Origin of the sequence: Shewanella subflava (assembly GCF_025971955.1) — a bacterium.
Lineage (GTDB): Bacteria > Pseudomonadota > Gammaproteobacteria > Enterobacterales > Shewanellaceae > Shewanella > Shewanella subflava.
Map to the genome: position 1 here is coordinate 1 of NZ_JAPDMX010000002.1, position 329,870 is coordinate 329,870.

General features: G+C 41.5%; 282 protein-coding genes, 11 tRNA genes, 1 rRNA gene and 2 other RNA genes. 113 read left to right on the plus strand and 183 right to left on the minus strand.

Features of this window, described 5'->3' with window-relative positions:
* From OHT75_RS00605 to OHT75_RS00615, 3 genes are all read right to left on the minus strand, one after another.
* Positions 1 to 70: ribosomal RNA gene (locus OHT75_RS00605) — 16S ribosomal RNA — on the minus strand; the annotation flags it as partial.
* 560 nt (positions 71 to 630) lie between these two features.
* Entirely contained in the window at positions 631 to 1,185 is a 555-nt protein-coding gene (gene gmhB, locus OHT75_RS00610; protein ID WP_264724426.1) for a D-glycero-beta-D-manno-heptose 1,7-bisphosphate 7-phosphatase, read from the minus strand.
* A gap of 138 nt (positions 1,186 to 1,323) precedes the next feature.
* Entirely contained in the window at positions 1,324 to 2,595 is a 1,272-nt protein-coding gene (locus OHT75_RS00615; RefSeq protein WP_264724427.1) for an NAD(P)/FAD-dependent oxidoreductase, read from the minus strand.
* A gap of 456 nt (positions 2,596 to 3,051) precedes the next feature.
* On the opposite strand from OHT75_RS00615, the gene OHT75_RS00620 reads away from it, so the two are divergent.
* From OHT75_RS00620 to OHT75_RS00635, 4 genes are all read left to right on the plus strand, one after another.
* Complete coding sequence (locus tag OHT75_RS00620) at positions 3,052 to 4,053, plus strand: 4-hydroxyproline epimerase (RefSeq protein WP_264724428.1); 1,002 nt, start codon at positions 3,052 to 3,054, stop codon at positions 4,051 to 4,053.
* 10 nt (positions 4,054 to 4,063) lie between these two features.
* A complete protein-coding gene (locus OHT75_RS00625) occupies positions 4,064 to 5,635 on the plus strand; it encodes an aldehyde dehydrogenase (NADP(+)) (RefSeq protein ID WP_264724430.1) in 1,572 nt (523 codons plus the stop codon).
* Positions 5,636 to 5,741: 106 nt separating this feature from the next.
* On the plus strand, positions 5,742 to 6,434 hold the full coding sequence (locus tag OHT75_RS00630; protein ID WP_264724431.1) for a GntR family transcriptional regulator: 693 nt from the start codon (positions 5,742 to 5,744) through the stop codon (positions 6,432 to 6,434).
* A gap of 139 nt (positions 6,435 to 6,573) precedes the next feature.
* Positions 6,574 to 7,659, plus strand: a complete 1,086-nt coding sequence (locus tag OHT75_RS00635) for a ketoacyl-ACP synthase III (RefSeq protein ID WP_264724432.1) — start codon at positions 6,574 to 6,576, stop codon at positions 7,657 to 7,659.
* A gap of 263 nt (positions 7,660 to 7,922) precedes the next feature.
* Here the strand turns inward: OHT75_RS00635 and OHT75_RS00640 are convergent, their stop codons facing one another.
* The 4 genes from OHT75_RS00640 to OHT75_RS00655 all read right to left on the minus strand — a co-directional run bounded on the left by OHT75_RS00640 (position 7,923) and on the right by OHT75_RS00655 (position 12,602).
* Positions 7,923 to 8,624: an exonuclease domain-containing protein gene (locus tag OHT75_RS00640; RefSeq protein WP_264724433.1), complete on the minus strand. Its 702-nt coding sequence runs from the start codon at positions 8,622 to 8,624 to the stop codon at positions 7,923 to 7,925.
* A complete protein-coding gene (locus tag OHT75_RS00645; RefSeq protein WP_264724435.1) occupies positions 8,624 to 10,471 on the minus strand; it encodes a DUF294 nucleotidyltransferase-like domain-containing protein in 1,848 nt (615 codons plus the stop codon). Before OHT75_RS00645 ends, OHT75_RS00640 begins: the two co-directional genes overlap by 1 nt.
* A 134-nt stretch (positions 10,472 to 10,605) precedes the next feature.
* Positions 10,606 to 12,324 carry a sodium:solute symporter family protein gene (locus tag OHT75_RS00650; RefSeq protein ID WP_264724436.1) on the minus strand — a complete coding sequence of 573 codons (1,719 nt, stop codon included), beginning with the start codon at positions 12,322 to 12,324 and terminating at the stop codon, positions 10,606 to 10,608.
* Between the two features lie 11 nt (positions 12,325 to 12,335).
* On the minus strand, positions 12,336 to 12,602 hold the full coding sequence (locus OHT75_RS00655; RefSeq protein WP_264724437.1) for a DUF4212 domain-containing protein: 267 nt from the start codon (positions 12,600 to 12,602) through the stop codon (positions 12,336 to 12,338).
* A gap of 355 nt (positions 12,603 to 12,957) precedes the next feature.
* Here OHT75_RS00655 and OHT75_RS00660 point away from each other — a divergent pair, with 355 nt between their 5' ends.
* On the plus strand, positions 12,958 to 15,135 hold the full coding sequence (locus OHT75_RS00660) for a sensor domain-containing diguanylate cyclase (RefSeq protein WP_319803620.1): 2,178 nt from the start codon (positions 12,958 to 12,960) through the stop codon (positions 15,133 to 15,135).
* Here the strand turns inward: OHT75_RS00660 and OHT75_RS00665 are convergent.
* The gene (locus OHT75_RS00665) at positions 15,113 to 16,567 is read right to left on the minus strand and encodes an alpha/beta hydrolase (protein WP_264724438.1); all 1,455 of its coding nucleotides are present in this window, start codon (positions 16,565 to 16,567) and stop codon (positions 15,113 to 15,115) included. The genes OHT75_RS00660 and OHT75_RS00665 overlap by 23 nt on opposite strands.
* 108 nt (positions 16,568 to 16,675) lie before the next feature.
* Between OHT75_RS00665 and OHT75_RS00670 the strand changes: the two genes are divergently transcribed.
* Positions 16,676 to 17,218, plus strand: a complete 543-nt coding sequence (locus OHT75_RS00670; protein ID WP_264724439.1) for a DUF6942 family protein — start codon at positions 16,676 to 16,678, stop codon at positions 17,216 to 17,218.
* A 363-nt stretch (positions 17,219 to 17,581) separates the two neighbouring features.
* Here OHT75_RS00670 and nadE read toward each other — a convergent pair whose 3' ends face one another.
* From nadE to OHT75_RS00710, 8 genes are all read right to left on the minus strand, one after another.
* Positions 17,582 to 18,412 (minus strand): ammonia-dependent NAD(+) synthetase, encoded by an 831-nt coding sequence (gene nadE / locus OHT75_RS00675; RefSeq protein ID WP_264724440.1) that lies wholly within the window; start codon positions 18,410 to 18,412, stop codon positions 17,582 to 17,584.
* Positions 18,413 to 18,732: 320 nt separating this feature from the next.
* Positions 18,733 to 20,037, minus strand: a complete 1,305-nt coding sequence (locus OHT75_RS00680) for an inosine/guanosine kinase (RefSeq protein WP_264724441.1) — start codon at positions 20,035 to 20,037, stop codon at positions 18,733 to 18,735.
* Positions 20,038 to 20,578: 541 nt separating this feature from the next.
* Positions 20,579 to 21,223: an adenylate kinase gene (gene adk, locus OHT75_RS00685; protein ID WP_264724443.1), complete on the minus strand. Its 645-nt coding sequence runs from the start codon at positions 21,221 to 21,223 to the stop codon at positions 20,579 to 20,581.
* Positions 21,224 to 21,358: 135 nt separating this feature from the next.
* Positions 21,359 to 22,225 (minus strand): co-chaperone YbbN, encoded by an 867-nt coding sequence (locus OHT75_RS00690; RefSeq protein WP_264724445.1) that lies wholly within the window; start codon positions 22,223 to 22,225, stop codon positions 21,359 to 21,361.
* A gap of 58 nt (positions 22,226 to 22,283) precedes the next feature.
* The gene (gene htpG, locus OHT75_RS00695; protein ID WP_264724446.1) at positions 22,284 to 24,197 is read right to left on the minus strand and encodes a molecular chaperone HtpG; all 1,914 of its coding nucleotides are present in this window, start codon (positions 24,195 to 24,197) and stop codon (positions 22,284 to 22,286) included.
* Positions 24,198 to 24,395: 198 nt separating this feature from the next.
* Positions 24,396 to 24,995 carry a recombination mediator RecR gene (recR, locus tag OHT75_RS00700; protein ID WP_264724448.1) on the minus strand — a complete coding sequence of 200 codons (600 nt, stop codon included), beginning with the start codon at positions 24,993 to 24,995 and terminating at the stop codon, positions 24,396 to 24,398.
* A 331-nt stretch (positions 24,996 to 25,326) separates the two neighbouring features.
* The gene (locus tag OHT75_RS00705; RefSeq protein WP_264724450.1) at positions 25,327 to 27,810 is read right to left on the minus strand and encodes an ABC transporter permease; all 2,484 of its coding nucleotides are present in this window, start codon (positions 27,808 to 27,810) and stop codon (positions 25,327 to 25,329) included.
* On the minus strand, positions 27,810 to 28,553 hold the full coding sequence (locus OHT75_RS00710; protein ID WP_264724451.1) for an ABC transporter ATP-binding protein: 744 nt from the start codon (positions 28,551 to 28,553) through the stop codon (positions 27,810 to 27,812). Before OHT75_RS00710 ends, OHT75_RS00705 begins: the two co-directional genes overlap by 1 nt.
* Here OHT75_RS00710 and OHT75_RS00715 point away from each other — a divergent pair.
* The 4 genes from OHT75_RS00715 (at position 28,522) to OHT75_RS00730 (ending at position 34,565) form a co-directional block, all read left to right on the plus strand.
* On the plus strand, positions 28,522 to 29,172 hold the full coding sequence (locus OHT75_RS00715; protein WP_264724452.1) for an arylesterase: 651 nt from the start codon (positions 28,522 to 28,524) through the stop codon (positions 29,170 to 29,172). The genes OHT75_RS00710 and OHT75_RS00715 overlap by 32 nt on opposite strands.
* Before the next feature lie 164 nt (positions 29,173 to 29,336).
* The gene (locus OHT75_RS00720) at positions 29,337 to 30,404 is read left to right on the plus strand and encodes a DUF3083 family protein (RefSeq protein ID WP_264724453.1); all 1,068 of its coding nucleotides are present in this window, start codon (positions 29,337 to 29,339) and stop codon (positions 30,402 to 30,404) included.
* Between the two features lie 217 nt (positions 30,405 to 30,621).
* Positions 30,622 to 33,267 carry a parallel beta-helix domain-containing protein gene (locus tag OHT75_RS00725; protein WP_264724454.1) on the plus strand — a complete coding sequence of 882 codons (2,646 nt, stop codon included), beginning with the start codon at positions 30,622 to 30,624 and terminating at the stop codon, positions 33,265 to 33,267.
* Positions 33,268 to 33,329: 62 nt separating this feature from the next.
* On the plus strand, positions 33,330 to 34,565 hold the full coding sequence (locus OHT75_RS00730) for an SO2930 family diheme c-type cytochrome (protein ID WP_264724455.1): 1,236 nt from the start codon (positions 33,330 to 33,332) through the stop codon (positions 34,563 to 34,565).
* A gap of 373 nt (positions 34,566 to 34,938) precedes the next feature.
* On the opposite strand, the gene OHT75_RS00735 is transcribed toward OHT75_RS00730, so the two are convergent.
* The 3 genes from OHT75_RS00735 to OHT75_RS00745 all read right to left on the minus strand — a co-directional run bounded on the left by OHT75_RS00735 (position 34,939) and on the right by OHT75_RS00745 (position 39,609).
* Positions 34,939 to 35,979 (minus strand): helix-turn-helix domain-containing protein, encoded by a 1,041-nt coding sequence (locus OHT75_RS00735; protein ID WP_264724456.1) that lies wholly within the window; start codon positions 35,977 to 35,979, stop codon positions 34,939 to 34,941.
* A gap of 8 nt (positions 35,980 to 35,987) precedes the next feature.
* A complete protein-coding gene (sohB, locus tag OHT75_RS00740; RefSeq protein ID WP_264724457.1) occupies positions 35,988 to 36,998 on the minus strand; it encodes a protease SohB in 1,011 nt (336 codons plus the stop codon).
* A gap of 115 nt (positions 36,999 to 37,113) precedes the next feature.
* Positions 37,114 to 39,609: a VolA/Pla-1 family phospholipase gene (locus OHT75_RS00745; RefSeq protein WP_264724458.1), complete on the minus strand. Its 2,496-nt coding sequence runs from the start codon at positions 39,607 to 39,609 to the stop codon at positions 37,114 to 37,116.
* A 257-nt stretch (positions 39,610 to 39,866) separates the two neighbouring features.
* On the opposite strand from OHT75_RS00745, the gene OHT75_RS00750 reads away from it, so the two are divergent.
* Positions 39,867 to 40,604 carry a YciK family oxidoreductase gene (locus OHT75_RS00750; RefSeq protein ID WP_264724459.1) on the plus strand — a complete coding sequence of 246 codons (738 nt, stop codon included), beginning with the start codon at positions 39,867 to 39,869 and terminating at the stop codon, positions 40,602 to 40,604.
* Positions 40,605 to 40,664: 60 nt separating this feature from the next.
* Here the strand turns inward: OHT75_RS00750 and OHT75_RS00755 are convergent, their stop codons facing one another.
* From OHT75_RS00755 to pspA, 6 genes are all read right to left on the minus strand, one after another.
* Positions 40,665 to 41,000 (minus strand): ComEA family DNA-binding protein, encoded by a 336-nt coding sequence (locus tag OHT75_RS00755; protein ID WP_264724460.1) that lies wholly within the window; start codon positions 40,998 to 41,000, stop codon positions 40,665 to 40,667.
* Positions 41,001 to 41,138: 138 nt separating this feature from the next.
* Positions 41,139 to 42,263, minus strand: a complete 1,125-nt coding sequence (locus OHT75_RS00760) for a YcjF family protein (protein ID WP_264724461.1) — start codon at positions 42,261 to 42,263, stop codon at positions 41,139 to 41,141.
* Positions 42,264 to 42,278: 15 nt separating this feature from the next.
* Positions 42,279 to 43,736, minus strand: a complete 1,458-nt coding sequence (locus OHT75_RS00765) for a YcjX family GTP-binding protein (protein WP_264724462.1) — start codon at positions 43,734 to 43,736, stop codon at positions 42,279 to 42,281.
* Positions 43,737 to 43,782: 46 nt separating this feature from the next.
* Complete coding sequence (gene pspC, locus OHT75_RS00770) at positions 43,783 to 44,178, minus strand: envelope stress response membrane protein PspC (RefSeq protein ID WP_264724463.1); 396 nt, start codon at positions 44,176 to 44,178, stop codon at positions 43,783 to 43,785.
* Complete coding sequence (gene pspB, locus OHT75_RS00775) at positions 44,165 to 44,404, minus strand: envelope stress response membrane protein PspB (protein WP_188842879.1); 240 nt, start codon at positions 44,402 to 44,404, stop codon at positions 44,165 to 44,167. Before pspB ends, pspC begins: the two co-directional genes overlap by 14 nt.
* 20 nt (positions 44,405 to 44,424) lie before the next feature.
* A complete protein-coding gene (gene pspA, locus OHT75_RS00780) occupies positions 44,425 to 45,108 on the minus strand; it encodes a phage shock protein PspA (protein ID WP_264724464.1) in 684 nt (227 codons plus the stop codon).
* Between the two features lie 179 nt (positions 45,109 to 45,287).
* Between pspA and pspF the strand changes: the two genes are divergently transcribed.
* The 7 genes from pspF (at position 45,288) to fabV (ending at position 53,164) form a co-directional block, all read left to right on the plus strand.
* On the plus strand, positions 45,288 to 46,388 hold the full coding sequence (gene pspF, locus OHT75_RS00785; RefSeq protein ID WP_264724465.1) for a phage shock protein operon transcriptional activator: 1,101 nt from the start codon (positions 45,288 to 45,290) through the stop codon (positions 46,386 to 46,388).
* A gap of 151 nt (positions 46,389 to 46,539) precedes the next feature.
* The gene (locus tag OHT75_RS00790) at positions 46,540 to 48,165 is read left to right on the plus strand and encodes an ABC transporter substrate-binding protein (RefSeq protein WP_264724466.1); all 1,626 of its coding nucleotides are present in this window, start codon (positions 46,540 to 46,542) and stop codon (positions 48,163 to 48,165) included.
* Positions 48,166 to 48,167: 2 nt separating this feature from the next.
* Positions 48,168 to 49,199: an ABC transporter permease gene (locus OHT75_RS00795; RefSeq protein ID WP_264724467.1), complete on the plus strand. Its 1,032-nt coding sequence runs from the start codon at positions 48,168 to 48,170 to the stop codon at positions 49,197 to 49,199.
* Positions 49,186 to 50,076, plus strand: a complete 891-nt coding sequence (locus OHT75_RS00800; protein WP_264724468.1) for an ABC transporter permease subunit — start codon at positions 49,186 to 49,188, stop codon at positions 50,074 to 50,076. The genes OHT75_RS00795 and OHT75_RS00800 overlap by 14 nt, the downstream gene beginning before the upstream one ends.
* 3 nt (positions 50,077 to 50,079) lie before the next feature.
* Positions 50,080 to 51,090, plus strand: a complete 1,011-nt coding sequence (locus OHT75_RS00805; protein WP_264724469.1) for an oligopeptide/dipeptide ABC transporter ATP-binding protein — start codon at positions 50,080 to 50,082, stop codon at positions 51,088 to 51,090.
* A complete protein-coding gene (locus tag OHT75_RS00810) occupies positions 51,071 to 51,856 on the plus strand; it encodes a peptide ABC transporter ATP-binding protein (protein ID WP_264724470.1) in 786 nt (261 codons plus the stop codon). The genes OHT75_RS00805 and OHT75_RS00810 overlap by 20 nt, the downstream gene beginning before the upstream one ends.
* A gap of 105 nt (positions 51,857 to 51,961) precedes the next feature.
* The gene (gene fabV / locus OHT75_RS00815; RefSeq protein WP_264724471.1) at positions 51,962 to 53,164 is read left to right on the plus strand and encodes an enoyl-ACP reductase FabV; all 1,203 of its coding nucleotides are present in this window, start codon (positions 51,962 to 51,964) and stop codon (positions 53,162 to 53,164) included.
* 96 nt (positions 53,165 to 53,260) lie between these two features.
* Here the strand turns inward: fabV and OHT75_RS00820 are convergent, their stop codons facing one another.
* From OHT75_RS00820 to OHT75_RS00865, 10 genes are all read right to left on the minus strand, one after another.
* Positions 53,261 to 54,139: an AraC family transcriptional regulator gene (locus tag OHT75_RS00820; protein ID WP_264724472.1), complete on the minus strand. Its 879-nt coding sequence runs from the start codon at positions 54,137 to 54,139 to the stop codon at positions 53,261 to 53,263.
* 170 nt (positions 54,140 to 54,309) lie between these two features.
* Positions 54,310 to 56,184, minus strand: coding sequence for a SurA N-terminal domain-containing protein (locus OHT75_RS00825; RefSeq protein ID WP_264724473.1), 1,875 nt, complete (start codon positions 56,182 to 56,184; stop codon positions 54,310 to 54,312).
* A gap of 211 nt (positions 56,185 to 56,395) precedes the next feature.
* A complete protein-coding gene (hupB, locus tag OHT75_RS00830; protein WP_261298926.1) occupies positions 56,396 to 56,668 on the minus strand; it encodes a nucleoid-associated protein HU-beta in 273 nt (90 codons plus the stop codon).
* Between the two features lie 262 nt (positions 56,669 to 56,930).
* On the minus strand, positions 56,931 to 59,282 hold the full coding sequence (lon, locus tag OHT75_RS00835) for an endopeptidase La (RefSeq protein WP_264724733.1): 2,352 nt from the start codon (positions 59,280 to 59,282) through the stop codon (positions 56,931 to 56,933).
* Between the two features lie 130 nt (positions 59,283 to 59,412).
* The gene (clpX, locus tag OHT75_RS00840) at positions 59,413 to 60,693 is read right to left on the minus strand and encodes an ATP-dependent protease ATP-binding subunit ClpX (protein ID WP_264724474.1); all 1,281 of its coding nucleotides are present in this window, start codon (positions 60,691 to 60,693) and stop codon (positions 59,413 to 59,415) included.
* Between the two features lie 133 nt (positions 60,694 to 60,826).
* Positions 60,827 to 61,438 carry an ATP-dependent Clp endopeptidase proteolytic subunit ClpP gene (gene clpP, locus OHT75_RS00845; protein WP_264724475.1) on the minus strand — a complete coding sequence of 204 codons (612 nt, stop codon included), beginning with the start codon at positions 61,436 to 61,438 and terminating at the stop codon, positions 60,827 to 60,829.
* A gap of 90 nt (positions 61,439 to 61,528) precedes the next feature.
* A complete protein-coding gene (tig, locus tag OHT75_RS00850; RefSeq protein WP_264724476.1) occupies positions 61,529 to 62,833 on the minus strand; it encodes a trigger factor in 1,305 nt (434 codons plus the stop codon).
* A gap of 344 nt (positions 62,834 to 63,177) precedes the next feature.
* A tRNA-His gene (locus OHT75_RS00855) sits at positions 63,178 to 63,253 on the minus strand.
* A gap of 8 nt (positions 63,254 to 63,261) precedes the next feature.
* A tRNA-Arg gene (locus OHT75_RS00860) sits at positions 63,262 to 63,338 on the minus strand.
* A gap of 284 nt (positions 63,339 to 63,622) precedes the next feature.
* Positions 63,623 to 63,699 (minus strand) — tRNA-Pro (locus tag OHT75_RS00865).
* A 254-nt stretch (positions 63,700 to 63,953) separates the two neighbouring features.
* On the opposite strand from OHT75_RS00865, the gene folD reads away from it, so the two are divergent.
* Positions 63,954 to 64,808, plus strand: coding sequence for a bifunctional methylenetetrahydrofolate dehydrogenase/methenyltetrahydrofolate cyclohydrolase FolD (gene folD / locus OHT75_RS00870; protein WP_264724477.1), 855 nt, complete (start codon positions 63,954 to 63,956; stop codon positions 64,806 to 64,808).
* Between the two features lie 85 nt (positions 64,809 to 64,893).
* On the opposite strand, the gene OHT75_RS00875 is transcribed toward folD, so the two are convergent.
* Positions 64,894 to 66,357 (minus strand): sigma-54-dependent transcriptional regulator, encoded by a 1,464-nt coding sequence (locus OHT75_RS00875; protein ID WP_264724478.1) that lies wholly within the window; start codon positions 66,355 to 66,357, stop codon positions 64,894 to 64,896.
* A 30-nt stretch (positions 66,358 to 66,387) separates the two neighbouring features.
* The gene (locus OHT75_RS00880) at positions 66,388 to 69,879 is read right to left on the minus strand and encodes a PAS domain S-box protein (protein WP_264724479.1); all 3,492 of its coding nucleotides are present in this window, start codon (positions 69,877 to 69,879) and stop codon (positions 66,388 to 66,390) included.
* Positions 69,880 to 70,150: 271 nt separating this feature from the next.
* Here OHT75_RS00880 and OHT75_RS00885 point away from each other — a divergent pair, with 271 nt between their 5' ends.
* Both OHT75_RS00885 and OHT75_RS00890 read left to right on the plus strand, forming a co-directional pair.
* Positions 70,151 to 71,464 (plus strand): SpoIIE family protein phosphatase, encoded by a 1,314-nt coding sequence (locus OHT75_RS00885; RefSeq protein ID WP_264724480.1) that lies wholly within the window; start codon positions 70,151 to 70,153, stop codon positions 71,462 to 71,464.
* 10 nt (positions 71,465 to 71,474) lie between these two features.
* A complete protein-coding gene (locus OHT75_RS00890; protein WP_264724481.1) occupies positions 71,475 to 71,867 on the plus strand; it encodes an ATP-binding protein in 393 nt (130 codons plus the stop codon).
* Between the two features lie 183 nt (positions 71,868 to 72,050).
* Here the strand turns inward: OHT75_RS00890 and OHT75_RS00895 are convergent, their stop codons facing one another.
* Complete coding sequence (locus OHT75_RS00895; protein WP_264724482.1) at positions 72,051 to 72,251, minus strand: hypothetical protein; 201 nt, start codon at positions 72,249 to 72,251, stop codon at positions 72,051 to 72,053.
* Positions 72,252 to 72,915: 664 nt separating this feature from the next.
* Here OHT75_RS00895 and OHT75_RS00900 point away from each other — a divergent pair.
* The 10 genes from OHT75_RS00900 (at position 72,916) to OHT75_RS00945 (ending at position 85,424) form a co-directional block, all read left to right on the plus strand.
* Positions 72,916 to 73,272, plus strand: a complete 357-nt coding sequence (locus OHT75_RS00900) for an STAS domain-containing protein (protein ID WP_264724483.1) — start codon at positions 72,916 to 72,918, stop codon at positions 73,270 to 73,272.
* A 38-nt stretch (positions 73,273 to 73,310) separates the two neighbouring features.
* Positions 73,311 to 74,585: a polysaccharide biosynthesis/export family protein gene (locus tag OHT75_RS00905; RefSeq protein ID WP_264724484.1), complete on the plus strand. Its 1,275-nt coding sequence runs from the start codon at positions 73,311 to 73,313 to the stop codon at positions 74,583 to 74,585.
* Positions 74,586 to 74,596: 11 nt separating this feature from the next.
* Positions 74,597 to 76,162 (plus strand): GumC domain-containing protein, encoded by a 1,566-nt coding sequence (locus OHT75_RS00910; RefSeq protein WP_264724485.1) that lies wholly within the window; start codon positions 74,597 to 74,599, stop codon positions 76,160 to 76,162.
* Positions 76,102 to 77,379, plus strand: coding sequence for an O-antigen ligase domain-containing protein (locus tag OHT75_RS00915; RefSeq protein WP_264724486.1), 1,278 nt, complete (start codon positions 76,102 to 76,104; stop codon positions 77,377 to 77,379). Before OHT75_RS00910 ends, OHT75_RS00915 begins: the two co-directional genes overlap by 61 nt.
* 401 nt (positions 77,380 to 77,780) lie before the next feature.
* Positions 77,781 to 79,100 (plus strand): oligosaccharide flippase family protein, encoded by a 1,320-nt coding sequence (locus OHT75_RS00920; RefSeq protein ID WP_264724487.1) that lies wholly within the window; start codon positions 77,781 to 77,783, stop codon positions 79,098 to 79,100.
* Positions 79,097 to 80,137 (plus strand): glycosyltransferase family 2 protein, encoded by a 1,041-nt coding sequence (locus OHT75_RS00925; RefSeq protein WP_264724488.1) that lies wholly within the window; start codon positions 79,097 to 79,099, stop codon positions 80,135 to 80,137. The genes OHT75_RS00920 and OHT75_RS00925 overlap by 4 nt, the downstream gene beginning before the upstream one ends.
* A gap of 201 nt (positions 80,138 to 80,338) precedes the next feature.
* Entirely contained in the window at positions 80,339 to 82,321 is a 1,983-nt protein-coding gene (locus OHT75_RS00930; RefSeq protein WP_264724489.1) for a WecB/TagA/CpsF family glycosyltransferase, read from the plus strand.
* A 9-nt stretch (positions 82,322 to 82,330) separates the two neighbouring features.
* Complete coding sequence (locus OHT75_RS00935; protein ID WP_264724490.1) at positions 82,331 to 83,683, plus strand: NDP-sugar synthase; 1,353 nt, start codon at positions 82,331 to 82,333, stop codon at positions 83,681 to 83,683.
* Between the two features lie 43 nt (positions 83,684 to 83,726).
* Positions 83,727 to 84,146 (plus strand): adenylyltransferase/cytidyltransferase family protein, encoded by a 420-nt coding sequence (locus OHT75_RS00940; RefSeq protein ID WP_264724492.1) that lies wholly within the window; start codon positions 83,727 to 83,729, stop codon positions 84,144 to 84,146.
* A gap of 33 nt (positions 84,147 to 84,179) precedes the next feature.
* The gene (locus OHT75_RS00945; RefSeq protein WP_264724493.1) at positions 84,180 to 85,424 is read left to right on the plus strand and encodes a CDP-glycerol glycerophosphotransferase family protein; all 1,245 of its coding nucleotides are present in this window, start codon (positions 84,180 to 84,182) and stop codon (positions 85,422 to 85,424) included.
* A gap of 29 nt (positions 85,425 to 85,453) precedes the next feature.
* Here OHT75_RS00945 and cysS read toward each other — a convergent pair whose 3' ends face one another.
* Positions 85,454 to 86,833 carry a cysteine--tRNA ligase gene (cysS, locus tag OHT75_RS00950; protein ID WP_264724494.1) on the minus strand — a complete coding sequence of 460 codons (1,380 nt, stop codon included), beginning with the start codon at positions 86,831 to 86,833 and terminating at the stop codon, positions 85,454 to 85,456.
* A gap of 143 nt (positions 86,834 to 86,976) precedes the next feature.
* On the opposite strand from cysS, the gene OHT75_RS00955 reads away from it, so the two are divergent.
* Entirely contained in the window at positions 86,977 to 87,468 is a 492-nt protein-coding gene (locus OHT75_RS00955) for a peptidylprolyl isomerase (protein WP_264724495.1), read from the plus strand.
* Complete coding sequence (locus tag OHT75_RS00960; protein ID WP_264724496.1) at positions 87,468 to 88,202, plus strand: UDP-2,3-diacylglucosamine diphosphatase; 735 nt, start codon at positions 87,468 to 87,470, stop codon at positions 88,200 to 88,202. The genes OHT75_RS00955 and OHT75_RS00960 overlap by 1 nt, the downstream gene beginning before the upstream one ends.
* Positions 88,203 to 88,294: 92 nt before the next feature.
* Here the strand turns inward: OHT75_RS00960 and miaE are convergent, their stop codons facing one another.
* Positions 88,295 to 89,089 (minus strand): tRNA isopentenyl-2-thiomethyl-A-37 hydroxylase MiaE, encoded by a 795-nt coding sequence (miaE, locus tag OHT75_RS00965; RefSeq protein WP_264724497.1) that lies wholly within the window; start codon positions 89,087 to 89,089, stop codon positions 88,295 to 88,297.
* A 332-nt stretch (positions 89,090 to 89,421) separates the two neighbouring features.
* Here miaE and OHT75_RS00970 point away from each other — a divergent pair, with 332 nt between their 5' ends.
* Positions 89,422 to 90,018 (plus strand): Yip1 family protein, encoded by a 597-nt coding sequence (locus OHT75_RS00970; RefSeq protein ID WP_261298950.1) that lies wholly within the window; start codon positions 89,422 to 89,424, stop codon positions 90,016 to 90,018.
* Between the two features lie 113 nt (positions 90,019 to 90,131).
* Here the strand turns inward: OHT75_RS00970 and fabB are convergent, their stop codons facing one another.
* Positions 90,132 to 91,343: a beta-ketoacyl-ACP synthase I gene (gene fabB, locus OHT75_RS00975; protein ID WP_264724499.1), complete on the minus strand. Its 1,212-nt coding sequence runs from the start codon at positions 91,341 to 91,343 to the stop codon at positions 90,132 to 90,134.
* Positions 91,344 to 91,594: 251 nt separating this feature from the next.
* On the opposite strand from fabB, the gene mnmC reads away from it, so the two are divergent.
* Positions 91,595 to 93,469, plus strand: a complete 1,875-nt coding sequence (mnmC, locus tag OHT75_RS00980) for an FAD-dependent 5-carboxymethylaminomethyl-2-thiouridine(34) oxidoreductase MnmC (RefSeq protein ID WP_264724500.1) — start codon at positions 91,595 to 91,597, stop codon at positions 93,467 to 93,469.
* An 88-nt stretch (positions 93,470 to 93,557) separates the two neighbouring features.
* On the opposite strand, the gene OHT75_RS00985 is transcribed toward mnmC, so the two are convergent.
* The 15 genes from OHT75_RS00985 to OHT75_RS01055 form a co-directional block, all read right to left on the minus strand.
* The gene (locus tag OHT75_RS00985; protein ID WP_264724501.1) at positions 93,558 to 93,740 is read right to left on the minus strand and encodes a hypothetical protein; all 183 of its coding nucleotides are present in this window, start codon (positions 93,738 to 93,740) and stop codon (positions 93,558 to 93,560) included.
* Between the two features lie 962 nt (positions 93,741 to 94,702).
* Complete coding sequence (purF, locus tag OHT75_RS00990) at positions 94,703 to 96,217, minus strand: amidophosphoribosyltransferase (protein WP_264724502.1); 1,515 nt, start codon at positions 96,215 to 96,217, stop codon at positions 94,703 to 94,705.
* Positions 96,218 to 96,252: 35 nt separating this feature from the next.
* On the minus strand, positions 96,253 to 96,741 hold the full coding sequence (locus OHT75_RS00995; RefSeq protein WP_188842803.1) for a CvpA family protein: 489 nt from the start codon (positions 96,739 to 96,741) through the stop codon (positions 96,253 to 96,255).
* Positions 96,742 to 96,932: 191 nt separating this feature from the next.
* On the minus strand, positions 96,933 to 97,619 hold the full coding sequence (gene dedD, locus OHT75_RS01000; protein WP_264724504.1) for a cell division protein DedD: 687 nt from the start codon (positions 97,617 to 97,619) through the stop codon (positions 96,933 to 96,935).
* Positions 97,620 to 97,634: 15 nt separating this feature from the next.
* The gene (folC, locus tag OHT75_RS01005) at positions 97,635 to 98,942 is read right to left on the minus strand and encodes a bifunctional tetrahydrofolate synthase/dihydrofolate synthase (protein WP_264724505.1); all 1,308 of its coding nucleotides are present in this window, start codon (positions 98,940 to 98,942) and stop codon (positions 97,635 to 97,637) included.
* Positions 98,943 to 98,965: 23 nt separating this feature from the next.
* Positions 98,966 to 99,751 (minus strand): tRNA pseudouridine(38-40) synthase TruA, encoded by a 786-nt coding sequence (gene truA, locus OHT75_RS01010; RefSeq protein WP_264724506.1) that lies wholly within the window; start codon positions 99,749 to 99,751, stop codon positions 98,966 to 98,968.
* Positions 99,752 to 99,841: 90 nt separating this feature from the next.
* Complete coding sequence (locus OHT75_RS01015) at positions 99,842 to 103,834, minus strand: FimV/HubP family polar landmark protein (protein WP_264724507.1); 3,993 nt, start codon at positions 103,832 to 103,834, stop codon at positions 99,842 to 99,844.
* Between the two features lie 255 nt (positions 103,835 to 104,089).
* The gene (locus OHT75_RS01020) at positions 104,090 to 105,106 is read right to left on the minus strand and encodes an aspartate-semialdehyde dehydrogenase (protein ID WP_264724508.1); all 1,017 of its coding nucleotides are present in this window, start codon (positions 105,104 to 105,106) and stop codon (positions 104,090 to 104,092) included.
* A gap of 164 nt (positions 105,107 to 105,270) precedes the next feature.
* Positions 105,271 to 106,413 (minus strand): 4-phosphoerythronate dehydrogenase, encoded by a 1,143-nt coding sequence (locus OHT75_RS01025; protein ID WP_264724510.1) that lies wholly within the window; start codon positions 106,411 to 106,413, stop codon positions 105,271 to 105,273.
* A gap of 62 nt (positions 106,414 to 106,475) precedes the next feature.
* A complete protein-coding gene (gene glnS, locus OHT75_RS01030; RefSeq protein ID WP_264724511.1) occupies positions 106,476 to 108,146 on the minus strand; it encodes a glutamine--tRNA ligase in 1,671 nt (556 codons plus the stop codon).
* Between the two features lie 155 nt (positions 108,147 to 108,301).
* A complete protein-coding gene (gene feoB, locus OHT75_RS01035; protein WP_264724512.1) occupies positions 108,302 to 110,611 on the minus strand; it encodes a Fe(2+) transporter permease subunit FeoB in 2,310 nt (769 codons plus the stop codon).
* The gene (locus OHT75_RS01040) at positions 110,604 to 110,840 is read right to left on the minus strand and encodes a FeoA family protein (RefSeq protein ID WP_264724513.1); all 237 of its coding nucleotides are present in this window, start codon (positions 110,838 to 110,840) and stop codon (positions 110,604 to 110,606) included. The genes feoB and OHT75_RS01040 overlap by 8 nt, the downstream gene beginning before the upstream one ends.
* Positions 110,841 to 111,197: 357 nt before the next feature.
* Positions 111,198 to 111,722: a GNAT family N-acetyltransferase gene (locus OHT75_RS01045; protein WP_264724514.1), complete on the minus strand. Its 525-nt coding sequence runs from the start codon at positions 111,720 to 111,722 to the stop codon at positions 111,198 to 111,200.
* A gap of 74 nt (positions 111,723 to 111,796) precedes the next feature.
* The gene (locus OHT75_RS01050) at positions 111,797 to 112,075 is read right to left on the minus strand and encodes a peptidylprolyl isomerase (protein ID WP_264724515.1); all 279 of its coding nucleotides are present in this window, start codon (positions 112,073 to 112,075) and stop codon (positions 111,797 to 111,799) included.
* Between the two features lie 83 nt (positions 112,076 to 112,158).
* Entirely contained in the window at positions 112,159 to 113,997 is a 1,839-nt protein-coding gene (locus tag OHT75_RS01055; RefSeq protein ID WP_264724516.1) for a DUF885 domain-containing protein, read from the minus strand.
* Positions 113,998 to 114,070: 73 nt separating this feature from the next.
* Here OHT75_RS01055 and OHT75_RS01060 point away from each other — a divergent pair, with 73 nt between their 5' ends.
* Entirely contained in the window at positions 114,071 to 114,580 is a 510-nt protein-coding gene (locus tag OHT75_RS01060) for a diguanylate cyclase domain-containing protein (RefSeq protein WP_264724517.1), read from the plus strand.
* Positions 114,581 to 114,826: 246 nt separating this feature from the next.
* On the opposite strand, the gene OHT75_RS01065 is transcribed toward OHT75_RS01060, so the two are convergent.
* The 9 genes from OHT75_RS01065 to OHT75_RS01105 all read right to left on the minus strand — a co-directional run bounded on the left by OHT75_RS01065 (position 114,827) and on the right by OHT75_RS01105 (position 126,877).
* Positions 114,827 to 116,074: a tetratricopeptide repeat protein gene (locus OHT75_RS01065; RefSeq protein WP_264724518.1), complete on the minus strand. Its 1,248-nt coding sequence runs from the start codon at positions 116,072 to 116,074 to the stop codon at positions 114,827 to 114,829.
* Positions 116,074 to 116,694 (minus strand): energy transducer TonB, encoded by a 621-nt coding sequence (locus tag OHT75_RS01070; RefSeq protein WP_264724519.1) that lies wholly within the window; start codon positions 116,692 to 116,694, stop codon positions 116,074 to 116,076. The genes OHT75_RS01065 and OHT75_RS01070 overlap by 1 nt, the downstream gene beginning before the upstream one ends.
* A gap of 1 nt (position 116,695) precedes the next feature.
* Complete coding sequence (locus tag OHT75_RS01075) at positions 116,696 to 117,100, minus strand: ExbD/TolR family protein (RefSeq protein WP_160053370.1); 405 nt, start codon at positions 117,098 to 117,100, stop codon at positions 116,696 to 116,698.
* A gap of 13 nt (positions 117,101 to 117,113) precedes the next feature.
* Positions 117,114 to 117,641 (minus strand): MotA/TolQ/ExbB proton channel family protein, encoded by a 528-nt coding sequence (locus tag OHT75_RS01080; RefSeq protein ID WP_264724522.1) that lies wholly within the window; start codon positions 117,639 to 117,641, stop codon positions 117,114 to 117,116.
* Positions 117,641 to 118,996, minus strand: a complete 1,356-nt coding sequence (locus tag OHT75_RS01085; RefSeq protein ID WP_264724523.1) for a MotA/TolQ/ExbB proton channel family protein — start codon at positions 118,994 to 118,996, stop codon at positions 117,641 to 117,643. Before OHT75_RS01085 ends, OHT75_RS01080 begins: the two co-directional genes overlap by 1 nt.
* Entirely contained in the window at positions 118,996 to 119,778 is a 783-nt protein-coding gene (locus tag OHT75_RS01090) for a DUF3450 domain-containing protein (protein ID WP_264724525.1), read from the minus strand. The genes OHT75_RS01085 and OHT75_RS01090 overlap by 1 nt, the downstream gene beginning before the upstream one ends.
* A 304-nt stretch (positions 119,779 to 120,082) precedes the next feature.
* On the minus strand, positions 120,083 to 121,051 hold the full coding sequence (locus tag OHT75_RS01095; protein WP_264724526.1) for a class I SAM-dependent methyltransferase: 969 nt from the start codon (positions 121,049 to 121,051) through the stop codon (positions 120,083 to 120,085).
* 87 nt (positions 121,052 to 121,138) lie between these two features.
* Positions 121,139 to 123,736, minus strand: coding sequence for a TonB-dependent receptor (locus OHT75_RS01100; RefSeq protein ID WP_264724528.1), 2,598 nt, complete (start codon positions 123,734 to 123,736; stop codon positions 121,139 to 121,141).
* Between the two features lie 696 nt (positions 123,737 to 124,432).
* A complete protein-coding gene (locus OHT75_RS01105; RefSeq protein ID WP_264724529.1) occupies positions 124,433 to 126,877 on the minus strand; it encodes a DNA polymerase II in 2,445 nt (814 codons plus the stop codon).
* An 80-nt stretch (positions 126,878 to 126,957) separates the two neighbouring features.
* Between OHT75_RS01105 and dinG the strand changes: the two genes are divergently transcribed.
* The 6 genes from dinG (at position 126,958) to OHT75_RS01135 (ending at position 132,510) form a co-directional block, all read left to right on the plus strand.
* Complete coding sequence (dinG, locus tag OHT75_RS01110; protein WP_264724530.1) at positions 126,958 to 129,033, plus strand: ATP-dependent DNA helicase DinG; 2,076 nt, start codon at positions 126,958 to 126,960, stop codon at positions 129,031 to 129,033.
* An 8-nt stretch (positions 129,034 to 129,041) separates the two neighbouring features.
* The gene (locus OHT75_RS01115; RefSeq protein ID WP_264724531.1) at positions 129,042 to 129,815 is read left to right on the plus strand and encodes a TSUP family transporter; all 774 of its coding nucleotides are present in this window, start codon (positions 129,042 to 129,044) and stop codon (positions 129,813 to 129,815) included.
* On the plus strand, positions 129,812 to 130,471 hold the full coding sequence (locus tag OHT75_RS01120) for a primosomal replication protein (protein WP_264724532.1): 660 nt from the start codon (positions 129,812 to 129,814) through the stop codon (positions 130,469 to 130,471). Before OHT75_RS01115 ends, OHT75_RS01120 begins: the two co-directional genes overlap by 4 nt.
* A 9-nt stretch (positions 130,472 to 130,480) precedes the next feature.
* Positions 130,481 to 131,188, plus strand: a complete 708-nt coding sequence (locus OHT75_RS01125; protein ID WP_264724533.1) for a DUF2057 domain-containing protein — start codon at positions 130,481 to 130,483, stop codon at positions 131,186 to 131,188.
* Between the two features lie 4 nt (positions 131,189 to 131,192).
* Positions 131,193 to 132,104 (plus strand): histone deacetylase family protein, encoded by a 912-nt coding sequence (locus tag OHT75_RS01130; RefSeq protein ID WP_264724734.1) that lies wholly within the window; start codon positions 131,193 to 131,195, stop codon positions 132,102 to 132,104.
* A gap of 79 nt (positions 132,105 to 132,183) precedes the next feature.
* The gene (locus OHT75_RS01135) at positions 132,184 to 132,510 is read left to right on the plus strand and encodes a late competence development ComFB family protein (RefSeq protein ID WP_264724534.1); all 327 of its coding nucleotides are present in this window, start codon (positions 132,184 to 132,186) and stop codon (positions 132,508 to 132,510) included.
* A gap of 39 nt (positions 132,511 to 132,549) precedes the next feature.
* Here OHT75_RS01135 and ffs read toward each other — a convergent pair.
* Positions 132,550 to 132,647: signal recognition particle sRNA small type (ffs, locus tag OHT75_RS01140), an RNA gene on the minus strand.
* A gap of 436 nt (positions 132,648 to 133,083) precedes the next feature.
* Here ffs and OHT75_RS01145 point away from each other — a divergent pair.
* The 5 genes from OHT75_RS01145 (at position 133,084) to OHT75_RS01165 (ending at position 141,700) form a co-directional block, all read left to right on the plus strand.
* Positions 133,084 to 133,785 carry an MtrB/PioB family outer membrane beta-barrel protein gene (locus OHT75_RS01145; RefSeq protein WP_264724535.1) on the plus strand — a complete coding sequence of 234 codons (702 nt, stop codon included), beginning with the start codon at positions 133,084 to 133,086 and terminating at the stop codon, positions 133,783 to 133,785.
* 322 nt (positions 133,786 to 134,107) lie between these two features.
* Positions 134,108 to 136,303: an OmcA/MtrC family decaheme c-type cytochrome gene (locus OHT75_RS01150; protein WP_264724537.1), complete on the plus strand. Its 2,196-nt coding sequence runs from the start codon at positions 134,108 to 134,110 to the stop codon at positions 136,301 to 136,303.
* A 240-nt stretch (positions 136,304 to 136,543) separates the two neighbouring features.
* Positions 136,544 to 138,514, plus strand: coding sequence for an OmcA/MtrC family decaheme c-type cytochrome (locus tag OHT75_RS01155; protein WP_264724539.1), 1,971 nt, complete (start codon positions 136,544 to 136,546; stop codon positions 138,512 to 138,514).
* A 156-nt stretch (positions 138,515 to 138,670) separates the two neighbouring features.
* Positions 138,671 to 139,600, plus strand: coding sequence for a DmsE family decaheme c-type cytochrome (locus tag OHT75_RS01160; RefSeq protein ID WP_406681940.1), 930 nt, complete (start codon positions 138,671 to 138,673; stop codon positions 139,598 to 139,600).
* Positions 139,601 to 139,612: 12 nt separating this feature from the next.
* On the plus strand, positions 139,613 to 141,700 hold the full coding sequence (locus OHT75_RS01165) for an MtrB/PioB family decaheme-associated outer membrane protein (RefSeq protein ID WP_264724542.1): 2,088 nt from the start codon (positions 139,613 to 139,615) through the stop codon (positions 141,698 to 141,700).
* Between the two features lie 324 nt (positions 141,701 to 142,024).
* On the opposite strand, the gene OHT75_RS01170 is transcribed toward OHT75_RS01165, so the two are convergent.
* Positions 142,025 to 142,543: a tRNA-uridine aminocarboxypropyltransferase gene (locus OHT75_RS01170; RefSeq protein WP_264724543.1), complete on the minus strand. Its 519-nt coding sequence runs from the start codon at positions 142,541 to 142,543 to the stop codon at positions 142,025 to 142,027.
* A 332-nt stretch (positions 142,544 to 142,875) separates the two neighbouring features.
* On the opposite strand from OHT75_RS01170, the gene OHT75_RS01175 reads away from it, so the two are divergent.
* Positions 142,876 to 143,436: a hypothetical protein gene (locus OHT75_RS01175; protein ID WP_264724544.1), complete on the plus strand. Its 561-nt coding sequence runs from the start codon at positions 142,876 to 142,878 to the stop codon at positions 143,434 to 143,436.
* 91 nt (positions 143,437 to 143,527) lie between these two features.
* The gene (locus OHT75_RS01180; protein WP_264724545.1) at positions 143,528 to 144,997 is read left to right on the plus strand and encodes a capsule assembly Wzi family protein; all 1,470 of its coding nucleotides are present in this window, start codon (positions 143,528 to 143,530) and stop codon (positions 144,995 to 144,997) included.
* Between the two features lie 48 nt (positions 144,998 to 145,045).
* Here the strand turns inward: OHT75_RS01180 and OHT75_RS01185 are convergent, their stop codons facing one another.
* Positions 145,046 to 145,387 (minus strand): hypothetical protein, encoded by a 342-nt coding sequence (locus OHT75_RS01185; RefSeq protein WP_264724546.1) that lies wholly within the window; start codon positions 145,385 to 145,387, stop codon positions 145,046 to 145,048.
* A 445-nt stretch (positions 145,388 to 145,832) separates the two neighbouring features.
* Positions 145,833 to 149,051 (minus strand): DEAD/DEAH box helicase, encoded by a 3,219-nt coding sequence (locus OHT75_RS01190; RefSeq protein WP_264724547.1) that lies wholly within the window; start codon positions 149,049 to 149,051, stop codon positions 145,833 to 145,835.
* Between the two features lie 361 nt (positions 149,052 to 149,412).
* Here OHT75_RS01190 and OHT75_RS01195 point away from each other — a divergent pair, with 361 nt between their 5' ends.
* The gene (locus OHT75_RS01195; RefSeq protein WP_264724548.1) at positions 149,413 to 150,123 is read left to right on the plus strand and encodes a tRNA (adenine(22)-N(1))-methyltransferase; all 711 of its coding nucleotides are present in this window, start codon (positions 149,413 to 149,415) and stop codon (positions 150,121 to 150,123) included.
* 52 nt (positions 150,124 to 150,175) lie between these two features.
* On the opposite strand, the gene OHT75_RS01200 is transcribed toward OHT75_RS01195, so the two are convergent.
* The 8 genes from OHT75_RS01200 to OHT75_RS01235 form a co-directional block, all read right to left on the minus strand.
* Entirely contained in the window at positions 150,176 to 151,360 is a 1,185-nt protein-coding gene (locus OHT75_RS01200; RefSeq protein WP_264724550.1) for a trans-sulfuration enzyme family protein, read from the minus strand.
* Between the two features lie 234 nt (positions 151,361 to 151,594).
* Complete coding sequence (locus tag OHT75_RS01205) at positions 151,595 to 152,488, minus strand: LysR family transcriptional regulator (RefSeq protein WP_264724551.1); 894 nt, start codon at positions 152,486 to 152,488, stop codon at positions 151,595 to 151,597.
* 470 nt (positions 152,489 to 152,958) lie between these two features.
* The gene (locus OHT75_RS01210; RefSeq protein ID WP_264724552.1) at positions 152,959 to 153,465 is read right to left on the minus strand and encodes a hypothetical protein; all 507 of its coding nucleotides are present in this window, start codon (positions 153,463 to 153,465) and stop codon (positions 152,959 to 152,961) included.
* A gap of 392 nt (positions 153,466 to 153,857) precedes the next feature.
* Entirely contained in the window at positions 153,858 to 154,916 is a 1,059-nt protein-coding gene (gene oleD / locus OHT75_RS01215; RefSeq protein WP_264724554.1) for a 2-alkyl-3-oxoalkanoate reductase, read from the minus strand.
* The gene (oleC, locus tag OHT75_RS01220; RefSeq protein WP_264724556.1) at positions 154,916 to 156,658 is read right to left on the minus strand and encodes an olefin beta-lactone synthetase; all 1,743 of its coding nucleotides are present in this window, start codon (positions 156,656 to 156,658) and stop codon (positions 154,916 to 154,918) included. Before oleC ends, oleD begins: the two co-directional genes overlap by 1 nt.
* 112 nt (positions 156,659 to 156,770) lie before the next feature.
* Entirely contained in the window at positions 156,771 to 157,664 is an 894-nt protein-coding gene (locus tag OHT75_RS01225) for an alpha/beta fold hydrolase (RefSeq protein ID WP_264724558.1), read from the minus strand.
* A 51-nt stretch (positions 157,665 to 157,715) separates the two neighbouring features.
* Positions 157,716 to 158,765 (minus strand): 3-oxoacyl-ACP synthase III, encoded by a 1,050-nt coding sequence (locus tag OHT75_RS01230; protein WP_188843549.1) that lies wholly within the window; start codon positions 158,763 to 158,765, stop codon positions 157,716 to 157,718.
* A 303-nt stretch (positions 158,766 to 159,068) separates the two neighbouring features.
* Positions 159,069 to 160,364: a methyltransferase gene (locus OHT75_RS01235; RefSeq protein ID WP_406681941.1), complete on the minus strand. Its 1,296-nt coding sequence runs from the start codon at positions 160,362 to 160,364 to the stop codon at positions 159,069 to 159,071.
* A gap of 179 nt (positions 160,365 to 160,543) precedes the next feature.
* On the opposite strand from OHT75_RS01235, the gene OHT75_RS01240 reads away from it, so the two are divergent.
* Positions 160,544 to 160,768: a DUF1289 domain-containing protein gene (locus OHT75_RS01240; protein WP_264724562.1), complete on the plus strand. Its 225-nt coding sequence runs from the start codon at positions 160,544 to 160,546 to the stop codon at positions 160,766 to 160,768.
* A gap of 34 nt (positions 160,769 to 160,802) precedes the next feature.
* Positions 160,803 to 161,018, plus strand: a complete 216-nt coding sequence (locus tag OHT75_RS01245; protein ID WP_264724564.1) for a TIGR02450 family Trp-rich protein — start codon at positions 160,803 to 160,805, stop codon at positions 161,016 to 161,018.
* Positions 161,019 to 161,140: 122 nt separating this feature from the next.
* Here the strand turns inward: OHT75_RS01245 and OHT75_RS01250 are convergent, their stop codons facing one another.
* Both OHT75_RS01250 and OHT75_RS01255 read right to left on the minus strand, forming a co-directional pair.
* Positions 161,141 to 161,494: a YajD family HNH nuclease gene (locus OHT75_RS01250; protein WP_264724565.1), complete on the minus strand. Its 354-nt coding sequence runs from the start codon at positions 161,492 to 161,494 to the stop codon at positions 161,141 to 161,143.
* Between the two features lie 109 nt (positions 161,495 to 161,603).
* Positions 161,604 to 163,571 carry a BCCT family transporter gene (locus OHT75_RS01255; protein ID WP_264724566.1) on the minus strand — a complete coding sequence of 656 codons (1,968 nt, stop codon included), beginning with the start codon at positions 163,569 to 163,571 and terminating at the stop codon, positions 161,604 to 161,606.
* A gap of 298 nt (positions 163,572 to 163,869) precedes the next feature.
* Here OHT75_RS01255 and OHT75_RS01260 point away from each other — a divergent pair, with 298 nt between their 5' ends.
* The 4 genes from OHT75_RS01260 (at position 163,870) to panP (ending at position 169,495) form a co-directional block, all read left to right on the plus strand.
* Entirely contained in the window at positions 163,870 to 165,021 is a 1,152-nt protein-coding gene (locus OHT75_RS01260) for a sugar diacid recognition domain-containing protein (protein WP_264724567.1), read from the plus strand.
* 153 nt (positions 165,022 to 165,174) lie between these two features.
* Positions 165,175 to 166,536 (plus strand): GntP family permease, encoded by a 1,362-nt coding sequence (locus OHT75_RS01265; protein ID WP_264724568.1) that lies wholly within the window; start codon positions 165,175 to 165,177, stop codon positions 166,534 to 166,536.
* 19 nt (positions 166,537 to 166,555) lie between these two features.
* Positions 166,556 to 167,755, plus strand: a complete 1,200-nt coding sequence (locus OHT75_RS01270) for a glycerate kinase (RefSeq protein WP_264724569.1) — start codon at positions 166,556 to 166,558, stop codon at positions 167,753 to 167,755.
* A 99-nt stretch (positions 167,756 to 167,854) separates the two neighbouring features.
* Positions 167,855 to 169,495, plus strand: a complete 1,641-nt coding sequence (gene panP, locus OHT75_RS01275; protein ID WP_264724570.1) for a pyridoxal-dependent aspartate 1-decarboxylase PanP — start codon at positions 167,855 to 167,857, stop codon at positions 169,493 to 169,495.
* Between the two features lie 685 nt (positions 169,496 to 170,180).
* Here panP and OHT75_RS01280 read toward each other — a convergent pair.
* The 7 genes from OHT75_RS01280 to OHT75_RS01310 form a co-directional block, all read right to left on the minus strand.
* Positions 170,181 to 170,266: transfer RNA gene (locus OHT75_RS01280), tRNA-Leu, on the minus strand.
* 50 nt (positions 170,267 to 170,316) lie between these two features.
* Positions 170,317 to 170,390 (minus strand) — tRNA-Cys (locus OHT75_RS01285).
* An 18-nt stretch (positions 170,391 to 170,408) separates the two neighbouring features.
* Positions 170,409 to 170,484: transfer RNA gene (locus OHT75_RS01290), tRNA-Gly, on the minus strand.
* 158 nt (positions 170,485 to 170,642) lie between these two features.
* Positions 170,643 to 171,191 carry a CDP-diacylglycerol--glycerol-3-phosphate 3-phosphatidyltransferase gene (gene pgsA / locus OHT75_RS01295; RefSeq protein ID WP_261299452.1) on the minus strand — a complete coding sequence of 183 codons (549 nt, stop codon included), beginning with the start codon at positions 171,189 to 171,191 and terminating at the stop codon, positions 170,643 to 170,645.
* Positions 171,192 to 171,235: 44 nt separating this feature from the next.
* Complete coding sequence (gene uvrC / locus OHT75_RS01300; protein ID WP_264724572.1) at positions 171,236 to 173,068, minus strand: excinuclease ABC subunit UvrC; 1,833 nt, start codon at positions 173,066 to 173,068, stop codon at positions 171,236 to 171,238.
* A gap of 72 nt (positions 173,069 to 173,140) precedes the next feature.
* Positions 173,141 to 173,785, minus strand: coding sequence for a UvrY/SirA/GacA family response regulator transcription factor (uvrY, locus tag OHT75_RS01305; protein ID WP_264724574.1), 645 nt, complete (start codon positions 173,783 to 173,785; stop codon positions 173,141 to 173,143).
* Positions 173,786 to 174,128: 343 nt separating this feature from the next.
* Positions 174,129 to 174,548, minus strand: a complete 420-nt coding sequence (locus OHT75_RS01310) for a secondary thiamine-phosphate synthase enzyme YjbQ (protein ID WP_264724735.1) — start codon at positions 174,546 to 174,548, stop codon at positions 174,129 to 174,131.
* Between the two features lie 174 nt (positions 174,549 to 174,722).
* Here OHT75_RS01310 and OHT75_RS01315 point away from each other — a divergent pair, with 174 nt between their 5' ends.
* A complete protein-coding gene (locus OHT75_RS01315) occupies positions 174,723 to 175,490 on the plus strand; it encodes a substrate-binding periplasmic protein (protein WP_264724576.1) in 768 nt (255 codons plus the stop codon).
* A gap of 222 nt (positions 175,491 to 175,712) precedes the next feature.
* On the opposite strand, the gene OHT75_RS01320 is transcribed toward OHT75_RS01315, so the two are convergent.
* The 3 genes from OHT75_RS01320 to OHT75_RS01330 form a co-directional block, all read right to left on the minus strand.
* Positions 175,713 to 176,117, minus strand: a complete 405-nt coding sequence (locus OHT75_RS01320; protein WP_406681936.1) for a hypothetical protein — start codon at positions 176,115 to 176,117, stop codon at positions 175,713 to 175,715.
* Positions 176,118 to 176,347: 230 nt separating this feature from the next.
* A complete protein-coding gene (locus OHT75_RS01325) occupies positions 176,348 to 176,971 on the minus strand; it encodes a 2OG-Fe(II) oxygenase (protein ID WP_264724577.1) in 624 nt (207 codons plus the stop codon).
* 630 nt (positions 176,972 to 177,601) lie between these two features.
* Entirely contained in the window at positions 177,602 to 179,347 is a 1,746-nt protein-coding gene (locus OHT75_RS01330; protein WP_264724737.1) for a SulP family inorganic anion transporter, read from the minus strand.
* A gap of 469 nt (positions 179,348 to 179,816) precedes the next feature.
* On the opposite strand from OHT75_RS01330, the gene OHT75_RS01335 reads away from it, so the two are divergent.
* The 3 genes from OHT75_RS01335 to ilvN all read left to right on the plus strand — a co-directional run bounded on the left by OHT75_RS01335 (position 179,817) and on the right by ilvN (position 183,561).
* Complete coding sequence (locus OHT75_RS01335) at positions 179,817 to 180,989, plus strand: multidrug effflux MFS transporter (protein ID WP_264724738.1); 1,173 nt, start codon at positions 179,817 to 179,819, stop codon at positions 180,987 to 180,989.
* A 359-nt stretch (positions 180,990 to 181,348) separates the two neighbouring features.
* Entirely contained in the window at positions 181,349 to 183,067 is a 1,719-nt protein-coding gene (locus OHT75_RS01340; RefSeq protein ID WP_264724578.1) for an acetolactate synthase 3 large subunit, read from the plus strand.
* The gene (ilvN, locus tag OHT75_RS01345; protein WP_264724579.1) at positions 183,067 to 183,561 is read left to right on the plus strand and encodes an acetolactate synthase small subunit; all 495 of its coding nucleotides are present in this window, start codon (positions 183,067 to 183,069) and stop codon (positions 183,559 to 183,561) included. Before OHT75_RS01340 ends, ilvN begins: the two co-directional genes overlap by 1 nt.
* 172 nt (positions 183,562 to 183,733) lie before the next feature.
* Here the strand turns inward: ilvN and OHT75_RS01350 are convergent, their stop codons facing one another.
* A complete protein-coding gene (locus tag OHT75_RS01350; protein WP_264724580.1) occupies positions 183,734 to 184,567 on the minus strand; it encodes a sulfotransferase domain-containing protein in 834 nt (277 codons plus the stop codon).
* Between the two features lie 185 nt (positions 184,568 to 184,752).
* Positions 184,753 to 185,961 (minus strand): class I SAM-dependent methyltransferase, encoded by a 1,209-nt coding sequence (locus OHT75_RS01355; protein WP_264724581.1) that lies wholly within the window; start codon positions 185,959 to 185,961, stop codon positions 184,753 to 184,755.
* Between the two features lie 417 nt (positions 185,962 to 186,378).
* Between OHT75_RS01355 and OHT75_RS01360 the strand changes: the two genes are divergently transcribed.
* The 3 genes from OHT75_RS01360 (at position 186,379) to OHT75_RS01370 (ending at position 193,550) form a co-directional block, all read left to right on the plus strand.
* On the plus strand, positions 186,379 to 188,250 hold the full coding sequence (locus OHT75_RS01360) for a methyl-accepting chemotaxis protein (RefSeq protein ID WP_264724582.1): 1,872 nt from the start codon (positions 186,379 to 186,381) through the stop codon (positions 188,248 to 188,250).
* A gap of 1,156 nt (positions 188,251 to 189,406) precedes the next feature.
* Positions 189,407 to 190,960 (plus strand): methyl-accepting chemotaxis protein, encoded by a 1,554-nt coding sequence (locus tag OHT75_RS01365; RefSeq protein ID WP_264724583.1) that lies wholly within the window; start codon positions 189,407 to 189,409, stop codon positions 190,958 to 190,960.
* Between the two features lie 34 nt (positions 190,961 to 190,994).
* Positions 190,995 to 193,550 carry a sensor domain-containing protein gene (locus OHT75_RS01370; protein WP_264724584.1) on the plus strand — a complete coding sequence of 852 codons (2,556 nt, stop codon included), beginning with the start codon at positions 190,995 to 190,997 and terminating at the stop codon, positions 193,548 to 193,550.
* A 74-nt stretch (positions 193,551 to 193,624) separates the two neighbouring features.
* On the opposite strand, the gene OHT75_RS01375 is transcribed toward OHT75_RS01370, so the two are convergent.
* The 11 genes from OHT75_RS01375 to OHT75_RS01425 form a co-directional block, all read right to left on the minus strand.
* Positions 193,625 to 193,762, minus strand: a complete 138-nt coding sequence (locus tag OHT75_RS01375) for a hypothetical protein (RefSeq protein WP_264724585.1) — start codon at positions 193,760 to 193,762, stop codon at positions 193,625 to 193,627.
* Between the two features lie 9 nt (positions 193,763 to 193,771).
* Positions 193,772 to 195,121, minus strand: coding sequence for a sensor histidine kinase (locus OHT75_RS01380; protein WP_264724740.1), 1,350 nt, complete (start codon positions 195,119 to 195,121; stop codon positions 193,772 to 193,774).
* On the minus strand, positions 195,121 to 196,530 hold the full coding sequence (locus tag OHT75_RS01385) for a sigma-54-dependent transcriptional regulator (RefSeq protein WP_264724586.1): 1,410 nt from the start codon (positions 196,528 to 196,530) through the stop codon (positions 195,121 to 195,123). Before OHT75_RS01385 ends, OHT75_RS01380 begins: the two co-directional genes overlap by 1 nt.
* Before the next feature lie 151 nt (positions 196,531 to 196,681).
* Complete coding sequence (locus OHT75_RS01390) at positions 196,682 to 197,890, minus strand: FtsX-like permease family protein (protein WP_264724587.1); 1,209 nt, start codon at positions 197,888 to 197,890, stop codon at positions 196,682 to 196,684.
* A gap of 29 nt (positions 197,891 to 197,919) precedes the next feature.
* A complete protein-coding gene (locus tag OHT75_RS01395) occupies positions 197,920 to 199,233 on the minus strand; it encodes an ABC transporter permease (RefSeq protein ID WP_264724588.1) in 1,314 nt (437 codons plus the stop codon).
* A gap of 10 nt (positions 199,234 to 199,243) precedes the next feature.
* On the minus strand, positions 199,244 to 199,942 hold the full coding sequence (locus OHT75_RS01400) for an ABC transporter ATP-binding protein (RefSeq protein ID WP_264724590.1): 699 nt from the start codon (positions 199,940 to 199,942) through the stop codon (positions 199,244 to 199,246).
* Between the two features lie 140 nt (positions 199,943 to 200,082).
* Entirely contained in the window at positions 200,083 to 200,304 is a 222-nt protein-coding gene (locus OHT75_RS01405; RefSeq protein WP_264724591.1) for a hypothetical protein, read from the minus strand.
* 41 nt (positions 200,305 to 200,345) lie between these two features.
* Positions 200,346 to 201,605: an efflux RND transporter periplasmic adaptor subunit gene (locus OHT75_RS01410; protein ID WP_264724593.1), complete on the minus strand. Its 1,260-nt coding sequence runs from the start codon at positions 201,603 to 201,605 to the stop codon at positions 200,346 to 200,348.
* A 1,068-nt stretch (positions 201,606 to 202,673) separates the two neighbouring features.
* Positions 202,674 to 203,288: an FMN-binding negative transcriptional regulator gene (locus tag OHT75_RS01415; protein WP_248972265.1), complete on the minus strand. Its 615-nt coding sequence runs from the start codon at positions 203,286 to 203,288 to the stop codon at positions 202,674 to 202,676.
* 957 nt (positions 203,289 to 204,245) lie between these two features.
* A complete protein-coding gene (locus OHT75_RS01420; protein ID WP_264724594.1) occupies positions 204,246 to 205,646 on the minus strand; it encodes a tyrosine-type recombinase/integrase in 1,401 nt (466 codons plus the stop codon).
* 98 nt (positions 205,647 to 205,744) lie between these two features.
* A tRNA-Ser gene (locus tag OHT75_RS01425) sits at positions 205,745 to 205,834 on the minus strand.
* A 242-nt stretch (positions 205,835 to 206,076) separates the two neighbouring features.
* Between OHT75_RS01425 and OHT75_RS01430 the strand changes: the two genes are divergently transcribed.
* Both OHT75_RS01430 and fabA read left to right on the plus strand, forming a co-directional pair.
* Positions 206,077 to 207,831, plus strand: coding sequence for a S16 family serine protease (locus tag OHT75_RS01430; protein WP_264724596.1), 1,755 nt, complete (start codon positions 206,077 to 206,079; stop codon positions 207,829 to 207,831).
* 75 nt (positions 207,832 to 207,906) lie between these two features.
* Positions 207,907 to 208,422, plus strand: a complete 516-nt coding sequence (fabA, locus tag OHT75_RS01435) for a bifunctional 3-hydroxydecanoyl-ACP dehydratase/trans-2-decenoyl-ACP isomerase (protein WP_264724597.1) — start codon at positions 207,907 to 207,909, stop codon at positions 208,420 to 208,422.
* Positions 208,423 to 208,496: 74 nt separating this feature from the next.
* On the opposite strand, the gene rmf is transcribed toward fabA, so the two are convergent.
* The 5 genes from rmf to rlmKL all read right to left on the minus strand — a co-directional run bounded on the left by rmf (position 208,497) and on the right by rlmKL (position 215,100).
* Positions 208,497 to 208,673, minus strand: a complete 177-nt coding sequence (gene rmf, locus OHT75_RS01440) for a ribosome modulation factor (RefSeq protein WP_188843511.1) — start codon at positions 208,671 to 208,673, stop codon at positions 208,497 to 208,499.
* A 219-nt stretch (positions 208,674 to 208,892) separates the two neighbouring features.
* Positions 208,893 to 210,800 (minus strand): DUF3466 family protein, encoded by a 1,908-nt coding sequence (locus tag OHT75_RS01445; RefSeq protein WP_264724599.1) that lies wholly within the window; start codon positions 210,798 to 210,800, stop codon positions 208,893 to 208,895.
* 26 nt (positions 210,801 to 210,826) lie between these two features.
* Positions 210,827 to 212,743 (minus strand): ABC transporter ATP-binding protein, encoded by a 1,917-nt coding sequence (locus OHT75_RS01450; protein ID WP_264724600.1) that lies wholly within the window; start codon positions 212,741 to 212,743, stop codon positions 210,827 to 210,829.
* Position 212,744: 1 nt separating this feature from the next.
* The gene (locus OHT75_RS01455) at positions 212,745 to 212,975 is read right to left on the minus strand and encodes a glutaredoxin family protein (protein WP_264724601.1); all 231 of its coding nucleotides are present in this window, start codon (positions 212,973 to 212,975) and stop codon (positions 212,745 to 212,747) included.
* Complete coding sequence (rlmKL, locus tag OHT75_RS01460; protein ID WP_264724602.1) at positions 212,965 to 215,100, minus strand: bifunctional 23S rRNA (guanine(2069)-N(7))-methyltransferase RlmK/23S rRNA (guanine(2445)-N(2))-methyltransferase RlmL; 2,136 nt, start codon at positions 215,098 to 215,100, stop codon at positions 212,965 to 212,967. Before rlmKL ends, OHT75_RS01455 begins: the two co-directional genes overlap by 11 nt.
* A 310-nt stretch (positions 215,101 to 215,410) precedes the next feature.
* On the opposite strand from rlmKL, the gene OHT75_RS01465 reads away from it, so the two are divergent.
* The 4 genes from OHT75_RS01465 to OHT75_RS01480 all read left to right on the plus strand — a co-directional run bounded on the left by OHT75_RS01465 (position 215,411) and on the right by OHT75_RS01480 (position 216,108).
* Positions 215,411 to 215,487, plus strand: a tRNA-Met gene (locus OHT75_RS01465).
* A 145-nt stretch (positions 215,488 to 215,632) separates the two neighbouring features.
* Positions 215,633 to 215,709, plus strand: a tRNA-Met gene (locus OHT75_RS01470).
* A gap of 123 nt (positions 215,710 to 215,832) precedes the next feature.
* Positions 215,833 to 215,909: transfer RNA gene (locus OHT75_RS01475), tRNA-Met, on the plus strand.
* 122 nt (positions 215,910 to 216,031) lie between these two features.
* Positions 216,032 to 216,108, plus strand: a tRNA-Met gene (locus OHT75_RS01480).
* A gap of 550 nt (positions 216,109 to 216,658) precedes the next feature.
* Here the strand turns inward: OHT75_RS01480 and OHT75_RS01485 are convergent.
* From OHT75_RS01485 to prmB, 6 genes are all read right to left on the minus strand, one after another.
* The gene (locus tag OHT75_RS01485) at positions 216,659 to 217,270 is read right to left on the minus strand and encodes an RNA methyltransferase (protein WP_264724603.1); all 612 of its coding nucleotides are present in this window, start codon (positions 217,268 to 217,270) and stop codon (positions 216,659 to 216,661) included.
* Complete coding sequence (locus OHT75_RS01490) at positions 217,270 to 217,548, minus strand: YfcL family protein (RefSeq protein ID WP_264724604.1); 279 nt, start codon at positions 217,546 to 217,548, stop codon at positions 217,270 to 217,272. The genes OHT75_RS01485 and OHT75_RS01490 overlap by 1 nt, the downstream gene beginning before the upstream one ends.
* A 4-nt stretch (positions 217,549 to 217,552) precedes the next feature.
* Positions 217,553 to 218,734 carry an ATP-NAD kinase family protein gene (locus tag OHT75_RS01495; protein ID WP_264724605.1) on the minus strand — a complete coding sequence of 394 codons (1,182 nt, stop codon included), beginning with the start codon at positions 218,732 to 218,734 and terminating at the stop codon, positions 217,553 to 217,555.
* 49 nt (positions 218,735 to 218,783) lie between these two features.
* Positions 218,784 to 219,968: an MFS transporter gene (locus OHT75_RS01500; RefSeq protein ID WP_264724606.1), complete on the minus strand. Its 1,185-nt coding sequence runs from the start codon at positions 219,966 to 219,968 to the stop codon at positions 218,784 to 218,786.
* The gene (gene aroC, locus OHT75_RS01505) at positions 219,969 to 221,063 is read right to left on the minus strand and encodes a chorismate synthase (RefSeq protein ID WP_264724608.1); all 1,095 of its coding nucleotides are present in this window, start codon (positions 221,061 to 221,063) and stop codon (positions 219,969 to 219,971) included. It abuts the gene before it with no gap.
* Between the two features lie 62 nt (positions 221,064 to 221,125).
* A complete protein-coding gene (gene prmB / locus OHT75_RS01510; RefSeq protein ID WP_264724609.1) occupies positions 221,126 to 222,070 on the minus strand; it encodes a 50S ribosomal protein L3 N(5)-glutamine methyltransferase in 945 nt (314 codons plus the stop codon).
* Between the two features lie 79 nt (positions 222,071 to 222,149).
* Between prmB and smrB the strand changes: the two genes are divergently transcribed.
* Positions 222,150 to 222,677, plus strand: coding sequence for an endonuclease SmrB (gene smrB, locus OHT75_RS01515; RefSeq protein WP_264724610.1), 528 nt, complete (start codon positions 222,150 to 222,152; stop codon positions 222,675 to 222,677).
* Between the two features lie 31 nt (positions 222,678 to 222,708).
* On the opposite strand, the gene sixA is transcribed toward smrB, so the two are convergent.
* Entirely contained in the window at positions 222,709 to 223,176 is a 468-nt protein-coding gene (gene sixA, locus OHT75_RS01520) for a phosphohistidine phosphatase SixA (RefSeq protein ID WP_264724611.1), read from the minus strand.
* Between the two features lie 189 nt (positions 223,177 to 223,365).
* Here sixA and OHT75_RS01525 point away from each other — a divergent pair, with 189 nt between their 5' ends.
* The 3 genes from OHT75_RS01525 to OHT75_RS01535 all read left to right on the plus strand — a co-directional run bounded on the left by OHT75_RS01525 (position 223,366) and on the right by OHT75_RS01535 (position 231,341).
* Positions 223,366 to 226,152, plus strand: coding sequence for an insulinase family protein (locus OHT75_RS01525; RefSeq protein WP_264724612.1), 2,787 nt, complete (start codon positions 223,366 to 223,368; stop codon positions 226,150 to 226,152).
* Positions 226,153 to 226,435: 283 nt separating this feature from the next.
* On the plus strand, positions 226,436 to 230,758 hold the full coding sequence (locus OHT75_RS01530; RefSeq protein WP_264724613.1) for an EAL domain-containing protein: 4,323 nt from the start codon (positions 226,436 to 226,438) through the stop codon (positions 230,756 to 230,758).
* Positions 230,759 to 230,852: 94 nt separating this feature from the next.
* Positions 230,853 to 231,341 (plus strand): hypothetical protein, encoded by a 489-nt coding sequence (locus OHT75_RS01535; protein ID WP_264724614.1) that lies wholly within the window; start codon positions 230,853 to 230,855, stop codon positions 231,339 to 231,341.
* A gap of 299 nt (positions 231,342 to 231,640) precedes the next feature.
* Here OHT75_RS01535 and OHT75_RS01540 read toward each other — a convergent pair whose 3' ends face one another.
* The 3 genes from OHT75_RS01540 to fadI all read right to left on the minus strand — a co-directional run bounded on the left by OHT75_RS01540 (position 231,641) and on the right by fadI (position 235,610).
* Positions 231,641 to 231,820 carry a hypothetical protein gene (locus OHT75_RS01540; protein ID WP_406681942.1) on the minus strand — a complete coding sequence of 60 codons (180 nt, stop codon included), beginning with the start codon at positions 231,818 to 231,820 and terminating at the stop codon, positions 231,641 to 231,643.
* A 347-nt stretch (positions 231,821 to 232,167) separates the two neighbouring features.
* Positions 232,168 to 234,294, minus strand: a complete 2,127-nt coding sequence (gene fadJ, locus OHT75_RS01545) for a fatty acid oxidation complex subunit alpha FadJ (protein ID WP_264724617.1) — start codon at positions 234,292 to 234,294, stop codon at positions 232,168 to 232,170.
* 5 nt (positions 234,295 to 234,299) lie between these two features.
* Positions 234,300 to 235,610, minus strand: coding sequence for an acetyl-CoA C-acyltransferase FadI (fadI, locus tag OHT75_RS01550; RefSeq protein WP_264724618.1), 1,311 nt, complete (start codon positions 235,608 to 235,610; stop codon positions 234,300 to 234,302).
* A 543-nt stretch (positions 235,611 to 236,153) separates the two neighbouring features.
* On the opposite strand from fadI, the gene OHT75_RS01555 reads away from it, so the two are divergent.
* From OHT75_RS01555 to OHT75_RS01620, 14 genes are all read left to right on the plus strand, one after another.
* On the plus strand, positions 236,154 to 237,110 hold the full coding sequence (locus tag OHT75_RS01555) for an AAA family ATPase (RefSeq protein ID WP_264724619.1): 957 nt from the start codon (positions 236,154 to 236,156) through the stop codon (positions 237,108 to 237,110).
* A 3-nt stretch (positions 237,111 to 237,113) separates the two neighbouring features.
* A complete protein-coding gene (locus tag OHT75_RS01560) occupies positions 237,114 to 238,049 on the plus strand; it encodes a DUF58 domain-containing protein (RefSeq protein WP_264724620.1) in 936 nt (311 codons plus the stop codon).
* Complete coding sequence (locus tag OHT75_RS01565) at positions 238,050 to 238,631, plus strand: DUF4381 domain-containing protein (RefSeq protein WP_264724621.1); 582 nt, start codon at positions 238,050 to 238,052, stop codon at positions 238,629 to 238,631.
* Positions 238,625 to 239,629, plus strand: coding sequence for a vWA domain-containing protein (locus tag OHT75_RS01570; RefSeq protein WP_264724623.1), 1,005 nt, complete (start codon positions 238,625 to 238,627; stop codon positions 239,627 to 239,629). Before OHT75_RS01565 ends, OHT75_RS01570 begins: the two co-directional genes overlap by 7 nt.
* Positions 239,626 to 241,692 carry a VWA domain-containing protein gene (locus OHT75_RS01575; protein ID WP_264724624.1) on the plus strand — a complete coding sequence of 689 codons (2,067 nt, stop codon included), beginning with the start codon at positions 239,626 to 239,628 and terminating at the stop codon, positions 241,690 to 241,692. Before OHT75_RS01570 ends, OHT75_RS01575 begins: the two co-directional genes overlap by 4 nt.
* Positions 241,686 to 243,302, plus strand: a complete 1,617-nt coding sequence (locus OHT75_RS01580; protein ID WP_264724625.1) for a BatD family protein — start codon at positions 241,686 to 241,688, stop codon at positions 243,300 to 243,302. Before OHT75_RS01575 ends, OHT75_RS01580 begins: the two co-directional genes overlap by 7 nt.
* A gap of 120 nt (positions 243,303 to 243,422) precedes the next feature.
* Positions 243,423 to 243,986, plus strand: coding sequence for a sigma-70 family RNA polymerase sigma factor (locus OHT75_RS01585; RefSeq protein ID WP_264724627.1), 564 nt, complete (start codon positions 243,423 to 243,425; stop codon positions 243,984 to 243,986).
* Positions 243,979 to 244,686, plus strand: a complete 708-nt coding sequence (locus OHT75_RS01590) for a DUF3379 domain-containing protein (protein ID WP_264724628.1) — start codon at positions 243,979 to 243,981, stop codon at positions 244,684 to 244,686. The genes OHT75_RS01585 and OHT75_RS01590 overlap by 8 nt, the downstream gene beginning before the upstream one ends.
* A 148-nt stretch (positions 244,687 to 244,834) precedes the next feature.
* Complete coding sequence (gene putP, locus OHT75_RS01595) at positions 244,835 to 246,298, plus strand: sodium/proline symporter PutP (RefSeq protein WP_264724629.1); 1,464 nt, start codon at positions 244,835 to 244,837, stop codon at positions 246,296 to 246,298.
* Between the two features lie 380 nt (positions 246,299 to 246,678).
* A complete protein-coding gene (locus OHT75_RS01600) occupies positions 246,679 to 247,935 on the plus strand; it encodes an OmpP1/FadL family transporter (protein WP_264724631.1) in 1,257 nt (418 codons plus the stop codon).
* Between the two features lie 207 nt (positions 247,936 to 248,142).
* Positions 248,143 to 249,225: an efflux RND transporter periplasmic adaptor subunit gene (locus OHT75_RS01605; RefSeq protein ID WP_264724632.1), complete on the plus strand. Its 1,083-nt coding sequence runs from the start codon at positions 248,143 to 248,145 to the stop codon at positions 249,223 to 249,225.
* A gap of 15 nt (positions 249,226 to 249,240) precedes the next feature.
* Complete coding sequence (locus tag OHT75_RS01610) at positions 249,241 to 252,507, plus strand: efflux RND transporter permease subunit (RefSeq protein WP_264724633.1); 3,267 nt, start codon at positions 249,241 to 249,243, stop codon at positions 252,505 to 252,507.
* An 11-nt stretch (positions 252,508 to 252,518) separates the two neighbouring features.
* Positions 252,519 to 252,731: a YgaP family membrane protein gene (locus OHT75_RS01615; protein ID WP_264724634.1), complete on the plus strand. Its 213-nt coding sequence runs from the start codon at positions 252,519 to 252,521 to the stop codon at positions 252,729 to 252,731.
* A gap of 48 nt (positions 252,732 to 252,779) precedes the next feature.
* Positions 252,780 to 253,163 (plus strand): rhodanese-like domain-containing protein, encoded by a 384-nt coding sequence (locus OHT75_RS01620; RefSeq protein WP_264724635.1) that lies wholly within the window; start codon positions 252,780 to 252,782, stop codon positions 253,161 to 253,163.
* A gap of 51 nt (positions 253,164 to 253,214) precedes the next feature.
* Here the strand turns inward: OHT75_RS01620 and OHT75_RS01625 are convergent, their stop codons facing one another.
* Complete coding sequence (locus OHT75_RS01625) at positions 253,215 to 253,601, minus strand: GNAT family N-acetyltransferase (RefSeq protein ID WP_264724637.1); 387 nt, start codon at positions 253,599 to 253,601, stop codon at positions 253,215 to 253,217.
* Positions 253,602 to 254,069: 468 nt separating this feature from the next.
* Between OHT75_RS01625 and OHT75_RS01630 the strand changes: the two genes are divergently transcribed.
* Entirely contained in the window at positions 254,070 to 256,514 is a 2,445-nt protein-coding gene (locus OHT75_RS01630; protein ID WP_264724638.1) for a S8 family serine peptidase, read from the plus strand.
* Positions 256,515 to 256,598: 84 nt separating this feature from the next.
* On the opposite strand, the gene OHT75_RS01635 is transcribed toward OHT75_RS01630, so the two are convergent.
* From OHT75_RS01635 to OHT75_RS01675, 9 genes are all read right to left on the minus strand, one after another.
* Positions 256,599 to 257,180 (minus strand): CBS domain-containing protein, encoded by a 582-nt coding sequence (locus OHT75_RS01635; RefSeq protein ID WP_264724639.1) that lies wholly within the window; start codon positions 257,178 to 257,180, stop codon positions 256,599 to 256,601.
* A gap of 551 nt (positions 257,181 to 257,731) precedes the next feature.
* A complete protein-coding gene (der, locus tag OHT75_RS01640; protein ID WP_264724640.1) occupies positions 257,732 to 259,198 on the minus strand; it encodes a ribosome biogenesis GTPase Der in 1,467 nt (488 codons plus the stop codon).
* Positions 259,199 to 259,299: 101 nt separating this feature from the next.
* Entirely contained in the window at positions 259,300 to 260,532 is a 1,233-nt protein-coding gene (bamB, locus tag OHT75_RS01645) for an outer membrane protein assembly factor BamB (RefSeq protein ID WP_264724641.1), read from the minus strand.
* 11 nt (positions 260,533 to 260,543) lie between these two features.
* On the minus strand, positions 260,544 to 261,164 hold the full coding sequence (locus OHT75_RS01650; protein WP_264724642.1) for a tetratricopeptide repeat protein: 621 nt from the start codon (positions 261,162 to 261,164) through the stop codon (positions 260,544 to 260,546).
* Between the two features lie 15 nt (positions 261,165 to 261,179).
* Complete coding sequence (gene hisS, locus OHT75_RS01655; protein ID WP_264724644.1) at positions 261,180 to 262,454, minus strand: histidine--tRNA ligase; 1,275 nt, start codon at positions 262,452 to 262,454, stop codon at positions 261,180 to 261,182.
* 113 nt (positions 262,455 to 262,567) lie between these two features.
* The gene (ispG, locus tag OHT75_RS01660; protein ID WP_264724645.1) at positions 262,568 to 263,683 is read right to left on the minus strand and encodes a flavodoxin-dependent (E)-4-hydroxy-3-methylbut-2-enyl-diphosphate synthase; all 1,116 of its coding nucleotides are present in this window, start codon (positions 263,681 to 263,683) and stop codon (positions 262,568 to 262,570) included.
* An 88-nt stretch (positions 263,684 to 263,771) separates the two neighbouring features.
* Positions 263,772 to 264,827: a RodZ domain-containing protein gene (locus OHT75_RS01665; RefSeq protein WP_264724646.1), complete on the minus strand. Its 1,056-nt coding sequence runs from the start codon at positions 264,825 to 264,827 to the stop codon at positions 263,772 to 263,774.
* Positions 264,828 to 265,613 (minus strand): type IV pilus biogenesis/stability protein PilW, encoded by a 786-nt coding sequence (gene pilW, locus OHT75_RS01670; RefSeq protein WP_264724648.1) that lies wholly within the window; start codon positions 265,611 to 265,613, stop codon positions 264,828 to 264,830.
* A gap of 31 nt (positions 265,614 to 265,644) precedes the next feature.
* On the minus strand, positions 265,645 to 266,766 hold the full coding sequence (locus tag OHT75_RS01675; RefSeq protein ID WP_264724649.1) for a bifunctional tRNA (adenosine(37)-C2)-methyltransferase TrmG/ribosomal RNA large subunit methyltransferase RlmN: 1,122 nt from the start codon (positions 266,764 to 266,766) through the stop codon (positions 265,645 to 265,647).
* 147 nt (positions 266,767 to 266,913) lie between these two features.
* On the opposite strand from OHT75_RS01675, the gene OHT75_RS01680 reads away from it, so the two are divergent.
* The 4 genes from OHT75_RS01680 to OHT75_RS01695 all read left to right on the plus strand — a co-directional run bounded on the left by OHT75_RS01680 (position 266,914) and on the right by OHT75_RS01695 (position 270,984).
* A complete protein-coding gene (locus tag OHT75_RS01680; RefSeq protein WP_264724650.1) occupies positions 266,914 to 267,972 on the plus strand; it encodes a CNNM domain-containing protein in 1,059 nt (352 codons plus the stop codon).
* Positions 267,973 to 268,114: 142 nt separating this feature from the next.
* A complete protein-coding gene (locus OHT75_RS01685) occupies positions 268,115 to 269,848 on the plus strand; it encodes a bifunctional metallophosphatase/5'-nucleotidase (RefSeq protein WP_264724651.1) in 1,734 nt (577 codons plus the stop codon).
* Positions 269,849 to 269,929: 81 nt separating this feature from the next.
* Positions 269,930 to 270,232, plus strand: coding sequence for an NrfJ (locus OHT75_RS01690; protein WP_264724652.1), 303 nt, complete (start codon positions 269,930 to 269,932; stop codon positions 270,230 to 270,232).
* Between the two features lie 266 nt (positions 270,233 to 270,498).
* Positions 270,499 to 270,984 (plus strand): GNAT family N-acetyltransferase, encoded by a 486-nt coding sequence (locus OHT75_RS01695; RefSeq protein ID WP_264724653.1) that lies wholly within the window; start codon positions 270,499 to 270,501, stop codon positions 270,982 to 270,984.
* On the opposite strand, the gene OHT75_RS01700 is transcribed toward OHT75_RS01695, so the two are convergent.
* Entirely contained in the window at positions 270,963 to 271,196 is a 234-nt protein-coding gene (locus OHT75_RS01700; RefSeq protein WP_264724654.1) for a DUF3820 family protein, read from the minus strand. The genes OHT75_RS01695 and OHT75_RS01700 overlap by 22 nt on opposite strands.
* Positions 271,197 to 271,940: 744 nt before the next feature.
* On the opposite strand from OHT75_RS01700, the gene OHT75_RS01705 reads away from it, so the two are divergent.
* The 4 genes from OHT75_RS01705 (at position 271,941) to OHT75_RS01720 (ending at position 274,798) form a co-directional block, all read left to right on the plus strand.
* Positions 271,941 to 272,687 (plus strand): AAA family ATPase, encoded by a 747-nt coding sequence (locus OHT75_RS01705; protein ID WP_264724655.1) that lies wholly within the window; start codon positions 271,941 to 271,943, stop codon positions 272,685 to 272,687.
* Positions 272,647 to 273,045, plus strand: a complete 399-nt coding sequence (locus OHT75_RS01710; RefSeq protein ID WP_264724656.1) for a CopG family transcriptional regulator — start codon at positions 272,647 to 272,649, stop codon at positions 273,043 to 273,045. The genes OHT75_RS01705 and OHT75_RS01710 overlap by 41 nt, the downstream gene beginning before the upstream one ends.
* 199 nt (positions 273,046 to 273,244) lie before the next feature.
* Positions 273,245 to 274,069: a M90 family metallopeptidase gene (locus OHT75_RS01715; RefSeq protein ID WP_264724657.1), complete on the plus strand. Its 825-nt coding sequence runs from the start codon at positions 273,245 to 273,247 to the stop codon at positions 274,067 to 274,069.
* A 93-nt stretch (positions 274,070 to 274,162) separates the two neighbouring features.
* Positions 274,163 to 274,798, plus strand: coding sequence for a nuclear transport factor 2 family protein (locus tag OHT75_RS01720; RefSeq protein WP_264724659.1), 636 nt, complete (start codon positions 274,163 to 274,165; stop codon positions 274,796 to 274,798).
* 76 nt (positions 274,799 to 274,874) lie between these two features.
* Here the strand turns inward: OHT75_RS01720 and OHT75_RS01725 are convergent, their stop codons facing one another.
* From OHT75_RS01725 to OHT75_RS01750, 6 genes are all read right to left on the minus strand, one after another.
* Entirely contained in the window at positions 274,875 to 276,338 is a 1,464-nt protein-coding gene (locus OHT75_RS01725; RefSeq protein WP_264724660.1) for an HDOD domain-containing protein, read from the minus strand.
* 310 nt (positions 276,339 to 276,648) lie between these two features.
* Positions 276,649 to 277,971, minus strand: a complete 1,323-nt coding sequence (gene aceA, locus OHT75_RS01730; RefSeq protein ID WP_264724661.1) for an isocitrate lyase — start codon at positions 277,969 to 277,971, stop codon at positions 276,649 to 276,651.
* A gap of 94 nt (positions 277,972 to 278,065) precedes the next feature.
* Entirely contained in the window at positions 278,066 to 279,721 is a 1,656-nt protein-coding gene (gene aceB, locus OHT75_RS01735; protein ID WP_264724662.1) for a malate synthase A, read from the minus strand.
* A gap of 1,542 nt (positions 279,722 to 281,263) precedes the next feature.
* Positions 281,264 to 283,006, minus strand: coding sequence for a GGDEF domain-containing protein (locus tag OHT75_RS01740; RefSeq protein WP_264724663.1), 1,743 nt, complete (start codon positions 283,004 to 283,006; stop codon positions 281,264 to 281,266).
* 4 nt (positions 283,007 to 283,010) lie between these two features.
* Entirely contained in the window at positions 283,011 to 283,223 is a 213-nt protein-coding gene (locus tag OHT75_RS01745; RefSeq protein ID WP_264724664.1) for a hypothetical protein, read from the minus strand.
* Between the two features lie 30 nt (positions 283,224 to 283,253).
* Complete coding sequence (locus OHT75_RS01750) at positions 283,254 to 284,111, minus strand: SAM-dependent methyltransferase (RefSeq protein WP_264724665.1); 858 nt, start codon at positions 284,109 to 284,111, stop codon at positions 283,254 to 283,256.
* 510 nt (positions 284,112 to 284,621) lie between these two features.
* On the opposite strand from OHT75_RS01750, the gene OHT75_RS01755 reads away from it, so the two are divergent.
* On the plus strand, positions 284,622 to 285,113 hold the full coding sequence (locus OHT75_RS01755) for an outer membrane protein assembly factor BamE (RefSeq protein WP_264724666.1): 492 nt from the start codon (positions 284,622 to 284,624) through the stop codon (positions 285,111 to 285,113).
* Positions 285,114 to 285,400: 287 nt separating this feature from the next.
* On the opposite strand, the gene OHT75_RS01760 is transcribed toward OHT75_RS01755, so the two are convergent.
* Both OHT75_RS01760 and OHT75_RS01765 read right to left on the minus strand, forming a co-directional pair.
* A complete protein-coding gene (locus OHT75_RS01760) occupies positions 285,401 to 285,736 on the minus strand; it encodes an RnfH family protein (protein WP_264724667.1) in 336 nt (111 codons plus the stop codon).
* Complete coding sequence (locus tag OHT75_RS01765) at positions 285,726 to 286,163, minus strand: SRPBCC family protein (RefSeq protein ID WP_264724668.1); 438 nt, start codon at positions 286,161 to 286,163, stop codon at positions 285,726 to 285,728. The genes OHT75_RS01760 and OHT75_RS01765 overlap by 11 nt, the downstream gene beginning before the upstream one ends.
* Before the next feature lie 217 nt (positions 286,164 to 286,380).
* Here OHT75_RS01765 and smpB point away from each other — a divergent pair, with 217 nt between their 5' ends.
* On the plus strand, positions 286,381 to 286,878 hold the full coding sequence (smpB, locus tag OHT75_RS01770) for an SsrA-binding protein SmpB (RefSeq protein WP_264724669.1): 498 nt from the start codon (positions 286,381 to 286,383) through the stop codon (positions 286,876 to 286,878).
* A 71-nt stretch (positions 286,879 to 286,949) separates the two neighbouring features.
* Positions 286,950 to 287,305, plus strand: a transfer-messenger RNA (tmRNA) gene (ssrA, locus tag OHT75_RS01775).
* Positions 287,306 to 287,950: 645 nt separating this feature from the next.
* Here ssrA and OHT75_RS01780 read toward each other — a convergent pair.
* The 23 genes from OHT75_RS01780 to OHT75_RS01890 all read right to left on the minus strand — a co-directional run bounded on the left by OHT75_RS01780 (position 287,951) and on the right by OHT75_RS01890 (position 305,080).
* Positions 287,951 to 288,691 carry a hypothetical protein gene (locus OHT75_RS01780; protein ID WP_264724670.1) on the minus strand — a complete coding sequence of 247 codons (741 nt, stop codon included), beginning with the start codon at positions 288,689 to 288,691 and terminating at the stop codon, positions 287,951 to 287,953.
* A 3-nt stretch (positions 288,692 to 288,694) separates the two neighbouring features.
* Positions 288,695 to 289,384: a hypothetical protein gene (locus OHT75_RS01785; protein WP_264724671.1), complete on the minus strand. Its 690-nt coding sequence runs from the start codon at positions 289,382 to 289,384 to the stop codon at positions 288,695 to 288,697.
* A complete protein-coding gene (locus OHT75_RS01790) occupies positions 289,384 to 289,887 on the minus strand; it encodes a baseplate complex protein (RefSeq protein WP_264724672.1) in 504 nt (167 codons plus the stop codon). The genes OHT75_RS01785 and OHT75_RS01790 overlap by 1 nt, the downstream gene beginning before the upstream one ends.
* 1 nt (position 289,888) lies before the next feature.
* On the minus strand, positions 289,889 to 292,408 hold the full coding sequence (locus OHT75_RS01795) for a phage tail protein (RefSeq protein WP_264724673.1): 2,520 nt from the start codon (positions 292,406 to 292,408) through the stop codon (positions 289,889 to 289,891).
* A 17-nt stretch (positions 292,409 to 292,425) separates the two neighbouring features.
* A complete protein-coding gene (locus tag OHT75_RS01800; protein WP_264724674.1) occupies positions 292,426 to 293,058 on the minus strand; it encodes a phage tail protein in 633 nt (210 codons plus the stop codon).
* Positions 293,058 to 294,239, minus strand: coding sequence for a baseplate J/gp47 family protein (locus OHT75_RS01805; RefSeq protein ID WP_264724675.1), 1,182 nt, complete (start codon positions 294,237 to 294,239; stop codon positions 293,058 to 293,060). The genes OHT75_RS01800 and OHT75_RS01805 overlap by 1 nt, the downstream gene beginning before the upstream one ends.
* Positions 294,232 to 294,576 carry a DUF2590 family protein gene (locus OHT75_RS01810; RefSeq protein WP_264724676.1) on the minus strand — a complete coding sequence of 115 codons (345 nt, stop codon included), beginning with the start codon at positions 294,574 to 294,576 and terminating at the stop codon, positions 294,232 to 294,234. Before OHT75_RS01810 ends, OHT75_RS01805 begins: the two co-directional genes overlap by 8 nt.
* Entirely contained in the window at positions 294,573 to 296,345 is a 1,773-nt protein-coding gene (locus OHT75_RS01815) for a phage tail tape measure protein (protein ID WP_264724677.1), read from the minus strand. The genes OHT75_RS01810 and OHT75_RS01815 overlap by 4 nt, the downstream gene beginning before the upstream one ends.
* 33 nt (positions 296,346 to 296,378) lie before the next feature.
* Positions 296,379 to 296,516 carry a DUF6890 family protein gene (locus OHT75_RS01820; protein WP_264724678.1) on the minus strand — a complete coding sequence of 46 codons (138 nt, stop codon included), beginning with the start codon at positions 296,514 to 296,516 and terminating at the stop codon, positions 296,379 to 296,381.
* Between the two features lie 50 nt (positions 296,517 to 296,566).
* Positions 296,567 to 296,830 (minus strand): putative phage tail assembly chaperone, encoded by a 264-nt coding sequence (locus OHT75_RS01825; RefSeq protein WP_264724679.1) that lies wholly within the window; start codon positions 296,828 to 296,830, stop codon positions 296,567 to 296,569.
* Positions 296,827 to 297,093, minus strand: a complete 267-nt coding sequence (locus tag OHT75_RS01830; RefSeq protein ID WP_264724680.1) for a hypothetical protein — start codon at positions 297,091 to 297,093, stop codon at positions 296,827 to 296,829. Before OHT75_RS01830 ends, OHT75_RS01825 begins: the two co-directional genes overlap by 4 nt.
* 3 nt (positions 297,094 to 297,096) lie before the next feature.
* Positions 297,097 to 297,660, minus strand: a complete 564-nt coding sequence (locus OHT75_RS01835; RefSeq protein ID WP_264724681.1) for a hypothetical protein — start codon at positions 297,658 to 297,660, stop codon at positions 297,097 to 297,099.
* Positions 297,661 to 297,668: 8 nt separating this feature from the next.
* Positions 297,669 to 298,217, minus strand: a complete 549-nt coding sequence (locus tag OHT75_RS01840) for a glycoside hydrolase family 108 protein (RefSeq protein ID WP_264724682.1) — start codon at positions 298,215 to 298,217, stop codon at positions 297,669 to 297,671.
* The gene (locus OHT75_RS01845) at positions 298,214 to 298,414 is read right to left on the minus strand and encodes a TraR/DksA C4-type zinc finger protein (protein ID WP_264724683.1); all 201 of its coding nucleotides are present in this window, start codon (positions 298,412 to 298,414) and stop codon (positions 298,214 to 298,216) included. Before OHT75_RS01845 ends, OHT75_RS01840 begins: the two co-directional genes overlap by 4 nt.
* 19 nt (positions 298,415 to 298,433) lie before the next feature.
* On the minus strand, positions 298,434 to 298,883 hold the full coding sequence (locus tag OHT75_RS01850) for a DUF2597 family protein (protein WP_264724684.1): 450 nt from the start codon (positions 298,881 to 298,883) through the stop codon (positions 298,434 to 298,436).
* Positions 298,884 to 298,903: 20 nt separating this feature from the next.
* Entirely contained in the window at positions 298,904 to 300,010 is a 1,107-nt protein-coding gene (locus tag OHT75_RS01855; protein WP_264724685.1) for a DUF2586 domain-containing protein, read from the minus strand.
* Between the two features lie 4 nt (positions 300,011 to 300,014).
* A complete protein-coding gene (locus OHT75_RS01860; protein ID WP_264724686.1) occupies positions 300,015 to 300,782 on the minus strand; it encodes a phage virion morphogenesis protein in 768 nt (255 codons plus the stop codon).
* Positions 300,779 to 301,243: a phage tail protein gene (locus OHT75_RS01865; RefSeq protein ID WP_264724687.1), complete on the minus strand. Its 465-nt coding sequence runs from the start codon at positions 301,241 to 301,243 to the stop codon at positions 300,779 to 300,781. The genes OHT75_RS01860 and OHT75_RS01865 overlap by 4 nt, the downstream gene beginning before the upstream one ends.
* Positions 301,240 to 301,701: a head completion/stabilization protein gene (locus tag OHT75_RS01870; RefSeq protein WP_264724688.1), complete on the minus strand. Its 462-nt coding sequence runs from the start codon at positions 301,699 to 301,701 to the stop codon at positions 301,240 to 301,242. Before OHT75_RS01870 ends, OHT75_RS01865 begins: the two co-directional genes overlap by 4 nt.
* A 114-nt stretch (positions 301,702 to 301,815) precedes the next feature.
* Positions 301,816 to 302,568, minus strand: a complete 753-nt coding sequence (gpM, locus tag OHT75_RS01875) for a phage terminase small subunit (RefSeq protein WP_319803621.1) — start codon at positions 302,566 to 302,568, stop codon at positions 301,816 to 301,818.
* Positions 302,502 to 303,047, minus strand: coding sequence for a hypothetical protein (locus OHT75_RS01880; RefSeq protein ID WP_264724689.1), 546 nt, complete (start codon positions 303,045 to 303,047; stop codon positions 302,502 to 302,504). The genes gpM and OHT75_RS01880 overlap by 67 nt, the downstream gene beginning before the upstream one ends.
* 67 nt (positions 303,048 to 303,114) lie before the next feature.
* The gene (locus OHT75_RS01885; protein WP_264724690.1) at positions 303,115 to 304,143 is read right to left on the minus strand and encodes a phage major capsid protein, P2 family; all 1,029 of its coding nucleotides are present in this window, start codon (positions 304,141 to 304,143) and stop codon (positions 303,115 to 303,117) included.
* A gap of 46 nt (positions 304,144 to 304,189) precedes the next feature.
* Complete coding sequence (locus OHT75_RS01890) at positions 304,190 to 305,080, minus strand: GPO family capsid scaffolding protein (protein ID WP_264724691.1); 891 nt, start codon at positions 305,078 to 305,080, stop codon at positions 304,190 to 304,192.
* A gap of 191 nt (positions 305,081 to 305,271) precedes the next feature.
* Between OHT75_RS01890 and OHT75_RS01895 the strand changes: the two genes are divergently transcribed.
* Positions 305,272 to 307,059 carry a terminase large subunit domain-containing protein gene (locus OHT75_RS01895; RefSeq protein WP_264724692.1) on the plus strand — a complete coding sequence of 596 codons (1,788 nt, stop codon included), beginning with the start codon at positions 305,272 to 305,274 and terminating at the stop codon, positions 307,057 to 307,059.
* Positions 307,041 to 308,066: a phage portal protein gene (locus OHT75_RS01900; RefSeq protein ID WP_264724694.1), complete on the plus strand. Its 1,026-nt coding sequence runs from the start codon at positions 307,041 to 307,043 to the stop codon at positions 308,064 to 308,066. Before OHT75_RS01895 ends, OHT75_RS01900 begins: the two co-directional genes overlap by 19 nt.
* A gap of 40 nt (positions 308,067 to 308,106) precedes the next feature.
* Here the strand turns inward: OHT75_RS01900 and OHT75_RS01905 are convergent, their stop codons facing one another.
* Positions 308,107 to 308,517, minus strand: a complete 411-nt coding sequence (locus OHT75_RS01905) for a type II toxin-antitoxin system HicB family antitoxin (RefSeq protein WP_264724695.1) — start codon at positions 308,515 to 308,517, stop codon at positions 308,107 to 308,109.
* Between the two features lie 45 nt (positions 308,518 to 308,562).
* A complete protein-coding gene (locus OHT75_RS01910) occupies positions 308,563 to 308,742 on the minus strand; it encodes a type II toxin-antitoxin system HicA family toxin (protein WP_264724696.1) in 180 nt (59 codons plus the stop codon).
* Positions 308,743 to 308,892: 150 nt separating this feature from the next.
* On the opposite strand from OHT75_RS01910, the gene OHT75_RS01915 reads away from it, so the two are divergent.
* On the plus strand, positions 308,893 to 309,144 hold the full coding sequence (locus OHT75_RS01915) for an ogr/Delta-like zinc finger family protein (RefSeq protein ID WP_264724697.1): 252 nt from the start codon (positions 308,893 to 308,895) through the stop codon (positions 309,142 to 309,144).
* Here OHT75_RS01915 and OHT75_RS01920 read toward each other — a convergent pair.
* The 7 genes from OHT75_RS01920 to OHT75_RS01950 all read right to left on the minus strand — a co-directional run bounded on the left by OHT75_RS01920 (position 309,086) and on the right by OHT75_RS01950 (position 313,397).
* Complete coding sequence (locus tag OHT75_RS01920; RefSeq protein ID WP_264724743.1) at positions 309,086 to 309,271, minus strand: hypothetical protein; 186 nt, start codon at positions 309,269 to 309,271, stop codon at positions 309,086 to 309,088. The genes OHT75_RS01915 and OHT75_RS01920 overlap by 59 nt on opposite strands.
* Positions 309,272 to 309,460: 189 nt before the next feature.
* Positions 309,461 to 309,706, minus strand: a complete 246-nt coding sequence (locus tag OHT75_RS01925) for an adhesin biosynthesis transcription regulatory family protein (RefSeq protein ID WP_264724698.1) — start codon at positions 309,704 to 309,706, stop codon at positions 309,461 to 309,463.
* Positions 309,707 to 309,708: 2 nt separating this feature from the next.
* Positions 309,709 to 309,876: a hypothetical protein gene (locus tag OHT75_RS01930; RefSeq protein WP_264724699.1), complete on the minus strand. Its 168-nt coding sequence runs from the start codon at positions 309,874 to 309,876 to the stop codon at positions 309,709 to 309,711.
* Positions 309,877 to 309,879: 3 nt separating this feature from the next.
* Positions 309,880 to 310,137, minus strand: a complete 258-nt coding sequence (locus tag OHT75_RS01935; RefSeq protein WP_264724700.1) for a hypothetical protein — start codon at positions 310,135 to 310,137, stop codon at positions 309,880 to 309,882.
* Positions 310,106 to 312,397 carry a replication endonuclease gene (locus OHT75_RS01940; protein WP_264724701.1) on the minus strand — a complete coding sequence of 764 codons (2,292 nt, stop codon included), beginning with the start codon at positions 312,395 to 312,397 and terminating at the stop codon, positions 310,106 to 310,108. The genes OHT75_RS01935 and OHT75_RS01940 overlap by 32 nt, the downstream gene beginning before the upstream one ends.
* Positions 312,397 to 312,642, minus strand: coding sequence for a hypothetical protein (locus tag OHT75_RS01945; RefSeq protein ID WP_264724702.1), 246 nt, complete (start codon positions 312,640 to 312,642; stop codon positions 312,397 to 312,399). The genes OHT75_RS01940 and OHT75_RS01945 overlap by 1 nt, the downstream gene beginning before the upstream one ends.
* 2 nt (positions 312,643 to 312,644) lie before the next feature.
* Positions 312,645 to 313,397, minus strand: a complete 753-nt coding sequence (locus OHT75_RS01950) for a 3'-5' exonuclease (protein WP_264724703.1) — start codon at positions 313,395 to 313,397, stop codon at positions 312,645 to 312,647.
* Positions 313,398 to 313,431: 34 nt separating this feature from the next.
* Between OHT75_RS01950 and OHT75_RS01955 the strand changes: the two genes are divergently transcribed.
* The gene (locus tag OHT75_RS01955; RefSeq protein ID WP_264724704.1) at positions 313,432 to 313,713 is read left to right on the plus strand and encodes a hypothetical protein; all 282 of its coding nucleotides are present in this window, start codon (positions 313,432 to 313,434) and stop codon (positions 313,711 to 313,713) included.
* 1 nt (position 313,714) lies between these two features.
* Here OHT75_RS01955 and OHT75_RS01960 read toward each other — a convergent pair whose 3' ends face one another.
* The 9 genes from OHT75_RS01960 to OHT75_RS02000 form a co-directional block, all read right to left on the minus strand.
* Positions 313,715 to 313,897 (minus strand): hypothetical protein, encoded by a 183-nt coding sequence (locus OHT75_RS01960; RefSeq protein ID WP_264724705.1) that lies wholly within the window; start codon positions 313,895 to 313,897, stop codon positions 313,715 to 313,717.
* Positions 313,894 to 314,139 carry a hypothetical protein gene (locus OHT75_RS01965; RefSeq protein ID WP_264724706.1) on the minus strand — a complete coding sequence of 82 codons (246 nt, stop codon included), beginning with the start codon at positions 314,137 to 314,139 and terminating at the stop codon, positions 313,894 to 313,896. The genes OHT75_RS01960 and OHT75_RS01965 overlap by 4 nt, the downstream gene beginning before the upstream one ends.
* Positions 314,136 to 314,435, minus strand: coding sequence for a hypothetical protein (locus OHT75_RS01970; RefSeq protein WP_264724707.1), 300 nt, complete (start codon positions 314,433 to 314,435; stop codon positions 314,136 to 314,138). Before OHT75_RS01970 ends, OHT75_RS01965 begins: the two co-directional genes overlap by 4 nt.
* Positions 314,432 to 314,695 (minus strand): hypothetical protein, encoded by a 264-nt coding sequence (locus tag OHT75_RS01975; RefSeq protein WP_264724708.1) that lies wholly within the window; start codon positions 314,693 to 314,695, stop codon positions 314,432 to 314,434. The genes OHT75_RS01970 and OHT75_RS01975 overlap by 4 nt, the downstream gene beginning before the upstream one ends.
* A 2-nt stretch (positions 314,696 to 314,697) precedes the next feature.
* Entirely contained in the window at positions 314,698 to 315,018 is a 321-nt protein-coding gene (locus tag OHT75_RS01980; protein WP_264724709.1) for a hypothetical protein, read from the minus strand.
* Positions 315,002 to 315,490, minus strand: a complete 489-nt coding sequence (locus OHT75_RS01985) for a hypothetical protein (RefSeq protein WP_264724710.1) — start codon at positions 315,488 to 315,490, stop codon at positions 315,002 to 315,004. Before OHT75_RS01985 ends, OHT75_RS01980 begins: the two co-directional genes overlap by 17 nt.
* Positions 315,491 to 315,883 carry a hypothetical protein gene (locus OHT75_RS01990; protein ID WP_264724711.1) on the minus strand — a complete coding sequence of 131 codons (393 nt, stop codon included), beginning with the start codon at positions 315,881 to 315,883 and terminating at the stop codon, positions 315,491 to 315,493.
* A gap of 8 nt (positions 315,884 to 315,891) precedes the next feature.
* Positions 315,892 to 316,434, minus strand: a complete 543-nt coding sequence (locus OHT75_RS01995; protein ID WP_264724712.1) for a phage regulatory CII family protein — start codon at positions 316,432 to 316,434, stop codon at positions 315,892 to 315,894.
* Between the two features lie 76 nt (positions 316,435 to 316,510).
* Positions 316,511 to 316,714: a DNA-binding protein gene (locus OHT75_RS02000; RefSeq protein ID WP_264724714.1), complete on the minus strand. Its 204-nt coding sequence runs from the start codon at positions 316,712 to 316,714 to the stop codon at positions 316,511 to 316,513.
* A 96-nt stretch (positions 316,715 to 316,810) separates the two neighbouring features.
* Here OHT75_RS02000 and OHT75_RS02005 point away from each other — a divergent pair, with 96 nt between their 5' ends.
* The 5 genes from OHT75_RS02005 to yidD are packed head-to-tail and all read left to right on the plus strand — an operon-like array spanning position 316,811 to position 318,631.
* The gene (locus OHT75_RS02005; protein ID WP_264724742.1) at positions 316,811 to 317,497 is read left to right on the plus strand and encodes a helix-turn-helix domain containing protein; all 687 of its coding nucleotides are present in this window, start codon (positions 316,811 to 316,813) and stop codon (positions 317,495 to 317,497) included.
* Between the two features lie 47 nt (positions 317,498 to 317,544).
* Complete coding sequence (locus OHT75_RS02010) at positions 317,545 to 317,859, plus strand: hypothetical protein (protein ID WP_264724716.1); 315 nt, start codon at positions 317,545 to 317,547, stop codon at positions 317,857 to 317,859.
* Position 317,860: 1 nt separating this feature from the next.
* Positions 317,861 to 318,148: a hypothetical protein gene (locus OHT75_RS02015; RefSeq protein ID WP_264724717.1), complete on the plus strand. Its 288-nt coding sequence runs from the start codon at positions 317,861 to 317,863 to the stop codon at positions 318,146 to 318,148.
* Between the two features lie 37 nt (positions 318,149 to 318,185).
* Entirely contained in the window at positions 318,186 to 318,428 is a 243-nt protein-coding gene (locus OHT75_RS02020) for a hypothetical protein (protein ID WP_264724718.1), read from the plus strand.
* Positions 318,428 to 318,631, plus strand: a complete 204-nt coding sequence (gene yidD / locus OHT75_RS17990) for a membrane protein insertion efficiency factor YidD (protein ID WP_406681938.1) — start codon at positions 318,428 to 318,430, stop codon at positions 318,629 to 318,631. The genes OHT75_RS02020 and yidD overlap by 1 nt, the downstream gene beginning before the upstream one ends.
* 6 nt (positions 318,632 to 318,637) lie before the next feature.
* Here yidD and OHT75_RS02025 read toward each other — a convergent pair whose 3' ends face one another.
* On the minus strand, positions 318,638 to 318,895 hold the full coding sequence (locus OHT75_RS02025; protein WP_264724719.1) for a hypothetical protein: 258 nt from the start codon (positions 318,893 to 318,895) through the stop codon (positions 318,638 to 318,640).
* Here OHT75_RS02025 and OHT75_RS02030 point away from each other — a divergent pair.
* Together OHT75_RS02030 and OHT75_RS02035 are read left to right on the plus strand one after the other, a co-directional pair.
* On the plus strand, positions 318,894 to 319,253 hold the full coding sequence (locus tag OHT75_RS02030; RefSeq protein ID WP_264724721.1) for an effector-associated constant component EACC1: 360 nt from the start codon (positions 318,894 to 318,896) through the stop codon (positions 319,251 to 319,253). The genes OHT75_RS02025 and OHT75_RS02030 overlap by 2 nt on opposite strands.
* Positions 319,253 to 320,275 (plus strand): site-specific integrase, encoded by a 1,023-nt coding sequence (locus OHT75_RS02035; RefSeq protein WP_264724722.1) that lies wholly within the window; start codon positions 319,253 to 319,255, stop codon positions 320,273 to 320,275. The genes OHT75_RS02030 and OHT75_RS02035 overlap by 1 nt, the downstream gene beginning before the upstream one ends.
* Positions 320,276 to 320,765: 490 nt before the next feature.
* Here the strand turns inward: OHT75_RS02035 and OHT75_RS02040 are convergent, their stop codons facing one another.
* Both OHT75_RS02040 and OHT75_RS02045 read right to left on the minus strand, forming a co-directional pair.
* A complete protein-coding gene (locus OHT75_RS02040; protein ID WP_264724723.1) occupies positions 320,766 to 321,110 on the minus strand; it encodes a zinc ribbon domain-containing protein YjdM in 345 nt (114 codons plus the stop codon).
* Between the two features lie 173 nt (positions 321,111 to 321,283).
* Positions 321,284 to 321,475, minus strand: coding sequence for a ribbon-helix-helix domain-containing protein (locus tag OHT75_RS02045; protein ID WP_264724724.1), 192 nt, complete (start codon positions 321,473 to 321,475; stop codon positions 321,284 to 321,286).
* Positions 321,476 to 322,186: 711 nt separating this feature from the next.
* Between OHT75_RS02045 and OHT75_RS02050 the strand changes: the two genes are divergently transcribed.
* Positions 322,187 to 324,952 carry an EAL domain-containing protein gene (locus tag OHT75_RS02050; protein WP_264724725.1) on the plus strand — a complete coding sequence of 922 codons (2,766 nt, stop codon included), beginning with the start codon at positions 322,187 to 322,189 and terminating at the stop codon, positions 324,950 to 324,952.
* Here the strand turns inward: OHT75_RS02050 and OHT75_RS02055 are convergent.
* Together OHT75_RS02055 and OHT75_RS02060 are read right to left on the minus strand one after the other, a co-directional pair.
* Entirely contained in the window at positions 324,938 to 326,263 is a 1,326-nt protein-coding gene (locus OHT75_RS02055) for a leucine-rich repeat-containing protein kinase family protein (RefSeq protein WP_264724726.1), read from the minus strand. The genes OHT75_RS02050 and OHT75_RS02055 overlap by 15 nt on opposite strands.
* Before the next feature lie 242 nt (positions 326,264 to 326,505).
* Positions 326,506 to 327,549 carry an alkene reductase gene (locus OHT75_RS02060; protein ID WP_264724727.1) on the minus strand — a complete coding sequence of 348 codons (1,044 nt, stop codon included), beginning with the start codon at positions 327,547 to 327,549 and terminating at the stop codon, positions 326,506 to 326,508.
* Between the two features lie 148 nt (positions 327,550 to 327,697).
* Between OHT75_RS02060 and OHT75_RS02065 the strand changes: the two genes are divergently transcribed.
* The gene (locus OHT75_RS02065; RefSeq protein ID WP_264724728.1) at positions 327,698 to 328,279 is read left to right on the plus strand and encodes a TetR/AcrR family transcriptional regulator; all 582 of its coding nucleotides are present in this window, start codon (positions 327,698 to 327,700) and stop codon (positions 328,277 to 328,279) included.
* A gap of 133 nt (positions 328,280 to 328,412) precedes the next feature.
* Here OHT75_RS02065 and OHT75_RS02070 read toward each other — a convergent pair whose 3' ends face one another.
* Complete coding sequence (locus tag OHT75_RS02070; RefSeq protein ID WP_264724729.1) at positions 328,413 to 328,667, minus strand: TIGR02922 family protein; 255 nt, start codon at positions 328,665 to 328,667, stop codon at positions 328,413 to 328,415.
* A gap of 347 nt (positions 328,668 to 329,014) precedes the next feature.
* Between OHT75_RS02070 and OHT75_RS02075 the strand changes: the two genes are divergently transcribed.
* Positions 329,015 to 329,734, plus strand: a complete 720-nt coding sequence (locus OHT75_RS02075) for a YebC/PmpR family DNA-binding transcriptional regulator (RefSeq protein ID WP_264724730.1) — start codon at positions 329,015 to 329,017, stop codon at positions 329,732 to 329,734.
* Positions 329,735 to 329,870 lie beyond the last annotated feature (136 nt).

Consider the following 329,870-nt stretch of genomic DNA (forward strand, 5'->3'; position numbering starts at 1 on the left):
GCCGCTCGACTTGCATGTGTTAGGCCTGCCGCCAGCGTTCAATCTGAGCCATGATCAAACTCTTCAATTAAAGTTTTTTTCTGTTCGACTACGTCGAACGACTCAATGAATTCTACTGTTATAATTCGCTTCGCTCACAAGAGCTAACGAGTTATCAACTACATTACTGTAGCTTCATATTTCTATGAACATTCATCGTTGCATTGAGTTTAAATTTTTTGATTGCTCTTCCTAAGAAGAAGCAATTTCGAATAACTCAATACCTGTGAATGTCCACACAGATTACTTGATAAGTTGTTAAAGAGCGTTGATGTTAATTTTTCAAACATCGCCGTGAGACGCTAGGTCGTTGGCTTGGGCTGCGTATTTTACAGACCCTGTTGTTTGCGTCAAGCGTTTTTTCAAACTTTCTTTTCGCCTTTGGTTTGTTGCGTTTTACCGCTGTAAACCAAGCTGACTGTGGATTTTGCTTTCGCGCTGTGCCGTGTCAGTGGATGCGCATTATAGGCAGCTTAAGATTTTGTGCAACCCCTGTTTGGTCTTTTTTAACAAACCACTGTTCAAGTGAATACTTTTTAAACCAAATGATGTTTTTGCCATCAAAAAAGCTGTTTAAAGCTATTTAGGACTCTAAAGGCTGTGTTTTATTGCATCAGGTACATCTGCAATGCTATTAACGACCATGGTTGCTTCTTTAATGCCGGCTTCGTCAACAACTTTGCCACTACGTACCAAAATTGACATACCGATACCTGCTGCTTTAGCTGCCCGCATATCGTCAGCTTTGTCACCGACCATCACTGAGTTGGCCATATCGATTTTCAAAAATTTAGCAGCATCAAGCATCATCCCTGGCTTAGGTTTACGGCAATCACAATCTTGCTTGTATTCACCAATGCCTTTTTCAGGATGATGTGGACAGTAATAGATGCCATCTAAATCCACACCCTTATCAGCAAAGTTCCAATCCATCCATTCAGTTAATGTATGAAAATCGTCTTCACTGTATAAGCCTCGAGCAATTCCTGATTGATTGGTGACAACGACTAATAGGTACCCCATTTTCTTCAAGGTAAGGCAAGCATCGAATACACCGTCGATATATTCAAAGTCATCAACAAGGTGAACATAACCTGTGTCTTTATTAATGACACCATCTCTATCTAAAAATACCGCTCGGTTCAAAGGTGCAACTCCATAAGACAATATAAAATTTATATCTACTATTATTTCACTCATCGTTATAAATTGCACCGCGTAAATGATAACAATCATTTAAATTCGACCAGGCCCAGTCTTCTTTAGCGGATTTAGCTTCAGGAGTTATCTAAATCTGTCGATACTATAGGGTTGCATGTCTAAAGTTGTTTTTTTATCTAAAATCGTTTCAGTGATCAATTTGGCACTGATTGCAGACCAAGTTAAGCCTAAGTGTTGGTGACCGAAAGACACATAAATATTATTTACCTTTGTTTTGCCGATAACAGGCAAACTATCAGGAAATGAAGGTCTACATCCCATCCATCTTGCTCCATCTTGTACATTTGCATGTTCAAATATATTCGGGAGTAATGCTTTTGCATGGGGCAATAAGCAGTCGGCTCTGGCTGGAGACATAGGTGCATCTACTCCGCCAAATTCAACGGTTCCTGCTAAACGGGTTCCTTTGGCCATAGGTGTAATAATTAATTTTCGATTATAAGATGCCACAGGACGGGACAATTTCGCATCTTGAGGCATCATAAGATGATAGCCCCGCTCTGCTTCGAGCGGAACATTATGACCAAGTTGTTTAGCTAAAGGTTTAGACCAAGCACCTGCAGTTAATAAAAGCTTATTACTTGAGATTTTCACTTTACCGTCAAGCAAAACAGAAACCCCCTCATCACCGCCGTTGATTGTGTCAACTTGTGCCACTTTAATGACGCCCCCCAAAGCCTTAAATTTATCCGCTATTGCGAGACAGATCTGATAAGGGTCTGGTGTGTGACCGACTTGAGTAAAAAACAGTGCATGGGTGATATTATCAGTTAGACTTGGCTCCAACTCGCGAACCTGCTGACCTGTTAATAACTCAACATCAACGCCCTCATTGGAGTACATTTGCCACTCTCGCTTTACCTCTTCAAGCGAGTTCCCCTCAAAAACCAATAAGCTACCATTCAAACGTAATAATTCTTCGCAATCACAAAATGTCAGGATATCTTGCATTTCTTTAATAGACTGCTCATTAAGTGCTTTAATGGCTCGACTATTATGGGCTCGACGTTCAGGTAACATGTTGAACAAAAATTTCATAAACCAAGGAACCGCGCGATAAAAATATGTAGGACGGATCCTAAATGGCCCTAAAGGATCAAGCAGCATCGAAGGCAATTGGTACAGCAAGCTCGGATTAGCTAAAGGAAATACTTGTTCAGTAGCAAAGTGCCCAGCATTACCCTGTGATGCACCTGCAGCGATGGCCTCTTTATCAAATAAGCTGACCTTAAAGCCAGCTCTTTGTAAGTAAAGCGCTGATGCTAAACCTACAATACCTGCACCGATGACAGTCATATCACCAAGGTCGTCAACACTGTTTTTACCTGCATCCATCTTTAATCTCTTATTTTAACCAATTATACATACACCTATTAAACTAAGCCTCAGTGAATCTTTCAGCAACAAGCAACGAATGCTTAATCACATTGCAATAAATTCAACATTAATAGTTCAACAACTAACAGCTATTTTTAAAACGTTTTCTTGTGCCTAAATCATAATTATGGATAGTGACCACAAACCACTATTGAATATTGTATACAGTATTCAATTATAGTAAAGTAGCTAACATCATTTTGATGCTAGGCGGTCTGACAAGGTGCATTCGCCGCTATATAGAGACATTTAAACAATGATGGGGTTGTTAATTATGACCCGAAGCAAGAATGCTGGAGATGTCATTAGTAAGCGCGGTTTTCCCACACGCTTAGATTTGAATAAGTGCATATAATTCTTATTCCCTAAAAGACTTGTCCCCTAAATAACAATATAAAAATGGAGTAGGCAACGATGATGAAAGGAACCTTCTTTTGTGTAGATGCTCATACTTGCGGTAATCCGGTTCGATTGGTCACCAGTGGCCATCCGAACCTTATTGGCCGTACGATGAGTGAAAAGCGTCAGGATTTCTTGGCCAATTATGATTGGATCCGTAAAGCACTGATGTTTGAGCCACGAGGTCACGATATGATGTCAGGCTCTTTTCTCTACCCTCCTTGTTCAGATAACAGCGACGCTTCGATTTTGTTCATCGAAACGAGCGGTTGTTTACCTATGTGTGGCCACGGCACGATAGGCACAGTGACGGCAGCTATTGAAACGGGTTTATTGACACCCAAGGTTCCAGGTAAGCTCACGCTAGATGTACCAGCAGGTCAAATCAGTATCGACTATAAACAAACTGAGAACAAAGTTGATTGGGTAAAAATTTATAATGTGCCTGCATACTTAGCTCATAAGGATGCCATTTTGGACGTACCCGGTCTTGGCACCTTAAAAGTCGATGTCTCCTATGGCGGCAATTATTATGTCATCGTTGAACCACAAGAAAACTTTCCAGGGTTACGAAATTGGTCAGCTGGGGATATTTTACATTGGAGTCCAATCGTACGTGAGGCTGCACGCCAACAACTGGTTTGCGTACATCCTGACGATCCAACAGTTCAAGGTGTTTCGCACGTTCTTTGGACTGGTGAGACTATTTCAGAAGGCTCAGATGGAGCCAACGCGGTTTTTTATGGCGATAAAGCAATTGACCGTTCACCTTGCGGAACAGGTACTAGCGCGAGACTCGCTCAACTTTTTGCTCGTGGTGTCCTCAAAGTCGGCGACACTTATACTCACGAAAGTATTATCGGTAGTCAATTTATCGGTAAAGTAGAATCATCGACAAAAGTGGGTAACTACGACGCCATTATGCCAAGTATCCAAGGTTGGGCGCGAGTTTTCGGTCAAAATGCCATCACTATCGACGATAGCGACCCATATGCATTTGGCTTCCAAGTGGTTTAAAGGAATACCAATGAATAAACAAGACAATACAACTACAAATATTTCCGGCCAGCACTTTATTGGCGGTAATTGGACAGGTAAGGCTGATAGCTTTACGAGTTTTAATCCTGTAGAAAACAAACCAATTTCTTGGATGTTTTCCGAAGCCACGCAGCAAGAAGTGAATGAAGCTGCCATTGCAGCTGATAATGCTTTTGCTGCATATCGTCAAACCTCTTCTATTCAAAAGGCTGATTTTCTCGATGAAATTGCCAAACAAATTATGACGGATATTGATGATATCATCGCAATTGCGCATCAAGAAACGGGCCTTCCTTTGGCGCGTTTGCAAGGTGAAACGGGTCGAACTTGCAATCAACTCAAGATGTTTGCAACTTACTTACGTTCACCTTCAGATGTTCGTTACGCCGATGCAGCTAACCCAGAAAGATTACCATTACCTAAAGCTGATACGCGGCTAGGATACTTACCCATAGGACCTGTAGCCGTATTTGGTGCCTCTAACTTTCCGCTCGCATTTTCAACGGCAGGCGGCGATACAGCATCGGCTCTGGCTGCTGGCTGTCCGGTTGTCGTAAAAGGGCACCCTGCTCATGCTGCTACATCCGAGTTAGTCACTAAGGCGATAGCTCGAGCCATCGAGACATGTCGCATGCCAGCTGGTGTGTTTAATCTTATTCAGTCAAGTGAACCTGCTGGCGCAAGGACACTGGTTCAACATCCTAAGATAAAAGCTGTTGGATTTACGGGTTCGTTAAAAGTAGGACGAATATTAGCGGATATGTGCTCTGCTCGCCCACAACCTATACCATTTTATGGGGAATTAGGCTCAATTAACCCACAATTTATTTTACCCGCGTTAATGGCTGAAAATGCAGAATCACTTGCCCGCACTCAGGTGCAGTCAATGATGATGGGGCATGGTCAATTTTGTACAAGCCCGGGGCTAATTGTTGCACTCAAAGACCCAGCGTTGAAGAGATATCTAGCCAGCTTTACTGACGAAATGGCAATGCAAGAAGCTGCCCCGATGCTAACACCTGGAATTGCAGCGACTTATCAGAAAATGACCCAAGCACTTATGAGCATTAAAGGTGTGAATGTCCTTTCTCAAGGTAAAGCTGCAACGGCAAGCCATCATACGCGTCCGCTTGCATTAACAGTCTCAGTTAGTGACTATTTAGCCAATGAAAGCCTACAAGATGAAGTATTTGGCCCTTTTGCTGTTTTAGTACAATGCGACACCATGGAAGAAATGGATCAACTTATCGCTGCATTAGAAGGTCAATTAACCGCCAGTATCCACGGTCTTGAAAGGGAGCTAAAAGACTGCGGTCAACTTATAGAAAATTTGAGCTACAAAGTTGGTAGGTTAATATTTAATCAGATGCCGACGGGTGTGGAAGTCTGTTACTCCATGAACCATGGTGGTCCATACCCAGCCAGCACAGATTCACGTTCAACATCTGTTGGAATAGAGTCGTTGAAACGCTTTGTGCGACCGATTTGCTATCAGAACATGCCTTCGGGGCAGCTTCCTGCGGATTTGCGCCCTGAAAACCCACAATTAATTACTTTTTAATAGTGAAAATTAATAAAGGGAAACGAGTTTTTTCCCTTTATTAATAGTTTTTTTAGCGGTAACCTTGGGAGGATAAAATGTAATAATGATTAAATAGACGGAAACTATGAGTCTAACAGCACCGATTATCCATAAAACTCGTACTCAAATTGTTGTCGAAGTGCTCAGAGAAAAAATTCTCTCTGGTGCTATCGTTGCAGGAGAAGCACTACGTCAAAGTGCCCTTGCAGAAGAACTTAATGTCAGCCGAATTCCAGTTCGCGAAGCTTTATTACAGCTAGAAGCTGAAGGTCTAGTTAAATTTGAGGCACACAAAGGTGCAACGGCTACACTGTTATCTGCTGAGCAAGCCAGTGAGTTATTTGAATTACGGGCGATGATCGAGACCGATTTGCTTGCTAAAGCGATACCTAACTTACGAGAACAAGATTTTGTTCAAGCTGAAAATATCCTCGTTCAATTAGAATCCGCCTTCAAGCATGAAGATACTGTGGCAAGCTGGAATGAGCTTAATACCCAATTTCACACGATTCTATACAAACCTGCAAATCGTCCACACACCCTTGATGTTGTGCAGGGTATTAACACCAATTGTGACCGTTATATTCGATTACAATTGCTTAGAACAGCAGGGATCCCAAAAGCGGAGCAGGAGCATAGGGATTTATTAGAACTATGTAAAAGTAAAAATATTGAGGCGGCAACTGCACTGTTACATCGACATATTATGGATGCTTTAGTCGCAATAAGAGCGTTAGTCCCAAGCTCGACAAGTAGCACCCCCCTTAAAAAAGCCTAAATCAGGACTGTGTAGCCTATCCTACACAGCCCAACCCGATAGCATTTGACATGACATTTTATTACACCGCTATTTTCTTATCGATTGTCACGTTCAATAGCCACTTACGTCTAATTTAATTTTTTTGAGAGAACAAACGATGCAGTACGCGCACATTACGGGATGGGGTAAAGCAGTCCCACCATCATCATTAACTAATGATGATCTAGCTACCTTTATGGAAACCTCTGATGAGTGGATTAAATCTCGTACTGGGATCAGTAAGCGTCATATCAGCCATGTAAACACTTCGGTGCTTGCAAGTGTTGCAGCCAAGCACGCTTTAGCCGCCGCTGGTATTGAAGGAAGTGAATTAGATTTAATTATTTTAGCTTCAGCAAGCCCAGATACATTGATCCCCAACATTGCTTCAACCGTGCAGGCTAATGTCGGCGCAACTTGTGGCGCTTTCGATATCAATGCTGCTTGTAGTGGCTTTTTATACGGTATCGGTTTAGCGAGCTCATTGATTAAAAGTGGTCAGAATAAGAAGGTGTTAGTCATCGGTGCTGAACGCTTATCTTTTTATTTAGATTGGTCGCGAAGAGAAACTGCTGTGCTATTTGGCGATGGCGCTGGCGCTGTCGTTTTAGAAGCTAGTGAAGAAGAAGGTGGTGTATTAGGCTATGAACTTAATAACGACCCCGATGGGCGTGAAATATTAAAATCTAGCTTTGGTAGCCAAATGGAAAGATTAGACGCCAGCTCATTAGATTTTTACATTCAATTCAATGGTCAAGAAATCTTCAAGCGTGCTATTCAAGGGATGGGCTCATTGAGTACTCAGGTACTTGAGAAGTGTAATGTAGATAAAGATGATGTGGATTGGGTCATTCCACATCAAGCTAACGAACGCATCATTGATACTTTGGTCAGTCGGATGAAAATCCCTAAAGAACGCGCAATTGTCAATATTGCTAACTACGGCAATACTTCTGCGGCCACCATTCCCATTGCAATATGTGATGCATTAGACAAAGGGTTGATCAAACCAGGTCAAACCATTTTATCTTGTGCATTTGGTGCGGGCTTAACATCGGCAGCATTACTGTTTAAATGGACTGACCGCGTAACCCCTATCAGTACTAGTGATGCCAAAGTCCCAGATTGTGAGCAAACTGCACTTGAGTTGATCAAGCCAGCGGTAGATTATTTCTTCAAAAAAGCGGCTGAAGAAGGTAGATAGGCAGACTAAATTATAGACTTAGTCATCTATTTCAGTAGGTGGTTATCAATAATTAGGCTCTGCCTTAAGTAAGTTCATTTGAACATAGCTTATTAACTCAAGTTAAAGATGAGCTTTGCTAATGGTGCGGTACAAGCTTCTAAATCAAGGATGATTTAGTAGAGCCTATAGGGATATATTTACGGCGTCTTGTTAACGCACGGTAGGAAAGCTCCCTTTTAGGGAGTGATATCAAAGCCACCTTCTTCAGAAGGTGGATTTTTTTACTTTGATAATCCTACAAGCTCATGACACTTTATTTGTGTTGATCCACCTAATGCTGACACTTGCGCTAAAAATAACTCCGCACAAGCAATCGCATCAATCAATGCATTGTGGCCAGCGTAAACCGGAAGATGATACCTTTCTCGACTTTGCCCTAAGCGTACACACCCTTCCACTAGTTGACCGTGCTGGCGAAGATAGCGGCTTTTCTCAATCATTAAGGTGTCGATGAAAGGCAATAATAACCGCTGACCAAATACGTTTTGCAAACTTTGTTGGATAAACGCCATATCCATAGGCGCATGATGCGCCACTAAAATATGACCCTGAGTTGCTTTTAATAACCACTCCATGGCAGCATCAACAGGTAAAGCATCCTGTAATTGGTGATCAACAATGCCATGCACAGTGGCACTTTGGCCGACACTACCGTCAATTGAAATCATCAAATGCTGTGCTTTTACTAAAGGAATCGTCCCCTTACTAATAGGCACCAAACCAATACTGATTATCTGATCCTTCATCGGATCAAGCCCTGTCATCTCAAGATCAATCGCCATTAAGTCAGCATCATAAATAGTGCGAGTAAATTGTTGAGTTAATGATTGTTGATATTCAATTAAATGGCGTTCATGTGAGCCTTGTTGCTTAGATAAGGAATCCAACCAAAATCGACTTTTAAGCCATAAATGATTGACCACTAGAAACTCCGAGTAAATTTAAGCTTTAACCCAGATTGAGCATCGTGCACCACTTTGAAAGCATCGCGTAATTGATGGCGTAGCAACGATGAAAGATCCTGCGGTTTTAAATAGTTGCTTACAACCAAATTGTGATTGGCTTGGTAACCTTGATTAGCTAAGCGCATATGAGCAATAAATTCATGGGCATCAGCCAGATTTAGTGCATCTTTACGATTAATAATATTGGCATCCATTAGCGCGCGGATACGTTTAGCAGTATTCACCTCTTTTATTCCCGCACTTAAAGCATACACCCGCGCAATATCATTTATCAGGGCACTGCCTTTATGTTTTAAATCCATGCCCTTCACTTCACTTCCGTCACGCTCAAGCACAAATTTTCTAAAAAATCCTAAAGGCGGCGTTTGTTGTAAGGAGTTACCCGCCATGCCCGCTAAAAAAATATCATTATCTTTAGTATGCGACATGACCGAATCTTGCAGCTCATCAAACAAGGTTTGCGGCCCGAAAACAGCACGCATATCGAAGAAAATACTGGCATGCATCAGCGCCTTAGGTTCAGGAGACATCACCCATTTTTTAAACTTCTGTTGCCATTGCTGTAATGATAAACGCCATTGTGGGTTTTGAGCCATAATATCGCCAGGACAATAAATGTAACCACATTGGTCTAGCCCTTTACAAACGGCATGGGTCAATTTATCAAAGTATGCAGCGGCGAATTCATCTGGTTCATGGGCTAATAGCAAACCATTATCTTGATCCGAACACGCCACTTGATCCTGACGTCCTTGAGATCCAAATGCTAACCAACAAAACGCCATTGGCGCTTTACCTAATAATTGTTGGTTAAGCACGATTAATCGACGCGTTAATGCATCGGTAACCGAGGTTAATACCCGGCCGATTTCTTCTGCTCTTGCATCTGCGCTGATTAAATTTTGTAATAACACCGGAATTTGCTTGCTGACATGGATTAACCTTTCAATTGAAGCTTGGCGATCGATTTCACCGATAAGTAATAAGGGTTGCGAGCTTTGCGACCGAAGAATATCGGTACTGGTTATCATCCCTTTGGCTTGCTGATTATCCACCACTGGCAAATGATGAATATTATGTTCGCTCATCAATAACATGGCTTCAAAAACTAATGCATTTGAGGCGACCGTTTGCGGTTGTTTGGTCATGACTTTGTCGACACTCGCTTGACCATCTAAGCCTTCAGCCAAAACGCGATTACGTAAATCTCGGTCAGTTAAAATGCCAACCAATTGTTGGTCATGCAACACCAGCACTGAAGAGACTCGGTGATCACGCATTAACTTTGCCGCTTGCTGAACGCTGGCGTTTGCTTCAATGCTGATAGGTGTTTGCGACATCAGATTGGTTATACGACTCGTCGTGGTCAGATCTTTAGCCTTAAACTTATGCTCATTGCGCAAACGTTGTGCAAAAGCTCGAGTGAAAAAGGTATCAAATTGACGATTTTGACTACGCAAGTCGGTAAATAAAGCCTGGGGAATGTGGTACACCAATCCATCTTCTAAAATGGCCACTTTATTCACCACCTTTTCGCCCGACAGTAAGGTTGAGAAACCAAAACATTCGCCTTCGGCAACCCTATCAACGAGCACACCTTGTGGATCTCTAACCTCAAACGCGCCACTTCGGACTAAATACAGTTTTGGATTGACAGGATCAAACTCAACAAAGGCTGATGCTTTAGCATAATAACCAATAGTCATTTCACGGGCGCAGCGTGCAATCAGTGCTGTAGACAACACATCAAAAGGTGCATGGGTTTGTAAAAACTGCTCAATGGGCTGTAACTCGCTGGCATTCATAATTTTTTCTCAAAGACCCTTTGAGTTAATATACCGCCACAAGCTAAATATTGGCTATAAGACTTAAGCCCAACAATTATTTTCCCCATAAAAAAAGAGCGCCGAAGCGCTCTTAAAAGGGCCGATAATATTGCTTAGTGATCTTGAGCTTCACCCGCACCTTGAGGGAAGCGAATAGACTCAACCATATCAACCACATCCTGCGGTACTGCGCCTGTGACTTTACTGACAGCGAATGCCACAATAAAGTTAACAAACATACCCATCATACCGATACCTTCTGGCGAAATTCCGAATAACCAGTTATCAGGCGTGTTAGCACCCACGTTGACAAACTTGAAGTAAACAATATAGCCAGCAGTAAACAATAAGCCCACTAACATGCCTGATATTGCGCCTTCTTTATTAATCGTTTTCGAGAAAATACCCATAATAATGGCTGGGAATAACGATGCTGCCGCTAAACCGAAGGCGATTGCCACCACCGCGGCCACAAAGCCTGGCGGATTAATACCGAAGTATCCGGCCATGACAATACCCAATGCGGCTGCAATACGGGCATACATCAATTCTTTCTTGTCTGAAATATCTGGCATGAAATTCTTTTTAAGCAAGTCATGCGATACTGACGTCGAAATAACAAGTAGTAAACCAGCTGAAGTTGATAACGCCGCCGCTAAACCACCAGCTGCAACCAAGGCGATAACCCATGCAGGTAGGCTAGCAATTTCAGGTGTAGCAAGTACCATAATGTCGCGGTCAATGGTCATTTCATTGCTATCACCATTAGCGTAAGAAATTTTACCATCGTTGTTTTTATCATCCCATGCAATTAAGCCGGTTTTTTCCCAGTTCTTAATCCACTCTGGAGCAGTCTCATACGCCACACCCGTTGAATCTGGGCCATTAATGGTTTCAATCATGTTAACACGAGAGAAAGCCGCTAATGCAGGAATAGTGGTATACATAATTGCGATGAAGACTAACGCCCAACCTGCTGATAAACGGGCATCTTTCACTCTCGGTACAGTGAAGAAACGAACAATTACGTGTGGTAAACCAGCTGTACCGAACATCAATGCGCCAGTGATGAAGAACACATCGACCATGGCTTTTGAGCCTTCGGTATATTGCGAGAATCCAAGTTCGGCAGACAAACCGTCGAGTTTATCTAGCAAGTAAACCCCAGTACCATTACCTGCGGCATCGACTAACTCAGCACCAAAACCCACTTGTGGTAAAATGTGTCCCGTCATCATGACAGAGATAAAAATAGCAGGAACCATAAAGGCAAAAATTAATACACAGTATTGAGCAACCTGAGTATAAGTAATACCTTTCATGCCGCCTAAAACCGCATAGAAGAACACAACGGCCATACCAATGTAGACACCCGTGTCGACTTCAACTTCTAAGAAGCGAGAGAACACCACACCCACACCACGCATTTGGCCAGCAATATAAGTAAAACAAATAAAGATGGCACAAATAACCGCTACTGTCCGTGCGGTTTGTGAGTAATAACGGTCACCGATAAAGTCGGGCACGGTAAACTTACCAAACTTACGTAAATACGGTGCCATACATAAGGCTAATAATACATAGCCCCCGGTCCAACCCATTAAGTAAACCGATCCATCATAACCCACAAACGAGACGATACCCGCAAGTGAAATAAATGATGCGGCTGACATCCAATCTGCTGCCGTCGCCATACCATTAACCACAGGGTGAACACCACCACCTGCAACATAAAACTCTTTAGTTGACCCAGCACGCGACCAAATTGCAATGCCGATATACAGCGCAAATGTCGCGCCAACAATCAAATATGTTAGTGTTTGAACATCCATTTCAGTGCCCCTTAGTCTTCATGAACATTGTATTTTTTGTCTAGGGCATTTGCTTTTGCCACATAAACAAAAATCAGCGCCACGAATACATACATTGCACCCTGTTGCGCAAACCAAAAGCCTAATTTAAATCCCATAAAGGTGATTTCATTAAGCACGTCTACAAATAAAATACCGCAGCCAAATGACACTGCAGCCCAAATTGCTAGCAGTCCAAGTACTAAACGTAAATTTTCACGCCAATACCCTGCTGCTTTATCGTTATTTTCAAAAGCCATTGCGACTCCCCTGTGCTAGTTTTTATAAAGTCGAGTTGTAAAGTCATTGTTAATCTAGCAACTCTAGGGGGTTCGACAATCAAGACCTTAGTCTAATCAATTCATAACGCAAATCTGAAAACATGAACTAAAATACTATATAACAACAACTTAAATAGATTGTTGTCAAAGTAAATATGGTGTCATTGCCCTATCAACCTAGACCAAGGTCGAACAATGATGTTGTTGCAAAGACCATTAAATTAAGTCAGACCTAAAATAGCCGAGATTTGAAAGCGCATGCTGATGTGAATAACTTGTGATAATGCAGTTTGGCAGGTAAAATTTTTACATAATAATGAGAAAGGATATTTCATTGAAAAAACAGTTTGCAAACCCACAAAACCTACTATTTTCCATTGCTATGGGCGTTATTGCGCTTGTTATCAATCTTTACCCCATTCCTTTTTTTGCCAACGTACAATTTATTGTAGGTAATACCCTTACGGTAATCGTAGCGATATTATGTGGTCCATGGTATGCGTTAATTACGTCTTTATTTGCATCGACAGGCTTACTGATCATTTGGGACAGCTATCACGTGTTCGTCATTTTTTCATTAGAGGCATTATTTTTAGGCTTTTGCCGGCGACGTGATATTTACGCTCTCTATGGGAGTATCATTTATTGGCTATTAATTGGTATGCCCTTATTTTACATAATGGCCAATATATTCTTTGAATTACCCGCTGATCATTTGCCCTTTGTTACTCTCAAACAAGCCATTAACAGCTTAATTTACACCAGTATTGCTTCTTTACTTGTATTAATGCTGCCCAAATTATGGTTTTTTGAAACTAAGATTAAAGATAAACAACGCCGAACACTCAGTAAGCAGATGGTCTATTTCATCACCTTAATGATTACTTTATCGCTTTTGTTTTCTGCTTTATATTTCAACTTTGTTTCATTAAATAAACAGCAAACATTAATTAAAAAAAATCAACAAGAAACCGTATTTCATCTAAGTTATGCAGGCGAACAATATATCAACATGCATACTAACGTGATTAAAAATGCAGCGCATTTTTTTACCCTAGTCAACAATACCCCTGCCGAACAACAGCCTTTGCTGAGCAATTTACATAATAATTACCCCGGTTTTATCAGCATGCTGATCACTGATGATAAAGCAAACATTATTGCTGCATCACCAATTACACGATTTAATGACACGAACTCAAGTAAACATTTAAGTGTTAAAGATCGAGATTATTTTATCGAAGCTTTTTATAACCAGAAAACATTTATCTCTTCTGTCTTTGTTGGCAGAGGTTTCGGCAATGATGCAATCGTAGCGATTAGCGCACCCTATTTTCAAAAAGATGCCCCATTACAACCCGCAGGAATTATTGAAGGTTCTTTGGATTTAAAATACTTCTCTGCAATTGATTACGATTTCAACCAACACGGTAGCCAATCATTGATTTTAACCGATGAAGCAAACAACATCATTTATGCCTCAAATAAACTTAATTTAAAAGTGATGTCACCATTTAAATACAGCATCCACAATGGCTCTTATCTCACAGATTTACAGCTGCTGAATTTAAAAAATACGACTTCCAATATTCCTGAATACATTTATGCCGCCAAAGAGTTGAACAACGGCTGGAAAATATATGTCATCGAGCCTTTTTCACCACTGTTAAAACTGGCTGAAAAACAAATGCTCACTAGCTTCATTATATTATTGACTGCTTTATTGATCAGTTTCTTTATTTCTAATCGAATTAGTCAGTTACTAACAGTACCATTGGAATTAGTGGCCAATCATTTTGGCAAATTAAACCAAAATGATTTGAATACACAAGTATTAGATGAAAGCTCACCCAGAGAGGTTTATAGCCTTTACCAAAGATTATTAACTAGTAAACAAGAGCTTATCTCGCACCAACTGGCACTAGAAGAAACCGTCGCCTTGCGGACATTAGAACTGGAAAATGCCAACCAAAAACTGCAGGAACTGGTTGATAAAGATCCTTTAACGGATTTATTTAATAGACGTTATGCCGAGCAGAAATTTCAAGAGATAAGAGATTTTTGTTTACGCAGTGAGCAAGCCATTACTATCGCAATTCTGGATTTAGACTTTTTTAAATCCATTAATGACAGCTATGGTCACTTAGCAGGCGACGAATGTCTTCGCCAAGTATCAGCGCTACTATTACAGCACTTTAAGCGCGATACTGATATTTTAGCCCGTTACGGCGGTGAAGAATTTATTCTCATTTTGCCAATGACAAATGCACTTAACATTGAACACCATTTAAACGAATTTAGGACAATATTAGCGTCAACTAAAATCGACTCGCCAGATTCAAAACAGCAATTTAACCTAACGGCCAGCATAGGTGCGATAACGGCCAATGCCAATTATCATGCCCAATTGGATAAATGGATTAAAATTGCTGATGACAATTTATATCAAGCCAAAGCCCAGGGACGCAATAGAGTCATCGTCAGTATCATTAACCCTGACTCGGAGTCATAAAGGCATCCATGCGACCTAACATGTACGGATAGAATGGATTCCATTTTTGGCGCAGCATGTTAGCTGCAGACATAGAAAATAAGCCTCTTTCAGCCTGAAATATTGCCAGGCCTATTTGAACCGTCTCACTGTTTTCAACAGCAATCGGTCCATAAAGTGAATCTTCTATTGGAAAAGGTAATGCGACATGCGAAAGAGAAAAGACCCCTTTAGGCCAGCTTAATAATAGCGGCTGTGGTGCTTGATCAGCTAACAAGCCCACTTCTCTGGCTTGGACAGCAAAGCCATCTGGTTGATAACTTTCAATAAAGGTTAAACGGTAATTCACCGGACTATTGGTCCAGTATGGTTCAAACGGTAACATTGGATCTTGATTCATTAACGAATGAAAATTTGAACTGCGATTATAGTCAAAGATAACCAATTCATGCTTATTACCCGATAAGTATTGATATAGCTTATCAACAACATTTAGCGAAGAAACCGTGTCATCAATAACTGACTGAAATGTTTGGATAGGCGCAATAGCTTGCAGTTGTTCAGGATTTAATTGTGCTAACAATTGTTGGTTACGCAATGTTAACTGATAAACAACATCACCTGCATTGACGGCAAAAGACATATATTTAAAGGGATCGTATTCGGTTTCGACACTATTCCAATACAATTTTTCTTGTCCGAGTAACTCACCTAACATGGCTTGCCAGTATGCACCCTGAGCGATTGGCGTAAGCCCAATCGCTGGTGACATAAATATCATTTTGTTATAACTTGTTGGTTTGTTGAGTGTTATGGCTTCAAGCTCATGATTTAACGCTAGAGCTGCCCCCGTTGAAAACCCCACCACATAGAGCGGTTTACCATTTAGTTTTGCTGACAAATGTGTTGTCGCCAATGACACTGCACCGGCAAGATCAGACCAAGTAATATCAGTCAACCCAGATGGGATTGTACCGTGACCTGGCAATCTTAACCCAACAATATGAGCCTGATGGCGATAATGTTCTGCGATATGTGACATTGAATAAGGGGAATCGGACATACCATGTATCAGTAATAAACCAAATTCAGCATCGTCATTTTCCCATTCAAAAGAGCGATTCCAATCTGAGTGCCATTGAGCAGGATCAGACAAACTGCCTTTCTCGTATCGATTCACTGGGGAGGCTATTTCTGGCTGATATTGCTGATAAATCTTTTTATCCACTTCCTTAAACAGTTTTTCTTCCAAGGAAAGATACTCAGCAAAGTGATTTAAACCAGATTGTTGATGATATTCATTTTTTAGGTGAGTGGTATGCCATATTGAAAGATCGGGCTTTTCATTTAATAACCAAACTGCCAACATAATCAACGCGATAGATGTACCGATGGTGCTATAAAATAATGCAAACAAAAGGTGCTTAGTAGAGCCGATAACAATAGCGCGCATGGGGATCCTTTTAATTTAAACCAACACGGAATACATCTAAAACTAAACGCTTAAAAACGTTTAGGCTGATAAGATATTATACTAACCTTAAGGTGATACGATAATAAAATGAAAATGCTTGATGATAATCCGTCCAATCCCGCGTTAATCAGCCACTACTTTGGGGCATTGAAACCCAAAATCATCTTTTATTTGCCTTCAGCACCAATCATTCCCAAAAATTGGCTGCCCACAAGTGAACAAGCAATAGCACAATTAATCCATGCTAACGGTAATCATTGGCGTAAAATAATGGTGATTATAAGCAAACTAGTCTGCAAAGAATTTTCTGATTGGCGAAAAGTACAGCCGAACTTGTTTCAACAAAGCTGTACGGAGCATATTCCCCTTGCGATTGTCATTGTGAATGACTCATATGAAAATGCTGATAATTTAGCGCGAGATCCTGATATTGCGCACATCATTTGCGGCAAAAATACCAGTTCACGCTTCATGTTTAACAAAATCGTACTAGCACAACACCTTTCATTGAATGAAAAGCAGGCGATTCAATATCATTCCTCGGTATTTTTAACCCCATATTTAGACTATCGTCAATTTCCCAATAAATTAATTGAATTATTAAGGCCAATGTTGCATCAAACTGATTGAGGGTTAACATGTAATTTTCCAGATATCGCAGCCTAGTAAATAATCATTTGTTTTGAATTTGCCATGATTAAATGACAAGCATTGTTGATAAGTAGCGCAACACCAAAGCAACGATAACATTCAAGCTAATCGACCTTGGCAATAGACAATGTGGATTAAGAATCAACAATATTCTTGAAAGTTCAACAGGCCATTGATTTAACAATAATTCAATATCTTAAAGATAAAAATAGTTATCCCGCTAGCTTAAGCATCAATCACAAAGATCACTTATTTGCACCATAAAAGTAATGACACACAGAAAACTCAGCCAAGTTAATGCGTGTCATATATCTAAGGCTTACTGACGCCCCTCAAGGAAGGTTAATCGTAAATGGTTGGGATCGGTTTACGTTTATGCTGAGTACGTTGATAAATCGCGATTAATTTAGATTCAACATGTTCTTCTACCGGTTTAGCTTCTAGAAAATCATCAATTTGGTCATAGGTTAGTCCTAAAGCCACCTCATCCTCTAATTGTGGATTTTCATCTTCTAGATCTGCCGTGGGAGCTTTATTAACTAAAATCTCAGGAGCGCCTAAATAAGCGGCCAGTTGCCGAACTTGGCGTTTATTTAAACCAAACAAAGGCGCTAAATCACAGGCACCATCACCAAATTTTGTATAAAAACCGGTAATATTTTCTGCGCTATGATCAGTACCTACAACTAAGCCGCCCACCATCCCCGCAATTTCATATTGCGCTATCATGCGCATTCTGGCTTTGACATTACCTTTAACAAAATCAACTTTATCTGCTGCAGGTAAATTTATTCCAGCATCAGCAAGTCCAGCTAATGTCGCCTCATGCGCGCCAATCACCCCCCCTGCAATATTGACTGTTACTTGCTTACTGGGTTGAATAAATTGACAAGCCAACTGGGCTTCATCTTCATCCTTTTGAACTTGGTAAGGTAATCTGACGGCAATAAACTTGTATGGCTTATCATTTTTACCTTCGTTGAGGCTATCAACAGCAAGTTGACATAAACGACCGGTTAATGATGAGTCAACGCCACCGCTGATCCCTAATACCAGCGAAAAACAGTGGGCGTCTTTGAGCTTAGATTTGATAAATGCAACGCGTCTTTGAACTTCAAATTCAGGTTCAATTGCTTTGAGCACATGCATTTCTCGTAAAATTTGTCCCTTCACCTTAAGCTCCTTCAAGTAGTTATCTGGGTCTATTCTATTAAAATTTCATCAAAAAAAAACGATAATGACAAAACATTATCGTTTTTTTTAACTTTGTTTTTATTTAACCTCAACTTGGGTTAAGAGATGGGCCCAATAAGCACAATTCAACAGATTAAGCTTATTTTTAGTAAACTTGTCATTTGTTTTGAAATTAAGGCACATTAACCCGTCAATAGCGGGTCTATTGCACGTTAATGAAACGCAGTGAACAAGACAAAGGGCTTTTTGCTAAGCGTTTATATCCCAAGCTAAGGCTATTTAACTAGCCAAACCATGGGTTAACGTTCCCAATATGATTCTTCTAGGCTATCTTCGCGCTCTGGTAAACCTCTAGACAACCTTGGGCTGTGTTGGGCTAACACTTCATAGGCGACACGGTTAGCATACTTACACACCTGAGAGAATGACGAGTAGCATAATCCATCACGTTTATGTTTACTTGAACCAGGTACATTAGTTTTATGGTAGTTGTTCGCAGACAAATCATGCAATAAGGCTGATAACGCGCCATCACCGGCTCCGTTGGTGTTACGAATATAATCTGGCCCCCCCATATAAGGTGCAATATGGGCGTACACTTTAATCGGTTGTTCACAATCAGCCTTTAGCATAGGACGAGAGAACTCATAACGATTGAACTCAGGGATCGCACCGGGTAACAAAATGTGGCTGGTTTCTCGTTTTGCACTATCTTCAGCATAACCAGCAGTGTATAACCCAATTGGCCCCGCTGTGGTTAACACCATATCGCACCACTCCAGTGCCGCTTCACTCGCCAGTAATGGATCTTTAAAGCCAGTTAATGCTTCACCTTCATCTTCATTCATTGCCAATATAGTGACATGCTCTTTAATAAAGTTTTGCCACCAAACAGGATCTTCTTGAATTAAAAAGCGCGTACCAAGAGTTAACACCACTGGAACTTCAGCCGCTTTAGCATATTCAATCGCTTTCATGGCTGCCGATGTCATGCCATCGCCATCACTGGCTCGCATTAAGTAAGCGGTGATCACCAATGCTGCACTTTCTTGAACCACTTGCTGATTAATATAATGAGGCGTCAGCTTATCCATTGAGCCTTTACTGATCGCAAAAGTACGCTCTCCATCCGCCGAAATCAACGTAAAGCAGCGTCCAATAGGACCGTCTACGGGTTGTAAATAGTTTAAATCGACTTTTGAAGAGGTATTGCACAGGTATCGGTATGCATAGCTGCCCACCATAATATTCTGACTCATGACACCAAATAATACTGAACGATCATCGGCAAGAATAGAGTAGTTATGCACGGTATTCCCTATGGTGCCGCCCGCAAACTCATCACTGATCATGTTATTTGATTTTAATTCGTTATAAAGAATGTGCGCCCTTTCATCATCGATCAAGGTAGAGTTACCTTTAGGTAAACCGTAGCGTTCAAGTAACTCTTCAGCCACTTTAGCTTCAATGTCGACTAAGGTTTGGTCGATCCCACAAATGTAAGTAGGAAAGGTTTGCGGCTGTTGGGTAAATTGCGCCAACAGCGGATCACGGTTACTTACAGGAAAATAATGCTTCGACTTACGTTGACCAGGAAACTTCATAATCGATTCTCATGAGTTTGCATCCGTGCAGCGAAATAAAAATATCAGTTTAGTTTATATTTAACACAATCTTGCTTAAATATGCAGCGACCATAGATAAACGGCGGCGAATAATAACATATTAACCTTATGAGATTAAATGACTTTTACCACAATTAGCCGACAAAGACTGCCTGTTCTGTCTGGTGTTCAATCAGCATAACGTTGACCGTTTGCCATCAATCAAACAGTCAGTCAGCCACTTATCGTTATGAGTCACATTTTTAAAGCATTATTGGCCATTTTGAAAACGTATTTGGCCATGATAACAAGATACTTAACCGTTAAACCTTATTATTAACAAAACCAATACAGACGATTGTTCACTATTTAGTGTCAATAGCCTACTGATAGCAATTAGGCTAATAGGCAAATACAAAATTTATACATAAATCATTGTTCTAGAACAAGTGAATCAACAAACAAAAAGGGATCTGTATTAACAGATCCCTTTTTATTATTGCCCCAGACTAAGCAGGCTTTTTCTTTATAGATAAAGTCGTTACTTAAGTACCGCAGCTAATTGCTGGCTGACTGCAGCAACACTTTGAGTACCATCAAACTTGTTGTACTCGGTACGACCTTCAGCTGCAACTTTGCCATAGTAATCAACTAATGGCTTAGTTTGCTCATGATAGATACCTAAACGCTTACGAACTGTCGATTCTTCATCATCTGGACGTATTGCTAATTCTTCACCGGTAATGTCGTCTTTACCTTCCACTTTGGGTGGATTAAATACAACATGGTAAACACGACCTGAACCAGAATGCACACGACGACCGCTCATGCGCTTAACAATCTCTTCGTCTGGTACGTCAATTTCAATCACGTGATCAATCGCAATACCATTGGCAGCCATTGCATCAGCTTGTGGAATTGTGCGAGGAAAACCATCAAGTAAGAAGCCTTTAGCACAGTCATCTTGTGCGATGCGTTCTTTTACTAAACCAATGATTAAGTCATCTGAAACTAATTGGCCAGCATCCATAACCTTCTTGGCTTCTAAACCAAGTGGTGTTCCCGCTTTAACCGCAGCACGTAACATATCACCAGTAGAGATCTGTGGGATACCATATTGCTCCATAATAAATTGAGCTTGGGTACCTTTACCGGCACCTGGGGCACCTAATAAAATAATGCGCATCTCTAAAGTCCTCTTTTAAGATTATATTCTTTTTAGGGCGGCGATTTTCGCATATTTGCCACACTATTCATAGTGGCAAACACACTCCATTAGACCTATATCTAATAACCACAACCCATTTGCAGGCAAGCCCGTTTAATACAGTAAGGTATATAATTTACGACGATATTGATTGGCCAAGGCATTGCCCTGCCCCATTGCGGTTAATATTTCCAAGAACACTTGTTTAACTTTGCCATCACCAGCATTCAAATCTTTTTGTAAAAAACCAAAAAGCGTTTCTAATGCTTCGTCGTTACGCTGGGCTTTATTAAGCGCTTTAGCTAAATCAATTGATAATGAAATATCCGTAGGATTACTTTCAAGTTGTTGTTGAAGCTCACGAATTTCAGGAGTATCAGCAGCATCTTCTGCTAATGCGAGTTTAGCTTTTAAATTTTGATAATAGCTATCTTGATCTGCCAGTCCAATGCCGGACAAAATCGTTTTTGCATCACCCAGTAGATTTAGTTGTAAATAAACATCTGCTAGGACTAATTGCACCTGGGCAAGATTATCTGCTTGAAGGAGAATATCTTTGAGTTCGACGCTTAAGCGAGTCAGGGTTTCGGTGGTTAACAATTCATTTTGTGACAAAAGTGCTTTAACGTCTTCAAATGCTTGTGACCACATAGGTGGCAAATGCTTATCAAGCAAGGCGGTGACACTTGGACTATCTTGTACGCCGGCAAAGCCATCTATTGGACGACCTTTATCTAATACCAGCGTGGTGGGTAAACTTTGAATTTGAAAATATTGCGCAATTTCCATTTCCACTTCACAGTCTACCGATGCCAATATAAACCGCCCTTTATGGGCGCTGGCTAACTGCGTCAGAGTTTGCAGCATCTGCATGCTTTCTGGCTTTTGCTGGGCAAAAAAGGTTAATACCACCATTTTTTCCATCGAGGTATCAACAACTTGCTGGATGTTTTCTTTAGTTAACGAAATGATATGTTCCATAGGTCCCCTTAAAGTGCAAAAAGCGGACATCTAGTCCGCTTTCATATCCGCTCCAGTGTTACTTAAAGCTCGACATCAACATTTGATTCATTAACTTAATGAATGCCGATGGATCAGCTAAACTGCCTTTCTCTGAAAGTTGCGCTTGTTGTAGCAACAAGTTAGACCAATCAGCAAACAGTTGCTCATCTTGTTCACTGTTTAAACGCTCGACCAAAGGATGCGTTGGGTTGATCTCAAATGTTGGCTTAGAGTCAGGAACAGGTTGACCCGCTGCTTGCATTAATTTAATCATTTGGGTCGACATTTCGCCCTCACCAGTTACCACACAGGCTGGGGTATCTGTTAAGCGCGAAGTCACTTTCACATCAGAGACTTTGCCATCAAGTGCTGCTTTGATACGTTCAACCAAGCCTTTAGACTCTTCAGCAACTTTCTCTTGCGCTTCTTTGTCTGCTTCATCTTCTAATGAACCTAACTCTAAATCGCCTTTTGTCACCGAATGCAGCTTTTTGCCTTTGTATTCAGTTAAGTGGTTAATTAACCATTCATCGATACGTTCTGACATTAACAACACTTCAATGCCTTTTTTACGCAATAATTCAAGATGAGGACTATTTACCGCAGCGTCATGGCTATCTGCCACTATGTAATAAATCTTTTCCTGACCCTCTTTCATGCGTTCAATGTAGGCATCTAACGACACGGTTGTTGCCGCAGAATTGTCTTGCGTCGACGCAAAGCGTAAAAGACTGGCAATGCGCTCACGATTAGCAAAGTCTTCAGCTGGGCCTTCTTTAAGCACCTGTCCAAATTCAGCCCAAAATGCCTGATATTTTTCAGCGTCATCTTTAGCTAACTTTTCTAGCATCCCCAATACACGCTTAGTTAAAGCTGTGCGTAATGACTTGGTGATTTGATTATCTTGTAAAATTTCACGCGATACGTTTAATGGCAGATCTTTTGAGTCAATTAAGCCTTTTACAAAGCGTAAGTAAGTTGGCATAAACTGTTCAGCATCATCCATAACAAACACACGCTGAATAAACAATTTTAATCCATGTTTATGATCACGATTAAACAGGTCAAACGGTGCTTTGGAGGGAATATACAATAAGCTAGTGTATTCCTGCTTACCTTCAACACGGTTATGTGACCACTTTAATGCGTCACTGTAATCATGGGAGATATGCTTATAAAACTCTTGATATTCTTCATCTGTAATATCTGATTTACTTCTTGTCCAAAGCGCAGTGGCTTTGTTCATTGGTTTCCAGAAACCTTCAGTTGCTGGAATTTTTTCACCGTCGGGGCCGTCTGATTCAGGCGTACCCTCTTCAAACATTTGCACTGGTACAGAGATGTGATCTGAATACTTAGTAATGATTGAACGTAAGCGATATTCATCAGCAAATTCTTTTTCTTCATCACGTAAGTGCAAGGTGATTTCGGTTCCACGGGTATTTTTAGTGATGTTATCTACACTGAAAGAACCTTCGCCTTCAGACTCCCATAACACACCTTCATTTGCAGGTTTACCTGCAGCTCGTGTACGTACTGTCACTTTTTTGGCCACAATAAATGCCGAGTAAAAACCAACACCAAATTGACCAATTAATTGTGAATCTTTAGAGGCTTCACCTGAAAGGTTGCTAAAAAACTCCTTGGTACCTGATTTAGCGATAGTACCTAAATGCTCAATCACGCCGTCGCGAGTCATACCGATACCATTATCAGAAATGGTCACAGTGCCTTTTTCTTTGTCGGTGCTGATACGCACACGTAAATCACCATCACCTTCATATAAAGCATCATCGGTTAACGCTAAATAGCGAAGTTTGTCTGCCGCATCGGCCGCATTTGAAACTAATTCACGTAAGAAAATCTCTTTGTTTGAATACAAAGAGTGGATCATCAAATGCAGTAATTGTTTAACTTCGGTTTGAAAACCATGTGTTTCTTGTTGTGACATGAATAATTCCCTTGATAGTACTTTGAGGTATTACATAACGGTTACTTTAAGCGGGTAACTTGCTAACACCGCTAAAGCGACCACTCTAAAATGCTTTGATATACAAGAGATGGGGCTTAGGGAATACAATTCAAGGGGGGGATGTTTTTTTGGTGATTTTTTAAGCCACCATCTAAGGTTTGATGGTGACTTAACAGGTTATAGCGTTATCCGGCCATTAAACGATAATGCCAAAGTTGTACTATCAACATATTCCAATTCGCCCCCAACAGGAACGCCATGGGCAATACGGCTAATCACTACATTATGACGGCGAGCCATATCAGCAATAAAATGTGCGGTCGCATCGCCTTCAACCGTTGGGTTGGTGGCGAGGATAAGCTCTTGTACATCATCGGATGATAATTGTTGCTCTAGCAAGGCCAGCCCTAACTCTTCTGGCCCAATGCCATCAAGTGGCGATAAATGCCCTAGCAATACGAAGTAACGCCCATTAAAGTGGCCACCAGCCTCAATAGCTAACACATCAGCGGGAGTTTCAACCACACAAATCACGTCGGCATTACCGCGTTTATGGCTAGCACAAATTGGGCACAAATCCTGTTCGGTAAAGGTGCGACATCCTTGGCAATGTCCAACCTCAGACATGGCTTTTTGTAATGATTCTGCAAGTTTGAGACCGGCTTTTCGTTCGCGCTCTAATAATTGAAAAGCCATGCGTTGTGCTGATTTTGGCCCAACGCCGGGTAATATTCGCAACGATTGAATAAGCTCATCGACCAACGGGCTGAATTTCATATGTATAACAAACCTTCAAATCTAAATAGCATGAACATTAAAGGGTGATGATTATTCACTTTGTCATCTCAGATTGCAAAACAGATTGCAAAAACACATCAATTAACATCGAAAATAGAGCGGGTGATACTGTTTTAATCAGTATTTCATCACCGTCTGGGCAAACGAAAATGAAACAAGGCAAAGGTATTTACCAGTTTAGTTCAACAATTAACTAAACCGCTTAATGGCTTGTCACCAACAGACAAGCGACAAATGCTCAATAGCCTTAAGTTAGCCAAGCTGCTTGATGAAAAATCAGGGAGAGACTAAGCCTCTCCCTGATATTGCTTTATCCCGCTTTTAACAAATCACTGCAAGATTGGTTTAATAATTGTCGGCAACGCCACATGCCTAATATCGACACCACTGCGGCGCCTGATAATGGTGCGATTACCCACCACGGCCAATGCATATAGACAACCAATTCAAACACTTGAGTTTTAAGCATGTAAAGCGCAAACTCCGCAACAATAACAGCTAGCAAGCCCGCTATTGCCCCGAGTAAGGCAAACTCTAATCCAGTGGCAGAACGCAGAAGCCAACCGGATGCACCAAAGGTTCGTAGCACTGCCAGCTCGCGCTGCCGTGTTGCCATCCCCGCTTCAGTTTGGGCAATCAACACCAACGCACTGGCCAGAAGCACAAGCGCCAAAACTAAGCTTAGCGATAAAGACACTTGATCGATAATTTGTCTTAATTGCTCGACCATCGCACCCACATCAATCACTGAAATAGTCGGGAATTGTTTAATCAACTGCAACACGACAGCATTAGCACTCAATGCGCTACCCGCGGTTTTTAGCTTGTCATCATCTAAATGAAAACTTGCCATCGAGGTATAATTAAACTTCTCAAGCGCTTTAGGCCTAAAAATCATAAAAAAGTTAGGCTGTAATGTTTCCCATTGTACATTTCTAATGCTGGTTGCTTTAACCGTAAATGACTGATTATCAATATTGAATGTCATGGTGTCATTTAACGCTAATCCCAGCCGCTCAGCCACACCGGACTCAACTGACACTTCATCATCTGCCTGATTAAATGTCCCCTCTACAATGGGATTGTTAGGCGGCAAAGTATCGCGATACGTCAGGTTTAACTCACGAGAAATACCTACTCGGCCAGGCATACCAGCATCTTGCTGCTCACCAGAAATTAACTCTTCGCCATTGATATGGGTTAAACGTCCCCGGATAACCGGGTAAATGTCGGTAGCTTCAATTTGGTGTAGATCCAAAAATTGTTGCAAAGGCTGGGTATCTTCAGGGGCAATATTAACTAGAAAGTAATTAGGTGCATCTTCAGGTAACTGTTTTTGCCACTCATTAAGTAAGTCCTGTCGCAAAGCCAAAATCGTTAACAGTAGTACCAGTGCGCTACTAAAGCCGACTAACTGAACCGCATTTTGTCTTGCTCTGCGACGAAGGCCTGCTAATGCTAACTGCAATGGATTAGTGGTTTTCATGCCCACGCTGTGACCCATTCGGATCATCAAAAAACCAAGTATACTCAGCAGTAATCCTAGTAGTAATACAGTAAGCACCACTGTCATGGTTAACGCGATACTTCTGGAGTACAAATAGCCCAATAATGCCATTGCACCTAGACTGAGCAACAAATGCAGCCACATACCCAGTTGTAAGCCTTCTAGTTGCCGCTGCAATACCCTTAAAGGTGGAATGGCTAGCAGGCGCATCAGTGGGTAAGCCGAAAACATAAAGGCACTGATTAACCCAGTCGACATCCCCAGTAAAAATGGCCGCATATAAGGTGGTGAATAGGCGGCTATTTCGGGAGGTAAGAATTGAGTTATCGCTAAATCAAGCAACAAACCGCCAAATAACCCCAGCACTATGCCAAGTAACGTTACCAACATTAAATGTAAACCAAACAATAAACGAATTTGCTTAGCTGAAGCACCAAAGGTTTTTAGCATGGCTACAACATCATAATGACGCTGGCAATAACGCTGGGCAGCAATACCAATAGCGGCGCAGGCTAACGCAATACCCAGTAAACTGGCTAACAATAAAAATCGCTCTGCGCGTTTTACCGCCGAAGCAATAGGCGAATCTCCTGACTGTACATCTACCCATCGCTGGCTATTATTGAGAAGCGGCTTGGCTTGTTGCTCAAACTCGGCTAACGCGTCTACATCACCGGTGAATTGATAAATATAACTGACTCGACTTCCCGGTTGGATAATGCCGGTTGCGTCAACATCATCAAGGCGCATCAGTAATACAGGCGCCGATGCAAAGGGATTAAATCCGCCGTCCGGTAATCGGCTAATTTCAGCCGAGAGGGTTAAAATACTATTACCTAATTCTAAAGACTCTGGATAACCCAGTAGCCCACCTAAACGATTTTCATACCAGGCTTCCCCCTTCTGGGGTAGTGAGGATGTTTCACCGTTTGATAATTCAATTTTACCTTTTAACGGGTAAGCCTCACCGACGGCTTTAATGGTCACTAATTGAAATTTATCACCGGCATAAACCATGGAGTTAAATTGCATATTAGTCACGTGTTTAAGATTTAACTCATTGGCAATGGCCAATACTTTAGGCTCAACCACTGCAGGGGAGTTAATGATGCGATCGGCAGCAATAAAGGTTGCAGCTTCACCATTAATCGCTACCTGTAAGCGCTCACTGACTCGCGCTAAACCGCTAACCGATAAGACGGCAAGGGTAATCGCTAATACAATAAGCAGTAACTGTCCCTGGGCTAATTCTCGTTTAAAAAGGCGCCATGCTAATTGCCACTCCATTAACTCACCTCCTCTGCCAATAAGGGAGAGTTAGCGCTATGCGCTTGGCTATTTGGGGCTTCGGTAAGTTGGCCGCTGTCCATCACAAACTGACGTTTGCAACGTTTTGCCAACTGTAAATCATGGGTAACCAAGACTAATGTGGTGTCGCTTTCTTGGTTTAGTGCAAACAGCATATCAGCAATTTTATCGCCATTAACACTGTCTAAATTGCCCGTTGGCTCATCGGCAAAAAGCACCTTAGGCTCACAAATAAAAGCTCGCGCAATGGCAACCCTTTGTTGTTCACCGCCTGATAATTGTTTAGGTAAATGGGTTAATCTATGGCTTAATCCGACTCGTTCAAGCATATTCTGTGCTTTGTGCTTAGCATCTTTTACACCCGCTAATTCAGCAGGCAACATCACATTTTCAAGGGCGGTTAAGGTATCTACTAACATAAATGATTGAAAAATAAAGCTGACTTTCTTTTTTCGCAGTGCGGCTTTTTGCTCTTCATTAAGACCTGATAATGCCGAGCCTGCTAATAAAATTTCACCCGATGTAGGCGTATCAAGTGCGGCAAGCAGCCCGAGTAACGTTGACTTGCCAGATCCTGACGGTCCTAAAATGGCGACACTGTCTCCTTGCTTGACATCCATGTTGATGCCCTTGAGGATAGTAAGCTCACCTTCTTGAGTTACCACTGTTTTTATGAGGTTAGTTACTGTAATGGCACTAGAGTCTTTCGCAAAATTCGACATAGGATCCTTCTTAACATTAGCGATTAAGCGCAGTCTTGCTACGTTAATTATTGTTTTATCAGTTTCTTCTTCCAGCTATGCTGCCACGATTTTGATACTAGGTGATAGTTTAAGTGCTGGATATGGTATGGAGGAAGAACAAGGCTGGGTACAATTGTTACGCAACGAGCTTCCTGAGCACACCATTATTAATGGCTCGGTGAGTGGCGAAACATCGGCTGGCGGTGCTAGGCGTATCGCGGATTTACTCGCTTCAAGCCAATTTGACTTAGTGGTCATTGAGCTCGGTGGAAATGATGGATTACGAGGTTTTCCACCCGCTAAATTGAAATCAAATCTTACAAAAATCATTCAAGACTCACAGCAAGCCGATGCAAAAGTGTTACTTACAGAAGTGATGGTGCCGCCAAATTACGGACCTCGATACAGTAAAATGTTTAATGACGTCTTTTATGAACTGGCCGACACTTATCAAATTCCACTGATCCCCTTTTTCATGCAGGAGATAGCACCACAAGCATCACTAATGCAACGAGATGGCATTCACCCCAATGTAGAAGCACAACCAATCATTACGCAATGGATGAAACCCTGGATCATTGATGTGTTAAAAAAGTGACCTAGGTAAAATTAATTCAGCATAAAATCTTAAAATAGTCATTTTATTTTAAGCTTTAAGCTTTAGAATATGCTGACAAGGATGAGTAGACACGTTTGACTACACACTAAAGATTAAAAACAGAACTCAAAACAAGACTTAATGTAAGACTAAAAGGAAAAATTATGTCCGTCAGTCGTCAAAAAAAAGTATACCTGCCTACAGCAACACGTAAAAACCAATATATCTCGGTAGGATTCCCATTAACCGATGCTTTTTTAGCTAGCTATACAGACCTCGAAAATTGCTATTATGAATTTAGCAAACTTGTCTATCAAATAGCTGAAAAACATGACTTATTCAATGTACACGTTATCGCAACAGATAAACTTCCTATGGTACGTTTCCACAGTGAAGCCTATTGTTTATCAACCGAAGAGCAACTGCGTTTTTTCTATAATCCTGCGCACCACGAAGCAAACCGCTTACACAGCATAAGTGGTTATAGAGCGAAAAAACTGAAGATTGTATTCCTAGCAACCGGTACTGAACTACGCAGTAACTCAGCGACTTTCCACGCAAATGTACAAAAGTTTATGGCTGAAATTAAGCCATTGCTGCCGATTGCTGATATCAAAATGAAGGTGCGTGATCATCAACACATTTCATATGATTTCTTCGCCAAAAATAAAGGCATTAAAGAAACCTATGGCTATAAGTTACGGGCTGTTGATAACCGCTACAAACGTCGTGAATGTAACCTACCTGAAGATGTCAGCACGCTTAATTATGTGACGGTCAGTATTCCTGTGGGTCGTCGTATCAAAAAGCAATTACTGTCTGAAAACACCACTAACTTTGGTCCTAGCTATCAAATTGTGGCCGACAAATTTATTGCCGCAACCAAAGAACGCCAACTTTTACGTATTGCCATGGTGGCGAACGGTAAAGTGCCTTTAGTACGTAACAGTAAATTTGAACGTTTAAACAGCACAGCTGAATTCCAGATGGTTGGTTTCGATCCAAATGTGGAGGCGCCCGTGCCTATTTTACATTGGGAAGATGATAAGTTAGTTGAAGCTTTACGCTTTGTTATCGTTGCTGGTAAAAATGACTCGAATGATGAAGGCTTTGGTCGGTTCATGAACCAAGTTGAAGATGCGGTTCGCAGCTTCACCAATGAATTTGATATCGACAAAGAACACATTGATGTGATTTTACGTTTTCACCAGCATTTAAGTTACAAGGCTTAAATAACAACATTTTAATCATATGGTTATATATGCGTTTCAAACGGTAGCTTAGGCTACCGTTTTTGTTTTTAAGGCTAAAAATGAATATGTTATGCAATTGTGGCCAGATTTCACATTGATTAACAATCCATAAACAAGGAATGTTGAACAGCATACGGAAAAACCGTAGTGGTTTGCTCAATCAAACCAATATAAATAATAAAAAGCAGGAGATGCTATGTTCAACAAGAAATTACCTTGGCTTATGCCTACATTAGTCGCTACAGCAGTGAGCATCGGGCTTACCGGTTGTGGTTCTGATGACGATTCAACAGTCAATATCACACCGCCAGTCGTTCAACCCCCAACTGAAACCGGCCCAACCTTCCCTGAAGGCGCAATTATGGTAGAAGCCGGTGACAACCTGAGTATCAGTATTCAAGAAGCGTTAATTAATGCCCAGTCTGGCGACGTTATCGTACTGCCTAAAGGTAACTTTAAAATTCAATCGACATTGCTATTTGATGGCGATGTCGACGGTGATGGCACTTTCGCTAAAAATGTTACCATCATGGGTTATGGTATGAACGAAACCATTTTAGACTTCTCAGAAGCTAACTCAGGCGACGGCATATTCGTTCAAAATGCGGTTAACATTATCATCCAAGATTTATCGGTCAACGAAGCTAAAAATAACGGCATCAAACTTAAAAACACCAACGGCATCATTTTGCGCCGCTTAGCCACTATTTGGGAAGGCGAGCTAGACCAAGATAATGGCGCCTATGGTTTATATCCAGTTGAATGTGAAAATATCCTCATTGAAGACACTTATGTACGCGGAAGTGCTGATGCGGGGATTTATGTCGGTCAGTCTGAATACATAGTGGTGCGTCGAAACATTGCCAAAGAAAACGTGGCAGGTATTGAAATTGAAAACTCTAAATACGCCGATGTCTATGATAACGAAGCAGTAGGTAATACTGGTGGTATTTTAGTATTTGACTTACCTATTAACAATCACAGATACGGTTCTAGCGTGCGCGTATTTAATAACAAAGTACATAGTAACAATACCCCAAACTTTGCTAATGCGTCATCTAACCCTGCTGGGGTGCATATTGTTCCGCCCGGTACTGGGGTCATTATTTTATCCACTGACAATGTTGAGGTATTCAATAATGAAATCACTAACCACGATACCCTAGGCTTAACTGTCACCAGTTTTTTCATTGCTGAACCTGATATTAGTAGCTTTGTCGGCAACTACGGGCAACCTGGACAAGCCATTAGTGATGGTTGGCGTCCAACCCCGCGTAATATTCACATCCATGATAACGTCATTAGTGACTACGGCACAAAACCAAAGGGTTATCTGATTGATGATATTATCAAAGCCTATGTCCTCACCCATGGTAAATTACCTGGCATTTTGTATGATGGATTAGGGGAAGCGCTATCAAACAATGGCACCGCCGCTTACCTTGGCTTACAAGAACTACCCTTTGCAACAGATGGCAGTGATAATGTCTGCGTGAATAACAATGGCGATGTCAGTGTCGGCAGATTATTTGCAAACTCCAACAGTGACATGAATATTCCCGATACACTGTACCAAGCACCGCAAACAGATTTATTAGCCTGTTCGCAGGTAAGTTTACCGGTGCATACTGTTACCTTTGGTGATGAGATCTTTGGTTGTGGTGTAGATGATGATACTGCAGGTTGTGATGGCGGCACCTTAGTTGGTGGTGGCGGTACAATTGGCGAAGGTGAAGGTGGTTTAGTCGGCGATGGCGATTTAAGCCTTTGTGAAGCTCAGGGAAGTAACGTTAATTGGGATGCACTACTCAAAGCCAACTGCCCTAACTTATCAGACTACAACTTGTTTGCTGATATGAAAAACCCCACAACGGCACCAAACTCTGGTGGCTTGCCTTATGACTTAAATACCCCGTTATTTACTGATCATGCCACTAAATACCGCTTTGTGTATGTGCCAGAAGGAACCAAAGCAGATTATAGCGAAAATGAGTCATTCAACTTCCCTGTAGGGACAGTGATCAGCAAAACCTTCGCATTGCCTCAAAACACCAATAATCGAGGTTTTGAAAATGAAGATTTAGTCGAAACGCGATTATTAATTCATCGTGCTACGGGCTGGAGCGCACTACCTTATGTTTGGAAAGCTGATAAGTCTGATGCTGTGATAGCTAAAGCAGGGGCTATTCAAGGTAAGAAGATCACCCACAAAGGAGAAGATTTAAACTTTGATTATGTTGTGCCGAGTATGAACCAGTGTAAACAATGTCATCAGTTTAAAGCTGATGCTGACAGCAACGCGGTGTTTGTACCTATCGGCCCTAAAGCACGCCATTTAAATCGTGATTATGCCTACGCTGATAGCACAATGAATCAGTTATCAAAATGGCAAGCTGCTGGTATTTTACAAGGTGTGCCTGACTTAGCTCAGGTTGATAGTGTGCCTGAATACCAAGACGGTGATGAAACCAGTATTACCAGCATGACAGATACACAATTAATGCAAACAGCTAAAGGCTATTTGGATATTAACTGTGCCCACTGTCATCGCCCTGAAGGTAATGCGTCAAACACAGGCTTAAAGCTTGAATACTGGCGTGCCTATGCTGAAGATGCAGGATTCTCGCACGGTACTTGTAAATCACCTGTTGCATATGGTGGTGGTAACTTAGGCTTTGATGTGGTGCCTGGTAAGCCAGCGGAATCGATCCTTCACTTCCGTATGGAAAGTAACAATCCCGGTGATCGTATGCCAGAGATTGGTCGAAGCTTATCCCATGAAGAAGGTGTTGCGTTGATCAGCGAGTGGATTAAACGCTTACCTGCAGCGAGTTGTTCTTAAACGAGACATAATGTGACTGACACAAAGCCGGGGAAACCCGGCTTTGTTATGTGGAGGATCATATGATGAACCCAAAATACCATACCAACCTACCCAATACCTTTTTACAAACCACTCGTTCGCTTTCGATGGTTGCGCTACTTTCTTTAACTTGTTTTAGTGGTTGTGGTGGAAGCAGTGATACCACTGCGCCTCCTGTTTCGGTCACACCACCTGTAGTTTCACCTCCTACGATAACGCCCCCGAGTGAAGAAGATGTCTGTAAAAACCAAACTTCTGAGGTAAACTGGCAAGCATTAATGAATAAGGATTGTGTTGACTTAGCTGATTACAGTCTGTTTATTGATCCTAGCGTGCCCACAGACTCACCGAGAACACCGGGGCATTTATATCAGTTATCTACTGAGCTTTTTTCTAACTATGCCAGTAAATACCGCTTTTTGTTTATTCCACCTGGACTTTCATTTAATTACCAAGCCAATGAGCGAATGACACCGCCAGTCGGTTCGGTATTAGTGAAAACCTTTGCCCTCCCCTATGACACAAGTTTAAGTGGCAGCGAGAATGAAATATTGATAGAAACTCGATTGCTGATCCACAGAGAAACGGGCTGGACAGCACTGACATATCAGTGGAATAACCAACAAGCCACCTTATTAGTTGCGGGTGCAAATATTAAACACCAAATGAATAACCAAGGTGAAGTGATTCAATTTGACTACCACATACCCAGCAAAGCTGAATGCAAAATATGCCATCAAGTGGTATCAGGCCAAACCAGTCAAATTATGCCTATTGGCTTAAAAGCACATACCTTGAATAGAAATATTACGCTAGCTAACGGCCAAGAGGTTAATCAACTGCAACTATTTGAAGATAAAGGATGGCTGCAACAGTTAAGCTTATCTAACGCACCACAATCGTTTGCCATAAATGATAATACAAAAAGTTTAACTGCACGGGCAAAAGGCTATTTAGACATTAACTGCGCCCATTGTCACAACCCACAAGGGTTTGCCAGTATTTCAGGGCTAAGATTAAGCTTTGATATCGACCACACCACATTTGAATATGGCATTTGCAAGCAACCTCCAGGTTGGGATGGTGGGCCTAATGGCCTAGCTTACGACATAGTGCCTGGCAATGCTGAACGTTCGATAATCCATGAAAGGCAGGTATTATCTTCGCCAAAAGACAGAATGCCACCTATTGGCCGCGAGGTTATTCATGAGGAAGGCGTTGCCTTGATAAAACGATGGATTGACTCATTACCTCCAAGCTTAGGAAACTGCCAATAATCATTCACCATGAAAGCAAATCTTAATCAACCTGACTGTAATGTTCAACAATGGGTCGACAGCCGCTAATGCAGTTTGAATGCACGATGGCGACAGTTAAGTTTGCTTTCATTTACACTTAATTAAATAACCTCAGCTCGGGATAATAAATGCTTATCAAACAGACCTTTGTATTGCTAACGGCGTTCCATTAACGTGCAATAGACCCGCTATTGACGTGTTAATGCGCCTTGTTTTCAAAAAAAAGAACAAGTTTGCTACAAAATAAGCTAAATCTGTTGAATTGTGCTTATTGAGCCCATCACTTAACCCGAGTTGAGGTTAAAGAGATAAATTTGACGTTAAGTCACTTTGGTTCAAAGGTAAACACGCCCTAAGCCTTTTGGGGTGAGTTTTGCCGCAAAAAATACCCAGGGGGATAACCTAACCAATGTTTAAAGCTTTGCCTGAAGTGGCTAACATCGCTGTAGCCCATAACGTCAGCAATATCCTCAACATGCATGTTATCTGACAAAATCATTTTTATGGCTAACTGGCATCGCACTTGATCAATTAACTTCTGATAACTACTGCCTGCTGAAGCAAGCTTGCGACGAAGACTTCGATCACTCATGTGCATCATTTCGGCCATTTCTAATAAAGTAGGCACTTCAGGCATGGCATGACGTAATTGTTGTAAAACGGCTTCAATCAAAGAGGGAGTATGCGTGCGCTGATTGGCGGTATTTTGCAGTGGAAATTCATAGGTTATGGGCAAGGCTAACCAGTCTATTTCAATACTCCATTCAAAATAGGCTTGTTGGTAAGACACTTTCGCACCTGTAAATTCAGCTAAAAATGAAGGTTCGACATTATCGTTTTTTTGCTGAGATTCACCTAAATGTATATCACTTACCACAATGTGCTTGCCCGCTAATTGCCTTGCTAAACCAATTAATGAACAAATGCTATGCTGAAACTGAAACGAATACTTTTCAAGGTTTGACTTGCCCGTATTTAACCAACGAACCCATAATTTATTGCCATCAACACGCACAAGACTGTCAGTAAAGCTACCAACTAATTCTGGATTTTTTACAACAAACTGGAGACATTCTCCCAATGAATTAAATTGTGCTAAATAAGGTATTAATACATCTAGGCTTTCAACTTGATAACTGGCGCCTAACTTAGCTCCCATATCATGAGCGCTATGAATCCGCAGTGACTCTAAGGCAAAGTCGACCTGCCATACGTAAACAAACTGACTGGCGGCTAACTCAACCATACCGACACCAATCTGTTGGCAAATTGTTTGTACCAATTGCTCACCCAGCTCTTGCTGAATGAACACTAACAAATTACGTAATTCAAAGGCCGGATAACATTGATCACCGACCATGAGATTTGGATTATAACCACCTTGCTTAAGCATAATGAACCTTAAAGCACCCGATTAAACTCTGCCAATTTATTCACCACACTAGACACTGACAGTGATGCACCGTGAGCGATTTTATCTGCCAGTTTTTTCTTCATTTGATATTTTAGTTTAAACACTTGATGTTCTTTAGCTAATGAAAGTACCACATCGTCACTGGTGGCAATTTCATCAACTAAACCTAAACCTAACGCTTGCTTACCATACCAATGCTCACCAGTTGCCACTTTTTCCAAATCAAGCTCAGGACGATAATGACTCACAAACTGTTTAAAAAGCACATGGGTTTCTTCTAGCTCTTGTTGAAACTTTTCACGTCCCTCATCGGTATTTTCACCAAACACAGTTAAGGTGCGCTTGAAATTACCTGCGGTGTGCTGCTCATAATCAATTTCATGCTTTTTCAGTAATCGGCTAAAGTTAGGCAGTTGTGCAACAACACCAATTGATCCAACAATGGCAAAGGGCGCTGCAACTATTTTATTCGCCACACAAGCCATCATATATCCACCACTGGCAGCCACTTTGTCAATACATACGGTAAAAGGAATTTCAGCTTGGCGTAAGCGATCTAATTGACTTGCAGCAAGACCATAGCCGTGTACCATACCGCCGCCACTTTCTACATTGACCAACACTTGATCGCCTTTTTCAGCAATCGTTAAAATAGCGGTAATTTCTTCACGTAAAGAGGACACCTCACCTGCATCAATACTGCCTTTAAAATCGATGACATAAACTTTACTGGGTGATTTGTCTTCTTTCTCTGCGATTTTTTCTGCAGCTTTCAGTTCTTTTTCATAAGCTTTTAGCTGTTTTTTAGACAATACTTCATGCTTTAAATCATGCTTTAATTGCTTTAATTCATCACTTAAATCAGTAAGCTTAAGCTCGCCTTTATCTGCTTTATTTTTCATACCACTGGCAACAACGACAATCACCACCGCCACAATCGCAATAACAATAGTGACCGCTTTAGCGAGAAACATGCCGTATTCAATTAAAAAGTCCAAAATTCACTCCACGAAAAAATAATAACCTAGTTTACCAATATCCATTGATAAACAAACAATAAAAAACCCAGCTTATGCTGGGTTTTTAAACAATCAAAACATAAAATTGTTATGATTAATTACAAGTTTGGATCACTTCACTATCGGATACAACAACTGTCGCACTACCTAATGCCGCAGTACGCGCAAACATGGCCACTTGAGATTGCATTTCTGCAGTCGCTTGTGCAGCCATACCATCGGTTGCAGGTGTTTCACTCGGACTAACAATCGAACTGTGATGTCCTTTAGAGAATCTTACTGCACCAGAGCCTGCTGCAGTTGAATCAACACATCCCAGTTTGAGAGAGGCAATTAACGGTTCAGTACCTGATAATGGGAAACCTTCCACCGAATTAGGTAAAGTTTGGTCTGGTAGGTTACCCGCACCATCTCCAACCACTTCAATTAAATGAACCGGTAACCCCGTTGCAGCTAATTTTGCACCATGGTTCACAGGATCTGCACTATCAACCGCAGTTTGCACTGCAAAGGCAAAGGTAGGTAAAAACTCAGCATAAACCGCTTGTACCAAGGCGTCGTATTCAGGAGTTTCAGGCTCATACCCTGGAGTATTTGCTTTATCTACCAAGGCCAAGAAAGTATCTGATTTCGTTATGTTATCAAACAATACTGGACCAAAAGCCGCAGAGCCAGCAAAGGCACCCGCTAAACCACCCGCTGGAGCCACTAACGATGAAGCTGTTAAGCCATAAGCATTAGGTAATTGTGTTCCAGAAGCTGGGTCAACTAAACCTGAACTGGCATAGGTAGAGAACGTTGTGCCAACAATACCGCCTAAGCTTAACCCCTGAGCACTGATTTTACTGATATCAAATACTTGCTGACCGCCCGCTTGAGCGATTTGGGTGTACATCCCCGTTAATAACAAACGCAGTGCTAAATGGTCCATTGTTGCCTGGCGGAAGTTATCACGCACCGACAATGTGCTAGCAATATTGACAAATGCGAGTGGATTACCATTTTTAAACTTATTGGTATCACCGATGACCGCACCATAGGCAGGATCGGTCGCGGAAACAAGATATGCTCCTGTACCATCGTTGCCAAATGAACGTGCGCCGTGCAATGGCATATCAATCGCAATTGTTGCAATCCCCATTGCCGCATACGAGCCTGCATAGGCTAATGCCATTTCTTTACCGCCACCTAGACCATGCAAAGCAATGTTGGTTGGCCAACCGTTTGTTGGTGGAATAAATGTCAGCCCTTGAGACGCTTGAAATGCTGCCACTTTTTGTGCATTAGGCATGGCAATCAATACAGGTACTGTCTCATAACTCATGATTTTGGGGATTGGATTAAACTTAGTCAAATGCTTAGTTGGATCAGCACTTGTGCCATCATCTAACATCCAAGGATAACCAGCGAGTAATGCTGGATTAGCCAGCGCAGCATTGGGGTCTATTCCAAAGCCAATCGCTTGTTGCGCAAAATTTGCCTGACTTAGCTTGCCCGATTGAACAGCTAATAAAACCGATACAGGGCTATCACCTTGTGCAAACCAACGACCATTGATTAAAGGTTTTAACTCTGGGCTTAAACATCCATTAGATGAGCAGCTACCGTACATTGGGACTTTAATGGCTGCGGTATAGACATCTGCTAAACTCGATACCACGTATGCTGCGCCATCATCTTCAGTTAAACCTGCTGCTTGGGCGACTGTAAGAATGCCACCGGCTCCATTGGGTACTGGCGTTGGCGTTTGTACAAATGAAGGTTTATAGTCTTTATGACCAGCCATCAGCAGCTTGGTTGTTTCGTACACATCTTTCACAGACTGAGTCGTAAACAAGCCTGAGAAGCTCACTGATGCAGGGTCAACACCGTGTTCTGCCGCCATGCCTTTTTCATAGCTATTGACTAATCCTTGTAGCTGTAACTGCGAAGGTGTTTCTAAAGGATTAACATCAATGTCTAATTTTAACAAACCATAAGTGGTTGATGGTGCAATACCGCGACCCAATGAGTCCTGAATAAGATCCGTTGTTGCATAAAGATAGGATTGACCAGCTTTGAGAGGTTTAAGTGGTACAATAGCCACTTTGTTTCCAGAGGCTTTAGAGACAAAGTCAACACCGAAGGTTAACTCATCACCCACTTTACAGGCGGATACAGAAGCAGCGGCTTTACACTCTGGATCACTTGATAACGCACCACCAACAGTGGCCTCAAATACTCTTACTGCGCCAGGCTGAAACACGGATGCAGCATCAAGTGTTAGCATAGTACCGTCGGTATCCTTGGCTAACTCTACTGTAATAGTGATAGGCGAAGTGGTTGACCAACCATCCAGTGCCCCCAAGGCTAATTGAGGGTTAACGTAGTCAATACCATCCTCACCTGGAATATTTAACGTGCCATCGGTGGTACCACTGAATAGTAAATCGTTTGGTAATGGAAGTTTGCCATTGGCAGGATCAAACTGCATATGAGACACAGGCACTAAAGGCGTGGCACTTTCTTTAGCTTCATTAAAGCTTTCTTCCGAACAACCTGTTAGCCCTAGAGCAGATGCAATAGCAACACCCAAAATGAGTCTTTTCATCTTTTTTCCCCAAATCTTGTTGTAATAATTTTGTTTTCCCCAAAAATTGGTCACAATAGTCCAATCATGACCATAAGGACTTATTTTAGCCCTTAGCTAGTTTCAAGTTAACGTAAAATTATAGAGTTAGCTACAAGTTTATTACACCCTGTTGACTGTTTAGCATACAAATATCAGTCATTTGTTTAAAACAGTTGTTTACCTTTTGTTCGATTGTAGATTTGACGGGCAGTTGTGTCCCAAGGAATTATTGAATCATGTTGGAATATCAAGCTAGAAAAGATTTGCTTAATAATAAAACAATATTAGTCACTGGCGCAGGTGATGGCATTGGTCGCGCTGCGGCGTTAGCCTACGCGCAGCATGGTGCAACGGTTATTTTGTTGGGAAAAACCGTCAAAAAACTTGAAAAAGTCTATGACGAAATCGTGGCTTTAGGTGCACCCAAGCCTGCTATTGTGCCATTAGATTTAAAGGGGGCGACAGAACAAAACTATGTCGATATGGCTGAAACCATTGCTGAACAATTTGGGCAACTGGATGGTTTATTACATAATGCGTCTCAATTAGGAGCCCTTGGCCCTTTTGAGCACATTGATTTAGCTTCTCTTGAAGAAATCATGAAAGTGAATGTCACAGCCCAAGCCATTTTAACAAAAGCCTTGTTACCAGTGATGCGCAAGGCAGCTAATGCTTCTATCATCTTCACCTCTAGCGGTGTGGGCAGAAAAGGTCGTGCTTATTGGGGACCTTATGCATTTTCTAAATTTGCCACAGAGGGCATGATGCAAGTGCTTGCGGATGAATGTGATAACACCCATGTTCGTGTAAACAGCATCAACCCAGGTGCAACACAAACCGAAATGCGAGCTAAAGCATATCCAGCTGAAGATCCTACGTCATTAAAATCACCCACAGACATTATGCCAACCTATTTATTTTTAATGGGTGATGATTCTATCAATACCAATGGACAAGCCTTAAACGCGCAGTAACTAAAAGCAATTTAACCAAAAAAGGAAGCTCAGGCTTCCTTTTTTTAGAAATATTCGAGGTTAAATGACCAATCTACCTGCATTTTGCGCTAATAACTTTTCACCAATACCACTGACTTCCATCAGCTGTTTTACATCTTTAAATTTACCATTTTTATTACGGTATTCGATGATAGACTTCGCTTTTGCTTCACCTATGCCATTTAATGACTGTAGTTCTGCTAAATCGGCTTTATTAATGTTCACTTTTGATGTGACACTAGATTTAGCTTCAACTACTTTTTCATTCACTTGTTTTTTTGCAGGCGTTTCTTGAGCGGCATATAAGTTGATATGCGCAAATGATAATAACCCTATCGCCATCACAGCCAACATACTTAAAGGTGATAATTTCATCTTAATTCTCCTATGTCCTAAATCAGAGCCAATTGCCGACTTCCCTATTCCGTAGCGAGGCTCAATAATCTATCTCATCATTGAGATAGGTATTAAGATTAGACTTTGATTAAAAAAACCACAAAAAAATCACCTAATTTACCGTACTTTTTGCTGCTCCTCTGTCGATTTTAACACTTTAGACTTATTCATAGCTTCTGCGGTTAATCCTTTTATCTCAGATAATAAGTGTTGATGGATCTTACTCAACTTAGGTTTATTCTTTTGATTAAACTTGATTGGCCGACATAACGCCATGGCTTGGTAACCTAATCTAGCAGTCAGTAATCCTCCACCCAAACCTTGTGCGACTCTGGCAGATAACTTGCCTGTCATTTCAACTGATAGTAATTGAGTGCCTAAATCAGTGGCTACCTCGGCAGTACCAGCATAAATAATATTAACAATAATAGAACGAATGAGTTTTATGCGACTCCAGTAGCCAAGTTCAATACCGTAAACATTGGCAATTTTTGAAATCATGGCTTGATTTCGCCATAAAATAAGGGCCATATCTAAAGCGGCTAATGGACTAGCGGCTAGCAGCAAAGCGGATTCAGCGGCAAATCGACTAACATATTTTTTTGCGATTTCATCTCGTTCAGATAATACAATGTCATCAAATAACATGACTTTTTCAGCATCGTTATGCTCTGCACTGACTTGCGACAAATAGGCTCGCTTAGCCTGATTATCCGGATAATTGACAAGCAATGCTCGAATGTAGGGATCTGCTTCACCTATCTGCATACTGTCAGCTAATCGGCTGGCAGTATCTTGGTCGACATTGACCTGTTTGAGAACCGCAAGTTTTCGCCACTCTTTAATCACAATAACACTCAACCAAGTGGTTAATACTCCCAGTACAAGCGCATAAAAACTAAATAAGTATGGGCTTTGTTCAAAGGCACTCAATAACCCCGTTATCGTCTGAACGATAATCAATAGCCCAACAGACATAAAAGATAACTTTGCCAACAAAGACCATCTTTTGGGGCGCTTTGATTCCTTCAACACCTCGTCCAGAACACTTTCTGGCATCAATGATTCAAAATCATCAGCGGATTTGGCTGTAGCTGATGCAAACTCCTCAATAAAGTCAGCCTCATTGAAGGATTGCATGGGTTTTAAAGGCTGTTGCATTCTGGATACGTCATCAACCGTTTTATCATTAGCGCATTGTTCCGAAAACACTTTAGCCGGCTTTATATGATTATTCTGCATAATATGACTCAATGATTAAGCGAGCTTATCGCCCAACAAAAACTCTAGTAAATGATCTAAACGAATATGTGGATAAAGACGCTGTTGGGGATCGACATTGGCATCGGGCAGCAAGGCTAAAGACGGCGGCGAAAATGCACAAAAACCAAAGCCTTGTTGCTGCCAAAAATCTGCCTGTGGTAAATGACTTGGCACATCGCCAGGATAAATTGTGACTAGCTTGCCGGTTTTATCGCATCCTTTGATGACTTCTTGCTGACCGTTTGGCGAATGAATCATACCGTGTTGGGTCGCTTTAATTGCACTTATCGCCATCGTTTCCACTTCACAACCTTCAAAGCGAGCAAAGTGCTGGCTCTGCTGTAACATTTCAGTTAATAAACTTAATATGTGGCTCTGCTGACTTCGAGTGACTCGGTCTACCTGACTTGCTGCAAATAGCACCTTATCAATTTTCGGTGAAAAAAGGCGGTTAAGCAGACTGGATTGACCAAATTGAAAGCTTTCCATTATGCTGTTTAGCGCTTGCCCCATGTCATTAAACTGTGCTTGCCCGTGATTAAGTCCATTTAAGCAATCCACTAACACGACTTGACGATCGAACTTTGCAAAGTGCTCTTTATAAAAAGGTTTTACCACTTTAGCGACATATTCTTGATAACGCGACTTTAGCACCTGGTAATAGCTGCTTGCTTCACTATTATTGAATTGCGCATGTTGTAGCGGTGATAAGCTCAATAACGGGAAAAAAGTCAATAATGGCGTATGCTCAAACTCACCAGGCAATAACATTCTTCCTGGCTGTGCAAAATAGAACCCATGCTTATGTACCATTTCATGAAGTAAATTTTGATAAGTATCGGCAATCTTTTTAAGTACTTGTTCATCGGCCGCTGCAGATAAATCAATCCCCGTAATAAGATCGCTAAAAACACCATACAATGTACTACTTTGTAGGCGTGTCACGGCATCTTGTTGACTCAAACACCACGCGGCAAAATCCTGCTTAAGCATAGGAAGATCTAATAACCACTCGCCAGGATAATCTACAATATCAACGTATAGAGTGGCTGAATCGGTTAACTTAGCTAATACACCTTGCTCTGGACGATACTTAATAGCCAGTCTAAGTTCAGTGATGTTTCGTGTCGAAGGCGGCCAAACTGAAGGTTGCCCACCCAAAGCTTGCATGGCACTTTGATAATCAAAACGGGCGATATTTAGATCAGGTTGTAAAGTACGTTTCACCCCCAATAAACGACCTTCTCTGGCCACTTGCCACAAAGGCAGGGGATTCTTATCGAAGTTGAGTCCTGCGTGTAGTAACTGATTCACCAGTCCAGTGATAAAAGCGGTTTTACCTGCGCCAGACAAACCTGTTACCGCCAAACGCACATGTCTATCAGTACTGCGATGAACCAGTGATTGAGCAGATTGAGCGATTTTATTGAACGATCGTTCCAGTAGACTCATGGTAAGTTCCAAATAAAACAAGGGCGGATAACCGCCCTAGATTTGATTACAGATTATTGATTTGGCGTTTCAAATCAAATGTATCTGAAGTGACATGTTTTTCCAATTTTTGTAATCTCGACTCTAACGATGCAAACTGACGGTTTACATCAAATAGGGCCTGTTTTGCGGGCTCGCCAGCCTGCCAAACTTTCTTTTTAACTTCAATATCTTTGTGCGCATCTAAATGTGACTGGCTCCGTGGTTTAACATCTAAAATCATCCACATCGCAATGTAAATAACCACAATAAAACCGCTGCCACCAAGTAATAAAATTGATGCGGCAACCACTCTAACTAACCAAACTTCAAAATTAAAATACTCTGCGATACCCGCACACACACCAGCGATTTTTCCTGCTTGCGGATTTCGATATAAGGTACGTCCGTTAGACTCGCTCATGTTTCGTCCTCCACTCTGGAGATTCTGCATCAAGGATAGCTTCTAAAGTATGAATACGACCATTCATTTTATCCGCCTTCGCAATTAAATCATTTAGCTGATTAAATTCTTCATCAGTGAGCCCCTGGCTCACTTGTCGCTTACTGCGATAATGAAGCACCAACCAGATAGGAGCCACAACAATCATAAAAATGATAATTGGTGCAATAAGAAGATCCATATCCATAACTCACCTCTGAAAAATTATTACGCTTTTGATTTAGGTTGATTTTTTGCTTTTACTTTTGCCTTTAATGCTGCCAGCTCATCATTAACAGAATCTTCAGCTGCAAGCGCCGCAAACTCATCGTCTAACGTTGACTTTTTACCTAAATCATAAGCATCAACCTGTGCTTCAAGTCCTTCTACACGACGCTCGTATTGCTCGAACTTCATCATAGCATCATCAATTTTACTTGAATCAAGCTGCTTTTTTACTTCTAAACGCGAAGTGGCAGTTTGCTTACGCATGATGATCGTCTTTTGACGAGCTCGAGCATCAGTTAGCTTTTCTTGTAGTTGGCTAACTTCATCTTTTAAACGAGCAATATGCTCTTCGACAACTTTCAATTCAGCTTCAAGTGTAGCCAACAAAGTCGCTGTTTTTTGCTTTTCAACTAAAGCCGCTTTAGCTAAATCTTCACGGTCTTTTGAAATAGCTAATTCTGCTTTTTGTTCCCAATCTTGAACCTGCTCTTGCACTCGGCCAATACGGCGTAGCAGTTCTTTTTTCTCTGCGAGTACTTTAGCTGAAGTAGAACGAACCTCAACCACTGTATCTTCCATTTCTTGTATAATCAGACGAACCATTTTTTCTGGATCTTCTGCTTTATCAAGGATTGCGCTGATGTTTGAATTAACGATATCAGCAAAACGAGAGAAAATTCCCATAATATGTACCTCAGTTTTCTGTGTGGATGACACAACCATTAATACACTATACGTGCCAACATTTACAATCCGATATTTATCAATACCTTATATAAAAAATCATGTTTTTCTTTCTTTTATCTACTGAGCCACTTATTATTATTTTCACCAATAATTAGCGTAAAAGACTAACAAATACTGTGAATAAGCAATTTCAACAAGATAACCTGATCGGGCAATCCAATGCACTGCTTGAAGTATTAGAGCATGTCTCGAAAATAGCGACTTTGTCAAAGCCTGTGCTCATTATTGGTGAACGTGGTACAGGTAAAGAACTCATAGCAGAACGTTTACATTACCTATCAGGTAGATGGGATCAGAATTTTATTAAACTAAATTGCTCATCATTAAGTGAGAACCTACTTGAATCAGAACTGTTTGGTCATGAATCTGGCGCATTTACAGGTGCAAAAGGCAAACATGAAGGCCGTTTTGAGCGGGCGAATGGCGGTACATTATTTTTAGATGAATTAGCAAACACCTCTGGCCTTATCCAAGAAAAACTTTTACGCGTTATCGAATATGGCGAATTTGAACGCGTAGGTGGCAGTAAAACAGTACAGACTGACGTGCGTTTGATTTGTGCAGCCAATGAAGACTTGCCATCACTGGCAGATTTAGGCGAGTTTCGAGCAGATTTACTCGACAGACTTGCATTTGATGTGATCACTTTACCACCGCTTCGCTGCCGCACAGAAGATATTATGGATTTAGCCGAATACTTCGCTATCAGTATGGCAAGGCAACTTAAATTGGAATATTTCGGTGGATTTAGTCCATTAGCCGAAGAGCAGCTTATGAGTCATACATGGCCTGGCAATATTCGTGAGCTGAAAAACGTGGTTGAACGCAGTGTTTATCGAGAAGGAAGTGAAGGACAGCAAATTGACCACATTATATTAGACCCATTTGCTTCCCCTTATCGCCCCCAAACGCGAGTAAAAACCAAAGAGCGCCAACATATTGCTGTTACATCAGCACCGCTGATGGATGCAGCAAAAGAGCATAATTCTGACGCTACCCCCACTAATGTAGCAGATTTGCCTAACACAACAATTTCTGAGACGACAAACAAAATCATTTTCCCTTTGGATTTTAAAGAGCATACCGAAAAGCATGAAATTGAATTGCTGCAATTAGCCTTGGCTGAAAGTCAGTTTAATCAAAAGAAAACCGCAGAAATACTCGGCTTAAGTTATCACCAATTACGTGGCATCTTAAAAAAATACAATTTACTTTAATAGTAAATCTCCGCATCGTCCTTTAATCATTCCTCCCCCCTTTAAAGGACGATGATAAAAAGTCACAAAAAACAATTTAATAACTTGTTTGCTACCAAGATATTTACACTGCTAAAATGACCATTCAGATCAGCAAAAATACGATTTCGCTATGACTGTGTTCTTGAAACAACGGTTTTTATTACTCTTTGTATGTCTTTGTGGGCAATTCCTCAGTGCGTGTGGCCAAGCAACTCTTCCACCTGGATTGGTATATTGCAGTGAAGGCAACCCTGAAAGCTTTAATCCTCAGCTTGTCACTTCAGGCACGACCATTGATGCCACATCACATCAAATATACAGCCGATTGGTTAATTACAACCCAGATTTGGGCGATATTGTGCCGGGACTGGCTACCGACTGGCAAATCAGCGAAGATGGTTTAAGCTACACTTTTAATCTGCGCCACAACGTCATGTTTCATCAAACCCAGCGTTTTAAGCCGCAACGAGTGTTTAATGCTGACGATGTATTATTTTCTTTTAACCGTATTATCGACACCCAACATCCCTACCATTGGGTTAGTCGTACAGGTTACCCTTTCTTTCAAAGTATTAGTTTTGAACAACTTATTTCGTCAATTGAGAAAGTTAATGACTACCAAGTTATTTTTCATCTAAACCGCGAAGACGCTTCATTTTTATCTAACCTTGCCACTGATTTTGCCGTTATTCTGTCGGCAGAATATGCTGATAAATTACTCAAAGATGGCGCACCTGAACAAATAGATTTGCAGCCCATTGGCACAGGACCTTTTCAGTTAACTCAATATATTAAAAATGAATATATTCGTTATATCCGACACCCCAATTACTGGGGAACAACGCCCGAGATTGAGCATCTGGTTTTTGATATCACGCCTAAAAGCACGGCTCGAATTGCAAAGCTCATTACAGGAGATTGTAGCGTATCTGCATTACCTAAAGCCGGCGAATTAGCGGTAATTAATCAGCATAAGCACATCAAAGTTGATGCAAAACCTGGGCTTAATGTTGCTTTTTGGGCGCTGAATACTCAAAAGCCGCCATTAAATGATATTCGAGTCAGAAGAGCCCTTGCTCACGCCATTGATAAACAGAATATTTTAGATGTGGTCTACAATGATATTGCTGTTGAGGCGAATGGTATTTTGCCCCCAGCATCTTGGGCATATTCAGCTAATTTAGCCAGTAATGAATATGATCCTGCTAAAGCCAAATTACTTTTAGAGCAAGCTGGGGTTAACAACTTAGATATTGATGTTTGGGCAATGCCTGTGGCTCGAATTTATAATCCGAATGCCCTTAAAACGGCAGAACTTATTCAGGGCGACTTGGCTAAAATAGGCGTTAAAATCAATATTATTTCATACGACTGGAGTGTATTTACACAAAAACTGGCCAGTGATGATTATGATTCCGTATTGATTGGTTGGAATGCAGATAACAGTGATCCGGATAACTTTTTTACTCCTCTTTTGAGTTGCGCGGCCTTATCATCGAATAATAATCGCTCTAAATGGTGTCAGGCTGATTTTGACCATCTTTTGACCCAAGCACAAAACACTACGGTAAGAGAAGATCGCAAAGCATTTTATCAAGCTGCTGAAGCCATTTTGAATGATCAAGTACCGTTGATCCCTATCGCACATGCTCAAAAAGTTATCTTGAAAAAAGATACTATTACGTCAATGCAAGTGAGGCCTTATGGTGGCATTGCGTTTGCCAAAATTGTACAAAATCATCAAGAGAGTAAATAACCATGTGGCGATACTTTTTTAGACGAGTAAGCTTATTTTTAGCCACTACCCTCATTATGATGGCGGTATTGTTTTATGCCACTCATCTTTTCCCTGTTGATGAACACTATGCACTGACGGGGATCCAACAACCCACCGCAGACCAAATTGCTCAAGCTAACGATGAGTTTCATTTACAAAGCAATCGTTTTAGCCAATTTATTGCCTACGTTGAGCAACGTTTAAGTGGCAACATGGGGATTTCGAATAACTCACAACAACCGGTATTTGATGAATTAAAAGCGGTGTTACCAGCATCGTTCGAATTGTCATTATTTTCTGGTTTTATTGCATTAATTTTTGGCGTCCCTATTGGGGTTATTGCTGCTCTGAGTAAAAACAAACTGATACAACGCAGTATTTTAGGACTGACATTAACGGGTTACTCTATTCCAGTATTTTGGTTAGGGTTAACCTTATCACTGTGGTTTGGGGTTAATTTAGGTTGGCTACCGATATCAGGACAAATAAATCTTTTATACCAAATTGAACCCGTTAGCGGTTTTATGTTAATTGATACCTTACTTTCAGATTCAATATACAGCCAGCAAGCTTTTGTGGATGCCTTAATGCATCTCATTTTGCCGGCAATAACCTTAGCTGTTTTGCCTTTTACTTTAATTGTACGTATTACCCGCCAGGCAATGTTGCAGGTGATGAACCAAACCTATATCCGTGCAGCAGAAGCGCGTGGATTACATACCTTTAAAATTATCATTCGCCATGCCTTACCAAACGCAATGATACCTGTGCTTAAAAGCATCGGGATTATGCTAGGTTCATTTGCAAGCTATGGCATTGTTGTTGAAGTAATTTTCTCCTGGCCGGGTGTGGGGAGTTGGCTAGTTTCAGGTATTTATCAGCGTGACTATACCGTGATCCAAGCGGGTATTTTATCTGTTTCATTGTTGATTATTTTCCTGAGCATATTGATTGAATTTATTCATACTGCCATCAATCCAATGAGTAAAAAGGAACTGTATGCCACCTATTAAGATTTATAAGCAGGATTATATTGCCACTCCTGCGGGGCGTGTATGGAAATCATTTTCCCATAACCCATTTGCCTTAATCGGCCTTTGGGGTGTTGGATTTTTACTGGTGTTAACCCTTCTTGCGCCATTTATTGCACCTTATTCAGTGAATGAGCAAAATCAGCAGATACTGCTTTTACCGCCATCGTGGGATCCATCAGGCCATGTTGAGTATTTTCTTGGAACCGATGATCTTGGGCGAGATATATTTAGCCGCATATTACATGGCGTGCAATTAACCTTCGGTATGTCATTGATTATCGTAACTTGCGCATTATTTTTCGGCTTCATCATTGGTGCAATTTCCGGCATGATGCGCGGTTTAAAATCGAGTGTTTTAGGCCATTTACTCGATGGATTGTTATCAATACCTTCATTATTAATGGCAATATTGGTGGTCGCCGTTATCGGGCCTGGGCTGAGTAATGTCTTTTGGGCGGTAGGCATTGCAATGGTCCCGCAATTTATTCGCACCATACACCAAGCTGTGCATGAAGAGCTGCAAAAAGAATATGTCACCGCCGCAAAACTTGATGGTGCAAACGATTTACAGATATTTTGGTATGTCATTATGCCAAATGTTTGGGAAGTGCTCATTATTCAAGTCACTATGGCTATTTCTGCAGCCATATTAGATATCGCCGCTCTTGGGTTTCTTAACTTAGGAGCCCAAGCTCCCAGCCCTGAATGGGGAGCGATGATTGCTCAAGGGCTTGATAACCTCCTACTGGCACCTTGGACGGTGACGATTCCTGGGGTCGCAATTTTATTTAGCGTACTTGCTGTTAACCTTGTGGGTGATGGATTACGTTCCGCAATAGCCCCAATAAGAAACTAACTTATGCCATTACTCGATATTAGAAACCTCACCATAGAACTGGATACCGATACAGGTCGGGTCGCAGTGCTCGAAAAAGTGAGTTTGACCATGAATCCGGGTGAAATCCACGGACTTGTTGGAGAGTCAGGGTCTGGCCGCAGTCTTTTGGCCAAGGCCATACTCGGTATTCTGGGGCCAAACTGGCATATTTTTGCTGACAGAATGATGTTTGATGGACAAAACTTATTAGAATTAACGGCAAAAGAGCGTCGCTATATTATGGGTAGTGATATCTCGATGGTTTTTCAAGATCCGTCAGGCAGTCTAGATCCGGTAAAAACAGTTGGCAGTCAGTTAATCGAAGCCATCATACCCAATAAAAGTGTGCCTTTTTGGCGCAGATCAAAAGATACCTATTTAAACGCCCAAAAATGGCTCCATAAAGTCGGCATTAAAAGCCCTAAAACCTTGATGAAATGTTTTCCTTGGGAATTATCTGAAGGTGAATGTCAAAAAGTGATGATTGCGATGGCCGTGGCGAACCATCCCAAATTGTTGATCGCTGATGAGCCAACCAATTCGATGGAATTAAACACCCAAGCACAAATATTCAGGCTATTATCGCAGTTAAATCAGCTGCAAAATGTGTCAATTTTATTAGTCAGCCATGAACTTGAAACCTTAGTTCAATATTGTGACCATCTCACTGTGCTTTATGGCGGTCAAATGATGGAATCTGGTCTGACATCTGAATTAGTCGCAACCCCTTTTCATCCTTATACGCGTGCGTTATTAAAGAATTTGCCTGATTACACCGGCAAAATGCGCCACAAGTCTAATTTACCAACATTACAGGGTTCTTCACCATCGGTGCAAAGTCTACCAGCGGGTTGTCGCCTTGGCCCAAGATGTCCAGAAGCCAAACGTCAATGCGTTAAGCAACCCCATTTAGAACAGTTAAAAGATCGTGCATTTGCATGCCACTTCCCATACAAAAATGAGCAAGAAGCCGATGACAACACCTTTGCTTAAAGTCACCAACCTAAGTAAACAGTACTTAACAGGTTATAAGGGATTTACACCACAATATTATGATGCCTTAATGCCGGTGTCATTTGAGCTCGAACGAGGTGAAACCCTAGCGATTGTCGGTGAAGTAGGCTCTGGAAAATCGACCTTGGCTCGTATTCTTGTCGGCGCTGAGCAACGCAGCAAAGGCGATATTTTCTTTGAGGGTGAGGCATTAGAATCACGTAATTTAAAACAACGTTGTCGTTTAATCAGAATGATATTTCAGGATCCAAACACCTCGTTAAATCCGAGGTTAACAATTGGCGATTTATTGAATGAGCCATTGCGTTTTAGTACCGATTTATCCCCTGAAGAGCGCAAAATTCAGGTTGTTGAGACCCTCAGAAAAGTCGGTTTATTGCCCGAGCACGTTAATTTTTATCCGCACATGGTTTCTGAAGGTCAAAAACAACGTGTGGCAGTGGCAAGGGCATTGATGCTAAACCCGAAGATTATTATCGCCGATGAAGCGTTAACAGCCCTTGATTTATCAGTGCGTTCGCAGATCATCAATTTACTTTTGAAGCTGCAAAGAGAGCTCGGCTTATCCTATATTTTTGTGTCGCATAACTTAAATATCATTCGACATATCAGTGATAAAGTCATGGTACTTCAAAATGGCTGCTTAGTTGAAAAAGCCAAAACAGAAGATTTATTTACCTCACCGCAGCATGAATACACCCAAAGGCTTATTCAAGAACAAAGCCAGTTTATGCAAAAGCGTTAAACTGCTCCAACCACTGGCCAAATTAGGCACTTTAAACAAAAATCAGTGCCATTTCACCGATGAACTTATTATCCTAGTGCCAACTAAAAAGGAAGAAACTGACTTATGATTATTAAACCTAAAATTCGTGGTTTTATTTGTACCACGACTCACCCTGTTGGTTGTGAGGCTAATGTCAAAGAACAAATCGAACTCACTAAAGCCAAAGGCAAGATTGCAAACGGGCCAAAGAAAGTATTAGTCGTGGGTTCATCAAGTGGTTATGGTTTATCCTCACGTATCGCTTCAGCATTTGGCAGCGACGCAGCCACAATCGGTGTGTTTTTCGAAAAGCCTAGTTCAGAAACCAAACCAGGTACTGCAGGTTGGTATAACTCTGCCGCATTTGACAAATTTGCTAAAGCAGAAGGTTTATATTCAAAAAGCATTAACTGTGATGCTTTCAGCCATGAAGCTAAACAAAAAGTCATTGAGTTGATCAAAGCGGATTTAGGTCAAATAGATATGGTGGTTTATTCACTGGCCTCGCCTGTTCGTAAAATGCCCGATACCGGTGAAGTGATCCGTTCAAGTCTTAAGCCTATCGGTGAAACCTATAGCGCGACAGCTGTGGATACCAACAAAGACACTATTATTGAAACCTCAGTTGAACCTGCAACTGAACAAGAAATTGCCGATACCGTAACGGTAATGGGCGGTCAAGATTGGGAATTGTGGATAGATGCTCTTTCACAGGCTGGTGTATTAGCTGATGGATGTAAAACCGTTGCATATAGCTACATTGGTACCGAGATCACCTGGCCAATCTATTGGCATGGTGCGCTAGGTAAAGCCAAAATGGATTTAGACCGCGCCGCGCATGTATTAAATACTAAGTTAGCGACTACAGGTGGCAGTGCCAATGTGGCGGTACTAAAAAGTGTGGTGACTCAAGCCAGTTCAGCTATTCCGGTCATGCCGCTTTATATCGCGATGGTATTTAAGAAAATGCGTGAGGAAGGTCTTCATGAAGGCTGTATGGACCAAATTTATCGTATGTTCAGCGAGCGTTTATATCGCGCAGATGGCCAATCACCCGCGGTAGATGAATCCAATCGTTTACGCCTAGATGACTGGGAGTTACGTGAAGAAATTCAAAAACATTGCCGTGATTTGTGGCCTCAAGTGACGACTGAAAACTTATCAGATCTAACCGACTACCGCGAATACAAAGAAGAGTTTTTGAAACTATTTGGCTTTGGTATTGAAGGCATCGATTACGACGCGGATGTGAACCCGAATGTTGAGTTTGATGTAATTAGTCTATAATCAATTATCAAACCCCAAAAACCAGCCACTTAGGCTGGTTTTTTTATGAGTGCACAGCAAGCAAAGTAAATAAGTCATGATTTAAGGCGATTAACATCATGTAATAGCTAAATAGACTTTAAGATCAACACTTTCAGCTTCATTAGCCGAATCAAAGCGTTCGAATATTAACGGTTGCTCCCTAAGCTGATATTTCATTTTTTTAAGCCAAGTTGAATAAAGATACTTTATTTTACAGGTTAACTCAGCCTCAGAGCCCTTATGGTATAACACCGCGTAACGACCCTTAGACAATGTTTTTGTCTTAAAGCAAGATGAGTCAGACAATGGTACATTTAACGCATTTAACTGCCCCTCAGAGACACTCACTCCGATATCAATTGAAAAATTTGCGTTATTATCCGGAGGCAGAGAATAGATAAAATTAAATGTACGCTGTTGTGAAAGTGGTAAACAATGTGCTGTCCTAAACGCTAACAATGCCTGAATAGACTGAGAAACATATAATGCTGGGCCTCGATGTTCTATCATCAGTATTTTAAGCTCTTCAAGCGTCTCAAGGTGAATGTTAGCATCGAGACACTCTAATTGCTCATGCCCTTCTGAGAGCGTTTTTAGCGGCTGTTGTTTAGCAAAAAATTGGGCCCAGTCGGGTGCTTGTCTAAACGATGCAGGGCTTTGACCAATACTGAAAGTAAAAGCGTCAATAAATGCTGTGGTTGAAGTATATCCTGCTGTTTTAGCAACCTGCTCAATCGGCACAGATTTATCAAAGCTTAAGATTTGCGCAGCTTCAATATTGCGCAGTAATGCTAAATACTCATCAAAATGAGTGTGATACAAGCTATAGAAAATTAAATCAAAATGATTAACCGGCACTCCGGCTTTGTCCGCTAAAACCTCGCGAGGCAGGTTTTCACTTAAATGTTCATCAATAAATTGTAAAACACGCTCAAATTGTTGTTCTAAAGCCACATTAGCGCCTTATTTTATTTCAGTAATGTCAACGAAAAACCGAACAAACCATTATTCAAATTTGACGTTTTCAGGGTAACGAAATCAAAACTTATCATAAACCCAAAGTCTGGTTTTTATGAACAAAAAAGCCAAGGTGAATGACCTTGGCTTTTACTCAATGCTCGATATTACTCAGCAATTGGATATTCAATTTTCGCTTTCGCTTTAAGTGAATCAATCACTGCACGATAATCCGCTTGTCCGTATTGACGAGCAAGACCTTCTTTCACTGACTGTAATGCACTCACATCGATCGTTTCTGCAGCATTCACTTTATCAAGCACAACAACAGCATAACCAGAACCTAAAGCTGCCGTGTCGATTGACACAGCCCCCGCTTCTGGCGCAGGCATTTTGAAGGCTTTATTAGCTATAGCAGCATCAATATCTTGATTAAAACGGCCTAGTTTAGACACTGTGATAAGTTGTGCATCAGTTAGGGCAAAATCACCCGCTTTTAGCTGAGTCATATAACCAGCCGCTTTTTCACGGGCAGCTTCATTGGCTTTATCTTGCTTAAGACGCTGAACAATGTTGCTTTCAACTTTATCGAAGCTTAATGTGCCAGCATCAAGATGCTGCTTAACACGAATAACCACCACATGATTAGGTTCAAGTTCAATAACGTCACTATTCATGCCACTTGTTAGTACTTGATCAGAAAACGCAGCTTTAACCAGAGCGGGTTTGTTCAAGTTAGCCGGTGGATTATCACGGGTAAATAAACCGGTAGTTTGCACTTCTTTTTTAACAGCGTTAGCCGTATCTAAAAGCGTATCAGGAATTTCATAGCTGGTATCTGCAAGTTTAGTTTGTAGACCATAAAAGATATCTAATGCTTTCTTTTCTTTAACTTGAGCAATAATTTTATCTTTTACATCATCAAATGCCGCAACTGCACCTGGCTGAATATCAACCAGCTTGATGATATGGAATCCGAACTCACCTTTAACAACACCAGATACTTGCCCTTTTTCAAGACCAAATAACGCCTCATCAAATGCTGGGTCCATCACGCCCTGCTCAAACCAGTCAATTTGACCGCCTTGCTCTGCACTGAATTGATCTTCTGATTCTGTTTTAGCTAACTCAGCAAAATCTTCACCTGCAGCAATACGAGCGGCAATGGCTTCTAATTTAGCTTTATCGGCCGCATCATCACCACTTGCTGCATAAATATGGCTTGCTAAACGTTTTTCAGGCGTTTTGTATTGTGCTTGATTATCTGCATAATTTTGGCTGATTTCAGCATCATCAACTGATACATCTTTAGCAATATCATTAACGTTCAGCTCAACATACTCTAAGCTAACCTGCTCAGGGCTGTTAAATTGAGTTAAGTTACTGTCGTAGTAAGCTTTAGCATCTTCCGTTGTCACAGTTGCCGTAGCAAGGAAAGGCATAGCATCTACTGCGATATAACGGATATCACGGGTTTGGTTCTGAACTTCAGCCAATTGCTTAGCTTCACCATCAAGGACAAAGTCGCTACCCAATAATGCGTTTAGTAACTGACGGCGCGTCATATCAACATGCATCATGTTACGGAAAGTAATCGGCTGGTAATTTAGTTGACGTAAAACGGCTTGATAGCGATCATTATCAAATTTACCATCAGTTTGAAAAGCAGGTTCACTGAAAATAGCTTGTTTTATTTGTTCGTCTGATACGCGCAAACCAAGATCGCTGGCAGCTTGATCAACCAAAGCATTCGCCACTAAGCGATCTAACACACTGGCTTTAATACTTTGCATGTAATTGTCATCAGCAGATAAAGCATCAAACATTTCACCATATTGCTGCTTCAAACTTGCACGTTCATTTTGGAAAGCTTGTTCCAGTTCAGCTTCAGGAATTTCAGTGCCATTAACAATGGCAGCAGGAACACCGGTATTAGAGCCTAAGTAGCTACTGACACCAGCAAAAGCAAATGAAAGTATCACAAGAATTAGAATTGTTTTAGCAACAACTCCCTGTGAACCTTCGCGAATTTTTTCTAACATCTGAATTCTCGCTTGTTGCGACTAAAATAAAAAGGCGCATCTCTTGTCGATGCGCCTTGTTTACATGGAGTTATCAGACGCTACCCAGGGTATAACCCAATACTCCGAATATCAATCAATACACAATTGATATTTCATTTCGTAAAAAGCACCGCCATAGCAGTGCTCACATTACGAATGCCTTAATAAAGGCAACGTTATTAACTATATCTTAGTTAACAGCGTCTTTAAGCGCTTTGCCAGCTTTGAATGCAGGAATCTTAGCAGCAGCAATTTTAATTTCTTTACCCGTTTGTGGGTTACGGCCAGTACGCTCAGCACGTTGACGTACTTCAAATGTACCAAAACCAACTAGAGAAATTTTATCGCCTTCTTTTAAACCTTCAGTCACAGCAGCAATAAATGAATCTAGTGCACGACCAGCAGCAGCTTTAGAAATATCAGCACCAGAAGCAATTTTCTCGATTAGTTCAGATTTGTTCATGTCATCCCCTTGAATGTTATTGTCGCGCCGCAACCAAATCCATGTTTAGAGCGGTCTGCGGAGGCTTTTTGTTTAAAATTCGACACTATGTCAAATTTCATAGAAAACCAAAAAAATAAAAATTGGATACAGCTCAAAGTCAGGTGCGCCAAGGGCTTGGTGTGCCTGACTCTCCACAAACCTAGGCTACCACAGCTAAGCGTTTTGTTAAGCCCCTTTTTTCACTTTTTTCATGCTCTAGAGCACTTTTTTCACTAAACAGCTATTTTTTAACCACTTCGAAGCCTTCAACTGGGCGTTCAAGGGCTAATTTTAAAACTTCATCAACCCAACGCACAGGATGAATTTTCAAATCAGCAATGACGTTTTGTGGGATTTCTTCCAAATCACGTTCATTTTCTTTTGGTATCAACACATGCTTAATGCCACCACGATGCGCTGCAAGTAGCTTTTCTTTTAAACCACCAATGGGTAATACTTCACCGCGAAGCGTGATTTCTCCAGTCATAGCGACATCACTGCGAACTGGATTACCCGTTAAGCTAGACACCAACGCTGTACACATTGCAGCCCCCGCAGAAGGACCATCTTTTGGTGTCGCACCTTCTGGAACATGCACATGAATATCACGCTTTTCATAAAAATCGGCATTAATACCCAGCTGCTCAGCTCTTGCACGTACAACTGTCATTGCAGCTTTAATCGACTCTTGCATCACATCACCTAATGAGCCGGTATAAGTAAGTTTACCTTTACCGGCAACAGATGTTGCTTCGATGGTCAGCAAGTCGCCACCAACTTGAGTCCACGCCAAACCAGTTACCTGACCAATTTGGTTGCTAGACTCTGCTTTACCGTAATCGAATCGTTGCACACCTAAAAATGATTTCAGGTTATCTTGATTAACTTCAACGGTTTTAACCGTTTTGTCTAATAAGATTTGCTTAACCACTTTACGGCAAATTTTAGACAATTCACGCTCTAATGAACGGACACCCGCTTCACGAGTGTAGTAGCGAATAATACCTAAAATGGCACTGTCATCGACTTTAATTTCTTTTGCTTTTAATCCATTGCGTTCAATTTGCTTTGTCAGTAGATGCTGCTTAGCGATATTGAGTTTTTCATCTTCGGTGTAGCCTGATAAACGGATCACTTCCATACGGTCTAATAAAGGGCCTGGAATGTCCATTGAGTTAGATGTGGCAACAAACATGACATCCGACAAGTCATAATCCACTTCTAAGTAGTGATCGTTGAATGTCGCGTTTTGCTCTGGGTCTAACACTTCAAGTAATGCAGACGAAGGATCGCCACGCATATCTGAGCTCATTTTATCAATTTCATCTAACAGGAATAATGGATTTTTAACGCCCACTTTAGCCATTTTTTGGATGATTTTACCTGGCATAGAACCAATGTAAGTTCTGCGATGCCCGCGAATTTCAGCTTCATCACGAACGCCACCTAATGCGACACGAACATATTCACGCCCTGTCGCCTTAGCAATAGACTGACCAAGTGAGGTTTTACCTACACCTGGAGGGCCAACTAAACAAAGAATTGGACCTTTTAATTGCTTAACTCGGCTTTGAACCGCCAAATACTCCAAAATGCGTTCTTTCACTTTTTCAAGACCGTGATGGTCAGTATCTAATACGTCTTGCGCCTTGGCTAAATCACGTTTAATTTTAGAACGTTTCTTCCATGGCACTGACGTCATCCAATCAACATAGCTACGCACAACCGTGGCTTCTGCCGACATAGGTGACATCATTTTCAGCTTATTTAATTCAGCACTGGCTTTGTCTTTGGCATCTTTTGGCATGCCTGACTCTTCGATCTTTTTACCCAAAACCTCAAATTCATCATGGCTTTCATCAATGTCGCCAAGCTCTTTTTGAATGGCTTTCATTTGCTCATTCAAGTAATACTCGCGCTGGCTTTTTTCCATCTGTTTTTTTACACGGGTACGGATACGTTTTTCAACTTGTAACAAGTCAATTTCCGCTTCCATCATCGCCATCAGATATTCTAACCGCTCACCAACATTGATCATCTCAAGCACAGACTGTTTGTCCTCAAGCTTCAGTGGCATATGGGCGGCCATAGTGTCAGCTAAGCGAGCAGCTTCGTCTATTCCTGTTAACGACGTCAGTACTTCTGGTGGAATTTTTTTGTTTAATTTGATGTAACCTTCAAACTGACCGATAGCACTGCGAACAAGCACTTCTTCTTCTTTTTCAGCAAGGGCTGCAGATTCTAAATACTCCGCTGTAGCAACGAAAAAATCTTCATCTTTGGTGTAACGTGTGATTTTAGCGCGTTGTCCACCTTCAACCAGTACTTTAACGGTTCCATCTGGCAGTTTTAACAGCTGTAAGATAGATGCAACAGTACCAATATCAAAGATATCGTCTTTTGTGGGCTCATCAAGATCTGCATCTCGTTGTGCCACTAATAGGATTTGTTTGTCTTGTTCCATTGCTGACTCTAAGCAACGGATGGATTTTTCCCGTCCGACGAATAGCGGAATAACCATATGGGGATATACCACTACGTCACGTAGAGGTAATACGGGGAGTTCGATATGCGCTTCACGCTCTTGGGTCATGGCTCGATTCCGTTTCATGAAAAGACTTAATACTGAGTATATTGGGGTGATGCACTCAGTTTCAATGGTCAATACGAAAAAAGGAGCCCAATGGACTCCTTATTTTTCAACTTATTACCTAGCTGTATATTTATTGTTCGCCAGAGGCAGCCTGAGCTTCATTATTTTCGTAAATCAGAATAGGGGCTGATTCACCTTTAACCACTGACTCATCAACAACGGCTTTTACCACGCCATCTTGTGAAGGAATATCGTACATGGTATCAAGTAAGATACTTTCAACAATTGAACGCAAACCACGTGCACCTGTTTTCCGGCTCATGGCTTTGTTAGCGATGGCTTTCAAAGCATCATCACGGAACTCAAGCTCAACATTTTCCATCTCAAATAATGCCGCATACTGTTTAGTTAGCGCATTTTTCGGTTGCGATAAAATTTGAATTAGGGCGTCTTCGTCTAATTCAGTCAAGGTGGCGACAACGGGTAAACGTCCGATAAATTCAGGGATTAACCCAAATTTAACTAAATCGCCAGGCTCAACTTGTCCTAATGTTTCAGAGATTGTGGCTTTATCAGCCTCACCCTTAACCTCTGCACCAAAACCAATACCCGTTCCGGTATGAGCACGTTGTTCAATCACCTTCTCAAGGCCCGCAAATGCCCCACCACAGATGAACAGGATTTTAGAGGTATCAACCTGTAAAAACTCTTGCTGTGGATGCTTACGTCCCCCTTGTGGCGGCACTGATGCAACGGTACCTTCGATCAGTTTCAGCAATGCCTGCTGAACGCCCTCACCTGATACATCACGCGTAATTGATGGGTTGTCAGACTTACGGCTGATTTTATCAATTTCGTCAATATACACGATACCACGTTGTGCTTTCTCAACATCGTAGTCACATTTTTGGAGTAACTTTTGGATAATATTTTCAACGTCCTCACCCACATAACCGGCTTCGGTTAAGGTGGTGGCGTCTGCCATGGTAAATGGCACATTCAACGAACGCGCTAACGTTTCTGCTAATAATGTTTTACCACTACCCGTTGGGCCAATAAGCAAAATATTACTTTTACCTAATTCCACACCATCTTTAGGTGACGCATTTTTAAGGCGTTTGTAGTGATTGTAAACCGCGACAGCTAAGACTTTTTTAGCTTTATCTTGGCCAATAACATAGTCATCTAAGTGATTACGTAATTCATGCGGTGTAGGTAATCTATCATCATCACGCTTAGGAGAAATCTCTTTGATTTCTTCACGGATAATATCATTACACAATTCCACACACTCATCGCATACATATACCGATGGGCCAGCAATCAGCTTTCTGACTTCATGTTGGCTTTTTCCGCAAAAAGAGCAGTACAGCAGCTTTGTGCTGTCACCGTTATTTTTGTTATCGCCCATTATTCTACCTCTGGTTGCAGCCTAGACCTGACGTCTGAGCTCTGCTTGTCGATATGCTTTGAATGCTGCATACCCAAGTTATTCACACAATTAAAGTAAGAATAACCTAGTCACAGCAAAAAATCAGCTTGTATTAGCTACGCGATGTCATTACTGAGTCTACTAAACCGTAGTCAGCGGCTTGCTGAGCACTCATGAAGTTGTCACGATCAGTATCACGCTCAATCACTTCTATGGGTTGGCCTGTGTGTTCAGCTAGAATTTCATTCAATTTATTTTTAATACCTAAAATTTCCTGAGCATGAATAGCAATATCCGATGCTTGGCCTTGGAAACCGCCTAGAGGTTGATGGATCATCACGCGAGAATTAGGTAAACAATGACGTTTCCCCTTAGCGCCACCAGCAAGTAGGAATGCCCCCATGCTACAAGCTTGTCCCATACACACAGTGCTGACATTTGGCTTGATAAATTGCATAGTGTCATAAATCGCCATACCTGCGGTTACTGAACCACCTGGCGAGTTAATATATAAGTAAATATCTTTGTCTGGGCTTTCTGATTCTAAGAACAATAATTGAGCCACAATCAGATTAGCCATGTGCTCTTCAACTTGGCCTACTAAAAAGATCACGCGTTCTTTTAATAAACGAGAGTAGATATCGTATGAACGTTCACCTTTAGCAGTTTGTTCAACAACCATAGGTACAAGAGCATTAAGTACAGATTCTGGCGCTTTAAACATTATTCATTTCCCTAAAATAAAAAATGGCTCGTATGAGAACCTCATACGAGCCATTATAAATGGCGAACCGCTTGTTAAGTCAAGCTAAGGTTATGCGCGACCAGTAGCCTTGTTCATAAATTCTTCAAAAGCGACGTCTTTAACGGTTACTTTTGCAGTTTTAAGTAAAGCTTCTACCGCTTGCTCTTCTAAAGCAACGTTACGCATGTTTTTCATCAGTTCTTTGTTACCATTGTAGTAAGCAACAACTTCAGATGGATCTTCATAAGCAGAAGCCATTGATTCGATTAATGCATTAACGCGAGTGTCTTCAGCTTTTAGCTCGTTAGTTTTGATAACTTCACCTAAAAGCAAACCAATCTTCACACGGCGCTCAGCTTGCTCTGTGAACAAGTCAGCTGGTAATTCAGGCATGTTTTTAGCGTCGCCACCAAAACGTTGCATTGCTTGCTGACGAAGTACGTTCACTTCACCATCAACAAGTGCTGAAGGAATAGCGATATCATTAGCCGCTAATAAGCCAGTGATAACTTGCTCTTTCACGTTAGCTTTTAACGCTTGATCAAGTTCACGAGTCATATTTTTACGGATTTCAGCTTTAAGTGCGTCTAAGCCACCATCAGCAATACCGAATAATGAAGCGAATTCATCGTTCACTTCTGGTAAGTTAGCCGCTTGAACTTCAGTTAACGTAATAACGAACTTAGCCGCTTTACCTTTTAAGTTTTCAGCATGGTAATCTTCAGGGAATGACACTTCGATTTCGAATTCTTCACCTGTTTTGTGACCTAAGATACCGGTTTCAAAACCAGGGATCATACGGTTGCTGCCTAATTGAAGTTCGAAGTCATCAGCTTTGCCGCCATCAAACTCTTCACCGTCAACGCTGCCAACAAAGTTCATTTTGACTTTATCGCCATCAGCTGCTTCACGCTCAACTGGCGCGTAAGTAGCGTGTTGCTTGCGTAAAGTTTCAATCATTGCATCAACATCAGCGTCATTGACTTCAGCTTTAGGTTGTTCAACAGTAATTGAATCTAATCCAGTTAGTGTCACTTCTGGGTAAATTTCGAACGTTGCTACGAACTCAAAGTTCTCGCCTTCTACTTTACCTGGAGCAAAAACTGGTGCACCCGCTGGGTTTAATTTTTCAGCAACAATCGCTTCAATGAAGTTGCGTTGCATGATTTCACCAGTTACGTCTTGACGAATAGCTGCGCCATAACGTTTTTCGATTACTGAAGCTGGTACTTTACCAGGACGGAAACCTGGAATACGTGCGCGTTTCGCTTCACGTAATAAGTTGTCTTTTACCACTTTTTCAATTTGTTCAGCAGGAACAGAAATGGTTAGGCGACGCTCTAGGCCTTGAGTTGTTTCAACAGAAACTTGCATTGTTTTACCTCGAAATATGTCTAACGTCCTTTGTAATAGTCGATACCTCAACTATTAAGCATTCGTTTCTTGAATAAGTATTCGTTTCTTGACCATGGATTTTGACTAGAAGACCCAGCACAGCGATTTAGTGATGCTGAAGACGCTGTTGGCACTAGTAGCTCATAATTGGTATTTATCAAGACGCGACATTATAGCGAGCGTTTTTTGCATAGTCGAGCATCAATAGTGGGTTTTAAGACATAAAAAAAGCGACCTGAGGTCGCTTTTAATACAATCGCACGAATAATGTGCGATTAATTCATCAAATTGATTTTTACTTATTCTAAATCAATTTGGAATAATGGGGTGACTGATGGGGCTCGAACCCACGACAACCGGAATCACAATCCGGGACTCTACCAACTGAGCTACAATCACCATTGAAATGGTACGCCCGGCAGGATTCGAACCTGCGACCACCCGCTTAGAAGGCGGGTGCTCTATCCAACTGAGCTACGGGCGCATGGCACAGCATTTGCTGTATCCTGTCTGGCTTAACAAGCTATCTTGCTTGTTATATTATCCGCATAAATTTCATTTAAGCAAATAATCAAATCTGGTCGACTACGCTATTGTAAAAAAGCGAGGATTCGAACCTATGACCCCTGTTCATATAACCATTTAAGATTATTGCACACAAATCATTTAAATTTGGTCGGCCACGCTATTGTAAAAAAGCGAGTATTCGAACCTATGACCCCTGTTCATATAACCGTTTAAAATTATTGCACACAAATCATTTAAATTTGGTCGGTGATAGAGGATTCGAACCTCTGACCCTCTCGTCCCAAACGAGATGCGCTACCGGGCTGCGCTAATCACCGATGTCAACGTTCTATATAGTCTCAAGAACGGAGCGCATCTTAACGAGTCACCTTGCGATCGTCAACGATTTTTTTTAGCTAATTATCTGTATGTTGCTTTAAGCAGCAAAAAGGTGATTAGCATCATAGCGCGAATAGTTTATTCACCGTATTTTCCTAGTGAAGCAAATGACACACTTTCAAACGCCTGTTAGAATACAGCCCGATTAACTTCATCAATCTATACCGCGTCACTCTAAGGAACCTCTACAGCCATGACTGCTCAAATTATTGACGGTAAAGCCATTGCGCAATCTATTCGCAGTACCCTTAAACAAAAAGTTAACGCCCGTAAAGAGGCTGGACTTCGTGTACCTGGACTGGCGGTTATTTTAGTCGGCTGTGATGCAGCGTCTCAAGTCTACGTTGGCAGCAAACGCAAGGCTTGCGAAGAAGTCGGATTTCAATCGCAATCTTTTGACCTTGATGTATCAACAACTGAAGCTGAATTATTGGCATTAATTGATAAATGTAATGAAGATCCGGCTATCGATGGTATTTTAGTGCAGTTACCTTTACCTGCCCATATTGATGACTCTAAAGTTATCGAACATATTCGTCCTGATAAAGATGTTGATGGATTTCACCCTTATAACGTGGGTCGCCTAGCACAACGTATTCCGGTATTACGCTCTTGCACGCCTATGGGGATTATGACGTTAATAAAATCCACTGGAATTGATACCTATGGCTTAGATGCCACGGTTGTTGGTGCGTCTAATATTGTTGGCCGACCGATGACATTAGAATTGTTATTAGCGGGATGTACCACTACGACTTGCCATCGCTTTACTAAAAACCTTGAGCAAAAAGTACGTCAAGCCGATCTTGTGGTGGTTGCGGTCGGTAAGCCAGGATTTATCCCTGGAGAATGGATCAAGCCAGGTGCAATAGTCATCGATGTTGGCATTAACCGTTTAGACGACGGTAGTTTAGTCGGTGATGTTCAGTATGACGTTGCTGCACAAAATGCAGCCCATATCACGCCAGTTCCTGGTGGCGTTGGTCCAATGACGATTGCCAGTTTGCTTGAAAATACCCTTTATGCTTGTGAGCAATACCATAGCTAAAAAGTCTAAAACCTTAAGGCTGATTAACAAGTTTAATAAGCATTTATGTAAAAAGCCTGCTCAATTGCAGGCTTTTTAATTACTGTTAATCCTTGACTAAGGCGTGTTCCATTTCATCCCAGGATTGTTTCTTACGATAAATCGTCGATGGACTGATATCCAACATTGCCGCTGCTTTAGGAATATTTCCTTCACATAAATCAATCGCACTTTCTATTGTACGCTTTTCTGTTTTCCACAAGGGTTCAATATTCTGCTCTGTTGCGATATTTTTATCATGAACAATAACCTCAGCGGTGTCATGTGCTGGTGTTGATAATAAGCTATTTTGTTCCATCATCTGCGGGGTTGAGGATACAGGGGCCGCTGTGGCTTTGCCATCATTGACAATACGGGCAGGCAACATGGTGATATCAACTTCGGCTGCATCATTGAGGACCACGATTTGACGGATCACATTTTGCAGCTGTCTTACATTGCCAGGCCAATGATATTCACTCAGTACCTTTTGTGCTGCGTAATTAAATCCTTTAAACGGTTTGCCTTCTTCTTTGGCATATTGACCAAGTAGTTTATTGGCGATTAACAAAATATCTTTGCCACGTTGGTTTAACGGTGGCAATTCAATCGGAATAACATGCAGACGATAATACAAATCCTCCCTGAATAAACCATCTTGTACCTGCTGCCAAGGATCTTTATTGGTGGCACTCACAAACCTCACATCCACCTTTTCATCTTTAGTGCCTCCTACACGGCGAAATACTCCCGTTTGAATAAAGCGTAATAATTTACTTTGCAGTTCTAAATCCATTTCGCAAATTTCATCTAAAAACAATGTACCACCATCTGCCTGAGTGGCTGCGCCATCGCGCTGACTCACTGCGCCAGTAAATGCCCCTTTGGTATGACCAAAGATTTGGCTTTCAATCAAATCTTTTGGAATTGAGGCACAATTTAAAGCTATGAATGCATTATTTTTGCGATTACCTGCATTATGGATAGCCTGTGCACAAACCTCTTTTCCTGTACCACTTTCACCAAATATAAATACAGATGCTTTACTGTTGGCGACACAATCAATGGTTTTGTAAACGGTTTGCATTGCCAATGATTCGCCAATAAAGCCTTGATAATTAGCTTTGGGTAAGCTGTTTTCGTATTGTGAGACTAACTTTACCAGCTGACGTTGCTTCATCGCATTACGCACAGTAATAGCTAAACGCTTACTGTCAAAAGGCTTAACCAAAAAATCAAATGCGCCAGCACGCATGGCATCTACGGCAATATCAATCGTGCCATGGGCCGTTATCATAATCACTGTCATTTCTGGGTGGCTTTGTTGAACTTGCAACAGAATATCCATACCCGACATATCAGGCAATTTGATATCTAGAATGAGTAAATCAGGCGGTTGACGGTCAATTTCTTTTATTGCATCTGCGCCAAACTGTACCAAAGTGACATCAGCACCTTCACTGCACAAGTATTCTGTATATAGCGCACCAAGCGACATACTGTCTTCAACTAAAATGACTCGAAATCCCATAATATTCCTTTGTGTAATTAAGGTTTATTTTTATTTGTTCGATAAATAAGCGTGTTTAAGTGCATTGATACTTTGCTCTGCAATATTGAGTGTATCCTCAACAAGTGGCGCTATTGGCTGCTGTTTATTTCTGGCTGCGGCTTCTAAAACTTTGGCTGCAGCATACAATTTTGCGGCACCAAAACTGCCTGAACTACTTTTCAAGGTATGCGCTTCATCTTCTACTTTATCCAGTTCATCCACCAAACTGATTTGACGCAAAGTATCAATACGCATCTGTGTTTCTTTGCAAAAAACAGCCAACATTTTATGTAAACTTGGCTCACCAATAACATCAAGTAAACTGCCGATCACATTAAGGTCAAGTAAAGGGGTATTATCAAAGGATGAATTCTCGATTTGATCAATTCTACTGCTTGCAAGTGGTTGGGCTGTTTCTGTTTCTACAATTGGGTCAATCTCAATATTATTATCGGGTGTAAGTTGCATTGAATGGTTTAAATCTGCGCTTACTTTAACAGATACTTGCTCCAATTTGGCTTTGTTTAACCACTTGGCCACACTCTGAATAAGCATTTTGCCATTCACAGGCTTACCAATAAAATCGAGCATGCCTACTTGAGTACAGGCTTCTAACTCTTCTTTAAATACGTTAGCCGTCATCGCTAAAATAATTTGTTGCGGCTTACGCTGTAAAATTTTACTGCAAGCTTCTAATCCATCCATTTCAGGCATGCGAATGTCCATTAAAATAATGTCATAATCATTCTCAAGCGCCATTTCAACGGCTTCGACACCATTATTCGCATAATCTAAAAGTGCGCCATATTTAGCCAGCATAGTGCCTGCAACCATTTGATTTGCCGGACTATCTTCGGCCAACAAAATCTTGCTGTCAGGCGGGAAAGTCGGATTATCTTCCTGCTCAATTTCAATATGGTTTTCTTGGGTTGCACCACTGATTAAATTCAGCAGCATTGCTCGGCTTAAGGGCTTATTGACAACTTGCTCAATTCCCATGTCGCTTAAAAATTGTGAAACTTGCGTATCAACCCCAGTGCTCATTACGGCTAATATCCCATGGGGGAATAAGAAGTCCTGATTTAATACTTTGAGTAACTTGGCATCAACTGACATCATGCAAGAATCATCAAGTAAAATAAGATCAAATCTGCCCCGGACATTCGAAAGCTTATAAATTTCGGTCACATCATGGATATAAATGGTTTCAACACCATATTGTATATACTGCTTTTTAACTAACTTACACAGCTGCTTATTGGGATGGATAACTAGTACCCTAGAATGTTCAGGCAATCGCACGTAATGACTATTGCTTTCGGTACTTTCATCTAAAGTAACCAAGACATTAAATCGGCTTCCTTTGCCTAACTCACTTTCAACCGATATGCTGCCGTCCATCATTCGAACTAATTCGGCACAAATAGCCAAACCTAGACCTGTGCCTTTGTAGTTGGTTGTATGGGTATCATGGACCTGTGAAAACTCAGCAAATAACTTGGCTTGGGCTTCTTGACTAATGCCTATGCCTTGATCTGTGATGGCACAGCATAATTCAATTCTAGATTGGTGATTATTAGGTATCCATACTTCAACCGTAATACAACCAGAGCTAGAAAATTTAATCGCATTATCCACTAAATTATGAATAACTTGCCGTAGCCTTTGTGGGTCACCCACCAATGTTTGTGGCACATTTCGATTAATAAAACTGGCAAGATGAACGCCTTTTTCTAGCGCTTTACTTGCCAAAATCTGTAGTACTTGAGCGACTAATTTGTCAGGCTCAAATTCGCGTGACTCCAATACCATCTGTCCAGCTTCAATTTTCGAAAAATCGAGAATATCGTTAATGGTATTCAATAGTGCATCGCCCGCCTCTTTAGCCGTAGTGGCGTATATGCGTTGCTCTTTTTGTAAAGTGGAACCCAGTAATAACTCAACACTGCCTAGTACTGCGTTTAATGGCGAACGGATTTCATGGCTCATGGTTGCCAAAAAGCGTGATTTAGCTTTACTGCCGGCTTCGGCTTGCTCTTTAGCCAAGCGTAATTCTTCTTCCTTGGATTTCTGCTCTGAAATATTACGCACAAATGCAGTGAATAAGATGTCATCGCCTAGCTGGATAGGAATAACCCTTAGCTCAATTGGAAACTCATCGCCTGCCTTATTGTGTGCAGGAACCTCAACACGTTTGTGCAGCACCGCCCCCTGCGCCGTTTTTCGATAATGCTCCATACCTTTTTTATGGGCTTGTTGAAATGCCTGTGGAATAATTAAATCTTCTAAATGCTTCCCCATAACTTCATCACGACTAAAGCCAAATAATTTTACAGCTGCGGTATTAAACTCTTGAACACGGCCGGTAATATCAATGGTAATCAGAGCATCCTGACTAGCTTCTAAGGTGGCAAGTAAGATTGATTGAGTTCTTGCTGCAGCCTCCTGATTTTGCTTGATAGCAGTAAGATCTTTTAATAAACCGAGAAAGAGTATTTCATCATCAATAACCATTTTAGAAATCGACAGTTCGATGGGAAATTGATGCCCCTCTTTGTGCTGGGCTTTCAGTTCTCGGCCAGTGCCGATAATTCTCGGTTTACCACCTTCTAAATAACGTTTCATGTAACCATCATGCATATGACGCTCGTGCATCGGCATTAACTTAGCAACGTTCTGACCAATCAATTCATCCTTACTGTAACCAAATAATCTGATAACAGACTGGTTTACTTCGGTAATCACGCCATTCACATCGATAATAACAAAGCCATCTGCCGCCGATTCTAAAATTGTATTAAGCCGAATATTCGCGCCAGTTAATGCATTGGTTCGTGCATCAATATTGAGCACCATCTGGTTAAATGCGACAGCGGTTTGGGCAATTTCATCATCCCCCGAAACCGGTATTTGCACGCCTTTTTGACCATTTAATATTAATTTAGAGGCCTTTTGTAACTGAGATAAATTTCGCGTTAAGTAAACACCCAGTAACCAAGAAAATAACGCCACCAGCAACATTTCAAGGCCTGCGATGGAGAAAAATCGGGTAGAAGCTTGAATAAGCAATTGGTCGAAACTTGAGCGATCAAAGCCCATCTCAATCATACCAATGTCATTACTATCAAGGCTCAAAGGAATAGAAATATTGAAAGTATGATCGTGATCAGTGGCATTCAATGGTCGAGCAAAATTCCATTTTGGAATTCCAGCCTCTTTATGCATCGAAACAATCAAATCCTGTTTATGGTAAATGTATAAGTAATCAATTTCTTGCTGGAGGCTAAGTTCTTTGGCTAAATCGGTAAGTTTAGATTTATTTAACTCAATGAGTGCCTCTTTGGCCGCCACTGAAAACAAACTTGCGGTAAGCTGAGCTCGCTTCTCGATTTCAGCCTGATTCGACTCCTTAAGATAACTGACACTGGTATAAACCAGTAAAAGCAGCAGCACGCCTTCAATTAATGCAATGCCTAAAATTGTTTTTAATCTAAAAGACAAATTCCTGCTCCCTTTATTTCTTGTCCATTAAAGCGTTTAATTTTTCATCACATAATCACTATGGATGACGTCTTTGCATTTTGCAATGAGCACGATGCAATTTGAGAATTAATCGCTCACCTATTTTCACCTTAAAACATAAAACCATGTTTAATATAAACATTTAATTATGGAACGACTATTGCTTTACCCATTGAACTATAAACACGGAATGGTTTATTTGCTGTTGCACAATCATTGATTGCAGGCATAACTGAAAACTGGAGTCCCCATGAACCTAACTGAAACCGCCCACAATATTAGTATTTTGCTTGTTGAAGATACCCCAAGCGAGCGCTTATATATTGCCAGTATTTTGCAACAAGTATCGCTTGTTGGTTGCAACATCACATTGTGTCAGGCATCTGATGGACAAGAAGCGCTGACAATTTGTCAAACTCAAACCATTGATTTAGTTGTTAGCGATTGGCGTATGCCTAATCTTAGCGGTATTGCACTTTGTAAACGTCTTAAAGCCGAAATTAATACTCCATATATACTGCTGCTAACTGGCAATAATGAAACAGATGATCTCGTTTATGCGTTGCAATCTGGGGCTGATGATTACTTAGCCAAGCCTTTTGATCCTAGGGTATTAACCACCCGTGTCATTGCGGCACTGCGGTTAATCAAATCCCAAAAAATCATGCACAACCAGCACAAAGCACTTAATGATGCACTGACCCAAACAACAAAGTTACTCGCTGAAAAAAAAGCGGAACTAAAACAAGCAGCACAACTTCAACACTCTTTGCTACCTGCTAAACGTTTCACCCAACAACAATGGCAGGTTAATCATTACTTCCAGGCAGCAACTGAGCTAGCCGGAGACGTGTTCCAATGCTTTAAAATTAATGAACAGTGGATGGGATTTTTTCTGATTGATGTCTCTGGTCACGGTGCCGGCGCTGCCATGCAAAGCTTTACCTTAGCCCAAGCACTCAACCCTAATCGAGCGGATTGGCAAACTAGCCCAGACAAATTAATGGAATACATAAACCGAGTATTTTTTGACCCAAGTGATCAGGGACAATTTGCCACAATGATCATTGGCAAAATGAATAGCACAACAGGTGAATACGAACTGTGTAATGCAGGTCACCCTCAGCCGTTATTAATCAATGTAAATAGCTGTGACTCAATCAATATGCAATCCAGTTTACCTGTTGGTATCGACGAGCATACCCAATACGTTAACTGGCAAGGGAAATTAAAAGCGGATCAACAGTTAATGATTTTTTCTGACGGAATATATGAAATGAATAATCCTACTCATGGGATGTTTGGATTACAAAGGTTAAAAGCACTTTGTACGCTAAAACAAATCATCAGCGGTGATGCAATGATGCACCACATCCGCCATGCCCTATCCGATTGGAAACTAGGCGATGGCCAAGATGATATGTCTATCATGCTGTTTTCAAATAACACACTGGGGGCAGCCAATGCTCAACCACAAGGTAAAGCACCATTATCAAACACAGCAAAAGACTCAATAAATAACTTATTAACGCAACTCACCCCCTCGCCATCAACGGTGGCATAAGGAGTAAAACATGAATAGTCTACAACTAAACTTGAGCCAGCAAGTTATTGAGCAACAACAATTTTGCATTGAGTTAGATCAATTTATGCTCAACAACGCCATTAACGAGCGACAAAGGTTTAAGGTCATCACCTGCACCTTGGAAGGTGTAAACAATATCTTGCAGCATACCCAATGCGATGCTGCAAATATTACCTTACTGATGCATTGTAATGCAGACCGAATTATTGTCGATTTATTGGATACTGCAACCTATCAACCTTTACCAACGCCAACGGATTGTCCAGACAAAAATACCGAAAATGGCAGAGGTTTATGGATTATGTATAACTGGATGGATCAAGTTTTAAATCAACCCACGGTATTAGGTAGCCATTTAAGAATGAGTTTATTAAGGCATTAAAATGATCGTCATCGTATCCGTTGTTAACTTGGCTATTGAAATGAGTTAGTCAAGTTAACAGCATACCCTAGCGTATATTATTTAACCTCAGCTGAGCATAATAAGTGCCTATCAAACAAATTACTCCACGATAAACTGATTATGGTTTTTACCATCAATACTCAACCATTTTTTACAGCTTAATTACTTAATTCTTCTTTGCATCTCATCCTCTAAACTTTCTCTGATAAGACGCTCATTATTTTCCATCATTGGATCGATTTGTTCTGCGGGCACTTGTGGCTCTAATGAGATATCCCTCTCATCATGGCTTTCAGAGGAAGAAGTCACACAAGCGCTCAACGCCAATAACACACAGCAGCCGAACAGTAGTTTAAGCAACATCGCATATCCTTTATTAAAGTTAATCTTGTTGTTACAGCAATTGGCCTTAGTTGATGTCTATACCTGGCTATGACGTTAACATCAGTAATATACACTTAATAACCACATATTAAATAGGCTGGCAGTTAAGCACAAACAAGATCACCTCAGCTAAAAAAACCATAAAACATCAATACTGTCGCTATTTGGTAAGCTTTATTAAAGATGCGGCTTATTTTATTACCGTGCAAATTAAACTTTATCAAACCCAATAATATCAACCCATTTTTCCGCAACCGATTGTATCCGCCAATGGCGAATATCGGATTTAATTATATTTTTCAGCTCAAAAAAAAGACAAATTACAGTACTGGGCTGCAAATGTTAGCAGCAGACTCGCAGTTAATTTGGGGCGATGTCTGTTTTTATTCTTGATTTATTCCTGTTTTCACCCCCTAAAAAGAGGTATATGCAATCTGTTGCATATTGCTAATTCACACATTCAATTTGCAAAAACAAAAGAGAACACAGCAAATTATCGAATAAAAACAATAAATTAAAAACTGGCACACTTACTGCAAAACCTAGATGCACAAGATAGGTTGTTTTACGTTCCCGACAACTAAACATAAAACGACCCCAACCTATCTTACTCGGCAATTAAACAACAAAATGAGGTGACATTATGAACTTCGAATTAATCACAGATAAATATGCCAGTGTGGTTCGCTTACCAGGAAAAATGGTCATGGCACAAACCCCCACTTACCGCGCCGCGATTTTAGATTATATCAATCAAGGTCACACTCGATTAGTCATCGACATGAGCAACCTAGAGTATATCGATTCAAGTGGCTTATCGGTGTTAATTTCAGCTCGTAAACAGGCAATGAGTTATCAAGGCAATATTGTTTTACTCAATCCAAAGTCAAGTGTTAGAGCATTAATCGAACTGACCAGATTACACCATATTATGGACATTTATGAATCTGAAGAACACGCGTTAGAAAGCTTAAGCTCAGTCGAAGAGATTGCCAGTTAACTTGCAATTATCTCTCACGATTCATTCTAAGGAGCAACATGATGACAAACACAAAACTTGCGGTACTTATTGGTATATTCAGCACTAGCTTGACTGGCTGTGTTACCCCTAATGCGCCAGCTAGCAAAGATATTTGTCGAATGGACACTCTGACAGAATGTCATTATTTTGGTCAAACGATGCCCTATGATCGTCAAATCAGTGCCCAACGTCCAAGCAACCCTGCATTTACCCTTGCAGAACATGTGACCATGAACGACGCCAACAATGTCGTTATTACCAAAGACAGTTTTAAGATTGGCCATTTAGATCCGAGTTTACAAGCAACGCAATGGAAAAATGCCCAACTGAAACTGTCTGTTGGCGATAAATTGGACATCAGTATCTTGAATGGCGAGGATTTTAGCAAAGCGGTTGAAATTGACGCCGATGGTAATATTTACCTGCCTTATATGCAGGCTGTACTGGCCAAAAACCTTACTTTAGCACAGCTTAACAAAGCGATTAAAAATCAACTTATTACTGAAAATTTAATGAAACCACATGCTATCCGCATTAGCATAGTTCCTATTAGTTGGGCGCCCATTAACATTATGACTTCAGGTGCTGTATTTGAACCTGGCCAACATATGATCAATAAGAAACTGCCCATTGAAGTGAAAGATGATGGCAGTAACTATGCTGGCGACCAAGCGACTGAACGAAGCATTGAAGCGGCCCTTCGTTCATCAGGAGGCATTCGCCCAGATGCGGACTTAACAGCAGTTAATGTTATCCGTGACAACCAAATTTATAGCATTGATTTAAGCGGTATATTAACCGGTGAGTCCATTCAAGAATTTACATTAATGAGCGGTGATAAAATCCATGTACCAAGCAGTAATCAGTTTGATGATGAGTTAGCAAGACCATCACCGATCACCGCTCCCGGTATTCGAGTATATATTTCAAACCTCACTCAACCTGCAAGCTCAAACAGCCAATCGGCAGTAGACCGTGAGGCCACCCGTTTTCCTTACGGAACCCGTCTATTGAACGGTGCCATTGCGGCTAACTGTGTGGGCGGAGCACAATCTACCAATGCAGGGCGTTATGTTTTACTCATCACTAAAAACCCATTATCTAATCAAGTTGATGTGGTAGAGCGCTCTATTGATGGCCTCATTCAGCAACCTTGGTCAAACGATATGAATCCTGTATTGCTACCAGGAGACGGGCTGGCTTGTTATGACTCTCGCATGACTAACTTCCGTGAAATTGCGCGCAGTGTAACCGAAGTCCTTATTCCTTCAAGCCTTATCGGCTGGTTATAAAGGAGCCTCTCATGGATAACGTTATTGAAAAAGACATCTTGGAATATGAAAAAATCAGTGTTCCTTGTGCTGAACCAATTAAAAATGGCTCTAAAAAATCCTCTGATGAAGCCGATTATCAAATTAATGATTCAAAAGAGAATAGCTTAAGTGAATTAGCCTATTTGTTTTGGATTAAACGTGCAGCCTTAGAAGGAAGTAAACTGACACCTAAGGCGCGCAAAAAATTATATTTAAAAACGGCACTCGTGAGTTTACTGATTATTTGGGCCAGTGCTTTTTTGTTGATGGCCATTAAACCAACATCTTATGTGTCTAAATGGACCTTAATTTTACCGGGTAATGGCGCTGGCGCATTGGTAAGTTTAGACAGTCTAGGTCAAGCGACCAGCTCATCAAGCTCACCATATTTAAGCTCAGCTATTGACCCACGTGAAAACTATAAAGCTATATCAGACAGCGACTTATTACTAAACTCAGCAGCAGCAAGCTTAGAAATGCCTGTTGGCCAGCTGGGTAAACCTAAACTAAAGTTACCCAGCCAAACAGGCCTAATGGAGTTTAGTATTAAAGGGCGTTCAGCTAAAGAAGCGCAAGACAAGGCTTGGGCCCTTTACCATTCGTTGCAAAAATTGCTAAATGATTTACGTACCGATGAAGTCAACCTAAGAGAAAGCGGCATTATTCAAGGTTTGGCGGGATACAATCAAAAAGTGAAATTGTCTCAAGATGCCATTTTAGCGTTTCAATCTGAACGGGGCTTAGTCTCGCTTGATCAATTTAAAGAGTTAGCGTTGACCATCGAACGTTTGCGCCATAACCGCGTAAATATGATTTCAAAATTAAAAGGCATTGAAGCAGAAGAAAAATCTTTAATGTTACACTTAGGTACCACTGCCGATGAAGCCGCTGATTTATTAAAACTACACAACGACAAATTCTTTCAGCAATTACTTACATCCCATAATGAGATCTTGGGGAAGTTACACGAGCTTTCGGCACACTTTGGCAGTAATCATCCACAAATAACCAGCCTAAATGCCGAAGAAGCAAAGTTACAAAATGCTCTATCGGATCGCATTGCAACGTTAACCCAATTTCAAAAAGGCAAAGCTGACCGCGCGTTAATTAACAAGCTATTATTAGATGACATTGATGGCCGTGCGGATTTAATGGAGCAGCTAATTCAGTTAAGGGCAACTTACACTGGCCTTAATCAAGAATTAAATACGCTTGATAGCCAAATTTTACAATGGGAAACACGCTTAGAACTATCTAACGATGATGCCGCAAAATTAGAAGATTTACACCGAGCACATCAATTAGCGACGGCGGTAATGACTTCTGCAGTGGCAAAGATGGATGTTGGTAAGGCCGATATTTTTACTGCCTATCCATTATTACAATTATTGTCACCGCCTTCTCTGCCATCAAAAGCAGATAATTTAGCGACAATGTTATTACTAGTAGCGGCTTTTGGCGCGTCATTTATGGCACTAATAGGACTGAGTATTTTATGGATCCGCAAACCATTACTCCGCAAAATGCTGACGAAAGAATCATCTATAAAGCAATAGTTTATAGTTATCTTTTTTGGATAGTAGGGGCGTTATATATTATCGCCCCGGTGATTGCCTGGATCTTGTTCTGTCGCTTATTGGTTAAGAAAATATCTTACCAACCTGCCCATACCCTCAGCTTAACTCACTATGTGTGGCTGTTTGGAATGTGGGTAATGCTGTTGGCCTTAATAGTCGGCCACTTAGAACAAGGTTTAGGTATCGCAAAATTAATCAAATCCTCCATAGGTTGGGCTAAAGGTTGGGCACTTCTGGCTATTTTCCCCGTGGTAGCTTGCCTTGATATTAGACCGCAAATTATCTATCGGGCGTGTTGCCAAGTATGTAAACACACTGTCTTATTGTTGCCCATCTTTGTATTGGCATGGATGATCCGCTTACCCAGTACCCTCTATGTTTCACCTTTAAGTATTATTGGCGGTCCTGGCCCAGAATTTTTCTCGTTAAGTTTGTATGAAATAGACCCCGGTAGCGGTATTCCACGTTGGCGACTATTCACTCCTTGGGCGCCTGCTTTAGGAATGTTAGGTAACTTATACTTTATTTTTGCTTTACAAGAATCCTCTTCTAAATGGAAACGCTGGGGAGTGATCGGCAGTTTGCTAATGGTATTGATGTCGCAGTCACGCTTGGCATTAATTTGTTACCTCGCCTTGTTTGGTTATTTTTCAATGCTTAAATTTGTACGTTCACCAATCCTTTATTTCGTTCTTTGCCCAGTCATTCTTGCGACTGGATTTGTCGGAGAGTCAATCCTCAACAAAATATCCATGAGCATTGCCGCAGTAAAATCGGCAAGGGCAGACTCCACTAGAGTTAGACAAGCCTTAGCTGACATTGCAGTAGAACGTTGGTGGAATGAGGCGATATTATTTGGCCATGGTATTGTTGAGCGCGGGCCACACATGGTGGAGTATATGCCGATAGGTTCGCACCATACGTGGTACGGATTATTATTCGTCAAAGGCTTAGTGGGGGCAATTGCACTTGCCCTGCCTATGCTAGTGACTTTTGTTGTGCTGGTGATCAATATATTTAGTCGACCTTTAGCAAAAGTCGGCATGGCAATTTTAATGCTATTGATGCTTTATACCTTCGGTGAAAACCTCGAGATATTAGCTTACCTGTTTTGGCCTGGGTTAATTGTGTTGGGAAAAGCCTTAATTGCAGATAGTGACACAATCCCCACAGAAGAACTCGTTTCAACGAGGTAATATAAGCTGGTGTTCTGATTCTATGCGCTGCGGTTTGAAGTCTTAAATGCCTATGAAGTATGGGGAATGGGGTACGGACTAGCGATAGGCAATACTGGCGTGATAATTTTTCAGTATTGGCGGGCAGTTCAAAATAAAATATTGTTTGTAGCAAGCACATGTACCACCTGCAGCCTACCATCCAGAAACATCACGATCCCCCAAAAACCAAATCTGGCATTCACCTTTGGTGCTGCCACTGAATCTATTTTCCAGCATTGCAATATGCTTTTGCATTCTGCAAATCTATTCCTCCCACTCAAAACCAAATAAAATAAACCACTTAAAAACAATAACTTAAAATATGGCACGATTCATGTAACCCCTAGCATATAAAGCGAATAACTTACGCTAGGATAAATATGAAAAACCATCATAAAACATTATTAAATCAACCCATGATGCTAATTCGCAGCGGATTTACTGGATTAGGCAAAAGCATGATGTGGTTAGGATCTGCCCAATTTAGCGGGCGTATAATTCGTTTGATTTCAAGTATCGTACTTGCCCGCTTGCTGATGCCGGAAATATTTGGCCAAGCAGCCATTGTCCTTACCCTGTTTGAATTAATCTGTACCGCAACCCGCAGAATTACATCTGCCGCATTAATTCGTATGGATGATGAACAATGCACTCGTCATTTACGCAGTGCTAACTGGGTTAACTGGGCGGTGTGTTTATTAGCATGCTTGATTATGCTTTTGCTCAGTTACCCCATTGCGGTTTATTACCAAGACACATCGTTAATTTTCCCCATCGCAGTAATGGCAACGAGCTTTTTGTTGCTGCCAATGGGAATGCAATACGCCACCTTAAATTTACGCAACAACAAAATGCGTATTGTTGGCAGAGCGAATCTTTGGCAAACCCTTATTGATGCTGCACTTACTGCGATTTTAGCACTGGCTGGATTTGAAATTTGGGCAATCATTTTACCTAAAGTAGTGGTCATTTTTGTGTGGATTGCGATTCACCGTTACCACAATCCTCTCCCTCAAATGCAATCAGAAGGCAGCATTCAATATGCTCAAGTTCTAACACTTTTACACTTTGGCATTCCCGTTAGCTTAAGCGATTTGACTAACACATTAAGACAAAATATTGATTATTTATTAATTGGTTATTTCATGGGCGTAGAAGCATTAGGTGTGTACTTTTTTGCTTACAATATTAGCTTGGGAATAAGTCTAGGGTTAATTCAAAGCTTTGGCACCGCATTTTACAGCCACCTTTGTCAACGTAATGCGGTTGAAGATGATTTATCAGCAAAATACCTCAGCAGTATCGCCGCGATTATGGCAATCACTGTGCCAGTTATTTTACTGCAAAGCGCACTTTCTAATTGGTATGTTCCACTGGTATACGGTGATAAGTGGCTATCAACCGATGCCATCGATGTGTTCCTGTTTTTATGTCTGAGTGGCTTAGTCAGGCCACTTGGCGAAGCGGCAAGCCAATTGCTACTTGCAAACGGTTTAAGCCAAACCAACCTCAAAATGAATATTTTACTCACAATGAGCCTAGCGATGGCAATCGGCATTGCTTGTCAATTCAGTTTAATCACTGTGGCACAAACCGTAATGGTGAGTTACCTCATCAGCTCGCCACTGATTTGTATTTACAGCTACCTGAAAGTATTTAAAAACAATCAAAAACTTACCTCTGTAGGAGAATCACTATGACCCCTAAAATTACTGTTGTTATGCCCGTTTATAACGTGCAAAAGTTTGTCAAAAAAGCCATTGAGTCTGTGTTAGAGCAAACCTTTACCGATTTTGAGCTAATCATTGTCAATGATTGTGCAACCGATAACAGCTTAAAAATCTGCCAGCAGATCCATGACCGCCGCGTAAGGATTATTAACCATGTAGAAAATAAAGGACTGGCTGCTGCCCGTAATACGGGGATCCGTCACGCTTTGGGTAAATACGTGGCATTTTTAGATTCTGACGACATGTGGCATGCCGAAAAACTGCAACGCCATTGTGCTCATCTTGATGCCAATCCCAACGTTGGGATCAGCTTTTCTCGTTCAAGTTTTATGAGCTATGACGGCAAATTATTAGACTTTTATCAGATGCCACAGCTGACCAATATTGATGCCGCACATTTGTTATGTCGTAATCCTGTCGGCAATGGTTCCGCACCGGTGATCCGCCGTGAAACACTCAATGATATTCGTTTTCAAAGCATACATCGCCATCAATTATATTCTTGTTACTTTGATGAGAAATTTCGTCAATCTGAAGATATTGAATGTTGGTTACGCATTGTGGCAACCACTAAATGGAAGATGGAAGGCATACCACAACCATTGACTTACTATCGCTTAAATCATGGTGGATTATCAGCCAACTTATTGAAGCAATTAGCTTCATGGGAGCAAATGATCAGTAAAGCCCGCTACTTTGCACCTAAACTGTTAAAACGCCATGAAAATGATGCCAGAGCTTATCAATTGCGGTATTTGGCACGCCAAGCGATTAGGATGAAAGATGGCAAAATGGCCGCTAAATTAGCAACAGAAGCCCTAACCACCTCGCCTAAAATCCTAAAAGATGAAATGGGCAGAACCATTAGTACTGTCAGCGCAGCCTATATGCAATGGCTACTACCCGCTTTTGCTTATCATTGGTTAGAAAGTTTAGGCCAAAAAGCAATTGGCAGTATCCAAAAACATAAAATTAGCCGTGATGGCGTGTCATCGATGTTTTTATAAATGGATCCATTCCATATCTGCCTTTACGTTAAACCTGTTTGCAGGCTGCCTTGCAAACTGCAAACAGGTTCTCACCGCCAGCTACAAAAAACAAAATAAACCATTAAAATCAACCGGTTAAAATGTGGCACAATTTAAGCATTACTAGATATATATATCAAAAATATCCTGATGAAATACAACAATATATCGAGGTGGCTTATGCGAATTCACATAAAACAAGTGTCGGCATCAGTAAGGATTATCGAAACCCTGCTGAGTTTAATGATACTGGTATTTATCAGCCCAATACTGCTGCTAAAAGCCATTCATCTGAAAATGACCTCAGGAAAAGTTTTCGAGACCCTCTATATTCACAGCACTAAGACTGAACCGATTCCATTGTTGCAGTTTTCTGATTCAAAATTTTCAAGTTTGTTGGGTTTGCTAAATGTCATCAAAGGTGAACTTGGATTAGTGGGAGAGCAATACCAGTATGCCGTTTTACCCTACCATGACTACTTAGTGCGTCCAGGATTAATGTCCTTTAAGCAAATGCACGCCAGAATGGGGATCAGTTACGACCACTATGTTATTAACCCAAAACTTAATACTTCAGCTGGGTGTTATCTGCTAGCAACACTGCGCTGTCTGTTAGGATACACCTTGTCTTCAAGGGTGATTTATTCAGCTCAAAAGCAATTTAGCTTATTCAAAGTCACCATCAGCAATATGACTATGAATGATGCTATTAGCTGTGTCATTAACAGTGCTAAAACTTCGCAGTGCGATAGCTATGCGTTTGTGAATGCAGACTGCATGAATATCGCCTACAAAAACCAACAATATAGACAGATACTCAACCAAAACAAACACGTATTTGCTGACGGAAGTGGTTTACGTTTAGCGTGTAAACTTCAGCGCATCGCCCTAAAAGATAACGTAAACGGCACTGATATGTTTCCCCTTTTGTGCCAACAAGCTGCCGAGCATGGTGTGGGGATATTTATGTTGGGGGCAAAAACGGATATTGCGAATAAAGCTGCGGCCAAAATGCAACTACGTTTCCCACAATTACGTATTTGTGGCACCCATGATGGCTATTTTTCTGCACAACAAACCGAAGCCGTAATTAACACAATAAATGCCTCTGGAGCCCAAATATTACTGGTTGCTATGGGTGCACCAACACAAGAGCGTTGGATAGCCGAGCATAGTGCCAAATTAAACGTCGGCGCAGCGATAGGTGTTGGGGGTTTATTTGATTTTTATGCAGATAGCGTGAGCAGAGCCCCTGTTGCAGTTCGTCAAATGGGTATGGAATGGACCTGGCGGTTAATGCAAGAACCTAAAAGAATGTGGCGCCGATATGTTGTAGGTAATCCTTTATTTGTAATGCGAGTATTTACCGAGTTAGTCCAACAAAAAATATTCAATAGCAAATCAGAACCAACGGCTAATTTAGGTGAATTGCAAAATGCAGCAATTAACTTTCAAAATGCAAATTCAACCGCCGCGACAGAGCAAACGCTCTCAATGCTTGGAAAAAATTTACATCAAGTTAATCACAAAAAATACCAGTGGTTTTTTCTGAAAATAAAATTGAATCTCATCGCTAAAAGACTGCTTGATATCTTTGGTTCAAGTGCTCTATTGCTATTACTTTCACCACTATTTTTATTAACTGCACTGGCTATTCGTTTCGAATCAAAAGGGGCGGTGCTTTTCAGTCAAACCCGTGCTGGGCAAGACAATCAGCCTTTTACCATGTGGAAGTTTCGCTCCATGTTTAACGATGCCGAAGCGCGTTTAGCTAAGTTACAAAGTGAAAATGAAATGCGCGGTGGTGTCCTATTTAAAATGAAGCAAGACCCAAGGATCACCCAGGTAGGCAAATGGATCCGCAAGCTGTCTATTGATGAATTACCACAACTTTGGAACGTATTAAAAGGCGATATGTCATTAGTTGGCCCGCGTCCTGCATTACCTAGTGAAGTGAACCAATATCAATTGTCAGATAGACGCAGATTGATGGTAAAACCCGGCATCACTTGTATATGGCAAGTATCAGGAAGATCTGACATTCCTTTTGATAAACAAGTTGAGTTGGATGTTGATTATATCTACCAACAATCACTGGTTAAAGATATTCAATTACTTTTTAAAACCATACCCGCGGTGTTATTTGCCCGTGGTGCGTATTAGGAGAAGACCATGCAAGCCATTATTTTTGCTAATCGTTCAGCCGCAGAACTCGCACCGCTGAATCGTCAGTACAGCGCGGCACTAATGCCTTTGGTAAATAAAGCGTTAATTGAATATACGTTAGAAGACTTATCTTGTGCTGGTATTACCCATGCGAAGTTAGTGGTTGCCAACCGAGCAAGCGAAATTGAAGCGCATATTGGCACAGGGGCTAAATGGAACCTAACCATAGATTACTTTTTAAGTAAGCCTGAAGAAGATGTAAATTCAGTTCTACAACGTATGCACTTAGACCCACAACAAACTCAGTTGGTTGTTCGTGGTGATATTATCAGAACACCTTGCATCACTCGCTTTATCGATTTTGCGGCAAAGATAAACCACACTTTTGTATTGGCATCAATGGGTAACCAAAATCCTGGGTTATTAATGTTACCCGCGGGTCGTTCACATGGGGCAAGTTTAAATTGGCCTATGGCCGAATTGCCCCAACATCAGCAGCGCAGTATCAACCAAGTATTGCATGGCAAAACCTTCCATTTAGACAGTATTGAAAACTTTGCCGCTGCAACAAGATACATCATCGAACATGCTGATGAGTTCGCTATTAAAGGCCGTAAGGTTGATAGCATGGGAGCGGCTGGATTATACCTTGGTCAACAAACTCAATGCCCAAGTTTTGCTGAACAAACGCTGCACGGCAGCATTGGCACAAACAGTTATATTCACCCTGCTGTTCATTGCAAAAACTTAATCGTTATTGGTCAAAACTGTTTTATTGAAGATAGCGAACTCAATGATAGCATCATTATGCCCAATACTTATGTGGGTAAAAATCTCACCGTAAAAAATCAAATTATTTCGCAAGATTACATTATTGATATCGCCAAAAATACCTGGGTAAAAGTGGATGATACAAGTCTAGTTGCAGCTTGTCAGAGTGGCGTTAAGCAACAACAAACACCCTCTTTACTGCATCGGCTAATGGGTTGTGCTTTACTGGTACTGGCTTCACCATTAATGTTAATCAGTTTAATGGTCGCCAAAATAACTCATCCAGATCACCCCATCTCTTGCCTCAACGCGAGTAGCAATCAACAACGTACAATTCAGTTATACGAAATAGCCGTCAGCTCGCAAATATTAGCTAAGTTACCGCAATTGTGGCATGTGGCTAAGGGTAACCTTTTACTTTTTGGCGCAAGCGCAACCTTAAACCAACAAGCAAAGTATGGGGTATTTGGACCAGTACAGCTGTTACTTGACAAAGATGCCCCAGAAGAAGAAATCGAATTGGTTGAAATGGAATTTCAGCAGTTAAGTCAACTCGGATACGTCAAACGATTATGGCAATTAGTTTAGTAAGTTAATGACCCATACCAAACATAACGTTGAGGATACAGATATGAAAACCATCATAACCTACGGTACATTCGATTTATTCCATTTTGGCCATGTGAGATTGTTCAAGCGCCTAAAAGATTTAGGTGATAGATTAATTGTCGGCGTCTCTACTGACGAATTTAATGCCCTAAAAGGCAAAGCGGCATTCTTTAATTATCAGCAGAGAATTGAAATTGTTGAAGCCTGTAAATACGTTGATATGGTGATTGCTGAAACCGATTGGCGACAAAAACGCAGCGATATTATTCGCCTCAATGCAGATGTGTTCGCCATTGGTGACGATTGGGCTGGTAAATTTGATGACTTGAATGATATTTGTAACGTCCTATATTTAGAGCGTACTCAACAAATATCAACCACGGATATCAAAAACAATTTAGCAAACACCCGTCCCACGATATTAAGCCCGCAAACGGTTTAATTGACGGCTCACTCATTCAATTTGGATATTGCCATGAATGCCATTTTACTGTTGATTCGCTTTGTTATCACACAGCTTATTTATTTTGTTTCAGGCTTTACTCCTAGAAGTCACAAAGCGGTAATGGGCTGTTATAAGGATAAATTTGCCGATAACAGTAAATACTTATTTTTACACTGGCAGCAACAACAAACCATTCGTGCCATTTGGATATCCGCTGATAAACCGCTCGTTAAGCGTTTGCAAACGCAGGGATTGGAAGCCTATTCAAGATGGTCACTGTTGGGTGTGTGGCACGCTGCAACGGCCAAATTTTATGTGTATAACACCTATATTGGGGATGTGAATCAGTACCTAGCAAAAGGCGCTGTTAAAATTAATCTATGGCACGGTTCGCCATTAAAAAAAATCGAATTCGATATCAGTAATGGCCCGCTACTTAAGGTTTACCATCCCGAAAACATCAGCCAAAAATTATTTGCTAAAGCTCAATATCATCAACAATATGTACGTCCAAACTTCATGATCGCCCCCAGTGATACCGTTAAAAAACTGTTTTCCAGTAGCTTTAGAATTAGCAATGAGCAGTTTTTAACCTGTGGCAATCCTCGCACCGACTATTATCTGCGTTATAAAAGTGAAGATTGGTTGCAACTTAACCTACCGGTGAATACCAAGCAAGTGATCTTATATGCGCCATCCTGGCGCGACAGCCATTTAAATAGCACCACTAACATTTATACTCAAACCATCGACTTTGCGTGTTTATCTAAACAGCTACAAAAATCAGATCAATGCTTATTATTAAGATTACATCCCAATGAAGCGCACCTTGCTTCTGAGCTGAGTCAATATCCCAATATTATTAATATCACTTTTTGGGATGATATTTACGGCATTCTTGAAAAAATAGATTTATTAATAACCGACTATTCCTCCCTGTATATTGATGCGCTGCCATACCGATGTGAAATTGCATTTTTCTTATTTGATAAAGCACAATATCAAGCAACATGTCGCAGTGAATATCCCTATGTAGCTGAATTACCCAAAGCGGGCATCGACTTATTCACCTTTAGGGATTTACTGGATTATTTAAATGAATTTGCTAACAAGCACCATGATTTAACCGATCGAGGCCCACTGAATTCAGAACTAACCTCAGCAAGACACCAATTGACCAACATCTTTTGGCAATACCAACACCGCAGTAGCTTAGATTGTTTAGATGCATTTGTTCAAAATGCGCCAATTTCAGCGACAAAAAAACCTGCTTAAATAAGCAGGCTTGTTTGCAACAATTTTAATTATTTTTTACGCCACGTTGTGCCACTTGGGCCGTCTTCTAACACAACGCCAAGCTCGTTTAAGCGATCGCGTGCAACGTCTGCCGCAGGCCAATCTTTCTCTGTTCTGGCACGGTTACGTTCAATAATCAGGGCTTCAATTTCTGCCACTTCATCATCACTACCCTCACCTTTAAAGAAAGCCTCTGGCGTTTGACTCACAATGCCTAATACTGACGTTAACTGCTTTAGGCTAACACCTAAGGCCGAAGCCGCCGCCATATCGGTCAACTTAAGACGATTAATTTCACGAACCATATCAAATAGCACTGAATAAGCTTCTGGGGTATTAAAGTCATCATCCATAGCTGATTTAAACTTATCGATGTACTCTGTGGCAGGTGCGGCCTCAACGCTTAAGTCTAAATCTTTAAGCGCTGTGTATAAGCGCTCTAATGCCGCACGAGCTTGCTTTAAATTATCTTCAGAATAATTTAATTGACTACGATAATGACCAGACAGCAAGAAATAGCGCACCGTTTCTGGATCATAATGCTCAAGTACATCACGAATAGTAAAAAAATTCCCTAACGACTTAGACATTTTTTCACGGTCAACCATCACCATGCCTGAGTGCATCCAGTAATTCACATAAGGCGTGTCATGGGCACAACAAGATTGAGCGATCTCGTTTTCATGGTGCGGAAATTGTAAATCGCTGCCACCGCCATGAATATCAAAATGAATCCCTAAATGCTTGCTGTTCATTGCTGAACATTCAATATGCCAACCTGGACGACCTGGGCCCCAAGGTGATTCCCAAGTGGGCTCACCCGGTTTAGACATTTTCCACAAGACAAAGTCCATAGGATTTTGTTTGCCTTGATCCACTTCTACGCGTGCACCGGCTTGAAGTTGATCTAAGTTTTGTCCTGATAGACGGCCATAGTCTTTATAAGAAGCCACACTGAACAACACATCACCGTCTGGCGCAACGTAGGCGTGGCCGCGGTCTAATAAACGCTGCACCATGTCAATAATTTCAGGCATATGCAAGGTCGCTTTGGGCTCAAAGTCTGGGCGAACCATGTTCAGCGCGTCAAAATCTTTATGCATTTCAGCAGTTAAACGCTCTGTTAATGCATCACAAGACTCGTTATTTTCATTGGCACGTTTGATAATTTTATCATCAACGTCAGTAATATTACGTTGAAAATTAACCTCATAACCAATGTAACGCAGATAGCGCACTATCATGTCAAAAGATACGAAAGTACGGCCATGACCGATATGGCATAAATCATAAATCGTTACGCCACACACATACATCCCAATTTTACCTGGGTTAATCGGTTTAAACTCTTGTTTTTCACGGCTTATACTGTTGTAGATCTTTAACATCGAAGTTCTCTTGTATACAAGTTTTAGTGGGAATATTGCTTGCACCGAGTCTACCATGTTGCACACGCTTTTGAACACTGCACTTTATGAGTCAATCAAGATAAGTTAGAATCGCGCAAATTATTTTATCTAGGTGAGAATACATGATTACTTTACATACCAATTTTGGCGATATTACTTTGCAATTAGATGCTGAAAAAGCGCCTATCACCGCAGCTAACTTTATGAAGTACGTTGATGAGGGATTTTTCGATGGCACTATTTTCCACCGTGTGATTGATGGTTTCATGCTTCAGGGCGGTGGCTTTACAGAAGATATGGGCCAAAAGCGTTGTAATGAAGCAATTAAAAATGAAGCAAACAACGGTTTATCTAACCGCAAAGGCACTGTGGCAATGGCGCGTACTTCTGATCCTCATTCTGCAACTGCCCAGTTTTTCATTAACGTGAATGATAACACTTTCTTAGATTTCAAATCAGAAACTAGCCAAGGTTGGGGATACTGTGTATTTGGTGAAGTGGTTGAAGGCATGGATGTTGTAGAAAAAATCAAAGGCGTTGCTACCGGTAACCGTGGCATGCATCAAGATGTGCCATTAGAAGCCGTTATCATTCAAAGTGTGTCTGTTAAATAATGCAGACTGCTTTTGTGGGTGATTTGCACTTAAGTGCCGATCGCCCCGACATCACCCAGGCATTCTTGCAGTTTTTACAGCAAGGTTTAAATAATGTAGAAGCCCTTTACATTATTGGCGACTTGTTTGAAGTTTGGATGGGTGATGATATTGCCGAGCCTTTCACGTTGGAAATTGCCCAGGCGATAGCAAAAGTGGCGGAACGCATACCGGTGTTTTTTACCCAAGGTAATCGGGATTTCATGTTAGGAAAAGCTTACTGCAAACAAGCGGGTATGACTTTATTACCTGACATTTTTGTCACTTATTTATACGGTAAATCCACGGTAATTCTTCACGGCGACAGCTTGTGTACTTTAGATATTGCTTACCAACGATTTCGACGTTTTAGAAGCATATCAGTTATTCGCTGGATATACTCACACCTGCCTAAGCAAACACGTTTAAACATTGCCGCTAAAATCAGGCAAAAAAGCCAACTGGGTAACAAACAAAAGCAATATCAGATCATGGATGTCGAGCCCAGTGCTGTTGACAATCTTCTTGCAAAGACAGGTTGTTCATTAATGATCCACGGACATACCCATCGTCCAGCTATTCATCAACTATCAAATGGATTAAAAAGAGTCGTGGTCGGAGATTGGTACACCCAAGGCAGCGTATTGATGGTAAGCCAGAATAACTGTCATTTATTACAACTGCCCTTCGAACCACATTCAAAATCGATGGCATAATTTACCGATATTGCCATACACAATTTACTACCTTGTTAATCAACACGCATTTATGACGTCAAGTTAATGATGCTAATCACAAATTACACCGTTTACTTGGTGGTTTTATGCAGTAATACTTCCATGGTTGGTACGCCACTGTGAAAGCGAAAATCATTATCTTCAGCAAGGATTAACTCGGCTTCTTTTATTCTAAAAAAATTGACTCGTTCGCTGATATCATCGCCTGCAACCTCCTCAGCCAAAGTCAAATAATCTTGATAATGGCGCGCTTCTGAACGTAATAAAGACGTATAAAACTTAGCTAACTCATCATCTAAATGCGGTGCCAACTTGGCAAACCGTTCACAGGATCGGGCTTCAATAAATGCCCCGATAATCAGCTTGTCAATAATGGTTAATGGTTCATGGGTACGAACATGTCCCATCAACTGTTTTGCATACAGCCCAGCACGCAAATTGGTATAGTCGATACCTCTGCTGGTCATGATCTGTAATACCTGTTCAAAATGATGAAACTCTTCTTTAATCAGCCGTATCATTTTAGAGAGTAAATCAGCACTCACAGCCAAATGCTGACTAGCAACAAGTTCGGAAGTGATATCGTTTTTCTTAATATCCCGAGATAAAAACGCCTGCACATCTCGGGTCTGACTATATACAAAATCTTCATAGGGTTTTGCCCATAGCCTTAAAATATCAGCACTACTTTTGTCAATCGCATATTTACGGATCATCATCATTGCCGTTTGCGCGGCTTTTAATTCGCAATTGCAATGATCAATGAGCAATACCGTTAGTTGCTCAGGTTTTTTAGCCGCTTGTATCCAAGACTCTGGCGTTTCACAACCTAAAAACGCATTAATGGGGGCAAGTAATTGCTGCATGACTCACATTATCCTTTTCAATCTATGTGGACATTTTACCTAGCAAGTGTTTTTTTCTGAAGACAAAAACACGATACCGCTTGACGAAATGCTTTTTATGTTCAATAAATAGTCTAGGCGCTGTTAGATTTAACTAAACGCTAACATACGCATCAATCACCTTAAGTGGATAGACTTCAAATTGGGAATGAGGTCATTACTTAGCAACATTACTACTCAATATTGTAGCGCTAAGTATGTGTTGGACTGATTAAGGCGATTGTAAAGAGCTGTAGTCAGTTCGCCTTTCGTTTGGCGAGCTTGTAGTAACGTGCTAAACAAGGATAACAATAATGATACTAAATCACTTAATGGGGCTATACACTCATCCTAAACAAGAGTGGCAAACGATTGAAAAAAACCATGAGGCATTAAAGAGCAGTTTAAGTCACGTACTGTTGATTGCCCTCATACCTGCTATATGTTCTTATTTTGCGACAGCGCATATTGGTTGGAATCCAGGGGCCGGTGAGCCACTGTTTTTAACCAGTGAAAGTGCGATGTTTATGTCTGTGGGCATGTACTTCGGTTTAATTGCTGGCGTAATGGCACTCGCTTACCTAGCTTATTGGATGGGTAAGACATTTGATGCTAGCCCAACTTATACTCAAGCCGTAGAATTAGCTGCCTACACAGCAACACCATTATTCATGGTCGGTTTTGCTGCACTGTATCCAGTTTTGTGGTTTATCATGGTTGTCGGACTCGTCGGCTTAGCATACTCAGTGTATTTGCTTTACGCTGGCGTACCTATCATCATGAATATTCCAGAAGAAAAAGGCTTCATATATGCTAGCTCAGTAGTCACTGCTGGTTTAGTGTTGTTAGTTGCCTTGATGGCATCTAGCGTGATTTTATGGAGCTTAGGATTTGGGCCTATGATGCAATAGTCGTCATGTTGACAAAATAGATTTTAAGATTGTTTTGTTCAATTAATCCCAATAAAAAACCAGTCAGTTGACTGGTTTTTTATTGGGTATTGAGTAACAAACTACATCAATAATTACTTATATTTACGAAGAATTAATGTTGCGTTTGTTCCACCAAAACCAAAGCTATTACTCATAATAGTGGTTAACGCTGTTTCACGTAACTCACGTACAATAGGAATGTCTTTAGCTTGTTCATCAAGGTTATCGATGTTAATGCTTGGAGCAATGAAATTATTTTCCATCATAAGCAAACTGTAAATCGCTTCATGAACCCCCGCAGCGCCTAAAGCATGTCCTGTCAGTGACTTTGTTGATGCTACCGCAGGAATATTATCTTTAAAGACTGCACGTAAAGCTTCTAACTCACGCACGTCACCAACAGGTGTTGAAGTACCGTGTGAGTTAACATAGTCAATTGGAGTATCCACATCAGCTAATGCCATTTGCATACAACGAACAGCACCTTCACCCGATGGAGCAACCATGTCATATCCATCAGAAGATGCGCCGTAGCCCACTACTTCAGCATAAATCTTTGCACCACGCGCTAAAGCATGTTCTAACTCTTCAACAACGACTATGCCGCCACCGCCAGAAATAACAAAACCATCACGTTCAGCATCATAGGTACGCGATGCTTTGGTAGGATTGTCGTTATATTTAGTCGATAACGCGCCCATCGCATCAAAGCCCATGGTTAACGTCCAATCAACTTCTTCTGCACCACCAGCAAATACCATATCTTGCTTACCCATTTGAATAAGCTCAACAGCATGTCCAATACAATGCGCAGATGTAGCACATGCAGAACTGATTGAATAGTTAACACCTTTAATTTTAAAAGGTGTTGCTAAACACGCACTGGCAGTACTGGCCATAATGCGCGGTACAATATAAGGACCGACACGCTTTACGCCTTTTTCACGTAACGTATCAGCAGCCTGTACCTGGTTAGAAGATGACGCACCACCAGTACCTACTACCAAACCAACACGAAAATCTGAATACTGTTCTTCGGTTAAGTTAGCATCAGTGATCGCTTCTTGCATGGCGATATAAGCATAAGCCGCAGCATCACCCATGAAGCGCAAAGCTTTACGGTCAATGTGATCTGCAGGGTTGATTTTGATATCCCCCCAAACATGGCTTCGTAGCTGCATTTCTTCAAACTGTTGCGAATGGGTAATACCACTACGACCAGCTTTAAGTGAATCTAGAACTTCTTGCTTGTTGTTACCGATACTTGAAACTACACCTAGACCGGTGATCACGACTCTTTTCATTATTTGATATCCATTTGGTAGATGTCGGCACTTAATTGCGGCAATAATATCTGTTTTAGTGCTTTTAAGTGGTCAGCTTTCCATAAACACAGGTAAAATAATGCCAATTATTCCTGTTTGAGTAAAACCTTTTGAGTAAAAGCACCAATTTATTCATCGTAAATCATTATAAACAATACCTCCAGCAGCTTCTGCTGACGGGTAATCGAGTTGCAACTAATAACCTAGTCCATATTGGCCACATAGGATTAATGCAACCTGAAAATCTGAATGATTTAATCGATGCATTTACTCAAGTGATTAAAAGTGGCTCAACACGCAAGTTACCACGATTACACATCAGTTTATTAACGGGACACACTCAAGCGCAACAGAGTGAATTAACGCATTTTGTGGCCAAGCTTATACAAACATTAACCCCATTGATTAAAGACATTGCTATTGCCCCAATAGAGGGTTGTCAGCGACTTGACCTGCAAAATAACATCAGCATTGACTGCTATTTTGGCCTGCCGGTTGCACAGCTAAACGCCATCGCAAACCATCACTATGGCATTCAACATTGGTTTGTGGCCAGTAGTACGCTGCAGCCGACAGTCAGGGATCACTTTTACTCATCTGCAGTGATGTGGCAACTGGGTAGACTGAGCCGCGATAATGCTGCGCTGAGCATTTATGATATTGATCCACAAACCATTCAGCCCTGCACTGATGAGTTAAAAGCTCTCATCAAGCACGCAGGCTTTCAGTTATCAGAGCAACACCAACCCCATGCGACTGAGATTGATGTCATTGCATGTCAGGAGCGCCAAGCGCTTAGAAATCAACAACAAGCAAATTTTGCTTATCAAGGATCATTAACCCCGCCATTAATTGCTGACACCATTGGCATCATTGGTGGCGGAATAGCCAGTGCCTCGCTTGCGCTATCTTTAGCCCAAAGAGGCAGAAATGTCGTATTGTATTGCCAAGATAACATGCTGGCACGGGGAGCATCAGGAAACCGTCAGGGCGCAATTTATCCGTTATTAACCCCAGAAAATAATGCCCTCAGCCAGTTTTACCAGCAGGCTTTTTTGTATAGTCGCCAACGCGTTCAATGCCTTATTCGCCAAGGGTTCACCTTAAGCCACGATTTTTGTGGTGTATTACACACAGGCTTTGATGAGCGAACAACTGCAAGATTAAGTAAAATTATCCATGGTCAATCATGGCCAAGTGACATTGCCCTACCAGTCTCGCAGGTGCAGGCAAGCCAAATTGCTGGGGTTGATATTGATCAAAGCGGCTTATTCTATCCTTTGGGTGGCTGGATCTGCCCCCATGAGTTCGCCAAGGCCTCACTTAAGCTAGCGTCAACCATGAGTAACATTACCCTTAAATTGAATTGTAAAATTGAGCAGATTATCAAGGCTGAACAAGGGTGGGAATTATATACAGAATCAAATACCCGCCCTATCGGCTTGCACAAACAGTTGGTACTGGCTAATGGAGAAACCTTAACCCAGTTTAGCCAAACAGCCCAAATCCCATTAAGCGGATTTAGAGGACAAGTGAGTCATGTGCCCTCTCAAGGTCAATTAGCCCAACTAAAAACGGTCATTTGTGCCAATGGTTACCTCACACCAGCCCACGAGCAGCTGCATTGTGTTGGCGCAAGCTATGTTAAAAACCCTGAAAATCAGACATTTTGTCCAGTCGAACAATATGAAAACGGCCAAAAAATGCGTCAAAGCTTTGCTAATGTCGACTGGCCAAATGACATTGATATCAGTGAAAATGATGCCAGAGTGGGCGTAAGAATGGTCAGTCGTGATCATTTCCCTGTCATGGGCTTTGCCACCGACATGGAAACATTAAACCAACGTTATCAAGTCCAATTAACCAGTAAAGATAAACCCAGTTTATGGCAGCGTTACTGGCAAACGACTCCAGCGCCAATCCATGATGGACTATTTGTATTAGGCGGTTTTGGATCAAGAGGGTTAAGCTCAGCCCCCCTAGTCGCTGAATGTCTTGCAGCAAACTTGTGTGGTGAGGTAATGCCTGTCAGTTTAGACACTCAAACGCTACTTAGCCCAAATCGAATGTGGATGCGAAAGTTACTCAAAGGCAAAGCGATATAAATTGAATGCCTATAGGCTTAAAAAGCTGATTTTTTTGACAAGAGCGGGTTGAAAGGTTTCGTGTTAATAACAGTGTAACCCGATCCAATTAAATCCTCATGGACGTTAGAATGACTGCAATAGGCATCAGATTTACTTCAAGTGCAAATGTTCCACCATGACGCCGACTTTTGATGTAAAAATCAGCATCCATGTCGGCTTGATCAAAACCAATAACGTCCTTGTTAAACTGCCAATTCTGCATCAATGCCTTTTCCTCAAAACGTTTCACGCTGTGAAACATCGCCTTGTTTTGGATACTCGCGGGCTCATCTGCACACGCATTATTATCTTTTCGATTTAGCTTCATTGATGGCAGTGGGAAAGAGCTATATAAAATAGGGGTAATTCACTTTTGGACAGAACTACGTTACGGGTATCTACTTTGTAATTTATTTATCTTTACTAAACGATTGAAGACCAAGGCTTCAATTTAACCAATTGCCTGCCGCTGGGATATTCAGGATGAACGGAATGTCGAAATCACATGGATGTGAAAGAGCGACCTTATGTGCAAGCACGACCGTGACACGCTGCAAGTTCGTCCCTGAAAGCTCGGCCATGACGTCCATGTCATGGACGGTCACCGCCGCGCTTACACCTAAAATTTTCTCCTCTTCGATTTAGCATTTTTTTGTCACTAAAAGTAAGAATATGACAACCGTGAAGCACAATTTAAACTTTCAAACTCAATTTGAATTGAGGTCATCGAGAAAAGGCCTTGAGCTTGGCATGGATGCCAAGCTAGCTTTCGTTAGGCCACGGTCACTCTTTGGCATCCTTGCCACCGTGACATTTGTAAATCCATTTACTTCAGATACCTATCGGAAGCGTTAGGGAGATTTTGTATTAGCTGACAATGGCCGAAGCAAGCTACAAATGAAGTTTAAAGCTGGATCGATCCCCATCGAAAATTATGCGCTTTTCAGCATTTTTCGTCAGGGGCGCTGAGGGTTTCCAAAGGGCTTCTTTTGTAAAAAAAGCGTGCGTTTTGCCCCTTTGGTCTAGTGGGCGAAGCACCACGACGTTAGTGGCCGCAGGCCATATTTCAAACTAACCTTGGGGCAAAAACGACTGACAAAATAACTCATTTTTATTCAACAATGATAGATAAACCTAGATTTGTCAGAACATTGAAACAAAAAAGCCTGCATTTCTGCAGGCTTTTAGCACTCAATCGGTAAACGATTTACCTTATGGATGACACTCATTGTGCATTTCTAAGTTAGTGCCGATATCTTTATTACGATTCGCTTTAGCATCATCATTTCGCAATTGCATAATGTGGTCTAAATACGCTTGGTCGACATCATTTGTGATGTAATGACCGTCAAATACCGATGTTTCAAAACGCTTAATTTCAGGATTTTCCATTCTGACAGCTTCAACTAAATCAGTTAAATCCTGGAAGATAATCCCGTCAGCACCAATGATTTTTGCAATTTCATCGGCATCACGACCATGGGCAATAAGCTCGTTAGTGGTTGGCATATCAATACCATACACATTTGGGAAGCGAATTTCTGGTGCTGCTGAAGCAAAATACACTTTCTTAGCGCCGGCATCACGGGCCATTTCGATAATCTGTTCTGAGGTTGTACCGCGAACAATAGAATCATCAACCAGTAGTACATTCTTACCTTTGAACTCAGCATTAATAGCGTTCAGTTTACGACGTACAGACTTCTTACGCTCTTGTTGACCAGGCATAATGAAGGTACGGCCAATATAACGGTTTTTAACAAAACCTTGGCGATAGGGTAAGTCCATACAACGGGCAATTTCGAGTGCAACATCACAAGAGGTTTCTGGAATAGGAATAACCACGTCAATATCGTGTTCGTCCCATTCTTTCTTGATTTTTTCACCTAGCTTGGTACCCATGTTTACGCGGCTGCCGTATACCGAAATATTATCGATAGTCGAGTCAGGACGGGCGAAGTAAACAAATTCAAAAATACAAGGCGAGTAACTTGGGTTCACGGCACATTGACGAGTAAATAACTGACCATCAAGGGTGACATAAATCGCTTCACCTGGCGCCACATCACGCATCACTTCAAAGCCAACGGCATCTAAAGCCACACTTTCAGAGGCCACCATGTATTCGGTACCAGATGCGGTTTCGTGTTTACCCAATACTAATGGGCGAATACCAAAAGGATCGCGAAATGCCACTAAACCTTGGCCAATGATCATAGCTGAAACGGCATAAGCACCACGTGTTTGAGCGTGAACCTTACTCACTGCATCGAATACTTCATCGGCTGATAATGTTAAGCTACGAGTCTCTTGTAACTCATCGGCTAATAGGTTCAATAAAATTTCAGAATCTGAAGTGGTATTGATATGGCGACGTTTGCTTAACAAACTTGCGGCTAATTCAGTCGTATTGGTTAAATTGCCATTGTGAGCCAATGAAATACCAAACGGTGAGTTAACGTAAAACGGTTGAGCCTCCGAAGCACTAGAGCTACCTGCTGTTGGGTAACGCACGTGACCTATGCCAGCATTACCTTGTAAACGTTGCATATGCTTTGGTTCGAATACATCTTTAACCAAACCATTTGCTTTACGTAAACGAAACGCATTTACGTCAACGGTTACGATACCCGCAGCATCTTGACCACGATGTTGCAGTACGGTCAATGCATCATAAATGGTTTGATTAACTGAAGACTTGCCTACTATTCCGACGATACCACACATGGGTAAGGTTCCTCACTGTAAGGTGTTTTATAGTTTTAGATTTTGGGTACAAAGCTTGATGTGTTTTCCAAGTAGTCAAAAAACCACTGAATAACCACACCAAATTCGGGTACGAGTACTGATTCCTTCCACCAACTGGTTGAAGGAAAACCGGTAAATGCATCCATGAAAAATAGTAACGCGCTGACGATTAACGCCCCGCGAATAGCACCAAAACACACACCAAGTACTCTATCTGTACCTGATAAACCGGTTTTAGCAACGAGTTGACCAAGAAGGTAATTAACTAAGGCACCAATAATAAGCGTTGCGATAAAAAGAATAGCAATAGCAACGCCGTTGCGCACCATTTCATCTTGCATTTGCGATAAATGAACGGCGAGGTCGAGATAAAACTGACTGGCGATAAAAAAAGCCGCAAACCATACCACTAATGACATGGCTTCTTTAGCAAACCCACGCACTAAACTAATGAGGGTAGATAAGCTAATAACAATAATAATTGCGTAATCAATCCAAACCATTGGGATGGGGATCCGGGTAACCTTTAAGACGGCGCGATTCTAACAGAGGTGAAGACTTTTCTCACCCCTATCAACCAAATTAATCATACATGAATAAGAACAATCAATTTACACTATAAACAAATTAGCGGTAGAGCGAATAAAACCCTAGCGAATCAGACAATAAAATCACAAGCTGCGATCATCAACCACTATTTGTCCATCGGATCGTAAATCACAATTTTGCCTTTTAACCCGGTTAATTTGGTAATTGCCGCTTGGCGAGATTCAAGCTTTTGTTTTGAGACTTCTGGACCAACAAACACACGGGTTAATTTACCTTCAACCGGTTTGGTTGGCAGGGTATAAGCGGTATAACCTGATAACCGTAATTGTGCGATTAACGCCTCAACATTTTTGGCGTTATTAAAACCACCCAGTTGCAGTGTATAGCCGGATTTAATTACACTTTTTTGTGTTGGTGTTGATGTTGCTGTTTGGGTTTGAGGCTTGTCGATAACCTTTTTTGTCTGCTCTTTCACTGGTGGCGTTTTAGTAACTACGACTTCTTTTGCAGTCTCGCTTTTTGCAACCGGCTTGCTGGCGGTAACTTCATCGATGTTACCTAATGGAACTACATCATCACTGACTGTATTTTTAGCAAGTTGGGGCTGTTCTGCTTCACTTGAATCAATATCTACACTGGCAATCTCAAGTACTTCAAACTCTTCTGGTGACGCATCATTATTTTGATACGAGTTAACGGGGCGTAGAGGAATTTCTGTAAATTCTTCTACTACTTTGGCTTTTTTTCCGTCCAGAAGATCAGGCAAAAAAATCACCCCAAGCGCGACAACTACGATGGTTCCAACTAAGCGGTTTTGAAATTGACGTTTCAAGATAATTTCCCAGTATTACATTTTTGATTTAAAAGCAGCGACAGTATAAAAAGAGCCAAATACAATTACCACATCATCAGGCTGAATAGTAGCGTTAATCGATTGCCAAGCGTCATCCACATCATCAAAAGTATTGATGTTTAATTTATTTTGAGTGTTTGTTTGCGCTTGTTCCAAAGTTTGTAGTTGATGTTGCAGCTGTAATGAAGTTGCGCCACGCTCCGTGGATAAGGTCACTAAGTTCCATTGGTCAATCACCTCAATCAGCTCAGCAAAAACACCAGCTATATCTTTGTCTTTAAGCATACCGCACAGGGCAATGACCTTACCTGATGCATTGGCGTTTTGCGCCAACTTTTGACGTAATTGCAGCGCTAAATATTTTGCCGCATGGGGATTATGGGCAACATCTAACAACACTAACGGAGCTTGATTCACACACTCTAGCCGACCAGGTAATGTTGCTAATGCCAATCCGCGGTTAATATCAGCAACGCTAATTTGTGGCCAAATTTGATTAACTAAAGCCACTACACAGGCAGCATTTGCTAATGGCAGTGAAGGTAGCGTTAAAGATGGCCATTGCAAGGCTTTAGTCGAGAATGACCAGCTGTCGGCGTGTAGTTGATATTCGAACTCATGGCCCACTCTGATTAATTGACACGCTATACTTTGTGCATATTCAGTAACCGATTGGGGCAAATTAGGCTCACCTATAATACTGATACAGCCTTTGCGGCATACGCCGGCTTTTTCGCGGCCCACTAATTCGCGCGTATTACCTAAATATTCTTGATGGTCTAAATCAATGGAAGTGATAATTGTCGCGGTAGAGTCAATCATATTGGTGGCATCTAAACGCCCTCCTAGACCCACTTCTAAAATGATCACATCTAATTTAGCTTGTTTAAATAAGTACAAGCCAGCCAATGTTGCGTATTCAAAAAAGGTCAATGATATTTCAGCTCTAGCTTGTTCAATGGCCTCAAAAGCTTCGATAAACTCTTGGTCAAGACAATCTTTTTGATTAATACGCACGCGTTCGTTGTAGCGTAATAAATGTGGTGAACTGTAAACGCCTACCGTTTTTCCGCTTTGGATTAATACAGACTCAAGCATGGCGCAGGTGGTGCCTTTACCATTTGTTCCTGCAACCGTAATCACCTGCGCAGGCGCTAAATCCATCAGCGCCAATCGCTCGGCAACCTCAGAAACTCTTGCCAGTCCCATATCAATTTCACTTGGGTGAATAGCTAATAAGTAGTGCAACCATTCATCTAAATTTGCTTGATGGTTTGGCATCGCGATTTTAATTGTATCCATCTAAGTGGCAGCCTTACAGTGTATTAATCCAGCATAAACAAAGGCCCTAAGGCCAGTTTTGGCAAATCATATTGTTCAGGATAGGTCACATCAACTAAGTATAAACCATTGGGTTTTGCGGTTGCCGCAGCTAAATTTCGATCTTTCGCCATTAACAATTGGCCTAACCAATCTAGCGGTTGATTACCTAATCCGACTTCGATTAATGAACCGACAATATTTCGCACCATGTGATGTAAAAAAGCATTGGCTTTAATATCGACCATGATATACATGCCTTGGCGGGTAACTCGCACATGATGCACATTTCGAAATGGTGTATTTGATTGGCACTGTACCGCCCTAAAACTGGTGAAATCATGCTCTCCAAGTAACACTTGTGCCGCCTGATGCATGCGAGATTCATCAATATCACCATGATAATGACTCACGCCTTGACGTAGGATCCCTGGGCGTAAAGCATGGTTATAAATGATATAACGATAACGCCTAGCGGTAGCACTAAAGCGAGCATGGAAGCTGTCATCAACCTCTTTTGCCCAGCGAACGGCTATTGTGTCAGGCAATTGCGTGTTTACACCAAATGTCCATGCTGACATAGGACGAATCACATCGGTTTCAAAATGCACCACCTGACCGGTTCCGTGAACACCAGAGTCCGTTCGGCCCGCACACAACACTTCAACCGGTTTATTGGCAATATACGAAAGCGCTTTTTCTAATTGTGCCTGAACAGAATCCACTTCTGCCTGGCGCTGCCAACCAAAATAGTTGCTGCCATCATATTCGACACCTAAGGCTATCCGCATAACTTGACCCTTTCACTTTAAAATGGCGCGTATTTTAGCACAAAAAAAACGACGCTGGTCTAAGCGTCGTTTTAAAAAAGAGCCTTAAACTTAGGTTAATTTTCTTAATAAAGCATTGGCTTCAGCTTGCTGACGAGAATTACCATCATTTTGCACTTCTTTTAACAGTGCTTTGGCGCTATCTTCATCTTCAATCTCAATGTAGGCACGGGCTAAATCTAACTTAGCATTCACTGAGTTTTCTTCATCATCGACATCCACCATATTGGCATTACCCAACAATGATTCAACCCCACCCATATCAACATCGACATCTTTGTAATTATCAGAAACCGGACCACCATCTTCATCGGCATCGTTAAGTAATTTATTAATATCAATAAAACCATTTTCACGCTCAAAATGACTTAACTCTGCTTCAGTTATCTGTGGTGAAGTCGCCTGCCCCTCTTCTTTGTCTAGTGCTGCAAGGGCTTCATCAACGGTAAGACCATCCTCATCTAGCACAAACTCGTCGTCAGAGAAGTCATCAGATAACGTAAATTCCGTTAGGTCATAATCGCTAAAATCAGTTGCATCATCTTTAGCGCTGAGATTTGAAATGGCCTGATTGTTAGAAGAAGACTTATTTGCGCTATTAAAGAGATCCGTTTCCCAATCCAACATATTTTCTTGTGGCTTTTTAGCCGCTTTCAAATCATTGAAAAAACCAGAATCTTTTTCAGCTTTAACGTTTGTGCCTTTTATTTTAGTCACATCAACATCTGACTCTGAATCAATATCAGTTTCAAATGAGAGAGAATCAAAATCTGTAGCATCCTCATCTTCTGCTGAAGCTAAACCTGCTTCCTCCGCCCCCATACTCGCTAACAGGGCATCAAGTTCATTTTCAGCATCTGATAGTATTGAATCATCAATCTCATCAGCTGAGAGAGCGTTGGTATCTTTAGTATCACTAGCATTTAATAGCTCAGATTCTAAGGTATTTAAATCCAAATCTTCATTGGTTGTAGCGGGTTCTTTAGCTTGTTCTAACTCAGCAATCAACCCTGTTAAATCATCAGCTTCATCATCGGCAATCATGTCTAGAGACAGGTTGTCATTAGCTTCATCTTCCATGCTAGCCATTTCTAAATCAGCTAACAGTGCGTCTAAATGATGATCATTTTCTGGAACTTCGTCGAAATCAAGAGCTTCATCAGAATCAAAACTGGCTAATAATTCATTTAAGTCGTCATCAGCTTCAAGGGGCGACTTCACAGGGGGAGTATCGACTAAACCTTCGTTGTCTTCAGCGACATCGACCGAGCTATGTTCTGCAGAGTTAAGCGCAGCACTTTGTGGGTCTTCAGTTTCAGTGACATCCTGTGAATCAAAGCTGGCTAACAAGGCATCGATGTCATCATCTTCTGCTACATCAACATCTTTGCTGATAACTTCATCGTCTGACTCAAGTTCTGCGGCGATTGCATCAGTTAAGTCTTCATTATCATCGACCGAGCTATCTTCTGCAGAGCTATCTTCATCTGAGCTAAGCGCAGCGCTTTGTGGGTCTACAGTTTCAGTGACATCCTGTGAATCAAAGCTGGCTAACAAGGCATCGATGTCATCATCTTCTGCTACATCAACATCTTTGCTGATAACTTCATCGTCTGACTCAAGTTCTGCGGCGATTGCATCAGTTAAGTCTTCATTATCATCATCTGAGCTATCTTCATCGGAGCTAACCGCAGCGCTTTGTGGGTCTTCAGTTTCAGTGACATCCTGTGTATCAAAGCTGGCTAACAAGGCATCGATGTCATCATCTTCTGCTACATCAACATCTTTGCTGATTACCTCATCGTCTGATTCAAGTTCTGCGGCGATTGCATCAGTTAGGTCTTCATTATCATCGACCGAGCTATCTTCTGCAGAGCTATCTTCATCTGAGCTAAGCGCAGCGCTTTGTGGGTCTACAGTTTCAGTGACATCCTGTGAATCAAAGCTGGCTAACAAGGCATCGATGTCATCATCTTCTGCTACAGCAACATCTTTGCTGATTACCTCATCGTCTGATTCAAGTTCTGCGGCGATTGCATCAGTTAAGTCTTCATTATCATTGACCGAGCTATCTTCATCAGAGCTAACCGCAGCACTTTGTGGGTATTCAGTTTCAGTGACATCCTGTGTATCAAAGCTGGCTAACAAGGCATCGATGTCACCATCTTCTGCTACATCAACATCTTTGCTGATTACCTCATCGTCTGATTCAAGTTCAGCGGCGATTACATCAGTTAAGTCTTCATTATCATCTGAGCTATCTTCATCTGAGCTAAGCGCAGCGCTTTGTGGGTCTACAGTTTCAGAGGCATCTTGAGTTTCAAAGCTGGCTAACAAGGCATCGATATCATCGTCGGCTTCAGTCGCAGACAGGCTATTTAGATCATTATCAGATCCTAACTCAGCATCAATGTTAGCAATCAAATCATCCTTGCCTGCTGACTCAGTCGCCACATCACTGTCATCTGAATCAAATCCGGCTAGCAGTGAGTCGATGTCGTCTTCATCGACTTTGCTATCGAGATTATCGGTAAGTGTTTCAGAAACATTGATATCATCATCTGGCAAATCAAAACCAGCTAACAGATCGTCTATATTATCTTGTTCGCTTGATACTGCTGTTTTTGGGGTGTCATCAATTAAATCAGCTGGCTGATCATCAATATTTGCCAATAGGGCATCTAAATCATCTTCCGGAGCAGGCAATACCGCGGGCTCATCAAGATCATCATCTAACCCAGCAAGCAAATTATCGAGATCTTCATCGGTTTCTAAAGGGTCAAGTTCAGAGTCTTGCTCCTCCATCGCCTCTGCCCAAAGGTCATCTAATGAAGTGACCTCATCGTCTTCTTCAATCTCAGGCTCTGGCGATTTTTCAGGCTCTTCAATGAACATGGCCGCAGCCATATCCATTTGGTCATCATCGATATGCAGATCTGTTTCAGGCTGCATATCTAAACTGTCTAAATCGAGAAGATCATCAATGGACTCTTCATCGTCACTATCAAGATGAACAGCAAGATCTTCTAAGTCATTTTCATTGTTAGCATCAGACACCGCATTTTTGGGCTCTGAAACCGTTTCAGTTGCCGATTTAGGCTGTTCTTCCTTGGCCCCTGTACGACGACGCAATATTAGAAAAATCACCCCAAATACCAATAAAATGGGTAAAGTAGCGGCGGCAATTAACAAACCGGTATTATTAGTCAAATTACGCCAAAAATCAGAAGGTTGTTCTATTTCTGGCTTGTTTGCCTCTTCCAATTCTGTGGCCAACATTTCATTTTTATTAACTAACAGCTGATGCTTTTCAAGTTGTAATTGAACATCCTCTTCCAGATTACTGATTATCTGAGTCAGCTCTTCTATTTTCTGTTTTAATACTTGATTATCGCTTCGGGTTACCATTAATTGATCTTGCGCTCTAGCAAGCTCATCGGTCAGCATTAAAGTTTTATTATTCGCTTTGTCGAGGTCGGCATTTAATTGTGCAATCTCATTTTTATTAGCAGCGCTTAGCGGCTCGGTCTTGGCAACCAAATTAGGTTGTTGCGGTGTGATTTGTAATGGCTTTTCTGGCGTAACAGGTTTTGGTTGAACTGGTTTAACCACATTGTTGTTGGCAGAAGGTCTTGGTGTGGCTGCAGCTCTGGCTGTTCTGGCTAATCTGTCATCCCGTTCGGCACGCAATTTAGCTTGCGCTTTGGGGATGGCTGCCATCACTTCAGCTGAAGGTATGACTAAAATCATACCTTTTTCGAGGCTATTATAATTATTGTCGCTGAATGCATGTGGGTTGGCATCAAATAATGCCGACATCACTTGATAAATAGTGACTTTATCGCTTGGTCTAACTTTCTGAGCTATGCTCCAAAAAGTATCAGAAGGCGTCGTAGGACCATACTGCCGTGCTTGTTTAACCTCGCCATTGGGTCCGGTAATTTTAAGCGTATCGGCCTGTGCCGAAGCAATAAGCTGGGTAGCAGAGATTGCTGTGGTGGCACATAAAAGTAAACCCACCCAATATGAAGTACGAGATGTCATTCAGTCCTTCCCTTTTAGCACGAAATATTTGTCATCATGACAACTGGCTTTAGGTCATTTTTTTCGTTTGTTATATGCCTATAAATTTCGTTAGTTGTTATTGATAAATGAAATTTTGGCATTTTTACGACTATAAACTAAGTTTGTCAGCCCTGCTACATTGAGGCAAGCCTAAAACTAAAAAAGCCCACAATATGCGGGCTTTTTACACTAAATCACTCTATTACCTGAGGTAATAGTTAATTCATCGGCTACTTAGTAGTAATCACGAATAAGAATTTCAGCAATTTGTACACTGTTTAAGGCCGCACCCTTACGAATGTTATCGGCCGTTACCCATAAATTTATACCATGAGAATGAGAAATATCTTTTCTGATACGTCCAACAAAAACAGGATCATGTCCAGCAGAGTCTGTTACCGCCGTTGGATAATCATCATCACTTTCAAAAAGTACCACACCTGGTGCATCGCGAAGCACAGATTTTACCGCTTCTGCATCAACGGGCTCACGGGTTTCAAGGTGAACGGCTTCAGAGTGACCATAAAATACTGGCACACGAACCGCCGTTGGGTTGACGACAATTTCGTCATCGCCAAAGATTTTTTGTGTTTCCCACACCATTTTCATTTCTTCTTTGGTGTAGCCGTTTTCCATAAATTTATCAATTTGTGGTAACACGTTAAACGCAATTTGTTTTGGATAAACACTGGGTTCTGCAGGTAAGCCTTGTAATAATTTAGCGCATTGTCCGGCTAATTCATCGATGGCTTTTTTACCCGTACCAGATACTGATTGATACGTGGCCACGTTAATCCGTGTAATACCAAATGCATCATAGATTGGCTTTAAGGCAACCAACATTTGAATGGTTGAGCAATTCGGGTTGGCGATAATATTGCGGTTACGAAAATCAGCAATGGCCTCTGGGTTAACTTCTGGTACCACTAATGGGATATCGATGTCATATCTAAAGTGTGAAGTATTATCAATCACCACACAGCCAGCTTCTGCTGCTATTGGCGCCCACTTTGCAGACACGTCACCACCAGCCGAAAAGAACCCAATTTGTGCCTGAGTCCAGTCGAATTTTTCTACATCAAGAATTTCAACTTGCTTACCATGAAAACTAACGGTTTCACCAGCACTGCGACTACTCGCTAAAGGAAATAACTTAGCAACCGGAAAATTACGCTCTTCAAGGATCTCAATCATTGTTTGACCCACTGCGCCCGATGCACCTAAAACGACAACATTAAATTCTTGAGACATATTAACGCCCGACTCCTAATAATCTTATTGAACAGACAATCTACCTAGTTTATTGAGCATATGCTAGGGTTGAATAGTGAAAAATGTCGTGATTTAGCTGATTTTTTCTCAACTGACTACACTTGTCGCAAAATAGCTAAAGAATGCCTAATAAATAGTAATAATTACTGTGAAAACCCCAATGAATGTAACATGTTTATGCAATCTGAACTTGCAGAAAATGCATTATCACTGGCAGCTTTCACGGCTAGGGCACTAAATTCACGACGATGAGTGTGGTGTTTTCTAAGCAAATCAAACCCTGCTGCGGTATGAAATGACTGCCTAAATAACGCATCGTCATCACGAAGATCGAATACCAAACGGCACATTTTAAGTAGCTTGCTTTCATCTAATTCGGCGTTATTTAACCACTGCTGAAACTCAAATTGAGGTAATAGCGCCGTAAGTGATTTGGTCGGTTGTCGTTGTAATAGTAGGCAAAGGGCTTGATATAACATAAACGTCCCCCTTGCTTTGCCCTCTAGGCTATAACCGGCAATATGCGGTGTGGCAAATTCAACTAAAGGCACCAACTCTGCGATAGGCTTAGGTTCCCCCTCCCACACATCTAAAATGACTTTTACATCATCGCGAGTTTGCTTCACTTTGATGAGAGCATGATTATCAATCACTTCACCTCGACAGCAATTCATCAGCCAAGTGTTTGGCTTCAATGTATTGAGGCGTGTTTCATCAAATAAATACCATGTCTTATGTGGACCCACTTTGGTAATAGGCACATGCAACGAAATCACATCGGCCTTGGCAATTAACTCATCGAGTGAGGCAAATTGACGGCTATCGCCCTCGGCCTGTTTAATCGGATCGCACAATATAACCTGTAAACCATAGGCTTCGAAACACTTAGCTGCGGCAGTCCCTGTATTGCCTGCTCCAACAATGCCAATCACTTTGCCTTTTAACTGTGTTCCCTGTCGCTTGGCAAGCTCTAGCAATGCGATAAAAGCAAATTCGCCTACAGCGGTGGCATTACAACCAGGAGCACTGGAAAACGCAATACCTCGTTGTTGTAAGTAATCTAAATCTATGTGGTCGGTTCCAATGGTGGCACTGCCAACAAATACAAGCTTTGTCGCCGCTTCAATTAATGCCTGATCCACTTTCGTTACAGAACGCACTAATAAGACATCAGCATCTTTGACTTGCTCAGCCGTTAAGGTGCGACCGTTAACAAACTCAATTTGGCCAAATTCAGCAAATAATGCCTCAACATAAGGCATATTTTCATCAGCAACTATTTTCATGGACTTTCTACACTTTTAATAACAAAAAAGGCGCACAATGCGCCTTAATTTCATAAGATGTTTTAAGCGAATGAATCTCTTAAAGGTACGGTTAAGTTAAATACCAAGTGCTCTGCACTTGAGTCTTTACTGTCAGCACAGAAATACCCTTCACGTTCAAACTGATAGGCTTTTTCAGCTGGGGCTGAAACTAAGCTTGGTTCAACTAAACCATGTTGCACCACTAATGAATTAGGGTTAATCACTTCATCAACCGTATCGAAGGCAGCTGGGTTTGCATCGGTAAATAAACGATCATACAAACGGAACTCAGCAGGTTTAGCCGATGATGCTTCCACCCAATGGATTACGCCTTTGACTTTACGACCATCCGCAGGATTTTTACCTAATGTTTCATCATCATAGCTACAGTAAACCGTAGTGACGTTACCTTCGGCATCTTTATCACAACGCTCAGCTTTAATGACATAGGCATTACGTAAACGCACTTCTTTGCCTAACACCAAACGTTTAAAGTGTTTATTGGCTTCTTCTTTAAAATCTTCAGCGTCAATAAATAACTCACGTCCGAAAAATAACTCGCGTGTTCCCATGGCTTCATTTGATGGGTGCGCCGCAGCCTGAATGCATTCAGGTTCAGCATGTGGGTAATTTTCAATAACCACTTTAATTGGACGAAGCACGGCCATAGCACGTGGTGCATGGTCGTTTAACTCTTCACGAATACAGGCATCTAACATACCCACTTCAACCAAGTTATCTTGCTTTGTCACACCAATGCGCAAACAAAACTCACGAATAGCACCCGGCGTGTAACCTCTGCGACGTAAACCCGCAATTGTCGGCATACGAGGGTCGTCCCAACCACTCACTAGGTTACGAGTCACCAAGTCGTTTAACTTACGCTTAGACATCAAAGTATATTCAAGATTTAAGCGTGAAAACTCATATTGACGAGTACGGTTTGGCGCCTGAAAATCATCTAAATGATCTAATACCCAGTCATACAAACGACGATTGTCCTGAAACTCTAAGGTACATATCGAATGGGTGATGTTTTCAATTGCATCAGAGATACAGTGAGTAAAATCATACATAGGATAGATACACCATTTATCACCCGTTTGGTGATGGTGTGCAAAACGGATACGATAAATAATCGGGTCACGCATGCACATAAAAGGTGAAGCCATATCTATTTTGGCGCGCAGGGCGCATTCGCCTTCTTTAAATTCTCCCTTGCGCATTTTTTCAAATAACGCGAGGTTTTCTTCAACAGACGTATCACGATATGGACTATTTTTACCCGGCTCTTTCAATGTACCGCGATATTCACGGGTTTGTTCACCGTTTAAAAAACAAACGTAAGCCAACCCTTTAGTGATTAATTCAACGGCATATTGATGCAATTGGTCAAAATAATTTGATGAATAACGAATATCGCCAGACCATTCAAATCCCAACCAGCGCACATCTTCCTGAATCGATTTAACATAGTTAATATCTTCTTTTTCAGGATTAGTATCATCAAAACGTAAATTACATTGTCCCTGGTAATCTTTAGCGATACCAAAGTTCAAACAAATTGATTTTGCGTGACCTATGTGCAAAAAGCCATTTGGCTCTGGCGGAAAACGGGTGTGCACTTGATTGTGCTTACCACTTTTTAGGTCTTCATCAATGATATTACGAATGAAGTTACTTGGACGTACTTCGGTGTCCACTTGACTCATGAAAATCCTCTTGGCACACGATGGCAATATTGTCAAAAAATAGATGATCCTACAGATCTCTGGTAGTTACAACTATTGCACAAAAAAAATAACGAAAAAAACAATAAACCCAGCAAAAGCTGGGTTTATTGGTCAAAATTTATCTGTTAATTAACCTAACCAGTAATGATTTTGATTCCAGGAATAATTTGCTGGGCTTTTTGACCTTTCTTCTTTAACCACATGAAGAAAACCACTAACGCCAAAATAAAGAAACTAATCCAGGCGATGGATTGCATAGGATGCTTAACAAACGTTGCCCCTTGGTAAACGACTGTTGCTGCGCCATATGCTAAAGCAAAGGTCCATAACGCAGCAAAACGTGCCCATTTCATTCCAAACTCATTGACCAACGCACCCATTGCAGCAACACAAGGGGTATACAGCAAAATGAACAGTAAGTATGAAAATGCCGCTACTTGACCGCTAAAACCTGACTGCAAAGCGCTGAAGGTCGATTTATCTACCGCTAATTCTTCTGCAGCTGTATCGATATTTTCTACACTTCCAACATCAATTGAAAGCGGATCTTCCGGCGCTATCCCCAATAAGTTTTGCGGAATAGTACTCAATGCTTCTTTAAAGGTATCACTCATCGGCGCTAGGTCTTCATTGCCAGAGTCAGCAGAGCTATACAAGCTATTAAGAGTGCCAACAACCGCTTCTTTAGCAAAAATACCGGTAATAATACCAACCGTTGCAGGCCAATTGTCCTGTTCGATCCCCATTGGCGCAAACAAAGGCGTTACTTGCTGGCTAGCAACACTGAGCAGAGACTCTTGGCTATCTTCATGGCCAAAGCTGCCATCAACGCCAATCGCATTGATAAAGTTTAGAAGTGTAACAACAATCACAATGGTTTTACCCGCCCCCAAAATAAAACTTTTGGTGCGTTTAACCGTACGAGAAAATACCGCTTTGGCTCTTGGCATTTCATAGCTAGGCAGTTCCATGACCACAGCGCTACTGGTGCCAGGTAGTACGGTATGACGCAGCAGCAAGCCTGTGCCAATCGCCGCTAAAATACCAATGATATACAACAGGAAGACTAAGTTTTGACCTGACTCTGGGAAAAAAGCCGCTGCAAATAATGCATAAACCGGTAAGCGAGCACCGCAAGACATAAAGGGAGCCATCATACCTGTGACAATACGCTCACGCTCACTGCCTAATGTACGGGTTGCCATAATTGCTGGCACAGAACATCCAAAGCCAACGATCATCGGCACAAATGCTTTACCAGGAAGACCAATACGTCGCATTAAACCATCAACGACAAAGGCCGCTCTGGCCATATAACCAGAAGCCTCAAGCACAGATAACGCCAGAAATAATGCCGCAATGACCGGAATAAAGGTGGCAACCGTTTGAATGCCTTGCCCAACGCCGCCTGCAAGGATAGTCACTAACCACTCAGGTGAGCCTATTGAGCTGAGCATGGCGCCAAAATGGTCAACAAAAATGGCACCTGCGGTAATATCAAAGAAGTCGATAAATGAACTACCGACGTTGATACTGAACATAAACATCAAATACATCACAAATAAAAATACTGGGATGCCAAGAAACGGATGCAGTACAAATTTGTCTAATCTATCGGTCATGCTGAGATGCTGACCCACATTCACTGAAGCCTTAAAAATCTTTTCTACAAAGTCATAGCGCGTGGCGGCGACCATCACTTCAATATCTTCACCACTGGCTTGTGCTTTTAATGTGCAAGCACTGACAACCTCTTTTAATTGGCTACTGTCACAACTGCCACACCCATTGCCATTCCCCAGCATTGCCAGAGCCCGCCCTCTACTTAGGGAAGGCAGTTGGTGTAACTCAGATTGTTGCTGCAGGGTAATAACGCTTTGTTCAATCGCTGGGTGATAGTTAAGTTGCAGTGCTTTCTCTTCAGTATCACCATTCACAATCGCTAAAACACTTGCTTTAACCGATTCAACATCGCTTAAATCACGCGAGCAAACCCCAATTACCGGACAACCTAATGCAGCAATCATGGCTTGAATATCAATATCGATTTGCAGCTTCTTCGCCGCATCAATTTTGTTCAGCACCACCACCATTGGAATACCCAGTTCGCGTAATTGCACAGTGAGGTAGAGGTGACGTTCAATATTGGTCGCATCAACAAGGTTGATAATAGCATCCACTTTTTGCTCAGCCAGGTATTGCTGGGCTATTTGTTCATCTAACGAACAGTCACAACTGTTACCAGCAGGCAACAAGTCATAAATACCAGGTAGGTCGGTTAAAAAAACCTCAGTATCAGCAAGTGAGAATTGGCCCGTTTTCTTTTCTACCGTTACGCCAGACCAGTTACCAACCTGTTGATTTGAACCCGTTAAGGCATTAAAAAGCGTTGATTTACCCGCATTTGGATTACCAACGGTGACACAATGAAATTGTTTAGTCATGCTGTACCACCTCAATCACATCCGCTAAATCTTTGCGCATACAAATATGACTACCTCGAAGATTTAATTCGACACCAGAGCCCATTGGCGCTCGTCGCACTAAACTAAAGTGAGTGTTTGGGGTGATCCCCATAGAAAGCAATTTACGCTTTACTGTTTGTGGAAGAGATAAATGTCCAATTTGACAAATGGTCGCTTTATCACCAGGACTTAGCTCACTAAGTTTCATTCAAGGTCACCTTATACAACATTAATTACCGGACAATTCTAAACAAGCTTGCACAAGGAAAACTTTACCTAGATCAAAGTTTCTGTGTTAACGAGAATTATTTTCAATTGTATTTGGTATTATGTGATAAAGCACAGAGGAAAAGAAGTCATTTGTAATGAATTTACTTAGAAGTTATTTAAATTTGAGCAGGCATAATATCAGCTGTTGAATAGTGCAAAAAATATCTGGGGATTGGTGTCTCATAGACATGTATACCCATAACTAAAACAGCACCATGCAGATACTTGCAAAAAATAGTACAACAAATTAAGCCACAAGCCATAAAAATTTTATCAGGACTTAATTGTTTTAATTTTAATCTAGGACCAGACCAAATTGAAAATCATCTACCCACTTTCCGTTTAAATAGGTGTGTTGTAAAAATTCAGCTTCTAAATTAAACCCTAATTTTGTTAACACTTTTTGTGAGGCAAAATTACCGCGCTCACACACTGCTACATATTTATGAATATTAAATTGCAATCTACCCCAATCAATCACTGCCTGTAAGCTCTCAGTGGCATATCCATAACCCTGCATATTAGGTGCAATTAAATAACCCACTTCAACTCTTTTTGAATGACAATCTTGACAATAAAAACCCGTTAGACCGACAAATTGCTTATCGAGCGTTTCAACAACTAACGTGAGCCATTGACCGCTTTCTAACGACCAAGAAGCTAATCGTTCTTCAAAGGTTAACCTAATTGCATTTTCCTCTGCCAACTCTCGAATATACTTATTGACTTCAATATCTTGATGCATCATCAAGAAGTTTAGCCAATCCTGTTGTTGCAGGCTTCTTACTATCAACCTATCACTATAAAGTGCAATATCCATTTACTTTCTCAACAAAAAAGGCGACATACGCCGCCTTTATCAATTTAATACAGGCTAGCAAGCCTGATTAAATACTAACCTCGGCTAGTCACTTCTAATAAATGATAACCAAACTGAGTTTTAACTGGGCCTTGAACCGTATTAAGAGGCGCACTAAATACTACCTCATCAAACTCTTTAACCATCATTCCAGGGCCAAAAGAACCTAAATCACCACCTTGAGAACCTGATGGACAAGAAGAATAAGACTTCGCTATCGCAGCAAATTCAGCGCCATTTTCAATTTGTTGTTTTAATTCGTTACATTGTTCTTCAGTGCTGACTAACAAATGTCTTGCTGTTGCCTGTACCATTCTTACTCCTACTTATTTTTAAATAAAGATTTAATGTGCCACATACCTTAACATAAATCTGATACGTGACACACTCAGTGCGATTAGTGTTTAGCTAATTCAGACTCAACCCAATCTGCTACTTTTGTTTCCATTACCGCCATCGGCAATGAACCTGTCGTTAAAATTTGATCATGAAAACCTTTAATATCAAACTTTTCCCCTAACTTAGCTTCAGCTTCTGCACGTAGCTTAAGGATGGTTAACTGACCCACCTTATATGATAAAGCTTGCCCAGGAATGGCCATATAACGTTCTACTTCCGCAACAATATCAGACTCAGCCATAGGTGAGTTGTCTTTCATATACTGAATAGCTTGCTCACGGCTCCAGCCTTTTGCATGTAATCCGGTATCCACCACTAAACGCATGGCGCGTAACATTTCATCTGATAACTTTCCGAAATATTGATAAGGATCTGAGAAAAGTCCCATTTCAATGCCTAAGTACTCTGCATATAACGCCCAACCTTCTTCAAACGCAGTATAGCCTTGGAATCGTTGAAACTCGGGTACGCCAGTTAACTCTTGCTTAATCGCAATTTGGAAATGATGACCTGGTGCTGCTTCGTGTAATGATAAAGTAGTCATGCCCCACTTAGGTTGTGCTTTTAAATTGAAGGTATTGATATAGAACACACCAGGACGAGATCCATCAACCGCAGGTGATTCATATGACGCGCCGGCAGCAGATTGCTCACGGAAGGCTTCAACTGGCTTAACGACATAATCTGCTTTAGGCATAACATTAAAGTAGTTAGGTAATACTTGATTGATGGAGTCTTTGAGCACCATATAGCCATCAATCAAATCTTGTTTGTCATTAAAAAAGTACTGCGATTCAGAAGAAAGGGAAGCAAAGAAAGCGGTTAAATCCCCTTCAAATTTAACCTGTTCACGCACTTTATCCATTTCGGCCAAAATTCGTTTCACTTCAGATAAGCCAATTTGATGGATCTCATCAACAGACATTTTTGTTGTTGTATGGCTGTTAGCCAAGTGCTGGTACCACACTTTACCGTTTGGTAATCCCCACCATCCATCTGATGCTCTTGCGTTTGGCAAGTATGAGTTTTGAACATACTGATGTAGATCTGTCAAAGCCGGAATTAATTTAGTAGATAAAAAATCTTTATAATCTTGGGTAAGTTGACTCTTTTGCTCATCCGTAAACGACTCTGGCAATAGCTTGATAGGCGAGTAGAATAAACTGTCTTCAGGGGCGCTAACGACTTGCGCTGCAAGCTGTGGCAGCATTCTATCGACTAGCACTTTTGGCAAAACAACCTTGCTATTGACGCCCTCTTCCATACGAACTTGCGCTAATTGCAGCCATGTAACAAATCCACTTAGGCGAGACAACCAGTTTTGATAGTCCTCAACGGTGTTGAAAGGCTGAGCACTTTCGCCAGAACCTAACTGAACCATGGTAAATACCGTATTATAGAACTGATTCATCGGCAGGAAGTGTTCTGGATATGTCTCACTCATCAATGCCATATCTCGGTCGTAGATAAACATACTGTAACTGAGCTTTAAATCCGATGGTAAAGCATCAACATCAATCTTTTTTGCCTCTGCAAAATATTTAGCATTGAGATCATGACGGGCTTTTAAATAAGCTTCGGACAAAGAATCACCAAACTGATCGTTATACTTGTTTACACCAACAAAAGTGGCGTAAATGGGTTCTAACTTAAGTTGCTCCTGAAAAAAATTATCCACCATAGTTAAATAAGCTTCTTCAGCAGAAACACTGACTTTTTCAGCAGGCATAGCTTCAGACATACTCTTTGTTGTTGATGTTTGTTGAGCAGTGTTATCACTACAACCTTGAATCGCCATTAATAACGATATGCTGGCCGCAAGGAGAGTTTTATGCATTTTTATTATTCCTTTTACACATGAATCAAAAATCATATCTATAATTAAAAAGAATATTCAGTGGAGTGACTCAATGATCTATTCTTTTCGCAATTCAAGCTTCCGAGATCCAGAAACGGGTGTTTACAATCAAATGTATTTTATGGAAGTGTTTAATCGAGAGTGGCACCGCCATTTACGAGAAAAACAAAGCTTGGCCCTATTGTATCTTTGCCCACACATTCATGAAACAGTAAAACAACCTCATTTGTTGGAATTATTTACCAATCAGATACAAGAAGCGCTTTTACGCGCAACTGACTTAATTGCGAGGTTAGATACTCATCATTTTGCCTTAGGATTATTCAACGTTGACGAGCAAGGAACGCAAGTGGTATTAGAACGAATTGAAACACAAATAAACCAGTTTAAAGAAAGATACGGTAAAGACCATACTTTCAGCATTGATTACAAACTAGCCGGTGGAATTTGTATTCCAAGTGATGATAAGAATATTGAAGCGCTGTTTGTACAAGTAGAGTCATTATCAAGCCAACTTGAACTAGACCACGATCAGCATCAGGCATTGATTAACTTGCATTAGCATGTGTTGCCGAGTTGAATGTTGAAATCTAACAATCAACATCACTAAAAATATTGAAACTAGATACCCTATGGTATGTAGACAGATTATTGTGATTAACCAATATTGATAATGAGCGAGCACATAATTGAACTCGTTGTTTTGGGGCAATAAAAATTAGCACAATAACCGATAGTTTAATCAATACGAAAATTTATAATTTGCATAAAAAAAGCCCCTTTCGGGGCTTTTTAACTGAAGAACAGGTTATAGTGCAACGTTATGAATACGTGCTTTTTCTTTGATATAAGAAATATAACTGTTTGCGCTTCTAGCTGTCTTCTTATCTTTCGATGCCTGAACAGCACGATTATAAGCTGACTTATATTGCTTTAGACTTAAATGAACAAGGGCTAACTCAAATTGCGCTTCACCTGGATTTTCTATCCCAGAATCAAGTGCTTTTTCAAGTACAGGAATCGCTTCCTTGTATTTTTGGTCAAGGGACAAAATACGCCCTTGTTTCAAATACAACTCACCATCGTTACTTACAGCAGCTGCCTTACCGTAGTAACTGGCAGCTTCTTTTAACTCTTTCGCATTATGATAAAAACCAGCAAGAATGTTTAATGTCTTCTCATTTTCTGGTATTAAACCTGATTTCATGTGTTTTTCATAAATTTTAGCCGCTTTATAAGGCGAACCTTTTTGCGCTAAAAGTTGTGATAAACGAGTGATGTTGCCATCAGTCTCTAAGAAACCATTTTTATAAGCTAAGTCATAAGTTGCTAAAGAACGATCATAGTCTTCAGTCATCAGATAGAATTGTGCTAACTGTACCCAAAGACGTTTATCGTCTTGGAATAAAGGCACCATAGTCTCAAGGACTTTAACGGCGTCTTTATACTTTTTCTGGTTGAAGAAAGCAGTTAACTTCATCTGATATAAGTTTTTATCAGGTGCTTCAGCTAAAGCTAAACCTTTGTCTGCAACTTCAAGTACCTTGTTCCACTCTTTTAATTCAGTGTAAGCGATACCAATACGGCGATACATTTGAGAATCGGCCTTACAGGTAAACTCCATCCACTTATAATAGTATGGAATAGCTTCTTTAAACTTACGCTCTTGAAGTAACAAATCGGCATACAAACGCATTGTTGCTGCGTGATCTGTTCCACCAAGAATGTCAGCTTGAACAGCTGTTTTCAGGTACTTAATAGCCGTAGACATCTGGCCTTTTTCTGCATAGAAGTTACCTAACATACGATCGACATACGCTTTGTCGAAGTCGTTCTTAGCATTCGCTTCTAATAATATCGAAATAGCCTGGTCTAAATTGCCTTCAGTATAAGCTTCAAAGGATTTTTGAACCTTTTTAGCCGCACTTTCGCCAACAGCACGAGATTGACGTTTGTCAATTTCACATTTTTCAGCTGCAGTTGCGTTGCTCGCCAACAAAGTACTTCCACAGACAGAAAGTAGTAGTGCTGTTGCTATAGTTGTAACGTTACGCATTATCTACCTCCCTTCTCTAATGTAAAGTCTAGTTGAACAGTCATACCAGGTTGTTTTAATGGCTTGCCATCAACAATTTTAGGCTTATATTTCCACTTCTTTAATGCACGAATTGCTTCGCGATCAAATAAGCGCTTTGGTTCAGCCTTGATAACAGAAACGTCATCAACACCACCTAATTCGTTAATGGTAAACGACAGTTGAACCCAACCTTCCTTACCATCACGAGCTGCAGCAATAGGATATTGAGGCTCGATACGAACAATAGGTGTAGCATCACCATCACGAGTCATCATATTACCAAGCTTAAAGCCTGTAGATGCTGAACCCGCTTCAACACCACCCATATTGAACGACATATTCGTATCAATATTGTTTGAAGCATCTGGAGGTGTAGTATCCGGCTTCGGTGGTTGCTCTGGTGGTGGTGGTGGCTTAGGAGTCACCCTTGGTTTCTTCTGTGCCTTCGAATCCTGCTTATCCATCGTAATTTCAATAACAGGGGTCTCAGTCGACTCATCGTTGCGCTGTGCACCGCCGCCGACTAAGAATGCCATGAAGGCGAACAGACCAAAAGTCACTGCGGCACCAATGATGATTGATACGAGTGCTCTTAGCATATTACTCATTCCCCGCTGATACAGAAATTTTGTCAATACCGGCAGCTTTAACGTTATCAAGCACTTTAACCACTAAGCCATGCTGAGTGTCTTTGTCTGCTTGAATAAGAACAGCTGCTTCTGGTGCTTCAGCTAACATACGCTCTACGTTAGCTGTTACACGCTCGATATCAACCTGACGGTTTTCCATCATAATTACACCAGTTTTACTGATGCCAATAAAGATGTTTGCCGATGGTTTAGACGTAGCCTGTGACGCTTTAGGCTTGTTATAGTCTAAGCCTGATGGCTTAACAAACGATGTTGTTACAATAAAGAAAATCAGCATGATAAACACGATGTCTAGCATCGGGGTCATATCAATTTGAGCTTCCTCTTCCATACTGGAATGCTTCTTACGTGCCATGTTCAATCTCTCTCTAGTGGTGAGGCATGCTGTCTTTTAGCTTTTCTAAACTGATTCTCATTTTCGAGTCCAAACGGGTGCTAAAGAAAACACCTGAAAGAGCTGCTACCATTCCTGCCATTGTAGGCATTGTGGCCATTGAGATACCAGCCGCCATTAAACGAGCATTACTCGTCCCCTGAACTGCCATCACATCGAATACTGAAATCATACCGGTTACGGTACCTAATAAACCAATCATTGGACAAATGGCAACTAGGGTTTTGATTAACAGCATACGTGCATTCAAATCTTGCTTCGCTTGGGACACCCAAGCTTCACGGATACGGTGTGCATGCCAAGAGTGTGTTTCATCTCTGGCTTCCCATGCAGCAATAATAGCTTGATGTTGCTTCGGTGATATCCAATTTAGATACCAATAACGCTCAAGCATTAAAACCCACATTAGGAAAAGCACAGCTGCTACCAACCAGAGGACGTCGCCTCCGGAGGCCATGAAGCCCCTGACGGAATCCCATATGTCCATCAGGATTAGCATCATTAGTCAGCCCTCTTCTCAGCGTGCTCTGCAATGATTCCGGCGCTTTGTTCTTCAAGAACTTGAACGATAGATTTGCTACGTGCAACAACTACAGCGTGTAATAACATTAACGGTAATGCAGCGATTAGACCTTGAACCGTTGTGATAAGTGCCATAGAGATACCACCTGCCATCAATTTAGGGTCACCTGTACCGAATAACTGAATAGATTGGAAGGTTGCAATCATACCGGTTACTGTACCTAAAAGACCCATCATAGGTGCGATAGCTGCAATAACTTTAATGATAGAAATACGTGCTTCTAAAGCAGGCGTTTCTTTTAAGATAGCTTCGTCAAGTTTTAACTCTAGAGTTTCAACGTCAACATCTTTGTTATTTTGATAAACTTTTAAGATGCGACCTAAAGCGTTGTTACCTGGGTTATCAATGTTCTTACGTTGACTGTTCACTTTACCACCAATGATAGTAAGAGTGATTAAACGTTCAACTGCAATCAACATACCTAATGCTAATAAAGCAAGAATGATATAACCAATTGTTCCACCTGCTTCTAAACGATCTTCTAAGCTGGCTTTGTTAGTGAAGATGTTCAATAACACGCCACGGGCTGGATCGATATAGAAAGGAGCTGTACCTGAAGAGGTATTTTCCCACGAACCTACAGCACTGACTTGATAGCCTTCAGGTTGCTGTGATAACTGTTGAATTAAACCTAATTCAGGTTTGTATACAACATATTTACCCTCAGCTGTTAAGTTGAATGGACCTACACGATGAATAGTAGTGTTAGCAACGTTACCGTCAATAGCAGTTACTGAACCTTCGAACTTAACCACTTTACCAGATTCAACCATTTCGAATAATTGAGCTTCCCAGAATTGTTCTAGTTCTTCAATTTTCGGTAATGATTTGCGCGCACCTAAGTCTGCGATGAATGCATCACGACCTGGATACTGTGCACTGATATTAGATGCAGAAAGCTTACCAGCGAAATCGCCCGCTTCACCTTTAACAACACCGAACATTTCACCCAAGTCACCTTGAGCTGTTTTTAAGTCCTCTTCTAACTGAGCAAGCTTACGCTCGTTATCTAAAAACGCTTGGTTAAGATCTTTACCACGTTGTTTTTCTGCTGCTAGAGCGTCTTTTTCACGTTTTAGTAAAGATGCTTTATCGCCACGTTCAGCTTGGAATTCTCTTTCACGCTTAGCGTTTGTTTTGCCTTCGTTAGCACGGTCAACTTTCACTTGTTGTAACAGTTGGTCAATAGTTTTTGGTGCATCTGCAGCAGAAACCATACCGGCTGTTAAAGAGAAAGTTGCAGCTACTAGCGCTGATGTAATTAACTTCTTCATTATTGTGCAGTCTCCGCAGCTGGAATTGGTAATGCGAATAGGTCTAGAGCGCCTTGCTTACGAGCAATACGAATACCTTTGGTAATGTCGCGTAAATAGCTGTCTTCTAACTTGTTCCAAGTTTTAGCGTCAGCGTCATACATCCAAGCTGTTTTTTGATCTAAGCTTTGCGCATAAAGAGCTACACGACCTAGGTTAAAGAAATCAACTAACACTTCTTTACCATCAAGGTTTAGCTTACCAGTGTGAACTGCAACGAAGTTACCGTATTCACGCTCAATGCTGTATGCATCGAGGATTAAACGGTATTTTTCAGCTAAGGTAACTTCAGCTGTGTTAAGAATGTTTTTTAAGTTTTCAACACGTTCTTTACGAACTTCAGTGTTGAATGGTAAGTCTAATTGAACAAACTGTTCTAAGGCTTCAACCATTTTAAACATTAATGGCACAACGCCTTGACGTAAACGGTCAACACCGTTGATATCATTTTGGATTGCATCCATTGAATTTTGTTGATCAGCTACCAAACCAGCGACGTAGTCATTATAAGACTTCAGCGATTCACGCTCATCAGCAACACTGCCGTACTCAAACAACATGTCTTGAGCTTGGTCAAAATATTTGTCAACTTTTTGTTGTGACGCTGCAGAATCTGCGTGAATTTTGCTGTCCGCCTTTTGCACATCGGCAAGAGGATTTGCAACTACCAAGTTGCTACTAGCTAATGCCAGTGCGCCAACAAGTGCAGTAGCGATTTTTGTTCTATTGCTTACCTTGGACATAGTTCCCAACCAATTTGAAGTGAATTAAAAAAGTGTAGAGTGTATAACTGTAAACGTTTGATAACTGCGTTAATAAATCGTTAACAACTATAAGTCTATCTTTCTCTTGTGATTGTTAGTTTTTCTTCCCTTTTCTACACCTGCTAAGGCATAGACCCGCTCGCATCATTTCACAAAATGTTGACCTGTGTCAACATTTGGGAACATCTAAAAGAACTGGAAAGATGTGTTAATCTGCCATTTTAATTTGAAAGATTATTTTCTATACATTTAGTGAGTATTTTTTGATAATTACAGCCTATCGTTAAGGTTTTTTATCTGTATTATCTTTTTGTAGAGACAATATATAAGCAATAGGTTCTCCACCTTCGACAACCATGTCGGATCTAAGTACTACAAGATTAAGCTTGCTAGCTTCACATAAAATACTATTCAATTTTTGATTATCGACAGCCGCATTGATAAGCTCACATAGCCTTTGCTTTGATGATGATATTTCTTGTTCGATGAAGTCGATAAATTCATTTTTTCGACTCACAGGCCAAAACATGCCTTGCGTGAAAAATTGACCTACGTACATCATCAACTCACTTTCTTTTGCTGTTGATTCATCAGTTTGCACAAGAGATTTTATATCTTTATTAATTTGATGTCTGAGCGCTTCACACTCTTTATTTTGTTTTATTTTAATAACATCATCATGCGTTTGAACCTCACCCATTGCCACAATAAGCTTGCTCATATTGCCTAATAAACTCTGCACGTAAGGTTGAGTGATAAATTGATAAATCTTTTGGTTGGCCTTTAAAATTCTTGAGTCTATATGATGCAAAACGAAAAGACATTGTCCTTTTATTTTTAACACCCTAGCGATTTCTGACAATGTTAGTAATATCGAAGAATATTCTATTCCAAATTGTGATATGCAAAAATCAAATGTTTCTGACTCAAAAGGTAAAACTTCGCAATTGACTCCAGATATCAATTTAATGTCAATATTGCTATTTGTATGTCTGTTTGGGTCAAGATTAACCTGAGCCTGATCTACGGCAATAATTTGCCCATTGGTATCATGCTGAGATAAACAATCTTGAATCAACAAAGGTAATGAAGCGTTTCCCGTGCACAAATCTAACAGATTAAAGTTTGCAGGTAACTTAGTTGCAAATGTTTCCCATATGACTTTTAACTCTCCTTGATAATTCTGCTGTAATTCTGAACCAAATGAAGTCACATAACCTTGCTTCCAATAGTCAGACCAATGTTGAGTCATACCCCCACCTACAAATGCTTAATTTTTGAATATAAAAAAGGCTCACTAGGAGCCTTTTCAATTATGACAAATTATATTTCTCTAAGATTAGAACTTAAGAGTATAACTTGCGCGGTACTCACGACCATAGTTGTTATATAGGTCAGCATTGTCAAATGTACCAGCTGAACTTAATACTGGGTCTTCATCTGTTAGGTTGTTAATACCTAGTAAGATTGAACCAAAGTTACCAGCATCATATACATAGCTTAAGTTATGAATTAACCAAGAATCTAAGTGACCAGTATCATCATCTTCATACGTAGAATCAGTGTAGTTAGAGTTCCAAGAAACGCTGTGATCACCGATCATGTAGTTTAAGGTAATGTTAGACTTAAAGTCTGGTGAGCCATTCCAACCGGCAATATCAGTTGCACCAGAACCACCTTCAATTTCTTGTTTATACTCAAGAACGAAGCTGTTGTTCCAGTTTACACCGAAATCACCTACACCAGTTTCAAACTTAGCATTTAACGCTACGTCAACACCTGTGATTTCTAATTTGTCACCGTTACCATAACCAGTACCGACTTCATTTGCACGACCTAATGTTCCACCTGGGCCGTTAGGAGCACGGTTAACATAGAAAGTTTCTGAAGTTGGTAAAGTACCAGCATCAATACCACGCATTACGTTAGTGATTGAACGACGGCTAATAACATCATCAATGTTTAAGTTGAAGTAATCAACTTTCAAACCGATGTCATCAACGATATCCCAAGCAACACCAAAGTTAACATATTCAGATGTTTCAGGACCTAGATCTTTGTTAGCACGAATATAAGTATCAAACTGACGTGAAGCACAATCAGCATCTGAAATACCGTTAGATTGACAGAATGGGTAGTCGGTACCAGTATCAGCACTGAAAGTAGTTGCTGCATATAACTGGTCTAATGAAGGTGCACGGAATGCTTCTGAGTAAGATGCACGAACAACAACATTATCAAGCGCTTGCCAACGAACAGAAGCTTTAGGCGCTACGTTGTTACCAAAGTCTGAATAATCATCGTAACGAGCAGCTAAGTTTAATTCTACGTCATCAATAATTGGTAATACGGCTTCATAGAATGCAGCCCATACTTGACGGTCGCCACCAGCAGAGTTACCAGCACTACCACCAATTAAACCAGCTTCAGATTGTGCATCATACACTTCACTGAACTGTTGATCGAAGTACTCCATACCGAAGTAATGAGCTACCATACCACCTGGTAATTCGAAAGCATCAAATCCAATACCACCGCTGTACTGATCAAATGTAGCGCGACCTTGAGTTAAGGTTGTCGCTTTCATGTTGTTAATGCCGTCTTCTGAACCTAGATCAATACCATTTTTTTGGTTATAAGCAAGGCCAGAGTAGCTTAAGTAGTACTCACCGATAGATTTGTTATCAGCGATATTGTGGTGATAGTAAACTTCCCACTGCGCGTCATTTAGTGCACTGATGGTACCACGTAAACCTGTTAGGTAATCTTGGTTATAATCGTCAACATTACCATCACGCGTACCAATACCTACCCAACGGAAATAACCTGTAGTTTCTTCGCCAAATGGGTTGTGTGGGTTGGTAGCAGACATGTTACGCCAAGGTGCAGCTGGAGGAGCATAACGGCCGAATGAATTGTTTTGGGTCACCATTGCACGACCAAACCACTCGATATCTTCTGCAATTTCATAATTAGCATCAACATAAACTGTATTACGGTCAACAGATGCTTTGTTATATGAAACGTTTGCATAAGCATACATACAATATTCTGAACCTGGGCTCCAATCTGTATCAGCTTTTACTTTTGCGAATACATCATTACCGTATTCATTAATTAAATCATCACATAATGGAGATGCTGCTGCTGAAGAGAAATCAGGAGCGGCAACTGTAGCACCATAAATACTCCAACCTGGAGTATCTACATATGCTTGTGAATTTGCGTTAAGTGCTCCTGCGGCAGTGTAATCACGATCCGCATCAGAAATACCTTTACGATCTTGATGGTCGAAGGAGAAAGTAATGTTACCTTTATCCATTTGATAACCAGCAACAACTGAGAATTCTTTACTTGTTAATCCGCCGTCTCTTTCACGAGAACCGCCACCAACGTTAAATTCAATACCTTGATAGTTCTTTTTCATGATGATGTTAACAACACCAGCAATCGCGTCAGAACCATAGGTAGAAGAAGCACCATCGGTTAAAATTTCAATACGTTCAACAGCAGCCATTGGAATAGCGTTTAAGTTAGCTGATGCACCACCAAGTGTTGGTGAACCAGGAAAACGCTTACCATCGATAAGTACTAAAGTACGGCTTGAACCAGCACCACGTAAATCGATAGTTGCTTGAGATTGAGCAGAGCTACCAGAACGTTCAGAGAACGAACCAAATGAGTTAAGGTTACTGTTACGAAGAGCATCAGCAACGGTAAAGTTACCTTCCATCTTCATATCTTCAGTAGTGATTGTTGTTACTGGCGAAGCACCTTCTAAATCACTACGCTTAATACGTGAACCTGTTACTTCAATACGTTCAACTTTTGCGCCATCTTCTTCAGCAGCGAAAACTGCTGGAGCTGTAAATGCAGCTGCTGCTGCACCGCTAACAAGTGCGAAGCGCACTGACTTAGCTAGTAAATTCTTATGCATTGTCTATCTCCCTGGACATATTTGTCTTTCTTATAATTCCAACAGTTCATTAATTGACATGCTGGTTAATGAGAATATGTAACAATACGAGTTACAAAGTCACATTTACAGCGCAATAAAATCACATTTGAAACAAGTAATCAACAATTGATACACCATAAGCGCAAAAGTTAATCAAGTTATCAGCTTCAAGCTGTTAACTTTTTTGGACATTCAAGAGAGAACCAAAGAAATTACCAATAAAAATCATCAATTTATATTGATTTGCAAATTTAACAGCTTAAAAATAGCAACTTTAACAAAATAACAACACACGTATTACCATGGCTCAGCATTTTGATGAGTTAAGCAATTACAAATGTTAATTTTTAATTTTTAAAATAATCTTTTTTTTACTGATAAATGGTTAGGGCGGTTTTATCTTTGTTAATAAATTATGCATTAGGCTATTTTGTGTCAGGCAATCACAAAACAACGTCGTTTAGCCCACTAATCAATTGAATCTTCATATGCAATGACTGGAAACACCATTAACTTGTAAGCTTAAAACCCACTAAGGTAAAAAATATAATGGTTTAAACCTATCCAAGAGGTGACGATTAAGAAGAGAATTTTAACTAACAGCCTTCATCGCTAATCCCCCATCAAATTGCGTTTTGTGATGCGTTAGCAAATTAACTTTGGAGCAGAAAAGCATTAAATTAATAACATTTGCCCATGGGATAAATCATCATAACTCAACCCCAATAGGGATAATATCGGTTCGGCAATAGGCTTTATTTGCTTATCTATGTAGTAGTCATAATCTAATAACCAAATTTTATCGCAAACAGGCTGAACACCAACTGTCGTCATCACGTACTCAATAACCGTTCCTCTTTTCAACCAAGTATTATCTTGTTGATATTCAGCCATAAGTTTTGCAGCTTTGATATGAGGTGCTGATTTAGCAGTGTAATCTTCAACATTTCTTTTTAAGCGCTTTTTTAATACTAATTCAGCATCAAACGCTCCCTGTTTTAACAACGCGACCTGAGATTGTAAAAACTCACTCACATCTTGTTGATTAAAAAAACGTTGATATAACTGATATTGAATTCGTTTTGAAAGCGGAGTCCAGTCGCTTCTTACCTGTTCCATGCCTTTAAACACCATTTCTGGCTTAGAATGTTTATCCAGTTTTAACCCTACATAGCGTTTTTTACTGCCAAGCTCGCTGCCCCTTAACGTCGGCATAATGAACTGGTTAAAATGGCTCTCAAACTCTAACTCAAGAAAGCTCGTTAATTGATATTCAGAGTCACACCATGCGGCCCATTTTTGGGTAATTGCCTCTGCCATTTGCCGGCCAATCAAATCAGCATTAATTTGCAGTTCATCACCCAGCCAAACGAAAGTAGAGTCAGTGTCGCCATAAATTACTTGGTAACCCATTTCTTCGACCCAAGCTTTTGTCAGTTTCATAATTTGATGACCACGCATGGTTATTGAACTAGCAAGTTTAGCATCATGAAAAATACATCCCTTTGATCCCAGAACGCCATATAACGAATTCATAATAATTTTAATGGCTTGCGATAAAGGTTGGTTTTGACTTTTTTTAGCCAACTCCCTTTGCTCGGCTAAACTGGCAATCAGTTTAGGAAGAATGGGATTGTTACGATGAAATTTCGCGCCTAAAAAACCCTCCACAATCTCATCAGAATCGACATCTGACTCAGCAATTTTTAATCCTTCAACTAACCCTTTGGGATCGATTAAAAAAGTGCGAATAATTGATGGATACAAACTTTTGAAATCCAATACCAAGACATTTTTATAATGCCCCGGGATAGAGTCCATCACATAGCCACCTGGACTTTCTAGTCCGTTACTGGCTGGCATTTGCGGTGCAACAAAGCCACTACGGTGCAAATAAGGTAAATATAAATGATAAAATGCGGCGATGGATGCGCCGACTCTGCCAAATTCCAGTCCAGTAAGCTTGGCGCGTTCTATCGCAAAAGGCAGTAATTGCGTTTTTTCAAAAATATCCCATACCAATCGGCAATCAGTCAGGTTGTAATGGGCGAGTTTTAGTTTATCAGTAATAAACATGTCGCTAATCTCACCACCACGATTCTCAACATGTTCAATCGCTTTTCCTTCATCTAATAAGGCTCGTGAGACAAACTCAAGTGAAAAGCTATCAAACTTATAAAAGGCAGCTTTAAGCCAATCAATACCATCGAGAACGACTCGTCCGGGTAAATTTAAGGTTTCTGGGCGATATTTATCCTCTACTTTCCATGATAACGCGGTGTCACCTCGACCAATCAACAGAGGAATATGATGAAGCTGGCAGCGTTTAAATAACAAAGCTAAATCGAAAACAACCACAGCCCAACCGATAATAATATCGGGGTCGAACTCACTAAACCAAGCAATTAGCTCATGCAATAAAGCCACTTCATCGGCAACCCAAATGATGTATTCCTCAGCATCTGGATAATCATTTGCCGTACCAATCATGATGACACGTTTATAATCAGCCCCATACAAGCCTACAGAGTACAGCTCACCTTGCATGCTGCACTCAACATCCAGTGAAATGACTTTGAGATTAAAGTCTTGCTCTAAGGCATCTTTAACAACGGCTTGATTATTTTTATTCAATAATTTAGCCGGTAGCGCCCTTCTGGCTCTTGAGGCATCTAACTTTGGTAAATTGATTAAACTTTCAGCCCAAATGCCTTCAAACTGAATATCAAAGGCAATGAAGCGTTCAATTAAATAACGTTGCTCAGCGCGTATATCCGTTTCATATAAAGCGACACCAATGTCATTCGCCACGCGCTGAAGTTGCTTTAAAGCAGAGCTGGTTTTGAGGTAAATACCGCAAACGCTTTGATGTTGAAAGTTGCACATGGCCAAAGAGGCCACTCTTGCTTGAGTTAGAAAAGGCGTTAACTTATCAATGTCAATTTGCCGACAAAAACACACCAGTTCTTCATTATGTAATTCAACTAACACAGGACCTGTGCCAGTTTTGACATAATATTGCAGCACTAACTTTCCTTGGCGATAGCTCGCGTGGCGTGTTAATACCTGCCCTTCAATTCGAGTTAATGTTTGATTGGATGATAAGAGTTTTGTGTTCAATTTGATTATCTGTTTTAAGCATTAAGATTCACTGTTATTATGTACAGCATAAATCAGTCACAGCAGAATACATACTACTCATGCTAACCGATAAGGTAAAAACGCAAATTCGCACCATCTATAAAGACATTGCTTGTGCAATGCCGCAGTTTCGTTCACGCCGGGAACAAAACTATATGGTGGCAGAAATTTCTAAAACCTTAGCAGGTGAATATGATAAACAGCGTCGTATCATTGTGGTTGAAGCCGGTACAGGTATTGGTAAATCCCTATCTTATATTTTAGGCGCGATACCTTTGGGGATCGCCAGTAAAAAGAAAGTATGCATAGCGACAGCAACCGTTGCCCTGCAAGAGCAATTGTTACATAAAGATCTGCCCTTTTTTTTGCAGCATTCAGGCTTGGATTTTAAATTTGGTTTAGTGAAAGGCCGTCAACGGTACGTGTGTTTAGCCAAACTAGAAGCTATGATGGGTTCGCAAGATGGCTCGCAAATGGCCATGTGGCAAACCAAACCAGATCAGAGCCAGGTAGAGCAACTGCAAAAATTACATCAAGATTATCATCAGAAAAAATGGAACGGTGAACTTGATAGTTTAAAAGATCCCATTCCAGATTTTTTATGGCAACAAATATGTTGTGACAAACACAGTTGCCACCGTCAAGTTTCGGCTCACCATCATTGTCCATTCCATAAAGCCCGAGAAGATGTCGATACTTGGGATGTATTGATTGCTAATCACAGTTTATTGTTTGCCGACTTAGAATTAGGGGGAGGCGTTATCCTGCCCGAACCTGAAGACATGTTTTATATTATTGATGAAGCGCATCATCTGCCTATTGTTGCTCGAGATTTTTCTAGCGCTCAAGCAACGCTGAGAGGGGCATGCGACTGGTTAGATAAAGCCACTAAAACCTGTAGCAAATTACAAAACCAACTAAAAACCAACAATATTATTGCCCCGGTTCAAGCCATGCTGGATCATATTACCGAAATGGTCAGCCTACTTAATCAAGTGGCGCATTTTTGCGACACTCAACCTCAATTTTTTGCCAATCCTGAAACAAGATGGCGTTTTGAGCACGGACAACTGCCGCAATCATTAACCATTCAATCAGAAAACTTGGCAACTGCCACGGGCAGCGGGCTCAAGCAATTTAATAAAGTCGTGGCAGTATTATCTGAAGCCATCAAAGACGGTGAAGTACCAAAGCATCAATCGGAAGGTTTGTTATCTGAAACAGGATTTATTCTGCAACGCCTGGAAAACCTTAATAAATTGTGGAAAATGATTGCCAAAGAAGACAGTAAAAAAGGTGCTCCAACCGCAAGATGGATTGAACTGATTACAGGAAAGCAACAGGATTACCTCGTAAGCGCCTCCCCGATTGAAGTAGGCTTCATGCTTGAATCTATGTTGTGGCAAAAAGCTGCTGGGGTGGTATTGTGCAGTGCCACTTTAAGAGCCTTGAATAACTTCAACCATTTTGCTCATCAAGTGGGCTTAAGTACCCATGATGGTAGCCGCTTTTTAGCCCTTCAATCACCATTTGATTATGAAAATAATGCCACATTGTTTATTCCACAAATGGATAATGAACCCACAGACGATGATTACACCGCTGAATTAGCAACACAAATCATCGCATTAATTGATGGTGAAATGGCATCTTTAGTGCTGTTTGCATCCTATTGGCAAATGGAGAAAGTTGCTGAACTTGTTGAGGGAAAAATCCCCGCCTCGCAGCTATTTATTCAAGGCACTCTGCCAAGGCAACAAATTTTAAGTCAACATAAACAGCGTTGTGATGAGGGAAAGCCTAGTATTATTTTTGGCACGGGAAGTTTTTCTGAAGGCTTAGATTTACCCGGCGACTACCTTACTAACTTGATTATTACTAAATTGCCTTTTGCCGTTCCAACATCCCCTGTAGAACAAGCCCACGCAGAATACGTTAAAGTGAAAGGCGGAAACCCATTTTTACAATTAACCATCCCAGATGCTTCGCGCAAGTTAGTGCAAAGCTGTGGTAGATTACTGCGTAAAGAGCAAGATTATGGTCGGGTGACTATTTTAGACCGTCGTTTAGTCACTAAGCGTTATGGAAAATCATTAATTGATGCATTGCCGCCTTTTAGGCGTGTGATTGAGTAGGTACATTTTTGGAACTATTGTTAGACCCTAACCACCTTGCAATTTTAGCGATTATAGGTGTTATTGCAGGATTTATAGACGCTATTGTTGGCGGTGGTGGATTATTATCTATTCCAGCATTACTTGCGATGGGGATCCCTCCACATTTAGCTTTAGGCACCAATAAACTAGCAGCCTGTTTTGGTTCTACTACCTCTAGCTACACTTATTATAAACAACAATTATTTACGCCTATGTTTTGGAAAACCAGTGCCATTGCCACCTTCGCAGGAGCCATTTTAGGATGTGGGCTAGTTTTTTTACTCAAAGCAGAATGGCTTGAAAAGTTATTACCCTTACTGATTATCAGTATTGCTATTTATACGTTATTCAGCCCGAAAGCAATGGGAGGCAACCATTGTGTATCTCCCCGAAAAGCGCCCTCTAATACTCGTCAAGGATTACAAGGATTAATCTTAGGTGGTTATGATGGTTTTGCAGGGCCTGGAATAGGTGCATTTTGGACCGTTTCATCTATATCACTGCATAAATTACCGCTGCTCGAAAGCTGTGCGCTTGCCAGAGTGATGACGTTGATAAGTAATATTACCGCCTTAGTCATTTTTGCCTTTCTTGGTCAAGTTGATTGGTTATTAGGCTTGTGGATGGGTGTGTGTATGATGGCTGGCTCCTTCATCGGAGCCCGCAGTGCGATTCGATTTGGGATTCCATTTATCAAGCCACTATTTATCATTTCTGTTGTTAGTATTGCGACTCATTTAGCATGGAGTGCTTGGGTATGAACACCCAACAACTACTGTTAACGTTGAAGCAGCAACTTGATCATATCGAACAAGAAGTCCTTCAACATGATCAACAACTCGCACCACAGCAGAAAAAAACGCTCGAACACGTTGAGCGCTTTAACCATAATCTGTTTGTACAGCAAGGCGCACAATTATTGCCGTGTGTTCAACAACTACGAAAAGATGTCTCCCAATTAGAAAAACAGTTAACCCTAAAGCTAACCAAAAGCACTATTGAACTCAGTTGCCAACGCATTCAAGATAGGTTTACCGCACTAAGACGGGCATTGTTAACCACTGGGTTGAACCTAAAATCGGCCGAACAGAAAAAAGCCAGCAATCGGGCTCGATACGCGAAAAAACAACAAAAAATGCAAAACAGTGAGTTTGGTTGGATTGCAACTCATGTTATGTATAACAGTCATCAGCTTTATGAAGAATTGAACAAACATGTCAACTGGGCTAAAAAGTTTGAATATAAAATTCAACAAATGGAATCAAATCTAGAGTTATGTCATGCTGCTGACAAAATTAGATTGCAAAATGACATCCTTTTAATGCATCGTCGTTTAGGTAAATGCCGCCAAGCTATCAGTTATATTGAAGAGCGGATACAACACTTTGAGCGTCCTCGCCAAAGTTTTAATCGTTAAGGAGCAACAATGAAATCATTCGTCACCACCGGTGCTATTATGGCATTGCTATCATCAACGTCGTTGATGGCAGCTAATCTCACTATTCCTATGTCTTTTGAATATTTAGCGCTGGATGGTAAACAGATTGAAACAAACATGTTTAGCCACAAATCTGATTTATCACTGGACAATGGAAGTCATAAAATCGCCATCAGATATCATGATATGGTGGAAGATGATTTCAGCGACAGCCAAAGCTTTATCAAGTCAGCCCCGTTTATCGTGACATTAAATGTTGATGCCGATGTCAATTACACGTTATCAGCTGCCGATGGTGATGTAGTTAAACGGCCAAAATCTTTTGCCAAAGACCCAAAAATCATAATCACGCGAGAAGACAAAGGTGCGGTCAATTACACCGTTGAACAAACGAATTTTGAAGAAGGATCGTTTCTTACCAACATTTTTAGTGGCAATAAAGGTGATAACGTTGATGCCTTAGCGGTCAATGCTACTGGAAGTGACACCGCGACCGCCGCAGCTGTTCAATCAGCAAAACCTGCGGTATCTGCCACTGTTGCGGCAACGGCGGTAGCCACCAGTGAAGCCAATACAGCTCAACCAATTAAAGCAGATAACCCAGCCCAAGCTGAGCAAATGCTACAGTATTGGTGGTTACAGGCAGATGAAAAAACCCGCAAAGAATTTATGGGCTGGGCAATAAAGCAGTTGTAATGGGATCATGAAACTGCCCTTTGTCTATCACGCCAGCTATTCTCAGTTGGCGTTACCCGCTATGCACCGCTTCCCTACCGCTAAATACCAGCAATTATTTGAGCATGCTATTCGAAGCGGCTTAGTTTGCTCAAGTAGGCGTTACCAAGCTGAAAAAATAGATCTTGAGCTTATTAAAGCAGTACATGACCCAGATTATGTCAATGCTTTTATCAATGGAACCATTGACTCAAAGGCACTCAGGAGAATTGGTTTTCCTTGGAGTCAGCCTTTAGTCGACAGAACCCTTCATGCAATCAATGGCACCTTGCTAACCTGCAAACTGGCCCTAGAACATCAGATAGCCGTGCACTTTACTGGCGGATATCATCATGCTCACCATGAATATGGAAGTGGCTTCTGCATTTTTAATGACTTAGTCATTGCGGCTAATCATCTTATTGAAACTGAAAAGATTGATACGGTACTCATATTTGATTGTGACGTCCACCAAGGTGATGGCACGGCAACCTTATGCCAAAACAGACCAAACATTATTAGTTGCTCGGTACATTGCAAACAAAATTTCCCTTCCAGAAAACCGCAATCAGATTACGATATTGAACTTGATAAAGGATGTGATGATAACGAGTACCTTGATCACATTAGCAGCATATTGAAATATTTAATCCAACTACATCGACCGGATATGATTATTTATGATGCCGGAGTGGATATTCATGAGGATGATGATTTGGGTTACTTAAATATCTCAACCCAAGGCATTCTTAAAAGAGATAAGCTAGTATTGTCTGTAGCAAAAGAACAAAGCATCCCAATTGCCGCTGTTATAGGGGGTGGTTATAGTCGTCAAGTTGAAGCCTTAACCCTACGACACAGTCAATTGTTGATTGCAGCAAATCAGGTTTGGGTGTAAAAATAAAACAATGAACAACATAGCCAGCCTGTGAAAGACCGCAATTGCAGAATAAAAAACATTTCAATGGAGTCACACAATGCACTTAGAATTCCGTAATTATTATGAAGTCTTACTGTTGGAAATCTTACGCGACGAAGGATTGATGGATGAGCTGCCTGAGGACTATTTGGCAGATCTTTGCTGCGTAACCTTAAATCAATTGCCAGTTAGGTACATTAGGCACCTAGTGGATACTTATTTCTTCGAAGATTATAACGAACTCAAGCAAATGAAAACTGAAATAAGTTGTGCATTAGAGCGTTCAAGAGCATTTTTGAAAGCCAATTTACAAAAAAGATTAAAAGAAGAACAACAAAAGCAAAAACCACAACAATCAGTAATGCAGTTAAAACACACTGAATAAATTCTGCAAAGTAGAAGCAAGTGAGGGAGTTTGGAGGCTCCCCTAGAGCCGACACCCCGGCACACGAGTCGCTTGCTGCGGTTGCTCCCTTCCGGGCCTGGCCGAGTTCACAAGTTATCGTTGCGGGGGGACCCTAGGGTCACCATAGTTTTCTAAAAAAGTTGAAAGCTTATCTAGAACGCGGCGATTATCCCTTAACGCATCTGTGCAATCAACCCCTAAAGACGGCCTTTTTTCGTTTTGGCAACTAGTTGCACAATCATTGCCCAATTTAATAATTTCAAAGCACGTCCCAAAACATCTTCTATACTTTATTTACTGTAACTTTAGCGGCGCGAGAGTTGCGCTTTTGTGTATGTATCTCATTGATTGCTACGTCATACTCATCACAGTAAATAAGTACTCAAAAACAGCATAGGAATAGAGTACGCAACAAGGCATAACAATTTAATAAGCTGTTGTTTTAAAATTAAAATATTTAATATCGCTGTCGAATATTCTCACAAATTTGAATAAGTTGTTATTAATACAAGATGGCTATAATGATGAGTATCACTAAAAAGGAGAATGTTAATGAGCCGCATCTTACTTGTCGCATTCACCTTCTGCTCAATGTTAGGTATTCATCAAGCCAGTAATGCAGGAGAGTTTGAAAACAATACCTATATAGAATCAACAGACCATTTTATGCCGTCTCAGCAAGCTTTTGGGCATGCAGAAGCTGACACAATGTATTTTTCTCCATCAGTGAGCATATTAAGCAGTAGCGAATCCTATGACATCGATGAGCATTCAACTTGGCAGGCATTACCTGCTGCACACATTGGCATAAATGCACAGTGGCAACCATCAACACAATTCAGCCTTAACAGTTTTATAAAACATCAACAATATACCGCTTATCCAGCTGCATATGCATCACATCATGCAGTGTCAGAACGGCAGCTAGAATACGCCTCAAACCACCAAGAATATACTGTGTTAGGCAGCGAAGTGATCATGCACCAACTATTCAATAATAAGCTCATTATTGGCATGAATTATCAAATGACCCTACCTCTATTGGCGCAATCGAACACATCAAACCAACAACTTAGAACCTATGCAAATTTCCAGCTCATTGAAAATTTGAATTTACATTTAGATTGGATGATATCTGCAAACTCTTCACCTTCATCACAAAATTGGTTTACTCAAGGTAAATTATCAAAACCCAAGAGCATTAATGAGATTTATTCTCAATTAGTACTCTTTTCAGTAAGTTACAAAATGTGACCAAAATCACACATCTGAATTTTGACCATAAAAGAACACATTTCTGTCAATCTCAATGACCATATTTTTGCTAATGTTATTGTTGAAAAAAGTTTCAAAGAAAACTGATATCTTTACAAATAAACAGTTTAATTTAGTAAAAAATTAACATATGACGTCAACATCATCGTTAAAGCTCTACTACTAAAGGAATAGATGGACATAGTTCACAACTCTTGCGTCCTCTCGCTGAGAAAGAGTCAGAGGTTAGTTAAACTGTCTATGGGTTAAAACCAAACACTTAGGGATGAATAACCTTAAGTGATAATATTGCAGGGAAAATATGATGAAACGATTTAATTTTAATGCAGCAGCTAAAGCTGTTTTTAGTGCAGGGATTTTATCCTTTGCACTAGCAGGTTGTGGAAGCGATGGTAAAGATGGTGAAGACGGCCCAGATGGCCCAATTAGCCTTTCTGTCGGAAAAGCATCAAGTTTACACGTTACGATTAACAATACCGATATCACCGATGGTGTAATAAAAGTTAACTTTACCCTTGAAAATGCTAATGGTGTAGCGATTACCGACCTTGTGACTTATCCTGGCGTGGACACCTTAGGCTTGGGTATTGCTAAGCTTGTTCCACAAAATGGCAAAGGCTATAAAACGCCACAATGGATAAACTATAACAACAAAGTTGTCACTCCAGTTGCTGCAGAAATTCCACCAGGATACGAAGATAAAGCGGGCACTCAGATCCAAGCAACGATTGAATCAAGCTGTAAACAAGCATGTTTAACCACTGAAGCACCAGGACAATATACTTACACCTTCAATCTTAACTTAAATAACTTAGAGCCAATTGAAGGTTTAGATCTGACTTACGATGAAACGTTAACTCACCGCATAACGATGGAATTAAGAGCTGATCAAAATACCAATAAACTGGTCAATACTCACTTTGATTTTTCCCCAACGACGGGTGAAGCGGTAAGCGAAGAAGAAAGTCGCATCGTTAATTCGCTTGAACAATCATGTTTACGTTGTCATAGCGATGATTATGATCATGCTTGGGCACCAAAACTCATTCTTCATGGCGACAAGCGTTTTGCATTAGAAAATTGTCAAGTTTGTCACACTAACTATTCAGCTGACCCAGAAACGGGTAGCCCAATTGATTTTGCTTACATGGCACACAAAATCCATAAAAGCGATTATTTAATTGCTGGATATAAAGGAAGTGTGCACGACTATTCAAAAGTGACCTTCCCTGCCGATCTATATGACTGTCAAGCTTGTCACCAAGATACAGAGCAAAGCCCTCCTGATACCGATAACTTTAAGCACCATACGGCATTAGCATGTGGCTCATGTCACTCTGGCTCAACCGATCCTGCTCAAATCAAAAGTGACATGCATGAAAAATATATTGGCACAACAGATTGTACGACATGTCATGCTGATCAAGGCACACCAGGTGCAGCACATCACTTTACAGATTCGGTCGCTAAACAAAATGCACAAGATAGTTACAGTGCAAGTTTAGTCGCGAATAGTGTTAGCTACGACAAGGCCAAACAAGAGCTCAGCTTTGACATTAAGGTGACGGACACTAACGAACAAAGTGTGAGTAGCCCTAATTTAGATGCGAGACTATCGCAAAGTAATTTAATGCTTGGTTTTGGTAATTCAAATGATTTTGAAGCGGGTTACAAAAAAGTCGAGTTACTAAAACAAACTCCAATTAAGTCGGAAGACGGATTGTTCAGTTACGTTATTTCAGGAATGGATTTAGCTGCTGACGCCACGCTACCTTCTACAGCTGTTATCACGACAAAAATGTGTGTCGACAGAGATACTTTACAGGGTGTTGTTTGTGGTACTGGCTCTGACGAAGCAAGAAGTCCTGCAACGATTGTAGGTGAAATCGTGCCCTTTGATTTGTCAGGAACAGAAAATGTTACTGCACGCCGTCAAGTTGTCAGCAACGAAACATGTGCAAACTGTCATGATGGCAAATACTTATCTAAGTTTGGCGGAACCAAAATTAAACATGATGGTTCTTACACAAACTTTGAAGGTGAATGTCAAATGTGTCATAACGCGACCTACTCTAGAGGTAGTGGCAAATCAATAGTCGAACATATTGATTTTAAAGTTCGCATTCATGCTTTACATGCTAATAAACGTAAGGGACAAGAATCTGGAGCAGAAGATAGAATCACCTTCCCTTCGCATTATGGAAATTGTGCTACCTGTCATGATAAAGGCCAGTTAAGCATGAAAAACCTTGATGAAGTTCCAGCAACCCAAACAACTGATCCCGAGTTAGGCAGAGTAGAATTCTCGCCTACTGCAGCAACGTGTATCAGTTGTCATGGTGTTAAAGAGTCCATCGTTGCGCATATTCGCTCAGAAGGTGGTGCAGCAAATGATCCTGTCGGAACTTATGTCCCTGGCTCAGAAACATGTGCGACTTGTCACGCGGAAGGCAAAGCCTTTGGTGTAGATAAAGTTCATCCTGTTATTTTTAAATAACGGTTTACAAGAGAGGAGACATTGTCTCCTCTCTAGCATTTCTAAGTACCCCTTTAGGAATAGTTAGAACAGAGTCACACATTCACCCTAGGATTAAAGATTTTTAAACTCAGGTGCAGTAACCTTATTGATAGGAATACATTTTCCAACATCTACTTAGCTGAATAATAAGCACCATTTAGGCGCACCTTGCAGAGGACACTGCCAGTTAAGATGATGTTTTACCTTTGCAGGGAAAATATGATGAACACAAAATACTCAAAAATTGCGTTGTTGTTAGCAACAGCAACCTCTATGACACTTGCTGGTTGTGGTGGTGATGATGGTAATCCGGGTAACCCTGGCAACCCAGGCGGAGAGCCTGCTGAAGCCATTAAAGTGCTAAATCTCGACATTACCAAAGTCACATATGAAGACGGCAAACCACACGTGGAAGTTTTCGCAACTAGCGAAGATGATTTACCCGTAATTGGTTTACAAAAATTAGAAATAAAAAAAGTGGTTCAGCTAGTACCAACCGGCGCAACGGGTGCAGGTAACAGTGCACAATGGCAGTATATTGGCGCTCAAAATGCCTTTACCGATTTAAAAAATGGTAAATACAGCTTTGTTGTTGATGTTGAAGGCTATAACCCTCAATTAACACAGCGTTATAATGTCATAGCTGCAGCATCTACTTTAGCAGATGGCAAAACCACTGTGCCTCGTACTGAATACACCGAAGATTTTAGTGGTGAAGGCTACGAAGCGCTGTACAGCAAAAACGTCGTGAGCAATGAAACCTGTAACACATGTCATGCTAAGGGCGAAAGCATCTACCACAGCTACACATCACTGCAAACCTGTACCTCTTGTCATACCAACGAAATGGCTGATGAAAAAGGAAAAGTACAAGTTGGTTTTGATCATTTAATTCATAACGTCCACAACAACAATAAAATGTATGGCCGTAACATGGATAAAAGTGCAGACGCCGCTCATGCAATAGTGCAAGACAACTGCCAAACTTGCCACGTTGAGTCTGAAGAGTTAACAGAATGGAGTAACTGGACACGTATTCCAACCATGGAAACCTGTACAAGCTGCCACACCAATATCGACTTTAAAGCCGGTCAAGGTCACTCTCAACAGCTAGACAACTCAAACTGTATCGCTTGTCATAACGCTTCTTGGACAGAAGAACTTCATACAGGTGATTTTGTTCAGAAAAAAGCTTTCATTAACCAATATGGCATGACGGCAACTTTAGTCGCCAATAAAGCTACCGATGCTGATTTATCGGCTACCCTTTCTGTCACTATCCTTAATGCAGATGGTGCAGCAACAGATGCAGCCTCTTTAATCAGCAAAATCCAACGATTAGAAACCATCACAAACGTTGGCCCTAACTTCCCCATTATGGGTTACAACAAGAGCCCTGGAAGTGGACTAGCCAAAATTGCTAAAGATCTGGTTTCTAAAGGTCAATTAGTTGATGGCGCTGCCATTGTCGATGGAAATCTTGAGTTTGTCATCCCGTCATTACCTTTTGGTAATGACGATACTGACACAGCCTTTACCTTTATTGGTTTAGAAATGTGTAACGATGGTATGCAAGCCATAGATTGTGCTGAAGGCGTTGCAACGACCGGTATGAAGGCTGAACTCGTCCACGCGACATACTCGGGTAATGCTCCTAGCTACCGCCATGTTAATTCAGTTGGCTTTAACACCTGTCAAAATTGTCACGGTGATACGTTTGAAATCCACAAAGGTCACCATGCTGGTTTTGTGATGACAGAGCAGGTTTCTCACACCAATGATGCCAACGATAAGCCTATTATCGGCGTTGATGCTTGTGTGGCATGTCACACACCTGATGGAACTTATGCATCTGGTGCTAAACAAGGTGCACTAGAAATGAAACTGCATAGTGTTCATGGCGAGCAAGGCATTATTAAAGATTGTACTCAGTGTCACAATGACTTCAATCTAGATGCATTCAAGCTTAAAGGCGCATTAGCAACTGCCGGTGGCGGAGATAGCTACACCACACCTATCACCGCAACCTGTGCCTCTTGTCATGGTTTTGAAGCAATCAAAACTCATGCGGAGGGTCAAGGCGCGGTTATTAACGGGTCTTACCAAGAAGCAAATGCTGCAGCTCAGTTAGAAACTTGTTTCTTCTGTCATGCCCCAAGCATTGAAAATCATAGCAAGATCAAAATGTAATTTGCCCATGGGAGAAGTGATTAACTTCTCCCTTTTCTTGGCAACGCGCTGATAAGTTACATAAAGCGTTTTATGGACAAATTAGGAAGTCTACTGATGAAGACAACAAATAAAACCAATTCAATTTTTGCAGGGCTATTGTCTGCCGCCGTGTTAATGGTGGGTTTGGCAATGCCTGCACATGCCGCAAAATGGGATGAGAAAATGTCGCCGGCAGAAGTCGAAGCGACATTAGATACCAAATTTGCAGAAGGCAAATATTCACCTAAAGGTGCTGACTCTTGTTTAATGTGTCACAAACGTTCAGAAAAGGTCATGGACCTATTCAAAGGCGTGCATGGGGCAATTGATTCAAGTAAAAGCCCAATGGCTGGCTTACAATGTGAAGCCTGTCACGGTCCGCAAGGTTCGCATAACAAAGGTGGCAAAGAGCCGATGATCGCTTTCGGGCCTAACTCGACACTGCCAGCTGACAAGCAAAATAGTGTTTGTATGAGTTGTCATTTAGATGACAAGCGTATGTCATGGAATACTAGCCATCACGACAATGCCGATGTGGCTTGTGCCTCTTGTCACAGTGTTCATACCGCTAAAGATCCGGTGCTGTCTAAGCAAACGGAAATGGAAGTGTGTACAAGCTGTCATACTAAACAAAAAACCGATATGAATAAGCGTTCTAGTCACCCAATGAAGTGGAATCAAATGACCTGTAGTGATTGTCATAATCCACACGGAAGCCTAGCAGATGCTGATTTAATTAAACCTAGCGTGAATGAAACCTGTTACGAGTGTCATACTGAAAAACGTGGCCCTAAACTTTGGGAACACGCGCCAGTAACAGAGAATTGTGTTAGCTGCCATAACCCACACGGTAGTGTGAATGACGGCATGTTAAAAACACGCGCGCCACAACTGTGTCAGCAATGTCATGCCAGCGATGGCCATGCTAGCAATGCCTATTTAGGCAACACAGGTATGGGCTCCAATGTTGGAGATAACGCATTTACCGGTGGCCGCAGTTGTTTAAACTGCCATAGCCAAGTGCATGGTTCAAACCATCCATCAGGTAAGCTATTACAGCGCTAGGGAGTTAACACTATGAACTATAAATTAAACTTAATCACCCTAGCCCTTCTTGCCCCCGCGAGTTTTATGGCAACGGCTGGCGGATATGGCTTAGCCAACGCTAACACTGAAAATGTGAAATTTTCAGCCTGGTCCTGTAAAGGCTGTACCGTTGAAACTGGCACTTCAGGCAGTGTTGGCATTGGCATGGGTTACAACAGCGAAGACGATATCAAGTCGGCTAATGCGTTTAAAACAGCAAATGAACTTGCTGGAAAACTCGATGCAGATATTCAATACCTCGGCGATAATGGTTATAGAGCCAATGTAGAAGCCACCGATATGGGTATGGACAATGGCCGTGCTGATATTAATGTCGGCAAGTTAGGCACTTATAACCTTAACCTTAACTATCGCTCGATTGCCAGTTATACCTCTAATACTGCCCTAACGCCTTATCTAGGCGTGGGTGGTAATAATTTGACCTTACCTGACAATTGGATCACTGCCGGTGCTAGCTCACAAATGCCCATGTTATATTCAAGTTTGAATCCATTTGAGTTATCGCTTAACCGCGAAAGAGCGGGATTGGGCATTGAATATCAAACTGAATCGCTTTTTACCACCTTTGTTAATTTTCAACGTGAAGATAAAACCGGTACTAAACAAGCTTCAGGCAGCTTTTTTAATCAGTCAATGATGCTTGCTGAGCCGGTAGATTACACAACCGATACCTTAGAAGCGGGCATTAAGTTAAAAGGTGACAATTGGTTTACTAGCTTAAATTACAATGGTTCATCATTTAAGAATGCTAATAACCAACTGAGTTATGACAACGCGTTTAACCCAACCTTTGGTGCTCAAACTCGGGGTTATATGTCACTCGACCCTGACAATGAAGCACACACAGTATCATTGATGGGACAATTCAATGACTCTGTTACAGCGGTTTCAGGACGAGTAATGGTTGGTAAAATGACCCAAGATCAAGAGTTTGTTACCTCGGGTTATGGCTATCAACTGCCTGCTGAGTCATTGGATGCAAGTGTTGATCTTACTGGGATGAACTTAAAGGCTGTGACTAAAATCAGCCGCAGCTTTAGAGTGAATGGCAGTTACAATTACAGCGATCGCCAAAACAACACTCAAGTTGAAGAATGGACCCAAATTAGTATCAACAATGTCAATGGTCAGGTGGCTTATAACACGCCATACGATCACACATCGCATAGAGCGAAACTTGGCGCAGATTACCGCATCAACTACGGTTTAAAATTAGACGGCGGTTACGAGTTTAAACGTGATGAGCGGAGTTACCAAGACCGTGAAATCACCGATGAAAACAACCTTTGGGCTCGAATCCGCGTCAACAGTTTTGAAAACTGGGACATGTGGGTTAAAGGCAGTTACGGTCAACGTGACGGCTCTGACTATGAAGTGTCTGAGTGGACATCGAAAGAGCAAAACCCATTACTGCGTAAATATTACCTTGCCGATAGAGACAGAAGTCAAGTTGAAGCACGTATCAGCCATACTCCAATTGATGAGCTCACAATCGATGTTGGTGTTCGCTACGCGCTTGATGACTACAAAAATACTGAAATCGGCTTAACTGAGTCTAAAGACACCAGCTACGATGCAAACCTTAGCTATATGCTTTCAGCAGATATGATGTTGAATGCTTTCTACAACCATCAAACCGTCAATTCAGATCAATCAGGCAGCAGCAATTTTACCACTGCAACTTGGCAAGCTGAAATTGAAGATAAGATTGATGTCATGGGAGCGGGGTTAAGTTACAACAACTTAATGGATAGTCGTTTACGTTTAGGCTTAGATTATACCTACTCTAAATCAGACAGTAATACCCAGGTTAGCCAGGGAATTACTGGTGATTACGGTGATTACTTTGCCAAAGTACATAACGTTAATTTGTTTGCACAGTATCAAGCTACTGACAAAATGGGTCTACGTTTAGACTACAAAATTGAAAAGTACTTAGATAATGATGCCGCGAACGATATCGCCCCAGACGGAATATGGAATGTGGTCGGTTTTGGCAGCAATAGCCATGACTATACAGCGCACATGATCATGTTAAGCATGAGTTACAAACTCTAACTCATTGGCTTACCCGTCCATCAAGCCGGTATCTTTGTTAAAAAGATACCGGCTTTTTTGTAAAGGTCTTGCATTACACTTCAGCTTAACATTATATTAACAATTGAATTATCTTGTGATTGAAAATTGGGCATAGGGAACTTGCCCAGTTTTATTTCAAGCGCTGTAATTTCTGCCTTGAGTATATTCCTATGGTTATAAATCACTGAGCATTCTAGCTGGTGAAATACGCAATTTCGACAATGAATTTTAGATTGTAGAATAATGACTTATCATTAAAACCTGCCTTGTTACCCTGCTTTTTTCTTGGCTATTTCTGACCACTTATTGACTGTGATTGCTATTAAAACATTGCCACTTACGCATTAATTTGTTCGTCAATTGCATTTGATCTGAATAGCTCAATAACAAGCCAACGCATTCTGCGGTGCAGAGCCCGCCGTCTATTTGGTTCCTTCTTAGCCGAAAACTGGACTTCATCGAATGAGATAAACTCACCTTTGTCAGTGCACGTAAGTAAACACTGCGATTGTATATTTTGCGGGCTTCTTGCCATGTGGCATCAATAATAATTAAGTATTCAAATTCAGCCAATGCCGCTTTATTACTTTCGTCGATACAAACCTGTCTTGGCTGGCCTCCCACCTCCTTTTCATCGGTCTCTGATTCAGGAAATAACAAGCCAACTTTCGTTTGTTCAATCAAGCTTAATAATGTCTCATCGGGGTTAACTCTATCCCATATGACTTGTCTTGCCGCTAATCCCATCACATCAAGCACTAGTTGACCAGTATTAGACTTTCTGTCGAGTTCCCGTTGATGTGTCAGTAAAATTATCTTCATTTAATCCTATCTGAGCCATTTTTAGAAATGAGTTGTGCAGATGCTTGTCGCCATGGGCTTCAAAACCATGCTTTAAGATGACGTCATTCTATATCAATAACCGGTAACGCTAAACAATTGCACGTCACATGCAAAATATGCATGTTTCACAAAACAACACAAAAGTTGAATGATTGTAACATTCGCATGATTCACTGGGCGATTTTGTAAGCGGAGTGTTAGTAACGCGCCATTAGATGATTTTTCAATCTGATTTATCAGATTACTTAGTTAAAATCATCACCCAATTTCAGCTTGGTATTTTGATTTTCTCATACGTTAAAGGTGCCTAAATGCATACCATTTCAACTCAAGGTTTATCTGTTATTGCAAATGCACATTCAAGTGCTGACAAGCTTACTCAAAAAATAGCGCGTACAGAAAGCCAACCTCAAGATACAGCCCAGCCAAAGCGCTTGCTTAATCCGACAACAGATATCTCTAGCACGGTGTCAATTAGTCCTCAAGCTCGCGCTTTACAGGCGACAGAACAATCTAAGGTGTATTCTAAAGTACAATCCACCTCCAATGTGGATATAAATGCTAAGGCGTCTGCTGAAAACTCAATTGAAACCACAAAACCTGTGCCAATTAAATATAATGAAAAACTAGACAATTATGTGCAGTTCAAGAAAGCCCAAATGAAATATCAAATCTATGCTGATATGATCAATATTTCTTCTGGCAATAGTGGCTCAATTAAACCTGCAACGGCATATTATTTATCTAACAATGAAGATGCGCGAGCATTTACGGTAAATAGCATGACTCGTAACCATCAGGTTGCTATGCTAAATACCTATGCTGAAACAACTAAATCAGCTCAAAACCAATTTATCAATACCAAGACATAGTCATCGGCCCATCGATATGAGCACGCCATTTATTATCGCAATTTCACTCTCATATCGTGGCTAAAACATCAAAGTTCAATTAGGAAAATCAATGAAGTTATTACCATTGGCAGGGATCGCTGTGCTATCAAGCTTTAGCACTCAAGCAGCTTGGTGGATAGAACCAACCGATCTCTCTTTACGCGCCGACATTCAACTCTTATCAGATAATGGCATCATAATTCAGCCGATCACTACCTACCCATTAATGTGGGCAGGAATTAAAAGTGATCTTGATAACTCCGATATCGCCTCATTAACCGGCGTGCAAGCCGATGCCTATCAAAGAATTATTGCCGCTTATCAAAAAGATCATCAAGGCCTGAACATCTCTACCGGTTTTAATGGTGCAAATGATCGTGCTCGCTTTATCGGTTTTGGCAATGATTACCGTGACAAGGCTGAAGCTGAGGTAAAGGTGGAAGTCACCCAAGATTGGTTTAGTGGCCGACTGGCGGCCAGCTATCATCACGACTCGATTGATGGCAACCGCAGCCGCTTAGATGACAGCTTTGCCGCCGTCATGCTAGGTAATTGGATGGTCTTTGCGGGCGCGGTCCAAAAGTATTGGGGCCCCAGTTGGGATACAGGCTTAATCCAAACTAATAATGCGCGACCATTACCCGGTATCACCCTTTCCAGAAATAATAGCCAAGCATTCGATACCCCTTGGTTAAGCTGGGCTGGCCCTTGGACATTTACCACCAGCTTCAGTCAAATGGAAAGCGAACGCTACGTTGCTAATGCTCGCCATTGGGGCGCTAGAGGAACACTGCGCCCAATATCAAAACTTGAAATTGGTGCATCTTGGACCATGCAATGGGGCGGCGATGGCTACGGTAATAGCCTATCAGACTGGTGGGATGGTTTATTCAACGGTGGCATGAATGAAGGTGAAATAGAAAACGGCCAAGAAAACATGTTGGCAGGTTATGACTTCAGATGGTCTGATACTGCCTTTGGTATTCCCTACGGTGTGTATTATGAGCGTACCCATGAAGATTATCATAATGGTAAAAATAAACTGATCAATGCCGCTAACATGGGCGGAGTTGATTTTTATATCGCGCAGCTGTCAACGCGCTTTTTTCTCGAATACGCAGATACCAAGGTTGCTTGCGGTATAGACCCTCAAATATACAACTGTCTCTATGAACATGGATTTTACCAGTCTGGTTATCGCTATTACGGAAGAAGTTTAGGTAGCACTTATGACAATGACTCTGAAACCTTCGTTGTTGGGGCTATCACCCAGCTGGATAATCAGCAAACCCTAAGCACTAAATTACGTTGGTTAAGGTTAAATGTCGATGGCTCAGACAGTAACCCACAGGTTGGTGGCAATCCTGTTTCACCAGGAAGATATGAACGAGTGTATCAACTCGATACCAGCTATCATCGCCCATTATTTGCCGGAAAACTGAAACTGGGTGGCACGATTGGTTACAGTGAGTACCCACAAACATTGGATAGTAGCCAATGGGAAACAACGGTTTATGCCGGCTGGCAACGAGATTTTTAAGCGAAATGTTATGATGTTATCTTGCCTGCACCCAGTGCAGGCAAGATTTTAGTGCTGTAAACGCTCATCAATAAAAGTGCACCATGCATCGGTGTTTCGCTTAGGCACGCTCAGATCGCCTCTTAAACCTAACTTAAATTCAATCACGCTTTGCCACTCATCACTGCCTAAATCAGGGCCGTGGCCTTGACCATCGTCAGAGCGTAATTGTTTTTCAACCTGCTGATACCAATCATCAGAGCAATTAATCACTATCGGCTGCTGACTCTGTACATCTAGGACTTCTGGATGGGGTTGTGCGTTATCACACCCACTCAAGAACAAAGATATTGTAAACAGCAAGCCACATGGCCAAGCCGCGTTAAGTAACGCACTCATTAATTTTTGCATATTGTGCTCCAATCAACCGCATACTTGTAACCGAATCAAATATGCATGATGACATTTTTAAACATCTCAACTCGATTAAAAGATGAGATAAGCAGGTTTCATTTTGCACTTGGCACATTAGCATCGTAATAAATAACGGCTCATGCTAGCTTTTGCACATACTCGATAACAGCGTTAATTTTTAGCTTTAAAATAAAGACTTATCATAAAAATCTGCCTTGTTATATGCATTTTCTTCGCTATTTCTGAACCTGTATTTACTGTGATTAATATTAATGCAAACGTTGCTTCGTGAGAAACCGTCCAATTTAGCTTTGTGTGTCACTCTGACAGCTAAAGCAAAATTATAATTAAGCCACTTATCGACGTTACAACTGAGCTATCGACATTCACACTGGGTATTAAAGCTTGTAACACAAATGATGCTTAACAACTTGCGTTAAAGCTAGCTCAACAAGGCTAATAGGTCATCGGCACTGCCTTTCCATGGGCCTTGTTGTCCATCAGACAAAATCGCATCGGCTAAACCTTGCTTATGCTGCTGCATCGCCTGAATTTTCTCTTCAACGGTGCCCTCTGCAATAAGCTTATAGACAAATACCGGATTTTGCTGACCAATACGATATGCCCGATCTGTTGCCTGACGCTCAGCAGCAGGATTCCACCAAGGGTCATAATGTATGACAGTATCTGCTGCCGTTAAGTTCAGTCCAGTACCACCGGCTTTCAAACTAATTAAAAACACCGCATTTTCGCCCTCTTGAAAGGCATCAATTTGGCTTTGACGCTGTTTTGTTTGTCCCGTTAACTTACTGAATGGAATACCTAACACATTAAGCTCTTGCTCGATAAGCGTCAGCATTGAAGTAAACTGACTGAAAATAAGCACTTTTCGGCCTTCTTCTAGCATTTCGGGCAAGTTTTGCACCAACCAGTTTAACTTGGCATTATCAGTCACTTTCTGTGCTTGCTCAAGCTTGACCAATCGTGGATCACAACAGGCTTGGCGCAGTTTAAGCAGCGCATCTAAAAACTCAATATGACTGCTCGACACGCCTTTTTTAGCAAATAATTCGCGCAGTTTTTTCTCCATCACCAAGCGAATGGATTCGTATAAATTACGTTGACCTTTTTCTAATTCAAGCGATTGGATAATTTCGGTTTTTTCGGGTAATTCGGCCACAACTTGTTTTTTGGTGCGTCTTAGCATGAACGGCGAAATACGTTGATTTAGCTGCATTGATTTCTCAAAATCGGCTTGTTTTTCAATCGGACCACGAAATTCTTTATTAAAATAAGTGTTCTGGCCCAATAACCCCGGCAAACAGAAATCCATTAGCGACTTTAATTCACCTAAATGGTTCTCTAACGGGGTGCCGGACAAACACAATCTAAAGCGCGCTTTCAAGGTTTTAATCACTTGAGTGACTTTCGCCTGAGCATTTTTAATTTGCTGGGCTTCATCTAATATTATGTGCTCAAAAACATGCTCATGGTATATGTCTTCATCCCGCATGATCAGTGGATAGGTTGTTACTATTACATCGTACTCTTCAAGCTTAGCTAACCATTGATGACGTTGACTACCGTGTATCACAATAACTTTAAGGCTTGGGGTAAATTTTTCGGCTTCTTTTTGCCAGTTACCCACTAAACTTGTTGGGCAAATAATTAAACTGGGTTTGCGCTCACTGGCCTGCGTTTGTTGTTTTACATACAATAAAAAAGCTAACGCCTGAATAGTTTTACCTAGCCCCATATCATCGGCCAAAATCCCACCCAACTGATACTCTTTCAAAAAACACAGCCAATCCACGCCCTGTTTTTGATAATCACGCAGCGTCGCATTGAGGCCATCAGGCAAAGTGATAGGAGTGATCCCCTTAAAAGAAGCTAATTTACTGGCGAGTAATCGCACCCGCTCACCATTCAGTAACCGCACTTCACTGGCACTTAGATCATTCAACAAATGCGCTCGATTGCGGGGAATTTGAATCGAATCGGATGAATGACGATTAAACAATTCTTGAATAACAGAAATAAGCGGTTTAATCGACTTCGCTTTAATCTTGATAAAACGGCCATTATCGCTAGGTAATATCAGCTCTTGTTCATCATCGGGTTCGCCATGCTGTTGTAACCAGCGAGCGACCAATGCCAATAACGAAATACGTTGGCCATCAATATCGGCATTTAATGACAATGAAAACCAGCCAGACTCATCTTCATCATCTAAATCCACATCCAGTTCGGCATCGATGATATTAAGGTCAAAATCACTATCAAAACGCACCACAAACCCACGCTCAATAAGATCATCCACGCCTTCGGTAGAAAAATCAGACCATGCAATAATGGCATCGGGCAATAAGCCTTGAGTTAAAAAGAAGCGTTGTGCTTGGCTCATGTCCACCAATTCACTGGCTACCCGAGTCAGTCCCAGTTTGATCAAAATAGCTAACTGTTGTTGCTCAACATCCGCTTGACGATGAACCTGATACTGCACGTTGCCCTTTTTCAGTAAACTGATGCGCTCAAATTGTTCATTGGCATCAAAACGGACATCGCCATAGCAAAACTCAACACGTATTGCCGGTTGCTTACTAAGGCTATCACTGCGATTAATCAGGCCGAATGTCAGGCGAGTTTCTAGCGCCTGATTAATTTCTTTAAATTCAATTTCATTAGGAATAGGCACTATTTTCGATGGAAAATGCCTTAACAGTGCATGGCTGATGGTATCCAGTTTGGTTTTGGGTACAGGGGGCATTTTTTGTAAAAGACTTAAACGCCCTACCGAAAGATCGGTATCGATTCGCCCTAACTTTAAATAATCCAACTCGATAAATAAGGGGGGCTCGGTGGCAATAAACTCCCAATTTTCAAGCCCTGGCAGGGTCATTTGCATCTGCGTATGGTTTTTATCCATATCCGCCCAAATGAATTCAGGCACCACTGCGGCGCACTCGATAAGAGGAAAGCGATTATCTTCCCAAAATGCCACCTTTGCCTGCATCATTTTCATTAATGCTAAATAGCCAATTTCACCCTCTAAATAAATTTTGTTTCCCTGCAAATTATTAGCAAATAGTAGCCCAATAATTTGTTTATCCTCTGGGCCTATCCACCACGGAAGATACACACGCAAGTCACCAATGGCTTGTTTGCTGCCACGATTATATAAACCTTTTTTATTCAGCTTGCTACTTTTTAACTCTACATACACACCTTGAGGATCGCTTGATAGACAATAAATAATTCTATCCGGTACTGAGTCATCATTTTGTTTATTTTGGGTATTATCTAATTGGGTCAGCTGAGTTAACCATTGAGAAATCCGCTGCTCTTCTACCGGTTTATTGTCTATCAATGCTAACAGCGCCGCGGCAACATGTTTACAATCTCGTCTAACAGGGCAAGTACAGTAAGAACGCATAATCACTTTGTGATTCACATTAACTAAACTGATATCTTGGCGGTAGGGATCTTCTGCTGCGCCTTGAGTGTAGGCCTCAATATTATGATTATCTTGGCTAGCGGTAACCTCTAACACTCGCCCTTGGATCAAGTAGTTTTGAGCTTTTTGCATTTGCGTGGCAGTAAACAACTTAGCCAATAAGTCATGAGATAGCTTGATAGGAAGGTTAAACAGTTTAGCCGACATTCATTACATCCAAGTGCGCCGCTGACAATTATCAAAATAGCAGCAAAAAAGTTAACTTATCATTTTATGGAAGATTCAAAGCAATATCTATAACTATCGCCATTTTATCCCCTAGGGCGCGTTTATCTTTGTTGATAAATTATGCAGTAAGCTATTTTTTGCCAGGCAATTAAAAATGAACGCTGTTTAGCCCGTTCAATAATGAATTTGCGGGCAGAATGGCTGGGAAATCGCCAAAGCCCTTCGGTTGAGACTAAACCAAGATAAACACGCCCTAGCGATATGCGCTTATTATGGTTAAAATTCCACAGCTTTGATTAACAACATCCACTTTGCCTGCTTTATCACTCAATTAGGCCTTATGAAACTCAGTCACCGTTTATCCCATATTGTCAAAATGATTCCCCCACAATATGAGCATATTTGGGATTGCTGCTGCGATCATGGGCTATTAGGCGCACAGATACTGGATCAAAAACTCTCCACAACAACCCACTTTGTGGATATCGTCCCCGAACTGATGCAGCAAGTGGAACACAAACTGCAATTGTTTTACCCACTGAACACCGACACCCCACCTCACTGGCAAGTGCATTGTATTGATGTGGCACAATTGCCATTACATCAATATCAAGGTCGACAACTGGTGATCATTGCGGGTGTGGGTGGGGACTTAATGCTGCAAATGGTTCAACAATTGATGAACGCGCATCCATCATTGAGCTTAGATTTTTTACTTTGCCCAGTACATCACGTGGCAAAGCTCAGAGCCATGCTCAATGCTAGTTATTGTCAATTGCTTGATGAGCAACTTATCTGCGACAACATGCGTTATTATGAGTTGCTTTACATTAGTAGGCCTGCAGCGGATCAGATAAACCTCACAACAGATCCATTAATCAGCTTATTTGGCAATAAAATTTGGCAAACTGACTGTGCTGAACAATCGCTAATTATCAAAGGTTATCTGAACAAGTTGTTGACCCATTATAAAAAAGCAGCCAAGAGTATATCGGCGGTGGATATCAGCGTGATTGAAGGCTATCAACACATTGCCGACAGCCTTGCGTAAAGGGCTAGTATTAAATGGTTAGTTTTAATGTATACCATTTAAAATCAAACGATTAAGCCAGCGCTTGTTCTATGTCATTAATCAAGTCTTGCACATTTTCAAGACCCACTGAAATTCTTAACAGGTTATCAGTGATCCCAGCAGCCAATCTGGCTTCAGGTGTATAAGGTGAATGGGTCATTGAGGCGGGATGCTGGATCAATGACTCTGCATCACCTAAACTGACGGCAATTGCAAACAAACCAAGGCGATTAACAAATTTAATCGCATCTTGTTTATCGCCTTTTAATTCAAAAGCAATCACCCCACCCGCTCGTTTCATTTGATTACCAATGAACTTATGCCCTGCATGTTTAGCAAGACCAGGATAAAACACCTTGCCAAAGGCCGGATGTTTATCTAAATAATCAGCCAGCACTTCAGCATTATCACAATGCCGCGTTAAGCGAACATCTAAGGTTTTTAGACCACGCAAAATAAGCCAAGCATCGTGCGGCGAAATCACGCCACCAAAGTCTTTGAGTATTTCATATTTAAGCTTATGTAAATGCTCGCTACTGCCACACACTATGCCTGCGATGACATCACCATGTCCATTAAGGTATTTAGTCGCACTGTGGATCACCATATCAATCCCCATTGCCAGTGGTTGCTGCAACAATGGCGTCATAAAGGTGTTATCGACAATCGATACTAATTGATGTTTTTTAGCGATTTGCGCCAGCGCCGCCAAATCAAACACCTCTAAATGGGGATTTACTGGTGTTTCACAAAAAAGCACTTTGGTTTGCGGGGTAATTGCCGCCTCTACAGCTGCCAAATCTGCAAAATCAACCAAAGTCGCATGAATCCCTAGTCGGCTTAACTGAGTGGTCATTAATGCAAAGGTACAACCATAAACCGCCTTAGAGGCCACTAAATGATCGCCCGCTTGTAAATGGGTAAGCAATGCACTTGATACCGCCGCCATGCCAGAGGCACAGGCAGCTGCATCTTCAGCGCCCTCTAGCAACGCCATTTTACGTTCAAGTTCTGAAGTAGTGGGATTACCTAAACGGGTATAAATATAACCGGTTTCATCTCCGGCAAATCGAGCACCACCTTGCTCAGCATTATCAAATACAAATGTGGCGCTTTGATACAAGGGTGTCACTAATGCCCCAAAGGCTTCCCGTTGATGGCCGCCGTGAATGGCCAATGTCGCCAAATCCCAATGAGCTTGTTTGTTATCTTGCATATTATTCTCCTTGCTCACTTTGTTATTGTCGTTATAAAAGTGTGAGCAAGATTTAAGATACAGAGGAATAAGATATAACCAAGATGGATAAGGCAAATAGTCCGCGACAAAATGTAAGCAAAATGTTACAGGAGTAGATGTGGATTTATCATCAGTCGCTGGTCGATAAACTCATTCGCAGCATATTGAGGCTAAGATCAGTCAAATTCAGACATTAACAGGCAATAACCACAATTACACATCCTCTTTATAGGTCGGTTTTACCTGAGCGATAAAAGCTTGCGCGGCAGCTGTTAATGGTAAATTTTTACGCCAAATAAAGGCTAACTCCCACGCCACTTTTTCAGCTAACGGAATAAATTTAACGTTAGCCGACGACACTCGCTGACAAATTGGCTCGGGCAAAATGGCGTAGGCCATTTTTGCTTCTGCCATTGCGGCCATAAACTCCCACTGGCCAGTATGTGACACCACATTCAGTTTATAACCAGTTCCTTGACAGCTCTGGCTAATGACTTTACCGATAGCGAACTGGTCATTGTATTGCACAAAGGGGCGCCCATCTAAATCTTGCCATGTTAACTCAGTTTGGTTTGCCAACTCATGGTCGACATGCACACAGACATGTAATGAATAACGTTCTAATTTCAGTATGTTAAATTCATCGGCATGGGTAGTAGGCAATGCTGTAACACCAATGTCTAAACTGTCATTTAGCAAAGCTTTCTCAACCGCAAACCCACCCACTTCAAGCACATTCACCTCAATACCTGGATAAGTAGTTTTAAAACTAGCCAGCATATTAATAAACATACCACCTGTCATTGGGCTTAAACCTAAACGCAATCGACCAATCTTTAATCCCGTCAGCGCATTCATGTCTTCATACATACGGTGCCACTGGCCCACAATTTGTTGGGCACTTTTGGCCAATAGTAAGCCCGCTTCTGTCACTTCCACTTTCTGGTTATTGCGGATCAATAATTTTTGATCCAGTGTATCTTCCATTTTTTTAATGGTTTTACTCAGTGTGGGCTGAGTCATATAAAGCTGTTCAGCCGCTAAGGTAAAGTGGCCAACTTCAATGACAGTAAGAAAACATTGCAAATTTTTAATTGATACATTCATGCCAAAATGGAATCCACTAAGTGATATTTTGTCATTTTACTTATTTATAGCGGGAGAATATAGTGATTTCACATCGACCAGCTACCCGTTTAATTGAAAGGATTTTGACATGAAAGCATTCAAAAATTTATTTGCTAGCGCACTTGTTCTTGCCGCGCTTCCTGAAAAAGTTGAAGCCAAAGTAAAGCAATCTGACGCAAAGAAATCATAATCAGTTTTGGTCGTTAGCCTTATTTCTAATCCACTTTAATTGATACTAGATTCAGGTATTTTGTTTTTGCGTCCCCCATTCGCATACCATATACCCAATCTGATCGTGCTGATACCCCACCTTATATCAGTTATAAATCCGCAGACCAACCACTGCGGATTTTTTTAATCTTCGTCAATATAACAATGCCATATATGGCCATGTTATTTAGCTGTCGCAAAGAAAAGCCTTACGGGCCAGAGCGAACAGCTGTGGTAAGTTAAATTCGTTGCCACACTTCTTGTTCTTTTAAGACACCGTTTTCAAGGCGTTTGGTGAACAGCTTGTCTTGCTTGATGGTGTATTCAAACTTAAACGCGGTGCCTACTACCCCGAATGAATTTAGCTCTGGGGTTTCAATATAATATTTGTCGGTTAATTGATAAGTGCCGGTGCCAGCGGCCCAAAATTGTTTGCTGCCTTGCACATTTTTAATGGTGGTAAAACTGAAGTGACTGTCTGAAATGATTTTTATCGATGCTAAATCTAAACTTTTATAATCAACCCATTGCTGCTTTTCATCTAGGTATTGGCCAGAAACGAGTTGCCAAGTGCCAATCAATGGATTGGCCTCAACCAGATCTTGCTGGGCATAAAGGGCTTCAAGTTGGGTATTTAATGGAATGGCATAGCCCTGTTGCATTATGGTCATGCTGGCTAGCAGCAATATGGCGCTGCGACGCTTGAAAAGAGTAAAACAGGACACTGCCACTGAGTTAATATTCATCACACTACTTCCCTATAGTCTTAAACACAAGCTTTAAACATGATGCTGAAATCAGCATCAATACTGCATGAGTTGATTGCGGTTTAGGTTGTTGTACCATTAATCACGATAAGTAAGTGAGCAAAAACAACCTAGGGAAAACGCTTGAAAACATGGCAAATTTTTTCGATAAGCAGTTATTCTACAATCAAAAAATCTAACGCCGTTATCGAGTGTTTTAACAAGCTAGGCTGATCAGTTATTTATTAAGATTGGTATTAATTCACCTTTAATGTCGATGTTTAGCTAACGTTCAGGGGTTATGCTAAAGGTCGCTTTCAAAGGTACAACCGCGCCATGATAACCTAAAACCGCTGTGGGTAAATTACACTAAAGTATGGATATATTCGCCATTATAATGATTGCTTTAACCTTAACATGCCTTCATCAATTGACACCAATGGCTGATATCCTAAATCTTGCTTGGCGGCGCTAATATCAAAATAATGACTGGTCGATAACTGCTTTGCGACAAACTTGGTCATGATGGGCTCTTGTGATTTATTCAATGCTAAATAAATCGATTCAAGCAGTGCCCCAACAGCATAAGCTAATCCTGCAGGCACTCGCTTGGTAACGGGGGGTAAATCAACACAGGCTAAAATTTTATTGAGCATTTGCGCCATGGTAATAGGTTGATCATTACTTAAAAAGTACGCTTTCCCCGCAGATTTTGCCGCTGAGGTTAAATCAACCGCGGCAAGAATATGCGCATATGCCGCATTATCCACATAAATGGTATCAACTAGCTTATCTTGCTTACCGAGCAGCTTTAAGCGCCCGGCTTTAGCGCGGGTAATGACCCTCGGGACAAGATGGGGATCATTCGGCCCCCAGATAAGATGCGGTCTTAAGGCGGTGGTTTTCAAGCTTGGGCTGTTAGCGGCTAGCATGTTTTGTTCGGCGATAGCCTTTGACTCACCGTAATAATTCAAATACTGACCAGCATAGGGCGCCTGTTCATTAATACCATTTTCATCTTCGCCGGCAAATGTCACGCTTGGGGTGCTGGTATAAATTAAATAGTGAATAGCTAAACGCTGACACGCCTTAATAATGTTATCTGCGCCGTCAACGTTAGGTGAAAAATAACTCTGTTTACTGCCCCACACACCGGCTTTTGACGCCACATGAAAAACCAGATCACAACCTTGCATCGCGGCTGTCACTTGTTCAACGTTAGCAATGTCGCCTTGAATTAACTGCACGCCCATCTGAGTTAATTTGGGGTAATCCCCTCTTGCAAACCCCACCACAGAGATACCAGCAGCAATCAGGCGTTTACATATTGCAAAACCTAAAAAGCCCCCCGCACCGGTGACAAAAACCTTGGTCACCTTATGCTTAAGTTGCTTAAGTGCAACTTGCTCTTCAATTGGAAAATCAGTCAGCGTAATGTGTGGTTCAAGCATTATTCTTTCCATTGTTTTTGAGCCCAAACGGCTAATTTTTCACGAAATATTTTAGCATTATGACGCACATCGACCGGAAAATCAGGATGAATCAGAAAGCGGCTAATTCCCTGCGTGTGTGGATGGGCATTCGCCAGTTCAAGTAGGGCTTGATACAGCACTTTTGAGGTTGAACACACCACCCCTTTATTCAGTTCGATACACACTAAAGGCACTAGGTTACCATCAATGGTAACTGGCACTAATGCTGAACGTTTCACTTGCTCATGAGTATTAAACACGCGCTCACAGGGGATTGAAAAATAACGTTTTTCAAATTGCCCATTTATGCTTGCATCGACCCTGTGAGCTTTGCGGCCGCACATCCATAGTTGGTTATTAGCATCAAGATAGCCAACATCGCCCATACGGTGGCGCATTTGCATGCCATCTTGTATTTTGGCTGCAGCGGTGGCGCTATCGCGTTGATAGTACGTTTGGCTGACCATGGCGCCTTTCACCACAATTTCACCAATTTGATCAGCGGGTAAGCTTAAATCGTCGGTCCAATGTGCGATGGGTTGCTCAACGATATCGATGATTGCAATTTCAACCCCGTCAATGGTCTGGCCAACACAAATGCCAGCACCTTGATCGGTTTTATCTGTGGTGTTGAATAATGCACTGCTGGCTATTTTACTGATAGGCAATGACTCGGTAGCGCCATAGGAGTTAAGCACTTCAACGTTGGGTTCAAGCATTTTACTAAAACGTTTAATCGATGAAATGGTTGCTGGCGCGCCAGCTGAAATAACTCGCTTTACTGAGGTCAGCTTATGTTGGGTTTGCTCACCAGCCTGACCTAATCGTTCAAGTAGTGCAGGGTTAACAAACATATTGCTGCATTGATACTGTGAAATCGCCGCAAATAAGTGTTTAGGCTCAGCAGTAATCGGCTTACTGGCATCCATATCTGGCACAATTGAGGCCATACCTAAAGCGGGGCCAAATAAGGAAAACAGCGGAAAAGTGGCTAGGTCGCGCTCGCCAACATTAATGCCGTAGTCGTGCTTTAATGCGCTGATTTGTGCCTCAAACATTTTATGGCTGTAAACCACGCCTTTGGGCGTACCAGTACTGCCACTGGTAAACAGAATCGCAGCCATGTCATTTTCGGCTAATTTCACCATAGGATAACGATTATACTGGGTACCATTAACCTGTTTTAACGACTCAATACTGAGGCAACCCGCCAACCAACGCTGTAGGCGATTACCGCCTACATTAATGCAATACCTCACTGAATCTTTTCCCCAGCCAAGTACACGTCTTGCGATATGGGCTTTGGGTATACCGATAAAAGCATCGGGTTTGGATTCAATAAAGCATTGCTTTAAATTGTTAATCCCCATACCTGGGTCGACCAAAATGGGAATGATACCGGCTTTAAACAGTGCAAAGGTGAGATTAAAAAAAGCGATACTGGGCGTGACCATCAATACCGCTTTCATGCCCTGTTTAATACCTGATGCGTTGAGTTTATAGGCCAGCTCATCGGATTGTTTATCCAGTTCGGCAAAGGTTAACTCTTGGTACTGATACTGTCCGTTCGCTTTAGCCTGTTGCACTGCAACGGCTAATAAATCGGGGCTGTGCAGAGCTGCATTCACTAAATGCTGACACAAATTTGCATATTCAATTACTGATTCTGGTTGCGGCTGCTGATCAGGGATTGGATCAGGCAAAGGTGTTGAGTTAGTCATAAATAGCTAAGTTACTTAATCAAAGTGGAATAAAAAAATGCCAATTAAATCAATTTGCCGTTATTGGTGTTAAAGCGCCTAGGTCTTTAATAAAAAAGGCTCCGAAGAGCCTTTAGTTTTGCTTGATAAAACCTTGGATAAGCCCAATCACCTCGTCACTGGCATCTTCTAAAATATAGTGGCCACAATCTGCAAACTCATGAACTTCAGCATGGGGCATACGCTCTCGCCACTCGGCTAAAAAATGCTTATCAAACACAAAATCTTGTAAGCCAAAACAAATCAGCGTCGGAACATGGGAAAATTTAGCAAGACTGTCACCAATGTCAGTCACTAAATCAAAATTACGATCACCTGGCTTTAATGGAATATCCTGCACAAATCGAATGGTGGAAATACGATTTTTCCATGAGTTAAACGGCGCAACATAGGCTTCACGTACGGCTTTATCCATAGGTTTACGCTTAACACCCACATACGATGCGGCTGAAGAAAACGCATTCAAACCACGCACCAATAAGGTGCCGAATAAGGTTTCACGGCAAATCCACAATGCCCAGGGAAACGGCTTAGCCTTGGGTAAATGAAACGCTGCGGTGTTCAAATACACTAAACGTTTAATGCGTTGTGGATGACGGGCAGCAAAACCTGTGCCTATCATGCCGCCCCAGTCATGACACACTAAGGTGATGTTTTCAGTAACACCTAAATTATCTAATAGGGCTTCTAAATCATCTATACGGTTATTAAGGGTGTAATCATAATCGGGATCGTTGGGTTTGTCAGATATACCACAACCAATATGATCTGGCACAATACACTGATGATTAACACTCAGTGCACTGACTAAATTGCGAAAGTAATAACACCAGCTTGGGTTGCCATGAACCATCACAACGGGTTCACCCTGGCCTTCATTAATGTAGTGTAACTGATGGCCATTTCTATCTAAAAAATGGCTTTCAAATGGCAGTAATGACTGCAATTGTGCTGTGTAAGACGTCATGATGTGTCCTATTGAATATGTTTTGTTTTTTGTTCAATTAGTAAGGGCGTGTTACCACTTAAGCCCTAACATCATGCAGTTCAAACCACTGCCTATCCCTAAAAAGCTGACCTGATCACCTTGACGCAAAAAACCCACGTCGTGGGCAATAGCTGCCGTGACCGGTAACGATACCGTGCCCATATTGCCAAGGGTTTGGTAGGTGGGATATTCTTTTTCCTGTGGAATATTTAGCGCGCTAAGTACCTGCTTGCGGTTTGATGCGCCCACCTGATGACAAATGACTTTATCCACTTGCTCCACCACCCAATCACGCTGGGCTAAAAAGTGATCCCAAGTGTGCTTGGCTAAATCAACGCCTTCTTTTAATAAGGTGACGGCATCGGTACGCATAAATTCACGGTACAACATATGACCGGCTTCTTGAAGGCCCCATTCACATAAATTGTGATGCTCGGGTGCAGATAAATGGCTTGCCCCTAGAAGTTGATGTTGACGCGTGTTTTTCAGCGGTAAACTACCGTCGGTTAAAATAACCGCAATAGCACCTGAACCACCGGTTAAGGTTGCTAATGACTGAGCAAAGTTTTGCATTGTTGGCTCAGCAAGCATGTGATCAATGGTCGCTTCAACAATATCGCGCGCCGATTCACATGACACCACCATACCCGCTTTAATCTGACCAAGCTCGATACGGTTAGCAATGTCTAAAATACCCGATAACACGCCAAGACAAGCGTTGCTGATATCGTAAATCGCGGTATCTTTTGATACCCCAAGCTCAGCAGCAATGCGACACGCGGTTGCTGGTTCGTGTTGATCTCGACACACACCGGTGTAAACCACTGCACCTAAGTCGCTTACGTTAATGCCTGTTTCATTGACCGCTTTGTTAGCCGCAGCAATGGCTCCGTCTGATAAACGGTACCCTTTTGGCCACCAGCGACGCTCAGTTATCCCAGTCAAGGCAGCAAGTTGCCCCATAGGAATACGAAACTTTTTATATAAAGGCGCAAGACGAGATTCAAGATCCAGACTTGAGACAACTTGTGGTGCTAGCTCATAGGCTAGACTATTGATAAACACACGAGAGTATTTCATTAAACCATTTGTTCACTTTTACTCAATACCACTCAAACTTGGATTTATTATCCAAAATAAAAAGTCATCTAGACCTCAATGTCGTGACATTGACATCACAGTTTAGCGGTTTGATTATTGTAATTCACTATTAACCCGACATTTGAACAAGAATGGCTTAAAACTGCAATAAAAAACCGTTAAAACTCGGCGGGTTTTGCTATTTAATTATTCGCTGATTATGCGTTTTGTTTTCACTAGATAACTGAATCAATCAGACTTTTCTAAAATAAAAGAGTCTAAACAAAAGCTTAATAGTAAAAATTAAACCAAATGTATTTTCTCTGCATGGATTAAGGCATTTCTTGGGGTAATTTTAGTTGAGCAAAATTCAGTCAACTTTACATGGTAATCCTGCTCAATTAAGAAGCAAACTCTGTCGAGTAATAACCATTGCTCTAGCGCTTGTCTAAATAGGTGCCTGACTAAGTCAATTCGTTGGGTCAGCTTTTGACGTATACGTCCCTGCTGAAGATAGTTGCCATAAATCACATCATCTGGCAACACTAGCTGTTTTTCCGTTGCGGCCCAGCGACAAAAATCTTTAAAACTGCCACTTAACTGGCTTTGCTTTATGGTGGGTACGGGTAAGTATTCATCGCACTGACGCACTGCGCGCTGCAAACTGTCAAAGCCTAATCGCCACATAATTTCCTGTTTACGTAGTGCATTTTGCCTCTCACTAGCAATCACACTTTGTTGTAGTGGCAGTTGTAGATCATGACGTGACAGCTGAAAACGCGCCGCTTTGGCACCAGCCGAGAGGGGGTGATAAAAACGGCTTTGGATCAAATGATAGCAACAGGGAGAAATAGACAGTTTTTCCGTTCCCGTCATAGAGGCTAAGCGAAGTAATCGAACATGTAAGTCACCACAGGCATGTAAGGCGACAGCATGCTGGAACTGTTTAATTGGCGACGCTGTATGGTCTTGGGTTAAATCGGCAAACGCATCTGCACACACAAATTGCTGCGCCAGTTGCCACTTATCGGCAAACGTTTGACCTTGATGACAAAGGGCTTGCTGCCATTCTAAACTGGTCACGTTACGGTGTTGGGTTTTGGCAATTAATCTGCCCAAGTGCCCTTTACCTGCGCACCACTCAAGCACTGGAAGCTGACTGTCATCATGGTTAAATACCTGCGCGGTAAACGCTGTAATTTGTTGCCACTTACGCCCCTTGATGTGGGCGCTAAAATGGCTTAATTCTGCATTATCTTTAGGTACCTCGGCTGCAGTAGCAAGATGTTGATTCATGCTAGCCCCGAGCAGAGGCAACAAATCAGCGATATGAGAGTCAGACAGCGCCTGCATATCTTGCTCAAGTGATGGCACTAATTCCGCCAACAAACGTGATGAGTCATTATCAAGCGCATCGATATCTTCATCCGCTAATTGAGCCACTTTTTCCGCCAGTAAAGGAAAGCGCTGCTGCCAAGGAAATTGATCACAATCAAAGGCTACCACTTGCCATAAGTCTTGGGTCGCAGTGAGTAAATTTGATAATTGGCACAGACGCTGTGCATAGGCGGTTTGAGAATATTGTTCTGAACCACCCATTTGCCCTAAAGCAGCATTTGTATTTAAAGGTGTACTGGGCGCAGTAACCTGATTCTGTTCAGTCATGATGAAATAAAACACTCTCAATTGAATAAGCGTAATTGTAACAGCTCAATTTTAAACATGATAATATTGACCAATAACCCGATGATACACGTATAACAAATAGGTAAATGTCAATGCACTCCCCTTGTGTTGCCCGATGTGGCTTAAATGAAAATGATTATTGCATGGGCTGCTATCGCCATATTGATGAGATAGTGGCTTGGTCATCCGCCACTGACGAGCAAAAAAAACATATTTGGGATCAGCTTGATGCCCGTAAAACACAATTTTTAGATAGCGAAAATTGCCAGACATTGTCTAGAGCTAAATGGCTTGAGGCGGAAAAAAGGCTTATTTAACCTAAGTTATCACCAGCATTACTCAGGTGTATCGATGAATAAAATTAATCCAGCCAAGTTACTCAACAGTAAGTGGACAGCGGTAAAACCGACCAATAAAGAGAAACACTTTTTGGTCACTGAGATTGAGTTTGATGAAAATAATGTGGTGATTAACTGCGAGATAGAAGCGGTGATGTCCAAACGCATTATGGCAATCGACTGGCAACAATTAACCGATAGTCAACAGTGGATCCAAGGCTGGAAATAAGTAACATAGAGTAGAATAGTCATTCAGTCCTCCTGCGATTTTGCTCCATAACCAAAGTCACTTAGCACACTTCAACGGCAGCAATGGCTTAGGTTGAAGTGTGGACCATCAGCCTATAAAGACTATTTTTTCATCATCGCTTTAAGATCGGCAAACGGATTATAGGTTGCGGCTTCCTGCTTAGTTTCTGTGGTGCTGCCGTATCGGATCAGCTCTTCAAAACGCGAATGCTCATTATCATGGCAATACAAACACAACAGCTCCCAATTAGTGCCATCGGACGGGTTATTATCATGATTATGATCTCGGTGATGTACCGTTAACTCACTTAAGTTTTTATGGGTAAACTCGCGAGTACAGCGGCCACAAACCCAAGGGTAAAGCTTCAACGCCTGTTCACGATACCCCGTTTCACGTTTGGCTTTGTACTCTCTTGCCTCTGCCAATACTTTGTCTAATTTGCTCTCGCCAGCCATGTTTGCCCTAACCTCAACACGAAAAAATTACCCCAAGGATAATAAGGCTTATCACTTGGGGCAATGAATTTGTTTGGCTAAAGCACAAATGTGCATTATTTCTCAGCAATTAATCGACAAGTTCCGCATGGGATAAATGTAAATAATGCAGATAGCGTTCATATTGGGTCACAATATCAGCAGTGATATGATCTTGAGTGTAGCCCATTACATCGTACTGCTGACCACCGTGTTCTAAAAACACTTCAACGCGATAATATGACTGCTCGGAATCGATATTTTCTTCGGTGGTACCTGTGACAGTAAACGCCCGTAAGCGCAGACCGTACACAAAAGATAATGGGTCGTCTGGCCCTATCACCAAGCGCACCCGTTCATCTTTAAATACAATGTCCGCTTGCAGCCCTTTACTGATCAGAGTTGTCCTCATTTCTTTTAAGGCGGGTTGCGCTATGCTATCGATAAAGGTTTGTGCATCTTCTCGAGTCGGCATCGACACCAAAACATCAAGCCTGTCTTGCCAGGTCATATTAGCTTTAACATATTGCACGCTGGTGTTATGAGATTGAACGCTGTTAATTTTAAGCCAATCATCTTTTAACGCTTTGTACAGGCCGGCGCACATCAATAACATGACAAGTAAAAATGGCATTGCACTGGCTATCGCTGCCGTTTGCAGTGCCTGTAATCCACCAGCCACCAATAACACCGATGCAACAACGCCCTGTAATACCGCCCAGAATATCCGCTGCCACACAGGGGCATTGTTATCGCCACCTGAGGTGAGGTTATCAATCACCAATGAGCCTGAGTCAGAGGATGTCACAAAGAATGTCACCACCAAACACACTGCAATTACCGACAATAGCGTCGAGAATGGCATATGCTCAAAGAACTTAAATAATGCAACCGAGACATCACTGGAGACCGCATCAGATAAATAAGTCGCACCGTGATTTGCGATGGCATCAATTGCCGTATTACCAAATACCGTCATCCATAAAAATGTAATAGCAGAAGGAACAAACAATACCCCGATTAAAAATTCACGGATCGTTCTTCCGCGACTGACACGGGCAATAAAGGTACCGACAAATGGTGACCATGAAATCCACCAGCCCCAATACAACAAGGTCCAGCCACCAATCCAATCATCTTTTTGCTCATAGGCATACAAATTAAAGGTTTTACCGACAATATCACTCAAATACCCACCGGTATTTTGTACAAAAGATTGCAGTAACATCACCGTCGGTCCAAGTAATAGCACCGATAACATCAATAAAAATGCCAAGCCGAGGTTTAACTCACTTAAACGTTTAACGCCTTTATCTAAACCAGAAAATACCGATAACGTGGCGATTGCGGTAATGATGATAATCAACCCCACCTGCACTGTGGTGTTGTTAGGCAAACCGTCGATAAGATAGCTCAGCCCTGAATTTATCTGCAACACGCCAAAACCTAATGAGGTCGCCACGCCAAACATGGTACCCAATACCGCAAAAGTATCTACCGCATGGCCGATAGGTCCATAAATTTTATCACCAATCAGTGGATATAACGCTGAGCGTGGCAGTAAGGGTAACTTATGTCGATAAGAAAAATACGCCAGAGATAGCGCCACTACAGCATAAATGGCCCAGGCGTGGATCCCCCAGTGAAAAAAGGTGATCTTTAATGCTTCTTTCGCCGCTTGAATAGACTCAGGTGTTGCATCCGGTGGAGCCAAGTAATGCATTACCGGCTCTGCCACGCCAAAAAACATCAATCCAATCCCCATACCGGCAGAAAACAGCATGGCTATCCAACTTTTATAACTGTAATCGGGCACCGCATGTTCAGGCCCCAATTTAATGTCGCCAAAACGGCTCATCATCACAAAAATGATAAACACTAAAAAAATTGCAACGCCTAATATATACATCCAGCCCGCTTTGACTTCTAACCAGTGTTGAACTGATTTGAAGAATTGGCTAGCTTCTGTCGGCACTATGGCACATAACAAAACCATTGAAGCGATAAGAATAACTGAAGAGAAAAATACTGGCGGGTTGATACTTGTCTTAATAGACATAATGTCTCCCATAAAAAACGAGGAGTGCTTAATTTAACAAGCCGTGTTATTTAATTTAACGACTCATGTTAATTAAAAAAGCACAAAAATTAGCGGCTTATACTAGCATAAATTGACAGCCTTAGGGGCGAGACATGGGGGATTAATTTGATTCAAGTCCTCTATTGAAAGAATTTATGCTTTTTAAACGGCTGATTATGCCCACAAAGCCACAATAATTGCTTTACATTACTGGCATATACAATTTGTGCAAATGCTCATAAAATGCAGAACTCCCCCCTAATCAAATCGCATTCTCATGTTCCAACTTAATCATGCCATAGCGCAGAAAATTGTTAATCGTACTATGAAAATCATTGGGCATAACATCAATGTGATGAATGCACAGGGTATCATTTTAGGTTCGGGAGATAAGTTCCGCATTGATACGGTACACGAAGGTGCATTACTGGCGATCAGTCAAAATAGAGATGTGGCCATTAATCAAGAGGTCGCTTCCAGTTTGCATGGTGTTAAACCCGGCCTCAACTTACCACTACATTATCACGGTGAAATTATTGGGGTTATCGGCATTACAGGGCAACCCGAAAGCATCAAACAATTCGGTGAGTTACTAAAAATGACCGCAGAAATCATTGTCGAGCAAGCCACGTTGCAACAACAACTGCAATGGCAAAATCGTCAAAAAGAAGAGTTTATTTTACAACTGATTAAAGCTGATGAATCGAGCCTTCCAAGCATAAAGCAATGGGCATTACAACTTGATATCAATCTTGATAAACCTCGGGTAGTTGCAATTATTGAGATCATTCCTAATCAGCAGCAACACCAACACAGTGAAACCTTAAAACAAATAATGTATCTCCTACAAAACCCTGATAGGGACAATTTAATTGCAATGACATCACTCACGCAATTAGTGATTTTAAAGCCCGCTTTTCTGGATGGAAAACAATGGGACCCTGAACTTGAGAGCCAACGCATCGATAAATTAATGCAGCGGATCCCTGCCAATATGCAGGTAAATATTGCCATCGCTTTAGGTCATTATTTTACGGATCAATTAAGTATTGCCCACTCTTATTGTACTGCTCAAGAAACGCTGGCCATTGGAAAAAAAATTCACCCTAATCAGTCAAAATACCTTTATGAGAATTACAGCATTCCAATTTTAATGGCCGATTTTCGCCACCATTGGCGCGGAGATTCTTTAGTTGCGCCTTATTTAAAGCTGGTCAAAGTCGACAAAAATCAGCAATTACAAAAAACCTTAGCCGCCTATATTACCCATCTTGGCAATCAAAAATCCTGCGCAGAAAGTCTGTTTATTCATCGCAATACATTAAGGTATAGATTGGACAAAATCACCCAAATCACCGGTATCGAATTACATCAATTTCAGGGCTTACTTAGCTTGTATTTAGGCCAATTAATTCACACATCAGGATAATCCGCATTCACACCCCGCGACTTGTGCATTTGCACAATTTAAAGGTGATATTTAATCTATTATCTTGTTCTTAGGCACAAAGTATTCTGCTGATATTTGAAGAATAATAAACCACCCTCGGTAGATACACTAAAATAACTAAGAGCCTACACCATGAGCATGATATTGATCCTAATCGGAGTCATCGCATTTATTGTCATCGCGACCTCTAAATTTAAACTCCATCCTTTTCTTACCTTAATTCTTGCCTCGTTTATTGCGGCATTTGCTTACGGGTTACCTAGTGGAGAGATAGCAAAAACCATTTCCTCTGGATTTGGTGGGATATTAGGTTACATAGGGCTGGTTATCGTACTTGGCACCATTATTGGTATTATTCTTGAAAAAAGTGGCGCTGCGATCACAATGGCTGATGTCGTGATCAAATTATTAGGCCGACGTTTTCCCACATTAACTATGTCTATTATTGGTTATATTGTTTCTATTCCAGTATTTTGCGACTCAGGCTTTGTGATCCTAAATTCACTAAAACAATCAATGGCCAATCGAATGAAAGTATCAAGCGTATCGATGAGCGTCGCACTTGCTACGGGTCTTTATGCCACGCATACCTTTGTTCCTCCTACACCCGGTCCGATTGCCGCTGCGGGTAATTTAGGTTTGGAATCACAGCTTGGATTAGTCATTGCTGTTGGGGTGTTTGTGGCTGCAATTGCTGCATTCGCAGGCATGATATGGGCAAATCGTTTTGCGAACGAGCAACCAGAAGGTGAAGGTGCAGAAGAACTCAATATGCTTCAGCAACAAGATTATGAGCAACTGAAAAAAAGCTATGGCACGCTACCAAGCCCAATAAAAGCTTTTGCCCCTATTTTTATTCCTATTTTATTTATTTGTTTAGGTTCTATTGCCAACTTCCCATCAAAACCCGTTGGTGAAGAATTTCTGTTTACGACATTAATGTTTTTAGGTCAGCCCATAAACGCATTAATGATAGGGTTAGCTTTAGCATTACCCCTTTTAACATCCGATGAAAAAGTGAAAGAGTTTAGTGAACGCATCAGCCAAGGCTTGGTCGTTGCCGCACCGATTTTACTGATTACTGGCGCAGGTGGTGCTTTTGGTGCTGTACTAAAAGCCTCCGAGATTGGTACCTATTTAGGTAGCAGCCTATCAGCACTGGGCATAGGTATTTTTATGCCATTTATTGTTGCCGCTGCGCTAAAATCCGCTCAAGGTTCATCAACGGTTGCATTAGTTGCCACATCAGCATTGGTGGCACCTTTGTTGGGAGATATTGGCCTAGCTAGTGAGATGGGACGAGTATTAACTGTTATGGCTATAGGTGCCGGAGCAATGACCGTTTCCCATGCCAACGACAGCTTCTTCTGGGTTGTAACTCAATTTAGCCGAATGAGTGTTAAACAGGCATATAGAGCACAAACGATGGCAACCTTAATTCAAGGCGTTACTGCAATGATTGTCGTTTATCTTCTTAGCCTAGTGTTATTGTAAATCAGTAATGAGACCCCATATGAAAATTGTCATCGCCCCAGACTCCTTTAAAGAAAGTTTATCCGCAATGCAAGTGGCAGAAGCTATTGAACAAGGGTTGAAACAGGTGTTTCCTGATGCTGATTATCGCAAAGTGCCCATGGCCGATGGCGGTGAAGGTACGGTTCAAGCCATGGTCGATGCTACTGGAGGTGAGATCATTCATTTAAATGTTCGAGGACCTTTAGGAAACGCTATCCCGTCTTTTTATGGCATTTTAGGCGCAACAACCTCGGGAACTAAGACAGCTGTTATCGAAATGGCCGCTGCATCGGGTTTGCATTTAGTTGCACGCAATGAGCGCAATCCGCTAATAACCAGCTCCTATGGGACGGGCGAGCTAATTATAGATGCACTCAACCGTGGGATCAGGCACATCATTATAGGACTAGGTGGCAGCGCCACTAATGATGCCGGCGCAGGCATGCTAAAGGCCTTGGGGTTTTCGTTACTAAATCATGTCGGCACCGCCATCGATGATGGCGGTGCCGGGTTAATCGATTTAGCGACAATAGATGATACTCAATGTCACCCTCACCTGAAAGATTGCCAATTTGATATTGCCTGCGATGTTGATAATCCCTTATGCGGCCCCAAAGGTGCGTCAGCCATTTTTGGCCCGCAAAAAGGCGCAACTAGCGAGATGGTCACACAGCTTGATGGTGCACTTAATCACTTTGCTAAAATTGCTCATCCACATTGGAATAATGATCGCCTTCACCATTTACCCGGTGCGGGGGCGGCTGGCGGTATGGGCTTTGCCATAGTGGCATTTTTGAAAGGTCAACTCAGTCCAGGGGTAACCTTAGTGGCAAATGCGGTAGGATTAGCTGACACATGTAAGGGAGCGACACTGGTCATTACTGGCGAAGGCAGAATTGATGGCCAAACAGTATTTGGTAAAACGCCTATGGGGGTATTACAAACTGCGCAGCAATACCATGTTCCTGTCATCGGCATAGCAGGTTGTTTGGGCGATAATGCCGATGCGATGATCAAGCAAGGGATGACGGCAATATTTCCGATTATTCCTGGAATTGCCACATTGGATCAAGTGCTGTCACAGGCCGCAATCAATCTAACCAACACTTCGGCAAACATAGCGGCATTAATGAAGCTCAGCATGTCACTCAATCACGATATCAGTGGCGATAAAAACTTGAAGCAAGCTAAGCCATAAAGTAAAGTTAGCGCCTTATTCCGTCAATGAGAATAAGCCATGTTTAAGGCACGGTTTTATACTCATTGGGGCGCTTTTTTATTATTACGGCAAGCCTAAATGACCTCAAACTCCCCCCGTCAAGCAGATGCATCTGAGCAAAGTTTACTGCGCATTTTTACCGTGCCAGAAGATGCCAATTCAACTTTAAGCATCATTGAACAAAAGCTGTCGCAAGATCTAGCTGGTTTTTTAGGAAACAGCATTGCCGCATTAGAAAAACCGTTATCTGAAATTGAAACAGATTTTCAAGCATTTGAAATTCCTGCGAAGCCGCGCTTTGTATCTGATTACACAGATGAAATTATGCAAAACTTAGTGGCTCACTCAGTGCATACCTCTGCACCGAGCTTTATTGGCCACATGACATCTGCACTGCCCTATTTTGTATTGCCCCTATCGAAAATGATGGTGGGACTGAATCAAAATCTAGTTAAAATCGAAACCTCAAAAGCCTTTACCCCGCTAGAGCGTCAGGTTTTAGGCATGATGCACCATTTGACCTATGGCCAAGACCAGCATTTCTATCAGCAGTGGATGCACAGCGCGAATAACTCATTAGGGGCATTTTGCTCAGGTGGGACTGTAGCCAATATTACTGCGCTGTGGATAGCCCGTAACCGCGTGTTAAAGGCTGATGGTGATTTTAAAGGTGTGGGGCGTGAAGGCATGCTTAAAGCCCTGCGGTATTATGGTTATGATGATTTAGCCATTTTAGTCTCTGAGCGGGGCCACTATTCATTAGGTAAAGCGGCTGATTTACTCAGCATTGGCCGAGATAATATCGTCAGCATACCGACAGATGAAAACAATAAAGTCGATGTCAATGCGATGCGCACTGCGGCATTAGCACTACAACAACAAAACATTAAAGTCATGGCAATTGTTGGCGTTGCCGGTACAACTGAAACAGGCAGTGTTGATCCCCTAAATGAGTTAGCTATCCTCGCCGCTGAACTTGATTGTCATTTTCACGTCGATGCAGCATGGGGAGGAGCAAGTTTATTATCAAATAAATACCGCCATTTACTTAAAGGCATTGAATTAGCCGATTCAGTGACTATCGACGCCCATAAGCAAATGTATGTCCCTATGGGTGCTGGAATGGTGTTGTTTAAAGATCCTGAATTGGCCCACACCATAGCGCACCATGCTGAATATATTTTACGTGTTGGCTCAAAAGATTTAGGCACTCAAACCTTAGAAGGCTCTCGCCCAGGTATGGCAATGCTTGTACATGCTTGCCTACAAATTATTGGCCGTGAAGGCTATGAAATTTTAATTAATAACAGCTTAGAGAAAGCGCGTTATTTTGCTCAACTCATTGAACAGCATTATGATTTTGAATTAGTCACATCTCCTGAGCTGTGTTTACTGACGTATAGGTATGTGCCTAAATCAGTTCAGTTAAAGCTTAAAGAAGCGATAACCCACAACGACTTTACCCTAGTTGCCACAATTAATGAGCTGTTAGACGGTTTAACACAATTCATTCAAAAGCATCAGCGCGAACAAGGTAAATCATTCGTATCACGTACCCGAATTCGCCCAGCAAGATATCAAAGACAGCACACGACTGTGTTTAGAGTGGTATTGGCCAACCCACTCACCAGTCATGAGATCTTAGCTGAGGTACTCACAGAGCAAACCGAAATCGCCCAATTAGATAATGAGTTTTATCCGCAGTTAATGGCGTTATAGCAACCACAGTAAATGAGTGATCAGAAATAGCGAAGAAAAATGCACAATAACAAGACAACATATCATAAGTACTTGTTTTACACCAAAAAAAACTTAAAGACTTTATCGAGCATTTTCACAAGCTAGAATGAATAATTATTTATTACGATTGGTATCAAAGTTTCTATCGCGCATAAAGAGCCTCAGCAGATTGTTGAGGCTTTTTTTTGTGAAAAATCGGATATAGGATATGGGTAATCGGTGATCGGAATATTAAAGACATAAAAAAGCCCCGACGCGTTGTCGAGGCTTGTTTATCCATCACTCAATTTCGATATAAATATCAATGTGAGTCTAATAATGGTACCCGAGGCCAGACTTGCGCTGGCACGCCTTTTTTATCAAGAGCGCGAGGGATGTGAATAATTCAGTACCTCGTAAAAAACAAGGTATTTTTCAGACATAAAAAAGCCCCGACGCAATGTCGAGGCTGGTTTATCCATCACTTGCAAGCAAGTTTAATAATGGTACCCGAGACCAGACTTGCGCTGGCACGCCTGTTTTATCAAGAGCGCGAGGGATGTTAATAATTCAGTACCTCGTAAAAAACAAGGTATTTTTCAGACATAAAAAAGCCCCGACGCGTTGTCGAGGCTTGTTTATCCATCACTCAATTTCGATATAAATATTAATGTGAGTCTAATAATGGTACCCGAGGCCAGACTTGAACTGGCACGCTTATTCAGCGAGGGATTTTAAATCCCTTGTGTCTACCGATTCCACCACTCGGGCAAAGTGTTGTTTTAACCGCTTTAACATTAAAGCCATTAAACGCAATTTAGTGGAGGCGCGACCCGGAGTCGAACCGAGGTCGACGGATTTGCAATCCGCAGCATAGCCATTCTGCCATCGCGCCACAATGTAAATAAGGATTTGGAGCGACATATCGGGTTCGAACCGATGACCTATACCTTGGCAAGGTATCGCTCTACCAACTGAGCTAATGTCGCGTAAATCTGATTAACTGGCTTTAAGCGCTAAGGCTTTCTAGCTGTTACTCTCTTGTCTACGGGGGTGCATTTTACCGATTTCATCCCACGTGTCAATTGCTGTTTTTATTAAAACTTACCGTTTGCGCACTTAATAATCTTATTGAAGTATTTATGTGCTATTCAGCGGTTAAATCTTTCCAAGCCGCTGAAATGTAACTTATCATCGACCAAAAAGTCAGCAATGCTGCCACATAGAACAACACATAGGCCACATTGGTTAAAAATGGCGTGGGTTGCCAAATTAAGCCGACAATCGCCACCATTTGTGCGGCGGTTTTATATTTGCCAATCCACGACACGGCAACCACACCACGTTTGCCTATTTCTGCCATCCATTCACGCAAGGCTGAAATCACAATTTCGCGACCTATCATAAATAGTGCAGCTAAGGTTAAATAAATATTATCGTTCTGCTGAACCAACAACACTAAGGCAGTAGACACCATCACTTTGTCTGCAACCGGATCTAAAAACGCCCCAAAACGGGTTAACTGGCCAAGCTTTCTTGCGGCGTAACCATCTAAAGCATCTGTTACTGCAGCTAGCCAAAAAACAAATGCAGCGGCAAAAGGCGCCCAAGTGTAAGGAAGATAAAAGAAAAATATAAATACTGGCAAAAGCACTAAACGAAATAGTGTTAATGCTATAGGTAAATTAAACGGCATAAATAGACCAATTATTCAGAAGCAGCGCCAATCTTGCCTTAATTTTAGCCCCCTCGCAATGTGTCATGAATCGTTTGTGCCATTTCTAAGCTAATTCCTGGCACTTTTGCCAATTCCGCAACGCTGGCATTGTTCACTTCTTGCAATCCGCCTAAATGTTGCAACAACGCTTTACGTCTTTTAGGACCAACACCGTCAATCGATTCTAAGGTTGAGGTATTACGTGTTTTTTGCCGTTTGTTTCGATGCCCTGTAATCGCAAAACGATGTGACTCATCTCGAATATGCAGGATTAAATGAAATGCAGGTGAGTCACTGGCAATATCGATGGTTTCTTCTGTTCCGCCAACAACAAAGGTTTCAAGTCCAGCTTTACGCCCTTCACCTTTTGTCACTCCTATAAGCAGCGGTGGTTTGATTAAATGGGCACACTTGTCATCCACAATGCGCTGTGCAATGCGTAACTGACCTAATCCACCATCAATAAACACAATATCTGGCACTTTGCCGCTGTCATCAATTTTATCAAATCGCCTATTGATTACCTGTTCCATAGCGGCGTAGTCATCTCCAGCGGTGATATCGGTAATATTGTAGCGACGATAATCCGCTTTATGTGGCCCCTCACGATTAAAAACGACACAAGATGCCACCGTGCTTTCTCCCATGGTATGACTGATATCAAAACATTCCATACGATGAATCGAAAAAGATAACTCGAGCGCTTCTTCTAACAAGCTAAAACGTTGCTCAATGGTATTTTTGTGCGACAGCCTGCTGGCAACTGCATTGGTGGCATTGGTGACGGCTAAACGTAAAAAACTGGCTCGCTCACCACGTACTTGAGTTTTAATCGAAAACTTCTTTTGCAGTGCTTGCGCTATCGACGCTGCAGTGACGTCCATGCCATCAAAGTCATGACTGAGAATCACTTCTTTGGGTATGGTGCGTTGCACATCTTCATTTAAGTAAAACTGCCCCAAAAACGATGATAAGACTTCATCCAGCTCAGTGGCCACTGGCACGCTTGGGTAATAACTACGACTACCAAAAATTTTGCCATCGCGAATAAACAATAAATGAAAGCAGGCGATACCGGAGGCAAAGTGAACCCCAATTACGTCCATATCGCCTTTCGCGTTAGACACTTCTTGTTGCTCGCTTACTTTGCGTAGCGCACTAATTTGGTCACGATATTGTGCGGCCTGTTCATAGGCCATATTTATGGCTGCTTGCTCCATTTTAGCCACTAACGCGCTAATAACTTGCTGATCTTTTCCCCGTAAAAAGAGCGTGGCCAATTTAACTTGTTCTTGGTAATCCTCATCTGACACGATACCGACACAGGGAGCACTGCAGCGTGATAATTGATATTGCAAGCAGGGGCGAGAGCGAGATTTGTAATACACATCGTCGCACTGGCGGATCGGAAACAATTTTTGCATCAAATTCAAACTTTCACGCACTGCACCGCCGTTGGGATAAGGGCCGAAATAATGGCCTTTTTCGCGTTTAGTGCCACGATGATATGCTAATCGAGGATGTCGATGTTGGCTCAATAAAATGTAGGGATAGGACTTATCATCACGCAGCAACACATTGTATTTTGGCATGTATTGCTTGATATAGTCATTTTCAAGGATAAGCGCATCGGTTTCACTGTGGGTGACGGTCACATCGATATGATGAATATTGCTAACCAGGGCTTGGGTTTTTACGTTAGGTAAGTTTGAACGAAAATAAGATGTTAAACGTTTTCTAAGATCTTTTGCTTTACCCACATAAATCACTTCATCCTGTTTATCATACATTCGATAAACACCTGGTGATGAAGTGACGGTTTTTAAGAATGATTTTGCTTGAAATGCTTCAGTCATAATGATTTACAGCGTAAAAAATGGACGTAAACCAACGTCGCCATATTCCATGAGCAATAACGCAAACCTTAATTAGAATGAACCTGTATCGAGCATTTTGTAACGAATAGCTAAACGGGTTAACTCCACATCGCCATTGATCCCTAATTTGGCAAATAAACGGTAACGATAACTGTTAACGGTTTTCGGGCTTAAATTAAGTTTCTCTGAAATATCATTCACCTTTTCACCATTAGTGATCATTAGCATGATCTGCAACTCGCGTTCAGACAAACTGCTAAAGGGGTTCTCGTCACTGCTATTAAACTGACTGAGTGCCATTTGTTGTGCAATTTCTGGAGAAAGATAACGTTGACCACGTGAAACCTGACTAATCGCTCTAATCACTTCTGGCGAAGTTGAACCTTTAGTTAAGTAGCCTGAAGCGCCTGCTTGCATGACTTTGGTTGGAAATGGGTCTTCAGTTTGTACGGTTAGCACAATGATTTTTGCATCGGGCTGGTAGCGTAAAATTTTACGGGTGGCTTCTAAACCGCCCATACCAGGCATATTCATGTCCATTAAAATGACATCAGCCTCATTATGGCGAGACCACTGCACTGCGGTTTCACCATCGTGGGCTTCACCAACCACCTTAATACCACGTTCATCTTCTAACAGGCGACGGATCCCAGTGCGAACTAATTCGTGATCATCTACTAAATATACTGAAATCAACTTCAACCACCCTTTTATTATTAGCCATTCATCCTGAATATATAGGCATTTTTATTTCAAAATCATCAACATAAGAAATACATTGCGCTTTTTCTATGTCTAAATAGCAAATTTATCACTAATCGTTTCAGTCACACAAGCAAGACTGTCTCAATAGTGGAAATAAAAGCGAACTTACCAGAGAGTATTATACCCATCACAGTAAGGCATAACCTAGATAAAATACATGATAACAAGGCTAGTTTTTCGATAAATCGTTATTATACAATCGTAAAATATGCTGTCATTATCAGGTATTTTTACAAACCAGCTTAAACAGTTATTTATTACAATCAGTATTACATCACTCGCCATTTAGCGTCACAATAATGGTGCGGTCGCTGGCATCATCGCGATGTTCACATAAGTAAATCCCCTGCCAGGTTCCCATGTTAAGGCGCCCATGTGTGATGGGTATGGTTAATTCTGCGCCAATTAATGTCGACTTCAGGTGTGCAGGCATATCATCTGGCCCCTCGTAGGTATGTTGATAATAATCGGCATTTTCAGGCACCATGACATTAAAATGTCGTTCAAAATCTCCCCTTACCGTGGGGTCTGCATTTTCATTCAAAGTTAATGAAGCCGATGTATGCTGAATAAAAAAGTGCGCCAAACCAATTTCAAGGGTTTTCAACTCAGGTAATTGCTGAAGTAACTCTTTGTCAATGAGGTGAAAACCTCGTTTTTTAGCTAATAGCTGAATGCGCTTTTGAAACCACATATTCATATCACCTAAGGTCGTCAGTTCAATAATAATATTATCTAGCAGGTTGTTCTGGCTATCAATATTGGCTATGGGTACAGAATGGTTATCAGTAACCATTTGCAGTATTTATCTAGTAACCTTTATGATACATTTTAAATACATGAATACTAATTAACCGAAAGCGACATTATGAAGCATCTGTTAAGTTTACTTTTTTTTATGTTTATTGCTGTCAATGCTCAGCCTAACAAGCCTATTGTAAAAGTAGCAGGATATCCCTTTTCTCCCTATATCACTCAATCCGTTGATGGCCGCTATACTGGCTTATCTATCGATTTAATCAATGCGCTTAACGGTATTCAATCGCAAGTTCAATTTGAATTCGTGGCAACAAGTATTGCAAACCGCTATAAAGCTTATGAACTAAAACGATATGACATGATGCTGTTTGAAAGCACAGTGTGGGGGTGGCACACTATTGAGCATGAATTTGTGCCGTTAGATATTCACGACGGTGAATTATTTATTTCACTCAAAGATAATGCGATTGATCAAGCTTACTTTAACAATTTTGATGGTAAAGTACTCAGCTTAGTAAGAGGTTACCATTACAAGTTTGCCGATTGGCAAGCAGATCCCCAATATCTAAAAGCGCAATTTAACATTCAATTTGTGAATTCTAATGAAGCATCAATTGTGAGTATATTGCGCGGTAGAGCCGAGATTGCTCCAGTAACCTGGTCGTATTTGCAATTTTATTTATCACAAAATCCTACAATATCGCCACAGATATTGGTGTCAACCAAATGGGACCAACAATATAATCATGGGATTTTATTGAGTCCTAACGCCCCTATTAGCAAGCAACAACTTTCAGAATGGGTCGGCTTACTCAAAAAACAACAAACGTTAAGCCGCTTAGCAGCGCACTATGGACTAGAGAACATCACAGATTAGGGCCTCGCACGCTCATAAAGCAAATAAAGCTTAAATTCATCTCAAATGGAGATATTCAATGCTGTTAATAAGTATTTAGCTATAACCTAATAAAATGCCAGATAATAAGGTGGAGCTGACGATAATCAGTGTTTTATAACGATGGACATCATCGCTATTATTTGTTTATAAGCATAAAAAAACGCACGATATAACGTGCGCTTTTATGCAAAAGAAACCTGATTACATGGTAGCCATTGTCCAATAGTCAATCCGTTTTTGTGGTTCATAAACCACTGTTTTACATAAATCCTTATACTGCCCCATTAAAGCACCCAAGTTTGTTGACCCACCTAACTGAGCTATTTGTTTATTTTTTACTGTCGCAATATCTGTGGTGACTTGCGCGGCTGGGCGATATTTTTCAGCTAATGTTGTCGCATCAACAGCTGACACTTTTAAACGTTCGCCAACGGCTTGCATTTGAGGCGCATTCATCGCGCCAATGGCTTCTGAAGCAATTTGATAATAAGCAGCACACTGAATCAATTCATCAGTAAAGGCTTTTTCTGCGGCGTCTTGGGCATTAACGCCTTGACTTAAACACACTAATGAAGCCGCTAAAATCCACTTTTTATTTATACTCATTCTTCGTCCTATGCAGTGTATGTCGTCAAAATATTGATGATGGTAACTAAGATATGTTGAGTTTTTGGCTGATGTTGTTCACGTTAATCTCTCAAAAGATCAACCGCTTTTAGACCAAATCACATCATTAATAACCAAGTTTACATTACCATAATCGAATTTAGCACTAATGAAAATATAAAAAACGCCACAATGATGTGGCGTTCAAGTGACAGTCTATTCACCGAGTACTAAAAACCATGATTAGCATTACTCACCCTGAACCATCCCGCAATACTGTTGCGGGTTTTTAACGTCGGTAACACTTCATGGGGAAAGCGTTCACTTAAAAATATCGCTAAGGTCCCCATTTGGGGTTGCACCGTTTCTAAAGCAACATCACATTCATCATAAATCACTAACTGGCCACCATCTTCCGATTGCCATAGTGGATTTAAAAAGAATACCGTGGTTAAGATACGATTTTGGCTGCCTTTTAATGCATCAACATGCTTCTTATAATGCGCTCCCGGTTCGTAAACCGCATAATGGCTTTCATAATCAAATAGTCCCATAAATAGACGTCGATTAATGCCATCTTTAAGTTGTTCCATAATGGATAAGTATTCCCTATCTGTATGGTCTTGTTTATCAAGCCAACTAATTTTGTCTGAGCGAATTTCGGTATTAATTTGTTGATCTATTCCACGGCCAATCGCCGCAGCTTTAAAATCGATATCATGCTTAACTTGCATTTTTTCTAGCAAGGCTAAGCTGACATAATCAGGAATGATATCAGATAAAAGGATGTACCCTTTATCGACTAACGCATCTGCGATCACATCCAGCACTGCTTCACTTACTTGCGAAACCATACATGCTACATCCAAAGAGACGACGCTTTTTACTTTACTTTAGGACTCAAAAAGAAGGTTTGAATCTGAATTTCGAGGAGGCGTTGTGTTGCTAAATAAACAGGAGGAACAGGTATTATTCCTCATCCTTTCCAATGAGAATTGCCGCTCATTTCGATAGCGAATATTAGTGTAACAACACCGGAATGACAACAAAATTTAATAACTTAAAATTCAACAACTTAAAAAGATTTAGTTATTTTATAAATAAGTAATATCAATTGAAAGCCTCTGTAGAGTGCCAGTATAAAATAAATCCGCATTTGAAAAATACGACACCATCAATGGCGCAACGATTCGCTTACAACCATGCTCTATCATCAATAAGCAAAGACAGGGATTACATAAGCCAATCCGGGTTTGTGTTAGCACTTATTCTCAGCGAGGAGCAAACAATGTATTACAACAAGACATTCAACAACTTAAATTAAATGTCATACTGTTAACAAGGCTGGTTTACGCATTAATAGCGGCTCTCTTATTGGGCTAAAACCTTGCTCCACCTATTCCTGCTCCAGACTGAAGGGCAAAATACATCTAAGCTGCGCCAAACGCTTTTGAACTGTATTTATTCCTCCAAGCTGAGGTCACTCATATCTGGCTATGGGTTAATACCTGCTGTTTTTGTTCTAATTGCACAGTATCGTGCTCTTCAGTTTGCGCCTGAATAGCATCATCGGCAGCCTGTTTACTTTGATTCATCTTTAATGCTAAATACAAATCAGAACGGATATAAATCCCTGAATCACCCGATTTCATCCCCGTCTGTTCAAACCAAGACAGTAACTGCCTTTTTCGCCCCGCCAGCTCCAATCGAATACCGCGCTTTTTAAAAAGGCTATCGACATCGGCAAGCATCGCCATGACACTTAAATCCAAATGGGTAAAACAGGGTACGGCATCAATAATAATGCAGTTGATATCACCTTTTTGTTTGGCATATTGTTCAAGTAATCGACGTTTAAAATAACCTGAATTAAAGTAAGTTAACGGCGAATTAAAACGATAGATAAATATCCCTGGCACGGGTTTGGCTTTATCACTACTGTCTAGGCTGCGGATAATACCTTTTGAATCGACGCCAAGAACTTGATCCGTTGGCCGCATAACCGTGCGAATAAACTGGAATAAGCCCAGTAAAACCGCCAAGGTAATTCCCGGAATAACGCCAATAAATAGCACCGCAAATAACGTGGTTAACGCCAAATAAAATGCCTGTCTGTCCCTTAATCTAAGTTGCCAAACCGCTTTTAAATCTAATAAATGAACAGAAGCGATCACTAACACAACGCCTAATGCCGCGCTTGGAATAAACTCCAATGGCGCAGTTAAATAAATGGCAATCACCGCAATAATAGCTGCGGCAACAATTGACACTAACTGGGTTTTGCCGCCGTTAGCATCGTTAACTGCAGTACGTGAATCAGCACCACTTACGGCAAAACCCTGTGACAAAGCCGATGCAATATTGGCAAAGCCCAACGCTCTAAACTCTTTATCGGCATCAATGTCATAGCCATTTTTAGCCGCAAAACTTCGAGCGGTTAGCATCATACTCACAAAACTCACAACGGCTAAGTTAAGCGCCGGCATAACAAGCTCACGGATAATGCCCACACTGAACTCAGGTGTTTGAAACAGCGGTAAACCACCCGCTACTGAGCCTATGGTTTTTACATCAAATTGTTCTAAATTAAACACCCACACTAAAATAGCACCAAAGGCAATGGCAAACATGGAGGAAGGCCAGCTAGGTTTAAGGCGTTTCATACCGAAATAGACACCAACGGTTAAAATTGCCATCAATAATGTTGGTATGTGGGTTTTAGCTAAATAAGTGGGTACGCCACCTAATCGCTCAAGTAAATAGCGCTCATCAAAAGTGAAGCCAAATATTTTTGAGAATTGGCCAACAATAATGGTAATAGCAACACCGTTTAACAGCCCCATTAAAATAGGTTTTGATAAAAAGTCAGCTAATACCCCTAATTTAAATCGACTGGCAATTAAACACCAAAAGCCTGTCATCGCTGTCATGGTCATCACTAATTGCCAATGTTTGACGCTGTCACCTGCTGCAAGAGGCGTCACAACAGCGGCGATGACCGCACAGGTTGCAGCATCAGGACCAACAATAAGCTGCTTTGAGGTACCAAATAACGCATACACCAACATAGGAAGCACACATGAGTATAAGCCTACCGCTGCATTAACCCCTGTTAACTGTGCATAGGCAATCGCCACAGGCAACGCCACCGCAGCTACCGATAGGGCCGCTCTCATATCATCGGCCAACCACTTGCGCTCATAATTAACTAGGGTATTTAAACCGGGCATAAACTCATACAAACGTGACAACACAGCACTTTCCTTGTCAACAAAACTAAAAAGATATGATAGGTTTTTATGAGATTAATTACAGCTACTTAAATGTAATATTTTTGCAATATTAACGATCAATGTTTAAATTTTATAACTTGTCATGCTGATGAATCTGCAAGATAAAATCGGCGAAACAATCCATGACAGTCAAAATTGATACTTAAGGATGCCAACACACGTGATTAACATCGTTTCAAACTGACTTTACAGGCTTGATACTTGCTTGCAACGATTAGCGATATTGATACTTTTGATTACAAAATCTCGAATAAACAAACACGATTGCGTGTTAGACTGAACAGCTAAAATGTTTGGCCGTTTCTCGTTTGTCTTCCTGCAACGAAATATCATATTTTTCAGCGTTGAGGTTTTTGTGTCTCGTTCTCAAAATAAAACAGCCCAAAGTGCATTTCCGCACTTAGCCATGTTGATCCCTATGTTAGCAGCCATTGTTGCTATCACCCCTTTAGCGATTGATATGTATTTACCCGCCATGTCGACTCTGGCTAAAGGTTTTGGTACGGATGTCACCATGGTGCAGCAATCGTTAAGTATTTACTTAGCGGGCTATGCATTGGGTATGCTCACGTTTGGGCCAATAGCGGACAAAATAGGTCGTCGGCCATTAGTGATCATTGGCTTAATCGGTTTTAGTGTGGTCAGTTTTTTACTTGCTCTAACGCAAACCATTGAACAATTTCTTGTACTGCGTTTTTTACAGGCATTTATTGGTGCAGCTGCAACGGTTGTGGTACCGGGATACATTAAAGAAATATATGGTGAAAACACCGCTAAAGGCATGTCTTACGTCAGCTTAATTATGATGTTAGCGCCGCTTATCGCCCCCACTATTGGCAGTTTTATTCTCGAGCTTGGCGATTGGCATTTGATTTTTTTCATGCTGAGTTTTTATGCCGCAGCATTACTGATACTTATTCTATTAAAACTAAAAATGCCCAGTGACACAGATAAATTACAGCGCAGTGACAAATCGTTTTTTAGATCTTACTACACGGTGTTTTCTCGCCAAGGCGTAAAACTGCACATTGCCAGTGGGGTATTAACTTCATTTGCATTTTTCTGTTATCTCACCGCTTCACCATTTATTTATATGGAAGTGTTTGGATTAGATAAATCACTGTTTGCCATTTTATTTAGCTCAAACGTGGGCGCGCTTATGCTAGCCAACATCGTTAATTCACGTATTGTCAGTCGTTATGGTTCAAAACGCATGTTACACGCTGGGACGGTATTTGCCAGCCTAGCGGCAATCGGATTGGTGTTAGTTAATGTGTTTGATTTAAGTTATCACTTTACCGTCATCATGCTTATTCCCCTCATGGGGGCATTAGGGATTATGTCGGTGAATGCCGATGCAATTGTGCTGATGAAATTTAAACAAGAAACGGGCACAGCAACCGCGGTAATTGGTACGCTTAGATTTGGTTTTGGCGCCACAGCAGGCCCACTGTTAGCTTTCTTTTATACGGGTACAGCGGTGCCATTTGCCAGTTTAATGTTATTTTCGATTGTCATGGTAGCGTTATGTCAAACATTGCAAAACTATCAGAGTAAGTCACATTCCATCACTGACTAACATCAAGTCGAGTAAGCTTATTGAAAATATTCAAGCCATTACATGAAAGTGATGGCTTTTTTATGCCCCAAAGACCAAAGGTAGGCACTTTATCTGCTTAAATAACGGCAAATGACAATTCAGTAGATTAAATATGAAATATTTTCAAATAGTTTAAAAAAATAAATAAAAGACTTGCAGTAAATATTGATTTACATATGATGATTCTATCGCGTTCTCCTGAGCGGATAATGGCACTAAGACACGACTTAGGCCCTTAACAAGTTTAGATAACCATTTAAACTTATTTTTTAGAACGATTACCGTCGTTGTATGCAAGATACTGTTTACCATAACGGTAACTCAAGAGGATTCATGTCATGGAAAAGCTCTCTGGCGCAAGTATGATTGTGCGCTCCTTAATAGATGAAGGTGTAAGCCACATTTTTGGTTACCCTGGTGGTTCTGTTTTAGATATCTATGATGCCCTCCATAAAATTGCAGGTGTGGAACATATTCTGGTTCGCCATGAGCAAGCCGCTGTCCATATGGCTGATGGCTATGCCCGCGCCACGGGTAAAGTTGGGGTGGTACTCGTTACCTCTGGTCCTGGAGCAACCAATGCGATTACCGGTATTGCAACGGCCTACATGGACTCGATTCCGCTCGTGGTATTATCTGGTCAAGTACCAAGTTCATTAATTGGTAATGATGCATTTCAAGAGTGCGATATGATTGGCATTTCACGCCCTATCGTTAAGCACAGCTTTTTAGTTAAAAATCCTGCTGATATTCCTGAAATAGTCAAAAAGGCTTTTTTTATTGCCTCAACGGGTCGCCCAGGCCCTGTCGTTATCGACTTACCTAAAGACTGTTTAAACCCCGATATCTTGCATGATTATGTTTATCCAGAAACCGTCAAGATGCGCTCATATAACCCTACGACCACAGGACACAAAGGCCAAATCCGTCGCGGTTTACAAGCATTATTAGCTGCAAAAAAACCAGTGCTTTATGTGGGTGGCGGTGCGATTATTTCTGAATGTGACCAACAAATTTTATCGCTTGCAGAGCAACTTAATATTCCGGTGATCTGTACTTTAATGGGCTTAGGTGCATTTCCAGGAACACACAAGCAAAGCTTGGGTATGTTAGGTATGCATGGCACATTTGAAGCAAATAATGCTATGCATAATTGTGATCTTATATTTGGGATCGGGGTGCGTTTTGATGATCGTACCACCAATAATGTTGAAAAATATTGTCCAAATGCAACCATTTTGCATATCGATATTGATCCTGCATCCATTTCAAAAACGGTCAGAGTCGATATCCCTATTGTGGGTTCTGCTGACAATATTTTAGATACCATGCTTGAGTTACTTGCTGAATCTGATGAAAAAAATGATACCGCAGCATTAGATGCCTGGTGGCAAGACATTACCCAGTGGCGCGCACAAAAGTGCCTAGAATTTGATAGAACCACAGACCGAATTAAACCACAGCAGGTCATTGAAACACTTCATAAGTTAACAAATGGCGATGCCTATGTGGCATCTGACGTAGGCCAACATCAAATGTTTGCCGCGCTATATTACCCCTTTGATAAACCCCGTCGTTGGATAAACTCAGGTGGTTTAGGCACTATGGGCTTTGGTTTGCCTGCGGCGATGGGCGTTAAGATGGCATTTCCTGAAGAAACCGTGGTATGTGTCACCGGGGATGGTTCAATTCAAATGAACATTCAAGAACTGTCTACCGCACTGCAATATGATACACCGGTAAAAATCATCAATTTGAATAACCGCTTTTTAGGCATGGTGAAACAGTGGCAAGACATGATTTATTCCGGTCGTCACTCTCACTCTTACATGGATTCGGTGCCTAACTTTGCCAAAATTGCTGAAGCGTATGGCCATGTGGGCATGACTATTAGCGATCCAAAAGAACTAGAGTCAAAATTAGCAGAAGCATTAGCAATGAAAGACCGCTTAGTGTTTGTCGATATTAGCGTTGATGAAACTGAACACGTATACCCAATGCTAATTCGTGGTGGTGCAATGAATGAAATGTGGTTAAGCAAAACGGAGAAAAGCTAATGCGTCGTATTATTTCAGTATTACTTGAAAACCAACCCGGTGCACTTTCTCGCGTTGTTGGCTTGTTTTCACAGCGCGGTTATAACATTGAAAGCTTGACAGTTGCCCCAACAGAGGACAATACACTTTCTCGTTTAAATATCACAGTAATTGCCGATGAAAAGGTGCTAGAGCAAATTGAAAAGCAGCTACACAAGCTCATCGATATCTTAAAAGTGGCAAATATCACCGAGGCTGCGCACATAGAACGAGAACTCGCACTGGTCAAAGTGAAAGCCCAAGGCGAATTACGTGAAGAAATCAAACGCACGGCTGATATTTTCCGCGGCCAAATAGTTGATGTCACAGCAAGCCTTTATACCATTCAAATGGCTGGCCCCAGTGAAAAAATCGATGCTTTTATTGGCGCACTGGCTGAGGTGACTAAAGTGATAGAAGTATCACGCTCAGGTGTGGTTGGTTTATCGCGTGGTGAAAAGTCTATGCGAGCTTAATCAATCATTAATCCCTGTCTCGTCCTTTATTAGGTAAGAAAATTCACCACGAAACATGCAAACAAAAAGAGCCTTAGAAAACTAAAGGCTCTTTTTTAATACCAAAAAATCAAGCCAGTTATTTTATTCGCTAATAACTTCAACTGATGTGATTTACCTGATTAAAACTTGGCTAGGGCAAATACTTAAACTTTTTCATCAGCTCATGATGGCTACTAATCACTCTTTGAACTTGTTCATCAGTTAACGTTTCTTTCCATTGATGTTTACCACCTTTGCGGAAAAAAGCATTCGCATTTTCATGTTTTTCAACAAAACCTGATTTAGCTTCTTGAGATTTTAGCTGTAAAAAAGACGAGTGTTTTATTGCATTTTTCAGTCTTTTTGGGTCTTTCTTCAGCCCCAAAAAAGACTCTACTTTTCTAAAGGCTTTTTTGGGTTCGTCCAAAATATCCTCATATCTCAATATTATTTTTGCATTTGTATCGCTCGTCCAACTTGAGACATGCATTGACCATGACGTGATAATTTGAGGTACATGAAAACTTTCATTTGGTGTGCCGGTCATTTCTTCAGCCAAATAATCAATAGCCTCATCAATACTGTAGCCAAAATAATTAGCCATAGAAATGACAACATCGAGTGGATTTCTAACAATGTAAATGGCACCAGCTGTGACTGACGAGTTATGTAACGGGTAACCATTATATTCGCCAAGATAATTGTGTGTTTTTACGAAAGTCGTACCATGAGCCTGTTGTGCAATATCTGACTGAACCGAAGGGCGGATTTTACAAATTTCCTCCAACGTTAGTTCGGTAGTGCTTGTTTTACCACTAGGAAGATAAGGTTGATATCGATGAGCGGCTGATTCTGCCGTCGAGATACGGTGCATTGTGTTAATATCTACAGCATTATCCTGATCTTGAATGTAATTTTCGATAAAAGCACGTACCCATGTATTACCCGATTTTGGGTATGAGGCAACCCAAACAATATTTCCCATCACTACTCCTTCCATGACTTAAATTTAAACTTTGTAAAACTAACTATAAATATCTTCAATGGCAAGGTTGAAGAAGCCGAACAAGCATTATTCACAACATTAATAATCACCGACAAAAAATGAGAGCAAATCGCGCAAACGCTAAATATTTTTATAATGTCAGAATGATAATCATGGCAGTAAAGCTAACCTAATAAGGTTTCGAGGCATTGCTCTTCAATCCCATAAAAGGCTTTTATAGACGCAATCTGTTGTAAAATTGCGCTATTGTCACGCGGTTGTTTTCGTTTTTGAGCCAGAATCATTTTATTCTTGCTTGTGTGTTCAAGAGAAATAAATTCAAACACTTGGGTATCGTATCCATTTGCTTCCAGTAATAATGCTCGTAAACCATCAGTGACCATTTCAGCTTCTTGCCCCATGTGGATCCCATGTTGTAATAACGGGGCCAAAAGCGGTGGGCTTTTCATTTGTGGGCGAATTTGTTTGTGGCAACATGGTGAACACATAATAATTTCTGCGCCAGTACGGATCCCCATATGCAATGCATAATCGGTGGCGATATCACACGCATGTAAAGCGATCATGATGTTGATCCCCTGAGCTTTAAAATGCTGCACATCGCCTTGTTCAAACTTTATGCCCGTTAATGCTAACTTGTTAGCCGTTTGGTTGCATAAATCCACTAAGCCCTGACGTAGTTCAACGCCAGTCACCTGGGTTTTTACTTGAAGTTTATCGACAAAATAATCATGCACAGCAAAAGTTAAATAAGCCTTGCCCGAACCAAAATCAGCAATATGAACCTCATGACTATTAGCCAAACCAGTTTGGTCTATTGCACGGGATAACACTTCAATAAACTTGTTTATTTGCTTCCACTTACGTGACATAGAGGGAATAATTTCACCATTGGCATCCGTAATGCCTAGCTCACGTAAATATGGGCGATGCTGCTCAACAAAACGTTTTTTGGCCCGATTATGTGATACTGATTCAGTTGCGTTATGGGGGGGCGCATCTTTGATCTTAGGAGTATTTTTATTACGATACTTATTAATGAGCACTTTGCCTTTTTTACTAATACTTAATTGTATTTCCCACTCAAGCGTAATTAAGTGTGCGCTTTGAAAGTCATTTTCAAGCCATTGTTGGCAAAGAATTGTGAGTTCGTCCAACTCAATATTTTTAGTAATATGGTTGGTTTGATATTCATATAGACAAGAAACAAGCCGCGCCCCTTTTAACTCAATAGGACGCAGTGCAATGCGTTTAAGCGCTTTGTTATCACCACGATATTTTGAAAACACTAAACGCTGAAGAGTGTTATCAATCAATGCGTTGCTGCATTCTAGTACGAAGTTGTTAAGTTCTAATGGGATAGCATTTGACATTCAATTCTCGTTTACAATAAATAATTTAAAGCTGCCGACAATAATGCAAAAAACAACTGACGGCTATTGATGTCTTTATTCTACACCATTTGTGTGCAGGATGACCCATAGGGATGTAACCTACCAGCTTACAATTTCCCATCACGATAATAGATCATGCATTTAAGCCGCTGCTTAAAAAATTAACTCCTTATTGAATATCTCTATGGTCCAGCCAATTTTATTAGCAACAAAGGCAGCTTGTTTCTAGTTAGCGCTACAATTGTTATCGATTTGTTTTAACTGCATGTTTTACAAGCAATTTAGTATTAAATCTGACTGATTTATGCCATTATGCCTCGCCGCTCCGTGTGAGGAACAACTCAATGTTCTCATCACTATATGAGCTTTTATCCACTTTCTTATATCTTGGTTATTATGATTTCTAATTCGTTAAAGCAGAAAATTCTCGTTCCTGTAATCATTGCCCTTTCGATGGTGATTACCTTGTTATCTTGGCAGAGCTACTCGAATCAAAAAGACATGTTGCTGCAATCTAATCTTGAACAAGTTCAGCGATTGAGTGCCCAACAAGCTGAACGGATCAGTGAATGGCTAGCAACCCGTGAAGATATTATTAATGGCCTAGGTGACAAACTCGAAAGCCAGCGATTAGATGCATTACAGCAAGCCCAAATATCAGGCCGATTTGAAGGCACCTATTTTGGTACGAATACCGGTGAGATGTTTGAAGATGACCCTTCTGTAGACAATACGGGTTACGATCCACGCGTAAGACCTTGGTACCAAGAAGCGATAAGTCAGCAAAAAATGATCCTGACTAAGCCATATTTAGATACCGCTTATAACATCTTGGTTGTCACGCTAGCTAAACCTATATTAAATGGCGTAGTGGGCGGCGACTTATCAATCGACAGCCTAGTTGAAGGTGTGAATCAGATGACTCTGCCCTCTAATGGTTTTGCTATCATGATGCATAAAGACGGCACCGTGATTGCTTATAAAGATGCCAGTAAAGCCATGGGGCATATTCGCGCCATTGACAATGATCTCGACTTCAACTTATTAAAACAACAACGCCAAGCCGACCAACTGCTCCAAATTCATTTTGATGCAGAAAATCGTGATAAATTAGTTTGGGCTGAAGATATCCCGAATACAGATTGGGAGTTAATTTTAGTCCTAGACAAAGACACTCTTGAAGCACCATTAAGTTCTTTGTTAATGACGCAATTAGCTATTTCAGCGCTGGTATTGTTAATCAGTATGGCAATGATTTCATGGTTAATTAGTCAACTATTGGCACCACTAACACGCGTATCACAAGCATTGGCACGCATTGCTGATGGCAATGGAGATTTAACCCAACGTATTGAAATTGATTCAAAAGATGAAGTCGGCATCCTTGCAAAAAGCTTTAATCGCTTTGTAGGTAACCAACATCTACTGATCACTCAAATCCGTGGATTAGCACAGCAGCTTGATAAAGAAGCCGATGAAAGCCTTACCAATACCCATTTAGCAGAGAAAGAACTGCAATCGCAGCAACAAGAAGTCACTATGGTTGCCACAGCAGTGACTGAAATGGCCTGCGCGACTCAAGAAATTGCCGCTAATGCAGAAAATACCGCCACAGCGGCACAGCAATCGAGCGACAGCAGCCAGCAAGGTCAGCGTTTGGTGAATAACACCCGACAATCAATCCACTTATTGGCAAATGAAGTCACTCAAGCAACCGATGTGATTAGCGAACTGAGCCGCCATGCCAATGCTATTTCAAGTGTGCTGGCTACAATTCAAGGCATTGCCGAGCAGACCAATTTACTGGCACTCAATGCTGCAATTGAAGCAGCTCGCGCTGGCGAGCAAGGCCGTGGATTTGCCGTGGTGGCAGATGAAGTACGAGTACTGTCTCGTCGTACCCAAGATTCAGCACAAGAAATTCATCAAACAATTGACACCTTGCAACAAACCACATCGAATGCTGTGACATTAATGGAAAGTAGCCAAGCATTGGCAGACAACAGTGTTAAAGATGCAATAGAAGCGGCTGTCGCAATTGAGCAAATCACTCAGGCAGTAGCGTTAATTTCAGATATGGCCAGCCAAATTGCAACAGCAGCAGAAGAGCAAACTCAGGTCACGGGTGAAATTACTCAAAATACCGTCGCGATTAAAGATGTTACTGATGGTATAACTCAAGTAGCACAAATCAGTGTTCAAAAAGCACAAGAGTTAAAAGTGCAGGCAAAATCATTAAATGATTTAGTCGCTACCTTTATCCTATAGAGCTTGGTAAACATAGCTTATGAGGCAGGTGCTTGAATAAAGCCCTATTGTCACGATTTAGCTAAATAAATAGTAAACGACACGTTATTGAGGGCTCAGCTCATGTGAAAGCAGGCACATTGTCTGAGTCAATCCTCTTGGAAAGCCTCTGTAACGCAAAAAAGCCGTAGATAATCACGGCTTTTTTCGTATTTAACATGAGGAATGGATAGTATTCTAAAAAAAGGAACACAATAAATTCGCTAAAATTAAATTTTAAATAAATTAGAATCAATAACTAATCGAAAGCCATGTATCAGATAGTGAACATTCATAGTCAATATATGAAATTAAGTATTTATTGGCTAGGTCATCAAAGATGGCGAACTGAGTTACTGATTTTCTTGCCTGTATTGTCCACATCATATGTCAGCAAAATCTGCTTCATTTATAACAATATACACTCATTCTTCTCTTACTGCATCAGGCAAAAAATGAGCGATAGCAATACTACCCATGTATTTGGCTGCAACCTAAAACACATCTAAACCATCAAACTCGATAGCATTATTGATTTCATCACCCTTTGCATCAACCGCTCACTAAAACGATTTAAATTACCCATGTTGCGAATGATTCTGCGGACTGATCCGATAAACATTTTCTGCACCCATCATTAACGAAATCGTATAAAAAATGACTACTTTAGAAAGCAATGATGACTTCGAATTAAAGCAAAATTAATGCGAATTGATCATAAAGATAGACTGCATGCAGATATGGCTGGCTATGATTACGATAGATAATTTTCATTGGCTTAGATGCCATATTTCATAATCCCACACTTAACTTAACTTGATTTAACTGCAGCACATTCAAAACCAGCAATGACTCGCGTTATTTTCATCTTTTTTTTATCTTTTATTAACAATTATTATCTTTTTATTATCAAATGTAACACTCTGCATCACACAAAAACTAAGTGATCACTATCATACATAGTGTGATGAGATTAGATTAAGTTAATTACATTATGATAAGCGTCACTAGGATTAAATTTCTCAGGAAAACGATTTGGCAACAAGAAAACCACCCACATTCGATGATTTATACAAAACGTCTCAAATTTTATATGGATGAATCGGCTATAAACTAACATTACGATTTATAAGGACATATGAGAACAAATACACCCATAACCAAAAACGAAAAGACATTCCCTCCTAACACTAAGCTAATATCCGTTACTGATATCCAGGGAAACATTCTTGACTGTAATGATGCCTTTGTTCACGTTAGCGGATTTGAAAAACACGAACTGGTTGGTCAACCCCATAATATTGTTAGACACCCAGAAATGCCTGGCGCTGCATTTGCGGTAATGTGGGCACATCTCAAAGCAGGTAAGCCTTGGATGGGATTAGTAAAAAACCGTTGTAAAAATGGTGATTTTTATTGGGTTGATGCCTATGTCACCCCAATGACAGACAAAGGGAAAGTGATTGGTTACGAATCAGTTCGTTCATGCCCTAAGCGTCAAGATGTAGCAAGGGCGGAAGTATTATATTCTCAAATAAATAACGGCAAGAGCACATCAAAATCACTTCATATTGCAACCGAATACTTATTACTACTTGCAACACTACTTTGCTCAGGCGGTCTCTTTATTTACAACCAGCAAGCTATTTCTGAAATTGTACTCGTTCTTGGTGTAATCACATTCGCTGCAATGGTATTTTTTAAGAGTAAATCAACTATAAACGCATTGAATGATATGCTTAGAAATAGTTTTTCCCATGAACTTGCTGCTAAAACCTATACCAACTCACATGGTGAATTGGGTTTATTAAAAGTCTCAATTTTAAGTTTAAATGCACATTTAGGTACAATCTTAACCCGCATCGAAAATGCAGCCTTACACGTAAACAAAGGAGCAGAACAAGGATATCAATTAACTGTCAAAAACTGTGACGAAATACAAAGACAGCAGGAAGAGACCTTACAAGTTGCAACTGCGATGAATGAAATGACAACAGCCATCGCAGAAGTATCTCAGCATGTGTCAGATACAGCCAATCATGCAGAAACAGCTCATAGTTTAGCCATTAAAGGCAATAAGGTTGCAGAGGTTACCAGACAATCGATACAAAAACTAAGAGATACGGTCTCAGATATTAGCATATCAGTCAGTGAGGTTTCAGCACAAACAGCTTGTATTGCACAGGCTGCGCAGATAATTGAACAAATAGCTGACCAAACAAACCTACTTGCACTTAATGCAGCGATAGAAGCTGCAAGAGCTGGTGAGCAAGGTCGAGGATTTGCAGTAGTGGCTGATGAAGTTCGCAATTTAGCCAAACGAACCCAAGAATCAACACAAGATATCTACCTAATTGTGAAGGAATTAACCTCTAAAGCAAAGAATGCTGTTGATGCAGCAACACTTGGAACCCATGCCGCTGATGAGGGATTGGGGAAAGTGGTTGAAAGTGGCCAAATGCTCAACGGAATATCTGTGGCGGTTGAACAGATAGCGCAAATGTCGACGCAAATGGCTACAGCAGTAGAAGAACAAGCTCATGTTGCAGAAGATATTAACCGTCAAATTGTCAATATTTCTGATTTAGCAAATGACAGCGCTGCCAGTGCAAATTTAACATCAGACTCAATCACACAACTTAAAAGCACAGCGGATGAATTAGAAGAGCTGGTTGCTCGCTTTAAACAATAAATACTTTAATAGCAGTTAACAGAGTAGAATCATCATGTTTAAATATGAAAAAGTATTTAATGAAGTTTCATTTCGCTATATTGTTGAGTCACAAGAGTGCGAATTACTTAAACAACTTCAAGAACTAAACATCGAAATAAACGCAGATATTTTGTTTTTAGGAGTGAGAAATGGAACAGACGCTTCTACAATTATTGCATTAAATGAACAACAAAGAATTAGCAATTTTTCTTATAACTTACAAGGCTCTCCCTGTGAGCAGGTATTAAATGAAGGTGTTTGCTGCTTTCCGAAAGATACCGCCAAGCTATTTCCTGATGATAAAGCCTTGTTCGAATTAATGGTTGATGGCTATATGGGCTCATCAATAAAAAATGAAAATGATGTTCCTATTGGTATTCTAGTTGCTTTGTTTATTAAACAACAACCTGACTTACCTAAAAAGGTAAAATTATTCGACACCTTTTCCAAGTTTATATGCACTTATATACAGAAGTGCCACCTTAATTATCAAACTAATTCACATTTATCATTATTCAAAGAGGTTGAAATGATTTCCGCAACAGGTGCTTGGGAGTATCATGTTGAAACTAAGAAATTATTTTGGTCCGCAGAAATATATGCCATTTATCAAATTCCAGAAAGTTGTCCGATATCAGTAGACAAAGCAATATCGTTTTATGCTGTTCATGATCAATCAAGAATAACAGAAGTTTTTCAGAACACCTTAATACACGGAATATCATTTAAAGAAGATTTCGAGTTTGTAGACAACAACGGTATAAATAAATGGGTAAGAGTTACAGGAAAACCCGTAATAGATGCTAATGGTCAAGCCACTGGAGCTTATGGTGCTTTTGAAGATGTCACTACAGAAAAAAAACTTTTATTGGATGAGCATGAACGAACGCAAAAATTAGATAACATATTAAATAATATCAATGAAGCGGTATTTACAATTAATAGCGCAGGAATTATCCAGCATGTAAATCAAGCTGGATTAGATATATTCCAATATTCAGCTAACGAGATTTTAGGGCAAACTGTATCAAAATTAATGCCTGAACCTTATGCATCTCAACATCATCATTATATGAATGCATATGAAAAAACAGGTGTAGCTAAGATCATTGGAATTGGTCGCCAGCTTCCTGCAAAGCGCAAAAATGGTGAGATATTTCAAATGGAATTGGCAATTACCAAATCAATTTCATTTGGTGATGTTCAATATATAGGAGTGATTCGAGATATCTCTGAGCGAATCTTAGCTCAAGACACCATCTATAATATTGCCTTTACGGATAGTCTCACACAATTAAAAAACAACCAATGGTTTGAAAAAGAATGTAAAAATTTAATGCATATTGCTTCGATTGAAAATAAATGTATTTATGTATTAATGTTAAACATTGATAAAATGTCACAAATAAATTTACAGTTTGGTTTCGAAAAAGGTGATATCGCCTTAAAAAAAATTGCAGAAAATTTAAATATAGCTATTGGCAGTGACTACAACATTTACAAATACAATGGTGATTCATTTTTAATCTTATATAAAAAGCTTTTTTCAAAAACAGATGATGATAAAAACAATTTCAATTTAATCACAAACATTTTACTCGACCGTCAGCACTACAAATTAAGCATAGATGATAGAGATATTGAAATCACCGCATCGATAGGTGCGGCAACCTTTGAACCGAGTAGGCAATCATATGAAAGTATGATGCATATTCTGGAGCATGCTGTACGCAAAGCTAAAAACCACGCACCATTTGGGCTACATCATATTTTTGAAGAAGGCGTTGATGAGTTTGACCGTTTTGTTCAATTACACAAGATTTTAAAAAATATTACTGATAGCGACGAGTTATCCCTAGCATTTCAACCACAATATACCGATCAAGGTAAGCTAAATTCGTTTGAAGCGCTTATTCGTTGGCACTCTCCACTTTATGGATGGATAAGCCCTGCTGAGTTTATTCCATTAGCAGAAGAAACGGATGCCATCATAAAAATTGGAGACTGGGTATTAGAGAATGTTTGTCTGGCTATTCAAGAGCTAATGCATTTAGGGTTAAAAACAAGTATTTCTGTAAATATTAGCGCCAAACAAATTGTGGAGCTTAATTTTTCAGAAAAATTAATAAACTTAGTAAATGCTATGCAAGTACCAGCAGAAATGTTGGTTCTTGAACTAACTGAAACCGCACTGATCGTTGATATCGCTTTAGTTAAGCATGCAATGAATCAACTAAGTCATCACGGTTTTCGTTTTGCTATTGATGATTTTGGAACAGGTTATTCAAGTTTGGCTTATTTGAAAGAGCTGCCTATTTCTGAATTAAAAATAGATAAATATTTTATCGATGACATTGATGCTAATAATCTAAAAAATCAATACGTTATTGTAAATGCGATAATTGATATGGCCAACGCTTTAGGAGTAAGTAGTGTTGCAGAAGGTGTTGAAACTAAAGAACAGTACGAATACTTAAAGAGAAAAAACTGTAACCTTTATCAAGGGTACTATTTCTCAAAACCGGTCGACATGCCAACCTGGCGAAAGATGATAAGAATTAATGAATAAGAACTCATTAATGGTTTTATTGGCGTAACGTGTATTGAGCTTCTGAATAAGCTTCAGTACATCACTGTGCGTGACTAAGGCAATATCGCGAGACCAATTAACTTAGATAGTGTAGCGGCTTTGCTGCGTTCAGAGCACAGTGTTGATGGTGCGGTTTTGATTGGTCTAAATGCGAGGTTTACTTCGATATAGTGATTAACTGTTTGAGTCATTAGTAAGTGTTAACCCTGCAGTGAGGGCAACCATACTTTTACACTTAAACCGCCTTCAGGCCGGTTTTGCATGCTAATGCGGCCACCGTGGGCTTCAATAATCTCGCGGCATAATGGCAAGCCAATGCCAGTCCCGGATTGCTTAGTTGAATAAAACGGTAACAAAGCTTGCGACAACACCTCGCTAGACATTCCACTTCCCTGATCTTCTACTTTAACGACTAATCCATTAACAGGATGAGTCACTTCCTCAAACATTACCGACACAGTGTCTGCTGGCGTACCAGACTCATGGGCATTTTTAAGCAGATTGATAAAAACTTGCTCTAATTGCACAGCATCGAGTTTTATCGGCTTAACCGGTAAAGGGGATAACAGCTTAAATGCATATTGCTGCGCCAGTTGCTGGGTCATGTTAGCCCAATCAATCAGCTCCCTTTGAGGTTGGGGTAGTTTGGCAAACTGCGCATAATGCGAAATAAATTGGCTCAGGTGTGTGGTGCGATTTTCGATAGTATCAAAAATCAATTGCAGCTTGTTGTTTTCTAAATGCTGGGTTAAAAACTTGCCAGAATTAACCATAGAAGCAATGGGAGCCACCGAATTATTCAGCTCATGGCTAATAATCCTAATCACCTTTTTCCACACTGCCACCTCTTGGCGATTAAGCTCTTTGGTGAGTTGTTTAAGTAAAATTAAATGGTGCTGCTGATTATTTTGAGTAAAGCGGCCACGAGAAATATGCCAGGTTTCAACATCGCTGCTATCGGCAAGGTTACCACTGTCATCACCCGCACTATCACTGCTTGCCATCGAAAACAGCCCTTCTTGCTCACTTTGCAATGCTGCTTTTAACGCATCAGGCAACAACGAAGCAAGATCTGGCATTAACATGCCTTCTATTTTGACACCGTGATTGAACAAATGCCTGGCAGCCCCATTGGCGTAGACAACCCGCTGCGCGTCATCAATTAATAACATCACATTAGGCGAGTTCTGAATGACCTTATCGAGCATTAATTCACGCTGATAAATAAACTGGCGCTCGCTACGCAATTTTGCCGAGGCTTGATTGTATAAACTCACTAATCTATCGAGTTGTGGCTCGCCGTAGGGATGCAATGACACACTAAAATCGTTGTCTTTAAAGTTAAGCAGACCGATTTCAAGCGCTTGCAGGCTTTCATTGAGTCGTTTGGTAAGCCACCTACTGCCAACATAGCACACCACCAGCATTACAATCAGCGCCAACCACAAAGCAGCATCACCTAAACTAAACCACACTAACGCACCACACAGAACACCTAACAAACAGCTAAGCATATTGGCAATGACCAGTTTGCCTTGCAGCGACAACATCATGACTTTGTTTCTCGGATCCCGTATTTTTCCATACGGCGATATAAGGCTTGGCGGCTTAAGCCCAGGGATTTGGCCACTCTGGCAATCACACCATTATGATCCGTTAATGCGGCTTCTATTTGCTGTTTATCAGGCTCATTAATCAAGGGAGCATTATCTTGCGACTTAGCCGATAAAGGTGCAAGAGATGGGCTCGGCTCATGGCTTGCAAGCGCTGTCATTTGCCCAACTAAGTGAGTGTTTAAGCCAAAATCGTCTATGGTTAATTGTGCTGACTTAGCCAATAACGACGCCCTTTTACAGGCATTTTCAAGCTCGCGTACGTTACCAGACCAACAATGATTAATTAACGCCTGCTGGGTCGCTTTATCAACAATAAACTGCTCACCCATAAAATGTTTTACCAAGGGTAAAATATCATCTTGGCGTTGTTTAAGTGGCGGCACACTCAGCTCAATCACATTTAAACGATAAAACAAATCTTCACGAAAGCGCCCATGGGCAATGTCGTCGGCTAAATCAGCATTGGTGGCGCTAATGACTCGCACGGTGACTTTACGGGTTTGGTGGCTACCAAGGCGCTCAAACTCTCCCGTTTGCAGTACGCGCAATAACTTTACTTGGCCAGACAATGGCAAATTACCAATTTCATCTAAAAATAAAGTTCCCCCATCAGCGGCTTCAAAACGGCCCACGCGGGTTTTATTGGCCCCTGTAAACGCGCCCGCTTCTGCCCCAAACAGTTCGGCTTCTAATAAATCCATTGGTAGCGCACCAATATTGACCTTAATAAAGGGCTTATCTTTAAGCGGCGAGTTAGCCTGTAAAATATCGGCTATTTTGTCTTTGCCTGCACCATTGGGGCCGGTGATCATCACCGACACGTCAGAACGGGCAACTTGCAGCGCTAAATCAACACAACGTTGCATGGCACCACTGGCAAACACCAATCCGCATAAATCAGCGCCATTAATAGCCGACATACGGTCACTGTGAATACGGTTTAATTGGCTATTTTGCTGAGACAAACGGTAAATAGACAACAAATTGCTAATACTGTTTAACAACTTAGCATCGTCCCATGGTTTACCCATGTAATCTGCGGCCCCCGCTTTAACTAACTCGACTGCGGTTTCTAATTGGGTCCAAGCCGTCATTAAAATAATCGGTAAATTGGGCTGTAACTGGCGCAATGCATAAAACAGCTGTTTACCCTCTTCGCCCGAGGTCGTGTCGCGGCTAAAGTTCATGTCTTGGATCACCAAGCTGATCTCTTTGTGGGTCACAATATCAATAGCCGCATCAGGTGAATGACAAAAAATGGCATGGTAATCATGCAACTCAATCATTAACGCAAGTGCTTGGCAAATGGCGTGATTGTCATCAACAATTAAAATAGTATCCATTACGATGATGTTGTTCCCATTGAGTTATATCCAAATATCTGTATGTATTAGCCACGTTTACAAGCCTAAGACAACATTCAATACATAAGCAATGATTGTCTCGCATAAACACAAGTTATTGCCTCACACAAAGTCTTTAGTGATGCGCCATTTACACACTGCGCGTGGCCATGGCGGGTGAAATATTGGCCGCTTTGGTCGCTGGCACTATTACCGCTAGAGTTGTCACAACCAGTAAACCAATAACAGACATAATAGGATAAATCACTGGCACCATAGGTAAGCTATATAAAGACATCAATTGCTGCCCAAGCACTAAAGCCAACACGCCACCAATCAGGCCGCCGACAATACAAATTAAGTAATTTTCAACCATAAAGTACTGAATAATATCGCGCTTACGAGCCCCAAGTGCTCTACGGGTGCCAATTTGTTTGGTGCGGCGTTGAATATTAAACATCACCATACCTGTTAATCCTAATGCGGTGATCAGTAGTAGCAACACAACCATCATACTTAATACTGTCGCCATTAATCTATGATTGCTGTAACTGAGGTTTCTAAGCTCTGCCACGGTTTGAAAGTTATCCAGTACACGGTTTGGGTTTTCGGCGTGTAACGCGCTACGAATTGCCTCTTCTAATGCAGGGATATGTTCTGGTAATGCCCGCACCATATACATTTTATTACTACTGCTACCGCCAAAATCAACATTTTGGATCACACTGTATTCAAAGTTTTCATGGTCGACCCATGCCCCTTGTAGTTTATCAACCACACCAATAATGGTGACAGTTTGCGTCCCTTGGTACATGGTTTTACCCAATGGTGACTCATCTCCCCAAAAGGCTTTGGCCAAAGGTTGTGACACTAACGCCAACATACCAGAGTCGTCGATATTGGTATTAATTTCGTCTGGATTAAAATTACGTCCTGCAACTAACTTAGCCCCCATCACATTGAGTAAATGATCGTTACCCAAATAAAAAGCAAAACCTGGGGTACTTTTAGCGGTATCTTCGTTAGGCCCGTCAACGTATCGATCCATCCAACCACCACCACTTAATGGCAGCATATTACTGGAGCTGGCATCAATCACATTGGGTAAGGCACGTAAAATAAGTTGATCGACTTCATTTTGTTTAATGTTATCGATCGCGGGATCAAAGTTGTACACGCTAAAGGTGAGTATTTGCGCTTCGGCATAGCCCGATTCACGCTGCATTAACGATAAGCGTTCGTAAATAATAAAACTGGCATTAGCAACAATAGCAACAGATAAAATAATCTGTAATAACAATAAAATGGGTGAACTTTTACTGCGCATCAAACTGGATAAAATCGGTTTAATATGTAACATGGCGATGTCCTTTTTAACCTACACTGGCGTTATTGCGCTTTTAAATACACGCTAGGTTTAGTGCGGCACACAACCCATGCCGGATAAATGCCCGCGAGTACGGCTGTCGAAATGGCAATTAACGGTGTAACAACCCACATACTGGCATCAAGCCCAGTAACGCTTTGATCCATTGAAAAATAACGGTGTAGCGCGGTTAACGAACCCCAAGCCCATAACAAGCCTACCAGCCCACCAATAAAGCCTATCATGCCAACTTCAACCATATACTGACTAAATATCTGCCCGCGGCTGGCACCAATGGCACGACGAACACCAACTTCTGGAGCGCGTTTTAAAAATTTAGTCAGCAATAACCCAAGAATATTCACCAAACACACACTTAAAAACAGCAAGCTGAGGCCAACGAGTATTTTGTTGTCTTGTGGCACCACATTATTGTCTTCAAGCCATTTATCGATATCACTAATTTGCACCGCTTCTGCTGCCGATTTAGCGGTATCAGTAAAGCGACCAATGGCGCGTTGCTGCTCAACATAGCGGGTGAGCCAGCTTTGATAATTTTGCTTTTCATCTTCACTGTTAAGCTCTGTCCAAAACTGAATCCACACTTTTTCAGACGCTAAGCGGTCGCTGTAAGTGATCATGGGTTCGAATTTCCAACCACTGGTATTACCCCACACATCAAACTCTTCTTGAGCGGTCAACGAAAACGGAATAAAGATTTCTTCAGCGTCGTTAAAGGCACCATTAAGCGGATCATAATATTTAGGTTGGGGATTCCAGTGGTCAATCACCCCGACAATTTGATACGGTTTACGGTCCAAAAATACCGTTTTACCCACACTGTTTTTGCCTTCAAAAAAGCGTAAGTTTAGCTTTTGGCTAATGACCACTTGATACGCTGGGCGTAAATCAACACTGGCGTCCCAATAGCTGCCGTATAAAAAGGGCACCGAGAAAATCCTAAAAAAATCACGGTCTGTTACCCTTACACTTTGTAAAACAGGTTCAATTTTTGGGTTGTCAGACTGTAACGCTAGACCGGTTCGAAAGGTCGCAGCTTTTAGGCTTAATTGCTGGTTATTACGCAAATTCATTGCGTCGATATAGGTAATGTTTGAAATAAAATCATCCCAGGTATCTAAGCCTTGGCTCCAAAGCTGCACCGAGTTAATCACCTGGCTGCGATCGCCCGCTGGGTTATAAGACATGGTTTTATACACATTTAACGTGGTGATGGTGATACCAATACCTATCGAAATCGCTAACACCATTAGCATTGATAACATTGGTGTTTTGCGAATACTTCGCCAGGCTAAATCACAATAATAAAAAAACATGATGTTCCCCTTAACGAGTGCCGGTTGCAGCAGGTTGGTACATCGAAAAGTCACACACCTGGCCATCAACAATTTGAATATTACGCTGGGCACGGCGTGCTAATTCTGGGTCGTGGGTCACCATAATAATGGTGGTGCCTTGCTGATTAATCTTCTCTAAAAGCTCCATTACTTGGCGCGCCATTAAGCTGTCTAGGTTACCGGTAGGTTCATCGGCGAGTAAAAAACGTGGTTCGCCTGCTAACGCCCGCGCAATGGCAACACGTTGCTGCTGTCCGCCAGACAATTGCGTCGGTAAATGCTGCATCCGTGCGCCTAAACCCACTTGCTCTAACGCTGACTCGACTCGGCGCTTACGCTCATTGGCATCCATACCGCGATAACGTAGCGGCACTTCAACGTTTTCGGCTAAGTTAAGATCTGGAATTAAATTAAACCCCTGAAAGATAAATCCAATTTTTTCATTTCGTACTTTTGCGCTGTGGTTATCACTTAAATTAGACACATTCACGCCATCAAGGCTGAACTCCCCAGAAGTAAAGCCTTCAAGCAACCCCGCAATATTCAAAAAGGTGGTTTTACCTGAACCAGATGGTCCTGTTACCGCAACAAACTCACCTTCTTTCACTTCAAGGTTAAAGTCGCGTAGCGCATGGGTTTCAACTAAGTCAGTTTTGAACACTTTGTTGATGTTTTTCATGGATAACATAATGGCTTCCTTGGTTTATTCGGTTGTTGCATCCCAGCGCTTAGGGCTGATAATGTGAATCTTGCTAATCTGAATACAGTTGTTCTAAATACTTGTGTTTTTAATGCTATTGGCGTCAGTGTCATTAGCATTAGTCATCGCTAAAACAACAACTTAATCTTGATCATGTCGCTAATATTAATATGCAAGCGAACAGCCGGATTAACATCACTTAACCGAGTCGATACTTGGCTGTTCATGTCGATTAACTGCAAACTAACAGATAACCAATCTGTATGATTATCAATACGATAACTCACCGATATTGCGAGAATAAATAATGCGGCTAGCGCAATAAGCTGTCTACGTTGAATCAAAGTCATTGAATATCCTTACTCAGTAGGGTGTCTTTTCATTAACATGTTTATCGGATTTGAATTGTGGGCTCATTTTTGAAGGTTTCGGTGCCAGATATCACCCACACATCGCCTACTTCACCACCCTCAATCACTTCAACCTGGCTCATACTGCGTGCACCCAATTTAACGGCTTTTTTATGTGCAATGGTGTCATTAACTTGGTATGCCACATCGCCTCCCATATTAAGAAAATCCCCGCGTTTCACTATCAATACATTGGGTCTATTTTCCAGTAAGACTCGAGCAGACAAACGCTGATTTTGACGTAACGATAAAGTGTTACTGTCAGCAAAACGCACTCTGGCAGTCACTTCACGATTACGCACTTCAGGTGAAATTGACGACAATTGGCCAACAACATTTTCGCTACCAAAACTGAGCTCGACATCCATACCTAGGCCCAATTCATCGGCATAAGACTCAGGTACAGCAAGTTCTGCTTCAAAAGCGGTTAAGTCGACCACTGTTAATATGGGTTGGCTGGCTGCAATGCGGGCTTTTTGTTCCACTAGCCAGTTACCTATAATACCACTCATTGGGGCAACAATATTAAGTGCATTGGCTTGGCGGGTGAGTTCTTGCACCACTAATGCCTGACGCTGAACCTCAAGGGTACGGTTTTTAATTTCAAAACTGAGGGTGTCGCGCATTAACTCGACTTCTTGCTGGGCATGCTTATGTAATAATTTGGCTTTGTGTAAATCATCTTTGCTTTTTTCAAAATCAATTTTGCTAATCAAACTCGACTCAATCAGTTGATCGCCACGACGGCTTTCACGATCTGCGGCTTCTAAATCCACTTTCGCCATGTCTAAAATCTGGCTAACACGCAATTGCTCACGGCGGGCATCTAACTTGGCGCGCTCTAAACTGCCCTGCATCCCTTCGAGCATCGACTGCTGTTGTTGCAATTCATTTTGTAAACGCGGGCTTTCAATCTTGGCCACCACTTGCCCCAGCTCAACTTCATCACCAGGTTGATTTAATAGCGTCACCACACCTTCTTCCGTGCTATATAAAATTGGCGCATTGGCCGCCACAATTTTACCGGTAGTGGCAATATCACGCACCAAAGTGCCACGGGTTAAGGTTGCCAAACGTAAATCGGCCCCATCAACCGAACGTTGATTACTGTCATGACTTAAACTCGCCCACACCAAAGCGCTCATTAAAATTGCAACGCAACCTATCATCAAGGGGAAGCGCAATTTACGACCTAACTTAGGCGCAATAACAGTATCTTGGCTACTTGTGTCTTTAATCATCTCAGGTCCTTAGGTAACGCGCTGACCGCACCCACCTCTTCACATTTATACCAAGATAAAGCACAAGCCATGCCAATAGTTATTTATTGTTTATTTTCATAATGATAGATTTTAAAAAAATAATCGAACAGCCTAAAAGTGTCCGCGGACAGCGTTGAAAACTGTCCGGTCATTGATAAAGTGTCCGAGCGGACACTTTGTTTACACTTATGGCCTAAGGCCATATTCCAAACTTGCTTTGGGGCAAAGCCTTGTTAGCTTTGCCCTGTTAAATACACACACTTAACCGCCATAAAGCTTCAATCACGTTACCCACTTAAAATCGGGTGTTGAAGCGTTAAATTCAGCTGAGTGTAAAAGCCTTTTTAATTCGCTCGTATCCCAACGGTCTCTTTCTTGGTTTGGTTTGACTTTAGGCTTTTGCCCTACTGTCACGTTTTCAAAAGGATTGTGATTGCAATAGTTCATTAACTGGCACCATTTAAAAAACTGAAAGACGGCTGCTAGGTATTCTTTATTGCTTTTGTAACTTCTGCATTGTGTGAGTAGCTCATTTGAATTAATGATTCTTTTCAGTGTGCCAGCAACATCAATATTGCGACCTCTTTACCAAGAGATGGCTTCTGCTCTGTCGCAAGTCAACAAAGAAACTTTAATATCGAAAGGAAAGCCTTTATCGCGTAACGATTTGGTTAAACAGATACGTGTGAAATACACGTTATTGGGGGCTCTGCTCATGTGAAAAGCGGGTACATTGTCTGAGTCAATCCTCTTGGAAAGCCTCTCTAACGCCAAAAACAAAAAAAGCCGTTGATAATCAACGGCTTCTTTCGTATTTAATATGGCGGAGGGATAGGGATTTGAACCCAAGGAATTCGCCATAACTAAAATTTAAAATACATTAAAATCAATAACTAATCGAAAAATCACCTTTCAGGTAGTGAACATTCGTAGTCGATATATGACATTTAAGTCTTTATCGATTAGGTTGTCAATGATTAACGCCCCGCGCATGCGCGCGAACTTGTGAGCGTCGCAAGGGCCGAAGGCCCTGAATGACGCGGTTTGTTAACTGCCTTTACCAACATTACGCTTTTCCATGTAAGCACACAAACCGACAGCGTTTAAATCTGTAGATTTTTGCAAACCTGCAAATACGCCCTTTTGATCTTCTAGTTTACGATGTTGCCCCAATTTTTCCTTTGCTTGTATTTCGTCGATAACAATTTTAAAACCGACAACACCGTTACGAAGCTTTAACTGATAATCAGCAGGCATAATTTCAGGATTATTTAGCAGCTCAGGTTCATATTTAACAATTAGGTCAGCCATAGCCTGCTGATTTTCATTGTCATCAAGGATAGTGAGGTAACCATAACAATGAACAGCCGAATAATTCCAAGTGGGAACCGCTGGTTTAGTTACATACCAACTTGGAGAAATATAGGCATGTGGCCCTTGGAAAATGACGAGCACCCTCTGATTCTCAGCGATTTGCCAGTGCAGATTTGATTTTGCAAAATGACCAAATAACAAACCAAACCCTTCATCATTCGGTTCATAAATAAGTGGCAAGTGCGTTGCAGTAAGATCAGCACTAATGAGAGTTCCAAAGCCATTTTCAGCAATTAGCTCGCTGATTATTAATGGGTCTTTTACTTCAAGATTCTTGGGTATATACATAATTCTCTATCGCGATAGCAGTTAACAGCTTATTGAACGGCGCATCATTCAATGTCGGCCGATTAAGTTATTGATTAATAACATCCTACATTTGCTATCTTATTGATGTAAAGCAATTAATTGTATCAAGCAGACAAAAACAAACCGAGGTTGCGCGTAAAGAAAGATATGCCTTGACGGCAATAAAAATTAAAGCAAATAAAATCATATGATTATGATTTATCTATTTTTAATACGATGCAACTAAAGAACGATTTTCAATCAATTTTTATCATAAATTGTTGAAACACCATTATAACTGTACATAAAAACAGTACATACCATATAAAACTGGTAATGCTGCTTTTGTCTTTAACGCTTTTGATTTTTAACATGCGCAGCATGTGGCTGTTGGGTTCAAAGGGGTACTCCCCTTGCCCGTAGCTCCTATCCGACCTTTTGGAACAAAAGTGGGATAGGAGCGTACCGGGTTACTATGTCATCCCACTTTTTAAGTGGGTTAATCTTGAAAGCTATTTATTGTTGTTATCAATATTCAAATAACACACTGTCAGTGTGATAAATCTGCCAGTTAGAGCCTAAAAACAGCGACTGTACGCGCTTAATTGCATTTTTATGGCCATCAAAAAACTAAGAATTAAATACACCAATTTTTGTACATTTTTTACTCTCATAGAGTGCGAAACATTTAATTTCTCAAAACTGCTCGCTCTCTGGTGTAGTGAAATGTTTACCGTTGTTCGTACCTGTCTGATGCCCTTAACCCGATAAAGGCCATTTACTGTCACATTTTGCGCCAATGTCGTTAATTCGTGTCGAATGGGTATTTTTGAGCCATTTTCAGCGATTATTTTTGCCCGTAGAGATGACAAAAACCTCTGAATAAATCACCGTCAGTTCGATTTTTTTGCGTTATTTGAGCAAATTTATGGCTCTCAATTCGCTCAGATTTTGCAATTAACGGGTTAATTTTAAGCGCTCTGGCGAAATAATTAGTTCAAATTGAATGCTATCTATGACTGGTTTGAGTGTTTTGACATCAAACTTTTTGCCATAACGTCCGTAAGTGATGTTTTGATAAGCATGACCGACAATTTGTGCCACTAATGATTCTTCTATTTGCCGTTGTTTAAGCTCATCAATAAAAGTGTGCCTAAATGAGTAAGCTGTTGGGCGCTTGCCTGCTGTGAAGTTAAGTTGGTCGAGTAATTTGCCAAATTCACGGCAAAAGGTATGTGACCAGTTACCATCATGACTGGGTTGATAATGAAATAACGGCTTTGTTTTTGATGCCCGGTCAGCGCGTTTTTTTACAAAATCCATAAACCCCAGTTCAATCAGTTGCTGGTGTATCGGTACTTTGCGTTTTGATTGCTCTGTTTTGAGTTGTTGGCCTGCACTGGCGTTAGTGATGTTCATTAAAGTGACACCGTCTTTGACTTCAATATCATGAATATGCAACTGACAGGCTTCTGCTGGGCGTAAGCCGCCATACATCATGAGTAGCGTTATCCATTTAAAGTCCTGGCTTTTGTCGATAAAGGCGGTTGAGTTTAAAACCTGCTTAATCTGGCTCGCTTGCCAGCGCAAACGCGCTAAATCGTGTCCAGCCTGATTAGCGGGTTTAGTGAGCTTGACTTCATCAAACGGGTTTTCAGTGGTGTAGCGCATGAGTTTGCACCATTTAAAAAATTGCGACACAGCAGCTAAGTAATCTTTGTTACTTTTATGGCTTCTGCCCTCCTCTAATAAACAGTCTTTATATTCCATTGCTTCTGCACTTGTTATCGCGCTGACATCATCTAAATGGGTGCGTTCAATGAAGTGACCAATACGTTGATTAAGCTGTTTGACCGTTAAGGCTGAGACAGACTGCTTTTGTTTGGAGGTAATAAATTTAGATAATGCGTTACACAAATTTACATTAACCATTGAATATAAACTGCTTTTATTCTCTACTTTATTTAACGATACCCGATTATCGTTATAGGGATAATTGTCATATGTCGCAGTATTATGTGCTAATTGCGTTGGTCGAGTGGGTATAAATTGCGTAACTTCCCGCACTGGCTTGGCGTTATCATCAAGCGTATCTGTTACCCCTACAAAGCCTGCTCGGGCATCATTAATCAACGCATTAACCTGAGTTTTAAACTCATCGGGCTGTGATTGTGGCGTTAAGTTGCTGATTAATGGTCGTAAGATACCCGCTATCACTAGGTTTCGGCCAATAGCGATAGAGCGTTGTTTGGTAAGCAGTGATACTTTGATGTCGGCAGAGAAGCCTTTATCACGCAGATAAACTGGCAACACCATGCGGGTATAGTAGGTACAATTTGTGGCGCGAAATAAGTACATATGTCTCAGTCATCCGTTTTTGGCCTGAGAATATGATTTTTCAAATGCTAGAAAGCAAAAAAGCCATTGATTATCAATGGCTTTTTCACTTTAAAATATGGCGGAGGGATAGGGATTTGAACCCTAGAACGGGGTAAACCGTTGCCGGTTTTCAAGACCGGTGCATTCGACCACTCTGCCATCCCTCCGAACGCGGCAAATAATATAAGTATCTCGGGTGCTTGTAAACTATAAATTTAAAAATAAATGCTAAATGTTCAGCATTTAACCGTAACGATGTGTTTTTATTCAAAACGATTAAACACTGGGCACATAATAACGGCTTGATAATCTAATTGCTTATCGGGTGTTGGATTCATTTAAAGACTTTGCAGCGCATTATGCTACTATTTGAGTCATTATCTTTTGGTTATTGTCCATTTATCACTTTATGAATTCAACATTACTTCCCAGTGCCAAACTTGCGCCGCAATTCCATGTGCCTAAAGAGGTGCCAAGTACTTTTTATCCTAGCCATTTGCTATTAGGGCAAGACAGGGTTGTTAGTAGTTTTAAATTAATGAGCAAACTTGCTGGTCAGCACTTCTTTTTAGCTGACTTTCCAGGCATTGATAGAGTCGATTTTATTGACGCATTGTGCACTCAAGTTGATACTCCAACCGATCAATTTCTTGTGGCCACTAAACCCGCTGATGAGAATGCTGTTACCTTCAAATGGCAGCCTCAACGTCCTCCTGAAAATGTTGGCACGATTGCAAAGCAACAATCACTTTTTTGTTATTTACAGGGCCAGATTAAAAGGCATGACTTAATTGGGAAAATGCAAAAAACAGATAAAAGTAGTCAATATAAGGCTGGTGCGTTAGCCTCAAACCACTTTGTATTTATTTGTTTGCATTCAATCTGGAAACGCGAAGGACTTTGGGAACTGCTGTTACAAATCCTATCTGATGGTGAGTATCGCATAAATCAGGAGTTAGCGCCCATTCCGCTGAATTGTAAAATCATTCTGGTGGGCTCAGGCTTATCTTATAGTCATCTAAAAAATGAAGATCGATTCTTCAGCCAGCATTTTCCATTGCTTGGCGAAATAAGCTATGAGCTAGATTTAACAAAATATTCAGAAAATCAGTACGTACAATGGTTGGCGACGCTGGCTAACAAGCAAGGAATTGAACTTGAGGAGTCAAGTATTTTGCCTCTACTTTGGTACAGCGCCCGATTAGTTGAACATCAACAAAGATTAAGTTTAAGTATGTTAGATATGCGTTTGTTAATGGCTCAAGCAAAAGCGCTATCACCAACTTCGTCATTAATGCCCACCAGTAATAGTATTAATAGCAATGCCGTTGCCAATGCCCTTGCACAGTTGAAATATAGGCATAATAGTTCTGAAATCTATTCAGCACAAAGCTTTGATGACAACTTCATTAATTTGCCAACTGAAGGTGCTATGGTTGGGCAAATAAATGGATTAACTGTAATTGACTCCAGTGACTATTCTTATGGCGAACCTGCACGCATTACCACATCGGTACATTATGGTGATGGCGAAGTTGCTGATATAGAAAGAAAATCTGAGCTTGGTGGTAATATCCACACAAAAGGCATGATGATTTTATCTGCTTGCTTGTACCGCATATTCGGACGAGATGCTCCACTCCATTTAAATGCCAACATTGTATTTGAACAATCCTACCAAGAAATTGATGGCGACAGCGCCTCACTTGCAGAATATTGCTGTTTAATGTCTGCTATTGCTGAACAACCTATTTTGCAATCGTTAGCACTAACAGGCGCATTAGATCAATTTGGTAATGTACAGGCCATTGGTGGCGTCAACGAAAAAATTGAAGGGTTCTTTAACCTCTGCGCTCGTCGAGGATTAACGGGGGAACAAGGGGTTATTATTCCTAAAGCGAATGTGCTGCAATTGAACCTTGAACCAGAAGTGATTAAGGCTGTGTCCGATGGCAAGTTCCACATTTATGCGATAGAACATATGGACGAAGCTGTGGAGCTATTAATGGCTTTACCTGCTGGCGTGGCGAACGAAGATAATGATTTCCCGCCAGATACACTTTATGGCATGGTTCAACAACGTCTTGATCGATTAGCAGGGCAAGATGATGATGTTGAGCTAGGTTTTATTGCTAAATTATTAGCAAAGTTAAGAATTATATAGTGATCGGAGTTGTTTAGCGTACACGTGTTCGCTATCTTGTTGCCATCAAAAGTCATTCTAGTGGTATTGAGATAAATGGAAAGAGCAAATAGTTTCACTAAAGAGCAACTCGTCGCCTGTGGGCATGGCAATCTTTTAGGGCCAAACCGCCCACGTTTACCAGTCGACAACATGTTAATGATGGATAGAATTGTCACCATTAATGATCATGGCGGTGAGTTTGGTAAAGGTGAAATTATTGCTGAACTCGATATCACCCCAGATTTATGGTTTTTCGATTGTCACTTTATCACTGACCCTGTGATGCCCGGTTGTTTAGGTTTAGATGCGATGTGGCAATTAGTGGGTTTCTATTTAGGATGGGAAGGTGCTGATGGCAAAGGTCGCGCACTTGGCGTAGGCGAAGTTAAGTTTACCGGGCAAGTATTGCCCAATGCCAAGAAAGTGACCTACAAGCTTAATATTAAGCGTACAATACATCGCAAACTGGTGATGGGTATTGCTGATGCCACCATGGAAGTTGATGGCCGTCAAATCTATTCTGCGACGGATTTAAAAGTGGGTGTGTTTAGCGATACTTCCACATTTTAAATTAACCACATTTTCAAACAAAAATGCCCTCGTTAATGAGGGCATTTCTGTTATTAAAGAACAAGTCGTTCAGATCACTTATTAAATAACCCACTCATTCTGCCATCAACGCCTTCGCGCCAACCACCAAGCCACTGCGAACGAGAGTCTAATCCAGCGTAGGGGCACAATTCCTTAGAGCGCCCTCCTACTCCAGCTTGGAATCCTTTTGAAAAAGCTCTATCTAAACGATCTCTTTTTTGTCTTTTCATGCAAGCGTCCTCGTTTGTTAATCAAACAGACTTGGCTTAATGTCGTCAAGTCGGACTATAGGAATAGCTGTTTTTTTAAGCTAGATCAACTCAAAAAAACACCGATTATACTGGCTTTTGTTTAACATATTGAGAATAAAAATAAAAAAAAATCGAGAAAAATTTCTCGATTTTTTGGGTGTCATAGTCTACGAACTTCGTAAACTCATGAAGGAAAAGTTACTTTAATGCGCGTCTTCTTAACCACAGTAAGGGCAATGCAAATAACCACGCAAAACTTGCAGCACCTTTACGTTCATAAGGTTTATCTTCTGGTACGTCAGTAAAAGTACAGGCTTCACCAGAGGTCGGTTTTAGCACAACCATACGCGGCAAATACGATGTAACCGGATCACCATTACCACTTAACTCAAATAATGGCTGTTTAGTAACCTCATCTAAAATAAGGTTGCCATTGATATCAAACTGATAACGCGGTTTACGAATAAATGCAGTACCTACAATAGTGCCATCTTCATTGATGCTACTAGCTTCAACGACATAAATATCTGATTCATAGGTTAAGGTTTCACCTGTACCATCTTGAATCGTGATTTTTTTACGTTCCCAGGAATTATCACCTGTCGCGACATAACCTTTAGACTCACAAACTAAACGATCATTTAGGTTAGTAAACTCTTTATCGTTGTAATTAAATAAAAACCCTGCTTTTGGACGTGGCCTTTCTTTGTCATAAGTGACTTCAATATAACCTACAACCTGACCTTGGTTATTTATATCTTTAGCTTTACTGCTTAAGTCAGAAATACCGGGGGTAAAATCTGCAGGCGTGACGGGGGCCTCACCTGCTGTATTGGTATCTAACGTGAAAAATTTATCACGTAGATAACCACCAATGTATTTACGATAATTACCAATTAAAATGCCATTATCATTGATATCGTAAGCCATAGAAGAATAGACTTCGTCATCATTAAAATTAACCCAATTGTATTTGTAGTCACCATTGGTATCTTTTTTCCAATATGCGGCATCTTGACGTAATCTATCTGTATCACCATTACGGTATACGTGCGAACGTCCAACAACATCAGCGTTGTTGTTGATCCCTAATCCCTGTGCGGTAAAGACTAACGTTGAATCGGTAGGTGGCGTCAGGCCTAAAGGCAACTCTGTCACTAATGGATTACCAGCACTATCGATATTATTCAAGTCCCATACTAGTGCACGGGTTTGATATTGGACATTACGACGATTGTTATTCACATCGGGATATTGATCTGCTTGAACACAAACATCGATCGGAACAGGAAATTCTGGTTGTGCATTAAAATCATCAATACACCTATTGATTCTATCTTTACTAAAAGACGCTAAATCGGTACTACCGTAACCCACAGCAATATTGTTTTCATTGACAGCAGCGGCTGCAGACCAACCACCTAACTCTACGGTTGCGGCAGGTTTATCACCTTCAGCGACTCTTGAAAAAGTGGTATACGGCGGCACTAAAGGTAATTCAGCCGCGGGTTCTGTAGCAGTATTTACGGCAACTCCACGTAACTCAAAATCACGGTAATACCAAAAGTCTTGATCTTCTAAAGAGCCAACATAGGGTAACTTTTTTTCCGGCGCGGTGTATGAGCCAACTTTGACATTGTTACTATTTAAACCATAGAAAAAAGTGTCAATGGAATTAACAATCGGTGCGCCTTCGCTATCAGTTGAACCTGGTGCAGTTGTACCTGCAATACTGAAAAACTCAGGTTTCCAAGATTGGGCAGCATTGGCTGCAGCAGTAAAGGTAAAGTTGTTCGCTTCGATAGGTTTGAAAATTGAATAAGTGATCTTTTCTTCAGGTGCGATACCGTCTTCAACATCAACTATGCCATCATCAACATCATCGACATCGAGTTTCTTTTTACCCTTTGATATACCGACTAATTGATCATTAGCATCCACACCCATTGCATAACCATTGCGGGTGCCATCAAGCGTACCAAGCAAGTCATATGTGGTTTCATCTAAATTAACAATTTCATATACGGGTGCGGCTTGAGCATTACCAATAACGCCCAATACACCGATAGAAACAAGTGATAAGGCTTTGTCTAACTTTAACTTCATGAAAACTATTCCTGTTTTATTATTCTTTATTTTAATGACTCAAGCTCTTCCCAACGCTCAAAACATCTTTCTAAATCTTGTTCAGTGGTCGCCAATAATTGCAATGTAGTATTGACAACATCTTGTGCTTGACTGTAAAAGTCGCCATCACTGATTTTTGCCTGTAAGGCTTCAATCTCTTGCTCTAATTGTTCCATTCGAGCAGGCAGTTCGTCTAATTCGCGCTGCATTTTATAAGACAGCTTTTTGGCTGGTTTTTCAGCGGCCTTTACAGGCTTGATTTCTTTTACTGCAGGAGCTTCGACAACCGTTTGAGCTGCAGGTTCCTCAGAATAAAATTTAGCCCCTTGAGAAACCGCATCTTGGTAACCGCCAACATACTCACTCCAATGGCCGTTGCCCGCAAACCACCAGCTGCTGGTCACAGTGTTATCAATAAAGGCTCGGTCATGGCTTACAATAAGCAAGGTACCTTCAAAATCGGTAAGTAGAGACTCTAACAACTCTAGTGTCTCAATATCAAGATCGTTTGTTGGCTCATCAAGAATGATTAAATTGGCTGGACGCAATAATAGTCGCGCAAGCAATAATCGGTTTTTCTCTCCACCAGATAAGGCTTTAACAGGGGTTCTGGCGCGCATTGGCGAAAACAAAAAGTCTTGCAGGTAGCTCAAAATATGGCGATCTTGGCCGTTTACCGTGACGGTGCTTTTTCCTTCACCCACGTTTTCTTCAACGGTTTTTTCAGGATCAAGCGCTTCGCGATATTGGTCAAAATAAGCCACTTCCAACTTAGTACCCACTTTAATTTCACCAGCTTGGGGTTTTAGCTGATCGATTAACAACTTAATTAACGTTGATTTACCGCAACCATTTGGGCCAATTAAGGCAATTCTATCGCCACGCATAACGGTTGAGCTAAAGTTTTTAACCAGATTTTTTTCTGGGATATTGTAATCAACATTTTGAATATCGAAAACCAACTTACCAGAACGCTGGCCATCTGAAACCACCATTTTGGCATTGCCTTGTCGATTTAAGCGCGCCATACGTTCTTGACGTAATGCTTGCAAGGCTCTAACTCGCCCTTCGTTACGTGTACGACGAGCTTTAACGCCTTGTCTTATCCAAGTTTCTTCTTCTGCTAACTTTTTATCAAACTGGGCATTTTTCTCGGCTTCAACTCTAAGCCATTCTTGTTTGCCGTCAAGGTAAGCTTGATAGTTGCCAGGCCATGAGGTCACCACACCACGGTCTAAATCAACAATTCGCGTTGCCATACGTTGAATAAAGCCACGGTCATGACTCACAAACACGATTGCACCTTTAAAGCTCATCAAAAATTGTTCAAGCCATTCAATGGTATCAATGTCTAAATGGTTGGTAGGTTCATCAAGTAAGAGTAAATCTGGCTCGCTCACTAACGCCCGGGCAAGTGCCACTTTACGCTGCCAACCACCTGATAATTCCGTTAACGGTTTATCTGCATCAAGGCTCAATAATTCGCATGTTTGTATGATGCGAGAATCTAATTGCCAACCATTATTATGATCAAGAATATCCTGAAGAGGTTGCATTTGCTTTAACATGCGCTCCATTTCTTCTGGGGATGCATCGGCAATGTCATGGGATAATTGATGATATTTTTCTAATGCTTCACCTATTTCCTGAAGCCCTGCGGCGATATAAGCATAGACGGTGCCGGTTTCAGCTTTAGGAGGATCTTGTTGTAAACGACTGACATTAACATCGTTTGAAATGTTAAATTCACCGTCATCGAGTAGTACATCACCCGACAAAATTTTCATTAAACTTGATTTACCCGCCCCGTTGCGACCAACAATACACACTCGCTCACCGGGTTCAATGGTAAAGTCGGCATTTTGCAATAACGGCGTGTAACCATAGGCCAATGAGCCATTAGTAATTCGAACAAGACTCACACTACTCTCCTAAAAATTGCGTCAATGCTGACGCATCAAATGGCCAACATAACTCGCGCTGACCACAAGCAAAAACCGGTATAGATGTACCATAACGCGCAGCTAATTCTGCTGATTCACAAATATCGACATGCTTAAAATGTACCTTTGCTTGTTCAACCAAGGCCAATGCCAATTCGCATAAATGGCAGCCATCGGTATGATACAAGACATATTTAATTTCATTTTGCATGGGTAATTAGCCATACATTATGAATATGAGGATTACGTTTATAATCAAGCGGTAAGCATTGATCATCTATATTTACCACCTTCATACCCATCTTGGTGAGTAATTCGATATCCATTTTGAATTTACGTTTGTTGTTGGAGAAGATGATCTCACCTTCAACGGCCAATAACTTGATCAAGTCACCCAGCATATTGACGTGATCACGTTGAACATCCCAGCTGTCTTCCATGCGTTTCGAATTGGAGAATGTCGGTGGGTCGATAAAAATCAATTGGTATTTTTTATCGCTGTTTTCTTTTATCCACTGCAAGCAATCTGCCTGAATAAATTGATATTGCTTGCCGGATAAACGGTTTAACTCAAAGTTTTCTTTGGCCCAATTGATATAGGTATTTGACATATCAACCGTGGTCACTGACTTAGCACCACCGAGTGCGGCGTGCACGGACGCTGAGCCAGTATAAGAGAATAAATTCAGTACATCGCGGTCTCGGGATTTTTCACCGACGAGTTTACGAGTCACTCGGTGATCGAGAAACAAACCGGTATCTAAATAGCCCGTTAAGTTCAGTTTAAAACGTGCGCCATATTCTTTGGTGATCACTTCTAACTTTTTATCATCCAACTTTTCATATTGGCGAGTGCCTTTTTGACGTTCACGGGTTTTAAGGGTGATTCTGTCTGGGCTAATACCTAATGCGTTAGGTAAAGACAGCAATACATCACTGACACGACGCTTAGTGACGGCTTCTGGAATCGTTGCTGGCGCGGAATACTCTTGAATAACAACGTAATCAACGTATTTATCGATAGCGACGTTATATTCGGGTAAATCCGCATCATAAAGGCGGTAACTGTCGATATTTTCTTTCTTTGCCCATTTTTCTAATTGCTTAACATTCTTTTTAATACGGTTAGCAAATGCTGGAGCGATATCAGCAATATCAACGCCTTCGGGTAACTCAGGCGCGGTGCGGCGAGTACTGTTCGCATGCAAGGTATAAAGGTTAAACACACATTCAAGTGCACCGTTAAACATTTTCATTTGTTTATCGGCCTTGAGTTTCAATGACGAAATAAGCTCAACATCACTACATAACATCGCGACTTTCCAGCCACCAAACTCTTTTTTAAGTTTGTCACCTAGCTGGTAATAAAGCTGTAATAGCTCAGTTACGCTACCAAGACGCTCACCATAAGGTGGGTTGGAGATCAAAAAACCTTCTGCCGCTGGCGGTTCAATGTTCAGCACATTGCTGACATTAAATTCAATAAGGTCATCGACACCGGCATTTTCAGCATTGCGTTTTGCTAATGCTACTAAGCGAGAATCAATATCTGATCCATAAAACTTAATGTTACATCGGCTTTTGCCAAGTGTTGCGCGTGCTTTGGCTTCATCTAAAATAGCTGTCCACATGGTTTTATTGTGACTACGCCAAAACTCAAAACCAAAGCGCTCGCGTTTAAGTCCTGGAGCAATATCCGACGCCATTAACGCAGCTTCGATGAGCACTGTGCCACTACCACAAAACGGGTCCAGCAAGGTTACGGGCTGTTGTTGCCAACCAGAACGGACCAACATATTAGCGGCTAAGTTTTCTTTTAACGGCGCTTCACCAGTGGTTGAACGATATCCACGCTGGTGCAATGACGAGCCCGAAAAGTTCATCGCGATAGTGATTTGACCATTACGGAAATGCGCATCAATTTTAAAATCTGGATTAACACGTTCAACATCTGGACGGTTATCACCATCATCACGGAAACGGTCTACGACAGCATCTTTAATTTTTAACGCACCAAACTGGGTGTTATTAATAAAACCGCCAGTGCCATGAAAATCGATACTAAAGGTATTTTTATTCGAAAAATGCGATGGCCAATCAATACAGTAAGCGGCGTTATATAACTGCTCTGCTGATTCACAGGCACCTTTATAGATAACCAATACAATTCGACTTGCTAGCCTTGTCCATAAAGTGATCCGATAGGCAAGTTCTAGCGGTGCAGAAAAATACACGCCCGCAACGCTTTCCTTTATGTCAAAAGCGCCAAACTCTTTTAGTTCACAGGCAAGGCTATATTCAAACCCTTTAGGGGAAGCAGCAAAAAAATTAAACATAGGTTAGCTAGTCATCTTTACTCAATAAATTCTGACGCGCATTATACCTGCTCAAACCGATATCCCCAACGACTTATCGACTATGCCTGTGCTTCATTTGACTCCGTTTTACATGTTAAGCACTGCAATTTACCTATTGATAACAATTATCGCTAGTTAAACAGGCAAACAGACTGCTTTATCAGCAAACGGGCTGTCATTTCAAAAATAGACTTGCAAAGCGACAAGTCAGTCGTTATAGTTCGCCCCGCTTCGAAGAGCACCACAATCTTACAACAGAATGTGACTCCTCAAAGCGGCGTTTATCGGACGCGGGATGGAGCAGTTTGGTAGCTCGTCGGGCTCATAACCCGAAGGTCGTCGGTTCAAATCCGGCTCCCGCAACCAATTTAACAACGAGATTTAATTTAGCTGGTATATCGGTTTTAGACCATATTACCCTCAAAATTTTCAGTTCCAATTCGGAACCAAAATCTAAAATTATTTGAAGTTGATTAAATGCTTACGATAAACGAAGTGATTCAAATACAGTCGCGGGATGGAGCAGTATGGTAGCTCGTCGGGCTCATAACCCGAAGGTCGTCGGTTCAAATCCGGCTCCCGCAACCAATTTGATCAATATTATATTGGTTTGAAGATAATATCGGGCTCAGCTCTTATTATCCACAAAGGTCGTCGGTTCAAATCCGGCTCCCGCAACCAATTTGATAAAATAAAAGTAATAAATACAGTCGCGGGATGGAGCAGTTTGGTAGCTCGTCGGGCTCATAACCCGAAGGTCGTCGGTTCAAATCCGGCTCCCGCAACCAATTTATAAACTACATTTTGGTTGAAAGATAATATCGGGCTCAGCTCTTATTATCCACAAAGGTCGTAGGTTTAAATCTGGCTATAGCAACCAATTTAATAAAATAAAAGTAATAAATACAGTCGCGGGATGGAGCAGTTTGGTAGCTCGTCGGGCTCATAACCCGAAGGTCGTCGGTTCAAATCCGGCTCCCGCAACCAATTTATAAACTACATTTTGGTTGAAAGATAATATCGGGCTCAGCTCTTATTATCCGCAAAGGTCGTAGGTTCAAATCCGGCTCCCGCAACCAATTTATATTTCTGATTTATTTATACTCCCCTCGATTCAAATATCCCCCTTACAACTCTTGTTATCAATATATTTTTGTTTGTAGATAATATCGAACTCAGTTCTTTTTATGCGTAAAGCTCATCAGTTCAAATTCAGTTCCCGCAACCAAATTATATTTCTGATTTATTCTATGCCTTCGATATTCAAATTCATCTATTGCAACTCATTTTATCAATCTGGCTTTATTTTTAGACGTTATCGGGCTCAACTCTTATGCACACAAAGTTAACCCCAGATAACGAAAAAATATCTTAGGATAATTTTATATTGGGCACATTCACTCCTGAATATGTTGAATGCGGTGAATGATAATCCACTAAAAAGTAAATGAGGGTAGGTATTGGAAACTTGAAGTGACAAATTCGATGCACAGAGCTGCAATGGCTCTGCAGTAAAAATATGAAATAAAACCTGCTGTTACACAGGTTTTTTCAGCCAATGCTTCACTCGAGTGCGATTATTGTTATCGCGACTTTTCATGATGAGTTGATCATCGGTTTGATGTTCAGTTGATTTAGCAAGACGGTCGTATAACAGCACATTTACTGATGCGGCTAGATTCATACAACCTTTTGTTGGCACATAAACGACATCATCGGCAGCATCGATAATTTGCTGTGGGATGGAACCATCTTCGGGGCCAAAGATATAAAATGCACTTTCTGGATGGGTAAATTGCGGTAGAGGTATCGCCCCTACCACTAAATCTACACAAATAATCTTACTGTTAGCAGGTACTTGATCTAATAATGATTCAACCCCCTGCAACGGGATGGTTCTCGCGGCTTGCTTTTTATCTACTTCATATTGCGCTTCAGCTTTAACGGCTAAATCATAACGTCTTCCAGTATAAAACACCTGATTGACGCCATAACAACCTGAAGCTCGCATAATTCCACCGACATTAACAGGCGTTTTAGGATTAACAAGGCCGATAGCAACATGCGCTTCATTCGAGCTAACACACTGGGCAGACGCTTGCTCAGCTTGGTTAATTGAGCAAGTGTCTAGGGATTGATTATCAGGCATTAAGATACAGCTTCAACAATTCGACTGCGTAATTGCTGCCAAGCTTTTGCTACTAAAACATAATCAGCATCATTTAGCTCTTCATTGGCAAGAGCGAGGCACTGAATCACTTCATGGTCTAATGCATCAAGACCTTGATCAGCTTGAGCTTCCAATTTAGCCAACACCACAGCAATATGGCCTTGTAAGTAACCACTTGCAAAAAGTGCATCGTCATCACCATTACTGACGGTTTCTTTTATCCAAGATTCCATCGCTGCATCATACTTTTCTAACATGGGTTTATTCCACCAAATCTGGGTTAGCCACTTGGTACATCACATAATCGTGGTAACCAGTAATCACTTTATAATAACCCGTGAGGGCTTTATCTAATTCAGGGTCGCCACTATCCACAATTAATGGGCGTCCATCAAGTGCTTTTAGCTTAGTTTTTGTGGCAACGATTAAAATATTGTCTTTCCCAAGCTGTTTTATTAATGCTGGCGACAATTGTTGATTGCCTCTCCCCAATATATGTCCCTGACCACCAATTAGCGTGATCACCAATTTTGTCGGCTTATCTTGGGTAATATCAATTAATTGTTGAGCGGTAACATCACTGGCTATTAATTGCTTATCTTGAATAACATCAACTCCAAGTAGCGTGTTGTCGAGATATAAGTCATCCATGATCGCCGCAACAGTACTGCCAGAACCCATAATAAAGATTTCATCTTCCATTGACTCAATTACGTCTGCAGCGATATCGGCTAACACCAGTTCGTCTACTTCCTTGCCACCCATTTTTACCGCTTGCACATACCGAGGTTCTGCAGGTACTAGCATTTCACCAAAACGCTTTGCTTTTACCGTGCCCTGCCTGAATGCGGTTTCATCAATATCCATCACATCAGCAGACATTAAGCTAACTAACTCACCATCAAGCAGCATTTTAACCACTAAACCTGATGCTTTAGGGGTTATGCCATAAACACCTGAATGGATTTTCACACCAGCGGGTACACCTAAAACAGGAATAGCATCATCAATAACAGAATAGACATCTCTTGCTGTGCCATCTCCACCTGCAAATAACAGCAAATCGAGAGTTTCATTCATCAAAGTCTCAACAGCGTTACAAGTATCTTGCTGGGTTGTGCTAACGTTTGCCTGCTTCATTGATTCACGCACTGGCGCAACATTCGCATCATCCAGATTAGAGTGATGTTGATAGACAACATGGGTATCAAAACCCATATTTCGAGCGAGGTCCTCCCCCATGCAACCTGAAGCGGTAATCACTTGAATACGGGTCTGATAAGGTAACAACACCGCTAATGCTTGCTGCATACGTAAATGAGCTTTGGGCTCGGCACCTTTGGCTAATGCTTCTTCTACTACACCGTCAGTGCCCTTTAGACCAACACTGCCACCTAAACCCGCTAATGGGTTAATAAGTAAACCTAAACGAAACGGTTTCACATTGGCTCCTTTTATTTCAAGCAGTTAAATGTATCTAATACGTTAATGGTTAAGCCAGCTCAATATCTTGGCGCGGTGTTTTACCGTTCATTTTGGGAATAAAAAGCACCAAGATGGCCGAAGCAAATGCACACGCAGCAGCAAATAGCCACACATGCATTGCGCCGCTGCCATCTCCCCAAATATGACCACTAATCCAAGTACCTAGCGCACCACCAACACCAAAACTAATGCTGGCATACATGGCCTGCCCTTTACTGCGGTGATGAATGCCGAAATGTCGATGGATAAACTGAATCGACACCGCGTGGGTTAAGCCAAACGTAAATGCATGAAGCGCTTGGCTCAATAACAGTAACAGTAAATTATCTGGATAGTACCCTAAAAGTAACCATCTTAGCGCGGTTAACAGCGTGCTTATGACTAACAACTGACGTAAACCATATTTGCCAATCAACTTAGATGCATATAAAAAAATGGCTATTTCTGCCATCACACCAATAGCCACCATAATGCCCGCTACGGTTTCGGAGTAACCAATTTGTTTAAGGTAAAGTACAAAGAAACCATAAAAAGGACCGACACTCATTTGCAGTAATAATGCGGAGAGCAAAAATAATACGATGGATTTATCCAACTGTAGCTTAGGACGTTCAGCAGCACTTAACGCCACCGCCCTTGTTGATGGAAGTGGCAAAGCACATATGAGCAAACCCATAAACAGCATCATGCCAATATAAGGCAGTACTTCTGCACCAAAGCGTTCAATACCCATTCCAGCCGCCACAACCAGAACAATATAGCCTACACTGCCCCAACTACGGATAGCGCCGTATTGATTCGCTTTGTCACCTAAGGTTTCAAGGGTGATCACCTCAAGCTGAGCTAAAATCGCATTCCAAAAGAAGGTATATATTGTCAAACTGATGGCCAAATACCAAAAACCACCTTCAAAGAAAAAGCTGATAAAAGTCAGTGCAGCACAAAATGCACCTATTTTGATTAAGTCTGCCCTCATACCTGTTCTATCGGCAACGATTGCCCATAGATTGGGCGCGACAATCCGCGTTGCCATTAAAATCGCTAATAAGGAACCTATTTCTTGTGCATCAAAGCCTCGGGCGTCAAAGAAAACCCCAAGATACGGCACTAACACACCTAAAATAGCAAAGAAGAAGAAATAACAAGCCCTGAGCCAGCGAAGCTGCAACTCAGGGCTAGAAGTGATTGGCATTTAACGCATTCCGATTACGGGGGTTTCACAGTGTACATCTTGGTTTTGTGCACGATGGCGTAATAGATGATCCATTAACACAATGGCTAACATCGCTTCTGCAATAGGTACCGCGCGGATCCCAACACAGGGATCATGTCGACCTTTAGTAACAACGTCGGCAACCTCGCCTTGGGCAGTCATACTTTTACCCGGCACACTAATGCTAGATGTCGGCTTTAAAGCAATATTAGCAACAATAGGTTGGCCTGAAGATATACCACCCAGTACGCCACCAGCATGATTTGACTCAAAGCCTTGTGGCGACATTAAATCACGACCTTCTGAACCTTTTTGAGTCACCACACCAAAGCCATCACCAATCTCAACACCTTTGACCGCATTAATCCCCATCAAAGCATGGGCGATATCGGCATCTAAGCGATCAAATACTGGCTCACCTAATCCCACAGGTACACCTGTAGCGGCGACAGTAATTTTGGCACCAATCGAGTCACCGGATTTTTTCAGTTCACGCATGTATTCATCCAGTGCATCCAATTTGCTGGCATCTGGAAAGAAAAAGGCATTTTGTTCTACTTGTGCTAAATCAATTTGCTCAGCACAAATAGGACCTAATTGCGATAAATAGCCATGAATTTCGATACCATGGACGGCTTTCAAATACTTTTTAGCAACCGCACCGGCGGCAACACGCATAGCCGTTTCACGGGCAGATGAGCGCCCACCGCCTCGATAATCGCGTAAACCATATTTTTGTTGGTAGGTATAATCGGCATGGCCAGGACGGAACAAATCTTTAATATTTGAATAATCTTGACTGCGTTGATCGGTATTTTCAATCAGTAAACCAATTGATGTTCCCGTAGTTTTGCCTTCAAACACCCCAGATAAAATACGCACTTCATCGGCTTCACGACGCGCGGTGGTATAGCGCGATGTGCCAGGTCGGCGACGGTCTAAGTCATGTTGCATATCTTCAACGGTTAATTCTAGCCCTGGAGGACAGCCGTCAATAATACATCCAAGTGCCACACCATGGCTTTCACCAAATGTGGTCACTACAAAGTTTTGCCCGATACTGTTTCCTGACATGCGCCCTTTATCCCTTCATAAATAAAAACTGAATAGCGTAATGCTACACTAATACAGCGTCATTATTCACTATCTTTATAGATGGCGAAAAGTGATTCATTTTCAACTAACTGATCACGGGTTAATACAAACACCCCGTCACCGCCAAATTCAAAATCAACCCAGGTAAATGGTACATCAGGGAATTGTTCCATTAAGTGCACCATTGAATTACCCACCTCAACCACTAACAGGCCATTCTCAGTCAAATAATCTGCGGCATTGGCTAAAATTCGCTTGGTTAAATCCAAGCCATCACGACCAGAAGCTAACCCAATCGCAGGTTCATGGTGATACTCGTTTGGCATATCGCCAATGTCATCCTCATCAACGTAAGGTGGGTTTGATACGATCAAATCGTAGTGCGGCCCTTTAGGAATAGCAGAGAATAAATCTGACTGGATCGGGAACACACGTTCTAATACGCCAAGGGTCTCAATATTAATTTGAGCCACTTCTAGGGCATCTTCACTAATATCAAGCGCATCAACTTCAGCATCTTCAAATGCATAAGCACATGCAATAGCAATACAGGCACTGCCGGTACACAAATCCATAATTCGATGAACAGGCTTGTTATACAGCCATGGGCTGAAATGATTATTGATCATTTCAGCAATCGGCGAACGTGGCACCAATACGCGCTCATCAACAAAAAATTCTAATCCCGCAAAACGCGCTTTATTGGTCAAGTAAGGTACAGGCAAACGTTCACGTACTCGGCGAATAATTAACTCAACAATTTTATGCTTTTCACTGCTGGTTAAGTTTGAATGAATCACTTGCTGACCAATTTCTTCTGGTAGGTGTAATGCATGAAAAACTAATGCAATGGCTTCATCCCAAGCATTATCAGTACCATGGCCATAATAAATACCGGCATCGTTGAAGCGACTAACAGCCCAACGAAGCATATCGCCAATGGTGCGCAGTTCAGTGACCGCTTCATCTACAAAAATTTTATCCAAAACACACTCCTACAAAATAGTTCTGCTGCATTGTAACTGATGTCTATTAAGATGGCCTAGAATTCAATACAATATCACCATGAATGACAAAAATATCACTGATTTCGAGTCGTTTAGTGATCTTGTTGCTGGTATCAAGCCAATTAAGCAACAAGCCCATCACTTCAAACAACCCGTAAAACCCAAACAACAAGTCGAAATAAAAGCGCAGCAAATTCATGCCAGCAGCTACTTTTCTGACACCTATCAACCTTTACTTCCGGTAACGGGGCCGATGCGGTGGGCGAACGAAAATGTTGATAAGCTTGAACTTAAACGTTTACGCCGTGGGGATTATGTTCCTGATTTATTGCTGGATTTACATGGTTTAAGGCAGTCAGAAGCCAAGCTAGAACTGGCGGCTTTGATTCAAGCATGCGTGAAACAAAACAGTATTTGCTGCAGCGTGATGCATGGATATGGCATGGGAATATTAAAACAACAAATACCCATGTGGTTAGCCCAACACCCCAAAGTAAGAGCGTTTCATCAAGCCCCTAAAGAATGGGGCGGCGATGCGGCATTGTTGGTATTAATCGATATTGGTGATCAACCACACAGAAGATAATCGCTAAACTCTCAAAACGGGTTAATTAGCATTAGCCTGCTAGGGGGTAATTCATCCCCACTAAACTCGCCACTTCCATATGCTTATCTATTTGCACAAAAGCGGATGTGGCAAAAATGGGAGGTTCAGCTCCCGCAACAAGCTCACTCACTAAAAAGCTAACAATTGGCATGTGAGTAATCACTAGCACGGTATCAGCTTTATATTGTTCTGCGTAAGCCAAAATAACATCGGCTGCTCTTCTTGGATCGCCAGAAGGCGTAATATCATCCAATACTATACACTTTCTCGCTTTAGGTAAGTGCTTACTCACTACCTGCCACGTTTGCTGAGCACGCAGATAAGGGCTAACTAAAACCAAATCTAGCTGAGAGATATGGTTGCTAAGTAAACCGGCCATTTGACCTGTTTGATATCTCCCATTATGCGTTAACATCCTTTCACGATCTGATGGCGCATCAAAACTGGCTTCACCATGACGCATCAAAAACAACTGCATACTACACTCGATTTCAATCTTATTAACTCGTGAACCAATTGTAGCCTCATTAACTCTGAGGCGAAACCGTACACAAACAAAAATTAACTCAACTTTAGTCGATAAATAAAATAAAAGTGATACGAGTTATTTGCTAAAAACTGATAACAATATCAATATATAACTAGAACCGTTACCTGGAGCCTTCACTTGTCCGATTTTCCAGCAATACATAAAAGCCAGAATGATCATCGCTTATATCGTTATATCCGTCTCTCAAATAAACTCCGGGTATTATTGGTTGAAGATGTTCAATCTAATCAAGCTGCTGCCTCTATGGCGGTTCAAGTCGGGCACTTTGATGACCCAGTTGAGCGACCTGGCATGGCGCACTTTTTAGAACATATGCTGTTTTTAGGGACAGAGAAGTATCCTGATCCTGGTGAATACCATGCTTTTATTAATCAACATGGTGGTAACAACAATGCCTGGACAGGCACTGAGCAAACTAACTTTTTTTATACTATTAATGCTGAAGTGTTTGAAGAGTCCCTCGATAGATTTAGCCAATTTTTTATCGCGCCAAAATTTGATATCGAATTAGTCGATAGAGAACGCCATGCGATTGAATCAGAATTCAGTCTTAAGTTAAAAGACGATATTCGTCGCGTTTATCAAGTGCAAAAAGAAACCACCAATCAGGCACACCCCTTTTCAAAGTTTTCGGTAGGCAATTTAACCACACTCGATGGCCCAGAATCCGCTTTACGCGAAGAGTTACTGACATTCTACCAACAACAATATTGTGCAAATATCATGACATTGTGCTTGGTTGCCCCCGCTTCTTTAGACCAATTAGAAGCTTGGGCAAAAACCTATTTTGAAGCGATAGTTAATCGAGGAGTAAGTAAACACTACCCTGAAGCACTGCTGGTTACCGATGCCGAACGCCTGAAACAAATTGCCATTGTGCCTCTAAAACAACAAAAACGAATTAGTGTTAACTTTGCCCTTCCCGGTATTGACCAATTTTATAAACGCAAACCGTTAACCTTCATCAGTCATTTACTGGGCAATGAAAGCCCAGGCAGCCTATTGTCTTATTTAAAAGAACAAGGCCTAGCAAATAATTTATCGGCTGGCGGGGGCATTAATGGGTTTAACTTTAAAGATTACTCTGTCAGCGTGCAATTAACCGACAAAGGTTATAAAGCTATTGATGATGTGGTGAAGTGTATTTTTGAATATATTCAATTAATCAAACTCACCGGATTAGAGGATTGGCGTTATCAAGAACGCGCTAACCTATTAAATACTGCATTTCGATTTCAAGAGCAAATTAAAGCATTAGATCTTGCCAGCCATCTCAGTATTAATATGCATCATTATGCCGCAGAAGATGTGGTATACGGTGACTACCGCATGGATAATTTAGATGAAGTTGAGGCGCTTTCATTACTCAATTTAATGCACCCGCGCAACATGCGTTTGCAAATCGTCGCACAAGATCAAGATACCGATAAACAAGCAGCTTGGTATCATACCCCCTATAAAGTAACGGATATTGCCCCCTCAAGATTAGATTATTGGCAACAACCAGATATCAGATCTGAATTACTTCTGCCCCAAGCCAACCCTTTTATCGTGCCTAACCCGCAATCGAGACCAGAATTGAGCCAAACACCGGTTCCAGTAATTGTTGCTGAGGGTGAAGGGTATCGACTTTGGCATAGAAAGGATGATGAATTCAATGTGCCCAAAGGACATTTGTACTTATCACTTGATTCACAAAAAGCCAGTATGTCACCTCGCCATGCGACGCTTACACGACTTTATGTTGAGTTGTTACTCGATTATTTAACCGAATCAACCTATCAAGCTGAAGTCGCTGGGCTGAACTACAATATTTATCCACATCAGGGCGGAATTACCTTACATCTCACCGGCTTTACTGGTAATCAAGAAAGCTTATTATCGTTAATCATTAACAAAGCACGTGAGCGTAATTTTACTCAGGACAGATTTGACATGATCCGTAAACAAATTTTACGGAGTTGGCACAATGTCGCTCAGGCAAAGCCTATTTCACAATTGTTTACCAGTTTGACCGTTACCTTACAGAAACGCAGTTTTGAGCCAGCAAGAATGGCAGAAGAACTCGAAACGATTACCTTAGATGAATTACATCAACACGTAAGCGACTTTTTTGAAAAGGTCTACTTGGAAGGCTTGGTTTATGGTGATTGGTTAGTCTCTGAAGCACAGGCTTTAGGGAAACGATTAGAGCATTTACTTTCTTTGGTATCAAAACCCAGCAATGAATCATCAAGAGAGCTTGTTAATTTACAAGGTGTTGGTACCTTGCTACGGGAAAAAACCATTCAACATCAAGACAGTGCTATCATTGTTTATTATCAATCGTCTAAGGCGACTACTGAAAAGATGGCGCTATTTAGTCTGTTGAACCACACCATGTCATCAACGTTTTTCCATGAATTACGCACAAAGCAACAACTTGGTTATATGGTTGGCACAGGATATTTACCCCTTAATCGACATCCTGGAATGATTTTTTATATTCAATCCCCAACGACAGGACCAAGAGTTTTACTGGAAGCCATTGACGAGTTTATTGCAGATTTTAGTTATGCCGTTATGCAAATAACCAATGAACAGTGGGAAAGTACCAAACAGGGCCTCATTAGCCAAATAATGGAACATGACGCTAACCTCAAAACCCGAGGACAACGTTATTGGGTAAGTTTAGGCAATAGAGACTATCAATTTGACCAACGTGAAAGTGTCGCCGCTAAAGTTGAAACACTCACCAGAGCGGATTTAATTAAATTTATGATGCAACGTATGCGCAGCAAGCATTGCGATCGTTTAGTTTTGTTCAGTTGTGGAGAACAACACTCAAAACAGCAACTTATGTCTAACAACATGATTTCAGACTTGAGGGCATTCAAACAAGCTGCAGAAAAGTTTCAATTTTAGCGTTGTGGGCCTGTTCTTGAAAATTAAAATGCACATTTACAAGAACAACCACATCAACACAAACCGCTAAATTTCAGTTTTATTACAGTGTAAATCGCTAAACAAGCATCAGTTTCGTTAATAAAATTTCATCCAAGATGAATACCAAGCACTTGAACACGGTACATAAAAACAACATACAACCCACTTTGGTTAACAGAATTTTGACAAACACCCTAGATTCTGAAAAAGTAGGCAACTAACTGCTTTTACTTGGCATCCGCGAGAACAAGAAAAATAAATTATGCCTAAAATTTTATCTTTTTTACTGCTGATTATTACTATTTTCCAAGCATCCTACACTCATGCCATGTCTTTTTCTGACTTCAATGAAGAACAGCTAGATATTATCCTCAATTATGAATCCTATACAGTTGCCAACGGATTATCTCAAAACACAGTTACCAGCATTGTTGAAGACAGTGAAGGATATGTTTGGATAGGTACTGTTAATGGGATTAATCGGTTTGACGGCGTATCATTCAAACAGTATTTTTTCAATGATGAAAAAAATGGACTACCAAGCTCGTTTATCAGAAATTTATTAATTGATGACAGTGGCCAATTAATAGTAGGCACCGATAGAGGTTTAGTTTTTTACAATAAAGATAAAGATATATTTTATCAATCTAACAATATACATAACATATGGAAAGATGCTATTTGGTCAACATACTATAAAGATGGATACTATTACATAGGCACAGACAACAACCTATACATTTTCAATAGCTTACTAACCAAACCAGTAAAGCACTATTATGATGAGAAAATTAAAGAAATAAAAAAGATACGAGTTAAAAATGATACCATAATCATAAGAAACTATGACAATGAAATTATTCAAATAAATAAACAAAAAATAACACTAAAACAAACTAAAGTTTTTGATTTCGAAATATTAAATAATAAAATAATCTCATCAAAACATGACGGCATCTACATTAATGGAGAGTTTAAAGATACACTTCCTAAAGAAATAAACACCATGTTAATTAACAACAAAGAAAATTCAATACAAGCTTTTTCCAAAGATTCTATATTCAGAATAATTAACTTAGATGATGAATTTACAACTGAAAAAATTGGCTCATTCGAAATTACACAGTCACCTAATGGACAATTTACAACGAACATAGGTGATGGCAAGATATTCATATCAAATCTTCTTGATGGATTTAAGATAATAAGCACCCAAAACAATCTAGCGAAAAAACTCAAATTAGACATAAAAAAAGTATGGTCAATTACGAACGATGAAAAAAAAATATATATAGCAAACGGTTCTGGAGAGGTAAGTGTTTTAAATAAAGATCTAAAAATAATAGCAAAAATAAAAACACCAACAATACAAGGTCATAAAACTATTTCTGTCATAAAAAACAACTTGTACATTGGCTCTTCAAGTGGACTGTATATTTATGACCTTGTAACCAATATTACAAATAAAGTATCCAACGAAAACCTGATTAAAATATCCACAAATCATTCCAATGGAATATCAGCATCTTCGATAGATGGGAAAATATTAAAATTCAACTTTGATGGGTCATTAGAAAGTGTTTTTGATACTCAAACAAACCATCCAATTTATGATTTTATTGAGGATTCAGAAAGACTTTTAATTGCATCACAAAAAGGATTGCTCAGTTACAACAAAACCACTAAAAAAACAAACATTATTTTTGATTCAGATTTTGTTTTCAGCATTTTAATTAATAAAGATAACATTTTTCTGGGTACAAGAAGTGGGATTTACGCACTAAATAAGAGTTCAAATAGAATAACCGAGGTATTGAGAACAAATAAAACAATTTACTCTGTTAATTTTTTAGATGACATTATTATTGCCCCATCAAACACCGAAATAAATTTTCTAGATACTAGTACAGAAAAAACGTATACTATTAATGAACACAATGGCACCCAAGAAGACTACAGTACCCAATCAATGGTAACATATGGTTCTTCAGTACTAATTGGTGGATTAGATGGCTTAACTGTATTATCACCGAAAGATTTAATTAATAAGCTAAATAACGATACTGGCATAAAAGTTGATATTTCAGAGATTTCTATTTTTAACGAAAAAATAAATGTTGGCGAATATATATTAGACAAGCCACTTAAATACAAAAAAGGTATAAAACTTAAAAATTCTGACTATCCATTTTCACTATCTTTTAATGTTACAGGATTTAACTCAGAGAGATTCAATTTTTATTATTATTTAAAAGGTATCGACACAGATTGGCTTCCTAGCAAAGGAAACAATAGTGCTACATATACTAGCCTACCGCATGGTGAATATACTTTCCAAGTTTTTGTTATTGATAAATTAACCGGTAAAAAGTCAGAACCTACTTCCCTTTCTGTAATAATTACTCCCCCATGGTGGCTTTCAATAAAAGCTAAAATAATTTATAGCTTCATCTCACTTATAATAATATTGTTAATAACCAAGGCCATGTTGCGCCGTAGAGAAATTCAGCAACACATTGCTCTCAGTGAGGAACGTCTTAAACTATCCCTTTGGGGCAGCGGCGATGAAATGTGGGACTGGGATATTGAAACAGGTGAAATCTTTCGCTCAAACATTTGGGGAACGTTAGACTTTCCGCAAGATGGACGCAGATCAGGTAAAATCGGTGAAGAGAGTAATATCCACCCCATAGATCAACCCAGAGTTCAAAAAGCACTCAATGATCATTTCAGCAATATCACAGATCACTTTGAAATAGCCTACCGTGTAAAAGGCAGAAATAATCAATGGATGTGGATCCTAGACAGGGCCAAAATTGTAGAGCGCGATCAGAAAGATTACCCCGTGCGTATGACTGGCACAATAAAAGATATTAACAACATCAAACAAGTCGAAGAGCAACTTAAACTCTTTGCTCGCGCGATTGAAAATATCTCTGAAGGCATGTTCATTTTAAATCAAGAATATGTTTTTGTAGAAGTTAATGAGGCCTGCTGTGAAATTGCATCCTGCAGTCGCGATAACTTTATGCAACAAAAGCTAGCATTTACCCGTTATCCTGAATCATATTCCGAGCAAATTAGAACGGCTTTACGTCAGCAAGGACGCTGGAGCGGTGAAATTGAAGCAAAAAAAGGCGATAACAATTTCTTTTTAATGGAATTAACGATTGATGCTATTTACAACGAGCAAGGCGAAACAAGCCACTATGTGGGCGTGTTTTCTGATATAACCAGACGTAAGCAACATGAAGAAGAGTTACGTAAATTAACCAATAATGACTTATTGACAGGTTTACCCAACCGTTCGAGCTTGCAAGTTACCTTAAGTAATTTGGTCAAAAAAGATATCCATCACACTTTGATGGTATTAGATCTTGACAACTTTAAGCGCATTAATGACTCCCTTGGTCATCAAGTCGGTGATGAGTTATTGATATCGGTTGCAGAACGCATTAAAAAGACAATTCCAAATCATGCCAGTTTATATCGCTTAGGCGGTGATGAATTCGCACTGCTTATTGATCAAAATCCAGATATTGGCTCAAGTGCCATGATTGCATCAAATATAATCCAATCTCTTAAACCAGCATTTGAGCTTAATGATGAAAATTTGGTATTAGGGATCAGTATTGGCGTAGTACTTTATCCAGAAGATGAACAAAACGAACAAGCCTTATTGCGAAAAGCCGACATTGCGATGTATCACGCCAAATCGGCTGGCGGTAATCGTTATCAATTCTATTCTGAATCCCTGAATCAAAATGCATTACGACAACTTGAAGTCGAAAATTTAATTCGAGAAGCCCTAAAAGAAGATTATTTTGAGGTGTATTACCAACCTAAAGTCGATCTCAAAAATGACTGCTTAGCAGGGATGGAAGCATTAGTGAGATTAAATCATCCAAAACATGGGATCATTCCGCCAAATGATTTTATCCCACTTGCTGAAGAAAATGGCTTAATTGTCGAAATTGGTGACGTTGTACTGCGTAAAGCCTGTTTTGCAGCAAATAAGTGGTTAGAGCAAGGTTTGTTTAATGGAAGAGTGGCCGTCAATTTATCGTCACGTCAATTTGCACTGACTGATTTACAACAAAGAATAGAGTCAATTTTACGGCTCACTAAGTTACCAGCCAAACATTTAGAGTTAGAGATTACTGAGGGCACTGTTATTAAAAACCCTGAAAAGGCCATCAAAGTTATGCAACAGCTAGCCAAAATGGGCGTTAGTCTTGCTCTAGATGACTTTGGTACGGGTTATTCATCATTATCTTATCTTAAACGCTTCCCAATCAATTGCTTAAAAATTGACAAATCATTTGTTGATGATATTGATAAATCTGATCGTGATTTAAAAATGGTCGATTCCATTATCACAATTGCACACAATATGGGATTAACTGTTGTGGGTGAAGGTGTAGAAGAAAACGCTCAGCTTAATATTTTAAAAGCATTGAATTGTGAGGAAATTCAGGGGTATATATTCAGCAAGCCAGTACCTGAAGATGATTTCGAACAACTTTTAGCGACAGATACAGATAAGAGAAGCAAACTAAAGACACATAAATCAAACAAAAACTAAACCATTTATCAACATTGGCACAGGAAATGCTTATTGATTGTTAGTTGTCAAAAATAACAATTTAATAATAACCCTGAGCCAAGAGAGATAAAAAATGATTAAAGGAATAATTGCACTTTCGATACTGTCTGCGTTTTCATCTGTAGTTTTTGCTGACGACATTGATACTCAAATTGAAACACAAACTGCTGGCATCCCTGCTGTTAAAGTCCTAGAAACACAAACTGCTGGCATCCCTGCCGTTAAAGTCCTAGAAACACAAACTGCTGGCATCCCTGCCGTTAAGGTACTAGAAACACAAACTGCTGGCATCCCTGCCGTTAAAGTCCTAGAAACACAAACTGCTGGTATCCCTGCCGTTAAAGTCCTAGAAACACAAACTGCTGGCATCCCTGCCGTTAAAGTCCTAGAAACACAAACTGCTGGCATCCCTGCCGTTAAGGTACTAGAAACACAAACTGCTGGCATCCCTGCCGTTAAAGTCCTAGAAACACAAACTGCTGGTATCCCTGCCGTTAAAGTACTAGAAACACAAACTGCTGGCATCCCTGCCGTTAAAGTCCTAAACACGCAAGTAGCTTAAGGAGTTAGACTATGTTTACTTCATTAAAAATTGCATTGGGTTTAGCCAAACCAGCACGTAAAAAAGTCAAATTACCTGCGGGATTAGAGCATTTAGAAGTGATTCAAGCTAAAGCTTGGTGGAAGTAATAACACCAATCAAACAAAAAAGGAGCTAATTGCTCCTTTTTGTTTATGTAAATCAATGACTTTTAAACCACTAACTAGTACTGATCAATATCTGACTAATCACGTTTATAAAAAAGCGCCTTGATATATTGCTTTTAAAAATCTTAGTCACTTTTTTGGCTTCAAGACAGCTCACATACTTAATCTATGTGAATCAACACCCTCTACTTTACGATGGGCTAGATGTTTATGTGTGGTAAATAGCGGATAAGCTATAGGCCCTAAAACCGCACCAATAAAAGCCCAACGTTTAACGGCTAGTCCAGCATAATAAGCTGAGAAACCTAAAAACAACCCACTCACCAACAGCACTAATGGTAATAATAACCACTCTAATTGAAATATCACTGAAACCTCTTTTTACACTCAGCTAACTACATTCCATGATGACAATTACTGAACATGCCATGGGGCAATCCATTTCAGCGCTAAAAATAATGACAATTGAACCACAATACATTATGAAACAAGCTATTGAGCCAATCATTTTGCACAGTTGAACAGCCACTTAATACTAAACAGCTAAAAACAGCCCACATTATACCCTAAAGACAATGCTTTTTGGTTAAAAATAAGGCAAAAGTATTCCGATGAGGCAATAAAAAACGGCAAGTTATTGCCGTTTTTTTAATCTATTCAGGTTAACTCAACCCAATTAACTAGTTCGAATGAAAGCTGTTGCCTTCTGTTGCCATGCTTTTAAGCATTTCACAAGGCGTAAAACGGTCACCATATAATTTTTGATAACGCGTTAATGTATCGACTAAGTTTTTAGCACCTAGGCTATCGATGTATCTGAACGGGCCACCAAGGAATGGAGGAAAGCCAATACCAAAAATAGCACCAATATCACCATCTCTAGGATTAGCAATAATCCCCTCTTCTAAACAACGCACCGCTTCATTCAGCATTTGAATAGTACAACGCTCAGCAATCTCTTTTGCTTCTTTATCTGAAGCAGCTTTGATCCCTAACACGCCATATACGGATTCATCAACCAACTTAGCTTTTTTGGCTTTCGGGCCATATTGATAAAAACCTTTACCGTTTTTACGACCTTTACGATCATCGGCAAGTAATTTATCAAAAGCTGCTGGAGCAGAAAAACGATCGCCAAGTTCTTTTTCTAAAATGGGTGAAATTTTTGCTCCAACATCGATACCCACTTCATCAAGTAAAGTCATCGGTCCAACGGGGAAACCAAACTTGACTAAGGCATTATCAAGGTGCTCAACACGCTGCCCTTCAAGCAGTAGTTGCGCCGCTTCATTCATATACAAAGCAAGAATACGATTAACATAAAATCCTGCGCCATCTTGAACAACAATCGGTGTTTTACCCTGCTTACGCGCAAAAGCTACCGTAGTTGCAATCGTTTCTGCCGAGGTGGTTTTATGGGCAATCACTTCAACTAACGGCATTTTTTCTACTGGGGAGAAATAGTGCAAACCAATGACATTTTCAGGACGCGCTGCAGCTTGTGCAATTTGGCCAATCGGCAATGAAGAGGTATTAGATGCAAAGATAGTGTGTTCACCGCATTCACGCTCAACATCTTTCACCATTTGGTGCTTCAAAGCTAAATCTTCAAATACTGCCTCTACGACGATATCAGCATCTTTAATGCCCTTATAATCGGTAGTGGTGGTCATCAAAGACATAATATTGTCACGAACCGCCGGAGTCATGTGACGGCGTTTCACACCTTTATCTAATAGTTTATAAGCATAAGCTAGCGCATTACTCAACCCTTGCTCTGATATGTCTTTAACTCGAACCGGAATTTTAGCTTTCGTTGTCGTTACCGAAGCGATACCGCCCCCCATTAAACCACCGCCTAACACCATGGCTTTTTTCACTTTACGAGGCTCAGCACCTACTGCACCGGTTTCTTTTTTCATTTCGGTCGTAGCAAAGAAAATACTACGCAAAGCGGCAGATTCTTTAGACATGACAAGGTTGCCAAAATGAGTCGCTTCAACCTCTAAACCTTTGGCCATACCTTTATTTAAGCCCTGGCGAACACAGTCAATAATTTTAGCTGGGGCAGGATAATTGCCCGCCGTTTTCTTTTCGACTTGTTTACGCGCCTGATCAAACATGATGTCACGGGTAAATGAGGTTGACTCTAGAAATTGATTCAACTTTGACTGTTTAACCGGCTTGGCTGCACTTTTCCCTTTTTTAGCCAGCTCAATTGCGGTAGTAAGCAAAATTGAATTAGGAACAACATCATTCACTAAGCCCATTTTTAATGCTTGTTTGGGACGCACTTGCTTACCGGTTAACATTAAATCTAGGGCCGTTGCGACTCCCACTAAGCGTGGTAAGCGCTGGGTTCCACCGCCACCGGGTAACAAACCTAATTGCACCTCCGGTACACCGAGTACCGTTTTGTTATCATCGCTGCATACCCGTAAATGACACGCTAAAGCAAACTCTAACCCGCCCCCTAAGCAAGCACCATTTATCGCGGCAACCACAGGAATATTCATGTTTTCAAGCGCGTTAAATACCACATGACCTTGTTGTGATAACTCTTTAGCATGTTGTTCGCTGGTACAAGCCGCTAACATACTGATATCAGCACCTGCAACAAATGAGTCTTTTTTACCTGAAACAACCACTAAACCTTTAATGCTAGAGTCGCTTTTTACTTCAGCGATGATTTGCGATACTTCAGGGCCAAATTCAGGCTTTAAGGTGTTCATGGTTTCACCAGGAACATCCATAGTTAGGATAGCAATACCGTCTTCGCGGCGTTGTAAGTTAAAAGTCTTTTCCATTGTTATTACTCCACTTCCACGATCATTGCTGCACCTAAACCACCTGCGGCACAAGCTGTTGCTAAACCAGTACCACCGCCACGACGTTTAAGCTCTTGACAAACTTGAGTAATTAAACGCGTACCTGTAGCAGCAAAAGGATGACCATAGGCTAATGACCCACCTAAAACGTTAAACTTACTCATGTCGATTTCACCAATTGCACGATTTCGGCCTAGCTTTTCTTCAGCAAATTTTTTCGAACCAAACATCTGCATGTTAGCTAAGGTTTGTGCTGCAAATGCTTCATGCATTTCAACTAAAGTAAGATCTTCTAATTCCATACCTGCGCGCTTCAATGCTAATGGTGTCGCATAAGATGGTCCCATAAGCATGTCTTGCCATACGTCAATGGCAGTAAAGGCGTAACTCTTAATGTAACCAATAGGCTGATAACCTAATGCTTTCGCACGACCTTCACTCATTAAAATGATGGCAGATGCGCCATCGGTTAACGGTGTACTGTTTGCTGCCGTTACCGAGCCATGCTTGCGATCAAACGCTGGACGCAGTTTTGCATAAGATTCAAGCACTGAATTCTCACGAATGTTGTTATCACGGTCGATAAACTGTTTATAGGGCGGAATGTGTGCCGCCATCACTTCTTGCTGTAACACCCCTGAATTCCAGGTTTGGGTCGCAAGCGTATGTGAACGATGCGCTAATGCATCCTGATCGGCACGGCTAATACCGTAGGTTTTAGCCATTTGCTCTGCGGTTTGTCCCATTGACAAACCTGTTGAATACTCAGCAACCGCAGGGGGAACGGGCATGAGATCTTTTAAACCTAAACGACGCATAATCGCAAATTTTTGCTGGAATGTTCGTGCTTTATTTAAATCAACTAATGCATGTGCTAGCTTTTTAGATACGCCAATAGGTAACACTGATGAAGAGTCAGCACCACCAGCAATACCAATTTCAACATTGCCTGTCATGATTGATTCAGCAACGTTAACCGCCGATTGAAAAGATGTCGCACAAGCGCGCGTCACACTGTAGGCATCGGTAGAGACATCCATCCCCGTCCCTAAGACAATTTCACGGGCAATGTTTGGTGCAGCGGGCATCTGAACAACCTGGCCATAGACTAATTGTTCGATGGTTTTAGGGTCTAATTCTGAGCGAGACAACAACTCATTCACCACCATTTTGCCCATATCTAGCGCTGATACGCCATGGAATGCTGTAGCCTGCTTTGCAAAAGGCGTTCTTAAACCTGCGACGATAGCTATACGCTCACCGCGGGCATTTGTTACTTGTTGTCTATCACTCATTTTTCACCCTCTTCTTATCGTTAACCTGGCGATACAAGCTCAAGTTGTAAATATCCGTTTCTGCCTAAACAGTGGTCAGACCATCAAAATGTGATCTGATTCTAACTTTTTATTTGCAGGTTTTAAACACCTGTTTAGATATATCTTTAAATGTGCCCATCCAGTGCTTAAGCCACTGAGTAAAAGTAACTATCAAACAGGCAGTTTAAGCGCATTTTCTAAAATGATTAAATAATGAACATGCAAATACGATTGAAAAAAGAGATAACCGTAAATGAATCCAAAGTTGTTAATTCATCTGATTATGCCCCTTACGACAAGCTTATAAATAAATCCATAACGGCCAATAATGTCTGTGTGATGTGAAAAAACTGCACAAATAAGCTCATAAACTAGCATGGCCGAATCTACTAACGTATCTATAAAAAAGTTAATAGTTTCATTGAGGGTTAAAATCTGTTAATCCTACTAGCCAAATCCATAGAGAATTCATAACATAAGCATCATTGTGTTTATGTTATTAGCAAATTATTGAGTAACTGTATGCCTTTAAGCCGATTTCATTCTTTAAGAACTTATCTCGACAGCGTCATTTTAGGCCAACCCGTATTGACTGAAAATCTATTAATTGCATTGGTCGCTGATGGTCACTTACTCGTTGAAGGACCACCAGGTTTAGCAAAAACCCGGGCAGTAAAAGCCTTATGCGATGGCGTTGAAGGTGAGTTTCATCGCATTCAATTTACCCCTGACTTACTGCCAGCTGATTTAACCGGCACCGATATTTATCGCCAGCAAACAGGAACGTTTGAATTTGAAGCAGGGCCAATATTCCATAATTTAATTCTTGCGGATGAGATTAACCGGGCTCCGGCTAAAGTGCAGTCAGCATTATTAGAAGCCATGGCAGAAGGACAGGTCACAGTAGGTAAAACCAGTTACCCGCTGCCGAAACTGTTTTTAGTTATGGCCACACAAAACCCATTAGAAAACGAAGGAACGTACCCGTTACCTGAGGCACAATTAGACCGTTTCTTAATGCACCTGAATCTTGATTATCCAAGTGCTGAAACAGAATGCCTTATTTTACGCCAGTCACGCAAGGAAGCGATTAGCCATCAACTGCCCAGTATTGAACCTGTTGCGCAATCAGATGTGTTTGCTGCACGCGATGAAGCATTAGAAATTTATCTTGCAGAGCCGCTTGAGCAATATATCGTTGAAATCGTGATGGCTACGCGTCAACCCGAGCGTTACAGTCCAGAATTAGCCAAATGGTTAGAATATGGCGTCAGCCCACGCGCCACTATTTCGTTGGAACGATGCGCCCGTGCAAGAGCTTGGCTACAAGGTCGTGATTTTGTGTCTCCAGAAGATATTCAAGCTGTTGCACCAAATGTGCTGCGTCATCGCTTGTTACTTAGCTATCAGGCACAGGCTGAAGGCGTGACTGCTGATCGGGTTATTAACAGTATTTTGTCTCAAGTCGCAGTACCTTAACCCATGAGCTTAGCAGCATTATCACTGCCATTATTTAGCGATGGCATGAACTTGAATGAGCAGGAGTTAATTGCCTGCCAAAGCTTGTCTCATGTTATTGCCGATAGAAAAACGCGAGCAAAGGCATCGATGTCCGGTCACAGGGCGAGCTTAGTTAAAGGCCGAGGTATGGAGTTTGCTGAAGTACGTCATTATCAAAATGGTGATGATGTGCGTTCTATTGATTGGCGAGTAACAGCAAGAACAGGTGTTGCCCACACCAAATTGTTTATCGAAGAACGTGAACGCCCTATTCTGCTATTAGTGGATTTAAGCCATAGTTTGTATTTTGGCTCGCAACTATTATTACAAGCAGTGCAAGCGGCACATGTTTGTGCGACTCTTGCTTGGAGCGCCGTGCAACATGGCGATAAAATCGGGGCATTAATTGCTAGTGAAACTAATCACTTAGAATTAAAACCCCGCAGTCGTAGACAAGGTATGTTGCAATTATCTTCAGGGCTGATTGATGTTCATCAAAAACAACTGAATCAATTTGATAATCTCCCTCAAGATCCAGACCATATTTTCAAAGCCTGCCAGCGACTTCAACGTATTGCCAAACCTGGTTCATTGGTATGGATCATTACCGATGGCCATCATTTCAATCCGCGCTGTTTAGCGCCCTTAACCCAACTTAAACGTCATTGCGATATTGGCGCTTTTGTGATCACAGATCCACTGAAACAAGGCACCTTAGCTTTGCCTAAGCAATTTACTTTTCCGGTAAGAGATGGCAAACAACAGCTGACATTAACCCGTGAGAGTTATCAAAAATGGCTGGATGAGCAACAAGCGTCGCAAAATGAATTTACCCGATTAATGAAGCAACTTAATGTACAGCCCAAATTTATTGATGCGGGTAAGCCTCTGTGTGATCAATTGGAATTATTACGCTAAATGTTACCTCTTTTATTTAACTCATTGATGGCATCTGCAACCTCAAGTGTGCCGCTCCCAGAAGTTAATCAGGCTGCCTCGCCTTTAGCTCAAATGCATGACATTGCATTACCAGAAACTGTGTCATCATTACCAATCGCGCCGGGCTACTGGATGGTATTGCTACTGATTGTGGCAATACTCAGCTGGATATTGAAAAAAGGACTTAAAAAGTACCGCTATCATGCACCGCGCAGAATGGCATTAGCCATGCTTAACGCCATGGACAGCAATGCCAATACATTTGCATCAGAAGTGAATAGTTTATTAAAACGCACTGCAATGACATATTTACCAAGGCAATCATTAGCGCATTTAAATGGCCAACCGTGGTTTGATTGGTTAGATAAAAGACTGCCTACTCATCATCAGGGGATGATAGGCCCATTACTTTTTAAACGCCATCAACAAAATGGCCTTACCCGCGAAGATAATCAACAGTTGCTTACATTGGCAGTGCTCTGGCTGGCAAACTCATCCCCTTTTGAGCAAGTGCCTATTTCCACAACAGACAAACAAACGATGCCGGAGGTGCAATGTTAAGTTTCACTTGGCCTTTAGTATTGTTATTACTGCCGTTACCGCTCTTTTTTAGACAAGCTAAAAATGTCGCTCAGGGGGGGCATCTGCAGCTTCCTGGTGTCAGCCATGCCATCAAAAATCAAAGCAGACAAAACGTCAAGCACTCCCGTAAATTATATTGGCTGATGTGGCTGTTGTTATTATTAGCCGTAGCTAGGCCGCAATGGCTTGGCGAACCTATTGAACTCCCCTCTAAAGGGCGTGACTTAATGATGGCGGTAGACTTATCCGGCAGTATGCAAATTGAAGACATGGTGATTGAAGGCAGAACCGTTGATAGATTTACACTCATTCAACATGTCTTAGCTGATTTTATTGAACGGCGAAATGGCGATCGACTCGGATTAATTTTATTTGCCGACCATGCCTATTTACAAGCGCCGTTAACCCAAGATAGACGGTCTGTGGCCAAGTTTTTAACCGATGCGCAAATCGGCTTAGTCGGTAAACAAACAGCTATAGGTGAAGCCATTGCACTAGCAGTAAAGCGCTTTGATATGGTTGAAGAAAGTAACCGAGTGTTAGTGTTACTTACTGATGGCTCTAATAATGCTGGCAGTATAGAACCCGAAACCGCCGCAGAAATTGCTGCAAAGCGCAATATTACGATTTACACCGTGGGCGTAGGAGCCGAGCTACTCGAACGTCGTACCATTTTTGGTAAAGAGCGCATTAATCCATCGATGGATTTAGATGAAACACAATTACAAAAATTAGCTGATATGACCAATGGTCAATATTTTCGCGCTCGCAGCAGTGAAGACCTTGAGCGGATTTATCAGACCATAGATCAATTAGAACCTGTAACCCGCGACCAATTAAGCTATCGTCCTAAAAAAGAATTGTTTTATTGGCCTTTATTGATGTCTTTACTATTGAGCATGCTAATCAGTTGTCGACAACATTTTCAAGCTGGAATGGTGTTACCTTCATTCAAACGTGGAGTTAAAACACAATGATCCATTTTATCCGCCCAGAATGGTTATTTGGTTTAATACCACTCATTTTATTAAGTGCCTTGTTTTGGCGTCGCCATCAACAACAATCGGCCTGGAAACAATATATCGCGCCACATCTGAGCCCAATGTTGATAAGTGACAGTGTAGAGCAAGGTCGTAAGCCTCAATGGATACTCGCCTTTTGCTGGATCATTGCAGTATTGGCATTATCAGGCCCTGCGATAACCAAGCAAAACCTACCGGTTTTTGCCACTGAGCAAGGACGAGTGTTAGTGATGGACATGTCTTACTCCATGTACGCCACCGACCTAAGCCCCAACCGTTTATCACATGCGCGCTTTCGCGCCACCGACTTATTAGCTGAAATTAAAGAAGGTGAAACAGGTCTTATCGCATACGCAGGTGACGCCTTCACTATCAGCCCACTCACCCGAGATAACGCCACATTATTAAACCTACTGCCGACATTAAGTCCAGACATTATGCCGTCAAGAGGTTCTAACTTAGCTGCGGCAATCACCCTTGCTGAACAGTTATTAGCCCAAGGGGGACACATCACTGGCGACATTATTTTAATGACAGATGGTGTGTCAGATGATCAATTCAATCAAGTATTTGGCCAACTCAAAAACAGCCGCTATCGCTTATCCATTTTAGCGTTTGGGAGCCAAAACGGTGCCCCAATTCAGTTAGCCGACGGTCAATTGATGCGCGATAGCAGCAATGAAGTGGTTGTCGCCAAAACAGATATTCATTTATTGCAAAAGCTTGCCAAACGTGGAGCGGGAATAGTGATCCCCACTCAGGCAGATGGCAGCGATGTAAAGCAATTAACCCAGTGGCTAGCAGAAGACGGTCAAGCCAAAGCCACCGAACTTGAGGGGGAGTCATGGCAAGATTTGGGGCCTTACATCGCCTTGCTACTGATTTTACCTATGCTATTTAGTTTTAAATATGGGGTATTACCCAACATTGTGCTGCCTACTGCATGGTTACCTTTGGCCGGCTTGATAGGGCTACTCACCCTGGGCAGTACTTACAGCCCTCGTGTTGACGCAAGCGTGTGGGACGATTTGTGGTTGACCAAAGATCAACAGGCTCAGCAAGCTTTTGAGCAAGGTGATTACCAACAGGCCGCTAAAAAATTTAGTGCTTCAAACTGGCAAGCATCTGCCCATTATAAAGCCAAAGATTATCAAAAAGCCCTCGAAGGGTTTGAACAAGATAACTCTGCACAAGGATTATACAATCAAGCGAATAGTCTGATGCAACTTTCTAATTTACCTGAAGCGATCAAGCGATATCAAAATGCCTTATCGTTACAACCTGACTTTACTGAAGCGCAAGAAAACCTTGCTCTAGCGGAAGAGTTACTCAAGCAACAGTCGCAAAATGATCAACAAAATGGTCAACAAGGCGAGCCGCAAAGTAATGAGCAAAACAGTGAAGAGCAACAAGGTCAGCAACAGGATCAGCAACAATCAGGTTCAAATACAGATCCCAATGGTCAGCAAGGCAAGGATGAGCAACCACAAAACCAGCCACAGAATGCACAATCACCTGATAACGCTGATCAAAGTCAAGATCCTAAAACAGATGAACAAGAGCAAGGTACTGAGGCCAATAACCAATCCACAAATGATCAACGATCATCGAAAAATGAATCGGATGAGCAATCTAAGCAACAATCAGATGACGAGCAATCTGAAGCCTCTGCTTCAAATGAGTCAACAGGTTTAGATGAACAATCTCCAGAAAATGAAGCCAGCATGCAAGCGAATACAGAATCGCAACAGCAAGCGGATACCGAAGGCGAAAAGCAGCAAAATGAAGTATCGCAAGCTGTTGAAGCATCCGATGACAGCAGTGACAAAGACGCTAAGCCAATTGAGCAGGCAATCAGTCCGACTACATTAGGTCAGGAGCCATTACCAGAAAATATGGAACGCGCATTACGTGCAATAAGTGAAGATCCACAAGTATTAATACGCAATAAAATGCAGTTGGAATATCAAAAACGCCGTCAACAAAATCAACAGGTAAAGGAAACAGAGCAGTGGTAATTCGAATTTTATTAAGCCTGGTGCTGCTTATTATTGCCCCTTCTGTCATGGCACTGAGTCAGGTAGAAGCCAGTATTGAGAAAAACCCCGTTATTGAAGGTGAATACTTTGTATTGAATGTCACTGCCGATGATGATCTTAATGCCGGTGCATTAGACACATCAGCATTATTAGAAAACTTCATAGTAGGCAGAACCAGTGTGGGTAGAAGTACCCAAATGATTAATTTCAATACCACTAAAGAAACCCGTTGGCAGGTATTAATCGCTGCAAAATCGTCGGGCAATATTACTATTCCGGCATTTAACATTGAAGGCGTGAGTTCATCTCCCATTGCACTGCAAGTTGCTCCTGCGGGCAGCCAACCTCAACAAATGCAGAATCTCTTCATTGAAGCAAGCACAAACGTTGACGAAGCTTATGTTGGGCAATTGATTAACTATAAAGTGAAATTATATCTAGCCGTTGAACTGCAACGCGGTGTCCTTAGTGCGCCAGTGGTGAAAGGCGCACAAATAAAACAAATTGGTGAAGACACCGACAGCACTGAAATTGTTAATGGCCGTCGTTTTAGAGTGATCGAACGTAATTACGGGATCGTTGCGGGGTTACCGGGTGAGATCATCATCGATGGTGCGACTTTTTCAGGCGATGTGTTGGTTGAATCGCAACGTCGCGGCGGCATGTTTGGCTTTAATGAAAGTATTCCAATGCAAACCGAAGCCGAGCGTAAAGTGATCCAAATCAATAGTTACCCTCCAAGTTACCAAGGGGAATGGCTAGTCAGTGATTTAGTGTCATTACGTGAAGTGTGGCCAGATACTCAAACCACTTTTGAAGCGGGCAGTCCGATTACCCGAACCATTAGTTTAATTGCCATGAATGTGGATGAAAATAGTCTGCCAGAATTGGCAATGCCTACCACAGAAGGCCTAAGAGTTTATCCTGAAAAGCCACTTCGTCAAACGGGTATTCGTGATGGCCAAGTCATATCACAATACAGTTTAACTGCTGCGATTGTGCCAACAAAGCCTGGCACCTACACACTGCCTGAATTAAAAGTACCTTGGTGGAATACTCAGTTAAAGCAACAGGAATATGCCATTTTACCCGCAAAAACAATTACGGTTATCGCCGGTCAAATGGCTGATAATGCATTAACGATTACACCACAACAACCCTCGTATCCGTATGCGAGTTTGTGGCCATGGTTAACAGGATTGTTTGCGATATTGTGGTTAATCACACTGATATTATGGCGTAAAACTGTCTCACAACAGCGTCTTGTGACGACACAAACCACTCAGCGCCCTGTTGCAGATGTCGTCAGCCTAGCAACAATTACCGAGGCATGCGATCGTAATCATGTCAGCGATGTCATTAGTGCATTACAAAAATACTTTTCAGCATTATTAAACCGTCAAGTCACATTAGCTGAGATCAGCCAGTTATCGGAGCCACTTGGCCAAGCGGTAGCCGATTTACAACAAGGTCGGTATAGCCAACACACCAGTGCGATCAACAAGCAGCAGTTAATGAGTGCGGTAAAGTCGTACCATCCTAGCAATAATACACCTTCCCACTCCGTTATTACCCCGCTTAACCCCTAGCCTATTAGTTGTCCTCCCGAGAGTGAATCACTCAAACGCTCGGGAGGACACCACAATTTGTGATTGCGGTATTCTGTTGAACCAGTAAGCTGTAGCTAACAATTCTAAGAAATTTTAAAAATGTTTGAAATTCTGCGAAAGAAAAAGACCGACGCTACGGTCTTATCTGACATGGTAAATAAACAACGACGTTACGATAGCCTTGTCAGGGCACTTCATACCGACATTTTTCGTTATGCCTTTTGGTTATGTGGCGATAAACATGTGGCTGAAGATATCACTCAAGAAACCTTCCTGCGGGCATGGCGATCTTTGGATTCTTTAAATGATGACAAAGCGGCTAAAGCATGGTTAATCACAATTTTGCGCCGCGAAAATGCGCGTCGATTTGAGCGCAAGCAATTCGATTACAGTGATGTTGAACAAGAACAACTTGAAGATGTGTTCTCAAGTAGCACCGAAGATGAAACAGAACAGTATTGGTTACGCAGGCAGATTGCTAAGCTTGATATCGAATATCGTGAGCCTTTGTTGCTCCAGCTCATTGGTGGATTCAGTGGTGATGAAATTGCAGACATGTTGGCATTAAATAGAAATACCGTAATGACAAGACTATTTCGCGCCAGAAACCAGCTTAAAGATGCATTAGACACACCAGAGGTAAGAGGTCAATCAAATGGATGATCTACAATTTCGTCGCCAAGCCTATGGCGATCCTAATAATCAGTCACATGACTTTTTGCAACATATGGCAAACCACCCTGATGATGCTAAATTGGTTAAAGATTTGAAGTCCCTTGATAATCAACTAACTCAAGCGCTTAATATTCCTGTTCCGGAAGATTTAGCGGAAAAGTTACTGTTACGTCAGCAATTGAACCAGCACCAACAAACGCAAAAACGTACACGCTATTTAATGGCAATGGCAGCATCAATCGCGTTTATCGTCGGTGTAAGCTTCAGCATGTTACGTTTTACCCCAATTGACTTATCTGAGCACGCATTAGCCCATGTATACCATGAAACAAAAGCACTGCAGATAGAGCAAGACATTGGTTTTAATGATGTTAACTTTAAACTTGCGAATATGTCAGGTTTGCAACAGTCTAAATTTATTCAACAGCCTGGTCGGGTATTTTATACTGCCTACTGTGATTTTCAGGGGGTTAAGTCACTTCATTTGGTGATGCAAGATGAGAATGGCCAGAAAGTCACTCTGTTTATTGTGCCTGCAGAAGAGCGCTTAAAGTTAGACAGCGTTTTTGCTGATGCGAAATATAAGGGCCAAGGTTTTCAATCGGCTGATGCTTATATGTTACTTGTCGGTGAACAACACTCTGATCTTAATTACGTTAAACGTGAAATTGAGCAAACTTTTATTTAGACCTTCAACCCTAGTTTAACAAGCTTAAATAAGCAGCCACACTTTACAGCGTGGCTGCATTTTTTTTAATCAAGCGCACAGCTAAAGTGTGAACCAGCTCAAACTTCTGCTAGCATTGTCCCCATAATGATAACTAGACGGGATATTCATGGAAATTCAAGCACCAATTTTAATCACTTTTATTGGCTATTTAGCCGTAATGATGGGCATAGGCTTTTGGGCATATAAAAAAACAGACTCCGTTGATGATTATATTCTCGGCGGCCGAAAAATGGGACCTGCGGTTACCGCGCTAAGTGTTGGCGCATCCGACATGTCAGGCTGGTTGTTACTTGGTCTTCCCGGCGCGGTCTACTTAGGGGGGTTAGGAGAAGCTTGGATTGGCTTCGGACTGATTTTTGGAGCCTGGCTAAATTGGCTTTTTGTCGCCAAGCGATTACGTATTTATACTGAAATGGCAGATAACTCGCTTACCCTTCCTGACTTTTTTGAACATCGATTTTATGATAATCATGGCTTATTAAAATTAGTCTCAGCCATAACCATTTTAATCTTTTTTACCTTCTACGCTTCATCAGGCATGGTCGGCGGTGCGATCTTATTTGAAAAAGTGTTCGGCCTAGATTACACCTTAGCTCTGGTCATTGGCTCAGTTATCATTGTTTCTTATACTTTTGTAGGCGGATTTTTCGCTGTTAGTTGGACAGACTTTTTCCAAGGCTGTTTAATGCTAATCGCCTTAATTATTGTGCCGATTGCCATTTTTAATGACACAGAAACACAGGCGAACATCAATACGCTAGATCCTGCCATGCTGACATTCATCGGCGAGAATACCACCATAATCGGTTTGATATCACTGCTTGCATGGGGATTAGGCTATTTTGGTCAACCGCACATTTTATCGCGTTTTATGGCCATAGGTAGTGCAAAAGATTTACGCTTATCACGTCGTATTGCAATGAGTTGGATGGCACTGGCATTGATTGGGGCATTAGCCACAGGTATTGCTGGCATGTTATATTTTGCCAAGGCGCCACTTGATAATCCTGAAACGGTATTTATCCATCTGGCCCATGCCGCTTTTAACCCTTGGGTTGGCGGCTTACTGATTGCCGCTATTTTATCGGCCATTATGAGCACTATTGACTCTCAGTTATTGGTTTGTTCAAGCGTGATAACAGAAGACTTTTATCGTAAATGGTTGCGTCCTAAGGCAAGTAGCAAAGAGTTAATGCTAGTGGGTCGAATAGGGGTGATTGCTATTGCCTTGATTGCAGGCGTGATCGCGCTGAATCCACAAAGTAGTGTACTCGGTTTAGTCAGTTATGCATGGGCCGGATTTGGTGCAGCATTTGGCCCTGTGGTAATTTTGTCGCTATTTTGGCGTGGATATAGTCGCAATGGTGCTATCGCAACTATTGTCGTTGGAGCCGTTACGGTTGTGGTATGGAAGCAATTAACTGGCGGTCTATTTGATCTCTATGAAATCGTCCCTGGCTTCTTGTTTGCAACTCTCGTTGGGGTGGTTTTCAGTAAATTATCTCCCCCAAGAGCGGAAGTGAAAATGCAGTTTAGTGAGTTTGAACAAAGTTTATTGAGCCAAAAGTAATCACTCAATAAATTAACAACTTAGCCACTGAAACTGAACAAAAAATCTACTTCAAAATAAAAAGCGTACAGATGTACGCTTTTTTTATATTTTTAAATTCACATCACCGCCGTTTGAAAACAACATTGCGTTAACATGCGTCACAATCAAAAAGAGTCTTAACATTATGCTAAATAAGCCTTTTTATAGAAAAACATACCTAGCCCATCCTAGTTCATAAAAACACTGCTTTTGAATTAACTCAATATTAACAATAACTAACATGTGGTCGGAGTTGTTGCATTCGCTAGGCTTACCTAAGATGCCTGCAAATTCAAAGCTGCAATGGTGTCATTTCAAATTCGGCATCCATAACATAACAGCAAATAATAGGTAAAATCATGACCACATTTAACAAGACTCTTCTCGCAATCGCTGTCACATTAGCAAGCACTCAAGCTTCTGCAGCTGGTTTTCAACTTAATAGCCAATCAGCAACCGGTTTAGGCCGTGCAATGGCTGGAGATGCTATCATCGCTGACAATGCATCGGTATTAGCCCGTAACCCTGCAGCTATGGCATTATTTGATAAAACCGAAATTTCTGTTGCTGGTGCATATGCAGACGTCAATGTTGAAGTCAGTGATGTTATGGTTGGTAATAACAGCTTAGGTGGCTTAGATAATGCTGCTGAAGGTAAACCCATTCCAAGTTTTTACTACATCAACCCAATCAGCGACAAATGGGCTTTTGGTATCGCTGCATTTAGTAACTATGGTACGGGTACTGATTTATCACCGCTAAATACGGATAAAGACTTCAACACCCCTATCGATTTATTAGGCAACACAGAAGTCACTACCATCAACTTTAACGCTAGTGTGTCATACCGTATTAATGACTCATTTAGTATTGGCCTTGGTATTGATGCGATTAAAGGTATGGGGACACTGACACGCTCTGGCGACTTCACACTCCCAGTTTTTGGTGAAGTGCCACTTAACCTTGTTGATATCGATGCTGATGGTTGGGCTTTCGGTGGTATTGTTGGTTTAGCCTATGAAATCAATGAAAATAACCGTTTAGGCTTAAGCTATCGTAAAAGTCCGAACATGAAGGCTTCAGGTGATATTGCTTACAACCCACCGTTTAAAGCAGAAAACTTTGGTGAGATTGATATTCCTATGGCGGATATCGCTCAGTTTGCTGGTTTCCACCAAATCACTGAAAAATTTGCGCTTCACTACACTGCACAGTGGACTAACTGGAGCAACTTCGACAACATTGAGCTGACTGACGGTGAGAACGGTACAGATAGCCACATCCTTAAGCATTATAATTGGGAAAACTCTTGGTTTTTAAGCTTAGGTGCGACTTATGATATCAATGATAAGTGGACTGTAAGAGCTGGTATCGCGCGCGATCAAGGCGTTGTAGGTGAAGTGTCTTCTTTATCTATTCCTGACTCTGATCGTACATGGTACTCAGCGGGCTTTACTTATAACATTAACCCAAAATCAAGCATTGATGTTGGTTACACGTTAGTGGCAGGCGAGAAAGTACATGTACTCGAAACCAGTGAACTTGTTGGCCCTGTAAGTGCTTACACAGAATCAGGTGCTAACTACTTCTCATTACAGTACAACTACCGCTTCTAATTCGGTGTTTCACTGGCGATAATTAAAGCCATACTCATTGATGAGTATGGCTTTTTTATGATCTGCGCACCTATAAGTTCCCCTCATACTCAGCTATAGTAAACTGTCCAACAAGCCTACTATATGAATTTTTTCTAATAAATAGATTGTAGTTCTCTCACACATCCATTAGAATTTTCTTATAGACTTTTTGTGAGGTTCAACATAATGCTTTCAACGACTCAATCTTCGCTCAGTTTCCTTAGCCGAAATGTCATCCTTTTATCAGCTTATTTAGCTTCAAGCTTCAGCTTTGCTGCAGAAATGCCACTTGAAACCATCACAGCCAAAAGCACATCACAAACTCAATACCTGCAACTTGATGCCAAAGTTGAGCCGATAAAGTCTGCAACAGTTGCGGCGCAAACCTCTGGTCGAGTATTAGCCATTCATTATGATGTCAATGATATGGTGCCTGAAGGCGCACCTTTAATAGAGATCACCAGCAAAGAACAAGGTGCAGGCTTAGCCGCAGCTGAAGCTGAATTGGCTAAGGCACAAGCACAAAATTTTGAAGCACAAGCGCAATTTGAACGTTATAAAGCGTTATTTCCACAAGGGGCCATATCCAAAGGAGCCATGGACGAGGCAACCTCTTATGCAAAATCAAGTAAACAGGCTGTCAGCGCGGCTAAAGCAAAACTCATCAGCGCAAAAGAAAATGTCAATTACACCATTGTTAGCGCGCCATTTTCTGGCAGAGTCACAGCAAAGTGGGTAGAGCAAGGGGAAACCATCAGTTACGGGCAAGCCTTATTATCAGGCTATGCCACCGACAAATTACGCGCGGTATTTTATGTACCACAGCAATACCGTAAACAATTAACCGCCCTAGATAGCATTAATTTATCTGATGATTATCAGCAATATCAAAGTGACAAAATCAATAAGTTCAATTTTAGCACTCAAGCTGACCAAAGTATTGAAGTGCGTGTACAACTTAACAATCACCAAGACACATTGCAAGCCGGTCAATGGCTAAAAGCGGCATTACCCATTGCCACAACTGAAGCAATTTACTTGCCCAAGTCAGCGATTTTTCAAGTAGGTGAATTAACGGCGGTATATCGCAAGCAAGGTGATAAGTATCTGCAAACCCAAGTGCGTCTTGGCAAGCAATTAACCGGTAACCAGCTCACAACAGGCCAAGTAACCCAAGTAGAAGTGCTATCAGGCGTTATGGATGGCGACAATATTATCAATGATGCTGCCACCTATGTGCTGTTCCTTAATCAAGCGCACGCTAACTAATAGGAGAGATGATAAATGAATAATCCAAACTCTCCTGAATTGGGCTTGTCAGGTACTATCGCAAAAACCTTTCAAGCCAGTGCGATTACTCCCCTACTTGCACTTGTTGGCTTGTTATTAGGCATTTTTGCGGTAATTATCACCCCAAAAGAAGAAGACCCGCAAATTGATGTCACTTTTGCCGATGTGTTTATTCCTTTTCCGGGGGCAACGCCAAGTGAAGTACAAAGCCTAGTGACGCTGCCTGCTGAACAGATTATTTCTGAAATCAAAGGCGTTGATACCTTATATTCATTTTCTCAACCTGATGGCGCATTGATCATCACCATCTTTGAAGTTGGCGTACCTCGCGATGAAGCGGTAGTGAATATTTACAATCAGCTATTTTCTAATCGCGATAAATTTAATCAAGCCGCTGGCATTGGTGAGCCATTGATAAAACCGAGGGGTATCGACGATGTGCCTATTGTCAGCTTAACCTTATATTCTGATTCAACCGACATCGGTGCTGAAGCCTTAACCCATGTTGCCGCCAATTTAGAAACCGAATTAAAGCGTATCCCTGGCACCCGAGAAATTTATACCCAAGGCCGTCATGACATGGTACTAAATGTCAGATTAGACAGCGTGAAAATGAATGCGTTTGGGGTGACCATTAATCAAATAGAACAGCGTTTACAGGATAATAACCAAGTATCCATGCTTAACTCATGGGTGCAAAATAACCAACAAATTAAAGTGCGCGCAGGGCAATTTATTAATTCGGTTGATGACGTAAAATCGTTATTGATAAAAGTAATCCCAACGCAATCAAATTCAAAACAAGCTGATCCGACATTAGCCAAAGCGGTTTACTTGTCAGATGTGGCCGAAATCACGCTTAAAAGTGATATACCGACCCAACATGTCCGTCACGTTGACCTACAGGGTGATTATCCCGCAGTCACCATAGCGATTGGCAAACAAGCTGGGCAGAATGCCGTTGTCATTGCCGACAAAATATTAAACCGCATTAATGAAGTCCAAAACGTGTTGATCCCGGATAATGTCAAAGTGGCGATTTCACGTAATTATGGGCAAACAGCCGGAGATAAAGCCAACACGTTAATATTTAAATTAATATTTGCGACATCTGCGGTTGTGTTATTAGTGTTTTTTACCATGGGATTACGTGAGTCAGCCGTAGTCGGCATTGCCATCATTATCACCTTAGCCATGACCTTATTTGCCTCATGGGCATGGGGATTTAGCCTTAATCGTATTTCATTATTCGCACTTATTTTTTCTATCGGTATTTTAGTTGACGATGCCATAGTGGTGGTTGAGAACATTCATCGCCATATGGCATTAAGCAATAAGCCCTTGCTTGAAATCATCCCTGTCGCAGTTGACGAAGTCGGCGGTCCAACGATTTTAGCCACCTTTACCGTAATAGCGGCCCTATTACCAATGGCCTTTGTATCAGGACTCATGGGACCTTATATGAGCCCAATCCCAATCAATGCCAGTATGGGAATGCTTTTATCGTTAGTGATTGCCTTTATGATGACCCCTTGGCTGTCAAATAAACTATTGCATCGACATATCAGTAAAACCGCTAACACCGAATCTCATTTCGAACATGATGAGCATTCAAATGATAAGTTAAGTGTTTTTTTCAATCGCTTAATGACACCATTTCTACTTGGGAATAAGGCAGGTAAAGCCCGCAAAGGCTTAGCGGTTGGGATTGTTGCGTTAATTGCTATTGCTGTATCGCTACCTGCAATGCAGGCTGTGGTATTAAAAATGCTGCCGTTTGATAACAAATCTGAATTTCAGGTGATGGTTGATTTGCCTGAAGGCGCTCCAGTAGAGCAAACACAACGAGTTTTACAGGAAATGAGCCAATACCTGTCTACTGTGGAAGAAATTGATCATCAACAATGGTATGCAGGCACCCATTCCCCCATGAACTTTAACGGTTTGGTACGCCATTATTTCTTGCGCAGCAGCCAAGAACTTGGTGATATACAAGTCAACCTTGTCGATAAATCACATCGCAGTCGTGACAGCCACTCAATCGCCTTAGCCGTTCGTGGGCCGTTAAACGAGATAGCTAAACCTTATAATGCCAGAGTCAAAGTCGTTGAAGTACCGCCAGGACCGCCTGTGTGGTCCCCTATTGTGGCAGAAGTGTACGGCCCAACAACCGAGCTGCGTGAGCAAACGGCGCTTGAGCTTGAACAACGCTTTAACGCCACCGAGCATGTTGTCGATGTTGATATCTTTTTACCTTATGCGCAGCAAAAGTGGCAAGTCAGCATTGATCGCACTAAAGCCAGTTTATTGGGCTTATCTTACGGGCAAATTGTTAATACCATTGTGGCAGCCGTTGGTGGTAAAGATGTCAGCTATTTGCACTTAGCACCTCAAAAACAGCCGACGCCTATCCGTTTACAGGTCAATGAAGGCGAAAAGGTCAATTTAGCGCAAATATTAAACCTTAAATTGACCAACCAACAGGGTGAGCAAATCAGCTTATCTGCGGTCACTACGATCGAGCAAGGCCATATAAATGCGGCGATTGTGCATAAGAACATGATCCCGATGATCATGGTGGTCGCCGATATGGCAGGCCCAACTGACAGCCCGTTATATGGGATGTTTGATATTGCAGGTCAAATTAATCATGCCAACGCTGAACGTGACTTCGCAATTGCGCAGCATTATGTCGAGCAGCCAGATGGCATCTCTGAAGTTGCGATATTATGGGACGGTGAGTGGAAAATCACCTATGAAACCTTCCGCGATATGGGCATTGCTTATGCGGTGGGCATGATAGCCATCTACTTACTGGTGGTCGGTCAATTTAAGTCTTATTTGGTACCGCTAGTGATTATGGCCCCCATCCCATTAACCGTGATTGGTGTGATGCCTGGTCATGCCATATTAGGGGCGCAATTTACCGCAACATCGATGATCGGCATGATAGCCCTCGCGGGGATTATTGTGCGTAACTCCATATTGTTAGTGGACTTTATTAATCATCTTTTAGCTGCGGGCATGACATTAGAAAAAGCGGTGATCAAATCAGCCGCTGTGCGCGCGAAACCGATTATGTTGACGGCATTAGCCGCAATGATTGGTGCACTATTTATTATCGATGACCCGATTTTTAATGGCCTAGCAATTAGCTTAATTTTCGGCATCTTTATTTCAACCATTTTAACTCTACTTGTCATCCCTGTACTGTATTTCTCAGTGATGAAGAATCGACAAATAATTAAATCTGTTAATTAAGGAGCTTCACTATGTCAATTGAACGAACAATTATGGCTTTTGCTGGTTTTATGGTGTTGTTATCTTTACTACTGACCGCAACCGTCAGCCACCATTTTATGTGGCTGACGGTGTTTGTTGGTGCTAATCTATTTCAAAGCGCCTTTACTGGTTTTTGTCCCGCAGCACTGGTGATGAAAAAACTAGGCTTAAAATCAGAGGCTGAAATAGCCAAAGCTAAATAAGCCTAAAATTGAGGTTAAGCATAATAATTATAAGGAATATACTGGTTTATGAAATCTTCAAAACGTGTCAGTCTACATTTTAGTTTGCTGAGTATCCTCGCGACAGGTTTGATGCTGTTTAATCAGGTGAGTGTTGCCAAAGATGTTTCCACACAGGAAGCCTGGAATATTATCAGCACTGGCACGACCATTATTGATGTTCGTACCGCTGAAGAATTTGCCGCTGGCCATATTGAAGGAGCAATTAATATTCCGTTTGAACAAATTGTTAATGGCGTTGAAAAAATCGGTTTGAAAAATGACGCCAGCATTGTGTTGTATTGCCGAAGTGGACGCAGAAGTGGTCTTGCCGATGAGGCATTGATACAGGCTGGCTTTACACATTCAGTCAATGCCGGTGGCTATGAAGCTCTAGCGACAACCAAACCTTAATCATATTATTTTCTGAATAAAATGCCTTTGTCTTATCAACAAAGGCATTTTTTATGTCAGCTTTTTGCACATGACAATACAATTTAAATTAAAGCCCCTTGGCGATTGATAGACACTTACCTCATCACCTTCAAAGCCACATTTTCGATAAAAAGCTGCTGCGTTTAATGTTGACTCCAATTTAAGCAAGGATAAACCAGCTTCGACAGCAAGTCGCTCAAGGTAAGCTAACATCTCTTTACCAGCTCCTAAGCCCATGTATTGCGGATCGACAAAAATAGCATCAATAAAACCACTGTCTAAATCAATCATTCCTGTAGCAATAATCTCTAGCTGCGTTTTTCCGTTGAAATGAACATCAACCTCTAGCACATATCCATCTATTACCAATTTATCTGCAAAAGGCATAGGCATTTCGCCATCCGTCCACTTTAGCATCGCATCAATACCATAAAATTCAGTGCATTGAGCCAATATTGCCTGATTACGAATATTAAACGCACGTGAGGCATCATAGCGAATGGCCCGTCTAAATATAAAATTAGTTATAAGTTATTCCTTTTTTGCATATAAGAATAAGTAGGCATCGTGCGGGTAAGCAAAATGCATAAATCATCGGTTAAAACACATTACAAGAATCCCACAACAATTAAATAACCAAATGATTTAATATCAATAATAACGACCAACACATTAAAATACTCTGATATTTAAAACTTAAATTTGAATAAAAAATCAATCTCTTCAACTACTGTCAGATATTATACCAAACACCCTACGGTAACATTTTATTTACAAATGTAACATCAATGTTACATTTCAGAAAGTTAGACGTATTTCACCTTTGAGTTTTTCTGTGAGTCTGACATCAAAAAATATAAATAATAAATAACATGGAAGATAAACATGCAAAATAAACGACCTCTAGTTTTATCAAGCCTCTCGGGTATTGCACTGGCGGTATCATCAAGCCTGTACGCTGCACCACAAGCGGTAAATTTAACCTCACAAAATGCTATATCTGCAGCAAGCTTAAATTCGGCTTCGCCTTTGCCAAAACGTTATATTGTTAAATTTAAAAATGCACCAGCGGCACAATCAACTTTACAGCAGTTTGCTAATTCACAAGCCAGTCAATCTGATTTGACAATGGATTATCAGCCTCGCTCACACGAGATTTTTTCGCATTTTAACGCTTTAAACGGTGTGCAAGCGAAAGAAATGAAACGTATTGCACGCAGTAACAGTTACTCGGTAAAGCTAGACCAACAATCATTAAAATCACTGCGTTTACGTGCTGACGTTGAATATGTTGAAGAAGATTTACCTCGAAAACTGCTATCAGAAACAACCCCTTGGGGGCAAACTTATGTTGGCGCCACCGCTTTAAGTGACGGCCAATCAGGTAATCGTACGATTTGTATTATCGATTCAGGTTACGACCGCAGCCACAACGATTTAAGTGGTAATAATGTCACCGGTACCAATAATTCAGGTACGGGTAACTGGTATCAACCGGGTAATAATAACGCCCATGGTACCCATGTTGCTGGCACCATTGCAGCGATTGCCAATAATGAAGGTGTGGTTGGTGTCATGCCAAACCAAAATGCCAATATTCATGTGGTGAAAGTATTTAACGAAGCCGGATGGGGATATTCATCATCCCTCATTTCCGCTATTGACACCTGTGTCAGTAATGGCGCTAATGTAGTGACCATGAGCTTAGGTGGAAGCGGCTCAAGCACAACTGAACGTAATGCAATGACCGCACATCAAAATAACGGCATCTTGTTAATTGCTGCTGCGGGTAATGACGGTGACAACACTTATAGCTACCCAGCATCCTATGATGCGGTCATGGCTGTTGCTGCGGTTGATAGTAATCGTGATCATGCTGCATTCTCGCAATATACTGATCAAGTTGAGATCTCAGGTCCTGGTGAAGCGATTTTATCAACCGTTACGGTTGGTGAAGGACGCCTTGCAGATATCACAATTAATGGCCAATCATATTTTAACAATGGGGTTGTGCCACATAATCGCTTAACACCAGCTGGTACAAGTTACACTGCTAACCCAACCAATGGTCAAGCAACCGCCGTATTAGCTGAATGTACCGTCAGTGGTACTAGCTTTAACTGTGGCAACATGAGCAACAAGGTATGTTTAGTTGAACGTGTTGGTAACCAAGGTACTGGCTATCCTGAAATCAATGCTGTAAAGGCCTGTAAAACAGCGGGCGCTGTAGCAGCAATTGTTTACAGTAATACCGCATTACCAGGTTTACAAAATCCATTTTTAGTCGATGCCAATAGCGATATTACCATTCCATCAGTCTCTGTTGATAGAGCAACGGGCTTGGCGTTACGCAATCAACTAGGCGCTAGCACTACGGTTGCCAATCAAGGCAATAAAGATTACGCCTATTACAATGGCACCTCAATGGCAACACCACATGTATCTGGCGTTGCAACCTTGGTGTGGAGTTACCACCCGCAATGTACAGCAAATCAAATTCGCGCAGCATTAAATGCTACCGCAGATGATTTGAATGTTGCAGGGCGCGATAACAAAACCGGTTTTGGCATGATTAACGCAACTGCTGCCAAAGCTTACCTAGATGCATCATGTAATGGCCCAACTGATCCTGGCACAGGAACAGGTGACTTAGTACTTGAAAATGGTGTCACTAAATCGGGTCTTGCAGGTGCTAAAAGCGATGAGCTTCACTTCTCACTAGACGTTCCAGCAGGCGCCAAAAACTTAAGTTTCACCATGAGTGGCGGTACTGGCGATGCGGATCTATATGTGCAATATGGCGCTGCGCCGTCAACAACCAGCTATGACTGTCGTCCATGGAAAGGGGGTAACAGCGAATCGTGCCCGATTACCAACGTTCAATCTGGTACTTACTATGTCATGGTTCAGGGTTATAGCGCATTTAGCGGTGTAAATCTTGTCGCTAACTACACCGCTGGAAGCACTGGTGGTAATACAGGAGGTCCAGCAAGTTACACTAATACTACTAATTTCAACATTCCAGATAACAACACTACCGGGATCACAAGCCCAATTAATGTGACGCGTACTGGTGATTCAGGTACAGTGTCAGTTAACCTAGGTGTGATCCACACTTACATTGGTGATTTGAAAGTGGAACTGATTAGCCCAACCGGCCAAAAAGTAACATTACACAACAATTCTGGTGGTGGCACCGACAATATCAACCAAACCTATAGTGCAAACTTTACTGGTGTTGAGTCGAGCGGTACCTGGTTACTAAAAGCGGTTGATAATGCACGACGTGATACTGGCTATATCGATACTTGGACATTAAGCTTTCAATAATTAGCAATGCTAAATATAAAAGCCTCGCAACGGATTGCGAGGCTTTTTTATTGAACAAATTAAGTAATTTTTTAAATACAGATATTATGCAACTATGGAATGTGTCACTTTCGAGACCACTTCAAATATACTCGCAAAGCTTGTAGGGGTACTGACATCGATATCTAACTTCAATAGTTTGGCGATATCATTTGCTGATAGTACCCCGCGTATAGTGTGATGTTCACGATCAACCACTAAACAATGCTGCTGACCTGCCGCTTTCAAGGTTTCGATAATATCGCCGATTTTTGCATGAACAATATCAGCATAATCAATCGCTTTTAATTGTGCTTTAGGGATCATAAAGTCGTTTATCAGCAGTTGTTCCCTGTGATGACCTGCGGCTTGTTTTTTGACAATTTCTTGATGGTTTAATGAGTCAAAACTGATTAAGCCAAGAAATTTTTCATTCTTGTCGATTACTAGCTTTAATCGTACGTGTGCTTTCTTCATCAAAAACTCAACGTCAGTCGCTTTAGTATTCGATTCAATCACCAGAGGCATAATATTTTTGAAATCAGTAAACACATGCAATGCAGGAGAACGGAGGGTATATTCTTGATAGTTTGCAGGCCAAGCCAATTCATCAATTGCTTCAACGGCATGTAGAGTTAATTTTCTCACAACAACATCCTTAGCTAATGAAAACCTAACGTACTGATTTTCATATACATATAAAAGAATAACAGCTTAAAAACTAATTATGATTATCAATCTAAGGTTAAATTTACACAATATCACTTTGGATTAAATTTCGTTCACCTTACATATTTTAAGGTTCACTTCATAATTAACACTTGCTAGGGCGTGTTTATCTTTGTTTATTTTTTATGTTGAGAGATAAAATGACTTTAGGAAAGAGGATAATTGCGGGCATAGTTGGCCTACGTCAAAATTATCTAACGCAGTATAAAGTCATTTTAGCCTCAACCCGAAGGGCAGTGGCTATTTTCCAGCCATTCTGCCCACAAATTCACTTATTTAGCGGGCTAAACAGCATTCATTTGTGATTGCCTGACAGAAAAATAGCCTACTGCATAATTTATCAACAAAGATAAACGCGCCATTGGGGCGCATCGAAGTTGCCAAAAAACGCTATGAATAAAAAATGCCAGTAAATATAATTTACTGGCATTTTTGTTTATTGCCTAAGGTGCATTGCTCATTTTGCAAAGTTACTTTTTGCGGTCACGAATATGACTTGTTGCACGTTTACGGCGGCGTTCTTGACTTAAGGTTAACTTCTCGCCGCGACCTTCAAACGGGTTAGCGCCTTCATGGAAACGTAATTGAATTGGCGTGCCTACTACATTTAATGATCGACGGAAGTAGTTCATCATATAGCGTTTATATGAGTCAGGTAACTTAGAGACTTGGTTACCATGGACAACCACAACAGGTGGATTATAACCACCTGCATGGGCATATTTAAGTTTAACACGACGGCCATTGACTAATGGAGGCTGATGATCGTCTTGGGACATTTGCATGATACGGGTCAACATCGAGGTACTGACACGACGTGTCGCACTGTCATACGCTTCTTCGATTGACTCATACAAGTGACCCACGCCGGTACCGTGTAATGCAGAAATAAAATGGATCCGAGCAAAATCGATAAAACCTAAACGGCGATCTAACTCACTTTTAACGCGGTCTTTGATATTTTGATCTATGCCGTCCCACTTGTTAACAGCAATCACTAATGCTCGGCCAGCGTTCAATGCAAAACCAAGTAGACCTAAATCTTGTTCCGCAATACCTTCTCGAGCATCAATTATTAATAACACGACGTTCGAATCTTCCACCGCTTTAAGGGTTTTGATCACCGAGAACTTTTCAATCACTTCATGTACTTTGCTACGACGACGAACCCCAGCGGTATCAATTAGGATATACTCACGACCTTCTCGTTCCATTGGGATATAAATACTGTCGCGTGTTGTTCCAGGCTCATCATAAACCACTACCCTCTCTTCACCTAAAATACGGTTAGTCAGGGTTGATTTACCCACGTTGGGTTTACCAATGATGGCTAATTTAATGGGTAGACTTTGTAAGCGAGCTTGTTCAGCTTCAGCTTCTTCTTCAGTATATTCGCGCTCGACAACATCGCCTTGCTCTTCTTCATCCCGAACAATGCCCATGGCTTCAGCATAAGGCGTCAAAGCGTAATCGATCATGTTGGTTACACCGCGACCTTGGGCGGCGGCCATTTGATACACTTCGCCTAAACCCAGTGACCAAAATTCAGCACAAGCCGAATCGGCATCTATACCATCAACTTTGTTAGCAACAACAAAGGTGACTTTATCGCGACTGCGTAAATGCTGTGCAATGGCTAAATCAGCAGCAGTTAGACCAGCACGGGCATCCGTTAAAAATAACACCACATCCGCTTCTTCAATCGCCGCCAAAGACTGCTCGGCCATCTTGGTTTCGATCCCTTCTTCGGTACCATCGATACCGCCAGTATCAACCACAATAAATTCATAGCCAGCCAAATACGCGCGACCATATTTGCGATCACGGGTTAAGCCAGGAAAGTCAGCGACTAATGCATCACGGGTTCGTGTTAGACGATTAAATAATGTCGATTTTCCGACATTGGGTCGCCCAACAAGGGCCACTACAGGGATCATGATTTTGCCTCTAAAATACGTCTCAATAAAAAGCCCCCGGAAAGCTTCCAGGGGCTCTAATAAGGTACATTATACCCTATTTGTTAGAAATTGCTTTGCTGTTATTCGTCAGCGGCGACTTCTTCATTTGTTGCTACACTGCCATCACCATTTAGGGTAACAATAGCAAGCTTACCGCTTCGACCTTGAAGGTAAATTTTATCATCAACCACTAAAGGCTGGCTATATAAGCCATCACTATCCACTTCAACACGCCCGACAACAACGCCATCTTCGCGGTTCAGCACATGTAAATAACCTTCAAAATCACCGACTACCAAATAGTCACCGATAGTAGCAGGGGAAGTTAAATCACGGTTTTTAAGTGTGGAGTTTGACCACAACTCTAAGCCATTACGGCGATCAACAGAGTAAATACGACTGCGATCATCAACTAAATATAAACTTAATCCCGCTGCGGCTAGTTCATTAAAACTAGAATATTTACGTGACCAAATGATTCTACCCGTGCGTAGTTCCATTGAAACAAGGTTACCATTGTAACTTGCTACAAATAAATTATCGCCTAAGATCAAAGGGGTCATGTCAACGTCGGCCATACGAGTAAACTCATTGCCGCCTGTTGGGGTGTAAATTGCCTGTTCCCATGCAACTTGACCGTTGTTTTTAACAACAACCGCAACTTTACCGTCAGCCGTACCCAAAAAGAAACCGCCTGCTTCATAAGCCGCAGAACCTGTTCCGCGAAGGGTCAAGTTAGGAAGTTGCATTTCATAGGTCCAAAGCTTTTTACCGTCGTCAATATCAAAAGCTTCAAACATACCTTTGCTAGAATTTACCGTCACAACATCTTCGGCAACTGTTGGCGCAGATAAAAGTTCACCATTAACCTGTGCAGACCAAAGTACATCACCAGATGCTTCATCCAACGCTGCTAATAAGCCGGTTTCACCGCCCACAAACACTTTATTACGAGCTGCTGTAACACCTGCAGCTAAACGAATACCTTTCGTTTTGATGTTTAGTTGTTCGCTAAACTCATCGTTAAAATCTTTACTCCATAGGAGTTCAAGTGTTTGTTGATCGTATGCTCGAACCTCACCATCACGATCGGCAACAAAAATTTTACCATAGCGTACGGTAGGACGTAGTTGTGAATAATAATCACCCACGCCATTACCGATGCTTTTGCTCCAGCTGACCTCTGGAAATACCGAAGCTTGAATTTCAACTAATTCGCTGACAGGTTCTTCTTCAACATCGCTTGAAGAACAACCTGAAATAAGGGCCATACCTAAGCCAGCCGCAAGTAGATTTTTATACCATAACTTCATTGGCTAATTCCTTATGCCTTGTTTAGGTTATCTAACTTTATCGTTAATGCTGGATTAGTTAATGCACCGCCATTATCAATTGCTGTTTGGTAAGCTTGCTTCGCAGAAACAAGGTCACCTTGGCGAACTAAAAAGTCACCTTTTAATTCTTCTCGTTGCGAAACAAATGCCGAATCGGTTACTGATTCTAATGTTTGTAGTGCTGTGCCTACATTACCTTGTTCAGCTTGTAAACGAGCTAAACGAATGGTAGCTACCATATCAATACTGGCACCAGGCTTTGCAGCAATAATACGCTTATAGGCGTCTTCAGCTTTAGCTAAATCACCTGAATCAACCGCAGCTTTAGCCGTCATTAACTCTAGTAATGCCTGATAGCCTTTTTGATCATGCTCTTTAACAAAATTACTAGCACCTTCAATAAATACCGCTGGGTTAGTGGCACTAGTTGCTAGTTGTTCAAATGACTCAGAGGCTTGCTCTGCAGACTTAACCTTCATGTCAGAATAAGTATTCCAACCAAATAAACCGCCTAAACCTACTACCGCACCAATCGCTATTGATGATCCGTAATCTTTCCAGAACTGCTTGATAGCATCTACTTGTTGTTCTTCTGTGCTATAAATTTCCACGCGCACTTCCCCTTTCTAAATCAGTTCTGCAAGTTTAGCTACCAGCTCACTGCGGGTAACTAATTGTTGTTCGTTATTATTTCTTAATGGCTTGATGGCAACTTGATCATTAGCAATTTCATTTTCACCAATAATTAAAGCAAACTGAGCACCGCTTTTATCGGCACGCTTCATCTGCTTTTTAAAGTTTCCACCACCACAATGACTCATGACTTTAAGCGTTGGCAGTTGTTGACGCAACTCTTGTGCAACTTTAATTGCTTCAACCACACAGTTATCACCCATAGCGGTAACGTAAACGTCTACTTCTGGGGCAATATCATTATTGAGTTCTAAGGTTTCAAGTAGTAGTACAATGCGCTCTAGTCCCATTGCAAAACCAACTGCAGGAGTATCTTTACCTCCAAGTTGCCCCACTAGACCATCATAGCGACCGCCAGCAAGCACTGTACCTTGAGAGCCTAGACTACTTGTTACCCACTCAAAAACAGTGCGGTTGTAGTAGTCTAATCCACGCACTAAACGAGGATTAATGGTGTATTGGATACCCACGGCGTCTAAGAGTTCACACAAAGTGGAAAAATGTGTTTTCGACTCTTCACCTAAATAGTCGTTCAATGCAGGCGCATCTGCTAATAATGCTTGTACGCTTTGATCTTTTGAATCCAAAACACGCAGTGGATTACTATACATGCGACGCTGACTGTCTTCATCTAACTTATCTTTGTGTTGCTCTAAAAATGCAATTAAAGCCTCACGATAATTAGCGCGTTCTGCAGGATCGCCTAAGGTGTTTAACTCTAAAGAAACATGTTCTTCAATACCGAGTTTTTGCCATAGACGTGCCGATAACATTAATACTTCAGCATCAATATCAGCAGTGCCAATACCATAAATTTCAACACCAAATTGGTGAAATTGACGATAGCGACCTTTTTGAGGACGTTCATGACGAAACATAGGTCCCATGTACCATAAACGTTGCTCTTGATTGTAAAGCAAACCATGTTCATTACCGGCCCGAACCGTCGACGCGGTTCCTTCTGGTCGCAGTGTTAAACTGTCGCCATTACGGTCTTCGAAGGTATACATTTCTTTTTCAACGATATCGGTGACTTCACCAATTGAACGTTTAAAAAGATCGGTACTTTCTACAATAGGTGTACGAATTTCGCTATAACCAAAAGCACTGACAGATGAGCGAATAATCGACTCAACCTTTTGCCATACTGGGCTTTGAATTGGCAGAAGATCATTCATGCCGCGAATTGCTTGGATTTGTTTTGCCACAGATAACTCGTCCGTTAAATTGCTAGGCTAAACCAATAACCTTGGTTAGCCAATAAACACATCGCCCATGCATTTTATCAGAAAACACCTGATTAAATGCATGGGCACAAAAATTATTCAGTTGTATCGCTAATATCAATACGATTTGCCATCATACTGGCTTTAGCGCGAATTTTCGCCTCTAGGGAATCCACGATATTATCGTTGTCAAAACGCTCTTTTTGACGCTCACCATCATCATAATAACCACTTTTACGATGCCCGCCCGTTAGGCCAATATGAGAGACTAAAGCTTCACCAGGACCATTCACAACACAGCCAATAATGGACACATCCATTGCGGTGGTAACATCTTCAAGACGACGCTCTAACTCATTCACGGTTGAGATCACATCAAATTCTTGACGTGAACAAGAAGGACAGGCAATAAAGTTAATCCCGCGACTACGAATGCGCAGCGATTTTAAAATATCAAAACCGACTTTAATTTCTTCAACAGGATCTGCCGCCAACGAAATACGTAATGTATCACCAATACCTTCTGCCAATAGCATACCCAGTCCCACAGCAGATTTGACTGAACCAGAACGCATACCACCTGCTTCTGTAATCCCTAAATGCAATGGTTGTTTGATTTGTTTTGCCAACAGACGATAAGACTCCACCGCTAGGAATACATCAGAAGCTTTCACACTGACTTTAAATTGTTCAAAGTTCAGCCTATCTAAAATATCAACATGACGCATTGCAGATTCAAGCAAAGCTTCTGGCGTCGGCTCACGATACTTGTCCATCAAATCTTTTTCTAATGAACCACCATTTACCCCAATTCGGATTGGAATATTTTTATCGCGTGCACACTCTACAACGCTACGAATACGCTCTTCATTGCCAATATTTCCAGGGTTGATGCGTAAGCAATCTGCACCGTATTCAGCCACTTTTAAAGCAATACGATAATCAAAATGGATATCTGCCACTAAAGGCACGTTCACTTGTTGTTTGATTAACTTGAAAGCTTCAGCAGAGTCCATTGTAGGCACTGATACGCGCACAATATCGGCACCCACTTTTTCAAGCGCCCTAATTTGCGCAACTGTCGCGGCAACATCATCGGTTTTTGTGTTGGTCATTGACTGTACGGCAATGGGCGCCCCATCACCAATCGGAACATTCCCAACATAAATGCGCGTGGAAGGTCGGCGGATAATTGGAGATTCGTTATACATGCAATGTTACTCTACTAAAATTTATTAAATTGGCGATTTGCATCGTACCAATGAATTCAATTCAATAATAAACCATCAGGTCTAAACATTATTCATTAGGTTGAGTTAACGTGATCCGAGCCACACGGCCATTATCGTATTCAGATAAATCAACCTTGTTACCATCAAAAGTTAATGACACCGCTTGAGGCGCACCTAAAATTAATTTAAACGGTGCTTTGCCAGACACATTCACTTCATGCCCTGCCGTCTTCACGCCATCGACTAAGACTTTACCATCAACATCTACCAAATTAATCCAACAATCAGCAGATAACGACATCTTAACGACCGATAAGCCATTAGCAGCAGGCTCAATTTCTGATTGATTTGTCTGTTCAGGATTTGCTGGAGCGGGTTTTGTTGTTTCAGTAGACGCTGGGGCACGATTATCAGTAACCTCATTGGTAACTGAAGTTGCCTCATTACTGCCAGTGATTGCTGTTTCTGGTGCATTAACAACATCCGCATTGACTGTCGCTTGCGGCAAATCCGTTGGTGATAAAGCGCTCTGATTATCAGCTAACGGATTATCTACCGTTACTTCTGCTGGAGGATTTTGTGGGTTGTTAACTCGTTCTATTGGCACCAATAAATCAGCGTAAGTCTCATCAGAGGTTGTCGCCTCGGCTTGCATTTCTTCTACCGTTGGCAAAGCAAAATTTGATTGTGTAATTAAATCAGATTTTTGCACCCACCATAACACCAGCATCGCCAACAAAATAAACACAATGGCATAAGTCACTAGATTTAGGCGGCTGTCTCTAGCTTCGCGTGATGTTTTACGCGAAAAACTTTGCATGGTTGGTGGTACATGTTCAGGTATTTGTTGATTTAAGCATAATTTGATTGCATCAATATCTGCTTCAATAAAACGCGCATAATTTTTGATATAACCGCGGGCATAAGTATTTGAAGCAATGTTATCAAAATTATCAGCTTCAATATCAATCAAAATGCGTGGACGCAAATGCAATTGTAATGCCGCAGCCTCAATAGTGATGCCTTTATTTTCACGCGCAGTTTTAAGAATTGCTCCGACGGTGGCAATATCACTGACAGTTTCAACTGCGTCTAGGGTTTCGTCTAATTTTTCTATTGTCATTTAATGCAAGTTAGCTCTATATTCTTGTGCTTGAGGAGATGCAGGGAATTTAGCAATTAATGTGATGCCAAATCGCTTCATGGCATTTATATCGCCAAGCCCTTGCTCTATTTTTATCCCTAACGCTAAACTTTCAGCAGTTTCATTCGCAACCTGATGATATCGAGCCAACGTGTCGCGAGCACTTGCATAGTCGGATGCTTCCATGTCCAACTCAGTTAATCCAATTAACGTGTTTCCACGGCGCGGATCATATTTTAATGCCATCATAAAATATTCTCGCGCTTTTGCTAGCTTACCATCACTTCGGCTACATACGCCTAAGTTTTCATAGCTTGATGCTGTGCGGGTATACTTAGGCGTTTCAATAGCCTCTAAAAACATGGTTTCTGCACGGGCGAATTTCTTCTGTTGACATAAAAACACCCCAAAATTATTTTTAGCATCTCCCGATGCATCGCTTGCGGCGATAGCATCATTATATGCACTCTCAGTCCGCGCTAAATCACCAACAGTTTGATAGTAATAAGCCATTGCAACATGCACTTCACTCATTTGTGGGGCAAATTCAACGGCTCTATCTAAATTATATTTTGCTTGTTCACTGTTACCACGGCGTAAATAGGTTAACCCTAATTGCATCCGTTCACGTGCTGCGGCTACTTTATCGATAGCGCGCTCAGCAACGGGAATATCTGTTCCACTATAGGTGCGTTCGGTGACACATCCACCAAGGGATAAACCGAACAAACCTACTAACACAATTTTTTGCATTCTGAGCTTCATTTATAAGCCTATTTATTGTGCAAACAAAGAGTTAATCCATTGTGACTGAAATCTGGTTTTGTTGCATTTGTTTTTTTGCTAAACGTTTAGTGCGGTCACGGATATCACCTGCCAGTTGCCCGCAAGCGGCGTCAATATCGTCACCACGTGTTTTACGTACTATAACAGTTAATCCGTATTCCATAAGCACTTTAGAGAAACGATCAATTCTTGAGTTAGAAGAACGCCCATATGGGGAGCCCGGATAAGGATTAAATGGGATTAAATTAATCTTACATGGCGTATCTTTCATGACTTTAGCTAATTCATGCGCTTGATCTGTGCTGTCATTGATATGATCCAGCATCACGTATTCAACCGTGACGCGACCACGATTCGCATTAGATTTAGCGAGATAACGGCGAATACCGGCCAAAAACTCTTCAAGTGGATATTTTTTGTTGACTGGCACTAATACATCACGAAGCGCATCATTTGGTGCGTGAATACTGACAGCAAGTGCAACATCAATTGCATCACCTAATTTATCAAGTGCAGGAACAATACCTGATGTCGATAGTGTCACGCGGCGTTTTGATAAACTAAAACCAAAATCATCCAACATAATGTCCATTGCAGGTATGACATTGGCTAAATTGAGCAATGGCTCTCCCATTCCCATCATAACGACGTTAGAAATAGGACGATCACCAGTGTCTTTATGGAACCCTAAAAATTGTGATACTCGCCAAACTTGACCGACAATTTCCGACACCGTCAAATTGCGGTTAAAACCTTGCTGCCCCGTTGAACAGAAAGTACATTCTAGGGCACACCCCACTTGAGATGACACGCATAAAGTGGCGCGGTCTTCCTCTGGAATATACACAGTTTCAACTTCTTGGCCTTGTCCAACATCGATGGCAAACTTAATCGTGCCATCATTGGACTTTTGATAACTAGCAATTTCAGGAGCAACAATTTCGCACTTAGCTGCAAGTTTTGCTCGCAAAGCTTTGTTTATATTGTTCATGTCTTCGAAGTCGCTGACACCAAAGTGATAGATCCACTTCATTAATTGATCGGCGCGGAACGGTTTTTCACCCATTTCGCTGAACAACGCTCGCAGTCCTTTACGATCAAGATTTAATAAATTGATTTTCTTTTCACTCATTTGCCTAACCTCAAACACCAAAACCTGTAACAGGGCGGCGAATTATACAGGCCATATCACGTTTTAGCCAGTATATCCGAGTTTGATAATATGATAATATCCTTGCGGGCAATAATGCCTGTTACGAGGAAGTTTTTACTTACATTTATGTTAACTTTGTTTGTTATTGTGTTTGTTGCTATTGCCGTTTCTTTTTTATGTAGTATTTTTGAGGCGGTGCTTTTATCGGTCACGCCAAGCTATATTGCCAATTTAAGAGAATCCAATCCAAAAATTGCTGATTTATTACAAAAGCAAAAGCAAAATGTCGAATCACCATTAGTATCTATCTTAACCTTAAATACCATTTCTCATACTGTGGGTGCTGCAGTGGCGGGAGCACAAGCTGCGGTGGTTTTTGGCAGTGAAATGTTAGGTGTTTTCTCTGCAGTACTGACGTTCTTAATTTTATTCCTCTCAGAAATTATCCCTAAAACATTGGGTGCGAATCATTGGCGAAAACTCGCGCCTACGGTTTCTGTCTGTTTATACTGGATGGAAAGATTGACTGCACCGCTTATCTGGATGTCGCAGAAAGTCACTAACCTATTAGGCAAAGGCGAAGAAGGTCAATACATTCGTCAGGAATTAAGTGCCATGACAAAAATGGGTAAAGACAGTGGAGAACTCGGTGAACAAGAGTCACAAATTTTAACCCAAATATTATCGGTAAAAGACATGGTGGTTACCGACATCATGACCCCGAGAACGGTGATATTTAAATTGCCAACCGATATTAGCCACAATGAATTTATCGACAAGCATTTATCCAGCCCGTTTACCCGAGTACCAGTATATGAAGGTGAACGTGACAATGTAATTGGTTATATCAATCGTAATGACATTCTATTAAATGTCCGTCAAACACCTGATGCGCAGATCAGTGAACATTTAAAAAGTTTATTGGTTATTCCATCGTCGGTCAAAGTGTTGCCGCTTTTTCAAATGATGATTAAACGTAATGCTAAAATGGCATTAGTGGTTGACGAGTACGGTTCAAGTGAAGGCATAGTCACCATCGAAGATATTATTGAAACGTTAATTGGATTAGAAATTGTCGACTCAAAAGACCTCGCTCCTGATATGCAAGCGCTGGCCAGAAAATTGTGGCAACGCCGTGTAAAAAATAAAGGGCTGGTATTATCTGATGATGGTAAAACCCATTAATCTACTTTCTCGTCATACTCGCCTTAATTTATGATACTAGCAAGCTCAACTTGTAATGAACGTTGATACAAGTTGAGCCGTATAATTTAGTATATGCTTATTTTTAAATGCTAAGATAAATGGCATTCAGTTGAGGGAAAACATGCCTAATATTTATCGCCTATCTATTGCTCACATCAATGACACCCACTCTAACTTTGAACCGAGTCAGGTTAAATTTACCTTACAGCATCAGCAACAAAGTTATAGTTTAGCCGTCAACACGGGTGGTTATGCTCGCCTAGGATTCCAGATCCAACAAGCCCGCCAACAAGCAGAAGCTAAACAGCAGCCATTTTTGTTTCTGCATGGAGGGGATAGCTTTCAGGGAACATTGTATTTTCGTGAATTTCAAGGCGCTGCAAATGCGCATCTGCTCAATTTACTCAAGCCCGATGCAATGGTGTTAGGCAATCATGAAATCGATGCGGGTAATAGCCCTGTTCAAGCTTTTTTAAATCGAATTGAATTTCCGCTCATGGCTGGCAATATGGATCTGAGCCAAGAAGATATCAATAAAGCCGGCAAACTGCGCGACCATCCGCAATTATTAGACTATGAGGTCGACCAAGGTATCGCCAAGGTTTTACTCAAACCATTTTATGATACCCAAATAGCGATAGTTGGCATTACATTAGACCAGATGCCGCTGATTGCCAGACCGGATCCTGACACCTTGTTTGTCAACGCCATCGACACTACAAGACGCACGATTAAGGCACTTCATCAGCAAAATATTCGGCATATTGTAATATTAAGCCACCTTGGCATAGATCAAGACCGCGAGTTGGCAAAACAAGTTAGCGGTATTAGCTTAATTATTGGTGGCCATTCTCATACGCTTCAGGGCGATTTTAGCCGTGTTGGCATGTCTAACATGCCATATGGTGAAACCGTTAATCAAATACCCATTTTTCATGCTGGGAAATACGCTGAAACCATAGGCTTAGTTGATCTTTGTTTTGATGCCGATGGTAGGGTCTGCCAATTTGAAGGCGATAACTTCTTTATGCTTGGGGATGAAATCAACATTAGTCAAAACTCAGAACAGCCCATCCCTGAAGATGTTCAGCGAGAACTGATTACTGACTTACGACAACATCCGAATATGCTCAATGGGGCACAGGATGATCAAATAGATAACGTGATTCACACGCAATATCGCCCTGCACTGGCTGCACTTGAGCAACAAATTCTCGCCCATATTCCGAAGGATTTTATTCATACGCGCTTACCGAGCAAACATTTTCCCCATGGCAGTGAAATAGCCCCTTGGGTTAGCCGCAGTATGTTTAAAGCAACCCAATTAGTTGAACCCAAATTGGATTTTGCATTACACAATGCTGGCGGTGTGAGGCAATCGCTCAGCAAAGGACAGCTTTCTGTTGCTGATGTATTCGGTCGTATCCTGCCCTTTGAGTTACCTTTAGTGACTTATCAGATTAAAGGGCAATACATTATTGAAGTGTTAGAGTCGACCATTAATGCTGCCACCAATAACGGCATTATTGGCACGGGTGCGGGTAGTTTTCCTTACCCTTACGGTATTCGCTATAGCTATGATGGCAAAAAGCCACTGGGTGAACGCATTACCTCCGTAGAAGTCTACCGTGATGAGCTTTGGCAACCTTTGCTTCAGGATGCACTGTATATTGGCGTATCCAGCTCATATACGGCATCTGGACGTGAAGGGTATGGCGCAATTCTCAAGGCAATATGGCAACACCCCTTAGACAACAAAACGCTTCCAGAGGCATTTATTGACTTTGTTTGCCAATATGGCTACAAGATAGGACAACAACAAATTGTAAATATAAATTACATTAGCCATAGATGATTTTAGGCTTTGATCACAGACCACAACAGCCTTGCGTGTTTTAATGACGCCATTACCGAGTAAAAAATCAAGGACACATGAATGAAAACAAAACTAATCAAAATTCTTGCCGCGGCAACCCTTGCTTTAGGTGTTTCTTCAGCTTGGGCTCAGGGTGTTATCCATCAAGGTGAAGTCATTGACACCATGAATGGCGGTGGTTACACATATGTTCAAGTAAAAGAAGCTGGCAAAACTTATTGGGCTGCAGGACCTCAAGTTGAAATCGTTAAAGGCGATAATGTTGAAATGTCTGAGCAGATGTGGATGACTGATTTTAAAAGCGCAAGCTTAGATCGTACATTTGATGAAATTATGTTTGTTGGTCATATTATCAAAAAATAATAGTCTCAAATTTGATCCGCTAAATATCGGTTAATCTCAACAGGCTAGAATGCCTTAATAGAGTTAACCGATTTTTTATACCTATTTCAGGCAAGTAATGTTCAGAAGAATCAAACAGAAATGCAGAATAATAAAGCAGATTTTGATGATAAGTTGTTATTCTACAATCAAAAAATTTAACGAAGTTATTAAGTATTTTAGCTGCTAGAATAAGCTGTTATTTATTACGATTTGTATTCTCCGTGTTCCTCAAATAGATGAAACCTATGACCGTTTTTACAATTGTTGATTTTCATCCTTGTCATGCCCGCGCAATTAGCCTGTTGTATCACCAAGCAATACACGCCATTGAGCATCCGAGATACAATTCAGCTAAAAAACGCGCATGGTCTGGAGCGCCGCGTTCAGCAAAACATTGGCAACTGAGGTATAAACGCAATAAAGCTTGGGTGGTACAAAATGATCAACAACACGTTGTTGGTTTTATTGGCATGGAAACCCAGTTCTACCAACGCGGGTACATCGATTGTCTATATGTTGATCCACTATTTCAGCAGCAAGGCATTGCCAGCCTGCTAATTACACACCTGCAATACTGGGCTAAGGCACACCATTATCATCAATTATCGGTCGATGCGTCCTACCTGTCTAAACCCCTGTTTGAGCGACACAACTTTACTTTCATCAAATCTAATTTAAGAGTTAAAAACAACCAAACATTGGCGGCATTTTACTTAGAAAAACGATTATGATTTGGTTTAACTAGCGGTTGAAGCATTTCTTCTAAGCCGTTCAATTTTACTTCATACATTAGTGCTAGTTGCTGACCTAATTTTCCCTCAGGAAATCCTTTAGCGTGAAACCACACTAAGTACGGCTCAGGCAGATGTATCAACTTACGCCCTGCGTATTTACCAAAAGGCATGGTTTGATTAATGGCCTCTAATAAAGCTTGTTCATTCATTCAAGTGGTACTCTTTTTATCAAGCGCTAATGGTCGTTGAGTGTCTTCACTCAAAAACTGTTCACCTTATTTTAAGCCTCTTGGACTTTTAAGGTTGTTTTACCGTGAGATATTTAACCTCAGCTCCGGATAATAAACACTTAGCAAACAACCATTTGTCTTGCTAACTACGTTTCATTAACGTGCAATAGGCCCGCTATTGACCTGTTAATGCGCCTTGTATTCAACACAAACGACAAGTTTACGACAAAATAAGCTCAATCTGTTGAATTCAGCGTATTGAGCCCATCTCTTAGACCCAGTTGAGGTGATTTCATAATTGACGTGATTCTACATAAAAATTGATGACACAGGAAAATTGATAACAATAAAATATTGCCAAGTTTTAGAAGCAACTCCCACCCTCAGACGAATAATAATAGCGTAACGTTATTATATTATTTTGATATATAAAAACCAAAATAACGAAAAAATGGTTATATACTGTAACAATATCAATCTATGTGGATGTTATTGCAGCCACTGAAAATGCCTCATAATGCAGCCAAGTAACTCATTAAATTAACCTTTTGCTAACATTGTTTCATTCAAAATTATTCGTCAATTTTTTGCCGATTATCAAAATAGCGTCAACAAAAAATCATCACGACAATATATAAAAAACGTCAAAAATCAGCTAATTGACTAAGTATTAACATCCAGACTACATTACAGCTATATCACGCAATAATGAGGTGGCGATAAATGATTATTTTAGTTGGCGGTGAAAAAGGCGGCAGCGGCAAAAGCTGTCTTGCGCAAAATATTGCAGTATTTCTCACAAAAGAAACTAAAGCCAGTGTCATCATGGTGGATTGCGACCCCCAAAGAACCACATCCGATTGGATCCAGGCGCGTAACAACAACCCTGATTTGCCAGCAATCAATTGTGTGCAGCTTTATGGCAAAATTCGCAACGACTTGCTCAGTTTAGAGCAGCATTATGACTATGTCATCGTCGATTGCGGTGGACAAGATAACCTTGCACTGCGTGCAACCATGTCTGTTGCATCACATGTATTGATGCCATTAAGACCTAAACGTCGCGATCTTAAAACAGTTAGTCACATGGATGATATCGTTGCCACCTGTATGATGATTAACCCTAACATGCGCGCTTCGTTTGTTATCACCCAATGCCCTAACTTACCTAATCAGGCAGGCAGAATATTGGAAGCGAAGGAAGTTTGCCGCACCTACGATATCAATGTGTTAGATGCAGTAAATTACAGTCGCAACATTTATGATGACAGTGAAGAGTCAGGCTTGTCAGTGATTGAAATCGAACCCAATGGTAAAGCGGCTGAAGAAATGCGTGCTATCGCGTGTGAATTACTACAAGCAGAAAATGCCAAACAAATCATGGAGCAGCGTTTAACGCCGCGTAATGTCACTACACTAAGGGGAAATTATGGGACTGGCCGATCTCAAGAAAAACGCCTCGTCATGTAAAGCGGCGTTTTCAAAGCAAATGTCTATTGAAGAGTTTATCGATAACGCAAGTCTTTATGCGTTAGGTCAAACTCATGAGTTTACTCAACACACGAATGTGGTTGACTTTTTACAACGTCGAGACAATAAGCAAGCGACTCAATCACCAAAGTTTGTCAATCAAACTGAACAAGTCAAAAAGCCGTTTCGACGTGCCACATTTACGTTAAGTGAGCAAGCAATCCGTGATTTAACCGCATTAAGCCAGGGCAGTAAAATGGCTAAATCAAAATTAATTCGCCACTTAATTGCCGAGCACAATTTATTATCAGAAGAAGATAAGCAGGCTTTATATCAGCAATTTGCACAAAATACATAGCTAAAATCGATAAGCTAATAACAATAAAAAGCCAATACTGTGATGTGTTAACCGCTCTCTAACGCTGAAGTTAATTGGTGTAGTTTTTCTCCCTTTACTCTTTATCTGGCATCATTTATGGTTGCCAGTTTTTTTATCTGCTTGAAAAACCGCCATTCCTCCCCCATCTCATTAAGACCTCCTTTATTAGAGCCTGTTTATGATAGCGATTATAATTGTGTGCATTATTGCTTTATCGGCCATCAGTTGGATCGCCAGTGCACAATGGCGACGGGAACGTCGCCGCAAACAAGTATGTTTGCAAGCTTTTCCAAAAACATGGCGTAGCATTCTGCGTAAACGTTTTCCTTATTATCAAAGTATGCCGACCGACCTGCAATTACAGTTAAAAAAGCACATTCAAATATTCATCGATGAAAAACAATTTATTGGCTGTGATGGACTCACCATCACAGATGAAATTAGAGTCACCGTTGCGGCGCAAGCTTGTTTACTGCTGTTAAACCGTAAAACAGACTATTACCCTAATTTAAAACAAATACTTATTTATCCGCATGCTTTTATTGTAGAGCAACAAAAAGTAGATTTTGCAGGTGTTACATCGCATCACAGAAGTGTTTTACTTGGCGAATCATGGGGTAATGGCAAGGTCATTTTATCTTGGCAAAATACATTGGATGGCGCGGCAGAGCCCTTTGACGGTCAAAATGTGGTTATCCATGAGTTTGCACATCAATTAGATCAGGAAAACGGCCCAGCAAATGGCGCGCCAACCTTAAGACAAATTAAAGATTATGCCGAGTGGTCATCAACCTTAGGTAAAGAATTTAAACAGTTACAGTATTGCGCATCACAGCAAATACCGTCATTATTCAACTATTATGGCGCCACGAATCCTGCTGAATTTTTTGCCGTAATAAGCGAAACCTTTTTTGAAAAACCTAACGCTTTTTCTCAACAGCATCCTGAGTTATATGATGAGTTAAGCCAGTTTTATCAATTGAACCCAATACATTGGCATTAATAATAAAATAGCAAAGAGGCATCATCTTCATTGCCAATCTATTTTCTCAACAAAATACTTGTCCAATTAAGTGCTACCTAGCAAGGAAAAATTATGCAATCCATTATTCATCGATTAGGATTCATCGCAGTCTTAATCACTACGGTAACAGCCTTTGATATCAATGCTAACCCTGTACAGCATCTTGATAATGAAACCGCAGCGGCCGAACAAGCAGAAAAAGCCACCAAGGCAGCTGTTGATCAGCAAGTGATTAGCAGCCAACAAAGTAGTGCAGAATCTGAAGCCGTAATAACTAACATTAATCAAACAGACCACACCATCGACAGCCAAGGATTAACTGAAGCTGATAGCCACGAAGTCAATGGTCTATTGAATCAACTTCATGAAAGTGCAATTTCAGCTGACTGGGAAACTTACTTTAATTTATACCATCAGGATGCGATTTTTATCGGCACAGATGCAACTGAACGTTGGAATATGGTGCAGTTTAGAGCCTATGCCACACCTACTAAAGGCTGGCGCTATGATCTGCAAGCCCGTCATTTACTGCAAATAGGCGATGTCATCGTATTTGATGAGCAATTATTCAGCCCAGCTTATGGCATAAGTCGGGGAACCGGGGCATTAATTCAAACGGAACAGGGCTGGAAAATAGCCCAATATCATTTAAGCTTCCCGATCCCAAATGATAAAGCGAAACGTATAACCTCCTTGATAATGCAATAAACCTTACGCTTCTCCAGTAACTAAAAACGCCCTTAATACTGAACATATTAAGGGCGTTTTGTTATTCAATGACCTGTTATGTCATTGACACACTAAAACAAACATTTGCAAGCTGTGAAAAGTGCGTAAAAGCATCAAAATCTACTTGTTCAAATTTTCTAAAGGATGCATGCCTATCAGCATAAAACACCCCTAACACCTTGGTATTCACCATTAACGGCGCAATTAAAAAGCCTTCACGTGACAAATGCTCTATGGCATTACTGGTGGTTGATTTAGACGATTCCGATGCTTGTGTTTGATGCAACCATTGCGGCTTTTTCTGCTCAATGCATTGAGCAAAAATAGATTGGTGATCGGTAAGCTCAATCACAAAAGTGGTTTTCATAGTGTCAGCATCATCCCCCATAACAACCCTGGGCTGGAGCATTTTTCGATTAGGGGTTAGTAATAACACCCCACACCGATCAACTCCCACTCCGCTGAAAATACCTTCCAAAGCAGTTTGCATCACCTGATTAAAATCTGTTTTGTTGATCGCAAAACCCGTTAACTCACGTAGCTTATTTAACTGAACGGTTAAATTCGCTTCACGCAACAAAACTTCGGGTTGAGACGCGTCCAATTTTTCAAATACCTTTTCAGTATTCGGAATATAATCAACCAGAGCCTTAGCGCCATAATCAATCGCTAATTTATGGGTCACCTGATTACAATGAATTAACCGCTGATTGAATTCCTCTACCTTTATATCAAGCATATCAGCAGCTTGTTGCAAACGCTTTTGAAAACCTTGTGGGTCAAGGTATGGATGGGCGATTGATTCAGCCAATTTATCAGCCAAAAATATACAACGTATTTCTGGCATGCGCTCATCTGGATTATTCAGCGCTTTTAATAAGGTATCGCCCAAGCCCCAACTTCTGGCTATGCCTTGCGTTAACTGATTAAACGAAGCGCCAAGCTCAGAACGGATCAGGTTTAATTGATCGACGCTGTTTTCAGTATTTAATAACTTCTCATCTAAAGCATCGGCTAAATCTCCTCCCATACTCCAAAAGGCACTTTCACCGATGCGATAAAGTAATGTCGCAATAAATACCTCTTCTCGCAGACTTTCATCACGATCATTGAGCATCATTCGCGCAATCATAGCAGCATGAAATGATTGCCCCATAAGCTTTAACAAACGCTGAAAGACACTGTCAGAGAGATTATGATTTTCAAGTAAGCTGGATAATAAGCGCGCAGTAAGACAAATATTTCTAATGGTATCAAAGCCAAGCACCACGGCTGCTCGGCTGACGGTAGAAACTTGATTAATCCCTTTATTATAAATAGCACTGTTGGCTACCCGTAAAATACGCGAGGTTAACGCATTGTCATGCATCACACTGCGACCGAGTAACGATAAAGAGGAGACGTCATCCTTGGCAAGCTTCTCTAAATCTCTAACTGTTGAACACAGGGCTGGCATTTCTTGATCACTAATGCGTTTAGTCCAGTATTCAACTCCTTTATGAGATGGATTAGCTGTCATAATTGTTCTTTTTGTTAAATTAATGTTGAACATTCAATAACAAGTATACCCAAGATGGCTAGTTCAGCGAGACATTATTACCAAATGAGAACAAACGAGATAAAAAAATCGGCCCATTAAGGGCCGTAACACAAGCGAGTTGGTTAAAAACTTACGGGTAGGAAGTCAATCCAATGATAAGAATCAACATCAAAGCTTGTCGGCTTTTGATCCATCAAATTGGATAAAAGTCCCGTGCGGCCTGTAGGAGAACCGCACGGGGTTACAACAGTCGCAAAGCGACTAAACTGTAAAACGGTACATCTAAATCTTAAAACTGTTCTTCTTCAGTCGAACCTGTTAACGCAGTTACTGAAGACTTACCGCCTTGAATACAAGTTGTCACTTGGTCAAAGTAACCTGTACCCACTTCTTGCTGATGAGATACGAACGTGTAACCTTTTTCTGCTGCAGCAAATTCAACTTCTTGAACTTTCTCAACATAGTGCTTCATGCCTTCACCACGCGCATAGTCATAGGCTAAATCAAACATGTTGTACCACATGTTGTGAATGCCCGCTAAGGTGATGAATTGATACTTGTAACCCATGTTTGAAAGCTCTTGTTGGAACTTAGCAATCGTTGCATCATCCAAGTTTTTCTTCCAGTTGAACGAAGGAGAACAGTTATACGCCAGCAACTGGTCAGGATATTGAGCATGAATCGCATCAGCAAATTTCTTCGCTTCTTCTAAACAAGGTTTGGCTGTTTCACACCAAATTAAATCTGCATATGGCGCATAAGCTAAGCCACGAGAAATCGCCTGATCTAAACCTGCTTTAACACGGTAGAAACCTTCACTTGTTCGCTCACCTGTCACAAAGTCACGGTCGTATGGATCACAATCTGATGTCATTAAATCAGCCGCGTTGGCATCAGTACGCGCAATCACTAATGTTTCAACACCACTAACGTCTGCCGCTAAACGTGCTGCCACAAGTTTTTGAACCGCTTCTTGTGTAGGAACCAATACTTTACCGCCCATGTGACCACATTTTTTAACTGACGCTAATTGGTCTTCAAAGTGAACGCCTGCAGCACCGGCATCAATCATCGACTTCATTAATTCAAATGCGTTTAACACGCCACCAAAACCCGCTTCCGCATCAGCCACAATAGGTAAAAAATAATCAGTGTAATTTTTGTCACCAGGATTAACTTCTTTACTCCACTGAATTTGATCTGCACGGCGGAAAGAGTTGTTAATGCGGCTGACCACTGCAGGAACAGAGTTAGCTGGGTAAAGTGATTGGTCTGGATACATAGTGCCAGCTAAGTTTGCATCTGCTGCCACCTGCCAACCTGAAAGATAAATCGCTTCAATACCTGCTTTAGCTTGTTGCACAGCTTGGCCACCCGTTAACGCACCAAGTGAGTTGACATAGCCTTTTTTAGCACCGCCATTAACAAGGTCCCATAACTTCGCAGCACCCAATTTTGCGATAGTATTTTCAGGAACAACTGAACCACGTAAGGCGACCACTTCTTCTGCAGTAAATGGACGCTTAACCCCTTTCCAACGTGGATTTTCAGCCCAATCTTTTTTGATTGCATCAATTTGTTGTTGACGAGTTAGTTGTGTTGCCTTAGTCATAATGTGACTCCTTCCTGTTTGACTGCTAGTCAGTTAACACGGCTGCACAATACAGCACGTGAGATTCTTGTAATGAATAAAATGGTTTTTGCTGTTAAGCGGTTAAAAGCTCGTAGCCCGGTAGTGTTAAAAAGTCTACCAATTCATCTGATGTGGTAATTTGTTCAAGTAATTCAGCCGCTTTAGCAAACTGACCTGACTCGTAACGCGCATCACCTAACTCTTGCTGCACATTAATTAACTCTTCTGCCAGCATGGTTCTGAATAAATCCTTAGTGACTAATTTGCCGTTCGATAAGGTTTTACCGTGTTGGATCCACTGCCATATTGAAGTGCGCGATATTTCAGCTGTTGCCGCATCTTCCATTAGGCCGTAAATCGGTACGCAACCGTTACCCTGGATCCACGCTTCAATGTATTGAACCGCAATACGAATATTTAAACGCATACCCGATTCTGTTCGTTCCCCATCACATGGCATGAGCAGTTCTGAAGCTAAAATGGGCGCATCAACGTCGCGAGTAATATGTAATTGGTTGGTTCTATCACCGCCAATATAGTCGTTGAAAATAGCCATAGCAGTATCCGCAAGTCCAGGGTGAGCAACCCAAGTGCCATCGTGACCATTTCGCGCTTCGAGTTCTTTATCACCGCGAACCTTTGTTAACACTTGTAAATTAGTCGCTTCGTCTTTAGCCGGAATGAATGCCGCCATTCCCCCCATCGCTAATGCCCCGCGTTTGTGACAGGTTTTAATTAATAAACGTGAATAGGCACTTAAAAACTTAGTATCCATTGTTACCGCTTGGCGATCGGGTAATACCCTATCTGCATGGCGTTTAAGCGTTTTGATATAACTGAAAATGTAATCCCAACGCCCACAATTTAGCGCCACGATATTTGAACGTAGCTCATATAGAATTTCGTCCATTTCAAATACAGCAGGTAATGTCTCAATCAAACAAGTACATTTAATGGTGCCAGGCTTTAAGCAAAAACGTTCTTCAACAAAAGCAAAAACTTTTGCCCACCAACGTGCTTCAATATGACTTTCTAGTTTTGGAATATAAAAATAAGGGCCTGAATTTTTAGCGAGTAACTGATGGTAGTTATGATAAAAATACAACGCAAAATCCATCAAACCGCCAGGAATGGGCTTGCCTTTGTATTCAACGTGCTTTTCTTTTAAGTGCAGGCCACGAACCCGAGCAATTAACACTGCAGGATCAGGATTCAACTTGTACTGCTTGCCCGTTTCTGGCGCAGTGAACTCAATATCTCCACGCACTGCATCACGTAAGTTAATTTGGCCTTCAACCACTTTTTGCCAGCTAGGGGCAAGTGAGTCTTCAAAATCTGCCATAAACACTTTAACGTTGGCATTTAACGCGTTAATGATCATCTTACGATCAACTGGACCGGTAATTTCAACACGGCGGTCAGTTAAATCTTGTGGTATGCCACGAATCGACCAATCGCCGTCACGAATAGCACGGGTTTCAGGTAAAAAATCTGGCAATTCGCCACCATCAATACGCGCTTGTTTTTTCTTACGTTTTTCAAGCAATTGTGGTACTTCTGCGGCAAAGCGGCTACATAAACTGTCAAGTAATGCCACCGCGCCAGAATTAAACACTTCTTCTTGTCCTGCTATTGCTGGGCCTACAATGACTAAATCTGAAGTGCTTACAGAAGTTGACTGATCAGATGTTGTCTTACTGTACTGTGCTACTAATTGCTCTGCCGTCATAACCTGACTCCCTTGGTGCGACCTTCATTGTTTATGCATTATGTTTGAACATATTCACTCGTAAGCGTTTAAAAACGAAAGTTAAGCATTACAGATAGACAGTTCAGAATATTTAAAGCTGCTTGCTTAACATACTGCAAATGAATCTGAGCTATCTATCTAACCACTTCTACTTAACTCTCTCGCTCAATCAAACTGTCAAATGTTCGTTTCGCATTAAAAACTACGCAAAAACAGTTGTATTTGCAACAGTTCAAACCTTACCAATTTAGTCAAAACCCGCTCTAAAAACACCTTTTAAAATGGTAATACCAAACCCAAAAACAAACAATAAACAACTGATTATAAATAATAAAATAAAACTTAACCTTGTAAAATTCACACTGTAAAATTAAAAGGTCTTACCTTATTACCAATAAAATTTGACGATATATTAAAACGTAAATTAATTACATATCGTAAATAATTTTATACACAACTTTAGTCGAATTAGGCATTCTGAATAAATAAAGCCTGTTTTGAACTCACCTAAGGGGAACACCTTAATATATATAAGATACAACAACTTAACATTTTTAAAACAATCTCACATTTCAAACGACCGTTTCAAATTAACCTTTACGTCAACGTAATATTGCACATCAATATTTCGAGCTATTGGCGGATGCGCGTTATCAGATCATCAATCTCTTTATGAGTGGTATTGATGAAAAAAAATTTAATTTATTTGCATTTTTAATGATTTAATTGCATCAGATGGGGCGGAAAAAGGCTGAAATGACCATTTATCATGAGTTAAGACTGTTTTGCACTCTTTAAAATCTGGCTCAAATTATGACTTGCTATGTTCCGATATCGCCAAAATGTTGAGTGATATTCATTAAATACCTCAACAAAGCTGTTATGACATTGGTAATAAAAATGCCCTTTACCGGCAAACCTGCATTCGATTAATAGAACCTAACATCGTTAAATCTCCTATGATCCGATGATGAGATAGATGAATAAGATTAAAAATCATTATATTCAATGACATACAAAAAACGTTAACTTTAAGCTGGTAAAGGCTAATTTAGTCTCAACTTGGGTTAAGCGGTGCTCAATAAACTGAATTCAACAGATTGAGCTTATTTAGGCGCAAACTGGTCATGTGTTTTGAAAACAAGGCGCATTTACACGTGCAATAACTGGCCTAGTACAGGCTAAAGAAACGCAGTTAGCCAGATAAAGAGCTGTTTGCTAAGCGTTTATTATCCCCTCCAGAGGTTAATTTAACCATCAATAGGAGGTCAGCTTGGGTTAAATCGTCGCGCAACCGCCGTCAACCTTGAGGAGGTATTGTATTGCATATCAATTCAACACACTTAACGGTGCAAAGTGCTGTTTGATATACATTTATTACCCCAAATCGAGGTTAACTCATCTTGTTGATAAATTGGAATAAAGGGGGGAAGTAAGGTTTGGGGATCGTCACTTAATCATGCGCTCCCTCATCGATGGCATTAAGATCAGTGATTATAATGCAGGGTAAAAACGATACCCCTATGCGAAGCTAGGTTGATAAATAAGCGCTTTATTTCGGCCTTGACGTTTACTTTCATACAAGGCGATATCTGCGCGACTTAATAATGGATCAAGACTTAAATCCCCCTCTTCCAGCGTACTGAGCCCAATACTGATGGTAATTGAAAAATTATGACCCGAATACTTGGTGTTAATGTTATCAATTTCAGAACGGATCGATTCTGCCAATATCAGTGCTGCTGATAATTCTGTATTAGGTAGATATAACACAAACTCTTCGCCGCCCATTCGACAAAAAATATCCGTTGGCCGAATAATATCTTGAATCACATGAGCCACTTTTTTAATTGTCCAATCCCCTGTTGCATGACCGAAACGATCATTAATTGATTTGAAAAAATCTAAATCTAAAATCATCACCGAAAAATGACTTTTATTAGTCAGCACTTGTACCAGCTCATCTTCTGCTAAATCTAAGCCTGTTTGACGGTTATAAATCCCCGTTAGACCGTCTCGCTGAGCTTGGCGCCTAAATTGATTACGCTGCAACCATGCCGTTAAGAGTAAGAGAACTAATCCAATACATACCCCAAACAGCAAAGTAGAAAACATCATCGATGAGCTTTTTTCTTTCAACATCAGATCTTTTTGTTGCATCATTAACATGCGTTCTTGTTGCAAACTTTTATTTTCTCTTTTGGTTTCAGCATTATTGAAGCGCGCCATTTGGTAAGCATTTTGTTTATTCGTTTTATCATCTAAATATTGTAAATCTAACGTATGAGCAATAAGTTGATACTGGTATGCCTTTGCGTAGTCACCATCTTTACTTGCCAACATGGCTAATACCTCGTTAGCTTGCTTCTTCGCAAATTGATTCACTTTGTCATCATTAAGCTTACTCAGCTCTTGGGCGTATTCAGCAGCCCTATCGTAATCCTTTTGATAGAAATAAATTTTACTTAAGTAGGCCTTAACCTCATTAATTTCAAGTTGAAATCGAAACGTTTCGTAACCCGCTAATGCGGTTTCAAACATAGGTCTGGCTTGAACTAATTGGCCGAGTTCAAAGTAACTCTGTGCTTGCCCCTTAATAGACATATTGGCAATTAATGGCTGCTCGTTAGCGGCACAATAGATTTGTGAGTCTTTGAATAAGTCGTTTGCCAGCGGATATTGTGTCAGCTTTAACGTGGCGACAGCTAAATATAATTTAGCGTAACATTCATTTTTAGTGTCTTGACCCTGATTGATATCAAGCACTAAATTAGCCGTATCTCGCATTTCATCGTACGCATTTAAATCTAATAAGATATTTAATAAGCGCACATATGAAGCCACTTTTAAACGGTTATCCTGATAACTTTCAATTCTGGATAAATTCATTTCCAACATAGAAAATGCAGCTTCGTAGTTTCGTTGCATTAAATAGATAGTGACTTTGTAAAGGTAAATTCGAGTCAATAGCTCTTCTGAAGGTTCAAAAGATAACGCAATATCAAGTGAGTGATGGGCCTGTTCCAATTCGGATAAGTATAAATGCTTGATACTCGACAACGTATGATAGGTTGCTAACTGTGGGCGGGTGAATTGAGAAACCGAAGGCGCTAACTCAGTAAATACCATTTCTGCTTGAGGTAAGTCCGTTTGCAACAATTTATCGAGTTGAGCCAGGCGTTCATCAAAATTTTGAGACGCAAAAACACTACTGGCAAAAAACAATGGAATGAAGAAACCGCAAATAAGCCTCTTGAGTGTCATGTTATTATTCTGTCGGAGTCGCGATAACCACATAAGCCTGCATTAAGGAGTCACCTAATTGCGCTTTTAAGCCATTTATATCACCCGATAAAACCAGCTCGATTTCCTGTTTAGTTAACCCATTTGCCAGCATGACCCCTTTAGGATCCGCTTTGTAGGCTTCTAATAATCCAGCATCAGCCGATAATGCCTGAGCAAATTGTTGTAATTTTGACATATTATCTCCGTAAAAATGTCACTCGTTCAGCTAACCGATATTAGCCGCAGTGATCCCTAATTGTTCTAATACTTGATGATTAAATGATAATGCCTTTGCAGGCGGTATCATCAAAGTGCTGACTGCATTGAGCTTTGTATAAGGCAGTTGTTCAAGGGTAATTGATTCTATCCTTGGTTGTTGAAAAGGCAACGTCGCCGCTTCATAGACTATAACTGGGTGTGTTAAGGGATACCATTGATTTAAATGCGTAACCAGTATCTTTAGCTTATACACTGTTGTAGAAAATTGGGTTAACGTGTACTCACCCGCTAGTGCAATTTGCCATAATAATAAATGACTGCAAGTATTGGGTATATGGTCATAAAGCAAAAATTGCGTTGCCTCAAAACTCTGGTGCCCCACAGTGCCAGGATCTATGCCTAAATCAGCCCATAAGCAAGCCTCAGCCGAAATACCAGGTAACATTTTAGCTTCAAATCCCTCGCTGCGCGCTAACGCTATTGCTCGGTGGGCTACACAGGCAAATACCCCTGGATGGCCATAAAAGGCGCATACCACTAATTTTCCTAATCGGACTTGAGTTAAAATCTCATCAACCATCTGCCTATAGGTTTCACGGCGGTTTTTAAGCTCCCCCTCTAGTGCGTAAAAAGGCTGTAAAGACTGCACATTATCATTAAGAGAAGCTAACCATCGCTGTGAAAAACCATCGGTGACTAAAGAATACACCACATCGGCAATTTCAATATAACTTTGACTTAACACACTTATTTGACCACCTAGCTGCATACCTGTACCAACACAGACTAAACGTCCTGTGTGTTTAACCGCGGTATTTTCGTGATCAGGCGGGCAAGCTTGATTGACATTGGGATCAGTGTGCATCACACAACTCATTCATTATTATTATCTCTAATTATACTGCAGCGCAAAACTCAACAACATTTTAATTACATCAAGTTAAACAATTTGAGTAATAATTCCAATGCTTTTTAGTCCTAGGGCGTGTTTATCTTTGTTGATAAATTATGAAGCTGGCAATATTCTGTCAGGCAATCACAAATGAACGCCGTTTAACCCGCTAAATAAGTGAATCTGCGGGCAGAATAACTGAATAATAGCCACAAGCCTTAAGGCTGAGGCTAAAATGACTTTATTCTGCGTTGGATAATCTTGACGTATACCAACTATGCCCGCAATTATCCGCCTTGCCTAAAGTCATTTATCTCGCAACATAAAAATAAACAAAGATAACCACGCCCCAATAATCACAATTTAATCCATGAACTTATCGCCATAAAATGAATCAAATGACCTGCAAGTAACATCCCCCCTTGTCAGGATAGGGCTTGCTTGGGTATGATGGCCGACAGAATTTGGGAAGTAGCACAGACAATGATTAACAAAAAACAAAGTCTTACTCTGTTAAGCGCAGTAGCATTATCTATCTCTTTAAGTGGTTGTGGTGTATTCGATTGGCTAATTTATAAGCCTGATGTACCGCAAGGCAACTATATGGAGTCACAGCAGGTCGATAAGTTACGTATCGACATGACCAAAGAACAAGCTGAATATATTTTAGGCCGTCCAGTTTTACGCGATAGCTTTGCCGATGATACTTGGTACTATGTCTATCACTTTAAAAGTGGCCGTGATGCCAGTATCATCCATAAAGAATTAGTGATTCACTTTATTGATGGCAAAATTAGCCGTGTTGAAGGGGATTATGATCTCAGTGCAGACTTTAATATTCCATTAAGTGAAAGTAAATTGCCGTCGATTAACGAGCCAGAAGATGATCCACTCATTCCTGAAACTCGACCTGACTCAAAGCCACTTGTTGAAGAAAAACGTGGTTTAAACACTTCGAACGTCGATGAAAACTAAATAATAGCTACAAGTGATCTTCAACCCAAAAAAAGCAGAGCATAATCGCTCTGCTTTTTCGTGTTCAACAATCTTGTCAAATTAAGCTTACGGCCCCCAACTACAAGCTATTCTATTAATCACAATCATTCCAAAACCTGCAGATAAGTGTTCAGAAATAGCCAAGAAAAATACAGTATAAAAGCAGTCTGTTATGAACATTTGTCATGTTACAATCTAAAAACTCAAGGCAGTTAGCTGTACCAATACCGGTTTAATATTGTTTATTCGTCCGATTAGAGCTTAGGTTAACTAAGCTTAGCCCCAGTAATTTTATTAATCCTGCCTTCATCTTTAGCCTTTTCTGCACGTTTACGGCGCACATCTTTAGGATCGGCAATGAGTGGACGATAAATTTCGACTCTTTGCCCAGGCACAAGCACCTCATCATGCTTAGCTTGACGACTGAAAACACCCAGCTTAACCGTTTCTAAATCTATCTGCGGGAAAAAAGCACAAATATCACTTTGCTTAACTGCCTCAATAAAAGTGCAGCCTGGTTTTACCATCACGGTTATAATTTTTTGTTGTTTAGGTAAAGCATAAATAACATCAACAGCAAACGGTTCTTGTTCAGTTATCACGATAAATCACCTTCGCTCGCTCGGTAAATGCCGTGACCATAGACGACATTAATTGTTTAAACACTCGCCCAAAAGCTAAGTCTGAAAGTGGATTTGAAAACTCAAAATCTAAATCAAACTCAACTTTACAAGCATCGTCGGTGAGTTCAGTAAATACCCATAAACCATTCAAACGCTTAAAAGGCCCGTTTTCTAATGCTAAAGCGATACGTTTACCTGCTTCCACTTGATTACGTGTGGTAAACGTCTTTTTGATACCAGCTTTGCTAACATCAACCGACGCAACCATAGTTTTACCATCAAATTCAATCACTTTTCCGCCAACGCACCCGGGTAAAAACGCGTGATAAGATTCAACGTCGTTGACTAATTCATACATTTGCATGGCACTAAAGCGTACCAATACACTTTTGGAAATTTTAGGCATTCGTACTCACTTTTCCGACATAATGATTGGATTTTATCACGATAAATAAAAAAGGCATCTGTTGCGGCACAACATAGACGTACACAAGCCAATAATTTAGGTATAATCGTTGAATTATTAATACTCTCCCCCATATCTGTTATAAGGTAAGCCCTATAAACAGCGCTTTTCAAATGGGCAAATTACGGGCGATTTAACGCCTAGATGGTAAATAAGCATGGTAAAAAAGAATTCAAAATCAGCAAAAAATGCCCCAGCAACAATAGCACGTAATAAACGAGCCACGTTTGAATACCGTATTGAAGACAAAATCGAAGCGGGTTTAGAGTTAATGGGATGGGAAGTAAAATCCATCCGTATGGGTAAAGTTAACTTATCTGATTGCTATGTCTATATCAAAAATGATGAAGCATTCATGCACGGTTGTACTATTCAGCCATTAAATACCGCGTCTACACATGTGGTATGTGACCCAATCCGAACAAAAAAGTTACTCTTAAAACGTAGCGAGATTGATAAGCTTGCCGGTTTAATTGAACGCCAAGGCTATACCTTAATCCCACTTTCTATGTACTGGCGCAAAGGTGCGTGGGTAAAAGTTGAGATCGGCTTAGGTAAAGGTAAGAAAGATCACGATAAACGTGAAGACACTAAAGAACGTGAATGGAAAGTAGAACAGTCTCGGGTGATGAAAAAAGGCAGACTGAACGGATAATAACCAAACGATGACTTTTTGTTAATCGTCACTAGGTATTCACCAAACAACACGTTACACTATGACTAATTGGGGGCGATTCTGGATTCGACAGGATTCACGAAACCCAAGGAGCATGTCGAGGGGCGGTTGGCCTCGTAAAAAGCCGCACCGTTATAGTTGCAAACGACTCTAACTACTCTCTAGCAGCTTAGGCTAGCTAGCCATCAACCACACGTTTCGCACGTGGGCAGTGGATTTTGATGGTCATATTACATTGTGCTAGCGAGGGAACTCCGTCCGGGGGTGAACCGCGAAATAGTACCGGACTCACCAAGTAGCATCCTGTCTTTCGGAGACTAATTGGTTAAATAAAAGAGAGACTAAACATGTAGTGCCGAGGATGTAGGCTTTCTGGACGCGGGTTCAAGTCCCGCCGCCTCCACCAATTAAAACAAGGGCTTAGCAGCAATGCTAAGCCCTTTTTCTTTGGGGTGTCCACAAAGTGTCCACACAGCTCTAAAAGTTTGTCCACAATTGCCCTTTTTCTCTTTGGTTTTTCATTTCTCAATAAAAAATATTTAACTAATTTTATATTTCAGTTTTATTTTGATCTAATCCATTGATTTAATTTACTTTGATCACCCTGTTATTTTTCGCTTGCCTCCATAAAGCCCCGCAAAATCTACAGCAAACACAAAACAAACAAGCACTTATAAAAATATTATCGTTTAAACGCTTTGTATCGAACTGAAAAACAGTGAAATAAATCACGATCATTTCAGATCTTCGATCTTTCAAAAGGCCCTGTAACTGCGCTGGTTAGCCCTATGAACTGCAATACTATAAAACTGAAAAAAAATTAACATAAAAAGCCCGCAGGAGGGTGAGGAAGAGTGCGGATTTCGTGGCGTGGATTCTCTGTGGTGATGGTTTACGTGGGTGGAATGGGTTTTATTCAGTGCTTGTTGATGGTGGAGTATGGACGCGGGTTCAAGTCCCTATTAGGGAATTGAACCCGTATATGAGGCTGACTTTAATGCAAGCAACAAAAAGCCCAGCGTGTTGGCTGGGCGTTGCGATGGTAATATGTTTACTTTGTTATTGGGTCAAGCCTTCCTTTCTGGTCGTTCGCTTGTGATGATTGGCCGCTAAAGTTACTGGCTTGGTCTGGTGTTGCGCCATTGGCGTGGGTATGGCTTGCGCATGTTGATGCTAAGGCGCTAACGGTGGCCATGAGTTCTGATAGTAGTTTCAGTACGTTTTCGCCATCGCTGCCTATCCATGTTTTGGGGCTGCGGTGGTCTTGTTCAATGCTGGCGGTGACTTTTCTGGTTTCGCATTGTAGTTCGGCCAGTTTACCTATGATGTCTGTTAATGATTCATCGGTTTTATTTTCAAAGTTACCAATGTCATCAATATGCTGATAAACGCCATCGCGTACTTGGTTGCGGGTTTCGCCCTCTTTGATTGCGGGTAAGTCCCAACCAAATGGCAATACTGTTCTGATGAATGGTTTGTCTGGTCGGCCATAGGCAAAGGCGATTTCAACAATTGCACCAATAGCCGGCGGCTCTAACCTGCCCGCTTTATTACCTGCACCTGGCAATGGTAATGGCACGGCTTGAAGTACCTTTGACTTTGTTGCTGTGCCGTTTTCGTCCAGCAGCTGCACGTCTACTGCATAGCGTGGATAAAACGGATCACTGCCGCGTTCACCATCGACCGTTGGCAATTCAGGCAAAGCAACCACTTCACCCCAACGGGGTAAATGCAGTTTTGCGGTGAGTTCAGGGAATAAGCGACGAATAATTTTATTGATTATGGTTTCCATTTATCACCACGTTATGGTCATTTGAGTTTCTTTAAACTCGACGGTTTTAATGCGGCTACCGTTTGCCAATACGTTTGGCCTAATCATTGGGGCTGCTGGTATGGTTGCCGTTCGTCCGGCTTGGTGGTTAGTCATTAAGTGTTTTGATATCACAATAGGCTTGTCGGCCCAAAAACTGTCTTGATAGCTGCCAACGTATATTTTGCCATTGCCTTGCTGTTGCCAGATAAAGTCGTCAATGCGGAATGCACGTCCAATGTTGTCTAACATGGCATATCCAGAGCTGTCGCAGTAAAAACATGGTATTGCTGTTTCTGCGTAGGACTTATCAGGTACTAAAAACTCAAGCCCGGTTAATGGGCTGAGTTCATCCAATACTTGCTTTAAGGTTGGATGGCGTAACATGACGCTGTAATTGAGTGCTAGTGATGCTGATAGCTCACGACAAAATAACGTATACCAGCCATTAACGGCTGGCATGACGCGTTCGACATAACCGATAAACACTTTGTCAATCATGTCCCCCCAGCCCAAATCAACCGAAACTAGGGCGAATTGCTTAACCTCTGTATTTACGGTGATTTGGCAATTACCTGGTGTAGTAGATTGCAGCACGACCCAATGATCAGTCATATCGACTTTTTGATTGTCGATATAAGCTCTGGCAATAAATCGTGCATTAGGTGTGCTCATTACGACCTCAAGCTGCCAAAGTTGTCAGTTAGGTTTTGTTGCAGTGATGCATATTGAAAACCTGACTCGCCAGTGGTGCTGGAGCCTTGTTGATTTGCGACTGCATCGGGTTGGCGTTCTTCTACCTTTTGTGGCACGCTGCGGTATTCTTGCAATGTAAAACTCACCGACCATTGACGGGTGGTTTGTTGTTCAACGGCTTCGATTTTACTGGCGAATTTCACTTGTTTAATGCCCAGTGCCGAGGCGGTTTTATTGCTGATGCGGTACGTAGTACGCGCGCCGCCTTCCGTGGCTTCGGCCATTTTAAACAAGTTAGTTAACTGCGGTTCATCCATAAATGGGATAAAGCCCGACACGGCCAACATCTTAGCTTTAATGCCTGTTTCAGCAGCGTCAGTGCTCGAACTTTGGCCGCTGGCGTCCTCAGTCGCCAGCTCTTGGCTGGCAGTGATTCGTAGTGATTTTAAAAGCAGCATGGTTTCATTAAGTTGAATGCTCATGCTATACCTCTTTGACCGTCACATTTGATGAGCTGTCTTTTACATAGTAAATGGTATCGTTTTTATTACCGCTATGTGTTGGTGTAATATTAAGAGTGCAACCTGATTCGCTTGCATTAGAAATGGTAACTGTAAATCCATTTTTTGAAATACTTGTAACTTTTACGCCACTTTGACTAAAGCCCTCACACAACGTCCAATTGCTTCCATATCCTTTAATTACATCAAATTGGAGTGCATAAATACTATCACCACCTGCGCCATTATCGTGACCACACACTTTAATTGTCGCGCATCCAACAGACACATTAGTAAATTGTGATGCTGATCCATTTAAACTATGTGAAACTGTTAATTGTTTTCCTATGTCTGACGTTAATTTAACTGCATTTTTGTATGTTTCTGCTAAATAAATATCATCCAATCCAAAGCATGTATTTACTAAATCATCTGATGGCTCGCCCTTACGATATTTATTCGCAAATCCACGATAATTTAATCCGGCGTGCATTAATGAACTAAGGTTTGTAGTCCCCAAACACCACAATCCACCAGATATATTACTTACCGATTCTAGCGTCAAGAAAACATTTTTCCATTGACCAGCTGTCGGGATGTTTAATCCAAACATCCTTGTATTCGTTGGCATTTTAACGCCTTTTATGCTCACCGCAGTTATCATATTTAAAGATGGTTTTAAAATGACTTTATTGTAGCCAAATTCAGACATAGCCTCAGAGAAAACACCACCTACGACAGTAACGGTGGCTTGCTCAGTTGAATTCGACGTGTCAAACCAATGGTTACCACCTTCATACCAGCAGCCAACGGTATAAATAGCATTGGCATGTATACCGCAATTCTCGCTAGCCCTACTTGAGTTATTAAAGGCAACGTTGTAACCATAGAAATGGTTAGTTTTCACCCAGTCATAACAGTCATATATTCTCGTGTTCATCATCGTCATGCGTGTAGTCGGGTAGGCTTCACACGCCAAATAGCATTGAGAAATATTCAACCCTTCACAAACGACAAATCCTAAATATCCGGTCATGCTTATTTGTTTAAATGCTGACCCTAATTTATTAAAACCACAATTTCTGATAATCAAACCATCTCTAATATAAGAGCAGTCAATAGCTGTGACTTCAATATTCTCAGCATCGTATAGTTTATTGTAGTAAATTTCCGCGAACCCCTCAAAAAACAGTCCGTTAACCAAAATCGATTGATAACCACTCTCTCTTGATTCTTTTTTCAGAATCGCATCCCCAGACCATGTTTCACGATTAATTTTAATAGTTGCCTGGCGACTACTTTCAAAACTCATCGCCAATGATGGCGCATAAAATGATGTTTGGGTTTTATATAATACAGGCTTATTAAATACATAATTTCCACACTGCCTAAAACCAACAATCTTATGCTTATTCGCCATCAACTGCGCCGCAGCCCAATCAATCTCATCTTCTAAGCTAACTGCCTGTGGATACACAAACTTTGCATCTTCCAGTGTTTTAAAAAACTCTGAAAGAGGATGGCTACTACCATCTCCAACCGCTCCGAAAGCATCGATGGTTTTAAAATCTTCTAACTTTACTCCGATTGTTTTTTGGATTGTGATCGCATTATTTACCGCCTCGCTTACAAATGACGGTTTAAATGTAGACCTTTCTGCGATATTCCTAGTATCTCTCAAATCCTCAACACCATCATCCGCATTAATCACCGCCAGCTTATACACATAGTGCTGCGTGCCGCTTGGGTCGATGTAATCGTCCATTTCGGTGTTGGTGACGGTAAATGCTAGTTGTGGCGACCATGTGCTGTTGGCGTTGCCGCTAAACCATGCGTCGACGTAAACAAACTGCGGATAGCTTTGGACGATCAAAATATGCTCTTGCGCGAGTTCTACCCGTAGGCCAGACACATATCCCACACCTGGCGTAACGCTAAAGGTGTTTGCGGTGGCGCGTGGCACCACTTTTAGGCCGTCGTCAATAAACCAGTCTTTGCCGTTCATATCTGCAGCTAGTTGCTGAGTGAGTAAATCCATGCCGCTTAAGCGGGCGGTAAAATTTAACTGCCACGTTTCTGCATCAACTGTAATGTTTGTTAATGCTGCAATACCGCTGTACTCAATACCAAAGTTGCGGTTTAAAGTATTGCCTGCCTCACCTGGTGCGGTGGCGGTTTTGGTGACGGTTGGCACATGGTTAATGGCGACTAATTTTTGGTTAACTGATGAATATAGCCCTACCCAGTTAAATTCGAATGGGCCAGTAATGCTATCTAACACGGTGGAGTACACCACCACGTTGTCGTTGATGCGGCCTACTTGCTGCACATTTTGCTGGTACACAATGTGCGCTGTTGGGATGCCCTCTTCGCGGTTAATGGGCGCGCTTGGGTCTTGGTTTGGCACGTTGGCAAAAATAAAGGTGTCAATGTCGAGCTGTTCATTAGCCTGTGCTTTTGCCGCAAAGAGTTGTTCACCCGCGATTGTAATTACTGATGCCATGTTCGTTCCTTATCTCTTTAACTAATGAGCTGTGATTTTTTTGCCACAACAAAGTGGGATTCGTTATCCATAAGGCCTAGCCCTATGGCGGGTTGCATGTCGCTACTTAAGCGCGCCATGCCTGTTAAGCTGTCTAATGCAAAATCGTTTGGCGGTGCGATCAGCGGCATGCTGGCGATAGTGTCGAACTGATAGCGGCGCGTGGTGCGGCCATATTGGCGGCAAATGTTGTCTATCAATCCCGCTCTGTCTGCTAAGTCGCTGTCGAGTAATTGCAGGCTTACGACGTCCCAGTCGGTTTCGCTTACCCGTTCGTCAATGGTGATCCACGGCGTACCTAGCTTTTTAAACATGTAATACCAGCCCGTTTTACTGCCTGCGCCTTGGGCAAATTTAAGCGCGTACTTAACGCGCGTGCGGTATAGCTGTTCTGTCTCGTTGGGGATTTGCTCTATATCCCGCTCCCATGCCAAGAGGTGCACAAATTCAAGCTCTGCGGTCATGGGGTCGAGCTGCTTAGCGGGGAATGCGAGCATGTCGACAAAGCGCTGCCAAAATCGCACCGCGCCTTTGCGCAACTTATCCAGTTCGCTGCCCTGCCTTGCTAACCAGTAAGGTAATTTGGTAAGGCTATCCCATTCTGGTTTCATTAGGCGTTACCGTTTTCTATGGTCAAAACATCAATACGCGGCACATCGTTACCGCTGGTAATATCCATTTGGTGCCAGTTAAGTGACTCAAGCCCTGCAAACTCTTTGTGCAATTCTTGGCCTAAGCGGCTAAAGCTAAAGCGTGTTGCTGGCTCTGTTCTGGTAGCGGTGTAATTGCTGTTTTCACGAAATGCGCAGCGAATAAAGTCTTCTATACCTGCTAGCAATGCACTGACTTCATCAGGGAGTAATGCAGGTTGTGGGTAAACCGTTACACCAATATTGGTAATAACTGCAGGCATGGCCATCACTTGTAAATCATCACCATGGCCGTGATAGCCTTTTGACATCACGTAATCATTTAAGTCATCAATCAAGGTTTGTGACGGTTCACCGGTATCTAATAAAATAAAGGCGTTAGCGGTACCGGGGCCACGCGGGGCATCATGTTCAAAAAAGATATTATCAGCGGCTAAGCCTGCTTGCTCTGTCAGCATGGCGCGATAAACCGCATCGATATGCCAAGGGGCTGCTGCGGTAAATGCGTTGCGGGTGCGAAGTTTTAAATCTTCGTTACTTTCAGCATCTGCGCCGAGTACATCAATCCAATCCGCGTCATTGTTGGCGCCGCCTATTCCGGTGACTGACTCTGGTAAAATATGGTAATAATTAGCCCCTAAGTTATACGCCGCGCCCGCTTTCTCTGCTTTTACTGGCACTAACACACTGGCGCTATCTTGCTGCAATATGGAATCCGCAATGGTTAGCACTCGGTAAACCACACCGTTAATGGCATCTGTTTGCACTACCGTTTTGGCGGGGATCAATAAACTTGGGCCTGTGTTTGCTGCTCGCTCAAACCGTATTTTGCCTTGGGTGAACTCTTTTGCTTTACGGGTTAGGTCGTGTTCCCACGCTTTGGCTTCAATAAATTCATCATCTGTTGCGGTTAATAAAAATAAATTAGGTAAGATTTTTTCAATCAATACTTTGTTTACTATCCAAGTTGCAGGCTTTGAAACAATTGCAGTGATCAGTCGCCAAAATGGTGAATATGGCGAGTCATTGGCAATAATGCTGCCCTCGGCTTCTACGTCTTGTTTAAACAGCGCTTTCCATCCGTCTTCTGTGGTGGGAATGCCTGCGTTTTCAACTATCTTTTTAAAGTTAATATCAGGCATTTTCTGCTCCGCTGTTTGTGGTAATAGCTGAACTGATGGCGCCAAAGTTAATGGTGTCGGCATATACCCACCATTGGCCTTTGCTGACTTGTTCAACGCGCACGGTTCCTGGCATGATGCGCACGTCATCTTCTACCAGTAGTTTTATTTTGATTTGGGTGTCTGCGGTTATGCCTGTGCCTCGGTCACTCACTAATAAATGGGCTAGGCCTGTGTCTAAAATGGCGTGCACTATGTCTTGGGCTATCACTGCGCGATCAGTTAAATAGCTTGGGTTTAGGCCTGCGTCTAATACCACGTCACCACTTTGGATATGTAAGTCTATAAACTGGCTCATGCGTGCATCTCCAAATAAGCAGGAATATTCACGTTTTCGCCTTTGGCTGGGTACACGTTAACCGTGCCCACGGTGGTTGATTTTTGTTGGTTGGCTGTTGATAGGTTTTGAGTAATGCCACCTTTATCAACGCGTGATTGAACAGGGGCAATGGAGTCAACTAGTGGTGTTGGTACCCCCTTATATACTGGGGTAACAGTAGCAGCTAAAGCTGCATTTATGTCGATACCCATAAGGCTTGTTAGTTGCTCAATTAACCAACCAAATACAGGGAATGTTTCACTCATGAAGTTCCAAACATTCCTAAAAACTGACTTAAAAACATTCATCCAGCTCACATCTAAAAAAGCAGCCTTTAGGTCATCCCAGTAATAAATTAACGCTCCTACAGCAACAATTGCGGCAGTAATCCCTGCTACTATAAATCCTATTGGGTTGAGTGACATTGCCATATTGACCCCTAACATTGCGCCTCTCATCCAAGTTAATGCCGCTGAAAATGCACCACTAACCCCTGTTGCAGCCAGCATTCCCGCACTCCATGCTGTCATCACCATTTTGCTAGCACCCATGGTTAAGGTAAATGCCCCCCCTGCAGCCACTAGGGCTAATAAACCAATGGCTGTATAACCAATGTTTCTGGTTAAGTCAGGATATGTTTCAGCAAACCAAATCACCTTTTTACCCATGTCTGCGATTTTGCCGACAAAGCTATTGAAGGCAGGTAATACAGCACTGCCAAACGCGGCGCGGATCACAAACCAGCTTTGGGCAAGGCGTTCGCTTTGGTCGGTCATGGCGGCGGCCATTTCTTCGGCCTTATTCATACCTTTCACTTTGCCCAAGCTTTCAATTGAACCGTTTAGGCCATTCACATCATTCAGTAATAACTTCACCATCGACACGGCTTCTTGCGAACCGAACGCTGTGGCTAAGGCATCACCTTCGGCAACGTCGATCACATCACCGTATTTGCCTTTAATCTTATTCAGAATATCGACAATGGGTAACATGGTGCCGTTGGCATCAGTAAATTGCAGGTTTAGCGCTTTTTGGGCTTTACCGACTCCCGCTAAAAATGATTTGTATTTGGTGGCCGACTCACTGCCCTGCATGGTGGCTTGCAGTGTGCCCATAATCGCCATTTGTTCTTCAAGTGGTGCCAGCCCTGCCGATGCGCCTAATGCGCCAAAGGCGTCAGCCATTTTTTTACCGTCGGTTTTAAATGCTTGCACTGCGGTTGCTGTCATGCCTGTTAAGCGTTCTACCCATGCCCCTTCGCCCATTTTCATGGCGTCATTTTTAAAAATGCCATACATGGTGCCCATGTAACTGGTTACGGTGGCGGCGTCTGCTTTGGTAGCTGCAGCAAGCACGTTACTTGATAAGGTAAAGCGTGACAGGTCGGCATCATTCAGCCCGGCAATGGCCGATTGAATGTCATAGCTAGACTTCACAAACTCAGTGGCAGACTTACCGTATTTAAGTGCGTATTCGTAAGATGTGTCGGTTAGCATTTTTAGTGCTGACTCGCGCACACCCAACGATTTAACCTCACCCAGTGCGCGGTCCATTTCAATGGCTGGCATGAGTGCGTTTTGCAACGCATACCCACTGGCCGCAATGCCACCAATGCCCGAGGCCATTTTCATGGTTCCGGCTTGGTAGTTAGACGCAAGACCATTAAATTGCTGGCTGATTTTGGCAATCGGCTTAGTAATTTGGTCTATTAGTCCAACGGTAAACATTAACGGTGCGGGTAAGCTCATTGGCTATTCCTAGTTTTAAATTTTCGCTTAAGGCTATTTACCACCAAACGCCTTACATACGGCGTTGGTAACAATGGCTTCTAAATCTTCGCGCTGTCTGGTGAGTAACCAAGCTGCACGGGCAATGCTTATTTCGCTGTCGTCTTCATGGGGCAATAAATAGCGACGCATTGTGAGTAATTGCTCAAGCTGGTTGTTGCCTATCGCGTCAACCAGCGCATTTATTTTTTTACGCTAATGGCAATCGACGGCGCGAACTCCTGTGTTAGCAAGCCTGCAATTTGCAACGCTGCACCCGGTGATGTGTCTAAAATGGAACGCAGTTCTTCTTTGTGTTCTGCATCAACAGTGCGCATCACTAGGTTGTAAGCGGGTGCCACTTTGTTGTCTGGCATAATTTCGTTTAAATAGCCGTTGTAATCGTCAGTGGTCATGGTGAAACCAATGGTTACGGCGGCAATAACTAATGTGATTTGCTTTTTCATGCTGCGTCCTTATTTTTACTGTTAGTTAATAGTTCTTTTAGGTTGTCGAATCCGGCTTGCATCTGGCGCTCCATTCGGTCGCCCAAATCTTTCACGTCATTTTTAGTGGCGTAGTTTTCGGCCACATGGGTTTTATGGTTGCTCAGTTCAGTGCTGGTTTTATGAGCCACACTGTTTAAATAGGCAATTAACGGCACAGCAATGGTGAGTAACACGCCCACAATGCCAATAATCACCACAAGCCAACTGGTTAAGTGCTCCATGCGTTACGCTCCTTTGCTCGGTGGCGTTGGTTCTGTGCGCTGTTTAAGTAGCCCCATTACCCTGTCTTTGTCGCTCGACTCTTTGGTTGAGCTAACCCAGTACGTCACCGCACCCGCGACTAAGGTGAATAAATTACCCACTAGATACACAATTAAATCTCGGTTGTTGTCGATAGTTGGGCCATAAAACAACGCCCATAACACGGCAGCAAACAGGCCTAACAACACAAGCGTTAACGTGGCTGGCATCCAGTGTTCTTTATGTTCGCTTCTGGCGTTTTGGCGGTCGGCAAGTTCTGACTTGTATTCATCAAGTGCTAAACGCTGCAGTTCAATATTGCCCTGGCGTATTTGTTCACGTTCTTGCTGTGCCCACTCTTGCAGTTTTAACGCTGCTGCTGGGTCTTTACGCAAGGCGGCTTGCACGGCTTCGGGTGTATTGTCAGTGCCCAATGCACCCGCAATTTGACTGCCAATGCTTACGGCCAAACCAACTGGACCACCTAGTAACGGGGCTACGGCTCCGGCGATTGTGCCAACGGTGCTTGTTATGTCTTTCCAGTCCATATGCAGTCCTATAAATTCACAATGCGAGTTAACCAGCCAAAGCTGTATTTTTCTTGGCGCTCGTCGTTGGCGGCAATGTCTACGCAAAACGCAATGCGCTTACCGCGAACGGCCTCAACTAATACCAACAGACCAAGCAGTTTTCGTTGCGCAACATATTGCTGTAATGCCAATAACGTGCGGCTACCCAATGCACCATCAATCACTAAATCGGGGTAAAGTGTTTGCTGGTTATTTAAAACGTTTAATAGGGTTTGCAACTGCTTTGCGGCAGTGGCCACACCTGAGTTAACCCCAAAGTCAAACAACTGCTCGGTTAAGTCTTCACTGATTGCGCTAATGTCATCGAGCTTTAACGGTGCCCAGTAACTGTCTTGATAAATCTTGAACGCCAACTCATACGGCAAGTGGCGCATGTCACCTGTGTAGCCATAGTCACGGGCCACGTTAACTGTGATGCCATAATTAGTTTCACCGCCGCGATCAGTTGGGTCGTTCACATACCCTCCTTCACGTTCAATTAGGTTTTCAATTAGGCGGTTTTTTAACTGGCTCATCGTTTGTTCTCACTTAATGTTTGGCACTCAACACACATCTGCACACCGGGTAACAGCTGGCGGCGCTTTTGCGGTATATCTACATCACATTCAATACACTGGGTTGCGCTTGGCCGACTCGGCGGTGTTGTTCGCTTGGTTAAAAACGCTTTTTCTAGGCGTTCTTGCTCAATGCCTGCTCTGTCGGCGTCATCCATTACGTATTCCTGCTATCTATTACTGAACAATGTTTTCAATTTCGTCAGGGCGTAGGTATGGCACCCCGTCGATATGCACAAAGTCAGGGTCGGTTACATCAAATGGAATTTTAAATAACGAGGCTTGACCGCCTTTTTTGTCGATATCCAAAATGTCGCTTAATTTAATGCGGCAACCAAAGGCTTCTACTTTCATTTCGTCTTTGCTCGTTTTGGCATAAAACATCATGTCGAACGTTTGCAAGCCGCGCCACGAACCAGCCGACTTGGCCGCATTTGAGATCAACTTAAAGTTACTGGCGTTAATGCTCAGCTCGCCACTTGCTGACACATCACCATCAACATAGCCATCGGGTACACCGCTGGTTTGGCTTACGCCACTGTTGTCGGTAATGGTTAATGTTGCGGTGTCCACTTGCAGCATGATGTCGCCTAAGTTGACGTTAAAATTCATTCCAGATAAACGCATGTTGGTAGCTCCAGTTGCCGTTAAATACTGCTTAAATCAAGCATGATGTTGACTGTGATTGATTTAGGGCTGTTGTAGGGGCGCACAACCATGTAAATCACCACGCTTTTGTTAGTTGGCCAGACAATTTCAATATCGCCATCTTTTGGAGGAGTAATATCACCTGGAAACAAATTGCCTAAAATAGTGGTGCTTTTGCTCATGTTGCGTAGCGGCTTCATAAAATAGGCTTTGTTTAATTCAATGCTGTTGGGGGTTGAATTAAGGGCGCGGTTACCTATGCGGCGAATGGCTAAAATACGCACCTCACGGCTGGCTTTATGCACAACACGAATGTTTTCAATGTATTGATAGTCACCGCCTGCGGCGTCAAGTGTTGAGCCGTCGCCCCAATACGTGCCTTCAAAATCTGGGTACCACTGCGGCACACTAAAACGGGCTGTGGCTAAGGTGTTTAGGGTGGCTAACTCTAATGGCTTTTCGGCACTGTCCACTGGGGCACTGCCTAAACCTAATACGCTGCCTGTGGCTACGCGCATTGGGCTGTCGGCAATACTCACTGAGTAGCTGCACAAGCGGCCAGCCAACACGCCCACGTTATTGCCGTGCAATTGCGGTACAGGGATAATCAGGTGATTGGCTAGCCCTGCTACCAAAGCAACTTGCGCAGCTTCATACGCAGCCCATGTTTGGGTAGCGGCATCGATACCGGCTACGGCAACAAGGCCAGACACAAAGCGGCCAAGTGAGGCTTGCAAACTAAATAAGTAATCGTGCTTAGCGGTGATTTCTTCTGCAGTATTGCTGACATCACAGAACACGACACTTTCAAAGCTTTGCACTTCGTTGGCACGGTCGATGGCTTCAAATACGTCTTCACCGTCTGCCAGTGGGTAAACTGCTGCGGTCCAGTTTTGCCCCGCGTTTAATTGCGCAGCAATGACTTGATCACGCAGTGAGCTGTCAGCTAATGCGTCTTCAAGATCTGTTTGGGCATTCACGCTAAACAATTGGCTTTCTTCGCCTACTGCACCCGCGCGACCGACATACAGAAAATGGCGTTCGATGGCAGCAATGTCACCTTGGCCGAGATTCAAATTGTTAACTTGTACTTTACCTAGTGCCATGGTATTACCCTTTCATGTCTTGTTTTTTGACGTTCCAACCGTGATTTATACCTTGCATTACACGTTTGAATATTTTGGTTTGTTCTTCTACGTTAGCGCCCAGTATTTCTCGGGCAGGTAGTTTTATATTCCAAGATGGCTTGGAAGATTTGCTCTCGTTTTTAAGCTTTGTTATCAGCATTCCCGCTTGCATATAACTGATATTTTCAACTATCCACCCTGCTGTAGCTCTTACTGTATAAGCCCCTAACTTTTTACGTTGTGATACTTCGCTTTTTGCTACTCTGCGTTTCATACCTAGCTTTATCAGATATTTTGCTTGAGCTCTGGTCGCATTGCCTTTGTCATGGCCTTTTCTGGCTTCATATCGCTGCATTGATGCTGAGTATTCGGCTTTATTTCTGGTTATCGTGTAACCAGTAGAATGCATATTGGCTATCACACCTGTTGAAAACTTACCTTTACCTGGCATTTGGGGTTGAAAATAAACACGGGCAAGATCAGATGTTTCTTTTGGTTGACTAATCCTCATATAGTTGGGGATTTTTCTAAACATCTTGTCTCTTTTTCCGCCAGCCTTTCTTTTTCTTTTAATTGGTGCCCACGGTGTTCCATCTGGTGACTTTTGCTGCTTAGCTCTAGTTTGCGATTTCTTTCTTACTGAATCAGCCATACGCCACATTGCTCTTCGACGCTTTTTAAGTGGTAATGCAAGTAGAGCTAATTGAAGCTGTGTTTCTTTTAGGTTGTTGACATTTACCTTAAAATTCATGACCGTTTATTCTCAACTTGAACTTCTTCTGCCCAGTCGGTCACAATGTTTGTTAATTTGAATTTTTTTCCTAGATATTGAATAGGTCCTTGCTCGTCTTCTTCTATTTCAAGATCTTCAACCAGCTCAAGACTAATAAACATTTGTGCATGGTCATGGCTAATCACGTCAATATCTATTGATGGCTCTGTAAGTCCATATTCTTCCTGTGGCCATTCATTATCTGACAACCAAGCCGCTAGAATTGCGAGCACGGTATAAGGGTTAATGTGTCTATGAGGAAGACGTTCAATTGCAATCACAGCGCTATGCTGCCATTTAGCTATTAAGATCCCTTTTCCTTGGTCATCTTGGATAATGTGCAATTGGCCGTTATCTTGCCAAGCATCTATATCATTGAGCTTAATTGCAGGTTTTAGGCTTTCATATAAATGCATGGTTAAATCATTTAGCACTGTCATAGTGAATGCACTCCCGCACGGCCAAGGCCTAGCAATAACCGCACTGAACGGTTTGATTGCGCTAATATGGTGTTTTGTTGTTCATCATCTTGGGCTTTGTTGTTGCCAGCGTCTTTTTGATCAACGGCAGAAAAATAGCCCAGCAAATCGGCATGGGAACGGGCATACACTGCGCCGCGGTAAATGCTGATTTGCTGCTCGCTGAAATCAGGAACCAAGCTAGCGCTTAGGGCAAAAGGGACATCCTTGTCAGTTTCATCATTGGAGATAATGAAATTCAGTATTTGTTGCTGTACTTCGGCCACGCTGCGGTTAAGCGAGTCGGCCAGTACGGCTTCTTCAAACATTTCAGGTATGCGGCGATGCTGGCGAAATTCGCCAGTAGACAATGCAGGCCAGTTGCTACCGATATCGATAGCAATACTGTCTTGTGCTGTTGCCTCAAATCCAAAGCTCATACATCACCTTGCTTGCATCACTGGTTAATTGGGTTCAGTGCGGTTAGCGTCACAGTGGTTTTTAACGGTCGCCCGTTAAACACTCAGCTAGCGCACTGGAGGGTTGGGAGTCTTTTATGTCGAACCACTCTCTTGTGAGCCATAGGCTTCAAGCGCGCGTATTCGCATATCAATTTTGTTTCTTACGGTTTTTACCTGGGCATGCTTGTGCAAACTGGCCGCTTTTTCGAGTAACGCATCAGCTTGTTGTAGGCGCTCAATGTCGCCAACCTGTGTTGGTTTAATGTCACCGTTAGTTGTTCGCAGTAATGCCAGCCCCGCGAACTTGTAAAACTTGGCGGTAACCGGTTCAGGCAGTTTCCAATCGTTAACCACGCGCTTAAATACCCTGCTGAAATACGGTTCAATGCTGTTGCCGTTTTCGGCTTGCACTTCTGCCCAATCAAATATTGTGTCTGCAATAAAGCCCGGCCACTGGCGGCGAATGCTGCCCGCCATAGGTTGCCCCAGTTCGATGGCGCGAAAAGCCAGTTCAAGCGCTTGGGCAAGGTTGCCCACGTCAAACAACCAAATAATGCAATAAGCAAAAATAGGATGGTCATCTACTTTGTCCTTTTGGTTAGCGTCTAGCTTTGCTAAATAGTCAGTGGTAATGGGTAGCCACTTGGGCAGTAACACATCACGTTTATGGCTTACTTTGTCGCTGCGTCTGGCAAAGCTTTTTAGCCGTGTTAAATCTGTTTCCAGTTCGATCAGTTGTAAGTGCAGGCTTGGGGCATATTGGCCGTTACCTGTTTGGCTTACTTTTTCGAGTTGCTTTTGGGCGCGGCGACTTTCTTTGAACGCGAGGATTTTGGCGCCGCCGATGGCTTTTTTAGCTCTGCGGTCGCTTCTTTAATGTCGCTTGCTGCATTGGCAATGGTGTCAGCGCTGTAAGCTAAATCGCTGGCACTGTCATCAATGGCACTGGCGCTTTGTTCAACTTTGTCGGCGGCATCGGTCACTGAGTCAGCGGCATGGTTCACGCTGTCTGTTGCATCGTTAACAGAATCTGACAGTTCAGTGATGGCGGTAATATTGCCGTCATCGTCAAGTTTGACGTCGGCTATGGCGCTTTTGTCTTTACCGGATGAAAAATCTATATTCATTTCAACAAATCGTGCTTTTTGCTCTGCTGCTTCACGCGCTTTAGCAATGGCTTCTGATTCATCACAGCACAATAGATATGCCAGTAATGCTAAAGCTTCATTTTCGGGTGCTGGCGTTGCTTCATATTGATTTGATGGATTTTGTTGTTTAGCTTTTTCTGCTGCACGACGCTTTTTAAAATTGGCTATGGCACTCATGGCAATGTCCTACTTAGCTATTTAATAAAGGATTAACTAGGCACTCAGTGAGTGCCTAGTGATAGGGTTAAACCGCTGGGGCTGCGCCAATATTCATTGCAGCTTCATCGATTGCACCGTATGCCTGCATTTCATCAACTGCATACCCTTCAAAGCGCCAATACTTGTCTTCCCAACGTTTACGGTCTTCTACGTTTTCAGACTTGCGCGAGCGGGTCCCTTTTTGGGTGTAGCAATGCAAGTTAGGAAGCAATGTCACAACTAGACGTTTACCTGGGAAGAACGGTGGCGTGTAAGCGCGCAATCCACCAATTGATTTATCCATCATTTGCGCAGCAACACGCTCAGAAGGCTTATCAGCTTGGTTCATCAACTTAGTCTGAGCGGCGGCGGTTAAGTCACTGCCAACCAATACAACCAAGCGTGGGTCGTTGCGGAATTGTTCAGGGATCAAGGTGTTCTTAACTTCGGTAACAATGGCATCTAACGTTTTGTATTCACCGTCTTTCAAAACACCTGTTGCATCAGGGTTAAAGTAAATCGCGTCAGTCATTACCTGATCAGGCGCTTTCTCTTTTACTAACTGATGCCAGCCTTTGTTAACGTCTTGACCAAGCGGGTTAGCAACTGGATCTGTGTCTGCTGCGGCAGAAGTACCATTAAAGCCGACGCGTAAAATGTCGAGGGCAAAACGCATAGTGGCGTTTTCACTCATTAGTTTCATGAATTGGCGTTCACTGCCTGCGTTAGCCCATACTGCTAATGTGCCCCAATCAACAAAGGCACAAGAGTCAGTTTCGACCAGTTCATAGGTATTTCCTTTAACGTCTTGCCCAGAGGTAAATCGACCACCAGACTTACGGCCTGTGGCAATGCCTGTATTACCTACGCTAACCACTTGACCTTTAATTTGGTCAACGTCCATCATGGTGATCAGTTTTAAAAACTCGACTGAATCAAGAATGGCGGCGCGAAGTTTGATTTCCATTGGGCCAGTAACGCTAAATTGCTTACTGACGTCTGGTGTTTGATATCCGGTGGCCATGTTCGAGCTGTAGGCCAACAAACAGGATAGTGCGATAGGTGTTAAGTTCATGCTGTTATCTCGCTGCTAATAAATGACTAAAGTGGTTTAGTGGGTCTTAAACCACTGAGAACGAATCGCCTTGGCCTGCTGGGTTTGGCTCTTGGCCATCTACTTCAGCACTTAATTTGTTAAACTTGGTTTCCATTGCACCGAGTTTTTCAGTTAGGCCAGTTAATAACGTTTCAACTTTGCTGAACTGTTCAGCACTTACACCTGGCGCGGTTTCGTCTTTATTTGCTTCAGTTTCATTTTTAGGTGCTGGCGCTGGGTCTTCTGGCTTTTTGCCAAAGGTGTCCACTTTGGTTTCAATCTCGGTTAGCTTGGTGCCAAACGTTTCAAACTTGCCCATTAGGGCGTCAAATTGTGCTTTGTCCATTGCTGGTTCCTCGGTTGGTTCGGTTGCCGTGTCTGGCTGAGTAAAGTAATCGCGTAGCATGGCAAACAAACCCTTTTCCGTTGGCTTTGCTTGTTCAGTAATGAAGTCGCTTGGTTGCAACTCTTCTAATTGGCTGTATTCGTGGTCGTGGTGATTTTGACCTACTGAAAATTTAAGGCGGGTTGTGCCCGTTGAGGCTGGTGAGTCGGTTACGGCAATACCTGATAAATAGGCTTTGCCTGTGCCTTTGTAATCAATGTTAGGTTCGATTGACATAAACAGCTTTTGGCCGTCTTGGTTAGCGGCTAATAAGTAATCGTTGGCGGTTAATTTGACATATAAACGCAGTTTGCCGTCTTTGGTTGACGCTTTTACTTCGTCCACTGTGCCCCAGTTTTTACCCTCAAACGGGCCCCAAGATGAGCGGAAGTGTTCAGGCCAAATCATGGCGGTGTATTCATCCACTGAATATTGCGCGGCCATGTCTTCAATCCACTGTTTGGTGATAGTGCGACCATCTACGGTGGCACCTTCTGTTGCTGCGATAACCCAACCAGTTTGCTTGCCCATTTGCTGCCTGCCATTTATGCGTAAACGTTTATGTAAGGTCTACAGCTTACGGCTTTGGCAAGGTGCAATCACTTGGCAAACTTCGGGGCAATTCCGATTTTTGCTTTATCGGAACTGAGCCGATAAAAAGGCCGTTATGACTGAGTTGATAGTCAATACACTGGCAATATTAATCATTAACCCTGAGTGATATGGCCTACTCCCCTGAAATTCGCGAAGCCGCCAAACGGCTTTATTTACGCAGACATACCCCAGACGAAATACGGGACGAACTCGGCCTGCCTAATAATCGGGTGGTGTACTACTGGGCTGATAAATACGGCTGGCGTGATTTACTGCGTGAGGAAGAAGTAGACGAGGCCATTGCACGCCGCATTGTGATGTTGTCGGATATTCAGGATAAGTCGGGTAATCAAATAAAAGAGCTCGACATGCTGATTGAAAAGCATGTGAAGTTAAAAAAGCAGCGCTTAATCAGTGAAGGTCATACGTTTGGTTCTGGTTCCAAGTCTGGTAATAAAGGTAATAACGCTAAAGGTGGCGAACGCTCTGGTAATGACGATAAACCGCGTAAAGGCCGCAAACGTAAAAATGATGTCAGCCATTTAGAGGCTGACGATTTTGCCAGTTGGTATGCATCGCTTTTTGAATACCAAAAAACCATGCACGAAAATTTGCATCAGCGTATTAGAAATATTCTAAAAAGCCGTCAAATTGGCGCTACCTATTACTTTGCGGGTGAAGCATTTGAACAAGCAGTATTAACCGGGGATCCGCAAATATTCTTGTCGGCGTCACGGTCACAAGCTGAAGTATTTCGCAGTTACATCATTGCCATAGCACAAGAGTTTTTCGAAATTGAATTAACCGGCAACCCGATTGTGCTGCACACCAAACACGGTGATGCCGAACTGCGGTTTTTAAGTACCAACAGTAAAACCGCCCAGAGTTATCACGGCCATGTGTACGTTGATGAATACTTTTGGATTGGCAAGTTTGATGTATTAAACAAATTAGCCTCTGCCATGGCGACCCACAAAAACTGGCGTAAAACCTACTTTTCTACTCCATCCACTAAAGCACACCCCGCGTATTCGTTTTGGACTGGCGACCATTGGCGCCAAGGTAAACCCGACCGCGAAGAAATTGAATTTCCCACCTTTGATGCCATGCGCGACCGTGGCCGATTATGTCCCGATAAACAGTGGCGTTTTGTGGTCACCATTGAAGATGCGTTGGCAGGCGGCTGTGGCTTATTTGATATTGACGAACTGCGTGATGAATACAACGGCGATGATTTTGCCAACTTGTTTATGTGCGTGTTTGTTGATGATGCCGACAGTGTATTTAAGTTCAGCGACCTTGAAAAATGCATGGTTGATGCGGCGAGGTGGCAGGACCATAAACCCAATGAATTACGCCCCTTTGGTAACCGTGAGGTGTGGCTTGGTTATGATCCATCACGCACCCGCGATAACGCCACTTTGGTTGTGGTTGCACCAGGTGAAAAGAAAGGTGAAAAGTTCCGTGTATTAGAAAAACACTATTGGCGCGGTATGAACTTTGCCCATCACGTGAGCGAAATTCAAAAAGTGTATGCCCGTTATCGAGTCACTTACATTGGCGTGGATACCACGGGCATTGGTGCTGGGGTGTTCGACTCTATTAGTACCTTATTCCCGCGCGAGGCCACGGCGATTCATTACAGTGTTGGCAGTAAAACCCGTTTAGTGCTGAAAATGATTGATGTGATTGAAGGTGGCCGCATCGAGTGGGATGCCTCAAACAAAGACATTGCCATGAGTTGTTTAGCCATACGCCGCACCACTACCGATACGGGCGGCGCGATTACTTTTAAGGCCAGCCGTGACAATACCACTGGCCATGCCGACGTATTTTTTGCGATTGCCCACGCGGTGATCAACGAACCCCTCAATTATGAACACAAAAGGACATCATCATGGACAATGCAACACTAACCGCCGCGAACGACGACACGACTAACGCCACTGAGCAACCTAGCAGTAACGCGCCTGTGGTTTTCGGCTTGCCTGAACAGGTGATGCCCAACATGTGGTTAACCGATTACGACTCGCTGTATTACAACCAAAATGATGAATATTGGGAGCCGCCCATTGATAGGCATTTGCTGGCTAACTTAACCCGCCGCAATGCTCAACATGGTGGCATAGTGCAAAGCCGCGCCAATATGGCGGCATCGCGTTTTGTGTCTGGTGGCATGAGTGCGCAAGAGGTTTGTGCCACGTTTTTAAATTGTGTCCAGTTTGGTGATGTGGCGTTAGTGAAAATTCGTAACGGTTTTGGTCAGGTTACGCGCCTGTTTCCGCTGCCCAGTTATCGTACCCGCGTGGCAAAAGATGGTGGCGCGGTGGTGTTAGAACGTGATCAGCAATTTAAGCGCTATAAGGCCAAAGATATTATTTGGATGCGCCAATATGACCCAGTGCAACAGGTGTACGGTTGCCCTGATTACTTGGGCGGTTTGCAGGCGGCGTTATTAAATGAAGATGCCACCTTGTTTAGACGTAAATACTACATCAACGGCGCCCACATGGGTTTTATCATGTATGCCACCGACCCGAACCTAGACCCTAATGTTGAAAAAGACATTAAAGAAAAAATTCAAGACTCAAAGGGCGTGGGTAACTTCCGTTCGTTGTTTGTGAATATTCCCAACGGTAAAGAAAAGGGCTTACAAATCATTCCCGTCGGTAATTTTGAAAGCAAAGACGAGTTTATGAACGTTAAAAACGTGTCGGCACAAGATGTGTTAAACGCCCATCGTTTCCCCCCCGGCTTATCGGGCATTATCCCCAGTAATACCGCTGGCCTTGGCGACCCTGAAAAATACGATGGTGTGTATTTTAAAAATGAAACCAAGCCGCTTATTAACAACTTGATTGATGCGGTTAAGCGGGATACCGAAGTGGGCGGCAAGTTAAAGTTGGTGTTTGATTTGGAGTGATGCAGGCATAAAAAAACCGCCTAACTGGCGGTTTTGTGAGTTAGCAGCATTGTTTAAATTCATGCGTAGCTGCCATCTGTAAAAAGTGTGAGCGGCTTTTATACTCAGGATGGCTTTTAACCCACTCATCAATTTTTTTAGTTAACAAGTTAGGTAAAGTCACGTTGATTTTTGTCGCCTTACCCAAGTATGGCTCAATATCAATATCGACCATAGCCCAAACCCAGCCAGCATATTCTTGTGAATTAAATAGATCATCAATATTACTTGCTAATGGTGGTAACTCTTCAGCTTCAGCCAGCGCTTCCAAATGAAGTTCCATTGCTTCTTTAGCGTTAACCAGTGCATCTTCAAAAGAATCACCAGCGGAATAACAACCGGGAAAATCAGGGATCGCAACACCAAATGCTTCAGTGTCATTGCCTTTTTCTATTGCTATTGGATATAACATATTTTTACCTACGATAAATATTTTATGTAGTTATAAAGCGAGGGGCTAAAGCCCCGCATCTTTCTTTATCTTCTGCACCAACCCTTTGGGTAAATCTTTTTTCGGGTGGGGCACTGTTATTGGCAGTTTGTGGTCTGGATGTTTAAATTGGTGATGGCTTCCCTTCACCCTTACCTGTACCCATCCTGCTTGCTCCAGTTGTTTGATTAAGTCTCTACTATTCACCGTGCCCTCTAAATTTTTATCTTAGGGTTATTATAACTCTAAAATACCTAAAGTAAACAAAATAACTCCAATAACCCCTGAATTATTTACTGTTTATAAAACCAGTGTTTTCGCTTAAACTATCAACACTCTAACGATTGGGAGATCGACATGCGGGTGTTATGTACTAGCTGTAACAGTAAAGCGATAATTGGCAAAACTGACCGGATCAGTTCTGCACATGCTAATTTGTATTGCTCATGTTCTGACCCAGAGTGTGGCCACACGTTTGTTGTTAACGTATCGTTTAGCCACACTCTTAGCCCTAGTGCAAAATCATCAAGCCAACTCGTTAAACAACTGGTTAACGCGATGTCTCCTGATCATCGTTTGCAATTGCAGCGCGAGCTAAATCTTCTGTAAATTCTTGTCGCGCATTTTTTACCACTGCGGCAAGTATGGCGTTACAAGTATCTTTTCCTGACTCAGTATCCTGTTGCGAGTGAACATCACACAACAATTCAACTTGCTCGATAAGCGCTAAAAACATAAATATCCCTTTTATTAGACACGCCATCAGCGACGCCATACCTATTATCCACACATTTAAAAACGCGCAACTCAATGGCATGGATAATTTTGTGTATGGCAAAAACCGCTAAAAATCTTTTACCCCATTTTCTACAGTTGCGCGATTTTAAAAGTGTGTAATTGGCTAATCAACACACTTTAAGTGGTGTTAACTTTGCTTTTTGTGGTTATCACTGTACTGCAATGCCAAATCTGCTGCTTTGTTTAACCTGGCTAATGCGTTGCTAAAATGCTGTTGTGTGACACAAAAACGGGCATAAGCGCGAGCAGCTGGCAGGCCATCGACCAAATAGGCCCGTAATGCATTTTGTTTGGCCTCGCTATTGATGCGCGTCATCTTGAGTAAAATGCCGAATTGCTCGGCACTTTCACAACCTTGAACGAGTGTTTTCATTTTTACCTGCCTTTTTGGATTCGTTTTATTTCTTTTTTTGCTTTATATCGAGTCAGGTAAGCAATGACATAAGCAAAACAATCTTCATCACCAAACATAACAACGTAACCTTTACGCTCTTTAGCAATACCCCAACCATCTGATATGAATTTAAAATCGCCAATCTTCATCCCTTACCCCATTTTAGTTTTGTTGTAATTCTTTCTGGCTGCCACGATGTTATTTAACGTTACTCGGCACTTTTCGCGCTGGGCTGTTGGTAGGCGTTCTAACCATTGGCGAACGGCTTGTTTGTTCAAGTTGTCTAATTGCTTTTTACAAAGCTGATAGCGCTCTAAACATTCAACGGTAAATTGCTGCGCTTCAGCCATGGCCTTTAGGTCTGTTGGGTTGTTACGGTCAAAAATAGGCATCATCGTCCTCGGTTTCATCAAATTCGGCATTCACTTCAACAGGTTTAAAAACATAAGGTGCTGCGTACTTTTCTTGGCGCTGCAGGTCAACCACATGTTGCAGTTGCTCGAGTGCAAGTTTTGCCATGTCTATCGACATATCTTGCAGCCATTGATCAACATCTAATTGACCATCGACCACTCGCCACGCTTGGGCGTTTAACACTTGTTTGTTGGCCTTGGTGCTGGCGCGAGTAAATGCGTCAAACTGAGAATTAAGCGCTGGATCATCCCAATCACTATGGGCTTGATGGGCGTTTGGCGGTCTGCGACTCACCAACAACATGCCCTGGCGAATGTAAATATATTGGTCACGACCATTTACAACAGAATTAATAATGGATCCCGCACGTAGGCGTTTTAGGTCGTGATTATCTAACCCTAACTTTTTGCCCTCGGTTATTAAAATCCGATCACTATTTGGGGTTTTAATCGAGTCCGTACAGTTATTGTCAGAACTCCAAGGTGCGCGGCTGTCGCCGCTTTTAGAAGCAAGATCAAAAGCCACATCAAAAGCCCGTTCATCTGCACTCGGCACATACTTGTCAGCCTGCGGCTTGCGGATTTCCCAGCCATCAAGACGAGTATTAATTGTGGTGTGATTTTGTTGCGACATGACGCCCATGATTTTTGATACCTCTTCGCCATAGGCGTTTGTGGTATCTTGAATCGCTTTTGCCAGTTGCACTGGCCTGTCTGCGCGTTTGCAAAAAGTGCCGCCCATGGCATCAACATAACGTGACCAATTGCCGCAATCTGCTGCGGCTCTGGCTTGTTCAACTACATCATCAAAATCAATGGCTTCACGTAAACGGCGCAGCTCTCGCCACACGGTGACTGACGGGCCACCAATTTGTTGAAACTGGCGAATGTGCCAAGTGCTTGACCATGCTGCCGCATTTTGCGCGCCGTTTTTGCCGTTGGTTTCAGCTTCGTGATCATCGTCAACCATGTGGCCATCGATGTTTTTAGCAATGTATTTGGCTAAGTAGCCGGTTGCGCTGCCTCTTTCTGGATCGATAGTTTCAAAATCAAACCGCGCTTTGTATCTTTTATGGTCATTTTGAATGTCGTGCTCTTGAGGACCAAAATCATCAAGATCATGTTGCAGTGCATAGTGACGAATAATTGAACGCGCCAACTCAACTTGTTCGGGTTTAAAAAACAGTAATAAATGCCAGTGTGGTGTGCCATCGTGGTGTGGCTCGACTACACGAAAACCAAACACTTCAATTTTTTCACGGGCAAATTTAGCGCGGCATTTTGCCCACTGATTACACAAATAGGCTTGGGTTTGTTTTGGGGTGGCGCCATCGTATTTTTTATTAGAATATGCAGGGCCTTTTTTACTTTTTACCCAGCTGTGAAAACGGCTTGGTGATGTCCATGTGTAGAACTCGCCTACAAAGCCTTGCTCAATGGCGAGGTCTTCAAAGCCGCGCATACGTACCATGAGTTCAGCGCGGCGCACTTCTGGGTTGGCTACTGATGCGTCAGCCGCATCGGCTAATGATAGTTCCAATCCGTGTTCGTCATTGACCACTTGCATTTCGTTTAGCCACAAACGGGCGGCTTCTTTACGTTGTTTCCACTGTTTAAACGCATGGTTGCTAACATACGGTGATACGCCGCTGCGCACTTTACCGACCACAATGGCAATGTGTTCTTCATATTGCGAATAAGCTTTATTCAGTTTGCGCTGCCACCAGTTTTCATCGGTTAACCTGGCAATGGCGCCTGCAATCATGTTGTACATGGTGGGTGACTCATCAAACACGCCCAAGGCTTTTTTAATGTTGTATCCCTCAAGGTCGGGTAAGACAGGGCAAAATCCCCATTGATCTGCTGGCTCTTTTATGGCTAATAACAGTTCAAGTGCATCAACCTGTTTATTGCCAAAGTCGGTCATGTTGTTTAGCACGGTTGCACAACGGTCGGCCCATTCCGTGGCGATACCTTGGCGGCGGTCTTCGGTGTTGATGTGAATAACAGGAATAGGAAATTGCCCCACCATTTCGGTAATGGTGGCAACCCGTTTACGCAGCCAAATGTTTGGGCTTCGTCCATTGTTTAAGGCGCGGCGTTTATAGCAGTATTGGCCAAATAAGGTCACCGCCACATGCTCGGGCAAATCGGCCACAAGCTTAGCCGACCATTTCAAGTCTTCTTTGGCGTGAAAGGTGGTAAAAAAAGCTGACGCATCAACGCCAGCTTTGCGGGTAAGGTCTTCTAAATTCATTACAACCCGTCAACCTGTGCATGGGCTTTAAGTTTACTGGTATAACGACGAATGCCTTTTGCAAGGTTAGTGAGTCCGTTGCCAAGGGCTTGCCAATACAATCGTTCAAGCCCGCCGACACTTTTTATTAAACGAACCTGCTCGTTAATAGGTTTGGAAGATTGCATCCGCATAACACAAAACTGCGAATTAGCCTTTTCATCACGAAAGTGTTTAATTAAATGTTTAAATGCTGCGTTATTCATCGTTATGCCTCTTTTGCCATAGCGTTAATCACGCCCAATGTTGTGCGGCAATCTGCAAGCGCTCGGTGCGCTTGCCCTTCTATTGTTACGTTTTGCTGTGCAGCTGCTTTAGCAAGGCTTTGCCATTTGTACTGTTGGCGGGTGTCGTCCCACACCCCATAAAACTCGGCATAGCTTTTCATGGCGCAAAATGCACCGTGGTTAACGCTGTCTTGGGTAAATTGTTCGGGAATGCTTTTACCGTATTTTTCGGCGGTTTCTTGCATCACTTGCACATCGTATGCAGCGTTAAAAATCACTAACGGTTTAGCTAATAACAGCGCACAAATTTGGTCGTGAACATCGCCCCAGCTTGGCGCATCTTTTACCATTTCATCTGTAATGCCGTGAATGCTTGTGGCGTCAGCGGGTATTGGGTTAACTGGCTTAATCAATGAGTCAAACACCACATTGCCCGATTGGTCGATAATGCTTATTTCGACCACTTCAGCATGATGCAAACCCGTGGTTTCAGTGTCTAAAATGTGGCAGTTTTCTAATAGCCTTTGAGCGTGCAGCGCTTGGGGTGCCATTCTGTGTCGGGTAATTTCTGCTTGGCTTACAGCAATAAAGTCATCAAAGTTTCGCATTTCCCTAGCAACAAACTTAACAACCAACTTTTGCATGTAGTCACTTAATTTGCCGAAATAATCATCAAAATGCTGTGCAAAAATTTTATCTGCGCTTTGTTGTTCTGTTTTTTCTTGTGGTAGCATCGTGTTCCCTTACTTATTTGATATGGCTGTGAAAATGGATAAATATATAGATGGTGTGGAAGTACCCAATTTTGATGCAAAAGTTTCTGAAACCATCGAGAGCAATGAATTAGCCCTTGAACGAAACGGAAGAATGCTTATTGGTTTCATCAACAATGAATATGTCGTATATCGACAAATCCGTGTTATGGATGGATTACCTAACTTTCTTAAAGCAATAGCCGCATTTACTAGCCAAGGTTTTGTTGATGAATTAGAAAAAGCATCAGGTCCAGTACAAGGATTTGATGTACTTTTTAAGTACGTTGGCAAATAACTCATATCGCCCCCAACTCAGCCAATGAAACACCCATTTCTTTGGCTAATTTAATATCTTCAATTTTGCGTAAACGGTCATAACGCGCCTTAGCTTCTGCACTTCGTTCGCGCTTAGTGGCTGCTGTTGGTCGGTTATGGGTGCGGTTAAATAATCGCAAGCTTTCTGGCATATGACGGCTCATGCTTGTTGCTCCATTGGGCGGCTAATACGAAGTTTTTCTTCTGCAACAGACGCAAAAAAATCGGCATCGGCTTGCTCAAATGAACCCGACAAACTGCAAAGCGGCCAAGTCTTAGTTATGCCCCAGCCGTTGTAATTATCTGGTTTGTAACTGACTTCAACGCTTTTATCCCCAGTCGCAAAGCAAGCGAAAGGCTCGCTAATTTTTACGGTGCCAAAAGTAGTGGTAAATGATTTGCTCATGCTGCACCACCTTGTGAGCTGTCATTTTTGTCATTCAAAAGATCAACCATATCATCCGCTAGCACTCTAATATCTCTAGCTATAATCAAGTGATTTCTACCCGATGAAACCTCGAAAAATTCTATAATCTCTTCCGAATTTTCGATAAATTGCATTGCCAATGATTCAAGCTTTCCATATGCAACGGCTAAAGCATCACGTTCGACTTCTATTTTTCGATAATCTACGTACTGAACCAATGCACCATTTGACATAACGTGACAAGTTTTAGGCGCTTTAAATCTAATTACGCTCATGCTGCCACCTCCAACAAACATTCTTGCTGTGCATAAAGCGCGCAAGATAAATCAAAACAAAGCTGGTGCAACGTGTGATCAACCAATACATACAGTGCGACCTTTTCAAGCCCTTGCGCCATACCTTCATACTTAACCATTAGGTTAAAATCTTTGCTTTCTGATGCTTCGCAATGACGTGCATAAATATCGGCCATTAACTTGCGCATAGCGACATGCTGCGGATTGGTTAAATCAAATTGAACAGTTGAGTTAGCCATGATCACACCTCCACTTGATTAACTTTGATGTTGTTGCGAATGGCCACAAGACGAATGTGCAACGTTTTGGCGAGGGCTGGCGCGGTTGAGTCAGCAACAGCCTTTAATGATTCAAGTGCCGATTCAACTGATGTACGGTCAGCGGGTTGCGATAAACTTAATGTGCGAATTACGCGATTGGCTTCATCAGCAATCACTTGCGCAAAAGTGGGGGTTACTGTTAAGCTTTGATTCATCATTTCGATACCTTTCCATTTTGATTTGATACGAGCCACTACTGTTGCTGCAGTTGTGGCTTTTTTATGTCTAGTGTTCAGCGTCATAATTAAACTCACTCATCAGTGCATGGGCTTGCTGAGTCACCCGCGCAAATTCATCATCAACCGGTTGTGCTTGATGTTCTGTTGCATGGTTTTGTGAATGGGCTGTTGCTTGAGTGATGGCGATTTGGCGTGGTGAAATAAACTGATCACGGCTTAATGGCATGTTGCTAAAAGCACGACCTAAATCAGTTAATGCTATTAACGACTGTCTAACCGCTTCACGCTCGTTGGTCGATAAACTCAGTAACGGTTTATTGATGTATTCGCTGGGCTTTAATCGAGCAGCAAAAAACACTAATGCACGTTGTTGCGCGGTTAACTTATCAAACTGACTTGCAGCACTGGTTTTACCCAGCATTTGACGCATGGCCGCAATGGCGGTTTGCCCCACATCACCATGATGTTCGTTGGCGGCATCCGGCAGTATGTTTGCACGGTTTTGAACGGGTTGTTTAATTGCTAAAGACATCATCTAACTCCTACGTGACTTTGCACGGAATTCATTAAACTTGCGCATATCTGTTGCCAACTGCTCTAGGTAATAATCAATTTGCAAACTCATTTGCCGAGTTTCGTAATTAACAACTTCAGCGGCTAATGTTGCTATTTCATTTTTATCTAGCTTGCTGGCATCAATTTCATAACTGTCATGGCAATCTGTTTTTACAACACATTCGCTGTAATCAATTCTTGCTAGGCTGCATATGATTTTTTGTTGCTGAAAAAACAGATCGTCAAAATGGCCAATAGCATTGCTAATATCTTCTGATAAATAGCGGATATCCTCACCAGCTTCTTTTAAGCATTCCCATCTTTTATCTTCTAGTCGTTTGCGCTGTTTTTCTGTTAGATCACTGGACATCATCAATCCCTCTAAATAAAGCCCGGTGTGGGCATGGTTTGCATGGCATCTACCGCAACAGATAACACAGGTATTGCCTGAAATTTCTGTTCAACGTCATGCATAAAAATGGCTAACTCGGTCATTACAAAGCTGGCGCGTTTTATTGCTTCATGGCGCATGCGTTCTGTGACCCGTTTTTGGGCTTTAACGTCCATGGCGATGCGGCCTAACTGCCCTGCATTGGTTGTTATTTCTAGTGCTCGGTCGGTCAACGGTAATCGCTCGCACGCTGACAAATCCCCTAAATGCACTGACGTTGCACAACCTAACTCCATTAACACCCCGTCAATAATGCAGCGGTTACCCGATGCCTTGGTGATGTCTACTAACTCATGAATGGTCAGTTTGTGCGGTTGCTCCAATATCAGTTTGTTACGCAACATTTGCGGGCGGTGAAACTTGGCGGCTTTGGCTACCTCGTCTAACACCTCGTTGTCAGCAAACTGCCTTAACGCACCCGCAATGTGCGGTTGATGTGACGCCTTGTGTGTAACAGTATGATTTGTATACATTGCTGCAAAACTCCCTTTTGCTAACATTCAAATGAATAAGGAACTATTCAAATGACGAATACATGAATATCGTAATTTAAGCGGCAGACTGTTCGTCAGCTTCTTTAATTAACGCCAACATGTTGATAAAGGGTTTCTCTTGGGGCACTGCTTTTGCTCTGATAGGCAAGCGTCCTGTACGCACTAGATTGCGCACTGTGGCAACAGGTACACCTGTTAGGCGGGCGTATTCTTCGTATGACACGAAGGGGGCGGCAATTTGATATACATATCTGCTCATTTGATGGTATCCTTTTGATTAATTGTGTTTGATATCATTTTGCTGTGGCGGCTGGTTGATATCGAATATTTTGCTAACGAGTGGATTGTTGATCATATGAGTGGATACGTCAAGTACAAGCATGACAAATTGTTTAAAAATTTAAACAAACCGTTAAGCTGCGATGGTGGAAAAGTTCTAATAGAGAGATTAATTAACCTATTTGAAGTTAGAAATCGTGTCGAGCTGAGTGACTTAATAGGCGTAACTCCAGCAACACTTTCCACCTGGACCACTAGAGGAACAACATCACACGAGTTGTTAATCAGGATTCACTTGTTAACTGGCTGGCCGTTGGAGTATCTGTGCTTCGGGATTGGTGATCTTTCTAAGATAAAAGGCAAAACAAGCGCTCATTTTTCAGAACAGGTTAATGAAGTGTCAGAGCCAAAGCTTGCTTATAACCGTGGCGTATTACAGGTTTACACCATTGATAATGGCCATTTGGCGCCTTATGAAAAAATTGAAGCGACTAGCAATTTAATTAATCACTTTTTACCTAAAAGCCATAAAGACGGCGTTGTGTTAAAGCAACGCGATAACCTGTTGTTTATTGACACAACACAAACAGAGGCGAATCAGGGGAATTATTTATTCAAAGTAAATGAGAACCACCAGTTAGGTGAACTTAAGTTGTTACCTGATGGCCATGTTTATTTGTTAGAAGGGAATGAACGTTTTCAAATCGACCCAACATTTACCAAAGTGGTGGGCAAAGTGGTGTCGGTTTTAAAAAAAACCTAACATCGTCCGAACAACTCTTTATTAGTATTTAATTACAAGGAAGTTATATGGCAATTAGGGATGAATCTGTAAGCGATTTTGAATATTACGCTCATGTTCAAAAAGATGATGTTGTCAGTTTTTTTAATTTAACAATTGGCAATAAACCCTGCCATTTGTGTGGTGCGGGTGAGTTGCAAATTTTGGGTGATCAATACGGCTTGATTACTGTGAACAGTGAGGTGAATGTTTTTAGCCCTAGTGCGGCCCAACAAATGGATAATGGCACGTTTTCATCTTACGTGGTGATGTGTGACTATTGCGGTTGTCAGCAGTTTTTAAATGTAAAAAAGCTGGCTGACACCATGTCGGGGAAAAAGTGATATGAGCAAACAGCCTTTAAGGAATGTTGTTAATTTGTTCACTCACGCTGATAATGGTCATTCAAAGCACAAACATTCAGGTGGCGGTGGTATGGAAGAACGGCTAGCAAGATTAGAGTCTGACGTTGAATATATTAAACGTGATATTGGCGAAATTAAGACTGATATTAAAGATGTGAAAAAATCACTGTTGGATCTCAAGCTTGAATTTATAAACCTAAAGCTATGGCTTTTCGGAACGGTACTGACATGCACTGGCTTAATTATCGCGGCGATTAAGTACCTTTAAAGTTGATTTGTTAAAAACTAAATAATAAGGATGTTATATGTACAAATATAAAATGATTCAAATCCCTTCAAATATTACTGTTCAAATGAAGGCGCATAAAGGTAATGAGGCGGCTGCTTATATGGAGCAAGTTGTTAATAAATGGGCTGCTGATGGATGGGAGTTTTATCGCGTCGATGCTGTTGGCGTTACCTTACAAGCAGGATGTATGGGCGCTTCATCGGGCAAAAATGCTGAAGATACTAGTTATAACGTCATCACTTTCAGGATGCCTGCTTAATGGTTTGGCTGTCTATTCGGTGCATTTATATTTACCGATATTTTGCACCGCAAAAGCTACGTGATTCTTGTTTATATGAGCCAACATGTTCTGAATACGCCATATTAGCCTTGCGCAAATATGGCTTTCTATCTGGTTGGCGCAAAGCTTTTAAAAGAATATACAGTTGCAAACAGCCTAACGGCGGAATTGATTACCCGTAATACTGCTTATTTGGTCGAGTCGCAAACGCTGTCATTTTTAGCCGCTGCGATTTGACGAATATTATCAATGTCGGTCATTTCGTAAATGTCACAGTCGCCTATGGTGGGTGTTTTTCCGCTGGCTTTGTGTGGTTTGCCTTTTGTGGTTTCTACGTCTACTGAAAACTTACCGTATATCAGTACCACCAGTGCACATTCAAAAAACGACCACGCCAGTGATAACCTTTTGGTGACACTTTTAGGATGGACTAGGAGTAAATACATGAAGTACCTCGATGTTTATATTGATGCTGCTGGCAAGGCTGAACTTAAAAACTTGCTAGATATTAATAGTGTTGCATGGCATGAGGGTAAAGTCTTGCGGTTTTCTGCTGGCTCACCAGATTTACTTAACTTCATTATTCAAAGTGGAGTGGTTGGCGGCTTAACTACGGTTATCGTTCAATGGTTAAAGGCGAAGCGAAATAGAAAAGTTAAGATCACTAAAATGATTGATGGCTTGCCTGTAGAAACCGATATTACGGGTTATTCAGTAAGTGAGGTTGAAAGAATTTTATCTTTATCGCGCGCGAGCAACATTCACTTTGAAGAAGATAGACCAACCGAGACAGTTGACCCGTAATGCCAATTCGAAACCTTAAAGACGGCAGTGATCTGCCGTGGATATCTGATATCCGTCCTAATGGCCGCGATGGTAAACGGATTAGAAAACGCTTTGCGACAAAAGGCGAGGCGATTGCATATGAGTCTTTTATATTAAGAAAGGTTGACGACAAGCCTTGGCTTGGCGAAAAAACAGATCTCCGAAATCTGTCTGAACTAATTAAGCTTTGGTATGACTTGCATGGCCAGCAGCTTGCGCAACCTAAATCACGATTACGTAAACTTGAGTTAACCTGTTTTGGTCTTGGTGACCCAGTAGCCAGCAAACTTACAATAAACGATTTTGCGCACTATCGCCAAATGCGGCTTGATGGTGAGATTGAAGATTTTCAAGGTAAAAAAACCAAGGTAAAACCGAACACAATTAATCACGAACATGCTTATTTAAATGCGGTTTTCACCGAATTAAAACGCCTTGGTGAATGGACGCTGCCAAATCCTTTAGAGGGATTGCCTCAATTCAAAATTGAAGATACTGAACTGGCCTACCTTTACCCAGAAGAAATACCAATAGTTTTAGATGAATGCCGCAATGCTGAATATGAACACCTGGTGACAATTGTGATGGTATGTTTGGCGACCGGCTGCCGCTGGTCTGAAGCTGAAAACCTAAAAGGCAGTCAAATAGCGCATAACCGTATTACCTTTGTAAAAACCAAAGGAAAGAAAAACCGAACCGTACCAATCGCCCAAGAACTAGCAAACATGTTGCCAAGAGTACGCGGCCCGTTATTCAGACCTTGCCGCAGGTCATTCGAACGTGCAATAAAGCGAACTGGATTAATATTTCCTGAAGGTCAGATGACGCATATTTTACGTCATACTTTTGCCAGCCATTTTATGATGAACGGTGGCAATATTTTGGTATTAAAGCAAATACTAGGACATGCTGATATTAAAGACACAATGCGCTACGCCCACTTTGCACCGGACCACCTAGACGATGCAATTACCAAAAATCCAATATCTAGCATCCTGTAAAGTGTCCACATAGTGTCCACGCAGTACGCAAGCAATCACAAGAATCAACCGCCCAATGCTATATAAGTTATTGTTTTATATGTAAGTCGTTGTTTTTAAAACCCGTAAAATGAATGTAGGCTTTCTGGACGCGGGTTCAAGTCCCGCCGCCTCCACCAATTTATAGAAGGGCTTAGCAGCAATGCTAAGCCCTTTTTGTTTGTCTAATGGTGGTAAAGTGGCGACTGTTTAATAAACATTTTTGTTATTAAATACTTTTAAATCACATAAGTGACCCAAACATATTCATTCAGAGAAACATTTTACCTCACGCAGGCTTAGCCCATTCTGTGACATGACTGAATACGACAAAAAAAGACCTTTGAAACAATAACAAAGCAGCGACACTTGAACTGGCGCCCATAAAAAATGCCCGTGAGATTAATCTCTACGGGCATGTTCTCGTCTGGCTGAGCCGAATCAATGATCAGTTATCAATATTGAATCGAGGCTAGTTTTGTTTTCTGACAAACTTCGATTTCAACATCATTTGGCCATTACCATCCACTTTACAGTCAATATCATGATCGCCAGCGACAAAACGATTGATCACGGCTTTGGTGCCCACTTTTAAGACCAAAGAAGATCCTTTTACTTTCAGATCTTTAATTAAAGTCACTTTGTCACCTTCCGCAAGTAAATTGCCTACCGCATCATTAAGGATGATGGCATCCGGGTCAACAACCACTTCATTTGGGTTCCATTCATTCGCACACTCAGGGCAAATTAACAGGGTGCCATCTGAATAGGCATAAGGTGACTCACATTTAGGACAGGGTGGGATAGTATCGCTCATCACATATTCTCTTTAATTAACAAACTGTAACCGCCAGAACCTAAAATGCGATGAATACTCGATATCGAGATTGATGCGTGTAAGTATGATTCTGACAAAAATGATAATAGTATTATAATAAAATTATCATACTTGAGCTAGAGGGCATTGCTAGCATAAGGGCAAAAACCAATTTAGTTTGTCACTTTTGGGTTATGGGTCGGCTTTTGTTCACCGTAAGTCACATCATGTTGCTCAAGGTAACCGCGAATTAATTGACGAACAACCTGTGAAGGTGTGAGGTCTTGTGAGGCGCACAGTTGCTCAAAAGCCTGTTTTTTACTTGGATCTAATAACACGGTAAAGCGTGCGGTTTTATTTTCCATTATGGTTACTCACATTAAAACATTATCATTTGATTATAATACTTGATATCCGCTCATCTCGACACATTTATCACAGTGGGATTGATTGTTTTTGCCCTACTATCACATTTTTAAACAGAGCAATCACTTAATGAAAAAGTGTTAACAATTAGTTTGAATAGTCATCATCGTCACTAAAAGATCTGAAATCGCCTAGCCCAAATGTATGATAACAAGGCCTATTTTGATGATAAGTCGTGAAGAGTTACAGCCTAAAAAATTTAACGCCAGTATCAAGTATTTTTATAAGCTAAAATGATCCATTATTTATTACCCTCAGCTTGTGATAATAAACGTTTACCAAACAATCCTTTATCTTGCTAACTGCGTTTCATTAACATGCAACAGGCCCGCTATTGACGTGCTAATTCGCCTTGTTTTCAAAACACATGACAAGTTTGCGACAAAATATTCTCAATCTGTTGCATTCAGATTATTGAACCCACCTCTTATCCTAAGTTGAGGTTTATTACGATTAATCTAAGCCTCTCGTCGCTCACATTAATTGGCTATTCAGCTTATGGCACCTTGACCCAGTATGATTTGCAACGCATATTATCTATAACAAAGTGCTAACACATGGTGACATTAAATGTGTTACTTGCCATCACCATAGGGCGATTATGTTTTTATACGTACATCACCACGTCATGATAGAAGTGTATTAATAGCATGAGCTTAATAGCCCATTACCTGCATAAATGGAAATTTAGATTAGCCATATTAATGGGTTTATTTTTGTTGTGGCCGATTCAAAACACAATCATTAATGCCCTAAAAGAAGATGCATTAGCCCCCTACCAGATTCACTTTCCCATCGAATTAACGACAGAGCTTCGAGAACAATGGGATATAGAGCCTGACGCAATTATCGAAAAAATATTTGTCAGTGGCAGTTTTAGTGACTGGCATATTGACGACACCTATTACCAGCTACAGCTGCAAAATGATAATTATGTTTTTGAATTACCAGTGTATCCAGGAGAACTTGAATATAAATTAGTACTTTTCATTAAAGATAAAGCTGAACCCGTATGGATTTTAGATCCTAATAACCTCAACACGTCAGCCAATCCTTGGGGAGGACAAAACTCGGTATTACACATTGCTGACTGGCCCAAAATAACCCTTGTTAGCCAAATTCTGACCCTTGCATTAATTGGCACTTTTTTGCTGTTTTGTATTTTAGAGCCGCTATTGTATTGGTTGTTGCATCAAAAAATGCCCTTCCACCGCAAGTTAGTATTAAGCAATATTCTTATTTTAGTATGCGCACAAGCACTGTTTTTAAGTTATCAGCTGCATTTAAATCGACAGTTAGTTAAACAAGGTATTATCGATAATGTGCACGGCATGCATTTAATTTTGAACGGAGAAGGTATCGACTTCGAACACCTAAGCGGACAAAAAGCGCAGATTAATGATGCACTAACCAAGTTTTTTATACCTGCAACCACCCGTATTGATAAAACCCAAAGCAGTCTTTTTCAAATTACCTTGTCTGATTTTGCAGTGTTAGATCCAAACGGAAAATTGATTACTTTAAGCCATCGCGCTCAAAACTCACAAATACAACAGTCACGGGCAGAGCAACTCGGATTTAGCAGTACACAGGATTACTTTATTGAAGGGATGTGGTCGTCGCTACTTCCACAGGCCCTAGCAGAAGCAAAACACGGGCAAATCATCACCGCATCAAGGCCATCAAAAGTAAAATGGGTTGAAACCCCAAGAACCCGTACAGCCGAATTTTTGCTCGGGTATAGCCAATTTGTGCAACCTATTGTTTATCGTGGCCAAGTGAAAGGGTTTTATGCAGGCTCCATTCAAGTAAAACTGTATGGTGATGAATTACTGCGAATGTTGTTGTTTCAGGCGCTGCTGCTGGGTGGTGTGGTGTTACTATCAAGTTGGCTATTTACCCGTGTCGGTAAATTAGTAACTAAAGATATTTTAAAACTCACCCAATGGACACAAAATATTGTTAAGGGCAATTTATCTCAAGTTTTAACCATTAATAGTCAGGATGAGATCCAGCAATTATCTGAAAACTTCAATCAAATGCGTCAATCTTTACAAGACAGCTTTAACCACATTGAATTACAAAATAGTAAGTTATATCAAGAAGCGTATTTTAACTCATTAACCTCATTACCTAATCGTAAAAAGCTTTACAGCGATTTAGCTGAGCAATCAATTGCTGCCTTGCTGGTGATAAACATCAACGATTTTGGTGAGTTTAATGATTTTTATGGCATCACAGTGGGAGACAAGGCCTTGCTGGAAGTCGCCCAACGTTTATCACTTAAAAGCTCAGATATCGGGTTATATAAAACAGGGCCGGATGAGTTTGTTGCAACCTTATCTAATCAAGTGTTTTCCACTATCAATCAACATACGTTAGCTGAGTTAGCACATAGGTTATATCAAGGTATTTGCCAAGCACCATTGGTCCTTGAGAATAGTGAATATTCCATCACTGTCAGCATTGGTGGTGCAATCGTTGCCAGCAACGCCCTTCTTCCCCCTGAAACATACACAGCGGAAAACCTAACATCATCGGCCAGCCAACTTCATCGTCAAGCCGATTTAGCCAGACGATTTGCCAAAAAGCAACGAATTGAATATTGCTGTTTTAGCCAAGAAATGGCCAACTCAGAAGCTTTTGAAGAAAACATGCGCCAAAGCCGCATGTTAGCTATGGCGGCTCAAGAGCAATGGGTAGAACCTTACATCCAATTGATCCAACCACTCATTGATGCACCGGTTAAATTTGAATGTTTAATGCGAATTAAACTCCCCACAGGCGAGATACTTGCGCCCTACCAGTTTATGTCGGCAGCAAGAAAGTCACAGCTTTATCCTCAACTGATGCGGTGTATGCTGACAAAGTCAATCGCGCTATTTAAGGATCAACCTTATGAATTTTCGGTCAATATTACCTTAGATGATATTGCCATCCCACAAAACCTAGAAGCAATTTTGGCATTACTGCACAACGAAGCAGATGTCAGCAAAAGGTTAACATTTGAATTATTAGAGAGTGAGGAAATTACCAATTATGAAGCGGTTGAACACTTTATAAAATTAGTCAAACCGCTTGGCTGTAAAATTGCCATAGACGATTTTGGCGCTGGTTATTCTAACTTTGTGCACTTACTCAGTTTAGACATAGATTTTATTAAAATTGATGGTTCATTAATTCGATATGTAGATACCGATCCTAAAGCGCAGTTATTAGTAGAAACTATCGCCACTTTTGCTCATAAAATGGGCATCCAAACCGTGGCTGAATTTGTCGAAAATGAAAAGATTTTAGCCCTGTTGCATCAATACCATATTGACTATGCCCAAGGCTATTTATTGGGTAAACCTGCTGCGACTATTGACCATGCTTTAGCTATTTTTAATCACCCTGAAAGATTAAAGCCTGCTTAACTGTTCAAGCAGGCGGCTAAAGCTGGGGCGAGAGTCTACACTGTCTTGCATACACAGAAACGAAAGTTCTGCAAGCTGCTGATATTTATCTGATTGATACTCAGGATTTTCTGGCTGAATTAATCCGAGCAAATCCTCTATTAAACAGCCTAGTGCTCGCACTTCAATACGATGCATTTTTTCGCGTTGACAATGCGATAAATGATTCAAATTAGATGCCGCACCAAAATCGCCAAATAACACCTTAAAAGTATCATCAATCATAATATTATGGGCGTAAATATCACCATGACTAATCTGCTGTTGATGCATATGCTTTAAGGTAGCCGCCATCTGTTTAGCAATATGGGTTATCGCATCAAGGGTAAACAACGTGCCCGCCCCAAAAGTGTCCCTTGTACAGGTGACTAGCGATGGCGGTAAACCTAGGTTTCGATAACCACTAGGAATAAGCGACATCACCAACCCAAGAGTGTCACCATGATGAATTTGACCAATGGCAGGTATTAAATTTTGATGCTCGCCGGTGGTTAAACAGCAATCCAGTTCGTCTGCGGGATATCCATCACTGGTTATCGCCCCTTTAAATATTTTAACTGCTACTTCCGCGGGCAAATGTTGAAACGATTGTGGCTTATTAAGCCAATGGGCTTTATAAATAATCCCCGATGCTCCTTGACCTAGTTGCTCACCCAAATGCAAATTATCAGGGTGGATCATAGGCACACTGTCATTCAAACATTCTTCAACATGGCTAAAAGGATTGCCAGCAAACGCCAACCAACTCAACCGAGGTAAATCTAACAGCCATTCGGGAATATGGCGCAAATGGTTAGCTGATAATCTAATTAACTCTAATGCCTGACACTGGGCCATTGACTCAGGTAAATCCACAAGTTGATTACCAGCCAGAGCCAGCTTTCTCAGCTGAGTTAAGCGGCCAAATGATGGCGGTAAATGGCTTAATTGGTTATCGGTTAAAATTAACCAGCGGGTGCAATCAGGTAACGCATCTTCTGCAATATAGCTGATTTGATTGGCTTTAAAGCCAATCATTTCAAGCTTGGGACACTTACCCAATATTGCAGGTAATTCAGTAAAGTTATTTTGTGAAAGAAACAGAATACGTAACTGGCTGAGTTGATCAAAATCATCCGGTAAACTCGATAATTGATTATCAGATAAATCTAAAATTTCTAAGCTATCGGCTAATGTAAAAATCGCTCGTGGAAACTCGGTAAGCTCGGCAACAAGTTGCAAACGTGTGATGCCCTTTAGTTCACCCGACTCTAGTTGCTTTAACGTATGCATTGTTCTACCCACCAATTAGTCACCCCATAAAATGAACGCGGATTGTAAAGAAGCACAAGCCTGATAGCAAATATCAGCAAAGTGGTTTGCAAATAAGTAGTACTAATAAAAAATTGGCTAGCAGTAAAATAATGGCAGCGATGACAGTAACAAAAAAAGACCACTGCATCAGCAGTGGCCAAATGGATACTAAAATGTCAATTTGGGGTTGATATGATATCCAGTAAAAATCAAACAAAAACTTAAATTAACTCGGCCAACATGGCATCGTTGTAATCAACGACCGCTTCGCCTTGGCGCACTTTGGCAACATAATCAGGGTTTGCAATAAAGGGGCGTCCAATAGCCAGCAAATCGAACTTGTTCGCTGCAATAGCTTCTGCACCCGTTTGCGCTGTATAGCTTCCCACGCCAACTAATGTGCCGGTGTAGACTTGACGTAAGTAACTTGACACTCGCCCGTCTAAATAATCAAATTCCATCGCATCATCAAATATTCCTGCATGGACAAATGCGATATCACGTTTTGCCACTTCAGGCAGTAAGTAATCAAATACGGCACGATCTCGCTTATCGGCTGCCATATTGAAGTAAGCACCTGGTGACAAACGTAATCCCGTGCGTTCTGCACCAATACGCGCCACAATCGCATCCAATACTGCTAATGCAAAGCGCGACATATTTTCAGGAGTTTGGCCATATTCATCTTCACGGCGGTTACTGTCATGATGTAAAAATTGATCGATTAAATAGCCGTTTGCCCCGTGAATTTCAACGCCATCAAAACCAGCATCAATCGCATTTGCAGCAGCTTGTGCATAATCTTTTACTAATAACTCAATGTCAGCCTTGGTTGCGGCTTTGGGTGTTTGGTAAGTCAGCTCACGCATTCTTGGTACACTGCCCTCAACCGCAATGGCTGAAGCTGATAACACATCACCACCATCAAAAAAGTGCGGATGTGCAACGCGTCCGGTATGCCATAACTGCGCAAATATTTTCCCACCATTGGCATGAACGGCATCGGTGACAACTTTCCAACCTTGAATTTGCTCAGCGCTGAATAAGCCAGGAGTATTCGGATAACCTTGCCCATCAGGACGAATAATAGTCGCTTCGCTGATAATTAATCCGGCTTCTGCACGACGTGCGTAATAGTCAGCCATTTGTTGAGTCGGAACTAAGTTAGCATCGGCCATACAGCGCGTAAGTGGCGCCATAATAATTTTATTGGCTAAGGTTAAGGTGTTATTTAGTGCATAAGGTTGAAATAAATTGGCTGACATGGACGGCTCCTTTCTTGAATATGCATTCAAGATAATCTTATTTGAATGATCATTCAACTAGTTTTTGAATGTTTATTCAAAATTGGTTAGACTCTGCGGGAGTCATCCATCATTCATCGCTAATTGTTGATAGTTTAAGAGAGCCTGTATGAGAAACGCAGAGTTTGATCGCCAAGCCGTTCTTCGCGCTGCTATGCGAGCATTTTTGGTAAAAGGTTATGCAAAAACCAGCATGGCCGATTTAACCAAAGCGACGGGATTACATCCGGGGTCAATTTATTGCGCATTTGAAAACAAAAAAGGTCTACTTATAGCTGCAATTGGTCAATATCATGATGATCGCAGTGCTCAATTCCAACAATTATTTGCTAACAACAATAACCCATTACATAACTTAAAAGCTTATCTAGATGGCATAGTGCAAGAATGTTTAAGTTGTGATGCCACCCAAGCTTGCTTGTTAACTAAAGCGTTAAGTGAAGTGGGTGAACAGGATGAAGATATTCATCAACTGATCCACCGTAACCTTCATGCCTGGCAGCAAGGTATTGAACAGGTACTTAACATGGCAAAATCACAAAGGTTAATACCTGCAGATACCAATAGTCAGGTTCAGGCACAATTCTTAATGATGGGAATATACGGCTTACGTACTTTTGGTCACACCGAACCTAACGCTGCAGTGTTGCAACCTCTTGCAGATAAGCTATTTAGCAGTTTATTGAATTGATGCCATAAACAGCAAAAATGACACAGATTGTGTCATTGTTAACATCAGAAGATGCACGGCGCAGTAAAACTATTCAGCAATATTGCGCCATGTTTATCCATAATTAAATGACTGATATCGTTATCAAATAACGTTAACCAATGACTTTTTGAGAGTAAACTCGCTCACCTAATGCGTTCAAGATGGTACATTCACCTTCTAATACCGCAATGATTGATTTACCACGACGAAAGCTTTCAGGGATCATCACCCGACCAGATGGACTAATCGTTAAGTCAGATAATACGGCATTGTGCATTTCTAGGCCGACCGGCGCGTCATAATACAATACCGTCACGATAGCTGATGTTGGCTCACTTTTTGTGTCTTGCTTCGTTTCAGGTTTCATTCTTGACTCTCATACCAACATGATTGTGGTTAAGTGTGGGATTAACTCGTCAATATTCCTTATTGAATCAAGCAATCATAACCATTTTAAATTGTTATGGTCTCCGGTTCTTAAAGGAGAACACTGTTACATTTGATAATATGCTGTTTCAAGCTTGAATCCTATAGTAAATCGATTAATTATTGCCAATTCATATAATGTAGCCATTTAGTGATCCATCTGTGGCATCTAAATGGTTAAATTTAGATTATCTCCACGATTTTTAAGAGCACATCTAAACAGCTCGGCAGATTCCTGCTAGAATCGGGGAAAATTTATAGTCTTATCATTCAAAAAACGAGATTAAGATGGGCAGAGCATACCAAAACAGAAAAGAGTCCATGGCCAAAACCGCTGGCCAAAAGACACGCATTTACTCACGTTACGGTAAAGAGATTTACATTTGTGCTAAAAGTGGTGTTGACCCTGATGGCAACTTGGCGCTACGAAGCCTAATAGCCCGCGCAAAGAAAGATCAAGTCCCTGCACATGTCATTGAACGTGCAATTGAAAAAGCCCGTGGCGGTGGCGGTGAAGATTACGATACTGCCCGCTATGAAGGTTTTGGCCCTGGTGGCTGCATGGTGATTGTCGACTGCTTGACTGATAACGGCAACCGAACTTTTACTCAAGTTCGCCAAGCGTTTGTTAAAAATGATGCCAAACTAGGTAGCCCAGGAACTGTTGGGCATATGTTTGAACATCAAGCCGTATTTGTGTTTGATGGTGATGACGATGACGCGATTTTAGAGCTGCTTATGATGGCTGATGTCGACGTTACCGATGTAGAGCTTGAAGATGGCATTATCAGTGTATTTACACCGGTATCTGAATTTAACAATGCCCGTACAGCGCTAACAGAAGCTTTTCCAGACATTGATTTCAAGGTAGAAAACTTAGCGTTCGTTCCACAAACCATGACTGAAATCAGCGGCGAAGATGTCGAAAGCTTTGAAAAGTTTTTAGCTGCATTAGATGACTGCGATGACGTACAAAACGTGTATCACAATGCTGAAATTAACGAATAAATACCTTATTGAATCTAAACTGTATTCGGTTTGATCCCATAAACAAAAAACGCAGCCTCAGCTGTAATGCCGATCAGATAAGCACTTTTTAGATCGGTTGACCGATCTACTGGTTGATGTATAAAGGCCTGCAACA

What these genes read in the sequence shown, in the direction of transcription:
- OHT75_RS00615 (WP_264724427.1), bottom strand. Translation starts at nt 2,595, where the DNA reads ATGGATGCAGGTAAAAACAGTGTTGACGACCTTGGTGATATGACTGTC.
- OHT75_RS00620 (WP_264724428.1), top strand. Translation starts at nt 3,052, where the DNA reads ATGATGAAAGGAACCTTCTTTTGTGTAGATGCTCATACTTGCGGTAAT.
- OHT75_RS00625 (WP_264724430.1), top strand. Translation starts at nt 4,064, where the DNA reads ATGAATAAACAAGACAATACAACTACAAATATTTCCGGCCAGCACTTT.
- OHT75_RS00630 (WP_264724431.1), top strand. Translation starts at nt 5,742, where the DNA reads ATGAGTCTAACAGCACCGATTATCCATAAAACTCGTACTCAAATTGTT.
- OHT75_RS00635 (WP_264724432.1), top strand. Translation starts at nt 6,574, where the DNA reads ATGCAGTACGCGCACATTACGGGATGGGGTAAAGCAGTCCCACCATCA.
- OHT75_RS00645 (WP_264724435.1), bottom strand. Translation starts at nt 10,471, where the DNA reads ATGAATGCCAGCGAGTTACAGCCCATTGAGCAGTTTTTACAAACCCAT.
- OHT75_RS00650 (WP_264724436.1), bottom strand. Translation starts at nt 12,324, where the DNA reads ATGGATGTTCAAACACTAACATATTTGATTGTTGGCGCGACATTTGCG.
- OHT75_RS00655 (WP_264724437.1), bottom strand. Translation starts at nt 12,602, where the DNA reads ATGGCTTTTGAAAATAACGATAAAGCAGCAGGGTATTGGCGTGAAAAT.
- OHT75_RS00665 (WP_264724438.1), bottom strand. Translation starts at nt 16,567, where the DNA reads ATGCGCGCTATTGTTATCGGCTCTACTAAGCACCTTTTGTTTGCATTA.
- OHT75_RS00670 (WP_264724439.1), top strand. Translation starts at nt 16,676, where the DNA reads ATGAAAATGCTTGATGATAATCCGTCCAATCCCGCGTTAATCAGCCAC.
- OHT75_RS00680 (WP_264724441.1), bottom strand. Translation starts at nt 20,037, where the DNA reads ATGAAGTTTCCTGGTCAACGTAAGTCGAAGCATTATTTTCCTGTAAGT.
- adk (WP_264724443.1), bottom strand. Translation starts at nt 21,223, where the DNA reads ATGCGCATTATTTTATTAGGTGCCCCAGGTGCCGGTAAAGGTACCCAA.
- OHT75_RS00690 (WP_264724445.1), bottom strand. Translation starts at nt 22,225, where the DNA reads ATGGAACATATCATTTCGTTAACTAAAGAAAACATCCAGCAAGTTGTT.
- htpG (WP_264724446.1), bottom strand. Translation starts at nt 24,197, where the DNA reads ATGTCACAACAAGAAACACATGGTTTTCAAACCGAAGTTAAACAATTA.
- recR (WP_264724448.1), bottom strand. Translation starts at nt 24,995, where the DNA reads ATGAAATTCAGCCCGTTGGTCGATGAGCTTATTCAATCGTTGCGAATA.
- OHT75_RS00705 (WP_264724450.1), bottom strand. Translation starts at nt 27,810, where the DNA reads ATGGAGTGGCAATTAGCATGGCGCCTTTTTAAACGAGAATTAGCCCAG.
- OHT75_RS00715 (WP_264724452.1), top strand. Translation starts at nt 28,522, where the DNA reads ATGGCACTAGAGTCTTTCGCAAAATTCGACATAGGATCCTTCTTAACA.
- OHT75_RS00710 (WP_264724451.1), bottom strand. Translation starts at nt 28,553, where the DNA reads ATGTCGAATTTTGCGAAAGACTCTAGTGCCATTACAGTAACTAACCTC.
- OHT75_RS00720 (WP_264724453.1), top strand. Translation starts at nt 29,337, where the DNA reads ATGTCCGTCAGTCGTCAAAAAAAAGTATACCTGCCTACAGCAACACGT.
- OHT75_RS00725 (WP_264724454.1), top strand. Translation starts at nt 30,622, where the DNA reads ATGTTCAACAAGAAATTACCTTGGCTTATGCCTACATTAGTCGCTACA.
- OHT75_RS00730 (WP_264724455.1), top strand. Translation starts at nt 33,330, where the DNA reads ATGATGAACCCAAAATACCATACCAACCTACCCAATACCTTTTTACAA.
- OHT75_RS00735 (WP_264724456.1), bottom strand. Translation starts at nt 35,979, where the DNA reads ATGCTTAAGCAAGGTGGTTATAATCCAAATCTCATGGTCGGTGATCAA.
- OHT75_RS00745 (WP_264724458.1), bottom strand. Translation starts at nt 39,609, where the DNA reads ATGAAAAGACTCATTTTGGGTGTTGCTATTGCATCTGCTCTAGGGCTA.
- OHT75_RS00750 (WP_264724459.1), top strand. Translation starts at nt 39,867, where the DNA reads ATGTTGGAATATCAAGCTAGAAAAGATTTGCTTAATAATAAAACAATA.
- OHT75_RS00755 (WP_264724460.1), bottom strand. Translation starts at nt 41,000, where the DNA reads ATGAAATTATCACCTTTAAGTATGTTGGCTGTGATGGCGATAGGGTTA.
- OHT75_RS00760 (WP_264724461.1), bottom strand. Translation starts at nt 42,263, where the DNA reads ATGCAGAATAATCATATAAAGCCGGCTAAAGTGTTTTCGGAACAATGC.
- OHT75_RS00765 (WP_264724462.1), bottom strand. Translation starts at nt 43,736, where the DNA reads ATGAGTCTACTGGAACGATCGTTCAATAAAATCGCTCAATCTGCTCAA.
- pspC (WP_264724463.1), bottom strand. Translation starts at nt 44,178, where the DNA reads ATGAGCGAGTCTAACGGACGTACCTTATATCGAAATCCGCAAGCAGGA.
- pspB (WP_188842879.1), bottom strand. Translation starts at nt 44,404, where the DNA reads ATGGATATGGATCTTCTTATTGCACCAATTATCATTTTTATGATTGTT.
- pspA (WP_264724464.1), bottom strand. Translation starts at nt 45,108, where the DNA reads ATGGGAATTTTCTCTCGTTTTGCTGATATCGTTAATTCAAACATCAGC.
- OHT75_RS00790 (WP_264724466.1), top strand. Translation starts at nt 46,540, where the DNA reads ATGACTGTGTTCTTGAAACAACGGTTTTTATTACTCTTTGTATGTCTT.
- OHT75_RS00795 (WP_264724467.1), top strand. Translation starts at nt 48,168, where the DNA reads ATGTGGCGATACTTTTTTAGACGAGTAAGCTTATTTTTAGCCACTACC.
- OHT75_RS00800 (WP_264724468.1), top strand. Translation starts at nt 49,186, where the DNA reads ATGCCACCTATTAAGATTTATAAGCAGGATTATATTGCCACTCCTGCG.
- OHT75_RS00805 (WP_264724469.1), top strand. Translation starts at nt 50,080, where the DNA reads ATGCCATTACTCGATATTAGAAACCTCACCATAGAACTGGATACCGAT.
- OHT75_RS00810 (WP_264724470.1), top strand. Translation starts at nt 51,071, where the DNA reads ATGACAACACCTTTGCTTAAAGTCACCAACCTAAGTAAACAGTACTTA.
- fabV (WP_264724471.1), top strand. Translation starts at nt 51,962, where the DNA reads ATGATTATTAAACCTAAAATTCGTGGTTTTATTTGTACCACGACTCAC.
- OHT75_RS00825 (WP_264724473.1), bottom strand. Translation starts at nt 56,184, where the DNA reads ATGTTAGAAAAAATTCGCGAAGGTTCACAGGGAGTTGTTGCTAAAACA.
- hupB (WP_261298926.1), bottom strand. Translation starts at nt 56,668, where the DNA reads ATGAACAAATCTGAACTAATCGAGAAAATTGCTTCTGGTGCTGATATT.
- lon (WP_264724733.1), bottom strand. Translation starts at nt 59,282, where the DNA reads ATGACCCAAGAGCGTGAAGCGCATATCGAACTCCCCGTATTACCTCTA.
- clpX (WP_264724474.1), bottom strand. Translation starts at nt 60,693, where the DNA reads ATGGGCGATAACAAAAATAACGGTGACAGCACAAAGCTGCTGTACTGC.
- clpP (WP_264724475.1), bottom strand. Translation starts at nt 61,438, where the DNA reads ATGTTTAAAGCGCCAGAATCTGTACTTAATGCTCTTGTACCTATGGTT.
- tig (WP_264724476.1), bottom strand. Translation starts at nt 62,833, where the DNA reads ATGCAAGTTTCTGTTGAAACAACTCAAGGCCTAGAGCGTCGCCTAACC.
- folD (WP_264724477.1), top strand. Translation starts at nt 63,954, where the DNA reads ATGACTGCTCAAATTATTGACGGTAAAGCCATTGCGCAATCTATTCGC.
- OHT75_RS00875 (WP_264724478.1), bottom strand. Translation starts at nt 66,357, where the DNA reads ATGGGATTTCGAGTCATTTTAGTTGAAGACAGTATGTCGCTTGGTGCG.
- OHT75_RS00885 (WP_264724480.1), top strand. Translation starts at nt 70,151, where the DNA reads ATGAACCTAACTGAAACCGCCCACAATATTAGTATTTTGCTTGTTGAA.
- OHT75_RS00890 (WP_264724481.1), top strand. Translation starts at nt 71,475, where the DNA reads ATGAATAGTCTACAACTAAACTTGAGCCAGCAAGTTATTGAGCAACAA.
- OHT75_RS00895 (WP_264724482.1), bottom strand. Translation starts at nt 72,251, where the DNA reads ATGTTGCTTAAACTACTGTTCGGCTGCTGTGTGTTATTGGCGTTGAGC.
- OHT75_RS00900 (WP_264724483.1), top strand. Translation starts at nt 72,916, where the DNA reads ATGAACTTCGAATTAATCACAGATAAATATGCCAGTGTGGTTCGCTTA.
- OHT75_RS00905 (WP_264724484.1), top strand. Translation starts at nt 73,311, where the DNA reads ATGATGACAAACACAAAACTTGCGGTACTTATTGGTATATTCAGCACT.
- OHT75_RS00910 (WP_264724485.1), top strand. Translation starts at nt 74,597, where the DNA reads ATGGATAACGTTATTGAAAAAGACATCTTGGAATATGAAAAAATCAGT.
- OHT75_RS00915 (WP_264724486.1), top strand. Translation starts at nt 76,102, where the DNA reads ATGGATCCGCAAACCATTACTCCGCAAAATGCTGACGAAAGAATCATC.
- OHT75_RS00920 (WP_264724487.1), top strand. Translation starts at nt 77,781, where the DNA reads ATGAAAAACCATCATAAAACATTATTAAATCAACCCATGATGCTAATT.
- OHT75_RS00925 (WP_264724488.1), top strand. Translation starts at nt 79,097, where the DNA reads ATGACCCCTAAAATTACTGTTGTTATGCCCGTTTATAACGTGCAAAAG.
- OHT75_RS00930 (WP_264724489.1), top strand. Translation starts at nt 80,339, where the DNA reads ATGCGAATTCACATAAAACAAGTGTCGGCATCAGTAAGGATTATCGAA.
- OHT75_RS00935 (WP_264724490.1), top strand. Translation starts at nt 82,331, where the DNA reads ATGCAAGCCATTATTTTTGCTAATCGTTCAGCCGCAGAACTCGCACCG.
- OHT75_RS00940 (WP_264724492.1), top strand. Translation starts at nt 83,727, where the DNA reads ATGAAAACCATCATAACCTACGGTACATTCGATTTATTCCATTTTGGC.
- OHT75_RS00945 (WP_264724493.1), top strand. Translation starts at nt 84,180, where the DNA reads ATGAATGCCATTTTACTGTTGATTCGCTTTGTTATCACACAGCTTATT.
- cysS (WP_264724494.1), bottom strand. Translation starts at nt 86,833, where the DNA reads ATGTTAAAGATCTACAACAGTATAAGCCGTGAAAAACAAGAGTTTAAA.
- OHT75_RS00955 (WP_264724495.1), top strand. Translation starts at nt 86,977, where the DNA reads ATGATTACTTTACATACCAATTTTGGCGATATTACTTTGCAATTAGAT.
- OHT75_RS00960 (WP_264724496.1), top strand. Translation starts at nt 87,468, where the DNA reads ATGCAGACTGCTTTTGTGGGTGATTTGCACTTAAGTGCCGATCGCCCC.
- miaE (WP_264724497.1), bottom strand. Translation starts at nt 89,089, where the DNA reads ATGCAGCAATTACTTGCCCCCATTAATGCGTTTTTAGGTTGTGAAACG.
- OHT75_RS00970 (WP_261298950.1), top strand. Translation starts at nt 89,422, where the DNA reads ATGATACTAAATCACTTAATGGGGCTATACACTCATCCTAAACAAGAG.
- fabB (WP_264724499.1), bottom strand. Translation starts at nt 91,343, where the DNA reads ATGAAAAGAGTCGTGATCACCGGTCTAGGTGTAGTTTCAAGTATCGGT.
- mnmC (WP_264724500.1), top strand. Translation starts at nt 91,595, where the DNA reads ATGCAACCTGAAAATCTGAATGATTTAATCGATGCATTTACTCAAGTG.
- purF (WP_264724502.1), bottom strand. Translation starts at nt 96,217, where the DNA reads ATGTGTGGTATCGTCGGAATAGTAGGCAAGTCTTCAGTTAATCAAACC.
- OHT75_RS00995 (WP_188842803.1), bottom strand. Translation starts at nt 96,741, where the DNA reads ATGGTTTGGATTGATTACGCAATTATTATTGTTATTAGCTTATCTACC.
- folC (WP_264724505.1), bottom strand. Translation starts at nt 98,942, where the DNA reads ATGGATACAATTAAAATCGCGATGCCAAACCATCAAGCAAATTTAGAT.
- truA (WP_264724506.1), bottom strand. Translation starts at nt 99,751, where the DNA reads ATGCGGATAGCCTTAGGTGTCGAATATGATGGCAGCAACTATTTTGGT.
- OHT75_RS01015 (WP_264724507.1), bottom strand. Translation starts at nt 103,834, where the DNA reads ATGACATCTCGTACTTCATATTGGGTGGGTTTACTTTTATGTGCCACC.
- OHT75_RS01020 (WP_264724508.1), bottom strand. Translation starts at nt 105,106, where the DNA reads ATGTCTCAAGAATTTAATGTTGTCGTTTTAGGTGCATCGGGCGCAGTG.
- OHT75_RS01025 (WP_264724510.1), bottom strand. Translation starts at nt 106,413, where the DNA reads ATGAAAATAGTTGCTGATGAAAATATGCCTTATGTTGAGGCATTATTT.
- glnS (WP_264724511.1), bottom strand. Translation starts at nt 108,146, where the DNA reads ATGAGTCAAGTGGACACCGAAGTACGTCCAAGTAACTTCATTCGTAAT.
- feoB (WP_264724512.1), bottom strand. Translation starts at nt 110,611, where the DNA reads ATGACTAAACAATTTCATTGTGTCACCGTTGGTAATCCAAATGCGGGT.
- OHT75_RS01040 (WP_264724513.1), bottom strand. Translation starts at nt 110,840, where the DNA reads ATGAAACTTAGTGAGCTAAGTCCTGGTGATAAAGCGACCATTTGTCAA.
- OHT75_RS01045 (WP_264724514.1), bottom strand. Translation starts at nt 111,722, where the DNA reads ATGGATATTGCACTTTATAGTGATAGGTTGATAGTAAGAAGCCTGCAA.
- OHT75_RS01050 (WP_264724515.1), bottom strand. Translation starts at nt 112,075, where the DNA reads ATGGTACAGGCAACAGCAAGACATTTGTTAGTCAGCACTGAAGAACAA.
- OHT75_RS01055 (WP_264724516.1), bottom strand. Translation starts at nt 113,997, where the DNA reads ATGCATAAAACTCTCCTTGCGGCCAGCATATCGTTATTAATGGCGATT.
- OHT75_RS01060 (WP_264724517.1), top strand. Translation starts at nt 114,071, where the DNA reads ATGATCTATTCTTTTCGCAATTCAAGCTTCCGAGATCCAGAAACGGGT.
- OHT75_RS01065 (WP_264724518.1), bottom strand. Translation starts at nt 116,074, where the DNA reads ATGCGTAACGTTACAACTATAGCAACAGCACTACTACTTTCTGTCTGT.
- OHT75_RS01070 (WP_264724519.1), bottom strand. Translation starts at nt 116,694, where the DNA reads ATGCTAAGAGCACTCGTATCAATCATCATTGGTGCCGCAGTGACTTTT.
- OHT75_RS01075 (WP_160053370.1), bottom strand. Translation starts at nt 117,100, where the DNA reads ATGGCACGTAAGAAGCATTCCAGTATGGAAGAGGAAGCTCAAATTGAT.
- OHT75_RS01080 (WP_264724522.1), bottom strand. Translation starts at nt 117,641, where the DNA reads ATGATGCTAATCCTGATGGACATATGGGATTCCGTCAGGGGCTTCATG.
- OHT75_RS01085 (WP_264724523.1), bottom strand. Translation starts at nt 118,996, where the DNA reads ATGAAGAAGTTAATTACATCAGCGCTAGTAGCTGCAACTTTCTCTTTA.
- OHT75_RS01090 (WP_264724525.1), bottom strand. Translation starts at nt 119,778, where the DNA reads ATGTCCAAGGTAAGCAATAGAACAAAAATCGCTACTGCACTTGTTGGC.
- OHT75_RS01095 (WP_264724526.1), bottom strand. Translation starts at nt 121,051, where the DNA reads ATGACTCAACATTGGTCTGACTATTGGAAGCAAGGTTATGTGACTTCA.
- OHT75_RS01100 (WP_264724528.1), bottom strand. Translation starts at nt 123,736, where the DNA reads ATGCATAAGAATTTACTAGCTAAGTCAGTGCGCTTCGCACTTGTTAGC.
- dinG (WP_264724530.1), top strand. Translation starts at nt 126,958, where the DNA reads ATGCTAACCGATAAGGTAAAAACGCAAATTCGCACCATCTATAAAGAC.
- OHT75_RS01120 (WP_264724532.1), top strand. Translation starts at nt 129,812, where the DNA reads ATGAACACCCAACAACTACTGTTAACGTTGAAGCAGCAACTTGATCAT.
- OHT75_RS01125 (WP_264724533.1), top strand. Translation starts at nt 130,481, where the DNA reads ATGAAATCATTCGTCACCACCGGTGCTATTATGGCATTGCTATCATCA.
- OHT75_RS01135 (WP_264724534.1), top strand. Translation starts at nt 132,184, where the DNA reads ATGCACTTAGAATTCCGTAATTATTATGAAGTCTTACTGTTGGAAATC.
- OHT75_RS01145 (WP_264724535.1), top strand. Translation starts at nt 133,084, where the DNA reads ATGAGCCGCATCTTACTTGTCGCATTCACCTTCTGCTCAATGTTAGGT.
- OHT75_RS01150 (WP_264724537.1), top strand. Translation starts at nt 134,108, where the DNA reads ATGATGAAACGATTTAATTTTAATGCAGCAGCTAAAGCTGTTTTTAGT.
- OHT75_RS01155 (WP_264724539.1), top strand. Translation starts at nt 136,544, where the DNA reads ATGATGAACACAAAATACTCAAAAATTGCGTTGTTGTTAGCAACAGCA.
- OHT75_RS01160 (WP_406681940.1), top strand. Translation starts at nt 138,671, where the DNA reads ATGGTGGGTTTGGCAATGCCTGCACATGCCGCAAAATGGGATGAGAAA.
- OHT75_RS01165 (WP_264724542.1), top strand. Translation starts at nt 139,613, where the DNA reads ATGAACTATAAATTAAACTTAATCACCCTAGCCCTTCTTGCCCCCGCG.
- OHT75_RS01170 (WP_264724543.1), bottom strand. Translation starts at nt 142,543, where the DNA reads ATGAAGATAATTTTACTGACACATCAACGGGAACTCGACAGAAAGTCT.
- OHT75_RS01175 (WP_264724544.1), top strand. Translation starts at nt 142,876, where the DNA reads ATGCATACCATTTCAACTCAAGGTTTATCTGTTATTGCAAATGCACAT.
- OHT75_RS01180 (WP_264724545.1), top strand. Translation starts at nt 143,528, where the DNA reads ATGAAGTTATTACCATTGGCAGGGATCGCTGTGCTATCAAGCTTTAGC.
- OHT75_RS01185 (WP_264724546.1), bottom strand. Translation starts at nt 145,387, where the DNA reads ATGCAAAAATTAATGAGTGCGTTACTTAACGCGGCTTGGCCATGTGGC.
- OHT75_RS01190 (WP_264724547.1), bottom strand. Translation starts at nt 149,051, where the DNA reads ATGTCGGCTAAACTGTTTAACCTTCCTATCAAGCTATCTCATGACTTA.
- OHT75_RS01195 (WP_264724548.1), top strand. Translation starts at nt 149,413, where the DNA reads ATGAAACTCAGTCACCGTTTATCCCATATTGTCAAAATGATTCCCCCA.
- OHT75_RS01200 (WP_264724550.1), bottom strand. Translation starts at nt 151,360, where the DNA reads ATGCAAGATAACAAACAAGCTCATTGGGATTTGGCGACATTGGCCATT.
- OHT75_RS01205 (WP_264724551.1), bottom strand. Translation starts at nt 152,488, where the DNA reads ATGAATGTATCAATTAAAAATTTGCAATGTTTTCTTACTGTCATTGAA.
- OHT75_RS01210 (WP_264724552.1), bottom strand. Translation starts at nt 153,465, where the DNA reads ATGAATATTAACTCAGTGGCAGTGTCCTGTTTTACTCTTTTCAAGCGT.
- oleD (WP_264724554.1), bottom strand. Translation starts at nt 154,916, where the DNA reads ATGCTTGAACCACACATTACGCTGACTGATTTTCCAATTGAAGAGCAA.
- oleC (WP_264724556.1), bottom strand. Translation starts at nt 156,658, where the DNA reads ATGACTAACTCAACACCTTTGCCTGATCCAATCCCTGATCAGCAGCCG.
- OHT75_RS01225 (WP_264724558.1), bottom strand. Translation starts at nt 157,664, where the DNA reads ATGACGTCTTACACAGCACAATTGCAGTCATTACTGCCATTTGAAAGC.
- OHT75_RS01230 (WP_188843549.1), bottom strand. Translation starts at nt 158,765, where the DNA reads ATGAAATACTCTCGTGTGTTTATCAATAGTCTAGCCTATGAGCTAGCA.
- OHT75_RS01235 (WP_406681941.1), bottom strand. Translation starts at nt 160,364, where the DNA reads ATGGGTGGTTCAGAACAATATTCTCAAACCGCCTATGCACAGCGTCTG.
- OHT75_RS01240 (WP_264724562.1), top strand. Translation starts at nt 160,544, where the DNA reads ATGCACTCCCCTTGTGTTGCCCGATGTGGCTTAAATGAAAATGATTAT.
- OHT75_RS01245 (WP_264724564.1), top strand. Translation starts at nt 160,803, where the DNA reads ATGAATAAAATTAATCCAGCCAAGTTACTCAACAGTAAGTGGACAGCG.
- OHT75_RS01250 (WP_264724565.1), bottom strand. Translation starts at nt 161,494, where the DNA reads ATGGCTGGCGAGAGCAAATTAGACAAAGTATTGGCAGAGGCAAGAGAG.
- OHT75_RS01255 (WP_264724566.1), bottom strand. Translation starts at nt 163,571, where the DNA reads ATGTCTATTAAGACAAGTATCAACCCGCCAGTATTTTTCTCTTCAGTT.
- OHT75_RS01260 (WP_264724567.1), top strand. Translation starts at nt 163,870, where the DNA reads ATGTTCCAACTTAATCATGCCATAGCGCAGAAAATTGTTAATCGTACT.
- OHT75_RS01265 (WP_264724568.1), top strand. Translation starts at nt 165,175, where the DNA reads ATGAGCATGATATTGATCCTAATCGGAGTCATCGCATTTATTGTCATC.
- OHT75_RS01270 (WP_264724569.1), top strand. Translation starts at nt 166,556, where the DNA reads ATGAAAATTGTCATCGCCCCAGACTCCTTTAAAGAAAGTTTATCCGCA.
- panP (WP_264724570.1), top strand. Translation starts at nt 167,855, where the DNA reads ATGACCTCAAACTCCCCCCGTCAAGCAGATGCATCTGAGCAAAGTTTA.
- pgsA (WP_261299452.1), bottom strand. Translation starts at nt 171,191, where the DNA reads ATGCCGTTTAATTTACCTATAGCATTAACACTATTTCGTTTAGTGCTT.
- uvrC (WP_264724572.1), bottom strand. Translation starts at nt 173,068, where the DNA reads ATGACTGAAGCATTTCAAGCAAAATCATTCTTAAAAACCGTCACTTCA.
- OHT75_RS01310 (WP_264724735.1), bottom strand. Translation starts at nt 174,548, where the DNA reads ATGTGGTTTCAAAAGCGCATTCAGCTATTAGCTAAAAAACGAGGTTTT.
- OHT75_RS01315 (WP_264724576.1), top strand. Translation starts at nt 174,723, where the DNA reads ATGAAGCATCTGTTAAGTTTACTTTTTTTTATGTTTATTGCTGTCAAT.
- OHT75_RS01320 (WP_406681936.1), bottom strand. Translation starts at nt 176,117, where the DNA reads ATGAGTATAAATAAAAAGTGGATTTTAGCGGCTTCATTAGTGTGTTTA.
- OHT75_RS01325 (WP_264724577.1), bottom strand. Translation starts at nt 176,971, where the DNA reads ATGGTTTCGCAAGTAAGTGAAGCAGTGCTGGATGTGATCGCAGATGCG.
- OHT75_RS01330 (WP_264724737.1), bottom strand. Translation starts at nt 179,347, where the DNA reads ATGCCCGGTTTAAATACCCTAGTTAATTATGAGCGCAAGTGGTTGGCC.
- OHT75_RS01335 (WP_264724738.1), top strand. Translation starts at nt 179,817, where the DNA reads ATGTTGATCCCTATGTTAGCAGCCATTGTTGCTATCACCCCTTTAGCG.
- OHT75_RS01340 (WP_264724578.1), top strand. Translation starts at nt 181,349, where the DNA reads ATGGAAAAGCTCTCTGGCGCAAGTATGATTGTGCGCTCCTTAATAGAT.
- ilvN (WP_264724579.1), top strand. Translation starts at nt 183,067, where the DNA reads ATGCGTCGTATTATTTCAGTATTACTTGAAAACCAACCCGGTGCACTT.
- OHT75_RS01350 (WP_264724580.1), bottom strand. Translation starts at nt 184,567, where the DNA reads ATGGGAAATATTGTTTGGGTTGCCTCATACCCAAAATCGGGTAATACA.
- OHT75_RS01355 (WP_264724581.1), bottom strand. Translation starts at nt 185,961, where the DNA reads ATGTCAAATGCTATCCCATTAGAACTTAACAACTTCGTACTAGAATGC.
- OHT75_RS01360 (WP_264724582.1), top strand. Translation starts at nt 186,379, where the DNA reads ATGATTTCTAATTCGTTAAAGCAGAAAATTCTCGTTCCTGTAATCATT.
- OHT75_RS01365 (WP_264724583.1), top strand. Translation starts at nt 189,407, where the DNA reads ATGAGAACAAATACACCCATAACCAAAAACGAAAAGACATTCCCTCCT.
- OHT75_RS01370 (WP_264724584.1), top strand. Translation starts at nt 190,995, where the DNA reads ATGTTTAAATATGAAAAAGTATTTAATGAAGTTTCATTTCGCTATATT.
- OHT75_RS01375 (WP_264724585.1), bottom strand. Translation starts at nt 193,762, where the DNA reads ATGACTCAAACAGTTAATCACTATATCGAAGTAAACCTCGCATTTAGA.
- OHT75_RS01380 (WP_264724740.1), bottom strand. Translation starts at nt 195,121, where the DNA reads ATGTTGTCGCTGCAAGGCAAACTGGTCATTGCCAATATGCTTAGCTGT.
- OHT75_RS01385 (WP_264724586.1), bottom strand. Translation starts at nt 196,530, where the DNA reads ATGGATACTATTTTAATTGTTGATGACAATCACGCCATTTGCCAAGCA.
- OHT75_RS01390 (WP_264724587.1), bottom strand. Translation starts at nt 197,890, where the DNA reads ATGTTACATATTAAACCGATTTTATCCAGTTTGATGCGCAGTAAAAGT.
- OHT75_RS01395 (WP_264724588.1), bottom strand. Translation starts at nt 199,233, where the DNA reads ATGTTTTTTTATTATTGTGATTTAGCCTGGCGAAGTATTCGCAAAACA.
- OHT75_RS01400 (WP_264724590.1), bottom strand. Translation starts at nt 199,942, where the DNA reads ATGTTATCCATGAAAAACATCAACAAAGTGTTCAAAACTGACTTAGTT.
- OHT75_RS01405 (WP_264724591.1), bottom strand. Translation starts at nt 200,304, where the DNA reads ATGACTTTGATTCAACGTAGACAGCTTATTGCGCTAGCCGCATTATTT.
- OHT75_RS01410 (WP_264724593.1), bottom strand. Translation starts at nt 201,605, where the DNA reads ATGATTAAAGACACAAGTAGCCAAGATACTGTTATTGCGCCTAAGTTA.
- OHT75_RS01415 (WP_248972265.1), bottom strand. Translation starts at nt 203,288, where the DNA reads ATGTATATACCCAAGAATCTTGAAGTAAAAGACCCATTAATAATCAGC.
- OHT75_RS01420 (WP_264724594.1), bottom strand. Translation starts at nt 205,646, where the DNA reads ATGTACTTATTTCGCGCCACAAATTGTACCTACTATACCCGCATGGTG.
- OHT75_RS01430 (WP_264724596.1), top strand. Translation starts at nt 206,077, where the DNA reads ATGAATTCAACATTACTTCCCAGTGCCAAACTTGCGCCGCAATTCCAT.
- fabA (WP_264724597.1), top strand. Translation starts at nt 207,907, where the DNA reads ATGGAAAGAGCAAATAGTTTCACTAAAGAGCAACTCGTCGCCTGTGGG.
- rmf (WP_188843511.1), bottom strand. Translation starts at nt 208,673, where the DNA reads ATGAAAAGACAAAAAAGAGATCGTTTAGATAGAGCTTTTTCAAAAGGA.
- OHT75_RS01445 (WP_264724599.1), bottom strand. Translation starts at nt 210,800, where the DNA reads ATGAAGTTAAAGTTAGACAAAGCCTTATCACTTGTTTCTATCGGTGTA.
- OHT75_RS01455 (WP_264724601.1), bottom strand. Translation starts at nt 212,975, where the DNA reads ATGCAAAATGAAATTAAATATGTCTTGTATCATACCGATGGCTGCCAT.
- rlmKL (WP_264724602.1), bottom strand. Translation starts at nt 215,100, where the DNA reads ATGTTTAATTTTTTTGCTGCTTCCCCTAAAGGGTTTGAATATAGCCTT.
- OHT75_RS01485 (WP_264724603.1), bottom strand. Translation starts at nt 217,270, where the DNA reads ATGCCTGATAATCAATCCCTAGACACTTGCTCAATTAACCAAGCTGAG.
- OHT75_RS01490 (WP_264724604.1), bottom strand. Translation starts at nt 217,548, where the DNA reads ATGTTAGAAAAGTATGATGCAGCGATGGAATCTTGGATAAAAGAAACC.
- OHT75_RS01500 (WP_264724606.1), bottom strand. Translation starts at nt 219,968, where the DNA reads ATGCCAATCACTTCTAGCCCTGAGTTGCAGCTTCGCTGGCTCAGGGCT.
- aroC (WP_264724608.1), bottom strand. Translation starts at nt 221,063, where the DNA reads ATGTCAGGAAACAGTATCGGGCAAAACTTTGTAGTGACCACATTTGGT.
- smrB (WP_264724610.1), top strand. Translation starts at nt 222,150, where the DNA reads ATGAATGACAAAAATATCACTGATTTCGAGTCGTTTAGTGATCTTGTT.
- sixA (WP_264724611.1), bottom strand. Translation starts at nt 223,176, where the DNA reads ATGCAGTTGTTTTTGATGCGTCATGGTGAAGCCAGTTTTGATGCGCCA.
- OHT75_RS01530 (WP_264724613.1), top strand. Translation starts at nt 226,436, where the DNA reads ATGCCTAAAATTTTATCTTTTTTACTGCTGATTATTACTATTTTCCAA.
- OHT75_RS01535 (WP_264724614.1), top strand. Translation starts at nt 230,853, where the DNA reads ATGATTAAAGGAATAATTGCACTTTCGATACTGTCTGCGTTTTCATCT.
- fadJ (WP_264724617.1), bottom strand. Translation starts at nt 234,294, where the DNA reads ATGGAAAAGACTTTTAACTTACAACGCCGCGAAGACGGTATTGCTATC.
- fadI (WP_264724618.1), bottom strand. Translation starts at nt 235,610, where the DNA reads ATGAGTGATAGACAACAAGTAACAAATGCCCGCGGTGAGCGTATAGCT.
- OHT75_RS01555 (WP_264724619.1), top strand. Translation starts at nt 236,154, where the DNA reads ATGCCTTTAAGCCGATTTCATTCTTTAAGAACTTATCTCGACAGCGTC.
- OHT75_RS01560 (WP_264724620.1), top strand. Translation starts at nt 237,114, where the DNA reads ATGAGCTTAGCAGCATTATCACTGCCATTATTTAGCGATGGCATGAAC.
- OHT75_RS01565 (WP_264724621.1), top strand. Translation starts at nt 238,050, where the DNA reads ATGTTACCTCTTTTATTTAACTCATTGATGGCATCTGCAACCTCAAGT.
- OHT75_RS01570 (WP_264724623.1), top strand. Translation starts at nt 238,625, where the DNA reads ATGTTAAGTTTCACTTGGCCTTTAGTATTGTTATTACTGCCGTTACCG.
- OHT75_RS01575 (WP_264724624.1), top strand. Translation starts at nt 239,626, where the DNA reads ATGATCCATTTTATCCGCCCAGAATGGTTATTTGGTTTAATACCACTC.
- OHT75_RS01585 (WP_264724627.1), top strand. Translation starts at nt 243,423, where the DNA reads ATGTTTGAAATTCTGCGAAAGAAAAAGACCGACGCTACGGTCTTATCT.
- OHT75_RS01590 (WP_264724628.1), top strand. Translation starts at nt 243,979, where the DNA reads ATGGATGATCTACAATTTCGTCGCCAAGCCTATGGCGATCCTAATAAT.
- putP (WP_264724629.1), top strand. Translation starts at nt 244,835, where the DNA reads ATGGAAATTCAAGCACCAATTTTAATCACTTTTATTGGCTATTTAGCC.
- OHT75_RS01600 (WP_264724631.1), top strand. Translation starts at nt 246,679, where the DNA reads ATGACCACATTTAACAAGACTCTTCTCGCAATCGCTGTCACATTAGCA.
- OHT75_RS01605 (WP_264724632.1), top strand. Translation starts at nt 248,143, where the DNA reads ATGCTTTCAACGACTCAATCTTCGCTCAGTTTCCTTAGCCGAAATGTC.
- OHT75_RS01610 (WP_264724633.1), top strand. Translation starts at nt 249,241, where the DNA reads ATGAATAATCCAAACTCTCCTGAATTGGGCTTGTCAGGTACTATCGCA.
- OHT75_RS01615 (WP_264724634.1), top strand. Translation starts at nt 252,519, where the DNA reads ATGTCAATTGAACGAACAATTATGGCTTTTGCTGGTTTTATGGTGTTG.
- OHT75_RS01620 (WP_264724635.1), top strand. Translation starts at nt 252,780, where the DNA reads ATGAAATCTTCAAAACGTGTCAGTCTACATTTTAGTTTGCTGAGTATC.
- OHT75_RS01625 (WP_264724637.1), bottom strand. Translation starts at nt 253,601, where the DNA reads ATGCTAAAGTGGACGGATGGCGAAATGCCTATGCCTTTTGCAGATAAA.
- OHT75_RS01630 (WP_264724638.1), top strand. Translation starts at nt 254,070, where the DNA reads ATGCAAAATAAACGACCTCTAGTTTTATCAAGCCTCTCGGGTATTGCA.
- der (WP_264724640.1), bottom strand. Translation starts at nt 259,198, where the DNA reads ATGATCCCTGTAGTGGCCCTTGTTGGGCGACCCAATGTCGGAAAATCG.
- bamB (WP_264724641.1), bottom strand. Translation starts at nt 260,532, where the DNA reads ATGAAGTTATGGTATAAAAATCTACTTGCGGCTGGCTTAGGTATGGCC.
- ispG (WP_264724645.1), bottom strand. Translation starts at nt 263,683, where the DNA reads ATGTATAACGAATCTCCAATTATCCGCCGACCTTCCACGCGCATTTAT.
- OHT75_RS01665 (WP_264724646.1), bottom strand. Translation starts at nt 264,827, where the DNA reads ATGACAATAGAAAAATTAGACGAAACCCTAGACGCAGTTGAAACTGTC.
- pilW (WP_264724648.1), bottom strand. Translation starts at nt 265,613, where the DNA reads ATGAAGCTCAGAATGCAAAAAATTGTGTTAGTAGGTTTGTTCGGTTTA.
- OHT75_RS01675 (WP_264724649.1), bottom strand. Translation starts at nt 266,766, where the DNA reads ATGAGTGAAAAGAAAATCAATTTATTAAATCTTGATCGTAAAGGACTG.
- OHT75_RS01680 (WP_264724650.1), top strand. Translation starts at nt 266,914, where the DNA reads ATGTTAACTTTGTTTGTTATTGTGTTTGTTGCTATTGCCGTTTCTTTT.
- OHT75_RS01685 (WP_264724651.1), top strand. Translation starts at nt 268,115, where the DNA reads ATGCCTAATATTTATCGCCTATCTATTGCTCACATCAATGACACCCAC.
- OHT75_RS01690 (WP_264724652.1), top strand. Translation starts at nt 269,930, where the DNA reads ATGAAAACAAAACTAATCAAAATTCTTGCCGCGGCAACCCTTGCTTTA.
- OHT75_RS01695 (WP_264724653.1), top strand. Translation starts at nt 270,499, where the DNA reads ATGACCGTTTTTACAATTGTTGATTTTCATCCTTGTCATGCCCGCGCA.
- OHT75_RS01700 (WP_264724654.1), bottom strand. Translation starts at nt 271,196, where the DNA reads ATGAATGAACAAGCTTTATTAGAGGCCATTAATCAAACCATGCCTTTT.
- OHT75_RS01705 (WP_264724655.1), top strand. Translation starts at nt 271,941, where the DNA reads ATGATTATTTTAGTTGGCGGTGAAAAAGGCGGCAGCGGCAAAAGCTGT.
- OHT75_RS01710 (WP_264724656.1), top strand. Translation starts at nt 272,647, where the DNA reads ATGGGACTGGCCGATCTCAAGAAAAACGCCTCGTCATGTAAAGCGGCG.
- OHT75_RS01715 (WP_264724657.1), top strand. Translation starts at nt 273,245, where the DNA reads ATGATAGCGATTATAATTGTGTGCATTATTGCTTTATCGGCCATCAGT.
- OHT75_RS01720 (WP_264724659.1), top strand. Translation starts at nt 274,163, where the DNA reads ATGCAATCCATTATTCATCGATTAGGATTCATCGCAGTCTTAATCACT.
- OHT75_RS01725 (WP_264724660.1), bottom strand. Translation starts at nt 276,338, where the DNA reads ATGACAGCTAATCCATCTCATAAAGGAGTTGAATACTGGACTAAACGC.
- aceA (WP_264724661.1), bottom strand. Translation starts at nt 277,971, where the DNA reads ATGACTAAGGCAACACAACTAACTCGTCAACAACAAATTGATGCAATC.
- aceB (WP_264724662.1), bottom strand. Translation starts at nt 279,721, where the DNA reads ATGACGGCAGAGCAATTAGTAGCACAGTACAGTAAGACAACATCTGAT.
- OHT75_RS01740 (WP_264724663.1), bottom strand. Translation starts at nt 283,006, where the DNA reads ATGACACTCAAGAGGCTTATTTGCGGTTTCTTCATTCCATTGTTTTTT.
- OHT75_RS01745 (WP_264724664.1), bottom strand. Translation starts at nt 283,223, where the DNA reads ATGTCAAAATTACAACAATTTGCTCAGGCATTATCGGCTGATGCTGGA.
- OHT75_RS01750 (WP_264724665.1), bottom strand. Translation starts at nt 284,111, where the DNA reads ATGCACACTGATCCCAATGTCAATCAAGCTTGCCCGCCTGATCACGAA.
- OHT75_RS01755 (WP_264724666.1), top strand. Translation starts at nt 284,622, where the DNA reads ATGATTAACAAAAAACAAAGTCTTACTCTGTTAAGCGCAGTAGCATTA.
- OHT75_RS01765 (WP_264724668.1), bottom strand. Translation starts at nt 286,163, where the DNA reads ATGCCTAAAATTTCCAAAAGTGTATTGGTACGCTTTAGTGCCATGCAA.
- smpB (WP_264724669.1), top strand. Translation starts at nt 286,381, where the DNA reads ATGGTAAAAAAGAATTCAAAATCAGCAAAAAATGCCCCAGCAACAATA.
- OHT75_RS01780 (WP_264724670.1), bottom strand. Translation starts at nt 288,691, where the DNA reads ATGGAAACCATAATCAATAAAATTATTCGTCGCTTATTCCCTGAACTC.
- OHT75_RS01785 (WP_264724671.1), bottom strand. Translation starts at nt 289,384, where the DNA reads ATGAGCACACCTAATGCACGATTTATTGCCAGAGCTTATATCGACAAT.
- OHT75_RS01790 (WP_264724672.1), bottom strand. Translation starts at nt 289,887, where the DNA reads ATGAGCATTCAACTTAATGAAACCATGCTGCTTTTAAAATCACTACGA.
- OHT75_RS01795 (WP_264724673.1), bottom strand. Translation starts at nt 292,408, where the DNA reads ATGGCATCAGTAATTACAATCGCGGGTGAACAACTCTTTGCGGCAAAA.
- OHT75_RS01800 (WP_264724674.1), bottom strand. Translation starts at nt 293,058, where the DNA reads ATGAAACCAGAATGGGATAGCCTTACCAAATTACCTTACTGGTTAGCA.
- OHT75_RS01805 (WP_264724675.1), bottom strand. Translation starts at nt 294,239, where the DNA reads ATGCCTGATATTAACTTTAAAAAGATAGTTGAAAACGCAGGCATTCCC.
- OHT75_RS01810 (WP_264724676.1), bottom strand. Translation starts at nt 294,576, where the DNA reads ATGAGCCAGTTTATAGACTTACATATCCAAAGTGGTGACGTGGTATTA.
- OHT75_RS01815 (WP_264724677.1), bottom strand. Translation starts at nt 296,345, where the DNA reads ATGAGCTTACCCGCACCGTTAATGTTTACCGTTGGACTAATAGACCAA.
- OHT75_RS01820 (WP_264724678.1), bottom strand. Translation starts at nt 296,516, where the DNA reads ATGCGTCGCTATTTATTGCCCCATGAAGACGACAGCGAAATAAGCATT.
- OHT75_RS01825 (WP_264724679.1), bottom strand. Translation starts at nt 296,830, where the DNA reads ATGAAAAAGCAAATCACATTAGTTATTGCCGCCGTAACCATTGGTTTC.
- OHT75_RS01830 (WP_264724680.1), bottom strand. Translation starts at nt 297,093, where the DNA reads ATGGAGCACTTAACCAGTTGGCTTGTGGTGATTATTGGCATTGTGGGC.
- OHT75_RS01835 (WP_264724681.1), bottom strand. Translation starts at nt 297,660, where the DNA reads ATGGACTGGAAAGACATAACAAGCACCGTTGGCACAATCGCCGGAGCC.
- OHT75_RS01840 (WP_264724682.1), bottom strand. Translation starts at nt 298,217, where the DNA reads ATGAGCCAGTTAAAAAACCGCCTAATTGAAAACCTAATTGAACGTGAA.
- OHT75_RS01845 (WP_264724683.1), bottom strand. Translation starts at nt 298,414, where the DNA reads ATGGATGACGCCGACAGAGCAGGCATTGAGCAAGAACGCCTAGAAAAA.
- OHT75_RS01850 (WP_264724684.1), bottom strand. Translation starts at nt 298,883, where the DNA reads ATGCGTTTATCTGGAATGAATTTTAACGTCAACTTAGGCGACATCATG.
- OHT75_RS01855 (WP_264724685.1), bottom strand. Translation starts at nt 300,010, where the DNA reads ATGGCACTAGGTAAAGTACAAGTTAACAATTTGAATCTCGGCCAAGGT.
- OHT75_RS01860 (WP_264724686.1), bottom strand. Translation starts at nt 300,782, where the DNA reads ATGAATTTTAAGGTAAATGTCAACAACCTAAAAGAAACACAGCTTCAA.
- OHT75_RS01865 (WP_264724687.1), bottom strand. Translation starts at nt 301,243, where the DNA reads ATGACAGTGCTAAATGATTTAACCATGCATTTATATGAAAGCCTAAAA.
- OHT75_RS01870 (WP_264724688.1), bottom strand. Translation starts at nt 301,701, where the DNA reads ATGAGCTTTGGATTTGAGGCAACAGCACAAGACAGTATTGCTATCGAT.
- OHT75_RS01880 (WP_264724689.1), bottom strand. Translation starts at nt 303,047, where the DNA reads ATGAGTGCCATAGCCAATTTTAAAAAGCGTCGTGCAGCAGAAAAAGCT.
- OHT75_RS01885 (WP_264724690.1), bottom strand. Translation starts at nt 304,143, where the DNA reads ATGAACTTAACACCTATCGCACTATCCTGTTTGTTGGCCTACAGCTCG.
- OHT75_RS01890 (WP_264724691.1), bottom strand. Translation starts at nt 305,080, where the DNA reads ATGGGCAAGCAAACTGGTTGGGTTATCGCAGCAACAGAAGGTGCCACC.
- OHT75_RS01895 (WP_264724692.1), top strand. Translation starts at nt 305,272, where the DNA reads ATGGCCTACTCCCCTGAAATTCGCGAAGCCGCCAAACGGCTTTATTTA.
- OHT75_RS01900 (WP_264724694.1), top strand. Translation starts at nt 307,041, where the DNA reads ATGGACAATGCAACACTAACCGCCGCGAACGACGACACGACTAACGCC.
- OHT75_RS01905 (WP_264724695.1), bottom strand. Translation starts at nt 308,517, where the DNA reads ATGTTATATCCAATAGCAATAGAAAAAGGCAATGACACTGAAGCATTT.
- OHT75_RS01915 (WP_264724697.1), top strand. Translation starts at nt 308,893, where the DNA reads ATGCGGGTGTTATGTACTAGCTGTAACAGTAAAGCGATAATTGGCAAA.
- OHT75_RS01920 (WP_264724743.1), bottom strand. Translation starts at nt 309,271, where the DNA reads ATGTTTTTAGCGCTTATCGAGCAAGTTGAATTGTTGTGTGATGTTCAC.
- OHT75_RS01925 (WP_264724698.1), bottom strand. Translation starts at nt 309,706, where the DNA reads ATGAAAACACTCGTTCAAGGTTGTGAAAGTGCCGAGCAATTCGGCATT.
- OHT75_RS01930 (WP_264724699.1), bottom strand. Translation starts at nt 309,876, where the DNA reads ATGAAGATTGGCGATTTTAAATTCATATCAGATGGTTGGGGTATTGCT.
- OHT75_RS01935 (WP_264724700.1), bottom strand. Translation starts at nt 310,137, where the DNA reads ATGAAACCGAGGACGATGATGCCTATTTTTGACCGTAACAACCCAACA.
- OHT75_RS01940 (WP_264724701.1), bottom strand. Translation starts at nt 312,397, where the DNA reads ATGAATTTAGAAGACCTTACCCGCAAAGCTGGCGTTGATGCGTCAGCT.
- OHT75_RS01945 (WP_264724702.1), bottom strand. Translation starts at nt 312,642, where the DNA reads ATGAATAACGCAGCATTTAAACATTTAATTAAACACTTTCGTGATGAA.
- OHT75_RS01950 (WP_264724703.1), bottom strand. Translation starts at nt 313,397, where the DNA reads ATGCTACCACAAGAAAAAACAGAACAACAAAGCGCAGATAAAATTTTT.
- OHT75_RS01955 (WP_264724704.1), top strand. Translation starts at nt 313,432, where the DNA reads ATGGATAAATATATAGATGGTGTGGAAGTACCCAATTTTGATGCAAAA.
- OHT75_RS01960 (WP_264724705.1), bottom strand. Translation starts at nt 313,897, where the DNA reads ATGAGCCGTCATATGCCAGAAAGCTTGCGATTATTTAACCGCACCCAT.
- OHT75_RS01965 (WP_264724706.1), bottom strand. Translation starts at nt 314,139, where the DNA reads ATGAGCAAATCATTTACCACTACTTTTGGCACCGTAAAAATTAGCGAG.
- OHT75_RS01970 (WP_264724707.1), bottom strand. Translation starts at nt 314,435, where the DNA reads ATGAGCGTAATTAGATTTAAAGCGCCTAAAACTTGTCACGTTATGTCA.
- OHT75_RS01975 (WP_264724708.1), bottom strand. Translation starts at nt 314,695, where the DNA reads ATGGCTAACTCAACTGTTCAATTTGATTTAACCAATCCGCAGCATGTC.
- OHT75_RS01980 (WP_264724709.1), bottom strand. Translation starts at nt 315,018, where the DNA reads ATGACGCTGAACACTAGACATAAAAAAGCCACAACTGCAGCAACAGTA.
- OHT75_RS01985 (WP_264724710.1), bottom strand. Translation starts at nt 315,490, where the DNA reads ATGATGTCTTTAGCAATTAAACAACCCGTTCAAAACCGTGCAAACATA.
- OHT75_RS01990 (WP_264724711.1), bottom strand. Translation starts at nt 315,883, where the DNA reads ATGATGTCCAGTGATCTAACAGAAAAACAGCGCAAACGACTAGAAGAT.
- OHT75_RS01995 (WP_264724712.1), bottom strand. Translation starts at nt 316,434, where the DNA reads ATGTATACAAATCATACTGTTACACACAAGGCGTCACATCAACCGCAC.
- OHT75_RS02000 (WP_264724714.1), bottom strand. Translation starts at nt 316,714, where the DNA reads ATGAGCAGATATGTATATCAAATTGCCGCCCCCTTCGTGTCATACGAA.
- OHT75_RS02005 (WP_264724742.1), top strand. Translation starts at nt 316,811, where the DNA reads ATGAGTGGATACGTCAAGTACAAGCATGACAAATTGTTTAAAAATTTA.
- OHT75_RS02010 (WP_264724716.1), top strand. Translation starts at nt 317,545, where the DNA reads ATGGCAATTAGGGATGAATCTGTAAGCGATTTTGAATATTACGCTCAT.
- OHT75_RS02015 (WP_264724717.1), top strand. Translation starts at nt 317,861, where the DNA reads ATGAGCAAACAGCCTTTAAGGAATGTTGTTAATTTGTTCACTCACGCT.
- OHT75_RS02020 (WP_264724718.1), top strand. Translation starts at nt 318,186, where the DNA reads ATGTACAAATATAAAATGATTCAAATCCCTTCAAATATTACTGTTCAA.
- yidD (WP_406681938.1), top strand. Translation starts at nt 318,428, where the DNA reads ATGGTTTGGCTGTCTATTCGGTGCATTTATATTTACCGATATTTTGCA.
- OHT75_RS02030 (WP_264724721.1), top strand. Translation starts at nt 318,894, where the DNA reads ATGAAGTACCTCGATGTTTATATTGATGCTGCTGGCAAGGCTGAACTT.
- OHT75_RS02025 (WP_264724719.1), bottom strand. Translation starts at nt 318,895, where the DNA reads ATGTATTTACTCCTAGTCCATCCTAAAAGTGTCACCAAAAGGTTATCA.
- OHT75_RS02035 (WP_264724722.1), top strand. Translation starts at nt 319,253, where the DNA reads ATGCCAATTCGAAACCTTAAAGACGGCAGTGATCTGCCGTGGATATCT.
- OHT75_RS02040 (WP_264724723.1), bottom strand. Translation starts at nt 321,110, where the DNA reads ATGAGCGATACTATCCCACCCTGTCCTAAATGTGAGTCACCTTATGCC.
- OHT75_RS02045 (WP_264724724.1), bottom strand. Translation starts at nt 321,475, where the DNA reads ATGGAAAATAAAACCGCACGCTTTACCGTGTTATTAGATCCAAGTAAA.
- OHT75_RS02050 (WP_264724725.1), top strand. Translation starts at nt 322,187, where the DNA reads ATGAGCTTAATAGCCCATTACCTGCATAAATGGAAATTTAGATTAGCC.
- OHT75_RS02055 (WP_264724726.1), bottom strand. Translation starts at nt 326,263, where the DNA reads ATGCATACGTTAAAGCAACTAGAGTCGGGTGAACTAAAGGGCATCACA.
- OHT75_RS02060 (WP_264724727.1), bottom strand. Translation starts at nt 327,549, where the DNA reads ATGTCAGCCAATTTATTTCAACCTTATGCACTAAATAACACCTTAACC.
- OHT75_RS02065 (WP_264724728.1), top strand. Translation starts at nt 327,698, where the DNA reads ATGAGAAACGCAGAGTTTGATCGCCAAGCCGTTCTTCGCGCTGCTATG.
- OHT75_RS02070 (WP_264724729.1), bottom strand. Translation starts at nt 328,667, where the DNA reads ATGAAACCTGAAACGAAGCAAGACACAAAAAGTGAGCCAACATCAGCT.
- OHT75_RS02075 (WP_264724730.1), top strand. Translation starts at nt 329,015, where the DNA reads ATGGGCAGAGCATACCAAAACAGAAAAGAGTCCATGGCCAAAACCGCT.